This window comes from Aquimarina callyspongiae, from assembly GCF_034322225.1.
Classification (GTDB): Bacteria; Bacteroidota; Bacteroidia; order Flavobacteriales; family Flavobacteriaceae; genus Aquimarina.
This window is the reverse complement of the sequence record NZ_JAXLPA010000001.1, coordinates 922743-1384115: the sequence shown is the minus strand read 5'-3', so window position 1 is coordinate 1384115 and position 461373 is coordinate 922743. Positions and strand designations below refer to the sequence as shown.

372 protein-coding genes, 3 tRNA genes and 1 riboswitch (2 of these 376 running past the window's edge) are annotated in these 461373 nt (G+C 32.9%); of the genes, 208 read left to right on the top strand and 167 right to left on the bottom strand.

Going from position 1 to position 461373, the window contains the following annotated elements:
• Positions 1–719, bottom strand: partial view of a VPS10 domain-containing protein gene (locus U0D62_RS05775; protein WP_322194417.1) — the 5' end (the start) only. 2137 nt of this gene lie to the left of the window's left edge; the window shows 719 of its 2856 coding nt (coding positions 1–719); it begins with the start codon at positions 717–719; the stop codon falls past the left edge of the window.
• Positions 720–854: 135 nt separating this feature from the next.
• Between U0D62_RS05775 and U0D62_RS05770 the strand changes: the two genes are divergently transcribed.
• The 4 genes from U0D62_RS05770 to U0D62_RS05755 all read left to right on the top strand — a co-directional run bounded on the left by U0D62_RS05770 (position 855) and on the right by U0D62_RS05755 (position 5844).
• The gene (locus tag U0D62_RS05770; RefSeq protein WP_322194415.1) at positions 855–2147 is read left to right on the top strand and encodes an aminopeptidase P family protein; all 1293 of its coding nucleotides are present in this window, start codon (positions 855–857) and stop codon (positions 2145–2147) included.
• Between the two features lie 123 nt (positions 2148–2270).
• Complete coding sequence (locus tag U0D62_RS05765) at positions 2271–2678, top strand: VOC family protein (RefSeq protein ID WP_322194413.1); 408 nt, start codon at positions 2271–2273, stop codon at positions 2676–2678.
• A 284-nt stretch (positions 2679–2962) separates the two neighbouring features.
• A complete protein-coding gene (locus U0D62_RS05760; protein WP_322194411.1) occupies positions 2963–4375 on the top strand; it encodes a serine hydrolase in 1413 nt (470 codons plus the stop codon).
• Between the two features lie 38 nt (positions 4376–4413).
• A complete protein-coding gene (locus U0D62_RS05755; protein WP_322194409.1) occupies positions 4414–5844 on the top strand; it encodes a serine hydrolase in 1431 nt (476 codons plus the stop codon).
• 73 nt (positions 5845–5917) lie between these two features.
• Here the strand turns inward: U0D62_RS05755 and U0D62_RS05750 are convergent, their stop codons facing one another.
• Together U0D62_RS05750 and brnQ are read right to left on the bottom strand one after the other, a co-directional pair.
• On the bottom strand, positions 5918–7264 hold the full coding sequence (locus tag U0D62_RS05750; protein WP_322194408.1) for a cytochrome-c peroxidase: 1347 nt from the start codon (positions 7262–7264) through the stop codon (positions 5918–5920).
• Positions 7265–7383: 119 nt separating this feature from the next.
• Positions 7384–8700: a branched-chain amino acid transport system II carrier protein gene (gene brnQ, locus U0D62_RS05745; protein WP_322194406.1), complete on the bottom strand. Its 1317-nt coding sequence runs from the start codon at positions 8698–8700 to the stop codon at positions 7384–7386.
• A 49-nt stretch (positions 8701–8749) separates the two neighbouring features.
• Here brnQ and U0D62_RS05740 point away from each other — a divergent pair, with 49 nt between their 5' ends.
• Positions 8750–9529, top strand: a complete 780-nt coding sequence (locus U0D62_RS05740) for an alpha/beta fold hydrolase (RefSeq protein ID WP_322194404.1) — start codon at positions 8750–8752, stop codon at positions 9527–9529.
• A 213-nt stretch (positions 9530–9742) separates the two neighbouring features.
• Positions 9743–10012 carry a hypothetical protein gene (locus U0D62_RS05735; protein WP_322194403.1) on the top strand — a complete coding sequence of 90 codons (270 nt, stop codon included), beginning with the start codon at positions 9743–9745 and terminating at the stop codon, positions 10010–10012.
• 11 nt (positions 10013–10023) lie between these two features.
• On the opposite strand, the gene thiL is transcribed toward U0D62_RS05735, so the two are convergent.
• Positions 10024–11070: a thiamine-phosphate kinase gene (thiL, locus tag U0D62_RS05730; RefSeq protein ID WP_322194401.1), complete on the bottom strand. Its 1047-nt coding sequence runs from the start codon at positions 11068–11070 to the stop codon at positions 10024–10026.
• Between the two features lie 79 nt (positions 11071–11149).
• Positions 11150–11665 (bottom strand): PPC domain-containing protein, encoded by a 516-nt coding sequence (locus tag U0D62_RS05725; protein WP_322194399.1) that lies wholly within the window; start codon positions 11663–11665, stop codon positions 11150–11152.
• A gap of 289 nt (positions 11666–11954) precedes the next feature.
• On the opposite strand from U0D62_RS05725, the gene U0D62_RS05720 reads away from it, so the two are divergent.
• The 7 genes from U0D62_RS05720 (at position 11955) to U0D62_RS05690 (ending at position 23964) form a co-directional block, all read left to right on the top strand.
• On the top strand, positions 11955–13211 hold the full coding sequence (locus U0D62_RS05720) for a choice-of-anchor B family protein (protein WP_322194397.1): 1257 nt from the start codon (positions 11955–11957) through the stop codon (positions 13209–13211).
• Positions 13212–13254: 43 nt separating this feature from the next.
• Positions 13255–14700, top strand: a complete 1446-nt coding sequence (locus U0D62_RS05715) for a choice-of-anchor B family protein (RefSeq protein ID WP_322194396.1) — start codon at positions 13255–13257, stop codon at positions 14698–14700.
• A 226-nt stretch (positions 14701–14926) separates the two neighbouring features.
• Positions 14927–17623 (top strand): choice-of-anchor B family protein, encoded by a 2697-nt coding sequence (locus U0D62_RS05710; protein ID WP_322194394.1) that lies wholly within the window; start codon positions 14927–14929, stop codon positions 17621–17623.
• Positions 17624–17635: 12 nt separating this feature from the next.
• Positions 17636–18994: a hypothetical protein gene (locus tag U0D62_RS05705; RefSeq protein ID WP_322194392.1), complete on the top strand. Its 1359-nt coding sequence runs from the start codon at positions 17636–17638 to the stop codon at positions 18992–18994.
• A gap of 35 nt (positions 18995–19029) precedes the next feature.
• Entirely contained in the window at positions 19030–19800 is a 771-nt protein-coding gene (locus tag U0D62_RS05700; RefSeq protein ID WP_322194390.1) for an MbnP family protein, read from the top strand.
• A 40-nt stretch (positions 19801–19840) separates the two neighbouring features.
• Positions 19841–20884, top strand: coding sequence for a cytochrome-c peroxidase (locus tag U0D62_RS05695; RefSeq protein WP_322194388.1), 1044 nt, complete (start codon positions 19841–19843; stop codon positions 20882–20884).
• A 227-nt stretch (positions 20885–21111) separates the two neighbouring features.
• Positions 21112–23964, top strand: coding sequence for an alpha/beta hydrolase family protein (locus U0D62_RS05690; protein WP_322194387.1), 2853 nt, complete (start codon positions 21112–21114; stop codon positions 23962–23964).
• Here the strand turns inward: U0D62_RS05690 and U0D62_RS05685 are convergent.
• Complete coding sequence (locus U0D62_RS05685; RefSeq protein WP_322194386.1) at positions 23942–24490, bottom strand: GNAT family N-acetyltransferase; 549 nt, start codon at positions 24488–24490, stop codon at positions 23942–23944. The two genes, U0D62_RS05690 and U0D62_RS05685, sit on opposite strands and share 23 nt — an antisense overlap.
• Positions 24491–24674: 184 nt before the next feature.
• On the opposite strand from U0D62_RS05685, the gene U0D62_RS05680 reads away from it, so the two are divergent.
• The 3 genes from U0D62_RS05680 (at position 24675) to U0D62_RS05670 (ending at position 31146) form a co-directional block, all read left to right on the top strand.
• Positions 24675–27758: a hypothetical protein gene (locus U0D62_RS05680; protein WP_322194385.1), complete on the top strand. Its 3084-nt coding sequence runs from the start codon at positions 24675–24677 to the stop codon at positions 27756–27758.
• A gap of 3 nt (positions 27759–27761) precedes the next feature.
• Positions 27762–29393, top strand: coding sequence for an SWIM zinc finger family protein (locus U0D62_RS05675; protein ID WP_322194384.1), 1632 nt, complete (start codon positions 27762–27764; stop codon positions 29391–29393).
• A 265-nt stretch (positions 29394–29658) separates the two neighbouring features.
• Positions 29659–31146: a reverse transcriptase family protein gene (locus U0D62_RS05670; protein WP_322194383.1), complete on the top strand. Its 1488-nt coding sequence runs from the start codon at positions 29659–29661 to the stop codon at positions 31144–31146.
• 267 nt (positions 31147–31413) lie between these two features.
• On the opposite strand, the gene U0D62_RS05665 is transcribed toward U0D62_RS05670, so the two are convergent.
• The 4 genes from U0D62_RS05665 to U0D62_RS05650 are packed head-to-tail and all read right to left on the bottom strand — an operon-like array spanning position 31414 to position 33130.
• Positions 31414–31848 (bottom strand): ankyrin repeat domain-containing protein, encoded by a 435-nt coding sequence (locus U0D62_RS05665; protein WP_322194382.1) that lies wholly within the window; start codon positions 31846–31848, stop codon positions 31414–31416.
• 33 nt (positions 31849–31881) lie between these two features.
• The gene (locus tag U0D62_RS05660) at positions 31882–32085 is read right to left on the bottom strand and encodes a helix-turn-helix domain-containing protein (protein WP_322194381.1); all 204 of its coding nucleotides are present in this window, start codon (positions 32083–32085) and stop codon (positions 31882–31884) included.
• 2 nt (positions 32086–32087) lie between these two features.
• Positions 32088–32606: a DUF2975 domain-containing protein gene (locus U0D62_RS05655; protein WP_322194380.1), complete on the bottom strand. Its 519-nt coding sequence runs from the start codon at positions 32604–32606 to the stop codon at positions 32088–32090.
• 2 nt (positions 32607–32608) lie between these two features.
• Entirely contained in the window at positions 32609–33130 is a 522-nt protein-coding gene (locus U0D62_RS05650) for a DUF2975 domain-containing protein (RefSeq protein WP_322194379.1), read from the bottom strand.
• Positions 33131–33279: 149 nt separating this feature from the next.
• Between U0D62_RS05650 and U0D62_RS05645 the strand changes: the two genes are divergently transcribed.
• The 4 genes from U0D62_RS05645 to U0D62_RS05630 all read left to right on the top strand — a co-directional run bounded on the left by U0D62_RS05645 (position 33280) and on the right by U0D62_RS05630 (position 37232).
• A complete protein-coding gene (locus tag U0D62_RS05645; protein ID WP_322194378.1) occupies positions 33280–34440 on the top strand; it encodes an aminotransferase class I/II-fold pyridoxal phosphate-dependent enzyme in 1161 nt (386 codons plus the stop codon).
• Between the two features lie 11 nt (positions 34441–34451).
• The gene (gene bioD, locus U0D62_RS05640; RefSeq protein WP_322194377.1) at positions 34452–35093 is read left to right on the top strand and encodes a dethiobiotin synthase; all 642 of its coding nucleotides are present in this window, start codon (positions 34452–34454) and stop codon (positions 35091–35093) included.
• Positions 35090–36355 (top strand): adenosylmethionine--8-amino-7-oxononanoate transaminase, encoded by a 1266-nt coding sequence (gene bioA, locus U0D62_RS05635; RefSeq protein WP_322194376.1) that lies wholly within the window; start codon positions 35090–35092, stop codon positions 36353–36355. The genes bioD and bioA overlap by 4 nt, the downstream gene beginning before the upstream one ends.
• Before the next feature lie 115 nt (positions 36356–36470).
• Positions 36471–37232: a hypothetical protein gene (locus U0D62_RS05630; RefSeq protein ID WP_322194375.1), complete on the top strand. Its 762-nt coding sequence runs from the start codon at positions 36471–36473 to the stop codon at positions 37230–37232.
• Positions 37233–37292: 60 nt separating this feature from the next.
• On the opposite strand, the gene U0D62_RS05625 is transcribed toward U0D62_RS05630, so the two are convergent.
• From U0D62_RS05625 to U0D62_RS05615, 3 genes are all read right to left on the bottom strand, one after another.
• The gene (locus tag U0D62_RS05625) at positions 37293–38315 is read right to left on the bottom strand and encodes a hypothetical protein (protein ID WP_322194374.1); all 1023 of its coding nucleotides are present in this window, start codon (positions 38313–38315) and stop codon (positions 37293–37295) included.
• Positions 38290–38739, bottom strand: coding sequence for a cytochrome c oxidase assembly factor Coa1 family protein (locus U0D62_RS05620; RefSeq protein WP_322194373.1), 450 nt, complete (start codon positions 38737–38739; stop codon positions 38290–38292). Before U0D62_RS05620 ends, U0D62_RS05625 begins: the two co-directional genes overlap by 26 nt.
• Positions 38740–38807: 68 nt before the next feature.
• On the bottom strand, positions 38808–39767 hold the full coding sequence (locus U0D62_RS05615; protein WP_322194372.1) for a hypothetical protein: 960 nt from the start codon (positions 39765–39767) through the stop codon (positions 38808–38810).
• A 221-nt stretch (positions 39768–39988) separates the two neighbouring features.
• Here U0D62_RS05615 and U0D62_RS05610 point away from each other — a divergent pair, with 221 nt between their 5' ends.
• From U0D62_RS05610 to U0D62_RS05590, 5 genes are all read left to right on the top strand, one after another.
• On the top strand, positions 39989–41071 hold the full coding sequence (locus tag U0D62_RS05610) for a sensor histidine kinase (RefSeq protein ID WP_322194371.1): 1083 nt from the start codon (positions 39989–39991) through the stop codon (positions 41069–41071).
• Positions 41061–41771: a LytR/AlgR family response regulator transcription factor gene (locus U0D62_RS05605; protein WP_322194370.1), complete on the top strand. Its 711-nt coding sequence runs from the start codon at positions 41061–41063 to the stop codon at positions 41769–41771. Before U0D62_RS05610 ends, U0D62_RS05605 begins: the two co-directional genes overlap by 11 nt.
• A gap of 111 nt (positions 41772–41882) precedes the next feature.
• Entirely contained in the window at positions 41883–43061 is a 1179-nt protein-coding gene (locus U0D62_RS05600; protein WP_322194369.1) for a beta-ketoacyl synthase N-terminal-like domain-containing protein, read from the top strand.
• Positions 43062–43156: 95 nt separating this feature from the next.
• Positions 43157–44257, top strand: a complete 1101-nt coding sequence (gene bioB, locus U0D62_RS05595; RefSeq protein ID WP_322194368.1) for a biotin synthase BioB — start codon at positions 43157–43159, stop codon at positions 44255–44257.
• A 109-nt stretch (positions 44258–44366) separates the two neighbouring features.
• Positions 44367–45176: a cupin-like domain-containing protein gene (locus U0D62_RS05590; protein ID WP_416135532.1), complete on the top strand. Its 810-nt coding sequence runs from the start codon at positions 44367–44369 to the stop codon at positions 45174–45176.
• 47 nt (positions 45177–45223) lie between these two features.
• Here U0D62_RS05590 and U0D62_RS05585 read toward each other — a convergent pair whose 3' ends face one another.
• From U0D62_RS05585 to U0D62_RS05575, 3 genes are all read right to left on the bottom strand, one after another.
• A complete protein-coding gene (locus U0D62_RS05585; RefSeq protein WP_322194366.1) occupies positions 45224–45694 on the bottom strand; it encodes a regulatory protein RecX in 471 nt (156 codons plus the stop codon).
• A gap of 63 nt (positions 45695–45757) precedes the next feature.
• Positions 45758–47296, bottom strand: coding sequence for a ribonuclease E/G (locus tag U0D62_RS05580; RefSeq protein ID WP_322194365.1), 1539 nt, complete (start codon positions 47294–47296; stop codon positions 45758–45760).
• A gap of 288 nt (positions 47297–47584) precedes the next feature.
• Positions 47585–47875, bottom strand: a complete 291-nt coding sequence (locus tag U0D62_RS05575) for an HU family DNA-binding protein (protein WP_024768281.1) — start codon at positions 47873–47875, stop codon at positions 47585–47587.
• A gap of 130 nt (positions 47876–48005) precedes the next feature.
• Between U0D62_RS05575 and mutY the strand changes: the two genes are divergently transcribed.
• The 5 genes from mutY (at position 48006) to U0D62_RS05550 (ending at position 52577) form a co-directional block, all read left to right on the top strand.
• Entirely contained in the window at positions 48006–49058 is a 1053-nt protein-coding gene (gene mutY / locus U0D62_RS05570; RefSeq protein WP_322194364.1) for an A/G-specific adenine glycosylase, read from the top strand.
• 168 nt (positions 49059–49226) lie between these two features.
• A complete protein-coding gene (locus U0D62_RS05565) occupies positions 49227–49685 on the top strand; it encodes a single-stranded DNA-binding protein (protein WP_322194363.1) in 459 nt (152 codons plus the stop codon).
• 24 nt (positions 49686–49709) lie between these two features.
• Positions 49710–51041: a gliding motility-associated protein GldE gene (gene gldE / locus U0D62_RS05560; protein ID WP_322194362.1), complete on the top strand. Its 1332-nt coding sequence runs from the start codon at positions 49710–49712 to the stop codon at positions 51039–51041.
• Positions 51025–51591, top strand: coding sequence for a gliding motility lipoprotein GldD (gene gldD / locus U0D62_RS05555; RefSeq protein WP_322194361.1), 567 nt, complete (start codon positions 51025–51027; stop codon positions 51589–51591). The genes gldE and gldD overlap by 17 nt, the downstream gene beginning before the upstream one ends.
• Before the next feature lie 110 nt (positions 51592–51701).
• Positions 51702–52577 (top strand): DMT family transporter, encoded by an 876-nt coding sequence (locus U0D62_RS05550; protein ID WP_322194360.1) that lies wholly within the window; start codon positions 51702–51704, stop codon positions 52575–52577.
• An 88-nt stretch (positions 52578–52665) separates the two neighbouring features.
• Here the strand turns inward: U0D62_RS05550 and U0D62_RS05545 are convergent, their stop codons facing one another.
• Positions 52666–54729 carry a M16 family metallopeptidase gene (locus U0D62_RS05545; protein WP_322194359.1) on the bottom strand — a complete coding sequence of 688 codons (2064 nt, stop codon included), beginning with the start codon at positions 54727–54729 and terminating at the stop codon, positions 52666–52668.
• Between the two features lie 12 nt (positions 54730–54741).
• Positions 54742–56064: a M16 family metallopeptidase gene (locus U0D62_RS05540; protein ID WP_322194358.1), complete on the bottom strand. Its 1323-nt coding sequence runs from the start codon at positions 56062–56064 to the stop codon at positions 54742–54744.
• Positions 56065–56333: 269 nt separating this feature from the next.
• Here U0D62_RS05540 and U0D62_RS05535 point away from each other — a divergent pair, with 269 nt between their 5' ends.
• The 8 genes from U0D62_RS05535 to U0D62_RS05500 all read left to right on the top strand — a co-directional run bounded on the left by U0D62_RS05535 (position 56334) and on the right by U0D62_RS05500 (position 64816).
• Complete coding sequence (locus tag U0D62_RS05535) at positions 56334–56804, top strand: DUF4199 domain-containing protein (RefSeq protein ID WP_322194357.1); 471 nt, start codon at positions 56334–56336, stop codon at positions 56802–56804.
• Positions 56805–56902: 98 nt separating this feature from the next.
• Positions 56903–57445 carry a 50S ribosomal protein L21 gene (rplU, locus tag U0D62_RS05530; protein ID WP_322194356.1) on the top strand — a complete coding sequence of 181 codons (543 nt, stop codon included), beginning with the start codon at positions 56903–56905 and terminating at the stop codon, positions 57443–57445.
• A gap of 48 nt (positions 57446–57493) precedes the next feature.
• A complete protein-coding gene (gene rpmA / locus U0D62_RS05525) occupies positions 57494–57754 on the top strand; it encodes a 50S ribosomal protein L27 (RefSeq protein WP_103865219.1) in 261 nt (86 codons plus the stop codon).
• Between the two features lie 104 nt (positions 57755–57858).
• Positions 57859–58194 carry a hypothetical protein gene (locus U0D62_RS05520; RefSeq protein ID WP_322194355.1) on the top strand — a complete coding sequence of 112 codons (336 nt, stop codon included), beginning with the start codon at positions 57859–57861 and terminating at the stop codon, positions 58192–58194.
• A gap of 126 nt (positions 58195–58320) precedes the next feature.
• On the top strand, positions 58321–59904 hold the full coding sequence (locus tag U0D62_RS05515; protein WP_322194354.1) for a tetratricopeptide repeat protein: 1584 nt from the start codon (positions 58321–58323) through the stop codon (positions 59902–59904).
• A 171-nt stretch (positions 59905–60075) separates the two neighbouring features.
• A complete protein-coding gene (locus U0D62_RS05510) occupies positions 60076–62943 on the top strand; it encodes a TonB-dependent receptor (RefSeq protein WP_322194353.1) in 2868 nt (955 codons plus the stop codon).
• A gap of 61 nt (positions 62944–63004) precedes the next feature.
• The gene (locus U0D62_RS05505; protein WP_322194352.1) at positions 63005–64009 is read left to right on the top strand and encodes a phytase; all 1005 of its coding nucleotides are present in this window, start codon (positions 63005–63007) and stop codon (positions 64007–64009) included.
• A 219-nt stretch (positions 64010–64228) separates the two neighbouring features.
• Positions 64229–64816: a DUF3332 domain-containing protein gene (locus tag U0D62_RS05500; RefSeq protein ID WP_322194351.1), complete on the top strand. Its 588-nt coding sequence runs from the start codon at positions 64229–64231 to the stop codon at positions 64814–64816.
• Between the two features lie 107 nt (positions 64817–64923).
• Here the strand turns inward: U0D62_RS05500 and ahcY are convergent, their stop codons facing one another.
• Positions 64924–66234 (bottom strand): adenosylhomocysteinase, encoded by a 1311-nt coding sequence (gene ahcY / locus U0D62_RS05495; RefSeq protein ID WP_322194350.1) that lies wholly within the window; start codon positions 66232–66234, stop codon positions 64924–64926.
• A 131-nt stretch (positions 66235–66365) separates the two neighbouring features.
• Between ahcY and U0D62_RS05490 the strand changes: the two genes are divergently transcribed.
• The 7 genes from U0D62_RS05490 (at position 66366) to U0D62_RS05460 (ending at position 72201) form a co-directional block, all read left to right on the top strand.
• Entirely contained in the window at positions 66366–67004 is a 639-nt protein-coding gene (locus U0D62_RS05490; RefSeq protein WP_322194349.1) for a 4'-phosphopantetheinyl transferase family protein, read from the top strand.
• A gap of 13 nt (positions 67005–67017) precedes the next feature.
• Positions 67018–67650, top strand: a complete 633-nt coding sequence (gene pnuC / locus U0D62_RS05485; protein WP_322194866.1) for a nicotinamide riboside transporter PnuC — start codon at positions 67018–67020, stop codon at positions 67648–67650.
• Entirely contained in the window at positions 67611–68180 is a 570-nt protein-coding gene (locus U0D62_RS05480; protein ID WP_322194348.1) for an ATP-binding protein, read from the top strand. The genes pnuC and U0D62_RS05480 overlap by 40 nt, the downstream gene beginning before the upstream one ends.
• Entirely contained in the window at positions 68177–69742 is a 1566-nt protein-coding gene (locus tag U0D62_RS05475) for a DUF4301 family protein (protein ID WP_322194347.1), read from the top strand. Before U0D62_RS05480 ends, U0D62_RS05475 begins: the two co-directional genes overlap by 4 nt.
• Positions 69739–70140: an alternative ribosome rescue aminoacyl-tRNA hydrolase ArfB gene (arfB, locus tag U0D62_RS05470; protein WP_322194346.1), complete on the top strand. Its 402-nt coding sequence runs from the start codon at positions 69739–69741 to the stop codon at positions 70138–70140. The genes U0D62_RS05475 and arfB overlap by 4 nt, the downstream gene beginning before the upstream one ends.
• A 124-nt stretch (positions 70141–70264) precedes the next feature.
• Positions 70265–70666, top strand: coding sequence for a hypothetical protein (locus U0D62_RS05465; RefSeq protein WP_322194345.1), 402 nt, complete (start codon positions 70265–70267; stop codon positions 70664–70666).
• 182 nt (positions 70667–70848) lie between these two features.
• Positions 70849–72201, top strand: coding sequence for a sigma-54-dependent transcriptional regulator (locus U0D62_RS05460; RefSeq protein WP_322194344.1), 1353 nt, complete (start codon positions 70849–70851; stop codon positions 72199–72201).
• Here the strand turns inward: U0D62_RS05460 and U0D62_RS05455 are convergent.
• On the bottom strand, positions 72198–74624 hold the full coding sequence (locus U0D62_RS05455; RefSeq protein ID WP_322194343.1) for an ATP-binding response regulator: 2427 nt from the start codon (positions 74622–74624) through the stop codon (positions 72198–72200). The two genes, U0D62_RS05460 and U0D62_RS05455, sit on opposite strands and share 4 nt — an antisense overlap.
• Positions 74625–74953: 329 nt before the next feature.
• Here U0D62_RS05455 and U0D62_RS05450 point away from each other — a divergent pair, with 329 nt between their 5' ends.
• A complete protein-coding gene (locus U0D62_RS05450) occupies positions 74954–77137 on the top strand; it encodes a TonB-dependent receptor (RefSeq protein ID WP_322194342.1) in 2184 nt (727 codons plus the stop codon).
• Positions 77138–77249: 112 nt separating this feature from the next.
• Here the strand turns inward: U0D62_RS05450 and U0D62_RS05445 are convergent, their stop codons facing one another.
• A complete protein-coding gene (locus U0D62_RS05445; protein WP_322194341.1) occupies positions 77250–77870 on the bottom strand; it encodes a hypothetical protein in 621 nt (206 codons plus the stop codon).
• Between the two features lie 334 nt (positions 77871–78204).
• Positions 78205–78297: riboswitch (TPP riboswitch) on the top strand.
• Between the two features lie 95 nt (positions 78298–78392).
• Between U0D62_RS05445 and thiS the strand changes: the two genes are divergently transcribed.
• The 8 genes from thiS (at position 78393) to thiH (ending at position 85107) form a co-directional block, all read left to right on the top strand.
• Positions 78393–78593 carry a sulfur carrier protein ThiS gene (gene thiS, locus U0D62_RS05440; protein ID WP_322194340.1) on the top strand — a complete coding sequence of 67 codons (201 nt, stop codon included), beginning with the start codon at positions 78393–78395 and terminating at the stop codon, positions 78591–78593.
• 76 nt (positions 78594–78669) lie between these two features.
• Positions 78670–80529, top strand: a complete 1860-nt coding sequence (gene thiC / locus U0D62_RS05435) for a phosphomethylpyrimidine synthase ThiC (protein ID WP_322194339.1) — start codon at positions 78670–78672, stop codon at positions 80527–80529.
• Positions 80530–80621: 92 nt separating this feature from the next.
• Positions 80622–81221 carry a thiamine phosphate synthase gene (locus U0D62_RS05430; protein WP_322194338.1) on the top strand — a complete coding sequence of 200 codons (600 nt, stop codon included), beginning with the start codon at positions 80622–80624 and terminating at the stop codon, positions 81219–81221.
• A 32-nt stretch (positions 81222–81253) separates the two neighbouring features.
• On the top strand, positions 81254–82042 hold the full coding sequence (locus U0D62_RS05425) for a hydroxymethylpyrimidine/phosphomethylpyrimidine kinase (protein WP_322194337.1): 789 nt from the start codon (positions 81254–81256) through the stop codon (positions 82040–82042).
• Between the two features lie 89 nt (positions 82043–82131).
• Positions 82132–82773: a thiamine phosphate synthase gene (gene thiE / locus U0D62_RS05420; protein ID WP_322194336.1), complete on the top strand. Its 642-nt coding sequence runs from the start codon at positions 82132–82134 to the stop codon at positions 82771–82773.
• A gap of 11 nt (positions 82774–82784) precedes the next feature.
• The gene (locus U0D62_RS05415) at positions 82785–83558 is read left to right on the top strand and encodes a thiazole synthase (protein ID WP_322194335.1); all 774 of its coding nucleotides are present in this window, start codon (positions 82785–82787) and stop codon (positions 83556–83558) included.
• A gap of 50 nt (positions 83559–83608) precedes the next feature.
• Complete coding sequence (locus U0D62_RS05410) at positions 83609–83959, top strand: four helix bundle protein (protein WP_322194334.1); 351 nt, start codon at positions 83609–83611, stop codon at positions 83957–83959.
• Positions 83959–85107, top strand: a complete 1149-nt coding sequence (gene thiH / locus U0D62_RS05405; RefSeq protein WP_322194333.1) for a 2-iminoacetate synthase ThiH — start codon at positions 83959–83961, stop codon at positions 85105–85107. The genes U0D62_RS05410 and thiH overlap by 1 nt, the downstream gene beginning before the upstream one ends.
• Positions 85108–85109: 2 nt before the next feature.
• On the opposite strand, the gene U0D62_RS05400 is transcribed toward thiH, so the two are convergent.
• The gene (locus tag U0D62_RS05400; protein ID WP_322194332.1) at positions 85110–85718 is read right to left on the bottom strand and encodes a hypothetical protein; all 609 of its coding nucleotides are present in this window, start codon (positions 85716–85718) and stop codon (positions 85110–85112) included.
• A 129-nt stretch (positions 85719–85847) separates the two neighbouring features.
• Here U0D62_RS05400 and moeB point away from each other — a divergent pair, with 129 nt between their 5' ends.
• Positions 85848–86909: a molybdopterin-synthase adenylyltransferase MoeB gene (gene moeB / locus U0D62_RS05395; RefSeq protein WP_322194331.1), complete on the top strand. Its 1062-nt coding sequence runs from the start codon at positions 85848–85850 to the stop codon at positions 86907–86909.
• Here the strand turns inward: moeB and U0D62_RS05390 are convergent.
• Positions 86906–87337, bottom strand: a complete 432-nt coding sequence (locus U0D62_RS05390) for a Rieske (2Fe-2S) protein (RefSeq protein WP_322194330.1) — start codon at positions 87335–87337, stop codon at positions 86906–86908. The two genes, moeB and U0D62_RS05390, sit on opposite strands and share 4 nt — an antisense overlap.
• A 132-nt stretch (positions 87338–87469) precedes the next feature.
• On the opposite strand from U0D62_RS05390, the gene greA reads away from it, so the two are divergent.
• The 3 genes from greA (at position 87470) to U0D62_RS05375 (ending at position 88873) form a co-directional block, all read left to right on the top strand.
• Positions 87470–87946, top strand: a complete 477-nt coding sequence (gene greA, locus U0D62_RS05385) for a transcription elongation factor GreA (RefSeq protein ID WP_322194329.1) — start codon at positions 87470–87472, stop codon at positions 87944–87946.
• A 121-nt stretch (positions 87947–88067) separates the two neighbouring features.
• The gene (locus U0D62_RS05380; protein ID WP_322194327.1) at positions 88068–88457 is read left to right on the top strand and encodes an HIT family protein; all 390 of its coding nucleotides are present in this window, start codon (positions 88068–88070) and stop codon (positions 88455–88457) included.
• Positions 88457–88873 carry an acyl-CoA thioesterase gene (locus U0D62_RS05375; protein ID WP_322194326.1) on the top strand — a complete coding sequence of 139 codons (417 nt, stop codon included), beginning with the start codon at positions 88457–88459 and terminating at the stop codon, positions 88871–88873. Before U0D62_RS05380 ends, U0D62_RS05375 begins: the two co-directional genes overlap by 1 nt.
• A 139-nt stretch (positions 88874–89012) precedes the next feature.
• Here U0D62_RS05375 and U0D62_RS05370 read toward each other — a convergent pair whose 3' ends face one another.
• Positions 89013–89375 carry a hypothetical protein gene (locus U0D62_RS05370; protein ID WP_322194325.1) on the bottom strand — a complete coding sequence of 121 codons (363 nt, stop codon included), beginning with the start codon at positions 89373–89375 and terminating at the stop codon, positions 89013–89015.
• A gap of 103 nt (positions 89376–89478) precedes the next feature.
• Positions 89479–90666, bottom strand: a complete 1188-nt coding sequence (locus tag U0D62_RS05365; protein ID WP_322194324.1) for a sensor histidine kinase — start codon at positions 90664–90666, stop codon at positions 89479–89481.
• Between the two features lie 137 nt (positions 90667–90803).
• Here U0D62_RS05365 and U0D62_RS05360 point away from each other — a divergent pair, with 137 nt between their 5' ends.
• The 4 genes from U0D62_RS05360 to upp all read left to right on the top strand — a co-directional run bounded on the left by U0D62_RS05360 (position 90804) and on the right by upp (position 93850).
• Positions 90804–91679, top strand: coding sequence for a flavin reductase family protein (locus U0D62_RS05360; protein ID WP_322194322.1), 876 nt, complete (start codon positions 90804–90806; stop codon positions 91677–91679).
• A 9-nt stretch (positions 91680–91688) separates the two neighbouring features.
• Positions 91689–92066: a DUF3127 domain-containing protein gene (locus U0D62_RS05355; RefSeq protein WP_322194321.1), complete on the top strand. Its 378-nt coding sequence runs from the start codon at positions 91689–91691 to the stop codon at positions 92064–92066.
• 223 nt (positions 92067–92289) lie between these two features.
• The gene (gene aat / locus U0D62_RS05350) at positions 92290–92928 is read left to right on the top strand and encodes a leucyl/phenylalanyl-tRNA--protein transferase (protein ID WP_322194320.1); all 639 of its coding nucleotides are present in this window, start codon (positions 92290–92292) and stop codon (positions 92926–92928) included.
• A gap of 268 nt (positions 92929–93196) precedes the next feature.
• A complete protein-coding gene (gene upp, locus U0D62_RS05345; protein WP_322194319.1) occupies positions 93197–93850 on the top strand; it encodes a uracil phosphoribosyltransferase in 654 nt (217 codons plus the stop codon).
• Positions 93851–93931: 81 nt separating this feature from the next.
• On the opposite strand, the gene U0D62_RS05340 is transcribed toward upp, so the two are convergent.
• The gene (locus tag U0D62_RS05340) at positions 93932–94987 is read right to left on the bottom strand and encodes a serine hydrolase domain-containing protein (RefSeq protein WP_322194318.1); all 1056 of its coding nucleotides are present in this window, start codon (positions 94985–94987) and stop codon (positions 93932–93934) included.
• A 289-nt stretch (positions 94988–95276) separates the two neighbouring features.
• Between U0D62_RS05340 and U0D62_RS05335 the strand changes: the two genes are divergently transcribed.
• Positions 95277–96212 (top strand): hypothetical protein, encoded by a 936-nt coding sequence (locus tag U0D62_RS05335; protein WP_322194317.1) that lies wholly within the window; start codon positions 95277–95279, stop codon positions 96210–96212.
• A 160-nt stretch (positions 96213–96372) separates the two neighbouring features.
• Here U0D62_RS05335 and U0D62_RS05330 read toward each other — a convergent pair whose 3' ends face one another.
• A complete protein-coding gene (locus tag U0D62_RS05330) occupies positions 96373–96936 on the bottom strand; it encodes a DNA-3-methyladenine glycosylase I (protein WP_322194316.1) in 564 nt (187 codons plus the stop codon).
• 121 nt (positions 96937–97057) lie between these two features.
• A complete protein-coding gene (locus U0D62_RS05325; protein WP_322194315.1) occupies positions 97058–98365 on the bottom strand; it encodes a leucine-rich repeat domain-containing protein in 1308 nt (435 codons plus the stop codon).
• Between the two features lie 296 nt (positions 98366–98661).
• Here U0D62_RS05325 and U0D62_RS05320 point away from each other — a divergent pair, with 296 nt between their 5' ends.
• Positions 98662–99276 (top strand): thioredoxin family protein, encoded by a 615-nt coding sequence (locus U0D62_RS05320; protein WP_322194313.1) that lies wholly within the window; start codon positions 98662–98664, stop codon positions 99274–99276.
• Between the two features lie 161 nt (positions 99277–99437).
• Here U0D62_RS05320 and U0D62_RS05315 read toward each other — a convergent pair whose 3' ends face one another.
• From U0D62_RS05315 to U0D62_RS05285, 7 genes are all read right to left on the bottom strand, one after another.
• Entirely contained in the window at positions 99438–100028 is a 591-nt protein-coding gene (locus U0D62_RS05315) for an energy transducer TonB family protein (RefSeq protein WP_322194311.1), read from the bottom strand.
• A gap of 117 nt (positions 100029–100145) precedes the next feature.
• Complete coding sequence (gene truB, locus U0D62_RS05310; protein ID WP_322194309.1) at positions 100146–100853, bottom strand: tRNA pseudouridine(55) synthase TruB; 708 nt, start codon at positions 100851–100853, stop codon at positions 100146–100148.
• A gap of 6 nt (positions 100854–100859) precedes the next feature.
• Positions 100860–101654, bottom strand: a complete 795-nt coding sequence (locus tag U0D62_RS05305) for an undecaprenyl-diphosphate phosphatase (protein ID WP_322194307.1) — start codon at positions 101652–101654, stop codon at positions 100860–100862.
• A gap of 65 nt (positions 101655–101719) precedes the next feature.
• A complete protein-coding gene (locus U0D62_RS05300) occupies positions 101720–101986 on the bottom strand; it encodes a DUF3098 domain-containing protein (protein WP_322194305.1) in 267 nt (88 codons plus the stop codon).
• Complete coding sequence (locus U0D62_RS05295) at positions 101967–102374, bottom strand: hypothetical protein (RefSeq protein ID WP_322194304.1); 408 nt, start codon at positions 102372–102374, stop codon at positions 101967–101969. The genes U0D62_RS05300 and U0D62_RS05295 overlap by 20 nt, the downstream gene beginning before the upstream one ends.
• A gap of 2 nt (positions 102375–102376) precedes the next feature.
• Complete coding sequence (gene lgt / locus U0D62_RS05290; protein WP_322194303.1) at positions 102377–103219, bottom strand: prolipoprotein diacylglyceryl transferase; 843 nt, start codon at positions 103217–103219, stop codon at positions 102377–102379.
• Positions 103220–103306: 87 nt separating this feature from the next.
• Positions 103307–104185 (bottom strand): cell division protein FtsX, encoded by an 879-nt coding sequence (locus U0D62_RS05285; RefSeq protein WP_322194302.1) that lies wholly within the window; start codon positions 104183–104185, stop codon positions 103307–103309.
• A gap of 370 nt (positions 104186–104555) precedes the next feature.
• Between U0D62_RS05285 and U0D62_RS05280 the strand changes: the two genes are divergently transcribed.
• From U0D62_RS05280 to U0D62_RS05260, 5 genes are all read left to right on the top strand, one after another.
• Positions 104556–104780, top strand: a complete 225-nt coding sequence (locus U0D62_RS05280) for a hypothetical protein (RefSeq protein WP_322194301.1) — start codon at positions 104556–104558, stop codon at positions 104778–104780.
• A 180-nt stretch (positions 104781–104960) separates the two neighbouring features.
• The gene (locus U0D62_RS05275) at positions 104961–105884 is read left to right on the top strand and encodes a ketopantoate reductase family protein (protein WP_322194300.1); all 924 of its coding nucleotides are present in this window, start codon (positions 104961–104963) and stop codon (positions 105882–105884) included.
• Between the two features lie 62 nt (positions 105885–105946).
• Positions 105947–108760 (top strand): leucine--tRNA ligase, encoded by a 2814-nt coding sequence (leuS, locus tag U0D62_RS05270; RefSeq protein WP_322194299.1) that lies wholly within the window; start codon positions 105947–105949, stop codon positions 108758–108760.
• Positions 108761–109150: 390 nt separating this feature from the next.
• The gene (gene ald, locus U0D62_RS05265) at positions 109151–110266 is read left to right on the top strand and encodes an alanine dehydrogenase (RefSeq protein WP_322194298.1); all 1116 of its coding nucleotides are present in this window, start codon (positions 109151–109153) and stop codon (positions 110264–110266) included.
• A 135-nt stretch (positions 110267–110401) separates the two neighbouring features.
• A complete protein-coding gene (locus tag U0D62_RS05260) occupies positions 110402–111103 on the top strand; it encodes a zinc metallopeptidase (RefSeq protein WP_322194297.1) in 702 nt (233 codons plus the stop codon).
• A 9-nt stretch (positions 111104–111112) separates the two neighbouring features.
• On the opposite strand, the gene U0D62_RS05255 is transcribed toward U0D62_RS05260, so the two are convergent.
• Positions 111113–111583, bottom strand: coding sequence for an Lrp/AsnC ligand binding domain-containing protein (locus U0D62_RS05255; protein WP_322194296.1), 471 nt, complete (start codon positions 111581–111583; stop codon positions 111113–111115).
• Between the two features lie 103 nt (positions 111584–111686).
• A complete protein-coding gene (locus U0D62_RS05250; protein ID WP_322194295.1) occupies positions 111687–113057 on the bottom strand; it encodes a saccharopine dehydrogenase family protein in 1371 nt (456 codons plus the stop codon).
• A 137-nt stretch (positions 113058–113194) separates the two neighbouring features.
• Here U0D62_RS05250 and U0D62_RS05245 point away from each other — a divergent pair, with 137 nt between their 5' ends.
• Positions 113195–113593 (top strand): DUF423 domain-containing protein, encoded by a 399-nt coding sequence (locus tag U0D62_RS05245; protein ID WP_322194294.1) that lies wholly within the window; start codon positions 113195–113197, stop codon positions 113591–113593.
• A 68-nt stretch (positions 113594–113661) separates the two neighbouring features.
• Complete coding sequence (gene pckA, locus U0D62_RS05240; protein ID WP_322194293.1) at positions 113662–115278, top strand: phosphoenolpyruvate carboxykinase (ATP); 1617 nt, start codon at positions 113662–113664, stop codon at positions 115276–115278.
• A 101-nt stretch (positions 115279–115379) separates the two neighbouring features.
• Here pckA and U0D62_RS05235 read toward each other — a convergent pair whose 3' ends face one another.
• Together U0D62_RS05235 and U0D62_RS05230 are read right to left on the bottom strand one after the other, a co-directional pair.
• A complete protein-coding gene (locus U0D62_RS05235) occupies positions 115380–116126 on the bottom strand; it encodes a uroporphyrinogen-III synthase (protein ID WP_322194292.1) in 747 nt (248 codons plus the stop codon).
• A 33-nt stretch (positions 116127–116159) separates the two neighbouring features.
• On the bottom strand, positions 116160–116813 hold the full coding sequence (locus U0D62_RS05230; RefSeq protein ID WP_322194291.1) for a DUF4271 domain-containing protein: 654 nt from the start codon (positions 116811–116813) through the stop codon (positions 116160–116162).
• Positions 116814–116984: 171 nt separating this feature from the next.
• Here U0D62_RS05230 and U0D62_RS05225 point away from each other — a divergent pair, with 171 nt between their 5' ends.
• From U0D62_RS05225 to U0D62_RS05215, 3 genes are read left to right on the top strand one after another with little or no spacing between them, the layout of a single operon-like run.
• A complete protein-coding gene (locus U0D62_RS05225; RefSeq protein ID WP_322194290.1) occupies positions 116985–117716 on the top strand; it encodes a polyprenol monophosphomannose synthase in 732 nt (243 codons plus the stop codon).
• A gap of 2 nt (positions 117717–117718) precedes the next feature.
• Positions 117719–119059 (top strand): dihydroorotase, encoded by a 1341-nt coding sequence (locus U0D62_RS05220; RefSeq protein ID WP_322194864.1) that lies wholly within the window; start codon positions 117719–117721, stop codon positions 119057–119059.
• Entirely contained in the window at positions 119056–119577 is a 522-nt protein-coding gene (locus tag U0D62_RS05215) for a DUF4296 domain-containing protein (RefSeq protein ID WP_322194289.1), read from the top strand. The genes U0D62_RS05220 and U0D62_RS05215 overlap by 4 nt, the downstream gene beginning before the upstream one ends.
• On the opposite strand, the gene U0D62_RS05210 is transcribed toward U0D62_RS05215, so the two are convergent.
• From U0D62_RS05210 to U0D62_RS05195, 4 genes are all read right to left on the bottom strand, one after another.
• Complete coding sequence (locus U0D62_RS05210; RefSeq protein WP_322194288.1) at positions 119552–120562, bottom strand: NAD-dependent epimerase/dehydratase family protein; 1011 nt, start codon at positions 120560–120562, stop codon at positions 119552–119554. The two genes, U0D62_RS05215 and U0D62_RS05210, sit on opposite strands and share 26 nt — an antisense overlap.
• A gap of 488 nt (positions 120563–121050) precedes the next feature.
• Positions 121051–121443, bottom strand: a complete 393-nt coding sequence (locus U0D62_RS05205) for an endonuclease domain-containing protein (protein WP_322194287.1) — start codon at positions 121441–121443, stop codon at positions 121051–121053.
• 176 nt (positions 121444–121619) lie between these two features.
• Positions 121620–125030 (bottom strand): CHAT domain-containing protein, encoded by a 3411-nt coding sequence (locus tag U0D62_RS05200; protein ID WP_322194286.1) that lies wholly within the window; start codon positions 125028–125030, stop codon positions 121620–121622.
• A complete protein-coding gene (locus tag U0D62_RS05195; RefSeq protein ID WP_322194285.1) occupies positions 125027–128566 on the bottom strand; it encodes a CHAT domain-containing protein in 3540 nt (1179 codons plus the stop codon). The genes U0D62_RS05200 and U0D62_RS05195 overlap by 4 nt, the downstream gene beginning before the upstream one ends.
• A 218-nt stretch (positions 128567–128784) precedes the next feature.
• Between U0D62_RS05195 and tyrS the strand changes: the two genes are divergently transcribed.
• Complete coding sequence (tyrS, locus tag U0D62_RS05190) at positions 128785–130080, top strand: tyrosine--tRNA ligase (RefSeq protein ID WP_322194284.1); 1296 nt, start codon at positions 128785–128787, stop codon at positions 130078–130080.
• A 121-nt stretch (positions 130081–130201) separates the two neighbouring features.
• On the opposite strand, the gene U0D62_RS05185 is transcribed toward tyrS, so the two are convergent.
• The 7 genes from U0D62_RS05185 to U0D62_RS05155 form a co-directional block, all read right to left on the bottom strand.
• On the bottom strand, positions 130202–130648 hold the full coding sequence (locus tag U0D62_RS05185; protein WP_322194283.1) for a YHS domain-containing (seleno)protein: 447 nt from the start codon (positions 130646–130648) through the stop codon (positions 130202–130204).
• Positions 130649–130881: 233 nt separating this feature from the next.
• Positions 130882–131328: a YHS domain-containing (seleno)protein gene (locus U0D62_RS05180; RefSeq protein WP_322194282.1), complete on the bottom strand. Its 447-nt coding sequence runs from the start codon at positions 131326–131328 to the stop codon at positions 130882–130884.
• Positions 131329–131409: 81 nt separating this feature from the next.
• On the bottom strand, positions 131410–131928 hold the full coding sequence (locus tag U0D62_RS05175) for a DUF350 domain-containing protein (RefSeq protein WP_322194281.1): 519 nt from the start codon (positions 131926–131928) through the stop codon (positions 131410–131412).
• A 5-nt stretch (positions 131929–131933) separates the two neighbouring features.
• Positions 131934–132971, bottom strand: a complete 1038-nt coding sequence (locus U0D62_RS05170; RefSeq protein ID WP_322194280.1) for a hypothetical protein — start codon at positions 132969–132971, stop codon at positions 131934–131936.
• A 12-nt stretch (positions 132972–132983) separates the two neighbouring features.
• Positions 132984–133964, bottom strand: coding sequence for a LuxE/PaaK family acyltransferase (locus U0D62_RS05165; protein WP_322194279.1), 981 nt, complete (start codon positions 133962–133964; stop codon positions 132984–132986).
• A 91-nt stretch (positions 133965–134055) separates the two neighbouring features.
• Complete coding sequence (locus tag U0D62_RS05160) at positions 134056–135807, bottom strand: T9SS type A sorting domain-containing protein (RefSeq protein WP_322194278.1); 1752 nt, start codon at positions 135805–135807, stop codon at positions 134056–134058.
• A 114-nt stretch (positions 135808–135921) separates the two neighbouring features.
• Positions 135922–136266 (bottom strand): T9SS type A sorting domain-containing protein, encoded by a 345-nt coding sequence (locus U0D62_RS05155; RefSeq protein WP_322194277.1) that lies wholly within the window; start codon positions 136264–136266, stop codon positions 135922–135924.
• Between the two features lie 305 nt (positions 136267–136571).
• Between U0D62_RS05155 and U0D62_RS05150 the strand changes: the two genes are divergently transcribed.
• On the top strand, positions 136572–137978 hold the full coding sequence (locus U0D62_RS05150) for an MATE family efflux transporter (protein WP_322194276.1): 1407 nt from the start codon (positions 136572–136574) through the stop codon (positions 137976–137978).
• A gap of 79 nt (positions 137979–138057) precedes the next feature.
• On the opposite strand, the gene U0D62_RS05145 is transcribed toward U0D62_RS05150, so the two are convergent.
• From U0D62_RS05145 to U0D62_RS05125, 5 genes are all read right to left on the bottom strand, one after another.
• Positions 138058–140271 carry a hypothetical protein gene (locus tag U0D62_RS05145; protein WP_322194275.1) on the bottom strand — a complete coding sequence of 738 codons (2214 nt, stop codon included), beginning with the start codon at positions 140269–140271 and terminating at the stop codon, positions 138058–138060.
• Between the two features lie 79 nt (positions 140272–140350).
• A complete protein-coding gene (locus U0D62_RS05140; protein ID WP_322194274.1) occupies positions 140351–143191 on the bottom strand; it encodes a TonB-dependent receptor in 2841 nt (946 codons plus the stop codon).
• Positions 143192–144331: 1140 nt separating this feature from the next.
• Complete coding sequence (locus tag U0D62_RS05135; RefSeq protein ID WP_322194273.1) at positions 144332–145660, bottom strand: multidrug transporter; 1329 nt, start codon at positions 145658–145660, stop codon at positions 144332–144334.
• A 32-nt stretch (positions 145661–145692) separates the two neighbouring features.
• The gene (locus tag U0D62_RS05130) at positions 145693–148506 is read right to left on the bottom strand and encodes a TonB-dependent receptor (protein WP_322194272.1); all 2814 of its coding nucleotides are present in this window, start codon (positions 148504–148506) and stop codon (positions 145693–145695) included.
• Between the two features lie 368 nt (positions 148507–148874).
• Positions 148875–149234 (bottom strand): toxin-antitoxin system YwqK family antitoxin, encoded by a 360-nt coding sequence (locus U0D62_RS05125; RefSeq protein WP_322194271.1) that lies wholly within the window; start codon positions 149232–149234, stop codon positions 148875–148877.
• 270 nt (positions 149235–149504) lie between these two features.
• Between U0D62_RS05125 and chrA the strand changes: the two genes are divergently transcribed.
• The 5 genes from chrA (at position 149505) to U0D62_RS05100 (ending at position 156556) form a co-directional block, all read left to right on the top strand.
• Complete coding sequence (gene chrA, locus U0D62_RS05120; protein ID WP_322194270.1) at positions 149505–150635, top strand: chromate efflux transporter; 1131 nt, start codon at positions 149505–149507, stop codon at positions 150633–150635.
• A 285-nt stretch (positions 150636–150920) separates the two neighbouring features.
• Complete coding sequence (locus U0D62_RS05115; protein ID WP_322194269.1) at positions 150921–152120, top strand: porin; 1200 nt, start codon at positions 150921–150923, stop codon at positions 152118–152120.
• A gap of 80 nt (positions 152121–152200) precedes the next feature.
• Positions 152201–154594 (top strand): inorganic phosphate transporter, encoded by a 2394-nt coding sequence (locus U0D62_RS05110; RefSeq protein WP_322194268.1) that lies wholly within the window; start codon positions 152201–152203, stop codon positions 154592–154594.
• A 199-nt stretch (positions 154595–154793) separates the two neighbouring features.
• Positions 154794–155477, top strand: a complete 684-nt coding sequence (locus U0D62_RS05105) for a response regulator transcription factor (protein WP_322194267.1) — start codon at positions 154794–154796, stop codon at positions 155475–155477.
• The gene (locus tag U0D62_RS05100) at positions 155477–156556 is read left to right on the top strand and encodes a sensor histidine kinase (protein ID WP_322194266.1); all 1080 of its coding nucleotides are present in this window, start codon (positions 155477–155479) and stop codon (positions 156554–156556) included. The genes U0D62_RS05105 and U0D62_RS05100 overlap by 1 nt, the downstream gene beginning before the upstream one ends.
• On the opposite strand, the gene U0D62_RS05095 is transcribed toward U0D62_RS05100, so the two are convergent.
• The gene (locus U0D62_RS05095) at positions 156494–157549 is read right to left on the bottom strand and encodes a glycosyltransferase (RefSeq protein ID WP_322194265.1); all 1056 of its coding nucleotides are present in this window, start codon (positions 157547–157549) and stop codon (positions 156494–156496) included. The genes U0D62_RS05100 and U0D62_RS05095 overlap by 63 nt on opposite strands.
• A gap of 202 nt (positions 157550–157751) precedes the next feature.
• Here U0D62_RS05095 and trmB point away from each other — a divergent pair, with 202 nt between their 5' ends.
• The 3 genes from trmB to U0D62_RS05080 are packed head-to-tail and all read left to right on the top strand — an operon-like array spanning position 157752 to position 159395.
• Positions 157752–158426, top strand: coding sequence for a tRNA (guanosine(46)-N7)-methyltransferase TrmB (trmB, locus tag U0D62_RS05090; protein ID WP_322194264.1), 675 nt, complete (start codon positions 157752–157754; stop codon positions 158424–158426).
• A 13-nt stretch (positions 158427–158439) separates the two neighbouring features.
• Positions 158440–159069 (top strand): LysE family translocator, encoded by a 630-nt coding sequence (locus tag U0D62_RS05085; protein ID WP_322194263.1) that lies wholly within the window; start codon positions 158440–158442, stop codon positions 159067–159069.
• The gene (locus U0D62_RS05080) at positions 159060–159395 is read left to right on the top strand and encodes an MGMT family protein (protein WP_322194262.1); all 336 of its coding nucleotides are present in this window, start codon (positions 159060–159062) and stop codon (positions 159393–159395) included. Before U0D62_RS05085 ends, U0D62_RS05080 begins: the two co-directional genes overlap by 10 nt.
• Positions 159396–159447: 52 nt before the next feature.
• On the opposite strand, the gene U0D62_RS05075 is transcribed toward U0D62_RS05080, so the two are convergent.
• Positions 159448–160278, bottom strand: coding sequence for a hypothetical protein (locus tag U0D62_RS05075; RefSeq protein ID WP_322194261.1), 831 nt, complete (start codon positions 160276–160278; stop codon positions 159448–159450).
• A 196-nt stretch (positions 160279–160474) separates the two neighbouring features.
• Between U0D62_RS05075 and U0D62_RS05070 the strand changes: the two genes are divergently transcribed.
• Positions 160475–161617, top strand: coding sequence for an Mrp/NBP35 family ATP-binding protein (locus U0D62_RS05070; protein WP_322194260.1), 1143 nt, complete (start codon positions 160475–160477; stop codon positions 161615–161617).
• A gap of 3 nt (positions 161618–161620) precedes the next feature.
• Entirely contained in the window at positions 161621–161860 is a 240-nt protein-coding gene (locus U0D62_RS05065) for a NifU family protein (RefSeq protein WP_322194259.1), read from the top strand.
• A gap of 46 nt (positions 161861–161906) precedes the next feature.
• Here the strand turns inward: U0D62_RS05065 and U0D62_RS05060 are convergent, their stop codons facing one another.
• The 3 genes from U0D62_RS05060 to U0D62_RS05050 form a co-directional block, all read right to left on the bottom strand.
• A complete protein-coding gene (locus U0D62_RS05060) occupies positions 161907–163043 on the bottom strand; it encodes an acyltransferase family protein (protein ID WP_322194256.1) in 1137 nt (378 codons plus the stop codon).
• 109 nt (positions 163044–163152) lie between these two features.
• The gene (locus U0D62_RS05055; RefSeq protein ID WP_322194254.1) at positions 163153–164337 is read right to left on the bottom strand and encodes a helix-turn-helix domain-containing protein; all 1185 of its coding nucleotides are present in this window, start codon (positions 164335–164337) and stop codon (positions 163153–163155) included.
• Positions 164338–164355: 18 nt separating this feature from the next.
• Complete coding sequence (locus U0D62_RS05050) at positions 164356–165252, bottom strand: metallophosphoesterase family protein (protein ID WP_322194253.1); 897 nt, start codon at positions 165250–165252, stop codon at positions 164356–164358.
• A 199-nt stretch (positions 165253–165451) separates the two neighbouring features.
• On the opposite strand from U0D62_RS05050, the gene hpf reads away from it, so the two are divergent.
• Positions 165452–165754 (top strand): ribosome hibernation-promoting factor, HPF/YfiA family, encoded by a 303-nt coding sequence (hpf, locus tag U0D62_RS05045; RefSeq protein ID WP_322194251.1) that lies wholly within the window; start codon positions 165452–165454, stop codon positions 165752–165754.
• 269 nt (positions 165755–166023) lie between these two features.
• Here hpf and U0D62_RS05040 read toward each other — a convergent pair whose 3' ends face one another.
• Positions 166024–166296 carry an acylphosphatase gene (locus U0D62_RS05040; RefSeq protein ID WP_322194250.1) on the bottom strand — a complete coding sequence of 91 codons (273 nt, stop codon included), beginning with the start codon at positions 166294–166296 and terminating at the stop codon, positions 166024–166026.
• Between the two features lie 616 nt (positions 166297–166912).
• On the opposite strand from U0D62_RS05040, the gene U0D62_RS05035 reads away from it, so the two are divergent.
• Positions 166913–167551, top strand: a complete 639-nt coding sequence (locus tag U0D62_RS05035; RefSeq protein WP_322194248.1) for a response regulator transcription factor — start codon at positions 166913–166915, stop codon at positions 167549–167551.
• A 152-nt stretch (positions 167552–167703) separates the two neighbouring features.
• Entirely contained in the window at positions 167704–168540 is an 837-nt protein-coding gene (locus U0D62_RS05030) for a universal stress protein (protein ID WP_322194247.1), read from the top strand.
• Positions 168541–168627: 87 nt separating this feature from the next.
• On the opposite strand, the gene deoC is transcribed toward U0D62_RS05030, so the two are convergent.
• From deoC to U0D62_RS05000, 6 genes are all read right to left on the bottom strand, one after another.
• Entirely contained in the window at positions 168628–169272 is a 645-nt protein-coding gene (gene deoC, locus U0D62_RS05025) for a deoxyribose-phosphate aldolase (RefSeq protein ID WP_322194246.1), read from the bottom strand.
• A gap of 3 nt (positions 169273–169275) precedes the next feature.
• Positions 169276–169575, bottom strand: a complete 300-nt coding sequence (trxA, locus tag U0D62_RS05020; RefSeq protein ID WP_322194245.1) for a thioredoxin — start codon at positions 169573–169575, stop codon at positions 169276–169278.
• 8 nt (positions 169576–169583) lie between these two features.
• Positions 169584–170177 (bottom strand): DUF998 domain-containing protein, encoded by a 594-nt coding sequence (locus U0D62_RS05015; RefSeq protein WP_322194244.1) that lies wholly within the window; start codon positions 170175–170177, stop codon positions 169584–169586.
• A 21-nt stretch (positions 170178–170198) separates the two neighbouring features.
• Positions 170199–171080, bottom strand: coding sequence for a DUF3298 domain-containing protein (locus tag U0D62_RS05010; protein WP_322194243.1), 882 nt, complete (start codon positions 171078–171080; stop codon positions 170199–170201).
• A 134-nt stretch (positions 171081–171214) separates the two neighbouring features.
• The gene (locus tag U0D62_RS05005) at positions 171215–171499 is read right to left on the bottom strand and encodes a hypothetical protein (protein WP_322194242.1); all 285 of its coding nucleotides are present in this window, start codon (positions 171497–171499) and stop codon (positions 171215–171217) included.
• An 80-nt stretch (positions 171500–171579) separates the two neighbouring features.
• Positions 171580–171984, bottom strand: coding sequence for a hypothetical protein (locus U0D62_RS05000; protein WP_322194241.1), 405 nt, complete (start codon positions 171982–171984; stop codon positions 171580–171582).
• 106 nt (positions 171985–172090) lie between these two features.
• Between U0D62_RS05000 and U0D62_RS04995 the strand changes: the two genes are divergently transcribed.
• The 4 genes from U0D62_RS04995 to hemN all read left to right on the top strand — a co-directional run bounded on the left by U0D62_RS04995 (position 172091) and on the right by hemN (position 176732).
• Complete coding sequence (locus tag U0D62_RS04995) at positions 172091–173326, top strand: PAS domain-containing sensor histidine kinase (protein ID WP_322194240.1); 1236 nt, start codon at positions 172091–172093, stop codon at positions 173324–173326.
• The gene (locus tag U0D62_RS04990; RefSeq protein WP_322194861.1) at positions 173326–174384 is read left to right on the top strand and encodes a response regulator; all 1059 of its coding nucleotides are present in this window, start codon (positions 173326–173328) and stop codon (positions 174382–174384) included. The genes U0D62_RS04995 and U0D62_RS04990 overlap by 1 nt, the downstream gene beginning before the upstream one ends.
• A 72-nt stretch (positions 174385–174456) precedes the next feature.
• Entirely contained in the window at positions 174457–175299 is an 843-nt protein-coding gene (locus U0D62_RS04985; protein WP_322194239.1) for a universal stress protein, read from the top strand.
• Between the two features lie 68 nt (positions 175300–175367).
• A complete protein-coding gene (gene hemN, locus U0D62_RS04980; RefSeq protein WP_322194238.1) occupies positions 175368–176732 on the top strand; it encodes an oxygen-independent coproporphyrinogen III oxidase in 1365 nt (454 codons plus the stop codon).
• A 21-nt stretch (positions 176733–176753) separates the two neighbouring features.
• Here hemN and U0D62_RS04975 read toward each other — a convergent pair whose 3' ends face one another.
• The 11 genes from U0D62_RS04975 to U0D62_RS04925 all read right to left on the bottom strand — a co-directional run bounded on the left by U0D62_RS04975 (position 176754) and on the right by U0D62_RS04925 (position 186567).
• A complete protein-coding gene (locus tag U0D62_RS04975) occupies positions 176754–177638 on the bottom strand; it encodes a sterol desaturase family protein (protein WP_322194237.1) in 885 nt (294 codons plus the stop codon).
• 309 nt (positions 177639–177947) lie between these two features.
• Entirely contained in the window at positions 177948–178649 is a 702-nt protein-coding gene (locus U0D62_RS04970) for a sulfite exporter TauE/SafE family protein (protein WP_322194235.1), read from the bottom strand.
• The gene (locus tag U0D62_RS04965) at positions 178650–179096 is read right to left on the bottom strand and encodes a FixH family protein (RefSeq protein ID WP_322194234.1); all 447 of its coding nucleotides are present in this window, start codon (positions 179094–179096) and stop codon (positions 178650–178652) included.
• A 71-nt stretch (positions 179097–179167) separates the two neighbouring features.
• Positions 179168–180592 (bottom strand): cytochrome c oxidase accessory protein CcoG, encoded by a 1425-nt coding sequence (gene ccoG, locus U0D62_RS04960; RefSeq protein WP_322194232.1) that lies wholly within the window; start codon positions 180590–180592, stop codon positions 179168–179170.
• A 64-nt stretch (positions 180593–180656) separates the two neighbouring features.
• On the bottom strand, positions 180657–181610 hold the full coding sequence (locus U0D62_RS04955) for a cbb3-type cytochrome c oxidase N-terminal domain-containing protein (protein WP_322194231.1): 954 nt from the start codon (positions 181608–181610) through the stop codon (positions 180657–180659).
• Positions 181607–181792, bottom strand: a complete 186-nt coding sequence (locus tag U0D62_RS04950) for a CcoQ/FixQ family Cbb3-type cytochrome c oxidase assembly chaperone (protein WP_322194229.1) — start codon at positions 181790–181792, stop codon at positions 181607–181609. The genes U0D62_RS04955 and U0D62_RS04950 overlap by 4 nt, the downstream gene beginning before the upstream one ends.
• Positions 181793–181797: 5 nt before the next feature.
• The gene (gene ccoN / locus U0D62_RS04945) at positions 181798–183993 is read right to left on the bottom strand and encodes a cytochrome-c oxidase, cbb3-type subunit I (RefSeq protein ID WP_322194228.1); all 2196 of its coding nucleotides are present in this window, start codon (positions 183991–183993) and stop codon (positions 181798–181800) included.
• Between the two features lies 1 nt (position 183994).
• On the bottom strand, positions 183995–184189 hold the full coding sequence (gene ccoS, locus U0D62_RS04940) for a cbb3-type cytochrome oxidase assembly protein CcoS (RefSeq protein WP_322194227.1): 195 nt from the start codon (positions 184187–184189) through the stop codon (positions 183995–183997).
• Positions 184190–184977: 788 nt separating this feature from the next.
• Positions 184978–185793: a mechanosensitive ion channel family protein gene (locus U0D62_RS04935; protein WP_322194225.1), complete on the bottom strand. Its 816-nt coding sequence runs from the start codon at positions 185791–185793 to the stop codon at positions 184978–184980.
• Between the two features lie 13 nt (positions 185794–185806).
• Complete coding sequence (locus U0D62_RS04930; protein ID WP_322194223.1) at positions 185807–185989, bottom strand: hypothetical protein; 183 nt, start codon at positions 185987–185989, stop codon at positions 185807–185809.
• Entirely contained in the window at positions 185989–186567 is a 579-nt protein-coding gene (locus U0D62_RS04925; RefSeq protein WP_322194222.1) for an RNA polymerase sigma factor, read from the bottom strand. The genes U0D62_RS04930 and U0D62_RS04925 overlap by 1 nt, the downstream gene beginning before the upstream one ends.
• 835 nt (positions 186568–187402) lie before the next feature.
• Between U0D62_RS04925 and U0D62_RS04920 the strand changes: the two genes are divergently transcribed.
• On the top strand, positions 187403–187552 hold the full coding sequence (locus U0D62_RS04920) for a hypothetical protein (RefSeq protein ID WP_322194220.1): 150 nt from the start codon (positions 187403–187405) through the stop codon (positions 187550–187552).
• A 780-nt stretch (positions 187553–188332) separates the two neighbouring features.
• The gene (locus U0D62_RS04915; protein ID WP_322194218.1) at positions 188333–188755 is read left to right on the top strand and encodes a doxx family protein; all 423 of its coding nucleotides are present in this window, start codon (positions 188333–188335) and stop codon (positions 188753–188755) included.
• 129 nt (positions 188756–188884) lie between these two features.
• On the opposite strand, the gene dsrP is transcribed toward U0D62_RS04915, so the two are convergent.
• The 7 genes from dsrP to U0D62_RS04880 form a co-directional block, all read right to left on the bottom strand.
• The gene (dsrP, locus tag U0D62_RS04910) at positions 188885–190105 is read right to left on the bottom strand and encodes a sulfate reduction electron transfer complex DsrMKJOP subunit DsrP (RefSeq protein WP_322194217.1); all 1221 of its coding nucleotides are present in this window, start codon (positions 190103–190105) and stop codon (positions 188885–188887) included.
• 110 nt (positions 190106–190215) lie between these two features.
• Positions 190216–191337 carry a 4Fe-4S dicluster domain-containing protein gene (locus U0D62_RS04905; RefSeq protein WP_322194215.1) on the bottom strand — a complete coding sequence of 374 codons (1122 nt, stop codon included), beginning with the start codon at positions 191335–191337 and terminating at the stop codon, positions 190216–190218.
• A 32-nt stretch (positions 191338–191369) separates the two neighbouring features.
• Complete coding sequence (locus U0D62_RS04900; protein ID WP_322194214.1) at positions 191370–191996, bottom strand: cytochrome c3 family protein; 627 nt, start codon at positions 191994–191996, stop codon at positions 191370–191372.
• Positions 191989–192687 carry a nitrate reductase cytochrome c-type subunit gene (locus U0D62_RS04895; RefSeq protein WP_322194213.1) on the bottom strand — a complete coding sequence of 233 codons (699 nt, stop codon included), beginning with the start codon at positions 192685–192687 and terminating at the stop codon, positions 191989–191991. Before U0D62_RS04895 ends, U0D62_RS04900 begins: the two co-directional genes overlap by 8 nt.
• A 4-nt stretch (positions 192688–192691) precedes the next feature.
• Entirely contained in the window at positions 192692–195019 is a 2328-nt protein-coding gene (locus tag U0D62_RS04890; RefSeq protein WP_322194212.1) for a molybdopterin-dependent oxidoreductase, read from the bottom strand.
• A gap of 4 nt (positions 195020–195023) precedes the next feature.
• Positions 195024–195263: a hypothetical protein gene (locus U0D62_RS04885; RefSeq protein WP_322194211.1), complete on the bottom strand. Its 240-nt coding sequence runs from the start codon at positions 195261–195263 to the stop codon at positions 195024–195026.
• Positions 195264–195265: 2 nt separating this feature from the next.
• Positions 195266–196534: an alginate export family protein gene (locus U0D62_RS04880; protein WP_322194210.1), complete on the bottom strand. Its 1269-nt coding sequence runs from the start codon at positions 196532–196534 to the stop codon at positions 195266–195268.
• 136 nt (positions 196535–196670) lie between these two features.
• On the opposite strand from U0D62_RS04880, the gene U0D62_RS04875 reads away from it, so the two are divergent.
• Positions 196671–196895: a YgaP family membrane protein gene (locus U0D62_RS04875; protein ID WP_322194209.1), complete on the top strand. Its 225-nt coding sequence runs from the start codon at positions 196671–196673 to the stop codon at positions 196893–196895.
• On the opposite strand, the gene pdxH is transcribed toward U0D62_RS04875, so the two are convergent.
• The gene (gene pdxH / locus U0D62_RS04870; RefSeq protein WP_322194208.1) at positions 196892–197497 is read right to left on the bottom strand and encodes a pyridoxamine 5'-phosphate oxidase; all 606 of its coding nucleotides are present in this window, start codon (positions 197495–197497) and stop codon (positions 196892–196894) included. The genes U0D62_RS04875 and pdxH overlap by 4 nt on opposite strands.
• 5 nt (positions 197498–197502) lie before the next feature.
• Positions 197503–199890, bottom strand: coding sequence for a heavy metal translocating P-type ATPase (locus U0D62_RS04865; RefSeq protein WP_322194207.1), 2388 nt, complete (start codon positions 199888–199890; stop codon positions 197503–197505).
• A gap of 121 nt (positions 199891–200011) precedes the next feature.
• Here U0D62_RS04865 and U0D62_RS04860 point away from each other — a divergent pair, with 121 nt between their 5' ends.
• The 7 genes from U0D62_RS04860 to U0D62_RS04830 all read left to right on the top strand — a co-directional run bounded on the left by U0D62_RS04860 (position 200012) and on the right by U0D62_RS04830 (position 206199).
• On the top strand, positions 200012–200863 hold the full coding sequence (locus tag U0D62_RS04860) for a universal stress protein (protein WP_322194206.1): 852 nt from the start codon (positions 200012–200014) through the stop codon (positions 200861–200863).
• Positions 200864–201563: 700 nt separating this feature from the next.
• Complete coding sequence (locus U0D62_RS04855) at positions 201564–202412, top strand: universal stress protein (RefSeq protein ID WP_322194205.1); 849 nt, start codon at positions 201564–201566, stop codon at positions 202410–202412.
• An 11-nt stretch (positions 202413–202423) separates the two neighbouring features.
• Positions 202424–203272, top strand: a complete 849-nt coding sequence (locus U0D62_RS04850) for a universal stress protein (RefSeq protein ID WP_322194204.1) — start codon at positions 202424–202426, stop codon at positions 203270–203272.
• Between the two features lie 65 nt (positions 203273–203337).
• Positions 203338–204186, top strand: a complete 849-nt coding sequence (locus U0D62_RS04845; RefSeq protein WP_322194203.1) for a universal stress protein — start codon at positions 203338–203340, stop codon at positions 204184–204186.
• A 66-nt stretch (positions 204187–204252) separates the two neighbouring features.
• Entirely contained in the window at positions 204253–205104 is an 852-nt protein-coding gene (locus U0D62_RS04840; protein ID WP_322194202.1) for a universal stress protein, read from the top strand.
• A gap of 11 nt (positions 205105–205115) precedes the next feature.
• Positions 205116–205520 carry a hypothetical protein gene (locus U0D62_RS04835; protein WP_322194201.1) on the top strand — a complete coding sequence of 135 codons (405 nt, stop codon included), beginning with the start codon at positions 205116–205118 and terminating at the stop codon, positions 205518–205520.
• A gap of 10 nt (positions 205521–205530) precedes the next feature.
• Positions 205531–206199, top strand: a complete 669-nt coding sequence (locus U0D62_RS04830) for a hypothetical protein (protein WP_322194200.1) — start codon at positions 205531–205533, stop codon at positions 206197–206199.
• Here U0D62_RS04830 and U0D62_RS04825 read toward each other — a convergent pair.
• Genes U0D62_RS04825 through U0D62_RS04815 form a run of 3 tightly spaced genes read right to left on the bottom strand, consistent with a single transcriptional unit; the run spans position 206194 to position 209098 of the window.
• Positions 206194–206826 carry a class I SAM-dependent methyltransferase gene (locus U0D62_RS04825; RefSeq protein WP_322194199.1) on the bottom strand — a complete coding sequence of 211 codons (633 nt, stop codon included), beginning with the start codon at positions 206824–206826 and terminating at the stop codon, positions 206194–206196. The genes U0D62_RS04830 and U0D62_RS04825 overlap by 6 nt on opposite strands.
• A 34-nt stretch (positions 206827–206860) precedes the next feature.
• Positions 206861–208273, bottom strand: coding sequence for an MBL fold metallo-hydrolase (locus tag U0D62_RS04820; protein ID WP_322194198.1), 1413 nt, complete (start codon positions 208271–208273; stop codon positions 206861–206863).
• 45 nt (positions 208274–208318) lie between these two features.
• On the bottom strand, positions 208319–209098 hold the full coding sequence (locus U0D62_RS04815; RefSeq protein WP_322194197.1) for a patatin-like phospholipase family protein: 780 nt from the start codon (positions 209096–209098) through the stop codon (positions 208319–208321).
• A 149-nt stretch (positions 209099–209247) separates the two neighbouring features.
• Here U0D62_RS04815 and U0D62_RS04810 point away from each other — a divergent pair, with 149 nt between their 5' ends.
• Complete coding sequence (locus U0D62_RS04810; RefSeq protein ID WP_322194196.1) at positions 209248–209844, top strand: hypothetical protein; 597 nt, start codon at positions 209248–209250, stop codon at positions 209842–209844.
• Positions 209845–209859: 15 nt separating this feature from the next.
• Here the strand turns inward: U0D62_RS04810 and U0D62_RS04805 are convergent, their stop codons facing one another.
• The 5 genes from U0D62_RS04805 to U0D62_RS04785 form a co-directional block, all read right to left on the bottom strand.
• Positions 209860–210696 carry a universal stress protein gene (locus U0D62_RS04805; RefSeq protein ID WP_322194195.1) on the bottom strand — a complete coding sequence of 279 codons (837 nt, stop codon included), beginning with the start codon at positions 210694–210696 and terminating at the stop codon, positions 209860–209862.
• A gap of 266 nt (positions 210697–210962) precedes the next feature.
• The gene (locus U0D62_RS04800) at positions 210963–211886 is read right to left on the bottom strand and encodes a hypothetical protein (RefSeq protein WP_322194194.1); all 924 of its coding nucleotides are present in this window, start codon (positions 211884–211886) and stop codon (positions 210963–210965) included.
• Between the two features lie 58 nt (positions 211887–211944).
• On the bottom strand, positions 211945–212742 hold the full coding sequence (locus tag U0D62_RS04795; protein WP_322194192.1) for a hypothetical protein: 798 nt from the start codon (positions 212740–212742) through the stop codon (positions 211945–211947).
• 279 nt (positions 212743–213021) lie between these two features.
• Positions 213022–213840, bottom strand: coding sequence for a tetratricopeptide repeat protein (locus U0D62_RS04790; RefSeq protein WP_322194190.1), 819 nt, complete (start codon positions 213838–213840; stop codon positions 213022–213024).
• 16 nt (positions 213841–213856) lie between these two features.
• Entirely contained in the window at positions 213857–214402 is a 546-nt protein-coding gene (locus U0D62_RS04785) for an RNA polymerase sigma factor (protein WP_322194189.1), read from the bottom strand.
• 266 nt (positions 214403–214668) lie between these two features.
• Here U0D62_RS04785 and U0D62_RS04780 point away from each other — a divergent pair, with 266 nt between their 5' ends.
• The 3 genes from U0D62_RS04780 (at position 214669) to U0D62_RS04770 (ending at position 220628) form a co-directional block, all read left to right on the top strand.
• Positions 214669–215949, top strand: coding sequence for a S8 family peptidase (locus U0D62_RS04780; RefSeq protein ID WP_322194188.1), 1281 nt, complete (start codon positions 214669–214671; stop codon positions 215947–215949).
• A 145-nt stretch (positions 215950–216094) separates the two neighbouring features.
• Positions 216095–218875: a CHAT domain-containing protein gene (locus U0D62_RS04775; protein ID WP_322194187.1), complete on the top strand. Its 2781-nt coding sequence runs from the start codon at positions 216095–216097 to the stop codon at positions 218873–218875.
• Between the two features lie 97 nt (positions 218876–218972).
• Positions 218973–220628 carry a tetratricopeptide repeat protein gene (locus tag U0D62_RS04770; RefSeq protein ID WP_322194186.1) on the top strand — a complete coding sequence of 552 codons (1656 nt, stop codon included), beginning with the start codon at positions 218973–218975 and terminating at the stop codon, positions 220626–220628.
• Here U0D62_RS04770 and U0D62_RS04765 read toward each other — a convergent pair.
• From U0D62_RS04765 to U0D62_RS04755, 3 genes are all read right to left on the bottom strand, one after another.
• The gene (locus U0D62_RS04765; RefSeq protein WP_322194185.1) at positions 220625–223294 is read right to left on the bottom strand and encodes a TonB-dependent receptor; all 2670 of its coding nucleotides are present in this window, start codon (positions 223292–223294) and stop codon (positions 220625–220627) included. The two genes, U0D62_RS04770 and U0D62_RS04765, sit on opposite strands and share 4 nt — an antisense overlap.
• Before the next feature lie 23 nt (positions 223295–223317).
• A complete protein-coding gene (locus tag U0D62_RS04760; protein ID WP_322194184.1) occupies positions 223318–224232 on the bottom strand; it encodes a FecR family protein in 915 nt (304 codons plus the stop codon).
• Positions 224233–224338: 106 nt separating this feature from the next.
• Positions 224339–224860, bottom strand: coding sequence for an RNA polymerase sigma factor (locus U0D62_RS04755; RefSeq protein WP_322194183.1), 522 nt, complete (start codon positions 224858–224860; stop codon positions 224339–224341).
• 330 nt (positions 224861–225190) lie between these two features.
• Here U0D62_RS04755 and U0D62_RS04750 point away from each other — a divergent pair, with 330 nt between their 5' ends.
• From U0D62_RS04750 to U0D62_RS04650, 21 genes are all read left to right on the top strand, one after another.
• Entirely contained in the window at positions 225191–225631 is a 441-nt protein-coding gene (locus tag U0D62_RS04750) for a thioredoxin family protein (RefSeq protein WP_322194182.1), read from the top strand.
• The gene (locus U0D62_RS04745; protein WP_322194181.1) at positions 225632–226618 is read left to right on the top strand and encodes an FAD:protein FMN transferase; all 987 of its coding nucleotides are present in this window, start codon (positions 225632–225634) and stop codon (positions 226616–226618) included.
• Positions 226619–226625: 7 nt separating this feature from the next.
• On the top strand, positions 226626–226835 hold the full coding sequence (locus U0D62_RS04740; protein WP_322194180.1) for a DUF4266 domain-containing protein: 210 nt from the start codon (positions 226626–226628) through the stop codon (positions 226833–226835).
• Between the two features lie 221 nt (positions 226836–227056).
• Positions 227057–228499, top strand: a complete 1443-nt coding sequence (locus U0D62_RS04735; RefSeq protein WP_322194179.1) for a DUF3570 domain-containing protein — start codon at positions 227057–227059, stop codon at positions 228497–228499.
• Positions 228500–228772: 273 nt separating this feature from the next.
• Positions 228773–231325: a C1q-like domain-containing protein gene (locus U0D62_RS04730; RefSeq protein ID WP_322194178.1), complete on the top strand. Its 2553-nt coding sequence runs from the start codon at positions 228773–228775 to the stop codon at positions 231323–231325.
• 414 nt (positions 231326–231739) lie between these two features.
• Positions 231740–236539, top strand: coding sequence for an immunoglobulin-like domain-containing protein (locus U0D62_RS04725; protein ID WP_322194176.1), 4800 nt, complete (start codon positions 231740–231742; stop codon positions 236537–236539).
• A gap of 43 nt (positions 236540–236582) precedes the next feature.
• Positions 236583–237281: a fibronectin type III domain-containing protein gene (locus U0D62_RS04720; RefSeq protein WP_322194174.1), complete on the top strand. Its 699-nt coding sequence runs from the start codon at positions 236583–236585 to the stop codon at positions 237279–237281.
• Between the two features lie 151 nt (positions 237282–237432).
• Entirely contained in the window at positions 237433–240339 is a 2907-nt protein-coding gene (locus tag U0D62_RS04715; protein WP_322194173.1) for a triple tyrosine motif-containing protein, read from the top strand.
• A gap of 226 nt (positions 240340–240565) precedes the next feature.
• Entirely contained in the window at positions 240566–244558 is a 3993-nt protein-coding gene (locus U0D62_RS04710) for a M60 family peptidase N-terminal accessory domain-containing protein (protein WP_322194172.1), read from the top strand.
• Positions 244559–244691: 133 nt separating this feature from the next.
• A complete protein-coding gene (locus U0D62_RS04705) occupies positions 244692–248468 on the top strand; it encodes an immunoglobulin-like domain-containing protein (RefSeq protein WP_322194171.1) in 3777 nt (1258 codons plus the stop codon).
• Positions 248469–248739: 271 nt separating this feature from the next.
• Positions 248740–251247, top strand: coding sequence for a tail fiber domain-containing protein (locus U0D62_RS04700; protein WP_322194170.1), 2508 nt, complete (start codon positions 248740–248742; stop codon positions 251245–251247).
• Positions 251248–251251: 4 nt separating this feature from the next.
• Positions 251252–252127, top strand: a complete 876-nt coding sequence (locus U0D62_RS04695) for a hemagglutinin protein (RefSeq protein WP_322194169.1) — start codon at positions 251252–251254, stop codon at positions 252125–252127.
• Positions 252128–252359: 232 nt separating this feature from the next.
• Complete coding sequence (locus U0D62_RS04690) at positions 252360–256196, top strand: WD40/YVTN/BNR-like repeat-containing protein (RefSeq protein ID WP_322194168.1); 3837 nt, start codon at positions 252360–252362, stop codon at positions 256194–256196.
• 306 nt (positions 256197–256502) lie between these two features.
• Positions 256503–258788, top strand: a complete 2286-nt coding sequence (locus tag U0D62_RS04685; protein ID WP_322194167.1) for a hypothetical protein — start codon at positions 256503–256505, stop codon at positions 258786–258788.
• An 88-nt stretch (positions 258789–258876) separates the two neighbouring features.
• Positions 258877–261903, top strand: coding sequence for a T9SS type A sorting domain-containing protein (locus U0D62_RS04680; RefSeq protein ID WP_322194166.1), 3027 nt, complete (start codon positions 258877–258879; stop codon positions 261901–261903).
• Between the two features lie 358 nt (positions 261904–262261).
• Positions 262262–262882 (top strand): 4'-phosphopantetheinyl transferase family protein, encoded by a 621-nt coding sequence (locus U0D62_RS04675; protein WP_322194164.1) that lies wholly within the window; start codon positions 262262–262264, stop codon positions 262880–262882.
• Positions 262883–263033: 151 nt separating this feature from the next.
• Complete coding sequence (locus U0D62_RS04670) at positions 263034–264407, top strand: alpha/beta hydrolase-fold protein (RefSeq protein ID WP_322194163.1); 1374 nt, start codon at positions 263034–263036, stop codon at positions 264405–264407.
• A gap of 95 nt (positions 264408–264502) precedes the next feature.
• On the top strand, positions 264503–266248 hold the full coding sequence (locus tag U0D62_RS04665) for a sensor histidine kinase (RefSeq protein ID WP_322194162.1): 1746 nt from the start codon (positions 264503–264505) through the stop codon (positions 266246–266248).
• The gene (locus U0D62_RS04660) at positions 266245–266928 is read left to right on the top strand and encodes a LytR/AlgR family response regulator transcription factor (protein ID WP_322194160.1); all 684 of its coding nucleotides are present in this window, start codon (positions 266245–266247) and stop codon (positions 266926–266928) included. The genes U0D62_RS04665 and U0D62_RS04660 overlap by 4 nt, the downstream gene beginning before the upstream one ends.
• A gap of 202 nt (positions 266929–267130) precedes the next feature.
• Positions 267131–268000, top strand: a complete 870-nt coding sequence (locus U0D62_RS04655; protein ID WP_322194159.1) for an NAD(P)-dependent oxidoreductase — start codon at positions 267131–267133, stop codon at positions 267998–268000.
• Positions 268001–268352: 352 nt separating this feature from the next.
• The gene (locus U0D62_RS04650) at positions 268353–269381 is read left to right on the top strand and encodes an alpha/beta hydrolase family protein (RefSeq protein ID WP_322194158.1); all 1029 of its coding nucleotides are present in this window, start codon (positions 268353–268355) and stop codon (positions 269379–269381) included.
• 104 nt (positions 269382–269485) lie between these two features.
• Here U0D62_RS04650 and folE read toward each other — a convergent pair whose 3' ends face one another.
• Complete coding sequence (gene folE / locus U0D62_RS04645; RefSeq protein WP_322194859.1) at positions 269486–270148, bottom strand: GTP cyclohydrolase I FolE; 663 nt, start codon at positions 270146–270148, stop codon at positions 269486–269488.
• Between the two features lie 4 nt (positions 270149–270152).
• Entirely contained in the window at positions 270153–270563 is a 411-nt protein-coding gene (locus tag U0D62_RS04640) for a MerC domain-containing protein (RefSeq protein ID WP_322194157.1), read from the bottom strand.
• A gap of 103 nt (positions 270564–270666) precedes the next feature.
• Between U0D62_RS04640 and U0D62_RS04635 the strand changes: the two genes are divergently transcribed.
• The 3 genes from U0D62_RS04635 to U0D62_RS04625 are packed head-to-tail and all read left to right on the top strand — an operon-like array spanning position 270667 to position 272934.
• Positions 270667–271299, top strand: coding sequence for an ABC transporter ATP-binding protein (locus tag U0D62_RS04635; protein ID WP_322194156.1), 633 nt, complete (start codon positions 270667–270669; stop codon positions 271297–271299).
• A gap of 2 nt (positions 271300–271301) precedes the next feature.
• Positions 271302–272498, top strand: coding sequence for an ABC transporter permease (locus U0D62_RS04630; RefSeq protein WP_322194155.1), 1197 nt, complete (start codon positions 271302–271304; stop codon positions 272496–272498).
• Positions 272491–272934 (top strand): hypothetical protein, encoded by a 444-nt coding sequence (locus tag U0D62_RS04625; RefSeq protein WP_322194154.1) that lies wholly within the window; start codon positions 272491–272493, stop codon positions 272932–272934. The genes U0D62_RS04630 and U0D62_RS04625 overlap by 8 nt, the downstream gene beginning before the upstream one ends.
• 70 nt (positions 272935–273004) lie before the next feature.
• Here the strand turns inward: U0D62_RS04625 and U0D62_RS04620 are convergent, their stop codons facing one another.
• Positions 273005–273415, bottom strand: a complete 411-nt coding sequence (locus U0D62_RS04620) for a hypothetical protein (RefSeq protein WP_322194153.1) — start codon at positions 273413–273415, stop codon at positions 273005–273007.
• Positions 273416–273823: 408 nt separating this feature from the next.
• Between U0D62_RS04620 and U0D62_RS04615 the strand changes: the two genes are divergently transcribed.
• Positions 273824–275092, top strand: a complete 1269-nt coding sequence (locus tag U0D62_RS04615) for a S8 family serine peptidase (RefSeq protein WP_322194152.1) — start codon at positions 273824–273826, stop codon at positions 275090–275092.
• A 69-nt stretch (positions 275093–275161) separates the two neighbouring features.
• Here the strand turns inward: U0D62_RS04615 and U0D62_RS04610 are convergent, their stop codons facing one another.
• A complete protein-coding gene (locus tag U0D62_RS04610; RefSeq protein ID WP_322194151.1) occupies positions 275162–275548 on the bottom strand; it encodes a Fur family transcriptional regulator in 387 nt (128 codons plus the stop codon).
• Positions 275549–275663: 115 nt separating this feature from the next.
• On the opposite strand from U0D62_RS04610, the gene U0D62_RS04605 reads away from it, so the two are divergent.
• The gene (locus U0D62_RS04605) at positions 275664–276173 is read left to right on the top strand and encodes a hypothetical protein (protein WP_322194150.1); all 510 of its coding nucleotides are present in this window, start codon (positions 275664–275666) and stop codon (positions 276171–276173) included.
• Between the two features lie 97 nt (positions 276174–276270).
• Here the strand turns inward: U0D62_RS04605 and U0D62_RS04600 are convergent, their stop codons facing one another.
• From U0D62_RS04600 to U0D62_RS04585, 4 genes are all read right to left on the bottom strand, one after another.
• Complete coding sequence (locus U0D62_RS04600; protein WP_322194149.1) at positions 276271–276834, bottom strand: porin family protein; 564 nt, start codon at positions 276832–276834, stop codon at positions 276271–276273.
• Between the two features lie 313 nt (positions 276835–277147).
• The gene (locus U0D62_RS04595; protein WP_322194148.1) at positions 277148–280666 is read right to left on the bottom strand and encodes a caspase family protein; all 3519 of its coding nucleotides are present in this window, start codon (positions 280664–280666) and stop codon (positions 277148–277150) included.
• A gap of 104 nt (positions 280667–280770) precedes the next feature.
• Positions 280771–281478, bottom strand: coding sequence for a hypothetical protein (locus tag U0D62_RS04590; RefSeq protein ID WP_322194147.1), 708 nt, complete (start codon positions 281476–281478; stop codon positions 280771–280773).
• 9 nt (positions 281479–281487) lie between these two features.
• Positions 281488–282150 carry a hypothetical protein gene (locus tag U0D62_RS04585; protein ID WP_322194146.1) on the bottom strand — a complete coding sequence of 221 codons (663 nt, stop codon included), beginning with the start codon at positions 282148–282150 and terminating at the stop codon, positions 281488–281490.
• Between the two features lie 202 nt (positions 282151–282352).
• On the opposite strand from U0D62_RS04585, the gene U0D62_RS04580 reads away from it, so the two are divergent.
• The 5 genes from U0D62_RS04580 (at position 282353) to U0D62_RS04560 (ending at position 288813) form a co-directional block, all read left to right on the top strand.
• On the top strand, positions 282353–282517 hold the full coding sequence (locus tag U0D62_RS04580; protein ID WP_322194145.1) for a hypothetical protein: 165 nt from the start codon (positions 282353–282355) through the stop codon (positions 282515–282517).
• 75 nt (positions 282518–282592) lie between these two features.
• Positions 282593–284512, top strand: a complete 1920-nt coding sequence (locus U0D62_RS04575) for a tetratricopeptide repeat-containing sensor histidine kinase (protein WP_322194144.1) — start codon at positions 282593–282595, stop codon at positions 284510–284512.
• Between the two features lie 15 nt (positions 284513–284527).
• Positions 284528–285196, top strand: a complete 669-nt coding sequence (locus U0D62_RS04570) for a response regulator (protein WP_322194142.1) — start codon at positions 284528–284530, stop codon at positions 285194–285196.
• Between the two features lie 106 nt (positions 285197–285302).
• Entirely contained in the window at positions 285303–286619 is a 1317-nt protein-coding gene (locus U0D62_RS04565; RefSeq protein ID WP_322194141.1) for a CsgG/HfaB family protein, read from the top strand.
• A 262-nt stretch (positions 286620–286881) separates the two neighbouring features.
• Complete coding sequence (locus U0D62_RS04560) at positions 286882–288813, top strand: OmpA family protein (RefSeq protein ID WP_322194140.1); 1932 nt, start codon at positions 286882–286884, stop codon at positions 288811–288813.
• Positions 288814–288911: 98 nt separating this feature from the next.
• Here U0D62_RS04560 and U0D62_RS04555 read toward each other — a convergent pair.
• A tRNA-Leu gene (locus U0D62_RS04555) sits at positions 288912–288993 on the bottom strand.
• Positions 288994–289273: 280 nt separating this feature from the next.
• Here U0D62_RS04555 and U0D62_RS04550 point away from each other — a divergent pair.
• The 6 genes from U0D62_RS04550 (at position 289274) to U0D62_RS04525 (ending at position 308140) form a co-directional block, all read left to right on the top strand.
• Positions 289274–290668, top strand: coding sequence for a dipeptidase (locus U0D62_RS04550; protein ID WP_322194139.1), 1395 nt, complete (start codon positions 289274–289276; stop codon positions 290666–290668).
• Between the two features lie 48 nt (positions 290669–290716).
• Entirely contained in the window at positions 290717–291397 is a 681-nt protein-coding gene (locus tag U0D62_RS04545; RefSeq protein ID WP_322194138.1) for a hypothetical protein, read from the top strand.
• Between the two features lie 306 nt (positions 291398–291703).
• Positions 291704–295249, top strand: a complete 3546-nt coding sequence (locus tag U0D62_RS04540) for a M43 family zinc metalloprotease (protein WP_322194137.1) — start codon at positions 291704–291706, stop codon at positions 295247–295249.
• Positions 295250–295368: 119 nt separating this feature from the next.
• On the top strand, positions 295369–298278 hold the full coding sequence (locus tag U0D62_RS04535; RefSeq protein ID WP_322194136.1) for a CUB domain-containing protein: 2910 nt from the start codon (positions 295369–295371) through the stop codon (positions 298276–298278).
• A 14-nt stretch (positions 298279–298292) separates the two neighbouring features.
• A complete protein-coding gene (locus U0D62_RS04530; RefSeq protein ID WP_322194135.1) occupies positions 298293–302456 on the top strand; it encodes a PKD domain-containing protein in 4164 nt (1387 codons plus the stop codon).
• Positions 302457–302809: 353 nt separating this feature from the next.
• Positions 302810–308140 (top strand): zinc-dependent metalloprotease, encoded by a 5331-nt coding sequence (locus U0D62_RS04525; RefSeq protein ID WP_322194134.1) that lies wholly within the window; start codon positions 302810–302812, stop codon positions 308138–308140.
• 144 nt (positions 308141–308284) lie between these two features.
• Here U0D62_RS04525 and U0D62_RS04520 read toward each other — a convergent pair whose 3' ends face one another.
• The 4 genes from U0D62_RS04520 to U0D62_RS04505 are packed head-to-tail and all read right to left on the bottom strand — an operon-like array spanning position 308285 to position 312473.
• On the bottom strand, positions 308285–309691 hold the full coding sequence (locus U0D62_RS04520) for a zinc-dependent metalloprotease (protein ID WP_322194133.1): 1407 nt from the start codon (positions 309689–309691) through the stop codon (positions 308285–308287).
• 1 nt (position 309692) lies between these two features.
• The gene (locus U0D62_RS04515) at positions 309693–310541 is read right to left on the bottom strand and encodes a hypothetical protein (RefSeq protein WP_322194132.1); all 849 of its coding nucleotides are present in this window, start codon (positions 310539–310541) and stop codon (positions 309693–309695) included.
• Between the two features lie 31 nt (positions 310542–310572).
• Positions 310573–311535 (bottom strand): hypothetical protein, encoded by a 963-nt coding sequence (locus U0D62_RS04510; protein ID WP_322194130.1) that lies wholly within the window; start codon positions 311533–311535, stop codon positions 310573–310575.
• A gap of 35 nt (positions 311536–311570) precedes the next feature.
• Positions 311571–312473 (bottom strand): hypothetical protein, encoded by a 903-nt coding sequence (locus tag U0D62_RS04505; protein WP_322194129.1) that lies wholly within the window; start codon positions 312471–312473, stop codon positions 311571–311573.
• Between the two features lie 281 nt (positions 312474–312754).
• On the opposite strand from U0D62_RS04505, the gene U0D62_RS04500 reads away from it, so the two are divergent.
• The 10 genes from U0D62_RS04500 (at position 312755) to U0D62_RS04455 (ending at position 325721) form a co-directional block, all read left to right on the top strand.
• Entirely contained in the window at positions 312755–313126 is a 372-nt protein-coding gene (locus U0D62_RS04500; RefSeq protein ID WP_322194128.1) for a BlaI/MecI/CopY family transcriptional regulator, read from the top strand.
• A complete protein-coding gene (locus tag U0D62_RS04495; RefSeq protein WP_322194127.1) occupies positions 313123–315246 on the top strand; it encodes a M56 family metallopeptidase in 2124 nt (707 codons plus the stop codon). Before U0D62_RS04500 ends, U0D62_RS04495 begins: the two co-directional genes overlap by 4 nt.
• A gap of 128 nt (positions 315247–315374) precedes the next feature.
• The gene (locus tag U0D62_RS04490) at positions 315375–316475 is read left to right on the top strand and encodes a DUF4407 domain-containing protein (protein ID WP_322194126.1); all 1101 of its coding nucleotides are present in this window, start codon (positions 315375–315377) and stop codon (positions 316473–316475) included.
• A gap of 140 nt (positions 316476–316615) precedes the next feature.
• Positions 316616–317572 (top strand): bifunctional Delta(1)-pyrroline-2-carboxylate/Delta(1)-piperideine-2-carboxylate reductase, encoded by a 957-nt coding sequence (gene lhpI / locus U0D62_RS04485; RefSeq protein ID WP_322194125.1) that lies wholly within the window; start codon positions 316616–316618, stop codon positions 317570–317572.
• Positions 317569–318633 (top strand): proline racemase family protein, encoded by a 1065-nt coding sequence (locus U0D62_RS04480; RefSeq protein ID WP_322194124.1) that lies wholly within the window; start codon positions 317569–317571, stop codon positions 318631–318633. Before lhpI ends, U0D62_RS04480 begins: the two co-directional genes overlap by 4 nt.
• Before the next feature lie 130 nt (positions 318634–318763).
• Complete coding sequence (locus tag U0D62_RS04475; RefSeq protein WP_322194123.1) at positions 318764–320782, top strand: MGH1-like glycoside hydrolase domain-containing protein; 2019 nt, start codon at positions 318764–318766, stop codon at positions 320780–320782.
• A gap of 27 nt (positions 320783–320809) precedes the next feature.
• A complete protein-coding gene (locus U0D62_RS04470; RefSeq protein ID WP_322194122.1) occupies positions 320810–324136 on the top strand; it encodes a glycoside hydrolase family 2 TIM barrel-domain containing protein in 3327 nt (1108 codons plus the stop codon).
• A 39-nt stretch (positions 324137–324175) separates the two neighbouring features.
• Positions 324176–324622, top strand: a complete 447-nt coding sequence (locus U0D62_RS04465; protein WP_322194121.1) for a GNAT family N-acetyltransferase — start codon at positions 324176–324178, stop codon at positions 324620–324622.
• 325 nt (positions 324623–324947) lie between these two features.
• Positions 324948–325154 carry a hypothetical protein gene (locus U0D62_RS04460; RefSeq protein ID WP_322194120.1) on the top strand — a complete coding sequence of 69 codons (207 nt, stop codon included), beginning with the start codon at positions 324948–324950 and terminating at the stop codon, positions 325152–325154.
• A gap of 135 nt (positions 325155–325289) precedes the next feature.
• Entirely contained in the window at positions 325290–325721 is a 432-nt protein-coding gene (locus U0D62_RS04455; protein ID WP_322194119.1) for a YybH family protein, read from the top strand.
• Positions 325722–326268: 547 nt separating this feature from the next.
• On the opposite strand, the gene U0D62_RS04450 is transcribed toward U0D62_RS04455, so the two are convergent.
• The 8 genes from U0D62_RS04450 to U0D62_RS04415 form a co-directional block, all read right to left on the bottom strand.
• A complete protein-coding gene (locus U0D62_RS04450) occupies positions 326269–326898 on the bottom strand; it encodes a hypothetical protein (RefSeq protein WP_322194118.1) in 630 nt (209 codons plus the stop codon).
• Positions 326899–327440: 542 nt separating this feature from the next.
• Positions 327441–328736 carry a Xaa-Pro aminopeptidase gene (locus U0D62_RS04445; protein WP_322194117.1) on the bottom strand — a complete coding sequence of 432 codons (1296 nt, stop codon included), beginning with the start codon at positions 328734–328736 and terminating at the stop codon, positions 327441–327443.
• Between the two features lies 1 nt (position 328737).
• Positions 328738–329988: an NAD(P)/FAD-dependent oxidoreductase gene (locus U0D62_RS04440; RefSeq protein ID WP_322194116.1), complete on the bottom strand. Its 1251-nt coding sequence runs from the start codon at positions 329986–329988 to the stop codon at positions 328738–328740.
• Positions 329981–332257 (bottom strand): S9 family peptidase, encoded by a 2277-nt coding sequence (locus tag U0D62_RS04435; RefSeq protein ID WP_322194115.1) that lies wholly within the window; start codon positions 332255–332257, stop codon positions 329981–329983. Before U0D62_RS04435 ends, U0D62_RS04440 begins: the two co-directional genes overlap by 8 nt.
• Positions 332258–332267: 10 nt before the next feature.
• The gene (locus U0D62_RS04430; protein ID WP_322194114.1) at positions 332268–333278 is read right to left on the bottom strand and encodes a 4-hydroxyproline epimerase; all 1011 of its coding nucleotides are present in this window, start codon (positions 333276–333278) and stop codon (positions 332268–332270) included.
• Positions 333259–335004 (bottom strand): DUF885 domain-containing protein, encoded by a 1746-nt coding sequence (locus tag U0D62_RS04425; RefSeq protein ID WP_322194113.1) that lies wholly within the window; start codon positions 335002–335004, stop codon positions 333259–333261. The genes U0D62_RS04430 and U0D62_RS04425 overlap by 20 nt, the downstream gene beginning before the upstream one ends.
• A gap of 62 nt (positions 335005–335066) precedes the next feature.
• Positions 335067–336614 carry an aldehyde dehydrogenase (NADP(+)) gene (locus tag U0D62_RS04420; RefSeq protein WP_322194112.1) on the bottom strand — a complete coding sequence of 516 codons (1548 nt, stop codon included), beginning with the start codon at positions 336612–336614 and terminating at the stop codon, positions 335067–335069.
• A gap of 364 nt (positions 336615–336978) precedes the next feature.
• On the bottom strand, positions 336979–337908 hold the full coding sequence (locus U0D62_RS04415) for a dihydrodipicolinate synthase family protein (protein ID WP_322194111.1): 930 nt from the start codon (positions 337906–337908) through the stop codon (positions 336979–336981).
• Between the two features lie 140 nt (positions 337909–338048).
• Between U0D62_RS04415 and U0D62_RS04410 the strand changes: the two genes are divergently transcribed.
• A complete protein-coding gene (locus U0D62_RS04410) occupies positions 338049–338909 on the top strand; it encodes an AraC family transcriptional regulator (protein ID WP_322194110.1) in 861 nt (286 codons plus the stop codon).
• A 439-nt stretch (positions 338910–339348) separates the two neighbouring features.
• On the top strand, positions 339349–342030 hold the full coding sequence (locus U0D62_RS04405; RefSeq protein ID WP_322194109.1) for a zinc-dependent metalloprotease: 2682 nt from the start codon (positions 339349–339351) through the stop codon (positions 342028–342030).
• 71 nt (positions 342031–342101) lie between these two features.
• On the opposite strand, the gene U0D62_RS04400 is transcribed toward U0D62_RS04405, so the two are convergent.
• From U0D62_RS04400 to U0D62_RS04340, 13 genes are all read right to left on the bottom strand, one after another.
• Positions 342102–343880 carry a MutS-related protein gene (locus U0D62_RS04400; protein ID WP_322194108.1) on the bottom strand — a complete coding sequence of 593 codons (1779 nt, stop codon included), beginning with the start codon at positions 343878–343880 and terminating at the stop codon, positions 342102–342104.
• 98 nt (positions 343881–343978) lie between these two features.
• Positions 343979–344335, bottom strand: coding sequence for an MmcQ/YjbR family DNA-binding protein (locus U0D62_RS04395; RefSeq protein ID WP_322194107.1), 357 nt, complete (start codon positions 344333–344335; stop codon positions 343979–343981).
• Positions 344332–344751, bottom strand: a complete 420-nt coding sequence (locus U0D62_RS04390; RefSeq protein WP_322194106.1) for a GNAT family N-acetyltransferase — start codon at positions 344749–344751, stop codon at positions 344332–344334. Before U0D62_RS04390 ends, U0D62_RS04395 begins: the two co-directional genes overlap by 4 nt.
• Positions 344751–345371, bottom strand: coding sequence for a DUF4230 domain-containing protein (locus tag U0D62_RS04385; RefSeq protein ID WP_322194105.1), 621 nt, complete (start codon positions 345369–345371; stop codon positions 344751–344753). The genes U0D62_RS04390 and U0D62_RS04385 overlap by 1 nt, the downstream gene beginning before the upstream one ends.
• 193 nt (positions 345372–345564) lie before the next feature.
• Positions 345565–346311, bottom strand: a complete 747-nt coding sequence (locus U0D62_RS04380) for a cyclase family protein (RefSeq protein WP_322194104.1) — start codon at positions 346309–346311, stop codon at positions 345565–345567.
• A gap of 9 nt (positions 346312–346320) precedes the next feature.
• On the bottom strand, positions 346321–347106 hold the full coding sequence (locus U0D62_RS04375) for a class I SAM-dependent methyltransferase (protein WP_322194103.1): 786 nt from the start codon (positions 347104–347106) through the stop codon (positions 346321–346323).
• A gap of 13 nt (positions 347107–347119) precedes the next feature.
• Complete coding sequence (hemW, locus tag U0D62_RS04370; RefSeq protein ID WP_322194102.1) at positions 347120–348256, bottom strand: radical SAM family heme chaperone HemW; 1137 nt, start codon at positions 348254–348256, stop codon at positions 347120–347122.
• 25 nt (positions 348257–348281) lie between these two features.
• A complete protein-coding gene (ruvC, locus tag U0D62_RS04365) occupies positions 348282–348839 on the bottom strand; it encodes a crossover junction endodeoxyribonuclease RuvC (RefSeq protein ID WP_322194101.1) in 558 nt (185 codons plus the stop codon).
• A gap of 54 nt (positions 348840–348893) precedes the next feature.
• Positions 348894–349373: a hypothetical protein gene (locus U0D62_RS04360; RefSeq protein WP_322194100.1), complete on the bottom strand. Its 480-nt coding sequence runs from the start codon at positions 349371–349373 to the stop codon at positions 348894–348896.
• 76 nt (positions 349374–349449) lie between these two features.
• Positions 349450–350613: a tetratricopeptide repeat protein gene (locus U0D62_RS04355; protein WP_322194099.1), complete on the bottom strand. Its 1164-nt coding sequence runs from the start codon at positions 350611–350613 to the stop codon at positions 349450–349452.
• On the bottom strand, positions 350613–352886 hold the full coding sequence (locus U0D62_RS04350; RefSeq protein WP_322194098.1) for a peptidylprolyl isomerase: 2274 nt from the start codon (positions 352884–352886) through the stop codon (positions 350613–350615). The genes U0D62_RS04355 and U0D62_RS04350 overlap by 1 nt, the downstream gene beginning before the upstream one ends.
• Before the next feature lie 3 nt (positions 352887–352889).
• Positions 352890–353249 carry a BlaI/MecI/CopY family transcriptional regulator gene (locus U0D62_RS04345; RefSeq protein ID WP_322194097.1) on the bottom strand — a complete coding sequence of 120 codons (360 nt, stop codon included), beginning with the start codon at positions 353247–353249 and terminating at the stop codon, positions 352890–352892.
• A 168-nt stretch (positions 353250–353417) separates the two neighbouring features.
• Complete coding sequence (locus U0D62_RS04340; protein ID WP_322194096.1) at positions 353418–353837, bottom strand: energy transducer TonB; 420 nt, start codon at positions 353835–353837, stop codon at positions 353418–353420.
• 172 nt (positions 353838–354009) lie between these two features.
• Between U0D62_RS04340 and U0D62_RS04335 the strand changes: the two genes are divergently transcribed.
• Positions 354010–354510, top strand: coding sequence for a DUF456 domain-containing protein (locus U0D62_RS04335; protein ID WP_322194095.1), 501 nt, complete (start codon positions 354010–354012; stop codon positions 354508–354510).
• 238 nt (positions 354511–354748) lie between these two features.
• Here U0D62_RS04335 and U0D62_RS04330 read toward each other — a convergent pair.
• The 3 genes from U0D62_RS04330 to trxA (U0D62_RS04320) form a co-directional block, all read right to left on the bottom strand.
• A tRNA-Asp gene (locus U0D62_RS04330) sits at positions 354749–354822 on the bottom strand.
• A gap of 86 nt (positions 354823–354908) precedes the next feature.
• Positions 354909–355838 (bottom strand): DUF58 domain-containing protein, encoded by a 930-nt coding sequence (locus tag U0D62_RS04325; protein WP_322194094.1) that lies wholly within the window; start codon positions 355836–355838, stop codon positions 354909–354911.
• A gap of 114 nt (positions 355839–355952) precedes the next feature.
• Complete coding sequence (trxA, locus tag U0D62_RS04320) at positions 355953–356270, bottom strand: thioredoxin (protein WP_103865399.1); 318 nt, start codon at positions 356268–356270, stop codon at positions 355953–355955.
• A gap of 286 nt (positions 356271–356556) precedes the next feature.
• On the opposite strand from trxA (U0D62_RS04320), the gene U0D62_RS04315 reads away from it, so the two are divergent.
• Complete coding sequence (locus U0D62_RS04315; protein WP_322194093.1) at positions 356557–356916, top strand: hypothetical protein; 360 nt, start codon at positions 356557–356559, stop codon at positions 356914–356916.
• A gap of 114 nt (positions 356917–357030) precedes the next feature.
• Here U0D62_RS04315 and U0D62_RS04310 read toward each other — a convergent pair whose 3' ends face one another.
• Together U0D62_RS04310 and dnaE are read right to left on the bottom strand one after the other, a co-directional pair.
• A complete protein-coding gene (locus tag U0D62_RS04310) occupies positions 357031–358413 on the bottom strand; it encodes a hypothetical protein (RefSeq protein WP_322194092.1) in 1383 nt (460 codons plus the stop codon).
• A 742-nt stretch (positions 358414–359155) separates the two neighbouring features.
• Entirely contained in the window at positions 359156–363544 is a 4389-nt protein-coding gene (gene dnaE / locus U0D62_RS04305) for a DNA polymerase III subunit alpha (protein ID WP_322194091.1), read from the bottom strand.
• A gap of 211 nt (positions 363545–363755) precedes the next feature.
• Between dnaE and U0D62_RS04300 the strand changes: the two genes are divergently transcribed.
• Positions 363756–364709, top strand: coding sequence for a bifunctional helix-turn-helix transcriptional regulator/GNAT family N-acetyltransferase (locus tag U0D62_RS04300; RefSeq protein WP_322194090.1), 954 nt, complete (start codon positions 363756–363758; stop codon positions 364707–364709).
• A 191-nt stretch (positions 364710–364900) separates the two neighbouring features.
• Here U0D62_RS04300 and U0D62_RS04295 read toward each other — a convergent pair whose 3' ends face one another.
• Both U0D62_RS04295 and U0D62_RS04290 read right to left on the bottom strand, forming a co-directional pair.
• A complete protein-coding gene (locus U0D62_RS04295) occupies positions 364901–366205 on the bottom strand; it encodes a hypothetical protein (RefSeq protein WP_322194089.1) in 1305 nt (434 codons plus the stop codon).
• A 500-nt stretch (positions 366206–366705) separates the two neighbouring features.
• Positions 366706–367539 carry a DUF6252 domain-containing protein gene (locus U0D62_RS04290; RefSeq protein WP_322194088.1) on the bottom strand — a complete coding sequence of 278 codons (834 nt, stop codon included), beginning with the start codon at positions 367537–367539 and terminating at the stop codon, positions 366706–366708.
• A gap of 354 nt (positions 367540–367893) precedes the next feature.
• Here U0D62_RS04290 and U0D62_RS04285 point away from each other — a divergent pair, with 354 nt between their 5' ends.
• The 3 genes from U0D62_RS04285 (at position 367894) to U0D62_RS04275 (ending at position 369735) form a co-directional block, all read left to right on the top strand.
• Positions 367894–368418: a 30S ribosomal protein S16 gene (locus tag U0D62_RS04285; RefSeq protein ID WP_322194087.1), complete on the top strand. Its 525-nt coding sequence runs from the start codon at positions 367894–367896 to the stop codon at positions 368416–368418.
• Positions 368419–368432: 14 nt separating this feature from the next.
• Positions 368433–368957, top strand: coding sequence for a ribosome maturation factor RimM (gene rimM / locus U0D62_RS04280; protein WP_322194085.1), 525 nt, complete (start codon positions 368433–368435; stop codon positions 368955–368957).
• Between the two features lie 67 nt (positions 368958–369024).
• Positions 369025–369735: a tRNA1(Val) (adenine(37)-N6)-methyltransferase gene (locus U0D62_RS04275; RefSeq protein ID WP_322194084.1), complete on the top strand. Its 711-nt coding sequence runs from the start codon at positions 369025–369027 to the stop codon at positions 369733–369735.
• A gap of 123 nt (positions 369736–369858) precedes the next feature.
• On the opposite strand, the gene U0D62_RS04270 is transcribed toward U0D62_RS04275, so the two are convergent.
• On the bottom strand, positions 369859–370167 hold the full coding sequence (locus U0D62_RS04270) for a hypothetical protein (protein ID WP_322194083.1): 309 nt from the start codon (positions 370165–370167) through the stop codon (positions 369859–369861).
• Between the two features lie 391 nt (positions 370168–370558).
• Here U0D62_RS04270 and U0D62_RS04265 point away from each other — a divergent pair, with 391 nt between their 5' ends.
• From U0D62_RS04265 to U0D62_RS04245, 5 genes are all read left to right on the top strand, one after another.
• On the top strand, positions 370559–371737 hold the full coding sequence (locus tag U0D62_RS04265) for an acyl-CoA dehydrogenase family protein (protein WP_322194082.1): 1179 nt from the start codon (positions 370559–370561) through the stop codon (positions 371735–371737).
• A 46-nt stretch (positions 371738–371783) separates the two neighbouring features.
• Positions 371784–372461 carry a glycerophosphodiester phosphodiesterase gene (locus U0D62_RS04260; protein ID WP_322194081.1) on the top strand — a complete coding sequence of 226 codons (678 nt, stop codon included), beginning with the start codon at positions 371784–371786 and terminating at the stop codon, positions 372459–372461.
• Positions 372461–373672, top strand: a complete 1212-nt coding sequence (locus tag U0D62_RS04255) for a BaiN/RdsA family NAD(P)/FAD-dependent oxidoreductase (protein WP_322194080.1) — start codon at positions 372461–372463, stop codon at positions 373670–373672. Before U0D62_RS04260 ends, U0D62_RS04255 begins: the two co-directional genes overlap by 1 nt.
• Positions 373673–373689: 17 nt before the next feature.
• The gene (locus tag U0D62_RS04250; protein ID WP_322194078.1) at positions 373690–374238 is read left to right on the top strand and encodes a DUF1697 domain-containing protein; all 549 of its coding nucleotides are present in this window, start codon (positions 373690–373692) and stop codon (positions 374236–374238) included.
• A gap of 79 nt (positions 374239–374317) precedes the next feature.
• Complete coding sequence (locus U0D62_RS04245; protein WP_322194077.1) at positions 374318–375106, top strand: hypothetical protein; 789 nt, start codon at positions 374318–374320, stop codon at positions 375104–375106.
• Between the two features lie 50 nt (positions 375107–375156).
• Here U0D62_RS04245 and U0D62_RS04240 read toward each other — a convergent pair whose 3' ends face one another.
• The 3 genes from U0D62_RS04240 to U0D62_RS04230 all read right to left on the bottom strand — a co-directional run bounded on the left by U0D62_RS04240 (position 375157) and on the right by U0D62_RS04230 (position 377137).
• On the bottom strand, positions 375157–375780 hold the full coding sequence (locus U0D62_RS04240; RefSeq protein WP_322194076.1) for a response regulator transcription factor: 624 nt from the start codon (positions 375778–375780) through the stop codon (positions 375157–375159).
• A gap of 285 nt (positions 375781–376065) precedes the next feature.
• A complete protein-coding gene (locus U0D62_RS04235; protein ID WP_322194075.1) occupies positions 376066–376635 on the bottom strand; it encodes a TetR/AcrR family transcriptional regulator in 570 nt (189 codons plus the stop codon).
• 28 nt (positions 376636–376663) lie between these two features.
• Entirely contained in the window at positions 376664–377137 is a 474-nt protein-coding gene (locus U0D62_RS04230) for a TspO/MBR family protein (protein ID WP_322194074.1), read from the bottom strand.
• Positions 377138–377235: 98 nt separating this feature from the next.
• On the opposite strand from U0D62_RS04230, the gene U0D62_RS04225 reads away from it, so the two are divergent.
• From U0D62_RS04225 to U0D62_RS04215, 3 genes are read left to right on the top strand one after another with little or no spacing between them, the layout of a single operon-like run.
• Positions 377236–378321 carry a diphosphomevalonate decarboxylase gene (locus U0D62_RS04225; protein WP_322194073.1) on the top strand — a complete coding sequence of 362 codons (1086 nt, stop codon included), beginning with the start codon at positions 377236–377238 and terminating at the stop codon, positions 378319–378321.
• A gap of 47 nt (positions 378322–378368) precedes the next feature.
• A complete protein-coding gene (locus tag U0D62_RS04220) occupies positions 378369–379304 on the top strand; it encodes a mevalonate kinase family protein (RefSeq protein WP_322194072.1) in 936 nt (311 codons plus the stop codon).
• 12 nt (positions 379305–379316) lie between these two features.
• On the top strand, positions 379317–380225 hold the full coding sequence (locus tag U0D62_RS04215; RefSeq protein WP_322194071.1) for a geranylgeranylglycerol-phosphate geranylgeranyltransferase: 909 nt from the start codon (positions 379317–379319) through the stop codon (positions 380223–380225).
• A 63-nt stretch (positions 380226–380288) separates the two neighbouring features.
• On the opposite strand, the gene U0D62_RS04210 is transcribed toward U0D62_RS04215, so the two are convergent.
• Entirely contained in the window at positions 380289–380636 is a 348-nt protein-coding gene (locus U0D62_RS04210) for a hypothetical protein (protein ID WP_322194070.1), read from the bottom strand.
• A gap of 457 nt (positions 380637–381093) precedes the next feature.
• Here U0D62_RS04210 and U0D62_RS04205 point away from each other — a divergent pair, with 457 nt between their 5' ends.
• Positions 381094–382050 (top strand): carbon-nitrogen hydrolase family protein, encoded by a 957-nt coding sequence (locus U0D62_RS04205; protein ID WP_322194069.1) that lies wholly within the window; start codon positions 381094–381096, stop codon positions 382048–382050.
• Between the two features lie 56 nt (positions 382051–382106).
• Positions 382107–382955 (top strand): pseudouridine synthase, encoded by an 849-nt coding sequence (locus tag U0D62_RS04200; protein WP_322194068.1) that lies wholly within the window; start codon positions 382107–382109, stop codon positions 382953–382955.
• Here U0D62_RS04200 and U0D62_RS04195 read toward each other — a convergent pair.
• From U0D62_RS04195 to U0D62_RS04170, 6 genes are all read right to left on the bottom strand, one after another.
• Entirely contained in the window at positions 382936–384297 is a 1362-nt protein-coding gene (locus tag U0D62_RS04195; protein WP_322194066.1) for a mannosyltransferase, read from the bottom strand. The genes U0D62_RS04200 and U0D62_RS04195 overlap by 20 nt on opposite strands.
• A 35-nt stretch (positions 384298–384332) precedes the next feature.
• Positions 384333–385805 carry a cellulose synthase family protein gene (locus U0D62_RS04190; RefSeq protein WP_322194065.1) on the bottom strand — a complete coding sequence of 491 codons (1473 nt, stop codon included), beginning with the start codon at positions 385803–385805 and terminating at the stop codon, positions 384333–384335.
• 3 nt (positions 385806–385808) lie between these two features.
• A complete protein-coding gene (locus tag U0D62_RS04185) occupies positions 385809–386501 on the bottom strand; it encodes a glycosyltransferase family 2 protein (RefSeq protein ID WP_322194064.1) in 693 nt (230 codons plus the stop codon).
• Positions 386502–386984: a toxin-antitoxin system YwqK family antitoxin gene (locus U0D62_RS04180; protein WP_322194063.1), complete on the bottom strand. Its 483-nt coding sequence runs from the start codon at positions 386982–386984 to the stop codon at positions 386502–386504.
• Positions 386985–387349: 365 nt separating this feature from the next.
• Entirely contained in the window at positions 387350–388948 is a 1599-nt protein-coding gene (locus tag U0D62_RS04175) for a 4Fe-4S binding protein (RefSeq protein WP_322194062.1), read from the bottom strand.
• Positions 388949–389012: 64 nt separating this feature from the next.
• Positions 389013–390314: an NAD(P)/FAD-dependent oxidoreductase gene (locus U0D62_RS04170; RefSeq protein ID WP_322194061.1), complete on the bottom strand. Its 1302-nt coding sequence runs from the start codon at positions 390312–390314 to the stop codon at positions 389013–389015.
• Between the two features lie 320 nt (positions 390315–390634).
• Here U0D62_RS04170 and U0D62_RS04165 point away from each other — a divergent pair, with 320 nt between their 5' ends.
• The 8 genes from U0D62_RS04165 (at position 390635) to U0D62_RS04130 (ending at position 398626) form a co-directional block, all read left to right on the top strand.
• On the top strand, positions 390635–391345 hold the full coding sequence (locus U0D62_RS04165) for a DUF547 domain-containing protein (RefSeq protein WP_322194060.1): 711 nt from the start codon (positions 390635–390637) through the stop codon (positions 391343–391345).
• A 107-nt stretch (positions 391346–391452) separates the two neighbouring features.
• Positions 391453–392352 (top strand): hypothetical protein, encoded by a 900-nt coding sequence (locus U0D62_RS04160; protein WP_322194059.1) that lies wholly within the window; start codon positions 391453–391455, stop codon positions 392350–392352.
• A 143-nt stretch (positions 392353–392495) separates the two neighbouring features.
• Complete coding sequence (locus U0D62_RS04155; RefSeq protein ID WP_322194058.1) at positions 392496–393494, top strand: glycoside hydrolase family 113; 999 nt, start codon at positions 392496–392498, stop codon at positions 393492–393494.
• Positions 393487–394233, top strand: a complete 747-nt coding sequence (locus U0D62_RS04150) for a hypothetical protein (RefSeq protein ID WP_322194057.1) — start codon at positions 393487–393489, stop codon at positions 394231–394233. Before U0D62_RS04155 ends, U0D62_RS04150 begins: the two co-directional genes overlap by 8 nt.
• Before the next feature lie 79 nt (positions 394234–394312).
• Positions 394313–395575: a POTRA domain-containing protein gene (locus U0D62_RS04145; protein ID WP_322194056.1), complete on the top strand. Its 1263-nt coding sequence runs from the start codon at positions 394313–394315 to the stop codon at positions 395573–395575.
• A 90-nt stretch (positions 395576–395665) separates the two neighbouring features.
• Complete coding sequence (locus U0D62_RS04140; protein WP_322194055.1) at positions 395666–396931, top strand: POTRA domain-containing protein; 1266 nt, start codon at positions 395666–395668, stop codon at positions 396929–396931.
• Between the two features lie 90 nt (positions 396932–397021).
• Positions 397022–397582 carry a TetR/AcrR family transcriptional regulator gene (locus U0D62_RS04135; RefSeq protein ID WP_322194053.1) on the top strand — a complete coding sequence of 187 codons (561 nt, stop codon included), beginning with the start codon at positions 397022–397024 and terminating at the stop codon, positions 397580–397582.
• A gap of 66 nt (positions 397583–397648) precedes the next feature.
• Positions 397649–398626 (top strand): alpha/beta fold hydrolase, encoded by a 978-nt coding sequence (locus tag U0D62_RS04130; RefSeq protein WP_322194051.1) that lies wholly within the window; start codon positions 397649–397651, stop codon positions 398624–398626.
• A 575-nt stretch (positions 398627–399201) separates the two neighbouring features.
• Here U0D62_RS04130 and U0D62_RS04125 read toward each other — a convergent pair.
• From U0D62_RS04125 to U0D62_RS04105, 5 genes are all read right to left on the bottom strand, one after another.
• Positions 399202–400068 (bottom strand): helix-turn-helix domain-containing protein, encoded by an 867-nt coding sequence (locus U0D62_RS04125; RefSeq protein ID WP_322194050.1) that lies wholly within the window; start codon positions 400066–400068, stop codon positions 399202–399204.
• A gap of 72 nt (positions 400069–400140) precedes the next feature.
• Positions 400141–400854, bottom strand: coding sequence for a TIGR04283 family arsenosugar biosynthesis glycosyltransferase (locus U0D62_RS04120; protein ID WP_322194049.1), 714 nt, complete (start codon positions 400852–400854; stop codon positions 400141–400143).
• Positions 400855–400882: 28 nt separating this feature from the next.
• On the bottom strand, positions 400883–401596 hold the full coding sequence (locus tag U0D62_RS04115; RefSeq protein ID WP_322194046.1) for a DUF547 domain-containing protein: 714 nt from the start codon (positions 401594–401596) through the stop codon (positions 400883–400885).
• A 343-nt stretch (positions 401597–401939) separates the two neighbouring features.
• Positions 401940–402830 (bottom strand): DUF547 domain-containing protein, encoded by an 891-nt coding sequence (locus tag U0D62_RS04110; protein WP_322194045.1) that lies wholly within the window; start codon positions 402828–402830, stop codon positions 401940–401942.
• Positions 402831–403042: 212 nt separating this feature from the next.
• A complete protein-coding gene (locus tag U0D62_RS04105) occupies positions 403043–403762 on the bottom strand; it encodes a DUF547 domain-containing protein (RefSeq protein WP_322194044.1) in 720 nt (239 codons plus the stop codon).
• 264 nt (positions 403763–404026) lie between these two features.
• On the opposite strand from U0D62_RS04105, the gene U0D62_RS04100 reads away from it, so the two are divergent.
• Positions 404027–405250: an NADH:flavin oxidoreductase/NADH oxidase family protein gene (locus U0D62_RS04100; protein ID WP_322194043.1), complete on the top strand. Its 1224-nt coding sequence runs from the start codon at positions 404027–404029 to the stop codon at positions 405248–405250.
• A gap of 140 nt (positions 405251–405390) precedes the next feature.
• On the opposite strand, the gene arsM is transcribed toward U0D62_RS04100, so the two are convergent.
• From arsM to U0D62_RS04070, 6 genes are all read right to left on the bottom strand, one after another.
• Positions 405391–406359 (bottom strand): arsenosugar biosynthesis arsenite methyltransferase ArsM, encoded by a 969-nt coding sequence (gene arsM / locus U0D62_RS04095; RefSeq protein ID WP_322194042.1) that lies wholly within the window; start codon positions 406357–406359, stop codon positions 405391–405393.
• Between the two features lie 97 nt (positions 406360–406456).
• A complete protein-coding gene (locus U0D62_RS04090) occupies positions 406457–407272 on the bottom strand; it encodes a purine-nucleoside phosphorylase (protein WP_322194040.1) in 816 nt (271 codons plus the stop codon).
• Positions 407269–407856, bottom strand: coding sequence for a TIGR04282 family arsenosugar biosynthesis glycosyltransferase (locus U0D62_RS04085; protein WP_416135536.1), 588 nt, complete (start codon positions 407854–407856; stop codon positions 407269–407271). The genes U0D62_RS04090 and U0D62_RS04085 overlap by 4 nt, the downstream gene beginning before the upstream one ends.
• 96 nt (positions 407857–407952) lie before the next feature.
• Entirely contained in the window at positions 407953–408444 is a 492-nt protein-coding gene (locus U0D62_RS04080; protein WP_322194038.1) for a rhodanese-like domain-containing protein, read from the bottom strand.
• A 48-nt stretch (positions 408445–408492) separates the two neighbouring features.
• A complete protein-coding gene (arsS, locus tag U0D62_RS04075; RefSeq protein ID WP_322194037.1) occupies positions 408493–409560 on the bottom strand; it encodes an arsenosugar biosynthesis radical SAM (seleno)protein ArsS in 1068 nt (355 codons plus the stop codon).
• Between the two features lie 64 nt (positions 409561–409624).
• Positions 409625–409960 carry an arsenosugar biosynthesis-associated peroxidase-like protein gene (locus U0D62_RS04070; protein WP_322194036.1) on the bottom strand — a complete coding sequence of 112 codons (336 nt, stop codon included), beginning with the start codon at positions 409958–409960 and terminating at the stop codon, positions 409625–409627.
• Between the two features lie 591 nt (positions 409961–410551).
• Between U0D62_RS04070 and bglX the strand changes: the two genes are divergently transcribed.
• The 4 genes from bglX (at position 410552) to U0D62_RS04050 (ending at position 419128) form a co-directional block, all read left to right on the top strand.
• A complete protein-coding gene (gene bglX, locus U0D62_RS04065; RefSeq protein ID WP_322194035.1) occupies positions 410552–412888 on the top strand; it encodes a beta-glucosidase BglX in 2337 nt (778 codons plus the stop codon).
• A 3-nt stretch (positions 412889–412891) separates the two neighbouring features.
• A complete protein-coding gene (locus U0D62_RS04060; protein WP_322194034.1) occupies positions 412892–415168 on the top strand; it encodes a glycoside hydrolase family 3 N-terminal domain-containing protein in 2277 nt (758 codons plus the stop codon).
• Positions 415169–415319: 151 nt separating this feature from the next.
• Positions 415320–418094 carry a LuxR C-terminal-related transcriptional regulator gene (locus U0D62_RS04055; protein ID WP_322194033.1) on the top strand — a complete coding sequence of 925 codons (2775 nt, stop codon included), beginning with the start codon at positions 415320–415322 and terminating at the stop codon, positions 418092–418094.
• Between the two features lie 20 nt (positions 418095–418114).
• A complete protein-coding gene (locus tag U0D62_RS04050; protein WP_322194032.1) occupies positions 418115–419128 on the top strand; it encodes a LacI family DNA-binding transcriptional regulator in 1014 nt (337 codons plus the stop codon).
• 24 nt (positions 419129–419152) lie between these two features.
• Here U0D62_RS04050 and U0D62_RS04045 read toward each other — a convergent pair whose 3' ends face one another.
• The gene (locus U0D62_RS04045; protein WP_322194031.1) at positions 419153–420187 is read right to left on the bottom strand and encodes a LacI family DNA-binding transcriptional regulator; all 1035 of its coding nucleotides are present in this window, start codon (positions 420185–420187) and stop codon (positions 419153–419155) included.
• Between the two features lie 721 nt (positions 420188–420908).
• On the opposite strand from U0D62_RS04045, the gene U0D62_RS04040 reads away from it, so the two are divergent.
• The 10 genes from U0D62_RS04040 (at position 420909) to U0D62_RS03995 (ending at position 444309) form a co-directional block, all read left to right on the top strand.
• Entirely contained in the window at positions 420909–422576 is a 1668-nt protein-coding gene (locus U0D62_RS04040) for a glycoside hydrolase family 13 protein (protein ID WP_322194030.1), read from the top strand.
• Between the two features lie 289 nt (positions 422577–422865).
• Entirely contained in the window at positions 422866–425841 is a 2976-nt protein-coding gene (locus U0D62_RS04035) for a SusC/RagA family TonB-linked outer membrane protein (protein WP_322194029.1), read from the top strand.
• Between the two features lie 24 nt (positions 425842–425865).
• Positions 425866–427347: a RagB/SusD family nutrient uptake outer membrane protein gene (locus U0D62_RS04030; RefSeq protein WP_322194028.1), complete on the top strand. Its 1482-nt coding sequence runs from the start codon at positions 425866–425868 to the stop codon at positions 427345–427347.
• A gap of 119 nt (positions 427348–427466) precedes the next feature.
• The gene (locus U0D62_RS04025; RefSeq protein WP_322194027.1) at positions 427467–430778 is read left to right on the top strand and encodes a VCBS repeat-containing protein; all 3312 of its coding nucleotides are present in this window, start codon (positions 427467–427469) and stop codon (positions 430776–430778) included.
• Between the two features lie 7 nt (positions 430779–430785).
• Positions 430786–434085 (top strand): VCBS repeat-containing protein, encoded by a 3300-nt coding sequence (locus tag U0D62_RS04020; protein ID WP_322194026.1) that lies wholly within the window; start codon positions 430786–430788, stop codon positions 434083–434085.
• A gap of 67 nt (positions 434086–434152) precedes the next feature.
• Positions 434153–437401: a VCBS repeat-containing protein gene (locus U0D62_RS04015; RefSeq protein ID WP_322194025.1), complete on the top strand. Its 3249-nt coding sequence runs from the start codon at positions 434153–434155 to the stop codon at positions 437399–437401.
• Positions 437367–438761, top strand: a complete 1395-nt coding sequence (locus tag U0D62_RS04010; RefSeq protein WP_416135531.1) for a vanadium-dependent haloperoxidase — start codon at positions 437367–437369, stop codon at positions 438759–438761. The genes U0D62_RS04015 and U0D62_RS04010 overlap by 35 nt, the downstream gene beginning before the upstream one ends.
• 16 nt (positions 438762–438777) lie before the next feature.
• On the top strand, positions 438778–439710 hold the full coding sequence (locus tag U0D62_RS04005) for a GyrI-like domain-containing protein (protein ID WP_322194024.1): 933 nt from the start codon (positions 438778–438780) through the stop codon (positions 439708–439710).
• Positions 439711–439892: 182 nt separating this feature from the next.
• The gene (glpK, locus tag U0D62_RS04000; protein WP_322194022.1) at positions 439893–443072 is read left to right on the top strand and encodes a glycerol kinase GlpK; all 3180 of its coding nucleotides are present in this window, start codon (positions 439893–439895) and stop codon (positions 443070–443072) included.
• A gap of 214 nt (positions 443073–443286) precedes the next feature.
• Entirely contained in the window at positions 443287–444309 is a 1023-nt protein-coding gene (locus tag U0D62_RS03995; protein WP_322194021.1) for an aldose epimerase family protein, read from the top strand.
• An 8-nt stretch (positions 444310–444317) separates the two neighbouring features.
• Here U0D62_RS03995 and U0D62_RS03990 read toward each other — a convergent pair whose 3' ends face one another.
• Positions 444318–445154 (bottom strand): phosphatase PAP2 family protein, encoded by an 837-nt coding sequence (locus U0D62_RS03990; RefSeq protein WP_322194020.1) that lies wholly within the window; start codon positions 445152–445154, stop codon positions 444318–444320.
• A 217-nt stretch (positions 445155–445371) separates the two neighbouring features.
• Between U0D62_RS03990 and U0D62_RS03985 the strand changes: the two genes are divergently transcribed.
• Positions 445372–446571 carry a hypothetical protein gene (locus tag U0D62_RS03985; RefSeq protein ID WP_322194018.1) on the top strand — a complete coding sequence of 400 codons (1200 nt, stop codon included), beginning with the start codon at positions 445372–445374 and terminating at the stop codon, positions 446569–446571.
• 23 nt (positions 446572–446594) lie between these two features.
• Here U0D62_RS03985 and U0D62_RS03980 read toward each other — a convergent pair whose 3' ends face one another.
• Positions 446595–447263: a TetR/AcrR family transcriptional regulator gene (locus U0D62_RS03980; protein WP_322194017.1), complete on the bottom strand. Its 669-nt coding sequence runs from the start codon at positions 447261–447263 to the stop codon at positions 446595–446597.
• Between the two features lie 240 nt (positions 447264–447503).
• Between U0D62_RS03980 and U0D62_RS03975 the strand changes: the two genes are divergently transcribed.
• From U0D62_RS03975 to U0D62_RS03965, 3 genes are all read left to right on the top strand, one after another.
• Positions 447504–448346 carry an AraC family transcriptional regulator gene (locus U0D62_RS03975; protein WP_322194016.1) on the top strand — a complete coding sequence of 281 codons (843 nt, stop codon included), beginning with the start codon at positions 447504–447506 and terminating at the stop codon, positions 448344–448346.
• An 86-nt stretch (positions 448347–448432) separates the two neighbouring features.
• Positions 448433–450106, top strand: coding sequence for a YceI family protein (locus U0D62_RS03970; RefSeq protein ID WP_322194015.1), 1674 nt, complete (start codon positions 448433–448435; stop codon positions 450104–450106).
• A gap of 35 nt (positions 450107–450141) precedes the next feature.
• Positions 450142–450375, top strand: a complete 234-nt coding sequence (locus U0D62_RS03965; protein WP_322194014.1) for a hexameric tyrosine-coordinated heme protein — start codon at positions 450142–450144, stop codon at positions 450373–450375.
• Between the two features lie 71 nt (positions 450376–450446).
• Here the strand turns inward: U0D62_RS03965 and U0D62_RS03960 are convergent.
• A tRNA-Phe gene (locus U0D62_RS03960) sits at positions 450447–450519 on the bottom strand.
• A gap of 221 nt (positions 450520–450740) precedes the next feature.
• Between U0D62_RS03960 and U0D62_RS03955 the strand changes: the two genes are divergently transcribed.
• The 8 genes from U0D62_RS03955 (at position 450741) to U0D62_RS03920 (ending at position 459276) form a co-directional block, all read left to right on the top strand.
• Positions 450741–451472 carry a type III pantothenate kinase gene (locus U0D62_RS03955; protein ID WP_322194013.1) on the top strand — a complete coding sequence of 244 codons (732 nt, stop codon included), beginning with the start codon at positions 450741–450743 and terminating at the stop codon, positions 451470–451472.
• Positions 451469–452713, top strand: coding sequence for a hypothetical protein (locus U0D62_RS03950; protein WP_322194012.1), 1245 nt, complete (start codon positions 451469–451471; stop codon positions 452711–452713). The genes U0D62_RS03955 and U0D62_RS03950 overlap by 4 nt, the downstream gene beginning before the upstream one ends.
• A gap of 18 nt (positions 452714–452731) precedes the next feature.
• Positions 452732–454102 carry a tetratricopeptide repeat protein gene (locus U0D62_RS03945; RefSeq protein ID WP_322194011.1) on the top strand — a complete coding sequence of 457 codons (1371 nt, stop codon included), beginning with the start codon at positions 452732–452734 and terminating at the stop codon, positions 454100–454102.
• Positions 454102–454665 (top strand): LPS export ABC transporter periplasmic protein LptC, encoded by a 564-nt coding sequence (gene lptC, locus U0D62_RS03940; RefSeq protein ID WP_322194010.1) that lies wholly within the window; start codon positions 454102–454104, stop codon positions 454663–454665. The genes U0D62_RS03945 and lptC overlap by 1 nt, the downstream gene beginning before the upstream one ends.
• A 67-nt stretch (positions 454666–454732) precedes the next feature.
• A complete protein-coding gene (locus U0D62_RS03935) occupies positions 454733–454930 on the top strand; it encodes a hypothetical protein (RefSeq protein ID WP_322194009.1) in 198 nt (65 codons plus the stop codon).
• Positions 454930–456219: a hemolysin family protein gene (locus tag U0D62_RS03930; RefSeq protein WP_322194008.1), complete on the top strand. Its 1290-nt coding sequence runs from the start codon at positions 454930–454932 to the stop codon at positions 456217–456219. The genes U0D62_RS03935 and U0D62_RS03930 overlap by 1 nt, the downstream gene beginning before the upstream one ends.
• A 172-nt stretch (positions 456220–456391) precedes the next feature.
• Positions 456392–457009, top strand: a complete 618-nt coding sequence (locus U0D62_RS03925; protein WP_322194007.1) for a lysoplasmalogenase — start codon at positions 456392–456394, stop codon at positions 457007–457009.
• A 149-nt stretch (positions 457010–457158) separates the two neighbouring features.
• Positions 457159–459276 carry a peptidylprolyl isomerase gene (locus U0D62_RS03920; protein ID WP_322194006.1) on the top strand — a complete coding sequence of 706 codons (2118 nt, stop codon included), beginning with the start codon at positions 457159–457161 and terminating at the stop codon, positions 459274–459276.
• Positions 459277–459368: 92 nt separating this feature from the next.
• Here U0D62_RS03920 and galE read toward each other — a convergent pair whose 3' ends face one another.
• Both galE and U0D62_RS03910 read right to left on the bottom strand, forming a co-directional pair.
• Entirely contained in the window at positions 459369–460385 is a 1017-nt protein-coding gene (galE, locus tag U0D62_RS03915) for a UDP-glucose 4-epimerase GalE (protein WP_322194005.1), read from the bottom strand.
• A gap of 204 nt (positions 460386–460589) precedes the next feature.
• Entirely contained in the window at positions 460590–461045 is a 456-nt protein-coding gene (locus U0D62_RS03910; RefSeq protein WP_322194004.1) for a GAF domain-containing protein, read from the bottom strand.
• A gap of 139 nt (positions 461046–461184) precedes the next feature.
• Between U0D62_RS03910 and U0D62_RS03905 the strand changes: the two genes are divergently transcribed.
• On the top strand, positions 461185–461373 hold the 5' portion of the coding sequence (locus U0D62_RS03905) for an HYC_CC_PP family protein (protein ID WP_322194003.1). The gene runs 228 nt beyond the window's last position; the window shows 189 of its 417 coding nt (coding positions 1–189); it begins with the start codon at positions 461185–461187; its stop codon lies beyond the right edge, outside the window.

The window sequence follows — 461373 nt, the reverse complement described above, 5'->3', positions numbered from 1 at the left end:
TTACCTTCAAAATTCCAGGCTTTACGATCCTTATCCCAAGCAGCAGCATACATAGTATTGAAATTATCGGGGGCAAAAGTCAGGTCAATTATTCCAGTTTCGTTATTGACAAATAATGTTTTAGTCCAGGTGTTTCCTCCATCGGTAGTTTTATAAATACCTCGTTCATCATTTGGAGAATATAAATGTCCTGTTACCCCTACCACAACTTCATCTGGGTTATTGGGGTTAATTATAATCCGACCAATATGATGAGAATCTGCAAGACCAACGTTTTTCCATGTTTTTCCCTTATCGGTTGATTTAAGGATTCCAGTACCTGCATAAGAAGATCTTGAAGAGTTATTTTCTCCGGTTCCGATCCAGACTATATTGTTTTTCCAATCTACAGCAATATCACCAACATTAATAGTTTCGGCAGCATCCATAACAGGATTAAAGGTGGTACCATTATTATTAGTGTACCATAATCCTCCTGATGCATACCCAGCATAAAACTCGTTAGTATTATTAGGGTTTACGTCTATATCCACAATTCGTCCGCTCATTATCGATGGACCAATATTTGTAAAAGGAACATTCTTGACGAGCGAAGATGATTCCATTTGTTTTTTCTGTTTTAATGCTTGCTGAACAGCTTCTGATTGTGTTGGTTGCTGTTGAGAAAAAATAAATGATGAAACAAATAGGAGTAATAAAGATGAGATGTGTGCTTTCATTTTGATGGTTATTTAACCGGATGAAAATATACATTGTTAAAATAGTGTCAAAATTTTTAGAGATTGTTTAACAATACATCTCTTATGCTTTATTATTTTTGGAATTGCATAATAAATACTTAAAAAACATATCAGATGAAATATCACCAGATAGACAAAAACCTCTTTATTAAAAATCGTAAAAACTTTGCAGCGCAGATGAAGCCTAAAAGTATAGCCGTTTTTAATAGTAATGACATATATCCTATCAGTGCTGATAGTACAATACCTTTTGAGCAACACAGAGATATTTTTTATCTGAGTGGTGTAGATCAGGAAGAAAGTATTCTTGTACTTTTTCCGGATGCTCCCAATGAAAAGCATCGAGAAATTTTATTCTTAAAAGAAACTAGCGAGTTAATTGCTATATGGGAAGGAGAAAAACTGGATAAGAATAGAGCTTTTGAAACTTCGGGAGTTAAAACTGTATATTGGCTTCAGGATCTTGAGAAGGTTTTTTTCGAGATCATGGCACAATGTGATACTGTTTATGTTAATACAAATGAACACTATAGAGCTAAAGTAGAAACAGAAACTAGAGAGGATCGTTTTACAAAATGGTGGAAAGCAAAATACCCTGCACACTCAGTAGCAAAAAGTAATCCTATTTTACAACGATTACGTTCTGTAAAAGATCCAATAGAGATTGAGTTAATGCAGACTGCTTGTAATATTACAGAAAAAGGTTTTAGAAGAACCTTGGATTTTGTGAAGCCAGGTATATGGGAATATAATATTGAAGCAGAATTATTACACGAGTTTATAAATAATAGATCAAAAGGGTTTGCATATACTCCTATTATTGCAAGTGGTAATAATGCAAACGTATTACACTACATTGAAAATAATCAGCAGTGTAAAGATGGAGATTTGATTTTGATGGATGTAGCTGCAGAATATGCAAATTATGCTAGTGATTTAACGAGAACGATTCCTGTTTCTGGTAAATATACAGAAAGACAACGAGATGTGTATAATGCGGTGTTAAGAGTAAAAAATGAAGCAACCAAGATGTTGGTTCCAGGAACTATTTGGGCAGATTTTCATGTTGAGGTTGGTAAAATTATGACTTCAGAATTATTAGGATTAGGACTTATAGACAAAGCAGATGTACAAAAAGAAGATCCAGAATGGCCAGCTTATAAAAAGTACTTTATGCACGGTACATCACATCATATAGGTTTAGATACTCATGATTATGGAATTCTTACAGAGCCAATGAAGGCAAATATGATATTTACGGTAGAACCTGGAATATACATTCCGGATGAAGGTTTTGGTGTTAGACTAGAAGATGATGTAGTTATTCAGGAAAAAGGAGAACCATTTAACCTGATGGCTAATATTCCTATTGAGGTAGAAGAAATAGAAGAGTTGATGAATAAATAAATCATAAACGCTCACATTATATTAAAATGCCGAATTTAAGAGGTTTATATCTTCTTAGATTTGGCATTTTAGTTTATTTTTTTAAGGATTTACAGAATATTATTACCGGTTTATTCGTTGAATATGAAAAAACTAAGTATCCCGGTTATGCAACGAATGAAAATCACAGCTGGTCATCAGCAAGCAATGCCATATTTGGTAGTGGAAAAAGCAGAGGATTTTATTGACTTCATTCGAAAAATATTCAATGCCCAGGAAATGATTCGTAGTTTGGATGTTGATAAACGAATTCAGCATTCTGAAATCAAAATAGGAGATAGCACTATTCTTCTTGCCGAAGCCTCAAAAGAATACCCATCTCATCCAGGATCAATGTACGTGTATGTTACCGATACAGATCAAACATATTATGAAGCATTGGATGCTGGGGCAAAACCACTTATGGAACCTATGGAAGAAGATCACGGCGCTAGAGGAGCTGGTTTTCAAGATCCTTTCGGGAATACTTGGTGGATTGCAACCCTTAATTAATTGCGGTTCCAAATTTTCCTTGACTACGGTATCTTATTTGAAAAACTTAATTCTAATATTAATGTTTTTAAGGCATATCTAAACAAATCAAAATATAAGAGAGTTTGGCGTTTTGTATTTTATAAAATGCAAAGACTACTGCTATTTTTCGACCTTAAATTCTCTCTCTTTACTATAGATTTGATTTCTGCTTATTCGATTGTTGGATTAATGATGAATGATTAAAGTAAATCATTTCTATGTAAGCAGATTATAAGTAGTTATAACAAGGAAGTGACAAATCTATGGGAATATTCAATATTGTAAAAAAAGTTAGTTTTTTATCATTTCTGCTTTTCTTTTTTGGTTGTAAAACAGAACCTAACTTAAAACAAAATACTCCAGAATATGTATCTAAAATAGATACTCTAATAACGAAGTCATTTGAACGAGATCTTTTTAATGGAAACATTCTGATTTCAAAAAATGATATTATAGTTTATCAAAAATCTTTTGGTTACATAGATGGTTCTCAACAAACAAAACTGGATACTAAGTCAATCTTCAATATTGGCTCGATTGCAAAAGAGTTTAATGGTGTTTCAATAATGATTCTGGCAGAAAGAGGTTTACTTTCATTAGATGATTCTATTTCAAAATATGATTTAGGGCTTCCTAAGTGGGCAGAAAAAGTTACTATTCGTCATCTGTTAAATTATTCAGGAGGATTGCCTGCTATTGATTTAGAAGTTAAAAACGATCGCGATGCAATTAAAAATTTAAAAAGTTTGGACAGTTTACTTTTTGAGCCAGGAACTAATTTTAACTACAATAATAATAGTGTTTTTATTCAAAGAAGACTCATTGAAAAAGTTACAAGCCAATCTTTTGAAGAGTTTGTAATAGAAAATATAATAGTTCCTTTAAAAATGACAAACTCAGTTTTTGATCCTCAAAAAAGGCATATTAATAGAACTTCTTGTTATGATTTTGATAAAATTAAATGCCCAGAAATACAATTTATTAGTGGTTGGTTATGGACTGATATTAATGATTTATACAAATGGATTAACTCTATGAACTCTAATGTTCTTATTTCTCAAGAATCTTTTAAAGCACTTTTAAAAAATCCTTATGTAGATGGTAAAACATCTTCAGTTGGAGAATATTTTGAAGAAGAACAGATTCAAAGACATAATGGGACATCATATAAATTCGAATCTATTTTTTTAAATGATTTTAAAAATGACATCGTTATTATTTTATTATCTAATAATAGAAATGTAGTTTGGGACATTGGTCATCAAGTGCACGATATTATGCTTGGAAAGGAATTCGTAATCCCTAAAAAATCAATCAGTCAGGCAATTAGAAGCAGTTGTTTTGAAAACGTAGATAAAGGAATAAAGCTTTACTACGATTTAAAAGAAAAACATTTAAATGAGTATAGTTTTGAGAACCCAAACGAATTGAATAGACTAGGTTATGAGTTATTACGTAATGGAAATGTACAAAATGCCATTAGAGTGTTTCAACTAGCAATTTCTGAGTTTCCGAATAATGCTAATGTATATGATAGTTTGGGAGAAGCTTTTTATACCAACGAACAATACGAATTGGCTTTAATAAATTATAGAAAATCACTTAAGCTCAATCCTGAAAGTGAAAGTGCTAAAAAAATGATTGAGAAAATTAGTGTTACCTTAAAAAATAACTAGACTTTAGATTAGCATGTTAGATTTAATATTTACCAGTAATGAAAAACACAATATTACCACTTTTTATTTTAGCTATAATCTCTGTTAAAACAGCATTTTCACAAACTTTTCCAGGTAAAAATTGGGAACGAAATGAATATTCTATTTTTTCTGGATGGGATCAAAACAAATTAGAAGCTATAAGAGAATATGTTGTGGATAGCACAGCTACCACAGGAATGTTAATTATACATGATGGAGAAATTATTTTTGAATATGGAAATATTAATGAAAACAGTTACATAGCATCTTGTAGAAAAAGTGTTATGGCTATGCTTTATGGAAAATATGTAAAAGATGGTACTATTGACCTTGACAAGTCTTTAAAAAACATACAGATACCCAAAACAGAGTTATTGTTAAATAGTGAAAAAGAAGCCACAGTTAGAGATATTATATCTTCTCGTTCAGGAGTTTTTCTTCCAGCAGCCAATGGTGGCGATTTACAACATTTAGCGCCCAAAAGAGGTAGTGTTAAACCTGGAGAGTTCTGGCTATATAACAATTGGGATTTTAACATAGCCGGATACATTTTTGAAAAAGAAACGAAGAACAATATATACGATGATCTTGAATCTCAATTTGCGATACCATTACAAATGCAAGATTGGGATAGATCACTACAAGAAAAAGATGAAAATCCACTGATAACAGATATAAGTGCATATCATATGTGGTTTTCTGCAAGAGATATGGCGCGATTGGGATTATTGATGCTTAACAATGGTACCTGGAATAATACTCAAATTATTAATAAAGATTGGGTACATGAAATGACGACGCCAAAATCTACTTTTGAAGAAGTTGATAAAATAGCCCCTTTTTTTAAGGAAAATGGAGGTTGGTATAGCTATGGTTATATGTGGTGGCTTTGGGAAAAACCAAGTAATAAAATACTTAAAGGAGCTTATACAGCTAGCGGTGCTTGGGGACAAAATATAACCATGTTTCCTGAGATAAATACTGTTCTTGTAATTAAAACCAATGATATTTATGAAAGACAAAAAGGAGATCATTATTATATCATAGACGAAGTCTCGAAAAGCTACAACTTAGAAGCTGCCCAACTGTTTAAAAAAGCCTTAGTTAGTTTAAAAGGGAATAATATTTCAGAATTTATTAAAGATCTTAAAGCAATAAAAAAGAGTAATCCTAATATAGATTTTCAGGATGTTATCAATAAAATTGGGTATGGGTATCTCAGCTCAAAAGACTATGATAAGGCCATACAGCTTTTTATGTTTAACATAGAACAACACCCTAAGATGTGGAATCTGTATGACAGTCTTGGGGAAGCTTATTTTTTCTCTGGAGATTATAAAAAATCATTAATTAATTATAAAAAAGCTTTAGAACTAAACACACAAAATCAATATAATTTTAATGACAGAATAAAACATGTTATTAAAAAGATTGAGTTAAAGATTTAAAACCAGAAAACTATTTTACTACTGTTTTATGAAAAAGGCTATTGGCTTTTTTATAATTAATGATTTTTAATAGTTAATCACATCCTAAATCTTCTCTGGAGACACTATCATTATTTGGAAAACAAAGTTCTGATATCATAGTTTCAGGAACGTATCTAAATAAATCAGGATCTCTTAAACTATTAGAAATAAAAGAAGTTAGGGTTTTTATTTCTTCATTAGTAAGATTGGTTGAGCCAAATTGAGATGCTAGATTTTCTGCTGGAACATCTGCGTTTTGAGGAATTCCTTCATTTTTATAAGTGATTACGTCTTTAAGAGAAGTAAAAGTACCGCCATGACCATAAAAACCATTGTCTGTTAGATTATACAAAGTTGGGGTTTTAAATTTATAATCATCATCACTGTTTTTTGTGAAATTTCCTCTTCCTTTTTTTACATTCTCCATATCAACATCTGATAGTAACAGTGCTTGGCTGGAATTGTCAAAATCTCCCATTCCGAATGCATAAAAGTTTTTGTCATTTAAAGCAGGACCAGTATGACACTCATAACATTTTCCTTTTCCAAAAAAGGTAATTGCACCTTTTTTCTCATTATCTGGGATTGCATTTTTATTTCCTTTTAACCATTGTTGCCAGGGAGATTTATTAGCCAATAAGGTTCTCTCATAGGCGGCAATTGCTAAAGCTGCATTTGTTTTGTTATATCTTTCACTTTCTATAACATCAGGAAATGCTTCGTCAAAAAGGTTTTTATAGCCATAGGTTTGTACAAAATCTTCATCGATTAATAATCTATGTACTCCCTGTCCTTTTATTGCTTGAACCTCTATACCCTGAAACCCTAAAAAGTTTTCCGGAATTTCTGACCAATAAGCATCTGTATCAGCATTTGTGCCTGTACCACCAAATTGCCCATTCCATAACATTACATCTTGATAGGCAACATTTAGAATTGTAGGTGAACGCAATGGCTGTACATCTATAGAATCTTGAGGAACTTGAGTATTTATAATTCTTTGTTCACCTTTGATCCCAAAACCAATACCACATTCACCAATTCCTTGTCGTAATCCAGAGCTAAATCCGGCGGCCGCGTGATGACATGACGCACAAGAATACATGTTTTTCATTTCGGCAATCTTTGGTTCTCCGCCAGTTGCCGTTTCATGAAGTAAAAATTTACCCAGAGCTACTTTTTCTTTGGTAAGTGGATTTAAAGGATCCTGAGGTATTTTAGAAAAATCATTGCTTTCAGGTAGAATAAAAAACGAATTCCCTTGACCGTTAGAAGCATTATCCAACAAAATCAATAATTCCATGTCTAGATCAGATGTAATCGGTAAATAGTCGTCGTTTGAACAAGATAAAGATGTTAAGCATAAGATTATGCCAGCAATTGCAGTTAGTTTTTTCATGTGATATTTCCCCCTTTTTTTAATATTCCCCGCTTAATCATTTCTTGTTAATGAAATGTTAAGAGGTGCAAATTTAACTAAAAATTCAGGAAGGTTACAACTTAATTTTTGCAAATTTTTTATGCCGTTTTATGAGCTGTTAATTGTACATATATGTTAGAAATAATAAAACTAACAAGTGCAGGTAAGACCCATCCAAAATGCTCATTTCCTAAAGGTAAAAATGCTCTAATACCAGATGCCCATTGTCCAAGATCAGTAGTTTCATTAGTGATAAATCGAATACAATCGGGGATACTAAATAAAATAGTTACTATAACTACTGTTCTGAACACTGATTGAGTGGCAAATTTCTCAGGGGCCACATTTAAAAAGATTAAAGCAATTGTAATTGGGTAAATCATAAAGATGATTGGTAAACCAATATGAATGATAGTACCAAAATTTAATTGACCAACTATTACTCCTATTAAACAAGCAATAATTGCTGTAATTAAATATACTTGTTTTGAGTCATTGAATAACCCTTTAAAATAATCAGCTGTACCAGTTGTTATACCTACAGCAGTAGTAAAACAAGCCAGACCAATTAAAAAGCTTAAAAATGTGCTTCCTATGTTTCCTAGTGCTGCTAAAGAAATTGTATTAAGAAGTTGGGCTCTTTGTAAGTCACTACTCAATGCTTGATCTACTACAATCTCTGATCTGAAATAAGCTCCAGCAGCGATCATTCCAGCATACATAATTAATAATCCAAAACCAGCAATAAATCCTGAACGGGAAATTAAATATTTTTTTGCCTCAAAAGTAGTATGCCCTCTCAGGTTTAAAGAAATTATAATAACTCCTCCAATTACCACTGCTCCAATAGCATCAAAAGTTTGATATCCTTCAATTAAACCTTGAAAAAAAGAAAGCTTCTCTGTGGGATTTACAATTTGTTCGGCAGAAAATAAACCAATACCTATAACTAATAATAAAATGGATACAATCAATGGTGTTAGATATTTTCCTAGGAGAGATAATATTTTAGACCTGTTTAATACAAAAACTAACACCAATCCAAAGTAAATTGTACTATTTAATAAAGAACCAATATTCTCAAAATTAGGCTGAATAACTGTTTCGTATGTTGCAGCTGCAGTTCTTGGAGAAGGAATTGCTACAGAAATAATATATACGATAATACAATAAACAGCACTAAAAATAGGAGAAACTTTTTTTGCAAAATCAAACATAGTTCCTTGTAAACGTGCATGTGCCAAAATCCCTAGAAGAGGGATAACCACTGCAGTAATAATAAAACCAAGAGCTACAATGAACCAATCTTCTCCAGAGTTATATCCAAGCATTGGAGGTAGCAAAAGATTTCCTGCACCAAAAAACATTGAAAAAAGAGCAAACCCGGTGATGAATGATTCTTTGGTGAATTTCATTTACAAATAATTTTAAGTTGGATATATAAGAATTTACCTTTGCAATATAATGACTTTAGAATATAAACAAAGTAAAATACACTATACGGCTGAAGATCAGGGGGAAGCTCTGGTTTTTTTACATGGGTTTTTAGAAAACTCAACCATGTGGAGAGAAATAGTTGCTGAGATAAATGATAAATATAGAATTGTAACCATTGATCTATTAGGGCATGGAAAAACAGAAAGTGTAGGTTATATTCATACTATGGAAGAGATGGCTAAAGCTGTTAAAGCAGTGTTAGATCATTTAAAAATTACACAGGTAACAATGATTGGTCATTCTATGGGAGGATATGTATCATTGGCTTGTGTAGAGCTTTTTCCAGAATTAGTTTCAAGATTAGTATTATTAAACTCTACTTCTTACCCAGATAGTGAAGAGCGAAAGATCAATCGAAGCAGAGCTATAAATATTGTAAAAAAGAACCCTAATGCTTATACAAGTATGGCAATAGCGAATCTTTTTGCTGAAGAAAATCGATCAAAGTTTGATATGGCGATTGATAGTATTAAAAATGAAGCGTCAAAAACTTCTTTGCAAGGAATTATTTCAGCGCTGGAAGGAATGAAAATCAGAAAGGATCGTAGGGAGGTTTTATTGAATTTTGACGGGCTCAAAATTATTTTTGCAGGTAAAAAAGATCCTATTTTAAATTATGACCAAAGAATAGAGGAGTCAAAATTTTGTAATACTAATCTTATAAGTTTTGATGGAGGGCACATGACTTATATTGAAGATAAAGATGAATTATTGGCGGAATTATCCCGTTTTTTACAGCAAAATTAAGGGCTAAAGCCTAAAAAATATGTAAGTAAAAGAGGCAATAAATTGACAAGTTAAAAAGGATGAAATACCTTTTTACCAGCCAAAACACACATAAAAAGAGGTTTTTTAGTTAAAAATCAGTGTTTTAGATTAAATTTTTCTTACAAAAAGAAGGAATATCTAGAAAAAAATATTATTATTGTATTGATAATCAAATTTTAACCCCGCAATACGATGAAGAATTCTACCCCCCATTCGTCATTTTCTTTCTCGAAAATTTACTGTTCCCTTTTTGGGCATAATTATGTTCTTTCTAAAAGTGTTACTCATCACATAAAAGAATACACTTGTTCACATTGTGGAGAACAAGCTACAACTAATAGTAAAGGTAAATTAGAAGTGATGACTCCTAAGCTAAAAGAAATTAATAATGCTTTGGCTTCTGTACATGCAAAAAAGATGGCCAGAAATAAAACAGATAATGCCTTGCCAGTTGCATCATAATTATATTTACATTAATCTTTAATTGGATTCCAGCCCTGAGCTTGTAATTGTATTTTCTCATTGGCTCTGGTAACTAATCCTATACCACTTTTCTCATCTGTTATATGACCAATAACGGTCAAATTAGGATTTGCCTTAATTTTTGGATAATCTTCCTGCTTAATTGTAAATAATAATTCATAATCTTCACCACCATTAAGCGCTACAGTAGTACTGTTGATTTTAAATTCTTCACAAGTAGAAATTACAGTAGGATCTATAGGTATTTTTTCTTCATATAGATTTACACCAACTTTTGATTGCGTACAGAGATGTATTACTTCTGATGATAAGCCGTCGCTAATATCAATCATACTTGTAGGTTGTACCTCTAAAGCTTTAAGTAATTCAGGAATATCTTTACGAGCTTCTGGCTTTAATTGTCGTTCAATAAGATAAGTATATTTATCCAGGTCAGGTTGTGAACTAGGATTCACTTTAAAAACTTCTTTTTCTCTTTCAAGAACCTGCAGACCTAAATAAGCAGCGCCAATATCTCCTGTTACTACCAGAAGATCATTTTCTTTTGCCCCATTACGATATACGAGATTATTGTCATTTGCATATCCTACTGCAGTAATACTTATTATTAAACCAGTGGTAGATGAGGTTGTATCTCCTCCTACAACGTCAATATTATAAATTTTTGCCGCTGTTTGTATTCCCGTATAAAGTTCCTCGAGAGCTTCCAACGGAAATCTATTAGATACGGCAATAGATACTGTGATCTGAGAAGCAGAAGCATTCATCGCATAGATATCTGATAAATTAACAATAACAGCTTTATAGCCTAAATGTTTTAGTGGTACATATGCCAAATCAAAATGAACTCCTTCAACAAGTAAATCTGTTGAAACAACACATTTTGAATCTTTAAAATCTAGAACAGCTGCATCATCGCCAATACCTTTAATCGTACTTTTTTGAGTAATCTTAAAGTTTTTGGTTAGATGGTCAATTAGTCCAAATTCTCCTAATTCGGATAAAGGTGTTTTAGGTGTGTTTTTATCTTCAATCATAGTGCAAAGGTAGGTAAGAAAGTCATTTTAAAGCATAAAAAAATCCCGAATTTTCGGGATTTTTACTACCTTAATTAAACTACAAACATTCTCTTTGATAATTTGTTGCCTCGGCATCGTTTATTGGTGTTACTCCTTCAGTAAAAGCAGTGTCTGATAATATGACTAAAGTATAAGTTCCATCAAAACCAGCGCTTAAGTTCCAATCTCTGGCAACTGCTAAATTATAAGTACCCGTTTCTGAGATTAAAATATTAGTGATGGATATTTCTTCGTCCTGAACAGTACACCCATAGTAGGTAATAGCACCTTCATTAAGTAAGTTGGGTCCTCCAAATTGACCAAAATCTGCTGATAGATCCAATGAGACCACAGATAACCCTGTTACTTCTTCAATACTGATAGATATCCTAGAACCCTCTTTAAGTTCAAATTGATAAATATCTTCACAAGTTTGAGACAATTCACAATTCCATTCTCCTTGTTCTTCAAACAAAGTGATTCCGGTTTCTACTGGTACATCATCATCTTTAGAACAACTTGTTAAAACAATGACACCTAATAATGCTACGATTTTTAAAACTTGAGTTTTCATAATTACATCTTTTTAACTGTACTTTTTTTGTGTTTATATCAGTATATCAGTTGCATTAAAAGATTGTTACCTGTTTTTAAGAATAATTTAAGAAATTAAGGTGATTATTATAAATTTTATAAAAATATAAGCAATGAGTTCTGTTATGTTAAATAAAACTCAGTATGGTTTGGTATTTTTATAAAAAATCTAATCTGACATTTATACCAACATCCCTGTAACTATCAAGAACCTATATGATTTGTAGGGTATTTAAAGGTGTACTTGTTATATATATACAATAGAACCTATGACTTTACTTATAAATATTAAGAAATCCATTCTCCAAAATCCTTGGAATAACCTTTGTTATGTTGTCTGTATTATAATTTTAGTAAGCTTTATAAGTTGCAGTAATGATGATGATGGAGGATCTACTCCTCCGGATGCAAGTCTTTGTGAAGGGGTATATCCTTGCAATGGACTAGAATTGGTTTCAAGAATATCGTTGGCGGATCTCAATGCATCTGCAGGTAATGATAGTTGGGGATGGACTGATCCAAGTACCGATAAAGAATATGCTATTGTTTGTTTAGATAATGGGACTGCATTTATAGATATTTCTAATCCAGAGACGCCAATTTATCTCGGTAAATTACCTACAGCAACAGTCAATAGTTCGTGGAGAGATGCCAAAGTGTATCAGAACCATGCATTTATAGTAAGTGAAGCACCAAATCATGGGATGCAAGTTTTTGATCTTACACAACTAAGAAATGTTACCAATCCACCACAAACATTTACTGCTGATGCAAGGTTTACTGGTTTTGGAAACGCACATAATATAGTTATTAATGAAGATTCTGGTTTTGCTTATGCCGTAGGGACTAGCAGAGCTGGTACGTTTGCTGGTGGTCCGGTCTTTCTGGATATTAGTGATCCGTTAAATCCCACAGATGTTGGAGGCTTTGCTTCTAATGGGCAACAACCATATAGCCATGATGCACAAGTAGTTAATTATAATGGTCCAGATACAGATTATACAGGTCGTGAGATTTTGATAGGAAGTAATGAAGTAGAAATTGTGATAGCTGATATTACTGATAAAAATAATCCTGTAACGATTTCTACTATCAATTATTCTAATGTAGGATACACGCATCAAGGGTGGTTTACAGAAAATCAGAGGTATTTTCTTTTAGGAGATGAGCTAGATGAACAAAGAGTTGGATTTAATACCCGTACTATTATTTTTGATTTTCAGGATTTGGATAACCCCGTATTACATATGACATATGATGGAACTTCTTCTGCAATTGACCATAATGGATATGTAAAAGGAAATAAATTTTATTTAGCAAGTTATAGAGCAGGTCTTCGGATAATAGATATTTCAGATATTGATAATAGAAATATGACCGAAATAAGTTTTTTTGACACTTTTCCAAACGATAATGCCGCAGGATTTAATGGAGCGTGGAATGTTTACCCGTTTTTTGATAGTGGAAACATAGTAATTAGTGATATAGAATCCGGTTTTATACTGGTTAGAGAAACCTCTCCATAAAATTTTTACGTAAACAAACTCAACAAATCAATAAACCCTAACAATGAAAACTCAACTATTTTTTACACTACTTATTTTCTTATTTTCTTCTCAGATCCAGTCTCAAACACTTTGTGAGAATGGAATGGCTGGCTCTTACCCTTGTAATGATTATGATTTAATGTCACATATCCCACTATCTACGATGAGTGCATCTGCAGGTAATGACAGTTGGGGATGGACAGATCCTACTAATAATAATGAGTATGCTATTATTGCCCTAAATAACGGAACCGCTTTTATTGATATTTCAGATCCAATTAATCCAATCTACCTTGGTAAATTACCTACAGCCACCAGTAATAGCTCTTGGAGAGATGTTAAAGTATATCAGAATCATGCATTTATCGTTAGTGAAGCACCAAATCATGGGATGCAGGTTTTTGACCTTACAAGATTACGTAATGTTGCTAACCCTCCTCAAACTTTTACTGTCGATAAACATTTTACAGATTTTGGGAGTGCTCATAATATTGTGATTAATGAAGATTCTGGGTATGCCTATGCCGTAGGAACTAGTAGAGCTGGGACTTACAGAGGAGGTCCGGTATTTATAAATATTCAGGATCCTGTTAATCCTGTTTCGGATGGAGGATTTCTTTCTACTGGAGATAGAGCATATAGTCATGATGCACAAGTAGTTAACTACAATGGTCCTGATTCTGATTATGCTGGGCGTGAAATTTTAATCGGTAGTAACGAAATAGAAGTTGTAATAGCCGATATTACCAATAAATCTAACCCGACTACTATATCAACTATTAAATATTCTGATGTTGGTTATACGCATCAAGGATGGTTTACAGAAGATATGAGGTATTTTATTTTGGGAGATGAAACAGATGAACAAGGAGTAGGTTTTAACACTAGAACAATAGTTTTTGATCTTCAGGATTTAGATAACCCAGTACAGCATATGGTATATACAGGTCCTACGCCAGCTATCGATCATAATGGATATGTTAAAGGAGATAAATTTTATTTGGCAAATTATCGTGCGGGAATAAGAGTAATAGATATTTCTGATATAGGTAATAAAAACATGACAGAGATAGGTTCTTTTGATACGTTTCCTTCTAGTAATAGTGCTTCATTTAATGGCGTGTGGAATGTATATCCCTATTTTAATAGCGGAAACATTGTGATTAGCGATATCGAAGGAGGGTTCTTTCTGGTAAGACAAAGTAATACTTTAAGTGTGGGTGATTTTTCGACAAAAGAAAAATTTTCTATGTATCCTAATCCGGCAAGTTCAAGACTTACGATTAATGGAGGAGATGGTTTTCAGTTAGAAAAAATTGAAATCTATAATATTTTGGGTAAAAAAGTTGATGAAATAACTTCTTTTGATACACCAAACAGTACAAATCTTGCTCTTAATTATTCTTCGGGGATCTATTTGGTACGTGTTAATGATAACTTGACAAAAAAATTAATTATAAATAAATAATTCAATAAGATAATTGCTTGAATACTAAGAATTAGTATTTAAAGAAAAGTTAAAAATATCAGTTCTTTGTGGTTTTTTGTTAAAAAAAACTTAATGAAATTAACTCTAAGTAATACTACGTAATTACTAGGAATAAATTTCATAAATTTAGATAAATGTTTAATAATTAAACTTTTAATATGACTTAACAAAAAAAATCTAACTAACTCTTAAAACCACAAACTCAATGAAAATTTTAACAATTACGCTTTCGTTTTTGCTACTGACTTTTGTATCCTATAGTCAAACACCTTGTACGAATGGCTTCGCGGGTTCTTACCCTTGTAACGACTACGATTTAATGTCTCATATCACACTTTCTACAATGAATGCTGGAGCTGGAAATGATAGCTGGGGATGGACAGATCCTACCAATGGGAGGGAATATGCGATTATCGGTTTAAATAATGGAACCGCATTTATTGACATTTCTGATCCAGTTAATCCTATTTATCTAGGTAAATTACCTACTGCAACCAGTAACAGTTCCTGGAGAGATGTAAAAGTCTATAAAGACCATGCATTTATTGTAAGTGAAGCTTCTAACCATGGAATGCAGGTTTTTGACCTTACCCGATTACGTAATGTTGCAAACCCACCTCAGAATTTTACCGCAGATACAAGGTATACTGAATTTGGCAACGCACACAATATTGTAATTAATGAAGATTCAGGCTATGCTTATGTAGTAGGAGCTCAAAGAAATTCAGGTCCTTATCGAGGAGGTCCTCTTTTTATTAATATTCAAGACCCTAAAAACCCAACTAATGCAGGAGGGTTTTTGTCTGGAGGTCAACGAGCTTATACCCATGATGCACAAGTAGTAACCTATAATGGACCTGATAGTAATTATACAGGTAGAGAAATACTCATCGGAAGTAATGAGATCGAAGTAGTAATAGCCGATATTACAAATAAAGCAAACCCTGTTACCATTTCTACTATTAAATACTCAGATGTTGGATATACCCATCAAGGATGGTTTACAGAAGATATGAGATATTTTATTCTGGGAGATGAAACAGATGAACAAGGAGTAGGCTTTAATACCAGGACAATCATTTTTGATTTCCAAGATTTAGATAATCCACAACAACACATGATATATAATGGTCCTACTGCAGCAATAGATCATAATGGGTATGTAAAAGGAAATAAATTTTATTTGGCAAATTATCGAGCAGGGATTAGAGTAATAGATATTTCTGATATTGGGAATAAAAATATTACAGAAATAGGTTCTTTTGATACATATCCTTCCAGTAATGGAGCAGCTTTTAATGGTGTGTGGAATGTATATCCGTATTTTAATAGTGGAAATATTGTAATAAGTGATATAGAAGGAGGCTTCTTTTTAGTAAGAAAAAGTGCCACAGTAGTATGCCAAGCTACAACCCCTTCTTCTGTTTCTTCATCTAATGTTGGAGCTACTTCGGCTACTGTAAGTTGGGGGAGTGTTGCAGCAGCTACTTATGATGTAAGATATAGAGCAACAGGAACTTCTGCCTGGACTACCAATACTTCTTCAGGAACGTCTTATGTGATTTCAGGTTTATCACCTACTACTCAATATGAAGCTCAAGTAAGGAGTAAGTGCTCTGATGGGAGTACCTCTCAATACAGTAATTCGGTTACATTTACTACCACTAGCGTACAGTTAGTATATTGTGATTCTAATGGTAATAGTGTTTCAGATGAATATATAAGTAATGTTGCTATAGGAACAATAAATAATGCTTCTGGAGCTTCAAATGGAGGTTATATTGATTACACATCTATATCCACTGATCTCAAAAGAGATGATACGCATACGATTACTGTCACTCCTACCTGGACAGGTACAGTATATAGTGAGGGGTATAGCGTATGGATTGACTTTAATCAAGATGGGGACTTTTCTGATTCTGGAGAGCAGGTATGGACTCAAACGGCTACTCAAAATACACCAGTAGCAGGTAATTTTTCCATTCCAGCTTCCGCATTAAATGGAACAACCAGAATGCGAGTTTCTATGAAATATAATGGAGTGCCTTCTCCCTGTGAGTCTTTTCAATATGGAGAGGTAGAAGATTATACGGTTAATATCATTGAAGGAGGAGGATCTGGAGGTGATGGATGTACTTCGGGTATCTCATCATTCCCATATAATGAAGGATTTGAAAATACGGTAGGAGCATGGGTGCAGTCTACTGCAGACGATATAAATTGGTCTGTAGATGCAAACGGAACTCCATCAAGAAATACCGGACCATCAAGTGCTACTCAAGGAACATACTATATTTATGTTGAGGCTTCAGGAAATGGCACAGGATATCCTAATAAACGAGCAATTATCAATTCTCCATGTTTTGATTTAAGCGCACAATCTTCTGCTACTTTTTCTTTTGCATATCATATGTATGGAGCAACAAACATGGGTAGTATTGCTTTGGAGGCGAGTGCTGATGATGGAGCTTCTTGGACTAGTTTATGGAGTCAAACAGGAAACCAAGGAAACTCTTGGAAAACCGTAAATATTGATCTAGCCGCTTATACTGGTGCAGGAGTACAACTTAGATTTAATAGAATTACAGGTTCTACCTGGCAAGCAGATATAGCAATAGACAATGTTGCGCTTACAACTAGCGCATCTAGAGTTGCTATTAGTGCACCAGAAAAAACAACGCTCACCATATTTCCTAATCCTGTTCAAGGTGCTATTTTAAACGTGTCTATGAATCATAGAGATGTGTCAGAATATGAAATCAAAAATTTTGTAGGGCAATTAGTAAGTAAAGGAACCGTTACAAATACTATAGACATCTCTACTTTAAATACCGGAGTATATTTTCTACAAGTCATTACTAATGGAGAGATACTGTCTAAACGGTTTGTAAAAAAATAAAATAAATAATATATGAATCATCTTAAATTATCATTTCGCCTTTTTGCTATCAGTTTTATATCATTAACTTTTACAACTTGTAGCAATGATGATTCAACCGAACCCACGCCACCTGTTGATACTGGTTTTAAAGGTGAGATAGAGTGGATTAAAACATTTGGAGGAAGTAATGAAGATAATGCCCTGTCAGTAGTAGAAACTACTGATGGGGGTTATGCTGTTGCTGGATATACCCAGAGTATTGATGGTGATATTACTGACAAGACTGCTACCGATAGTGACTTTTGGGTGCTTAAATTAACCAAAGAAGGAACAATCTCCTGGAGTAAGACCTATGGAGGCACAGGTGATGATAGAGGAGAGAGAATTATACAGACGACTGATGGAGGTTACATTTTAGTTGGATATAGTAGGAGTAGTGATGAAGATGTAACTGTCAATGCAGGTTTGCAGGATTATTGGATTGTGAAAATTAACTCAACAGGAGAAATACAATGGGAGAAAAGTTTTGGTTTTCCTGGAATTGATAGAGCTTTCTCGGTTGTTCAAACTACTGATGGCGGTTATTTTGTTACAGGTTTTCTGGATGTAACAGCCAGTAGCGGTGGAGGTAATGATAAAAGAAATAACGTTCGACATGGTGTTGGGGAATTCTGGGGGATTAAACTTGATGCAGATGGAAATAAAGTATGGAGACGTTATTTTGGAGGAACCAATAACGACCGTAGCTACGATACCGTTCAAACAGAAGATAATGGATTCTTAATGATTGGTTCATCAGAAAGTATTGATTTTGATGTAACAAACAGTAAGGGGAGTTATGATTTCTGGGCTGTAAAAGTAAACTCAGAAGGGACTATGTTATGGCAGAAGTCATTTGGTGGTTCTGAAATTGATGTAGCATATGCAATTGCTGCCACAGGTAATGGTAAATTTGTTATTGTAGGAGATTCCAGAAGTAATGATGGAGATATTACTGGTGCCAAAGGAAATGCAGATCTCTGGATGATACAAATCGATGGTAATGGAAACCTGCTTTGGGAAAAATCTTTAGGAGGAACAGCCTTTGATACAGGAAGAGGGATTCATAAAACACAAGATGGAAATTTCATGATTACCGGAAATTCTAGAAGTAACGATGTAGATCTTACTCAGAATAGAGGTCAAAGTGATATCTTAAGTATAATGATAGATACTACCGGAGAGGTTAAATGGAAAACGACAACAGGAGGAAGTGAAGCAGAATTTGGAGAGGATTGTATAGAAACAAATGATAAAAAAGTCGTAGTTGTTGGTAACTCAGAAAGTAATGATTTTGATATCCCTGAAAACAAAGGCTCCAAAGATGTATTAATTATAAAATATAAATAACACAAACAAAAATTAAAACTTTAATGAATACAAAAATGAAAAAGATCTTAATAATTGCGTTAACTCTTGTTACCGTATTATCTTGTAAAAGCGATGATGATAATAATGGTGCAAAAGTAGGAAGTCTTAATCTTGATTTTACAAACATAATTGATAATAACCCTATTGAATTATCGCGTGGTGCATATACCAATGGTAGTAGTGAAACATATACAATTTCTGAATTAAAGTACATTATCAGTAATATAGTTTTAGTCAAAGCTAATGGCGAAGAATTTAAATACCCTGTAGCTGATAGTTATTTTCTTATAAATGAAGAAGTAAGTACCAGTAAAGAAGTAGGATTAACTGATATAACATCTGGAGAATACACAAAAATTAAATTTGGTTTTGGTGTTGATCAATCAAATTATCCGTTAAATGGAGTTAACAACTTTATACCTACTGCAGAAGAAAGTGGGATGTTATGGAGTTGGTCTGCCGGATATAAATTCCTTAAGTTTGAAGGAACTTATAGTATGGTTGGAGTACCCAATACCAATACTCCTTTTCTTTTACACGTAGGAAGTCACGGTACCACATTGGATAATTATAAAGAGATTACTTTAGATTTACCAAATACATTATCTATATCAGCAAATAATACAGCCAATATAACTATTAAAGCAGATGTAGCTAAAATATTTGATAGTACAAACTCACATTCATTGCAAGATAAAAGTGATATACAGGTAGACCCGGTAAATGCACCATTGATTGCAGAAAATGTTAGTACTATGTTTAGTATTACAAATGTTTCTAATTAATAATAAGCATATTTTAATTTTAGTCAGTAAGAATTACCACGTGAAATTATTATCATATATAACTATTATCCTTTTTGGAGCTGCCTGCAGTTCTGAAAAGGATGATTATGTGTCTATAGAAAATCCAAAACTAGAATTTACAGTTCCTGCTAACTTTCCAGAACCTAGTTATAATATTACCCTTAACCCTCCAACTGAAAAAGGTTTTGAGCTAGGAAAAAAATTATTTTACGATGGACGTCTATCGTCAGACGGAGTAGTCTCATGCGGATTTTGTCATATTCAGGATTTTGCTTTTACACATCATACACATATTGTTAGTCATGGTGTTGATGGAGCTTTAGGAACTCGCAATGCCCAACCACTTCATAATTTAGCATTTTTAAATGCATTTACCTGGGATGGTGCAGCAATACATTTAGATTTACAACCTATAATACCAATTACTGCCGAGGTAGAAATGAATGAAACTTTTAGCAGTATTATCAAAAAACTTGAGGAGCAGCCAGAATATGTCAAATTATTTGCAGAGGCTTTTGAGGATCAAAAGATAAACTCTGATAATATGCTTAAGGCATTATCACAATTTATGGTGATGATGATTTCTTCTAATTCAAAATATGATAAAATTGAAAGGAATGAAGGTTCTGTGTTTACAGAAGATGAAGCCTCAGGTTTTGAACTTTTTAAGTCTAAATGTGCTTCTTGTCATCAAGGCACACTATTTACAGATCAATCATATCGTAATAATGGATTACCTATTGATCCTCAGTATAATGATATTGGTAGAGGGCGAGTTACCGGATTAGAAGCTGATATGTATAAGTTTAGAGTTCCAACGCTCAGAAATATTGAGCTTAGTTTTCCTTATATGCATGACGGAAGGCTTAAAACATTAGAAGATGTTTTAAATCATTATAGTAATGGGATGGTAGAATCCGAAACGTTAGATCCTGTTTTTAGAAATGCAGATATGACCATAGGTATTTCTATGACAGATCAAGAAAAACAGCAAATCATAGCCTTTCTTAGAACACTTACAGATGATGATTTTGTTAATGACAACCGCTTTTCAGAATTTTAACAAGTAATGATTGGATCCTGCATAACTACCTGTAAATCGGTCTCATTTTATGATGTTTTTTAGCATTTCAGAAGAGTTTTTCTTATCACTGCTTAGATAAAGTTATGTTAAATACATACCGTTAGGGAAAAGGTTTTATAATTTTCGCTGGATTTTATAAAATAAATCCTTGATATCCATTAGTAAAAAATGACAAAAGTGTTTTGTTATTCATTAAACTCAATCCAATGGTTCGAAAATTCGTAATCCTATTAGTCCTTTTAACCCCTATCTCTCTTTTAGCTCAAAAAAAAGCAATTACCCACGATGATTATGATCTTTGGAAAAGGATCAGTGATGTTAAAATATCAAATAAAGGGAAACTAGTTGTATCTACTATAGAAACATCTACTAAGCGAGGAGATGGATATATAGAAATATATAATACAAAGAATAAACAGAAATTTGTTTTTCATAATGGATATAATTCTTCAATAACCTCTGATGAGAGTTTTGTGATTTTTAAAAGAAAACCAAACTATGAAACTTTAAGAAAAGAGAAAAAGAAAGAAGTTGATAAAGAAGATAGGTCCAAAGACGCCTTGTTTATCTATGATGTGAAGAATAATAAAATTCTTGATTCTATTCTAAGGGTTAAAAAATATAAGATACCTATAAAAGGAAAAGATTGGCTGGTGATTGAGAAATTCAAGAACAAAAGCACTTCTAAAAAGAAGAAAGAAAAAGATTCCCTACAGGAGAAAAAAAAGGATACTACAAAAAAGAAAATCCCATTAGCCAAGAAACAAAATTATGCACTGGTTTATAACTTGAAAACCAAAAATACAGATACACTTCATCAAATTAAAGATTTTGTGGTTCCTGAGAAGGGTAATTTTTTCTATTACGCATTAAAAAACCAAAAGAAAAACGAAAAAGATCTAGGAGTATATCAATATGATTTGTCTTTAGGAGCAAAAAAAGTTGTAGATACAGGTAAATATAGATATGATAAATTAGTAGTGGATAAAGAAGGTTTCAGATTTTCTTTTCTTGCAGCTTCAGACTCTACAGCAGTAGATTCACTTAAGTATGGATTGTATTATTACAAGAATCAAAAACTCAAAAATCTAATAGATACTGTTAGTAATAACCTTAGAAATCGATGGGTTTTAAGTGCCGATCAATCTCCTTTCTTTTCAGAATACGGGAAACGGCTTTATTTTTATTCAAAACCCAAAGTAGAATATAAGAGAGACACTACATTGCTCGAAGAAGAGATTCCTCAGGTAGATGTATGGAATTGGCAGGACAAAATGATCCAGCCTGAACAGAAATCCAGATTTGAAGAACTTAATAAGAAAGCTTTTATCTCTTATTATGATACGGATAAAGATGATTTTATTCATATCCAGGATGAGGTAATCTCTGAGGTAATCTTTGATAAAGATAAAGAGCAACAATTTGTATTTGGATCTACAGGTTCACCATATGATATTCAACGTTCCTGGAATTTGCCCTGGACGAATGATTACTATCTAATAAATACTTATACGGGAGAGAGAAACCTTGTGTTAAAGAATATGGCAATAGATCCTATTCTATCTCCGGATAAAACATATGCCTTGTATTATGATATACAGAAACAAGCCTGGTTTTCTGTAAATCTTCTAACTTCTAAAATATTAAATCTTACAAAAGAACTTTCTGTAGCATTTTATGATGAAGATGATGATCACCCTGCATTGCCTTATCCATATGGTTATGGAGGTTTTGATGCAGAAGGTAATGCTCTGGTATTTGATAAATTTGATATTTGGAGAATTGCCCTTGACGGTAAAAAGAAACCACAAAACATTACTAAAACCGGAAGAAAAAATGCTATAGAATATAGAACATTGAGACTAGATCCGGAAAATAGAATGAATGCTTCTTACCTTAATGATGAATTACTTATTACAAGCTTTGATAAAACCACTAAAGCTTCAGGTTTATACGCACTAGATAAAGGAAAGCTAGTAGAAAAAATAAAGCCTTCAGAGTTTCTCATAAATAGATATAATAAAGCTAAAAACGCAGAGATTTTTACATATCAAAAACAGAATTTTAATACGTTTCAAGATATGCATCTAAGCAATGATGGGTTTAAAAACAATACACAGATTACCAATGCGAATCCTCATCAAAAAGATTTTAAATGGGGAACAGCTGAATTATTTTCATGGAAAGCTTATGATGGAAAAAAATTGGAAGGGATTATATATAAACCAGAAGATTTTGATCCTGCAAAAAAATATCCGTTGATCACATATTTTTATGAAAAGAGATCTGATAGTTATAGAACGTATCATATTCCACGACCAAGTGCTTCTATTGTAAACTCATCTTATCTTGTTAGTAATGATTATATAATGTTTGTTCCTGATATTGTATATGATGAGGGGAAACCAGGAGCTAGCGCTTATAATTGTATTGTTTCAGGAGTTGAGGCGGTAGAAGAACTTGGCTATATAGATAGTAACAACATGGCAATTCAAGGACAGAGTTGGGGTGGATATCAAGTCGCTTATTTAATAACAGTTACCAATAAATTTAAAACTGCAATGGCAGGTGCACCAGTAAGTAATATGACCTCTGCTTATGGAGGAATACGATGGCAATCCGGGCTGAGTAGAGCTTTTCAATATGAAAAATCTCAAAGTAGAATCGGTAAAAACTTATGGGAAGGTTTTGATTTATATATAGAAAACTCTCCGCTATTCGGAATTCCTAAAATAGAAACTCCTTTGCTTATGATGCATAACGATAAGGATGGAGCAGTACCCTATTATCAAGGAATAGAGATGTTTATGGGTATGCGTAGATTACAAAAACCAGTTTGGTTATTGGTTTATAATAATGAAGCACATAATCTAAGAAAAGAAAAAAACAAGCAAGACTTATCTATACGAATGATGCAGTTTTTTGACCATTACTTAAAAGGTGAACCAGCTCCTGTATGGATGACCAAAGGAGTACCAAGAATACAAAAGGGGAAAGATTTTGGATATGATCTTGAAGAGGTTCAAAAACCGAATATCACTCCCAGTTCCAATGAATAATATGCCATTCTATATCATCTGAGGAGTATGTAAGCAATGTTTTAAAACCTATAGCATAATGAGCATTTAAGGATCTTGTATTATTGGCAGCTACTTCGGTAATGAGTACATCATACTTATTCTGTAGTACTTCTCGCATATGGTGATATAGCCCTCTAAAAATTCCTTGTTTTCTATATGCCTTATCGATACAAACCTGTCCCATAGTGATATATGTACTAGAATGATCTAAGAAATTATTGATTTTATCAAACATTGGTCGCAGTATAGGGATTTCATTGCCAAAATCTTTTGTCATGCACAATGTGTATCCAACCACAACTTCACCATCTTTTGCAATGATATGCGGTTGCTGATCATTCATTCTTTTTAAAATATCGAAATCGTGCTGCACAGTTACAAAACCTTCTTTTTCTTTTTCACTTTTTGAAATAGAAACAGGTAAATTCTTTTGTTGAAGTTGAATGATCTGTTCCAATTCATTGTTAGAAGAAGCAATTGTAAATTTAAGTTGTGGAATACTCATTTTTTTCGGAATAGAATTCTGTATATAAAGATAGGGTTTTAATGATTTTATAAGCTCATAAAAACTAAAATAGAATATAAAATACAGACATTCAGATAAAAATAATTTACAATCTAAAAATAATGAAGATTAATTTTGAAATATCATTAAAAAAAGAGATTTTAGTCATTAAATCCAACTCACATTGAAATTACTAAAAAGTAAGTCATTATACTTTAAAGATGCAAAATCAGACAAGGTATATGAAGTAGACCTTTGCGAAGTAGATTCAGAATTATTTATCGTTAATTTTAGGTATGGAAGAAGAGAAAGTACCCTCAGAGAGGGAACAAAAACAGTCTTTCCAGTACCTTATGAAGAGGCAATAATTATATTTGATAAGCTTGTAAAAAGTAAAGAAGATAAAGGATATGCAGAAGAAGGGCAGGAAAATACGCTGATTAAAGAATCTAAAGAGAAAGAAAACGATACAGTAAATACTACACGAAATGAGGTGATTCTTAAATATTTAAAAGATGCAACCTTAGGAAATTATACAAGAGACTGGAAAGTATCAAGAATCATTTGGAGAGCGGGAGTACTTGACCTAAAAGAGTCCTTAGAATTTATACCTCATTTTATATCATCCAAAGATGAATTCGAACAATATGCGGCTATTCGTGTGTTGGCAAAATTTAGGGACACGACTGCAATAGAAAAAGTTTCAAATATTTTTAGTGAAAAAGGATATGCTGATAAAATAGGTAGAGTAGCGGCGGCATATATACTTAAGAGTTCAAATAAGGGAGATCGTTATCAGCAAGAAGTATTTGAAAATGCCAGAAAAGAATTGCCAATAGAAATAGCAAATCATTTAGGGAATAAAAAACAACTTTCTAATGAACTTGTTACCTATTTTTTGCAGGAAAATAACATTAATCCATTAAGTGTTTATTACCTGTATCTTCTCTCCTATCAGGATATCGAATTACGAGATATATTATATACTCTTATAAATCGACTACCTATAAAACTAAATACTTTTAAATCTATTCGATATATTTTCAGAACAGCAGAAGTAACAGACGACCTTATTTTCTATGCTTTAATTTCTAAGCGTATTGCAATTAGTAAACCTGGATATAGTGGATATGGAACTTATGATACAAATTGGAATTGGATATCTGCAGATCAGGAGAAGAAAAAACCTAATCCACGAATAGCCTTCTCAGGAAAAACCAAAGAGTATTTTGGTAACACCACCTATAAAACCATATATAATTTAGGAAAGTTTAATACAGATGGTTATGTAGATTTTGCAAAGGAATTACTATGTAGTTTGGATGATGCTATTGATAAGAGAAATGAAGAAACAAAGTACTTCTATAATTATGATTATGACACAAGACGTTATGAAACGATAAAACAGCATTTTCCTAAATATTGTGATTTTCCAGCATTAATGTATATCCTGTTTGGGAGTTCAGATAGGTTTCATCGTGCCAGAAAGAAATGGTACTATACTGGTGAGGTATCAGATTCTTCTCAATTACCTCGAGAAGAGGCATTACAAGAAGTATGGAATAACAAACCACAAGAAGTATTATATATACTTGCAAATGCTAAAAGTGAAGAGGCGATTCGTTTTTCTTTACGGATCATACAGGATAAGCCAAATTTTCTTGAGGAAATACCGCCTGCCATTTTTAAGAAATTAATAACACATTATGATGAGCGTGTTGTAGATATTGTAATAGATATTTTGGAAAAAAGATATGAAACAGAAAAACCAGAGGAAGAAATACTGTTATCATTACTTATATCCAATAGTAAAAAAGCACAGATATTGGGCTTACAATGGTTGCAAAAATATGAAGCAGCGTATATGTTAACTTCTGATTTTTTAGCAGCATTGCTATTAATTGAGAAACCAGAAGTCACAGTATATATATCCGAATTATATAAGAATAAACTTACTTATGATCTACCATTGCATATTGATCAATTAGCACCATTTCTAGAAATACCCAATACGTATAAATTCGATTTTCTTTTAAAAATAAATGAAATAATAGGACAAACATATTTGGGACAGTTGCTAAAAGATGTATCCAAAGAAAAGATTAAACAATTAGTTAATAGTAGTTCAGTTACCAATAAATTATTCGCAGCAACATTAAGTAGAGTAAATACGATTCCCACTTATGAGTTGTCAAAAGATTATATAGGAGAATATTTGGATGCAGAAGAAGATATATTGAGAAAAGCGGGTATGGAATTGTTATCAATTTTTCCCGATCAATATCTATTAGAACATCATCAACTTATAAGCGGGTACTGTTTTTCTCCGCACCCTGAAGTTCGAGAAGCTATTCAGCCCGCTATAGGAAAATTGGTAAGCTTAGATAAAAAATTTAAACAAGGATTACTGCATAAATTGTTACAAGTACTTACAGAGCAAGAATCCTATGAAGGAGTTCATAAAAGTTGTTATGAGGTATTAATACAATACTATGGGAATGATCTGCAAGAAGTGAATCCTGATGGAATTCTCGTACTGATATTATCTAAATATGAATTTGCGCAAAAATTAGGGACTCCAATATTTCAGAAAAGAATGCATCTTCAGGATTTAACCATGTCACAACTTGTTTTATTGTCGACAAGCGATGTTAAAGTAGTCCGTGATACATTAGAAGTGTATTTCAAAAGTAATCCAGCACGTATTAACTATGAGTTTGAGGAGGCTTTACGAATTTTTAATACCGATTGGAAAGATGCTAGAGAATGGGCTTATGATTTTTTTGACAATCATATAAAAACAGAAACCTGGAACTTGGACACTTTATTATATATATGTGATCATACCAAAGAAGATGTACAGGCATTTGGAAGAAAAATGATAACTACTCGCTTTAGAAAAGAAGATGGATTACAATTATTATTAAAACTACAAGAACATCCTTCTAAGACTATGCAATTCTTTACTACAAATTATTTAAATACCTATGCCAAAGATAGGCCAGAAGTAATTCTAAAGCTAGAAGCTTTTTTCAAAACTACACTGTTTAATATTAATAGGAATAGTGCTGCAAAATCAAGAGTATATGGGTTTCTTGAAAAAGAAGGTGTTAAGGATCAATTAGTAGCCAGGATGGTAATTAGAGTTCTTGATACTGTATTAGCCACTAAAACTGTAAAAGATAGAAGTAAATGTATTGACATCTTGCTTGCGATTAAGGAAGCTTTTCCTGAAATAGAAATTCCATTAACTATAAAAGCTGTTTAAAATATGAAGTTTAGCTATAAATATGGAGGAACAAGCAGCGTACAAAATGGAGTTTCATCAACAGGTGTTGCTTTTGCACCGGATGTACTTAGAGAACCTACATATTTTGTAGGAACTCTAAATAAAAAAATTCCTTTTAGAGAAGCCATTTCTGCATTACATGATGTGGTTGTTGCGGATTTTAAGTTCAAGCCCAAAGATAATACCCAGTATCTGGAATGGTTAAAGAGCCAGGAAGAAGTATGGTTGGCAGAAGCGAATCAAAAGTTAGATAAAACTAATACAGAGATACTCGAATTACAAAGAAAATTAAAAGGATTACGAGAACAGCGAGAAGTAATCACAAAGCCTTTTTATAAAGCGCAACGAAAGTATTTTAAGTACCTCTATACAAGAGATTATGCGGCCTGGTTGGTATTGGATCCTGTGATTACAATACATCCTGATCAGGTATTTTTTGAATGTTTTAGTAAAGATGAATCAGTATATGGTAAGCTATCCTGTGATTATGATGTGTTTACCAATATCAGTGATTTTAAATGTGGAACCACAAATATCGATTACTCAGAAAGTTTATATCAGGAATTTCAAAAAATACGTAGTTATAAAGAAACAGATTTTAAGATAGATCCTGGAGGATTTGATGTAAAGACTACTGGAGAAGAAAACTATAAAGAAGTAAAGATCGATTTACCAGATAGTTGGGTTCGAGGTTTTTTACAAGTAAGTTCTGCAATGACCAGCGAGAAAATATCTTTTGAATTGGAAGCGGCAGATATTGCTAATTTTATTTTTATTTTAAAAAGAAACAAGGAAAAGAAGAGTCCAAGGTCTATTAAGTATATTCTAAAACCAGGACAACCCATTGTAGCTGTTTTTGAACCCTGGAACATTGAAATAGAATGTTCTCGATCCATTTATCAGGGAGAGGTCGAGAGAGAAATACGAGTTTGGGGTCGTAGAAGAATCCAGTTGTTAGAACGTTTACTACCGATTACTGATAAATTTACTGTTCATCTTTTAGGAACAGGAATGCCGTCGTTTTATACAGCACATCTAAACAATGACATGTATTTTACATTGGGACTTTCTGGGTGGACAGCAAATGATTGGACACAGGTTAGTCAATTAGACTTGTTGGCACCTAGAGGACAGGTATCTTCTTCTGCATTGCAAACAGTATATCTTGGACTAAGAAAGAATTGGTTTCGCACAGAAAAAGAATTAGCTACAGACGTAGGAATGAATCTGTCTACTGTAAACAAAGCGTTAACAACATTTACCCAGGCGGGGAAGGTGATCTATGATTTAAAGAATAAGGTATATCGTGCCAGAGAGTTAAAGCGAGAAGGAATTGATATAGATGCGCTTCGTTTTTCTAGTGAGACTGATAAAGAAGCTTATATGATCTCACAACAAGAAGATGGAGTACTCAACATAGAACATAAAGAAAATCAGGAAAAAATTACAATTACAGGAGTTGTGGATAAGGTTTATACTCCTAATGTTAGGGTAGATAAAGACCTTAGGATTGTAGATGGGAATTGTAATTGCTCATACTATTATAATAACAAAATGACAAAAGGTCCTTGTGCTCATATATTAGCACTAAGAATTGCTTTTGAAGAGAAATAAATTATATTTGTAACAGGTAGTGATAAGAGAAAAAACCTTGCATTTTGATTGGTGGATCGCCAATCCTGCATACAGACACTAAACGCGTCACTGGCTCGAACTTAACTTGTGAAATAGGTACTATAGTGCCATTTCCGGTTAGACTTCTGCGAAGTGAAATAGCACTATAGTACCTATTTCACTGGAGTTGTTCAATCCAGTCTTTAGAATTGTACGAAGGGAACAAAAATACATCTTATCGCTGCCTTTTTTTATACCATAAACTATGGCAGATTCTGCAACCAGAAGACAAGAGATTTATGATAAAATAAAAGAGTCGTCAAAAGATCAATATATCCTGGAAGAGATGAAACGTCTCGGATTTTGGAATGAAGGGGAAGTTGATTTTGAAACCGTAAATCAATATTTTAAGGAAGAAAATGAACTGTCGGGAAAATTGCAGAAGTTGCTTCGGGAAAAAAGGTTGATTGAAAACCCTGAAACCTTTCTGGCACAAAAGCATAAAGAACGAAAATTAGCTTCTAAACAAAGTCAAAAAGAAACAAAAGAACGAAGAGAAAAACTCAGACAAGAAAAAGCAGATCGCTGGAAACAATCCAAAGAAAAAGATATCATATTTCTTGGAGAAGGATATTCTCATACTCTTCATCATAAATCTTCTAATCCGAATAGATTAAGACAAGCAAAACTTCCAGTTTTACATAATGCAGAAGATATTGCTAAAGCGATGGGTATTTCTATAGGGCAGCTTCGGTTTTTATCGTTTTCGAGAAAAAATTCAAAAATAAGTCATTATAAAAGATTTAAGATTCCTAAGAAGACAGGAGGGTTTCGACTAATTTCTGCTCCACAACCTAAACTAAAAGAAGCACAACACTGGATTCTGGAAAATGTATTGAATAAAGTTACAGTACATCCAAAAGCACATGGTTGTGTTGTAGGGAGATCCATTAAAACTAATGCGTTACCCCACGTGAGACAAGATGTAGTCATTAATCAAGATTTAAAGAATTTTTTTCCATCTATAGTATACTCAAGAATAAAGGGCGTATTTCAAGCTTTGGGATATTCAAATCAGGTGGCAACAATTTTTGCACTCATATGTTCAGAACCTAAAATAGTAGAAGTATCTGTTCTGGGAGAAAATTATTATGCCCAGCGAGGAGAAAGGTTTTTACCGCAAGGATCTCCTTGTAGTCCGGCAATTACTAATATTCTTTGTAGAAAACTGGATTATCGATTAGATGGATTAGCACGTAAGTATGGTTTCAATTATACCAGATATGTTGATGATCTTACATTTTCTGGAGGAAGGGATCAATATACTCATATCACCAATATACTTAAGTATTCTAATCGTGTAGTAAAGGAAGAAAATTTCACCTTACACCCTGATAAGTTACGGATAATGAAAAAAGGGGTCCGACAAGAAGTGACGGGAGTTGTTGTAAATGAAAAACCAAATATAGATAAGAAATCATTAAAAAGATTTAGGGCATTATTATATCAAATAGAAAAAGATGGTCTGGAAGGGAAGGTATGGACAGGTAAAGCGGATATATTAGCCCAAATACATGGGTATGCTAATTTTATAAACCAGATTGATCCGGAAAAAGGTAAAAAGTATAAAGAACAGGTTGATGTCATTCTGGAGCGTTATAACTATAAAGACAATCATAGAAAGCAATATGTGAAAATTGATATAAAACCAAAAGGATTACTAGGTAGGTTAAGATCGTTTTTTAAAAAATGAGCCAAAGTGTTAAGAAAGTAACAAGGGTTTTACTCGAATAATAGAGTGTTTTGACTTCAGTGTGATAGATAATATGCTATTTAATTTATTCAGATGAATATTTTATTAAGTGTTCTAAAAATGAATATTTGCTTTTAGTATGAGTATCTAAAAAAATTCCTGAAAGACCTAACAGGTTTTTCAGGAATTTGTAGTTTAATCTTGTAAGTATTTAACTGGAATAAAAGCGGTTTAAAGCTTTATGACAAAAAAATGTTTTTTTGATGATTATTGAATAGAAGAGAGGTAATCGATTAATTCTTGTTGTTGGTATTTCTTGGCATAATCAAGTGCCGTACGTCCTCTTTCATTTTTGGCGTTAACTATAGCCCCTTTTTCAATTAATTTTTTGGCAAAATCCAACATTCCATATTTAGAAGCATACATCAAAGGGGATTTTCCTGTACAATTTGTTTCTGTATTGGCTCCTTTGTTTAATAATAAATCAAAACAAGAAGAACTTTTGGTTTTAATAGCTAGAGAAAGTAAACAATATGAAGCTTCTGAACGCTCAAAACAGACGTCAATATTATCTACAGTAATTATTTTTTCTAACTTAGTGACATTGTCGTTTTTAATGGTGGTGTATAGTTCTTTTGTAAGTTCTTGAGAGTACATAAAAGTACAGAAAAACAGACTTAATACTAATGTGATTGATTTCATTTGATTGATTTTTTAATTGTTATAATAAATTGATTAAGGTTGATATTCAATAATATCAGAAGGTTGACATTCTAGTGCTTCACAGATTGCTTCCAGAGTTGAAAAACGTATTGCTTTTGCTTTACCCGATTTGAGTATAGAGAGGTTAGCAGTGGTAATACCTATTTTCTCTGCCAATTCTTTACTCTTCATTTTGCGTTTGGCAAGCATAACGTCAAGATTTATGATTATTGGCATAGTTATATTGTTAATTCGTTTTCTTCTTGTATTGTAAATCCTAATGTAAATATAGCCGCAATGAACCAGGAAAATATCCCCAACCCAATATGCAACAGCCCTGGCACTACATCATCAGGAGTGATACTACTATTAATTATTGCCCCGATAAGGATATAAGCTACAGGCAAAATAAGATTCAATATAGTAAACCGTTTTAAGTACTTTATGGCTTCTTCGGTGAATAGTTTTTCTGCGCCGAAAGTTTTAAAAATTAAAGATAGTGTATAGAAAAAAGAGGCGTAAAAGATCAAGAAACATAAAATTCCTATTAATGTTTTAAGAGAATAATCTCCTTTGATCACAGAATTGGTAAAAGGAATTTTTATCTGGATATCATTGGTCTCAGTAATAATAAAATTATTACTAATTAACGAAATGATTATTAATATCAAAAAGATGCCATATCCTATCGTGATCAACCTTGTACTATAAAATAATATAGTGGATAACGATTTTTTTCCAAACATTTTTAGTTGCATAGTTATATAGTTAATTCGTTTTCAGATTGTATTTCAATACCTCTTTTAAAGATAAATGCTATAATAAATATAATTCCTGCCATAAAAAGGAACTCTGAGTCCCCCCAATCCAGTTTAAAAACAGCACCTTTTTTTAGTAACCGATCACTATATCTATTTGCAAAATATGATAATAAACCTGTCCATAGAGAAATGTAACTAATACGAGAAATAAGATTAGCAATAACTAAGGTAAATGGTCTGTCAAAATCAATTTTTGAAAATATTTTGATTACCAAATAAAATAGATACGTCTTCATTGCTAGTATGGAAATAATTAACGATAAAATCATAGCATAATAAGTGGTAGAAAAAGTATAAAGATTTGATAAATCTAAACCTAAGTATAGATTCTTTATCGCCTCATCATTAACCCAAAACCCCATTGCGCTCGAGAAGAGTATCGCTCCTAACTTTATACATAAGCCAAGGAATATAATCCAGGATATGATTTTCATTGCGCTTAAAACTTGCTTAGTTTTCATAAAAATTATTGTTTTACGATAACAAATATATAAAAATTATTGATAAACGATAATTTCTTATTGAATAAAGATGTTTTTTGTTGTTTTTAAAATCCAATATTGATAGATAAAGATGCTACAAGAGTGTCATTTTATCGTATTTTAGCGCTATGGAAGGTTTCCCTAAAAGACTTCAAAAGAAACTTCTGGATAGAGAAGAAAACAATGCATTACGTAAGCTACCGAAGCAAAATAATTTGGTAGATTTTGCATCAAATGATTATTTAGGTTTTGCTAGCTCTGAGAAAATCTTTGGTGATACACATCAGCTTTTGAGTGAAAAAAGAATCTATAAAAACGGAGCTACTGGATCTCGACTACTTTCAGGAAATCATAGTTTATATAGAGAAACTGAAATCATGTTAGCTCAATTCCATAATGCAGAAGCGGCATTAATCTTTAATTCTGGATATGATGCGAATATAGGTTTCTTCTCCTCTGTGCCACAAAAAGGAGATATCATTTTCTATGACGCGCTTATTCATGCATCTATTAGAGATGGCGTTATGATGAGTAATGCAAAATCCTATAAGTTTCAACATAATAACTTAGAAGATTTAAAGAAAAGACTTCGGCAGCATATGGATCAATTAGATTCTACAACACATAAAGAGGTATATGTTGTTACAGAATCTGTATTCTCAATGGATGGAGACACACCTGATCTAAAAGCATTTATTTCTTTTTGTAAAGAAAATAACTGTCGTTTGATTATCGATGAAGCACATGCAACAGGAGTGTTTGGTGATAAAGGAGTTGGGTTGCTTCAAGAGTTAGGTATAGAAGATAAGGCTTTTGCCAGGATCAATACGTTTGGTAAAGCAATGGGTTGTCACGGAGCGGTTGTTCTTTGTTCTGAACAATTAAAAAACTACCTGGTTAATTTTGCTAGAAGCTTTATTTATACAACTGGATTGCCTCCACATTCATTAGCGGCTATTCAAATAGTTTATAAGCAGTTAGCGAATGCATTTGAAATAAAACAACTTCGTGAAAACATAGATTTCTTTAACCAGCAATTGGAGGTAAAAAAACTAAAACAGTTATTTATAACAAGTAATTCTGCTATACATTGTTGTGTTATTTCTGGAAACGAAAATGTTAAAAAAATAGCATTAGCTATTCAGAATAAAGGTTTTGATGTAAAACCAATTCTTTCTCCAACAGTTCCCCAAGGAAAAGAACGATTACGATTTTGTTTGCATAGCTATAATACTACTGATGAAATAGCAGAAATTTTGACACTGTTAACTACCTTTGTGCAGAATTAAAAAAAGGGATTATGTCAAGTAAATCCAAGGCACCTGGAAAAACAATATTTGTAACCGGAATTGGAACCGAGGTTGGAAAAACAATAGCTTCTGCCATTGTAGTAGAAGCGTTAAAGGCTGATTATTTTAAACCTGTACAAGCAGGAGACCTGGAGTATTCTGATACAGATAAAGTAAAAGAACTGATTTCGAATCCAGAATCAAATTTTCATCCTAATGCCTACGCATTACAAACTCCGATGAGTCCTCATGCAGCAGCAGAAATTGATGAGATTACAATAGATTTAGAATCGATTAAAGTTCCTGAAACCAATAATGATATAGTTGTAGAAGGAGCAGGAGGATTATTAGTTCCATTAAATGACAAAGAAACTATTTTAGATATCATAAAACCTTCATATAAAGTAGTTGTGGTTTCAAGACATTATTTGGGGAGTATAAATCATACATTGATGACTATACAGGTTTTAAAGGAAAAAGGTTTTAAACCTGCTATAATTTTTAATGGAGAAGAGCATCAAACTACAGAAGCTATCATCAAGAAAATGACTGGAGTTGAGGTAATCGGAAGAATTGAAAACGAACCTTATTTTGATAAAATGGTTGTACAAGAATACGCAACATTATTTAGAGATCGATTAAAAGCATTATGACATTACGAGAAAGAGATAAAAAGCATCTGTGGCATCCACTAACTCAGCATAAAATTCATCCAGAAGCATTACCTATTACAAAAGCTGAAGGAGCATTGTTGTATGATGATCAAGGAAAAACATATATCGATGGAATTGCTTCGTGGTATACCGCAATGTATGGGCATTGTAATCCATATATTTTAGAAAAGGTTAAAAAACAAATGCATAATCTGGATCAAATAGTATTTGCGGGGTTTACTCACGAACCTGCTATCCAGCTTTCTGAAGAGTTAATTACCATATTACCTGATAATCAAGAGAAGATTTTCTTTTCTGACAATGGTTCTACAGCAAATGAGGTAGGTATTAAAATGGCATTACAATATCATTTTAATCACGGAAATAAACGGAATACGATCATTGCTTTTGAAGATGGATTTCACGGAGACACCTTTGGAGCAATGTCTACTTCGGGATTATCAGTATATAATGGTCCTTTTGAGGACTTTTTTATTGATGTAAAAAGAATTCCTACTCCTAATGCTGATAATATTGACGCGGTATTAAAGCAATTACATGAAATTATAGATAACAATGCAGTTGCAGCTTTTATATATGAACCATTAGTTCAAGGAGCTAATGCGATGCATATGTTTGAAGCCAAACACCTGGATCAGATCTTGAAGATATGTAAAGATAATAGGGTTATTACTATTGCAGATGAGGTGATGACAGGTTTTGGTAAAACAGGAAGTTTGTTTGCTTCGGATTATATGGATATTAAGCCAGATATTATCTCTATGTCTAAAGCACTTACAGCTGGATTTGTACCAATGGCTATAACGAGTTGTACACAAGAAATCTATAATGCGTTTTTAGATGATTCTGTAGGTAAAGCCTTTTTTCATGCACATACATATTCTGCTAATCCAATTGCTTGTTCTGTGGCAATAGCAGGAATAGAATTACTCAAGTCAGAAAGTATTCAAAACAATATTGAGAGAATAATTAACTCTCACAAAAAATTTGATGCTCAAATAAAAACACATCCTAAAGTAAAAACAACAAGACAAAAAGGAGTAATCTTTGCTTTAAACCTTAACATCGATATGGATCGATATGGAAAAAAGAGATATGAGATTTTTGATCATTTTATGAAGAAAGGGGTTTTTCTTAGGCCTTTAGGAAGTACAATTTATATTTTGGCACCTTATGTGATTACAGAAGAACAAATGAATATGATTTATAGTTCTATTGTTGAACTTCTTGACCACTTATAGGTTGTAAGCTTCTATTAATCTAATATTTTTTAAGTTTTAAGGTAACATTTTCTTGGGATAAGACATTACATAAGTAATCGAAAGAAAACTTTAACCCAAGAAACCAAAAAATAGAATGAAAAAACTTTTATGCTTACCTGTTGTATTTACCTTTTTAATGACCAGTTGTGATAGTGATTCAGTAACTGATGAATTTAATAATTCAAATGGCGATACAGCAAAAAAACTAATCGAAAGAATAGAGTTTGAATCTGCCCAAATCGAAGAGCAGGATTATGATCTAACGGTCGAATACGATAGTAATAATAGAGTGATTAGTGCTTCTAATGGTATTGATACTGGAGTGTTAGTTTATGAAAATGATGAATTAGCTACTGTAACAGGAGGAGAAGAACCATTTAGTATTAGTGAGTTATACCAAGACCCATACGATGCTTTTGAAAAAGGAGAAGTTTTAGAATACGATCAAAGTGGTAATCCAATTTCTATAAGTGTCTTAGAGTATGACTACGAATATATTAATGGAGAGTTTGTAGAAACTGTTGAAGAATATATAGCTACTATATCATATGATGCAACACCAAACCCTTATTTCTATACTTTTGAGGCAGCGGGATTGATTGAAGTCATGGATAGAGTACAATTAAATTTTAGTATGATGCCTCAAGCACCAGAAATTATAAGAGCTCGAGCATTATTTCCTGTAAACAATCCTAAATCCATCGTATATAGAGATGAGAATAATGAAGTAGTAGGAGAAGTAAAAATGGATTATGTGTATGATGCTGAGAACTATCCTACAAGTGCAACTTTTACGGTAGAAACAGAAGGAGATCCAACATCTGTATATTCTGCTAAGTATTTTTACAAGATGTAATCATTCAGAAAGTATATGTTAAGAAAGGGGTTACAATTGTAACCCCTTTCTTATGCATTGTTATTTTATAAGTTCGATTTGATGTTCTACAAAGGACTTAAACTCTTCTTTATTATCAATAAATAAAGCAAGTTGTTTATATGTTTTCTTTATTCCATAAAGTCCGTTAAGTGTATTTTCTTCTTTTAAAGTAATGATCGTGTTATGACTCTCGAGATCTCCCAGAGGTGATAATTTTCTGGTTTCTGCTGTAAGTTCTATATCTTTTGAAGACAATTCTATAGATTGAATAGCGCTTATGTCAATAGTTGTTTCGCTTAAAATGCCATATCTTAAATAGAGTTTTTCATTCTCAATAGAAATAGGTCTTTTAGTAATTGATTTTAAAAAACCAAGAATCTGAATACCAGAATAAATACTTAATCCAGAAGCAATCCAGGCAGCAATTATACTCCATTTGGCAAGTAAAATATGTAATACATACGTTTCGATGCCTATGATACCAATAAGAGCAATAAATAGCCCTATCGTGCCACTGTTTTTATGATAGGTAAACTCATTTTTGGTAGTGATTCTTTTTTTCCAGGATATAAAACCATAATAGAAAACAGCGAGTTCCATTGCAAGAAGTGTGGCAATTCTTTTTGGTAAAATCTCTTTACACGTATTTTGTAAGGCAGTAAAAAAATCAGCTTGTTGATTAGAGTGGTTTTTATATAATTTTAGAGTTTGCCTAACTTTATAAAATATAAAAGTAGCTACTCCAATTTCAACTAAAGGAAACACCCAAGTCTTAACCCAATTTAATAACGATTGATTTTCTTTTGGGATAATAAAAGATGTAATAATAATTCCTAAAACAAAAAGAGGTACAATCGTGGTTTTAGGAATTTTTTTCTTCCTAATCAATAAAAAATAAACCAATGGTGCCGTGAACAGTAAATCTATAGTGATGCCAATTGATAAAGTATTGGGATTTGTGGCAAATATTTTTGATTGTGTAATCAAAATCATAGATGCAATAATTAGTAATGGGATTCCAAATACTAATAAATTGCTACTCGTTCTCGTTATTGTATTCATTTTTCTCATAACCTAAAAGATCTATTTGCTCATCAGTTTCCTTAATAATCACATACATTTCAGAATAATCCCATTCATCATTTTGTTTAGTTCCTACAACGTAAACCTTAGCTTTTCCTTCTGGACCTTTTATAGGGATAGAAATATTTGCTTTACCGGTATTATTTTTAAAAGAAAGCTCTCCTTGCATAATACCATCGGTTTCTATAGGCTCGCCTAGTAATTCAATAATATAATCGTCTTGTTGTGCTTTTGCTAATCCTTCATTATAAGGGTCAGATCCTGTCATAAGTTCGCTTACTCCAAAGATCACTGATCCGAGAAAAACAAAAAATAGGATAATAATAGTAAGACAACCACCAACAGGGACTGCCCAACCCCAGTTTCTGGCAAACCAACTTTTTTTTGGTGTTTGATTTTCCATGTTATAGTATATGTTTTTAGTTACTCTATAGGTATGTTTTTTAAGGATTTTGTTACACTATAAATGGTTTATTCATAAAGATATACTCCGGCATCATTTCCCATTTTTCTTTGGTTATGCCCAACCCCAGCTATAATCTTTAATGACCAGTTAAATTTATAACCTAGTTCTTTTGCTTTTGCCTTAGCAGTTTTAAAAAAGAACTTTGCTCTGGCTAATCTATGTAGTCCTTGTTTGTCTACTGTTTTTGAACGAAGTAAAATTCCTCCCTTTTCATTTTCGTTGTCAAGCTCACCTACATAAATAGTAAGTTTTTTAGAGAACGATTTTTTTAAATTCTTATCAGAAAGATGTGTGTTTTTAATGCCAAAAGGAAATCCAGTTTCAAAATCTGTAAGAGTATAAGATCCCGAGTTTGCAGCTATGATTCTATTGGCTTTCGATTTGGGATGAAAAATTACAAAACGATGTAAAATTTGTCCTCCTGCAGAATGTCCAAAAATATCATACCGTTTTTGAGAAGATTTTAAATGCTTTACTGCAATATCAAATAACCGATCAAAATCATTATAAATCCATTGAGAAGCATCAGAATTAACTTTTATAGATACTTTGTCTTCATCAAGAAAAACTTGATTAGAGTTTTTGATAAACTTGATGTTCTCTCTGGTGTTTAAAACAGAAACAATCCCTCCAAGGTGATAATCTTCATATGGATAATTCTTCTCAGAATAACTAGGAGATAATATTAATATGTTATGTTTTTCGGCTTCTTCAATCCAACTATCTCTATAGCTATCACCATTTCTTCCAGATCCGGGAATTACAATTAAGATTTTAGATTTTTTAGTAAACTTTTTGGGTTTGTAATAGTGTACAACGATCTCTTTTTCTTCATGACCCAAACCACCTTCAAGAGTAAATGTGCCAGTTCCTTCATTGATATTGATGTCATTCTGTTGACAATATGAAAAATTAAATAATGCTGAAAGAAATACCAGAGCGGTAAATAATGCTAAGCGTATCATAGTTGTTATGAATTTTAAGTTTACGTCAAATGTTGAAATTTTAAAATGTATTATTTTGTAACATCGACTAAGAGCTTGTCTCAGCATTCAGATATATTAGGAGAATGGATAAAATATGTTTGTCATTAAAATTATATAATTCGGGAGTTTTTATTGAAGATTCGTCGATATCAGAAAATGACTAGTTGTTATTGATTATTTTAGTTATCTAAAGTTTTGGGATGTTGAATAAAATAGAAGAAATAACAGAACGTATTCAAAATACAAATTGGTTAAAACATTTACTGTTTTGGAGTTTGGTGGTTCTTAGTTTTATATCCAGAGATAGGATACTTGATCTGCGTTCTTTCTATACTTCTTTTGTTAGGCAATTATGTCTATTAATACCTCAAATGGCAGCATCATATTTTTTGGGCTATTATTGGGTTTCCAAATATATTTTGACCAAGCGAAAAATAATATATAAGCTACTATTAATAACCACTATTTATTTAACCTGTGTTTTAGGGAGAGTTTTAATCGTTTATGTTTCTGAAGGTCTAACCAGAACACCTCCATTTAGACAAGAATCTCTGATTGAAATTATGTTGAATTGGAGAAAACTGATGCTAGAGTATTTTCCTTCAATTTATATTGTGGTCTTGGGTTTTCTCTTTCTTAAATTTTTTGTTCATTTTACTAATGCCAAACAAAACGAATTGAAAATCAGTAAAGAAAAAGTAGAATCAGAACTCAATGTATTGAAAGCACAATTAAACCCTCATTTTTTGTTTAATACGTTAAATAATATCTATGTTTTAGCTATAGAAAACTCTCCAAAAACAGCATATTCTATAGAAAGGTTGTCTGAAATATTGGATTATGTTCTATATCGCTGCACGGATAAGTATACATCTTTATACAATGAAATAAGAATGCTAGAAAGCTATATAGAGTTGGAGAAGTTGAGATATGATGATCGATTACAGGTGATTTTCAATAAAGATGTTTGTAGTGATATTAAAATTGCACCACTCATATTGCTTTCTTTTGTAGAAAATGCTTTTAAGCACGGTGCCGGAGAAGATAGTGGATCTCCTAAAATTGATATTTCGATAAATTACGATGGTAGTTTTTTTAAATTTATGATTTCTAATACTATACAACAAGCTAGAAGTGATTTAGATAGAAAAAAAATAGGATTAATTAATGTTAAAAAGCAGTTAGATTTATTGTATCCAAATCTATATGTTTTAGAAATTGATAGTAATAGAGAAGATTTGTTTTTGGTTAATTTAAGAATTGAGATTTTAGATGAAAACTAGGTGTTTACTTGTTGATGATGAACCATTGGCTATACGATTATTAGAAAATCATATTTCAAAAATTGATTCTTTTGATATTGTGGCTACATGCAATAATGCCATACAGGCATTGGAGGTTTTAAAAACTAAAGAAGTTGATCTGTTATTTTTGGATATAAAAATGCCTAATATTACCGGGTTAGATTTTTTAAAGACTATAAAAAATCCACCCAAAACAATTATTACTACAGCATATAGAGAATATGCGCTAGAAGGTTATGACCTGGATATTTTGGATTACCTATTAAAACCAATCACTTTTGAACGATTTTTCAGAGCTGTAGAGAGATTTTTAAGAAATAGTAAAACGGTTACATCTGATCTCAGTTTTCCAGTAGAAAAATTAGAAAACTATATCCGTGTTAAATCAGGAAATAAATATCATAAGGTAAATACTGATGATATTATATATATAGAAAGTTTAAAAGATTATATTAAAGTACATACTCTTACTAAACAGATACAAACTAAATTTAAAATTAGTGATATAGAAAAAGAACTAAATAGTGTTCAGTTTTTGAGAGTTCATAGGTCGTATATTGTTAATTTACAAAAGATTACGGCATATACTCAAAGTGATATAGAATTGAGTGCTATTGAAATACCAATAGGAGTTAGTTATAAAGAGAAAGTGTATAGTTATTTAGAAATTAAGAAGTAGAAATGGTTTAATCTGGGTTCAGATATTTATATATTATTTTCTTTTATGTATTATAATCCAAACTGTTGAACAAACCAGAACAAACCCCTACATTTGCTGAAAAATTAAGCATTGCAAAACCCTGTATCAATAACTGGTATTTCTTCTATATCACCGTTAGGAAGTAGTTCTGGCGAGATTTGGAAATCATATAAAGAATCTTCTCACAAAATTACTTTTGAAGATTTTGGTGATAATGTAGCACCTATAGCCAGGTTAAATGTAGCTTCAAAAAATAATGTTGAAATACTCAAAAAAGAAAACTCGCAGTACGCACAATTAGATGATTCTGTATTGTTTGCTATTTTGGTAGCAAGAGAAGCGATAAAGGAAGCTAATTGGTTAGGAGATTTTAATTTTGGAATTAATATAGGTTCTTCTAGAGGAGCAACAAGTCTTTTTGAAAAATATCATAAAGAGTTTTTACAGACAAATAAGTCTTCTACTCTAAGTTCGCCAACGACAACATTAGGTAACCTTTCTTCCTGGATAGCACAGGATTTAAAGTGTAAAGGTCCAGAAATTAGTCATTCTATCACTTGTTCGACTGCTTTACATGCAGTTCTTAACGGTATAGCCTGGATTCAATCTGGTTTAAGTGATAAATTTATGGTTGGCGGTAGTGAAGCTCCACTAACACCTTTTACGATTGCTCAAATGAAAGCGTTAAAAATTTATGCTTCTGATGATCAATCAAAAACATACCCTTGTCAGGCAATGAACCTGAGTAAAACTAAAAATTCTATGTTTCTTGGAGAAGGCGCTGCTGTGGCTTGCCTTGAAAATGGAGTTAAAGATAATGCTCAAGCATTAATAACTGGTATCGGTTATGCTACCGAATCTTTAAAACATAATATTTCAATATCAACAGAAGCAGATTGTTTTCAGGATTCTATGAAGAAAGCATTATCTAATACACCTCTTGAAGAGGTAGATGCTATAGTATTACATGCTCCGGGTACTGTAAAAGGTGATTTGGCAGAGTATAATTCTATAAAAGCAGTATTTGGGGATCAAGTACCGGCCTTGACAACGAATAAATGGAAGATTGGTCATACCTTTGGCTCCAGTGGTATATTAAGCCTTGAATTAGCTATTTTGATGATGAAACACCAGGAATTTATACCAGTTCCTTTTTTAGAAGAAAAGATCAAACCCAAGAAACTAAATAAAATTATCGTTAATGCGGTTGGATTTGGAGGAAATGCAGTTAGTATTTTGCTCGAAAGACCAGAAACATTAACAAATTAAGAAATTAATTGTTATTAAAAACAGTGAATTTGATATTTGTAAGTTGTGTTATTTGATTATAAACAATTATTTTTGAAGATTCACATACCTTATTTATGAGCGTTATAAGACACGATTGGACAAAGCAGGAAATATTAGATATTTATAATAAACCTATGATGGAGTTGCTATACGAAGCAGCAACAATTCATCGTCAATACCACGACCCTAATACGGTTCAGGTTTCTACATTATTATCAATAAAAACAGGAGGTTGTCCTGAGGATTGTGGGTATTGTCCGCAAGCCGCACGATATCATACCGATGTTGAAGGAAACGATTTGATGAGTGTTCGACAGGTTAAAGCACAAGCATTAAGAGCTAAAGCATCAGGAAGTTCCAGAGTATGTATGGGAGCAGCTTGGAGAAATGTAAAAGATGGTCAGGAATTTGATGATGTTCTTGAAATGGTGCGAACTATCAATAAACTGGATATGGAGGTTTGTTGTACATTAGGAATGATTACAGAAAATCAGGCGCAACGACTTGCAGAAGCAGGGTTGTATGCTTATAATCATAATTTAGATACTTCTGAAGAATATTATAAAGAGGTTATATCTACCAGAGGGTATGAAGATCGATTAAAAACAATCGATAATGTAAGAAAGACCAACGTTACCGTATGTAGTGGAGGTATTATAGGGATGGGAGAAGAGGCAGAAGATCGTGCAGGCATGTTAGTTGCATTATCTACGTTAGATCCTCAACCAGAATCAGTGCCTATCAATGCATTAGTTGCTGTAGATGGTACACCTATGGAAGATGAGAAACCTGTAGAGATTTGGGAAATGATTCGTATGGTGGCAACTACCAGAATTGTTATGCCGCAAACTCAAGTGAGATTATCAGCAGGAAGAACTCAGATGAGTAGAGAAGGGCAAGCCATGTGTTTCTTTGCAGGAGCAAATTCGATTTTTGCTGGAGATAAGCTTTTAACAACTCCTAACCCAGATGTAAATGAGGATATGGAAATGTTTAAAATGTTAGGGTTGAATCCTCAAAAACCTTTTGTTAAGAAAGCACAGCCAGAAACTACAGAAGCTCAGGATTCTAAATTTCAAACTCTGGGAGAAAAACCAAAATGGTCAAGACCTGATCACAAGATTGACAGAAATGAAGTGGCTAAACAAAAAGCAAAAGAAATTACTCATAAATAGAAGAGAGGTTTTATAAAAAGCAAGCAAGTTTTTAAATTAGTTCATAACCACTGTGGGATTAAATGTAGAGCAAATACCTAGGGTAAAAACTATTACTAAAAAGGAATTTTTGGAGAATTATTTTATCCCTCAAAGGCCTGTTGTGATAGAACGGTTAATAGAAGATTGGCCAGCATATGCTAAGTGGGATCTGGACTATATTAATGAGCTTGCTGGCGATAAAACTGTTCCTGTTTATGATGATCGTCCTGTGTCGTCAGATCGTAAATTTAACGAACCTCATGACGGGATGAAAATGAGTGAGTATATCAATTTGCTCAAAAAAGAACCTACAAATTATCGTATTTTTTTATATAATTTACTCAAAGAAGTTCCTCGATTACAAGAAGACTTTAAATATCCTCAAATAGGATTACGTTTTCTGAAAAAATTACCCTATTTGTTTTTTGGGGGAGAAGGATCTAAGGTGTTTATGCATTATGATATTGATCTTGCCAACATATTTCATTTCCATTTTCATGGAAAGAAACAATGTGTTTTATTTCCTCCTTCAGAGACAAAGTATTTATATAAACTACCACATGCTTTAATGTCTCATCAAGATATTGATTTTTCTAATCCTGATTTTAAGAAATGGCCTGCTTTAAAAAAGGCAAAAGGTTATATAACAAATCTTAATCATGGAGAAGCTTTGTATATGCCAGAAGGCTATTGGCATCATATGACCTATATGACACCAGGGTTTTCTATGAGTATACGATCAGTGCCCAAGAAATTCAGCAATTTTACAAAAGCATCGTATAATGTTTTTTTTATGCGTCATTTTGATAATTTTATGAGAAAGAATAGAGGACAAAAATGGTTAGATTATAAAAATAAAGAAGCTATTCGAAGAACTCATAAAAAGATTGATTTGTAGTCTATAGTGTCTTTTTTTAATCTATAACAATAGATATCAATTACTTTTTACGTCATCAGTTCTTTTACTTTGTCAAAAACAAGATGAGTTTCCCAGCCTCTGTATAATAGGTAATCAGTAAGTTTTTTTCGTTTTTTTAAGATATCTGTTTCTTGAAGAGAGTCAAATTTTTTTTCAGCTAATAAATGAAAAACATCCAGATATTCATCTTCAGGTATTTCTTTAAGCGCTGTTTTTATGTTGTAGGGTGATATTTGTCTGAATTTGAGCTCGCGTATGATGCGCTGCTTCCCCCATTTTTTTATTTTGAATTTTCCTCTGGCAAAACTTTGGGAAAAACGTTCTTCATTAAGAAAATTATGTTCTAATAAGTGAAGAATAATTTTCTCTTTAGCCTCAGAGATAAGACTCATGGTTTCCAGTTTACCCATCACATCTTTATGACATCGTTCTTGATAAGCACAATAACGTTCCATTTTTTTTGTAGCTTCTGATACTGTGACAGGCTGTTTGTACATATTAGGCAAATATAAAAAACAAAAAAACCCAGTCTAATTAAATAGACTGGGTTTTTAATTTTTTTATTGTATCATTTCTCCGTCTTTATCGTGGAAATGATATTCTAAATATGTGTAAGCATCTCTAGGTATAATCTTTACCCATCTTTTATGGTCAAAAAACCATTTAGATCGGGCAGATGGAAATCCTTTAGTTAAAAAAGCTGCAATAAAAGGATGTGCACTAAGCGTTATCTTTTTATGTTCTTTTTTAATTAATTTTTCTAAATCGACCTTGATTTTATCAACTAAAACTATTGGTGCCTCAATTTCACCGTTTATACCGTTAGGATTTTCCTCACGGGTTTTGATATTCATTTCAGGTCGTACTCGTTGCCTAGTAATTTGGATCAGGCCAAATTTACTCGGCGGTAAAATTTTATGCTTAGCCCTATCGTCTTTCATTTCTTCTCGTAAATGATTAAAGAGTGTTCTACGGTTGTCAGCATTATTCATGTCAATAAAATCGACAACAATAATCCCTCCCATATCTCTTAGACGAAGTTGACGGGCTACTTCTGCAGCACTGATTAGGTTAACTTCGAGTGCTGTGTCTTCTTGGTTTTTAGCTTTGTTAGATCGGTTACCGCTATTTACATCAATTACATGCATAGCTTCTGTGTGTTCTATTACTAGATACGCACCCTTACTCATGGATACCGTCTTTCCAAAACTGGTTTTGATTTGTCTCTCTATACCAAATTTTTCAAAAATTGGTACACTAGACTTGTGTAGCTTTACAATTGATTCCTTCTTTGGAGCAATTTCTTGCAAATAATCTTTAATTTGATTGCAGAGATCTTCATCATCTACTGCAATTGAAGTAAAAGTGTCGTTGAATACATCTCTTAATATAGAAGATGCTCTATTCATTTCGCCTAATACTTTAGATGGGTGATGGGCTTTGTATAATTTTTTACACATTGTTTGCCAGCGACCCACTAGATTTTGCAAATCTTTATCTAGTTCTGCTACTTTTTTGCCTTCTGCTACTGTACGAACAATAATTCCAAAACCTTTGGGTTTGATACTCTTTACAAGTCTTTTAAGACGTTCTTTTTCTTCAGAAGATTCTATTTTTTGAGAAATAGAAACCCTGTTAGAAAAAGGTACCAATACAATATATCTACCGGCTATAGAAAGCTCTGAGCTTATCCTTGGACCTTTTGTAGATATTGGTTCTTTTACTATTTGTACTAATAGCGATTGATTTGATTTTAATACATCGGTAATAATACCGTGCTTATCAATATCGTTCTCTACAGGAAAATCCTTTAGAGAATAGTTTTTTAATTTACCTGTGCTTACACGTTTTATGAATTTTAATAAGGAAGAAACTTGAGGACCTAGATCATGATAATGCAAAAAAGCATCTTTTTCATAGCCTACATTAACAAATGCGGCATTTAGACCAGGTACAGCTTTGCGAATTTTGGCAATAAAAATATCACCAACAGCAAAATTACTGTCATCTTCTTCCTTATGCAATTCAATAAGTTTTCCATCCTTTAATAAGGCAAAATCTGTAGAGGAACCAGATCTAATGATCAATTCTTTGTTCACTCTGATTAGATTTTTATCTCGAATACACGAGACGGATTAAACAAATTTTTTCACAGGAATTTTAATAATTCCGTTGAAATAAAGACTATAAATTTTATGGTAGCAATTATATAGTAGCTTTATTTCGATTTCAAAGAACTTCTTTAAATAAAAAAAGTAGTTAGAAAACTACTTTTTCTTGTGGCGATTAGCTCTTCTTCTTTTTTTACGCTTGTGCGTAGCTACCTTGTGTCTTTTTCGTTTTTTACCACTTGGCATAGTGAATATCGTTTATTAATTATTAATGTTTTACTTAACTTCTACGTTGGTTTTTACACCTTCAACAAATACTTTGGCAGGTTTAAATGCTGGGATATTATGTGCAGGAATTTTGATAGTCGTGTTTTTAGAAATGTTACGACCAGTTTTTTCTGCTCTTGTTTTGATGATAAAGCTTCCAAATCCTCTTAAATAAACGTTATCTCCGCTTTCTAAAGAACTTTTCACTTCTTCCATAAATGTTTCAACAGTTGCTTGAACATCTCCTTTTTCTATTCCTAGCTTTTCTGAAATTTTTGCTACGATATCTGCTTTAGTCATTATATACCTAATTTAGGGGTTTTTAAATTTTCAAGGGGGCAAATATAACAATTTAAAATCCAAAATATCAATACTTAAGATGAAATTATACTTTTTAAACGTTTAATTTTGCAAAACTTATGATTTTGCTATGAAATTTTCTAAAAAACTCATTACGTGGTACTTACAAAACAAAAGGAGAATGCCTTGGAGAGAAACTACTGATCCTTATCGAATTTGGCTTAGTGAAATTATGCTTCAACAGACAAGAGTTGCACAAGGATTGCCATATTATTTGTCATTTACAGAAGCATTTCCGACTATTTTTGATCTTGCAAAAGCAGATGAAGAAAAAGTACTAAAACTATGGCAAGGATTAGGGTATTATTCTAGGGCTAGAAATTTGCATACAACTGCAAAATATGTGGCAAATGAATTAAATGGTGTGTTCCCAGATAATTATAAAGGTCTTATACAATTAAAAGGTGTTGGTGATTATACCGCTAGTGCAATTGCATCTATATGTTATAATGAGCCTGTGCCAGTAGTTGATGGAAATGTTTACAGAGTTTTGTCAAGATATTTTAATATAGATACTCCTATTAATAGTACAGCGGGTATAAAAGAATTTAAAAACCTTGCTATTGAGATAATGGACAAACAAGAACCGGCCACATATAATCAGGCAATAATGGAGTTTGGGGCATTGCAATGTAAACCTCAAAGCCCCTACTGTATAATTTGCCCGGTAAACGATAGTTGTGAAGGCTTAAAAAAGGGAAATGTTACAACGCTACCGATTAAACTCAAAAAAGGAAAAATAAAAAAGCGATATTTTAATTATTTGATCTTCTCTATTCAAGGTAAAAAAACAATTATTAAGCAACGTACAAATAAAGGAATATGGCAAGGTTTATATGAATTTCCTCTAGTAGAAAGTGATAAAGAAATTAATTTAGACCTTATTAAAGAAAATCCTGTATGCCTAGACATGATAAAAGATCTGGAATATGAATTGACATTATATAAAGAAGAATTTACAGTTCATAAGCTTTCTCATCAGCATTTGTATACTCGATTTTACATTTTAAAAATAGATACGCTACCCAAAGTAACTAATGAACAAAGAATTATTGATATTGATGAAATACAAGAGTATCCTGTTCCTGTACTTTTAGGGAATTTTATCGATTCCTTTTTTTGATCAGGAGTATTCTAAAAATTAAATTAACACTATTATTGCAATTAGCTGTTTGCTGTTTTTTTATTACATTTACTATAATAAAATTATTGGGCTGACAGTTAGTTATAGAGAGGAAGAGCGTTGTATTTTTCTTAAAATGTATAAACCCAATAAATAAACAATAAATAAATGTCTGGAACGCTAAATAAAGTAATGTTAATAGGACATACGGGAGATGAGGTAAAGATGCATTACTTTGAAGGTGGTAATTGTATAGGTAGATTTCCGCTTGCTACTAATGATTCCTATGTGAATAAAAATACTGGAGAACGAGTAACCACTACAGAGTGGCATAATGTTGTAGTACGTAATAAAGCTGCAGAGATTTGCGAAAAATATCTTAACAAAGGAGATAAAATATACATTGAAGGTCGTCTTAAAACCAGAAAGTGGCAGGATGAACAAGGTAAAGACAGGTATAGTACAGAGATACAATGTACTGATTTTACTTTTTTGACCCCAAAAAATGAGAATCCATCATCTGGACCAATTACTCAGAATACACCACAATCAAATACTATTACTTCTGAAACACAGAAGGTTTCTCCGGCTTCACCAGATCTTGAAGATGATGATCTTCCGTTCTGATATGTTTAACTAAACCAATACAATTTGGACCCTGATCCCGAACCGTTATTTATCTTATTATTTGCATTTGATGCAATGCAGACTATTAACATAGTTGTGCTTATTATTCTGTTATTATTTTCTGCATTAATATCTGGTAGTGAAGTTGCTTTGTTTTCATTAACTCCTACAGATTTAAAGGATGATGAAAATGCATCAAAGAATCTAAAGATAATCTCAAAACTATTAAGTAAACCTAAAAAACTACTGGCGACCATTTTGGTAGCTAATAACTTTATCAATATAGCAATTGTATTATTGTTTGATACTTTAGGCGAAATCTATTTTAAGGATTTAGATATTGTTTTATGGGGTTGGTTTGATGTGAGATTTGTGGTTGAAGTAGGTGTGGTTGCTTTTATGATATTACTTTTTGGCGAAATTTTACCAAAAATTTATGCAAGCAGAAATAAAATGAAGTTTGCTAAATTGATGGCGCGACCTTTGGGAGTATTAGATTGGATTATAACACCTATTAGTATGCCAATGCGAAGAGTGACTATTGGGATTCACAATCGTTTAGGGAAACAGAAGTCAAATCTAAGTGTAGATCAACTTTCGCAGGCGTTAGAGTTAACATCAGATACAGATACTACTATAGAAGAAAAGAAAATTCTAGAAGGAATTGTTTCTTTTGGTAATACAGATACCAAACAAGTCATGAGACCGCGGATTGATATTTTTGCATTAAATAAAGAGGCGAGTTACAAAGAAGTAATTCCTGAGATTGTCGAGAATGGATATTCTCGCATACCAGTATACGAAGAAAATGTCGATAAAGTAGTTGGAATTTTATACGTAAAAGATCTTTTACCACATATTAATAAAACTAATTTTGATTGGATAAATCTATTAAGAGAGCCGTATTTTGTGCCCGAAAATAAAAAGCTAGACGACTTACTTAATGACTTTAAGAATAAAAAGAATCATTTGGCAATTGTGGTAGATGAATATGGAGGAACCAGTGGTTTGATTTCTTTAGAAGATATCATTGAAGAAATTGTTGGAGATATTAGTGATGAGTTTGATGACGAAGATTTAATCTTCTCTAAATTGGATGATAGAAATTATGTTTTTGAAGGAAGAACATCATTAAAAGACCTGTATAAAATTTTACAACTAGAAGACTCAAGTGTTTTTGAAGACAATAAAGGAGAAGCAGAGACCATTGCGGGATTTTTACTAGAAATATCAGGAAGCTTTCCTAAAAGAGGAGAAATTCTTATGATGGATAAATATGTGTTTAAAGTAGAATCACTGGATAATAAACGTATAAAGCAAATCAAATTAACAATTGAGGATGAAGAAAATAAGTAGCTTGTTATTCCTTTTAAGTACAACTCTCATGATTTCTTGTGGAGGAGAAACATTACCCAAACCCAAAGGAATGTTAAGACTTGCCTATCCTGTGCCCGAATATGCTTCTGTAGCTTTAGATTGCCCATATTCTTTTGATAAAAACGAAATAGCCCAGTTAAAGAAAGCTATTAGGAATAGAAAATGCTGGTATAATCTTGAGTATCCTAAACTAAAAGCTACTATATATCTTTCTTATTTTGAGGTAAATAATAATTTGGATTCTCTTCTCAGAGATGCTCAAAACCTTACTCAGGAACATGTGGTTAAGGCTGATGGGATTACTCAGGAGCCATATGTAAATCTGGAGAAAAAAGTATATGGGATGTTTTATGAGGTAACAGGTGATGCAGCTTCTCAATCCCAATTTTATGTTACCGATAGTAGTCATCACTTTTTATCTGGATCATTATATTTTAAGGTAAAACCTAACTATGATTCAATTCTTCCAGCAGCTCATTATTTACGTGAAGATGTTAAGCGTTTGATGGAGACCATTGAGTGGAAATAGAGATGTAAAACTTGTTTAAAGAATTAAAATCTAAATCTTAGTTAAATTTATTACGATAACCTATATCGCTATAAGAATTTTGTGGATTTTTGCAGCTGGAACCATCAGAAATGCAAAACACTAAATTAAAATGGATATACCTGGTTATACTATCTGTGGTATGGGGAAGTTCATTTATACTTATTAAAAAATCCTTAATAGGCCTTACTCCTTTGCAATTAGGAGCTTTAAGAACTTTATTTGCCGCAACATTTTTATTTTTAATCGGCTTTAGGAGTATTAAGACTATTCGTGGTAAAGAATGGAAATGGGTTGCAATATCAGCATTTGCAGGGACGTTTATTCCTGCATTTTTATTTGCTTTTGCAGAAACTGAAATAGATAGCGGAATTGCTTCAATATTAAATTCTACAACCCCATTAATTACGTTAATCCTTGGCACATTAGTTTTTTCTATTCGATTTAATCGAAATCAATTGCTTGGAGTTTTTGTAGGATTGATAGGAAGCATAGCATTAATATGGGAAGGAGCTATAGTTAATCCTAATCAGAATTATTGGTATGCTGGATTGGTACTTATAGCATCGTTTTGCTATGGAATCAATGTCAATATTATAAAACGACATATGCAACACATTTCACCAATGGCCATAGCTAATGGTAATTTTATTGTCCTGATAATACCCTCTTTATTAGTATTGTTTTTTTCTGGTTTTTTTAAACTGGACTTGGTTGGTAATGAAGAGATAAAAACTAGTTTGATGTATATTACAGTTTTGGCTGTTTTAGGAACAGGAGTTGCTAAAGTAATGTTTAATAAACTTGTTCAAATGAGTAGTCCTGTGTTTGCAACTTCTGTTACGTATACCATTCCTATAGTAGCTTTGTTATGGGGATTACTGGATAATGAAAAATTCACAATGTATCAAGTTGTTGCTTCTGGGATTATTATTTTGGGAGTATATCTATCTAATAGAAATAAATAATACCAGAAGAGGTATAAAACTTTAATCATAAAAAAAACCTGGTAAACAATATAAGTCTACCAGGTTTTAAGTTTACTACTTAGAATGATTATTTAAAATCCTCATCAGTTACTCCTTCGTTGATTTTAATTTCGGAAACATTGAAATCAAAATTTTGAGGACCTGCTGATATGCTCATCGTAAAAGGAAATTTTATTCCGTTAACTTCTTTATAATTGCTATAAATTATAGAAGTAGAGATTTTTTGCCCTCCTTGCTCCTGAACAATTATATCTTTGGTTTTTAAGCCTGTTTCAGAGTCAAAAAATGTAGTCCTTTTATCGTTCATTTTTACTTTATACGCTTTTCCATTATCATAAGGTTCGATACCTTCTAATGAAGCAGATGTGTTTTTAAGTTCTGGAAAAGGTATTGCTTCCTTTTTTGCATCCTTAATCTGTTGCTCAGTATAGTCAATTTTTTGACCTTGAGCCATAACATACCCAGTGGTTCCGTCAAATACATTTTTGTTTACCGAGTTTCCGCCAAACAATACATTGCTTAATGTTTGATTTTTAGAAGTGGTTTTTACAATCATATTTAATGTAGCACCATTAAAAGAAGCATCGGCTGTTATAAATGTAGATTTCACTCCTTGAAGTTTATCCTTTCCTCCAACAGCTTTAAAATAATTGTCTAAAACTGATTGTGCAGTTACACCTTCTGGAGTAGCAGCATCGTAGTTAGGTTTTTCTGTTTTTTTACCATATTTATCAAAATAGAAAACAGATAATTTTTTGCCGTTAAAGCTTACTTTTTCAAGATTTTCGATTACATCACTCCCTTTACCAGTAACAACAACGCGAGCATTTGAAGAGCTGAAATATTTTTTAGCTGCTTTTTGCACATCATCTATCGTGATAGCGTTAATGCGTTCTAGGTAAGTTTTGTAAAAATCTTTAGGTAACCCTTGTGTTTCTATATTCAATGCATATCTGGCAATAGTTTGAGGATTTTCAAGTGCCAAAACAAAATTACCGATGTACTTTGCTTTAGTGTTTTTTAGTTCCTCTTCAGAAACAGGCTTTTTAATGATTTGATCGATTTCTTTTAAAATTTCTACAACAGAACTATCGGTTACAACATTACGTACACTAGCCGTTGCTCTAAATGTTGACGGTCCGTTTTTGTCATTCCCTAATCTGGAGTATGATCCATAAGTATATCCTTTATCTTCTCTTAGGTTTAGAAAAAGACGAGCTTCTCCTCCTCCTCCTAAAATCTGGTTTGCTACTAATGCAGAAAGATAGTCAGGATCTTTCATTTTTAGATTTACTAAGTTTTGTACAGCAATTTCTGATTGTACTGCGTTAGGAACATCTATAAAATTAATCTGAGTGTATTGCGCATTAGATGGCTCAGAAAAAGTAAAAGATGGTGGAGATGCTTTTTTCCAGGTTGTAAAATTTTTGGTAACTAATTTTTGTACTTCGTCAAAAGAAACGTCTCCAATAACAATTAAATATGCATTTGCAGGTAAGAAATAATCTCTATAGAATTTTTCTACATCTGCTAACTGTATATTGTTAACAGTTTTTTCTGTAGTAAACTCTCCATAAGGATGATTTGCACCATATGCTAATACTCTTTGTACTCTTCCGGCAATAGATGATACATCTTTTTCCTGACTTTTTAATCCAGTAATAAGTTTTGCTTTTTCTTTTTCAAATTCTTCTTGAGTAAAGTTCGGATGTATAGCTGCATCCGCCATTAGCTCTAATACTCTTGGAAAATATTTAGAAAGTGAACTTGCAAAAGCACTTTGCGATCCAAAATTAATACGAGCACCTAGAAAATCAACTTCTTCATTAAAATCATCTTTTGAGATGGATTTTGAACCATTTCCTAAAAGACTTGAAACAAAACTTGCTACTCCTGCTTTATCACCTTCTTGTATAGGTGGATTGTCTATGCTTAATTGTATAGAAACTCTAGGGAGTTTTTTGTTTTCTACTACGAGTACTTTAAGTCCATTTGGCAATTCAAAACGGTTAGGTTCTTCCAGGTTTATTGTTGGAGAAGGCCCTGGTTTTGGCATTTTGCTCCTGTCTACCTGTGCTTGCAGATTTATGGCCATTAAAGTCAAGACCAATGTTATAATTATTTTTTTCATCTTAAATGTTTCTTAGTTTTTAGGTTTTTCTCCTGGCAAATAGTCGATAACGACTCTTTGATTTGGTTTTAAATGCTTATTGGCAACTTCTTTAATTTCTTCTCTCGTAATAGAACGATAAATCTCGATCTCTTTATTGATTAAAGAAGTATTACCGTATAGCATATTATATCTTGCCAGAGAATTGGCTATACCTTCTATACTAGAGTTAGAGTTTACAAATTGATTTTCTAATTTATTCTGTAATTTTTTGTAATCTTTTTCAGAAATCAACTCATTTCTTACCTTGGTAACTTCTTCTTCCATTTCAGTTACCAATACATCCAATGTAGTGTCACCTACTGGTAGCGCAAACACGAGGTACATTCCATAGTCTTCTTGCGGAATACTGAAAGCTCCTACTTGTAATGCTTGTTTTTGTTCGTCTACAATTTTCTTATAAAGCTTAGAGCTTTTTCCATCACTTAAATATGTAGAAATCATATTTAATACATAAGCATCTCTTTCTTTAAAGCCAGGTGTTCTATAAGCAATTGCAGTAGCTGGAACCTGTATGTTTGGATCATAAGCTTTTGCATTTACTTGTTTGGTAATAGGCTCTTCTTTTGGATAGTTACGAACAATATCTTTGCCTTTAGGAATAGAAGCAAAATAATCTGTTACCAGTTTCTTGGTTTTGTCGATGTCAATATCACCAGCTACCACCAAAACTGCATTGTTAGGCACATAGTACTTTTTGTTATAAGCTACTACATCTTCTAATGTGGCTGCATCCAGATCTTTCATATATCCAATATTTGGATCTTTATATGGGTGTACATTAAAAAGATTTTCTCCCAGAACAGGTAAAATTTGTCCATATGGCGAGTTGTCATAGCGTAATCTTTTTTCTTCCTTAACAACTTCTTGTTGGGTATCAACTCCTTTTTGATCTATTACAGGATGTAACATTCTTTCAGACTCCATCCATAAACCCAGCTCAAGATTGTTAGAAGGAAATACTTCATAATAGTATGTTCTGTCTTGTGTGGTGTTTGCATTATTTCTTCCTCCGTTAGAAGAAACAATTTCGAACCATTTTCCTCTTTCGATGTTTTTGGTTCCTTCAAATAATAAATGCTCAAAGAAATGAGCAAATCCGGTTCTTCCTTCTGTACGGTCCTTACCGCCAACGTGATACATAACAGAAGTAGTGACTACAGGCGCACTATTATCTTTGTGTAGAATTACATGAAGACCATTGTCCAGGTCATACTCTGTAAATTCTACTTCTTGTGCACTTATGGTAGCGGTAATCATAAGCCCACAAGCGATTGCGTAAAATCTATTTTTCATTAGAATTAATTTTTTGTTTAATGGATTTGTGTGTAAAGATCGGATTTTGTTACGGATTTATAAATATTTAGATGTTCTATCTTATGTAGTGACCTGTAAAACAATAAATTAACAAGTTTTTAAGGTTGAAAAATTCTTAAAATCCCTACTTTTAAGTAAGAAATCAAAGGCTAAATGGATAATAAATAGGCTGTAATAATTAATTTAATATTAGTTAAAAGTAACTTTTTAACAGCTATTTTTTGTTTTAAAGCATAAAATATAAAGAGATGAAAAAGTCAACTATCCCTGTTAAATATGGTGTACTTATAGCAATTGGACTGATTATATATTTTTTGATACTCTCTCTTGTTGGATTCCAGACAAACCCGATTTTTAGTCTTGGAAATGGAATTATTGTAGCTTTTGGCTTGTATTATGCTATGAAGAATTACAAGCTAGAAAAAGGAAATACCTTCGAATATCAAAAAGGTTTTATGGCTGGTCTCTTTACTGGGTTTAATGCTACTCTCATTTTTACTATTTTCTTTGCGATATATGTAACCAATATCAATACAAACTTTCTTCCTGAAATGCTTGCAAACTGGAGTTCTCATTATCATGTAGGTGTGGGAATTGTTGTTTTTATTGCGGCTATTATGGGATTTGCCACTACTTTTGTACTTACATTGGCGTTTATGCAGCTATTAAAAGAAAGCTGGAATCCAAAAAACCATAATTCTCCTCCTTTAGAAGTGTGAAATATTTGTCAGTTAATTAATTAGCAGTATATTTGCACCCGCCTATGAAATTAGGTGTCGTTCATTATTATAAAAAATAATTAATTAAACGTTACGCTATGTACGCAATTGTAGAGATAGCAGGGCAGCAATTTAAAGTTGCAAAAGACCAAAAAGTATTCGTAAATCGTTTAGCAGGAGAAGAAGGAGACAAAGTTTCTTTTGATAAAGTTCTTCTTGCAGCAGATGGAGATAAAGTTACTTTAGGCGCCCCAGCTATAGATGGAGCTCAAGTAGGAGCAAAAATCACAAGACACCTTAGAGGTGATAAAGTTATCGTTTTCAAGAAAAAAAGACGTAAAGGATACCGTGTTAAAAATGGCCACCGTCAGTCTTTAACAGAAATCGTTATTGAAAGCATTGTAACTTCTGGAGCTAAAAAAGCTGCTCCAAAGAAAGAGACAAAAAAAGCAGAACCAAAAGCTGAAAAAGCTGCACCAAAAGTAGAAGCTCCAAAGAAAGAAGCTGCTCCTAAAGCTGCTGCAGAAGATTTAAGCACTAAAACGGTTGCTGAATTAAAAGATTTAGCTAAAGCTAAAGGGATTACTGGTATTTCTTCAATGAAGAAAGCAGAATTAATCGAGGCTTTACAAGGAAAATAAAAGACAGCAGGTAACCCCTGTTATTATTAACAATAAAACCTAAAGAAAATGGCTCATAAAAAAGGAGTTGGTAGTTCGAAGAACGGTAGAGAATCAGAATCGAAACGCTTAGGTGTAAAGATATTTGGTGGGCAAGCTGCCGTAGCTGGTAACATCATTGTAAGACAAAGAGGTACAGCGCACAAACCAGGAGAAAATGTATATGCAGGTAAAGATCATACCTTACACGCTAGAGTGGATGGTGTTGTGAAATTTACTAAAAAGAAAGATAATAAATCTTATGTTTCTATAGTTCCTTTTGAAGCATAGAGAATTTTTCCTTTGTAATATAAAAAAACCCTTTTCAATTTTTGAGAAGGGTTTTTTGTTTCTCTTTAGTATATTTAAAATATAATCTCTTAAAAATAAACCCTATGAAAACTCAAATCATCAGAACTTTATGTTGTGTCTTTTTTTTCTGTGTTACTTTTGAAGCAGCTTCGCAAGAAATTCCTAAATATGATTATCTAGAAGTTATAGTAATTCAAAAAGCTAATAATAGAGGTAAAGTAAAAAGAATAAAAGTAGAAGAACAAAAATCTCTTGAAGGTAAATTGATAACTATTAAAGAGCTGGAAAAGCTTAAAAATACTTCAGAGTTACTTGGGTATATGAATACTGCTAATTGGGAGTTTGTAGACAGGCAAGCAGTAGTTTCTGGAGAAAGTGATCCCGTATGGATGAGCTATATTTTTAGGAAAAAGAAATAACAAGGCTTACTTTAGGAAGGTAGAAATAACATATAGATAATACTTAAGAAACAAATGAAAATTGTTTAGATATTAAATTTGTGAGATTGTTCAGTTTTGAATGAAACTATTTCTCAGGCAAATTTTATGAAACAAGTACGTCAGTGTATTTTTATTTTATTAGTATCAATTGTAATTATTCCTTTTGGTCTTTTAGGACAATCTATAAATGATAATAAGAAAAGAGTAGATACTACATTTCAGACTTTAAAACTAGCGCTTGAAACTTCACAAAAAGAAGGGATATCGTCTACTATCGCGCAAAAACATCTACAATTAGGTAAGTTTTATCAAAAAGCACGAATATATAACGAAGTTATTGAACAATATAATCAGGCGCTTACTCTTATTGAAGAAAAAGATACACTAACAGTACTACTTAAAAACGAGATAGGTAAAATATATCTATCGTTAAAAAATAACACTAAAGCAAAAAGGTATTTTAACGAAAGTATATCCATTGCCAGTGATAATACCTTTATAAAAGGAGAAGCAATAGCAAGAGGCCTGTTGGGATCTTGTTTTGAAAAAGAAAGAGAATATTTAGAAGCACTTAAATATCAAAAAGAAAGCCTTCTATTGTTTAATAAACTGGATAATGAAGAAGGGATTGCAGTTATACATGAGAATATTGGAAGTATATATGAGGATCTTGAACAGTATGATCTTGCTTTTGAATACTTTAAAAAAGCTGATAAGTATTTTGAACAATTAAACAATATTGGTCGGATAAGCGTTTTAAACAATCTTGGAGATGTAAATCGTAAAACAGGTAATTATACAAAGGCTCTGTTTTATACATTTAAGGCCTTCGAATTAGCAGATTATTATAAAGATAAATACCAGTTAAAAAGTGCTCATAAGGATTTATCTAAAACATATGATTTATTAAAGGATTATAAGAAAGCTCTTGATCACTTGACAGAGAGCGAACGAATCAATGAAGAGTTGGTCCTTTCTCAAAACATAAATCAATTAAATACACTTCAGGTTGTTTATGAAACTAAACAAAAAGAAATAAAAATTGATTTGTTATTACAGCAAAAAAAAACGAGTAGAGCAAATCAAGATCTTCTATTGGTCAGTCTTGGAACTACATTGTTGACTGCAGGCTTCCTGTTTTTATACTTTAGAAGAAAAAGAAAAGAAAGTTCTAAATTACAAGAATATGAGCAACGAATACTAAAAGCAGAACTAGAAAAAAAAGAAATAGAAGAAAAGAATTTACAACGTGCTGTACACGTTAAAACTTCTACTTTATCAAGATATAGTCTTCATTTATCACAAAAAAATAAGATGTTATCTGATTTATCTCTTACACTCACCAATATTGCAAGCAGAAAAAATATAGACTTACATAGCAATATCAAAAAACTGGCTAAAGAAATTGAGTTTAATTTAAAACAAGAACGAGAGTGGGATGAGTTTAATAACTTTTTTAAAGAAATTCACCCGGATTTTATCAAAAAATTATCCTCTTTATCTGAGGAAAATTTATCTCCGGCAGAATTGAGATTAGGAATGCTTCTTCGACTTAATTTGTCTTCAAAAGAAATTGCTTCAATTTTAAGAGTAACTCCAGATAGTGTGAGAGTTGCAAGATATAGACTTCGCAAAAAACTTCCTATAGATCAAAAAGAAGAGCTTGTAAACTTTATGATCGCATTATAGAGGGCTTATTTTGCACTCCTTTTAGTAATTGTTATTGTAATGTAAATAAATCTTAATTGTTGCCTTATTGTTTCTTTAATTTTAGCAAAATGTTCATCCTTTGTTGCTTTTGGTTTTACGGTTTCCCCTCAGTGTTTGTATAGCTTTGTATTGATTTTTAAACCTAGAAAAATGACACCAATCAGATTTTTGAAATTAATTATTGTAACGCTTATTTTGATTATAAGTTATAGCTCATTACAAGCTCAAAGTGGTTCTGTAAAAGGAATCATAACCGATGAAAATGGAATCTATATGCCTGGAGCTTCAGTGCAAATAAATTCAATTAACAAAGCAACGATTTCTGATTTTGACGGAAAATTTACTCTTGTAAATGTCCCAGAAGGAAATCATACCTTAAAGGTTCAATATTTAGGCTTCTCAGATACAGAACAACAAACAAATGTAGAAGTGTCTAAAACCACTTTTATATCTATTGTTTTAAAATCAAAAAGTGTAGAATTAGATGATGTAACCATTATAGGGTATGGTAATAGCGGACAGGCAAGAGCTTTGAACACTCAAAAAAATAATATAAATATTACCAATGTAGTTTCTACCGATCAGATAGGAAAATTTCCTGATGCTAATATAGGTGATGCCGTAAAACGTATACCTGGAATTACCATGCAAGTAGATCAAGGAGAAGCTCGTAATATAATTGTTAGAGGACTATCACCTCAATTAAATTCTGTTACACTTAATGGTAGTAGAATTCCATCAGCCGAAGGAGATAATCGAAATGTACAAATGGATTTGATACCTTCTGATATGATACAAACAATTGAGGTTAACAAAGCAGTTACTCCGGATATGGAAGGTGATGCTCTTGGAGGTTCTGTAAATCTAATAACAAGAACGGCTCCTCAAGGGTTTCGACTTTCTGCTACAATGGGGTCTGGGATTAATTTCATTACAGACAAAAGAATATTAAATGGATCAATACTTATCGGAGATCGATCAAAAAATAAAAAATTTGGTTGGATGGTATCGGCTTCAATTAATGATAATGATTTTGGATCAGACAATTTTGAAGCAGAGTGGACCGATGAATTTGAATTTAATACAGGAATTAATGACCCTGATGGAGATCCAATTCTAGAAGAAGTTCCTGTGAACCCTTATACTAATGAGTTTCAAATACGGACCTATCTAGTAGAACGTATTAGAAGAAGTTTTGCTGCTAATTTTGATTATCAGTTTAATAGTAATCATAGCGTGTTCTTAAAAACAATGTATAACTGGAGAGATGACAGAGAGAACAGATTTCGTTTAGAGCATAAAATTCTAGATGCAGAAGATATTGGTGCTGATGATTTTACGGTTGCAAATGGTAATGTTACTCGTTTTCCAGTTGAAGTAAAACGTCAAACCAAAGGAGGTATTAATAATAGTAGAAACAAGAATAGACGATTAGAAGATCAAAGAATGCAGAATTACAGTCTTGGTGGGAATCATCTATTTGGCAATGTTAAAGTAGATTGGATGGCTTCATATGCAAGAGCATCAGAAGAAAGACTTAACGAGCGTTATGCAGAATATGAGTCTGAGTATATTATAAATAATGATAATTCTGATCCAGAATTTCCGGTGTATACTCCAGTTAATGCTACTGATGTCAATAATCTTTCAGGGTTTGAGTATGGAGAGATTACAGAAGAAAATAAATATACTAAGGAGGAAGATGTTAACTTTTTTGTCAATCTAGAAGTGCCTTCTGATTTTTTTGGAAAAGGAGATGGAAGCATAAAATTTGGAGTAAGGAGTCGATTAAAGAATAAAATCAGGGATAATAACTTCTTTGAATTTGATTTAGAAAGTGATTTTCCAACCTTATCAGATGTACCTGTAAGAGATTATACGGATCCTGATTTTCTAGCAGGAAGTCAATATCAAGCAGGGATTTATGCAGATGAAAATTGGTTAGGAAATCTTAATCTTGTAAATGGAGAATCTGTTCCAGATGAATTCTTAAGAGCAAATTTTGACGTAGACGAAAATGTTTATGCAGGATATGTAATGGCCAATCAAAAATTATCAGAAAAGTTCAGCATTTTAGCAGGAGTAAGAGTAGAGCATACAACTATTAGTGCTACAGGAAATCGAATAGAAGATGAAGAAAATGTAGTGGGAGAAATTACCGAAGAACAGTCGTATACCAACTTTTTACCAGGAATACACTTTAAGTATGATCTCTCTTCTCAGACAATCTTCAGGTTTGCCTGGACAAATACATTAGCAAGACCTAATTATGTGGATTTAGTACCTTCTCTTGATGTAATATCAGGAGATGAAGAAATCGTTGCTGGAAATCCTGATCTTGATCCTACAACATCTATGAACTTTGATTTAATGGCTGAGCATTACTTTAAATCAGTAGGAATAGTTTCTGGAGGATTGTTTTATAAACAGATAGATAATTTTATATATACTTTTAGAGGCGAAACTTTTGACGATAGATTTGGTACAGGAACTACAGGGTTTGATATTTTTCAGCCATTAAATGGAGATGATGCTTCTATTTTTGGAGTAGAAATTGCTTTTCAAAGACAGTTGGATTTCTTACCTGGTTTTGCAAAGAACTTTAGTATTTATCTTAACTATACCTATCTTACCTCAAGTGCAGATGGAATCCGAAATGAAGATGGAGATGTTCGTTCAGATTTAGACTTACCTAATACTGCACCAAGTATTTTTAATGGATCTTTAGGGTATAACGATGATAAATTTAGTGTACGCTTATCTGCTAATTTTTCTGAAGATTATATAGATGAAATAGGAGGTAACAGTTTTGAAGACCGATACTACGACCAACAGTTTTTTCTTGATTTTAATGCTAGTTATGCTATAACCAAAAATTTAAGCGTATATGCAGATTTAAATAATATTACAAATCAACCTCTACGATTTTATCAAGGAATCTCAGAACGTACAATGCAAGCAGAGTACTATGAGAGGAGGCTTACTTTTGGGTTGAAATATGACCTATTCAAGAAATAGAATTCCATTTCTTTTCTCTAACAAATTATTAATTGCCATACATATTAAAAAATATCATTAAATGAAGAATTATATTCTACTCACTATAACTATTTTGTTTTTTTCCTGTGCTAAGAAATTGCCTGTAATTGCTCCTGATATTATTTCAGAAAAAGTACAGTTTGATACAGATGACCCAGCCATATGGCTTCACCCAACAGATCCGTCTAAGAGTATTGTTTTTGGAACAGATAAAGATACTAATGGAGCTATATATGCTTTTGATCTTGAAGGAAAGATTATTAAAGACAAAATGATTCGAGGCATTAAGTATCCTAATAATATTGATTTAGAATATGGCTTTAAACTTAATGATTCTACCACTATCGATATTATAGTTTTTACAGAAAGAGAAAGAAATAGAATTCGAGTTTTTTCTGTTCCCGATATGAAACCTTTAGATAAAGGGGGATTTCCTGTATTTGAAGATGAAACTGATATCGAGTTAAGAAGACCAATGGGAATTAGCTTATATAAAGATGCGGTAAATAACAATATATCTGCTATCGTTAGTAGAAAATCAGGACCTGTTACTAATTACTTATATCAATATCAAATCAAAAGTGATAGTTTAGGTGTTCACGCTAATTTTATAAGAAAGTTCGGAAAGTTTAGTGGTGTAAAAGAAATTGAAGCTATTGCTATAGACGATGAACTTGGTTATGTTTATTATTCTGATGAAGGTGTAGGGATTAGAAAATATTATGCAAACCCTGCAAAAGGAAACGAAGAAATATCCATTTTTGGAGGAGATTATTTTAAAGATGATATAGAAGGGATTGCAATTACTAGAAAACCCAATAAAGAAGGTGTTATTATTGTTTCAGATCAACAAAAAGGTCAATTTAATATATTTTCACGCAGTGATAATAGTTTTATTAAAGCTGTTAACCTTGGAACAGAAGAGACAGATGGATGTGATGTGATTACAGCTCCCTTGAATACTACTTTTAAAAGAGGTCTTTTTGTAGCGATGAATGATAGTCAGGATTTTTATTTTTATGATTTAGGAAAAATAGGATTGTAAAAAATAGTATCAATCAAAAAAAGACCTGACTATTTATAGTTGGGTTTTTTTATTCTCTACTATAATAGTACACACTTGGGTTTTAAGTATTGAAGAAATACAAATTACCTAATAAGGAATTTTTTACAGATTACAGAATTAAATTATAATGATAAATACAGCAAAAGATGTAAGATTAAAAATTGTATTTTTAAGGATAACATAAAATTTATCTTAATTATGAAAAAACTAACAGTGTGTATTTTGTTGTCGACATCGATATTATTTTCGAGTTGTTTAGGGTCGTTTTCTGCTTTTAATGGTTTAAGAGATTGGAATGACGGATTAACAGATAGTAAATTTTTAGATAATTTAATTTTTTGGGGACTTAATATAGTCCCGGTGTATGGGTTATTTGTTTTAGGAGATGTGTTGATCTTTAATGTGATAGAGTTTTGGAGTGGATCTAATCCTATTGCTATGAAAGAAGGAGATAGAGAAATTCAGGTTGTAGAAAAAGAAGGGAATACTTATGAGATGATTGCAACTAAAAACAGGCTTCAGATTAAAATCATTGATGGTGATAGAAAAGGAGAAAAATTAGATTTAGTATATAGTCCTTCAGACAAATCCTGGAGTGCTATAAAGCCTAATGGTGAAGTGATTAAGTTGTCTTCTTTCGAAGAAGGATTTTATGTGGTGCATTTACCAGACGGTGAAAAAGTGAAAATTGACCCGTTAATGCCAAGAAATGAAGGTTTAGCTTTGCTTCAAAATAAAACTGTACAATATGAAAATTGTTTATTAGCAGAAGTAACAGGAAACTAAAACTTATTGCTAAGTCATTTTTTAAAATGGTATCGTATTATTTAAAAAAACAAAACCCTTATCGATCGATAAGGGTTTTTTATATGTTCTAATATTCTATATGAATTTTAGTATCTATAATATTCAGGCTTAAAAGGTCCTTCAACCGTTACACCGATATATTCAGCTTGGTCTTCACGAAGTTCAGTAAGCTCTACTCCAATCTTAGCAAGGTGTAGTTTAGCCACCTTTTCATCTAAGTGCTTAGGAAGCATATATACCTTGTTGTCATAGTTTTCTAGATTTGTCCAAAGCTCAATTTGCGCTAAGGTTTGATTCGTAAATGAGTTACTCATTACAAAACTTGGATGTCCTGTTGCACAACCTAGATTTACTAAACGCCCTTCTGCTAGAAGTATGATATCATTACCGTCAATGTTGTATTTATCTACTTGAGGTTTGATCTCAATTTTTTCACTTTGTGAGTTTAACCAAGCTACGTCAATCTCATTGTCAAAATGACCAATATTACAAACAATAGTTTTGTCTTTCATTGCCTTAAAGTGTTCTCCTCGAACGATATCTTTATTTCCTGTTGTAGTAATAACAACATCAGCATTTCCAACAACCGTTTCTAATTTTTTAACTTCAAAACCATCCATAGCTGCTTGTAAAGCACAAATTGGATCAATCTCAGTAACGGTTACGATAGAACCAGCTCCTCTAAAAGAGGCTGCAGTACCTTTACCAACATCTCCATATCCACAAACAACAACACGTTTACCGGCAAGCATTACATCAGTAGCACGTCTAATAGCGTCTACAGCACTTTCTTTACATCCGTATTTGTTATCAAATTTAGATTTGGTAACACTGTCATTTACGTTGATAGCTGGCATTGGAAGTGTTCCATTTGTCATACGCTCATATAATCTATGAACTCCAGTAGTTGTTTCTTCTGATAAACCATTAATTCCTTCAACTAATTCTGGATATTTATCTAATACCATATTAGTCAAATCTCCACCATCATCAAGAATCATATTTAAAGGCTTGCGATCTTCTCCAAAAAATAGTGTTTGCTCAATACACCAGTCAAACTCTTCTTCGTTCATTCCTTTCCAGGCATATACTGGGGTACCCGCATCAGCAATAGCTGCAGCAGCTTGATCTTGCGTAGAGAATATATTACAAGAACTCCAGGTAACTTCTGCACCAAGAGCTTGAAGAGTTTCAATTAATACAGCTGTTTGGATAGTCATATGAAGACATCCTGCAATACGAGCTCCTTTAAGAGGTTGCTCATTCTTATATTCTTCACGAAGAGACATAAGGCCTGGCATTTCTGCTTCTGCTAGTTCGATTTCTTTTCTACCCCAAGCTGCTAGTGAGATATCTTTTACCTTGTAAGGGACATAAGGTGCTGTTTTGGTGCTCATAGTATTTATTTTATGTTTATAAAGTGCTTTCTGGTAATTAGCACTAAATTGTTCTAAATTCGCTTCCAGAAAAATAGAATCAAATTCTTTTTTTCAGTTTGCAAAGGTACGTAATAACTTTAAGAATTTAAATGCCTCTTTACAAAACTATAACAATAGACGATAGCACTAATGTGCTGATTTGGAAGATTGAAGAATCTTTTGAAACACTAAGTAAGGAAATAAGTTTAACAAAATATAGTCAAGACAGAATAGACAATATGAAATCTGATATCCATCGTAGAGGATTTCTTAGTGTTCGACATTTACTAGCAGCATGTGGATATACTGATGAGGACTTATTTTATGATGATTTTGGTAAACCACACCTTCAAGATCAAAGACAAATCTCAATAACGCATTCTTTTGAATATGCCGCAATAATTATCAGTGATAAAAAGGTAGGGATTGATATAGAGAAACAACGAGAAAAAATTGAACGAATAGCTCATAAATTTACCGATGGTATTGAGAGTAAATTTGTTGAATCTAATGATAAACTTAAGGTCCGGACATTGACAGTAATCTGGGGAGCAAAAGAATCTTTATATAAACTATATGCTACTCCAGGGTTAAGTTTTGAGCAACATATACATATCCCACCGTTTGACCTAAATCTTCCTTTTGCACATGGTATTGTTAATTATGAAGAAGTGATTACGTACTACGAAATAGCTTTTATTGAATTTGATGGTTATACTTGCGTATATGCCTTACCATATACAGGATAAAAACAATATAAGTATGGATCAGATTTTTGATTTTTTCTTTGGACAATATGAAACTTATGAGACGTTAGATATCTCATTAGAAATTATTGCGGTTGTTTTTGGAGTTGCTAGTGTTTTATTTGCGTGGTTTAATAAAATATGGGTATACCCTACTGGAATTATTAGCACCTCCATATATGTATATTTACTTTTAAAGTGGTCTTTGTTAGGAGATATGATGATTAATGCCTATTATTTTATAATGAGTATTTATGGTTGGTATATCTGGACCCGAAAAATAGATCAGGAACAAGTAACACCGATTTCTCGAGCTACCTCTAGAGAAAAAATTATAGAAGTATTAATCTTTATTTCTACGTTGGTTTTTGTATATACAATTTATGTGGTTTTTGATAAATGGAATGATTGGACAGCATATGTAGATACTTTAACAACTGCTATATTCTTTGTTGGGATGTGGCTAATGGCAAGAAGGAAAATTGAAAATTGGATCTTCTGGATCATTGGAGATATTATTTCAATACCTCTATATTTTTATAAAGGATTTACGTTTACTAGTTTTCAATATATATTGTTTACGATAATGGCAATTTTTGGTTATTTAGCATGGAAGAAAAGTATAGACAAGAAACCAGTGATTGTATAAAGGTAGTGCTTTTTGGTCCAGAATCTACGGGCAAAACGACACTCAGTAAACAACTAGCCAGGTATTATAATACCAAATGGGTTCCTGAATATATGAGAGAGTATCTACAAGAAAAGTGGGATACAAATAAAGAAGTTTGCACCTATGATGATTTGCTTCCAATTGCCAGAGGTCAAATGGATAAGGAGAATCGATTAACAAAAGAAGCAAATCACATACTTTTTTGTGATACTAACCTTTTAGAACTTAAGGTGTATTCTGAAATATATTATGAAAATTTAGTTCCAGAAATCTTAAACAAAATTTCATTAGAAAATGTTTATGATTTATATCTTTTAACTTATATTGATACCCCGTGGATCCCCGACGATTTAAGAGATAAACCTAACGAAAGAGAAGAGATGTTTTTAAAGTTTGAAAAAACGCTAAAGAAATATCAACTGCCTTATATTGTTATGAAAGGTGATGAAATATCTCGTTTTAAAAAGGCTGTTACAATTATTGACCAATTAATAGAACAAAAAAAGTGAATATTACTGACAAGGACATTAAGCTAATAAAATCGAAAAGATTAACGGTAGATAAAGTACTATTACAAATAGAAACTTTTAAGAATGAAATTCCGTTTGTGGCATTAAGAAGTGCAGCAACCTTAGATAATGGGATTTTAAAGTTTTCAGAACACTATCAATCAGAATTGATTAAACTTTATGAATCAAGATTAGCAAATTTAGAGACGATTAAGTTTGTTCCGGCGTCAGGAGCAGCGACTCGTATGTTTAAAGATTTGTTTCGATTTCTTGATAATTATGATTTTGAAAAAGAAAGCTTAAACTCCTATACTAATCACGAAAAAGCAAATGCAATACGTCTTTTTTTAATCGGATTAGAAAAATTTCCTTTCTATGGTACTGTAATGCAAAAAGTAAAAACGGCTTATCCTAAATTTGAATCTTTATCAGAAGGTAAGCAGCTGTATATTTTTGTTGAGATGATGTTAAAAGAAAAAGGATTGAACTACGGTGATTTTCCTAAAGGACTACTTCCTTTTCATAATTATACAGATAGTATAGCTACTTCTTTCGAGGAACATTTATACGAAGCGGCAGGGTATAATACTAATGATACTGGTGATTCAAGATTACATTTTACTATTTCAAAGAATCACTTAGAAGGGTTTAAAGGTGAGTTTGAAAGAATAAAGAAAAAAGTAGAAGAAAAGACGAATACTAATTTTATAATTACATATTCTTTTCAAAAACCTGAAACTGATACTATAGCTGTTACCGAAGATAATGAACCTTTCAGAACAGAGGATGGATCATTATTATTTAGACCTGGAGGTCACGGAGCATTGATTGAGAACTTAAATGACCTGGAGGCGGATATTGTTTATATTAAAAATATAGATAATGTAGTTGTGCGTAAATATCAGGATGAAGTTTCTGGATATAAAAAAATTCTTGCGGGTAAGCTTATAGATATTCAGGATGAAGTATTCAGAATATTAAATGCTATAGATCAAAAAAGCCCAACAGAAGCAGAATTAAAGGATATTAAAAAATTCCTGGTTCAGCAGTTGAACGTGAGGCTTCCTTTGGATTTTGATAAATTTTCTGATAAATACAAACTACAGTTCCTTAGAGAATCATTGAACAGACCTATTCGAGTTTGTGGTATGGTAATTAATGAAGGTGAGCCAGGAGGAGGTCCGTTTTGGGTAAAACATGAAAGTGGTAGGCTGGTACTGCAAATAATTGAAGCGCCTCAAATCAATAAGAAAGATCGTAGACAAGTAGATATACTCGCTAGTGCAACACATTTTAATCCTGTGGATTTGGTTTGTGGCATCAGGAATTATAAAGGAGAAAAGTTCGATTTATTGGATTTTGTTGATCCTGAAGCAGGATTTATAACAAAGAAAACAAGAGATGGAAAAGTGCTTAAAGCATTAGAACTTCCTGGATTATGGAATGGAGCCATGTCCAATTGGATTAGTGTTTTTGTAGAAGTGCCTCTTACTACATTTAATCCTGTAAAAACAGTAAATGATCTGCTAAAATCTGCACATCAGACAAAGCTCTTTTCGTGAATACAGCTGTTATAATAAGAGAATTAAAGTTTAAAGCTATTCGGAGCTCAGGAGCAGGAGGACAACATGTAAATAAAGTATCTTCAAAAGTAGAGCTCAGTTTTGGTATTGATCAATCAAAAGGATTAACAGATGATGAGAAACTTCTTCTTAATCAAAAACTGAAATCTCGTTTAACCAAAACAGGAATTTTGCTATTACAATGTGGTGATAGTCGAAGTCAACATAGAAATAAAGAACTTGTTATAAAAAGGCTTTTGGAAGTTTTGAAGGCAAATCTACATATACCTAAAAAAAGAAAACCTTCAAAACCTTCAAAAGCTGCTATAAGAAAACGATTGGATAATAAACAAAGACAATCTTTAAAAAAAGCGAATCGTAAAAAACCTCCTTTGTAACATTACTTTTCTAAAAACGTGTAGAATTTCTACACTTTTGTGTGTATTCCACGTTTTTTAACATTATCTCGTAAAACTTCATTTTATCTCAATTACCTGATTGTTAGATCATTGTGAGTTTTTTATGAAGCCTGCTACTTTTGGAACAATTATTACTATTTATAATAGTGTAGAATTAATTTTCACAAGTAACCCAATGAAAAAGTTACCAATGATAATAGGAATTGTAGTAAGCATATTTTCAGCGCAAGGTGTTTTTGCTCAAGATGAATTAGCTGAGAATGATGCTTTTGAGATTCGGGATTACGAATATGAACAGCATGAATATACTGAAATCGAGAATGTGGAACTTCCAACAACGATTCAATATGTAGCTGCAAGAGATTTTGAAAACTTACGTATATATAGAGCTTATATCTCAAAGGACAATACTTATAAGATTGTTCTTAAAGATAAAGATAACTACACAAAAGTTGTATTTGCAAGCGCTAATGGCAAATGGATAAAGCCAGACGACAAATCTTAAATCTAGGGGTAGAAAAGGATATCGTTTTGCAACCAAAGACGATATAAAGTTGTTTAGTGCTAAAAAGAGACTCAATCCCAAGAGTCTCTTTTTTATTTTTTAATGTTTTATATGAGAATATATAATAACCTGACATTTTTAATGTTTAACTTTATGAAATAGCTTTTTTTATTATTTACAAGATGTCAAGAATACTTATAGTTGAGGATGATGTTGCTTTTTGCACAATGCTTAAAACTTTTTTAGAGAAGAAGGATTATGAAGTATTCACTGCATTTTCCGGAAACGAAGCTATTCTTCAAATAGAAGATAATACATTTGATATTGTACTTACCGATGTGAGGTTGCCAGATAGAGATGGTATTACTTTGTTAGAAGAAATACATAATAAAAACCCTAACACTGCGGTAATTATTATGACAGGTTATGCAGAGATCAATATGGCTGTTAATGCTATCAAGCAGGGAGCTTTTGATTATGTGTCCAAACCTTTTAATCCAGATACTATTTTACAGACTATAGAAAAAGCGTTGCTTACCGATTCTAAGGTTGAAAAAATAAAAGAAACAAAAGTTTCTAAGCCGTTAAAGGTTATAGAAAAATCAGAAAATTCTTTTGTAAAAGGAATAAGCGATGCTTCCAAAAAACTTAATGAATATGTAGCGTTGGTAGCCCCTACTCGTATGTCTGTGTTAGTAATAGGCGATAGCGGAACGGGTAAAGAATATGTGGCCAGTAGTATTCATAAAGCTAGTAAAAGATCAGATAAACCTTTTGTAGCCGTTGATTGTGGTGCTATTCCTAAAGAAATAGCTTCAAGTGAATTTTTTGGTCATATAAAAGGATCCTTTACAGGAGCGGTAAATGATAAAGTAGGTCATTTTGAAGCAGCCAATGGAGGAACCTTATTTCTAGATGAAATAGGAAACTTGAGTTACGAACTACAAGTGCAATTATTACGAGCACTTCAAGAACGAAAGATAAAACCAGTAGGGAGTAATAAAGAAATAGATGTAGATATACGAGTTATTGTGGCTACGAATGAGGATTTGAGTCATGCGGTAAAAGAAGGAGAATTTAGAGAAGATTTATATCATCGATTAAACGAATTTTCTATAAAAGTTCCACCGCTTAGAGATCGTATCGAGGATCTTATGCTTTTTGCCAATCATTTTCTCGAAGGATCTAATATAGAACTAGAAAAACATGTGGTTGGATTTACAGATGAAGTATTAGAAGCTTTTAAAAAGTATGATTGGCCAGGAAACCTTAGAGAATTAAAAAATATAGTAAGGCGATCTGTTTTACTTTCACAAAAGGATATGATTACCTTAGATGTTTTACCTAATGATGTTGCTTATGCTACTCATAGAGACAAACAAACATATGGGTTGTTTAAAAATCAAAACGAACAGGAGTTGATTTTGGATGCATTAGAAAAAGCTAATGGTAATAAAGCAAAAGCAGCAAGAATGCTTTCTATAGATCGTAAAACACTTTATAATAAATTAAAACAATACGATATTAGTCTTTAGTTTTCAACTTGTAACTTACTAATAAGATCTTCAATTTTAAGAACACCTTCGTTAGCTAACTTAAGTATTTCAATAATATTCAGATTATATTGATCAGGATGCTCTAGTTTTCTAAGTACAGGAACTACTTCTTTTGCTTTAATCTGTTTGAACATAGGAAGCATTTTATGTGCAATTTTCTTAATCTGATCTATATCCTCATTTTTTATTTTTGTTTTTAGATCTTTTAGATTATTAATTGTACTCTCATAAAAAGTATCCAGTATCGCATAAAGTGAATCTGAATCTCCGTGAGCAAAGAGGATTAAGTCATTAAGAGAATATTCTTCATTAGTATCTCCATTCACTGTAATCTCATCAAAATCTACTGGATTTATACTTAATATAGTTGCCATAAGATCTATTAATTCTTTTGGGGCATAAGGTTTACGTAAACTTCCTGCAAACCCTGCTTTTTTATAATCAGACTCAGAAGTATTAGCCATTCCGGATAAGGCAATTACCGGGATATTTGATAATTTGTCATCATTTTTTATAGCATTTAATAATTTGAAGCCATCCATTTTTGGCATTTGAATATCCGTAAGAATCAGATTATATCTGTGTTTTTCTAAAAATGCTATAGCATCTATGGCACTTTCACATACATCATAAGATAATCCAGCTAAGGATGCTACTTCACTTGTTAATGCTAGTTGACTAGGATCGTCATCAATAATCAATACTTTTTTGTTAGAAAAATTCTGAAACTCTATAACTTCTGGCTCGTCTTCTGGTATTAGAGAGTGAGATAGTTTGATGGGGATTGAAATCGTAAACTCACTCCCCTTATCAAGTTCACTTTTTAGAGTGATATTTCCATCAAGAAGTTTAATTATTTTTTTAGTAATAGCCAGGCCAAGACCAAAACCTCCATATCTTTTTTCGGTGTTATCATCACCTTGAGAAAACTCTTCAAAGATACGATGTTGTTGTTCTTCGGTAATTCCAATACCAGTATCTTTAACAGAAATAAGTAATTGTTTTTCGGCCAAACCGTTTTCGATAATATTACAATTAATTATAATAGCCCCTTGGTCTGTAAACTTATATGCGTTGTGAACCAGGTTGGTTAATATCTGTTTAATCCTAAAGGGATCACCGAGGTATTGTTTTTTAAGTTGAGCATCAGCAACAATCTGTACATCAAGATTTTTTTTATCCTGGACCGGTATAACACTAGAAATTGTATTTTCTATTAGTTTTTCCGGACAAAATGGGAGCTCTTCGATTATCATTCGACCAGCTTCTAATTTTGATAAATCCAATAAATCATTTACCAAATGAAGAATATAATCAGAAGATTTCTTTAAATGACCTAAATAATGCATTTGCTTATTGTTTAGATCAGTTTTTTCCAGAAGGTCCGAATAACCAATAACAGTGTTTAAAGGAGATCTAAGATCATGAGTAACCGTGGTGATTAAAGATTCTCGAGTTTTTAATAAGGATTCGGTATAGCTTTTCTCTCTCTCAAGTTCATTACGATATTTTTGACTCTTAGAAACATCTTTAGTAATTAGATAAAGAAATATAATCGCTATTACTAAGCTAATGCAGGCAATAATTACAATAATATTAAAAGTTTTTTCTAATACACGATTAGAGGCATCTAACCGTTCAATATATTGCTCTCTTTCATTTAAATCTATTGCTGCCAAAAGATCTCTTAACTGCTTAGATATAATCTGATCATTTTTTAACAGCTTATTTTCTCTGGCTTTGATTTGACGTTTATAATTTCTTTCTTTCAATTCTGTTTCCAGTAGAGCATTGTAAAAAGTAGAAGCTAATGAGTCAATAGTTTGATTGGTTAATCGTTCTTCATTGTCTTTTTTAGAATACTCAAGCCAGGCAATAATTGCTTTTTTGGCGTGAGGATTAAATTTTCTGAATCGGTCATTATAATTTGAGTAGTTCCCAAAATTTTCATTAGATTTTTTTAACTCATCAATTACATTCTCTTGTAGCCCTTTTTCTTTACGTTGTTTATATATTTCAATGAGCTGTTCTAAGTTTTTGTTTTTGCTATCGATAAGTGTTTTGATACTATCGATTTTTTTGGACTGTAAAGTATCATAGGATATTTCGGCAACCTTATTTATGGTTGTCAGAATACTATCGATTTTAGATTTATAGTTATCAAACTTGCTTTCATCAGAGGTTTGAATAATATTACGAGTTAAACTTTCTGCTTCATAGAGTCCAGTTATAACCTCTCCTAATAAAGAGAATTTTTCATCATTTTCGGGCTCAATTTTGGTGATTTGAGTATAATTATTCACCTGACTTTTGATAACCCAAAAAGAAATCAATGCAAGCACTCCAGCGAGGAAATACCCTGCAATAATTTTAAACGTAACAGATCTTTTAGTATTAATCATTATACTAGCTATAACTTCAAAAAAGGCAATGCATTGTTTTTATACCTAATAAAGTTACGATAAATCAACAAAACACAGTACTTTTGCCTGAAATCTCAAAGGGGTGCTGAAATCCTGAATTAATTTTTAGGAAAAAGCTGAGATCATACCCAATGAACCTGGGCGGATAATGCTGCCAAGGGACTACGGAATAAAAAGGATAAAATTTATCTTTTTTGTGACTGATGAGGTGGTAAATAGAAATATATTCTTTTACCATGTGTGTCATTATATTTAATCATTTTTAACTTTAGAATAATGACCCCTTTTATTCGTATTAATTTTTACGGATGAAAAACGTATTATTTTGTCTTACAATTTTCTTACTGAGCATTAGCGCATTTGCTCAGGAAAAACAAACAGATTCTATACCGGTAGAAACAGAAAAACTTGAAGAGGTTTTGGTAAAATCTGTTCGTGTAGATGCAGATTCTCCTATTACACATTCTAACTTGTCCAAAGAAGAGTTGGCAACGCGCAATTTAGGACAAGACATTCCGATTTTATTAAATTATCTTCCTGGTGTAGTTACAACAACTGATGCTGGAACTGGAATTGGTTATACCTATATAAGAGTTAGAGGTAGTGATGCTTCCAGAGTAAATGTAACCTTAAACGGAATACCGTTTAATGACGCAGAAAGTCAAGGGACATTTTGGGTAAACCTTCCTGATTTTGCATCCTCTATAGAGAACTTACAGCTACAACGAGGAGTAGGAACCTCTACAAATGGTTCTGGAGCTTTTGGAGCAAGTTTAAACCTATTAACAGATACAGTTTCTGAAACAGCTAATGGCGAAATTTCAAACTCCTTTGGATCTTTTGGAACCAGAAGGCATAATGTAAAATTTAGTACAGGATTACTTAATGATCATATAGAGATAGCCGGTCGATTATCTGCAATAGCATCAGATGGTTATATTGATCGAGCATCTTCTGATTTAAAATCGTATTTCTTACAAGGATCATATGTCGATGATGGTACATTGATCAAAGCGATTGCTTTTGGAGGACATGAGATTACGTACCAATCCTGGTTTGGTATTGATGCAGCTACTTTAGAAACCGACAGAACTTTTAATCCAGCAGGTCAATATACTGATGAAAATGGAACTACTCGCTTTTATGACAATGAAGTAGATAACTATAAGCAGGATCATTATCAATTACATTGGAACCAAAAATATGATAATAATTGGTCAACTAATCTAGGTCTTAATTATACTTACGGAAGAGGGTTTTTTGAACAATATAGAGAAGATGAAGATTTTGCAGATTATGACTTTACACCTATTGTGATTGGTGGTGAAACTATTAATACTACCGACTTGATTCGTCGCAGATGGCTAGATAATGATTTTTATGTGGTGAATGCATCCGCTAATTATAAGAATAATGTGGTAGATATAGATTTTGGAGCTTTTTATAGTTTGTATGATGGTGATCATTTTGGAGAAGTAATTTGGGCACAAAATGCAGGAGGATCAGAGATCAGAGATAATTATTATTTTGGAAACGGAAAGAAAAAAGAATTTACCGTTTTTGGTAAGGCTACCTATAGGGTTAATGATAAATGGAGTGCGTTTTTAGATCTTCAAGGGCGTTTCCTGAATTATGAAACTACAGGAGATACTTCAGATAGAGTTCTATTAGAAATAGATGAAAATTATGATTTCTTTAATCCAAAACTAGGAGCTACTTATCAAGTAAATGCAACTAACCAATTATATGTATCATATGCAAGAGCGAATAGAGAACCCCGCAGAAGTGATTTTGAAAACGGAATCGATACAGCAGAAAGACTAAATGATATAGAACTAGGTTGGAGGTTTAATAAGAAAAGAACCGTTATAAATACAAACCTGTATTATATGTGGTATAAAGATCAATTAGTGTTAACTGGAGCATTAGATGATGTGGGAGCTCCTATTAGAGCCACTAGTGGAGAAAGTTATCGTTTGGGAATCGAAATAGATGCTGATATTACACTTTCAGACAAGTTTATAGTCAAACCTAATATTGCCATCAGTGCAAATAAAAATAAGGATTTTGTTACTTCTAGAGATGGAAGCCTGGTAAATTTAGGAGACACTAATATATCGTACTCTCCTAACATTGTGGCTGGAAATATGATTATCTATCAACCCGTTAAAAACCTTCAGTTAGGATTTTTGTCTAAGTTTGTTGGAGAACAGTATATGGGTAATATTGATAGTGAGGTTTCAAAACTAGATAGTTTTTTTACCAATGACCTTAATGTAGTTTATGAAATAAAAAACATTCCGGTTTTTAAATCTATTGTACTTACCGGTTTAGTTAATAATGTCTTTGATTTAGAATATGTTTCTAACGGATACTTTTTTACGTTTGATGATGATTTTTCTAATCCAGGTACAATCACTACAGTAGAAGGCGCAGGATTTTATCCACAGGCAGGGATTAATTTCTTACTAGGAGCAACACTAAAATTTTAAACAAACATACTATTTAAAATAATCAAGAGGGGTACTGTTTTACAAATTAGTACCCCTCTTGATTATTCAAAAAAGTTAATAAGATTTTTTTAAGATTAAATTTTTATTAACCTCATTTAGATTCTTTTTTCAAGGCATCTTTAAAACGTTTTTTTTCCTTTTTTTTGGCTTCTTTTTCTCGTTTTTTAGCTTCCTTTTCTGCTTTCTTACGTTCTTCTTTTCTTTTTTTTAAAGCCTTTTTATATTTTCTTTTTTCTTCCTTAAAAGCTTCTTTTTTGGCTTTTTGAGCAGCTTTTTCAGCTTCTTTACGCTCTTTTTCCTTTTGTTTTAAGGCTTTTTTATGACGTTCTTTTTCTTTTTTTATAGCTCTGGATTCATTTTCTATAGCTTCTTTTTCTGCTTCCTTTTGTTCCTGTTCTTTTTGCTTTAATGCTTTTCTATATCGTTCTTTCTCTTCCTGGATAGCTTCCGCTTCTCTTTTACGAGCTTCTTTTTCTGCTTTTTTTCGTTCTTGCTCCTTTTGTTTTAATACTTCTTTATATCGCTCTTTTTCTGTTTTATACAATTCTTTTCTCCGGTCTTTTTCTTCTGCAATATTATGATTACTTGTAGTCGTTAGTGTATCCTTTTCTATTTTAGGGAGTTTTTTAATAGTTTCTTTGTTTTCTTGTGCAATTAATGACCCGTTTAGAATTGATGCTAAACAGAATACAACTAATAGTTTTCGTTTCATTATATCGTGTTATTTTGGTTACAACATTATTATATACCATAAATCCTTTTGTCTTCAAATCTTGTTTCAAAACAATAGAAATTAAAGTGTAAAAAATGTTTAAAAGAGGGTTTACTAGTTTAATTGTTTTTCTTTAAAAACATTAAATCTATTAATCCCGATAGTGAGTGAGGTAGTAGATAAATATCAGGAATCAAAAACAACAGCAATACCATTACTTAAAACTTATATTTGAAAAACAAGTATGCTGTTTAAAGCATTAAAGATAAATAAAATTGAATCAAATAGTTGCGGTTTTCTGTGTAAATTACATTTTAATTACACATATTTGTATTTGAAACTTTAGGTGTAGCTAGTAATAGTTTGAGAAATAGCCTTTGAACCTGATTTGGTTAATACCAGCGTAGGGAAAAGTTAAAGATCGAGATAGAATCATATTGTAATTTGATTATATATCTTGTTTTTTTCTTCAAAGTAAAGAGTTACTTACTACCTAGAGTTTATGGATTTAATCTAAAAAAGATGACCGTAAACGTAAATAATCAATCAAAGTCTATTCTTGAAAATAGTACGATAGAAAAATTGTTAGAACAGTTAGCTATTGTTCCCAAAGGAATTGCCGTAGCAATAAATAATCAAGTTATTTCTAAAGAAACCTGGAATCAGATCGTAGTAAAAAACGATGATCATATAACGATCATACAAGCTACTCAAGGAGGATAGAATTTTTTTTAAGACAATAAAACGTAAAAAACTAATTACTAAAAACTAAGAGCTACTCGCTCAGAACTCAATAATTATGAAGAAAAAAGATACAGCACCACAAGAAAAAGTAATTACTACCAAACCATTTCCTAATTCTAAAAAGATCTATGTTTCAGGAAATATCCACCCACAGATCAGTGTAGCAATGCGTGAGATAGCACTGGATGATACGGTAGATAGCTTTTCTGGGAAAAAGACTCCTAATCAACCAGTAACTGTTTATGATACTAGTGGCCCTTACACAGATCCGTCAAAAGAGATAAATGTACATAATGGGATAGAACCAATTCGTGAGCAATGGGTTAAAGATCGTGGTGATATAGAAGAGTTAGATAGTTTTACTTCTATGTATTGTAATGAACGATTAAACGATGAAAGTTTAGATCATCTAAGATTCAATCATATTCGCAAACCTAAAAGAGCAAAAGAAGGAAAGAATGTTTCGCAGATGTATTATGCAAAACAAGGAATTATCACTCCTGAGATGGAGTATGTAGCTATTCGCGAAAATCAGAAACTTCAAGAGGTTAAACGCCTTTCTAAACAACATCCAGGACAAGATTTTGGAGCGAGTATTCCTGATGTAATCACACCAGAGTTTGTAAGAGAAGAAGTAGCAAGAGGAAGAGCGGTGATACCTTCTAATATTAACCACCCAGAGAGTGAACCCATGATTTTGGGGCGTAACTTTTTAGTAAAAATAAATGCTAATATTGGTAACTCAGCTACTACCTCAAGTATAGAAGAAGAAGTAGAAAAAGCAGTTTGGGCATGTCGTTGGGGAGCAGATAATATTATGGATCTTTCTACAGGAAAGAATATTCATGAAACTCGCGAATGGATCATACGTAATTCGCCAGTACCAATTGGGACCGTACCTATTTATCAAGCATTAGAGAAAGTAGATGGGAAAGCCGAAGATCTTACCTGGGAGATTTTTAAAGATACATTGATCGAGCAGGCAGAACAAGGAGTAGATTATTTTACGATCCATGCAGGAGTAAGACTTGCATACGTACCTATGACTGCCAAACGAATTACAGGAATCGTTTCTCGTGGTGGGTCAATTATGGCAAAATGGTGTTTAGCGCATCATAAAGAAAGTTTCTTATACACACATTTTGAAGAAATATGTGAGATTATGAAAGCTTATGACGTAGCTTTTTCTCTTGGAGATGGATTACGTCCTGGTTGTATTGCAGATGCTAATGACGAAGCTCAGTTTGCCGAATTAGAAACACTTGGAGAATTAACAAAGATCGCCTGGAAACACGATGTGCAAACATTTATTGAAGGACCAGGACACGTGCCGATGCATATGATCAAAGCAAATATGGATAAGCAATTAGAAGCTTGTGGAGAAGCACCTTTTTATACATTAGGTCCTTTAACGACAGATATTGCGCCTGGATATGACCATATAACTTCAGGAATTGGAGCAGCTATGATTGGATGGTATGGTACTGCGATGTTATGCTATGTAACTCCAAAAGAACATTTGGGGTTGCCTAACAAAGAAGATGTACGAACAGGAGTAATTACATATAAACTAGCAGCACACGCTGCAGATTTAGCAAAAGGACATCCAGGAGCGCAGCATAGAGATGATGCTTTAAGTAAAGCTCGATTCGAATTCCGATGGGAGGATCAATTTAACCTTTCGTTAGATCCAGAACTAGCGAGAGAATATCATGATGAGACTTTACCAGCAGAAGGAGCAAAAATTGCACATTTCTGCAGTATGTGTGGTCCAAAATTCTGTTCGATGAAAATCTCTCAAGAAGTGCGAGATTATGCTGCAAAAAAAGAAATAGATGATCAAAAAGCATTAGAAGAAGGAATGCAGGAGAAAGCTGAAGAATTCAAAGAAAAAGGAAGCGAAGTATATTTATAAAATAGATAATCAGGTATCGGGTGTCAGTTATTGTGCCAACGCTCGATACCTAAGATCATACCTCTGATACCCCAAACTAAATACCGTAAAAAATGTTAATTGTGCTTACTTCAGAAAAACCATTGTCAAACGAAGCTGAACAGATCAATAATTTATTTGATGCAGGTTTAAAAATATTGCATTTGCGTAAACCAACATTTACAATAGATGGGTATCGTGCATTATTGGATCAAATTGATGCAAAATATCATAGCAGGATTATGATCCATCAGTTTCCAGAGCTAACAATGGATTATACATTAAGAGGGATTCATTTACAAGAACAAGCACGATTAGATCTCGAAGATGCTCTTAATGTGACTGTTCAGGTTTATAAGAATAAAGGATTTTCGGTAACGAGTTCCTTTCACTCTAAGTTAGCTATAGTAGCTTGTAATGCAGATTTTGAATATGTATTGTTAAGTCCGGTTTTTGGATCAATTTCTAAAGCAGGATATAAAGGTAAAGGATTTGATGTTACAGATTTGGATGAAGTAGTGATAGGAATGGGAGGTATTAATGAAAATACTTTACAAGCAACATTTGATCTGGGATTTAAAGGAGTTGGAGTTTTAGGAGGAATTTGGAATACAGATGATTCTTTAAAAAGCTTTAAAGTAATTTATGATAAACTAAAAACTATATGCCAGTAACCAGGAGCTAACTGCTAAAAGCTAACTTAAGAATGAAAAACCGTCCATATATATTAACTATCGCAGGTTTTGATCCGTCAAATGGAGCAGGACTTACCGCAGATATTAAAACAATTGAAGCGTTAAAGGGATATGGATTGTCGGTTTGTACTGCAAATACTGTTCAGAATGATGTTGAGTTTAAAGCTTGTCATTGGACGGCTGTTGAGGTGATAAAAAGTCAAATAGAGCTTTTATATGATCGATTTGATATAGGTGTTGTAAAAATTGGGATTGTTCAAGATTGGAAAATACTAAACGATATTATTGATGTTTTATTAAAAATTAACCCTGAAGTAAAGATTGTTTTAGACCCGATATTAAGATCAAGTTCAGATTTTGATTTTCACTCTCCTAATATCAATTCGAGTAATCCCGATAAAAACCAAAATTCTACCGAGATTCTATTTGATGAAATTCTTGAAAAAATTTACCTGGTAACCCCAAACTATCAAGAAATTGAAAAGTTATACAACGGCAAATCAATTGAAGAAACAATAGATCATATCAGTGCCAAAACTAATATGTTTCTAAAAGGAGGTCATAGAAAAGAAGATATTGGGAAAGATGAATTGTTTATTAAAAAAGGGAAGCGTTTTCTGCTAAACCCTAAAGGACAAAACATCTCAGAAAAACACGGTAGTGGATGTGTTATTTCTTCAGCTATTGCTACTAATATAGCATTGGGATTTCCATTGCTAAAAGCGTGTTTTAAAGCAAAAAGGTATACTGAAAAAGTATTAAGTTCTAATAAAACGTTGTTAGGATATCATAGAATATAGAAGTTATAAAGAAAGAAATGAGCTGGGAAATTGAAGTAAATAAATTATTAAATAGATACTGTAAAGGAATGCGTAATTACTAAAAGCTAATGATTAGAATTCAATATATATCACAAGGAAATACACCAGAAGATCATCTTTATAATATAGAGCAAGTCTGCAAGGCTGGAGGTCGTTGGATACAATTGCGTCTTAAAGATGTCGATATGGCCACATACTTAAATACGGCTTTAAAATGCAGAGAGATTTGTGATCAATACGATGCAATTATGATTATAAATGACAATGTTGGAGTGGCAAAAGCAGCTTTGGCAGATGGTGTGCATTTAGGGTTAGAAGATATGAATCCAATAGAAGCAAGAAAAGTTCTGGGAGAAAATTATATCATAGGCGGCACGGCGAATACCTTAGAAAATTGTATGCAACATATAGTAGATAAGGTAGATTATATAGGTCTTGGTCCTTTTAGGCATACAACTACTAAAAAGAAACTAAGCCCAATACTTGGAGCTCATGGATATCAAGAAATTCTTTCAGAAATAAGAAATCAAAACTCTGAAATCCCGATTGTAGCAATTGGAGGAATCAAAATAGAAGATATCGAAACATTAATACAATCCGGAGTATCAGGAATAGCCGTTTCAGGAATGTTGACAGATCAGAAAGACTTAGAACAAAAAATAGAAAATATTAGAATGCTGATAGCTCAACCGCTAAAAGCAAATAGCTAAAAGCTTAAAAAATGGATAAACTAAAAATTGCTGATAAAGAATTTTCATCAAGATTGTTTACAGGAACAGGAAAATTCAGCTCTTCTCAATTAATGAGAGATGCTTTATTAGCTTCAGAGAGTGAATTGATTACGGTGGCACTTAAGCGAGTAGATGTTAATAATGAGAATGATGACATATTAAACCATTTAAATCATTCAAGAATTAATCTATTACCTAACACCTCAGGTGTCCGAGATGCTAAAGAAGCTGTTTTTGCAGCACAATTAGCAAGAGAAGCTTTAGAAACCAATTGGGTAAAACTAGAAATTCATCCAGACCCTAAGTATTTATTACCAGATCCTATTGAAACCTTAAAAGCAGCAGAAGAACTGGTAAAACTTGGATTTGTAGTGATGCCTTATATTCATGCAGATCCAGTATTGTGCAAACGTCTTGAAGAAGTAGGAACACAATGTGTAATGCCATTGGGAGCGCCAATAGGAAGTAATAAAGGATTAAAAACGTTAGAGTTTTTAGAAATTATCATTGATCAAAGCAATGTTCCGGTTATTGTAGATGCCGGAATAGGAAGCCCATCTCATGCTGCTCATGCTATGGAAATTGGGGCAGATGCAGTTTTAGTCAATACCGCTATTGCAGTATCTCAACAACCTGTGGCAATGGCAGAAGCTTTTAAAATGGCTGTAGAAGCAGGAAGAATAGCTTTTAATGCAAGATTAGCTCCAGTAAAACAACACGCAGAAGCAAGTAGTCCATTAACGAGTTTTTTGACGGAAAGTTAAAAAAGGTTTCGGGTTTCGGGTTTCAGAAATCAATTGTAAAACATAGATAAATGAGGGATTTCAAAGAATTAAAAGTATGGGAAAAAAGCCATGAACTCTGTTTATTGATTTATGATATAACCAAACAATTTCCAAGTGAGGAAAAATTTGGAATTATATCACAAATAAGAAGAGCTTCTGCTTCAATTCCGACCAATATTTCTGAAGGTTGTGGACATGACTCAAATAAAGAATTTGCAAGATTTTTGAGAATTGCTTCAGCTTCAACCTCAGAAGTAGAATATCTTTTGATTTTATCAAAAGATTTGAATTATTTAAAAGAAACGCAAGCAATTGATTTATTGAATCAAGTAGTTATGATAAGAAAGATGTTGTTTAATTTGGTAAAAGCTATAATATAATGACTAGTACCCAATACCTGATACCAGATGCCCAAGAAAAATCCTTCAAAAATATATTCGATCAGTATAACTGGGATCAGACACTCTCAGACATTTTTTCTAAGACAGAATCTGATGTTATACGAGCTTTGAATGCTATAAAGCGAGATCTGGAAGATTTTAAAGCATTGATATCACCTGCTGCAAAACCATTCCTGGAGCAGATGGCACAAATGAGTAGCCAGACTACAAAAAAGCGATTTGGAAACACGATCCAGATGTATGCTCCTATGTATTTAAGCAATGAATGCCAGAATATCTGTACCTATTGTGGGTTTAGTATGACCAATAAAATTCCGCGTAGAACTTTAACTGATAAAGAAATCATAAAAGAAGTAGATTTCTTGAAATCCAAAGGATATGATCATATCCTTTTAGTTACGGGAGAAGCTAATAGAACCGTCGGAGTAGATTATATCAATAATGCGATACAGCTCATACAATCCAGATTTGCCAATATTACTATTGAAGTTCAGCCATTAGATCAACCAGATTATGAGTCGTTAATAGAGAATGGTTTATATGCTGTATTAGTATATCAAGAGACATATCATAAAGAAGAATATAAAAAACACCATCCAAAAGGACGAAAATCTAATTTTGAGTATCGCCTGGAAACTCCGGATCGATTGGGCCGTGCAGGAATTCATAAAATAGGATTAGGAGCACTTTTTGGGCTAGAAGATTGGCGAGTAGATAGTTTTTTTACAGCATTACATTTACAATACTTGCAAAAAACATATTGGAAAACAAAATACTCGATATCATTTCCAAGATTAAGACCGCATAGTGGAGGTTTAGAACCTAAGGTAGCTATGACAGATGCAGATTTAGTACAATTAATCTGTGCTTTTCGATTATTGGATGAAGATGTAGAGTTGTCCATGTCAACCAGAGAAAGTGAAGTATTTAGAGAGAATATTGTCAATTTAGGAATTACCTCAATCAGTGCTGAATCCAAAACAAATCCAGGAGGATATGTCGTCGAACCTCAATCACTCGAGCAATTTGAAATCTCAGACGAACGATCTACTGAAGATGTCGTTACGATGTTAAAATCAAAAGGTCTGGAAGTAGTATGGAAAGATTGGGCAAATAACTGGAAGTAATTTTAGTCCTCAAAAGAAGTACCGCTTGATGAACAAGTTTCTGGTCTGGAATACACTATTTCTTTTGTAACACCATCAAAACCGGTTCGCTCTACTTTCCAAAATTCATCAAATACTGATTTATAACAAATACTAACTTTTATTTTCCCGGCATTTTTACGAAGAATACGCATTAATTCTTTGTTTCCAGACCAATCAACAAATTGAATACTTTCGTTAGGGGATACTACTTTATTACTTACAGAAGAATAGGCATGTCCCGATTGAAGCACAGAATCAGGTATTTTTAATTCTGTATAAAGTTCATTCCAATTCTTAATATTCATATCATTATAAGAGATAGTAACATTTTGTATAATTGCAGGGCCTATCCCTTTGTTAACAACCGAAAGTGAAAACCTTTTATATTCGATTTCTTTGGGATTATTATACGAAAAAGATAAATCTAAATGAGGCCAAGAGTTTGCTTTTGTTTGTTTTAAGAGTATTTCGGTTTGCTCACTCATAATTGAAGCTTGACGCATATAAACAAAAAGAGCAGAAAAACTTGCAATAAGAACCCCCACAGCTATTAATAAGTTGGGATCTATCGATTTTTTAAATAATTTCATAAATGTTGTTAAGTAGTAAAAGAATCGAGTATTGATAATTAAGGTTTAAAAATAAAACAATAAAATTGTAAAACACAAACCGTTGATTATTTACTTAATTTTGTAATAAGAAAAGCCTGGTTGCCACATATGCTAAATACAGAAGAGAAAATACAATACAATCGTCACCTTATTCTTGATGAGATTGGTACAGAAGGACAAGAGAAATTAAAATTGGCAAAAGTTTTAGTAATAGGAGCAGGTGGTTTAGGCTGTCCTGTTTTACAATACCTTACAGCAGTGGGTGTTGGAACTATTGGCATAATTGATAATGATGTTGTGGACCAAACCAATCTTCAGAGGCAAATATTGTATACGATAGATGATGTCGGAATCTCTAAAGCTAAATCTGCAGCAAAACGTTTGTCAAAACTGAATCCTTTTGTGTTTTTTAAAGTATATGACGAAAAATTAGATTCAGAAAACGCATTAGATCTTTTTTTAGAATACGATATTATAGTCGATGGAAGCGATAACTTCCCAACTCGATATCTGGTTAACGATGCATGTGTATTAGCAGATAAACCGCTGGTTTTTGGATCTATATTTAAATTTCAAGGTCAGGTTTCAGTTTTTAACTATCAAAATGGCCCGACCTATCGTTGTTTGTTTCCTGATCCTCCTGAGCCTGGTGCAGTTCCTAATTGTTCCGATATCGGAGTTTTGGGTGTATTGCCAGGGATTATAGGAAGCCTTCAGGCAAATGAAGTAATTAAGATGATTACTGGTTTAGGAGAAGTCCTTAATGGTAAACTATTATATTTTGACACCTTAACCCTGCAACAACAGATAATAAGTTTCCATAAAAACGAAGATATAGAAATCGATACCTTAGAAAACGATTATGACTTTTTTTGTGGGATTGATTCAGAGGTTATAAATGAGATCTCGGTTTCTGAATTAAAAGAAAGCCTTGAGAACTATCAAATTTTAGATGTTAGAACACAATTAGAATTTGATAAATTTAATATTGGAGGGATGCATATACCATTAGATCAAGTTTCTAAGCGGGTTTCAGAAATTAGTTCAGAAAAACCTATTGTTGTCTGTTGTCAATCAGGTGTTCGCAGTAAAAAAGCAATACAAATAATTTCAGAACATAGAGATGATCTTGATTTAATGAATCTTACACAAGGATTGTCATTGTATTAATTAGAAATAAATAAGGTATTTCCTTGTTTTTGTACTCTATAGCTTTTTAATCCAAACTGACCTTCTCCTGCGGTTTGCTGTCCGGTAACTATATTGTAACTGTTACCATCATTACAGTTACAGGTTGAGATAATACCATCTACTGATTGTGATGAACAAGAACTTGGTGAGTGATTAGGATCACTCAATTCAAAGGCAGTAAATTGCTGATCATTTACATTATATAAAATAACTCCTCTAATTCCTCTCCCTGCCGTTGTTTCTACAAAATGCCCTCCTGGAAAATCAAGGTTATCGTATTCTGGTAAGTTGAGGTTGATTTCAAAATTAACCGCTACATTAGGTAAAAAAGAATTGTTAACACGATCATCACTGTCGCAAGATATAAGTGTAAGTAGAGAGAATATTAAAAATGCAAGCCTTTTCATAGAATCTTAAATATTATTGTATTTGGATGCCAAATTACGTAAAAATGTAATCCGGTTTATTTTTTTATTATCTTTGTTATGTTAAAGTCCCATCCCTATGGGATTTTTTGTATTTATATAAACGATGAAGTTATGAGCAAAGTATCTTATTACACTGCAGAAGGGTTAAAAAAGTTAAGAAACGAACTTGGCCAGCTTAAGGATATCGAACGACCAAAGGCTTCTCAAGCTATCGCTGAAGCTAGGGATAAAGGGGATTTAAGTGAAAATGCCGAGTATGATGCAGCCAAGGAAGCTCAGGGATTATTAGAAATGAGAATCTCTAAATTAGAAGAGACATTGGCTAATGCGCGACTGATTGATGAATCTCAATTAGATACGTCCAAAGTGTTAATTCATTCTACGGTAAAGATTAAAAATCAGACAAATGGGGCCCAAATGACATATAAATTAGTGGCTCAAAGTGAAGCTGATCTAAAAACCGGTAAAATATCAGTTGATTCTCCAATCGGAAAAGGGCTTTTAGGAAAAAGTGTTGGCGAGGTAGCAGAGATTCAGGTTCCTAATGGAATTATGAAGTTTGATGTGGTAGAAATCACTAGAGAGTAAAAAATAACCCATAAAATGATAAATAGCCTTTCTTCAATTTTGAAGAAAGGTTTTTTTATGGTTTCGACTTAACTATAAAAGAGCTATATTTCGAAAGAATAAACCGACTAAAATTTAATCAATGCCTACCCTTTTTACTAAAATCGCCAATGGCGAGATTCCGTCGTACAAAGTGGCGGAGGATGATAACTTCTTTGCTTTTTTGGATATTAATCCTAATGCTAAAGGGCATACACTTTGCATCCCCAAAAAAGAAGAAGATAAAATATTTGACCTTGATGAAGATACGTATGTAGAGCTGATGCGTTTTTCTCGTAAAGTAGCAAAAGCAATAGAAAAAACTGTGCCCTGTAAACGTGTGGGAATTGCTGTTGTAGGATTAGAAGTGCCTCATGTTCATGTGCATTTGATCCCGTTGAACGACATGAAAGAAATGACATTTCAACACAAAGTATCAATGGATGAAGATGAATTTAAAGCACTAGCTGCAAATATTCAATCTAATATGTAATGATGCAAGATTCAGAATTTAAATTATCCCTGAAACTTCGTATTGATTGGAGCGAAATGGATACCTATCAACACGTTAATAATGTAAATTTCATGAAATATATGCAGAGTGCACGTGTTCAGTTCTGGGAAGTAACAGGATTAGCAAAATTATATGCAGAGACCAAGAAAGGACCCATGCTGGTATCTACACATTGTGATTTTAAAAACCCGTTGTTTTTTCCAGGAAATGTAACCATAAAAACGAAACTTGAATTTATGAAAAACTCAAGTTTTGGGTTGTATCATAAATTATATAATGATGATGGGGTTTTATGTGCAGAAGGAAGAGATGTAGCTGTTTGCTTTGATTTTAATACTGATAAAACTTTTCCTATTACAGAAGAATTGAGACAAATTATGTCGCAATATCAATAGAAGTTATCTGTTGTATACTTAACTTAAAATCGTATAAAAAAGCATCTATTCTAGTGTTTTATCGTAATAAAGTGAAGATAAAATGTATCGAGAATAGTTTTTTGATCTAAAAAACAACTAACAACAAGAAGAAATACTTTTATGAAATCCCCAATAACTCTGGATGGTTGAGATATAAGTATCCTATTCCTATAAAAAGTATAATTAAAGCTATTAAAGAGTAAAATAACCCTGTAAAACGTATAGAAGACGACTTGGGAGTAATTGTCTTTTTATGATACTCGTACACTCGTTCTATATCCTTGGTCCATTGTCCGGGGAAGATTTGATTTTCGCATTTTGCACAATTCATACTTTCAATAATGGTTCCTTTGGTTTTGATCACAAGTTTAGAAGTAAGCCTTCTTTGCTTAAAAGATAGTTTTATACTTTCAGTAGAGTAGCATTCCGGGCAATTATTATTCAGTGTTGCTTCTTTTAGAATAATATATTCGGTTTTCACTTTATTGGGTTTGAGTTAGATCTTTTTCTAATTACCATCTGTAAATAAAAAAGATGCTTTATACGGTTTATCAGATATTAATAACGTATTTACTCAAATATTGTTATGTTGCAAGATCAGATTTGCGAAGTGTGATTTGAAATGTAGTGCCTTTACCAATTTCAGATTTAAGCACTCTTATTTTACCCATATGATACTCTTCAACTATTCTCTTAGATAATGATAATCCTAATCCCCATCCTCTACTTTTTGAGGTATATCCAGGTTCAAAGATTTTTGCAAACTTACTTTTCGGGATACCTTTACCAGTATCTTTAATCCTGATAAATACACGTTTTGTATCTTCTGTTAAATCTACATTAAGGTCGCCTTTACCACGCATGGCATCAATTGCATTTTTTACAAGATTCTCGATAGTCCAGCTATATAGTTGAGAGTTTAACGATACGTAGATCGGATCTTCTGGCAAATCAATAGAGAAATTGATAAGCTTTGAACTTCTGGACTGTAAATAGGTATAAGCACTTCTGGTTTCTGTAATAATATCTAGTTCTTCAAGTTTTGGGATCGAACCTATTTTAGAGAAACGTTCTGTGATTACTTTTAATCGTTCTATATCCTTTTCGATCTCTACAATGTACTCAGGGTTTACATGTTCTGCTTTCAAAATTTCATTCCACCCTACTAATGAAGATAAGGGGGTTCCTATCTGGTGCGCGGTTTCTTTTGCCATACCAGCCCATAGCTTATTTTGTTCACTGATTTTAGAGGTGGTAAAAAAGAAATAAATAACACCTATCAATAAGAAAATGATCAATACAATGGCAATTGGGTAATATTTTAATTTTTTCAGAATAGCCGAGTTTCCGAAGTTTAGATATTGAACGGTTCCTTTTAAATCTAATTCAATAGGTGGGTTTTCTGATTGTATTTTGTTAAGATAAGATTGTAATTCTTCTTCATCTTCTATAATGCTTTCGGGAAGATTTTTAAAATTACGAGTATCAATGTTTCCCAAAGAGTCTCTTATAAAACGATTTTCAGAATCAGTAATGATGATCGGGATTGTGCTGTTTGTCCCAAATATGAGTAAAGTTAAATCCAGGTAATCATCTGATTGCTCGCTGTCCAATGCTTTGTAGGATTGTGCCCAAACTTGCATCTTATCACTTTCGTCACTTTTGAGTTTTTGAAGGAATAAGGATGTGTTCCATAAAACGAGACCTGTTATTACTAAAACTGCTATTATAATAAAGTAACTAGGTAAATTACGCTCGTCAGAAAAATTCATACAAAATTCGTGTTAATCTAATCTTAAATATAACGGTTTAAAACTATTTTATTGCCTTTTATCGGTACACCAAAAACTAAATCGGGACCCTTTTAGACATAAAACTTTAGCTATCTTTGTTGAAGATATAAAGATATATGATTACAATTGATCCCACACAAGTTGCTATAGGAAAGTTACACGGTATGTTATTAGGTGCTATTGGTCCAAGACCTATTGCTTTTGCCAGTACCATTGATGCAGAAGGTAATCCTAACCTATCACCATTTAGTTTTTTTAACGTTTTTAGTGCCAATCCTCCTATTCTTATCTTCTCACCTGCTAGAAGAGTTAGAAATAATACGACAAAGCATACGCTCGAAAATGCTTTGGCGACCAAAGAGGTGGTGATTAATATTGTGAATTATGATATTGTACAGCAGATGTCATTATCCAGTACAGAATATCCTAAAGGGGTTAACGAATTTGAAAAATCGGGACTTACCATGTTGCCTTCAGAAAAAGTAAAGGCGTATCGCGTAGAAGAATCACCCGTACAATTTGAATGTAAGGTAAATGAAGTAGTTGCGCTGGGAGAAGAAGGCGGTGCGGGGAACTTGATTATTTGCAAGGTGCTTTTAATGCATGTAAAAGAAGAAGTACTGGATGCAGATGGTAGAATTGATCAGCATAAGATTGACCAAGTTGCCCGTATGGGTGGTAATTGGTATTCGCGAGCTAATTTGGGAATGTTTGAAGTGTCAAAACCACTAAGTACAATGGGGATTGGAGTAGATGCATTGCCAGAGAATATAAGAAACAGTACAATTTTTACTGGTAATGACTTAGGTAAATTAGGAAATACAGAAGAAATACCGACTGATAAAGAAGGAACTACGTTTGTTAATAACAATCGTGATATTATGCTTAAAATTCAGGACGCTAACCAGATAGAAATTCATAAATTTGCGAAACATTATCTGGATCAAGATGATATAGATACTGCCTGGAAAATTTTAGCAGCAAAAAAATAATACATTAAAATGGAAGTACAAGGTAAAGTAAAGATGGTCGGTGAGACACAAACCTTTGGAAACAATGGTTTTAGAAAACGTGAAATAGTAGTTACTACTGATGAGCAATATCCACAGCATATTATGGTAGAGTTTGTTCAGGATAAATGTGATTTATTGAACAATTTTCAAGTGGGTCAGGATGTAAAGATTAGCATTAACCTTAGAGGTCGTGAGTGGGTAAACCCACAAGGAGAGACAAAATATTTTAACTCTATCCAAGGATGGAGAATAGAAAATCTACAACAGGCAGCAGCACCTGCTGGAGCGCAGCCAATGCCTCCTGCTGATGCTTTTGAGCCAGCAACAGATTTATCAGAAGAAGACCATGATGATTTACCATTCTAGGTAGATTTTCTGATAGTTCAGAATTAAGATAAAAAGCAAAAAGTCCGATACATATGTATCGGACTTTTCATATTGTGGTTTTAGGTTAACCTTTTAATAAAACTCAAAAAAGCAATGATGAACAAAATTTATCTTAAAAGGTCTTAACAAATATTGCGATTTTTTTGGTTAATTCAAACAACTAATTGATATTTAACGTTGTAGAAACATTTACTATTTTGTTTTGTATATTCTCACAGATTCTATAGATTTTCCGCCCATATCCTATGCCAATGAAGACGGTCTGTTAGCTATAGGAGGAGATCTCTCTACAGATCGGTTATTAAAAGCATATCATAGCGGTATTTTTCCTTGGTATAATGAAGGACAACCCATCTTATGGTTTAGTCCAGACCCAAGGATGGTACTGTTTCCGTCAGAAATCAGAATCAGTAAAAATATGGGCAAGCTAATCCGTAAAAACTATTTTGAGGTTACTATTAATAAAGATTTTAAACAAGTCATAAAGAATTGTGCTGTGATAAAACGTCCGGATCAGGATGGTACCTGGATTACTAATGATATGCAAAATGCTTATCTCAAACTACACGAATTAGGATATGCGATATCTGTAGAGGTATGGAAAGATACCATTCTTGTAGGTGGGTTATACGGAGTTTGGCTTGAGGATAAAAAAGTGTTTTGTGGAGAGAGTATGTTTACAAAAGTAAGTAACGCTTCTAAATTTGGATTTATTAAACTGGTAGAATTTTTAAAAGAAAAAGACACAAAAGTAATCGATTGCCAGGTACATACAGATCATTTAGAAAGCTTGGGAGCCAGAGAAATTCCAAGAAATGAGTTTGTTAAGTTTTTAGAATAAGGCTTAGAATGATATTAATAAGATCATTGTACATTATGGAGGTTGCACAAAAAGCATCAATTCGAATGCCCTGAACTCGTTTCAGGATCTATCGAGAATAGCTTTTTTAACCCAAAATCCTATTCTCGATAAACTTCTTCCTTCGGTTGAAGCACTCGAATTGACGAATTTTGAATAAAAATATCATACACAACAAGTTTGATCCTATAAATATGACGTACCTTAGATAGGTTAAAAGATATGCCAAAACTCAAACCAATACACATACATGATCATTCATAATTTAGGAGAAGAAAACACGATATTAAATCAGTTTGTATTAGAACTTAGAGATGTACAGATACAAAAGGATACCATGCGTTTTAGAAGAAATATAGAGCGTGTTGGAGAGGTTCTGGGGTATGAATTGAGTAAAAAACTGGAGTATACAACCAAATTAGTACAAACCCCTTTAGGCACCAAAGAAATTTCGGTTCCAGAAGGTGAATTGGTATTATGCTCGATATTAAGAGCAGGATTGCCATTACATCAAGGACTGTTAAGTTACTTTGATCGAGCAGAAAATGCTTTTATTTCTGCATATAGAGATCATAAAGAAGATCAGGATGATTTTGATATTGTGGTCAACTACCTGGCTTCACCATCCTTGGATAATAAAACCTTGATCCTAGCAGATCCTATGCTGGCTACTGGCAAAACGTTGGAAAATACTTTTAAGGCACTTGCATCTCACGGAAAACCCAAACAAATCCATATAGTTTCTGTGATTGGTTCTGATGCTGGTGTTGCCTATGCTGATACCATATTTCCTGATAATACACATCTGTGGATTGCGGCAGTAGATAATAAACTAAATAGTAAAAGCTATATTATTCCTGGCCTTGGAGATGCTGGAGATCTGTCGTATGGAGGTAAATTGTAGATTTCTTTCTTCTTTTTAAATATAAAAAAATGAACAGTTAATTTTTGGTCACTCATATGCTGTGTTGTTAGCAATCGTTTTTTATCTCAAGGCTTGTTTATAAATCGTATTAATCAATTCTCGTATCAAATCAGAATTTTTTTGGTTTATCATTATAACAATTGCCCAATTAGTTTTCTTGTCGTAAGCAACAATTGAGGAACAGGAAAATGTGTCTCCTGCTTTATAAAAGAAAGTGTCATCTCCGTTTCGTTCTATTTCTTGTCCAAAACCTATCTCCATTTTGGTATTTTTATAAAACGTTTTTTCCGTAATTGCGGTTGCTTTTCCGATTTTTCCTTTATTCGATAAAAGGACCTTTAGTAATTTTGTCATATCCGATGTGTTGGACTTTAACAAACCTGCCGGTGCAAATAATGGATTCCAAACAAAATAATCTTGCTCAACTCCATTCATATCGTGTCCAATAACTTTATTTTTAACATTGAAATCTGTCGTCAAAGTATTTGTCATTTTTGAAGGAACGAGTATTTTTTCTTTTACCAATGTATCAAAACTCTTTGAGTAGATATTTTCTAATATAATACCCATTAAAACATAACTTATATTCGAGTATCTATAATTTCCATAATCTGATAATTCTGTACTATCGTTGATAATGGAATGAATGACCTCTTTGTTTATGTTCAATGGTTGTTTAGGATTCAATTCGATAAGTTTACCAAAATCAAAATCTGGCAGACCTGATTGATGTGAAGCTAAATCTGAAATTTTAAGTTTGTTTTTTATTTCTTCAGACAGTATGTATTCGTTCGGTAGGTAGTTGTCTATAAAGTCGTCAATTTTTAATTTTCCTTCATCTTGGGCTTGTACCATTAAATTAGCTGTAAGTAATTTTGTAATTGAACCGATTTCAAAAATTGTGTTTTCGTCAACTTTCATTTTACTTTTCTGACTTATTTTTCCATAATTGAAAAAATATTCTTTCTCGTTGTCTATAAAACCTATACTAATGGCGACGTCGGGATTTTTATTTTGGATTGCTTGACAAATTGAATCAACTTTTTTTGCTCGCGATTGTCCAAAAGAAAGTTGAACAGATATTAACAAAATTACTGTGCTAATGACGATTTTCATTTATTTATGTTTATCTATAAGTCTGGTAATGATTATTAATGTTACCGAAATGTTGTTTTAAATATTTGCTAACGGAAAAATAGTATCTACAAATTTAAATCCTTGTTTTTATATTCCTTTTTGTTTTCCGGGGAATTTTCCTTTACTTTAAAATAAAGTAAGTAGAAAATAACTGTGTGTTATATGCTTGTACATGATTAGATGAAGTATAGATGTATTTTTAATATATACATACTGTTACCTGTAAACCGAAAAGCATTTACCACTCGCTAAATATAAACCTAACTCTATGAAACATCCATTCCTAACTACTATTGCGTTATTACTATTTTCTTCGGCTTTATTGGCTCAAAATACATTGCCTTCTACTACTACAGGGTATATAAACTTTAATGTGGGGTCTTCAGAAATACAACCTCAAAAAGAATACAGTAGTCAAGGCGTAACCTTATTTGGGTGTAATACCATAATATCCAATAACAGCACTGAAAACTGGAGTGAGGCACCCAATGGTTTACAATGGAATACAAAAAACCAGGTGTTTGCAAACCTGCCGTATGGATATCAAATTGACAAAAAAACCAATGCACCCTATTACGTTTCTAAATATTACATTGCATCACCACCAGTGTTTCTTAGAAATAAAGAAGGAAAACCCACTCCAAATACCCAATATGACATAGGTATTGTAACGCCTGATGAGTTTGTGTTTAAGGGGGACAAACCTGTACAAAGCGTATATCTGGATTACGACATTTTAAAACTCGTGAAAATTAAATACATCCCTGTCGTTTTTGATGCTTCTTTTGATTTATGGAAGGTAGATGTTGTTCCTTTTAAAGTAGAATGTAAAGATTTTCCTTGGTTGGACAAAGAGGTATACAACGATGCTCAAGGTGCTTCAGGTATTGGATCATTAAACAGGAAAATACCTCCCTTAACAAGGTTGTTTTTGCCGTATTATGAGGATGAAGTAACGCCCAATCAAAGCAAGCAGTTTTTGGATTGCGAAGTAACGATCTTAAACGATATTCTTTTTCATCATGAGATATACTTTAAGGTAAATGGAGAAAAAAGGTATTCTATCAATCTTAAAGATTTTTACAATAAGCATAAAAACGATAAAAAGATGGAAATCACTTTGTATTGTGACTACCGTAACGAATTACCCTGTGGTTGTAAAGAACCCACATCAGAAAAACCATATAACAAAGATAAAGGATAAACACTTGTTTGATATAAGAAAATCACTTGTTTTCGATACATTTTGCTATCGCAAAAACACTTAAACTGACGAGATTTTCTTACACAAGTCAAGTCATCTTGAATTTGTAGGGAGGTCATTGCAAAAAACCACTCAATTTGACAACTCGCTAATCTCAGAACTATACCTCATTATATCTAAAACAATTCACCTCATGATCGTTAACCATACCTATAGCTTGCATAAAAGCATAGATCACGGTAGAACCTACAAATTTAAAGCCTCGTTTTTTTAGATCTTTGCTGATCGTATCAGAAATCTCGGTATTGGCAGGACAATCTTTATGATTGGACCAGGAATTCAGGATAGGCTTGCCTGCTACAAAACCCCAGATATATTCATCAAAACTCCCGAATTCTTCCTGGATCATCATAAAATTTTGAGCATTGACTATTGCAGCATTTACTTTTAACTTATTACGTATGATTCCGGCATCTTGTAAAAGTGCTTCCTTTTTTGCCTCATTATATTGAGCAATACGTTTATAGTCAAAATTGTCAAAAGCAACTCTAAAATTATCGCGCTTTCTCAAAATCGTAATCCAGCTTAACCCAGCCTGAAAAGTTTCTAGTACAAGAAATTCGAATAAGAGTTGTTCATCGTGTAGTGGAACACCCCATTCGTTATCGTGATAGGCTTCATAGAGAGGGTCGCCTAAGCACCAGCCGCATTTGTGTTTTTGCATAAATAAGATTGTATTTAAAATTTAAGGTCAATATAGAGTTACTTCTAGTTCTTATATAGTATTATCTATTAATATGCATTTGATATAAGAACAGGTATAAAATTAAGCTATTTTCAATACTCTAAAAACTGATCTTACAATTAGGTAGTAATAGTTTAATACGTTCTTTTTGAGTTTCAGGTAGATTACTGCCAAATATCCTAAGGAGTTTTAGGTTTTTTAAGTTTGCAATAGATGCCGGAATCTGAGTAAGTTTATTGCCATCCAGGTGTAATTCTTGCAGGCCTTTTAATTCGCTAACAGATGCGGGTAATTTTGATATTTTATTATAGGATAGCGAAAGCACTCTAAGCTTTTTTAATTTTTCTATAGAAGGAGGCAGTTCTGTAAGTCTATTGTTCCTTAAATGCAACTCTTCTAGGTTTTTAAGATACCCAACAGATTCTGGTAGTTTGGCAATTCTCTTATTGGTGAGGTATAGACTGTGTACTTTTTTTCGATTACGTAATGCTTTTTTTAGAGAATAATAACTGCTGTCAAAACTAATTCTGCAGTTGGGTAAAAGCTCCTTGCATTTTTCTTTTTCAGAATCAGATAATTTATTGCCAGACAGATCTAATCGTTGTAGTCCTTCTAGGTTTGTTATTTGCAATGGCAGTTTACTGATCTTATTATGGTTTAGAAATAATAGTTTTAAGCTATTAAGGTTGCTTAAGGATTTTGGCAATTGGTTAAGTTTATTTTCTTTGATGATTAACCATTCTAGTTTAGAGAGATTTCCAAATGATACTGGCAATTTCGTAATTTGATTATTGGATAAATCCAAGGCTTCCAGGTTTTTTAGATTGCCAAACGTTTCGGGTAGTTTGGTTAGCTGGTTTTGCTCTAATAAAAACTCTTGTAGGTGTGCCAGGTTTCCAAAATTGTCAGGTAACTCAGTCAATTGATTTTCTCTTAAATCTAATTTTCTTAAATCAGCTAAATTCTGAAATGACTCTGGTAACGTATTGATTTGATTTCCCTTTAAAATCAACCATCCTAATTTCTTAAGGTTTCCAAAGGATTCTGGTAATACCTCTATTTGGTTATCTGATAAGATAATCACCTCCAGATTTATCAGATTGCCTATGTTTTTTGGCAACTGGGTGAGTTTATTATTCTTTAGGTTTAAAGTTTGTAAGTTTTTGAGATTTTCAAAGGATTTTGGTAATGATGATATTTGATTTCCACTCGCATTAAAAACTTGTAGATTCTGTAATGTTCCGATCTCATCAGGGATTTCGGTTATATCAGTATTATCAATATTTAACTTATATACCAGTTCCGTATGGGTCAAAGCATCTTCTAGAGAAGTATATGTTTTGTCTTGCTGTGCAAAGACAAAAATGCGTGGGGTTAATAAGTATATAATAATGATAAATATTCTCAAATGCTCAAAGTTTAATCTGTCTATTCTTCTTAAAGATAATAGGTTTTTTTCTTTTTTTATTGATTTGCAGCTATATATAAATAAACTTTGGGTTGTTTGTTTTTATATGAGGTTGGCATTGCAAAGATTCGACATAAGTGATTACTGTACTACATCTATACCAGTGAAAGTAATTTCACCGTTTTCAGTGATGTTTTTAATATAAATTTTTTAAATACCTTAATAATATTTACTACTAGTGGAGATTGTAAGTTTTTGATATTAACTTCGTCCTATAGATAAATACCAGAAGAAATATGGAGACGACAACAACTACAATACATAAATTAATAGAAGAAGGAGTAAATAACTCTCAATCTTATCAAGAATATAAAGAAGAAGTTAAGACGCTACTAGCAGAAGGAAAATCTACCGGTCACGAGCAATCAGAAGCTTTAACTAATTATAGTATGCTTAATGATCGCAGAATGAAAAGACTGGATAAAACCATAAAAATAGATGAATCTGTTAAAGATGCGTTTACAAAAGCTACTACAGATGTAACCTGGTTAGTATTAACTGAAGGGTGGTGTGGTGATGCTGCCCAATCGTTACCGGTTATTAATAAACTAGCCGAGATGAATGAGGGTATTGATCTACGAATTATCTCCAGAGATGATAACGATGAACTGATGAGTAATTTTTTAACAAATGGAGGCAAGTCGATCCCTAAGTTGATTGTTTTTGATAATCAAAGTAAAGAGGTATTACATTCATGGGGACCAAGACCTTCTGTAGCCACGCAGATGGTACATGACTATAAAGCAGAGCACGGTAGTTTAAGCCCTCAGTTTAAAGAAGATCTGCAAATCTGGTATAATAAAGATAAAGGTAAGAACGTCGCAGAAGATATGCTTACCATGCTTAAATAGTAATTTGAATTAGGGGAAAATATAAGAAGACTAAAAATCGTCAATTAAAGTAATACTTTGTGGGAACGTTGTACGGTTTTTAGTCAGATTTCCCTTGTCAATAAATATAGAGTGTTGTTGTGAGATTACTAGATATGGCGGGATTTACAAAACCTGCATTACTAATTACTATAATTAAAGTAATACGTAATCGTTCCGTCTTGTTCTTTTACCTCAGATCTGGAGAATAAAGCCTTTTTTGCATAATCCATAGCATTATCAAAAAGACATTCATTTCTTGTTGTAGAACTTCTTTTATCCACTTTGGCATCAACAACATAGCCATTATTATTTACTTCAATTTTAACGACTACTTTTCCACTTCCATTACAGGTATATACAGGATTAGGTATTTTACCAACCAGTTTTCGTCCTTTTAGACTCCAGCTTGAAGAACTATATTTGTTATTGGTTTCTTTTGCTTCTTCTTTAGGTTCTTCCTTTTTGGGTTCGTCTATAGCAACCTCTTCATTAGGAGACTCTTCTACCGGTTCTATTTCTTGTTCTGCCTCGGTTAAGGATTTAATGCGTTCTTCAAACTCATCTGGGTCTTCAAAATCTTCATTAAAGGCATCGTGCGTTCTTTTTGAAGCAATAAGTTGTCTATCTTCTTCGGGTTGTGGAGGCTCTTCTTCTTGTTTTGTTAATTCTTCAATAAGTTCTTCAGGAATTTCCATCAATATTTCAGATTGTTCCTTTTGCTTGTTAATCATGTTGATGTTATAGAGGCTAAGTACAAAAATACCCATCAGCATAGAGGTGATTATCAAGGCTTTATGTTTTTCTATAAATTCCATAGATATCTATAACTACTTTTGTTCAACAATATTTTATACCGTTTCAATTTTTGAGTGCAACTGTTTCTCAAAAACTTCTGGTGTAATAGCTTCTTCAACTTTAAATGCTCCAATTTTGGTTCTTCTTAAAGCGGTTAAATGCGCTCCACTATCTAATACTTTACCAAAATCATGAGCTAATGATCTGATATAAGTTCCTTTACTACATACCACTCTAAAATCAACTTCAGGCATTTCTATTCTGGTGATTTCAAAGGTCGAAATTTCTATTGTCCGAGGATCTACTTTAACCTCTTCTCCTTCTCGTGCATATTCATACAATCGTTTTCCATCTTTTTTTAAGGCAGAAAACACAGGAGGATACTGTTCTATTTTCCCTATAAAACTTGCGGTAGCTTCTTTGATCATATCTTCAGAGATATGCTCAATAGAGAAGGTTTGATCTATCTCTGTCTCAAGATCGTAAGAAGGTGTCGTGCCTCCTAAGGTAATGGTACCTGTATATTCTTTGATCTGTCCTTGAAACTCCTGTATGCGTTTGGTAAATTTCCCAGTGCAAATGACCAATAGTCCCGATGCAAGCGGATCTAAAGTACCTGCATGCCCAACTTTTATTTTTTTTATACCGAAATTTTTACGGATTAGCCAACGTAGTTTGTTTACAACCTGGAACGAAGTCCATTGCAACGGTTTGTCGATCAAAAGGATTTGACCATCTTTAAAATCTTGTTCGGTTAACATACGGGGCTATTTAATCAAACCAAAACCTATGGCAAGTAGGCCTACTAGTATACAATATACGGCGAAATAAGTTAATTTGCTCTTTTTTACTAAAGAAATCATCCACGTACAGGCAAAAAGACCTGAAATAAAAGCAGCAAAAAAACCAAGAGCAATAGGAATGCTATTTTCTGAAGAGAAATTAAGATCTCCGCTTAAAAGATCTTTTGCAATTTTACCAAAAATCAAAGGGATCACCATTAAGAAAGAAAAACGAGCAGCCTTAGTTTTATCATTACCTAATAAAACTGAAGTTGAGATCGTAGCACCACTACGCGAAATCCCTGGTAACATAGCGATGGCTTGAGCAATACCAATTACAAATGCATTTGAAGTGCTTACAGGTTTTAAAGTATTTATTGCTTTATCTGCAAACCATAATAAAGCTGCTGTAATAATAAGCATACACCCTACAAAAAGAATACTACCTCCAAAAAGTTGCTCTAATTGTTCTTCAAAAAACAGACCTACTAATACGGCAGGAATCATTGAAATAATGATTTTTAAAGAGAATAAGGTTTCTTCGTTTTTTTTGAATTGTAATAACCCTTTAAGAATTATGAGAATATCTTTTCTAAAAACTACAATGGTACTAAGAGCAGTAGCAAAATGTAGAACTACAGTAAAAAGCAGAGACTCTTCTGGCACACTTTTATCACCTAAAATAGCTTTACCAATCTCTAAGTGTCCACTTGAAGAAACTGGCAAGAATTCTGTAAGTCCTTGCACAACTCCTAATATAATTGCATCAATGATTTCCATGTAGAAGTATAGGTTTTCTTAAAATTCGATGCAAATATATAATTACCGAAAGATAAATTACAGAATTACTGTTTTTTCTTCTTATCAGGATCTAATAAGATGGCATATGCCTCAATACCAAAACCTATCAAAACTATAGTAGGAGCTAAACGAATCCTTCTGAAATTATATATATCAGGATTAAAAACATTAGGATCGTCACTTCCTCCACCTGCCATAAGAATAAACCCAAATGCAATAACGGCTATACCTATTGCCATCATTGTATAGTTCTTTTTACCAAAAACAAAATCAGGTTTGTGCTGTATATTTTTATCGGATTGTTTGCTCATGAATATCGTTATTTATTTCGTTATAAATGACCTTATCGTCAATCATTAATTTTGAGATGTGTCCCATTACACCATCTCGTGTAAATAGAGTCCATCTATTAATAGGGTACAAAGTAACAGTTTTATTCAGAATATCATTACGTAATTGTTCTAAAGTTAAGTTATATTCTAAACCGCGGTTAATGTAGTAGTAATGATCATCGTTTTCTAATGTAATTACAATATCAAAACTGGAACCCTCTTGGATATCAACAACTTTACCTTTGATTTCCATAACTTCATCGGGTTGAACGTTTCGAATGGGTTTAAAAGTTTGTACCACTACCCACATAAATGCGATAAAGAGTACAAAAACAACAGAAAACCATACTTTTCCTATTTTACCCATACCTATATAGTTCTAAATTTAAAATTCTTTCTATTTATCAATAATAAGGCAGCACCAGCTAATATAAAAGGAATACTCAATAGCTGCCCCATATTTAGTGCCATACTATCCTCAAAAGCAACCTGATTCTCTTTTAAAAACTCTATAATTAAACGTGCAGAAAACATTAGAATCAGGAATAGTCCAAAAATAAACCCGTTTTGCACGCTCGACGATTTCTTTTTATTCAAATACCATAAGATAACAAAAACAGCTAAAAATGAGAAAGCTTCATACAATTGAGTAGGATGACGGGGGATCATATCATCTCTCATAAATATTACCCCATAATCTCCATCAGTTGGTTTTCCATAGATTTCAGAATTCATAAAATTACCAAAACGAATAAAAGCACATCCTATAGGGATCCCAATACTAATCTTATCCATAATCCATAGAAACGAAGTTTTCGTTTTTTTGATATACAGGATAATGGCAATTAAGATTCCGATAGCACCTCCATGACTTGCTAAACCAGCATATCCTGTAAAGTGCCAATTGCCGTCAATAACCTGAAAGGGTAAAAGAATCTCTAATGGATGTTTGGAAAAATATGCGAAATCATAGAATAAACAATGTCCAACTCTTGCTCCAACAAAAATTCCGATAAAAAGATAGGTTGAGAGTTTTTCAAGATCCTCAACAGGAATATTTTCGGATTTATAAACTCGTTTCACAACTTCATAACTCAATAACAGACCTGTAACAAAAAGAATCCCGTAGTACTTGATAGGAAAAGTGCCAAAAAGTATAAAGATTTCAGGATCAATATCCCATCTCAGTGCACTTAAAAAAATACTTTTCATTTATTTATTTTTTGTTGTTTTGGGGATTTGATAAAATTCATTAATAATCATTTAACTCTGGATATCAAATCTTAATTGTTATTGGTGCTAATAATAAAGTTCATCTGTCCTTAGATTAAGAAAACGCTGGGTAGCAAAGAATGTGCTGATCCAGGTAATTAGAACTCCAATTCCAAAAACACCCAAAAACAATATAATAAGTAAGATCTTATCATCTAATAATGCTAATTCTGGAAAAGTCTTATTGAGATAATACAATACAACTCCCACACCTATAAGAGCAACAATAGCACCAATCATTCCCAAGCGAACACTTTTCCATACAAAAGGTCTTCTGATAAATTTTTTGGTGGCTCCCACCATTTGCATGGTTTTGATAATGAATCTTTTAGAATATACAGATAACCGTATCGAACTATTAATAAGTAAAACAGCGATAAACGTAAAAATTCCACTTATTAATAACACCCAAAAACTAATGCGTTTGATGTTGTCATTCAATAATGAAATTAAAGGCTTGTCATAAGTAACTTCATCTACAAAATCTTTTTTGATGATCGATTCATTGATCTCTTCGATTTTTACCTGATCTACAAAATCAGCTTTAAGATATACATCGATAGAATTTTGAAGTGGATTGTATCCAAGAAAATCCATAAAGTTTTCGCCAATATCTTTACTGTGTTCCTCAGCAGCGGTGTCTTTAGAAATAAAAACAGTAGATTTTGTGTACTCAGCAAGCGCAAGACTTTTTTCAAGTTGCTTAATTTCTACCTCTTTGGCAGTATCTTTTAGATAAATTGTTAACGCAATTTTCTCTTTAAAATGATCAGCTACTTTCTTAGTGTTTAATACTAATAAACCAAGCAAACCTAATAAGAATAACACCAGAGAGATACTAATAACCACAGAGAAATAAGAAGATATTAAGCGTCGTTTCTGATATTTTTCAAAAGATGAACTCATGTAGATATAATTTGAAGGTAAAAATAATAAAGTTAATGAGACTTTTTATTTTAAAATGAATCTCATTTTAGAATAAATAGATCTGTTGGTTTGGTTATCTGCTTTTATACATAATGAATCAAATGGGTAAAAAAATAACTAACAATCAACATTTTTGTTGTTTGAAGTAGTACGAAAGATTAGAAACATTTTATTGTTTTCTTATGGCTATATGTAGCTAATCTATGTGAATTATAATCACAAACGTATTATTATTAGATTTAACGGGTAAGATTTTACGTTTTCCGTAACAGATATAAAATTCTTGCAAGGAAATTGACATAAGTCTTGAGTGTCACTAAATGTTCAGGGTTAAAAAAATAAATCTATTATGTTACGGAATATTTTAAATTTAGAAAAAGTTGAGAAATTAGGTAAAAAAGAACAAAGTTCGATTAATGGAGGGATGTTCAATAGAGCAGATTGTGCTCAAAATGAATGTTCATCTAGTGCAGATTGTGCTGGTGGAGGAAGGTGTACTTCTTTCGATCAGAGTAAAAGCTGTCCAAGTAGTCCTACCGTATATATATGTATGCCAGGGATTGGTATTCAATAATATATAAAAATAGTAAGGAGGGATTGCTATAATGTCAGTAAATCCCTCCTTGTATTTAGTTATAAATATAAAATGCCTTTAATAATATTATTTGGTTAAATTAGGGATATCAGAATAATGAATCATTGTTCTATTCTATATAATGGAGATGTTATTGATAAAGCTAAATAATAAAAATATATGCATACAGTAATCGTAGGAGTTGGTGGTGTTGGAGGTTTTTTTGGAGGTAAAATCTCAAATTCAGGCCAAAAAGTAACTTTAATTGCCAGAGGAAAACACCTTGAGGCTATAAAACAAAAAGGATTACAGGTCAAAAGTATTGAAGGTGATTTTATAACCAACCCTTTTTTGGCAACAAATACTATCGCTGAAGTTGGCAAAGCAGATTTAATATTGATTTGTACCAAGTCCTGGCAGGTAAAAGAAGCTGCAACCGCGATTAAACCAATTCTAAAAGAAAGTACAGTGGTGATACCACTACAGAACGGAGCAGATAATGCAGAAAAGTTGTTGTCTGTTTTGGATTCAAAACACGTGGTTGGGGGATTGTGCAGAATCTATAGTAAAATAGAAGCCCCAGGAGTTATTTCTCATTTTGGGTTTTCTCCAGAGATAGTTTTTGGGGAGTTAAACCAAGAAAAAACAGAGCGACTTAAGCAGATAAAAACAATATTTGACCAGGCAGGTTTTAAGAATGTAATTGCAGATAATATCCAGGTAGATATATGGAGTAAATTTATGTTTATAGCTACGGTTAGTGGTTTGGGAGCATTGACAAGAGCTACCATAGGAGAAATGTATGAGGATAAAGGTCTTAATCAGATGCTTAGACAGACAGCGACAGAAATTTATAAAATAGCATTGGCAAAAGATGTTGCAATGCCTGAAGATATAGTGGATAAGATTATAATGTTTGTTGGCAAACAACCATATGATTCTACAGCATCTACGCAGCGCGATATTATGGAAGGACGACCATCAGAATTGGATAATTTTAATGGTTTTATTGTTAGAGAAGGCAAAAAATATAATATTTCAACACCTACAAATGCCTTTATTTATCAATGTTTATTACCCATGGAGAATAAAGCACGTAAATAAATAGGTAAGGCTTCCATAACCTTGAAGGTTTTAGTAAATTTGCGGTCTGAAAAACCGAGGTAATGCAATACGATTTTAATACTATTGAAGCCAAATGGCAAAAACATTGGGCAGAGAACGGAACGTTTAAAGCAGAAAATAACAGCGACAAACCAAAATATTATGTACTGGATATGTTTCCATATCCTTCTGGTGCTGGTCTGCACGTGGGACATCCGCTAGGATATATTGCCAGTGATATCTATGCGCGATATAAACGCCACAAAGGATTTAATGTATTGCACCCTCAAGGATATGACTCTTTTGGATTGCCAGCAGAACAATATGCGATCCAGACAGGGCAACATCCAGCAATAACTACCAAAGAAAATATTGCTCGTTATCGTGAGCAGCTTGATAAAATAGGGTTCTCTTTTGATTGGAGTAGAGAAGTGAGAACCAGTGATCCAAAATTTTATAAATGGACACAATGGATATTTACTGAGCTTTTTAATTCGTGGTACGATATAGATGAAGATAAAGCCAGAGAAATTTCTGAACTGGAAACTCTGTTTTCTACAACAGGAAATACAGAAATTAAAGCTATCTGTGATGAAGATGTAACTACATTTTCTGCAGAAGAATGGAATGGATTTACTTCTAAAGAAAAGCAAGAAGTATTATTAAAATACAGGTTAACCTACCTGGCAGAAACTGAGGTTAATTGGTGCCCGCAATTAGGAACGGTACTGGCAAATGATGAAATTGTAAACGGAGTTTCTGAACGAGGAGGATATCCGGTGATTCGTAAAAAAATGACGCAGTGGAGTATGAGAATCTCAGCATATGCACAGCGGTTATTAGACGGACTTACAACGATCGATTGGCCACAACCATTAAAAGATTCACAAACCAATTGGATTGGTCGTTCTGAAGGAGCAAGTGTGATTTTTAATGTAAAAGATCACAACGCTACTATAGAAGTTTTTACAACACGTCCTGATACTATTTTTGGAGTAAGTTTTATGACCTTGGCGCCAGAACATGAATTGGTGCAAAAGATTACGACTCCAGAACAAAAACAAGCTGTAGAAGCATATGTTGAAGCGACTTCAAAAAGAAGTGAAAGAGATCGTATGGCAGACGTAAAAACGATTAGTGGTGTATTTACAGGAGCCTATGCAGAACATCCATTTACCAAAGAATCAATACCTATCTGGATAGGAGACTATGTGTTAGCAGGATATGGAACAGGAGCAGTAATGGCAGTTCCTTGCGGAGATCAAAGAGATTATGATTTTGCAAAGCATTTTGATATTAAAATCCCTAATATTTTTGAGGGAGTTGATATCTCTGAAGAAGCTTTTGCAGATAAAGAGAAGACCGTAATAGGAAACTCAGATTTCTTAAACGGATTGAATTATAAAAAGGCAACCAAAAGAGCGATCTATGAGCTAGAGCAATTAGGACAAGGAGTTGGAAAAATCAACTATCGACTTCGAGATGCGGTATTTAGTCGTCAGCGTTATTGGGGAGAGCCTTTTCCTGTATATTATGTAGATGGGATGCCGCAGATGATTGATTTAAAACATCTACCTATTCAATTACCAGAAGTTGAGAAATATTTGCCAACAGAAACAGGAGAACCACCATTAGGTAGAGCTACCGTTTGGGCTTGGGATACTAATGAGAATAAAGTAGTGGATAATGATCAAATAGATCATAAAACGATATTCCCGTTAGAATTAAATACCATGCCAGGATGGGCTGGGAGTTCATATTATTTTAATCGCTATATGGATCCATCTAATGAAGAAGCAATTTTTTCAAAAGATGCAATTGCCTATTGGAAAGATGTAGATCTATATATAGGAGGAAGTGAGCATGCTACCGGTCACCTTTTGTATTCTCGTTTTTGGCAGAAGTTTTTATTTGATAGAGGATATCTGCCAGTTGATGAGTTTGCTAAAAAACTTATTAATCAAGGGATGATTCTAGGCACAAGTGCCATCGTATACAGAGTAAGCGGTACTAGTCAATATGTGTCTAAAGGATTGATTGCACAGTATGAAACTGAAGAGCTTAGAGTGGATGTTGGTTTAATAAACAGCTCAGATGAATTAGATCTTGAAGGTTTAAGAAATTGGCAACCTCAATTTAAGGATGCAGAATTTATACTTGAAGATGATAAATATATTGTGGGTCGTGAGGTAGAAAAAATGTCCAAACGATGGTTTAATGTGGTAAATCCAGATGATATCTGTAATGATTATGGAGCAGATACGCTACGTTTGTACGAGATGTTTTTAGGGCCATTAGAACAGGCAAAACCCTGGAATACTGCAGGGATTACCGGAGTTCATAACTTCCTTAAGAAACTTTATAAACTCTATCATAATGGAGATGTGTTTGAAGTAACAGATACAGAACCAACAAAGGATAACCTGAAAACACTTCATAAAACCATCAAAAAAGTAGAAGAAGATATTGAGAACTTCTCTTTTAATACTTCGGTGAGTACTTTTATGATTGCTGTAAATGAGTTAACTGCTCAGAAATGTAATAGTAAAGCGATTCTTGAACCACTTTTAATATTGATCTCACCATATGCACCACATATTGCAGAAGAGTTATGGTCAAAACTAGAGAATACTCAATCTATAGCTACAGCTGCTTTTCCTGTTTTTGATTCGGCTCATCTGGTAGAAAGTGCCAAGATGTATCCTATTTCTTTTAATGGGAAAAAGCGTTTTGAAATGGAATTGCCATTAGATATGAGTAAAGAAGATATCGAAGCTGCAGTAATGGCGCATGAAAAAACGCAACAACAATTAGCAGGCCGCGAACCTAAAAAAGTGATCGTAGTTCCTGGAAAAATTGTAAATGTAGTAGGATAGATAAAACTTCAAGTATTCTAGTTTTAACGAGTAGATAGGTATATAAGATCTGCAGGTGAGATTATTTGTTATTTGTAACATTTAAGTTTTGTAGCAGTTTATTGTATACCATAGGATTGTTTTTTTAAGTTTTTTATATAAATTGTAGGAGGATTCTTAGCTTTTTAGGATTTTTATTATGGTGTGCTTTGATAAAAATAGTATCAGTAATTTGCCATTTTATTAAATACCTGTTTTGATATTCTTATTAAAGCGGGGAAAAATTCGTTAAACTGATTGTTTTTTAACAAGATTAGTTAAAATTCTACAGATTATTGATAAGATATTTTTTAGATATATTTTATTGTTTTATTTCAAGAAAACTTCTATTTTCGACCAAAAAATAAGAATATGATAATTGGTGTTCCTAAGGAGATCAAGAATAATGAGAATAGAGTAGGTGTTACACCTGCTGGTACCATGGAGCTTGTTAAGCATGGTCATACTGTTTACATTCAGCATACTGCGGGTGTTCAAAGTGGATTTAGTGATGAAGAATACGTTGATGCGGGAGCAAAGATTTTACCTACAATTGAAGAGGTATATGCGATTGCAGAAATGATTATTAAAGTAAAAGAGCCTATAGAGCCAGAATATAAATTGATCAAGAAAGATCAATTACTTTTTACATATTTCCATTTTGCATCAAGTGAGCCTTTGACAAAAGCAATGATTGAGAATCAATCAGTATGTATTTCTTATGAAACAGTTGAAGATCCAGATCGCAGTTTGCCACTGTTAACCCCGATGAGTGAGGTTGCAGGTAGAATGTCTATCCAACAAGGAGCTAAGTATCTTGAAAAACCTTTAAAAGGAAGAGGAATTCTTCTTGGAGGAGTTCCTGGTGTTGCACCTGCTAAAGTATTAGTATTAGGTGGAGGTGTTGTAGGAACGCAAGCTGCAAAAATGGCTGCAGGTATGGGTGCTGATGTTACGATTTTGGATATCAGTATGAAGAGATTACGTTATTTGGATGATGTGATGCCGGCAAATGTAAATACTGAATTTTCGAATGAATATACAATTCGTAGACATATTAAGACATCAGACCTTATTATTGGTGGAGTGTTAATTCCTGGTGCAAAGGCTCCAAAATTAATTACCCGTGATATGCTTAAAGAAATGCGTACAGGAACGGTATTAGTAGATGTTGCCGTTGATCAGGGAGGATGTTTTGAAACAACTAAACCAACAACGCATCAGGATCCTGTATATATTATAGATGATGTGGTACATTATTCTGTGGCAAATATGCCAGGAGCAGTACCTTATACGTCAACTTTGGCATTAACTAATGTCACTTTGCCATATGCTGTTCAATTGGCAAATAAAGGTTGGAAAGCTGCTTGTGCAGATAATGAACCTCTTAAAAAAGGATTGAACGTAATTGGCGGAGATGTTGTGTATCCTGCAATATCAGAAGCTTTTGACCTTCCTTTAAAGGATGTGAATACGTATATAAATTAAACTCGACTTATTGGCTAACTCAAGTTTATTTAACTGAAGACCTCGCTGTAATGGCGAGGTTTTTGCTTTTTATATTGTAACTTTATAATGTCCGGCATGGACATTTTAATTATTTAATTTAAAAGAATAAGAATTATGATGACAGGTTATTTAGGATACTATATACTTGTAGGGGCAATAGCCTTGATAAGCGGTCTGGTAAGTTCTCGTTTAAAAAGTAAATTTAATCACTATTCAAAATTACATTTACAAAACGGAATGAGTGGCGCTGAGATAGCACAAAAAATGTTACAGGATAATGGTATAAGAGATGTAAAAGTGATCTCTACTCCGGGAATGCTGACAGATCACTATAACCCCGCAAATAAAACTGTAAACCTTAGTGAAGGTGTATATAATCAACGTAATGCAGCAGCAGCAGCGGTTGCGGCTCATGAATGCGGACATGCAGTGCAGCATGCCACTGCATATACGTGGTTAACAATGCGTTCAAAACTTGTTCCTGTAGTAAGTATTGCTTCAAAAATGTCTATGTGGGTTATTATGGGAGGAATTGCACTAATGGCAAGTATGCAATTAGGAGAAACCGTAGCTATGATAGGGTTAGGGTTATATGCAACAAGTACATTGTTTACATTTATAACACTTCCTGTAGAATATGATGCTAGTAAACGAGCATTGGTTTGGCTTGAGAAAAGTAATATGCTAACAAATCAGGAACATGCTGGGGCAAAAGATGCTCTAAAATGGGCGGCAAGGACCTATGTAGTTGCGGCTATTGGTTCTCTGGCAACCTTATTGTACTTTGCTTTACAAATCCTTGGTAGAAGGAGATAGTAGTAGATATTATATATTAATCTGCCGATCAATCTGTTGATTTAGAGAGATAAAGGTCTCTGTTCGAGATACGCCTTCAATAGCCTGAATGTCTTTGTTTAATACATTCATTAGATGTTCGTTGTCTTTACAGAGTATTTTGATAAAAATTGACCAATTACCTGTAGTGTAATGACACTCTATCACTTCAGGGATATTCTTAAGTTGCTTTACAGCTTTAGGATTGCTAACTGCTTTATCGAGGAATACGCCTACAAAAGCCATGGTTTTGTAACCAAGGACTTTGGGGTCTATAATAAACTTCGAGCCAGCTATTAATCCTGAAGCTTCTAGTTTACGTAAACGTTGATGAATAGCAGCTCCAGAAATTCCTAATTTACGAGCAATTTCCAGAATCGGTCTACGAGCATCCTCCATAAGATTGCGAAGAATCTCTTTGTCGATACCATCTATTTTTAGGTTTCCGTTTTGCTTTTTCATTAATCTTAATGATTACAGTTAGTAATCAAAAATACAGCTTCTGATTTAAAATCTAATTAAAAAGCTATAATAGAGTTTTTAAAAAGAAGAAGAATTAGTATTTCTACCCTCTTACTCCATCAGGATTGTATCCTAAATAGTCAAGTTCTTTTTCTTTGAATATAATTCCGTACTCTTCCAGTTCTTTTAATATAGGTTCATATACTTCTTCATGAATTGGAATTTGAACACCTGGACTTGTAATATGTTTGTTTAGGATACGTAGTGTAGCCATGGCAACTGGTAAGCCTACTGTTCTGGCCATTGCGGTATACGTTTGGTCTTCGCCTTTGCTAACCATGGTCGCGTCAATTTGCTTGCGTTCACCATTTAATTCGTATCCAAATTTATGGTACATCACAATCATATCCTTATCTCCTTCATCTAATGTCCATTTATCCATTAGGATTTTTTGAAGAATCTGAGCTGGAGTAGCATTAGGGATTCCTACTTTTTTATTAGGGTTAAAGATATCTAATTCAAGAAGCTTATCCCACATGATGTCATCCTGATCGATTTTTAGGTAATGACGCAGTTTTAATTCTACAGAATCAGTAGGGGAATATGCTAAAAAAGAATTGGTAAAATCTCGATAGCTCATGTTTTCAGAATTCATAAGCGTATAATCATCTGCTGTCATGCCTAGTTGAACAAAAGTATTCCAGGCTTTAGAAAATCCAACTCTACGAATTGTACCTCGATATAAAGTTAGAATATCCTTCAATCCGTAAATACTTTGATATTTTAACGAATTTCTATTAGCATATGCCTCAAAACGACCGTGTCCTTCGACTTCAAGAAATTCAGTTCTTCTAAATAGTTTGTGATAAGGTATATATTTATAGGTTCCTTCCTGTAAAAATTCTGCTGCACCACCTTGACCGGCAACAACAACATTGCGAGGATTCCAGGTGAATTTATAATTCCATAGATTGGTGTCACTTTCAGGAGCTACAAGACCTCCGGTAAAAGATTCAAAAAGAATGATTTTACCACCTTGATTTCGGATACGATCTATTACCTGCATCGCACTCATATGATCAATACCCGGATCTACACCGATCTCATTCATAAAAATGAGTCCTTTTTTCTTAACCTCTTCATCTAATGCCTGCATTTCTTCACTAACATAAGAGGCGGTAACCATACACTTGTCAAATTGTAAGCAATCTTTGGCTACTTCGATATGAAATCTGGCAGGAAGCATGGATACGACAATGTCGGCTTCTTGAATAGCTTTTTTGCGAGAATCTTTATTAAAGACATCTAATTGAATTGCAGTGGTGTTGGGATGACCTCCGGCTAACTTATTTGCGTTTTCAATAGAAATATCTCCAATTGTGATATGTAGTTTTTCAGTAATTGATTTATCCTGAAAATATTTAATTAAAACTGCAGTAGATTTACCTGCACCAATGACCAGTATCTTGCGCATACCTATTATTATTTTGATAACTTTGATACGAATGTAATAAATACCTTAAAAAGTAGGTTCTCAATTTTGACCTATTAATTATATATTGTTAAAAAACGTGTCTAAATACTTGTATTTTGGCAAGAATATGATCAATTATGAATAAAAAATCAATAAACAAAACAATTTTGATTACCGGTGCAGTTGCTGGATTAATAGCAGTGCTTTTGGGAGCTTTTGGAGCTCATGGATTAGAAAAATTAGTAGATAATGATAATATAAACTCTTTTACTACAGGAGTCCGATATCAAATGTATCATGCAATTGTTTGCTTGATTTTGGGAAATATGAGCATTTTAACGGATGCCGTCAAAAAAAGGGTTTTTTATTTTTTCCTGAGCGGAATGATTCTTTTTTCTGGATCAATTTATCTTTTGGTGATTGATGAGGTTTTAGGGGTGTCTCTCAAAAGTATTGGTTTTATTACGCCTTTGGGAGGTTTGTTGTTAATTTTAGGATGGATTTTGTTTATTATTTCCCTTATTAAGATTAAGTGATTTTTTATCGGTTGATGTGATTATTATTTATAATTTTGCAGCTACATAACAAACACAACATATTTTATATGGGACCACTGTATCCAACTACGAAAACGTTTTCGTTAAAGCATTACGGTATTGAAAATGCTACAATGCGCTACCAATTATCACCTGAGGAGCTTCAGGAAGAAGTAGTGCAAAAAAGTCAGGGGAAAATCACAGCATCAGGTGCGTTGGCAATTAACACGGGAGAATTTACCGGTCGTTCGCCAATGGATCGCTTTATTGTTAAAGACCACATCACAGAAGACAAAGTGTGGTGGGGTGATATTAACATTCCTTTTGCTCCTGACGCCTTCGATGCCTTATATAATAAGGTAACCGATTATCTTTCTGGGAAAGAGATTTTTGTTCGTGATAGTTATGCGTGCGCAGATCCAGAGTATCAGTTAAATATCCGGGTGATTAATGAGTATCCTTGGTCTAACATGTTTGCTTACAACATGTTTTTACGACCAACAGAGGAGCAATTAAAGGATTTTGATCCTGAATGGACAATCATCAATGCGCCAGGCTTTATGGCAGATGCAAAAGTTGACGGAACTCGTCAGCATAATTTTGCCATTTTAAATTTTGCTAAAAAAATAGCATTAATTGGAGGTACAGGGTATACCGGTGAAATCAAAAAAGGAATATTTTCTGCTTTGAATTTTATATTACCGGTTGAGAAAAACTGTTTACCAATGCATTGCTCAGCTAATGTGGGCGATGAAGGAGATACTGCTATATTTTTTGGGCTTTCTGGTACGGGTAAAACTACCTTATCAACAGATCCTAATCGTAAATTGATTGGTGATGATGAGCACGGATGGACCAAAGAAGACACGATATTCAATTTTGAAGGCGGTTGTTATGCCAAGGTTATTGACCTTTCGGCAGAAAAAGAGCCTGAAATATACGGAGCTATTAAAGAAGGAGCTATTCTTGAGAATGTGATCCTTAAAGATAATGGTGATGTAGATTTTGAAGATACTTCGATTACTCAAAATACTAGAGTTAGTTATCCTATACATCACATTGAGAATATTCAGGAGCCATCAATAGGTAAGAATCCAAAGAATATTTTCTTTTTGACTGCAGATGCATTTGGAGTATTGCCTCCGATTTCTAAATTAACGCCGAGTCAAGCGGCTTATCATTTTATGTCTGGATATACTGCAAAAGTTGCAGGAACAGAAGCTGGGGTTGTAGAGCCTATGCCTTCTTTTTCAGCTTGTTTTGGTGCGCCATTTATGCCTCTTCATCCAGCAAAATATGCAGAGATGTTAATTAAGAAAATGAAAGATGCGGGCGTGAATGTTTGGCTTGTAAACACTGGATGGACTGGAGGTCCTTATGGTGTAGGAACTCGAATTAAGTTAAAATACACTCGAGCAATGATCCAGGCAGTTTTAAATGGAGATTTAGGATTGTACTCTTATGATAACTATCATATCCATTCTGTATTTGGAGTGGCACAGCCAAGAACATGTCCTGGTGTTCCAGATAGTGTATTGAGTCCAAGAGCTACATGGAATGATGATGAGAAATACTATTCAACAGCATTTAAGTTAACGAATGCTTTTAGAGAGAATTTTAAAAAGTTCGAATCATATGCAAATGAGGAAATTCGTAGAGGAGGCCCTCAGAGATATTCGTTTTAAATAAAACGAATATAGATGACAATAAAAAAAGCCTGAAATTTAATTTCAGGCTTTTTTATTTATTGATGATTCAATTAGTTCCTTATGTAGGACAAATAGAATTATTTTTTATTCACTTCTTTGATATACTTCTGAAGTGCCATGGTCATAGAAGGCGTTTCTGGAGTAGGAGCTTGTATATTTACTACAAGATTATGCTCTTCTGCTGCTTTTACAGTAGAATTACCAAAAACTGCTATTCTCGTATTATTTTGCTTAAAATCAGGAAAATTCTCAAATAAAGACTTTATTCCTGAAGGGCTAAAGAATACTAGAATGTCATAAAACACATCTCTTAGATCAGATAGATCACTTACTACTGTTCTATAAAAGATTCCCTGTTTCCAGTTTACCTTAAGATTATCTAGAGTTTCAGGTACTTCGCGTTTAAGTTTGTCAGAAGAAGGTAATAAAAACTTTTCTGATTTATATTTTTTGATCAGAGGTGATAATTCCTGAAAAGTACGTTTCCCTACATAAATCTTTCTTTTACGGTAAACAACATACTTTTGTAGATAGTAAGCAACAGCTTCACTTTGACAAAAATACTTTAAAGTATCAGGAACCTTAAAACGCATTTCTTCGGCAATTCTGAAAAAATGATCTACAGAGTTACGGCTTGTAAGAATAATAGCCGTGTACTGAGATAAATCAACTTTTTGCAGTCTTACCTCCTTAGCGTCAACACCTTCAACGTGAATAAACGGTATGAAGTCAATCTTTACTTTTTCCTTTTCCTCAAGTTCAAAATAAGGAGAATTTTCTATTTTAGGCTCTGGCTGTGAGACCAAAATCGTTTTCACTTTCATATATAATTTTTCTTTTGTAAAGTTTTTTGCTTATTAACTAATAAGCTTATACAGTACATAATAAGGTGCCATTTCAAGTGCGCAAAGATACAAAATAAAATAGAACAAGTGGTTTAAAATAATGTTTTCATTTTTCTTGTATACAGAAAACAGCACAATAAGGTTAAGAATTAACAGGATAACTAGAAGTGCAATGAGAACTATTTGTGAAGGTTCTGCAGTATACACAAACAAAATATTAATAGGCAATAAAATTAAGCCCAGAAAATTACGATATGATACTTTATAGAACAAATAATCTTCAATTATAGTATCTATAGAAAAAATGGTTCCCACTATTTTTTCTATTAATATTTTACAAATAATGACTACAGTGTAGAGTATGGTGATTTCAAAAAACAAAGTAGTTTCATCAGATGTGTTATGTAAACCAAAGATTTTCCAACAGAAATATATAAATAAAGAAGATGAGATAATCTGAAACGCAATTAATATAATATTAAAAGGCGTAGATAGTTTGTTGGGTTTTTGCTGTAAAACAATGTATTTATTGGTATTGAAAAGTAAGGTAAAATCAGAAAACTTTACAGGATTAAGCAATTTAGCAGAGGCTAGTAAGGCCAGGCAAATCACAATCAGAATGGTAATCCAATTGTTAGTCGTTATTTCTCGGGCAATAAACTCCATTGGTTGTTATCTGTGCAAAACTAAAGTATACATAGCATATATTAAAATAAACCTCAGAAAATTGAATATTGCCGAATATAAAATGATCTATATAAATACATAAATTTTACATAGTTAAAAACTAAAAAAATCTAGTGATTATTTAGTTATATTTGCCTGAAAATGGCTTGCATGGTAGATGCCTTAGTGATTATACCTACTTATAATGAAATTGAAAATGTAGAACGTATTCTTAAAAATGTGTTCTCGCTTCAACGTGACTTTAATGTTCTGATTGTAGATGATAACTCTCCTGATGGAACGGCTGATAAGATAAAGGAATTACAATCAGAGTTTCCTGAAAGTCTTTTTTTATTAGAACGCAAAGGTAAATTAGGGCTAGGAACAGCATACATTGCGGGTTTTAAGTGGGCTTTGGAGCGCTCTTATGAATATGTTTTTGAGATGGATGCTGATTTTTCTCATAACCCCAATGATCTTATACGATTGTATAATGCTTGCTCCAAAGGAAGCTCACATGTCGCTATTGGCTCCAGATACGTAACCGGAGTTAATGTGGTTAATTGGCCAATGAGTAGAGTGTTATTGTCTTGGTTAGCCTCAAAGTATGTTCGTTTTATTACAGGAATGGATATTCATGACACAACTGCCGGATTTATCTGTTATAAAAGAGAGGTATTAGAAAAAATAAATCTGGATAAAATAAAATTCGTAGGATATGCTTTTCAGATCGAAATGAAATTTAAAGCACATTTATTGAAATTTAAAATAAAAGAAATCCCGGTAATTTTTACAGATAGAACCAAAGGAACGTCAAAAATGAGTAAAGGAATTATTTCTGAAGCCGTTTTTGGAGTACTGAAAATGAAATTTAAAAGTTTATTTAATCGATACGAGATATGATTATGAATAGTGTGCTTATTAAAAATGCTAATATTGTTAACGAAGGAAACATTTTTAATGGGGATGTATATATAGAGAATGGGATTTTTAAGGAGATAGCACCTCAGATTAGTGCAAAATCCCCAGATGTGCACATTTTTGATGCAGAAGGAAGGTATTTATTGCCAGGTGTGATAGATGATCAGGTTCATTTTAGAGAACCAGGTTTAACACATAAAGCTACTATAGAAACCGAATCCAGAGCAGCAATTGCTGGAGGAATCACTTCTTTTATAGAAATGCCTAATACAGTGCCTCAAACAACTACGGTAGAAAAATTAGAAGAAAAATTTGCTATCGCTGCAAAAACCAGTTCTGCTAATTACTCTTTTATGTTTGGAGGAACAAATGATAACCTTGAAGAAATTTTAAAAGTAGATTCAAAAAAGGTAGCAGCGCTTAAGTTATTTTTAGGTTCTTCTACAGGAAATATGCTAGTTGATGATCCAGAAGTTCTGGAAAAGATTTTTTCTGCTACAGATCTATTGATAGCAGTACATTGTGAGGACGAAGAAACTATTAGGAATAACACAGCAGAATATAAAGAACAATACGGAGATGATATTCCTCTAAAATTTCATCCTGTGATTCGAAGTGAGGAAGCATGTTACTTATCTTCTTCAAGAGCGATTGCTTTAGCAAAAAAAACAGGGGCACGACTTCATGTATTTCATTTGTCTACCGCAAAAGAGCTGGAATTGTTTAGCAATAAAATTCCGTTAAAAGAAAAGAAAATCACCGCAGAGGTTTGTATACATCATCTTTGGTTTTCTGATGCAGATTATGATTCAAAAGGAACTTTGATTAAATGGAATCCAGCGGTAAAAACTGCGGATGACAGAGAAGCATTGTTTCAGGCACTATTAGATGATAAATTAGATGTAATAGCTACCGATCACGCACCTCATACTATAGAAGAAAAAGAGAATGTATATACAAAGGCGCCTTCTGGAGGTCCGTTGGTACAACATGCGCTTCCTGCGATGTTAGAATTTTATCATCAAGGCAAGATTTCTTTAGAAAAGATTGTAGAAAAGATGAGTCACAATCCGGCAATTTTATTTCAGATTGAAAAAAGAGGGTACATCAAAGAAGGTTATTTTGCAGATGCTGTTTTAGTAGATCTCAATGCTCCCTGGACCGTTAATAAAGATAATATAGCTTATAAATGTGGATGGTCTCCTTTTGAAGGTACAACTTTTAAATCCAGAGTGACACATACCTTTGTAAATGGGAGTCTAGTATATAAGAACTTTAAGTTTTATGATGTAAAATGCGCTCAACGATTAACTTTTGACAGATGATAAACAGAATCCTCTATATCGCAATGATCTTTTTGGTTTTTTCTTGCCAAACTATTGATAAAGCTTCTAAACCAGAGAATATTATCGAAGAGGATAAAATGGTGGAGATTCTTATAGATATTGCTTTTGTAAAGTCGGCAAAAAGCTCTTTTAATAAAAAAATGGAGCTAAATAAATTGAATCCTGAAGGCTATATTCTTGAAAAACATGGTATTGATAGCTTGGTTTTTGCGCAAAACAATGCGTGGTATATGATGGATTTAGAAAATTATCAGAAGATTTTTACTCGTGTAAAGGATACACTTGAAAAATCAAAGGATATGTATGAAGCACTAAAAAAGAAAGAAGACTCTATTAAAAAAATTGAAGATTCTATTAAAGCTTCTAAAGGGATTAAGATCGAAAAAAACTTAAGAATACCTGATGAATTGATGGGAGCAGAACTGGAGGAAGAAATCGAAGAAGAAATCAAAGAGGCTAAGAAAAAGAGAATCAAACCTCTTTCAAAAAAACAGTAGCCGTTTCTTTAATAGCTTTTTTGATCGGAATAAAACTATAAGTAAGCTCCTTTTTTATTTTATCATTCTTATAATAATTGTTGGCAAAAGCACTTTGGATAGAAGATCTGAATACTGATCGTTTTGTCCTAAAGAAAAAATGACTCCATAACTGTAGATAATAGGCGACTTTTAATAAAAAAGGCGTCGCTTTTTTAGTGGGTTTAGGTTTGTTTAAAGCTTCAGCAATAGTAGTGAATGCTGTTTTATAGCTTAAATTCTCTCCTATCAGAATATAATTTTTGTTACTATATGTTCCTGTAGTAAGCGTATACATGATATTGATCACATCATCAATCGACACATATCCGGTTGTGCCGGTCGTATAATATTTCATCCCCGAATAGATTTTTTTAAAGAGAAATCCACTTCCAGAGCTGAAAAAACCTGGGCCAATAATAATCCCAGGGTTTACAATAACTGCATTAAGACCTTCTTGTGTTCCTCTCCATACTTCCATTTCTGCACCATATTTTGTGATCGCATATACAGAGTTAGGGATTTCAGGATTCCATTCGGTTGTTTCGTCTATCGAGGGTTGCGTTAGATCTTTTCCGATTGCAGCAATAGAACTTACGTGGCATAATTTTTTAACATTATGAATTAGACAAAGGTTTACAATATTTGCTGTGCCTTCAATATTTACCTTGCGTAGTTTTTTGTAATGCGCTGGATTAAAACTAATCATAGCTGCACAATGATAAACATAATCAATGTCGTTAAAAGCTTCGGATAAGGCAGGAACATCATCGATAGAGGCCTGAAACCATTCTATAGTATCAAAAAGGTTTTTCTCCTGATCTTCAAAATAATAAGAGAAGACCTTTCTTGCTTGCTCTTTTTTGGATTCAGTACGATATAAGGCACGTACCTGATGTTTTTCTTTGATTAACTTTACCAATAAGTGGCTGCCTACTAAACCTGTTGCTCCGGTAACTAAAATCATAACAGTGATTGTATGGTTACGAATGTAAACAATTAGCGATAAATACCTATTGTGTATATAGCTATTTTTCAAATCATAATCAGTCGATTCGAGTGCTTCGACTTTAGGACGAGTGTATCGAGAATAGGGTTTTATTTTTTAAAAAACTATTCTCGATGCATTTTGTCTTCATTTCATTACGACAAAACACTCGAATTGACGCTTTTTATAATAATTTTCTTAAATGCACAACGAATTAATAAATACTTGGGTGCGTTATGAGGTGGAGTCTTCTCTTCACACACCCCTAACCCCTCTCAAGAGGGGAATATAAAGTTTATATGTTTTTCTTTTCTTAGTCATAGTATGTCTTATTGATTTCCCTCTGGAGAGGGATAGTATTCCGACTTGAGCTATAGCAAGAGTCATGAATCCTTGGGTGTGTTAGTATGAAGTAGTTACCCTCTTTTTACAGACCTCTAACTCCTGTCAAGAGGGGAATATATAGTTTATGATGATTTTTCGTTTTCATGATTTTGGATATAATCTTCTATAACTAATAGTACATTAAACATGTCTTGGAATACTTGTTGATCTGTAAACCTGAGAATTTTGATTCCCAAACTATTCATTTTCCTTTCTTTACGTACATCTTTGTTGTATACTTCGATTAATTGATGAGAATATCCATCGATCTCAATACCTAACATTAATTCATGACAAAAGAAATCTAATATATAATTGTCGATAGGCTTTTGTCTGTGAAAATCATACCCATACATTTGTTTTCTTTTGAGTTTTTGCCACAACAATACTTCAGATTTTGTACTGTTATTTCGTAGTTGTCTTGCTAATTCTTTCAATTTTGGATTATATGGGATGATTTTTCTTTTTTTTGTCATATTGAATCTTATTTGCTTCCCTCTTTTTACACACCCCTTGCCCCTCTCAAGAGGGGAATATAAAGTTTATGATGTTTTTCTTTTCTTAGTCATAATATGCCTTATTGATTTCCCTCTGGAGAGGGATAGTATTCCGACTTGAGCTATAGCAAGAGTCAGGAATCCTTGGGTGTGTGTTAGTATGAAGTAGTTACCCTCTTTTTATATACCCTTACCTTCTCAAGAGGAGAATTATTTCTTTTGTACCAAAGGAATAATAGTAATACCCCCAAAATCACAAATCCAATCACCCAATACCAGGTATCATCCTGACTAAATTGTATTGGAGTCGTATCTCCAACCAGATAAAAACCACCCCAATAAAAAGGATCGGCGAGATAGTGAAATTTATCTGTGTTTAAGTATTGTAGTTTTGCCTGTTGAAGCGCTTTGTCTTTAGACATTCCTGCTTTGAGATTGGTATAAAAATATTGCATCAATTGTGGTGTCGTTTCATCCGAAACTGCCCAATTGGTAAGTAGTAGACTTTTAGTGCCAGCATATTGAAAAGCAGTACCCAGACTCATAATCCCTTCACCCTTGGCTATTTTACCAGATCCTGTGTTACAAGCACTAAGTACCGTAAGTTCTGCAGGGATATCCAATGCAAATAATTCGTGACCGTATAAGAGATTGTCTTCTATAGTATCTTTGTTTTTGGTAAAAAAGAGTTTAGAATTTTCTGGACGCTCATTATCTACTTCGCCGTGTAATGCAAGGTGTAAAATGTTATACTGACTGACATTTTTCTTAAAATTAGCCTCTATGGCTTCTGATCCATAATAATATTGACCATCGATAATATCAGAGATGGCTTTGATCTCTTTTCTGGTACCTGGCAGATCCGTATTAGAATCTCTTAGGGTCGCAAAACTGATGGTATTTGCGGTACTTGTTTTAGTGCTATCAGAAAAAGAAAAAGCAAGACATTCTTTTCGTTTTTTGGTATCTAAAGTAGTGTCAGGAGCATCAAATAGTAGGTTAGTGGCATTGACATAAGAAATAGCATACTCTTTAAGTAAAAGAGGATACTCTTTAGGGTGAGTTACGGTAACACTTTGATTATAATTATTATGAGTGAGTAAGAGGTCAAAATTAAGATGCCATAAAGGACCATCAGGAATAATAATCAATCGATCTCCTTGTAGTTGATCTTTGATAGGATTAATAAGTGTCGAATATAAACTATGTGCTTGTTCCTGGTATTTGTCCAGATTCTTTGCAGTGATCGTTTGTCTTAGTGACTGGATATTATCTTCGAGCCTGGGTGTTTTTAATTTTGTAGCAGCCAGCTTGTTTTTAGTAATGGTAAATGCATATGTAGTGCTATCAGTAGTAAAGAATTCTAAGAGTGTTGTAGATTCACCTAGTTTTTGTTGGATATCAGCCACCGACAACACTTTATTTTGATATTTGAGTTGATAATATTTTGGATAGTTTTTTTCTAATATTTCGGTTAGTGAATCTTGTCGTCTGGAGATATCAAAAAGCTTACTTTCATAATTAGAAACCTTTGAAGAATCTATTTGTTGTTTAGCATATTCTTTAGTGATATGGGATTGATAATATGCGTGATCAATTCTTAGATCTTTTTCAAGAGTTAATAAGTCAGATGGTAATCCTGTAAAACTTTTAGCATTAGCATCGTTTAATAGATCTTTTAAGGTATTGGCTTTGCTTTTTTCTGTATAATAAAATGCTTGCGGAAGTGTATTTTGATCTTTATTATAATTATATAATAAAAGTTGTGCCTCTATCGCTCCCTTATAGACTTCTTTTGCAGTATTAGCAAAAGCTACTTTATCTTCATAGTTGTTTAAGGTTTGTCTGATAGAATTAATAAGGGTGTCGGCCTTTTGGTAGATTTTTATACTTTGCTCTAAATGGTGTAAGTTCTTGTGTTGTTGATATAGAGCTATATAGGTTTTGGCTTGGCTTTTTAATGTATTTAGATATATTATGAAATTTAATGGTTTTTTGTTTTTTAAGTTAGATGAAATTGCTTTTGAAAAATATAATAATGCAGTGTTATATTGCTCTTTTTTAATATGTGTGTTGGCAATAGTATTATGTGTATCAGCTACTTCTGGATGATTGTTGGAGAGTATTGTTGATCTAATTGTTAATGCCTTTTGGTAATATACTATTGCATCATTATAATTTTCTTTTTCCTCTAAAACACGACCTATTTCAGTCAAAGAATTGGCAATGGTTGTATGATTATGGTTATATTTTTGTTGCTTTATTTTTAAAGCTTTATGATAATATATCAATGCTTTATCCAATTTTTTTTGAAATCGATAAGCAGCGCCTAAATTATTATACGAATAAGCAATCGATATATGGTTTTTCCCATACGCTACTTCTTTTATGGCTAAAGATTTCTTATAATAATATATAGCTTTATCATATTCCCCTTTTTGTCTATGAGTTAATCCCATTGAATGTAATGAGTTTACTAACTGAATATTATTTTTTCCATAGGTATTTTCTTTTATTGAAATTGCTTTTTGTATAAATGTTAATGCCTCATTATATTTTCCTGTTGCCCTATATAAAATTGATATATTGTGATATGATGAGGCTACTTCTATATGATTTTCTCCAAAAATGTTTTTTTTTATTTTTAAAGATTTTTGGTAATAGTCAAAAGCTTGATTATATTTTCCTTTTAATTTATAAATTACACCTATGTTATTATAACCGATAGCTATATCATTATGATTTTTTTTGAGTACTTTTATTTTTATTGCCAATTCTTTTTTAAGGTATTTTAATGCTATCTCATTTTGTTCTTTTTTAAGATAAGTCAAACCAATAATTCCATAAGAAGATGCTAAGTTTGGATGATATACGTGTAGGTTTTTATTTTTTATAAATAATGCCTTTTTATAGTATATTAATGCTTTATCGTATTCCCATTTGTCAAAATGGATATTCCCAATACTATTATAAGATTCTGCAGAAAGAGTATGAAGTTCTCCAAAAGTGTCAATCCTTATTTTTAATGCTTTTTTTTGATATGCTAAAGCTTCTTTATAGTTTCCTTTTTTTATATTAAGATTGCTAAATCTATCATAAGAATCGGCAATTAAATAATGGTCTTTCGGTAATATTTGTGATCTGGTGATAAATGCTTTTTGGTAAAACTTAAAAGCAGAGTTAAAATCAGATTTAAACATTTCATAATATTTTCCGACATTAACGTAGTAGTTAGCTTCTTCTAAATTATTTTTTTTAAGGTATTGAGTACTAATTTCCAATGCTTTTTTAGCACTAACTAAAGATTCTTCATATTTAGAATTACGCCATTGATTCTCAGAAATCTTATTATAACAACTAGCAACACGTTCCCAGGCTTTTGCTTGTTCATAGATAGGCAAGGCTTTTTTAAAAAGTTCTATAGAATTGTCATATTTCCATTCACCTAACAAAGAATCCGCTTTTTTAAGATACTGGGATGCGATAATTGTATCGGTTTTAGTTTGACTATAACCAAAATTGGTAAGCCCTAGAAATATGATAAGAAAGATATAAAACGCTTTCATTGACTAGTTTTTTTTCTTTGATAAAAGAATATACTCAATAATAATATCCCTAAAACCACAAACCCAATCCCCCAATACCAGGTATAATCCTGACTAAACTGTATAGGAGTAGTATCTCCAACCAGATAAAAACCACCCCAATAAAAAGGATCAGCGAGATAGTGAAATTTATCTGTGTTTAGGTATTGTAGTTTTGCTTGTTGCAACGCTTTGTCTTTAGACATTCCTTCTTTGAGGTTGGTGTAAAAGTACTGCATCAATTGCGGTGTTGTTTCATCAGAAACTGCCCAATTGGTAAGTAGTAGACTTTTAGTACCAGCATATTGAAATGCGGTACCCAGACTTATAATTCCTTCGCCTTTGGCAATTTTACCAGATCCTGTGTTACAAGCACTAAGTACGGTAAGTTCTGCAGGGATATCCAATGCAAATAATTCGTGACTGTATAAGAGATTGTCTTCTATAGTGTCTTTGTTTTTGGTAAAAAAGAGTTTAGAGTTTTCTGGGCGTTCATTATCAACTTCGCCGTGCAGTGCTAGATGTAAAATGTTATACTGATCAGCATTTTTCTTAAAATTAGCTTCTATGGCTTCTGATCCATAATAATATTGACCATCGATAATATCAGAGATGGCTTTGATCTCTTTTCTGGTTCCTGGTAGATCCGTATTAGAACCTCTTAGGGTTGCAAAACTAATGGTATTCGAAGTATTTGTTTTAGTGCTATCAGAAAAAGAAAATGCAAGGCATTCTTTTCGTTTTTTGGTATCTAAAGTAGTATCTGGAGTATCAAATAGTAGGTTAGCTGTATTAACATAAGAAATAGCATACTCTTTAAGTAATAGAGGGTAGTCTTTAGGGTGTGTTACGGTAATATTTTTGTCGTAATTATTATGAGTAAGTAGCAGATCAAAATTAAGATGCCATAAAGGACCATCAGGAATGATAATCAATCGATCTCCTTGTAATTGATCTTTGATGGGTTCTATAAGTATTGTATATAAAGCAGAAGCTTGTTTTTGATAGTTATCAAGGTTTTTGGTAGTGATTGTTCGTCGTAACGATTGGATATTATCTTTTAAGCTGGGTGTTTTTAATTTTGTAGCAGCTAGCTTGTTTTTAGTAATGGTAAATGCATATGTAGTACTATCAGTGGTAAAGAATTCTAAGAGTGTTGTAGATTCATCTAGCTTTTGTTGAATATCCGCTACGGACAGCTTCTTGTTTTGATATTTGAGCTGATAATATTTCGGGTATTTTTTTTCTAAGACCTCTGTCAGTGAATCCTGTCTTCTGGAGATATCGAAGAGTTTACTTTCATAATTAGAAATCTTTGAAGAGTCAATTTGTTGTTTAGAATATTCTTTAGTGATACGGGATTGATAATATGCGTGATCAATTCTTAGATCTTTTTCAAGAGTTAACAAGTCAGATGGTAACCCTGTATAGCTTTTAGCATTGGCATCGTTTAGTAAATCTTTTAAGGTATTGGCTTTGCTTTTTTCTGTGTAATAGAATGCTTGCACAAGTGTATTTTGATCTTTATTATAATTATATAATAAGAGTTGTGCCTCAATAGCTCCCTGATAGACTTCTTTTACCGTATTAGCAAAAGCTACTTTATCTTCATAGTTGTTTAAGGTTTGTCTAATAGAGTTGATAAGTGTATCTGCTTTTTGGTAGGAGGAGATGCTTTTTTCTAAATCATCTAAGTTTTTACTTTGTTGGTATAGTGCTATATAGGTTTTTGTTTGACCTTTTAAGGTATTTAAAAGAATGTTTAAATCTAAGTATTGGTTTGTGGAAGAATTATTTGTGTTAAGTTTAATATTAGCTTTTAAAGCTCTATTATAATTTATTAATGCATTTTGATAATTCTCGTTTTTAAAATAAATGGATGCAATCTTATTCATTATATCCAAATTGTATGAATGATCATTTCCTAATAAATTTGACCATATATGCTTGGCATCTTTGTAATAACTTAGTGCAGTTTGAAAGTTTCCTTTAGAAGTGTGAAATTTTGCTAGGTTGTAATAAGATTCAGCAATTACAGATGTTTGATTTCCAGTAGTTTTAAATCCTATTTCTAATGCCTTTTTATAATGATTTAATGCTTTATTATGATCTTTTTTGATTAGATAAATATTACCAATATCATTATAGGAATCCGCAACTTCCGAATGATTATAATTAAATTCTCGCACTCTTATTTTTAATGCTTTTTGATAATATAACAATGCTTTATTAAAATCTTTTTTAAACTTATATATGTTTCCAATATTATTATAAGTTTTAGCTAGAGAAATATGATGTTCGTCAAATACCTTAGATTTGATTGTTATAGCCTTTTTATAATAATTCAATGCCCTATCATATTGACCTTTCTTTTTGTATGTAAAACCTATATTATTATATATGCTTGCAATACTATTATGATTTTTACCTAGGGCTTTGATTTTGATGTATAGGGCTGTATTATAATATTGTAGTGCTAGTGAATATTTGCCTTTGGAATCAAATACACTTCCAATAACATAATATGATCGCCCAACATTTGGATGATGTTTCCCGTGAATGTTTATTCTCAAGTCTAAAGCCATTTTAAGATATTTAAGAGCATTATCATACATTTCGTGTCTTCTATAAACGGAACCTATATTATGATATGAACGAGCTATTTCTGGATGATTTTTTCCAAGTGTTTTTATTTTAATGACTAAGCTTCTTTTGAGATATTGTAAAGCAACATCATTTAGTTGCTTTTTATGATAAATAAGCCCAATATTCGCATATGAAATAGCTGTACTATAATGATTAGGAGGGAATATTTTCTTTCTTATATTTAAAGTCTTTTCATAATAAAATAATGCTGTTTTATACTCCCATTGGTAAAAATGTATATTTCCAATACTATTATAGGATTCTGCAGAGAGGGGATGAAATTCTCCAAAATTCTGAATTCTTATATTTAAGGCTTTTTTTTGATGCTCTAACGCCTCTTTGTAATTTCCCTTTTTTATATTAAGATTACTGAAGTTATCATGAGTATTAGCAATTAAATAATGATTTTTAGGCAATATGTTTAATCTGATGGTAAATGCTTTTTGATAAAACTTGAAAGCAGTTGTGAAATCAGAAATTTTTATCTCATTATATTTTCCAATATTGTCATAAGCTTTAGCTTCTTCTAAGTTGTTTTTTTTAAGGTATTGAGTACTAATTTCCAATGCTTTTTTAGCGCTGACTAAAGATTCTTCATATTTAGAATTACGCCATTGATTCTCAGAAATCTTATTATGACATTGAGCGACACGTTCCCAGGTTTTTGTTTGTTTATATATGGGCAATGCTTTTTTAAAATATACAATCGAGCTATCCAATTTCCTATCGATTAGCAAAGAATCTGCTTTTTTAAAATATTGCGATGCGATTAGCGTATCATTTGCCTGTTGTGCCTGGATACCAGAAAAAGATAACCAAAGACAAAAAATATATAAGTAATGGATATGATATTTAAATCCTGATGGGTTCATAGAAGCGATTGTATATCTATAGGTTACAAATAAAGTGAAAATGTTAATACGTATCTATAGTATTGAATCTTCTTTTTACACACCCCTAACCCCTCTCAAGAGGGAAAAGAATATATAGTTTTAACCTGGTATGAATTCATAAAATCATTTCTACGCAATCCATAGCTCCATATAAACCATATTTTTATCTTTGTCGCTCTTAATTGAATTATAAAAAAATGGCTACAAATTTTATAGAAGAGCTACGATGGAGAGGTATGTTGCATGACGCCATGCCAGGTACAGAAGAATACTTATTAGAAGCAATGCGATCTGCCTATGTTGGGTTTGATCCTACTGCAGATTCATTGCATATAGGCAACCTGGTGCCAATTATGTTATTAGCACATTATCAAAGAGCAGGACATAAGCCTTTTGCATTAGTAGGAGGAGCAACAGGAATGATTGGTGATCCATCTGGTAAATCTGCAGAACGTAATTTACTGGATGAAAAAACACTACGTCATAACCAGGAAGCTATAAAAGCACAGCTAGCCCGATTTTTGGATTTTGAAAGTGATGCTCCTAATGCGGCAATATTGGTTAATAATTATGACTGGATGAAAGACTTTTCATTTCTAGATTTTATTAGAGATGTAGGTAAACACATCACGGTAAACTATATGATGGCCAAGGATTCTGTAAAAAATAGAATTTCTTCTGAGTCTACTGATGGGATGTCTTTTACCGAGTTTACGTACCAATTAGTGCAAGGGTATGATTTCCTGCATTTATATAGAGATCACGATTGTACGTTGCAAATGGGTGGTAGTGATCAATGGGGTAATATCACAACAGGTACAGAGCTAATACGACGTATTGGTGGGGGAAAAGGATATGCCTTGACCTGCCCGTTAATCACAAAATCTGATGGTTCTAAGTTTGGTAAATCTGAAGGTGGTAATGTATGGTTGGATGCTAATAGAACGTCACCGTACAAATTTTATCAGTATTGGTTAAATACTAGTGATGAAGATGCAGAGAAATACATCAAAATTTTTACCTTTTTAACCAAAGATGAGATCGAAGCATTAGTTACGGAACATAAAGAGGCTCCACATCAAAGAATATTACAAAAAAGATTGGCTGATGAGGTTACGGTGATCGTACATTCTCAGGAAGATCTTGATAATGCAGTAAAAGCTTCTGGGATCCTTTTTGGAAAATCAACCTCTGAAGATTTAAAAGGACTTGATGAGAGTACTTTTCTAGATGTTTTTGATGGGGTACCACAAGCAGAGGTGTCAAAAGATACTATTAGCAATGGATTGGATATTATTGGTGCGCTGGCAGAACAAACAGGATTTCTTAAATCTAATGGTGAGGCCAGAAGAGCATTAAAAGAAAAATCGATTTCAGTAAATAAAGAGAAAGTATCAGAGGGATACGCTATTTCTGATACTGATTTGATTAACGGTCAATTTGTATTACTGCAGCGAGGTAGGAAAAATTATTTTGTTATACGAGTAGTATAATTTCAATAGGATATAAAAAGAACAAAGCCTGTCAGAAGTGTTTCTTAACAGGCTTTGTCAACTAACCAATCAATTATTGAAAAAAACTTAGCGTTATATATTTTTAAAATCGGTACCCGATTTATTTAGTCTTTATTTTTTGCCAATTCACATCGGCTTTTGATTTTAATTGTTCTGCTCCTTCTTCATTCCATTTCTTTAAAGTATTTACACCCCAAGAATTATAGAATAAGTACAGTTTACCATCTCTTATCTCAAATGTCTCTGGATCAATACTTACTTTTTCTGCATTGGCTCCTACGGCATAAGCACAATATCCACCATATTGAGGAACGTATTTTCCAGGATTACTCTTGAACTTATCAAGGTTTGCCTGATTTGTAAACTTGTACTTCACATTATCGTGTGTGGTACTAAACTTACTGTTTCCTTTTACTGCTTTGTTGTTAAAATATTCGGTTACATCATATCCTTCTGCAACATATCCTTTTTTGGTATTGTAATCGATTTGTTGCGCTTGGATTGTAAATGCAAATCCTAAAAACAGTAAAACAAAAAACTTGTTCATTTATTTGTGGTTTTTATTGGTTACAGTTATTGAGTCGTAAAAAAATCAAGACATTACAATTTTAACAAAATTATAAGTTTATAGTAATGTGAATCAATGTTTTATGTCAGGGTTGTTGTTGATCATAAACAAAAAATAAAGCCTGCTAAAAAATAAATTTCCAGCAGGCTTAATTAACCAATCAATTATTGAAAAAAACTTTAGGGGTATCATCTTATTCGTAGCCCTGCTTATTATTTTGTCTTTATTTTTTGCCAATTGGCATCTGCTTTTGGTCGTAATTTTGAAGGACCTTCGGCTTTCCATTTTTTATGTGTATTTGTTCCCCAGGAATTGTAGAATAAATACAACTTACCATCATTGATCTCGAATGTTTCAGGATCGATATCTACTTTTTCGGCTTTGGTTGCAACTGCATAAGAGCAATATCCACCATATTGAGGAACATATTTCTTAGGATTACTTTTAAATTTGTCAAGGTTTGCCTGACTCACAAATCTATATTTTGCATTGTCATAGGTTGTCACATATTTGCTTTTACCTTCAACAATTTTATTGTTAAAATATTCGGTTACATCATATCCTTCTGCGACAAAACCTTTGTTAGTGTTGTAATCTATTTGTTGAGCATTCATCGAAAATGTTAATGCTAAAAAAAGTGTGGTTATTAGGATTCTCATTTTTTACGTTTTTTATTGTGGTTACAATAACTTGGTCGTAAAAAAGAAGAAGCATTACAATGCAGATACTATATTAAATTTCTATAACAAGAAGTTAGTAGTTTCTGGGTAAGGGATTAAGGCGCTGATTAGTAGGCTGATACTGTCCTTTGCTATTAAGGTTATGGATAGCAGAGTAGCGGTAACAATTATAGAAGTAGCTACGTTGTTTTGTTGTATTTCTTTAAATTCATTGATGCCTTTTGTCAAAGCAGAAAACAATAAAAATACAGAGGCGTTTATTACAAGCGCAAATATGAATCCAATAAATAAGTATAAACCTGAATATTGTATGATACTGCTCAAAGTGATATCATTAGTTTCAGACATAGATAATCGCACAATATTGGTAATAGAAGGTATGATCTCACTAAGGATCACTCCAATGGATATGATAATTCCGGCAGAAAACACAGAGAAAGCCAGATTGTCTTCTTTGATAGAAATACTTTTTAAAAATACTTTTTGAAGAATTTTGAAAGAGATAAAAATTATCAATACAGAAACAAGAATCGAAAGAGTGATTTCTATAAAAGCCAAGGTTAAAACTTTAGTTTGCATGTTATCTAGGTGTTAGTGAGTACAATATTCCAATGGTTCATATTATCAAAGTTATTGGATAGTGTGCCAATGGTAAAATGTTTATTAGTAGTTTCCCAAACATAGTATCTTTTTCCATTATGAACTTTATATTTTCCTTTGGCAGGAATATGAAGTCCCAGGATAGAATGTTTGTAGTAGTTGCTATTCATAATGGCTACATCATATCCAAAATGATCAAGGATACCATAGATGATTACTGTTCTTGTATCGCAATCGCCTTTTAAAGACCCCATAAAAGATATTGGGTTTTGTATCCCGTATGGAATGTTGCCGATGCAGCAACTCGGGCATTGCTCTAGTAGCAATCTAATAGATTCTTCGTAGTTATCTGCAGATTGACAGGCGGTTCCAAAAACCAAAGAATAAGGGATGTCTTGTATAAAAGAGACAACCATTTCTGCAAACTCGAACTGATTAAGGTTTTGTGATGCCTTAATCTCAGAGAGTTTTGCAAGAATCAAATCCAGTTTAGGAGTGTCTGATGTCGCTAGGTATTTATATAATTCACCCCAATTATAAAAGGTATTGGTTTTACTATATTTAAAGTATTCTTTTCTTGAGGTTATATAATCTTGTTCTCGCACAGAGAAATTTCCTTCATAAGGATTGCCATAATTGTCATACCATTCTCTATTTTGGCTTAATAGGACAATTGAATCTCCTTCTTCAAAGATTTTTTTTCTAAAAATTTCTTCTGAAATATTATTTTTGACAACCCGTTTTTCTTCAGTTTTAAGTGTTTCTGAAGAAAAAATAAATCGTACTCCTAAAATTACTCCTAGTAGCAGCAGGCTGTATAAAAAATACCTTTGCGAATATCCTTTAGGGTTCTCTTCGCTTTTTTGTATTTTTCCAAATAGCCACGAAAAAATAACTAGGAGAAAAGCAAATGACTGAAAGGTAGAAATAGGAATGAATGTTTGTACAACTCCGCTACCGATAATCGATAGCAATACAATTGCCGGATAAAAAAAACAACCTAACCCTTTTTTTGCAGCCATATGATGGTTTGATTATAATGCCATTAAGTTACATCCTCTGATGTCACTGTGATCAAATCTACCTAAAATTTCAAAACTACCATCATTATATACCTTGCCTAAATCCATAGTTGCAATAAAAGAGCAAGAATTAATATTTGCCAGGTCAATGACATTGATACCTCCTGTTTTGTTGTTTCCCAGGTTTGATAAAGGATCTTCGGTACTACGGATAGAGGTTTTCATCCAGGGTGGACATTTAAAAATACCATTTCCCGTAGAATAAGCTTGTGATAATAATTCTGTCATACCATATTCACTATGAATCTGTGAAATAGTAAACCCTTTTTGTAGTATTTGATGTAATTCAGGTCGAATGAGTTCTTTTCTTCGGCCTTTCATGCCTCCTGTTTCCATGACAATAGTATTAGGATTTAAAGAAATAGAATGTTGTTCTACTAAATCTAATAGTGCAAAAGAAACTCCAATAAGTACTATTTTTTTATTCTTACTTGTGAGTTGTTTTAACTTAGAGATTAATGCTTCAGTATCATTTAAGTAAAAACCACTTTCTGCCGTTTGACTGGCCTTAATCAAATGATCTACCATGTATACAAGTGAAGACCCTTCTCTCTCCAGATACGAAGGTAATAATGCTAATACTGTATATTCTTTAATATCTCCATAGAAATATTCAAACCCTTTGTTAAAACTTGCTTCATAGATGTTAAGGTCTGTTACATGGTGTTTACTTGTGATACTTCCTGTTGTGCCACTACTTGTAAAAACTTGTTTGATCGGAGAAGTGGTACTTACAATTTTATAATGTTTAAAAAACTCGATAGGCAAGTAAGGGATATCGGTAATTTTGTTAATCGAAGTTTTTGTAATTCCGAGGAGGTTACAAAAACGTTGATACGTGAGGTTGTTAATGTATTGATGTCTGAATATTCGTAGGGCTAACTGTTCAAAATCAGTTTCATTCTTGATAGAAAATATCGAGTCAGCTAGCATAAAAAAAGATGAGTGATTTTATATAAAACAAAGGTATAAAAAAACACTCCCTTTTTGAGGGAGTGCTTCGTAATATGTATAAGATTTAATTCTATCTTATAATTAATTTTTGGGTATCAACTTTGACTCCATCAGAAAATAACTGTACCAAGTATACTCCAGTACTCAAATTAGAAACATTTAAAGAAGTACTGTCTAATTTTTTTGCTAGTACTTGCGTACCAAGGATATTAAATATTCTAATTTCTTTATCACCGTTAAAAGTAGATGAAAAGTTTATAAACCCATCATATACCGGGTTAGGGTAGATGCTAAAAGTTTGCGTTTCACTATTAAAATCAGCAACACTTAAAACAGCAGGGAAATCATTGCTATCTCTGGCAGTAATAAAATAACTACCATTATTTCTTTCGGTAATAATACCAACGATATTAACAGCAGTAGTAGGAACATTTTGTCCTATGTAATCTACATCAAAGAAAGTAGCTCTGAAGTTAAAGTTATCTGTGTTTTGTGTTAAAGCGTATTCTGCACCATTTACCCAAGTAGCATTTCCAGAATTATCTACAGTAACATCAGCAACTGCAACCAATTCTGATTCATAGTTTTCTGGAGTAGCTGTAAGCTGGGCTAGCGTTACTAACTGAGGATCAATCGCATTTCCTGTACTAGAAGCAGCTCCTGGATCAGATGATGGTACAAATTGTAGTAAACCATTAAAAGACGTTAACTCTCCTGTAATACCAGTAATTCCGTCAGCCACATTATAAGCAGTGGTAAATGCTCCGCCATCATCATCAATAAGAATAGCTCCTGTGTTGTCTTCAATAAATTTTTGATTTCTAAAACTCTGTTGGAAAGTTAAAACAGCTTCTCCGGTAAGCGTGTAAAACTGCCCTTCTGTAGAGCCTCTTAATGCAGCAATATTAGCAACATTTGTTAAAGAAGCAACAGAGAAGTTTACAGTTTCTAATACTTGTGGTGTAAGAGATCCTCCAGCATCTTTTAATTCTAAAGTAACGGTATACGATTGGCCATCTGCAACTGATATTGCAATAGGACTAGAAGTTGTGGTTTGCGCTGCTCCAGAATTAACAACATATTCTACTACATTAGCTCCTCCTAAAGTAAAGTTATTAGCTGCAAATGTGATATCTACAGATGTAGTTCCTGGAGTAAAAACAGACATGCTTGTACTGGCCGTAAGTGAAGGATCACTTGATGCTCCTATCCACGAACCTGGATCAAATATTCCAGGGGTATCTTGTGCTGCTTGTGTATGATTGGTACATCCTGATACTGAACTATCTGCCCAAACATTCCATTCTGCCTCATTAAAGGTACTTGCAGAAGCAGTAACACTTGCCACTCTTTCTGCTCTACCATCTTCAAATTCGTGACAGGTTCCTGATCCATCCTCTCCTGGAACACCAAAAATATCAATGGTAGCATCGGAAGCATCAAATATAGCGATTTGATCGTCTCCATTACTATCAGCAGCACCACCGCCTCCACCGTTAATATCTGGTGCAAACCCATAAGCAGCTTGAAAATCAGTGCTATTTGCTGCAATGATTGCAAACCCACCAGAAGCTAAAGTTCCTATTGAAGTTAGATCTATCCCGGATCCTTGAGGAGTCGCTGTTCCATTTGTCCATCTTCTCAATTCCCAATTAGTAAGATCAACACCTGCACCACTAACATTATATATTTCTACATATCTTGTGTTTTGTGGATTAGCAGTGTTATTACTATTATTAGGATCTGCTAATTCTGTAATGATAATCTGTCCGAATGAAAATGTGGATATTAAAAATGTAAATAAAAGAGTAATTTTTTTCATGATCTGAGTTAGTTTTAAAAAATAAGCATGTAAAAATAAGTAATCTTATACTAAAAACTAACAATTAACCGATGAAAACAAGGGAATTAACCTTAAAATAATATTAATCAATGGTTATTTTACCACAAGTTTTCTGGTTGAAGTATTTTCTTGCTGTTTAAGTTTAATAACATAAACTCCGGCAGTTAAAGAAGAAATGTTTAATTCTTTTCCTATTAATACTTTAAATAACACTTTTTCTCCTAAAACATTATAAATAGTAACAGTCATTGAGCGACCGGAAGCGGAAGTAATATATAATGTGGAACCCTTGTCGATAGGATTTGGATACATATTCAATCCTTCAATAGATTGGCTGTTCTGTGGCTTGTTGTTTGACGAGTCAGACTGTGCTTGGACTCCCGTGACAGAGAAGCAGACAATACCTATAAATATGAGAAATAAGTAGATTTTTTTCATATATCTTTTATTTTGGGACGATAAAGATACCTTAAAATTAGAAAATTTATTAGCAATACTCACAATTTTTTTTGTTAAAAAGCGTTAGAGGTTCCAATATTATGGGAAAACCTCAAAAAGAGTGTTATAAAAAATTATATATCTTTTTGAATTTCAAAAATAATGCCGCATCTTTGTTTCATTATGAAGTTATAAGAATTATGTACATAATTGTGCAAATAGATACTACACGATTTAGAAGCTAAAGAATTTCTTCTTTGGGACTTCTTATTTATTACTTTTTTACAACATAATTCTTTATAATCATGACTCAGAATAAACTCACCCTTACCAAACTATTCTCTTATTTTAAAACTGCTATAACTGGTAAAGAACAAGATTTTACTAATGGTAGTATTCGTAAAGCTGTTTTTATGCTATCGATCCCCATGATCCTTGAAATGTTCATGGAATCTATTTTTGCTTTGGTAGATGCTTATTATGTTTCTAGTCTTGGAGCAAATGCAATAGCTACCGTTGGGCTTACAGAATCTGTACTGACATTAATATATGCAATTGCGATTGGGCTTAGTATGGGTGTCACTGCCATTGTTGCTCGAAGAGTGGGAGAAAAAGATATTAAAGGAGCTTCTGAAGCAGCGGTGCAATCTATTTTTTTAGGAATTTCAATAGCTGTAATCATAAGTGTCATTGGGATTGTATTTCCAAAAGAAATACTTTCTCTAATGGGAGCAGAAGCTGACTTAATCGAAGAGGGATACGGATATACGCAGGTATTGTTAGGTGGAAACATAACTATTATGTTATTGTTTCTCATTAATGCAGTCTTTCGGGGTGCTGGAGACGCCTCTGTTGCGATGCGAGTTTTAATATTTTCTAACATATTAAATATCATATTGGATCCTCTTTTTATTTTTGGATTAGGACCATTTCCAGCTTTCGGTGTACAGGGAGCGGCAATTGCTACTACTATTGGTAGAGGTAGTGCAGTAATTTTTCAATTGTTAATCTTGTTTTATGGATGGAGTAAAATAAAAGTAACTTTTAAAGACATTGTTTTTAAAGCTTCAATAATGATAAACTTGATTAAAGTATCACTTGGTGGTATTGGACAATTCATTATAGGAACTTCTAGCTGGGTTTTCTTGATGCGAATCATGGCAGAATTTGGAAGTGAAGTATTAGCTGGTTATACAATTGCTATTCGAGTATTAATGTTTACACTGATGCCTTCTTGGGGGATGAGTAATGCAGCAGCTACTTTGGTAGGTCAAAACCTGGGTGCTGGCAAACCAGACCGTGCAGAACAATCTGTATGGAAAACCGGAAAATACAATGCTTACTTTATGCTTTTTGTATCACTGATATACTTAATCTTAGCCGAAGTTATCATCAGAGTTTTTAGTAGCGAACCGGAGATAGTAAAGTACGGAGCTTTAAGTTTGCGGGTTATTGCTGCAGGATACGTGTTCTATGCTTATGGTATGGTCGTTATTCAATCATTTAATGGAGCAGGAGATACCAAAACACCCACGATTATTAATTTCTTTTGCTTTTGGATATTTCAACTACCATTTGCGTACCTGGCGGCTATTGTATTGGATTGGGGAGCTATGGGGGTGTTTTTGGCAATTACCTTTGCAGAAGTACTTATTGCAGTTGTGGGTATCATATGGTTTAAAAAAGGAAATTGGAAAACCGTTAAGGTATAACTAGATAGAATTCTTTACATAAAAAAACACCCTAAATTTAGGGTGTTTTTTATATATAAAACGTTTACTTAATCATTGATTAGAAACCAGCAGTCCATCCATTTGCCCAAGTTGGCTCAGCAGCACCGTTTCCAGCTCCAGTGTTATCACCAACTGTGATAAAGCTTTGGTTAGTTCCGGTATAATCTGTTTGAGAGAATGGAGTAGCAGTAGCATCAAACTGCATTGGGTTGATAGAAAGAGCATCAGCTTCAATTCTAGCAGCAGCTTGAACATCGGTATCTTTTACTTTAACTCCTAAGTTTACACCTGAAGTATAGAAATTAGTGATTGTAAAGTTACCTCCACCTTCTTTGAAGAATAAAGCACCTTCAGTTACAGGTCCTACTACAGTAATGTTAGATAAAGTAGTAGTAGTTACAGGAGTTGCGTTACCGTCATCTCCGTTGTTAGATCCTTCGATACCAGCTTTAGCACCATCTTTGATGTACCAGCTATCACCATTTCCATTCCATCCATCAGCAAAGTCGATTGAATCGTCTCCACTTCCGATAGATACCAGGTAGTTACCGTTTACAGTTCCACCAAAGAACTCGATACCATCATCACCTCCGTTTAAAGATTGTACATATTCAAAAGTAGTTCCAGAACCAACACCGAATAAAGATACTCCGTTAAACTCTTTAGAGTTTGAGAAAGTAGCTCCAGTATATTCTACTCTTAAGTAACGAACCGTACCAGAGTTGTCAGTAGCATTAGAACCACCATAAAGCAGATCAGCAACCTCAGAAGTTACATTACTACCTTTGTTAGTAGGAGCATCTCCACAGATTACTAATCCACCCCAGTCACCAGGAGCAGGAGAAGCTGCACCAGATGTCATTACAACTGGATTACTAGAAGTACCATTAATAAATATTTGTGCACCACGTTCTACGGCAATATAAGCAGCAGTACCACCCGTTGCTTTGATAACCGTTCCAGCAGGAATCGTTAAAGAAGCTCCAGACTTTACAACAAAAGCATTGGTAAGGATATATTCTGTAGTAGCATTAAGAGTAACATCAGTAGTTACTTCACCTGCTAAGTTTTCTGTAGTAGCTCCACTATTAGAAAGACCGATTGTCCATCCTGCAGCCCAGGTAGGAGAAGCAGCACCGTTACCAGCACCAGTAGCAACACCTTCAGTATAGAAAGATTGGTTAGCACCTGTGTAGTTTGTAGCATCTAATCCAGCAGGAGCATTAGCATACTGAATATTGTTAATTGTTAAATCACCGTTCTCGATTCTAGCAGCAGCTTCAACATCTGTATCTTTCACATTTACACCAAGATCAACATTACTTGTGTAGAAATTAGTGATTGTAAATTTACCTCCACCTTCTTTGAAGAATAAAGCGCCTTCAGTTACTGGTCCTACTACAGTGATGTTAGATAAAGTAGTAGTAGTTACAGGAGTTGCATTACCGTCATCTCCGTTGTTAGATCCTTCGATACCAGCTTTAGCACCTCCAGAGATATACCAGTTATTACCGTTTCCAGTCCATCCATCAGCAAAGTCGATTGAATCATCATTACTACCAACAGAAACAAGGTTGTCTCCATCTACAGTTCCACCAAAGAACTCAATACCGTCATCACCTCCGTTATAAGATTGAACGAATTCAAAAGTAGTTCCAGAACCAACACCAAATAAAGATACTCCGTTAAACTCTTTAGAGTTAGAGAAAGTAGCTCCAGTATATTCTACTCTTAAATATCTTATAGATCCAGAGTTATCAGTAGCATTAGATCCACCATAAATAAGGTCAGCAACTTCTGAAGTTACATTACTACCTTTATTAGTAGGAGCATCACCACAGATTACTAATCCACCCCAGTCACCAGGAGCAGGAGAACCAGCAGCAGAAGTCATTACAACTGGATTACTGGCTGTACCGTTAATAAATATTTGTGCACCACGTTCTACAGCAACATAAGCAGAAGTACCACCAGTTGCTTTAATAACTGTTCCAGCAGGAATCGTTAAAGAAGAACCTGATTTTACTACATAAGCACCAGTAAGTTGATACTCAAGAGAAGCGTCTAGTGTAGTGTCTGTAATTACTTCACCTTCAAGTGTAGCTTGTGTACAAGGAGTACAAGACCCACCACAATCAACACCAGTTTCATTACCATTCTGGATTCCATCTGTACAAGAAGATGTAACTCCTGCATCATCATCACTGCCACACGATACAAACATCGCTGTTGTAGCAAGTGTTAACAAGAATGTAAAAAGAATTTTTTTCATTGTTTTTGAATTTAAATAGTTGTGAATAAAAATTGTTCGCTTTTTTAAGAATTGTTTTTATATTAAATTTTGATTTGGGTTAAAACTTATAAGAAAGAGATAGTTTTAAATCATATCCTCTCTTGTATGATAAAACAGTAACATCTGTTTGTTGAAAATTCAAGTTTAAATCTGGATCGTCGTTTGTGTCTCCGTCAACAGCTTCTTGAAATCTTTCGATAGTTGGATTCAGTATGTTTTTGAATGATAATCCTACAGAAATGTTTTCGTTTAACTGAGATCTTAGAACAAAGTCTAAAGTAGGAATGCCTTTTTCTATGATGTTACCTTTTCCAAAATTACCAATGGCAAAAATTCGATCTGAGAAATAGTTAGCAGCAAGCGTTAAACGAACATTTTTGTCCTTTGCAAAATCCTTGTAATAACTTACATCTGCGTTTGCAACCAAATCTGATGCTCCAGAAAGACCGGTATCTGAATAGGTGGGGATAAAACTAAGCCCAGCTTCTTCAAGTACTTTTTCTTGACTTAAATCTTGGTTGTGAATCATATAAGCAGCATTTAAACCTGCTGTTATACTATTCTTTAAAGTGGTGTCATTAATATCTCTTTCGTTTTCAAATAGTACTTTTCTAGTTTCTAATTCAAGACCAATTACTGTTGCGTTATCTCCTGTATTGGCCCAAGTAATATCATTGGATGCTGATTGAATAGTGATGGCATTAATTGGATTTTCGATCAATTTACCAAATGCACCAACCGAAATAATTTCACCTGACTTAGGAAATACTTCCCACTTAACATCTACGTTATAGTCTGTAGAAAGGTCTAAATCTTCATTACCAAAATAATCCTGGTTAATTTCCTGAAATAAGAAAGGAGCTCTTTCTTTAAACTGTGGCAAAGTATAGGTTTTACTCGCTGCAAACTTCAGGTTTTGTTTTTCGTTTAATTCATATTTTAAAGAAAGAGAAGGTAAAATTTCAAATGTATCTAATTCACTTTCTCCACCTTGTGAATCTAATGATGTAGACCATTCAATATTTTGATTGATTTGTTCTCCTCTAATACCTGCTAATAATGTTAACTTAGGAGAAAGAGCATATTCTACATTAAGAAAAGCTGCCTGGATGCGTTGATCTCCTCTGTAAAATTGAGGGTCAAGAGCATTAGGAGTATCTATTGTTCCTCTAAAGGTTCTTATTCTAAAAAGCCCTCGATTAAGATTTTCTTGGTTAAAATAAGCGTCTACGTTATAGATATCTACATCTGGTTGTTGATCACTTCTGAAGATCTGGAAGTTAAATTGAGTTGCTTCAAAATCTACATCTTTAAACCTTCCGTTGTATCCTAAAGATATTTTTCCGGTAAACTCATCCTCCTCATCCTTATCAAACTTATATGTAGCTGCAAAATTACCTGCTATTTCTTCTTCTACTAATTCAGAATAAAATCTATGATTATCTGAAGCCGCTGATACTTGTTGGAAAGATTTTGGTCCATCAGGATCGTTATTATCTACAGGAACTAATGTTACCTGTCTTCTATCTGGTTCTAAACCTTCTAGATAATTGTAGGATCCTCCCCAGTTTACTTCAAAGTTTTCACCAATTTCATGATCTCCTAATAATTGGTGAGTAATTAATGAGGTTCTTTTGAAGACCGCTCTTTGGATAAAACCTCCACCTTCTGCAGCATCATCTTCTATATCAATAATTCCGAAGAATTCTTTTTGCTGCTCACTTGTAGTGTTAAGGTATAAAGCGTTGTATCGTATTCTGTTTTTTCTATATTTTAAAGTAACATTTCCTAATAAAGTTGTATTGGTATTATAGGAATAATTAAAAAAGTCGAAATCGCTATTGGCAACAGAATTTACTGTTACACCACCTCTTGATATTCCTTCTCTATATGAATAATCATTGCTGAAAGAGCCAACTCCAAAAATAGTTAACTTAGTTTCTCCCCCTAGAATATAGAATGAATCTCCACCTTTAACCGAGATGTTAGAGTTAAAAGGATTAGAGGTTTTTTGTCTATCCCAGCTTGTTGTAAAGTTATAATTACTTAATGCAAACTCAGGAGGGTTAGTATCATAGAATCCTGTTCTTTTAGGTCCGTCTGTTAAGAAGAAATCATCTACCGCAGAAGATTCTGTATTAAGACCTGCAGAAAAACCAAATTCTAGAAACCCAAGACCTTTATAGTCTTTTGAAGTGATATCAATATTAGCACCTGCAAAATCTCCATAATTTTGTACACTATAAGTTTTGTCAATTCCAATGGCCTCGACAATACTGGTATTAAAAATCCCTAATTGTATATTTTTTTTGGACGGATCATTGGATGGTAATGGTAGACCATTAAAAGTAGTTACATTATAACGATCTCCTAAACCTCTTACAAAGATGTTTCCAGATCCTTCTTGTTTGGATATCCCAGTGGCTTTAGTCACTGCCGTTGCTACATCACCTACACCTTTTTTTGCTAATTCTTGCGCTCCAATCGATGTTTTTTGAGTAACAGCATTTTTTTGTTCTAATAATAAGGCTTCTTCTCTTTCTCTACTGGTTTGCACCTTGATGAAAACCTCTTCTAATGCAGCAGCAGTTGCACCCAAAGCGGTATCTATTACCACAACTTTATCTGGTTCTACTACTACATCTGGAATGCGTAGCGTTTCATAACCAGTAAAGCTAATTTCTAAAGTATAACTACCAGGAGGTACATTGGCAATCTCATACTTTCCATCAAAATCTGATGAGGTTCCCATAGTGGTTCCAACGATAAGAATATTGGCAAATGGTAAAGGTTGGTTGTTGCCTTCTTTGTCTGATAATGTTCCGGCTATTGTTCCGGTTTCTTGTGCAAAATTTAATCCAAGATAAAACAGTGCAATTACTGTAAAAAGTTTTTTCATTTCGTATTCGTATCGTATTCGTAAAAATCTGGTACAAATAAATACGGTTTTACAGTAAATAATTTTACCCCATTATTATCCTTACTTTAAGGGATTGTCATTTGGAGAAGAATTAAAAAAGTTGAAAAATAAAGAGGTTTTAGAAAGATATAACACGTGTTTTTGGAAATGTTTTTTATGTAAAATGTATTGTAAAATAGAGGGGTTGCAGAGTTTGTTATTGTGTATAAGAGATGGTAAACTATTTATTAAAGAATAAGAATCTTCAGTTTTTAGATCTTTAGAGAATATTACTACAGTTTTAAATAAAAGTTAATTGAGATGAAATTGTATTATTGAGCTTAACAGTATCGTAAACTTATAATGAGAATATGACATGTTTTGTAGGGAACTATTTACAATTTGCAAGGTGTTTTTGCGATGTAATTACGAATTTTTAGATATAAACCTTAAAAGAGCAATCTGATTCTTAATGTCTGTTGCAAAACAAGTTACACCTGAACAAGCAGATAATATTGTTTGAGGATCTAATGTTTTTTTGAGGATGAATTATGTTGAAGTACAGTGCTTTTTTTCTGGATTATGAGAAGACTAAAGGAAACTGCTATGGTTGTTGGATGATAACAGTCTCCCAGTCTTCTACGAACACGTACTCTTGTTTCGGATCTACTTTTTGAAGTACTAGAAGTAGATCAGAAGGGATTTATTTTAATATTGAATCGGCAAATTCAAATAGTATTGTAAAAATTTCACTGCAAATAAATGAGGTTTTACTGTAAATAATTTTAAGCTATTATTATTCTTGGATTAAGGAAATGTAACTCCTTAAAAAAACAAATACTGTTATTTAGATATCGTGGTTTGTTGAGTTAAGGGTTCTTTCTTTTTTCTTTTTCGATTCAATTTGCTTTGTAAAACAGGTGATTAGAGTTGATGTTGATTTGTTAAGCTATTGTTGAGGTTTTTGCGAAGCTATCTAATCTATAAGTTGGATACGATACTGAAAGATTATGATAGTATTACGTCAAGGTTAAGCTGTGTAAGAAATACAGAAGTCGATATTCTGTGATTGAACCGGAGAAAAAAATACCTTGACTTATAACAGCCAAGGTATTTTTCTTGTATTCAAATAAATATTTTTTATAAACGAGTCCAACCTGAAGTCCAAGTATCACCGTCTTGTAGCGCTCCTACATAGTTAGCTGCATCAAAGAAAGAGTCTAAGGTAGATGGGTCAAAATTGTCAACACCATCAACAGCAGCAGTATATTGATAAGTTCCTCTAAAACCGTTGATTTGGAAATCAACAGGAATTGCAGTTCCAGCACTATTAAATGGCGCTCCAGCTCCATCTAAAGTAAAGTTGTTGAAAGTAGCAAAATCTGCTAAATCTACAGTAGCAGTACCATCGTGATCCAAATCAAAAGAATTTACATTGTCGATGATTGAGTTTCTAACAATTACTTCGTTACTATTTAAGTTTGCTAAAGTCTGATCGTCATCAACTTCAATTCCTTTTCCAGGAAATGATTTTATGATTGTATTATACATAGTAACTTTAGTTCCTGCTCTAAACTCGATTCCTTTATTTTCTCCATCACCATCTTCTGCACCGATTAAAGTGATGTTAGATAATGTAGGGTTAGAAAAAGGAGCAGCATCAGGAGTTGATGATAAGTTGTCTGCTTCTATACCTTTGTCTCCAGCTGCAGAAGTTTGTTGTGCAATCCAGAATTGACCATTTCCAACCCATCCATCTGTCCAGTCAAATGAGTCATCTCCTGCTCCAGTTACTACTGCATATTTTACGTTTACAGTACCTCCAAAAAATTCGATGCCATCATCATTACCGTTAAATGCCTGGATATACTCTATAGTAGTTCCGTTACCTATACCATATAATGAAAGTCCGTTATATTCTGCATCATCATTAATCTTTCCACCAGTATACTCAAGACGAACATACCTAAGTATCCCTGAATTATCGTTAGCATCAGTACCTCCATAAGTAAGGTTGGCAACTTCTGTAGTAGCTGTAGTTCCTCTGTTAATAGGAGCACGACCTGCTAATAATAATCCTCCCCAGTCTCCAGGGTTAGGAGTAGATTTATTTGAAGTAAATACGATTGGCTGACTAGCAGTACCTTCTGCAAGAATAGTAGCTCCTTGCTCAATGGCTAAGTATGAGAACACTCCTCCAACATCTCCTGCGATAATTCTGGTTCCAGCTTCAATAGTCATAGTTACTCCGTCTACAACAGAAACTCCACCTCTTAATTCATATACTTCGTTAGAAGTTAATGTTATATTTTCTGTGATTTGTCCTTCAAGCAAAACGGTACCATTAGTATTCCCGTTTCCTCCCTGATTGATAATGACATCACCTATATTGTCTTCCTGGATAGTACAAGCATTGAATACTACTGCTATACCTAACAAGATTCCTGTAAATAAATTTCTAGTTTTCATTGTATTGTAATTAAATTGTGTTCGTATTTTTTTTAAAGTTTGAAGGTTACCCCAAGACTAAAGTTGATACCATTATCAAACTTATATGTAGTAAATTCCTGGTTTAAATCTTCCTGATCCTGATATCTTTCGATAGAAGGGTTTAGTAAATTTTTTGCTTTAAAGCTTATTTCAATATGTTTTCCTATTTGGTCTTTGAAGTTAAAATTCAATACTCCAAATCCTTTTTCAAAAATATCTCCCACACCATTACCACCTGCAGAATATACACGGTCTCCAAAGATGTTGAAATCCAGTGCAGAGGTGATTTTGTGATTATTAAACTCTTTGGTATATGCCAAGTCAGCATTCACTAAGAAAGGAGAAGCTCCTTGTAACTGTCGTTCTACATTCGTTGGAGCGATATTAGATCCATTAAATGTAGTGATACTAGGATCGATTTTTACCTGCGTATACATTAAGGTAGCGTTGATCCCAAAGTTTAAATCATTCCAAGTAGTTTCTTCTAATTTAAAAAGGTTACCTAGATTCTTTCTGTATTCTAACTCAGCTCCAAATATGATAGCATTATCAGAATTAATAAAAGTATTTACGTTAGAAGCAGATGCTACAAATACTTTTTCAATAGGATTATCAATATACTTACCAAATAAAGTAGCAGCTACTAACTCTCCTGATTGCTCTGGAAAGTATTCCCATTTTACATCAACGTTATAATTGTCAGAGTTAGAAAGTATTGGGTTACCCAATGTAGATTCTGTTACATCTTCGTCTAAGAAAGGGGCAACCTCTGTAAATTTTGGTAAGGTTACTGTTTTACTTGCAGCAAATCTAAGATTTGATTGTTCGTTTACTATATACTTAAAGCTGATACTTGGTAAAATGAATGTTTCGTCAATCTTTTGTGTTCTAAAAGGAGAAGTTTCAAGGTCTTGTTGTTCTCTATAGAATACATTTTGTTCAAACAATTCAGCACGAATACCTCCATTAAAGATTAACTTATCTGACAATGAATATTGTAAATTAGCATATGCAGCGATTGTTGATAGATCAGCTTCATAAATCCTTGTCGTGTTTAAGTTTTCTAAAACAACATATTCACCATTTAAGAAGTTCGTTTCGTTTAACAATGCATCTGGATTGTTAAAATCAACATTTTGATTTACCAGATTATTAAGGTTATAGTTTAACTGGTTTGCTTCAAAATCACGATCTTTTGCTCTAGCGGCTAATCCAACAGAAAGCTTATTTTTAAAGTTTTCTTCTTCGTCTTTTTCAAAATTGATGTCAAGATCTACTTTTGCTGAGTAATCTTTTTCATTTAACTCTTGGTAAAAACGTTGATTGTTTGCTAAGTCAGGACTCGTACGGTTACCTAAAACAAGATTTCCATTTTGTAATTCTGTAAAAACTAACTGACGTCTGTCTGGGATTAATCCTTCTGCTTGATTATAAGCAGTACCCCAGCTTAATTTGTATTTATCTTCTAAAAACTTATGTTCACCAGTAAGTTGTTGTGTAAACAAATTGTTTTGTTCGTAGGTACCTCTTCTTAGACGTATACCTACATCTGTATCTTCACTACTTACACCATCAGTAAATTCTCTAAGCTCATCCTGAGTATCATTTACATATAAAGTAGTAGCTAATATTTTATTATTACTATTCCATCGATATCCTAAACTTCCTAAAATGGTAGTATTAGTACTATATTGGTAGCGATCTACATTTCTGAAATTTCCGATACCTGTGATACTTTCTCCTTGAGAGTTAAAAGCTGCTTGTCTTCCTCCTAATGCAGTTCTGTGATTCTGACCAAAAGAAGCAGTAAATAAAGCATCTAGTTTTTGATCTTCTTCTTTTCCAAAAGTAAAAGTTTTACCTCCTGTAATACTCATACCTCCATCGGGAGCATTGAATCTTTTTTGTGGATTGAAAGAAGTATCAAAAGGATAGTAATCAATCTCTGTACTGTTGTAGTTGTAATTAGGAATTTCTAAAAAGATAGGAACCCTTCTTGATCCATCGTCGATTCCCCATTCGTCATATTGACCTCCGTTTAACAAAAAGAAATCATTACCAACGGCATTAGAGTTTACTCCAGAGTTAAACCCAACTTCTAAGAAACCTTTTCCTGGACGATCCTTGGTATCAATGTTTACACTAGCTCCAGCAAAGTCTCCATAAATGTTAGGTGAATAAGTTTTAAATATCCCTAAGTTTTCTACGATATCGGTAGGAAATATCCCTAGATCTATTAGTTTTAACTTAGGGTTTAGAGAAGGAATTGGTAAACCATTAAGATATGCATTGTTATATCGGTCTCCTAAACCTCTAACATATAGCTTATCACTTTGTCTAGAAATACCAGTAGCTTTGGTCAAACCAGTTGCTACATCACTAACTCCTTTTTTAGAAAGTTCTTGCGCACCAATTTTTTGTTGAATGGTAACTGCATTTTTTTGTTCTAAAAGAATAGCTGCTTCTGATTCTTTTTTTGTAGTGGTTTTAATGATTACTTCATCTAATGCTGCTGCACTTGCACCTATAGATGCATTTACAGTTAAGGTTTCGTTGGCTTTTACAACAACTTCTTTGTCCAAAGTTTCATAACCAATAAAGCTAAATTCTAAAGTATAGTTTCCTGGTTCCAGATTTTCAATGGTATACAATCCATCAAAATCAGTAGTGGTTCCTTTAGTAGTTCCTTTGATCAGTACATTTGCAAAGGGTAAAGGTTGATCATTTGCTTCTTTATCAAGCAACGTACCGGTAATCGAACCGGTTTCCTGCGCACTTAGTATTCCAACAACCAATAGTGCACAGAGAATTACAATTTTTCTCATGTAACGTGTTCTAATTTTGGTGCAAATAACGATGGTGATTGTTAAGTATGCGTTACTGAAAAATTAAATAAGAGTGATTTTAATGTTACTTAATTGTTACTTGAAATTTTATAGAAGAGTTTTTTTAAATTAGAAAAATAAATTATAAACTTTGTTAAGTATTTGATATGAAGTCTATTGTAGTGAGTTTAAATTTTTTGGAGATAATATTTACTGTGTTAAGAAAATGTTTTTATCTGCGAGATATGTGAAATAAAGGTAAAAGAGATTTCTAATTTAAATCCAGATTACAGGAGAGTTGTTAAGTTGATTGCATAAAAAAGCGCTTCGAGAACTCGAAGCGCTACAATTAATTATTATTGGCAAATTTAATTTTTATTGTAATTTACAACTACATTATCTTTATTAGACCAAGTGGTTACAGATGCAATAGTATTATCGGCATAATTAACTTCTGATAATTTTCCATTATTCCAGAAAAACCATTTGCCAGTTTTTACACCACTGTTATATTGCCCCATAGCAATCTTCTTACCAGTTGTATCATAAGATTTCCACTCTCCATGTAATTTACCGTCTTTGTAAAAACCTTGTTGACGTATTTTTCCGTTATCGTGAAAGAATGTTCCTTTTACTAAGTTTCCTTCCTTTTGGAAAGTAGGTTTTACATCCTGTGCCATCATAGTTGCAGAAAATATAATTGCTATAGCTACTAGTGTCTTTTTCATGTTCTTTAAATATTTACTGTTATTAAGGATGTCGACTTATAATATAAAAGTACTACATATTTTACGTTTAAGCAACATTTGCGTAACATTAAATTAACATTAAAAATATAATTTATTGATTTTTAACGAGATAAATATTTTCTAATTACATGTTTTTGATTGGAAAAATTGTTTTTTTAATCACCTTTATGCCTGTAATGAATTGCTATTATATTTATATTTTTGGAGGTTTAATAATATGTGTAATTACGAAATAGTACTATTATTTAAATGAATGATAAGAAGAAACTTATTGAGGTAGCCGTTGTTTTTTTTAGATTAGGTTGTTTTGCCTTTGGTGGTCCGGCAGCTCATATTGCTATGATGGAAGAAGAGGTGGTTCATAAAAGAAAATGGATGGATCGACAGCATTTTTTGGATCTTATCGGAGCTACGAACCTTATTCCGGGACCTAATTCTACAGAAATGACTATGCATTGCGGTCATGAACGCGCAGGAATTGCAGGATTGTTTGTTGCCGGAGCGTGTTTTGTTTTTCCTGCAGTCGTTATTACCGGAGTTTTGGCATGGTTTTATACTTCTTATGGGCAATTACCAGAGGTAGCACCTTTTGTTTTTGGTATCAAGCCTGCGGTATTGGCGATAATAGCTTCTGCTATTCTGAAATTAGGTAAAAAAGCTCTAAAAAGTTGGGAAATAGGAATCATAGGTGTTTTAGTATTGGTCATAAGTCTTTTGGGAGTAAATGAAGTTATAGCATTACTAAGTGCTGGAATTTTAGGAACACTATATTTTTATTCTAAATCAAAATTAGTTTCTACTTCTAAATCAATTGCTCCTTTTTTTATATTCAAATTTTCTACAGCTGCCTTTATAAAGCTTACTTCACTAAAAATCTTTTGGACATTTTTAAAAGTAGGCGCTATATTATATGGTAGCGGTTATGTGTTGTTTGCATATCTTGATGCAGAACTAGTGACAAAAGGGTGGTTGACAAGACCAGAGTTAATAGATGCTATTGCTGTTGGACAATTTACACCAGGTCCAGTATTATCTACAGCAACTTTTATAGGATATCAATTAGGAGGTTTTTGGGGAGCTCTTGCGGCAACATGTGGGATTTTCCTTCCTTCCTTCCTTTTTGTGTTGATTTTGAATCCATTAATTCCCAAAATGAGGAAATCTAAAGTATTGAGTTACTTTTTAGACTCAGTTAATATTGCAGCAGTTGCTATAATGCTTTCGGTATTATATGCAATGAGTGTAGATACATTAACAGGGTGGAAATCAATACTTATTGCGCTTGTAAGTAGTGTTATGATTTTTGTGTTTAAAAAAGTGAGTGTAATGTGGATTGTGCTAGGAGGCGCCGTTTTAGGATATCTGTTACACCTGATTTAAAAGTATTTTTAACAATAGCTTAAAGTTATGGTAACATAAAAACTCGCCAAAAAAAATATTTTTGACGAGTCGTAAGACGTACTGTAATTTCAAAAAATCGTATTAGTTTTTGTCGACTTTAGATTTTTGAAATACAAGGGCTGATCATCACTGATCAGCCTTCTTTTGTCCTTGCATAAATACTGAAAAAAAAGATCTTTTTAAAATAATCATTATAAAACATTAAGTTAACACTAACTTAACATTGGTATTGGTTCTTTGCAGCGACAAAAACTAGTATGGATTATGAAATTAAAGATTACCCTTGTAGCGTTATTCTTTTTTACGCTTTGTTATACAAATGCCCAAGAAACTACAGAGACTAAATTTGGAAAAGGAATTTTTAACGTAATTGCTAAAGATAGTTCCTGGAGTATGAAATTTGCAACTAGAATGCAATTTCTTTCTACCACAGGTTGGGATATCAATGATGGCGACTACGGCAAACCTGAAAATAATTTCTTAGTAAGAAGAGCGCGTTTAAAATTTAACGGTTTTGCTTATAGCCCAAAACTTAAATATAAAATAGAACTTGGTTTATCTAACAGAGATATTTCAGGAGCTTCAGAATTTACCAATAATGCTCCAAGATATATTCTTGATGCCGTTATTAAATGGAATTTCTATAAAAACTTCACCCTTTGGGCTGGACAAACTAAATTACCAGGTAACGTAGAGCGAGTTATTTCTTCAGGAAACTTACAGTTAGTAGATCGTTCGAGGTTAAATAGTAGGTTTAATATCGATCGTGACCTTGGAGTTCAATTAAGACATCATTTTAATCTTTCAGAAAAATTTCTTGTTCGAGAGGCATTTGCAGTTTCACAAGGAGAAGGAAGAAATATAACTTCAGGGAATCTAGGAGGACATCAGTATACTACTAGAGTAGAATTGTTACCTTTTGGAAAATTTCAAAGCAAAGGAGATTATAAAGGAGGAGATCTTAAGAGAGAACAAACCCCTAAGTTAATGCTTGCTGCAACGTATGATTTTAATGCAAATGCGGTTAAAGACAGAAGTAATCAAGGGTCTTATATGACTACCAGTACTGGTTTTTACGAAACCAATATTTCAACACTATTTGTAGATGCGGTATTTAAATATAAAGGATTTTCTTTTATGGGAGAATTTGCTGATAGAGAAGCGGATGAAGCTATTGCTGTAGAAGAAGATGGTACCCCAACAGGAGATATTGTTCAGGTTGGAAATGCTATAAACCTGCAAGCAGGATACTTATTTAAAAGTAATTGGGAAGTAGCAGGGCGTTATACCAATCTTAATTTTGATGCAATTGTAGGAAGAAACCTTGAAGAGCAATATACTTTGGGAGTTTCAAAATATATTGCAGGGCATAAGTTAAAAGTTCAGTCAGACATTAGCTATACTACAGAAGCAGGTGAAGCTAGTGGGTTGGCATATAGATTACAATTTGATATACATTTCTAAACAATGGACCGATACATAACAGTTTGGTAACATTGAACTGGGAATTGATTTTAATATTTGCACTTTAAAACAAAAAAAGAATGGATACGAATACTATTTATTTATTAATGGTGGTTGCACTTGCTGTCTTAGCAATTGCAGACCTTATAGTAGGAGTTAGTAATGATGCCGTTAACTTCTTGAATTCTGCGATTGGTTCTAAAGCAGTGTCTTTTAGAACAATTATGATTGTTGCCAGTATTGGTATAGCAGCAGGAGCTATCTTCTCAAGTGGGTTGATGGAAGTAGCACGAAAAGGGATATTTAACCCGGGAGAATTCTATTTTGATGAAATCATGATCATCTTTATGGCGGTGATGATAACCGATATACTCCTCCTCGACTTTTTTAATACATTAGGAATGCCAACTTCTACAACGGTATCTATTGTATTTAATCTTTTAGGAGCAGCTGTATGTGTGGCATTAATTAAAATTGGAGCTGATCAGGGGCAAACATTTGCTGATTTAGAAAACTACATTAATACAAAGACGGCGAAAAAAATTATAAGTGGTATTCTTTTATCAGTTGTAATCGCTTTTTCGGTAGGAGCGATCGTTCAATTTATTACGCGTCTATTATTGTCATATAATTTTGAAAAGAAAGCCAAATGGGTTGGTGCTTTATTTGGAGGTGTTGCTTTAACTGCATTATTATATTTCATTTTTATGAAAGGGATCAAAGGAACTTCATATGCAAAAGCAATTGTTGATGTTATATATAATGGTGGACCTGAAGGATTATTAGATGCTGCAAAAAGTTATTTTGGAACTTCTTATGAAACAGTAAAAGAGTTAGCTAAGGATCAAAAAAATCTATTTAAGATCGATGGAGATGCAGGTACTATTAAAATGACTTTAAGAGGGTTTTTAGAAACTTATGTATTGCAAATAGTAGCAGTTGGTTTTGTGTTCTGGTCAATACTTTCATATATCATTATCAACTTTTTTAAAATAAATATTTATAAGCTTATTATCATCGTAGGTACTTTTGGATTAGCATTGGCTTTTTCAGGTAACGATTTAGTAAACTTTATTGGAGTACCAATTGCAGGTTGGCAATCTTATGAAGCATGGGTAGCTTCTGGCGTACCAGCAGCTGAGTTTTCTATGGATGTTTTAGCTAAAAAGGTTGATACTGATTTCTTCCTTTTATTTGCAGCGGGAGTTATTATGGTATTAACTTTATGGTTCTCTAAAAAAGCAAGATATGTTGCAGATACTGAAATTAATCTTTCCAGAGAAGGAGAGGCTAAAGAACGTTTTAAGCCTAACTTTTTATCAAGAGGTGTAGTTAGAGGAACGGTATTGATATCTCAAGGACTTGCAGCAATAACACCAAAACCAGCTAAAGAGTTTATCGAAAAACAATTTACCAAACCGGTAATTGCATTACCAAAAGATAAAACTTATGAGATGCCGGCATTTGATATGGTACGAGCAGCAGTAAATCTTGTAGTAGCAGGAATTTTAATTTCAGTTGCTACTTCTATGGGGTTACCACTTTCTACTACCTATGTGACCTTTATGGTAGCAATGGGTACATCATTATCTGACAGAGCTTGGGGGACAGAAAGTGCCGTATATCGTGTGGCTGGAGTATTAAATGTAATTGGAGGTTGGTTTATGACCGCAATCAGCGCATTTATCGCTGCGGCAGCTGTTGCATTTTTGATCAATCTTGGCGGCCCAGTAATGATTGCAGTATTATTACTTGTAGCAGTATTACTTCTAGCAAGAAACACTATAAGTTATAGAAGAAAGGTAAAAGCTGAAAAAGCAGAAGATAGTCTAAAGAATTCTGAGAGTAGTTCTGTTCAAGGAGTAATCGAAGAGAGTGCAGATAATATAAAATCTTTTGTAAACAGAGGAATTAAAATCTATACAAGTACGATAGAAAGCCTCGTAAAATATGATTTACCGGCTTTAAAGAAGAGTAAAAAAGGAATAGCTAAATTAGATGCAGAAGTTGAAGATTTAAGAGATAATATCTTTTATTTTATTAAGAATCTTGACGAATCCAGTGTAGGTGCAAGTAATTTCTACATCAACATCTTAGGATATTTACAAGACATGTCTCAATCGTTAGAATATATATCTAAAGCGAGTCACAAGCATGTAAATAATAACCATAAGAAACTTCGATTTAATCAAATTAAAGACCTTAAGGAAATCGAAGAGCAATTAAATGAATTGTTTGGACAAATTAAAAAGGCATTTAGTGATAGAGATTTTGATCAGATAGATGCAATTCTTAATGAAAAACAAGAATTATTTAATAGAGTTAATGAAAAAATTGACAAGCAAGTTGCAAGAACCAGAACAGAAGAAAGTAGTCCTAAAAACACTACCTTATATTTTGGGTTATTATTAGAAACAAAAGATTTGATAACAGCAACAATGAACTTGTTAGAAACATATAGAGATAACAAATAATTGACTCTTTTAGAAGAGATATTAAAAGCTGAATATTTTTATATTCAGCTTTTTTTTTTGATTCACACCAGAGGCTACGTTAAGTAAATGTTATGCTTGTAAGATTTTTATGTTAGTTTATTGTTTCCTAGCTTTATAGTTGGAGAAACTTTGGCAGTAACATAGTATATTTACGCAAGTGATATAATTCAAAAAGAAAATGAACAAAAAAGATATTACTATTCTATTAGTAGATGACGAGCCTGATATTTTAGAAATCGTTGGTTATAACCTAACTGCAGAAGGTTATAGTGTTGTTACTGCAGAAAACGGTTTAGAGGCGATAAAGATTGCTAAAAAGAAAAAGCCACATCTTATTATACTAGATGTTATGATGCCAGAGATGGATGGTATTGAGGCTTGTGAACAAATCAGGAAAATACCAGATTTACAAAATACTATCATTACATTTCTAACAGCTCGAGGTGAAGATTATTCTCAAGTAGCAGGATTTGATGCAGGAGCAGATGATTATATTACCAAACCTATTCGACCTAAAGTCTTAGTAAGTAAAGTAAAAGCACTACTTCGCAGATTAAAAGATGATGATTCTTCTGATAATGTCGTAAAAATTGGTAATCTCGTTATTAATAGAGATGAGTATAAGATCTTAAAAGATAAAAAAGAGATTGTTTTACCTAGAAAAGAGTTTGAATTATTATCTTTATTGGCATCTAAACCAGGTAAGGTTTTTAAACGAGAAGATATCCTTGATAAAGTATGGGGGAATGAAGTTATCGTAGGAGGTAGGACGATCGATGTACATATCAGAAAGTTAAGAGAAAAGATCGGCGATGATAGTTTTAAAACCATTAAAGGAGTAGGCTATAAGTTTGTTATATAATGGCAGAAAATTTTAAAAGATCGTATAAGTTTGCTTACTTATCATCTTTATATATTACCGTACTACTAACGCTCGTATTGAGCGTTTTTTTATACACGCAATCACAATTAAATGTACTATTTATAATAGGTTTTCTTATAGTTTGTTATTTAACTTGTTTTTTAATTATTCAGTATAGAGTTCAAAAGTTCATCTATCGAAGAGTACGAAAAATCTATGATGATATTGAGATGTTGGATCTTGAAAAAGTAGAAGAAGGTCCAGTGACAACTGATATGCGTACATTAATAAAAGAGGTTGAGAAGTTTGCAAAACAAAGAAAAACAGAGATAGAAACTTTAAGAATTCGAGAGAATTATCGTAAAGAATTTATGGGTAATGTTTCTCATGAACTTAAAACTCCACTATTTACAGTACAAGGATATATTCTCACATTACTGGATGGAGCCATGGATGATCCTGTAATTCTTGATAAATATTTGAATAGAGCTAGTAAAGGGGTAGAACGTCTAATTTATATCGTAAATGATTTGGATATGATTACTAAGCTGGAAGTAGGGGATCTTAATCTTAATTACACAAATTTTGATATCATAGAACTTGTACAGAGCGTTTTTGATTTATTTGAAATGAAAGCAACAAAAAAGAATATTGCTTTGACCTTTGATATGAACTATCAAGAACCTATAATGGTACATGCGGATAAGGAAAGAATACAGCAAGTACTATCTAATTTAATAGTGAATTCGATCAAATACGGAAAAGAAGACGGTACTACTGAAGTAAGTATAGAAAACTTAATCCGAAACAAAGTAATTGTTAGAATTACAGATAATGGTGAAGGTATAGCACAGGCACATATCCCTAGATTATTTGAGCGATTTTATCGAGTGGATAAAAGTGGTTCTCGTAAAGAAGGAGGTTCAGGACTAGGATTAGCGATCGTAAAACACATTATAGAAGCACATCACGAACGTATTTATGTAGAAAGCGATTATCGAATAGGAAGTGAGTTTTCATTTACTTTGGAAAAAGTTAAACAATTTCCCGTAGTCGATGTCAGTACTAAAACTACTTAATCCCTTATAAGCATTTAAATCATATAGTTTTTTTAATGTAAACTCATCCTGTTGACAACTAGGTACTAGTTTATTCGAAGTAAGACGTTCTGCAAGATATTCTTGCTCAAATTGTCCAGGTGTAGGAATAAAAAAGGCCTTCTTTTTTAGTTTAGCCAGATCCATAACTGTAGTGTATCCTGATCTGGAAATAATCACATTACTACTATTTATAGTGTTTTGTAATGCTTCGCCTGTAAGGTAGTTGTGGACAATGATGTTATTTTTAACGTAAGTTTTATGTGTGTCTTCTATTACTCCTCTGACAAAAACAATTTTTTTATCACTACGTTCAAACTCATAAAATAACTTTTCTTCCAACATTGTTCTTTGAGGTTCTGGGCCAGAAAGTAACACCATAATATCATATAGTTTAGGAACCACTTGGTATTTAAACCTGCTTAAAGGACCTAAATAGGTAACTGGAATACTATTCTTTTTGGGATGCCCCAATTCACCACTTAGATTTGGATCATCAGCCATATCAGGAACCCAACATACATCAAATTTTTTTATGTATTTGTTGTGAAATTTTGTGCTAATAGACGTTGTTTTGCCACTAAGAACGGTTAATTGATGTGTAATAAAAACCGAAGGAACATGTTTGTTACGTACCCCCATTCGGTTATCTGATATAATACCATAAAAGCTATCAGATTCTAAAATCTTTTTGGTAGCTTTTTTCTCTGCAGTAATCGCTTGAGCAATTTTAGGACTATTCAGTAATATCTTTAATTTAAAGTTACTAGCTTTCTTAGAATATTCAATATTGTAAGAAGGAAGTTCTTCCGTTTGTAATTCAGGAAATTCTTTACGTAATAATGCTAATGCAGATCCATCAGATGCAATTACTGGTTCATACCCTTGATCGATTAAGGCATTGATGATTGGGATACAACGGGTAGCGTGCCCTAACCCCCAATTTAACGGTGCTATAAGTACTTTTTTGCTCAAGGTGTTTAGTTATTTTTGTTTGTTAAGCAACTGACTAATTAAGAATTAAAATTAATAGTATTCCCTTAAGCAAATATTTCCTTAATTTTACCAAAAAATTATCTTTTGGTCGTCATGATTTAACATTCGATACTAGTTCAGGTATATATTTAAAAAATAATGAAAGGATCAAAGAATCAGAATAATATAAGAGCATAAAACGGTGGGGAGTAAGAATAAATTAAAACGTTTTAACGAGAATAAAATCTTTGAGAATGTAGTAGAGCCTACACGAGAAGAGGTGTTAAAAAATTCTTTAGGATATAAAGGGAATTGGAAAGAAAAATTTTTTAAAAATCAAAACCCTATAGTATTAGAGTTAGGATGTGGTAAAGGAGAGTATACTGTAGGATTAGCACAAAGATATCCTGATAAAAATTTTATTGGTATTGATATAAAAGGGGCTCGTTTTTGGAGAGGTGCAAAAACTGCTATCGAAGAAAACATAAATAATGTTGGCTTTATTAGAACGCAGATTGAATTAGTAGATCATATTTTTGGTAAAGAAGAGATTGATGAGATATGGATCACATTTCCTGATCCACAAATCAAATATAAGCGTACTAAGCATAGAATGACTAATAGTATTTTTTTGGAGCGCTATAAAAAGATTCTTAAATCAGATGGCATCATGCATCTTAAAACAGATAGTGAATTCATGCACGGATATACTTTAGGATTATTACATGGAGAAGGACATGAAGTATTGTATGCTAACCATAATGTATATCATAATGAAGGAGCTCCAGAGATTGTTACTTCAATTCAAACTTTTTATGAAAAACAATATCTGGAAAAAAATAAACCCATAACTTACATCCAGTTTAAAATTACCTAATTACCCTACTAATTTGGAAACTACTAAACTCTTTTTAGTAACTTTTTTTGCTTCACTAGTCGGAGTGATTCCTCCTGGATTGGTGAATATGACTGTTGCTCGAACCTGTCTTGAACGAGGTAAAAAAAATGGAATATTAGTGGCTATAGGAGCCTCAATAATTGTATTTTTTCAAGCATTGATAGCGATTCTATTAGCTAAATATATATTTTTCAATCCTTTTGTCACAAATATTCTGCTGAGAACAGGAGCGGTTATCTTTTTATTAATGGCTATCTACTTTTTTGCAAAAGCAAAACAGCGCAAAACAAAAATCAAAGTATATAGAAATAATGATACACGGAGCTTTTTTAAAGGTGTAATGATGTCGGTAATTAATGTATTACCAATCCCTTATTTCTGTGCTATAGCAGCTGGTATGAGTGTAAGCGGTAAAATGGAATATGATGCTTTACGAATTATAGCTTTTGGGATTGCGGCCGGATCCGGAACTTTTGTAACGTTATATTTTTATGTATTCTCATTTTTGAAGATCGAAAAGAAAACAGCATCTATAACCAAGTATACGAATTACTTTATGGGGATACTGATGTTGGTATTGGTTATGATAACATTAGCAAGAATTATATATACATGGGAGTAAAAGAAAATGATAATTTCTTTGATAGAGTTTATGAAGTAGCTAAACTTATTCCTTACGGAAGAGTAACTTCTTATGGTGCAATTGCGAAATATTTGGGTTCTGCACGTAGCGCTCGTATGGTTGGATGGGCAATGAATGCCTCGGGTAAACATGAAGACGTACCTGCTCAACGCGTTGTAAACAGAAAAGGGATTCTTACAGGTAAACACCATTTTCAAGGAACCAATTTGATGCAACAACTACTCGAGAACGAAGGAGTAAAAGTAATCGATAATCAAATACAGGATTTTGATAAGTTATTTTGGGATCCTATGAAGGAGCTATAAAAATACAATCCAATAAATTGTTTCTTTGCTTTTATCGTAAAATACCTTTCATTTAAAAAGAAACTCCAACTCCTGCAGAAAACATAGAAAAATCGGGGGCACCTATTTTTAAATGCTCATATCCACCAGAGAACTTAAATCTTCCTGCGTGATAATTTAATAAGGCATTAAATTTATTTACAGTTTCTGATTCTATAAAAGTTTGATTAAAATTGACTTCAACACTAAGAGGTTTTGCAAAAAACAATTCGGCACCAGCACCATAGGTAAAACCTAGTTGTTCAACTTCGCCACCGATATAGGTTGCTCCTATGCCCCACCAGGCATCAAATCGTTCTGTACGTACACGGTGATACTTGGCAAGGAACGAATATATTGCCAAGGAATTATCACCAAAATTGGTATTTTCTTCCCATAACTGCAAGTAATCAGCCTCGACGCTTATACGTTTAAGAAACCTTATATCCAGGTTAAGGTGATTACCATATAGTTTACCATTTTCTGCTATAAACCGATTAGTGATTGTAGCTCTGGCCATTTGTGTATCATCACCCCATTCATATGAATAATTTCCTTTTTTTGAATTATAATATGGATATTTAGTGATGGATGCAGTACTAGCACTATGTTCTTGTTCTATAGGAGTTTCTATAAAAGTTCCGTAAGTGGTTATAAGAAAAACATCTAAAAAAAGTGGGCCAAATACCTCTAGCCAAAAACTATCTCCAGAATCATAAGAGTTGCCAGAACTGCGAGATTCTGACCTAGAACTGGATCTTTCTTTTTTTGTGAGACTTTTTTCGGCTTTCTCCAGCTTACCTTGCCCATAATTGAAATTAAAACCGAGAAAAAATAATGTGATGATTATAACTGTTCGTTTCATGATTGATGATTTGCAATTTTTAGAATTGCTAATCCACACAAACCATACCATCTTATTAAGATTACTTAATCATCAATGTCAATATGGTTATAGATCATTTCGATTTACAGGTTTTATAATCTTAACTTTTCGACCTATCTTTGCTCTTAAAATTGGTCAGAATTGATTAATTTAAAAGAAAAAGAAAAACAGAAGTATGAAGCTGGAGAAATCAGAGATCTTAAAAGCATTAGAAAGCGTTACAGTAGCTGGAGAAGGTCAGGATATGGTAGAGAGTGGTGCAGTTAAAAATGTGATCACTTTTGGAGATGAGGTAATTGTAGATCTTGTATTAGCTACACCTGCATTACATATTCGTAAACGTGCAGAGGTAGATGTAATGAAGGCGATCCACGATAAAGTTTATGAGAAGGCAAAAATAAAAGTAAATATTAAGGTAGAAGCTCCTGCGCCATCACAGCCAGAAAAAAATGTAATCAAAGGAAAACCTATTCCTGGCATTACTAATATTATTGCGGTTGCTTCTGGTAAAGGAGGAGTAGGAAAATCTACGGTTACTTCTAATCTTGCAGTAACCTTGGCAAAAATGGGATTTAAAGTAGGATTGTTAGATGCAGACATTTATGGTCCTTCTGCTCCTATTATGTTTGATGTAGAAAAAGAAAGACCATTATCTGTTAAAGTAGGCGATAAATCTAAGATGAAACCTATAGAGAACTATGGAGTTAAAATTTTATCTATTGGATTTTTCACGCAACCAAATCAAGCAGTAGTATGGAGAGGGCCAATGGCAGCAAAAGCATTAAATCAAATGATCTTTGATGCCGCGTGGGGAGAATTAGATTTTATGCTGATAGATTTACCTCCTGGAACAGGAGATATTCATTTATCTATAATGCAATCGTTACCGATTACAGGAGCTGTAGTAGTAAGTACACCTCAAAATGTTGCTTTGGCTGATGCTAGAAAAGGAGTAGCTATGTTTCAGCAGGATAGTATTAGTGTACCTGTATTAGGAGTTATAGAAAATATGGCATATTTTACTCCAGAAGAGCTTCCTAATAATAAATATTATATCTTTGGGAAAGAAGGAGCTAAATATCTGGCAGAGGATATGGAAATTCCTTTCCTTGGAGAAATTCCTTTGGTGCAAAGTATAAGAGAAGCTGGAGATATAGGACGCCCTGCAGCATTGCAAACGGCAACCCCTATTGAAAAAGCATTTGAAGAATTAACAAAAAATGTAGTTCAGGAAGTGGTAAAGAGAAATGAAAACTTACCACCAACTGAAGCAATTAAAATAACAACGATGGCAGGATGTTCTGCTGTAAAAAAATAAAAAATGACTTCTGAAGAATTAAGAACAAATGTAGAAAAAGCGCTAGATGAGATCAGGCCCTTTTTGGAAAGTGATGGAGGTAACATTTCTTTGGTTTCTATTGAAGATGATAAAAGAGTAAAAGTTCAGTTAGAAGGAGCTTGTGTAGGTTGTAGTGTAAACCAAATGACTCTGAAATCAGGAGTAGAAATGACCATTAAAAAATACGCCCCTCAGATAGAAGAGGTAGTAAATATAGAATAAGAAAGATTCTTTTAGGAATTTTATTTATAAGCGTATGTTCAGAAAGTTAATCTTTCTGAACATACGTTTTTTTTAGACCAAAAAATGGATGTAACAAAGGAACTTTTAGAATGATCCAATGGTATATAAACCAACTCATCAAAAAAGTACCCAAAACAAGGATTAAAAACTTAGATAAAAAACTCCATTCCAGATTCATTATATAATATCCTATTGCAATTGTAATAGTTTGATGCAAAATATAAAAAGGATATACTGCTCTATTGCAATAAGCAAGAAGTTTACTTTTTCTGTTTAAAAATGATGCACCATATCCAATTATGACCAAAATCCAAGACCATAAATTGGTTACTTTAATAAAAGCTTCTGTAAAATGTACTAAAGTGCTATCTTCTATACTTAACCAAATAAACAATTGAATAATAAAAGCAATTACTCCTATAATTAAAGCTTTGGATTTTATTTGTTCAATCGTTGTCCAGAATTGTTTACCCGAAGCAATAAGAACAAATCCAAAGAAAAATAAAACGATACAGTTTATAAAATTATACCAATCATCGATTAATGCATGAGTAACCGGAAAAAAAGGCTCTAAAAATGCTTCTATAAAATATAACGGTATAATAAACAGATATAACCCAAAAGGCTTTTGAATTTTTAAAGATATCCAATTCATAAATAAGGTTGGTTTTCTTTTGATTCTAACCAATAGGGGAGAAAGTAATAATGAAAAGATTAATAGATAAGGTAAAAACCAAAGGTGATGCCAGGTAAAATTTCCTTCAGGATAAATACCAACAAAAGCATGATTTAGGTAGAAATCAGAATAAGAACTACTGAACTGATTATTTACCAAACGCTCAAAATATACTTGAGGAGGAGTAATGACCAACATCCCAAATAGTAAAGGAATAAGTAGCCTTTTTATTCTTTCTTTATTAAACTGCCATAAACTGCGATAGGAAAGAGCATAATAAGTACCCATTCCAGAAATTATAAAAAGAATAGGTAACCTCCATTGATTTAGGAAAAGCATTGGCCAACGAATCCAACTAATAATTTCATTGTTTTTTATATGCCATCCCCAAGGAACAAAAAACATTCCTACGTGGTAGAAAATAAGTAACCCAAATACAATGACACGCAACCAGTCTAAATCATAACGACGAATTTTTTTCTCCATAACTTTTTTTAAAATGTTTTTTCAAAAGTGTAATATTTTATTCGCAGTTATCTGGAAACGAACCTTGTTTGTGTCCAGAATTACAATTTTGGACTTTTTATACCTTGATTTAGGCCTTTGAAGTAGAATTATAAGATGATATATACTCTTTGGGAGACATTTCTACGTGTTTTTTAAAAGCATTATAAAAAGAAGACTTAGATTTAAATCCAACAGAATTTCCAATAGCTTCAATAGTAAGGTGATCATATTGGATATCAACCAGACGTTTTTTTGATAAATTGATTCGATACTGATTGATGAAATCGTTGAAATTTAAGCCCGTTCTGGCATTAACTATTTGAGAAATATAATTGGGACTTACTGTTAGTATTTCAGAAAGGCCTTTTAATGAAGCAGATGTAGATAGATAAAATTTTTCCTGTTCAATATAATCTCGTATTTGCTCAATGGAGATTCCAACTTCTGTAAACCCTGATGTTTCATATTTATCGGCAATCCATGAATTTTCAAAAAATCGCGATTCTGAAAGTAAGATAAAGCACTTAATAATCACCATTATTGTAAACAGTATAATAATATAGTGATCTCCTCCATCATCTTCAAAATTAAGGTACACTGTAAATATTAATAAGAATATTAATAGAAAAAAGGCGATCGTATTTTTGGAGAATTGATATTTGTTGATCGTTGTTTCTTTGGTATTGGATGTGTTATTTGCTAAGTGTTTTACTAACAATTTAATAGCAAGTAATAAATAAGTGATAAAACTCAAAAGTATAATCCATCTAAAATAATCTTTTATCCATAAATACCCATATTCTGTGCCTTCTGGTACTGGTACACGTTTTATATCCGGGAAATACGCATGAAGATAAGCATTTAGTTTTACCGAAGTAGGTTGTAAATAATATCCAATTTGAGAAATAAAATATAAAATAGAAGGAACAAAATGATACCAGTGTTTTTTTAATGTAACCGATTTTCGTTCAAGTAAGGCATAAACAAATAGGTAAATAAAAGGAGCGACGGATAGTACCAGAGGTTCTGTAATATCATTAAGATAAGGAACATATTTCATCAAGCCCGTATAGCATAAAAAAACATCTAAAGAAAGAATGGATTGTATGCCTATAGACCAACCAAATATTCTAAAAGCTTTATTCTTTTTTGAAGACCTAAAAAGAATGACAAGAGTGAGTAGCAATCCAATAAAAACTCCCAAGAAAAGGATGTATGATATCAAATTATGTTTTATGGGGATATTTTCTACTGTTTGAATAAAATCGTTCATACCAAATATGTCAATATATTATTCAGTAATGAAATCAGTTAACTTTTGAGGGCCTTCCAGTGGGATTCTGACAATTTTCAGAATTCCATCGTCAGTAGTAGAGATTTGCCATTTGATTAAAGTAATGCTCCCGTTTTCAATTTCTATTCCGGTAATAGATCGGGGGTGTACACAACTACCATCATTAAACAAAGCCAATTCTCCTGCTTCAGGAAATCGAGGTCGATGTGTATGACCGATAACAGTAAACAGATTTTTTCGACTGGCAATCCATTTTTTGATACGACGCTCTACTTTTATAGTTTCTCTATAGTTCTTGGCAGGGCTTGTGGGGTCTGCTATACCCACTACTTGTAACGGTTTCCATAAAACACGAACTAAGAATCTATTAATTCTCCATCCAATATAATTCATGAAATCCGCCTGATGTCCATGAAGTAAAAAAATTTCTTGTTCTGTATCAGTATGTTTTAAAATAATAGCTTCGTGATATTTGATGTTAGGAAAAAGAGGTACCTCGGTATCTGTTTTTTGATCAAAATAGGAACTAAGATGTTTTTTTACATATTTAGGATCTCGATACACCATATCATGATTACCCCAGATCATTTCTAAACGGTTTTCGGTATGAAAATCTTGAAGTAGCTCATATACATTTTTATGAGCTCTGAAAATAGTTTCAAAACTTAGGTTTTCCCACAATTCATCTCCATCACCTAATTCGCAATATGTATACCCTTCATTATGATAATGCTTTAAGGCATGAAAATAGATATTTCTATTATTTGCAAAGTCATCGGCAAAACTATTGTCTCCTCTATGACAATCACTAAACAGGATAAACTTAGAAGTATCATCAAACGGGATTACCTTGGCATTTTTATAAGCACGATCCAGGCGAAATTGAGAAGACATAAACTAAGTTTTTTAGTAAATATACAATACTATACTATTAGTTTTTTAAGCTTGAATAAATTTTAAGATTTTATAAGTATGGATAACCTATTGGATAAAACTTTTTAAACCTATGTTTAAAATTGGGGATATGATATTTATCATATTAAAAAAGAGAAATGGGGTATATTTTTGATTGTAGAATAATAAATATAAACAGATGAAAACAAGTATTCAATTTGTACAAATGCCTACAAGTGAAACCATGATAAATTATGTAAACCAAAAATTGGATAAACTTTATAAGAGATATGATTGGGTTATTAAGTCTGTAGTGTTTTTCAAAAAAGAAAATGACCCAAAAGGTAAAGGGAAAATATGCGATTTAGAATTGAGTTTGCCTGGACCAAAAATCTTTGCAACTTCTAATGAGAAAAATTTTGAATTAGCCTTTAAAGAAACACTTAATGATATCGAAAAACAACTTAAAAAACGCAAACAAGAAATGAAACCATATCATTAAATAATTAAAAAAACGCGAAAACTGATATTTGTCATATTTTCAACAATTTAATATAATTACTTTAGTTCTGTGGTTAAAGAAATGATTTTTAAAGTATTGTGTTAAATAAAAATCAAAAAAAGAAGAAATTAGTATGTTCTTAAAAAGATGATCTAATTATACTTATCTCGTGATAAATTGAACATATGATATCATCTTTTTAAGAACATACTAATTTCTTCTGAGGAAACAGGTAGGTTATGCTTACCTGTTTCTGGTTTTTTTTTGAGTTAATATAAAATCTCAAAATTTTCAAAAAAACAAACAGAAGAAACTTCAAAAGAAACCTGTTGTACAATAGCAAATTCAGGTCCTTTAGAACACCAATCCAATAAGGTTTTGAGTTGAGATTCTGTCCCTTCAGCTTCAATATAGACACTTCCGTTCGGTTGATTCATTACATATCCTTTGATTTTTAATTCTTCAGCTTTTTGCCAAGTACTTTTTCTGTACCAGACTCCTTGTACTTTTCCTGTAACAGTTATGTTATAATGTTTTATCATAGATAAAAGTTAAGTCTCTTTTTGTACTAAAATACTAAGAATTATCAATGATTCTATTCAAGGCAACTGCGCTAGCTGATTAGTTGCAAGTTTATTATAATGTTATGTTTTAGCCATAAAGTATAAATAGTGTATCAGTAATTCATTGGTTTTTAAAGTTTTGAAATGTTTTTTCAAAATATGCTACTATTCAAAATCACATAAATCATTTGTATCTTAGAGGGAAGAAAGAGTCATTTTTCTCTTTCTTAAGGCTTAACTTATAATAAACCAACTGTAAAAGTATTACCCATGAAATTATTAGAAAAAATACTAAGAAACAGGACAAAACAAAAAGGTCTTTTTTTAAAGCGCTATCCCAGAAAACCATTAAGTACCTCAAAATATACTTAGCCTTTTTGAGATATCTTCTTATACATTAATTTGAACTTCTTACGGTTTTTTTTATTGTCTACAATAGTAAAAAAACGTTTACTATAAATTTCAGAAAGAAATTTATAGAATACACACACTGCTACTTCGATAAAGTGGGGTAGTATCAGTTTATTATCCAAGATTCATATTCATTAGGTGTGCTACCCCTAGCGAATGATACAGTTCACACAAAATAAAAAATATGAAATATTCAGTAGTCATTGTAGAAGACCATATTCTGTTTTCTCAAGCACTAGAAGGATTGGTAAATAAGTTTCCTAGATTTAAAGTTCTTTATTCCTGTAAAAACGGGAAAGAACTATTTATTAACCTTAAAAGAACAAAAAGAGTACCTGATATTGTACTAATGGACATTGATCTATCGGTAATTAAAGGAATAGAAACCACCACAAAATTAAGAGAACAGTATCCAAAAATTAATGTTTTAGCTATTTCAAGAATTGAAAACAAAAAAGTAATTCTTAAAATGCTACATGCTGGTGCCAAAGGGTTTTTACCAAAATATACAGAAAAATGTATTCTGGAGAGAGCGCTTACAGAAGTGCAGGAGACTGGTTTTTTTCATACAAGAGATATAACGAATCTATTAATAGAATCGTTGCATCCCAGAAAGAAAAAGGAAGTAGAGCTCAAAGATCGTGAGATAGAGTTTGTTATACATGCTTGTACCGAAAAAACATATAAAGAAATAGCGAGAGATATGTGTGTAAGTCCAAAAACTATTGAAGGATATAGAGATGCTATATTCGAAAAATTAAATCTAAAGAATAGGACAGGAATGGTTATTTACGCAATAAGGAATAATATATTTCATCCATGAATGATGAAGTTTATGAATTGAAAAACAGGTAGATCTTAAGCTTTTTTAGATATGATAAATATCATATTAATTCGTATTGATATCCTCTAATTTTGATCGTGTAAAAAGGTTCATAAACGAATGAATATAAATAATCTAAAAAAAATAAGTAGATGAAAAGAATTCTTGTACCTACCGATTTTTCTCAGTATTCAGAATATGCATTGCAAGCAGCAGCTTCTATAGCCAAACAACAAAACGCAGAAATTTTGCTGTTACACATGCTAGGACTTTCTGAGGCGATATTAACCAAAAATGAAGATCAGGAAGCAACAGAAGCTTTGTATTACTTGAAACTTGCCGAAAAGAGATTTGAGACTTTTTTGGATAAAGAATTTCTGAAAGGAATTAAGGTTTCTGAAATTGTACATAACTATAAGATTTTTAGCGAAATCAATGATATTGCTCTTAATAACGATATAGATCTTATTGTAATGGGATCTCATGGAAGTAGTGGATTGAGCGAGGTATTTGTCGGTTCTAATACAGAAAAAGTAGTTCGTACCTCTGATATTCCGGTTTTGGTTATTAAAAATGAAATTGAAGATCTGACTATTAAAGAAGTAGTATTTGCATGTGATTTTAAGATAGAAAATATCGATTCGTATCATAAAGCAACACGTTTATTCAAATCTTTAGGGGCAAACGTACATTTACTATATATAAATTTACCAGGAGAAAAATTTAGAAACTCTAAGCAAATAGAAGAAAGAGTTTCAGATTTTCTGTTTAAAGCAGATTCTGGAAGCCTGGATATGCTGGATAAAGTAGTGTATTATAATGATTATACTGTAGAAAGCGGAGTTTTTAATTACTGCGAAAAAGTAAATGCAGATTTAATTGCAATACCAACACATGGTCGTCGCGGATTAGCCCATTTCTTTAGTGGAAGCATTGGAGAAGATATTGCTAATCATGCCAATAGACCTGTAATAACCTTTAAAATATAAATTAGATGTAAAAAACCTCTTTCAGAGTTTTAAATCCTGGAAGAGGTTATAAATTACCGATACGATTCTCAGTTATTTCTGCAACTCCTATATCGAAGTTACAATATGTACTCCTGATGAAGTTCCTATTCTTGAAACCCCTAAATCAATATATTTTGTAGCAGTTTCTATATCTCTAATCCCTCCTGAAGCTTTTATTTTGACTTGATTATTGACTTCATCTTTCATCAGTTTTATATCTTCAAGAGTAGCACCTCCAGTACCAAATCCAGTAGAAGTCTTTATGAAATCTGCTCCTGCATTGACAGATAATTTGCAAGCTATTTTCTTTTCCTGATCGGTGAGATAACAATTTTCAAAAATTACTTTTAATATATTGGCTCCCAGTATCCTTTTAATAGATTTAATCTCATTCTCTACTTTTTTATAATTCCCGGATTTCAGCCAACCAATATTGAGTACCATATCAATCTCATCAGCTCCTTGATCGATGCATTGTTGTGCTTCGAATTCTTTTGTAGCTTGGGTAGAAGCTCCCAGAGGAAACCCAATTACTGAAGCAATCGTAATATCTGTATAAGATAACTCACTTTTAGCTAGAGGAATATAGGAAGAGTTTATACAGATAGCATAGAAATGATGTCGTTTGGCTTCAATACAGAGTTTTTCAATATCTTTTTCTGCAGCAGTCGCTTTTAACAAAGTATGATCTATATATCTGTTGAGTTCCATCTATTATTTATGAGAATTAATGATATTAATAATATCATGTTTTTGAAGTACTCCTGATTGTCGCCAAAGCTGTTTACCTTCTTTAAACAAAATCATAGTAGGTACTCCACGAACATTATATTTTGTAGCTAAAGATTGATTTTTATCGACATCAATCTTTACAATTTTAATTCCTTCTCCAACATCGTCCTTAACTTGTTTTAAAATTGGAGCTAATGTTTTGCAAGGGCCACACCATTCTGCAAAAAAATCTACTAATACAGGTGATTCAGAATTGATAATATTACTAAAGCGATCTTTCATTTGTTTTATTATAATTTTAAAATACTTTTTCTAGGTTTTATAAATGTATAGAACTTAAAAGAATAGAATAACCATCCAAAAGCAGAGATAAAAATAGCTCTGTCATAAATTCCTTTTTTCTCAGGGTTAGTAAACATTAGATAGGTTAACATTAAAATGATACTACTCATAAGAATAGTTATTATTATATGTATTCGTCTTTTTACAATAAAACTTACTGATATACAATAAACGATTAGCGAGATTTTGGTAGCAATTGAAAAAATTGAATGCAGTTCACTATGAAAATCATCATAATTAAGATTTTGATCAATCGGTGTATCCAAACATATTGCACTCATAAATAGAGAAATAGAAAACAATAATAATAATAGTAATTGCAGATAAAATCCATTTAAAATTTTACACCCAATAACTATAGTAATACAACTAAGCATTATAAAAATCAGGTTCATAACCCAATTGTTATGTGTTTGCTGTGCACCTAATTGACTTAACGTATGTTCTGTTATTGAATACCCAGAAATAGTAAAAGAGGGTAATAAAAATGCTACAAGTATCAATAATAGGTATATTGCTAAAAAATAGTAATTGTTTTTCATAAATTACGTTTACAATTAACCTTAAAGAAGATAGGTAGATCCTCTAATAATGTGTTTAATATCTTTAATTGGGACTTCAACAGAATATGTACCTGTGTATGATGGGCAAATAATACAATCATCAAAATAAAACTCAATAGTATTATCATATATTACAAAATTGCTTTTATATACTTTGAAATCATGCGTTGATAACTCCCAACAGTCATAATACAATTCTCCAGAATTAATAGCATTGTTTATAATACGATTAATAATTGCTAGAAGTTCCTTTTCAGAATCATTTTCAAAGAAATCATTATAAGAAATAAATCTATGGTTTTTTAGATTAAAATTCAAACAGTCAAACGTATAAGAGGTTTGCTGTGTTTTAGAATAATGATTTTCTGTATAGAATAATACACTAATAAAGTGATTTTTTATTGTGTAAATTTTATAATCAATACTTCTTTTGTCTCTATATTCTTTACTTTTTAAAGTATCACAAATCAGTTCTTTATCCTCAAGTATTTGATTTTCTGTTTTTTCAATGTTAAGGTAGTTGTCTTTGATGTAATCATTAAAGATAGAATATGAACTATTTTTTTTCTCACTAAAATATGGATATCTATAATTAAGTATATATTGCTCTTCTTCTTTATAGAATGTTTTTGTGGTAACTAACTCTTGTAATTCAATTATATCATCTTCAGCTTCAATCAATCGTTTTCTTTTATTTGATTTAGTTTTTTCCTGATCGAGTTCAAGGTTTTCTTCACTAAAAATTGACAGAGTATCTTTTATCTCTTGATTGATTTTGTCATTTGTTTCTTTTTGAACGATATTAAAATTTCCTTCCTGAAGTCTTTCATTTTTACAGGCAATCATACCTAAGAAAACGAGAAAGAATGCCTTGATTTTCATATTGATGGATTTAATTTTAAATAAAAATAATCCAAGAAAACGTTAAAAAATATGATATAAATCAGTTAATCTAATCAACAAAAAAAGGTGGATTTTAATCGAAATCCACCTTTTACATAAAAGAGTATGTATGATCAGAAAAAGCCGTTACCGATAATGATAAATGCATTAGTAATGATACTTGCAATTAAGAGATCTAATACTAATTTGGGTTTCTGCACTGTTAAGATGGCAGCATTATGGGCACTACATACTACTACACTCAGAAAAACTAGAAACATTTGCGAGGCTCCATTACCATTTAGCAGAGTGGCCATAATTGCTACAGAACCTAAACAAGTAGAAGCAATTATTGCTAAAGCAGAGTATCCGATGTAATTTTTGGAAAAATCAGCATTCATTTTTGCATATAGTGTCATATCATTATGTTTTTAATTTGAGATAAAAGTATAAATGCAAAATGTTCTAAAATATGATATTAATCAGGTTTAGAGCGATACTATGATTCAAGCAATAATTTTAAACGACCTAGCATCATAAGTTCGGATTTATTTTTGCCAGAAAAAGCTCCTGCTATGTTATTTGATGTAGTCCAGATTAATTGCTTTATCTTATTCGTAAACAATGATGTATGTTCTTTAAAATATACCTCAAATTGTTGAAAACACAGGTCGGCACTTATTTCTTCATTATCCATCCAATCAAAAACTGTCTCTATTTGAAAAGCGAGATCCACTCCAAATTCGTCTTCAGTAGAATCAATTGGTAACCATTCTGATTTTACTACTTTTTGTAAGGATGCAAGTTCTGATTTGTGAACAAATTTATCAGCTGCTGCTATGGCATAGAATAACTTTCCTAGATTTTGATAAAAAGTAACACTTGTATTTTGCGTTGTATTCATAACCTAATAACGTTTTGTTTATAAAAGCTAAAATAATCCAGGATTAAGACTTTTTTTATGATATTCATCAGGTCTTGCTACTATTCAAAATCATTACATTTGACATATGAAGGTTTTTGCAAAAGACAATAATATATTTAACCTGCTTACAGAAGCAGTTTCTGAAGGTATACTAGTGATTAATGAAGATCAGGTTATTGTAGCGACTAATGGTTCTGCTAATGAAATTTTTGGGTATAATACAGATGAATTGATTGGAAAACAACTCGATCTTTTAATACCTCAAAAATATCATCATAATCATAAAGGTCATTTTAAAAATTTCTCTAAACACTCAGAAAAAAGAAAAATGGGTGAAGGAAGAGAGCTTTATGGTGTAAGAAAAGACGATAAAGAGTTTCCTATTGATGTTGGACTTAATCCATTTTCTATATATGGTAGTAATTATATAATGGCATTGGTTATTGATATTACCGAACGAAAAGAAAGAGAGAAACAAATAAAAGAATTAAATGCGCAATTAGAAAAAAAGATAGCAAAAAGAACAGAGGAGTTACATCATACTATAGAAGAACTTAAGGAAGAAGTAAAATTGCGTAAAGAGGCAGAAGCGGTAATAAAGGAATCATTAAAAAAAGAACAACAACTCAATGAGTTAAAAACAAAATTCCTTTCATTAGTTTCTCATGAATTTAAAACACCGCTTAGCGGGATACTTACATCTGCAACTCTAGCCGGGAAATATACCAAAGAAGAACAGCAGGAAAAGAGAGACAAACACTTACACACCATTAAAAACAAGGTGAAATATCTAGATAACATTTTAAATGATTTTTTATCTATAGAACGTATTGAAACTGGAAAGGTTACGTATAAATTCTCCACATTTCCATTAAGTAAAGTTATTAATGAAGTAGTATACGGCGCCAATATGTTGCTTAAAGATGGACAAAGAATTAATTATCCCAATAATATTGATGATTATATGTTAGAATTTGATGAGAAAATTCTAGAATTAGTGCTATCAAATTTAATCAACAATGCTATTAAATATTCTGGTGAAAATACAGTTATTGATATCCAGGTTAGTGTTGAAAATGATTTATTAATTTTTAAAATTATCGATCAAGGAATTGGGATTCCTCAAAAAGAACAAGAATTTATTTTTAAACGTTATTTCAGAGCAGAAAATGCCCTATTGGATCAAGGTACGGGAATCGGACTCAATATTGTAAAAAGTCATTTGGAAAACTTAAAAGGGTCGATTACTTTTACAAGTACAGAAAACAAAGGCTCTTCTTTTATTGTTAAAGTACCTGCACTAACCAAACAAAAATTATGATGAAAACTGTCCTGTTGATTGAAGATGATGCTGCACTTAGAGAGAATACGGCAGAATTATTAGAGCTATCCGATTATAATGTTATTACATCTCCCAATGGGAAAGTAGGTATTGTAAAAGCAAAAGAAGAAAAACCAGATATCATTGTTTGTGATATTATGATGCCAGAAGTAGACGGTTATGGTGTTCTGGAAACATTATCTCAAGATGCTACTACCAATCAAATCCCTTTTATATTTTTATCCGCAAAGACTGAGCATAAAGAAATTAGAAAAGGGATGAATCTTGGTGCAGATGATTATCTAACCAAACCCTTTGAAGAAGATGAGTTGTTAAGTGCTATAGAAAGTCGATTGGCCAAAGCACAGATTATTGCAAAAATTCTTGAAGAACGCCATGAAATCATTGAAAACACTCAAAATGATGACGGTTTTAGGAATCTTCAAGAACTTAAAAATTTCTTTAATGATTATGGAGAAATTTCTACATATAAAAAAGGCGAATCCGTTTATACAGAAGGAGAACACTCTAATAAAGTATACCTCATTTTAAAGGGAGTAATTAAATCTCATAAGATGGATGAAAATGGTAAAGAATTAATAACAACTTTATATAAAAAAGAAGATTTTCTTGGATTTACCTCCTTTGTGGATAATGAACCTTATCAGGAATCAGCTACCGCAGTTGAAGATTTAGAATTGGCAGGAATATCAAAAAATGACCTCAAAGATATACTAGAAAAAAGTAAGAATATTTCTCTGGAATTGATGGAGGTATTGACTAGTAATTTGTCTGATATTAAAGAACAATTATTACAAATGGCTTATAGCTCGGTCAGAAAAAAAACTGCACAAACAATACTTCAGTTTGCGCAAGTAATGAATAAAAAGCCCGAAGAAAGCATTAAGATTTCTAGAAATGACCTGGCTAGTGTAGCAGGTATCGCGACAGAAAGTTTAATTAGAACATTATCTAGTTTTAAAAAAGATGGTCTTATAGAAATTGAAGGACGTACTATTAAAATTTTGAACTTACAAGGACTCAAATTAGTAGGATAAAATTCTGAAACTGATTTTTATCATACTTTTCATAGATGCAGACTAATACATTTGTTGTGTTATGATGTATTTATGAAGAAAAATATTCTAATACCAACTGATTTTTCTGAAAACTCTTGGAATGCCATTGTCTACGCACTTTCTTTTTTTAAGAAAGTAAATTGTAATGTCTATATATTGCATGTTTCTTCTAATGAAGAGATAACAGGTGCTGGAGTTTCTCTATATGATCCCAAACTAATGGTGATCACACCTGTAACCCATAACCAAAGAGAACAAATGAGTTCATTTCTGAAAAGAATCGAACGATTAACACTGAATACAAAGCACCATTTTTTTCCGATTTATGAATCTCTTTTTTTTGTTGATGCTGTGAGAAAACAAGTTAAAGAGAAGAGTATCGATTATATTGTTATGGGTACAAAAGGAGCATCAGGGTTGAAAGAAAAAATGGTTGGTAGTAATACAGGTGATGTTATAACTAAAGTAAAGTGCCCTGTCCTGGTTGTTCCAGAAAAAGCGAGCTATACACTTCCAAAAGAAATAGCTTTTCCGACTGATTATAATTTATATTATAAAAGAAAAATATTAAATACAATCAATGAGGTTATAACCTTGACAAATGCATCTTTAAGAATTCTCCATGTATCAAAAAAAGAGCGTGATCTTACAGAACTACAAATAAAAAACAAAGAGTTTCTTGATGATGAACTTGATAATTTAGAACACAGTTTTCATTTTTTATCAAATCCTGATCTTGAAGCTGCAGTACAATGTTTTGTAGAAAGCAGAGACATTGATATGATTACTATGGTAGCTAAAAATCTCAATTTTTTCCAAAGAATTTTATTTCATCCAACAGTAGAAAAAATAAGTTATCACATTAGTATCCCCTTTTTGGTATTACATGAATAACAAGGAAATGCGATAGCATTAGATTTTAAAAAACAGATAAAAGAATTAAATTTTAAAAGTATAATTAAATGGAAAAAAGTTTAATTGATAAATATAACATTCCGGGACCTCGATATACTAGTTATCCTACAGTTCCTTTTTGGGACAATGCCACATTTTCATTAAAAAAATGGACAAAATCTGTACAAAGATCTATTGTAGAGAGTAATAAAAAAGAAGGGATAAGCCTTTATATTCATCTGCCTTTTTGTGAGAGTATGTGTACCTTCTGCGGATGTCACAAACGTATTACCAAAAGACATGATCTTGAGATGCCATACCTTGACTCTGTTTTAGAAGAGTGGGATATGTATCGTAAACTTTTTACTACAAAGCCTAAAATAAAAGAATTACATCTCGGAGGAGGTACGCCTACCTTTTTCTCATTTAAAAATTTACAATACTTAATTAAAGGAATTACTAAATATGCAGAATTAGCTGAAGATTATGAGTTTAGTTTTGAGGGACATCCTAATAATACTACCCGAGAACATTTACAAACACTGTATGATGTAGGTTTTAGAAGAGTGAGTTTTGGAGTTCAGGACTATAATGAAACGGTACAAAAAGCAATACATCGAGTACAACCTTTTGAAAAAGTAAAATACGTGACCGAAGTGGCCAGAGAGATAGGATATACCTCGATAGGACACGATATTATTTTTGGATTACCTTTTCAGACCGAAGAAGCTGTTAGAACAACTATTAGTAAAACAAAAGAATTATTACCTGATAGATTAGCATTTTATGGATATGCTCACGTTCCCTGGCAAAAAGGAAATGGCCAGCGAGGTTTTAAAGAATCTGATTTGCCAACAGGAAAACAAAAAAGAAAACAATACGAGATAGGAAAAGAATTATTATCAGAAGCAGGATATATCGAGATAGGGATGGATCATTTTGCTTTACAGAGTGATTCTTTATACCAATCAGTAGAAAATAATAAGCTACATCGCAATTTTATGGGGTATACTGCTTCCAAAACACAAATGATGATTGGGTTGGGAGTTTCTGCTATTAGTGATAGTTGGTATGGCTTTGCTCAAAACGTAAAAGGTGTTGAAGAATATCAACATTTAATAAAAGAAAGAATTATACCAGTATTTAGAGGACATGTATTAACGCAAGAAGATGAAATTATAAGGAAACATATTCTTAATCTAATGTGCCATTTTGAAACTAGGTGGAGTCATAACACACTATATTTTGAAGAATTAGAAACAGTGTTAAATCGATTACAAGAAATGGAAAATGACGGATTAGTTATAATTTCTGATGAAGCTATTTTGGTAACCCCAAAAGGTCGTCCGTTTATTCGTAATATTTGTATGGCATTTGATCTTCGTTTACAACAACACAAACCCGATACAAGGTTATTTTCTATGACAATTTGATTGTAATAAAAAATAGATATGTTATTTCCCTTTTTGATTTGATTTTTTAAAACCATAAAAAATTTGCCCAAAAAAATGTTTAGGAACCTTTTCATCTCCTGGAAAACCCAATTTGATAGTGCCGCTGTCTTCAGGGATATGATGGGTATTAAAAATATAATCCCATAAACTTAAACTAATTCCAAAATTAACACCATACGTATTTTCTGGCAACGTATAAGAATGGTGATATAAATGCATTACAGGATTATTGAGAATATATTTTAAAGGGCCGTAAGTAATCTTGATATTGGCGTGATTAAGATGGCCAATGGTAATTGCCAGAAAGTGTACAATAAAAGCTTGCTCTGGTTCAAAACCACCCAAGATCATTACTCCAATCGTTTTTAGAGGTTTATAGAAAAGATTCTCCATCCAGTGATAACGTAGATGCGCTGCAAACCCCATTTCTTTAACAGAATGATGTATTTTATGAAACCTCCATAAAAAAGGATATTTATGAAGTAACATATGAGTAAACCATTGAACAAAATCTAAAACAATAAAAAATATAATAAGTTGAACCCATACAGGTAATGTAGAAAGGTCAATGATCGTAAGGCTTTTTGCAGAAATACCTATGTCTTTAAATAATACTTCTAACAGTTTGTAAACTCCACTTATGGCAATTGCAAAAACAAAAAAGTTAAAAAACATATAGAATCCATCTAACCAGAAATCTTTTCTAAAAACAGATTGATGTTTTCTCCACGGAAACACCATTTCTAAACCCCATACTAATAAAGAAATAGCAATTAAACCCCAAAAATAATTGGTATACCAGGAAACTTCAAACAAAATAGATTTCCAGGTCCAGTCAATGCTATCCATCAAAGAAGTCGTAAAAGCATTAATATATTTTTCCATTGTTCTTTTTTACTGTGATGATTTATTTAATTGGTACAAGATCTTGGTCGAAAAAGTAATATTTGTTTTACCGATTAAATGTAAGATTTTTCATCGTGTTTGAATATTAAATACCATAACAGAAATAAATAATACTATGTTGTTTATTAATGAACTCATTTTGACTTTTTCTATTTCCTAAAAAATGTCTGAAATTTAACCATATTTCATTACTTTTTTTGGCCGTAGCTCTGCTATGACCTGTAAAAATTGCTTCATCTGATCAAATTTCAATTCATTTTCGGTTAAAAACAAAAAGTCAAGATGAGTTCAATGACAATTAAAATTGGCAGATACAATTTCGGTATTATGTTTTGGAGAAATATATGGTATACCCAATCCTAGACCACGTACTATAAACAATAAACCTATTATAATTATAAAGACAGGAATTACTTTTTGAATATGTTTTCGAGCCTTTATATTTAAGAAGTTACCAATATATACAGCCGTAGTCATTAAAGGAATTGTTCCCAGGCCAAAAAGTATCATATACAAACTACTTTTAAATAGATGACCTGAAGCAATTGCACCAAAAACAGCCATATATACCAAGCCACAAGGTAGAAAACCATTTAAAAAACCAATGGTTAAAAAAGTGTCTGAAGTTTTCTTTTTAAATGAAGCGCCCAAGGTATTTTTTACCTGTGAAATCAGGCGATACAAAGGTTTGAAAATAGTATACTTTGTTAATATTAGAGAAGGAGTTAAGGCAATAATGATCATTAAAAACCCAATTGCTATGGATAATCCTTGCTGCAATCCAAAAATGTTAAGGCTTTCACCAACCAATCCAAAGAATAAACCTATTAGTGCATAGGCAAATAATCGCCCAAAATGATATAAAAATATCTGAAAGATTTTTTTTGTTGCATTAGTTCGATCTAATGGTAACATAAAGGCAATAGGACCACACATGCCTACACAATGAAAGCTACCAAGGATGCCTAATATGAATGCAGATATTAACATTTAATAAGTAAAGGATTTCTTAAACAAATATGGAGTGTTGTTATACTTCCAATCAATGATAATTTTCCAGCGCCCTTCAATCAGTTTTTGATTAGAAATTAATATTTGAGATTTTTTAAGAATGATTGGAGTTTTGAAATCTAATTGTTTATTTGAAGGCCTGTATAGATGTATAGTCCCAGAAATTTTTACTGATTCTTTATCTTCAGGAAAGGAAACGAGTAATCCTTCTTCGGTTTTTATAAATGAGATATCTGTTGCAAGGGCTTTCGCATTTTTTTCAGCATTGATTTTATTTTGAAAAGCGAGTTCTTGTTTGTAATAGTCTTCGGTAACAAGATCGTGTTCGTATTTCTTATCAGTATTCATCTTAACTACGAAATACATGATAAAACTTATAAATGCTATAAATGTTATTACAATGGATGTCCCCCAGTTTAGTTTCATCTTTTTATTTTTTAATTTTATTACTAGACGTTAACATTAATAGAGAAAATTATTGATAGCATCACACTTTACTATCGATAACTTCTAGGGCCTAAAAAAGCGGCTTTTGTAGTTTCTATTAAGGTATCACCACTATACACCCCTATTTTTATCCTGTCTTTATCTCCACTTAATGCAGCTGCATTAACCTCTATAAATAATGTACCTTCTGCTAATCCCTGTTTCGGGACTGTAAAATTTTTATGGGTTACAGATTCAATAGTTCCTTTGTGTGATAATAATTTAAAATATACATCTTCAATATCTTCAGTTGTTTTATTTACTAATTTGTACGTATAAACATTACTAATAATATTATTCTCTTTTCTTTCATATAATTGCCCTGGTAATCTTAATACATTAGCTTCTACATCATTTCGTAAGAAAGACATCCCTAAAAGAACTCCTGTTAGAATGAATAATACAGCACTATACCCTTTAAGTCTATTTGTAAATTTGAATTTTGTTTTTTTGGCGATGTTTTCCTCGCTTGCATATCGTATCAATCCTTTTGGAAGATTAACGCTTTCCATCATGTGATCACAAGCATCAATACAAGCGGTACAGTTAACGCATTCTAATTGTGTGCCATTACGAATATCGATTCCTGTTGGGCATACATGCACGCATTGAAAACAATCAATACAATCTCCTTTTCCTGTTGAAGGACGCTCTTCATTTTTTTTAAACTTAGCTCTTCCAGCTTCTTTTTCACCACGTTTATAATCGTATGCTACAACAATAGATTTAGAATCAAGTAATACTCCTTGTAATCTGCCATATGGACAAGCGATAATACACACTTGTTCCCTAAACCATGCAAAAACAAAATAAAAGATTGCAGTAAAGATCAATAGTGATACCAGTGTACTCAAGTGTTTTTGAGGACCATCTATAAAGATGTATTGAATAAGATTGTCGCTACTAATGAGGTAGGCCAGAAAAACATTAGCAATCAAGAAGGATATTATAAAAAATATGAACCATTTGAGAACTCTCTTTTTAATTTTATCAGCGTTCCAAGGTTGTTTATTTAATCGAATTTGTTTTCCTCGATCTCCTTCAATCCAATATTCTATTCTTCTAAAAACCATTTCCATAAAGATGGTTTGTGGGCATATCCAGCCACAAAATAATCGACCAAAAGCTACAGTAAATAGAGTAACAAAGATTACTCCAATAATCATAGAAATTACAAACAAATGAAAATCCTGAGGCCAGAAAGGAGCTGCAAAAATATTAAAACGACGTTCTAAAACATTAAACAATAAAAATTGGTTACCATTTATTTTTATAAATGGAGCTGCAAATAGAAATACGAGTAGGCCATAGCTTACCCAGGTACGGTATCTATAATATTTACCACTAGGTTTTTTGGGATAAATCCAGGCTCGTTTACCTTCTTCATTGATGGTAGCTATAGAATCTCTGAATTTTTCATTTTCTGGCGCGTCCAATTTAAATTGCTTTTATTTTGTTCTATTATTTAAGTGTCTTGTATTTAGGAGAAATGAGTTTTGGTTATTCATTTACTACTATAGTAGAATCTTTTGCTACTTCCAGTGATTCTTGTTTTGATGTTTCTTCTTTGATAGTATCGGGATCTACCCAAATCTCTCCTTGTGATTCTTTGGGTTCGGCAGGAGTTGTACCCCCTAGTGTAATGACATAACTCGATACTTGTGCAATTTCTGCAGGTTTTAAAGTTTGTTTCCAGGCGACCATTCCTTTTCCGTCACGACCACCTTCAGAAATTGTTCGAAATACGTTTTTAATCCCACCACCTAAAATCCAATATTGATCGGTTAGATTAGGGCCAATACCACCGCCACCGTCAGCTTTATGGCAAGCCACGCAATTAGTGGTAAAAACTGCTTTTCCAGCACTTATATCTGATGGTTCGGTTAATAGGGTCACTGTGTTAACATCTACTAAATCTTTGGCTGTTCTTTTATATTCTTCAATAGCGATTAATGCCTCTGCTATTTCCGATTCATATTCTTCGGTTTGCGTATAGTCATTAAATACATGAAAGCGAATCATATAAATTACTCCAAAAATGATGGTAGCATAAAAACCATATACCCACCAGGGAGGAAGATTATTATCCAGTTCTTTAATACCATCATAATTATGATCAAGTATTATTTTATCTTCTTCTTCTACAGGTTTACTGTCGAGTAACTTTAGATATGTTTTTTTGATCCATCTAAATTGCTTTTCCTTTTTATTTTTTTGTGCTACCAGGTAACGTTCTTGAGCCTCTGGTTTTAAAGACAGAAATAATATGTTTTTTAGAGCAGCCAAACTGATTTCTATAATAATCGCGAATAAAGCTACCATACCCAATCCCAACCAACTTAAAGGCTCTGCTATAAAAGCCGATGTTGATCCTGTATCTACAGTAAACTCAATTAATATATAGGCAATTAGTAAAAAAGAAAATACTCGTATATAGGATGCAGTGGTTCTCATAATATGTCGTCTTTATTGGTTTCTAAAGGAATGTTGCTAACTTCTTTAATATGTTCTTTTTTGGCTGTATATACCCACCAGAATAAGGCGGTAAAAAAGATGAAAAATATGAGTAATGAGATCATAGGGTAGATCTCAATCCCTTCTATGCTTTCCATATGACCTTTAATAAATTTTAGCATAATAATTATTCTTTAGTTTGAGCTACGTTTTCTTTTACTTTAATATCTGTTCCTAATCGTTGTATATATGCAATAAGAGCAACAACTTCTCTGTGGCGCATTTCTATAAATTCTTCACCGTTTTCTTGGGCAAACTTTTTATCGGCCTCATAGGTTTTGGCAAAATCAGGGTCGCTATAAAGATTTTTCTCTATTTGTGTTGCCTGCTCCTCCATCCATTCTTGAGCACGGGTAATCTCTTCTGGAGTGTAAGGAACTCCTAACGATTGCATAGCTTTCATTTTGGTTTCAGTTTGTGATCGATCCAGTTTGTTTGTAATTAACCATTTATAGCTAGGCATTATAGATCCAGATGAGGTGCTTTGAGGGTCATAGAAATGATTAAGGTGCCAGTTGTCTGAGTATTTTCCACCTATTCGCATCAGGTCAGGCCCGGTTCGTTTGCTTCCCCATAAAAAGGGATGATCATATACATATTCTCCGGCCTTTGAGTATTCTCCATAACGTTCTACCTCGCTACGAAACGGGCGAATCATTTGCGAATGACAGGAAACACAACTCTCGCGGATATAAAGATCACGTCCTTCTAACTCCAGAGGTGTATAAGGTTTAACACTACTTATTGTTGGGATATTAGAATCAACCATTAATGTAGGTACGATCTGTACAGCACCACCAATTAAAATTGCTATTGTGGCAAAAATGGTTAGTTTAACAGGTCGTCTTTCTAACCAGGTATGATAACCTTCTTTAGTAGTTCTACGTCTTGTTACTTTGGTTAAAGGAGCTGCTTCTGCTAATTCGTCGGTTACTTTACTTCCGCTCTTTACCGTTTTTACAATGTTATATAGCATGATAAAAACTCCAAGAATGTAAATACTTCCTCCAATAGCTCTCATCCAATACATGGGTATGATTTCGGTTACCGTTTCTAAGAAATTACCATATACAAGACTTCCGTCGGGATTAAACTGTTTCCACATAGAAGCTTGTACAAACCCTGCTACATACATTGGTAATGCATACATTATAATCCCTAATGTACCTAACCAGAAATGAACATTAGCTAATCCATTAGACCAAAGTTTTGTTTTAAATAATTTGGGAATTAACCAATATGCCATACCAAAGGTCATAAACCCATTCCAGGCCAATGCTCCTACGTGTACATGAGCAATTACCCAATCACTGAAGTGAGCAATGGCATTTACATTTTTTAAAGAGAGCATGGGTCCTTCAAAAGTTGCCATACCATATCCTGTTATGGCAACTACCATAAATTTGAGTACCGGATCTGTTCTAACTTTATCCCAGGCGCCGCGCAAAGTCAATAAACCGTTGATCATACCTCCCCAGGATGGAGCAATTAGCATGATAGAGAAAGCTACTCCCAGATTTTGTGCCCAATCCGGTAATGATGAATAAAGTAGGTGATGAGGTCCTGCCCAGATATAGATAAAGATCAACGACCAAAAATGTACAATTGATAATCGATAAGAATATATGGGTCTATTAGCTGCCTTAGGGATAAAATAATACATAAGCCCTAGAAACGGAGTAGTTAGAAAAAATGCAACGGCATTGTGACCATACCACCATTGTACCAAAGCATCTTGTACACCTGCATATACAGAATAACTCTTAAGAGCGCTGATAGGTAGCTCTAAACTATTAAATATATGAAGTACGGCTACGGTCACAACAGTTGCAATATAAAACCATATTGCAACGTATAAGTGTCTTTGCCTACGCTTTAAAATAGTTGCGATAAGATTCCACCCAAATACCACCCAAATCACTGCTATAGCAATATCGAATGGCCATTCTAGTTCTGCATACTCTTTTGAAGTAGTATATCCTAATGGTAATGTTATTGCTGCTCCTACAATAATCAACTGCCAAGCCCAAAAGTTGATTGAACTCAATGTATCACTAAACATTCTGGTTTTGAGTAACCTTTGTGTAGAATAGTATACTCCAGCAAAGATGGCATTACCTACAAAAGCAAAAATGACAGCATTGGTATGTAAAGGGCGTAAACGACCAAAGCTTAACCAGGAAATACCATCTGTGAGATTAGGGAATAAAAACATGAAAGCCAGTAGCAATCCAACGGACATTCCAATGATTCCCCAAAACATTGTTGCATACAAGAATTTTTTTACGATGTTATTATCGTAGTAGAATTGTTCCATTTCCATATTATGATTGATTATTTTTTATAGATGTAGAGTTTTTTTCTTTGGATTCTTTTACCAATTCATCATCGAAGAGCATACGAATAGATGGAGTATATATGTCATCATATTGTCCGTTTTTAACAGAAACAATAAAAGCCACAAAAAAAATAATAGCTACGATGATACTAATGGTTAAGAGAACATAGATGACACCCATACTTTTTTATTATGCCCCAAAAGTATGTGCGAAGCTTTTTTTAAAAAATGACATTTATCAGCTTTTGTGAAGTAAATTAGGTTGTAGAGCTGGATTCTTAGTTTTTGTAATTTTAAATGACGTTGTTCTTAAATAAATTGAGCGTAGAAGAAAAACTCTGAAACGTCTTAAAATAAATATGGTTAAAAACTAAGAGAGAATGTAATACAAATAAAGGGTGCTTTCCTGTTTGATATAAATCTTAATTATTTCCCCTATTAAAAATAAATAAAACGCTAAACAGCAATATGACACCCTTTATACTAACTAATTGCGGTAGATGAATTTGGTTTACGTCAATCAAATCCATCAAGTAAAACAGAATTATGACATTCGGTTTTGGGAGGTTGCATTCTATGCATATAAAAAACTAAACTTGACTTTCTTCCTTTTCGCTTTTCCTTATTCGTTTTTTTACTTTTAAATATTCTGACCAATTATTAAGCATAAAAATTAGTAATACAATTAAGGTTAATACTTGAATTATAATTAATACAATCATGCGTGTTTCTATTTATTTTGAAAACTAAATTCTTATTATGGCCATTCTCTATTACATATGACACAGATGATTGTGAAAAGTCACTCTTTTTATGATTTTTTCTTGAAAAATTATTGATGTAGGCAAAATAATAAGAGCTTAGAATTATTATCTGAGATGCTTAAAAGGAAAACGAAATGTTAATGTGAATTGTTGATTGTTAATAATCAAAATAGTTTTAGAAATATTAGAATATTTGAAAAAAGGATTATTCAATAATTTCGATTTTTTTATTTGCGATGAGTTTAATAGGATATACCGTTTTATGTCCTTCGTTATTTTCTATTACAATAGAAATATTATCAATAGATATGATAACTCCTTCAAAACCATCTACTTTTATTTTTTGTCGAATCTCTAAGTTTTTTCTTGTATAGAATCCTAATAACAATCTATATATAATATCTCGGGATCCTAATCCCAATGCTATAGTAAAAGCGGCCAAAAACGCCCCCAGAATTAATGACAAATTGTTAGTTATTATATCAGTATTTATTCCTACTTGATTAAGAGCAGTAATAGAAACAATAACAAAGATGATAAAGAAGAGTATTGAACTAATAATTTTAGAACCACTTAAATCAAATGATTTAAGCATGGTATAGACAGATTTTTTAATGAGTGAAGCTAGGTATAGACCAAAACCGAAAATTACTATTGCACTAAATATTTTTGGTAAATAATCAATAAGTCTTCCTGCTTCATTTGATACAATGGTAAGTCCAAACAAATCTGAACCAACGATGACTAATACAAGAATTAAGAACCACTTAATGAATGTTGTGATGATTTGTGTAGGTTTGATATTAATGGAAGAATTAAATAGTACACCATTCTCTCCTATTTTAGAGGTCAATGAATCTATTTTGGTTAACCCCAATGATTTTTTTACGACAAACAGTATTACTTTAATAATAAACCAGCTAAGAAAAAAGAATATAATAGCTCCTAGAATATTTGGTAAAACGGAGTACAATTCATCAAAAATATTCTTGGGTAATTTAAAATCTAATAATTTTTCCATATACGTTTTGAAATTAGTTGTTATTTGGTTTATCTATCAGTTTTAATATTTCTTCGAGAGAATTGGGGTATTTGATAGCAAATAAATCAGCTAAATCGAGGGATAACTTGACGATTTCAATATCTTCAAGCACTTTTCTTCTTACCGATTCAGGTAATTCTTCGCTATGAATTATTTTTTTAAATGGGTTTTTCATTAGTATAGGGTATGATAGGTTTTTAATAATCGAGACTTTGCTCGACTTAATCTCATTTTTACGGCACTGTCTCCAAGATTTAGGTTTGTTTTAATTTCTTTAATAGATAAATCATCTTGATACTTCATCATTAAAATGATTTTATCTTCGGGGTTTATTAGTTTTAAAGCTTTGGATAGCTTTTCTGATTTTAAGTTCAGAATCTCTTTATCTGCAATTTCTGTTTCTTCAGTTTCTGAATAATTGAGTATAGTATCGGTTAAGATAATTTTGTCGTTCTTTTTTTTGCGTACTCGTTGTACATAGTTTACACAAAAGTTATACGTAAAAGCGTACAGCCAAGTCGAGAACTTCGAAGTTCCTTTAAACGTTTTAAGTTTGGCAAATAATAAAACAAAGATATCATGAGTCAAGTCCTGAGCTTCTTCTTTGGATTTAACAAAACTGAGACATTTGTTATAAACCATTTTTGCATATCTATCATATAAAATAGCATACAGATGAGTATCATTGCTTTTGGCAATCTTAAAAACCAACTCCTTATCATCCAAACTACTATCTACCCCTATTTCTTTCAATCTATAATCACATTATACATAATCCCCTATTCTGGTTAGACACAGAGAATCATAAATGGTCACATCTTTTTTTGAAAAACATTAAAAAAATGTTTTTGCGTACAGTTAAGTTAAGCAAAAGATGGGGTTATTTATGTTAACTGTTTGATTTATTGGCTGTTTAGTGTTTTTTGCAATGTATATCGATATTATTTTATCTTTTTTTGTCAGATACTACTTATTTAAGAGGTAATATTATAAGTAAAAGATGAAATGTGTTAATGGAGTAGCAAAGTAATTTTGATATTTCTACGATGTTTTTAAGGTAAAATCAGGAATATTTATGCTGTTAATTGTTAATTATTGTTAAAATAGTACCTTTTTATACATAGTACTGTAACGAAATTTGATTTCTGACGTCTAGTAAGTAAATACCAATCATTAAAACATAAAAATTATGAGAACTTTAGACAACAATCAAATCACTAAAAAATTAAATAGTACAAAAGGTTATGTATGGAACTCAAAGAGACGTTTTAGATAAACCAATATTAAGAATTAAATGAAAATATAAACCCGTTAAAAACAATATTATGAGAACTTTAGACAGCAATCAGATTACTAAAAAGTTAAACAACACAAAAGGTTATGTGTGGAATTCAAAGAGACGTTTCAGATAAACCAATATTAAGAATTAAATAAAAATATCAATCATTAAAACATAAAAACTATGAGAACTTTAGACAGCAATCAAATTACTAAAAAATTAAACAGTACTAAAGGTTATACCTGGAACTCTAAAAGACGTTATAGGTAACTTTAATTAAAAATTTCATCAATCAAAAAACTAATCATCATGAGAACTTTCAGAAACATAAGAAAAAAACTAAGAACCGCAGCAATACAGAAACATAATTTGTTTTTAGATTGTGCATCAAATCTTAACAATTATGAAGGCAATTTATATCCCGGAAATAAACGTTATTTATACGCAGTTGAGCGTTAATTTTTAAAGGGCTGGATTTAGTAAAAATTCAGCCTTTATTTATTGTCGTTAATCATAGCCTACCCAAAATTAAACCCTAATCGAAGTTTTAACTAAAACTGTAGATATAAAAACTCTAAAAGTCGATATCCTTAATGTGACTTTAATTTCTATACCTGTTGGAGTGCGTCTGATTATTTTTCCACCGAAGTAACAACAAAAAGAATACAAAAAAGAAATACTAATACATACATACCTTATTAGCATAATCGCATTTTAGATTGTAAAGAATTTTAATATAAATAGAAGTAAGATTAGAAATATAATTCTTTACCTAATTAACTCGTGTACTTTAAAATTCTCACTTTTTTGTAAAAAAGCATTAGCGATATTATAAAATGAAGATTAAAAATGTTGTTCAGTATCTTTTGAGGCTTTGAATTAAGGTCTATAAGCTCTCCTAAACAGTATATAATTAAATTTTTAATATCGAATAGGTAACAATTAGATCATTGTATTACATCATTTTTATCAGGTCTATGACGTAATAATTATTAACTAGGGTAAACGCGTATAAGAAGGGGATTTTTCCCTTAATTTATTGTTAAAATACATCCTTAGAATATCTGCTAACATTACATTTGATGATGTTATAATCAAACATTTATTAAGATTTTTTAATTACACAAACTTAACATTTAATCAAGGTTCAAAAGGATTTTTAAATCTATTGATCAATGATTTATTTCTAACTAAATATTGTATGAAACAGAATTAATCGTGTAAATTAAACATAAATCAATGAATGTAAAAAGAAGAATATCAAGTAGTCGTTTTCTAATCATTAGCATTGGATTAGTATACGTATGGTTTGGGGCATTAAAATTTTTTCCTGGAGTTAGTCATGCTGAGAAATTGGCCCAAAATACAATGGATGTGCTTACACTAGGTCTTATTTCTCCAAATGTTTCAATTATTTTGTTGGCTCTATCAGAAACGATAATAGGGGTATTATTAATTTTAAATATTTATAGGCATGTTGTAATTCGTATAGCATTAGTTCATATGATATTTACTTTTGTACCTCTGTTTTTATTCCCAGAACAATCGTTTTCTGATTCACCTCTTGTCTTTACATTACTTGGACAATACATTTTTAAAAATATAATTATTATTGGGGCTTTATTAACATTATACAAACTTCCTAAATCGATTAGGGTATAAAAAAATGAGGGTTCACTTTAAAAATTGATACAAATCCTCTGTAATGGATGCACTTAACTATGGTACTATGACCATTTGATAGTATCAAAATTAGCTATATAATAAGCCGAATTCTTTTAAAATTCGGCTTTATTTTGCTTTAAATCGAAGTTTACCTAGTTCAATTTTAATCGAGGTTTTAGCCAAAATTGTAAATATAAACGCTCCAAGAGCCCATATTCCTAGAGTAACTCCAATTTCTATACCTGTTGGAGTATACTCAGCTATTTTACCATAAGGTCCAGGAATAAAACCTGGTACAATTAACCCAAATCCTTTCTCGATCCAGATTGCTATAAAGAGCATAAAGCATGCAAAATATAAAACTTTGAAGTTATTCCGTAATTTACCAAAAGTAAGAATAATTGTTGCTAATACATTCAGAGGAATTGCAGTCCAAATCCATGGTAACAATGCTGTTTTACCGTGTAAACCAAAGAATAAATAATATGCACTTTCGCTATGATGCGTGGGAGCATAAAACTCTTTAAACAATTCTGAAATCAACATAATAAGATTGATTTGGGCTGCCACGGTAACGATCATCCCAATTTTTTTAATTGTTTTATCTTCAATTTTAAATTCGGTAAAAGTCCGGATAATGGCGAGTACTAAAATGATCAAAGCGGGTCCAGCTGCAAAAGCTGATGCTAAAAAACGAGGCCCTAATAAGGCATTGTTCCAAAATGGTCGTGCTTGTAAACCTTGATATAGGAAAGCGGTTACCAGATGAATGGCAACTGCCCAGAAAACTGATAGAATTGCTCCTGGGACATATATCCTAGGGTTAGGAACTTTTCCTTGATATCTTGTAAAAAGAATATAAAAGGGAATAGAAATATTTAAGAATAAGTACCCGTTCAATACAATTACATCCCAGGTAAGCATGGAGTTTGGAAAATTAAATACTCCAATTCCTGGTATCATATGCCATAAAACTGAAGGGCCTCCCATATCAGCTACCACAAAAGCAAGACACATAATTAATGCTGCTACTGCCAATCCTTCTCCTATAAGAACGGCTTGCTTAAAGTCAATATCTTTTAAGACATAGGTAGGCATTACTAACATTACCGCTGCTGCAGCAACTCCTACCAAAAATGTAAAATTAGAAATGTATAATCCCCAACTTACTCTATCTGTCAATCCGGTAACACTCAAGCCATATTCTAATTGTATAGAATAACAATACATGCCTATTAACATAACAAATGTCAAAAATGCCATCCAGAGATGATATTTTTTTGAGCCTTTAGTTATGGTATCCAAGCTATCTTTTACTAAACTTATAAAAACTTTAAGTTGTGTCATTTTAATTGTTTTTTGGTTTAAACCAAATTTCTGAGGCCAAACTATATTCTCCTTTTCTTTATCTATTAGAATATGACCTTGGTTTTTTGATAAAGAAAAATATATCCTATTCAATCCATAAAGTACCAGAACTTAGGTTCGGTACCTAGGTCTTCTTTTAATCGAAAAACCTTTTTGTTTTCAAGTACCCAACGTATAGTGCTATTAGGATCTAATAAATTTCCAAAAATCCTTGCTCCGGTTGGACAGGCTTCTACGCAAGCGGGGTTTTTACCAGCTCGAGATCGCTGGACGCAAAAAGTGCATTTTTCCATTACTCCTTTTTTGCGCATACGATTTCCTAAATAATGTTGATTCTTATTAATTTCTTCTTCAGGAACTTCAGGAGTACTCCAATTAAAACGTCTACCATCATAAGGGCAAGCTGCCATGCAATAACGACATCCTACACACCAATCGTAATCAACAACAACCAAACCGTCTTCTTCTCTCCAGGTTGCCTGTACAGGGCATACATCTACGCAAGGAGGGTTATCACAATGAAAGCATTGAGTACCCATATAAAAATGACCTTCTGCTGGTACTTCATGGTAATAATTATCATCAGCTTCATTAAAATTAAAACCTTTTCCATCCTTCATCTCATGTATCCGGATATATTGCATTTCAGAATTTCTATCTTGATTGTTTTCTTTAACACAGGCACTTACACAATCCATGTATCCCTGACATTTGGAAATATTGAATGCATAACCAAATAATACATCTTTCTCAGCATTTTGAGAGGACATATTGATCGTTTTTCCTTTCCTTATTTGATAAGAACGTACCAATCGATCTACAGTGGCTTTCTTCTCATCATCATTCATTAATTTATAGTTGCCTTTGAATTGTTCTTCCCAATCGATTTGTGCTTTTTCTTTAGATTTATCATCTGTTATAACACTACAAGAAGAGCTTACCGCTCCAGCTCCAATGAGCAAACTTGCTGTTAACTTCCTAAATGCAGTACGCCGATCCATTTGTACATCAAATACCTGATCAAAACCATCTTTTTTTCGCTCATCTCCTATGGCGGCATCAACAGCAGTATCAAAATCCTCGTTACTCATTTGATAGTCCGAGTGAGAACCGCATCCTCCTGAGGATTTTCCGCAGCTACAAGTATCTGTAGATGTTGTTTTCGAATTACCCAGATTTAATGAAAACCATTTTTTTGTAGTATCGCTCATTCTTTTAAATTTTATAATTCGAAACTTGGTTATTATTCTCGTTCTTTTGCTTTTTGAGTATTAAAAACAGAAGGCCATCTGCTTTCAAAAGCAGGCTTGTGCGGGTCATGACAATTTACACAGGTCATTGATGCTCTTGGTGGCGCCCAACCAGCTACTTTTTTGCCGTGTGCCCCTCCTTTCCAATCTTCAAATTGATTAGTATGACATTGGCTACATAGTTTGTAACTTCTGTTAAAATCAATAGTATTACCAGTTAAACTTTTTAAGTTATCCATATCATCACCATTATGACAAGTAATACAATTCATAGTATTTACATCTGCGTGAGATAGTTTAATATCCCAATGCGCTTTTTTCAAACCGTCATTACTTTGCATTTTGGACAAAGGCTGATTGTGACATTCTGTACATTTATAAGACTTGATTTGACTTTTACGTTCTGGTATCAAAAAAGTATGCTCTCCTTCAGTAATTTTAAGAGTTTCAATTCCTTCTATTAATGATTCAGAAGAAATAGTAGTGCCGTGGTAATTTTTGCTTTTTGCTTCTATTTTATTAGTAATACTATGATATTCTTCTTCGCCGTGTTTACAAGAGGAAAGCGTAAGCAAAAAGAGCACTATACAGCCCAGCGTATGTAGTATATATTTATTCATCATAATTTTTATTATCTCTGATAAAAGTTGCAGTATCTAATCCGTTGGTATTATTTAAGACATGGCATTGCATACAGTTAATACGTTCGGGATGTGTAACTCTAATCTCTTTTGGAGCTGCGGGTCCTGCGTGACAAGCCAGGCAATTTTCTCTCATTTGTATAGGGTGAGGAATCATAGGAGGGCTACCAGGCAGTGCATTATTAACACCTACTTTTGGGGCTTGCTCTTTTGTAAAGGCTGTCTGTACAAATAATGTTTCTGAAGTTTTGGCAACGTGACATTGTCGGCAATTGATCATTTCTGGATGAGGAGTCACAGGTGCATACGCTTCAAACTTAGCAACAAAACCACCATTTTGATGACATTGAAGACAGGTGTTTCCGCCCATACTTCTTTCTTCTTTTACGGGATGAGGTATAAAAGGAGGAGCTCCATAATAAGCTCTGTTATTATAATAAGTTTCCAATGTTCTTTGATAGTTTTCATCAATTGGCATACTTGCATAATCTAATGCTAGCTCTGAATTGTCAAATACTTTGTTTTCTGATAAAAAAACTTTGTATGTATCTGCATTCTTAATTGTAATGTATGCCTCTTTTAACCCAGTCTGGTAGCTATAATTCCAAATAATAATAAAAGCTGCAAACAGGATTGTAAATAGCGATATGATACCTAGTCTCTTTCTCATAGTATTAGGCTTTTTCAACTTTTACCGCACACTTCTTATAATCAGGTTCTTTTGATATTGGACAAAAAGAATCTAATGTGATATCATTGATTAATAAATTTTCGTCAAAGAAAGGAACAAACACCTGCATCGGTGCTGGGACACCTCTTTGATCTATAGATGCTGGTAATATAATTTCGCCACGACGGGTAGTTAATTTTACTTTATCTCCTGTTTTGATTTGTAATCGTTTTGCATCATTAGGGTGGAGTTCTACATACGCATGTGGCATGGCTTTATGTAGCACAGGAATTCTTCGGGTCATAGATCCGGTATGCCAATGTTCTACTACGCGTCCTGTGTTTAACCAGTATGGATATTCTTTGTCGGGTTCCTCTGCTGCTGGTTCATAAGGTCGTTGCCATATGATTGCTTTACCATCGGGTTTCCCGTAGAAATGAAAATCTTCACCATTACTACAAGCTGGATCATACTTGGCATTGAATCGCCATTTTGTAGATTTTCCATCTACATAGGGCCACATTGCTCCTGGTTGTGATTTTAGGACTTCCAGTGGAGCCATATTATGTTTTTTGTTATCGTGGTGTTTTCGATACTCAGAATAAATCTCTTCGATATGTGTTTCTTCAGTATAGTAGAATTGTTTTTCATATCCCATACGTTTTGCTACCTCTACAATTTGCCAGGTATCACTCATTGCTTCTCCTGGAGGGTTAACCATCTGATCAAAGTGTTGAGTTCTACGTTCAGAGTTGCCAAAAATTCCTTCGCGCTCTATCCACATAGCGGATGGTAATATTACATCTGCAATATCAGTGGTAGGAGTAGGATAGATATCTGAAACTACTATAAACCTTCCTTCTTTTTGAGCTCCATCTCTATATCTTTTTAGTTTGGGCATTGTGACCATAGGGTTTGTTACTTGTATCCACATAAAGCGAATATCTCCTCTGTCTAATGCTCTAAACATTTCTACAGTATGATATGTTGGTTTTGAAGGAATATTCTCTGCTGGAACATCCCAGATCTTGGCGGCAAATTCTCTATGCTTTTTGTTTGTTACTACTCCGTGTGGCAGCTTATGAGTTAAAGTTCCTACCTCTCTTACTGTTCCACAAGCACTAGGTTGCCCTGTTAATGAGAAAGGACTATTGCCAGGTTCAGAAATTTTTCCTGTGAGCAAGTGAATATTATAAACCAAATTATTAATCCAAGTACCACGAGAGTGCTGATTCATACCCATACACCATAGCGACATTACCTTTTTGTTAGGATCTCCATATAAAGCAGCCATATATTTGATATCCTTAACTGATACTCCGGATATTTTAGATACTTTTTCTGGGGTGTAGTCTTCAAGAAAAGTTTTATAAGCTTCAAAATCAATTTTCTCTGGTTTGTCATTGAATACATAGTTGTCTTCTAGGCCATATCCCATATTAGTGAGCCCTTTATTAAAATTGCAGTGTTTTTCTACAAAAGATTTGTTGACCCAACCGTTATTAATAATTTCATAACAAATAGCATTAGCTACTGCCAGATCTGTTTGTGGTTTAAAGAGAATAGATGAATCTGCCGCTTTACTGGTTCTGGTTGTTCTGGTAGCAAAATCAATAATTTTTACACCTCGCTTCAATCGTTGATCTAACAATCTGGAGAAGAGTACTGGGTGCATTTCTGCCATATTATTCCCCCAAAGAAAAAATACATCGGCATAATCAATATCTTCATAACATCCCATTGGTTCATCGATTCCAAAAGAAGTAAGGAAACCTGTAACAGCACTAGCCATGCATAATCGGGCGTTAGCCTCTACATTATTGGTTCCGATACAACCCTTAAATAATTTTGAAGCAGCGTAACCATCTGGTATTGTCCATTGTCCAGAACCATAAATAGATACAGAATCTTTACCGTGATCTTTTATGGTTTCCTGCATTTTAGAAGCTATCAAATCAAGAGCTTCTTTCATGGATGTTTCAACATATTGACCATTTTTCTTTATTAATGGTTTGGTCAATCGATCTTTACCATATAATGCCATAATAGAGTGATACCCTTTTACACAACACAGTCCTTTATTGACAGGAGATTTTGGATCTCCTTTTACAGCTACGGCTTTTCCATTTTCTGTGCCAACTAATACGCCACATCCTACACCACAGAATCGGCATGGGGCTTTTTTCCAATCCAAAGAAGCGCTGTTGAGAATACCTTTTTCTTGTTCCTCGGCAAATAATATTCCTGGAAACATAGTAGCGGCTGCTGTCATTGCGGATAATACAGCCATTTTTTTTATAAATTCTCTTCTATTAGTTATGGAGGTATACATAAGATTAGTTGTTTTGTGGGGTATTAAATCCGGAAACCATAGCTAGTAATTTTAGGCTATCGATAGTGTCCAGTTTTTCTTTTAGAATTACTTCTTCTGTTTTATTTTCTGTTTCGGTAACCAGTATAAGTACATCCTGGTTTTGAGCAGGCATTACTTCGCATTGATGTATAGTAGATAAAGCTTCAATGAGTTCTTCTTTTCTTCCTTTATAAGGATGGGCGAGATAGCTTTTGATTGGCATAATTATTTATTATTTGAAGTAAATAAAGTTGGCTTTATAGTTACCATAATCCACCCCCAATAATTGGAGTTACCATCAAAATTGTTTTTCAATATTTCCATTCCGTCAGAAGGGAATAGATGAGAATATCCAGCTTTAAAGCTTATATGTTTCTGAAAATCATATAAATATACAAAATCGATCTCGGTTCCTAGTGTTTTGTCGGTATCATTTCCAGGGAAATTTGCTGCTGCAGAAAAATAATGTCCAGCAATATTTAATCTTGATTTAGAATTGAGTTTTACATCAATTTTTGCATACAAATCTATTAACCCTACATTGTCAATATGATTGCCAACATAGAAGTAATCCATCAATCCGTTAAACTTATGATTAGTCCCATAAAATGGATTAAAAGCATTGTTATCTCCATTGGTGGGAGTACCATCATCATTTCCACTTAATAATTCTCCGCCTAAGGTTCCTTTCCATTTTTCTGCTAACTGATAGTTTGCCTCCAGGCTTAACAAATAAGCGCTGAGATCGTTATTGTTAACATCATTTCCGAACTGATAATATAGATTTGATACTAGCTTTAACTTATCTTGATTATATTTCAGATGAGTACCTATAGTTTGACTATATCTAGTTTCATCATTATCTGAATTAGTTGGATCTATAAATTGTAATCCATTATTTAGGAACAGGAAACTACCTGAAAAATGTTTCCATTCTTTATGTAACCAAGCATATTGAATGCTTTTATATGTGTTTGGGATGGTAAGTGTATTTCCTAACAAAGCTTCATTATCTTGATTAAAAGCAAATCCTAAATTAATGCTTAAACTTTCTTTATTATATTTTATGAGTGCTGCATCGTGACTACGTGCTTGATGTGCCCAGTTTACACTACCAAAAAGCCGTTGATCATCTAAATTAATTTCCTGGCGCCCTAGTTTTAAAGATAAATTGGGAGTGAAAAGAATTTCTCCCCAAGCTTGATGTACACTAGAACCGTTATTATCTGCTGTATTGAGTTGAGGTACATCACCCCACACTCTTATATCCTGGATACTTAAATAAAAATTTAGCTTTTCAATACTATATCCGACATTTAATCGAGTACGTTGTGATACAAATGCAGCAGGATCTTCATTATCTGGAAAAAGTGTTTTAAATCCGTGACGATACTCAAAACGAGGTCGTAATTCTGCATCGACTTTTAATTGTGCTGTACTTATTGCGATAAATGATATAAGGAAGATTAAAGTAATTGACTTAGTTCGTTTCATAAACAAGATCTAAAAGTTAGTCCCACAAAGTTTAGCCAATTAATCATCTTATAATATGATATTTATCAGGTTTTAGTTTTCATTTCTTTCAGATTTTTGTTTTAAACTTATTATTAAACATTTAGTCAATTAAGAGATGAAAAAGAACTTAGGAAAAGTTGATTCTATCATTAGAATTCTTATAGGAGTTGTATTGGCATATTTATTTTATAATAATATTATAGCTGATACTTTAGGTGTTGTTTTATTATCCGCATCGGGAGTATTAATTATTACTGGATTTATGGGATGGTGTCCTTTATATCGATTACTAGGAATAAGAACTTGTCGAGTAAAAAATGGTTTGAAAGAAGACAATTAAATAGGTTTGTATTTTACTTTTTTTGACCAATCATAATTTGATTGCAATCGGTACGTCGTAACCTGATTATAACCGGATAAAACATAAGGTTTTGTAAATATGAGTTCTTGAGGTTTGACAAGGTAACCTCCCCAATATGCTGGTTTTGGAATTGTTTTGCCTTTAAATGTTTTCTCGTAGTGAATTAGGCGTTCTTCTAAGGTTTTTCTGGATACAACCACTTCACTTTGTTTTGAAACCAATGTGCTGAGTTTACTTCCTTCTGGGCGGGATTCAAAGTATCCTTCAGATAAGTTTTTAGCAATTTTTTCTGCTGTACCAGTTATGGAAATTTTACGATTAGAGGATTCCCAATTAAATAATAAAGAAACACGATTATTCTTGTCTATAGCTCTTCCTTTTTCGCTTTTATAATTTGTAAAAAAAATAAACCCTTCCCAGGTAAACCTTTTAAGAAGTACTATTCTGGTTTTAGGATAACCATCCAGGCCTATGGTTGAGAGAGCCATAACATTGGATTCTTCTTCTGGGTGCCTCATATCAATGTCCAGAAACCACTTCTGAAAGTGCTCAATAGGATTATAATCTTCTTGAGGTTTCATTGTGTTTAAGGTTTTAGTTTTTTACCGTACCAATTTGTAAGCGTTGTTACGTATATTACTATAGAAATAGAACTTATAGGCATTAATATTGCAGCAATAACGGGAGATAGTTGTCCTGTGATTGCAAAATATAAACCAACTAAGTTGTATAAAAATGATAGAACAAAACTAGATTTGATAATCTTTATGGTATTCTTAGATATTTTTAGATAACAACTAATTTTATTAAAATTAGCAGCGTCCAGAATGGCATCGCAAGCGGGTGAAAATACATTTACGTTTTCTGAGATAGATATACCTATATCACTTTGAGCTAAAGCACCGGCATCATTGAGTCCATCACCAATCATAATTACTTTATTTTCTTTACTTTGTAAAGCTTCGATATAGCGAAGCTTATCATTTGGTTTTTGATTAAATATTAATTCTGTATGTGATGGTAATAGTTGTTTTAAATAGTTTTTCTCTCCTTCATTATCACCAGAAAGAATAGATAATTTGTGTGTTTCAGATAAAGTATTGAATACTTTTTTAACGCCTTCTCTGTATTGGTTCTGAAAAACAAATTTCCCTTTATATTTATTGTTAGTACTTACATGTACAATTGTATTAAGGTTTTTGTGATTATCGTTATTACTAACAAAATCAGAGGAACCTATTTTTATAGTATCTTGGGCAGACCTTGCTTCAATTCCCTTACCGGCATACTCTTGATATTCATCTAAAACCCGAATATTGTGCTCTGATAGTATATTATAAAGAGATCTACTTAAGGGATGGTTAGAAGAGCGAAGCGTGTTTTTTAACAAAGAAGCTTCTTCTTCAGTAAGTTCTAATCCCTGATACGTGATATTACTTTTTTTGTTGGTGGTAATAGTTCCTGTTTTATCAAAAATTACGGTATTGGCTAGTGCGATTTGTTCAATTACATCGGCATTTTTGAGATAAAATTTATTTCTACCAAAGATTCTTAACATATTGCCTAATGCAAAAGGTCTGGCTAATGCCAATGCACAAGGACAGGCAATTATTAAAACGGCTGTAAATACATTCATTGCTTTGGATGAATCGACAAATAGCCAGAAAGTTGTCGCTAAAACTGCAATACACAGAATAACTATTGTAAAATATTTGCTTATGTTATCTGTAAGATTGGTAAAAGATGCAGATTTATCTTTATTAAATACTTCGTTACTCCATAATTGAGTTAGATAGCTTTGTTCTACAGATTTTAATGCTTCAATTTCTATAGCTCCGCGCAATTGTTTACCTCCTGCAAATAGTTTATCTCCTGATTTTTTTGAGACGGATTCACTTTCACCAGTCACAAAACTATAATCAATTTGTGCATTACCATTTATCAAAATTCCATCTACAGGAATCAGTTCTTCGTTTCGGATCAATAATCGATCTCCTTCTTTGATATCGTATACTTGTATATTCTCTTCGACTCTTTTTTTATTCTTTGAAATAATTTTGGTAACTGCAATAGGAAAGTAAGATTTATAATCTCTTTCGAACGATAAAAATGAATACGTTTTTTGTTGAAAAAACTTTCCAAGTAGAAGAAAGAATACTAACCCGGTTAAACTATCAAAAAAACCAGTTCCCCAATCAAAAACAATTTCAGAGGTGCTTCTTAAAAACAATACCAAAATACCTAAAGCTATGGGAACATCGATGTTAAGTAATCTGGAACGAATGCCTTTATAAGCAGAAATAAAGTAATCCTGAGCCGCATAAAATACCACTGGTAATGAAAAGGCAAACATGAGCCACCTGAAGAGGTTTTTGTATTTTTCTAACCAGAATTCTGATACCTCAAAATATTCTGGGAAAGACAAAAACATTACATTACCAAATGCAAAACCTGCTATTCCTAGTTTATAGATGAGACTGCGATTAATCTGTTTTTGACCATTAGTATAATCATCCAGACTGATGTAGGGTTCGTATCCTATTGAGCTTAGTAAAATAACGACTTCTTTAAGAGTAATCTGCTTTGAGTTGAAAGTAATACGAACAGTTTTTTTAGGAAAATTAACCTGAGAAACCTGAATGGCGGATTGTAGTTTATGTAAGTTTTCTAAAATCCAAATACAAGAACTGCAATGTATATGAGGAATGTAAAGTGTAATAATTTGAGTAGTGTCATTACTGAATTCAATTAATTTTTCAATAATATCAGTAGAACCGAGATAATCGTATTTTCCTTTAATTTCTGTAGGAATGGCACCAGGAGCAGATTGTAAGTCATAATAGCAGGATAGATCATTATTCGAAAAAATATCATATACAGTTTTGCACCCATGACAACAGAAGTGTTTTTGATCAAAAGCAATTATAGTTTTACCACAGTCATTTCCGCAGTGGAAACAAGTAGAGTCTATCATAATACGATCTCATTTGATACAAAAGTCTCTAAATCAAGGATTACATAATATGATAAATATCATATTTCTTCTCCCAGATATAAATTAATTTTGAATAAAGAGGTTAAAATAATTTAGTGATATGAGAAAAGTATTGATTCCCACAGATTTTTCTGATAATTCCTGGAATGCCATTAGATATGCATTACAGTTTTTTAAAGATCAAAAATGTACGTTCTATATACTCCATACATTTACTCCTGTGTCATATAATGTTGGATATTTAGTAGAAAATCCAATGCCGTACGGAATAGAAGATGTAGCTCATAAAAATTCTGAAAACCAGATAGATCGTATAATTGAGAGAATAGAAAATGAATTCTCTAATTCTAAACATAGCTTTGTGAAACTCTCTGCATTTAATATGCTTGTCAATGAAATAATAGATACTGTAGAGAAACATAGTATTGATCTCATCATAATGGGTACTAAAGGAGCTACAGGTGCTAAAGAAATTTTTATAGGTACACATACAATGTTTACTATTAAAAAAGTAAAATGTCCTGTTATAGCGATTCCGTCTGGATTTGAGTATGAAAAGCCTAAAGAGGTTTTATTTCCTACTGATTTTAATCTTAGCACGTCTAATAAATACTTATCATTACTCAAAGAAATTTGTGATCAACATTCTTCAAGGCTCAATATCCTAAATGCATATTATGGTGTTGCCTTAGATGATCAGCAAGAAGAAGTAAAAAATTATCTGGACGAATATTTTAAGGATGAAACACATGTATTTCATATCGCTGATGGTATGGATGTACTGGAAGCCGTTGAAGATTTTCAGGAAAAATTCAAAATCAATTTATTGGTTATGATTCATAACAAGCATTCTTTTTTTGAAAACCTTTTGTTTAAACCGGTAATTAATCAAATAGTTTACCATACTAATATTCCTTTTCTTGTAATCCCATCAGAAAGTAGAATATCATAAGTCACTATTCAAAATAAAGGTCAAACAAAAAAGAGATTGCATGCCACTGCAATCTCTTCAACTATTTAAGAAACTTTAAAATCAAATTTTTATTTATGAGAAAATTATGGTTATTAAAGTTTATTGTTACTATCTATTGTGTTTACTGATAGATAATTATGAGGTAGGTTGTTATGTTTTGAATGCCTAGTAATTGGAATCAATAAAGAAGCCTTCATATATCTTAATCCCATCAAATCTTTATGAGATTGTATGAGGAAAATTATTTGCTTTTGCGTTTGAGACAAAGCTGTTAGTATCAATAATAAAAGTTTAAATTTCATAAGAACTCCAATTAATATGTAGCAAATATTATAAATGTAATTGAACCAAAATATTTTTTAACTCTACTTAGTTTAAATAGTATTATAATTGGGTAGGATAATTCAACTTTAACGTGATTTTGTTAAGAATATGTGAAGTGAATTATTTCTAACTATGAGATATTCTTACTTTATGTGTTAAAAAAAAGAGAATATATTAAAGGTGAATTGATGTGAGATGAATAACTCATAAGAAATAATTAAAAATTGCTTTTGTATAAATTCTTCAAAAACAAAATGCTATCAAAATACCAATTTATCGTTTTTTCAATAACCTGACAATTATCATAGTTTTGCCATCCATATTTCTTTAGTTTTAGCTAAGAAAGCTTATTAAAATGAGAAAGATACTGATACCAACTGATTTTTCTGAAAATGCAATGAATGCGATTCATTTTGCCTTAGAACTATTTAAGTATGAACGCTATGAGTTTTTGATTTTTCATGCATATGCAGATGAAGTATATGATGATAATACTGTGGTTTCCAGAAATACTTTGGAGAAGTTGAAGAAAAGTATTCATGAAAAATCTAATGAAGAGCTTAAAAAAATTCTTGTTAATATTAATAAAGTATCACCTAATCCAAGACATCAATATAAAACGATTTCTGTTTTTGGAACTTTAATAGATGTGGCGAATGATTTGGTAGATCAGAAAAATATTGACATAATAATCATGGGAACCAAAGGAAAAACAAATGATCAAAAATTAACTTTTGGGAGTAACACATTTCAAGTTCTTAGATATGTAAAATGTCCCGTTTTGACAATCCCAGAGAAAAGTTCTTATAAAAAGCCAAAACAAATTGTTTTTCCAACAGATTACAGGCTTCCGTATAAAAGAAGAGAACTTAAATTATTAAGTACTTTGACCATAAGTTTTAGATCTAAAATCAATCTTTTATACATCACTCGATTTACAAACCTTTCGCTTAGACAACAAGATAATAAAGCTTTTTTAGAATCTTGTTTTCCAAATACTGAACTAGTTCATATTACCGAAAAAGCAGATACTATAGTTGCTGGGATTAATAAATTTATTAAAACTCAGTCAGCAGATATGTTAGTTATGGTTAATTCGAGACATTCATATCTTGAAAGTATGCTATATCAATCTAAAATTGATTCGATAGGTTTAAATATTAAAATACCCTTTTTAGTATTGCAAAATTTACAACGGACCTAAAGCTATTGAAAATGAAACGTATATTATTACTTACAGATTTCTCTGATAAATCTTGGAATGCCATTGTATACGCAATAGAGTTTTATAGAAATACTCCTTGTAAATTTGTTATACTTAATGTTTATGATCTAAATGCGGTGAACTTAGTAAGTACTGTCAGTTCACAAAGAGTAGGTCATTATTATGACGCTATTAAATTAGAATCTAAAAACAAGCTGCAAATGATTTTAGAAGATATTCAAAATTCTAGCCCGGCTTCTCATCATTTTTTCAAAGTAATTTCAAAACCTGGATCTTTATATAAAACTTTACAATCTCTTACTACAAAAGATCGTTTTGACATAATACTAATGGGTACTAAAGGGACAACAGGAGCTAAAGAGATATTTATCGGTAGTACAGCGCTACAAGTGATTAGAGAATCACTAGACTGTCCTATCCTGATAATTCCTGAAGATGCTTATTATCAACCTATTCATAATATAGCTTTTGCTACTGATTTTGAACGAGTGTATTATAAATCCGAGATCACCCCAATTTTAAATTTGGCAAAAAGAAGTAATGCTATCATAAGAATGATTCATATTTATAGAAAACCAAAATTAAGTTATGTCCAGAAGTATAACTCTAGTACTTTAGAAGCTTTTTTTAAAAATGTAAAATATGATTTTCATGTAATCCCAGAATTCTCTACCATAGAAAAAGGGATACAAGCATTTATAGAAGAGTTAGATATAGATGTATTAACTATGATTAATTACAAACATAGTTTTTTGGAACGATTAACTAGAGAACCAATTATAAAAAAAATTACATTTCATTTACAAATACCTTTTCTTATAATTCCTTCTGATAACTGACAATTATCATAGTATTCTTCCAATTTAGAGAATAGATTTATAGAACAATTTTAAAACTATAGATCGTGAAAAGAATACTAGTTCCGACAGATTTTTCTAATAATGCATATAGTGCACTTTTCTATGCTACCCGATTATTTAAGCATCAGGAGTGTAAATTTTATATACTTAATACTTTTGAAGTAAAAACTCCTTTATTAACAGGTAGAATAGATACAAGTAAAGGGAGTTTTTTATACCAGAAATTAAGTGCAGCTTCTCAAGAAAGTTTAATCCAGACTTTTCATTCAATTGTTAGAGATACAGAAGATTTACAACATACTTTCGAAACTGTTTCTGTTTCAAAGGATTTAGTAGAGACAATTATTAAAACTATTAAGAGTAAAGATATTGACCTTGTAGTTATGGGAACCAAAGGAGCTACAGGTGCATCAGCTGCATTTTGGGGGAGTAATACAGTAAAAACTATTCAGAAAATTAAAAGATGCCCTGTACTAATAGTTCCAGATGAGTTTGATTTTGAAAAACCAATTAACATCGCATTCCCGACGGATTTGAAAAGATTCTATCTAGAAGAAGAATTGCAACCGTTATTGGATATTGCTTCTTTATTTCAGTCTACTATTAAGATTATCCATATTCTCAGAGAAGAAAAATTAGATGACATACAGGAACATAATTATTATGCTCTTAAAAAGTGTTTTAAAAAAATACAATTTAGTGCTCATTGGATTCCTAAAAATGATCAGAAAACTGCTTTGATAAATGATTTTATTGATCAATTAAATATCAACCTTTTGGTAATGATTAATTATCGACACAGCTTTATAGAAAATATAACCCATGAACCGGTAATTAAAAAAATAGGGTTTGCTCCTTCAGTGCCTTTTTTGGTAATACCAGATGCAAGCTGATAATTATCATAGTTTACTTTATTAAACGACTCTACCTTTATATCACTAATCCTAAATATCATTACAATGAAAAAGAAAATCTTACTACCGACTGATTTCTCTAAGAATTCATGGAATGCTATAAGCTATGCTATAGAATTATATAAAAATGCAGAATGTGATTTTTATATCCTGAATGTTTTTAATGTTACGGGTTATGCCATAGATAGTATGATGGTTCCTGAACCTGGCGAAAGGTTATATGAGCAAGCTAAAGAGAAGTCTGAAAAAGGATTAGGTAAAATTCTTGATAGACTTTCGTTTCGAGATAATTACTTAGGCCATAAGTTCTATGCAGTTTCGCAATTTAATAGCTTATTGGATGCGATAAAGGATCTGGTTGAAAAAAAAGACATTGAAATGATTGTTATGGGCACTAAGGGAACCACAAACGCAATGAGTGTGGTTTATGGGAGTAATACCGTTTTGACCATGGAAAAAGTTAGGAATTGCCCTGTAATGGCAATTCCTAGTGATGTTATCTATCAAGAACCTAAAGAAATAGTATTCCCAACAGATTATAAGACTCATTTTAAACACAGAGAACTACAATATTTAATAGAGATCGCTAGAATCAGCAATTCTGCAGTTCGTTTTTTGCATATAACTAATGATAATTCTCTGGATAAAGAGCAGGAAAACAATAAAGATTTATTGAAAGAATATTTCGAAAATATTCCGCATTCATTCCATACACTTAAGAATGTAGATGTACAAGGAGGACTAAGTTGTTTTGTACAAAGTAGAGATAGTGATATGATCACTTTTATCAACAGAAAACATAGTTTTTTTGGCAGTATTTTGTCAAAACCTATGGTAAAAAGCCTTGGACATCATACTACAGTACCCGTATTGGCTTTACATGATCTAAAAAACTAAAATTTATTATTATGAAAACAATTGGAATCTGGCTTGATAAAGAAAAAGCCTATATCATAACTACCGGAAAAGAACAGGAAGAAATACAAACAGTTTTCTCAGAAATAGAAACATATCACATATTGGGAGGGTCTGGAACTCGATTTAAAGGAGGGCCTCAAGATGTTGTGCAAGACAAGAAATACTTGGAACGAGAAAAAAATCAGTTCAAAGCTTATTTTAAAAAACTACTTCCTTATATCACTGATGCTAACAAAGTAGCGCTATTTGGACCAGCAGAAACTGCAGAAAAACTTTATAAAGATCTGAAAGAGAACCATCCTATCTTATTCAAGAAAGTAGAAGAAATAAAAAAAGTAGATAGTATGACTGAGAATCAGATGAAGGCTTTGGTGAGAGATTATTTTAACAAATAAATTTTTAAAAGTGAATAAATTATATACATATTCTTTGATTCTAATAGGGATGTTGATGAGCTGTAATTCAAGTGAGTTAGTCGAAAACTGGAAAAACCCAGATATTGATACTTTTGAAGCACAAAAGGTATTAGTAATCGGAATAAGTGCTGAGTTGAATCAACGAAAGCTCTTTGAAAAAAAATTGACTTCAGAACTTAGGAAAAATAATGTAAACGCAATAAAGAGCCTGGAATTCTTTGAAGAATTCTATACTGACTCTCCTAAAACCGAAAAGGATTTAATGGCTTTAGAATCACAATTGTTAGAAGAAGGATTTGATGCTATATTACTATCTAAAGTAGTAGGTGTAGAGGATAAAGTTACTGTAGTCAAAGCTTATAGAAACCTTGACAAAACATTTAATAGTTTTAAAGAAGACTATTATGAAAATCAGGAAATATATCAAGATGAAGATTATTATGAAGAGTACCAGATATTTCATGCAGAATCCTCGTTGTATTGTATCTGCCTGGATAAAGAACGTGCTTTAATCTGGAAAGGTTCTATAGATGTTACAGAACCTGAAAATGTAAAGAAAGCTGTCAACGATTATATAAAAGTGCTGATATGGGCACTTAAAGAGCAACAACTTTTAATGATAGGGCAGCAGTCTTATGAAGATATTGATCCGTTATAATTTCGAAATATTTTTTACAATTTTTTTAAATCCACAGAAAACAAAATTTTGCGAGGTATTAAATGGAGTTTGATGATCAATATAAATACATTTTATTTTTTCAAAATGCTGATTAAGTAGAGCATTTAAGGACGTTTCAGAATATTGAGTAATATCTATCCCACTACATTTTTTTGGACCTTCTTTAGAAAAAGTTCCTATGATCAGGGTTCCATTAGGAACTGTGTTTTTTTGTATTGTGCTGACATAATGATTGATATCTTCTTTTTTTGTTAGAAAATGAAATGTAGCACGATCATGCCATACATCATATTTTTCAATAGGGACAAAACTGGCAATATCTGCAATAATCCATTTTACTTTTTCTGCCTGATCACCTAACCTTTTTTTCGCCTTGTTTATTGCTGTCTCCGAAATATCTAATACGGTAATATTTGAATACCCTAATTTGAGTAAATGATCGACCAAAAGACTATCACCACCTCCGGCATCAATAATTTTTGCAGTTTTTGATACCTTGAAATCGCTCAGAAAATCTAAAGAAGTCTTAGGAGCTTCTTGATACCAGCTAACATCTTTTAACTCTTTGGTATTATATACATTTTCCCAATGTTTTCTTTTATCCATCTCGTACCCGAATTATTATCTTTCTTCTATTTTTTTACTTTATAGTAGAAGGACATACAAAATCTGTAGTTTCTATCCCTACTTCTTTAATATCTTTAAACCCTCCGGCAATATCAACAAGATTATGGATTCCTCTACTTTTTAATATAGAAGCCGCAATTACTGAACGGTATCCTCCTGCACAATGCACATAAAATGTTTTATCATCAGGAAAATCGGTTAAGTAGTCATTCAAAAAATCCAAAGGAGTATGATATGCTTTTTCTATATGTTCTGCAGAGAACTCACTTTGTTTACGCACATCAAAAACAGGTGCTTCTTCTTTCTCAAGAATGTCTTTTAATTCAGAAGCAGGTATAGAAGTTATAGTATCATAATCTTTATCTGCCTTTTTCCAGGCATCAAAACTACCCTCCAGAAAGCCTAAAGTATTATCAAAACCTACTCTTGATAATCTGGTAATAGTTTCTTCTACTCGTCCATTGGGAGCCACCAATAAAATGGGCTGTTGCACATCTGCAATTAGTGCGCCTACCCAAGGAGCAAACCCGCCATCGATTCCAATAAAAATTGATCTGGGAATATGTCCTTTTATATATTGACTCTGATGTCTTACATCAAGAATAATAGCTCCAGTTTTATTAGCTACTGCTTCAAAATCTTGAGGAGATAACGGTGTAACTCCACGTTCAATAACTTCATCAATATCTGCATATCCCTCTTTATTCATTTTTACATTTAAAGGAAAATAAAGAGGAGGTGGAAGTAACCCATCTGTTACTTCTTTTACAAATTCTTCTTTGGACATATCTGCTCGTAAGGCATAATTCATTTTCTTTTGATTGCCAAGCGTATCCACTGTTTCTTTCATCATATTTTTTCCACAAGCAGAACCAGCACCGTGAGCAGGATATACAATAACATCATCAGCTAGTGGCATAATCTTAGTGCGTAAACTATCAAAAAGCGTAGCAGCTAATTCTTCTTGCGTCATATGAGCTGCTTTTTGAGCGAGATCAGGCCTTCCAACATCTCCAAGAAACAAGGTATCACCACTAAAAATGGCATGATCTTTATTATTCTTATCTCTAAGAAGATAGGTTGTACTCTCCATAGTATGACCAGGAGTATGAAGTGCTATAATAGTAATATCTCCTATCTTAAATTCTTGCCCATCTTTGGCAATCAGAGCTTCAAAAGAGGTTTCTGCATTAGGACCAAATACAATATCTGCTCCTGTTTCTTTAGCAAGAGTAACATGACCACTCACAAAATCAGCATGGAAATGTGTTTCAAAAATATATTTAATAACAGCCTTATCTTCACTGGCTTTTTCGATATATGGTTTTACTTCTCGCAACGGATCTATAATTGCTACTTCTCCGTTACTTTCAATATAATAGGCTCCTTGAGCGAGACATCCTGTGTATATTTGTTCTATCTTCATGTATTCAGTTCTTTATAGTATCCAATGTTAGGAAAAAAATGTTATTTATTTCTGATTAGCTTTTAAATATTTTTCGAGCTGTAATTTTGCTTCTTGATACCCTAGTTGATAAACTTTATCCAGATTACTGGCGGTAAAGATACCATGATTCACGAGATCTTTAGGCTGAATTATAATATCACACTCTTTAAACTTGGTTTCTGAGTTGGTCATAGCCCTTAAATAATAAGCTCGTTGCATCACATTATAGGAATGTTTAAAGTCAGTGATTTTTGGTTTTTTAATAGGTAAAACATCAATGCCAATAATAAAATCACAATGTTCACGGATAGGAGTAATCGGAAAATTATCTAAGATACCTCCGTCAGCATATAGTTGATCATCAATCATTATCGGAGTAAAAACTCCGGGAAATGCTGCAGAGGCAAGCAATGGTTTAATTAATTGACCGGCATTAAAAACTTTTGTAACTCCTTCAACAAGATTGGTAGTGGTAACAAAGAGCTTTTTGTCTAAGGATTCAAAAGAGTTTTCAGGAAAAAAAGTAATGAGGTCATCATAAAATTTTTCTGTATCAAGAAAACCTGCTTTCTTTCGTGTAAACCGGTTAAATTTAAAAAGAGAGGTTTTTGCGAATACAGATTTTATTTCTTCAGTTGTGTATTTTGCAGCATATAAAGAACCTACGATTGCACCAGCACTAGCACCCGAAATAAATTGAGGGATAAATCCAGATTCTTCAATAGCTTGAATAGCTCCAATATGAGCCACTCCTTTAAAACCTCCTCCCGAAAGTACCAACCCTATGTTTTTTGGTGTTTTCATCTAAATTCAACGAATTATTTGTAAATTTAAGTAGACTTTATAAAGTAGAGAACCCCAATTTCAAGTTTTAAACTGAAATTGGGGTTCTTTATTTAGAATATATATGATTTTGTGAATTTAACTATTAATCGTACTAAATAATATAAGATATGACTAATTGGATAAAAAGAGTATTTACGTATGATCCTGAGGTTCTAAACTATGATATTTCAAAGGTACTAGCTTTATTATGGTTTTTTGCCTTTGTAGGAATTTTTTGGTTGTTTTGGCCTGCCTATGCAAAAGTTATAGAAGGTAATTGGGTATCAGCTCTAAAAATTATAGGAGTTGGTGGTTTTCTTGCCGGAGCAGCAACAATTTCAGGGAGTCTTATAGGATTTCTTTTTGGGGTTCCAAAAACTAATACACAATTTATTAAAAAGAAGACTTCTGAAACAACTAATCAATATGTTCCTAATACAAATTTGGAAAGAATTTCGGATTGGCTAACTAAGATAATTGTCGGGGTTGGGTTGGTCGAATTCCCAAAAATTAAAGCCTTTTTTATAGACTTGGGGAATGCTTGTGGTCCTATTTTTGAGTTGGATGTTATGGGAAATGTAATTGCTATAAGTTTTGTAATACATTATTTGTTTATTGGATTCTTTCAAGGTTTTTTGCTTGCATATTTATGGCTCCCTGGAGCATTTATAAGGACTAATAGAAGAAACAAGAAATTATCAACTAACCTTTCTAAAAAAGCCTAATGACTTAAAATAATATCAATTATGCATAATCAATAAAGGCACACGGGTTCCGTAACTAATCTTGGAGGTTTCTGACCCTTTAAAGAACCGTTCTAAGAAAGTTTCTCTTGGTACAAAAAGAGCAGTCAGATCAACATTCATAATTTGAGTAAAGCTATTAATAGCCAAAGCAGTAGGAAGATTAATGATAGAATGAAAAGTGTGATTTACATCTTTAAAGAAATTTTTCATATGTTTTTTGTCATCAAACTCTGCTATAGTAATGGTATCATCTTCTTTGATTTTGAGAATGCGCAAAGAGGATTTATATTTAGAAAGGGTATCCATGAGAGGCTCAATCCCTTCGGTTGTAAAATGGTGACCATAATCTAGAGTAAATAAAATGACTTTAGGTTTTTTAAAAGTAAATCCCTGAGGGATTGCAAGAACCGGGCAATCTATTTTGCGAATTACATTTAGGGTATTGCTGCCAAAAACTACTTCAGAGGCACCCGTTGCACCATTAGTACCCATCACAATTAGATCTATATTTTTTGATTTAACTGCTTGTTTTATTGCATCAGTAAAGATGTCATAATCTGTAATAGAGTGAAAGGAGTAATTTTCATCTCCATATTCACTTTTTAATTCTTCAACAATACGAGACAATTTTTGTTTGACTTCACTTATTACCGATTGATGGATTGAGGTATTAGCCGGAGCGGCCATAAGATCATCAGTGGTATATCTGGATGCTTTTTGTACATTAAGGATATAAAAAGTACAGAGTTCGTTTTTAAAAAACTCCATAGCATACTGTATAGCATTTCTTGAATTATTAGAAAAATCTGTAGGAAGCAAAATATTTTTCATCAGTCTACTTTTTAGATATTTGAGTGTATGTGTCTTTGCTTATTTCATTTCTTAAAAATAAATAAGGTTTGACGGTATAACTATGATATTTATCATAATCACTTAGTATTTTATCAATATCTTAAAAATAAAAGCCGAACCCATTTGAGTTCGGCTCTCTTGCCAGGTGTATAAAAGGAAAGTAGAAAAAAACAAATGCAACCTTCTGTCTTAATTGTCAGAATAAGTGTTGTTATTCTTTAATCTTTTTAAGTTATTTTATGTGATTAACACCACCAGCATCCATTATCTATAAAAGCCCAAAAGAAGTCAAAGGAACTGTATCCCCCAAACTCATTTCCGCACCAATGAACTCTTTGAGAAGTTACAGGCTTTCCATCATTTAATACACCTTCAAATACTGAAACAGGTTCTTTTTCATATTTATGCCATACATAGATTATTTTTCCATCAACCAGATGTTCTGCATAGGCTATTCCTGTAAATTCTGCCTCGATAACCTGGTGTCTTTTTAAATCGTTTTCTGTAATATTGAGGTCTTTTAAAAATGATGCGAGGGTAAATTCTCTTTTTACCGGATAATCTTTTTTCTGGATGGTGCCATAATCTTCGTGATAATCCAGAATAATATCCTTTCCCATATAAGGAACCGTTACTTCTCCGTGTTCAAAATTGCTTCTATCCACAGAATATCTTCCTGCAGGAATAATGATTTCACGTTTTCCTAGCTCTCTGGTAACATTACTTCTCAATACTACATCTTCTGTGATATTAAAATGAGACTCTTCAAGGCTTCTAGAGAATACCATATGTAATCGATCTCCTTCTAAGCGAAATGCAATAACACCATTATCTGGATCATTATTACCATTCATCAAAACTTTAAAAGCTTCTTGTAAATGCTCTGTATATCCCGTTCCGGATCCTGAGTTATTGACATATCCCCAATCAATGACAATATCTCCATCACCATCTGTAAAACATACGCCTGGTCCAGTAGCGCAAGACCCGAAACTAAATCGCCAATCCATAGATAATACCCAAGGAGCATTATGTTGCTGATAAATGCCTGAATGTTTTGAAGAAGTTGATTGAGTTGTAGAAGTGATGGTTTCATCTTCTTTTGAACAGGCAATTACTAACGTAAGTGCCAGAATTGCAATACCTATTAAATTTATTTTGGTTTTCATGAGTTTGATATTTTAATATTGTTGTTTAAACGAAATCCATTTGGATTTTTGGTTAGATTTAAAACCAACACCAGGCTTGATATGATGATACCTGATCATTCCAGGATGTGGTCCACCACCACCATCCGGATAGAGTATACCATTGAAGGTTAGGGATTCCAAAAAGAGCTGATGTATAATCATTAATGTAGAAATTAAGAGATTTCCCACCGTAGCATATATGCTCTTTTAACCTAAGATATCCTTGAGTATTAATAGGAATATTTAATATAACCGAAGATAGGTTATCGTTATTTCCAGAACCTACCCAATGGTTGCCGGTAGAACGCGTAGAGGTTCTTCTCATACTAAGCATCTCTGTACTGTAATATGCGTGTTTATAAAAATAGAAACTTCCGTATCCAATATAATTATAGCTTGAACAAGCAGCTTTTCCCTGATCTGAAGTTTCTTTAGGAAGCCCACCGTTATTTTCTAAGTAACGATTCATTTCCTGATCAGTATCAAATACCCGTATAGCAATCTCTTTACTGCCCATAACCGGGTTTTCAAAAAGTAATGCTTTTGGACTGTCTTCTCTTCCAAAAATTGCTCTGGCAATATCAGTATCACCAGATGTTTTGATAACATTTCTTTCCTTTTGATCCAGCGTGTATGTAACATTGAATTCTTTTCCCTGATAATAATATTGATGTGAGATATTGACAATGTTTTCTTGTTCTTCATTCCCAGCATTTTTGATAGCTTCAATACTCTCTGGATTAGTAGATACTTGAGAATCGTCCTCTTTTTCACATCCAGCTATAAAAACAGCTATAAAGGCGATATATAGCAATTTTGCTAAATGATTTTTCATGATTTTTGATTTTAATTTTACCCTACTCTATTTAAGGTTTTTCGGGTTACACCTATTAGTTTAATAGATCGATCTATTAATAAGTGTAGGAACCACTATTTCATTACCCAAAAAAAAATGAGGAGTTATAAGTTTTTTAATGAGGCTATTAACGAATGGTAATGATTAGTATAAAAAATGAAAAGACACCTATAGGATTTTGAATCTATTGGTGTAAAAAAGATAAGATAAATTTAGTATGGGTATTAATAAATCGTTGGGTGACCCATTTTAAAACTGTTATTTAAGTTGTTCTAACAGTTCTTTTGCCTTTTTAAAATTGAAGTTGTTCTCATCTTGAATTAAAAGATTTAATTCTTTTTTGGCATTAGATTTGTCGCCTTGTTTTAAATATACTAATGTAGTATACCAATACTTTCTAGAAGCATCTAGCGAGTTACCATCTTGTAATTGATTAAATGTTTTAAGAGCTTTTTGATAGTTGCCAGATTCTAAATACGAAGCTCCCAAATAAGAAAGAACATATGGATTGAGAGGTTGATCTAACTTATTTTGATGATCAATGAACTTAGAAAAAATTGGGATTGCTAATTGATATTCTTCATTGTGAAAAAAATCTTCGGCTTCAGCTAATACACTACCTTGATCATCTTTTACCGTTAAAGAAGGCAAATCTTTCCAGTTATGATATTCTGCATATAAAGACTCTCCAGAAACGGGTAAAAACCTAACAACAAATAAAATTAGAAGTATAGCAACCGAAGAAACCAGGTAGTATTTCCATTTTTTGGTTTTGGATTTTTTTAAATCATTAAAATAACTATCACTTGCAGATTGTATTTTGTCTTCAATCTCAGAAAATTCTTTACTTCTTCTATATTGTTTTATTAGATCAATATCTTCTATGCTTTTCTGGGGATCTGATACATGCCAACCTTTACCAGAAACCTCATGTTTTAAAGATTTATGAAGTTCAACTTCTTGTTTGAGAAGTTTATCAGATTGCATTTTTAATTCCAGAGCATCGCGATCTTCATCATTAAGGGTTCCCGATATATATGCTTCTATCTGATCATATGTTTCTTTATCGAATTCCATCATCTTTTTTTTGAATTTATTTAAACCTAGTATCAGATTTTATAAGTTTAATCAACTTACTTTTACACTTAAATATTCGTTGTCTGGCTGTGTTAATATTAGCATAGGATAACTCTTCAATTATATTTTCATAAGAAACATCATTAAAAAAAAGCGATAATATTTCTTTGCAATTATCAGAGAGTTTTTCAAATTTTTCCCGGTAAAGTTGCATTTGTTCTTGTTCTAACATAAACATAGCAAAATCTGTGTCTTTATCTACTAGTGTAGTAATTCCTTCTTTTATTACCCGTTTTTTTTGTTTTTCTAACTCTCTTCGCCACATATTTTTGGAAACAGTCATTAAATAAGCCTCAAAACAATTGATATTGAGATTTCTTTTTTGAACGCCTATAATGATATATAACAAAGATTCTTGAAATATATCTCTAGCTTGATCATGAGTTCCTTTATTTTGTAAAACAAACCGTAATGTTTTTGCAAAAAACCGCGTGTAAATTTCTGATATTATAATATCATCACCTTGTATTAACGCTTTTATGAACCTATCTTCTGACTGCATTTATTTTTGATTATTAATAACAACACTTGTTGATAACTGTTTTGTAGTATCTATAAAAACTGTTTTATGACCGAATCCATACCATGTATTTGTATAAATGATAGTTTCATAAATTACTATAGACTACTTCAAGCTTTTTTTATTACATTTCTTATTCATTTGATAATCAAAAAATGAGGATTACATAGTAAAGTGTACAAATTTGGGTAATGAATTTATAAAACATACACTTTAAGATAAAAGTACTACTTAAAAAATAAATGTAAATGAAAAACTCAAAACCTTTATACGGTTTTTTATGGATATGCCTTTTTTTATCAGGTTGTTCATATGAGGATAAGGATCAATTGAATGAGGATTTTAATTCTGATACTACAAGAATATTCAATACGACTATAGGAAACCCTCCAAAACTTCCTACACGATCCTCTAACGAACTGATTGTAGAGTATCAATTAGGAACTACTGAAATAGTTAAAAATCATCTGAGAGATAAGTATAATGTAATCAAGTATGAAAAGTGTGATTGCACCAATAATAGGATAGAAAAGTGGTTATTTGATCGCAATGTAGATATCGAAGGTAGAAAAGGAGATATCGCTCAAGAAGGAGGAGTTGAAGGCACGGATTTCCAGTTTTTTTACAATAATGAAAATGCATCTCCGGGAGCTTTAGGCAATAATATTGGTGAACAAAGTGATGAATTGATTAGATCCTTTGTCAAATCGGGTAATTCTGGAATCACAATAGCTGTATTGGATACAGGGATAAATTTACAAGCATTACCGCCATCAAGCCCTTTTTTATATCAATCCCGATCGACACAAAGATCTTGTGAGGTCGATAGGCGAGCTGAGATTTCTGGGTGGGATTTTGTAAATCATGATAATGATGTCTATGACGATAATGGTCACGGAACTATTGTAACGAGTATTATTAAATCCAGGTTATATGAAGAACACGTTTGGGACTATAAAATTTTACCAGTAAAAGTTTTTGATCATCTAGGTAAGGGATCTACATTTGATATATTATGCGGCTATTTATATACCGTTAATAAACCAGAAGTTTCAGCAATCAACATGAGCTTTGGATGGTATGGAAACCCTAGTTCTTTATTGGATAAATTTATCTCAGAAAACCCAGATATACTGCATATCTCATCTTCGGGTAATCATGGATATGATAATGATACAGTAGATCATTATCCTTCTTCAACAGGTTATACTCATGTATTGGCAATAGGAAGTTTTAGTGTTATTGAAGAAACAATAATTAAATCGCCTTTTTCCAATTATGGAGTAACTGAAGTAGATTTTTTATCATTTGGAAATGAAGTTCCTTTTTATGATAGTTACGGGAGTTCTTATGAAGTAAGTGGCACTTCATATGCTGCACCTTTGGTAACAGCAAAAGCTGCCAAATACTACTTAAATGGATATACGACTCCAATTGGGATGGTGCAACAGATTCGTATAAATGGAACATTACTAAGTGGAGAAAGTTCTCCATTACCAGTGTATTACGGAGATAGGATTATAGAATAATAAGATTTCTTGCTAGACTTGCAATAATAAAATTTACCTATAAAATCAATCCAAAAGTCTTTCATTTGATTTTTTTAACCATATAGGACGGTTTTTTTATACCAAAAAAGATAGCTATTTTTAGATAGCACTTAGGCTTACTTGTATGAAAAAACACTTTTGTTTACACAATCGTTGTGGTATTTTTTTTGGATGGTTTTTATTGGCCTCTCTTGGTTTTGGATATGCCCAGCAACTTCAAGACTCTCTAGAAATTCAATATAAAGCTCTAGAAGATATTAATATTGATTATCAGGAGAAAGTTGAGAAGATTGATCATTTTATTGAAAGTAAAAAAGGACAGATAAATTCAATCCAATTAAGTTATTTATACAATAGGTTTAGTAAACTTAATAACCGAAATAAAGACTATCAAAATGCAATTTTAAATGGTAAGAAGGCTTTAGAAATACAGACTAAATTTATAGATTCTATTCCGTCTACCATTAATAATAGCTATAATAATCTTGCTTATTTTCATAAATATTCTGGAGATGAAACAAAAGCCATAGAGGTTTTTAAGAGCTTAACGGAACAATCTTATAAAGACAGGTATACCATTATGGCTTACGCTATAGGCTTGACAACTTTATATATAGATCGAGGAGATTATTATAGAGTACTTAATTACCTTCATGAAGCCAGAAATACAATCGAAGAGGCAAATAGTGATTCTCTTAATAAAGAGTTATATCGAGTGTATTTGAGTTACTCCAGGATCTATATGAAAATAGGGGATGTAGATAATTATCATAAAGCGATAGAATTTCTAAAAAAATCAGAAACATCTATTGATCATTTATCCGATGATGATCAAACAAAAAAAAGGATAATTATTTATAATAGATATGGTAATATCTATGATGAGTTAGAAGATTCTGATAAAGCAATTTTATACTATAAAAAGGCATTAGATCTTAGTATTAACCAGAATTCTGTAAATAGTGAACGTATAGGCACTATTTACAATAACTTGGGATACATTCATGCGCGGTTAGAAAAATATGATGATGCGTATAGGTTTTATGAGAAAGCTTTAGAATATGCTCCTTTTGAGACATCTATCCAAGATAATTTAGGTGATTATTACCTCCATAAACAAGACTTTGAAAAAGCTTTAACCCACTATCAAAAGGCTATCAATTATAGTATTGAAAGGTACAAAGATACAGACTACAGAGAATTACCAGAACTAGATGTATTAGTTCAATCTTATGATTTGGTAGCATTAGTAAATGATATGAAAGATAAAGCCAAAGCCTGGTTGGATTTTTATATTAAAACACAAAACAAAGAATATCTGCAACATGCATTAACTACTATTACTCGTGCAGATAAAGTTGTAGACATTATTAGGTCAGAAAGTTTAGAACAACAATCTAAGTTCTTCTGGAGAGAAAAAGAACTAGATCTTTATATGCTGGCAACTTCTATATGTTATAAGCTTGATCAACCAGAAGAAGCTTTTTATTTTATGGAAAAAAGTAAGTCATTATCCTTGTTAGAAAATCTTACTCATGAAGAAGCTAAGGATAAAGCTGGTCTTCCAGAAAACATTAGAGAAAAAGAATACTTGCTACGATATCAAATTTATGATATTAGCGAAAATATAAGACAAGATAGTACCTTGACAAAAAGTCAAAAAGAATCTTTAATTCTTAAAGAAAAAAAGATATACGAGGATTTTTTAAATTCATTAGAAAAAGATTACCCAAGCTATTATAATTATAAAAAAGAAATCAATATTTCTTCATACAATGAAAGCTATCAAAAGGTTGTTAATGATAATACCAGCTTAATCCAGTATATTCTATCAGAAAAAGAAGGCTATGGAATATTGATGTCAAAACAGGAAAAATATTTTTATAAGCTTCCTGAAGTTTCAGAGTTAAATAGAGAACTTCTTAAAATAGGTAGGTTTTTAGGAGATCCTGTATTTTCATTAGAAGAGCAGAAATCATATCAAGAATTGTCGATTTCGGTTTATAAAAAACTATTCCCTTTCCCAGATGCAGAAAATGTATTACAAAACAAAAAAGTTATAATAATCCCCGATTATATCTTACAATCTTTTCCTTTTGAAACTTTAGTGATCCCTCCTGGTACAAAAAATGAAGAGGTAACATATCTTCTTAATTTGGCAGAAATCAGCTACTTATATTCTATGTCTTTATCAAAAAGTGTAGAAAGTAAAAAACGCATTTCGCAATATGATTTTGTTGGCTTTGCACCTATTTATTTTGATAAGGTGGGACTTGTAGATTTAAAACGAAGTACGGTGATGATGAACGAGATACAGCAACTATATAAAGTTGATGCTTTTTTTGAACAGAAAGCTTCCAAGAGTAATTTTATAAAAGAATCAGGAAAATATAAAACTATTCATTTGTCAACACATGCAAGCTCATTAAATAATGATGAACCCTGGATCGCGTTTTATGATGATAAACTACTGTTAAGTGAGTTGTATTTTGTTAAGAATCAAGCAGATTTGGTGATCTTAGATGCCTGTAAAACAGGGATTGGCAAGCTTCAGCCAGGAGAAGGTGTCATGAGTTTGTCACGCGGTTTTTTCTATTCTGGAGCAAAAAGTGTTATTTCATCTCTATGGAATACAAATGAAAAATCAAGTAATGAAATTATTACGAGTTTTTATGAATATCTAAAGCAAGGAGACACAAAATCAACTGCCTTACGCAAAGCAAAATTGCAATATATTGAAGATCATCAAGGGTCAGAAATTTCACCTTATTTTTGGGGGTCTTTAATTTTAACAGGAAACACTGATACTATTACACTATCTTCTGAGGATCGTAACTACCTTTGGTTATTATTGCCTTTGTTTTTTATTATAATTTTAATAGTTAGATATTATAAAACTCAATAGATATATTAAATGATATTTATAGACTAAGCAATCTATTTTTAATTTATTACATAATGTAAATTAAGGTATTTTTGTTATTCCTAGTAAAACCTTAAAAATGATAACTACCGACCTCAATCATTTTATTAAGAAATATTCTCTTTTTATAATGTTCATCTTTATAGGTTCTTTTTATTATGCAGTAGGACAAGAACCCGATACACTTTTAATCCGTTTACAAAACGAAATAAAACTTACGCAAGAAGATACTACAAAAGTAAAAGCTCTTATTGCATTGGGAGATTATCAGATCACAAGAAATTTTAGAGAAGCAGAAAAATACCTCTTTGATGCTTTAGAATTAATAGAAAAAAGCACAACACTCAACAACTCTAAACAAAGAGCAACAGTATATGAAGCCTTAGGAATTGTAAATAAGAGAAAAGGTAACTATCCTGAAGCAGTGAATTTTTATTTACAAGCCAAAACCTTGTATGAAAAATTGAATGACTCTTCTAACATTGCAGATATTTATCACAATATAGCGATGGTGTTCAGAGATCAGAAGGAATATCAAAAGGCTGTTACATATTTTAAAAAAGCAATAAAAATTAAAGAGAAATTACACGAAAAACAAGGAGTAGCTATTGGGTATAATATGATGGGAGTGGCATATCGCCAATCGAAAAAGATGGATTCTGCATATAAAAGCTATCAAAAGGCAAAGGATATTTTTGTAGTTCTTAAAGATGAAGAAAACATCTATCGCGTAAATTCTAATCTGGCAGCTTGGTATCATACTAAAAAAGAATATAAAAAAGCTATAGAAATGTATGCTAAGAATCTTGAGTATGATATTAAAACCAATAGAAAACTTTCTTTACAAAGAATATACTATAACCTGGCAGGGAGTCATATGCAGTTAAAAGAATATAAAATAGCGTTGGGTTATGCAGAGAAAGCTTTGAAAGAAGCAAAAATTCAAGAAGCAAAATCAAGGATCTCAAAATCTTATTTAAGGAGAAGTTTTCTTCAGAAAAAAATGGGTAATTATAAAGAGGCTTTAGATGATTATCGTTTATATAAAAAATACTCAGACTCGGTTTTTAATGTCGAAAATGCAAAAAAAATACAAGCACTAGAACTCAGTCATAAATTTAATCGAGAAAGATTAACAGATAGTCTTCATTATGCAAAAGAGAAGAGTGAATTAGAACTAATCTCAAATGCTGAAAGATCACAGAAACAACTCTATCTAATACTGTTAATCATTTCAGTAGCAGGAGGAATAACAATAGTATATTTAATAAGAAGAATTTATAAAAATCGAGCTAAAAGAATAACAGAAGAATTAGAGAAAAACAAAAATGAACTAGAAGAATTTACCAAGCGGCTTATTGACAAAAGTAACATCCAGGAAGCATTAATTAAGGAACTTGAAGATTTAAAATCAGAATTCGGAGAAAAACAATCAATTAAAAACATACAAGAATTAACTTCTACTCGTATTTTAACCAATCAGGATTGGTATGTTTTTAGAGAAAAATTTATCATGGTATACCCAAATTTCTATAATAACATAAAAAGTAAAGGATTTAAACTTACCAAATCTGAAGAACGATTGATCGCCATGGAAAAACTGAAATTAGATACTAAACAAATAGCTAATATGCTGGCTATCTCAGAAGACAGTGTTATTATGAACCGTTATCGCTTACGCAAAAAGATTAATGCACCCAAAGCAGCACCAATTCTGGAATATCTTGAAAACTAAAAATATATCCTAAAAACAGCATTGGGTGTAAAACCTAGAGAGAATCGCTGAATTACCTGTTCCAGGATTACTTCAAGTTCTTCGGGTGAAGATCCATCTGTACCTTCTACTGCAATACCACCATCGTCTAGAGGCTTTCGTTCTGCTTTATAAATTAAATTTAACGGTTTTATTCTGTTGTAAATATTTAGAAAAGATAATCCTATCTGTGATTTTAATTTTGCATTACCTGATTTAATATTAAAATCATATAATATAGAAGCATCTAATCTATGAAAATCAGGTAGTTTGTCACTATTTACAGGGCCAAAATTAACTACACCGGCATTTTCACCATCTGCATCGATCTTAATTTCATAACTGTTTACGGGAGTAATAGGTTTTCCGGTTCTAAATTGCCATCCAAGCGAAAATTGCCATTTTTCTAACTGTAAAGTATTCGAGATTCTAAATTGATGTGTTATATCATTGTTGCCAGGAAACTTAAAAGGTGTATCCTGCAAATTGGGAAATTGAAAAGTAATATCATTATAAGTATAACCTGCCCATATTTTATAATTATTCCATCTGTATTTTAACAAAAGATCCAGGCCTTTTATAGTACTTTTTCCTTCTTCCAGATTCTCTAAAGGATTACTAAATCCACTGGTAAACGTAGTGAGTCCATCTAATTCTTTATAATAGGCATCAACATCAACATTAAAATTTTTGTAATGATATAATAATCCACCAGAAATTTGATTACTGCTTAATAACGGAAATTGTTCATTATCAGATAAACGCCATAATTCATTTTCTAAACGCAGTTCGGTATGATTAAATTCTATTAGTTGAGAAATAGGTTGGTTCCGTCTTTCGATAGCGGTTTTAATTCTAAGACGATCTCCTAATGGATACTCAAAATTAATACGTGGTTCGATCAAAAACTCATCCAGAGAACTGTAATGTACAAGACGAACACCTGCATTAATCAATCCTTTGTTTTTAAAATTAAAAGTGTATTCTCCAAATAAAGCATTTTTAAGGTTATAATCATCTTGTTCCGAATTATCTATTTCGGCATCAATAGGTTTTTCTTTTCTGATCAGAACTTCTAAATCGGTATAAGAAAGTTCATAACCCAAAGTCAGGTTTTGAGTTTCTTTAATAGAAGCTGTAGAAGTTAGTTTTATCCCCATATCTACAATATCGTTCTTGCGTATATTAATTTCTGCCAGGTCACGAATACCATCACCAGTTTCATCTTTTATTTCATTATTTTGATAAAAAGAATTGTATTCAGAAAAATAAGCGGTGATATTTTCTTGCCGTTTTTCACTACTACTATGGTTCCAGTTTATACTAAACCCTTTGTTTTGTGTGATTAAAGAATCTACTACGATCTCTTCACCTCCCATAAAGTCAAAATCCAAACGATTTCGTGTATACAAACCACTAACAGAAACGGTATTCTTAGCATTTGGTTTTACAACAAATTTGGTGCTGATATCTGTAAAAGAAAAATCATTGTTACTGGTTTCACGGCTAAAATCATCATCTGTTTCTAGCTCTAAAACATTGCCGTTAATATCTCTGGCTACACCAAAATTTGTAAATATTTTATCAGAATAACTGATGTAAGTTGGGGTTTCTAATACATCAGCATAGGATCTTCTGGCAAAAGCATATACAGCAGTTTTTTCTGACAAGGGTACTTTTACATAACCATTTACAGATAAGCCATCGATTTCAAATCCTCCTTCTGTTTTTTTGGGAATATCATCTCCGCTAGATATATCAATAATCCCTGAGATACGATCTCCATAGATAGCACTGGTTCCTGATCTATAAATAGTAGCTTTTTGTGTAGCAAAGGGATTAAATAAAGAAAACATTCCATAAAAATATCCGGTATTATATAACTTAATATTATCATATAATATCAGATTTTGATCTGGAGATCCTCCTCTAATCTGGATACCGGTTGCCGATTCATCCAGTGTCGAAATACCTGGGATCAACTGGATACTTTGGGCAATATCAGGACTTACTAATCCTGGTAGGATACCAAGTTTTTCTTTATCAATTGTTACAGATCCATCTTTGTTTCTGTCAATACCAGAAGTAACATACCCCAAAACAACAACTTCATCCAGTGTAGATGATAAAGGATTAAGAAATATATTTATACAAGGGTTTCCAGCGGTAATTACCGTTTCAGTATCATCATATCCAATAAAACTGATATGAACAGTTTCTGTCCCAAGATTGATACTTTCAAAACTAAAATATCCATGATCATCAGTTTCTGTAGTGTGATCTTCATCAATAATCGCAGTAACAAAAGGAAGGTTCTTTTTGGTGATTGCATCAAAAACATACCCACAAATTAATTTTCTTTGAGAAATGATCACTTGTTGATCTGATACTTTTTCAAATTTAAGCCCCGTTTGAACGGCTAATAAAGATAATAAATCATCTATTACAATCTCTTGTTTTGAGATTGTAATAATTTTATCCGAAACAGCTTCTTGAGAATAAGAAAAAAGTATTTTGGTTTCTGATTCTATATCTGCAAGTACATCTTTTAGCGATTTTTGACTATAATCAATATTCAATGTTTCTTGAGTATAACATACCAAGCTGAAAAGGAATGTCAATACTAATAATAAAAAGGGGTGTTTCATTCAAAAAATATAACTAAGTTGGTTTATTGTAAATATACAACACTTTTATCCTCAGAGAGTTTATAAGGAATTCCCATTGGAATTAATGTAGACTTTAGGGCTTTTTCTAAATCATCGTGTAAAAAACTTCCAGTAAATAATTTGGATACATCCTCAGTGTTTTTGATGTTAAAAGTAACATTAAACTGTATTTGTATTTCGTCAAGGACTTCTTGTAAAGGTTTTTCTTTAAAAATACTAATACCTTGCATCCAGTTAGGAATCGTTTCACTAGCTTTTTCGCTATTTATAATTCCGTCGGATAAAATAATTCGATCATCTTTTTTCAAAATTTTAGATTCCGTAGAAGTCAATTTGTCAAATCTTACAACACCTTCAAAACAATTAAGTTCAAATGTTGTAGATCTGGTTTTTATATTAAATTTAGTTCCAAGAACAGCAACAGTACCATGAGCAGTTTCTACTTTAAAACCTTCGCCTTTTTCAACTTCAAAATAACCTTCACCCTGTAAGCTAACATTACGATTATTTAACCAGAAAAAACGTTTGTGTGTAAGTTTTGAATCTGCATTAAGCTGTATCTTAGATCCATCAGGTAAGGTAACTGCCAATTGCTCTCCATATGAAGTGGTATAACTTTTTGTTGTATTTAACACTCCAAATATACTTATAATGATGGCTATAGAGGCAGCAACGACATACCAGGTTCTATATATTGATATTGGCTTTCTTTTCTTACCAAAAGTAATTTGTTCTTTGGTTTTAATAAGAGCTTGTCTCTTATCAACAGGAGGAGCTTTAAATTTTTGTGCTTCTTCATTAATAAGAGCAAATTCTTTATAGGCTTCGGATTTTTTGAACTCAGATAATTCTTCTTCGCTCAATTCACCGGCAACCCAGCGTGCTATAAATGTATTATCTGATTCGTATTTTTCCATAGTTCTAAGAAAGTATATACTTTCGGTAATTAAAGGTTATTTAAAAAAGCGATATAAATTGCTCTGTACAACCTTAATACAAGTGAACATCTATTTACCCTATTTTTTAAATTGTAAATTCTTTTCCTAATAACTTTCTCAATGTTATAAAAGCTTTACTCATCCTTCTTTCAACAGCTTTAACAGTGATTCCTGTTATTTCTGCAATTTCTCTATATGTTTTTTTATCAATCCTGCTTAACAAAAATACTTCTCGTTCCTTTTCTGAGAGTTTACCAATGGCCAGTTCTAGTTTTATTCTAAACTCTTGGGTCTCCATCATAAACTCAGGGTTTTCGTTATTTCTATCACTTCTAGGTATCGCTTCATAACGAAGCTTTACTTTTTTATGAGCAAATTCATTAAGAAGTGCATTATTACAAATTTTGAAAATTAGGGATTTTGCTGTATTATAAATTATATCAGCACATTGTTTCCATAATTTCACAAAAGCATCTTGTACGATATCTTCAGCCTGCTGAAGATCCCCACATTTATAATACAGGTAATTCCTCGCTGATTCATAGTGAGTATTAAAAAGAGTATCAAAATTCTTTTCCTCACAAACCGATTGTTTTTGTTCAGGCATGTGCATATTAAAGATATAATATAATCAAAACTATTAAAATAAAACAGGAAGCCAAAAGGTTTATTGTTGAGTTACAGTTTGAAAGTATTTAAGATGCTTTTTTACAGTAATATACGAGATTTTTGTAGGGGTGTTTGTAGGGGTGTTTTTTGTCTAAAATACCAATGTTTTCGTTTTGAGATTCAAATTATAAAGTTTTTAAAGTGATTAAATTTTAAATGAAGAACAATTTTCTTTTTTATTTAAAAAATCATAAAATCATAAAATTAAAATAGGGTATATCAAGATTTACCTGTATTGATTACAGAAACCTTTAAAAACCCAAAATAAATGGCAAAAATATTTTTAAGCCTTTGTATTGGCTTTGTTTTAAATTCGTCGTTAACTGCGCAAGAATGGCATACTAATATTGATGAAGCAAAATCCAAAGCAGCCACATCACAACATAATATAATATTGGTTTTTCAGGGATCTGATTGGTGTGCACCGTGTATTAAGTTGGATAAAGAAGTTTGGAGTACTTCAGAGTTTAAAACCTATGCAAAAGAACATTTTGTCATGCTTCAGGCAGACTTTCCCAGAAGAAAGAAAAACAAATTGAACAAAGAACAACAGGATCACAATAATGCATTAGCAGAAACCTATAATAAGAATGGGTATTTTCCTTTTGTTGTGGTATTGGATAAGAACGGAAAGATCTTAGGTCAAACAGGTTATAAAAAAATGCCTCCATCAGGATACATCAAATTATTAGAATCTTTTAAAGGATAGATGTTGAAGAAATACGAAATTTTTTTTATAGCGATTCTTATTTCTGGTGTGACTCACTCACAGGAGGTATATAAACGAACCGTGAAATTAATGGGAAGCCGTTTTGATATTACGGTAGTTGCGGGTGACATAGCCCAAGGCAATTCATTTATCGATATGGCGGTTGAAGAAATTTCAAGAATAGAAAAGCTAATATCTTCCTGGGATCCCAATTCTCAAACATCAAACATCAATAAGAATGCCGGCATACAAGTAACAAAAGTAGATCAAGAACTTTTTGATCTTATAGAGCGCTCCTTGTATATATCTAAGTTAACAGAAGGAGCTTTTGATATTAGTTATGCTTCTATGGATAAGGTTTGGAAGTTTGATGGAAGTATGGTTACAATACCAACTGAAGAAGTTATAAAAGCCTCAGTAAGTAAAGTTGGATATTCAGGAATTAAACTCGATAAAAAGAATTCAACCATTTTTCTTACAAAAACAGGAATGAAGATTGGTTTTGGAGCAATTGGCAAAGGATATGCAGCTGATAAAGCAAAAGAATTATTGCGATCCAAAGGTGTAGTAGCAGGTATTATTAATGCCTCTGGTGATATGAATACCTGGGGTAAACAACCCAATGGTAAGGATTGGCAAGTTGCTATTACCAATCCACTCAATAAATCCAAGGCTTTTGCCTTGTTACCGGTTAAAGAAGGAGCAGTTGTAACCTCAGGTAATTATGAAAAGTACGTAATATTTGAAGGTAAAAGATACACTCATATTATTGATCCTAGAACAGGTTATCCTTCAACTGGGATAGTAAGTGTAACTGTTTTTGCACCAAAAGCAGAATTAGCTGATGCTTTAGCAACATCCATATTTGTGATGGGACCTGATGTAGGTATGCATCTTATAAATCAATTAAAGGATCTAGAATGCATTATTGTAAAAGATGATGGGAGTGTTTGGTATTCTGATCATTTAGAAAAAAGAAAAATATAACAGATAGATGAAGAAAATAATATACACTATTGCGTTAGTTGGGATAATGACATCCTGTGCATCAGTAAAAGAGTACGAAAAAGTAAATATCAACGATCCTGATATGGAATTGACTGCATATAGTAGTGAGCGTTTTGAAACTAATTTTCAGGTATATAGAGAAGCCGCTTCTGGAGCAAATGGGGGAAAATCCGGAGGAGGTTGCGGCTGTAATTAGGTAAAACTCTAATTTGAAAAACATTTATAGAGTTGTCTTCAAAGCAGTTGACTGGATTTATCTTGTTATAAGAATGAGCTCCATACATAATAAGTTTTTAGTGTTTTTATAGAACCACTCCAAAGGTGGAATATTTAAATTGATTGGTTGAAACCTGTCTTTCATGATTTTTAAGAAAGGCAGGTTTATGTTGCTGTAAAGCAGAATTTAAAAAACAACGAATGAAAAGAATAATTGCAATTATTATATGCTTTATTGGTTTTGTATCTTTTTCTCAGGAAAATGACTCGATTCCTATATACAAAAAAAGAGTGTTAGAATCTACAGAGGTAGATTATTTGATGAGTTATTATAAACAAGATGGTACCCACTCTTCTGTTGGAGGAGGAATCGGAACAGAAAACCTTACCGATTATACACCAACAGTAGTAGTAAGCGTACCCTTAAGTGATGATGATGTGCTGACAGTAGATGTTGGGATTTCTGCGTATACTTCTGCTTCATCCAGTAATTTGAATCCTTTTGATGCATCAGGAGCATCTCAGGGATACGAAGAGGAAAATGATGATAAAAGAAAAAGAGCTTCCATGCCTTTAGGAAGCCCTTGGATTGCATCTTCAGGAGCATCAAAAAGTGATGTATGGAGTAATATTACCATGAACTATAGTCGTAGCTCTGACGATCGTAATAATATTTGGAATGCTCATGCTAGCTTTTCTATAGAATATGATTATTTTTCTATAGGTTTTGGAGGAGGTTTTACCAAACAGTTTAATAATAAAAATACTACTTTAGGAATCAGTGGTAATGTATATCTGGATACTTGGAAACCATTATATCCTACAGAGCTCGAAGAATTTGCCGTTTACGGAGCTAATTTTCAAAATCAAGGATATTTTCAAGGGGTAGATGTATGGAATCAAAATGGGACGGTTTCTAATGCATATAACCCCCAAGGATTTACAGAGTTTGAAAATCAAGGGCGTAATTCATATGCAATTTCTTTAAGTTTCTCACAGATTGTAAATAAAAGTTTTCAAATATCACTTTTTGGAGACTTGTTATTCCAACAAGGATTATTATCAACACCCTATCATAGAGTTTACTTTGCAGATCAGCCTAATTTTTATATAGGAGGCAATGCTAATGCTATTGCCAATTATACTTCATCTTCTAATACCGAAGTATTTCATCTAGCAGATGATAATGAGCAACTACCAGATACTCGATGGAAGATTCCTATTGGGGTAAGAGCCAATTATTATATTAATGAAATTTTATCCTTAAGAAGTTATTATAGATTTTATACAGACAATTGGGGAGTGATGGCACATACGGCTTCTCTTGAATTACCAATAAAATTTGTAGGAGGTAAATTTACTTTATTACCTACATACAGATTTTATAGTCAACAACAGGCGAATTATTTCGCACCATACGAGACTCATCTCAGTACTTCTGAGTTTTATACTTCGGATTATGATTTATCAACATTTGATAGCCATCAATACGGAGTAGGTTTAAGATATACGGATATTTTTACCAAATTCAAAGTCTTTAAGTTCGGTCTTAAAAATATGGAATTGAGATATAATAGATATGACCGAAGTGATGGGTTGCAAGCAAATATTTTTAGTACAGGATTCAAATTTGTGTTGGATTAGAACGATATAGGTACTGTGTTAAAAGTAAAAAAGCAATACGTCTGATAGTATGATTAAACCTATTTGTTGAGTGAAAGATTTCGGTTTTTAAGATAGATGTTACTTGTTCTTTAAGTACTTGTAATTCAGTTATTTGTGTTCGTTCTTCAAAAAATAATTTTTTATAGAAAAAGACGCGTGATATATTTTTATTTCATTAAGTGAAAAAATAAATAGGGTAAAATATCACTTGCTTGTACTATATGTGATATGAATTACATAACCCTTTACATTATGAAAAAGATTACCCCTTTAGTAACCTTACTATTATTTAGCCTACTAGGATTTTCACAATCCTTTAATTACCAAGCTGTCATACGAGATGCTACTGGTAATCCAATTATTAATCAATCCATAGGAGTACAAGTACAAATTTTGGAAGGTGTGGCTCCTGATAATTTAGTATATACCGAAACGTATACAGTAACCTCTAGTGCGCAAGGAGTGATTTCCTTATCTGTTGGAACCGGAACTACTTCGAATGCTTTTAATACAATTGACTGGAGTCTTCAAAACCAATGGATTGGGATTGCCGTGGATATTACAGGAGGCACTACCTATACCAGTATTGGAACTACTAAACTACAACAGGTGCCCTATGCATTGTATGCTGCTAATTCTGGAGACAAAATTTTTAACACAACCAATAATATTACTAGCAACGCAAATGGGAATATTGCTACCGATGATTTTGTATTTGGTAGTACTCAGCTAGATGATATCGAAAATAACGCAAGTGATAATGTTAAAATGTATTTTGATAAAAGTAAAGGATCTTTTAGAGTAGGAACCGCTTTAGATAGTAGTGGAGATGCTTTTGTTTGGAACCCTGCTAACGCTGGAGATTATTCTGTTGCAATGGGAAGATATTCGTTAGCACAAGGTATAGCGGCTACAGCATTTGGTACTAATAATAATGCTGGTGGAGAAAATGCTTTCGCTGCAGGATTTCAAAATTTAGCCTCTCGTCCTTCTACAGTCGCAATAGGTGCAAACAATAGCGTTTCTGGATTTTATGCAGTAGGAATAGGTCGAGGAACTCAATCCACTACGTATGGACAACAAACTATCGGATTATTTAGTGAGTTTGTAAACGGAAGTGATGCAGCATATGTAGCTACCGATCCATTATTTATTATCGGAAATGGTATAGATGATAGTAATAGAACCAATGCATTAGTAATGCGTAAGAATGGTAATACACAACTAAACGGATCATTGACAATCGATGGCGATAATGCCGGAGCAGGAACAGCATATACTTTACCTGCTCAAGATGGAAGTGCGAATCAAGTGATGACTACAGATGGCTCAGGTAATGTATCTTGGATAACTAATAGTGCTTCAAGTACTGGATTAGAACAAATAACAGAAGGGAGTAATACCGGATGGAGACTTGCAGGAAGAGATCCTGCCTATTATGGCGATATTGGAAGTAATGCCGTAGATTTAAGTATTTCAGAGTTTGCAAGTACCGATAGTGGTGCAACAGGTCTCTATGCGGTGGCAATTGGACAAAGAGTAAAAGCTTCTGGAGATAACTCAATTGCAATCGGAGATGCAGTGGAGGCCTCTAATACTTATGCAACTGCAATAGGATATGGTAATACAGCTTCTGGATATCGATCTTTTGCAGCTGGAGAAAGCAATACAGCTTCTGCTAGCAGTTCCGTAGCTATAGGAAATGGTTCAACAGCATCAGGTAGAGCTTCCGTAGCCTTAGGAAGAGGAACCACAGCTTTGGGAACAAACGCTACATCAACTGGTTTTTTTACTAACGCAGAGTCGCATACTTCTTTTGCATTAGGTCGTTATAATATTGGTGGAGGCACAAGTGATTCTTGGGTAGCTACAGATCCATTATTTGAAATAGGTAATGGTAGTTCTTCTGCAAATACATCAAACGCATTAACCATATTAAAAAATGGTAATACACAACTAAACGGATCATTAACTATTGATGGTGATAATGCAGGAGCAGGAGCAAGATATACTTTACCTGCCCAAGATGGAACTGCGAATCAAGTGATGACCACAGATGGTTCGGGTAATATTTCCTGGACCGCTTTTAGTCCTAACGATGCTGATGCAGATCCTAATAATGAAATTGAATTACCGTCAGGAGGTACTAATGGACAAATTTTACGAACTAATGGTAGTGGTGGATATACCTGGGTGAACGATGCGGTAAATGATGCAGATAATGACCCAACCAATGAGATCGAATTACCAGCTGGTGGATCCAACGGGCAAGTTTTAACTAGCAATGGTAATGGAGGATCACAATGGACATCTAACATTTCTGCCGCTACAGTAGAAACCCCAGCACTAACAATCACAGGTTTGCCTAGTTTTTGCGCAGATTTAAGTGGAACACTTGCTTTATCAGGAGCTGGAAATTTCTTTAAGGTTCCATCCTGGAGAACGAGTGATGCCGCTGTTACAAACCTTCATGACAATGGCAATCATTTTGATGAAACCACAGGAGGGTTTACAGCGCCTGTAAACGGATTTTATTTTTTCTCTGCTCAAGTTCGTTTTGACGGGGTTAACTCAGGATTCTATAGATTATTAGTAGGTGTTGAAGGAGCATTAAGTTTAGATAATGGATTACATGCTATTTCCCAAGGAGATGCAACTACAAACTTTAATACCTTAAGTGTGAGTGGAGTATTAAGATTATCTGCAGGAGATAAAGTGCATGTTAATGTTACTTCCAGCACAGATACCTCCTGGAGTTTACAAACAGAAAGTGGATTTAGTGGATATCTGATAAGTAGGTTCTAGAAAAATATATATTGTAAATCGATTATTACAGAAATAAGGGGCTGTGATATGAAGTTTACAATATTTTTAACCACTCTTCTTATGCTTATAGAAGAGTGGTTTTTCTTTTAAAACTCTAAAGTTTTAGTGTATAATCCCGCAACATGTGGATTTAATATATTTTATGAATATATGATGATAGATGATATAAAATTGTAGGGGTATTTGTAGGGGTGGTTTTTTATGTGTAAAATCAAGCGTATACTACTTTTATCACATCTAAATTTTAAAATTCCTTTAAACTATGTGCCTTTTATATTTTAAATGATAAAAATAAAAATAGGGTATATCAAAACTTGCCTGTATTAGATACAACACAGTTATACTGTGATTAAATTACTAAAAGACTAAATATTTTTTTAAAACCCCTTTTCTATGAAAAAACTATTACTATGGTTATTTGCTTTTTTTCTTTTTGCACATAACATTCAGGCTCAATGTGGCCCTGGACAGGATACCACACCTCCAGTATTTGGTGGTGGTGGAGACGGAACTATGTCTAATCCTTTTAGAAACTTGCTGCAATCTACAGTAGGAAGTGTTCCCAGCGGAACCTATTATTTCAACTTTAACGGAAGTACCTTTCAGGGAGAGCTAGATAATGATACCGATGGTGGCGGATGGTTGATGATATTGAATTACGTACACGTTGCAGGGGATAATTCTGATTTAACAGTAAGAAATACAGATTTACCATTACTAGGTTCATCTACTTTAGGAGATAATGAAGCAGGAACTATCAATTGGGGACATATGGGTAATGCTATGGCAGCGGCTATAGATTTTGAAGAAATTCGTTTTTACGGAGTGACGACAGGACACAACCGTGTGATCGATTTTAAAACTAATTACAGTAGTGTCCTTAATTATGTAAAAACCGGTACTGGCTCTTTTGATGGTATCGAAGGAAGCAATTTCACTGCCTTACCTAGCCATATTGCTAATATTCCTGCCCAGGCAGTTAATGAATTTACTAACCAGGGAGATTTGGCTTTGACAGAATTTCCATTTTGGAGAGGAGGATTATACCACTGGGGGATTCGCGGAGGAGGCAACCGTTGGGAAGTTGATGATTTTGCTATTAATGCAGCAAGTACTATTCATAGGGTTTGGGTACGTGGCGATTTGTCACCTGTTGGAAATACAGAGATTACTGCACAGTTGGATGCTACAGGTACTATTACCATCGCTCCGACTGATTTCGAACCCAATGCTATTGATAACTGTGGTAATGTAAATTATAGTCTAAGTCAGACCGATTTTGATTGCAGTCATATAGGAAATAATACAACTCAATTAATTGCCACAGATGATGCCGGAAACCAAACAAGTAAAGATGTTGTAGTAGTAATAGAGGATACCACGGCTCCTACAATTTCTATTGGAGCCTATGGAACAGGAACTGTAAGTGATCCTTTTACTTCTTTACTTCCACAAGTAGTAAATTCTTATCCTAGCGGAAGGTACTATTTTACTTTTGAAGGAAATACTTTTCAGGCTGAGCTGGATAATGATACTTCCGGAGGCGGTTGGTTAATGGTACTCAATTATGTACATCAGGGAGGTACCAACCCAACACTTCAGGTTCGTTCAACTGATGTACCATTATTAAATAGTTCTGCTCTCGGTGATGATGAGTCCGGAACAGAAAACTGGGGACATTTTAGCAATTCATTAGCTGCCGCAATTGATTTTACCCATTTACGTTTTTATGGAGAAACCTCTGCACATAGCAGAGTCATACATTTCGAAACCAATAGTGGATTGTATACAACATTACCTCGAGGTATCCGATATGTAAAATCTGGAATAGGAAGGTTTGAACCTTTTGTAGGTAATTCTACACTATATAATGATCATTCAGGTAATCTTCCATTTGTAGCAAGCCAATACAATCAAAATCAAGGAGATTATGCGTTGACTAGTTCTCCTTTTCGATGGCCGGCCGGTTTTTATCAGTGGAATGTTGGAGGAAGCTGGGATGTAGATGATAGAGCAGGAGATGTAAATAATACCATACATAGGGTATGGGTAAAAGGAGATCTCTCTCCTACAACTAAAACCCCGCAAAGCCTGGTATTCGAATTGGATCCGGTAATGAATACAGTTTCTTTGACACCTACAGATCTGGCAATAACTGCTACAGATAATTGCGGAGTGCAAAACCTCACCCTGAGTCAAACTAATTTTGACTGTAGTCATGTGGGTGATAATACCCTAACAATCACAGCAACTGATATTAACGGAAATATCCGTACAGCTGATATTACCATAACCATTAAAGATCCTGTACCTCCGGTTGTACAATGTGTAGCTCCCTTTACATTACAATTGGATGAATTTGGAAAGGCGAGTATCACTGTGGACGACATTAGTGCCGGATATAGTGATAATTGCAATGTGATAGCTGCTATAGATATTACAGAATTTGACTGTACTCATATTGGGGATAATATAGTAACCCTAACAGTGACAGATGATTCAGGAAATGTAACCACATGTAGTACTACAGTAACGGTAGATGTAAGTTGCCCATCAGATATTATAGTAGATAATGATCCTAATAGTTGCGGAGCCGTTGTAGACTATGCAGGATGTGGTACACTGATATCTGGACTGGCAAGTGGTAGCTTGTTTCCTATAGGTACAACTAATACCATTTTAGAAATCACCAAAGCAGACGGTACTATCAGTCAGTGTAGTTTTTCGGTAACAGTCAATGATACACAGGCACCTTTATTTATAACCAAAGACCATACGATGACATTGGGAGCGGGAGAAACAGCTATGATTGTGGCTAATGATCTAATAGGAGCGCATCCTATGGCTCCAGATTATACATTGGATATATCAGGAGCTATAGATAGAGTAGATATTTCTGCTATCGGTACTGAGGTAATCCTTGATGATGATGATTTATCGACAGGACTGCCCATAGGATTTGAATTTGGGTTTTACGGAAACAGATATACAGAGTTTTACATATCCTCTAACGGATTTATCACTTTTTCTGATGAAGGAGAGAATGGATGCTGTAGTGGCCAAACACTCCCTGATTCCAATACCCCAAACAACCTAATCGCTTTTGATTGGACAGATATTAATCCTACAAATGGAGGAACTATACGATATACAACCATTGGGACATCACCAAATCGAATTGCGATAATTGATTTTGATGCGGTACATTACTATGATACCACACCAGATGCAACGACAACACAGATAAAACTATTCGAAAGTACGAATCGAATTGAGATTCATGGTACGAGTACCTTGGATGCAGGAAATGACAAAACGCAAGGACTAGAAAATATCGATGGTACTGCGGCTATTATCGTACCAGGACGTAATTCTGCCGTATGGTCAACTACTAATGATGTGGTAGCTTTTGTTCCTGTAACAGGAATTTTAGAGAATTGTGGAATAGACACGATTGTAACAACACCAACTACTTTTGATTGTAGTCATAAAGGAGTGAATAATGTAACCGTTACGGTAACTGATATTCATGGAAATAGTTTTGCGCAAACAGCACAGGTAACTGTAGAAACATCAGATACTACTGCACCGGTAATTACCTTACTAGGAATTACTCCACAAACAATAGAACTAGGAACAGGATATACAGAATTAGACGCAACAACAGATGATGGATCAGCCATTGTAATTGACAGTTCTGATTTTATAGATGCCGTAGGAAGCTATACCATTAGGTATAATGCAACCGATGATTCTTGTAATGATGCAATTGAAGTTACCCGAACGGTAAACGTTGTAGATACTACTCCACCGATGATTACTTTGTTAGGAGATAATCCTCAGGTGATTGAGCTAGGGTCAGGATATATAGAGTTAGGAGCTACTACAGATGATGGATCTGTCGTAGTGATTGACAGTTCTGATTTTATAGATATGGTAGGAAGTTATATCATACGATATAATGCAACTGATGTAAACGGTAATAATGCAGTAGAAATAACCCGAACGGTAAACGTTGTAGATACTACTCCACCGATGATTACTTTGTTAGGAGATAATCCTCAGGTGATTGAGCTAGGGTCAGGATATATAGAGTTAGGAGCTACTACAGATGATGGATCTGTTGTAGTGATTGACAGTTCTGATTTTATGGATATGGTAGGAAGTTATACCATACGATATAATGCAACTGATGCATCTGGTAATACAGCCACAGAAGTAGCCAGAGTTGTACAGGTAGTTGATACTACTGCACCTGTCATTACGTTAAATGGTGAAAATCCTCAAATTATAGGTTTAGGAGAAGGGTATACAGAATTAGGAGCCACAACAGATGATGCATCAGTTGTAGTAATTGATGCTTCAGCAGTAAATACGAATACATTAGGAAGCTACAATGTAACTTATAATGCAATTGATGCATCAGGAAATAATGCCATTGAGGTTATTAGAATAATTAATGTTATAGAAAGATGCCCTTTGGAAACCTTACCGTTTGATAATTTTCAGGTACAAGCTTTGAGTGAAACCTGCACAGATAAAAATAATGGATACATAACAATTAATACTATTGAATCTCAAAATTATATAGCAACGATTAATAACGAAACTTATACCTTCATATCCAATCTTACGGTTAATGATCTTTCTCCAGGAACGTATCCTGTATGTATTGCAATAGATGGATTTACAGATTGTGAACAATGTTTTGAATTAGTTATTGAAGCAGCAGCTGTATTAAACGGCAAAACAACAAATATCAATTCAACAACTAGTCAGGTACTAGTAGAAATTGAATCCGGAACAGCACCTTATACGGTTACTATTAACGAAGAAATCATAGGAGAATACAATACAAGCAGTTTTACAATACCCGTTAAGAGAGGTGATGTAATTGAGGTGGTATCTAGCCTTGCCTGCGAAGGAAAGTTATCCAAAACTATAGAAGGGTTAAAGGAAACCTCTGTGTATCCTAATCCAACCAAGGCAAATGTCACGGTTACATTACCTGGAATTGATAACGATACGATTGCCATTAACATTCATAATACATTAGGTATAAAAGTATCTTCAAAAGTATACCCTGTTTCGGGTGGTAAAGTTGTGTTACCTATGGAACATTTAGCTACAGGAATTTACTTTATTAATATCAATGATGGAACTTCTAAAGTATATAAAATCATAAAAGAATAGATGTAGCTAACTAGTTTGATTAACTAATTAAATAATAATAAAGATGAAATATATATATATCCTAATATTCAGTTTACTATTTCTTTCTGCGTGCAGTAATGAAGATTTCCCAGATGAGGTTATTCAGGTTCCTGATATAGAGAATAATTTTCCTTCGATACCAGGATTGGTATTTCCGACAAATAATTTGGTGTGTACCAACTTTAATTTAGAATTTAAGTGGAGTACGGTGATAGATATTGATGGAGATGCTATTGCTTATCAAATTGATCTGGCTTATGATAATACGTTTTCCAATATATTATTCTCGGTTACTACTTCAGAACCTACCTGGGTTTTTACTCTTGAAAAAGGAACTACTTATTTCTGGAGGGTGAAAGCTATTGATAGTGAGCAAAATGAAAGTGAATATTCTGAGGTACAGTCTTTTTTTACAGAACCCGAAGCTGGAGTAAATACCATTCCATACGGACCAGAAATCATATCCCCAGCATTACGAACAACGGTGTCTGGAAGCGCAGTAACTTTAGACTGGAGCGCAACCGATGCCGACCAAGATCCATTACTGTTTGATGTATATTTTGGAGATGTTAACCCTCCTCCTTTAGTATCAGAAAACTTACAAGGATCTACTTTTGATGTAAATATATCATCTGATACTACATACTATTGGAGAGTTGTAGTAAAAGATGATAAACAAGGAGTTGCTATAGGTAGGGTATGGAATTTTAATACAAATTAAAATTATCAAGTAATACAACTTTGGCGAGCCCTTTTTGATTTGATAAGCTACTCTTCTAATGCACTAGGAAGAGTAGTTTTTTGTGAATTAAAGGATTGTTTTAAGTGATGATAATATATTGATATTACAAGAGCATTCTTTTTATGTTGAAATGAGAAAAATACCTAGTCTTTGTATATGTTTATTCCTTTTTAGTTTTCTCTTAAAAGGACAGGGAACCGTTATTCCTGAATGGTTAACTATTGAAAACGGATTATCACAAGGTTTTGCGGCCTGTCTTATTCAGGATGAAGAAGGGTTTCTTTGGGTTGGAACCAAAAATGGTCTGAATCGTTATGATGGTGAACAGATTGAAATATTTACCAATGATCCTAATACATCTTACAGTTTGGTAAATGATAGTGTTTTGGCATTATATGATGATCATGGGTTTATGATGGTTGGAACAGAAAAAGGATTGGACCTATATCATAAGGCTACCAAACGTTTTTATAGAATCCCTCTTTTAAATGATGATAGCAACCCTTCAATTTCGGAAATCATCAAAGATTCTTTAGGACAATATTGGGTGACAGCTTTTAATAATTCGTTATACAAATTAACTCTAGGCGAACAGTTTTACAAAAAGCTTTCAGAACCGAAAAAAGCTGTATCTTTTATTAAAACTCAAAAACTTCCATTTACAGTATACCCTCCTTTTACCTGTACTTATAATGATAAAGTACTTTTTGTAAAGATTGATCAGAAAGAAGGTTACAAAAGAATATTGTCCACATTAGATATCCAAACGGGAGCAGTAAACACATTGGATGCTGAAATTTTGAGCAAACATTCAAACAGAATTAAATATATTATTATCGATGATTCCATAGTAATTTCTTTCTGGGGGTTGAATTTATTATATGTGATCAATTCAGAAGGAATACGAAAAATGACTACTGATTTTAATATCAATCTTATTTCTTCTCTAAATAATGGTAGTCATTTATTATTTGATACCGATACCAATTATCTCATTTTTGATAAAAATGTTCTTTCTCAAAACCACCTAACCAAAAAAGAAGCTACGGGTAATATTAAGGGAATCAAAACTTTTCATAATGATGCAATTGTAGATCATTCAGGGATTAACTGGATTGCTACCGCAGGCTATGGAATCATGAAAATCAGCCCAAGACAATTTGCCATTGAAACACATTTTGAAGGAAAATCGATTTATGCTGTTCCTTTCATTTCAGGGCAAGGAAATATGTATATAGGAAACCCTACAACTAATGAAAATCTATTCTTGGTTAAATCAAAAGATGAGGTTGAAAACCTTAAAAAACTAATCGCGCAAAATCATAATACACATTTTATCAAAGATAAATATGGAACGACTTGGGGAATGCTTATAAAAAATGGCATCTATACTTTGGCCAGGATCGATGAAGGGATACCTGTGGATCAACAGGTGTTAGGTACAGCTCCCAATCTTGAAGCTCCTGTTTTAAAATATGATGAGCAAACGCATAGTATATTGATTATAATTGATACCAGGCTTTTTGTATACAGTATAGAAAAGAAAATATTGAACGAATATAATTTTACTGATCAATTTAATGTTCCGCCTTTACGTTATGATGTTGTTAGAACCTATAATAATCATTATTGGATAGGAACCAGTAAAGGGTTATTAGAAGGATTCCCTAATACGAAGGGTTCTTTGGATTTTAAGGTTTGGAATACCTCTAATGGTTTACAGCACGATCACGTGGCTAGCCTATTGCCAGATTCAAAAAATAAAAATATCCTTTGGTTTGGTACCAAAGGAGGAGGATTACATAAGTTTAATTGTAAAGAAAGTTCTTTTGATTATATAAATTCAAAAAACGGACTCCCGAATGATGTCATTTATGGAGTATTGGAAGATGAGGAAGATAAGATTTGGATGAGCTCCAATAAAGGAATTATAAGTTATGATAAGCAAACCAAAGCTATCAGAAATTTTACAAAAGCTGACGGATTACAAAGTGATGAATTTAATACATATGCTTATACCAAATTTCAAGATGGGAGAATGGTATTTGGTGGGATCAATGGTCTTAATATTTTTCACCCAAAAGACTTCGGCGAAAATATAAACCTACCGAAAACGTGGATTACGAATTTCAAAATAAATAACAAAAAAGTAAATATCCATAGTACATCAAATATGCTTACCAAAGCCATTGAGCATACTTCTGAAATAATAGTGCCATATGCGCAGAATAATATCGAATTAGAATTTGCAGCTATAGAATTTACTGCCCCAACAAAAAATCTATTTTCTTATTATCTTGAAGAAGCAGAATCTCCCTGGACACATATAACTACTGAAAACAAAGCCAATTATTTAAACCTTGCTCCTGGAGCATACACTTTTAAGATCAAAGCTGCTAATGGAGATGGTGTCTGGAGTAAAGAAATAAGAAGCTTAAAAATTAGAATTCTGCCTCCTTGGTATAGAACTTTTTGGGCATATTTAGTATATGTTCTTATGGGTATTGCATTAATTTGGTGGTTTATAAAATTCAGAGAAGACCGTATCAAAAAGCGGCAGCAAATAGAACAAGCCGACTTGGAAAACAAATTATTGAAAGTAGAAATTTCGTATAAGCAAAAAGATTTGATTGATTTTGCAGCTGCTATTTCAGAAAATCAGAAGTGGGATGATTTTTTGTTAGAGAAGCTTCAACAAATTAGAAACTCCAAGGGAAGAACCAAGGGAAAATATTTTGATCAATTAGAAGAAGATATCAAAAATAGATCCTTTATTGAACAAAATAGAATAGATTTTCAGGATAGAATAGATCACCTGAATCATCAATTTTATCAGACATTATTGCATCAATTTCCCAAACTTACCAAGACAGAACTTAGGTTATGTACATTGATTCGTTTGGACTTATCCACCCATGATATTGCCTTGATGCAAAACATAACCGTTGAATCGGTTTACAAGAGCCGAAAACGCCTCAGAAAAAGACTACAAATTGCTCCTGAAACTGATTTGAATGTGTTTTTAAAGCAATTTTAAAAATGATACATAAAATACTGATTGTTAGGTAATTAATAAGAAATCATGTAACTGTTGTCCCTATTTTGTACCTGTAAAAAATAGTAGTTTTTTCATCGTCTTATCCTACTTTCGTCTTCGATCCCAAATCAAGTAATCCAAAGTATATCCGGAAAAATAAAATAGGGTATACGTAGTGTTAATTGTACTAATAATAAGTTAGAAAACACCCCTAATAAACCTACTTATGAAACAAAGCTACCTTACTACCCCAAGTACATTAGTTTTTCCTTATGTGATTTTGATGTTCATGACCACCGGGCTTTTGGCTCAGGTAGTCAACCATCCCTTAGAGGGAAACTTGAATGATACCGCAAATAATGTAAGCGGAACATTTCTGGAATGGAAAAATACTTTTCCCACTCCCAATTATGTTGCTACTCCTTCAGGAGGACAAGGAATAGATCTTGCACATGATCAATATGTTTTGCTAGACAATTCCTTTCAGTCATTAATAGTTAGTGATGATTCTTTTGAGATAGAGATTGATTTTAGGTATACCTATGCAGGTACCGGTAATGGACGTAAACCTATTTATGGTTCTAAACCTCCAGGTAATGCAAGTGCTGGTTTGGTACTCAATGCGCTTAATAATAACGCAACTACATTCAATATTTTTATAGGATTCGCCGATGATAATTTTGATGAGTCTTCTTTTTTTAAAGTAAATCCTTTTCCTCTTAATAAGAATGAAGAAATTAATATAAGTCTAAAGATAGATTATCAATCAAGATCCTGGTTTTTTAAAGCCAATGATGTATATAATTTTGGTTTTTTTTCAGAGGGTTTTGATATGGATATCTTTAGAAATACCCTTCAAAATCTTCCTGCTTATATAGGTTGGCAAAAAGATCATGGGTGGGATATGGAGTTTCATAACTTTGATGGAACGATGATCATCGATCAGTTTAAGTTGCACGTTCCGGCAAGACCCGGAGACATTAGTGCATTACAAACTGCTTTGCAACAAATGACAGATCATATACTTGGGAATATCAGTTTAACTCAAGAAGAAAAGGATACGCACACTAATACTATCATTGTCAATTATCAAAAAAATTATACCAATGCCAAAACCGAAATAGATAATTATTTGGCGGCATTTGAAGCCAATTATGATGCGTTATTTACTAATCGTGCGGCAACACCTAGCTTGTCGAGTTTGCTTAATGAACAGCGTATAGCCTATTTTTTAATGCAAGATATCTTTGATAATGAATTTGTAGCAGGAAATATAGCAAATGTGGCAGGTATGAGCTTTAGAGAAGGAAGTATTTATCCTGGTCCCGTAAGCAACGCTGCGCCACGTGTTACTAATGCTCAGGTAGCAATACAAGCAACCTATTTAAAAGACCCGGGAATACAATTGGTACATGGTCATCATGGGGTATTACGTCCTACAGGATATTATGCTGCCCCCGGAGAATTAGTAACGGTAACTGTACCCGCAGCTATGGTTAATCAAGGAATAAAAATTGTAGCAGGAGCTCATATTAATGAAACTTCTCTTGCCGGTATGCAACGTTTTCAGCGTATTTCTAAAGCAATTGAAATTACATCTACAACAACACAAATAGCAAATCCTTTTGGAGGAGCAATATACTTTAGAATTCCACAAGAAACCACCGCAGGTTGGCAAACAGTAACCATCAACGGAGCAGTAAAAGCACCTTATTTCAGAATGGTAACGGGTCAACCTCAAAACGTAAGTCAATGGATCACTGATCTTACGAATGCATACGTTCCCTGGGCAGATATAGAGTCTGATAAGATGATGTTTACATTACCAACGAGTATGGTCGGTGTTACTGATGTCACAGATGTGATGCTTAAGTGGGGTGAGATGATGGATCTGGTAAATACAGTAGCTGGAAGACCTTTGCATCCGGTTCGAGCGGAGTACGTTCAAGTGGATTGTTCAGGAGGTGTAGGATCTGCTGGATATCCTAAACGCATGCATGAAAATACTTTCGATAAGGCATTGCCATCCACCTATTGGAATCCCTTACGAGTACTAGAATCTGATTTTGTAGAAACCAATCGAGGATTTATTTTTCATGAATTAGGTCATAATATGTTATTCCCAATCCCTAGAGGACATGCTGAAACGGTGGTACAAATGTTTTCGGTGCCAAGTTATTTCGTGTTAAGCAATGACCTGGAAAAATCAATTAGTTATGCCGAGGATGAAACTTATGGAAGAGATACCGGAGCAATTGCCTGGATGATTACTCCAGAATTTAGAAATAATAGTGCTATGCTAGATGAGCATGCTAAATATCAAGTACGAGGTGGTGTAAAATGGTTTGATATCGTAGATATGTTTAGTTGGGAAGATCTGGGAAAGTTGAATAAGTTTTTTTATGATAAATGGACAGCCGAAGGTGGCTCTCCTCTAGGAGATACACATGTGACTGATTCTGAATATTTACAGGCTGCTACAGAACGTATTGGGTTTAATATGACTCCATTATTAAATTTTTGGGGGATGATACCAACAGCTAACGAAATTAATACCTACGCGTCTTATCAGGCGAGTTGTAAAATATATGATCGCTTATTACATTATAAGAGTTTAGTACCTAAAACACAAGCTGAATTCTTGCCTTGGCGTGATTTATTATTATCAGAAGTAGATCCATATCACCATGCAGAAATCAACGATATTTATAACAATTATAATGTTCAAAATATAGGTAATCAGATTCTTACGCAGATAGATAACATTATTGCAACCTATTACCCCAATGGAGAATGTAATCCACTACAACTTACGTTTACTGTGGATGCAAGTGACACTACGATTACTATACCAACCGACACCAATACTTATACATATAACTATAGAATAGATTGGAATGGAGATGGAGATTATCAAGATAGTAATGAGACGACTCCTTTTACCGGAAATGCTACCCATGATTTTGGAGCAGCTGGAACGTACACAATTAATCTGGAAGGTAGGTTCCCAACCATTTACTTTAATAATGGTGGTGATAAAAATAAGATCACCTCTATTGATAATTGGGGAGGAATGCAATGGGCATCATTAAGAAATTCTTTTTACGGATGTTCCAACTTAACTATTTCTGACCAGGCAGGTGCTCCTGGATTGACTAATGTAACATCTATGTTACGGGCGTTTAGAGCAACTGGAGTGAATACTACTGGAAACTTAAATGATTGGGATGTGAGTAATGTGAGAGATTTTAGAGCAATGCTTAGGGACGCTACGGCTTTTGATCAAGAGTTAAGCAATTGGAATATCAGTAGTGCCACAGCGATGAATAATATGTTCTCTGGGGTTGCTATTTCCACATTGAATTATGATAAAACCCTGATCGGTTGGGCAACGTTAAGTACAGGAGAAACACAAATCCCTACAGGGATTAATTTTCACGGAGGGAATAGTAGTTATTGTACTTCGGAACCTCAAAGAAATCAATTGATGGCTACAGCAGGAAATGGTGGGTTTAGCTGGACAATTACAGATAGTAATATAAAAGCATGCGGAATAAAAGTATCACCGATTGCCTTTTTGCAAGGAACTTCTATAAATCCGAATACCGGAGAAGAAAATTTAATGCGAGATGATCTGAGAATTGCTGGATTATTGCCAACTACGAGTCCATATACTGATGGATTGAATTGTAATACGAGTGTTTTTAATGCTGTAGGAAACGATGCTATTGTAGATTGGATTTGGTTAGAACTTAGAGATGCAAATGACGTTAATACCATAATCAATGGTCGATCTGCACTTTTACAGCGTGATGGCGATATTGTGGAAATTGATGGGACTTCACCAGTAACATTTCAAATCAGTCAAACTCAGGGAGATTATTATCTAATGATCCAACACAGAAATCATTTAGCAATCAGAACTCAAGCGCCTGAATCTTTGACATCAAACCCTATCATTATGGATTTGAGCATAGATCCATTAAAAGTAGCTGGAGGAGTTAATGCACTTCAGTTAATGTCGAACGGCAAATATGCAGTGATTGCTGGTGATTATGATGGTAATGGACAAGTGCAAAATGCTGATGTCAATCAAATTGTACAATTATTAGGAGGTTCAGGTTACCACAAAGCAGATACAGATCTGAACGGACAGATACAGAATACAGATATTAATAATTCTCTGAACCCTAATCTGGGCAAAGGAGTACAGTTCTAACCTTTTATCGAAAAAATAAAAATAAAAATAGGGTATCTCAAAACTTAGCTGTACTAACTGAAACCATACATAAGAAACTATTGAAATTGATAAAAAATAAATAATCCTTAAAACCCCCTCAAATACATACAATATGAAACACAATTATTACAGATTTATCAAGAACTTAACATTGGCACTAGCTCTGATATCAGGATTGATTAGTGTCCAGGCACAGGATATCCATTTTACCTTTGCCAATGCCCAAAACACCAATGATGGAACAGATGATTTCTACGAAGTAGATGTATTGATCGAAAGTACTGTAGATTTTAAATTAGGATCAGGTCAGTTGTACCTGAACTATAGCACAGCTGCTTTTGGGACAAATGTATCTGCAGGTGGAAATATAGAATATACCCAACCTAATGGATCTATTTTAGGACAAACCAGTGGTCCTTTCCCAATCTACACTAGCTTTATTCAAAATGATAATACAACCTCAAGAGTATCTTTATCATTTCAACAAGGATTAAGTGCGGGCGCTATTAACCCTGAAAATGTTACCAGTACTCCAACTGTTTTATTCCACATAAAAATTAAGTATGTTGATATAACAGAGGATCCAATGATAACCTTTGAGACTGGAGCAGTGTTTTTAGATCAGTTTTTCACAGCTTGTGGTCCCTCTTCTGTCACTTTTCCTAATTGTACCAGCGAACCAGGAGTACAATTGGTAAATGATACTTTTGATTCCTCGGGAGCAGAAATTGATACAACACCTCCTGTAATTACTTTGACAGGAGCAAACCCCCAAACTATTGAGTTGGGTGCAGGATATACAGAATTAGGAGCGACTACCGATGATGGATCAGCTGTAGTAATTGATGACAGCGCTTTTGTAGATGCAGTAGGAAGTTATAGTGTAACTTATAACGCAACCGATGCATCCGGGAATAATGCTGTAGAAGTTACAAGAACCGTAAATGTAGTAGATACCACTGCGCCAATAATTAGCTTAACCGGAGCAAATCCACAAACTATAGAATTAGGTGCTGGATATACAGAATTAGGAGCCACTACTGATGATGGTTCGGCTGTAGTGATCGATGACAGTGCATTTGTAGATGCAGTAGGAAGTTATAGTGTAACCTATAACGCAACCGATGCATCCGGGAATAATGCTGTAGAAGTTACAAGAACCGTAAATGTAGTAGATACCACTGCGCCAATAATTAGTTTAACTGGAGCAAATCCACAAACTATAGAATTAGGTGCAGGATATACAGAATTAGGAGCCACTACTGATGATGGATCAGCTGTAGTGATCGATGACAGTGCATTTGTAGATGTAGTAGGAAGCTATAATGTAACATATAATGCAACAGATGCTTCAGGGAATAATGCCATAGAAGTAACCAGAACCGTAAATGTAGTAGATACCACTGCACCAGTGATTACTTTAACAGGAGCGAACCCACAAGTGATCGAATTGGGAGTTGGATATACAGAACTGGGAGCTACTACCGATGATGGATCAGCTGTCGTAATTGATGACAGTGGATTTATAGATGCAGTAGGAAGTTATAGTATTACATATAATGCTACGGACGCTTCAGGAAATAATGCAGTACAGGTAACCAGAACTGTAAATGTAGTAGATACTACTGCACCGGTTATTACTTTAACGGGAGCGAACCCGCAAACTATAGAATTAGGTGCAGGATATACAGAATTAGGAGCTACTACTGATGATGGATCAGTTGTGGTGATTGATGACAGTGGATTTGTAGATGCTATAGGAAGTTATAGTATTACATATAATGCTACCGATGCATCCGGAAATAATGCAGTACAGGTAACCAGAACTGTAAATGTAGTAGATACGACTGCACCAGTTATTACTTTAACGGGAGCAAACCCACAAGTAATCGAATTAGGAGCAGGGTATACAGAATTAGGAGCGACTACTGATGATGGATCAGCTGTGGTGATTGATGATAGTGGATTTGTAGATGCTATAGGAAGTTATAGTATTACATATAATGCTACGGATGCTTCAGGGAATAATGCGGTAGAAGTAATAAGAACTGTAAATGTAGTAGATACCACTGCACCGGTTATTACTTTAACAGGTGCGAACCCACAAGTAATCGAATTAGGAGCTGGATATACAGAATTAGGAGCTACTACCGATGATGGATCAGCTGTGGTGATTGATGACAGTGGATTTGTAGATGCAGTAGGAAGTTATAGTATTACTTATAATGCTACGGACGCTTCAGGGAATAATGCAGTAGAAGTAATCAGAACCGTAAATGTAGTGGATACAGCTGCACCAGTAATTACCCTAATTGGAGCAAATCCACAAGTAATTGAGAGAGGAAACAGTTATACAGAATTAGGAGCGACTACCGATGATGGGTCAGCTGTGATAATTAATGATTCTGCAGTTAATACCAATGTAGTAGGAAGTTATACTGTTACATATAATGCTACGGATGCTTCAGGAAATAATGCGGTAGAAGTAACAAGAACCGTAAATGTAGTAGATACTACTGCACCGATTATTACTTTAACGGGAGCGAACCCACAAGTAATCGAATTAGGAGCAGGATATACAGAATTAGGAGCTACTACCGATGATGGATCAGCTGTGGTGATTGATGACAGTAGTTTTGTAGATGCTATAGGAAGCTATAACGTTACATATAATGCTACCGATGCCTCAGGAAATAGCGCAGTACAGGTTACGAGAACAGTAAATGTAGTAGATACTACGGCACCAGTAATTACATTAATTGGAGCAAATCCACAGATAATTATTCAAGGTAACGCATATATAGAACTGGGAGCGACTACTGATGATGGATCAGCTGCAGTACCCGATGCTTCTTCTGTAAATACAAACGTAATAGGGAGTTACAGTGTAACCTATAATGCTACGGATGCTTCAGGGAATAATGCAGTAGAAGTAATCAGAACCGTAAATGTAGCGGATACAGCTGCACCAGTAATTACCCTAATTGGAGCAAATCCACAAGTAATTGAGAGAGGAAATAGTTATACAGAATTAGGAGCGACTACCGATGATGGGTCAGCTGTGATAATTAATGATTCTGCAGTTAATATCAATGTAGTAGGAAGTTATACTGTTACATATAATGCTACGGATGCTTCAGGAAATAATGCGGTAGAAGTAACAAGAACCGTAAATGTAGTAGATACTACTGCACCGATTATTACTTTAACGGGAGCGAACCCACAAGTAATCGAATTAGGAGCAGGATATACAGAATTAGGAGCTACTACCGATGATGGATCAGCTGTGGTGATTGATGACAGTAGTTTTGTAGATGCTATAGGAAGCTATAACGTTACGTATAATGCTACGGATGCTTCAGGGAATAATGCAGCACAGGTAACCAGAACAGTAAATGTTGTAGATACAACTGCGCCAGTGATTACACTTGTAGGAGCAAATCCTCAGGAGATTGTAGAAGGAGGTATGTACGTAGAATTAGGAGCGACTACCGATGATGGATCAGCAGTTTCTATTGATGCTTCAGCAGTTAATACTAATGTAATAGGAAGCTATACAGTAACATATGATGCAACAGATGCATCCGGGAATAATGCAATACAAGTAACCAGAACTGTAGATATAGTTCCTCCGTTAAGTATTGATGATAACAAATTAGAAGGAATAAAACTATATCCAAACCCGGTATCAGATCAATTCGTTGTATCAGGAATTTCAGAAACGGTAGATAGTGTAGAAATCTACACGATTGAAGGTAGATTAATTAAGCAGGTTAACAAATATAATTCAGAAGCTATTAATGTTTCGCAACTTCAGGAAGGAGTGTACTTAGTACGAATTACTTTAGGAACTGCTGTCAAAACAGTGCAATTCTTGAAAAAGAGATAATTAAGAATGCTCTAATAAGTGATGTTTAGAGAAAACCGCCGACCTGTGTCAAATAGGTTGGTGGTATTTCCAAAAATAACATAACATCCCCCTAGTCATGAGAAGAACAATAGAAAAATACAGGTTGATCCTAACCTTAATGGTTTTATATACTTTGATATTTCTAACAATTTTAGAGATCGTCAAGGGATAACAATATATTGAGGTTGTTCCATAACAGCCTCACATAACTAAATCTACAAAGTCAGAAAAACATATAAATCTATATAAGATGAAAAAAAATATAATCTTTTTAATAGCTACGCTGTGGTATGGGATTGGATTTTCCCAAACCTTTAATTACCAGGCGGTAGTAAGAGATGCAGCAGGAGATCCTGTTGTCAACCAATCAGTTGGTGTGCTAGTAAGAATTATAGAAGGAAGCGCAGGAGGAAGCGTTGTATATAACGAAGCACATACAGTAACCTCCAGTGATCAAGGGGTAATTACTTTCCTCGTTGGAGGAGGAACGTCGGGAGCTAATTTTCTAGCAATTGATTGGAGCAAACAAAATCAGTGGATCGATGTTCAGGTAGATATTACTGGAGGAACAACTTACGTATCCATAGGGACTTCAAAATTACAATTTGTACCATACGCGATGTATGCGTTAAATAGTAATAATGCCACCAACGCAGGCCCTTTTGATTATACTGCGGGTGTAGTAAGTAACAGTAACGGTAATATTCAGAGTGATGATTTTGTATTTGGATCTCCTCAACTGGATGGTAATGGTCTTTTTAGTCCTGCTTTAAACAATCGTATGTTCTTTGATAAAAGTAAAGCAGCTTTCCGTGCAGGGTATACACCGCAGGATGAATGGGATGAAGCTAATGTCGGTCAGTATTCGGTAGCATTTGGAGAAAGTGCTATGGCAAGTGGGACTAACTCATTTGCTATGGGACGTAATGCCAATGCCACAGGTAATGAAGCCTTTGCTTTTGGTACTAATGCAGGTGGTTTTGGAGATTTTTCAAGAGGATTAGGAGTAACTGCACGAGCTCATGGAGACTATGCCACTGCGATTGGGAGACAGGTAATTGCCAACTCAATGGCTGAAATTCAATTGGGTCAATACAGTACCTTTGTTTCCGGTTCTGCAAATACCTGGGTGCCAACTGATCGTTTATTTGTAATTGGTAATGGACAAGAAGATATTAACCTGGCCTTGAGTAGTGATGCTTTGGTAATGCTGAAAAATGGTAATACAACCTTAAATGGGATGTTAACTATTGATGGGGACAATCAGGGAGCAGGAACTTCATTTACATTTCCAGGACAAGATGGTACAGCTAATCAGATTATGCAAACAGACGGATCAGGAAATCTAACCTGGGTAACTCCAGCGGCAGATGCGATCCCAAATGGAGGAAATAATGGAGAGGTACTTTCTACAGATGGTTCTGGAAATTTATCCTGGATTAGCAATGATATATTACCAGCTGGAGGGACCAATGGATTTGTACTAAGCACAGATGGATCTGGAAACTATGCCTGGACTACCTCTGATGACGCCGATGCCGATGCTACTAACGAGATCGAATTACCAGTAGGAGGAAACAACGGACAAGTTCTTGCTACTGATGGTAGTGGTGTATATAGTTGGGTAAATCAACCTGCCTTACCAGTTACTGTATTTTCCACGGTGAATAATGTAACTAGTAATGCACCAGGAGATACTGCTACAGATGATTTTGTATTTGGTAGTACACAGATTAATGACATTACCGGAGCCAATGACAATTCAAGGATGTTTTTTGATAAGAGTTTATCAGCATTTAGAGCCGGATTAAACATTGATACCTTTACAGGTTTTGAACAATCCAATCTAGGACAAGGTTCTGCTGGTTTTGGAGCTAATAATACAGCTAGCGGATGGTATTCTGCAACTTTCGGGGTTCTTAATAATTCCCAAGGGTTATATTCTTTAACCGCAGGAGATAGTAATACAGCTTCTAACACTGCTACTGTGGCTATGGGTAGATCAAATACAGCTTCAGGAGCATATTCGGTTGCTTTAGGAATTGGAAATACAGCTTCAGGATCAAGAACTGTAACTTTGGGAAATAATCTTACAGCAGAGAGTGCGGGACAGGTTAGTTTAGGATATTTAAATACAGCAGCAACTGGAGATCCAAATGCTTATATAGAAACAGATCGTTTGTTTGTAATTGGTAATGGTGTATTTGATATAAATGGTCCCGTTAATTCTGATGCATTAGTAATGCTTAAAAACGGAAACACAGCATTTTCTGGGAATGTTGGCGTAGGTACTACTACACCAGAAACCACCTATGCATTGAATGTAAACGGAGACTTAAATTATACCGGAAATTTAACTAATATTTCAGACCGTCGTTATAAAAAGAATATTGAATCTTTATCAGGTAGTTTGGAAAAAATCATACAAACAAAAGGAGTTCAGTATGAAATGAGAAAAGACGAATTTCCTGATATGAAATTTGCGGATGGTACCCAATACGGTGTAATTGCACAGGAAATCGAAAAAATCTTCCCAAACCTAGTATCTACAAATGATAAAGGATATAAAAGTGTAAACTATACAGGATTGATTCCAGTGTTAATAGAAGCATTTAAAGAACAACAACAATTGATTCAACAACAGCAATCTGAAATAACCGAATTAAAGGTTGAAGCTACTGAAGTTTCTAATTTAGAAAAACGCCTTCAGGCATTAGAAGCTGTTGTAAAAAGTCAGGTAACGTATAAAAAGAATTAGTAATATGAAAAGATTATTTCTTACCCTTATAGGTGTTTGTACATTTTTAGGGACACAAGCACAAAGCATAGAAAGACAAGTAATCAGTTCAGGAGGTAACACCATCACTAATGGTGGTGTTACTCTTGACTATACTATAGGAGAACTTGCGGTTACCACCATTACAGATGGTACCACTACCTTAACTCAAGGGTTTCAGCAGGCTACCTTACAATTAGCGATAAAGATCAATCCAATCGTATTCTTACAAGGTGCAGCTGTCAACCCCAATACGGGTGAGGAAAGTTTGATGCGTGATGATTTGAGAGTGGCAGCAACAATACCTACTACATCACCTTATACCGATGCGGCAACTACTTTGGCTACTGTTTTTAATGCAACAGGAGCCAATGCTATTGTAGATTGGGTATGGGTTGAGTTACGTGATAAAAATGATGCCAATACGGTACTTGCTTCCAAATCAGCGTTATTACAGCGTGATGGAGATATAGTAACTACTGATGGCACATCAGATCTCGAGTTCGAATTACCTGAAGATAACTATTATGTAATGGTATCTCACCGTAATCACCTGGCGATTCGTTCAGTTAATACTGTAGCCTTATCATCCACAGTAGCTACCTTGAATTTTAGTACTTCTAGTTCGATAGCTCAGGGAGGCTCCAATGCCGTTACTGACTTGGGTAATGGAGTATTTGCTATGTTAGGTGGAGATTATGACGAAAACGGACAAGTACAGAACTCAGATGTTAATGCTGTAGTAGTCTTATTAGGTGGATCCGGATATTCGTTGGCAGATATGGATATGAACGGACAGATCCAAAATACGGATATCAACAATGTGATGAATGCTAACCTTGGAAAAGGAGAACAGTTTTAGGTAAATAATGCGGATGATGGATAAGAAAATTTACGTCGGTCAGAGTGATTTTCGATAGGAAATTGTATCGAAGACTAGTAAATTTTCTTATCATTTTTCATTTTAAACACAACCAAAAAACTTTGTGGTAATGCTGATATAATTTCCTCAAATAAGATCAAACATCTTTTTATTGTTGGTGCCGATACCCTTTTTTAAGGCATATATAAAAAGTACCCCAAATAATAAACTTATGAAAAATAGTATTCTGTTGATAATGTTATTGAGCGGCACTATCGCTATGGCTCAATTGAATTCTACTGCTCCATGGATGCAACAAGTCCAACAAAAAAAGAAAAATGGAAAGCCTACTTTTTCTGATGTACAACAAGCATTTAATACATATTGGAAAACCCATGATAAAGATGCTAAAGGAAGTGGATATAAACCGTTTAAACGATGGGAACAATTATGGGGGAGACAGGTAAAAACCGATGGAAGTCTTCCTACAGGAAAAGATTTATGGGAAGCCTGGGAAGCAAAAAAACGTTTTGGTAAAAACACCAAAAATGTTGCAATGACAGACTTGAGTAATTGGCAACCTATTGGACCTTATAATCACGTACAAGCCAATGCTCAACCATCTGGACAAGGTCGTTTAAATGCTGTGACTATTGATCCTAACAACAGTAATACCTGGTATGTAGGTTCGCCTAATGGTGGCCTTTGGAAATCAACAAACGGTGGAGGTAATTGGAGCCCAATGACAGATGAGTTACCACGAGTTGGTGTATCGGCTATTGCAGTAGATTACAATAACTCTAATGTAATTTATATAGCCACAGGAGATGATGATGCTGATCAAACACCTACGATCGGAGTGATGAAATCAACTGATGGAGGAGTTACCTGGAATCCAACAGGACTAAATGTAAATACCCTGGGAAACGTTACCCAACTAAGTGAGTTGTTTATAGGTCCCAATAACTCAAATAAATTAATATGTGCCTCTAATCAAGGGGTTTTTACTTCTTCAGATGCAGGAGTTAGTTGGTCTCAAACACTCATCGGTAATAACATTAGAGATTTGCGTATAAAACCTGGAGATGCTAGTATTGTTTATGGGGTAAGCACAACAGCTTTTTATCGATCTACAGATGGTGGATCCAGCTTTACACAGATAACCAGCGGAGTTCCTACCAATACTGGAAGAATGGTAATTGATGTAACTCCGGCAAACCCGAATTATGTCTATATTTTTAGTTCTGATGCTACTGACCAAAGAGTACATGGAATTTATCGTTCTAACAACAGCGGACAAAGTTTTACAACCAGAAACGAAGATAGTTTTACCATCATAGGGAACTACCAGGTTTGGTATAACATGGCGATGGGGGTTTCTGATACCAATGCAGATGAGATTTATGTAGGAACATTAGACGTATGGAAATCTACCAATGGCGGTCAAACCTGGAATAAGTTAAACCGTTGGGATCAATTAACAGAAGCGTATACCCATGCAGATATCCATAGTATTCGTGTAGTGAATGGAAAAGTATTTGTGGCCTCAGATGGGGGGATTTATTCAAGTGATAATAACGGAGTTAATTTTCAACCGCATTACCAAGATCTGCAAATAGGAGAGTTTTTTAATGTAGCTGTAGCCCAAGGTAATCCAGGAAATATTTCAGGAGGTTTACAAGATAATGGAGGTTTTGGAGTTGGTGTCAACGGAGAATACAGAGCCTATCACCCAGGAGACGGAGTAAATACATTAATCACCCCTACCGATGATAATATGTACTACGGCCTTATACAAAACGGAGATATACTATATGTGTCTCATCGTGGAGACGGTCAGTTGGCACGAGTATATCGACCTTCGAATGCAGGAGCTGGTGTTTGGGTACCACCTTTATCCGCTGATGCTAATGGAGATGTATATGCTGCCTGGAGCAATTTATTCAAATTAAACCGAACAAACTATTCCTGGGAATTAGTAGGCGATCTTGGGGGATATACCGATGTACTGGAGATAGCACCTTCAGACCCGAATCGAATCGTTTCCTCTAGTCATCAAAATATACGGGTAAGTAAAGATGGAGGTCAAACCATTGATTTTAATATCAATGCCGTAGGAAATTCTATTGCTGGTATTGAAATCCATTCCACCAATCCGGATATGATGTGGATCACAACCGATGGAAATGGTGCTAACAAAGGAATTCATAAAACTATTGATGGAGGACGTACCTGGACAGATATCACCTATAATTTCCCGGTAGCAACAGAATACCCTGAGGATATAGTGCATCAGCCAGAACATTCTCAGAACCCAATATACGTATCCACAGACCTCGGTGTATATAGATTGGATGATAGTAGTAATTCCTGGGAGCCTTTTATGAAAGGATTACCAAATACCAAGATTGAAGATTTAGAAATCAATATCGAAGACCAAACCTTAACAGCAGGAACCTATGGACGTGGAATATGGCGCACCTCGATTCCTGTAGAATTGCTTCAGGAAGATATTCGTTTGGCTAAAATCGTAAGTCCACAAAGTTCGGATTCGAATTGTGGAAGTATCAATCCTCAAATTAACGTTCGAAATAATGGAATCAATACCATAAACTCCATAGATATCACCTATACAATTGATGGAGGAACACCAGATGGAATTACCTGGACCGGTACATTGACTTCTAATCAGGAAATAGCAATCAATCTTCCAGAGTTGAAACTTCCAGCCGGAACCTATCAATTAACAGTCAATATCAATTCTTCTAACGATGAAAACGCTACAAATAATCAACGTTCGCAAACATTTACTATCAATGCTACAGGTGCTTTAAATGCTACAAATACTTTTGAATCCGCATCAGACAATTTAATTGTTCAGGGCGGTGTGTGGCAACGAGGGGTTCCCACAGGAAACCGATTAAACACCGCCAGTAGTGGTACACGAGTTTATGGTACCAATTTATCAGGAAACTATCCATCTGGAACAAACGCATTTCTAGTAACCAATTGCTTTGATTTTACCACAATTCAAAATCCAGTACTGAAATTTCAAATGGCTTTTGATTTGGAGACCAATTGGGATTGGGCCAATGTAGAATATACTACTAATGGAGGACAAACCTGGAATACCTTAGGTCGAAAAACTAGTCAACCCAATTGGTACAATAGTGATTTAGACGGTAATAATCCCAATGGAGATTGTTATGGATGCCCGGGAGCACAGTGGACAGGTCGCAATACAACACTAAGGCAATATGCATATAACTTTGCTACCAATGCCGCTAATGGAGAAACAGATTTAACAGGAGCTGATCATATTTCGTTTAGAATTAAGTTGTATTCAGATAATGTAACTAACCGTGAAGGAATGGTAATCGATGACCTTGTGATAGAAGGAATCGATGTTACTACAAGAATACGACCCATTGCTTTCTTAGAAGGAGCGGGAATGAATCCGGTAAACGGAGAAGAAAACCTAATGAGAGATGATCTGAGAGTATCTGGTATTGTACCTAACACTTCTCCTTATACTGATGGTTTAATTGTGCCTTCATCTATGTTAAATACAGCTGGACCTGATGCGATTGTAGATTGGGTTTGGTTAGAGTTTAGAGAGGCTACCAACAAAACCAATGTAGTGGCAAGTCGTTCAGCATTATTACAACGCGATGGGGATATCGTAGAGGTAGATGGAAATCAGGATTTAAAACTTGATTTGACAGCAGGAGACTACTTTTTAGGGATTAAGCATAGAAACCATCTGGGTATTGTTTCGGCATCTACCTACTCCTTAACAGCAACTACCACAACCGTAAATTTAAGTATCGATACATCCTCTATCACAGGAGGGGCAAATGCAGTAGTATTACTCAATAATGGACGCTATGCGATGATTGCAGGAGATTATGATGAAAATGGTCAGGTACAAAATTCAGATATCAATCAGATGATACAGCTATTAGGTAATAGTGGTTATCACAAGGCTGATATGGATATGAATGGCCAGATACAAAATACAGATATTAACAATCTAATGAATCCAAACCTTGGAAAAGGAGAACAATAAATCAATACCTATACATAAAAATAGGGTAAAACATAAGATTACTGTATTAGATAAATATAAAAGTAAACCCGTGTGTATTTTAAAATATTCACATTAAAAAAGCGTCAATTCGAGTGTTTTGTCGTAGTAAAACGAAGACAAAATGTATCGAGAATAGATTTTTTTGTTCAAAACCCTATTCTCGATAGTTCTGCTGAGCTTGTCGAAGTACACTTCTTCCTTTGGTCGAAGCACTCGAATTGACGGATTTAGAATCAAAAAAATCAAAATGCACAACAGATAGAAATAAATAAAAACTATTCTAGAATGAAAAAAAATACCCCTTTCATCATCTTGTTATTGTTAAGTACCTTAGGATTTTCTCAATCCTTTAATTATCAGGCAGTCATAAGAAATGCTGGCGGAGATCCCGTTGTAAATCAATTTATAGGAGTTCAGGTCCAGATTTTAGAAGGAGTTGGACCCGATACAGTAGTATATACCGAAACTCATACAGTAATTTCCTCTGCTCAAGGAATTATATCTTTAGTCGTAGGAACTGGAACAACTTCAGAGATCTTTAGTACTATTAATTGGAACCTGCAAAACCAATGGATTGGTATTGCTGTAGATATTACTGGCGGAACTACGTATACCAGTATAGGAACGACTAAACTACAACAAGTACCCTATGCACTATTTGCAGCTAATTCTGGAGATAAAGTATTTACTACAACAGCCAATGTTACCAGCAATACTCCAGGTGATATTGTTAATGATGATTTTGTATTCGGGAGTACACAATTAGATAATGATCCAACGACCATAAATGATAACAGCAAAATGTTCTTTGATAAAAGCAAAGGAGCTTTTCGCGTAGGAAAATTGAGAGATCTTGATCCTCAGGATCCGGAGGATAATGAACCTGGAGATCAATGGGACGATGTGAATGTTGGAGAAGAATCTATAGCTCTGGGAAATTCAACTGCAGCTGGTTTTAATGCTATTGCCATTGGAAACCTTAATAATCTAAGTGCTACAGCAGAAGAATCTGTGGCTATAGGAAGAGGAAATACAATTACTAGTCGAGGAAGTTTGGCTTTAGGACAAAGCAATACGATAGATTATTCTGGTTCCACAGCAATTGGCGCTTCTAATACTTCTTCAGGATTAGGAGCTACAGCCATTGGTTTTGCGACCCATGCGGGCAGTCTTGCAGAAACAGCTATCGGTTTGAATAATACGGAGATAAACGGTACAAAGGACTCGTACCAAAGTACAGATCGCCTTTTTGTAATTGGTAATGGGATATCAGTTTTACAAAGAAGAGATGCATTAGTGATGCTAAAAAATGGAAATACTACCTTAAATGGTTCATTAACCATTGATGGAGATAATCAAGGAGCTGGAACATCATATACCTTACCCACGCAAGATGGTACTGCCAATCAGGTGATGACCACCGATGGTTCTGGAAATGTGTCTTGGACAGCAGCGAGTGGGGCATTATCTACAATTTCAAATGTTACAAGCAATGCAAACGGAACAATTGCAACAGATGATTTTGTGTTTGGTAGTACTCAATTAGGAGATACGGGAAATACAGATAACGATAGAAGACTATTTTTTGATAAAAGTAAAGGAGCTTTTCGCGCTGGTATAGCAGAAGGTAATGAATGGGATGATGCAAGTATTGGAGAATTTTCTATTGGATTAGGTAGGCGTGCTAGCGCTAGTGGTGCAGCTTCTGTGTCGTTAGGTACATTTACCAGTGCTTTAGGTGATGAATCTGTGGCTTTAGGTTATGCAGCTTCCGCTCTTGGCTTGCGTTCTGTGGCTATAGGTTATAGAACACTTGCACAGTCAAAAGAGCAAATTACTATAGGAACACATAATACTATAGTCTCTGGAGATTTGAATAATTGGGTACCTACAGATAGACTCTTTGTTATAGGTAATGGAGATGCAGATAGTAATGGTGGCGGTAGCTCCTCAAGAAGTGATGCATTAGTGATGCTAAAAAACGGAAATACAACCTTAAATGGTTCATTAACGATTGATGGTGATAATGCAGGAGCTGGAGTAGGATATACATTACCGTCACAAGATGGCACATCCAACCAAATTATGACTACAGATGGTTCGGGTGTTGTAAGTTGGGCTGATGCGCCAACATCTGGAACAACCTTACCAGCGGGAGGAACTAATGGACAAGTGCTACAAACAGATGGTGCCGGTAATTACAGCTGGACAAATAATACAGAAGCTTCTGGAGCCTTCACAGCTTTGACCTTAAATGCTATCGAAGGCTGGGAATATTACAATGCTGCTTTTGGCGTAACCAACTTTCAGGACCCAAGATATAGAAAAGTAAATAACATTGTCTATCTCGAAGGAATGTGTAGAAAGAACGCAGCCATTAACAATGCAGATACTATTATGACCTTACCGGTTGGATTTCGCCCTACAAAAACACGCATCTTTTCCGTCGAGACAGAGAATGGATCTATACGTGTTGATGTTAATGCCAATGGAACAGTGTTGGTCGCTACCGGATTTGATGTCAATCAAAATTGGGTATCCCTGGATGGAATAACCTTTAGTGTGGATTAAAAAAAATAGGGTATTTCAAAACTTAGTTGTACTAGATACAGCACAGAATTACTATAAACTTAATCAACATTCTTAAACCCCTTTCATTATGAAAAAACTATTATTTTCTTTAGCAACAATTCTAATCACTGTATACGGTTCGTATGCTCAGTGTGGACCAGGAGAAGATACAACAGTACCCGTATTTGGAAATGTCGGTGATGGAACCATGGCAAATCCATTTAGAAACTTATTACAAACTACTGTAGGTAGTGTACCCAGTGGTATCTATTATTTTAAGTTTAACAGTAACACCTTTCAAGGTGTTTTAGACAACGATACCGATGGTGGAGGTTGGTTGATGGTTCTCAACTACGTACATCTTGCAGGTGATAACTCTGCATTACAAGTGCGAAATACGGATCTTCCGTTATTAGGCTCTTCAACCGTTGGAGATAACGAAGCAGGAACCACCAATTGGGGACACATGGGTAATGCGCTAGCAGCTGCTATAGATTTTGAAGAAGTGCGTTTTTATGGCGAAACTACAGGACATACCCGTATTATTAATTTTAAAACGTCTTATGCTAATGGATTAGACTACCTTAAAACAGGTTTAGGTAACTTTGCAGGAATCAATATTCCTAGCAATTTCACAGCATTAGTAGGACATACTGCTAATATTCCGGCTCAGGCTATAAATGTGTTTTCAAGCCAGGGTGATAATGCTTTAACTGAGTTTCCATTTTGGCGTAGTGGACAATTCCATTGGGGAATTCGTGGTGGAGGAACTAATGGAAGCCGTTGGGAAGTGGACGATAATGCGGTAAATACACAAAGTACCATTCATCGTGTTTGGGTTCGTGGTGATCTTTCGCCAGCTGGTGAAACAATGCTATCAGCTACCTTAGACAATACAGGTAACGTAACAGTGAACCCAACAGACTTTGGGTTTGCACTTTTAGATAATTGTAGTGCTGAAGCAAACATAAACTTAAGTCTAAGTCAAACAGATTTTACCTGTGCAAATATTGGGGACAACACCATACAATTTACTGCTACCGATGAGCAAAATAATAGTATCACCATTGATGTAACGGTAACGATTGTAGATTCCCCACCAGTTATAAATGTACCTCCGCCAGCACCTTTTTTAAATCTTGAATTGGATAGCAATGGAGCGCTAACAATAGATTTAGCAGCATTAAATGCAACAGTTACCGATGATTGTGGCATTATGAGCACGACTATTAGTCGAACAGATTTTAATTGTAATGATACAGGATTTAATTCGGTAACAATTACTGCTACAGATGTAAATGGAAATGTAACAAATGCTGGGGTAAATTTTAATATTACAGACCCAATAGATCCAATAATTCAGTGTGTAGCACCTTTTTCTATAGAATTAGATGAAACAGGTAATGTAACACTTCTACCTGCTGATCTATTAGAGAGTTTTACTGATAACTGTTCAATTGGAGCAATTTCTTTGGACAAATCAGTATTTACCTGTGCAGACATAGGCGATAATTTAGTAACATTAACCGTAGAAGATCAAGATGGTAATGAAGCAATATGTACTACTACTATTACGGTAACCATACCAGCTTGTCCAGGAAACGTAACTTTACAGGCAGAAACAGATGCTTGTGGTATTACCTACAATTTTCCTTGTGCAACAAACCAAACTTCAGGCCCCGCGAGTGGGACCTTTTTAGCTGTTGGAACAACCAATACATTTACCTATGATACGCTGGATAATATGGGAGCTACGGTATCTTGTAATTATGATGTGACTGTGGTAGATCAAGAAGGGCCTACTTTTAGTACTCAGGATCAGACCTTGGTTTTGGATGCAGCAGGAACAGCATCATTATCAGCAAATGATTTATTAGGTTCAGACCCATTAGCAGCTGATTACACAGTGGACCAAACAGGAACATTAAATAGAGAAGATATTTCAGCTACAGGTAAAAGGATATTCCTTTTTGATGATGAGGTATCAATAGCATTACCGATTGGTTTTGAATTTGGATTTTACGGAAATATATATAATGATTTTTATATCTCTTCTAACGGATTTATCACTTTTACAGCTAATAGTGATGATGGATGTTGTGAAGGGCAAGTACTTCCGGACACTACTGAACCAAATAACTTAATTGCTTTCGATTGGGATGACTATGATCCAAATGAAGGAGGAACTATTCGTTATGAAACTATAGGTACGGCACCAAACCGAATTTTAATTATAGATTTTGATAATGTAGCACATGTTGATGATGCTTTGTTTACAACCACAACACAGGTAAAACTTTTTGAAACCTCTAACCGTATTGAAATTCATGCAACAAACATTCCAGACTTAGCATATAATAAAACACAAGGCCTTGAAAATATAGACGGTACTGCAGCAATTATAGTACCTGGACGAAATGGAGTGGAGTGGTCTACTACAAATGATGTTGTGGCATTTATACCAACTTCAGGAATCTTAGATGGATGTGGTGTAGATACACTGGTAGCTTCACAAACAGATTTTGATTGCACGCATTTAGGAGCAAATATCGTGACGCTTACTGCTACTGATCTTAACGGTAACGTTTCTATGCAAAACGCAACAGTCACGATTACTACCACAGATACAACAGCCCCAGTGATTACACTAACAGGAGCTGATCCTCAAGAAATCGCGCAAGGAGATATATATGTAGAATTAGGAGCTACCACAGACGATGGATCTACAATAGTAATTGATGACTCTGCTGTCAATACGAATGTAATAGGAAGTTATAGCGTAACCTATAATGCTACAGATTTGTCTTGTAACGATGCAATAGAAGTAATACGAACAGTCAATATAGTACCCCCATTAAGTTTGGAAGACAATATATTAGCTAAAGGAATCACGGTATATCCTAATCCAACTGGTGGGTTGCTTTATATTGATTCCATAGAAAACCCTATGGATACCATCGAAGTGATAGATATGAGCGGTCGTATAATTAAAAGTATAGAACAAGACGCAGTCAGTCGTTATCAGTTGAATACTTCTAATCTTGCCAGAGGTGTGTACTTTCTGAAAATTACTTCTGGAAATCAAGAAGCCATCCAACGAATTACTAAAAAGTAATATGTTCGATGTAATTATTGGTTTGTTTTATAATAAATGCTGCCGGGGATTTCTTTATCATTAAAAGAAATCTTCAGCAGACTATTTTTAGTATTATTTGATTTTACAAGACCTCGAGTATAAGAGATATTATAATTCATCAAAAAATAAACACACCATAAATATTTTGAGTTGTGAATACTTATTACAGAGATAAGGGGCTGTGGTAAGATTTAATTTTACAACTATTGACCACCCAATTTTTTGGGTGGTTTTTTATATATCATTGATTTTTTAATTCTTTATTTTTTGTAAAATTTGATAAAACGATAAGTATTCGGTCAGCATAAATCTATATAACAAATAATATTTTATTTTTATGCAACTTCTTAAAACCAAATTAGGCGTTTTGAAAAAACCTGAAATACTTTTTTTTGATACAGATGAACATATAAATCTTTTAGATGATGCACATTTGTACCTGTCTAAAACCGAAAAAGAAAAATCCAGAAAGTTTGTAAAAACTATTGATCAACAACGTTACACCATACAGCGCGTTTTGTTAAGAAAAGAACTTTCTAAAAAGCTTTTAATAAAACCGGATGAAATACAATTTGAATATAGTCGATATAAAAAACCTTTTATATCTAATACACAATGGAGATTTAATATAAGTCATTCTAAGCAAGTGTTAATGATTGGTCTTATAGAAGATGCCGAAATCGGGGTCGATATAGAATATATTGATTATCAAAACGATCTAAGTGCTTTAGTTAGTAGTGTTTTTACACCAAAAGAACTGATGCTCTATAAACAAAAAAACCAAAAGGATCAGGCATTATATTTTTATCATATCTGGACCAAAAAAGAAGCGTATAGTAAAGCAATAGGTAAAGGATTAAATATAAATTTCAATTCTTTGGATTTATTAAATACCGAAGAAAATAATTTTAGTTCTGGAACCAGAGATTCGTTTTCGTGGGCGTTTTTTACTCATTAGATAAAATGAAAGTTTAAAATACACTTGATAGATAATGTCCCTAACTATTAAAATATGACATTCATCCAACCCTTGTGCAATTCACCAATTTATAATGATGATTTTTATTGATAATTGATACTCTTGTTTATCCATTTTAAAATTTAAGGAAATGAAGCAAGTAAGCCATATCATAATTTTTTCAATACTAGTATTAATCTCCTCGCATAAAAGTGTTTATAGTCAAGAGCAAAAGGAAAATAATCAATATGAAATTAATAAAGCAATAGATTCTAAGTTTCTCAAAGAAACCAGAAACATTGGGATTCACTTACCTAGTAGCTATTATCGTTCTGTAGATTCTAAATATCCGGTTTTATATATTCTGGATGCACAAAACCTTCTCGAACATACTTTGTTTATTTATAAATATCTATCTCAAAAGGGACATATTCCAGAAATGATCCTTGTTTCTATTCCTCATACAGGAAAAAGAAATAGAGATTATAAAACCTTTTTTAGAGATACTGATAAAATAAATAAAGGAGCCGATAATTTTATGAGTTTTATTGAAAAAGAAGTGATTACCTTAGTGGATAAAGATTATAGAAGTACACACTATAGAATGTTATCAGGACATTCTAATAGCGGACTGTTTATTATGCATTCTTTGATCAAAAATCCAAAACTATTTAAAGCACGATTTGCATTTAGTCCATCCTCTCATCATATACCTAAACAAAGAGAATTGCTATATCAATTTCTAAAAAGGAATAAGGACCTGAATAGCTATTTTTATATGAATGTTGGTGGTTCCGAGTTTTATAAGATGACTGATGCTTTTAATGAAATTAGACAAATGTTTGTTAATTATGCGCCTTCTGGATTGCGATATGATTTTGATTTTTTAGAAGTTGATGGACATCAAACCTCTCCTTTTATTGGTCAACATTTAGCATTTAAAAAACTATATGATCCTTTAAAACTAACTATAGAGAATTATGAAGAAATGTCATTTGATGATTTACTTGGACATTTTGATTCAATATCACTAGAATTTGAAGAAGAAATAATCCCAAAAGAAAAAGAGTTAGCTAGTATGGGTAATTATTTTGTGAATTATGAGGCGAACCTTGAAGTTTTTGAAAAAGTAGTGAAACTGGTGAAACACTATTACCCTCAATCTAAGTTGTTAGGAGGTAATATTTTATTTTATAGAAATTGGCTAGCTTATGGAATAAATAAAAAAATATCATATTCAGAAGCATCAAAACCCGATGAAAGAGTTTTAAACAGCATGGGATACCGTTACCTGTCACAGAATAAATATGAAGAGGCAATTTATATATTAACTTTGGCTACGGAATTATATGCAGAATCAGCTAATACATATGATAGTTTGGGAGAAGCCTTCGAAAAATCAGGAAATATGAGAAAAGCTTTAAAAATGTATAAAAAAGCATATGCTTTGGCTAAAAAAGAGAACAAAAAAGAATCAATTGAGATTTATATAAAAAATATCAAAAGAGCTAAAAATAAACTTTAAAACATATAATAGTTATCGAAATCTTAGATGAGATTTGATTTCCCAAAAGAAATTTAGACAACTAGTAATTGATAATTACCTAAAAAAAGTAAAATTTGAAATTCATCTTTTTTCTTGTTGCGATACTACTATCTTCCAACGTGGTTAATGGTCAGGATAAAATACCTGATTATACAGGAGACGTGATGGATTTGGGAACGTATAAAACTTCAACCCTATTCAAAGGAATCGATAGAATATTTGTAGCGAATAATCTAAACGTTGAAGGGATTTATAATTTAGTGAGTCAGGAACAAAATATATGGTTCTTAGAGTCAGTATTTAGAATTTCTGATAATGGTGTAAACGATAAAGATATTTGGATACAGTTTCGTACTAATATTAATGCTGCATCCGTTTATGTAAACGGTAATTTACTTTTTAAAAATGGTGTAGTAGAAGAATCATCAAAAGCCAAAATTATAGGCAAAAACCTGGTAAGAAAGAGGATTCCTAAAGAATTTCTTTTAGATGGTATCAATACAATAGAAGTGCTATTTTCTAATTATCGATACCAGAAAGGAGCTGTATTTAGAGATTTGTCGTTAGGTAGCCTTTATGATTTTAATAAAACCACAGCAATTTTTTCTACAGCTCCTATTTTGTTTTGTGGTGTTTTTTTATTTGCTGTTTTCATTAATCTTGTACTCTATTTTTCATTAAATCATAAAGAAGTATTTATTGTATTGGCAATTTTATTTCTTATCAATTTAGCACTAGTAGGTTATGAGGTGTTGTACTGGAATGGTTTAACTCCGTCAGTTTCTTTTATACATAGTTATGCCTTAAGAAGTGGTCTGGAATACCTCGTTTATTTTATTCTTTTATTCGTTTTATATTTTGAGTATCGTTTTAGCGTAAAACAATTAGTTATTTCATTATTAGTTTTCTTTGCAATATATGTATTGACTCAAGTAATAGGGATTTCTGCAGCAGTGGGATTGAGTTTTCTTCCTTTTGCAATCAGTTTGATAGCCTCATTAAAAGGAATCAAAAAAAGCAATCTTATCACAGGATCATTATTTGTTTTATTTACCCTTAATTTTATTGACGAGTATGATTTAATTGAAGGGTATGATATTGTATATAAGAATTATATAATTACTTCTATTGTATATAAAATTGATAATTTAGGGATGATCATTTTTGCAGTGGTCATGATCTTTACATCCGCTAAGAGTATATTAGATAAAACAAATACACTTAATGAAGCCAAATTGAAATTAGAACGTTTAGAATATCAATTTCTACAAAAACATATTCAACCTCATTTTTTAATGAACTCATTAATGTCTTTACAACAGCTAGTTTCTAAAGATCCAGAAAATGCTAGTCAAATGATTGAAGCATTATCAGAAGAGTTTCATTTATTGACAACGATGAGCAAGAAAAAATTGGTGCCTCTGACAGAAGAAATCGATATGTGTAAGATTCATTTAAAAATTATGAGTATCCAACAGAGAGCTAATTATGTTATGGAAACTAAAGGTCTTAACGGAAATGAAATGATACCACCAGCTGTTATTCATACCCTTGTCGAAAACGGAATTACACATGGATATTCTGGAAATGAAGATGCATACTTTGTTCTAAAGAAAGAAGAAACTAACTCAAAAATAAAATATTACCTGATCAATGACGGCAAATCAAAACCTTCTTTAAAAAAACAAAACACATCAGGAACAGGCTTAAAGTATATAGAATCACGTTTAGAAGAATGTTATCCCGGACGTTGGAAATTATATTCGAATCAACTAGAAAATGGTTGGGAAACCATTATCGAGATAAAACAATGTCAATGAGAATATTAATTGTAGAAGATGTTACTCTTGTGGCAGAGCGTATTTCAGATCTTGCAAAAATGTATTTGAAAGAATGTTTTGTGAAAATTTCACATACACTAGAAGATGCAAAGCTATGTATAACAGAAGATACTTATGATCTGTTGTTTCTCGATTTGAACCTAAATGGAAAAGACGGTTTTGATCTTCTTAAAACTACAACTGCTTCCTCTTTTTATACCATTATTATTACAGCCAATCGCGATCAGGCTTCTAATGCCTTTGATTTTGGGGTTTTTGATTTTATAAGTAAACCTATTTCAGAAAAAAGATTTAAAATAGCCATAGATCGGTTTTTGAATAATAATATTGGGTATAGAGAAAAAGTAAAGTATCTAACGATAAAATCTAGAGGCATTGTAGATTTAATTGCGATTGAAGATATTGATTTCATTAAAGCTTCTGGGAATTATTCTCAAATTTATACTATCAAAAATAAAAGTTTTTTACACGACAAGAATTTAGAGAAACTACTAAAAATCCTACCAGATAATTTTATTAGAATTCATAGATCATACATTGTTTGCAAGGATAAAATTAGAAGAATCATCAAACACGGTGGAGGAAAGTATAGTATCGAATTAATTAGCAAAGAAACATTACCCTTAAGTAGAGGTGTATATAAACAACTTTTACTTTAGGTTATTATAATACTTACTTTAAGCTCTAATATCATTTAGTGTCAGATCTTGACTCATAGTGATGCTATAAAAAGATAAATGATGTAAGGTTATTATTATTCGGATAAACATCTTTTGATCGAAAAGCACAAGTTTTAGATTTTTTGAAAATTTACTCCCTTGACTAAGAAAGACATTTGTATATGATTTTAAAATATACAAAATGAAAAAACTAGGATTTATTGGTTTAGGTATTATGGGTAGCCGTATGGCTGCCAATCTACAAAAAGAAGGTTACAAACTTATTGTAACAAATAGAACAAAGAAAAAAGCAGATGATTTAATTAAAAACGGAGCTATTTGGGTTAATTCTGCTGAGGAGGTGGCAGAGAAATCAGATATTGTTATTACCATGCTTTCTACGCCAGAAGTGGTTAAAGAAGTTGCTACTGGTAAAAAAGGTTTGTTTAATGGTTTATCAAAAAATAGCATTTGGATCAACTGTAGTACTGTTAATCCATCTTTTTCTAGGGAAATAGAACGGATGTCAAAAGAGTATGAGATTCGTTATCTGGATGCTCCGGTTATGGGTACAACCATACCTGCAGAGAAAGGAGAATTGGTATTTCTGGTAGGAGGTGATCAGAATACAGTTAAAGAGATTGCACCTCTACTTGATAGTATGGGTAAAAAAACATTACATCTTGGCGAAGTAGGTAATGGAGCCGCTATGAAAATGCTGGTTAATCAACTTTTGGGGCAGTCTCTTGTGGCTTTTTCAGAAGCTTTGATTATAGGAGAGGCAATGGGGTTAGAGAAAAAAAATCTTTTTGATGTTCTATTAAATACGCCAGGTGTGGCACCATTGATATCATCTATTCGATCTAGATTAGAGAACGCTAATTATGATACTCATTTCCCCTTAAAATTGATGCTGAAAGATTTACACCTTTCAAGTATTTCTGCCTATGAGAACGGAATAGCTTCTCCGAGTCTTAACATAACAAAAGAAATTTTTGCGCAAGCCAGACAATACGGTTTGGGAGAATTAGATTTTACAGCCGTATACAAGTATTTACATCTTAAAAACTAAAAAAAGAAAAAGATGTACTTATATTTTATAGAGACTCCTGATGTTTTTATTACAATTTACAATTGATTCATTACCAAGAATCTTTATTTATATACCCTTGAAGTAATCATTAATTGTCTCTTCCCTATAATTCGATACATTTTTTTTATCCAGAATTATAGGAGTAAACGATTCAGGGAGAAAATGGTATTACGTTTAGATCTTCAACATAGAATTGATTAAATAAATAATTGAAAATTAGTAAAGTTTTTAATCAGAAATAGCTTGGTATATAACGACTTTTTAAGTTATGACTTTTGGTTGTTTGTTTAATTTATTCTATGCATTTATCAATCATATAAACAAAAACAACATGAATCTACGATTTAAACTAATGGCTTTTCTTTTTTATCTTTTAATAATTGGGTGTTCAAAATCAGATCCAGAGACCTTTAAAACTATAGAGGAGAATATTGAATTTAAACATGAGGGTTTTCTTTTAAAAGGTATTCTTGGGAAACCTCAAAACAGGTCTTCTTTTCCTATTGTAATTTTTGTTCATGGAGATGGACCAGCAGATAGATTTCAACAAGGGTATTACAAATATTTTTGGAAAGAACTTTCTAAAAAAGGAATAGGGTACTTGTCCTGGGATAAGCAGGGAGTGGAAGAGTCTGAAGGAGATTGGCTGAATCAGAATATGGACGATAGAGCAAAAGAAGTGATATCGGCTATAAATTACATAAAACAAAGAGATGATATAAACACAAGTAAGATCATACTTTGGGGGATAAGCCAAGGAGGTTGGGTTGTTCCTAAAGTATCCAGAATGTCAGATGATGTCTCATCCATAATTTTGCAATCCGCAGCTGTAAACTGGTTGCGACAAGGAAAATATCATACACTTGTCAAACTGTTAAATCAAGGATATTCTGAAGAACAAATCTTACATTGCGAAGCTTATTCTGATGCTGGAATAGAATACCTGGAACAGAATGCATATAACGAATATAAAGCTAACTTCGAGGAGCAACCCGACTATATAAAAAATGCTTTTCCTCTAATAGATTCACAAAGATGGAACTTTGTAGTAAAAAACTTCGAAACAGATATTGAAGAGGATTTGAAGAAGGTAAAAGTCCCTGTTTTAGCCGTTTTTGGAGATAAAGATGAAAATGTAGACACTTCAGAAAGCATTATTACATTTCAGAATATATTTCAACAAAATAATAACCAGGAGTACAAAAGCCATCTTTTTGAGGATGCAACTCATGAGATGATAGACATTAATCTAATACAAACACCAGAGGCACAGGAACAGGTGTGGCATAAATTGTTAAAAGGTGAAAATGTATTTGCACCAGGATTTATGGAAAAAATTCTTAAGCATATCGAAAATTAAAGGGATTATCAATTCCTCTAAAAACAAAAAAACCGACTTAATAAGTCGGTTTTTTACATTATGAATAGAAGACAGAGATCAAACTTTTTAAATAAAATTATGGGCTAATTATCACTCTTTTTAATAATCTCAAAAAACTCATTTCGAAGAGAAGGCTCAATAAATTGACCTCCATACTCAATAGTAGTAGTAAAACTACCTTTATCCTTAATCCCTCTAGAGGAAACACAAAGGTGTTTGGCGTTTATGACCACAATTATATCTTCTGTTTCCAAAGTTTGTTGTAAGTCTTTCATGATCTGTAAACAAAGTCTTTCTTGCACCTGAGGGCGATGAGAATAATAATCTACTAGTCTATTAATTTTGGATAGCCCTACTACTTTATCTTTTGGGATATACCCTACGTGTGCAGTACCGACGATAGGTAAAAAATGATGCTCACAGGCAGAATCAATGGTAATGTTTTGTTCTACCAACATTTTTTGATACTTATACTTATTCTCAAAAGTTGAGATGTGAGGGCGATTCACAGGATTTAAACCATAAAAGAGCTCTTTTACATACATTTTGGCAACCCTATAAGGCGTGCCAGAGAGGCTATCATCGGTCAAATCAAGTCCTAATTCTTTCATTATTTCTGAAAAATGATGTTGAATACTTTTGATTTTATCATCATCAGATTTTTTAAAGGCGTCACTTCGTAAAGGAGTTTCTACATTATTAGAAATGTGAGCATCTCCTATGGATTCTATTTCATCTATATTCATGTTACTAACACTCATTAATTTTACAACATTTTTGTTCGCATTGGCAATATTTTAAATTGTAGAAATGTAAAACAACCAATGATAAGGATGCTACATAAATCATTTCTTCGGGCAAAGAAACAATACTTAGTTTTTCATTGATAATAATAACAAGTAACAGTAACCAACTTATCCAAAAAGCGTATTTCATTTTTGTTTTTGAGGTGGTTTTGGTAGATCTACGGATTGCAATAAAAGAAAACACTAAAAAAACAATGTCCAATAGCTTCCACCAAACAGGATGTGCATCTTGGAGCATTATCGATCCGGTATGAGCAATAAAAAGAAAAGGAGTAGCTAGGCAATGTGCTAAACATAAACCACTAGCTACGATTCCTAAAGTATCTGAGTTATTGCGTATGTGTAATATGTTCAAAAGAAAATGTATTTATCTGAGAGCGCAAAGATACTATTATTTTACAAATGCAACTTTGTTGCATTAATAATATTTATTTATTTATTTTTGACAAAATGATTTTATGATACGAACCGATTCTCTTCAGTTTACATATCAGGATGCAGAAAATCACACTTTTTGTTTTCCTGATATCGATTTGCCCCCAAAAGAGAATATATTGATTTTGGGACCTTCAGGTGTTGGTAAAACAACATTGTTACATCTTTTAGCTGGTCTTCTATCTCCAACAGAAGGTGATATTTTTATAGGTAATACTTTTCTGAATAAACTTACACGTAAGCAATTAGATAATTTCAGGGGACAGCATATTGGGTTAATTTTTCAACGGTCTTATTTTATTAGATCTTTGACTTTACTTGAGAATTTAATCCTACGCGAGCAGCTTTCTAAGAAGAAAAATGATCGTTACAGAAGAGAAGAGCTAGTTATACAATTGGGACTCTCGGATTTTCAAAACAAAAGAGTTTATCAATTAAGTGAAGGACAACAACAGCGACTTTCGATTGCTTTAGGGGTTATCCATAAACCCAAAGTTATATTAGCAGATGAGCCTACTTCTAATCTAGATGATGCTAATTGTGAAAAAGTCATAACCCTACTAAAAAAAGAAGCTCAAATCTGTAAAAGTAATTTGGTCATTATAACTCATGATCAAAGAGTTAAATCACATTTTGATAATCATATAACTTTATAAAATTGTTACACCTAGCTTTCAAAAATCTGATTTCTAAACCTTTAAATACTATCTTAAGTATTTTGCTATTGTTGCTAAGTATTTCGTTAGCAACTTTTGTCTTGCAGGTAAAAGATCAACTTCATCAACATTTAGAAAATAATATTAAACCATTTGATATGGTTATCGGTGCAAAAGGAAGTCCTCTACAACTTGTATTATCCTCTGTCTTACATATTGATAATCCTACCGGAAACATACCGCTAGAAGAGGCTTTAAAGATAGTTAGAAACCCTATGGTTAAAGATGTGATACCAGTCTCTTATGGCGATAATTATGAAGGACATAGAATTTTAGGTACGCCAAACGAGTATTTATTAAAATATGGAGCAGCTTTACAAGAAGGAGAGATATATGAAAAGCCATTTGAGGTTGTCATTGGAAAAGATGTGGCAAATAAAAGCAACCTGCAAATAGGAGACACTTTTGTCAGCGCTCATGGTTTAGCCGAAAAAGGATTAGAAACTCATGATGAGAAACCTTTTATTGTTAAAGGGATACTAAAACCAACAGGGGCAATTATTGATCATCTTATTATTACTAGTTTAGAAAGTATTTGGGAGGTACATGAACATGAAGATGAGCATATTCACCAGGAAGCAGCGCACGAAGAACAACGAGAAATAACTTCTTTGTTAGTTAAGTTTAGAAATCCTTTAGGGGCTTTGCAAATGTCTAGATTTATTAATGAAAAAACTACAATGCAAGCAGCTCTGCCCAAATTTGAAATTGAACGATTAATCAAGTTTTTAGGAATTGGTTTTCGAACTATCAATGGTATTTCTGTTGCAATACTTCTTGTAGCTGGTCTTAGCATATTTATTAATTTAATAAAAACAGTACGAGAAAGAAAACAAGAACTGGCCCTGTTACGAACCTATGGTGCTAATACTTTTCAACTTATAAAACTGGTTTTTTTTGAAGCACTTTTTTTATCATTATTAGGATCTTTTCTAGGATGGTTTTTAGGGAGAATAAGTATCTGGTTTTTTACCATTTTTATAGAAGGTGTATATGGATACAATTTTGTATTTAGTTTTCCGAATAAAAAAGAGTTATCCATATTAGTACTAGTGATTGTCACAACTTTAATGGCAACCATTTTGGCTTCATTATCTATATTCAAATTAAACGCTTCTAAAACAATCTCTGATGTATAAAGTAGTCTTACTGATTTTATTTTTTGTGTTCACTAAGTTTAATCTGTTTTCTCAGGAAAAATTAACTTGGAATGATTTAACTGATGTGAGTTTTTCTGATGTTTATAGTGCAAAATATGATGATTTTTTTCTAAAACCGAGATTTGGTCCTATCATAAAATCCTATCAGGGGACTTCTATTCGTATTAAAGGTTATTTTTTGGATTTTTCATCAGAAGCAGGTGAATTTTATATGGTTTCCAGAAACCCTATGTCTTCCTGTTTTTTCTGTGGTGGAGCTGGCCCCGAAACTATTGTTGAGGTTATTTTTAAACAAAAACCTAATCTTAAAACAGATCAGGTGGTAGAAATTACAGGTATTCTTGATCTCAATGCTGATGATGTGGATCATTGCAACTATATCTTAAAAGAAGCGACTTATAGAAGGATAAAGTAAAAAATAACGATTACCTAAATATAAAATCTGCTATCATTATTGATAACAGATTTTATATTTTTTTAAATACTTATTCCTTTAACGTTACTGTGCGGGTAACTTGGTTGAATGGACCAGGAATCAATACACCATTTTCGTCCAATAGTTCTAATTGTATTGAGACAGTTCCTTTAGGAAGCCCTTTGATAACGTATGGAACCCATTCTGTAATCATAAATTCTTTATCATTAATAGTGGCGCGAACTTTATGACCATTTTCAGAAAGTGTTGTATTAAGTACAAAGAAATCTAACAAAATTTGTTCTGTATCTTTTCCAGCATACTCCCCTTTAGGTCTACTATAAATAAGAGTTGGTGTTTCTATTTTAATAGTTTTAATATCACTATCCTTAGTATCATTATCATTACCGATTTTTCTTGTTGTTTGCAGGCAGTTATAGTAATGTATGATGAAAGTATTTTTCCAATTATTAATTCTCATTGGTTAGATATAAGAATTAATCAGAAACTAAAATCATAAGGTATTTATAAGAACTTCCGTTTTGTGAAAATTTGGTAAGAATCATGTATTTGTTCAAAACGGGTTTTAACATTTTGAGCTTAGTTTTAAGAGTGATTTAGTTAAATTTTAGTTAAAAAAAGTTAAAATTTATTAACAAATCAATTATTAAAGATAGCTGTTTTCCTACAAATTTGGGCTGACAGATTTTTCCTGTTAAATATCAACTAAAGCTTTAATCTCACTAATGCAATATTGTTGCATTAGTGAGATTTGGTTTGTTTTTTTTCTTCTTAATTTTTTGATATGTAAATCTTTATGTAAGGTTTTTCCATAATGTATTTTTTCAGTGAATTTATACATTTGAGGACTAACACAAATTTAACTCAAATGAAAAATTTTAGCAAACTCGCTTTAGGAGCGTTACTAATTACCTTAGTAATTACTTCTTGTCAAAATGAAAACATTTCTGATGAAATGGTAGAATCGATTACAGAACCTACAAGTACTGAAGGAAAAATTATTCCTGATCAGTATATCGTGGTTTTCAAAGATTCTAAAATTAAACCAGCGTCAAAAGTTCTTGAAAAGTCATCTTTTTCTAGTAGAGAAGAAAAAGCTGCATCAGTTAGGGATATTTCTAAAGCTTCGATAAAAAAAATGAACTCAATTTTATCGGATTATGATCTGGACCAGTCTAAAGTTTTAGACTACTATACTACAAAAATTTCAGGTATAGCTATTAAACTAGATAGCGATGAATTTCAAAAATTCTCTAAAGATCCTAACATCGCGGCTATCGAGTTTGATAGAGTGATAGAATTACCAAAATTTCAAGTTGAAGAAATTGTCTCTGGGGATGCTTCACACAGAATGGCTCAACAAACACCTTGTGGAATTTCAAGAGCAGGAGGAGCCACTAATGGTGCTGGCAAAAACGAATGGATTTGGGTAATTGATAGTGGAATCGATTTAGATCATCCAGATCTAAATGTCGTTACAAATTCTACGTATGCCAAATCGTTTGTAGGTGGTTCTCCTAATGACTGTAACGGACATGGAACTCATGTAGCAGGTACTGCCGCTGCAATTAATAATAGTATTGGTGTTGTAGGTGTTTCTTCAGGAGCAAGTGTTGTACCGGTTAGAGTTTTTGGATGTAGTGGTGGTAGTAGTACTTCTACTATACTTTCTGGGATTAATCACGTAGGTCAATTCGATCTTCCTGGTGATGTTGCCAATTTAAGTTTAGGAGGCTTCTTTGGTTCTGGTTGTTCTAATAATTCATCATATCGTAATTCGCTATTTTCGCTAGGAAATGCAGGGACTTTGGTGGCAATTGCAGCAGGTAATGATAGTGCTAATGCAGCTAGTTATCAGCCTGCCTGTGTTAACGGTAATGGTATATATACTGTTGCTTCTATGACTTGTAATCGTGGTTTTTCATCTTTTTCTAATTATAACATGAATCCAATTGATGTCATTGCTACGGGAAGCAGCGTTCGTAGTACTTATTTAAATGGAGGATATGCTACATTAAGTGGTACTTCAATGGCTTCACCACATGTAGCTGGGATCATGCATGCCAGAGGAAGTGGTCCAAGAACATCTGGAACTGTAAGAAATAGGGGTGAAAATTATCCCATAGCTGTAAGATAAAACGTTTCTTTGTTTTTACGTTGAGAATGTGTATTCACGAAACCACCTGCTGGAGAGCAGGTGGTTTTTTTATTCTTTACATTTATTACATATCCCGATAACCAAAAATTGAGTTTCCTGAATAGTAAATCCTTCTAAATTTGGAATATGTAGAGTATTTGGTTGACAGGTTACTTCGTTACATACCTGACACTCAAAATGTATATGATTATGGATTTTATGAGACTTTCCGCAGTTATCACAAAGTGCATAATATGCCTTACCATTTTTTCCTGTAATGAAATGAGCCTCTCCCTTATCTACAAAACGATCTAAAATCCTATAAATGGTTGTTTTATTCACTTTTATAGGCATGGCTGCCATAATATCTTCTGCAGACATGGTATGTTCATTTCTGGATAAGATTTTCTTTACAAGATCTTGTTTTTCGGTATTTCTTGTTTTTTTAGTTTCCATAAGAAGAAAGTCTAAAGATATTATTTTACTATTAAAATAGTTTAGGTTTCATCTTAAAAAAGGTATTTGAATAATAGTTTTTTTAACTTTAAAATCTAATAACTTAATAAATATTATGAAAACACTTAACAGAATAGCATTGATTGCAACAGTTTTTTTATTTGTTGCCTGTAATCAAAATGCAGCTGAAACTCCAGAACACAAGGCAATGGTCGAAAAACATAAAGAAATGGAGACCTCTCATGAAGCAATGACTAAAGAACACAATGCTATGAAAGATGATCATCAACAAATGGTAGATGCTCATAAAACTATTGAAAATGATTCTATTCATGTAGTAACTGAAAAGAATCATATGGTTTTATTAGCCTTGCATGGTGAACTTATTGAGGCACATAAAACATTGATAGAAAAACATGCTGAATTAGAAACAAAACATGCTTCTGGAGAGATTACGTTAGAACAAATGACTGCAGAACATGAATCTATGAAAGCTCAACATGAGGACATGGAGAAAGAACATCAAAGTATGACTGCTGAGCATAAGCAAATTACAGAAGAAGATCAAAAAATGATAAAGGAAGATGAGGAGAAAGCAAAAGAAGCTGAATCAGATCAAGAGTAAATGATAATTTGTATAAAAACAAAAAGCCGAATCAATTGATTCGGCTTTTCTTTTACTTCGCGGGCGGAGCGTTCGTTATTAAATTTTTAATGAGAGATTAAAACCTGTATATATAATTAATAGATAAAGATCGATTTTTTAGATCAGTATCATCAGATTTTGTAATATCTGTTAAACCATGATTATATCGAATACCTGCAGATGATTTTCCGTTCCAGAAAGGTAAGTCTATTTGAATTCCTGTAGTGCCAAGAAAATCAAAAGTTTTAATGTCATCAGTGTTGCTTTGACCACTGACAAGCCCGTCAAATGCTGTAAATTCTACTTCTTCATCTACAAGCACTGCTATTGATGGTCCTATCAAAAACCTAATTTTGGGCGATATATTAAAAGTGGTTAGTATAGGTATTTCTGCATAATTGATGTTATAGGTAATATTTTGATAAATACTGACATTATCTTGTAGTTCAATTGAAGCACCTTTACTAGCATAACCTAATTCAAGTTGTAAGCCAAATCGTTCTGAAAAAGCATAATGAGACCATAGAAATATATCAAACCCGATAGTGGTTTCGAGTTCTATATCTTCGGCAATTTCTCCGCTGAGGCTAGTACCGCTTAGTCCTCCTCTAAAGCCAAAATCTATTTTATTTTTATTCAATTGCGCTTGCATTTTGTTTTGTAGTATACATATCAAAATGCACATACATAGACAGATAATTTTTTTGTTGAAAATGATTTTTGTGATCATAATTTTAAAGTTTAGTGAATTAACTTTTACTAAACTAAATGCAAAATATGGTCTTACTTTGCGACTTTCCGCAAATCACATCTTTTATTACTGATTTTATAGATTAAGTATTTGATTTTCTGGTAAGTAATAAAACAAATAAAGGTTTTTGATTTATTCTTAAAGGATATATTGTGTTTATTTGATCTTTTCAATTGAATTTTTAAGAACCGATTATGTGTTTTTACCACATCCTGAAATTATTATCTATGTTGTTATGTCTTATCAACGGGATGTTTTTATTGGTTTTAGTTTCAAAGGGGTCTTCATTACTTTTTCTGGTACAATATGTAATAATCTCTTTACAAAATTCTTGAGCGGTGATTTCTTGTTTAGAGTTTATCAAATCCAAAATTGCAAGAGTGATGATACCATTACCGGTATTAGGACTTTCATAATATTTATCAGTTCCTTCAGATGCCGAGATTACTGTCGTACCATTGGTAACTTTTAGGTCTTCAAAGACTTTTCGCATCAAGTCGATAGCTTTCATCTCTTGTATGGTATTTGCATTAAAAATTTCACCAGAATAACAAGTGTTTAATATCAGTAATCTATTTCTGGATTTTGTACTTCCTAAGAGATTATCAAAATCATTATAAGTGATACCTGTGGTAGTGATGTTATCAATATTTGAGCTACCCGTACAGAAAAAATATTCGCCCTTTATTTGGATGGCGTGACCAGAAGCGAAAAATAAAATTACATCGTTTTCTCTGGTTTGCGATAAAAATTCTGAAACTTGTTTCAAATTGTTTTTAGTAACCTGTTGATCGGTTAGACTTAAAGAGTATACTTGTTTGGTATTAATTTGCTTGAAGGCTTTTCCTAATCTGATGGCGTCTCTCGAAGAGTTTGGAGTGGTTTTTAGATGTTGATACGCTGATACTCCCAAAGAAACAATATATAAGCGAGAAACAATAGGCTGTCCTGCATATTCCATTTGTATTTCTTCCAGGTCCGAAGAAACCCCCTGATCATTGATCACCGATATCAGAATCTTATTAGTTCCATTAGATAAGGGTAATGGGATGGTTTTGGAAATTGTTTTTTGTTGTAGTTTGTAATCGGGGTTTCTGATTAAAGTTCCGTTAACACTGATCTGAAGTTTGTTTAAGTGGTATTTACGGTCTGCTGCTTTTATATCAATATTAACTACCGGATTATCTGTTTTGTAGGGCAATCGTGCTTTATTAGTAATGGTAAGTTCAGGTGCTTGAATATCAGATTGAAACGCTTCTTCCTTTTTACCCATACGTTCTAATCTTTTCTTGTGGGCTAGCTCATAAAGTTCTTTCATTTCATAGATACTATCCCCAATAGTTTTCTTTATAGATTCAATCACAAGATCAGGTCTATGGTATTTTAAGTCAAATTGCTCAAAACCATAAGTTCTATTGTTTTTAAACAGGGATACCAGCTCATATCCTTTTCCTTTGTTGAGGTAATTCAAATTGTTGTCTATGATGAGACTACTTGTCATATCCTTATGAAAATACTTTGAAAATATTTTTTTTAAATTTTTTGAATAAAACTGTAACCCTGTATTACTGCTAACTATTAATGAATCTGAATGTTTTATATCGAAATGTTCGAAACCTAAATCAAGAAAAGTTTGTTTTCCTGATTTGAGGTTGATCAAAAGGTTTTTTTCTTTTCCATAAAATAAAATCATTGATTCATTTAAAAATTTTAGTTCTTGAGATAGTTCAATTCTTTTTTTATTTACTTTATGCGTAGTGTCTATTTTTAATTCATTAATAGTTGCCAAGTCATTATAATTTCTTATTTCAATTATATAATAATTGATTGTTTCGTTTATAGAACACAATAGTTTTGAAAATGGACTAAATGAAGAACTGCCATTTACGCGGTTTAAAACTTCTTTTAAAGATTTAAAATTGATATTATATAAATATGTAGACCATTTTACATCCACTGCAGGATAAAAATTCTTAATATTATAACTATTGATTACCATATTTTGGTTGTCTTCGGAAAAACTTACATCACTTATGGCATATTTAGGAATTTCAATCTCCCCCTTTGGGATTATTTTTTTACGATTGTGTTGATAAAGTTTTATTTTGGATGCAATTCTATTTTCATAAAGTTTTTTGATTTTTTGTGATGAAGGAGGAATTAGACTAAGTTTCCGAATTTTGGTAACATCCAGATTGCCTTCATTATTCAAGGTTGCTGATTCTTTTAAACTCAAATTTGGATTTTCTATAATTGCAATATGTTCAAGCTTGTCGCTCACAACTATTGGATCTGAAAGAGGATAAGGCCTTAATGTTTTAAGCGATATAGAATCAATTATTTTAAGAGGGTTTACACTTAAAATTTTTAGTTGATCCCTAACTTTAATCGCTCCGATACCGGAATTAATATCATATTTAAAATCAAAATTTCTTGTTCCATCATTTCTTTCTTTTATTTTATCAATTACCTTTAATTTTTTGAAATTATAATGTTCGATATGTTTCCCTTTTTTATATACTATGGTAGAATCAGAAGTGAAAAATGGCAACATAACAGGCAAAATTTTTGTATTAAAAATTTCCTGTCGACCATATTTATAATTCCATACCCTTAATTTCCCCCTGCCTTTAATACTAAAATAAACTTCATTTTGATTTTCATTTACTGCAATGCTCGAAATTTTTAAAGTCTGAATTGTTTTTGAATTAGTTTGAGATGTCGGAACTTCAATTGGATCCATTCTACTAATTAAATTTTCGCTATCAATGTTCCATATAGAAATAGAATAATCCGTATTTATAGTTGCAATTAATTTTTCGTTTATGATTTCAACTTTTAGAAAACCAATATTGTTATTAAAACTAGTTCTGGTCATACCAGATTTGAAATCAAATAATTCGATATAATTTTTATAATTAGAATTAATATTTTTTACAAGCATTTTTTGATTCAAATTTCTATTAGAAGGGATAAATTCGTTAATATTAGCTACATCATTTATCAGGTTTTTTAAGACACTGTTATAATTAAATCCATTTGATTTTTTTGATCTTAGGTGGCTGTAATTTTCTAGTCGCCACTCTTGAAAAATAACTGGCGAATCCTTTGTAGCATCCTCTGTTATAAATAGATTAAATTTTTTTTTATCACTAGTGAACTCCAAATCAAAAATGTATGAATTCAAGTTTCTAACAGGTTTTTTCAATGTATGCTCTAGATAATACCTATTCTTTTCTTTTCTATAAAAATCGATGGTCTGATTAATTATTTTGCCATTTTTTATAACACCAAACCTTAAACCAGATTTATCAAATTTTATGACATCAATGATATCTAATTTTAATTTCAGGATAGGTTCTTTTTGATAAATATCATAGAATACACACAGATTTTCTTTTGTGTTTAGGTTATTAGCTTTCGGATTTTTCTTAAAAACGTAAAAAACGTCACCAGAATGATTAAGACCAAATAAGTGATCAGTGTTGCCAATCTCTTTTTTAAATAAAATCCTTCTTGAAGAAACATCCCATATTTCAATATTTTTATCAACTAAAAAAGCAATTTTAGTTTTGTCTCCACTTAACTTAAAATGAATGCCAAACGGAGGCCCTAAAATACTTGAGTAATTTGGCTTTTGAATAACTATAGAGTCTTTTTGAGAAAATGTGGTGGTTATTTGAGTACATAATAACACAAAAAATAAAAGTTGTTTACACATCACTATTTGATTTGTTTAATGGGATGATTATCCTGTATTATTAGCAACATACAAATAGTACTTATATAAAATTTGCGGAAACCCGCAAAACACAAAATACCCAATTACATTTCTACCATAAATGGTTCTAATCGAATTGTTTGACCATTGGTAAACCTAAAACTTATATGTAATAGAGCTTTTGATTTGTCAAAACTCTCATCCCAGTGGTTAGAAGCAAATAATCTCAGGTTTAAAGCTAATCCTCCATCCTTTAGTGCATGCACCTGATGTAAAGAAATAAGTTGTTCTTGATTGGTTTTGGTAAGGTCTATTATTAATTTTTCCCGTTCATCTTTTTTGTGTGCAAAATAATTCTTGTCTGTACTTAAAGAAATTTTTGCGTGATACACATATACCAGTACCTCCTTGATATGATAGATGGCATTACTGTTTTGAAGCTCAAAGGCAAATCTGATTTCTGGTGAGGTTTGGATAAATTTGGCATAACAGGGATTTAAATTTTCTTCCCGCAAAGCAGATGCTTCTTTGTTATTTTTTTTTGTAAGTTGTACTGCACGTATATCACAATCCCTGATGAAGGATATTGTTTTTTCACTAGGAGAAAATTCAAAACTTCTAATGTTATCTGGGAATTTTTGAAATAAACTATCCGAAACTACATAGTTCTGAAAATGATCTTTTGGATATGTTTTTTCTGTATAATGTTCACTATGGAGCTCTGTAGCCAAAAGTTTGATTTCATCTTTATTTTGGGCAACAATATTTTTATAGATCATCAACAAACCAAATATAAGATAGAAGTGTTTCATATAAAGATATTAAATTTTTGATAGGACAACTGGAGATATTGATCTCCAAAATGGCAATACTTCTATAATTTCTGCACCTGGATATTCTTTGCCATCTTTTTCGTCTAATGAATAATAATATAATTCGGCTTTTCCTTTTGGTAACCATACGTGTAGAGAATAGTCATTTTCTACGGTAAGTTTGCCTAGTTCAGTTTGATGGTTCTTATTGATCAAAAAAACTATGATTTCCTTTTCTTGTTCTGAAGTTATATGTACACTTCCCCAAAAAGAAAATGTTATGCCAGTTGCTATTATTAGCAGAGCCGATAGTACTATGAATGTTTTTTTGTATATCTTTTTTTTGGGGGAACTTATTTTTTTATCAATAAGTTTTGATTCTTTGGCAGGGTTAGAGGTTTTTTTAATAAAATCCCCGTAATTCTGATATCCTAAAAACTGAGTAAGATAAGTAATTGTAATCTCAGATGGAGTGCCTCCTTGTTTATCTTCTACATACTTTTCATATACTCGTTTGATTGTTTTGGGATCAAGACTCCCTTGTATATCGGGATTTTGGTCTAGCTTATCCGAAATATGATTACAAATAGCATTTTTTGTATGGTTTCCCAATTCCTTTTTAGCTTTTTCAAAAACCAACAATGCTATTTTTTTGATAACCTCCTGACTCATAGGATAAAATTACAAATTAATTAGAAACCTTCTAAGTCCTGTATTTACTGATGTCCACAAATTGCCCAAAATAAGTCCGCCTTTTGGGAATTCATAAATGATACTTGGTCATTTACTTTGCTCTTGTAATTACACGATAGTATAATGCTATCAACATATTGAGAGGCCTCTCATTTTTTCTAATCCTTTAAAATTTTTAAAAATGAGAAACGTAAGTAAGTTTTTATTAGTAATGTTAATGATGTGTAATCTAAGTCTAATTTCATGTGCTGACAATAGTTTGGTAGAAACCGAGGAACTATATCAACAGGTATTATCTACAGAGGGGGATGATGAAGATGTAATAGAAGAACCTGATGACGATTAATCTCATAATATATTGAAAAACTGTAGGTTGACATACAGTTTTTCTTTTTATTTTTATATCAAAAAGCACAACACATTGGGCTACAAAACTTTTTTTCTTGTCTGTACTTTTCTATTGTTTGCTTGTCATAACGATAAGATAACCAATGATGACAATCAGAAATTAATAGATACTATTTCAAGTTTTTATGAGTTGTCTAAAGACAAAAGTAAAAGCCCGCAAGACAGGCAGAAAGCTATTAATGCTGCATATACATTATGCGCTCATCTTCAAAACGATACCTTATGGTATAAAATAGTATACCAGAAAGCTGTTATTCATAATCTAAGAAAAGAGTATGATAGTCTATTGCATTATAACGCAATGTTATTCGAGAAAGCAGTAGCCAATAATAATTATTATTATCAAGGAAAATCAAACTACTTAAAAGCGTTTTATTTCAATAAAGTTGGGTTTAATTCTGATAGCGCTTTTTATTATTATAATCGGTCTAAAAATGATTTTTTGATTGTAAAAGATAGCCTGGAGGTAGGGAAGAAATTATTGAATATGGCTTATATTCAGAAAAATAGTAGCGACTTTTTCGGTAGTAAAGAAACAGTTACTGAGGCTTTAGATTTTCTAACAACAAAAAATGGTTCAAAGTACATTGCTTCATCTTATAACCTGCTGGCGAGTAATAATAGAAAACTTTTAAACCTTAAAGACGCTATTTATTATTACAAGAAAGCATTAGATGAGACAAACTCAATAGTTGATAAGCTTAAATATCAAAATAATTTGGCAACAACTTATATTGATCAACAGGAATATGAGATCGCTATTCTACTACTAAGAAAAATAGCCAAGGATTCAAACATTCAAAGTCCGGCAATGAAAGCCAGGATTCTTGATAATTTAGCCTATTCCGAATGGTTAAAAGATCGATCGAAAATAAGTGATTCTTTTTTTGTCGCTTTGGATATTCGAAAACGGTATAATGATATGCCGGGGTTAATAGCCAGTTATACTCATCTGGGGGAGGTTTTTTCTAAAAAAAATAGCGATAAAGCATTAGATTGGTATGATAAGGCCATTGTTGTTGCTAAAAGAATTAAAAAACCCAAAGGAGAACTGGATGCATTACGATTTTTAATGGAGTTAAAGCCTAATAACCTTCCTATAAAAAACAGATATATCCATTTAAATGATAGCCTTCAAAAACAAAGCTTAAAGGTAAAAACACAATTTGCCGAAGTAAAATATGAAAAAATGAAGGAAATAGAAAAATTGACAAATATGATGATTCAGCAACAACATGAGGCTTCTTTGCAACGCAAACAAAAAATCATATATGCCTTATTAGGATCTATTTTATTGCTATTCACACTTTTTTTTACGAATTATCTGAGAAAAAAATATATAACAGAAAAGGAAAAAGAAATATATAAAACGGAACAACGAATCTCAAAAAAAATCCATGACGAAGTAGCCAATGACCTTTCTGTATTGGCTAACTATGTAGACGAAACTCCAAATCTATTAACAGTTGATACCAAAGCTTTTTTAGAGAACAAATTACAAAACATTTACCTGAGAGCACGAGACATATCTGTTGAAACGGCAAGTATAAATTTGTCCGGTTTTTCAGAAGAATTAAAAAACCTAATCCTACAATACAATACTAATCAAGTCAAGGTAATTACCAACATATCAGAATTTGATTGGCAGATGATATCCGATTATAAAAGAATTGCAATTTATAGAGTCATTCAAGAATTGTTTATCAATGCAAAAAAACATAGTAGTTGTACAAAAATCACCCTAATTATTAAAGATCAGGATAAAAAAAGAATAATTACGTATAGAGATAACGGAATTGGTGTTAATATAGAAACAATAAAAAAGAACGGGTTGGTAAATGCGGAAAGTCGCATAGAAAATATCAACGGGAAATTTAATTTTGATACTAGTCCTGGAAATGGTTTTAGGGCTCAGATTTCATTTCACATTTGATAGTATTACCAAATTATGTTTAAAAAGGTATTAATAGCAGAAGATCAACAGAGTGTAAGCAAAGGCCTATATGGTGTATTAAATGAATTAGCCATACCCATTATAGAAACAACTTCTTATTGTAATAATGCGTTACTTAAAATTAAGGCGTCGATAGCTAAACAAGAACCCTTTGACCTATTAATAACCGATCTGTCTTTTGAAAAAGATTATCAATCAGATGAAATAGGTTCTGGTACAGAATTGATCAGACAGGTAAAAAACATACAGCCACATTTAAAAGTTATGGTATTCTCAATAGAAAATAAGATTGGGAAGATAAGAAAACTCATCAACGAATTCTCGATTGACGCATATATACTTAAAGGCAGGAGAGAGTCTGAAGATATCCATAAAGCGATATGTGCGCTTCTTCAAAATAAAAAGTATTACTCTGATGAGATTCTAAAATTACTACATAATGCTAAAAACATATCCGAGATAACGAAAGTAGACACCTTGTTATTGGAGTTACTGGCCAAAGGACTTAAACAACATCAAATTTCTGAACACTTTAAGGATAATAATATACCTTCTGGTAGCAAAAGAAGTATAGAATATCGATTACAGGAACTCAAAACAATTTTTGGTGCAGAAACACTTCCACATTTGATCGCTATTGTAAAAGATATAGGGTTGATATAGTTCTTAAACAATAAAAATATTCTGTTTGCGATTTTCCGCAAGTGATTTTCGATGTTCCGTAATAGCTTTATAAACCATAATATAAAGCAATTAAATCACATAAATCATGAGGGCAACGAATATTAAAAGACTAACTTTTCTATCATTATTATTTTTAACGATTCAGTTATGTTCTGCACAATTCTTTAAAACAACATTAAAAACATCATTACTAAGTCCACCAGAAAAAGATATAGGATATGTACAGAAAATTGCAATATTGGATTTTGAAAATGTAAGCAGCGATGCTTACAAAATGGCAGGTGCTGATATAGGTAGTAAAATGGCGGATTATCTTTCTGCAGCATTATTAAAAGAGTACAGAGGAAAAACAGGACATTCATTCATGAATGGAGGGCGTACTGATATTTATGCTATTCTAGAAAGAGAAGAACTGAAAAAAATACTTGCTGAACAAGAGTTTGATTCAGGTATGATTTCAGATACTCAGGCTATAGAACTTGGAAGTAAATTAGGAGTAGATGCGATCATAATTGGTAATGTTTCCTATTCTAGTAAAGATGAAAGAAGCGAAGACTCATATGTAGATAAAAAGACAAAAAAACTAATCAGAACCTATACATTGAGAAGAACTTGCTCAGCAGAAGCTAGGATGAAAATACTTTCTGTAAAAACAGGGGAGGTATTAGGTCAAACAAATAGTCGAGGGAGTAGTTTCGATAAAACTCATTCTACAAATACTCGTCCTGATTTGAATTCGGTGATGAGCCCAAATAAGATAGCAGAATTTGCTTGTGAAAATATGAGCTATTCCCTGGCAAACTATTTCGCTCCTTACTATTATACACACACCTTTACTTTTAAAAATGTAAAACATAAAAAACTTAAAGAACGGGTAAAGGATGCCAGAAGGTTTTTAAAATTAAAGGAAATTGATAAAGCATATCAAATGTATGCAGCGATTTATCAGGTAGATCCTTATAATCCACAATTAATTTATAATATGGGTGTGCTTAATGAGATCGCTGGTAACTATATAAAGGCAAGGGAGTTATATCTCGAAGTGGTGAATATGGATCCTGAAAATAAGGCATATGTAAATGGTTTGAAAAGAGCAGAAGGTAATATGGATCTTGCTCATATTCTTTCTGAAATGGGCATTGTAATTATACCTCACAAACTTTTGGAAGCATCTGATATTGAAAAAATATTAGTAGAAAGAATTAAAATAAAAGGCTCCAGGAGTAAGCGAAAGATCGCTTACGAAACCTCTTCTGAGAATTCAAAAGAAGTAGGAGAATTTCCAGGGGGCTTGGAACTTGATTTAATAGAAAAAATAGAAGGTGGAAAATGGATACTTGCAGCACTTCCGGATGGCAAAAAAGTATATTTTAGAAGGAAAGATGTAATAACAGGAAAGTAGAATGTATTATGATGAATCAGGACAAGAGTTTTAAAAGAACTAGTTCTTTCATATATATTTTGACAATTTTCTTTGTTAAGGGAGTAAGAGTTCAAGTATTCGAACGACCCGAAAATTCATACATGGCGACTAAAGATATAACAGGTTCTGAGGATGAATATAATAAAGGACTCTTTGATGATCTAAGAATATACGCCAGGGCACTTACGAATGAAGAAATTAAACTTCTATTTGAAGAATAAAAACAACCAAAACTTTGTTTATGAAAGCATTAAATTATTCTTGTGTTCTAATTACCCTGTTTATAGCTCAATTAGTGCAGTCACAAGATAATTACTCAGTTCTATATTTTAGAGCAAACCTTAAAAAGGTACAAAGCTATGAGTTCTTTGTAGCAAACAAAAGTATATATAAAACGACACGTAGTGGTTATATTAGTTTTCGGGTGTATGGAACACCAATGATAGATCTGAAAATTATAGAAACCTTGCCAGATGGAAAACAACGTGCTTCCGAAAAAGAGATATCAGTAAAACCCTATAGATATGGAGATGGACCTTGGCATTATGATTTTTATGGTCGGATCAAAAAAGGAAAGGAAATTGGAAAATGGCAATTTGGTGTATATGCTATGTTAGGGGCTAAAAAATTAACTCAAATCAATGTATATAATGAAAACGGTCGTACTTTCTTTGATCGATATGATAGGCAACAAATTAACTCGGAAGATAAAATAACGAAATATGATTATAAAATAGATGTGGGAAACTATATGTTGATGAATTCATTAAACAGTAAGGATGATGATTACTTTCCTACGGTAAACCCTTCTTCGACCAAACTATATTTTACCAGCAGCAGAGAAAGCAGGTTTGGTTCTTCAGGAGAAGACTTGTATACAGTAAACCTTTATGAAGGTGGTATAGGTGAAGCAAAACTACTTCCAGAACCCCTAAATTCTATGGATAATGAAGGGGTTTCAACCTTTACAGGTGATGGACAAACTATGGTATACGGAAGATGTAATTCGCCAGATGGTATGGGAAACTGTGATTTGTATACTTCTTCCTTCAATGGACAGACTTGGGAGACCCCAAAAAACATGGGAGAGATCATAAATTCTCCTAGTTGGGATTCGCATCCTTCTATTTCTGCAGATGGATCAAAACTAGTATTTTCATCACGACGAGAAGGAGGTTATGGATATGGGGATCTCTATGTTAGCTATAAAAATGAATCTGGAGAATGGAGTATTCCTGAGAATTTAGGGGGTATAGTTAATACCCCAGAAGAGGAAAAATATTCATTTCTGGCACCGGATGGACGAACTTTATATTTTAGCTCATCAGGTCATGGAGGTTACGGAAAAACTGATATGTTTAAAACCGTATTTATTGATGGAAGTTGGTCTGAACCTGTAAATATGGGTGAGGGTATCAACACTTCTTATGATGACTTATATTTTACTACATCGGCTTCTGGAGATTATGCGTTTTTCGCCTCAGAAAAACCAGGGGGAGTCGGTGGTTTGGATATTTATCAGCTGGGGTTATCAGAAGAAATGAAACCAACTGCAACTACAATAGTTGCTGGTACAGTATGGGATCAATCTCAAAATCCAATTGTGTCTAATATCGTTATTCAAGATCTATCTACTGGAGATTATATAGCCAATACCCGCAGTAACCCTAAGACAGGACAGTATATTGTAATACTTCCGGCAGGTAGAAGTTACAGTATGACTGCGAGCTCAGAAGGTAGGTTTTTTAATTCCCAAAACTTTAGATTGGATAATCAATCAGAATATAAAGAGGTGAATAGAAACATTACATTAGAAGAAATCAAAATAGGAGCTAAAGCCAGGTTGAACAATATATTCTTTGATACAGGTAAATCAAATCTGACTATAGAAAGTAGGTTAGATCTTAATAGAGTTGTAAAAATGATGAAAGAGAGTCCAACGATGGTTGTCGAGATAGGTGGACATACAGATAGTGTAGGAGACGAAAATCTAAATATATCCCTTTCACTTAAAAGAGCTCAATCAGTTAAGGAGTATTTGATCGAAGCAGGAATTTCTTCAGATAGATTAAGTGTTAAGGGGTATGGAGAAAATAAACCTTTTACAACCAATTTAACAGAAGAAGGTAAGGCATTAAATAGAAGAATCGAGTTTCTGATTATAGACTATTAGAATATGAGGTTTATAGAATTATATAAATTTTGATGTTGAAAGATTTATATTTTAAAAAACAAAAAGCCGAATCAATTGATTCGGCTTTTCTTTTGCAGTGCGGGCGGAGAGACTCGAACTCTCACACCTCGCGGCACTAGATCCTAAGTCTAGCGTGTCTACCAATTCCACCACGCCCGCATTAAAAACTTTTACAACACTTAGGACTATCTGTAAAAGCGAGTGCAAATATACACAATATGTATAAACCACAAAGAACTTAAATTATTTTTTTTGATCAAGCGTTAATTTAATTCACTTAATCGATTCTTTTAAAATATAACAAGGCTCTTTAGTGATTTAAAGTATGGGGGAGATAGAAGTCCTTAAAAGATTGTTTTTGATCAGTTAATTACCTGTTTAGAGACTAATTAAATTACTTCATTTTTACTACTTTTAGCCAAAAATAACGCAATACACAATGCAAAACACGCAATCATATGTTCAGGAGCACAAGGATCGTTTTATAAACGAACTTCTTGAATTATTAAAAATACCGTCAATAAGTGCAGATACTGCATATAAAAATGATGTGATTAAAACAGCTGAAGCTATACACAAAAGCCTTAAAGAAGCAGGATGTGATCATGTAGAGATATGTGAAACACCGGGATATCCGATCGTTTACGGAGAGAAAATAGTAGACACTAACCTTCCAACTGTTTTGGTTTATGGGCATTATGATGTGCAACCACCAGACCCTTTGGATTTATGGGATAGTCCACCATTCGAACCAATCATTAAAAAAACAGAAATACACCCAGAAGGAGCCATTTTTGCTAGAGGCTCTTGTGATGATAAAGGTCAAATGTATATGCATGTAAAAGCAATGGAGTTTATGACCAAAACAGATCAACTTCCTTGTAATGTGAAATTTATGATTGAAGGTGAAGAAGAAGTAGGAAGCAAAAGTCTAAGTTGGTTTGTAGAGCGCAATCAGGAAAAACTGGCGAATGATGTGATTTTGATCAGTGATACAGGAATGATAGCAAAGGATGTTCCTTCAATAACTACGGGATTAAGAGGATTGAGTTATGTTGAAGTTGAGGTAACCGGTCCTAATCGAGATCTGCATAGTGGTTTATATGGAGGAGCAGTAGCCAATCCAATCAATATATTAACCAAGATGATTGCTTCATTACATGATGAAAATAATCACATTACTATTCCTGGGTTTTACGATAAGGTAGAAGAATTGTCAGCTGCAGAACGAGCAGAAATGGCGAAAGCTCCATTTTCTTTAGAAGCATATAAAAAATCTTTGGATATTAATGCGGTATATGGCGAAGAAGGATTTACAACCAATGAACGAAATTCAATTCGACCAACGCTAGATGTTAATGGTATATGGGGAGGATATACAGGAGAAGGTGCTAAAACAGTCATAGCTAGCAAAGCATACGCCAAAATATCTATGCGATTAGTACCAAACCAGGATTGGGAAGAAATCACAGAGCTATTTCAGAAACATTTTGAAAGTATAGCTCCTAACTCAGTAACTGTAAAAGTAACTCCACATCACGGAGGACAAGGATATGTTACTCCAATAGACAGTATTGGATATCAGGCTGCAAGTAAAGCCTATCAAGATACATTTGGTAAAACTCCAATTCCGCAAAGAAGTGGAGGAAGTATTCCTATCGTATCTTTATTTGAGAAAGAATTGAAAAGTAAAACTATTTTAATGGGATTTGGGTTAGATAGTGATGCAATTCATTCACCTAATGAACATTTTGGAATCTTTAATTACCTGAGAGGGATAGAGACTATTCCTTTATTCTATAAGTATTTTAAGGAGTTATCTAAAGAGAGATAAAATATTTGGTATATCTTTTGAGTGTACAAGATAAATAAGATTGTAATTATGGTTGTTCAATATAGGACAAAACAGGTTTGTGTTTTTTGCGTAATGGTATTGCTTACTATAATCAATGTCTGTGCTCAAATTCCTTATAAGAAATCAAATGATGAGATTAATCTTAAAGATTTTAATGGGTCCTTATATCTAGAAGATATTTTTATAGGAGGAACCGTGTATGATGGTCTTACTAAAAAAGAAAAACAAGTATTTCTTAGATACGATGTCTATAATGATGTTTTTGAAATGAAAGACACTCAGGCAGATAAAAAATATAATTTTCTTAAACGCAGCGTTGAGGTGAAGGTTCTTCTTAATGGCAAGAATTTTTATTTTCTTAATTATACGAATAATGAAGGGAAACTTGTTTCAGGATATCTCGATGAATTGGCACAAATTAGTGATATAAAATTATACGTGAAGTATGATAAAACATTGATTCTGCCTAAAAAAGCGCAAACATCTTTGGAAACAGATCGCCCGGGAAAAATTAAAGACAAAATGTATTATGTAGTTGGAAAATCTGAAAACCTTAAAGCAACAACGATCACTAAAAAAAGTATTCTTACTTATATCCCTGAAGCTCAAAAAAAGGAGGTTAAAGAATATATTAAGAAATCACGAATCAAATTTAAGGATCCAAAGGATATTAAGAAAATAGCTGAATATTATAAGACATTAGAATAATTTGCGCTTGTATTGAAAATTTAAAAGAGGATTCTTTATGAAGTAGAGATGTACTCAAAATATATATTTATAAAACTGCTTGATTATGAAAATCAAGCAGTTTTTTTATGTTTTTGACGTAATTTTTTAGTGTTAAATTATTTGCTTTTTTAAAGTTATTTATGAATCAATGTAAAATTTACGCATATAAATTGTTAAATAACAATAAAGTAGATAGTATAGTATAAGATTTAGGTATAATACTACAAAGCCAGAATTGCTAATAGTTTTACTTTTCATATAACTATAACACAAATTCAACTAGTTATGAAAACGAAAACTCTTTTTTTAGTAGTTTTATCGTTTTGGTACGCTTCATTTCTTTCTGCTCAAGAAGGAGAAATTGATGCCATACGATGTAAAACAAATGACGCTAATCATTATGCTTTTTCAAAAAATCCAAAGGCCAAAGCCGAGTTTGAAAAATTTAATGAATTCACAAAAAACTATGTCCATAGTGAGACATTTTCTCAAAAAGCGGGAGAAACATATGTGATCCCTGTAGTATTTCATGTATATGGAGAAGTCCAGCACGGAAAGACAGTAACGTACGAAAAAATTAAAACAGCTATAGATGTTTTAAATAAAGACTTTAATGGGTTAAATGATGATTGGAACACAATCGACCCTGTCTTTAATGGTCGTAAAGCCACGTTAAGTATACGATTTGCACTAGCAAAAATAGATCCTAACGGAGTTACCACAAACGGGGTCGTATTCCATCCGGTTGCTTCTGGAATGGGAAATTATAACAGTCCTATTGTAGCAAGAGATGGTTGGGATAACTATAAATACATGAACGTATATATTACCGGAGATTTATACGGTGATGGAGTATCTAATAACTCTGGTGTAGCCTGGTATCCAAATACAACCATGTCTAATCAAGATATTGCAAGAGTAGTATACAATGGGCAATATCTACACGGAAATACGGACAAAGAATTTGCCTCTGTATTAACCCATGAATTTGGTCATTGGTTAAACCTAATTCACACTTTTGAAGGAGGGTGTAATGATCCAAATGGAGATTATGTTAGTGATACTCCTAAAGAAGATACGAACTCAGGAGATGATGGATGTAGGGTTGGTGCCAGTGATTGTGGTAACTTGATTAACTACGAAAACTATATGGGATACGACTCTACAAGAGGTTGTGCCAAAATGTATACCAGAGGTCAGATAGATAGAATGCTGGCGGCATTAGAACATTCTACAAGAAGACCACTATGGCAACCGAGTAATTTGGCTGCTACCGGTGTTGCTGATGATGGTGCCTCCTTTGTTGTGTCAAATGCGACAGTAGAAGAAGCAATATCAAATGATGGAACCGTATCTAGTGATACTAATGAGATAGAAATTTCAGGAGGTAGTTTTGCTTTAAGTTCAGGTACGATGACAGAAGGAACCCACTTTACCTCAAACCTACCACAAGGATATTCAGCTTCGATCACGGTGCTGAATAATAGAACACTTAGAGTTCAGTTCAGTGGTAGAACCAATAATCATGCAGTTTCTAATAACACGACAGGTACTATAACATTCAGAAATGCTGCAATTTCTGGAGGTACAGCAACATTGGCTACCGATAAAGTTACGTATCAATTTTCATTCTTAGATCCATATAAAATAGTTTATGTGAATAATAATGATCTTACAGTTAACTCTTCTAATACCTGGGAACCGCTTACAGATGATTTTCTTCCGTCTTTAGGAACAGTTCTGGGTAATTTCAGTGGATTATTTTATAATGCTTCAGGTCATCCAAGTAGCCGTCCGGCAATACAATTCGAAACTTATGAAGAAGCAATGATTACTGTAGGTAATACAAGAAACATTGCAATTGTGCCAGCCAATACAGTAATTGATGCCGGAAGTAGTTGGGTAAATGGAGGAAGTTATCCAAATTTACTTGATATTAGAACAGATAGTTATAGAACCTGGGACGGTCAAACAGGCTATGCAGGATTTAGATTTAGTATTAATGGTAGACAACATTATGGTTGGTATCGATTAAGAGTAAGTTCTAATGGAAGTTCTGCCACATTATTGGATTATGCATATAATACAAAACCTTTTGAAGGAATTAATGCAGGAAGTCAGGGAGGCGACCCAACTTGTGATGATGGTATCCAGAATGGAGACGAAACAGGAATAGACTGTGGAGGTAGTTCTTGCCCGGCTTGTCCAGTAGAAGTTGATGGTGGATCAGTTTCTTCAAGTGATGACAGAACTGATATAACTACCATAACCGGAGATGGTCAGGCAGATGTTATTACTTTTAAAAATACTAGTCAATCTTCAGCTAGTTACAGGTATCTGATCACAGATGATAGTGGTACCATTTTAGCTACAGAAAACACTTCTCATGATTTTGAAGGAGCAACACCAGGAGTCTGTAGAGTATATGGAATATCTTATGAAGGGATTCTAAGCGTTACGGGTAAAAATATATCTGATAGTGGTTTAGCATCAGGAGTTTTTGATATTTCCAGTAACTGGATTACAATTACCAGAATAGATGATAATACAGGACCTACCTGTGATGATGGCATTCAGAATGGGGATGAAACAGGTATAGATTGCGGAGGTTCCTGTGAACCTTGCTCTACTGTAACATATTGTTCTGCATCTACAACTCAAAACACATTACACATTACCAATGTAAAATTTGGGGATATAGATAATTCAACAGCGCATACACCATACTCTAATCATACGAACCTTTCTACTAGTCTTACTGCTGGAGGGCAAACCGCTTTAACCGTTAAATTAAATAATGATCACTGGACCTATAATGCAGTGGGAGTATGGATTGACTGGAACAATAATGGAGATTTTACAGATTCAGGAGAAAAAGTATACTCTAGATTTGCAGCAGGTCCTTATACTGCAAATATTACACCTCCAGCGGGAGCAGTAGCTAATGTTAATTTGAGAATGAGGGTAAGAGCCGGATATGGAGCAGAATCTAAAATCACTCCCTGTGGTGTAGATACTTATATAGGAGAAGTAGAAGATTATACCGTAAGAATTGGTGGAGTAGCTACTCCAACCTGTACAGATGGTATTCAGAATGGAGATGAAACAGGAATTGATTGTGGAGGATCTTGTGCTCCTTGTAATACTAATGAAGGAGTTATTTATGTAGATATAGCTGATGAAACAGTTACTTCTTCAAATACGTGGGAATTTTTCAGAATAGAGGCAGGAGATAATCGAGATTATGGAGCATGGTATACAGGTGGATCTGTTCGTTTAGTGACCTATGATAAAGATATCGTATGTAATGGAAATACTAATAATGCAACCTTTATAGGAGAAAATGTAGCGATTGACGGATCTAGTAATTTTGTTCCAGAATCCCATAGTTATATTGTTAGTTCATCTTCATATAATGATTGGAATGGTAAAACAGGATATATAGGATTCACTTTTAAGATCAATGGTAATACTCATTATGGATGGTTTCATATAACAGTTGCCTCTAATGGATTATCTTATACAATATTGGATTATGCATATCAAACGAATGCTAATACGGTAATATATACAGGAAATAATAATAGAAATAGTTCTTTGACCAAAGAACTAGATAAGGATGAAAGTGTTATTACTATATATCCAAATCCAGTAATAAAAACGATGTATGTAAACGGTGCAAGACCTGATACAGAGTTACGCTTATATACACTTCAAGGACGCCTTGTAGCAAAAAAGAAAGGAGATACAATGGATGTTGATGGATTGCCTTCAGGGATCTATATACTTTCGCTAGAAGGGAAACAAACTTTTCAAATAGTAAAAGAATGAGATAACTGAGAAAACAAATTTTTCCAGTTAGATTATCTGCCAGCTCATCAAAAAATAGTTTCTGATTTTTTGATGGGCTGGTTCATAATAATTACACAAATCAATAAACTTACGCAAAAATGAAAAAGAACAGCAATGTGCTTATCATTCTCTTGTTGTTAGGAACTTTCTTTATTAATGCTCAGGATGCTACTTGGGATAAAATGATGGAAGACCCTAATGCTAACTTCAAGGAGATTCAACAAAAATTTGAAAATCATTTTAGATTTGAAGAAAACAAAAAAGGAAACGGATATAAGCAGTTTAAACGATGGGAATATTTTATGTATAGAAGGACATTTCCTTCTGGTGAAATGCCCAATCCAGCAAGTACCTGGAGAGAAAATCAAAAATACCTAAGTCAATATGCGGCAAAGAAAAACAATTATACAAAACAAGTAACCAGCAACTGGATAGAATTGGGCCCCAGAACAGCAGCCGATATTACAGGACATTGGGCTCCGGGATTAGGGCGAATTAATTCTATAGCAGTACACCCCACAGATTCACGAATTATTTATGTAGGAACTCCTTCTGGAGGATTATGGAAAACTACTACCGAAGGAAATGATTGGATTCCTTTAACAGATAACCTTCCGGTCATAGGAATTTCTAGCGTAGTGATTAACCCCTCTAATCCTAGTATTATGTATATGGCTACGGGAGATGCAGATGGAGGATACACCTATAGTATAGGAGTATTAAAGTCGGTAGATGCCGGGCAAACCTGGAATGAAACCGGTTTATCTTCAACCGTATTAGAAAGAAAACAAATAAGTAAGGTTATCATAAATCCTAGTAACCCTTCAATTCTTTTTGCAGCAGCAACCGATGGACTCTATAAAACAACTGATGCAGGAGTGAGTTGGAGAAAAGTTAGTAACGAGTATTTTAGAGATATTGAACTAAGACCATCAAACCCTAATACCGTTTATGGATTTTCTAATAGATTTTATCGCTCAACAGATGGCGGAGAAAATTTTACAGCAATAACTTCGATTCCAGAAGCCCGAAGAGGTGTTATAGCGGTAACACCAGCTAATAATGGTTATGTATATGTTATTACTACACAAAGAAATGGTAATAGTATGGGAGGTGTATACAGATCGACAAATAGCGGTGGTAGTTTTTCAAAAGTAAATAGTAGCAGTACTCCAGATATGTTTGGATATCAACCTAATGACGGATTATCACAAGCTTGGTATGATCTGGCGATAACAGTTTCAGATATAGATGCTAACGAAGTGCATTTAGGAGCTATTGTTACCTGGAAATCAAGTAACGGAGGTGTAGATTGGGAGAGAACATCAGAGTGGATTTATGGAAATAGTACAAATTATATCCATCCAGATATCCACGATATGCAATATATAAATGGAAAATTATATATAGGTAACGATGGATTATTGGTGACCTCGACGGATGAAGGAAGCACTTTTAATAATATAAGTGAAGGACTTGGGAACCGTCAGTTTTATAGACTAGGACTTTCCAAAACGAATCCTGAAGTATTAGGAGGAGGAACACAAGATAACGGAAGTAGTATTTTCTCCAAGGGAAGATGGCATGAATGGTTGGGAGCAGACGGTGGTAATTTGATATTCAACTGGAAAGATGAAAATATCGTTTACGGGATTATTCAACAAGGTCAGTCTTGGCATAAATCAGTGAACGGAGGAGAAATAGGAGGAGATGTAAGTATTACTAGTCCTGGAGGAGGCGCTTGGGTAGTTCCTTATGAAATGGATCATAACGATCCTGATGTGTTAGTCGCAGGTTGTAGTGAAGTGGTTAAGACGACAGATGGGATGCAAACCTGGTCAACAATTTCAGATCTTAAGTTAGGAATATTAGATGCCATAGCATTAGCACCATCAAACTCCAACTACATTTATACATCCAAAGATAATACGATATATGTAACCAAAGATGGAGGAGCTAACTGGGTTAATATCTCAAATGGACTCCCTAATCGATTTATAAGCTATATATCAGTACATCCATCTAATCCCGAAAAAGTAGCAATAAGTTTTTCTGGATATGCAGATGGAGAAAAAGTATATACCAGTGATAATGGAGGTACTACCTGGCAAAATATTTCAGGAACACTACCTAATATTCCGGCAAATTGTGTGTTGTATCACGATATCTCAGAAAATGGACTTTATATAGGGATGGATGTAGGTGTTTATTACATTGATGACACCGAAACAGACTGGCAGCCTTTTATAACGGGTATTCCAAATGTAATAATAAGCGAACTCGAGATTCATGAAGAAACCAATAAAATAACCGCTGCGACATTTGGACGCGGTATGTGGCGTTCTGATGTGGCAGTAAATAAGAAAATAGTAGTAGATTTTTATAGTGATGATCTTAGTGTAAAGCCTAATGAAGGTTCTCAGCTTAAGGATAATTCAAAATCGTTAACCGGAGCAACCATAACTTCCTGGCAATGGTCATTTCCTGGAGGAATACCAGATCAATATACAGGTCAGTTTCCACCTAAGGTTTTTTATGAAAACGTAGGTTCTTATGACGTTACACTAACTATCACTGATTCTAATGGTAATACCAGAACTAAAACTAAATCAGATTATATCAATATTCAAGAAGATATTATTGCTGGAGGTATTACCGTGGTAGAAGCTTGTTCAGGGTTATTCTATGATTCTGGTACAGTAGGGAACTATAAGGATAATGATACTAATACAACTACGATTTCTCCAAAATACAGAAATAGTAGAGTTAAAGTAGATTTCAAAGATTTTAAAATGGAATATGCTCAAGATTGTGAGTATGATTACCTGGAAATCTATGACGGAAAAAATACTGCAGCTCCTTTGATAGGAAGATTCTGTAGTTATAACTCTCCTGGAACCATTATAGCTAATAATGCAGACGGTAGTTTGACATTTAAGTTTGTCTCGGATGAAGAATTCCCAACTTCAGGTTGGAAAGCTGAGGTTTCTTGTATACCAATCAATTAAAATATTATAAAAAGATGAAAAAGATATATATAAGTATCTTAATGCTGATCTCTGTAGTGCAATTTGCAATGGGGCAAGTATATACAGAAGAACAGATCAGTAATATAGGAAATTGGGATAGTTTTTCCGTTTTTTCTACAACAGCATCCCCATTTACAGGAGTTGATGGAGATGGAGAAGAAGAGTATCAATTAAATGGAATAGATTGGCCTAACGGCGATCAGTTAAAAGCATTTATGATATTTGACCCACAACGCACCAATCCTCCGATGGAAGAGTTTTGGTTAAAACCAAGAAGTGGCCGAAATTTATTGCTATTTGGTTGTAATCGAAGTAAAAAATCAGATAACTGGTTGATCAGCCCTCAAGTACAACTTAAAGGAGGAACCCCTCAACTAGTATTTTATATACAGAATTACCACCTTTTTTGGCAACAGTATCAGGTACTGGTTTCTACGACAAATAACAATGTCAATAGTTTTACTAAAATATCAGATGGAGATTATATTGAAGCGGGTGGGAAACGAGATTCTAGTGATCCTATTGGGTATGGTTGGAAACGTATTTCTTTTGATCTTTCTGCATACGCAAACCAAAGAGTATACTTGGCAATTAGGCATATAACTCCATCAGAAGGTATTATGATGGCTATAGATGATCTTAGTATAGAAGGTAGTACTGCTGGATCACAATTACCTGTTGCCGACTTTTCTGCTAATAATACAACGATAAATATTGGGGATTCTGTTAATTTTTCTGATACATCTAGTAATTCACCTACTAGTTGGCAATGGACTTTTCAAGGAGGGACTCCTTCATCAAGTACGGCAAGAAACCCTTCAGTTGCTTATGATCATCCCGGAACATATCAAGTAGTACTAGAAGCTACAAATTCTGATGGATCTTCTACAAAAACCAAACCTGGTTTTATAACAGTTAATGAAGGTATTCAAGCAGATTTTGGAGCCGAGCGCTTCGAAGTATACGAAGGAGAAAATGTGGTGTTTAGAGATTTTTCAACAGGAAATCCAACTTCTTGGGATTGGTCTTTTCCTGGTAGTAACTCAATTAATAGTTCAGATCAAAATCCTATAATCACTTACCCTAACTCTGGAACTTATAGTGTAACACTTAAAGTTTCTAATGGAGCATTAAATAATACCAAAACAAAAACATCATATATTAGAGTATTAGAGCCTTCTACTCCTGTAGTGGATTTTGAGGCAAACAAAACGAATCTGGTAGAAGGGGATCAAATAAGATTTACAGGATCTGTAGTTGGAGGTGCTTTAGCTTACAACTGGACTTTTGAAGGGGCATCACCACCTACAAGTACAGAAGAAACGCCTTCTGTTACCTATTTTAATGAAGGAGTCTATAGAGTAACCCTAAGAGTAACCAATTCTGTTGGTGAGAATACCAAAGTAAAAGATGGATATATTACGGTGGTGCAGGAAGATAAAGAGTATTGTAGTGCTGGCACTTCAAATGCAGGAACAAGAGGAATCTCTAATGTTACTTTTGGAGTTATAAACAATACTACTCAGCCTAATAGTTATACGTATTACAAAGATTTAGAAACCAGAGTAGATCCTGGACAAACCTATCCGATATCAGTGACAACTTCAGGGCAAGGTTTTGAAGTTGATGCAACAGGTAGAGGAAGTAAGGTAGTTATATGGATTGACTGGAATCAAGATGGAGATTTTAGAGATGCCAATGAAGAAAAAGTTATAAATAATACAGGAAGTGCTCAATACCAAAGTAACATTATTGTGCCGACTGATGCTATTGGTAGAAGAACACGAATGAGAATCAGATCTTATTTTAGTTTTGGAGATGGAGATGAAGAATCTTGTGGTAATGAAGCCGAAGGAGAAGTAGAAGATTATGTAGTGTATGTGAATAAGGCAGAACTAGCTCCTATAGCCAATTTTACATCTAATACTCAATTAGTGCCTTCTGGAGCTTATGTTAATTTTGAAGATACTTCAGAGAATAGAGTGACATATTGGGAGTGGACTTTTGAAGGAGGAACGCCTGCTGTTAGTTATGATAGAAATCCTCAGATACAATATACTACTTCTGGAGAATACAATGTTACTTTAAAAGTTTCTAATGCAACGGGATCAGATATCAAAACACAAACCCGATATATTCAGGTTACAGGAGGAGGTGGAGATAATCAAGCTCCAACAACACCACAAAATCTTGTGGCTTCAAATATTACTACATCGTCATTACAACTTAATTGGTTGGCTTCTACAGATAATGTAGGTGTGACTGGGTATGAAGTTTATCGAGATAATATTTTAGTATCAACTATAGCAAATACTTCATATTCAGATTCGGGATTAACACCGGATACTTTATATAGTTATTATATAAAAGCAAAAGATCAAGCTGGTAACAGCTCACCTTCTAGTACAACTATTCAAGTTAGAACATTAAAAGAAGTTGTTGATCCTACTTGTGATGATGGAATACAGAACGGAGATGAAACGGGGATAGACTGTGGAGGTAGTGTTTGTCCCGCTTGTCCGGTAGAAGTTGATGGTGGATCAGTATCTTCAAGTGATGACAGAACTGATATTACTACTGTTACCGGAGATGGCCAGGCAGATGTAATTACTTTTAAAAATACCAGTCAATCCAGTGCCAGTTACAGGTATCTAATTACTGATGATAATGGGCTTATTTTGACTAACGAAAGCGTTTCTCATGATTTTGAAGGAGCTGTCGCTGGAGTATGTAGAGTGTATGGGATTTCTTATGAAGGTACTTTAAGTGTAGATGGGAAAAATATAGCAGATATTGGATTAGCTACGGGTGCCTTCGATATTTCTAATAATTGGATTACAATTACAAGAGTTCAGGATCCTACCTGTGATGATGGGATACAGAACGGAGATGAAACCGGAATTGATTGTGGAGGTTCCTGTGAGGCGTGCCCTACCTGTGATGATGATATTCAAAATGGAGACGAAACAGGAATAGATTGTGGAGGGTCTTGTTTACCTTGTACTACAGAAACGTACTGTACAGCAGGACAACAAGGAACCAACTATATTGCAGAAGTTACGTTTGGCGATATTTCCAATGCCAGTGGTAACAGTGCGTATTCTGATTATACCGCACAAAATACTTCTATTGCCAAAGGAGCATCAGCTACATTAACTGTGACTCCAAGATATGTGAGTTCTAATTGGACTTCTAATGTTGTAGGAGGATGGATAGACTGGAATCAGGATGGAGATTTTACAGATGCAGGAGAACAAGTTTTAATGAAACCTCGTGGTGTAGGAGCAGGTTCTGCTACTGTTGTGGTGCCAGCAGATGCAACAGAAGGAACTACAAGGTTGCGAGTACGTTATAGATGGTATAGTGATCCAGCTCCTTGCGGAGCAGGAGAAGGTGATGAAGTAGAAGATTACTCAGTAACCATTACTGCAGGAAATGATCCTGATCCTGGACAGGTGGTTTATGTTGACAATGCTGATGTAACGGTTAATGCTTCAAGCACGTGGAATTTCTTTAGGATTGAAGTTGGAGATGATAATGGTTTTGGAGCATGGTATTCTAGTAATACAGTGCGTCTTGTTACTTATGATAAAGATATAGTCTGTGTTGGTAGTTCAAGTAATGTTGCCTTTCTGGGAGAGAATATCCCGATCGATGGATCTAGTAATTTTGTGGCAAATCCGCACAGTTATGTTGTAAGTTCATCTTCTCACAGTGATTGGAATGGTAAAACAGGTTATATAGGATTTACCTTTAAGATTAATGGTAATACCCATTATGGATGGTTCCATATAACCGTTGCTTCAGATGGATTATCCTATACTATATTAGATTATGCATACCATACACAAGCTAATACAGTTATCTATACAGGTGTAAATCGAGCATTTGGACCGAGTAATGATAGTAAAGAAAGTTTGGTAAAGGTAAGTCCTAATCCTTTTAATGATAGTTTTGAAGTAGATTTAAGATTTGTAGGAGATAAAAATGTTTCTATAGATATTTATGATCTATATGGAAAAGAAGTGTCAAAAAGAGAATATGAAGTTAATCCAGGAAAAATAACTTTAGGGCAAGAACTATCTTCAATAGGAATCTATTTTGTGAGAATTAAAACATTAGATGATGTGATAATCAAAAGAGTAATGAAAAAATAAAAAATAAAAAACTCTATAATTTGTTAAAAAACCACCCTTTAATTAGGGTGGTTTTTTTAATATAAAAAGGTGTGATAATAATTTTTGAGCTAAAAGTCAATATTTAAAGATAAACAGTAAAGAGAACAGCAAGGCTTCTAAAAGCTTTTTGATGATGATTATTCAATCATTTAAGACTTTACTTATCGATTTCTTATGTTTTTTAAGGTTTTAAAACATATTTTTTATGGTATAAATGTAAAAATTGATAATATAGTACATGGTTTGGGTATGATGATACAATTTTCAATGTAGGAGTATTCTTAATTTTACAAAAACTTAACAATTGAGAGAATATTTAACATAAACATGCTATGAATTTAAGAATTACTATAACTACAATTTTATTACTAATTATTGCCGTTGTTCAGGCGCAAGAAGGGTCTCATTGTTTGACCTCTAAGGCAATGAAGACGTTTTTTAACGAAAACCCAAAAGAATACGAAGAATTCATGAAATTTAATGAGTACTCTAAGGGGTACACAAGAAATTCTTTTGAAAAATCAGCAAGTTTTGGAGAAATCGTTATTCCTGTAGTTTTCCATGTATATGGAAGAACGCAAAATGGAACAACAGTTAGTGATGAAGTAATCATGAACTCCTTACAAATGGTTAATGACGATTTTCAGGGCTTAAATCCTGATTTTAATACTGTAGATCCGTTATTCGAATCTAGAAAGTCAACAACTAATATTGTTTTTAAATTAGCAAAAATTGACCCTAACGGAAATCCAACAACAGGAATCGTTGAACATGCTGTAGCTGCTGGACAAGGATTAGTTGATAGTCCTATAGTGGCTAGGGATGCTTGGGACAATTATAAATACATGAATGTATATATTGCTGCGGATATACTTGATAATGGAAGAGATAATAATTCAGGAATTGCATGGTATCCGAGTAAAAGAGATTCAGATTTAAAATTTGCAAGAGTAGTTTACAATGGTCGCTATCTTAAAGGAAATACAGATGATGAGTTTGCATCATTACTAACTCACGAGTTTGGACACTGGCTAAATCTAATACATACTTTTGAAGGAGGATGTGCTAGTTTTAATCAGGATTTTGTTGATGATACACCTCAGGAAGATATTGCATCTGCAGATGACGAATGTGTTGTAGGAGCAACAGATTGTGGAGATTCATTAATCAACTATGAGAACTACATGGGATACGATGCCTCAGGAGGATGTGCAAAAATGTTTACTAAAGGGCAAACAGATAGAATGTATGCCGCTCTTAACCATTCAACACGTTTACCACTTTGGCAGAATGCTAATTTGGTAGCTACAGGTGTTGGAGGTAGTTTAGATGTAACACCTAGAATGAATAATGGTGTAACCTGGATAGAAAATGCTGGTCAGATGACAGTATGTCCAGGAACTAATATTAAAATTGGGATGCAGAATGTAGGAACTAATAATGTTGCTATCATTAAGCCTGATGGTTTAGTAGATACTACACCTGATGGAGCTACTTTTTGGGATTTTAATAATGTACAAGAAAGTGACGAAGGAGTTTACCTAATTAGATATGCAGATGCTAATGGAAACATTGGCTTTGCAGCGGTTAATCTTTATGTAGGGTATAAAATACAGCCTTGGATACAAATAGATAATACTACTAATGATTATTTAAACCAGGATCATATAAAAGTTTGTGCAGGAGCTAATATCAGTATAACTACCCAAACTAATCTACCTGAAGATGGTACCAGATCACTTATATTACCTAATGGAAATTTACATACTGTACCTAGTAACAATGGAGTTTGGGCTTTTGATAATGTAACAGCAGCTAATGCTGGAACATATACAATAAGATATGAAAATTGTGGTATTACATATACAACAGAGGTAGAATTAATAATAGGAAAAGATATCGCAGCTTGGACTGCATTAAATAATGACTGGAAGAAACAATCTTTTGTAGAAGCTTGTATAGGAGATAAAGTGCATTTAGGAATGGGAAATGTAGGTCTAGAAAATGTTACACTTACTGGACCAAATGGATTTTTTGATGACACTCCTGATGTAGCAACAGGATTCGAATTTACGAGTATTACAGCACAAGATTATGGTACCTATACAATTACTTGGAACGATCCTGCGACTTGTGCTGGTTCAGCAAAGATCGAACTTAGGCCTAAGTATGAAGACATGGATAGCTGGGTAAGGGATAATGCAGGTGCTTGGAGTCAAAAAGAAACTTTATTTGCTTGTGTAGGAGATAATGTAGGATTAGGAACTCATAATTCTTTTGGTCCTGAAGATATTAGAATAACGCATCCAGATGGAACTGTGAACACGACTCCTGATCCTGATCTTAAATCAGCGTGGGTTTTTAATAATATTCAGAAATCAGATGAAGGACTATATAAAATAGAATACACCGGAAAAGGATGTTATTCTACTACTAATATTTTTCTTAAAGTTGGTGTTGAAGACTTAAATAATTCTATAGAATATCAGGTAAATAATGATGGATATACATCATCAGTTAGTAATGACATTACCGTTAATGAAGGAGATAAGATTAGACTTAGATTCCCAGAGAATTCTTTTGAAGGAACTATTAGTTGGACCGGTCCTGATGGCTTTGCAGCAAATCGTAAAGAAGTAATAATAACTGATGTAGCAAATACAGATGTACATGCAGGTGTTTATACAGCTACTATTACCCATAATTATGACTGTAGTAGCGTAGGAAGTACAAGAATAGAAACAATAAATTTTGAAGTAAAATTCAATGGAGCAGGCAATACTTGTAGTGATGGTATTCAAAATGGAGATGAAACGGGTATAGATTGTGGAGGTTCATCTTGTGAGCCTTGTGCAGTAGAACCTACGTGTACTGATGGTATCCAGAATGGAGATGAAACTGGTGTTGATTGTGGAGGATCATCTTGTGCTCCTTGTGCAATCGCCGTTGATGGAGGAACAGTTTCAACAAGTGATGATCAAACAGAAATTACTACGATAACAGGTGATGGAATAGCAGATCTTATTACTTTTAAGAAAGTGAATCAATCAGAAGCTAGCTATGCTTACCTAATAACAGACGAAGCAGGTAAGATTTTAACTAGTGAAACCACATCTCACGATTTTGAAGGAGCAGTTGCTGGAATCTGTAAGGTGTATGGTATTTCTTATAATGGAGATTTAACATCAACAGAAAAGAACATAGCAGATAGTGGATTAGCTTCAGAAAACTTTGAGATTTCTAGCAATTTTATCACTGTAACCAGAGAAGAAGTAGTAACTCCTACGTGTACCGATGGTATTCAGAATGGAGATGAAACTGGTGTTGATTGTGGAGGATCCTCTTGTGAACCTTGTCAAACAGATATTACCTATTGCGAAGATAAGTCAACTCGTACCTCTGGAGAATACATTAGTAATGTAAGTTTAGGTTCTATAAATAATAGTACTACTCGTTCTGCAAATGGATATGGAGACCATACTTCAGTATCCACAAGTTTGGCACAAGGAAGTTCTGCAACGATATCAATTACTCCTAATTGGGGAGGAGCAGGTCCTTATAATGAGGCATACGGAGTATGGATTGATTATAACCAGGATGGAGACTTTGCTGATGCAGGTGAGCGTGTATTTACCAAAACACCATCTCAGGATACTCCAGTTACTGGTACTTTCACAGTTCCAAGTACTGCTACAACAGGAGATACCAGAATGAGAGTTATTATGGAATATTTCAATAATACGACTAGTATTCCTGAAGTGTGTAAAACAAATCATGATTATGGTGAAACAGAAGATTATACAGTTACTATAACAGCTGGTTCAAGTCCTACATGTACTGATGGTATTCAGAATGGAGATGAAACAGGTGTTGATTGTGGAGGATCCTCTTGTGCTCCTTGTGCAATCGCTGTTGATGGAGGAACAGTTTCAACAAGTGATGATCAAACAGAAATTACTACGATAACAGGTGATGGAATAGCAGATCTTATTACTTTTAAGAAAGTGAATCAATCAGAAGCTAACTATGCTTACCTAATAACAGACGAAGCAGGTAAGATTTTAACTACAGAAACTACATCTCACGATTTTGAAGGAGCAGTTGCTGGAATCTGTAAGGTGTATGGTATTTCTTATAATGGAGATTTAACATTAACAGAAAAGAACATAGCAGATAGTGGATTAGCTTCAGAAAATTTTGAGATTTCTAGCAATTTTATCACTGTAACCAGAGAAGAAGTAGTAACCCCTACGTGTACCGATGGTATTCAGAATGGAGATGAAACTGGTGTTGATTGTGGAGGATCTTCTTGTGAACCTTGTCAAACAGATATTACCTATTGCGAAGATAAGTCAACTCGTACCTCTGGAGAATACATTAGTAATGTAAGTTTAGGTTCTATAAATAATAGTACTACTCGTTCTGCAAATGGATATGGAGACCATACTTCAGTATCCACAAGTTTGGCACAAGGAAGTTCTGCAACGATATCAATTACCCCTAATTGGGGAGGAGCAGGTCCTTATAATGAGGCATACGGAGTATGGATTGATTATAACCAGGATGGAGACTTTGCTGATGCAGGTGAGCGTGTATTTACCAAAACACCATCTCAGGATACTCCGGTTACAGGTACTTTCACAGTTCCAAGTACTGCTACAACAGGAAATACCAGAATGCGAGTTATTATGGAGTATTTCAATAATACGACTAGTATTCCTGAAGTATGTAAAACAAATCATAATTATGGTGAAACAGAGGATTATACAGTTACTATAACAGGTAGCTCAGGTCCTACTTGTACAGATGGAATCCAAAATGGAGATGAAACAGGTATAGACTGTGGAGGAACATCTTGTGAGCCTTGTGCTGTAGAACCTACATGTACTGATGGTATCCAGAATGGAGATGAAACTGGTGTTGATTGTGGAGGATCATCTTGTACTCCTTGTGCAACAAGTGGAACTGTTGTATATGTAGATATTGACGACAAGACAACAAGCTCTACAAGCTCGTGGAATCCTTTCCAGATAGAAATAGGAGATGAAAGATATTTTGGTCCTTGGTTCTCTGGTAACACACTTAGATTAGTGAATTATGGAAAAGATGTAGTTTGTGAAGGTGCAACTGATCAGGTTACAATACTAGGAGAAGGTGTAGAAGTAGGAGCTTCCAGTAATTTTGTAGCAAACTCTAATAGTTTTGTTATAAGCTCTTCTTCATATACTGATTGGAATGGTAATTCTGGTTATATAGGGTTTACGTTTAAGGTAAGTGGAGCAACTCATTATGGATGGTTTCATGCAACAGTAGCTAATGATGGATCTTCATATACTATAACTGATTATGCATATAATACAACTGCTGGACAAAGTCTATTGACTCAGAGACCATCTACGACTAAAAGAGATGCTTTTGATCGTGACCTTAGAGCATATCCTAACCCGTTCAAGGAGAATTTTACACTAGATGTATCTCAACTTAAAAAAGAAACGTTCTCAATTGCCATTTACAACATATTGGGACAACCTATTTTTGAAAAAACATATACTAATAACCCAAATACTGTTTCTTTCGGAAATGAAATAACAAACAATGGAACCTATTTTGTAAAAGTAAGATCGGCTAGTACAAATAAGGTAATCCCTATTGTGAAGCAATAAATAGCCCCCAGCGATTTATTTCTGATAGGAAAACTACCTAAAATAGCTAGATGTAAAATTTTAATAAGCTTTTTTGGGTAGTTTTTTTTAAACATAAAATAAAAAATCCGGTACAAGAACTTGTACCGGATTTTTCGTGAAATGTTATTTTTTAATTATTAATTTTTTAGAGTAAATATTACCTGAGTTATCTTCTATAATTATATAATAAAGCCCTTCAGACAATGAGCTGACATTAATATTGGTATTATTAGTAGAAAGCTTTCGATCTAATTGAAGCATTCCGATAGTGCTATATATTTTAATAGATCCCCCTATAAAAGATTTACCCGCATAAGAAATTGTGAATTGTTCTTTGGCAGGATTAGGATGCAATTTGAAGGAATCATTTTCTTGAATATTTGTAGCTATCTCTGATGTATTAGAAACTGTGTCTATCTCAGGTTTTTCTACATCGACTACGACTCTGTTAACAGCGCAATTTTCGATTTTAGCCGTAAACTGAGATCCACTTGAAGCCCTAAAACCAGTAGAAAGTACTACTTTTTGTCCTGCGGTATAAGTAGCATTAGCTCCTGAAGCAATAACATTGGTAGCAGTAAGAGTATTTGATGCCTTTTGAATATCCGTAGATCCTGATGAAACATTTTGGGTCACAGATAGGTTTTCTGGGCAATCATTACCGCAATCAACAACTGCATTTTGTAGATGAGTTAATGTAGCTATAGCGTTTCTCATACGTTGTCCTTGACCAGAAGTAAAAAGAGTCATACAATCAGGATGAGTATACGCCATAATAACTCGTTCATCTGGATTATAGCTGTGCCCATTAGCATCGGTGCCACTTGAAGTCCAGGTACAAGCAGGGTGATTTACGTTAAACATAAGATGTGGATCAGCAGGTGTATCGGCTACATAATCCCCGCAAGTTGTACCGTTGGTTCCGTTTACTAACTCAGGACATTGTCCTGTATCACTACCGCCTTCATTTACAGTTCCGTGATGAGTATGCCATAAAAATAATACATGGCCCATTTCGTGCGAAATAACACTAGATCTTACCAAAGAGTCAAAAGGAGCTTTCCAATAACTACCGGATACCCAAAACTCTGATGATTCACCAACTCCATTTGCTCTTCCTCCAGCGCTGGATGCATCATCAAATAAATATACATCAATACCATCGGTATGATTATTTATATTGTATATCCCAACGCTTGGACTACTATAGTAAGAATCATTATCGATATAATCAATAGTGTTATCCCAATCAAATGAAACTCCATGTGGATTAAAATCCTGATTAAGTACATCAATAGCTTGGTTAGTTTGTGTAACACTTTGACCACCTGTACCATTACTTCTTCGTACTACGTGAACATATATACGTAAACAATAAGAATCAGCAACTGCTGCTCTTCTTAAAGCAGAAGTATAAAAATCCTGGTTAAAACTCTCTGATGGAGTAAAGCAAAATGTTTTTTGCCCTTGTGTTTTAGATATAGCCAATATTGCTATAACCGCTATTAGGTTTTTTAAAAATATTTTCATGTTATTTTTTTAATAGTTGATTTTCCTTTTCCAAAAGTTCTATTCTTTTGTTCATTTGGATGATGTATAAGGTAAGTTCTTCTATTTTTTGAAGAAGTTTAGCATCCATTTCTCCTAAGAAGATTCCGTTTTTCTCTACTTCATTAGCACTAGGAATATCTTTTAGGTGACCATGTTGATTAATATGTTTTTCAACCTCTTGCAGAGTAGGGAGTTTGTAATCATCATAAAAAACAAAATCTGCCCAGCCAGTTTCTACATTTATCTCTTTTGCTCTTATTTTACCATTTACCGCAAGCCTCCATGAGCCTATATTTGTTGTCCCTATTCCTAGAGAACCATCAAATGAAGAAGGTTGACCATTTCCTCTTAGATTGGTATTTCCTCCAAGATGAAAATAACCATATTCTCCACTGGCATTATCTGCTAGATGCAAATAAATTTTTTGGCTGTTATTAGGTTCAGATATTAATAAAGCTCTATCCGAATTTGGATTTTCTTTTTGCTTTATTTCTAATGGAGCAGATGGATTAGGAGTCCCTATTCCTAAAGAACCATCAAACGAAGAGACTTGACCATTTCCTCTTAGGTTCGTATTCCCACCAAGATGAAAATAACCGTATTCTCCACTGGCATTATCTGCCAAGTGTAAGTAAATTTTTTGGCTGTTATTAGGTTCAGATATTAATAAAGCTCCATCCGAATTAGGATCATCTTTTTGTTTTATTTCTAATGGTTTGGATGGACTGGAAGTCCCTATTCCAGCATTTCCGTTTGACGGAAAAGTGTTTTGTGCATTTAAAATGAATCCTGAACTAACAAGAATCAAACTAAAAATCCAATTTTTCATAATATTGTTATTAAGTTTAAAATGTTTTTGACTATTTAGATTGAATTAACTTCTCGAGCTTTTCCAACCTTTTTTCTATAGCTTTTAACCTTTTGATTTCTTTCTCTTGTTGGATAGTGTATAAAGTAAGCTCCTCAATTTTCTGAAGGAGTTTTGCATCCATTTCACCAAGTTGAATTCCACGATTCATCACTTCTTTTTCAGAAGGAATATTAGGTAAGTATCCATGTTCTTTGATGTGATTTTCTACTTTTTCCAAAGAAGGAAGTTGATAACTATTGGCAAACACAAAATCTGCCCAAACATTTGGTTTCACTTGTACTTCTTTCGCTTTTAAAATCCCATCAACAGCAAGATTTCCACCAGATACTCCTAAAGTGTTATTATCTCTTAGGATTAATCTCATGTCATAATCTGTTGTAGCGTCATTAGAAAAATCAAAATAAGGAACTCCTGTTCCTCTTAATTCAATAGATGCTCCCTGGTCAGTATTTAATATAGCACCTGTATTTCCCCAACGAACTCTATTGTCAATTTTAAGATCTCCACCTTCAACAGAAAGTTGATTGTTGTTTCTTAGAATAAGTCGCATATCAAAATCTGTAGTAGGATCATTTGAGAAATCAAAATAAGGAACTCCTGTTCCTCTTAATTCGATAGATGCTCCTTGATCAGTATTTAATATTGCACCTGTGTTTCCCCAACGAATTCTATCACTGGCTTTAAGGTCTCCACCTTCAATAGAAAGTAAGTTGTTGTTCCTTAAGATGAGCCTCATATCAAAATCTGTAGTAGGATCATTTGAGAAATCAAAATAAGGAACTCCGGTACCGCGTAGTTCTACAGAAGCACCTTGATCTGTGTTTAATACAGCCCCAGTACTACCCCATTTAACTTGTTTTGTTACAGTAAGTTTTCCATTTACGGTTTGATCTTGTGCGGCTAGTTGGAAAGCCGAAAAAATCACGACAATTAATAATAACGTTTTTTTCATTTTATATTGGTTTTAAGAGTTGATTACAAAATATTTTAGTTGATCTTTTTGTGAAGTTTTTCAACCATTTCTTTTAATTCTTTTATTTCTTGATCCTGTCTGATGGTGTAAAGAGTTAATTCTTCAATTTTTTCAAGCAACTTTGCATTGATTTCTCCTAGATGAACCCCATTCTCAGACACTTCTTTTTCAGTTGGGATATTTGGTAGATGCCCTTTTTCTTTAATAAACTTTGCTACTTCTGTAAGTGTAGGTAGTTCATATTCTTTTTTAAAGACATAGTCTGGCCATGGCGAAGCCTCAACCACGATTTCTTGAGATCTGATTTTACCATTTACAGCCAGCTTGTACCCTCTGGTATTGGTAGTTCCTATACCAACAGTTCCTCCTGATCGAGCAAAGAAAGTATTGGTAGGAGTGTCATAGCCACCAAGATAGAGGACTCCAGTAGAATTATTTGTTCTGATAGGTTCAATCACAGCACCTGCTGTTCCGTGCCAAATACTTAAGTATTTATCAGTTCTACCTTCTCTATATACCCTAAAGGCTTTTCTTTCCAAAGCGTTGAGATGTAGTTTTGATTGAACACTAGTAGTTCCAATAGCTACAGAGCCACCAGATCTGGCAAAGAAAGTATTGGTAGGAGTGTCGTAACCACCAAGGTATAGAATTCCTGTAGCATTATTGGTTTTAATGGGCTCAATCACAGCTCCTGCTGTTCCGTGCCAAATACTTAAATATTTATCAGTTCTACCTTCTCTATATATCCTGAAGGCTTTTCTTTCTAAAGCATCAAGGTGTAGTTTTGATTGTGGAGCGGTAGAAGTGATCCCTACGTTTCCATTTAAGCTGTAAATAGTGCTTTGATTGTCATAATTGTGCTGCGCGTGCAGACATACGGTGATAAGAAATATCACCAATGATAATGGTTTTTTCATTGTTTTTAGGTTTTAAGAATAAAAAATCTGTTTGAATTACTCAAATTGAGGTTTAACCGGAAAGTGTAGTTACTGTGGGTGGGTAATCAAGCTAAAAGTACAAGTTTAGAATAACAACTAAAAGTTCTTAACCTATTTATAATCTAATTATAATAATCGTTAAGTTTTAAAAAGAGATAAGTAGCTCGTTATAAGTGTATTTTTATAATTCGATAGAATATTTTTTGTTTATTTAATTTTTTACTCTACATTTGTAGAGTTAATTCTAATTAAGTAGAGCAATGCATTTATCCAAAGCCGAAGAACAATTAATGAAATACCTCTGGAAACTGGAAAAAGCCTTTATGAAAGATCTTTTAGATGCTTTTCCAGAACCTAAGCCAGCTACTACCACAGTTGCAACATTACTTAAAAGGATGAAAGATAAAGGCTTTGTAGATTATAAACTTTATGGTAAATCCAGAGAATATTTTCCTTTGGTAAAAAAGACAGATTATTTCTCTAAACATGTAAATGGTTTAATTAAGAATTTTTTTAATGACTCAGCGTCACAATTTGCATCGTTTTTTACTTCAGAAACGAATCTTTCGACTACAGAACTTGAAGAGTTAAAAAAGATCGTAGACCAACAAATCAAAAAGAATAAACAATGATTGAGTATATTATCAAATCGTCTCTTTGTTTGATCCTTATGTGGTCCTTTTATAAGCTATTCTTAGAAAAAGAGAATATGCATTATGTAAAGAGATTCTACCTGATTTTTAGCTTGGTATTTGCCTTGGTTTTACCAATGATAACAATCACCTATGAAGTAGAAGCTGTTTCAGAACCAGAGATCGTCGAAAATTATGATATTGCCTTGGATCAATTAGTAGAACCACCTGTGATCCAAAAAGAATCTACTAATTACCTTGTCAAGGTTTTATGGAGTTTGTATTTAATTGGAGTATTGATTTTTGGATTCAGATTTATGCGCAATCTTATGCATTTGATTAAAAAAGTAAGAATCAATGAAAAATTAGAAGAACCATCACATACCCATGTCCTATTAAATGATACAGTAATACCTTATACCTTTTTAAAATACATTTTTGTACATCGAACCGCTTTTCTTAAAAGAGCAATACCAGAAGAGGTGTTGTATCATGAGCAAGCTCATGTACGTCAAAAACATACTATAGATATACTGTTTGTAGAGGTGTTGCAAGTAATTTTTTGGTTTAATCCTATGTTTTTTTTAATCAAAAAATCTATTAAACTAAATCATGAATTTCTTGCAGATCAAACTGTATTGAAACAGCAATATTCAATACAGCAATATATTGACCTACTCGTTAATTACCCCAACAGTTCTAATCAGACTGCTTTATCGAGTACTATTAATTATTCATTAACCAAAAAACGATTACAAATGATGACAAAAGAATTTTCTAGAAAAAGAGCGATTTTTAAACTACTAGCTTCTGCTCCGGTTTTGCTAGTATGTATCTTATTTTTTAACTATGAAATCATAGCAAAAGAAAGAATAGCAGGAGATGATATTACTAATTTAAAAATCTTAGAATCTTCTGTTGAAGAAATTCCGGTAATTAATGTCCTAAAAGAAGAACCAGTAAGTAGTAAAGAACTTAAAGTTAGTTATACCTTACAAGAGCAGGATGGAGTAAGTAAAAAAATGCTGAATAAATATAATGCCTGGGCAAAAGATTTAAATAACAGAATTAAAAATAATAAACAAATTACAATATATTCTGATGATATCGATCAGATGAAAGCTATTTATGATGCGATGTCTTCTAAGCAGCGGGAGAAAGCTGAGAAATTTCCAGATATTCCACCTCCACCACCAGCTCCAGAAGTTAGAAAAGGAGAAAGAAGTAATATTCCGCCGCCACCTCCTCCCTCGAATGTAGCAAGTGCTCCTATAGCACCGATAGCACCTATTGAGCCATTAGAAAGTGAAGAAGAAATTGAAGCTATAGAAGAATCTTTAGAGAGAGAAATGGAAGAAGTACGGGCAGAAGAAAGAGAAGTATTGGCTGAAGCTGAAATGGTAATTGCCGAAACAGAACGGGAAGAACAAGAAGTTAGAAGAAATGCTATTGAAAGTGCCAGAACCGCAACACTAGCAGCACAAAAAGCACGTAATGCTAGTGTAGAAGCTAAGATGGAAGCTCGAAGAAATGCTATTAAAGATGCCAGAGCAGCAGCTTTAGAAGTAAAAAGAGTTCGTGAGGAAGCAGAGAAAGCAAGAGCTGTAGCATTAAGAAGTGTCCTAGAAAATAGAAGTGAAGCCGACGAAATACGAATGAAAAAAGCAGGAGAGATAAGAAGAGAAGTTTTTAGAGCTAGAGAGTTAGCAGAAAAAGCAAGAGCTAAGGCTATGGTGAATGCTAAAAAAGCTCGTGCACAAGGAATTAAAGATAGAGAAAGGGCGATATTAGATGCAGAATTGACTCGAACTGAAGCTAGAAAAGCTATGGAAATAGAAAGAGAAAAAAGAGCAATGGAGCGAGAACTCTCAAGAGAAGAAGCACTTTTAGCAAGGAAAATAAGACAAGAACAAAGGTTATTAGAACGTGAAAACGATAATGAAGAGGATAGAAAGAAGCTTGAGAAACAGATGAAAAAAGTAGAAAAAGAATCTAGAAGAGCAATCGAAAAGGCCAAAAAAAGACAAATTGAAGCCACAAAAAAACTTCAGGAAGCAGAAAAGAAAGCATTAAAAGAGAGATTAAAAACTATAGAAAAGATTAAAAAGGATCAAGATTAAAAATTAGTCTTAAATAATTTATAATAGATATAAAACTCCCAACCGGGAGTTTTTTTATGCAACATTTAACTATAAATCAACGTTCTACCTATTATATTCAGATTTTCAATCAAAAAACTCCCTAGATTATGTTAAAACGTTTTTTTATTCTTTGCTCCGGAGCCGATGCCGATATTCTGGCAGATAGCTCTTCAGGAGAACAAAATAAGTATGCCGGTATTGGAGCAACTGTTTTCTTTACTGCCGTAATGGCTTTTATAGCAGCTAGCTATGCTTTGTATACTGTATTTGATAATTATTATACTTCAATTTTCTTTGGATTGATCTGGGGATTATTGATCTTCAATTTAGATCGATTTATTGTATCTACTATTAAGAAGAAGGATAATTTTATGGATGAGCTTTTACAAGCTACTCCCAGAATTATTCTCGCAATAATAATTGCAGTAGTAATTTCAAAACCCTTAGAATTAAAAATATTTGAAAAAGAAATCGATCGTGTCCTTCTTGAACAGAAGAACGATTTTACCTTGGCAAATAAGGAACAGATAGCTACACAATATACTCCAGTTATTGCGGGTATTGATTCAGAAATAACCAGTTTAAAAGAAGAAGTAACATCTAAGGAAACAGAAGTAAATAACCTATATGATACTTATATAGCAGAAGCAGAAGGACGTGAAGGAACTAAGTTATTAGGTAAAGGCCCTGTTTATAAAGAAAAACGAGAAAAGCATGATGCTGCTTTGGCAGAATTGGTAGAGTTAAAGAAAACAAATGCAGATAAAGTCATTGCTCTGGAAACTCAAAAAGTCCAATTGGCTGCAGAGTACGAAGAACAAGTGGTGAATTCGCAGCCGGTTATTGATAATTTTGATGGATTAATGGCACGTGTAAACGCCCTTAATGAACTACCTTGGTTGCCATCATTTTTTATTTTCCTATTATTTTTAGCCATAGAAACTTCTCCGATTTTTGCTAAACTCCTATCTCCAAAAGGTGAATATGATTTTAAATTAGAAGATAAAGAAAGCGAAGTAAAAACCTGGGTAGATCAAAAAGAAGGTCAAAGAAGAGTATTGCTTGATACAGATCATACAATAAATGATAGAGTTTATGGTGATCTTTCTGAAGAAGAAGAGTTGTATGCTTATAAAAAGAAAGTGGCTCGGGAAATGATGAAAAAACAACAAGATGCTTTTTATAAACGACAAACCGGAATTCTATAAATAAAAAAGAGTAATGATATCTCTTTGCTACTTGGGGTTTAAAAACAAATAGTTGTATTATATTATCTAAGACTGATATAATTTTAATAAACTGTATGGTAGTAGAAGCCTATAAAGTAAGATTTATTTACTTTTAGGAGATGAATGATATTATCCAGATAGATCAGAATTTTATAGAAAATAATACTGTTTTTTCAGAACTGGTTTTAAGTTTAAAACAAAGTTTTGAGGCTAATAGTAGTATTGTTCCCATGCGACATCATCACGATTTTCCTCACCCAGAATTAGAATCAGATACTACTCTTTTATTGATGCCTGCCTGGAATCCAGGAAAAGAAGCAGGGGTTAAAATAGTAACAGTGAGTCCTGAGAATGCAAAGTTTGATCTGCCATCAATCCAGGGAACATATCTCTATCTAGATGCTACAAAAGGTACGATAAGAGCGATTCTGGAAGCAAAAAATTTAACGGTCAAACGTACCGCAGCAGCATCTGCATTAGCATCTTCGTTTTTGTCCAGAGAGAATGCTTCTTCTTTATTGATGATAGGAACAGGAGCACTTTCAACTAACCTGATCAAAGCTCATGCAAGTGTTAGGCCTATTAAAACAGTTTATGTTTGGGGAAGAGATTTTGATAAGGCAAAAACGATATCCAACAATTTAAAAAATGAGGCATTTACAATACTTCCTGTAAAAAATATTGAAGATAAAATCGGAGAAGTCGATATTATCTCTTGTGCAACCCTGTCTAAAACACCATTAGTTTTTGGAAAATTTCTTAAATCAGGTCAACATGTAGATCTGGTAGGAGCTTATAGAAAAGATACTCGAGAAGCAGATAATGAAACCATTAAAAAAGCATCTGTTTTTATTGATACCTATCAAGGAGGGCTCAAAGAAAGTGGCGACATAGTTATTCCTCTTCGAGAAGGGGTTTTGAAAGAACAAGATATTAAAGCAGATTTGTTTGAACTCTGTGCAAATAAAAAATCAGGTAGAGTAAACGATAAAGAAATAACCGTATTTAAATCTGTAGGTCATGCTTTAGAGGATTTATCGGCGGCATCGTATTATTTCAATAAATTCAAAAAATGAGTAAAACATATCAGAACATTCTTAAAAATACCAATTTTGAACCTCGCGAAGATTGGTTACAAATAAAAACTATTGATATGCATACTGGGGGAGAACCATTACGAGTAATTGTTGATGGTTTTCCTGAGTTAAAAGGAAATTCAGTTTTAGAATATAGGCGCTATTGTAAAGAAAACTTTGATCATTTACGTACGGCTTTGATGTTTGAGCCCAGAGGTCATGCAGATATGTATGGTTGCATATTATTACCACCTAATGATGATGAGGGGGATTTTGGAATCATTTTTTTACATAATGAAGGATATTCGACCATGTGTGGTCATGCAATTATTGCAATATCTACATTAGCAATAGAAATGAAATGGATATCCGTAAAAGAAGGAGATAACATTGTAAAAATTGATGCACCTTGTGGTAGAATAACATCTTTTGCTAACGTAAGTGATGGAAAAGTGACAGGTGTTCGATTTCATTGTGTGCCCAGCTTTGTGGTTGGATTAGATAAGAGTGTTATGGTAGAAGGTTTAGGAAATGTAACCTATGATCTTGCCTATGGAGGCGCTTTTTATGCATATGTTGATCTTGCCAAGAATAACTTCGATTTTGATTTAACACCTGATTCTTATCGCACTTTAATAACCAAAGGAATGGATATAAAAAGAGAGGTGATGCATAATGATAAAGAAATCTTACATCCATATGAAGAAGATTTGAGTTTTCTTTATGGAACCATTTTTATTGATAATTCCTCTAAGGAAAATATAGACAGCAGAAACGTATGCATCTTTGCAGAAGGAGAGGTCGATCGTTGTCCAACTGGATCAGGAGTATCTGGAAGAATGGCAATCCATAGAGCAAGAAAAGAAATAGACTATGGAGAAACGATGACAATTGAAAGTATTACAGATTCCGTATTTAAAGGATCTATAGTATCTGAAGAGGATTATGGTCCTTTTAAGGCCATAATACCACAAGTAGAAGGAACTGCCCACATAACAGGAATGCAAACCTTTTTGATAGACCCCAATGATCCAATGAAAAACGGATTTATCTTAAGGTAAAACAAACAGTATAAGAATTAAATTTTTAATACCATAAAGAGATGAAACGAGCCATAACAAAAGTTTTGTTACACGCAAGAATAATCGTTTGGCGAGTTCCAGGTGACCTCTAAAACAATATTATAAACACATGAAACAAATTCTATACATAGTATTAATAATACTATTCTCCGGTTGTCAAAAAAAAGAGGAAAATAAAAAAGAAGAGATACAGGGACTACAATATTTAAAATTTAGTCATAATACTCTTGATTATATCGGTACTCCAAAAAACACTCGAGATAAAGATATGTTGATGTACTCAGACCAAGGAGCTTGGTTTGCATATAGTTTATCCGATTCTATTAAAACCTATGGTGGGTTTTCAGGGCCATATTTAATGACCCAAGAAAATGGGGTTTGGAGTAGTCAATCTCTGGTTAATCTGGATGTAAGAGGAAAAAACAACACCAAGGTAATAGATTGGAATACTTCTTTAAAATCAAAAAATAGTTTTTCAAGCCATCTCGAGCAAATTTTTGAAAACAAAAACCTTCAGGTAAAGCAAGAATTGGTGTATTCGTCAGGTCATACTGCACTTTTAAAAACAAAGATCACCAATATTTCTGAAGAAGGGGTTACATTACATCCTTCAGTAAGTGGAGAGTTGTTTGATATAGGTATTACCACAACTTCAGAAGGAGAGACAATCGTATTTTCTTCAGAAAAATCAGAAGCAAAAGGATATCTGAAATTTCTAAACGAATCAGCTTCAGTACTTGCTACAGAGAATTATTACAAAGCTCATTTTGAAACCATTTTTCTAAAACCTAATCAATCCAAAGAATTCATTATTTCTCAGACTTTTATTTTTCCAGAATATGTATGGCAAGATGAAGAAAGCAAAATAAATAAGATAGATTTTGATTCTGTTATACAGAAACGTAAAACTGAAAAAGACGGTGAATTAAAATCATTAATTAAACGTAGAAAAAATAACTTTGACCAAGAAAAATATGCCGAAGTACTTGCCAAAGCGCATCTCACTTTACAGAATAATTGGCGAATTCCTGCTGGAGAAATAAAATATGAAGGGTTGTTTCCTAGCTATCATTATAAATGGTTTAATGGTTTTTGGTCTTGGGATTCCTGGAAACATGCAGTTGGGTTGTCATACTATGATTTGGATCTAGCAAAAGATCAGGTAAAATTAATGTTTGAGTTTCAGGAAGAAGATGGGTTTGTAGCAGATTGCGTATATAGAGATACGACAATCGAAGCACATAACTATCGGGATACTAAACCGCCGCTTTCTACTTGGGCCGTAGCTAAAATTTTTGAGAAGGATGAGGAAATAGATTTTATAAGAGAACTCTACCCTAAACTAAAGAAATACCATTATTGGTGGTATAACAAACGGGATCACGATCAAGATGGATTGTGCGAATACGGTTCTACAGATGGTAGTCTGGTAGCTGCTAAATGGGAAAGTGGGATGGATAATGCCATTCGGTTTGATCAATCAAAAATAATAAAGAATGTAGAAGGAGCCTATTCATTGAATCAAGAAAGCGTAGATCTAAACGCTTATCTATATGCAGAAAAATTGTATCTGGCGATTTTGGCTAAAGCACTACAAAAGCCTGAGGATGCTAAAAAGTATGAAACCGAAGCAGAGGTTTTAAAAACAAAAATCCAGGAACAGTTTTATGATCCTAAGGATGGTTGGTTTTATGACACAGATCTAGAAGGAACTGTTTTTATAAAAGGAGAAGGCAGTGAAGGATGGACCGCTTTATGGGCAAATGCAGCAACACAAGAGCAAGCAAAATCAGTAAAGGACAGAATGATGGATCCTCTTAAGTTTTATACAAAAGTGCCATTTCAAACCATGAGTGCTGATCATGAAAAATTTAATCCTTTAAAAGGATATTGGAGAGGCCCGAATTGGTTAGATCAGGCATATTTTGGCGTAAAAGGATTGCACAACTATGGATTTGTAGAAGCAGCTAATAAAGCTACAATTCAAATTTTGGAAGGAGCAGAAGGAGTCTTAGGAAAAGGGAAAGCTATTAGAGAAAATTATCATCCAATAACAGGAGAAGGATTGAATGCTCAAAATTTTAGCTGGAGTGCAGCACATATAATTATGTTATTAATCGAAGAATAAATAACTTACGAGATCATTTTTTATAGTATGAGTAGTAAAAAGAATTTGTTATTTGTCATTACTTTGATTATCGTTTTTAATGTGTATGGCCAGGTTAAGACATCTAAAGATGATTTTTTAAAGTATATAGAAAACGAACAAATAATAGAAGAAAATAAAGAACCTGCACATGCTTCTTTCACTTCTTTTTCCGGTCAAAAATCAGATTCTACACCTCTGTTTTATAGATTGTTAGACGGAATTTGGAAGTTTAACTGGGTACGTGATCCAAAAGAGAGATCAACCACTTTTATGAAACCAGATACAGATGTATCACAGTGGGATGATATAAAAGTACCCTCAAATTGGGAGGTTGAAGGTTTTGGAACCCCAATCTATGTAAATCATCAATATGAGTTTTCAGATTATAAAGCTATGGTAGCTGATGATATGAAATTAATTGATAGAGTTTATCCCAAAAATCCTGGTGATGTTCCTGATAATTATAATCCAGTAGGTTCATACAGAAGGGATTTTACTATAGATAAAAACTGGGGGAATAAAGAAATATTTCTACATATCGGAGCGATGAAATCTGGTGGATTTGTATGGCTTAATGGTAAATACATAGGGTATTCACAAGGAAGCAAGTTACCTGCAGAATTTAATATCACAAATGCAGCTAAAGCAGGAAAAAACACTATTGCGATTCAAGTTTTTAGATGGACCGATGGTTCTTATTTAGAATGTCAGGATTTTTGGAGAATTAGCGGTATCGAGCGCTCGGTATTTGTCTATGCGCAACCCAAACTACGATTTCAGGATTTTGAAGTGACTTCGATTTTAGATAAAAGTTATAAAAACGGTGTTTTTCATCTCTCAACAACGATAGAAAATCATTATTCAAACACTCAAAAAGCATTACTTATATATAAAATTATAGATGAGAATCAGAAAATAATAGCTTCAGAAGAAAAGATGTTTTCTGTTCTTAAGAATGTAAAAAAAACAATCTCTTTTTCTGCAAATATACCAGATGTTAGACAATGGAACGCAGAACATCCTAATCTGTACACACTAGTTTTAGAGATTAAGAACACAAAGGGAATTACTTTAGAATCTACTAAAACAAATATCGGTTTTAGATCAATAGAAATTAAAAATGGATTGTTACTGGTAAATGGTCAACGTATCACCTTAAAAGGAGTGAATGCACAAGAAACTGATCCTAAAACGGGTCACATAATGTCTGAAGAACTCATTTTAAAAGACATCAGACTTTGGAAAGAAAATAATATTAATGCAGTACGATTGAGTCACTATCCTAGAGGAAGACGATTTTATGAGTTATGTGATCAATATGGTTTATATGTAGTAGACGAAGCTAATATCGAATCTCACGGAATGTATTATGGAAAATATTCTCTGGCCAAAAAAGAAAGTTGGGAGAAAGCACATGTAGATCGTATGTTACGTATGGTACAACGAGATAAAAATCATCCTTCGGTTATTATATGGTCTATGGGAAATGAGGCAGGTAATGGAGTAAACTTTTATAAAGGGTATGAAACGATAAAAGCAAATGATAATACAAAACGCCCTGTGCAATATGAGCGTACCTATAAAGATGGAGACTATAGTTTGTATGATATGGATATTAATACAGATATAATTGTTCCGCAATATCCTTCGCCAGCGATATTTGAGCAAATAGGAAAATCAAAAACAGACAGACCTTTTATTCCCAGCGAATATGCCCATGCAATGGGAAACAGTACCGGTAACTTTCAGGATTATTGGGATATCATAGAACAATATGATAATCTACAAGGAGGGTTTATCTGGGATTGGGTGGATCAATCTATTTGGAAAACTAATAAAAAAGGAGAACGTTTTTATGCATATGGAGGTGATTATGGTAAAAATATGCCAACAGACAATTCCTTTTTAAACAATGGGATTGTATTCCCGGATAGAACACCACAACCAGCTTTATACGAGGTTAAAAAAGCTCACGAATACATTAACTTTAAGCAAAAAGGTGTTAGCAAGAATAACGAATTACGAGTATTGGTTGAAAATCTGTATGATTTCACCAATCTAAATCAATTTAGATTTATCGCAGAAATAAAAGCAGATGGAGCCGTTCTTAAAACAATTGAAATTGAAGATATTTCGGTTTATACACATACAGGAAAATTAATTCGTATTCCGTTAAAAGATATTTCCTTCCAGGATAATACAGAATATTTTGTTGAAATTTCTGCAAAAACAAAAAACAAATGGGGAATACTTCCAAAAGGATTTGAAGTAGCTCATGAACAAATTGCTCTGACAGGAAAATACAAAGAAGTTAAAACAGAAATCCCTTCTGGATTTGAATTACAAATCAAGAAAACTGAGCAATCTATTACAGTTTATAATGATCAAATGCAATTCACATTTGATAAAAAACAAGGAAGAATATCATCTTATATATTTAATAAAGATCAATTAATAAAAGATGGTAATGGTCCTAAACCTAATTTTTGGAGAGCACCCACGGATAATGATTTAGGCAATAAAATGCATCAAAAGAATATAGCTTGGAAAGAAGCTTCTGTTTATTCTAAAATTCATTCTATAAAAATTGATAAGCTAGAAAATAAAACAGTAGTTCTGGAGATAGAATACAATTTGCCAGGAATAGAAACCATATTTCAGTCCATATACACCATTTATGGTAACGGAGTTATTCATGTGGCCAATACATTATCAGGTGTAAAGAATAAAAGTGATATCCCCAGAATAGGAATGCGAATGCAATTACCTAAAAAATATGATGATTTGACATATTATGGGCGAGGACCCTGGGAGAATTATCAAGATAGAAACGAGGCTGCATTTATTGATTTGTATACTTCTAATGTTGCTGATCAATACGTGCCTTACATACGACCTCAGGAAAACGGGTATAAGACAGATGTGAGATGGCTCTCACTTTCTGATATAAATAATAATGGACTTTTAATTGTAGCAGGAGATCGATTAAAAGGAATCGGTTTTAGCGCATTACATATGCCTAACGAGGATTTTGATATTACATCTGGTATTACCTATAAAAAAACAGACGTTGTTTCTGATTTAAATTATAGCAAGCATACCATAGATATTAAGGAGCAGGATGTAGTACAACTCAATATCGATTTAGGACAAAGAGGAGTTGGAGGAGATGATAGTTGGTGGGCGATGCCACAGGAACAATATCTGTTTAAAAACAAGAAAGAATATACGTATAACTTTTATTTGGTTCCGTTTAAAAATAAAAACATAAAAGAACATATCCAACTGAGTAAGTTATATGCCAATGAGAATCTCGGAAAACCTGGTAAATAACTAAGTTTTGTAAAATAATTGATTACTAAAATTAAACAAGTGAAAATACGCTTATTAGAAGAAAAAGATTTAGAAAAAGCATCAAGATTATTTGATGGTTATAGAGTTTTTTATAGAAAAGAATCAGATGTAGAAGGAGCAAGAGAATTTTTATCTGAGAGATTGTCACAAAAAGATTCTAAAATTTATGTTTGTGAGAATGAAGAAGATGAATTAGCAGGATTTGTTCAGTTATATCCACTTTTTTCTTCTACCAGAATGAAGAAACTATGGTTATTAAACGATTTGTTTGTAGATCAAAAATATAGAGGAAAAGGAATATCTGTACAATTAATAGAAAAAGCAAAAGAACTGGTAAAACAAACCAATGCTTGTGGGATGTTTCTGGAAACAGAAATATCTAACGACATAGGAAACAACTTATATCCAAGAACCGGATTTGAATTAAACGAAGGCTCAAATTTTTATGAGTGGAGCGTAAAATAATGTAGGTTTATTAAGAACTAAACGATCAAAAAGTGTTAATTCAAGTATTTTTCTGTATTGTAATGAAGGAAAAATGTATCAAGAATAGGTTTGATAAAATTTACGTCAGTCAGAGTGATTTTCGATAGAAAATTGTATCGAAGAAAAGTGAATTTTCATATAGCGAACTCACACTAAAATAAAAAAATACTTTAAATACTTAACGGGTTAAATTAATGTTAAAGCTACTGGTGATGGGGTATCATATCGATGATTTCAGACATTAACTTGTAGTGATAATCTTTACAAGAGATTATTCAAATATTAATCTTAAAACCTATAAGTTATGTTGAAAAACATTTTAAAATTAAAAGACGTTCAGGAAATCGAGAAAAACCAACAAAAGTTTGTCCTGGGAGGCGGTAAAGCAAAAGACGGTTGGTGTCAATATGGCGTTCCAGCTTGTTGCGGAAGCCCAGCAGAAGGAAAATGTGGAACAGGATTATATGCAGGAGGATATCTGGATAGTCAGGGACAATGTGCTTGCGTTTAGTTTTAAGAAAATAAAACTTCTTTTAAAAAAAGGATTGGATCTGGTATCTGATCCTTTTTGTTTTTATTAAAGTTGATACCTACTTAAATGATTATTGCTAAATTAGATCAGAGAATCAAAAACTAAAATAAACAGATGAAAAAACTCTTATTTATAGCCTGTATAATGGTGATCGCAAGTTGTAAAGCACAAACTACAGAAAAAGAAGATAAAGAAGCTATTATCGCGGTAATGAAACTACAGGAGAAGGCTTGGTCTGATAATGATCTTGAAGGATTCATGAAAGGATATTGGAAGAATGATTCTCTAAAGTTTTATGGTAGCAGAGGCCTCACATTAGGATGGCAACAAACGTTGGACAATTATAAAAAAGGATACCCCACAAAAGATCACTCTGGTACTCTTAATTTTACAATAAATGATATCTCAAAGATTGAAAACAATTCATATTGGGTAATGGGTGAGTATCACTTAACCAGAAAGGTAGGAGATGCTAACGGGATATTTATGATCATCTTTAAAAAGATCGATGGACAATGGAAAATTGTAGCTGATATGTCGTGTTAAGGATATAAGATTTTATGATTGAAAGCCAGCTGCGTTAATAAAGCTGGTTTTTACCACTTACTTATTCTTATTTGTCAATCTTTGATGTCATAAGTTAGAGACTTGCAAGAACTCTTAGTTTAGTACTGTTACTTATATAGGTTTATATTAACGAAATCTATAATGATGTAAATGATTGATTTTCCTGTGTTTTTACTTTTTTGTTTTCTTTGTTGGTAACCGTGAAGGTATTGACTATTTGAATATTTGACATTCAAACAAAGTTTTTGATTACATTATTATATTCCAAAATGTTTTATAACGTGTTCGTGTATGGTTAGTTACGCTAGAAGACACTTCAATCGAATTTTCTTACCATAAGCTGCAATTTTTTTATAGTTTTCAACTCATAATATAATCATAACTAAAATTATATCGCATTCTAAAAATAGTATCTCATCCTAAGTTTCAATATATAGATATTATTTTAATTAAGTTTAATATAAAAAAATACCTAAGTGTTTTAACCTTAGGTATTTTTCATTTGTAAGTTTTTAGTGAGATTCAATTAATTTTCTTCGCTTATATCTGGGATCCCATTGTTGTTATCATCAGGATCAGATTCATTACATAGGCCGTCGTTATCATCATCATTATTCTCGCTTGGAGAACCTGTAGCATCTTCTAAACCTTGACAGGGATAATCTATAGGAGAATTTTCATAACAATACCTTACATCTGCATAAGTAGTTGATCTTAATTGAAAACTATTCGTCAAGTTTGAGTTATTTCCTAGTACGGTGAATGGTCTTATTGTAACATCTCCAATCGACCCTATAGGATATTGAAAAACAAATTTATTTTCAGATTTTGTTTCATTAGCTGGTATGGTTAAAATTTTGGCATCTACTATTGTATTTACATTGTTAGAGGTATGGATGATACCTACATGTACTATGCGGTCATAATTAACTTTTTTTGTGCCAGATGATGCATAAACAGAATATGCCCATTTTCCTTCGCCACAATGATATTCAGATACTATTGAGGTTATTATATATCCATTATTTGTAATAAATGAGTTTTTATTTGAAGTGATGTTTTGTAATTCTTCTTCTGTTAAATTATCCTGATTTAACTCACATGAAATTGAAATTATAGATAAAAGAAAAAATAAAAATTTAATAGAACGTTTCATAGGTGTCAATATTTAATATGATTATTAATTTTACACCAAAATCTTATTAAACGTTAGATTTTACAATAGAGATTACAAATATGGATCGTTTGAATGCATATATAGATAGTTTGAATGCATATTTGTTTTTTTAGATTTTAAAATGCCGATTTCTATGATTAAACCAAACAACTTTTGATATTCTGTTCGTCGATAGAATATAGGTGATTCGTCTACAGGTATTTACATATAATCCGAACTGCTCTGCGATCGCATTTTATTAATCATACTTTTACAACATAGTTTTGGTAACGCGTTGATTATATGAAACATAAAGTAAGCAGCCTTGCGCTGCCTCTAAAAAGAAACATATAATATTGATACTTAAATAATATATTTTTTACCCCAAACAATAGCAAACAATTGATCTTAAACCTGAAGTGCGGTGGCAGAGTGGCTGAGCTTCAGTTTTAAGATTGATCCTAGTCACCAGGAGATTGGATAAGTTATTTTATAAAAATTAAAACCGGGTTAAATCTTGTTGATCAATTAAAACCAGAAGGCTACTGATTTTGGATTAAATTTTCGATTTCTTCTATTTCGATAGGCATAGCCTCGGTAAGATTGATGTTTCCTGTATCTGTGATGAGATAATCATTCTCCAGGCGACACCCAATCCCTTCTTCCTGGATATAAATACCAGGTTCGCAGGTTAAAACCATACCTGTTTCTAAGGGTCTGGAATATAGGCCTACGTCATGAACATCTAATCCAAGGTGGTGGGCAGTACCATGCATAAAGTATTTTTTGTAAAGAGGTTTTTCAGGATCTTGATTGCTTACCTCTTCCTGATTTAATAATCCTAGCTTAATCAATTGCCGTTCTACCAAAGCTGCCATTTCTTTTTCATAATCAGCAGGGATTACACCAGGATTTAATAATTTACTTCCTTCTTTTAAGCAATGTAATACTGATGCATACACTTCTTTTTGTCTGGGAGAAAATGTTCCGTTTACCGGGATACAACGAGTTGTATCACTATTATAATTACCATAACAAACTCCAAAATCCAATAAAACCATATCTCCTTCTTTGCATACAGAATCATTTGTGTTGTAATGTAAAGCGCAAGCATTTTTTCCAGAAGCTATAATAGGTTTAAAAGCATGTCGTGTACCTCCGTTTTTGACTAAGGAATAAGTGATTTCTGCTTCTAACTCATATTCTTTAATTTCTGGTTTTATAGTTTTTAACATACGATGAAAACCTTCGATACTAATATCTGCTGCTTTCTGAAGTAACTCAATTTCTTCTTTTGATTTAACAGGGCGTAACTCACGAGTGATTTTTGCAGCTCTATAGTATTCGTGTAATGGGTATTTTTCTTTGCACCAGGTAATCATTTTATCCTGTGCTGTTTGCTGATTAAAAGTTACTCTTTTTATGTGTTCATTATGCCCCAGATAAAACCCGTCTGCTTCAAAAGCCATGAGTTGTAGTATTTTTTCAAAATCGTGAAGCCATTCAACTCTTTTTACACCTGATATTTGAGACGATTGCTCTTTAGTAAGTTTATCACCATCCCAAATCTTAATATGCTCATTAGTTTCTTTAACAAATAAGATTTCTCTGTTTTCAGGCTTGTATGCATTGGGATATAGTACTAATATGGTTTCTTCCTGATCGATTCCAGATAAATAAAACAGATCATTATTTTGTGCAAATCCCATAACGTCATCAGCATTAGTATGCTTTATGGCATTTGAGGTAAGAATAGCTATTGTATTCTCCTTCATTTTGGAAACAAAACGAGTTCTGTTTTTTATAAATAAAGTATTTGGAATTGCTTGATAACGCATATTAAAAAGTTCTGTCAGGATGAAAAGGACGTATGTCCAGGTTAGTTTTTTGATTAGAAATCACTTCGGCTACTAATTTACCAGTTGCTGGGCCCAGACTCCATCCCATCATGGCATGACCTGTTGCTATCGTAAGGTTTTTACACTTATTGGATCTTCCGATATAAGGCAATCCGTCTGGTGTACAAGGACGTAAACCGCATTGTGCATTTTCTTTTTCAGTATCATTAATTTCTAAACCTGTGTAATATGTTTTTGCAGCATTTGCAATAGCATTTACGCGTACAGGATTTATGTTGTGATTTATACCTGCAACCTCCATAGTTCCCGCAAAACGGGTAAAGCCATCCATAGGAGTTACGGCCACTTTAGCTTCGCATAGAATAGCTGGAATTGTAATTCCTGTAGTTCTTTCTACATTAATTCTATATCCTTTTCCTGCCTGTATAGGAATTTTTAAACCTAATTTCTTGGTCAATAAAGGACTCCAACTTCCTGCTGCTAAAACTACTTCGTCTGCCTGTAGTTCTTGTTTGTTAGTTACTACTTTTGAAATAACACCACCAGTATTGGTTTCTACATCCGTTACTTTTTCGTTTGCATAAAAAGTTACTCCTTTAGACTTTAAATAGGTAACCATTTCTGACATAAAGTTGCTGGGAGTCATATGTGCATCGCAGTCAAAGTATACAGCTCCTTTTATATCCAGGTTTGCATTAGGTTCTATTTCCTGGACTTCTTTGGCTGATAAATTCTTTACTCCTAAACCTTCTTCAATACCTCGTTGTCCCACTTTCCATTCGTCTTCTCCAACTTTATCAGTTTTATAACACATCAACAACCCTTTTCTTTCATAGTGAAAAGAAAAATCGCCAGAAGCTTTAATTTCTTCATACAGATCTCTACTGTATAAATTGATGTCTTTTATAACAGGAATTGCTTTTTCTACTTTTGCAGCAGTTGAAGATTTTTTAAACGCCCATGCCCATTTTAAGAAATCGATATCCAATCTAGGTTTTACATAAAAAGGACTTGCAGCATTAAACATCCACTTGATCCCTTTATTAATCATCCCAGGAGCGGCCAACGATATTATATGACTAGGAGTGATATATCCTGCATTAACATAGGATGCACCACCAGAAAAGTTTGACTGATCTACAACAGTTACTTGATGTCCTTCTTTTTGAAGGTAGTAGGCAGTACTTAATCCTATAATCCCACCACCAATAACAATAACATTTTTACTCATAACTCCATTTAAAATCCCAAATAGGTGTTTGATTCCCTAAGTGTTCTACAAAATAGTTCCATCTTTTTTTGATAAAATAATCCCTTGATTTACCTCTATACCCGTGTCTTTGACTTGGTAAAATAAGTAAATCAAATTCTTTATCAGCATTTATTAATGCTTCTGCAAATTTATAGGTTGCAGAAGGATTTACGTTTTCATCGATACCTCCATGCACTAATAATAATTTTCCTTTTAAGTTTTTAGCGTTCGTAACATTTGAAATCTGATGATACGTAGAATCTACCGGCCAACCTTGATACATTTCTGGCCACCAGGCTTTTTCCATTCTAAAATCGTGATCGGCAGAACTGGATACTCCTACTTTATAAACGTCAGGAAAGGCTAGCATTGCACGCCCTGTATCATAACCTCCAGCAGAATGCCCGTAAATTCCAACTCGCGTTGTATCCATCCAGGAATATTTATTCCCTAAATGTTTGATAGCGAGTACGTGATCCTCAAGGTTATTACCCATATTTTTATAAGAATGGTTATGAAACTCTTTAGAACGACCAAAAGTTCCTAAACCATCTACGGCTATAACGATAAAACCTAGTTCTGCTAAAGGTTGAGAATCAAAAATTCTATTAAATGATTTTGGAAATCTTTGTGTATGCGGTCCTGTATAGGTAGCATCGATAATCGGATATGATTTTGAAGGATCAAAATTTGTAGGTTTCCAGAATGCTCCATAGATAGTCGTTTTTCCATCTTTTGCCGTTAATTCAAAAACTTCAGGAGCTTGCCATCCTTTGGCAATGGCATCAGAAACATCTGCACTTGTTAATTCTGATATTATTTTTCCATCTTCTGAGGTTCTTAAAACTGTTTTTGTGGGAATGTTTATCGTAGAATAGTTATCCGCAAAATATTTTCCATCTTCTGAAAAGGAAACACTATGATGTGTGTTTTCTGGAGTTAACAAGGTAACATCTCCTTCTAGCGTAGTTTTATAAACTTGTTGATGATATGGATTGTTTTCTTGTTCTTTACCAGAAGCAGTAAAATAAATGATTTCATTTTCTTCATCTACATGCTGTATCCTATGAATATAATATTCACCTTTTGTTATTGGTGACATATTTCCAGTCTTTGTATCAATAACATATAATTGCCTCCATCCACTTTTTTCTGAAAGAACAAGTATCTTTTCTTTGTTTTTGAGTTGTCTGAAACTAAAGTTGTCTATGTTAGTTTCACTTTCTTCGGTAAACAAAGGTTTTGTTGTATTTGTATTTAAATCAACTTCAAGTAAATGTTCTTTTTTATATCCTCTTTCTGAATAATTAGCAATAGCAATTCCTGATCTATCAGTCCATTCTATATAAACACTATTAATATGTGTGTTATTAGGGAGTTCGGTCTTTATCTCTTTTTTTGCAGCGATATTAAAAAACACAGGTTTGGTATGTACCATAGTAGTATCACCAGGAGAACCTCTGTAATATGATAACAATTTTGGACGGTACAATGAATCTATGCTTGCATCGAGTAAATACATTTTTTCTGCATTTCTTAGATCGACCACACTGGTGGATATCCATTGAGAATCTTCTGACCAATCCACATAAAAATGACTGGGGCGCTTCCCGTTTTCACCACTCATAGTATCTGCCCAGCCATACCAAGTGGCATACTCATAACCTTCTTGACCATCAGTTGTTAATGGGTATTCTTTATTTGTTGTAGTAGATTTAATATACAGGTTATAATCTTTGGCATATGCAATCCATTTTCCATCTGGAGAAGCACTTTCTCCGGGATTTCCTAGTGTTTTATTAGGTTGTTCTTTTTCTGTTATGTTATAGGTGTTTAGATCTAGAACGTATGTTTTATCATTTGTTCGAAAAGACAAATTTTTATCTTCTTCATATTGAATATTAGATATTGAAATATTATTTTCTTCTATCGTATCCTTTACTATGTTGTTTAAAGATTCTGCAAACTTTTTATGGTCAAACAATTCGTTAACTTTATTATCACCTTTAAAGCTAACAGTTTTATAGGTTTTTTTATTTGCACTATAATCTATAAACCATATACCTGAACTATCTTTTAACCAATTTACTGAAGTAAAAAGATTAAAGGCTGTTTTGTTATTGTAATTTGTATATATATAACTTACAGCATTTTGATATTCTTTTTCTGTTATATCCTTTGTTTTTTCTGTACAGGAGAAAGTTAACAATAGACTAAACAGTATTGTTAGAATTTTTAGAAATTTCATTACTTACTTTTTAAATTACTTGAAATCCGTGTGCGTATGGATCGTCCTGATCATCAATTATGATGGTGTTATATCCATAAACCTTTGCCCAACCTTGGATACTAGGTACAATAGCATTCTTACCATCTAAGGTTGTTTCTTCTTCTATTCTTCCTATAAATTTGCTGCCTATAAAGCTTTCATGTACAAACTCATCTCCAGGTTTTAGTTTCCCTTTTGCATATAGTTGAGCCATTCTAGCTGAGGTTCCGGTTCCACAAGGAGAACGATCTATAGCCTTATCTCCATAAAAAACTGCATTTCTACCAGACGAAGACGGATCAATAGGATCTCCTGTCCATAGCATATGACTTACATCTCTGATAGTTTCATTTTCTGGATGGATAAATGTATCGGGATATTTTTTATTAATACGATCTCTTACTACTTGAGAGTATTGAATCAATTTACTAGCTGTAAAATTATGTATCCCACTGAAGTTTTTTTGAGGGTCAACAATTGCATAGTAATTTCCTCCATAAGCGACATCAAAGGTGATTTCGCCTAGTTCTGGGCAATCTATAGTTAGACCTTCTGCCGCAAGATATGATTTTACATTTTTTAATTTTACCCAGTCAACTTTTTTGCCTGTTTGCTGATATTCGATTTCTACAAGCCCAGCAGGAGCTTCCATCCTGATTTTACCTGGAGTTTTAGGTTGAACCAAACCTTCTTCAATTGCAATGGTAATTGTACCAATAGTACCATGTCCGCACATTGGCAGACATCCTGAAGTTTCTATAAACAGGATACCAAAATCATTTTCGGGATGATGTGGTTCAAATAAAAAGCTTCCGCTCATCATGTCATGTCCGCGAGGTTCAAACATTAACCCAGTTCTAATCCAATCATATTCTTTGAGGAAATGTTGACGTTTTTCACTCATAGAGTTTCCTTTTAGATCAGGGCGTCCTGTAGTTACCACTCTTACCGGGTTACCACAAGTATGCGCGTCTATACATTTAAAGCTGTTTTGAACCATTTTTTGTATTTTCAATGTAAGTATTAATTCTATTTTCTAAGATCGAAAGTGTCACTGTTCCTTGTTCGAGGATAACTTCATGAAATTCACGAATATCAAATGCACTTCCTAATGTTGTTTGAGCTTTATTGCGAAGCTCTCTAATTTTTAATTCTCCGATTTTATAGGATAAGGCTTGTCCCGGCCAAGAGATGTATCTGTCAGTTTCAGTATTAATCTCGTGTAATGATAAAGCGGTATTAGATGCCATAAACTCTACTACCTGATCTCGTGTCCAGTTTTTTGCATGAATTCCTGTATCAACCACAAGACGACATGCTCGCCACATCTCATAGGTGAGTTTGCCAAAATGTTCGTAGGGTGTTGTGTACATTCCCATTTCTTCTGCAAGAAATTCTGAATACAGACCCCAACCTTCTCCATAAGCAGAGAGGTATAAGTTTTTTCTAAATTGTGGAATACTATCACCCAATTCATTATTCAAACTACCTTGCAAATGATGTCCAGGAACAGCCTCGTGAACGGTCAATGATGGTAGAGTATAGAGTGTTCTACTTTTTAGATCATAAGTATTAACCCAATAATAGCCGGGTTCTGTACTATTAGCTTCGGTACCGATATATCGTCCTCCGGTATATTTTGGAGCAATAGCATCGGGTACAGGGGCAACTCCATAAGGTTTTCGAGGTAAAGTTTTAAAAAAACGAGGTAATTGTGCATCCGCACGTTTTGCCATATCTCGAGCAATCATCAATAACTCTTCTGGTGTATTGGCATAAAATTGTTCATCTGTACGAAGAAACTTTAAGAAATCAGCAAAGCTTCCTTCAAAATTAAGTTCTTTGATGATATTCTCCATTTGTGTCTTAATTCTAGACACTTCTTTTAATCCGATAGTATGGATATCGTCTGCAGTATACTTAGTACTGGTGGTATAAAAGTTTATTCTATTTTGATAATATTCCTGACCATTTGGAGTTTGTGATACTCCTATTGAAGTTCTCGTTTTTGGTAAGTATTCAGTTTCAAAAAAAGTTTTGATTCTTTTAAACTGAGGGATTACTTTGTTTTGTATTATATTTTTTGCAACGGTAATAACAGAATCTTTCTGAGATGAACTTAAAGATTCTGGTAGTTTTTTGAAAGGAGTGTAAAAATTACTGTCTTCGCTAGAATCAACAATGTGATCGTTATAGGTAGATTCATATCCTTTAAAAATAACTTTGGGCTGCGAAACTCCTTTTTCTATACCTTGTCGTAAATTTTCAAAATGTTGATCTACAAACGCAGGGATTGCCTGAAGTTTGTTGAGATACTCTTTAACCTGCTCATAATTGGCTAATGGTTTAACCATATAATTAAGACTGCTATGAAAACCAGAATCTGATAAAAGAGGGTTCAGGTATCGCTCAAACTTATAATAGTTAACAGTATCTTGTAGTGTAAAAAGTAATAGGTCTAGTGATATTTGATCAGTTTCACTAAGTTGAGAACGATCAATTTTAATAAGCTCTTCTATTTTTTTATTTGCAAAATCTGCTTCTGCTTTAAAATATTCTTTTGTAAAAAGACCCAAAGGATATGTTTTAGTATCATATCCTTTGTGATCTTGATGGCTATTAATTATTTTTTGCAATACTTGAGATGAGTTTCTCGATTCGTCTTGTTTACAATTAGAAACTAGTACAAACAAAAGAAGAACTGTAATGCATTTAAAATAATTCATTAGCTTTTATATTCATTTTTTTGACCTTTTGGTCATCTGTTACTCTTGATATGCTAAAGGGATTAATTTTTAAGCCCTTCTGGTAATAAGTCTTTTGGCCAATCCTGGTAACTAAAAGGTCGTACCCATCTGTTAATAGCTCCCAGACCTACAGATGTAAATCTTGAATCTGAAGAAGCTGGATATGGTCCGCCGTGAGTCATAGATTCACAAACTTCTACTCCAGTAGGAACGCCATTAAAAATAATTCTACCAACCTTTGTTTGTAGAGAATCTACAACATCACCTAGATTATCAAAATCTTCTTTTTCTGCTAATATAGTACCTGTTAATTGTCCTTCTAGACTATCTATAACTTGTACTAATTCTTGCTGGTCTTTTGCTTTAACTACTAATGAGAAAGGACCAAATACTTCGGTATGCATTTTAGGGTTTGCTAAGAAATCTTTACCTGATACTGCACATATTTTTGATGCTGCAAAATTAGGTTCTACATCTCCTTCAATTTGTCCTACAACTTCAACACCTTCTTGAGATGTTACGATTTCTCCATTTGTTTCAAAACCATCTTTAATATTAGGATGCAACATACATTGTGGAGCTATTGCTACAGTTTTTTCTGCCAGATCTTTTACGAAAGCCCTTGTTTGTTCTCCGTCAATAGTTAGTAATAACCCTGGATTTGTACAAAACTGCCCTGTTCCTAATGTAATAGATCCTGCATAGGTAGATGCTGTTTCTTCTGATTTTTTAGCAATAGTATTCGGCATAACAACAACCGGATTAATACTTCCCATTTCTGCAAAAACAGGGATAGGTTCTTCTCTTCCTGCTGCTAAATCATATAATGCTCTTCCTCCGGCAATACTTCCTGTAAATCCTACTGCCTTTACTTTAGGATGTTTTACTAATGCGGTTCCTACAACTCTACCACTTCCGGTAATGTTTGAAAACACACCATTAGGCATTCCTGTTTTTTCTGCGGCTTTTATAATAGCAGATGCTACTAATTCACCAGTTCCTGAATGCATTGCGTGAGATTTTACAATAACTGGGCAACCTGATGCCAGAGCACTTGCGGTATCTCCTCCTGCAGTAGAAAATGCTAATGGAAAGTTACTTGCTGCAAATACAACAACTGGTCCTAGAGGGATTGACGTTTTTCTAATATCAGATTTCGGGAATGGTTGTCTTGTTGGAATTGCTTCGTCAATTGTATTATTTCTCCAATTTTCGGTTAAAATTAGATCTGCAAAAGCTCGTAATTGTCCAACTGTTCTTCCTCGCTCACCTTGAGCTCTACCTTCTGGTAAACCAGATTCTGACACATACATGTCGGTTAGTTCACTGTCTAATGCTAATATCTCATCGGCAATAGCATTTAAAAAAGCTGCTCTTTGCTTTCCAGGGATGTTCCTATACGTTTTAAAAGCATTATGAGCTAGTTCAACTGCCTCATCAACCTCTTCTAAAGTGGCTTGAAAAAAAGGAGTAGGGTTTTCAACATTTAGCTTTGGGTTAACAGTTTTATGAGTAGTGGTTCCTTTAGCTGATAATTGATTTCCTATATAATTTTTTCCTGTAATCATTTTCTTTTCTACAATTTCCATAAGGGAAGACTTTTTAATTAATTAATAATTTGTGTTATATGTTCTTCAGTATCTACGAGTTTATTTACCGTAAAGGCTGTTCCTCAAAACTAATCGTCATAAATTATAGATGAACGCATTTTTAATTTCTTCTAAAATCTATACAAAAATGCAAATCATTGTCTCATAGTTTATACGAGACAATGATCTGAAATGTAATCAAGAAGATTTATTTTCAACATTTTTATTTTGTATAAAAATTGTCTTTATAGAGGATTAAAGGACTTAATGTTATACTCTTTTCGGCTTTTAGTCAAAAAAAGAACGAATCCTAAAACCTCAACCTTTTTTAGATAAAACTAAAAAAAGGCACATAGAAACTATGTTATACTAAAGCTTCCAAATTTTTGTACTCAGGTAGTGAAGGTCTGTTGTTTAATCCATTTTCTATAATGGCCAATACTCTTTCTCTTTCTGCACCAATTAATGGTAAACGAGGTTCTCGAATATTTTCAGTTCCTATACCTGTTGCAACTTCTGCAAGCTTAATATTTTGTACTAATTTACTGTTTATGTCTAATTCTAATAATGGTAAAAACCAACGATAGATATCTAATGCTTCTTTAGTTCTTCCTGCTTTCTGAAGTTCGTAGATAGCAACAGTTTCTGCCGGGAATGCACAAACTAATCCAGCTACCCAACCATCTGCTCCCATAAATAAACTTTCTAGAGCTAAGGTGTCTACACCACTTAAGATAGCTAATCTATTTCCAAAACGATTTTTTATACGAGTTACATTTGATAAATCTCTAGTAGATTCTTTTACTGCTTGAATATTAGGACAATCACGTAATAATTCTTCAAACATGTCTAAGGTTACTTCAATACCATAATCAACAGGATTGTTATATACCATAATAGGTAAGTCTGTACTATTAGCTACTTTTTTAAAGTAAGTAACGGTTTCTCTGGCATCAGCATTATAACGCATAGGAGGAAGCATCATTAAAGCACTAGCTCCATCTTCTTTTGCTTTTTGCGCAGCTTCAACAGCTCCTTTAGTAGTTTGTTCTGCGATATTGATGATAACAGGTACTGTACCTTGCACTATATCGACAGCAGTTCTAACCAGAATTCTTTTTTCTGTATCTGATAATGTACTTGCTTCTCCTAATGTTCCCCCTAAAATAATTCCGTGAACACCTGCATCTAATTGTGCTTTGATATTAACCTCAAACATTTCCAGGTCTAAAGTGTCCTGGTCTGTAAATTTTGTCGTGACTGCGGGCATAACACCCATCCAATTTATTGCCATACTTGATATTTTTAGTCAAAGATATTGTGAATATGAAGGTAGGAATATTTATAAATTATCCAATAGCGGTACTATATTAACCTGTTTAAATAAAAACAACTCAAAAATGAGTAATATTGGTATATAAAACCGGGGAATTTATGAAAGCATTACCTTTTAAAATACCAAAATCTTCTTCTGATACGTTAATTATTCAGGAAGATAAGGAATTAGTTTTTTATGACAAATTGCATCAGCATGAAGAGTTTCAAATCTCTATTATTATTGCTGGAGAAGGAAGCTTAATTGTAGGAGATACAATAACAGACTATAAAGCAAACGACATATTAGTTTTTGGAACTCAGGTTCCTCATGTATTAAAGAGTGCTTCTTCTACAGAAGAATCTTATATGATCTCTCTCTTTTTTACTAAAGACTCATTTGGAAATGGTTTTTTTGAGTTACCAGAATTCACTGGTTTGTCTAACTTCTTTAAAAGTTCTACCTATGGTATTAAGATAACGACCAAAAGGAAAAAGCTTAGAGACTTATTATTAAAAATCAGAAGAAAAAGTCATAAACTGGATCGGTTTATCATTTTTATGAAGATTTTAAAACTATTGCAGCAAGCTGAAATGGAGACAATTTCATCTTTTATTGCGAAGAGAGGATATAATGATAGTGAAGGGAGACGAATGGCAGATATTTTCCAATTAGTAATGAATGATTTTAATAGAGATATTACTTTGCAAGAAGTTTCAGGTTTAGCTAATATGACTCCAAATGCTTTTTGTAGATATTTTAAGCAACGAACAAATAAGACATTTTTTCAATTTTTGATAGAAGTAAGAATAGAGAATGCCTGTAGGTTGATTTCTAAAAATGCAGATATTCCAATTTCTGAAGCTTCTTTTAATAGCGGATTTAAAAATTTATCTAATTTTAATAGAAAATTTAAAGAGATAAAAGGAGTTACTCCTTCTTCATATAAAAAGAGATTACACGACCCTCATTTTGTTTAAAACAATTAGGGTCGGTAATTTATTTGAATTTTTTCTATCAGTTTTGATGTAAAGTAAAAAATACAGTTTATTGTTTCTACTATAAAAGTCACATGCCTATTCTCTGGGATAAGTTTGAGCAGTTTTTCTATGCCAAAAAGTGAGTTGTGAATACTCTTTATTCAGTCTTCAATAAACCTTATTTCTTCTGATATAAGGTTCTTCATTATGACTTTATTTCTTGGAAAACGTAATAAATCAGAAAGATACGGTTGTTTTATTATAAAATTAACTAGTTGCAATACTATGTTACCCAAACCATCAGGTTATCATTTTGTTTTAGTTAATATAGCTGATCATTTAACAATTTTATTAAGATTTCATCTGTAAATAAGTATTGTTATTGAAAATAAAACTTAACCCAAACACAATTTATTTAACTAATTGCAAAAAGCAAGCTATGAAGAAAATAATTACTTTTTTATTATTCCTTGCGGGAATATCTGTTATGGCACAGAATGGTTGTAGAACCTCAGAGGTTACCATAGATTTCTACAAGAATAACCCTAATGCTCAAAAAGAATTTCTTGACTTTAATAAATATACAGAGGACTTTGCCAAAAGTCAGGAAAAAAGTGCCCTTTCTGGTCAAAATATTATAATACCCGTAGTATTTCATGTGTATGGAACAACTCAAAACGGTAAGACGGTAAATGATCAAAAAATCATTAACTCTCTACAAATGGTTAATGAAGATTTCCAAGGGTTAAATCCAGATTTTTATACTGTTGACCCATTGTTTGAAGGAGTGCGATCTAAAACCAATATAGAATTTAAATTAGCACAGATAGATCCTAATGGAAGTCCTACAACCGGAATTATTTATCATGCGGCATCAAGTGGTCAGGCAAATTTTAATAGCCCAATTGTTGCTGCGGATGGCTGGGATAATTATAAATATATGAATATATATATAACTGCGGATCTTTATGATAATGGTGAATCAAATAACTCGGGTGTTGCTTGGTTACCAGATACATCAATGTCTGATGCTGATATAGCGAGAGTTGTTTACAATGGACAGTATTTGAAAGGAAATACTGATGATGAATTTGCATCCATATTAACTCACGAGTTTGGACACTGGTTAAATTTATCTCACACGTTTGAAGGAGGATGTACTTCTTTAACACAGGATTATGTTGATGATACTCCTCAGGAAGATGCAAATTCAACAGATGATGGATGTGCTGTAGGTGCTTCAGATTGTGGCGGAACCTCATTGATTAACTACGAGAATTATATGGGGTATGACTCTTCTACCGGTTGTGCAAAGATGTTTACAAAAGGTCAAACTGATAGAATGTATGCCGCATTACACCATGCTGCTAGAGTTACATTATGGCAAGATGCCAATCTTATTGCTACTGGTGTAGGAAGCAGTTATGATATTACCCCATCTGTATTTGATGGTGCTACTACGACTCAATCTGCATTTTTACAAGTTTGTGCAGGTACGAATATAAATATGGGAACTACCCAAACAGGAATACAACAAAATGTTACCTTATTAAAGCCAAATGGCTTGGTAGATACAACTACAGATGGTGATACTTTTTGGACATTTGATAATGTTCAGCCAGAAGATGCAGGGATTTATATAATTTGTTATAATGACGGCAGTGGTAATATAGGATTTGCACCTATCGAGTTGCAAGTAGGATATGAGATAACGCCTTGGGTAAATGATTCTGCTGATTGGTCTATAGGTAATGAGCTTAGTGTATGTCCTGGAACCAATATTTATTTAGGAATGGAATATCGAGGATTAAACAATGCATCGATCGAACTACCTAATGGTTCTATAGATACTACTCCTGATGTAGGAACGGCCTGGCAGTTTACAAATGTACAACCCGCTGATGCAGGAACGTATACTGTAACATATGATTTTGGAGGATGTACAGCTTCAGTACAAATCGAACTCAAAATACAAGAAGAAATTATTCCTTGGGTTAATGATGGTAGTGATTGGTTACAGCAATCTTATGTCGAAGCGTGTCCTGGAGACACTGGTGTATATATCGGAATGCAAAGTGGTGCAGGAACTTCAAATGTAACTCTTACAGCTCCTAATGGTTCTGTTGATACTACTCCAGACGTAGCTACAGGCTTTTTGCTCTCAGCATTACAGGCAAGTGATTTTGGAGTATACACTATTACCTGGAATAATCCATCTGGATGCACAGGTTCTACTCAGATTGAATTAAAATATAAAGATGACACACTCTTAGGATGGGTTAGAGATAATAATAATAATTGGTTTAGAAAGAGTAGTTTATTTGCCTGTACAGGAGATAATATTGCTATAGGAACGACCAATCTTGGGACAACAGATTTTAAAATCACCTATCCAAATGGAACCGTTGACACTACACCTGATATTGCTACAGGATGGTATCTAAATAATATTCAGGAGAGTGATGAAGGTAGATATAAGATTGAATTTGGGGATCCTTCAAGATGTTATGCAGTTACTTATGTAGATCTTGTAGTTGATAATACCGTACTAGGTAGTGAGGTTGAATATGAAATTAACGGACAAGGGTTTACACCTTCTGCTACAAATTCGATTACTGTTGATGGTGGAGATAAGGTGTCTGTTAGAATTCCATCCAATTTATTTGAAGGAAGTATAAGCTGGACTGGACCTAATGGTTTTACTTCAAATGCTAGTACTATAGAAGTTACTAACTTGGCTGTAGATGGTGTTCATGATGGAACCTATACTGCTACTATCAATCATACCGTTGATTGTAGCTCTGTCAAAGCTCCTGAAGTTGTGAATTTTGAAATAGCATTTAATGTATTAAGTATAGGAGAAGAAGAGATTACTATTTTTGATATGTACCCTAATCCAACAAATGATGGTTTAGTAACCATCCGTAAAAAGGATAGTAATAGAGATTTAAGATTAATGGTTTCAGATCTTCAAGGAAAAACATTAATCAACACATCAAATAATGAATTTTCTTCTAATGAGATGATACTTGATCTAAGACAATATAGTGCTGGAGTTTATTTCATAAGTGCATATTCTGGAGATAAGAGTAGCACTAAAAGAATCGTAAAATATAAATAAAATTTTTATTTAAGTTTAGTTGTTTTCACTTTAGGTGGGGTCAATACGGTAGAATTGGCCCCACTTATTTTTTATACGATTCCCATTTTAGAAAGTAAGAAGGAAGCATTCATATTTTGACAAACTCCATCTTTGAATTTATAATCAAAATACAATTCATCATTAACAATCTGAGCATCAAAAAAACGATTTTCTACCTGTGATAATTCTGAAGCAATTTCACAAAGACTCAAATCATGGGTGGCAATGATTCCAGAAGCATTTGCTTTAACTAATTTTTCAACGAATTTGCGCGAACCTGCAGCTTTGTCTTTACTATTAGTCCCTTTTAGAATCTCATCAAGAATAATAAAATATTCGTCTTTTTCAAGAGCATCTACGATCTTTTTGAGTTGTGTAAGCTCTGAAAAGAAATAAGATGCATCATCACTTAATGAATCCGAAGTACGCATGCTAGTAATCAGCTTTATTGGTCGATATCTACAAGATTTTGCGCAAACTGGCAACCCTATATTAGACATAATTATTTGTAAAGCTATAGTACGTAAAAAGGTACTTTTTCCAGCCATATTGGCTCCAGTGATAATAAAAAACTGTTCGTGATCGATAGTAATATCATTATCTACCCTTTTTTGAGGATTAAGCATGGGATGACCTAATTCTTTTCCTTCGATAATAATGTTATCTGAAGTGATTTGTGGGAAAACGTATTCTGGATGATTAAAAGCAAAATTCCCTAATGAGTTGTAAGAGTCAAAAAAGGCAATAACCTCAAACCATTGTGTTACTTTATGATGATTTTTTGCGATCCATTGTTCAATACGATAGCTTTGAAGAATATCCCAAAGCATTAATCCGTTGGCTAATACTCCAAACATCATATTATTACGCTGATCAAAAGCATTTAGAATGCTAGCAAATTGTTTTAAGGTTTGCGATGCTTTTTCTGTTTCACTTATAACTAATTGCTGTTTGTCTTTTAACAAAGTAGCGTCAAAATCAGTATTCTCAATCTTATCGACTAACTTATAATATTGCTCAAATGTATCTTTTACTTTATTAGCATCATTATATAAAGAGTTGATTTTTTTCAGTTGAGTTCCGGTAATAATAAGTCCAACAAAAAACCAAAGTAAAAACATCTGAAATGTAATACTTCCTAAAAATAAAAGAACTAACATAACAACAGATATACTTGATATGATGGTTGGAAGAAATTTCATCACTTTAGGAACAAAAGAAGTATAGTTTTGCAACCATTTTTTTATAATAGGTACAGGAACTGTTACATGTACCAGCCCAGCAATAGCACTAAATTCTTGTCTCCATTTTGGGAGTTTTACCAGATTTTTGATGGCATTCTGCTTGTCTTCAATATTATCTATAGTATTTTCTGTAAGAATAGATGCTAATCTTTCTTTTCCAGCCAAGGTGGTTGTACGGTTTATATATTGAAAAAATGATCTGTCTCCAAACAGATCAATATCGTGACTATAAGGGTGTGTAGTGTCAATAAATTCTTTTCCAGGAGAGAGTTTACTTATATCCGGACTATCAGTATCAAAAACATCTAATTCGAGTTGATTGAGTTCAATAAGTTTTTTAAACTTATCTCGCGAATATGTCAGATTGGTATGTCGATTTACTAAAAATATAAACGCAGCAATACCTATAATAATAGAGCCGATTATAATTTGAGTGTTTGGATATCCAAAATAAATCCCAGATACCATTCCAAGAAATACTAACAATCGAATTGTACTTGATACTGCTAATTGTTTTTTTACTTTTTGCAGTGATGTCGAATGAAGTGCTAATTGTTCTTTATAAAATTGAAGAGGTGTATTCATAAGTGTAAAAAGGTAAAGAGGATGGTATGCTTAAAAGCAAAAGAAGGCCTTCCTTAAAGATGCCTTATTAAATTTGATGCTCTCTTTACTATATTGTATTAAAGGTTTTCTAATTCTTGTTTTAGTTTTTTTGTGAGTTTTTCAACCACTAAGTCATATGAATGATCAATGAGTTCATATAAGATATCAGTAGCTAAACCACCAGAAAAGTTAACAGTATTCCAATGTTTTTTATTCATATGAAATCCAGGAGCGATTTCAGGATGATACTCACGTAGTTCGACTGATCGATCAGGATCACATTTTAGATTAACACTAAATGGGATGTTATCAAGCCCCGTTAAGGCAAACATTTTACCCATTACTTTAAATACCAATGCGGTTTCATTAAACGGAAATTCTTCGGTAACCCCCTTTTTTGCCAGGCAATAATCTCTAAAGGTTTCGATATTCATTTCCAATTTAGGTTAATTGTTACTTTGCCCATCATTCTTGAAGTATCTTTAATAGAGTCGAATCCAAATTGTTTATGCAATCCGTGTGCATCTTTAGTAGCAAGCATCCATCTTTTGATCTGTTGTAAATCTGGATGCTCCATAATTGCCTTTATGAGTTGTTTTGAATATCCTTTTCCTCGATGCTCTTTTGTAATAAAAACATCCATTAAATATCCAAAAACTACATAATCAGTTAATACTCTGGCAAAACCTACCTGATTACCATTTTCATATATGCCAAAACACATACAATTTTCTATGCTAGTTATGACATCTTCTTTTGTTCTTCCTTCAGCCCAGTAAGAGTTTGTTAAAAACTGGTGTATGAAATCTATATCTAATTTTTCTTTATCAGTAGAAATAACTATGCTCATTATTCTTCTAACTGTTTTGAGTCTTCATTATTGTGATCCAATTCTATGGCAGAGTAATCTAGTGTCCATCCAATTGCTTCTGCCAAGGTCTCCATTAATGAAATAGCTGTTAATGCTTCTTTCTTTGCGGTTTCCATAAGTCCGCTTTGCGGAACTTTATCTCTAATAAATTGCTTGGCTTCTTTATTAAGTTCTGTAAGGTCTTTTGATGTAAAAGGGTTAAGCCATCCTTCTTTTTTATCGTAATATTTAAAATCGGTCTCTATCGTAAGGAGTTTTGGTTGCGGGAAATGACTTAAAACGATACGTTTGTTTTTAGTGTCACTTTCTAGTTTAACCTTAGAAAGATCAAAACCTACATAAGCTTTGGCATCAATAAGGATTAGTGCTTTTTTTGTGCCAGATAAAAGATTGAAAAATTTATCTTTCACACTTTCATAATGATAGATTTCGGCAAAATCACCTTCTACCGTAACTAATTTGCAGACATTTTTTATTTTTTCCATCAATACCGTCGATTGTGTCTGTATCGATGATTTTCTTCTTGCTGCACTGAATCGTGAAAAAATAAAGTAGGCGATGATTGCCCCTCCCAAAAGTCCTACAAATAGTAATTCCATGCCGTAAAGATAGGAATATTGAGCAATAGCTTGATATAGATATTAATTTGTTACTACAGAAAATCTTTCTTGTTCTAAACGATCTTAATGCTTATTACCTATAACTGTTAAATAAATGATTCCTCCTGTACAACTACAGATCAGACAAGCAAAAATATCCTTTCAATTTCTATATTATCCTTTGAGATTACTATTAAAGAATACTATATAAAATAGGTTTGCTAGGAGAAGCATCGTTATGAAAAGAAGCCATCTGGAGGTTTAAAAAATATAACCCATCTTTAATTTCATTTTTTATAAAAACCATTTCTGTAATAGTAGCTTGATAACGAGGGTTTTTAGGGTAATTCCAAAATGCTTTATGTGCTAGTAATTTACCATCATCTTTTTCTTTATCTACAGAAGGGAGATCAATCAAAAGATGCTCAACTCCTATTTCACGAATATAGGTTGCAGCTTCTTCTGTAAGATAAGGCCAATTGGTATGCGAGTATTGTTTGTTGAGTTTTTCTTTTTCATTAGGAAGTGTTCTTATAATTAGTGCCTTACTATTTTGTGAAGTAATAGCGTCTTTAATGGTTTTTTTATCAATTATAAAATCTTCTCCTTGCCGATGAGGTTGTATAGTAAGTAGTTCTGCCAGAAAAAAGAATTGTTTTAAAGCATCATTAATACTATGAAATTCTGGGGTTATATGACCTATGCATTCAGTATGAGTACCGTGACCATGAGGATTAAAAGTAATCGTATTAAAATTGGTTGAAGCTCCTTCTGTTACTTTTCCTATCCAATCACCTTCTGTAACAGGTTCGATTTTAGGAGGATTAATATACCAGGCATTGACATTCTCTTTTGAAGCTTTTAAAGATATAGATATGTCTAAAGGTTTTGATAAATCTATGTTGTAAGATTGAAGGTTGTATTGTATAGTTGTTTTCATGTACTACGATCAGACTTTATTAATTACTAAAAAAAGATAATCACCAAGCGTATTTTTATAATTTTTGATAACTGTATCAATTTGCCCTGAGTTGATATCTCTTTGCATAAAATCTAATCCTTTATCTATTTCTTCATTGTAAGCGAGTGAAGAAAAAGAAGATATGCCTTGTCTTATTTTAGGATTAAAATATAGTTTGGGATTATGTTTTCCTGAATATAAGAAAAGGTCTTGCAAATCAGGCTGGATATTATATTTTTCTGTTTGATCAATTTTTAATTTACTTGAAAAAAGGCTATTTCTGATATCATCCAGAGAGGGCATTTGTGTTATAGAATCTTCAAGCATTTTAGGAAAATAGTGACGGAGCCAATATCCTTTCATTTGCTTTGGAGTAGACGTGAATATTACAATTTTACCATTAGGTTTTAAAACCCGGTTTAGTTCTGAAAATCCTTTTTTAAGATCTTTCCAATGATGGATTGTCAAACTAGCAATAATACCATCAATAGATTCTGAAGCAATATCTATTTGTTCTGCAGTACCTATCTTCCAGGTAACCTTGCTGTGTTTTTCTTTTGCTTTTTTAAGCATTTCTAATGAAGGGTCAATACCAATGAATTGGTATCCTTTTTTGGCGAATTCAGAAGTGTAATTGCCTGTTCCACACCCAATATCTAAATACAATCCATTAGGATGAGGATTTAAAAGCGTAGATAATCTCCTGAAAAGATAAGGGTCAGTTTTTCTAGTAGTATTATAGCCTATTCCAATACTATCATATTTTGCCTGCATATCCCAAGTTTAATCACTCTAAATTTACTAAGAAAAGATCACTTGCAATACCGTCACACAAAAACTTTCCTTTTTGAGTAATTAGGATTGTTTCGTCTTGAACAACTAATAAACCTTTATCTATATGTTTTTGAGCTTGTTTTAGAATATACTCTTTATAAGAATTCCCAAATTCATTATTAATTTTTAACAATGAAACACCCCAAATAGTTCTTAAACCAGTCATGACGTACTCGTTATACTTGTCATTGGGAGTAAGATCTTCAATTTCTTTGGGAAGCTCATTTTGTTGTAAAGCCTTAATGTATTTTATGTTGTTATTGAGATTCCAGCTTCTTTGTTGTCCATTAAAAGAGTGTGCAGATGGTCCAATACCCAAATAGTGTTTGCCTAACCAATATGCGGTGTTGTTTTTACTGAAATATCCTTTTTTACCAAAATTTGAAAGCTCATAATGTTCAAATCCTGCTTTTTCCAAACTATGAACTAAAATTTCAAAATGTTTTTGTGCTAATTCTTCCTCTACAGGAGGGATTTCTCCTTTTTTTATCAAAGCTGGTAAAGGAGTGTTGGGTTCTACAGTGAGTGCGTAACAAGAAATATGTGGAACCCCAGAATTTAAAGCAAATTCAATATTTTGTTTCCATTCTTCGATGGATAAGTTTGGGATGCCATAAATCAGATCTATAGAGATATTCTTAAAATACTGGCTGGCAAAAGACAAACATTTTTTAGCTTCTTGCGCACTATGTGCACGATTCATAAGTTTGAGATCTTTTTCAAAAAAAGATTGGATGCCGATGCTTAAACGATTTACAGGGCTGTTAGCGAGAGACTTTATTTTCTCTTCAGTTAGGTCATCAGGATTTGCTTCTACTGTGATTTCCACATCTTCGGCAACCAGATAGTTTTCATAAATAGTATCTATAATAAAACGTAATGCGGTTACAGAGAGCACTGTAGGTGTTCCCCCTCCAAAATAGATTGTTTCAATAACAGCATAATCATCTATTTCTGTTCGTCTGAGTTTAATTTCATTACAGATAGCGAATATCATTTCATCTTTTTTCTTCATAGAAGTAGAAAAATGAAAATCACAATAATGACAAGCTTGTTTACAAAAAGGGATATGAATATAAATACCTGGCAACGTAGCTTTTTTTTAGTTTTTTAGATTATTTTTTGACTCTGCCTTCGTTCTGTTTTACAAAAGCCGCCCAACCAGTATAGCTTTTCCCAACGATATCTGCCTTGCCCATATTATAAAAGTGACATACAGCAGCAGCAAGTCCATCTGTAGAATCCAGGTTTTTGGGTAAAGTTTTTATTTTTAATAGACTCTGTAACATTTTAGCAACTTGCTCCTTGCTGGCGTTTCCGTTTCCGGTAATTGCCATTTTTATTTTTTTAGGGGAGTACTCTGTTATAGGTACTTCTCTACTTAGTCCGGCAGCCATAGCAACTCCTTGAGCACGACCTAGTTTAAGCATGGATTGCACGTTTTTTCCAAAGAATGGAGCTTCGATGGCTATTTCATCAGGATGATAGGTGTCTATAAGTTCTATAGTGCGTTCAAAGATATGTTTTAACTTTATGTAGTGATCATCATATTTGCCTAATTGAAGCTCATTGAGTTGCAAAAAAGACATTTTTTTGCCAATTATTTTGATGAGCCCAAATCCCATGATAGTGGTTCCGGGATCTATACCTAATATGATTTTTTCGTTACTCAAGTGGTAGTTTTCTTTGTTTCTACAAAACTACGTAATTATAAATAAGAATAAGGCTCAATCAATTTGTATCACTAAAGGTAATTTATAACGTGCAGACGTTGGGGTGCTTCGAGTATGTGCAGGTTTTATTTCCGGCAATGTATTAATGCTTTCTGCGATAATATTTTTAAAATCAGGGGCCTGTGATCCAAGAATATCTGGTGAATTGAAATCTTCTAATTTGACGATTCCTTCTTTAGTGATTAACAACGAAACCCAAATAGTATCATTTATAGATTCAGTTACTTTTATTGGGTGATCCATTAAATAACTATGAATATGTTTTGTGATGGTGTTTTGAAAGCATTGTTCGAGTTCTTCAGGAACTTTATATTGGCAAGCTTTAAATAGAGGAGGCTGATCTACATCGTTTTTATCTAGTTCGTTCCATCTTTTTTCCACGATATCTTCGCGATTCTCTTTCTTTAATACAAAGTGATCACAAGAACATAAGGTAAAAATGATCAAATACGTATACCAATACCTTTTTTTCATTGCCCCTAACTAAGTTTTAGCGATGGCAAGCTACATAATTTTTTTTAGAGGAGGAAGAATAGAGTGAAAGCAAAGGTTATTTTTTAAGCTGTTTATTAATTTCTTCCTCAAGTTGTACTACTCTTTTATTCACAATAAAATTGAGATAACTCTTCTTATCATCTCCGTGTTTTTTTAAGTACAAATTGTAGTAATCTAATTTTGTTTGTGGATCTTCATAATATGCATCTGCAAAGGTGGCTAATTGATACTGAGCTCTAGAATAGCCGGGGTTTTCTTTAAGAGAAAGCGTAGCATATTTTATAGCTTTTTGCCATTGCTTTTGATGCCTGTATACCATCGCAATATTTAAAAGATCTTCTTCGATAGGTAGATCCTTTAAAGTAATAGCTGCTTCATAACTTTCAATCGCCTCTTTATGCTTTTTTAATCTAAGATAAGCATCGCCTAAACGAGTATAGCGTATAGGTATTTTATCATCGTATTTTAAAGCTTCTTTAAAATGAAATACGGCTTTTTCAAATTCATAAGTATTGCTGTAACATAATCCTGCAGAAGCATGAATAAACTCACTTTCATAGTTGAGTTGCAGCAATTTTTCAAAATAAGGAATAGCACCATCATAATCCTTTTTTAAAAGAAAATTTTGCCCCAGAATATTAATGAGTTGAGGATTCTCAGGATAAGAATGTAAGCCCAGATTTGCCACATCCCAAACCTTATCATATTCTCTTTTTTTAAGATAATGTTTCGCGACTTCAAAACAGCTTTTCTGATGGGTACTATCTAGTTTAAAAGCTTCTTTAAAGTAAAGAATTGCTGTAGAATCTTTTTTTATTTTTTTTACTAACCCTTGTCTATACTGGAAATTTGGATTTTTAGGGTATTCAGAGATAAGATTTGTATATACGCTGTCAGCCTTATTAAATTTATTGGTTGTCGTTAATAATTTGGCATATTCCAGCTTTGCAGAGATTAATGCAGAATTGTTTTCTATTGCTTTTTTATAGTATGTAAGAGCATCTATATAAGTGCCTTTGGCTTTGTGTGATTTTGCTATTTGAAGAAGTAAATATTGATCTTTGGGGGTTATTGTGTTGTAAGTTTTAATTGCTTTTGTATAATCTCCAACAGTATACAAGCTATCTGCTATCGCTAAAGCCGAAGACTGTGCTTCGGCTTTAAAAATTATACACACGATCAATGCAGATAGCAATACAATTACTCTTTGATGTTTCATTATTTGGTAATTATTTTTAAAATGTATAAATCTCCTGTATATGTATTGTTCATATCAGTGAATAACATTTCTTTTGCTTTTTCAAGACTGTCGTACTTTTCTAAATAAACGTAGTAGTACTTGTCTTTTGGGTTTCTGAAAACTTTGGGATTAAGACCTGATTTCTTCATTCTGGCCACTCCTTTGTCTAGATATGATTTACGCTTGAATATGTTGGTGACTAAATAGTATCCATTTTCAATATTATGCCCAGTAATATCAGATAAGTTTTCGGTAAGTACAGGTTCTTCTTCTTGCTTAGAAGGTTTTTTCTGAGTATTATTATCACCTACTGCCTTCTCGTTTTCTGGAATATTGATAACTATTGGTAATGAAAATAGGACATCAACTCTTATTCCGTTGGATTCTCCTGGGATCATTTTAGGAAGTGATCCGATCACTCTTACCGCTTCTTGTTTTAGTTCTGGGAGAGGAGCTCTTGACCGAATATTCGTAATATTTCCTATGGTATCGATTTTAAAATTAACATGAAAACTTGTTAATCCAGATAATCCCTTTTGTTGTGCAATGTTGACGTCAAAATTTGCCTTGACAAATTGATTAAGTTCATTAATTACACATTCTTTCATTTCGTCAGGATCTACAATATTTTTACAGGTTTTGGTTGTTGGAATCTTGTCAACCTTGGCAAAGGGAAATTCTGTTTTTTTCTTTATTAAAATATGTCTAAGATTAATAGTTTCGCCTTGTCTTTTTTCTACGGTTACTATATGCCAACCAAGTTTTGTTTTGAAAGGAGCAGAAATTTCACCTTCATTCAAACTAAAAGAGCGTTGGATAAAATGCTTGTCAAAGGGAGTCTCTTTAGTTATAGTATAAGCTCCTCCATTTTCTTTAGAGTTTAGGTCTTCAGAATGTCGTTTGGCTTGAATAGAAAAATTAGTGCTGCCATTTTCAATTTCTTTTATTATTTTTTCTAATTGGCGTACTATATCTCTATCCTCTCCTTTTAAATATCTTTCGTTTGCTTTTCTGGCTAGAATACGATGTTCTTCATAACTTCTCTTTGTATTTTTAAGATATTGATTTATTCTCTCTTTTTCATCAGAACTGATAGTGTCTGTCTGTTTTTTTTCTTCAATATGTCGAGTTACTAGAAATTCATTAAATATTTGGTTTCTGTAATAAGCTTCTCTAGAAAAAAACCTGTTATCATCTTGATTTAAAAAAGTATTGGTGATTTTTCTTGAATCGACATTTGCATCGATCATTTTTTGTAATTCCTGTCGAAGTCTCTTTTTCAATATTTTATCTAAAGAATCGTTTAGAGCAACATTTACCGGACTGTATGTAACTTGTTTTTGTGATGCATTTTCAACTATTTTTTTTGCGCCTTTTTGAGAAAAAGAAGAAAAAACGAGCATGAATCCTAAGATTGGGATCAATACCAGGTATTTATACCTTGCTATTGTTTTTGATTTTGACTTTTGCAACATAAGTATTCGTTTTTTGATTAAGGAACGACTATAAAACTGATTGATAAATTTAATTTCTTCGGTATCAAAAACTGTATTTAGCAATTGCTCATAATACTTTCTTTTTCCTAAATTTTTAACGCTTTTGGCATCAGCCAGAAATTCGTGTAATGCTTTTATTCTTGATTGATATACATATATCAGTGGATTAAACCAGAAAACCATTTTTAATAACTCAAACCATAATAGATCCAGAGAATGTTTTTGTTGTATATGAACAATTTCATGAACTAAGATCTGTTCTTTTTCAGTTTCGGATAATTGATCACCGAGATAGATGGTGTTCCAGAAAGAGAAGGCATCTTTACTTTCTGGTAAAATAACTACATTAAGATCTCCTATCTTATTTTGAAAGGCAGAGCTTCTTAATTGCTTTAATTTTATAGTTTTTCTTATAAATCTAAAAAGCAGAATAGCAACTACTAAAGCATATAAAACTAGCCACCAGTTTATAGTGTCTAAAACACTTGCGGTATTTATGGTGTTAATTACTTCTGTAGCTGGTGCAACTATAGGTTTTTGACCTATAAATACTGTTGGTAGCTCTACTACATATTCTTCTGGAATATTTTCTTGTATACTTTTTATTTTTATAAAAGGTAAAACAAAAGAAAGTATAGAAGTACATAAAAGATAAGCTCTATTTAAAGAGAAGAAAGTATCTTTTTTATGAAAAATATCATACGCTATCAGGAACAATAACTGAAATAATATAATTTGAAAGATGTAATAAAACATAAATTATTCTTCTTTATCTAGTTCTTTTAAGATGTTTTCGAGATCTTCAATGTCCATATCATTCTTTTTTACAAAAAAGGAAACCATATTTCTAAAAGATCCATTAAAGTAATTGTTCATCAGTTTGTTAAGAGACTGATTACTGTATTCTTCTTTTTTTACCAAAGGAAAATAGATGTATCCTTTTCCTTTTTTACGATGAGATACAAACTCCTTGTTTTCCAGAATTCTAATAATTGTAGAGATTGTATTGTATGCTGGTTTAGGATCAGGCATTTCGTTAATTATAGAAGCAACATTGGCTTCCTGCAATTGCCATAATAATTGCATTACTTCTTCTTCAGCTTTTGTGAGTTGTTTCATAAGATTTTTCAACTAAAAGTTTAGTTCTATAAAACAAATATAACTAAATAGTTAGTTTTAACTAAAAAATTAGTTAAAAAATATTGTAAATTTTTATGTGGAGTATACAAAAGGTCTTTTGTATAGCTGTTAAATGTTTATGGTAAGGAATAAAAGCTATTAATGTTTTTACAAATTGGTTACTTGATTCTTTACTACAAATTTGATTAAGACGTTGTATGTGTCTTCTGTCTTCCCGTTATTTTCAAGCGCTATAGATCCAGGTATAATATCAGGAAAAGATTCAAGTGTTCTTAAGGCTTCTTTTTCTAATTCTGGAGAAGATCCTTTAATTTGAATATCAACCATTTTTCCTTCAGATGTAATCTTAAACCTTGTATAGATACGATTTTCTCCTTGTTTTGCAAAGGAAGAAATTGCATAAATGTTGTATTTTGAATTAGCGTATTGCTCAATATCTTTACAAACGCAATATTTTCTTACCCGTTCTATTGTTTTGCTTTTACATTTAACGGTTGTGGCATTACTTTGAGAATATGAATTGAATGCTAAAAATATGATAAGGATAATTAGAGGGTATAGTTTCATGATTTTTGGGATAAGTATAAATGCTGCTATAAGTGTGCTGGTTTTATATTTACATCTCAAAATAAATATAATTGCTTCTGACTTGTGTTATGTAAAGTTTAAGTATTATTATGTGTTTAATAATTTATAATTAAGTAACAAAAAGTAATTATTTTAGTCTAATAAGTTACTTATGGATATAGCTTTAGTAATTATCGGTTTTATTTTTTGTCTTATTGGTATTGTAGGTAGTTTTTTGCCTGTATTACCAGGACCCTTTACTTCATGGATAGGTTTGTTAATACTTCATTTTACAGATGCGATCCCTCAAAATTGGACTTTTCTGGGAATTACCCTGGGGATATCGATACTGGTTTGGGTATTGGATTATATTGTTCCTGCTTTGGGGACTAAAAAATTTGGTGGCTCTAAATACGGGATGATAGGTAGTTCTTTAGGGCTTATTGTCGGGATATTATTTTTAGGTCCTTTGGGAATCATTATAGGGCCATTTGCCGGCGCTTTTATTGGTGAGATAATAAAAGATAGTAGTGATTCTTCAAAAGCGTTAAAAGCCGCGTTTGGATCATTTATAGGATTTCTTGCAGGTACTTTTCTCAAATTTATAGTTTCAATAGCTTTTATTGTACTATATCTACAAAAAGTATGGGATCATTGGGGAGAATTATTCTAAACTCTGTATGTAGAAAAGGAGGAGTAGTAAATTCTTCCTGTTGAGAAGATTTGAAGTTAATTATCATCTCAGATCTGTAATACTTAATTCCAGTAATTAAAAAAAGCCTCTCCAAATTAATATGGAAAAGCTTCTCATCGGTTTACTACTAAACCACCCCGATTTTACTCGGAGACAACACAACATTTTTAATTGCCAAAAAAAAGCTTCAATGGTAGTTGAAGCTTTTGCAATTTTGCGGTCTGGACGGGACTCGAACCCGCGACCCCCTGCGTGACAGGCAGGTATTCTAACCAACTGAACTACCAGACCAGTACCTTATTGCGGATGCAAATATACACCTCATTTTAATTCTCACAAATCTTTTTTCTGTTTTTTTTGATATTAATTTTGATGAATTATATAAATTTCTGCCTTTCAACCAAATAGGTGGTCAAAATTTTATCAAAATCTTTTGTGGTATCCGCTTCTACATATTTTATACCGTATTGCATACATTTCATTTTAAGATCATAGAAATATTGAGAAACGGCTTTTTTATAATTATCCTTAATGTTGTCTGCATAGACATTGATATGTTCTCCTGTTTCTACATCAACAAATCGAGTAGGGCGATTATTGAAGTCAAAGCTTAATTCTTTCTCGCTATCAAAGGTGTGAAAAAGAATTACCTCGTGTTTGTTATATTTTAGATGTCTTAGCGCTTCAAATAACTTTTCTGGACTTGTAGTAGCTTGTAACATATCTGTGAATAAAAAAATCAATGACCTACGATGTATTTTTTCTGCAATTTGATGTAAAAACCTATAGGTATCAGTATTTTTACTTTCAGATGTTTTAAGTAGCGTGTTATTTAATTGATTTAGTAGCATGTGGTGGTGGCGATCACTACCTTTCTCAGGGGCATAATAATCATACTCATCACTATAAATGCTAAGGCCAATAGCATCACGTTGTTTTTTGAGAATGTTCATCAAACAAGCAGTTGCAAGAACTGAAAAACTAATCTTATTTAATGATCCTAGGTGATGTTCTTTTACAGAGGGATAATGCATAGAAGAAGAGTTGTCAATGATGATGTGACATCTTAGATTTGTTTCTTCTTCATAACGTTTTGTGAAGAGTTTATCAGTTTTGGCATAGAGCTTCCAATCGATATGCTTAGTGCTTTCTCCGTTGTTGTATACTTTGTGTTCTGCAAACTCTGCAGAGAATCCATGAAAGGGGCTCTTGTGCATGCCAGAAATAAAACCTTCTACCACCTGTTTGGCTAATAATTCAAGGTTAGTAAACCCTCCGGTGTGATTGATTTCTTTTTGAATATCCATGCGCTAAGAAAGTAATGTACTATTAATGTAGACAATATACGTATTACAAAATAATTAAGAACAAAAAAAGGTTTGACATTACGTCAAACCTTTTTCTTTTTATTTCAGGATCTCTTACAATAAAGAGTCTAAAGCTTCTGCGTATACATTTTTAGGAGATACACCTACTTGACGTCCTACTACTTCTCCGTTTTGGAAAACTAAAACTGTAGGGATGTTTCTTACTCCATATTTTGCAGCAAATTCTTGATTTGCATCTACATCTACCTTACCAACAACAGCTTTTCCGTCGTATTCATCGCTAATTTGTTCTATGATTGGTCCTACCATTCTACACGGTCCACACCAAGCAGCCCAAAAATCAACTAATACTGGTTTATCACTCTTAAGTACTACTTCATCAAAAGTAGCATCTGTTATTTCTAGTGCCATATTATTTATAGTTTAAAAAATTCTTGTTTTATTTTTAATGTTCACAAAATTAGTCAATAATTCTGCTAAAGCTTACAAACGTGATATTTGTTTTGACTATGGAGCCATTTGATTTTCTGATACCAAAGATAAAATTAAACCAGAATGCTCATAGATAATTTTGTTAATCTTTTAATTTTTAAGAAATATTTTGAGGTTGAAGGCAATAATATTGCTTAAAATCTATTTAATATAATGGGGAATTTAGAAACAAATTAGAAGTATCTTTGTAAACACGAATTAAAAAATGAAGGAACTTACACTGCCCCAATACAACCTGGTTTTTAAGGAGTCTCATGCAATTTTGGTAATGCAAAAAGGTTTTGCTGTGACTGTAGAAATCGCTGAAGAAATCACCAAACATCTCGAAGAATATTATAATGGAAGAGATTTTATTTTTCTAACCCATCGAAAATTTTTTCATGACATTGATTTGAATGTTTATAAAGGAAGAATCTTGAAAAACATGATCGGTTATGGGATTGTTTCTGATGATCCTTTAGAGGCCAAAAGAGCAATGCATGAACAATCTCTTTGGAATGAAGCTTTCACATTTTTTGAACAACTAGAAGAAGCCGAAAATTGGGCAGGAAGTTTTTTTAATTAACTCAGTTGCCTGATGAATTATTTAAAAAAGCCCGGAAGCAATAAGGGCTGCCAGGCTTTCTTTTAATTAAGAAATAAAATGTAAAATATCGTTTAGATATTTCTTTTTGTTAATTTAGTTATTTAGTGGTACTCCAATTTGAGTGCCTATTACACTTGCATCCGGCTGTGTGATTACTGGGCAATTAATAATGGCTCCCGTTGCAGTTAACAAATCAGATAATGAGTTTGCTAAAGGACTCGGATTTGCATTTCCTCTAAAAGGAATTAAAGTACCATCAGCTAAAAGTTGATTTATTTGATTAAAACTCTGTAAGATTGGGCGCTCTGACTCAGGAACTGTAAATTCGGTAACGTGTGCATCCCACATAGGAGCATATCTTTCATCTCTAGGATCAATCGGGAATGTATTTGTTGGGTCTTGTACTTGTTGATCACTTAAAGAAGCTGAGTTTAAACCTTGTACTCCTAAACCATCAGTGTCTGTAGTTCTACCATTAGCCGTAGGGCTAAAAGGCAACATAGAACCTCCTGGGAATAATCCAAATGTTGGTAGCTGAGCTAATCTTGGTGCAAAAACCCCTAATTCAATAGTAGCTGGCCCTGGATCAGAGGTATCTGTAACAATATGAAAATAGTAAGGTTTTCCGTCCTGCCATCCATCTAAAAGTTGCATTACAACAGATGCCTGATCTATGGCAAGATTAGGGTTGTTTAGATCATCTTGATCAGAAATACTGTTTCCATTAGGGTTAGGAATTCTGTCATGGATACCAGTGCTGTTAGCGACCATTTGTGCATTAATTACAACTCCACTAGGTAAAACTACATAAGAAGACCATTCAGGGCTTGCTATAGCTCCAGGATTGGCTTGAGCTGGAGGGAAACCAAGTAATAATCCATCATCGGATACTCCGCTTGCAACCAGGGATCTTTTTGGTGAAAAATCTACGGACCCTTCAAACACAAGTCTTCCTTTGCGAGTGAAATAGGCATTTTGTTCTCCTCCAGAGCCTATTGAGGCAGCCATTCTGGGAGAGAAGATAACACCTAGTTTTTTGGCCATAAATTTATCTGATGCTTCTGTTATTACATAATATCCCTTTCTTCGACTTCCGTCAGGTAAAGTCTCCCAACCTTGAAACATTGGAAACCTTGCTGTTGGTCCAGCTGGAACTACAGATCTGTCTATTCGGTAATCGATACCTAATACACTTGGTAAAAAGACGTTTTGTTGTTCAGAAAACGTGAGTGTAGGTCTAAATACATTATAAGGAATTCCTCCATCCCTTCGAATACTGACCAATAATAACTTAGCTTCTCTTAAAGCTTTAAGTGATTGGAATAAGCCCTTTGACTTAGCTTCTAGTTCTAGTTTATCTTCACTTGTTTCACTTGTTATTAGTTGATCGTCTGGGGTTGTGATATCATCATTACTACAGGCGGTAAACAACAAAACGGCTAATACGCTTAAGAGCGATAATTTAAAAATTTTCATTTTTTTGTGTTTTAAAAGTTATATTCTAAAAATTTTAAAAAACAATTGGCCAATCGTCTTGAAGTATCAAAAGGTTTTAAGATTTGATATATAAATATTGAGACATTGATATTATTAGATACTTACAACGGGGAATTTTCAAAATAAATAAGATTACTTTGTTTTAGATTTTGGATGAGTTTGTATTGTGTTGATTATCATAGATTTAAAAAGAAATTTAATTAAATCTTGAAGCTTGTAAAAACATATACTTTAGTAAATAATTAACGATTTTTCACTTTATTTTTTAAAACATGAAAAAACCGTAAGTGTTAGATAACTAACATGTTATGACGATATTTTTTAGTATTAAGAAGTATCAAGATAAAAGAAAGTAATTCAGTTTTTATCTAAAATAGAGCTTGTGGATTTCCTCCAAAATTAATAATGATATGACTTGGTTTTTATGTTACTTATTTGATCCTTGCTGTACCTTGATTTTGAACAAATTCAAATCAGAATTTGTTCAAAAGAATAGCAATAGGTTTTGTTTTAAAAACATCAAATAAAAAGGTGTGATTTATGAGGTGGATTTAACTAGCACAAGATTTCAGTAGGTTGTATTAAGATACAAATTGGGTTGCCTAAACTGTGGTAGGTCTATAGGTTTTTCTTGATTAATTAAATATATTCAAGATAATTGGTTAGAAATCAAGTTTGCTATTTATAATCAAATGCCAAAATGAGTTTATGCTGATTACCTTTAATTTAACTTATAGTACACCGAATCATTTTCAAGAGCTATGAGTAATTCCTGAGAAATGTTTACTTTTTGTTTTCTGCTAGGCATATGCAATTTTAATTGCTCTGCCATTTCATAGATCACAAAATTTAGAGTATGATTCCCCGAATGTTCAGTTAATAATTCTTTTAAACCGTCAATTCTATGATCAGAAAGGTCGTTGATGTCTAATTGAATAGTCAATTTTCTGGCATAAGTTTCCATTACATCGTGTAGTAATTGGAAACTATTGAACTGTATTCTAGGATCTCCTTTTTTGCCTGTATCCCGATTTACCCAACCTTCTTTTATAAAAGCTTTTGCATATACAAATGTACTTTGAACAAGAAATGGACGATGTTTGAGGTAGTCTTCTCCAAAAATCCTGAATTCATGGGCAGTATTATAGTCTTCTATTGTAAAAGTAGCCCAGCCTTTTCCGTTTTTTGATGTACGATGCTCTACACCGGTAATTACACCGCCAAATGATATTTCGCGATTGAGGTTATTTTCTAAATCTGCAAAATTTAATAAAGTACCATTGCAGAAGTATTTCATTTCGTATTTGAAATCATCTAATGGATGTCCAGAAAGATAGATGCCTACTACTTCTTTTTCTCTGGCTAGTTTTTCCATGGTTCCCCATTCTTCACAAGGAGGAACTACGGGTTCTGGTATTTGAACATCGCTGGATTCTCCAAATAAACTTACCTGGGATGAATTTTCGTTTTCTTGGTATTTAGAGCCATATTTCATGGCTTTTTCAAGAAAAGTCATATCATCTCCATCTTTGTGAAAATATTGTCCACGATGTGTTTCTCCAAAAGAATCAAAACCACCTGCGAGTGCTAAACTCTCAAAGGCTTTTTTGTTGGCAGCTCTTAAATCAATTCTTTTGGCCAGGTCAAAAATAGATTTGTAGGGACCGTCTTCTTTTTTTCTGTTTTCTACAATAGTAGCTACCGCACCGGTACCTACACCTTTAATCGCTCCCATTCCAAATCGTACTGCCCCATCTTTGTTTACAGAGAATTTACGATAAGATTCGTTGACATCTGGACCAAGTACTTCTAATTTCATTCGTTTACATTCTTCCATAAAGAATGTAACTTGTTTAATGTCATTCATGTTATTAGAGAGCACCGCAGCCATGTATTCTGCAGGATAATGTGCTTTTAGATAGGCTGTTTGATAAGCAATCCAGGCGTAACAGGTAGAGTGTGATTTGTTAAATGCGTAAGCAGCAAATGCTTCCCAGTCTTTCCAAATTTTTTCCAACTTATCTTCGGCATGTCCTTTTGCCGAGGCTTGTGAGATAAATTTAGGTTTCATCTTGTCTAGTACAGCTTTCTGTTTTTTACCCATCGCTTTACGAAGGACGTCGGCTTCACCTTTAGTAAAATCTGCAAGCTTTTGAGACAGTAGCATCACTTGCTCTTGATAAACAGTGATACCATAAGTCTCTTTTAGGTATTCTTCACAAGCTTCAAGATCATAGATGATTTCTTCTGTACCATGTTTTCTATTAATGAAACTAGGGATGTATTCTAGAGGTCCAGGACGATATAAAGCATTCATGGCAATAAGATCTGCAAAAACGGTAGGCTTTAACTCCTTCATATATTTTTGCATCCCGGGAGATTCATATTGAAATATCCCTACTGTTTCTCCTCGTTGGAATAATGCATACGTCTCTTCATCATCTAAAGGAAAATTCTCAGGATCTAATTCAACGCCGTGTTTAGCTTTTACGATTTTAACTGTATCCTTAATTAAGGTTAAGGTTTTTAATCCTAAGAAATCCATTTTTAACAGACCGGCACTTTCTACAACAGAGTTGTCAAATTGAGTACAGTACATGTCTGAATCCTTTGCAAGAGCAACCGGAACGAATTTGGTAATATCATCTGGTGTGATAATTACTCCACAGGCGTGAATTCCTGTGTTTCTAACAGAACCTTCAAGTATCCTGGCTTGATTCAATGTTTCGGCCTCAAGATCACTTCCTTCGGCTATATTGAGAAGTTCGTTTACTTTTTCAAGTTCATCACTTCTGAATTTTTTCTTCAAAATGGCTTCATCAACACCAAAGATTTTTCCGAGTTTTGACATATTCGGAATCAACTTGGCAATACGATCGGCATCTCCTAATGGTAGATCTAGTACACGAGCAGTGTCTCTAATAGATGATTTTGCAGCCATAGTACCGTATGTGATAATCTGAGCCACCTGATTAGCACCATATTTTTCGATTACATAATCCATTACCCGGCCTCTACCTTCATCATCAAAATCAATATCGATATCGGGCATACTTACACGATCTGGATTTAAGAATCTCTCAAAAAGTAGATCGTATTTGATAGGATCAAGATTAGTAATCCATAAACAGTAGGCTACTGCAGAACCTGCTGCTGATCCACGACCTGGACCAACGGATACTCCCATTTCTCGTGCAGCACGTATAAAATCTTCTACAATTAGGAAATATCCTGGATATCCTGTTTTTTCGATTACCTTTAATTCAAAGTCTAATCGTTCGTCTATCTCAGGAGTAATCTCGTCATATCTTATTTTGGCACCTTCATAAGTAATATGTCTTAAATATGCATTTTCCCCTCTTTTTCCACCATCTGTTTTATCTTCCTCAAATTGAAATTTAGGTGGGATGTCAAAAGCAGGTAACAGTACATCTCGGGCAAGTTCAAAAGGTTCTATTTTATCTATAACTTCCTGGATATTGATAATAGCGCTAGGAAGATCTTTGAAAAGATCCTTCATTGCCTCAGAAGATTTAAAATAATATTCTTGATTAGGTAATCCGTATCTGTATCCTCGACCACGACCTATAGGTGTAGCTTGTTTTTCTCCGTCTTTTACACATAATAAAATATCGTGAGCGTTAGCATCTTCCTTGTCACAATAGTAGGTGTTATTGGTAGCGACAAGTTTAATGTTGTGTTTTTTTGAAAAATTAATTAAAACTTGATTTACGCGATTTTCATCTTCCTGGTTATGACGCATGATCTCAATATATAGATCATCTCCAAATTCCTGATGCCACCAAAGTAATGCCTCTTCTGCTTGTTTTTCACCAATATTTAAAACCTTACTAGGGACTTCTCCATAAAGATTTCCAGTAAGAACAATGATATCTTCTTTATACTGTTTAACAATTTCTTTGTCGATTCTAGGTAGATAATAAAACCCATCTACAAAGGCGGTAGAGGACATTTTTGCAAGGTTATGATAGCCATTTTTGTTTTTGGCCAACATTACAATTTGATATCCGTTATCTTTTCTGGATTTATCTTTGTGATCTTCGCAAACAAAAAACTCACAACCTACAATCGCTTTCATTTCTACACCTTCTGGCTCTTGGCCATTTTCTATGGCTTCGGCATTAGATGCTTTTACTGCTTTGTTATGTGATGCTACACCTTGTACAAAGTGAAAAGCGCCCATCATATTAGCGTGATCTGTCATTGCTACGGCGCTCATTTTATTTTGAGCCGCAGCTGATACCAAATCAGGAATGCTTGTCGTAGATTGTAAAACTGAGAATTGAGTATGATTGTGTAGATGTGCAAAATTAACTTCATCAAGAGCTGCTATGTTTTGATCTAATTCTTGTTGAGAAAGATCAGAACCACTTCCTTTTGTGAGTTCTTCAAGAATTTTTTGAGAAGCTTTTTTTAGGTTAATGTGTTTTAAACCTATAAGTTGGATAGTATCCGGATTTGCTTCAGTAAAATTTTGAAAATAATCAGGTTGTGCATCAAGTTGCTCTGTAGTGTATACTTGCTTACGAATTAATTCCAGAAAACAACGAGTTGTAGCTTCTACATCGGCCGTAGCATTATGTGCTTCATTAAAACCATTTCCAAATAATTTCTGATGTAATTCTGTAAGTGTAGGAAGCTTATATCTTCCTCCACGTCCTCCAGGGATTTGACAAAGTTCTGCAGTAGTCTCTGTACAAGTATCAAGAACCGGAAGTTCCTGCAGATCGTTTTCGACACCAAGTCGATAAAACTCAGCTCCCATGATATTAACATCAAAACCTACATTTTGACCGACAACAAATTTAGTTTTAGAGAGTGCAATATTGAACTTCTCTAATACTTCTTGAAGACTGATACCTTCTTGCTCTGCTAATTCTGTAGAGATACCATGGATTTTTTCTGCGTCATAAGGAATGTTGAACCCATCCGGTTTTACAAGATAATCCTCATGTTCTATGCAGTTTCCCATAGCATCGTGCAGCTGCCAGGCTATTTGTATACATCTTGGCCAGTTTTCACTATCACTAATAGGTGCATCCCATCGTTTTGGTAATCCGGTGGTTTCGGTATCAAAAATTAAGTACATAAAAAATCAATTTCCCTAGAGTTGTTCTTCATATAAGAAGAGATTGTCAAAAATAATTAAAATGATCCTATTGCGTCCTGAAAAGTTATTCCTAATTATTAACTAAAAAATAAAGAGATGATGTATTGAGGTAATTTTTTAAGGGGAATATTTTGATAAAAAATTTTAAAGCAATACATTTACGTAACTGATTACGTAAATATTTATAGATATGAGTTTTTTTGAAAAAGCTGGAACGATGGCAATTGGAAGTAGATTAAGGATTTTGGGAGAGCGGTTGATGGAGGATGCAAAAGAAGTTTATGACTTCTATGGGGTAGGATTAAAGCCAAAATGGTTCCCTGTTTTTTACACTTTGTCGCAGAATAAAGAAATGTCTATTACAGCTATTGCTGAAGAGATAGGACACTCTCACCCTTCAGTCAGTAAGATCGTTCGGGAAATGTCTAAAAATGGTATTGTTAAAGAACAAAAGGATAAAAGCGACGGACGAAAAAATAACATTATGCTCACAGAAAAAGGAGTGGAGATGACATTTGAGGTTAAGGATCAATATACAGATGTAAGAAATGCCGTTGAGGATGCTTTAAGTCAAACGCAACATGATATATGGAAAGCATTGAATGAATTTGAGTTTTTACTAGATCAAAAATCAATGAGAACAAGAGTTTTGGAACAAAGAAAAATCCGAGAGTCTGAAAAGGTTAAAATTGTTTCTTATGAACCTAAATATCAAAAGGCTTTTAAATCATTGAATGAAGAGTGGATTACTACCTATTTTAAAATGGAAGAAGAAGACCTAAAAGCTTTGGATCACCCTGAAGAGTATATATTAGATAAAGGAGGGTATATCTGCATGGCGTTATATGAAAATGAAGTGATAGGAACTTGCGCATTAATAAAAATGAATGATCCAAAATATGATTTTGAATTGGCAAAAATGGGAGTGTCTCCAAATGCAAAAGGGAAAGGTATAGGATGGTTGTTGGGGAAAGAAGTGATTAATAAAGCAAAAGAATTAGGTGGAAGTATGCTCTATTTGGAGAGTAATACTGTATTAACACCAGCAATTAATTTATATTACAAATTAGGTTTTAAAAGGGTAAAAGGTAATCCAAGTCCTTATGAGCGATGTAATATTAAGATGGAACTCGAACTAAATTAAGAAACAATCATTATCTCGGTGTTATTCAGAGTTTTTGTTCAAAATGATTTGTTTGAATGTTTGTTTTATTTATAATTCTGAAGCACCGAGAAATGGTTGTAATAATTATTAATGAAATATAAAAAGCTTAGAAGCATTATCTGCAACTAAGCTTTTTGAAAACTCAAAAATAAGATGATAATCTTTTCTTATTAATTGTTACGTGGTGATCCTATTTGAGTACCGATTACACTAGCGGTAGGTTGTGTAATTACAGGACAATTAATGATTGCTCCGGTAGCTGTTAGCATATCAGATAATGAATTTGCCAGTGGGCTAGAATTTGCATTACCTCTAAAAGGAATAAGGGTGCCATCTGCCAAAAGTTCGTTTATTTGACCAAAACTTCTTAGGATAGGTCTATCTGCTTCAGGAACTGTGAATTCTGTAATATGAGCATCCCACATAGGAGCATATCTTTCGTCACTAGGATCAATCGGAAATGTGTTTGTAGGATCTTGAACTTGACGATCACTTAAGGATGCAGAATTTAAACCTTGTACACCAAAACCATCTGTGTCAGTAGTTCGACCATTAGCTGTTGGACTGAAAGGTAGCATAGAGCCTCCCGGAAATAACCCAAAGGTTGGTAGCTCTGCCAGTCTAGGCGCAAAAACACCTAATTCAATAGTAGCAGGACCTGGATCAGAAGTGTCAGTTACAATATGAAAATAGTAAGGTCTTCCATCATGCCACCCGTCTAGTAGTTGCATAACAACAGATGCTTGATCTGCAGCAAGATTTGGGTTGTTTAAATCATCTTCTTGTGCTTGACTATTTCCGTCAGGATGAGGAATTCTATCGTGGATTCCTGTACTGTTGGCTACCATTTGAGCATTAATTACGATGCCGCTGGGTAAAACTACATAAGAAGACCATTGAGCGTTTGCTACAGCACCAGGATTAACTTGTGCTGGAGGGAAACCGAATAATAATCCATCTGCTCCTCCTGCGACCAAAGATCTTTTAGGTGAAAAATCTACAGAACCTTCAAAAACAAGCCTGCCATCATCTGTCCAGGTAGCATTTTGTTCTCCTCCAGAACCTATAGCTTCTGCCATTCTGGGAGCAAAAATAATTCCTAATTCTCTTGCCATTTCTCTATCCGATGATTCTGTGATTACATAATAACATTCTCTAGGTCCGCTGGATGTTGTTTCCCAACCGCGAAACATAGGGAACCTTGCTGTTGGACCTGCCGGAACTACAGATCTGTCTGTTCGGTAGTCAATACCTAGGATACTAGGTAAGAATACATTTTGTTCTGCAGTAAAGCTTAAAGCTGGGTTGTTTGCATCATAAGGAATTCCTCCGTCTTGTCTAATGCTCTCTAGTAGTAAACTAGCTTCTGTGGGAGTATCAGGTTGATCTATTACGATAGAATCGTCATCGTCATTACAAGCTGCCAAAAATGAGACAGCAATTAAGCCTAAAAATATTGTTTTTAAATTTTTCATTTTTTGTGTTTTAAATGTTTATATCTTAAAAGAAAACAGTTGGCCAATTGTTTTTTGTTAATTAAAAACGGATGTTTTATTTGATATAAATTGAGACGACAACAATATTTGCGACTTACAGAAGGAAAAAAATCAAAATAGATAAAATTTATGCAAAAAAATATATCAATAAGCAAAAAGTATGCTGTTTTAAAGGGGTTTAGCTCGAAAAATGAGCAATGAAATTTTATTGATATAACAATTAATTTTATTGAATTGTTAACGTTTTTAATAAGATTTTAACAGGGGAGAACAAGGTGTAAAAGGGAGAGAGTGTTAGCTAGCTAACATATTGAAATACTGATAAAACAGAAAGATTTAAGGTGATAAACGTATTAAAAGAATAATATCTTTTTTCCAGATTTAAAAAAGAAATGATAAGAAGGTGCGATTATATAAAAATGAAAAGCGTTCATTAATTTAATGAACGCCTCTCGCCCTATAGTTGAGTTTGGTCCTTATTAATAACCAAAGTCAAATGATCCTTCAGATACCGTAACACCACTACGAGTAGTGAACTCGAAACTTCCGCTTATGCACTTGATTTCTGTATCATGGTATGTGATGGTCAATTGTCCTGATAATGCTGAAGACTTGTCATCATTAAGGCTGTATGTTGCGCTGTAATCACCTGATCCGGATAGTGAATAATCTCCAGGAGTTACATTGTTTGGAAATACTATAGTGATCTCTTCTGTATCATTGCTGGCTTTAATAAGCACAGAAACATCGTCCACTCCAAATATTGAAGCTGTATGATTATCAGTAATCATTTCTGAACCGTCAATATTTGCTGTAAGAGAAGCGTCTAGAAGACAAGGATTAATTACTTGACTGGTTTCATCCACAAAATTCTCTAAAGGAATTTTATAAAACCATCCATTAAGAAAATCAACACTATTTCCGTTGGTGTCTTTTAAGTTTTTAAAATAAAAGTTTCCTGAAACCTCATTATTGAGGATTTCGGTAATTTCTATTTCTCCTTCACTTTCTTGATCCTCTATAAAGAATTTTCCATTATCTGTTTGAAAACTTGCTTTGTTCGGAGTTTCCATACCAATTCGGTACTTTCCTAGGTCTGTAGATGTGGTTGTGAAACTCATATGCTCTGGGCCTAAGCTTCCGGTGATAACCAGTGAACCATCATCATGAATAACTGCTTTTCTAATAGAAGCTCTAAAAAGTTCTCCGTTTTTGGTAGCCTGAAAAGCTGGAGTGTTTACTTCTATATCTGTTGAGCAGGAATTAAAAACAAGGCAAATTATTGCCAATAGTAGGGTAGTTTTTCTGATCATAAGCTTGGGGCTTTGTGGTAATCACTTATAACTAAATATAAGGTCGTGTTTACTATGCAAACATATAATTAAAATCTGGTTAAAACAATTTTTTGTCAGAAAAAAAGCAAAATTTTATCGATAAATAAGTATAATAATCGATGAAATACACAAAAATGATTGTTTTTAACTGTTTTTGTAAGTTAACAGAAAGTTATGTTTAGGTAATCTGTAATGGGTTTAACTATGTTGAATAAGAATCTCTTCTAAATAATTGAAAATAAACTTAATAGATTTTTGATGTAATCTTGTTAAAATTGATTACATTTGCGCCCTTAATTATAATCCGGGTCGAGTACCCAAAAATTAATTTTTATGCCTGTTAAAATTAGATTACAGAGACACGGTAAAAAAGGGAAACCTTTTTACTGGATTGTAGCAGCAGATGCTAGATCAAAAAGAGATGGTAAATACCTAGAGAAATTAGGTACTTATAATCCTAATGTAAACCCTGCAAGTATCGACTTAAACGTTGATGATGCTGTAAAGTGGTTACAAAATGGTGCGCAACCTACTGATACTGCTAGAGCAATTCTTTCTTATAAAGGAGTAATGCTTAAAAATCACCTTGCTGGTGGAGTTAAAAAAGGAGCGTTAACCGAAGAACAAGCTGAAGAAAAATTTCAAGCTTGGGTATCAGAAAAAGAAGGAGAAGTAAATGCTAAGAAAGATGCATTGGCAAAAGCTGATGCTGATGCAAAAGCTAAAATTCTTGAAGCTGAAAAAGAAGTAAATGCCAAGAGAGAAGCTGAAGCTGCACAAGCTGAAGCTGTAGAAGAAACTCCTGAGGCAGCTACAGAAGAAGTAACAGAAGAAAAAACTGGCAACGAAGAAGAATAGTTGCTTTATTGACGATGAAGAAAGAAGATTGCTTCTATCTCGGTAAAATCGTAAGTAAATTTAGTTTTAAGGGTGAGGTACTTGTAAAATTAGATACCGATGATCCCGAAAGTTATGAAAAAATGGAATCGGTGTTTGTTAATTATAATAACAATCTGGTTCCATTTTTTATTGAAAAGTGTGCACTTCATAAAAGTGACTTGCTTCGAATTAGATTCGAAGATGTAGATACAGAAGAAGATGCGGATGATCTTATGAAAGCAGAGTTATATCTTCCGTTAACATTGCTGCCAAAACTTGAAGGAGACAAATTTTACTATCACGAAATTATCGGATTTACTGTAATAGATGCTGCTTTTGGAAAAGTAGGGGTCATTAAATCTATAAATGATTCTACCGCGCAGGCATTATTTGAAATTGATCGTGAAGGTATTGAGATATTAATTCCTATGAATGATGAGTTTATCATTGATATTGATAAAACTTCTAAAACAATCCAGGTAAAAACTCCTGAAGGATTGATAGATCTTTATCTATAAATAAAATACTAAGTTATTCTATGCTTAAGTTTTAATGGAAGTTTAAAACTTGTCAACTCCTTTTTTGATGAAACCTTTTAATTTTAAACAATTTGTTGTTCAGCAGGATAGATGTGCTATGAAGATAGGTACCGATGGGGTTTTACTAGGTGCGTGGACTCCTATAGATACCGATGTAGATTCTGTTCTGGATATTGGTACAGGTACTGGTGTTATCGCACTTATGATGGCACAACGTTGTGATGCAAATGTAATTGATGCGCTAGAAATAGATGCAGATGCTTATGAACAAGCAGTAGAGAATTTTGAAGCTTCGCAATGGGGAGATAGACTGTTTTGTTACCATGCTTCTTTTCAGGAATTTGTATCAGAGATAGATGATCAATATGATCTTTTGATTAGTAATCCACCTTTTTTTTCAGAGAATTATAAAACATCGGATGTTAAGCGAGACCTCGCAAGGTTTGAGGAGTCGTTGCCTTTTGAGCATTTGCTAGTAGGAGCATCAAGATTGTTATCTGATCAAGGAAAATTAGCAATGATTTTACCTTATAAAGAAGAAAATCGAATCATTGATATTGCAGAACAAGTAGATCTGTTTCCTCAAAAAATCACAAGAATAAAAGGAGCACCTAATTCACAAATTAAAAGAAGTATGCTTCTTTTTGGTTTTCATCAAAGGAATTTTAATCAAGATGAACTTGTTATAGAGGATGGCAGACACAATTATACAGATGAGTATATTGATCTGACTAAGGATTTTTACTTAAAGATGTAATGAAGTATTCAAATACAAAAAAGGAGAATTATAATTAATCCTCCTTTTCCAAAAATTCAATCACTCTACGAAGATTAATTTATTGAAAGCATAAATTAATACTCTTAGTTTTTTTAGAATTTACTACTTAGTGATCCAGTTTCCTTCTGCGTCACATTTAACTTCAATAGTTTCTCCGTCTTCTTTGGTCAATTCTAACTTAAACTCTGAAGCATCTTCTTTTGCAGCAGCTTTGCTAATGGTAGACCCTTTAAAATCGCGAGCAACTGCATCTAATACAGGTTGAGGTAGGTTTTCTACGGCTAGGTCGATATATTTTTCCTGTATAGTTATTTCAGTTTGATCGTTAGAAGATACATCTTGAGCGTTGCTATTTTGAGTTCCTGCTAATAATCCTAAAGCCAATAGTGGCAATACAAATAATCTTTTCATTTCTTTTAAGGTTTTAAATTTTGTTACGATTTAGATACTAGAAGAATTATGCCAAGTGAATTCAATATTTTTGCCACTTATGTAACTATCTGATAGTTAACAACTTAAATTGTTTTAAATAAAATAATATTCCTTTCGTAAACTCAGATGGGTGTAGAAAAAAATGCTAAACTGCGGAATTTGTACACGACTTTTTATGATTTTGGGCAGTTGAATAGAAAAGTCAATTTGCTTTTTAAAACCTTAAAAACCATTAAATTATTTTTAAATTTTTAGGATACTCTTTAAGAAGTCAAAAAAAATTGCTTGCTCTTTTTTCATTAATTACATTTGTTTGCAGTTTATCCTTCATGATTTTGAAGATGTTTTAAAATATTAAAGATATAAGTACATGAAACCAGATTTATTCCAGGCACCTGATTATTACCAAGTCGACGAACTACTTAATGATGAACATAAATTAGTGCGCGATGCAGCTCGTAGTTGGGTTAAAAGAGAAGTATCTCCAATAATTGAAGAGTATGCACAACGTGCAGAGTTTCCAAAGCAAATTATCAATGGTTTGGCAGAGATTGGGGCATTTGGTCCATATATCCCAGAAGAATATGGTGGAGCAGGATTAGATCAAATAAGTTATGGTCTTATTATGCAAGAGATAGAACGAGGAGATTCTGGTGTACGATCTACAGCTTCTGTACAATCTTCATTAGTTATGTATCCTATCTGGAAATATGGAACAGAAGAACAACGTAAAAAATACCTTCCTAAGTTGGCATCAGGAGAATTTATGGGGTGTTTTGGGTTAACAGAACCGGATCACGGTTCTAACCCTGCTGGAATGACAACTAATTTTAAAGATAACGGAGATCATTATTTGTTGAATGGAGCAAAACTATGGATATCTAATGCACCTTTTGCTGATATTGCCGTGGTGTGGGCTAAAAATGAAGAAGGTAGAATTCACGGGTTAGTTGTAGAGCGTGGAATGGAAGGTTTTTCTACTCCCGAAACTCATAATAAATGGTCACTTAGAGCATCAGCAACTGGAGAGCTTATTTTTGATAATGTAAAAGTTCCCAAAGAAAATTTATTACCAGGTAAAAGTGGGTTAGGTGCACCACTTGGATGCCTGGATTCTGCAAGATTTGGTATTGCCTGGGGTGCTATAGGTGCTGCTATGGATTGTTATGATACCGCGTTAAGATATTCTAAAGAAAGAATCCAGTTTGATAAGCCTATTGCAGGAACCCAACTTCAGCAAAAAAAGCTTGCCGAAATGATTACAGAAATTACTAAAGCTCAACTACTGGCTTGGCGATTAGGAGTTTTACGTGAGCAAGGCAAAGCAACATCGGCTCAGATCTCTATGGCAAAACGTAATAATGTAGATATGGCCATAAAAATTGCTCGTGAAGCACGTCAAATGCTAGGAGGAATGGGTATTACTGGAGAGTACAGTATCATGAGGCATATGATGAACCTTGAGAGTGTTATTACTTATGAAGGGACACACGATATTCACCTTTTGATTACAGGAATGGATGTTACGGGAATCCCGGCTTTTAAATAATAAAAGGTATTACTCTTAGAAGTTTCTGATATAAAAGTATTAACACATGAAGATATTTGGACATCGGGGTGCAGCAGGATTAATAGAAGAAAATACATTAGAGTCTATTGCTGAAGCGCTAAAGTACAATGTGGACGGAATTGAGATAGATGTTCATCGTTGTAAGTCAGGAGAGTTAGTTGTTATTCATGATGAAACCATCGAGAGAACAACTAATGGTAAAGGAAAAGTTGCAGACTATACTTGGTCAGAATTAAAAAGGTTTAGAACTTTTGCAGGATTTAAAATCCCTTCATTAGATCAAGTACTAGAATTGGTTGATGCAAAATGTATTTTGAATATTGAATTAAAAGGGATAGGAACAGCTTTACCTACTATTGAACTTTTAGAAAGACATATTAAAAATACAAATTGGGATTATGATCATTTTATTTTATCAAGTTTTGATCACTCTCAATTATTTCAAATAAAGGCGGTTACCCAAAAATTTAGATTAGGTGTTTTAATAGAAGAAAGCATTCCTAGTGCAATTTCTATTGCAGAAGAAATAAATGCATTTTCAATACATCCTCCTGTTTCTCATCTTTCTAAGAATGAGGTAGAATTGGCAAAAACCAAAGAATACAAAATATTTGTCTGGACAGTTAATGAAGAAACGGCTATAGAAAAATCAAAAGATTGTAAAGTAGATGCAATTATTACTGATTTTCCTAATTTTGCCTGATGCAATATGATCTAATCATAGTGGGAGGAGGAGCTGCAGGTTTTTTTACTGCAATCAATGTGGCTGAAAAAAATCCAACACTAAAAATAGCAATTCTGGAAAGGGGTAAAGATGTTCTGTCTAAAGTAAAAGTTTCAGGAGGCGGGAGATGCAATGTAACTCATGCTGAGTTTATTCCTAATGAATTAAGTAAAAACTATCCAAGAGGAGAAAAAGAATTAAAAGGACCATTTCACACCTTTATGACTGGTGATACTATGGAGTGGTTTGATCAACGAGGAGTGGAATTAAAGATTGAAGATGATGGAAGAATATTTCCTGTTTCTGATTCGTCTCAAACTATTATTGATTGCTTTTTGACAGAAGTAAATAGATTACGAATAGAAATTCTTAAAAGTCATGTGGTTAAGGATTTCTATTTTGAAGATCAACTCTGGAAAATAAATACCAATCAAGGGGATTTTATAAGTACTAAATTAATGATAGCTACTGGAAGTAATCCTAAAATATGGAAAATTTTACAAAAGATTGATCATACCGCAATTGCTGCTGTTCCTTCTTTATTTACTTTTAATATACAGGATTCTAGAATTAAAGACCTGCCTGGAATTTCTACCCAAGCCTCAGTTAAAGTCAAGAACTCTAAATTAAAAAGTGAAGGCCCTGTGTTAATAACGCATTGGGGACTTAGTGGTCCTGCAATCCTAAAACTTTCTGCTTGGGGTGCCATAGAATTGAATAAGTTCGATTATCATTTTGAAATTATTGTAAACTGGCTTCATAATTATACGCAACAAGAAATATTAGAAGAACTGAAGGAACTGAAAGAAAGTAATTCTAAACAACAAATAGCTAAGTATGCACAGTTTGATTTACCTAAAAGACTTTGGCAAGCTTTAGTGTTGGTTTCAGGAATACAGCATACTACACGATGGGCGGATAGTAATAAAATTCAGCTTAAAAAACTATCAGAGCAGTTAACACAATGTGTTTTTAAGGTTAATGGCAAAAGTACGTTTAAAGAAGAGTTTGTTACTGCAGGAGGTATTGATCTCAAGGAAATAAATTTTAAGACTTTTGAAAGTAAAAAGCATAAAAACTTATATTTTGCCGGTGAGGTCCTTAATATAGATGCTATTACAGGAGGATTTAATTTTCAGAATGCCTGGACAGGAGCTTTTATTGCGGCACAAGCTATAACCTCTAATTGATATATTTGATCAAAAAGATGAATACATATATTGCTTTATTAAGAGGAATCAATGTAAGTGGTCAGAAAAAAATCCTGATGGCCGATCTTAAACGTTTATTTGAAGCATTGGGATTCGTATCAGTTACCACCTATATCCAAAGTGGTAATGTAGTATTTCAGGATGCTTTAAAAAACACTACTGATCTGGAGACAATAGTAAAAGAAGGGATTCAAAAACACTTTGGATTTGATGTCCCGGTTTTAGTTATTAAACCAAAAGACTTACAATTGATTTATAAAAACAATCCTTTTTCTGAAAAGATTACTAATGGTAAGGTTGACCCTAAAAAAATGTTTTTCACTTTCTTGTCTAAGGAGCCAGAATCGGCTCTTATAAAAGAACTACCAGTACCTTCTGATGGAGAAGAATTTGTGATTGTTAAAAAGGTAATTTATTTCTATGCAGCAAATGGTTATGGGAAGACAAGATTGAATAACAATTTCTTCGAAAGAAAAATGAAATGTAATGCCACTACCAGGAATCTAAAAACAGTAATTAAGATGTTGGAAATAAGTAGTTTGTAGGATTAATACTGCTTGTTTGACTTAGGGTTTTTCTGTAAAATTTTGTATCTTAATGGGGTTTAACTAAACCTTGTTAACTATGAAAAAAATTACGCAGATACTTACTTTCCTGCTTTTATGCAGTTGTTTTAACCAAGGCTTTGCTATTGATGTTAGCGAGCCTATTGAAAAACTCTTAAAAGATTATGTGAATCGAATGAATGCTTTAAATCAGGGAACTGATAAAGAAGATGTACTTATTTTATTTGATGAAAAATATAGAGGAAATACCGTTTATGTAAACTTATCAGGTGCCTTAGTGAGAAAGAATTATGAAAAAAAAGATATTTCTTCTCAATTGGATGACATTATGAACGATGATAACTATGATTTTAAATTAAAACTGGATAAAGTTGTTTTTAAAACACAAAAAGAAACCGCAGGAACGATTTCTGCCGTGATTAGTTTCGAATCTTTTATTAATAAGAAACTTGCAGAAAAAGGGACTATGTTGATGGATATAGTAGGTATACGATCTAATGGAGGATGGAAAATTGTTCAAAACAATATGATAAGAGTTTCAGAAGAAAAAGATATTGGAGAATGCGTATGTTATGTCTATGCCAAAGGATCAACAAAATTTGTTACTGAGGTGTATTTTCCTTCAGGGTTAGAATATAGTCAAGAGTTTGATTCTTTTTTAATAACGACTAAAGATGAAAAACGAATTATTAAATCGAATAATAAAGAATTCTACTGGAATCGTGGTGATGGTAAACTAACATTTAAAGGAGGTGCTCTTGGTAAAGCTGATAATGCTAGAAATGCTGTTGAGTTTGTTTTGAAAGATTTGTACCGAGACTCCTGTGCAAAAATTGTATTTAATTAAAAATACCTTTAAATAAGATTTGTAAAAGCAGCTAATATTAGCTGCTTTTTTTATAGATTATAAAAGTTTTGGGAGTTTACAAGTTTGATAACTTCATTTTTATTACTTACATGTAGTTTTTCATAAATGTTTTTGACGTGCCCTTTGATTGTATTTAAGCTTACATATAATTCATCAGCAATATTAGCATAGCTTTTTCCTTGAGATAATAAAGAAACGACATCGTTTTCTCTAGAAGTTAATTGATCAAATTTTTTATTTTGAAAAGATTCTACTACCATTCGTGAGATCGAAATACTCAAAGGAGCTCCTCCTTGATCCAGCTCTGTCAAGGCATCATTAATTTTTTTCTGACTACTATTTTTTGTTATGTACCCAATGGCACCTTCACGTAGCGCTTCAAATACATATTTCGAATTTTTGAGACTACAGATTACCATTATTTTAGTATTCGGCAAGAGTTTTTTTATTTGAGCAATTCCTTCGATTCCACTCATTCCAGAAAAGTCAATATTAGTAAGAACAATTTCTGGATTTAAACCTGAGATATTTTTTAATGCAGATTCATAGTTTTCAAAATCTCCGATAACTTTAAATTCATTAGAGTTGTTTATTAGGTTGATATAAGATTTTCTCAATCGTTCATGCCTTTCGATTATTAAAACACTTTTCATGGTTTACATAGCTTATTGATTACCGATATAGTTACAATGTTTTTCTTTTGAATTGCTATATAGGTGTCACAATATTCATTCCATAAACACACATTTTCGGGGAGATTGCAGATATTACCTTTATAAAAACATATAGTTCTTTTAGTAGGTAAAAATCAACAAGTTTTATAATTAAATCACTTGTGCCTTTTAATAATTTCTTTTTTCAGGTACTGTAAACATTACATTTCATTTCAAGAAAAAAATGTCTTGCTACTAGAAAATAAGAATTGAAAGTTTACTTTGTTAAATAATAGTAGAATCTTTTAGAAAACCTCGCCAGGAAATTTCAATAGCTTGATTAATGTGTTTTTCTTGAAGCTTTACCCTTTCGTTTTCGTGTATTTTAACCAGAGATACCACATTACCAAAAAATAATTCTTCCATAACCAGGGTGTTATAAGATTTAAATACTTTTTTTCTGATACCAGTTTTAAAATATTCTTCAATATCATTGTAATATTGTCTGGCTTGATCTTTTAAAGATTGTGGAATTTCTGGAGAACGAGCTATTTGTTCAGAAAAAATAAAAGCAAGAGGGTTATTGACAAAATAATAAAAGAGATTTAACCACATTATAGAGAATTGCTTTTTTATGTCGTCTTCTGGAATATTACGCATGACGACAGTTCCAAAATCCTGAGTAAGCATTAGATAAAGTTCGGTAATAATCTCTTCTTTATTCTTAAAATGATGATATACAGTTCCGTTTGCTACACCGGATTCTTTAATAATTTCCGATAAAGACGTAGCACGGATTCCTTGTTTAGTTATTAATTCTAGAGTAGTCTGTAAGACTATTGCTTTTTTACTCATAAAAAAATTTATTCCTTAATGTGTTGGTTTAGTTAAGTTGCCATATACCAAAATTCAATGCAGTCGCAAAAGCAACCCATATTACATAAGGGATAAGTAGGTAAGCAGCAGTAGAATTAACTACTTTGAACCATTTAATCGTAAACAGCAATAGGATAAATAGGGCTATTATATCCAGCAAAGCGATTAAAGGATTTTGTAATCCAAAGAAAAAAATGGACCACGCAGCATTGAGTAACAATTGAAACCCAAAATGATATAACGCAGTTTTTACCCATTTATGATAGAACCCTCTACTCCAAACAATTCCTGCAGAGATACCCATCATAATATACATAATAATCCACACAGGTGCAAAAACCCAGTTTGGTGGGGTGAAAAAAGGTTTGTTTAGCGTGGGATACCAAGTATCTATGGATTTTTGAGTTGCAATACTACTCAAAAATCCGATCAATAAGCATAAAAATACCGCAATAACAATGCGAATAAACTTTTTTTTCATTTAAATGAGTTAGTGCAGTACTAAAATAGCAATTTATTTTTACTACCAATACCTTAAAATAGCTGATAGCACGTATCTTTGCTAAAATTTTTTATCAAATGGAAGATTATCCTCAATTTGCATCATCAATAGAATCAGAACTTCCTGAAGAAGGAAAGATAAGCTGTGCCTCACCTAGTAATATAGCATTAGTTAAGTATTGGGGAAAAAGACCAGTACAGTTACCAGAGAATGCATCTATTAGTTTTACGTTGAATGTTTGTAAAACCATTACCAGTCTTACATATACAAAGAGAGATAGCATTGCTGAGGATTTTGATTTTGAGTTGTTTTTTGAAGGAAAACCGAAACCAGATTTTAAACCAAAAATTGATAGTTTTTTAAAAAGAATTGATCAATACTTGCCTTTTCTTAGACAATATAAGTTTACCATTGAAACTAGTAATACATTCCCTCATAGTAGTGGAATAGCTTCTTCGGCAAGTGGAATGAGTGCTTTGGCATATTGTTTAATGCAGCTGGATAGAAAAATAAATCCGGATATGTCAGAAGGAGAGTTTATTCAAAAAACTTCTTTTCTGGCAAGGTTAGGTTCTGGGAGTGCTTGTAGAAGTATAGAAGGGCCGGTAACTGTTTGGGGAACACATGATGATATTGAAGGAAGTAGTGATGCATATGCGGTAAAGTTCCAGGATAGCATTCATCCTAATTTTAATAATTTTCAGGACACTATTTTACTTATTGATAAAGGTGAAAAACAAGTTAGTAGTACTGTTGGTCACCAGTTAATGCACGGTCATCCATTTGCAGAAAAAAGATTTGAACAAGCCACTGGAAATATTAGGAGGCTTAAAAATATATTAATTTCAGGAGATGTTGATGCATTTATAGAAATTGTAGAGAGCGAAGCATTAACATTGCACGCTATGATGATGACATCTTTACCTTACTTTATTTTAATGAAACCCAATACACTTTCTGTCATTAATAAAGTATGGCAATATCGTAAAGAACATAATAGTAGTTTATGCTTTACCCTAGATGCAGGAGCTAATATACATTTACTGTATCCAGAATCTGAAAAAGATCAGGTTCTCGATTTCATTAATAGTGAGTTAGTTGTGTATTGTCAGAATGGACAGTATATTTGCGACAAAATAGGATTAGGAACTAAATTATTGTAACTTTATCCTAGTAAGGCGACATATTAGTATAACCACATACAAAAATAATGAAAGGACCGTTATTTTATTCTAAAATACTTTTGTTTGGAGAATATGGGATTATAAAAGACTCTAAGGGTCTTTCTATACCCTATAATTTCTTTAAAGGAGCATTAAAAGTTTCTGAAAACCCAGATCAGGATGCTCTTGATTCAAATAATAATCTTAAAAAATTTGTAGAGTATCTAGAGAGTGTTGAGAGTAAAGGAGTAGTTACATTTGATTTTAAAAAACTACACGATGATATTGCGGCGGGAATGTATTTTGATAGTAGTATTCCTCAAGGATATGGTGTAGGAAGTAGTGGTGCCTTGGTTGCTGCGATCTACGATAAATATGCAGCAAATAAAATTACAGTATTAGAAAACCTTACACGAGATAAGCTTTTAAAGCTTAAAGAAATTTTTGGATTGATGGAATCTTTCTTTCACGGAAGCAGTTCAGGTCTGGATCCTTTAAATAGCTATCTAAGCTTACCAATTTTAATTCATTCTAAGGATAATATAGAACCAGCAGGAATTCCTTCACAAAGTGTTGAAAATAAAAAAGGAGCAGTTTTCTTGTTGGATAGTGGTATCGTTGGTGAGACCGCTCCAATGGTGAGTATTTTTATGGAAAATATGAAACAAGAAGGGTTTCGTAATATGCTTAAAACGCAATTTGTAAAACATACAGATGCGTGTGTAGAAGATTTTCTAAAAGGAGATATCAAATCTTTATTTTCTAATATTAAACAATTATCTAATGTGGTATTGGATAATTTTAAACCAATGATCCCTAAGCAATTTCATACTTTATGGAAAAAAGGTATTGAAACTAATGATTATTACTTGAAGCTCTGTGGATCAGGTGGAGGAGGTTATATTTTAGGGTTTACTCAAGATTTTGAAAAAGCTCAATCTGCCCTTAAAGAATATAAACTAGAAGTAGTTTATAACTTTTAAAAAGCATTTTTTATGCTTTCCAGAAAAAATAAACTCGTCTTACTCAAATTATTGAGTTTATTTTCTGTTGTGCGAGGATACAATATCCTGATTATCGTTTTAGCGCAATACCTTACCTCAATCTTTATTTTGGCTCCAGGAATAAGACTATGGGATGTTATTCTTGACCCAAACTTGTTTGTAATCGTTTTAGCTTCTTCTGGAGTGATAGCGGCAGGATATATTATCAATAATTTTTACGATCGAGAAAAAGATTTAATCAATAGACCTCAGAAAACCATGTTAGATCGATTGGTGAGTCAGCAAACCAAGCTAACAGGTTATTTTGTTTTAAATTTTATTTCTGTTGTATTAGCTAGTTATGTGTCTTTTCGAGCAGTACTATTCTTTTCGCTATATATATTTGGGATATGGTTTTACTCACATAAACTAAAGAAAATACCTTTTGTTGGCAATATTGTAGCATCAGTATTATCAATAACACCTTTTTTTGCAGTATTTATCTATTATAAAAACTTTGATGAAGTGGTTTTTGTACACGCCACTTTTCTTTTTTTAATGCTGGTAATAAGAGAAATGATAAAAGATTTAGGAAACCTGAGTGGAGATCTTGCTCAGAATTATAAAACAATACCAATTGTATATGGTGAACGGGCTTCAAAAAGAATACTAAGCATTTTAGTTTTGGCCTCCGGAATTCCAATTTTTTTACTTTTAACTCGTTACGAAATTGGATTTATGCATTTGTATTTTTATGGATGCCTTATACTTTTGTTTGTGTTTTTAATAGGTGTATGGCAATCCAAAGGGAAAACACATTATGTGTGGTTACATAATATTTTAAAACTTATTATTGTTTCAGGAACTTTTAGTATCATCCTTATTGATGTTAATATGATTCTCGATAAAATCCTATGGTAAAAAAAAAAGCAGCTGTATAAATACAACTGCTCTTTGTTTAAGTGTTTTAAGGATACTCCTTAATTAAATGTTTTCTGATTTTTTAATTCTTAAAGAAATTCGAAACACTTTGCTTTTGTTCGATGTTTCAGAAACTGCTTTTTTATAGTTTAATCTTGATTTTACATAACTTTTTACAATATCAAATTCAGAATTCACTGTTAATACTACGATTTCTCCATTAGTATTTAAAGTAAACTCGATGTCTGCTTGAAGATCTTGATTTGCAACACTAATTTCAGGTCTTTCTAAAAGAGCTGCAATTTTGTTTCTTAATTTTTGTTCTGGATTAGCGGTTGGGTTGTTGTTAGAAGCAAATAATTGACTAGTCCCTAATACAACTGCGAATAATAATACTGTTAACTTTTTCATTTTTTTACGTGTTTTAAGATTTGAGTTTTACTAATTGTTTGTTTTAATTTTACAAGACAAATGTATGTCGGGATAATAGTTTTTTTGAAGTTTATATTTTATTAGAATGTATTAATAAGATCACCATTAAGTTAAAACAGATAGGTTTTAACGTAAATTAAACTTTGAAGAATAAATACTTTTTATATGTTTACTTTTTGTGAATGAAGAAGAAATCGGTAGAGTGTTAAAAAATCCTCAGAATATAACTTTCTATATTGCGAATTCAGAGTTTTTTGAGAGGCTTCTAATGTTACCTAAATGTAAACTTATGGTTTTGCAGTAAGGCGATTTTAAAGTTTAATGCTTTGAAAACCAATTTTTTGTATGTTAATGGTTTGTTAACCAAATGTTGGAAATTTCAAAAAATAAGGAGAAATGATCTATAATATTCAGTTTTAATACGATATAATCTTTAATGGAAAATCAATTACTAAAAGTAGCCCTCGCTCAGATAGCACCTGTCTGGCTAGATAAAACAGAAACTATCAAAAAAATAGAAAGGTCAATAGAAGAAGCGGCCTCTGATAGTGTAGAGCTTATTGTCTTTGGAGAATCACTTTTACCTGGATACCCTTTTTGGGTTTCATTAACTGATGGTGCACAATTTAATAGTACTGTACAAAAAGAAATTCATGCACATTATGCGCAGAATGCTATTATAATAGAGAAAGGAGATCTCGATTCTATTTGCGCGCTAGCGAATAAATATAGTATTGCAATTTATTTGGGGATTATAGAACGACCATTAGATCGTGGAGGACATAGTTTATATGCATCCTTAGTATATATAGATCAGGACGGTAAAATACAATCTGTGCATCGCAAACTACAACCAACCTATGAAGAACGCTTGACCTGGTCTCCAGGCGATGGTAATGGTTTAAGAGTGCATCCGCTTAAAGCTTTTACTGTAGGAGGGTTAAACTGTTGGGAAAACTGGATGCCGCTACCAAGAGCTGCATTGTATGGTCAAGGAGAAAATTTACATATCGCTGTATGGCCAGGTAGTGATTATAATACCAAAGATATAACCCGATTTATAGCAAGAGAATCTCGATCCTATGTTATCTCAGTATCCAGTTTAATGCGAAAAGAAGATTTTCCTTCAACGACCCCTCATTTAGATGAGATTTTTAAAACTGCTCCCGATATTTTGGGTAATGGAGGATCTTGTGTTGCAGGCCCTGATGGAGAATGGGTGTTAGAGCCAGTATTACATAAAGAAGGGTTGTTGATTCAGACGTTAGATTTTAACCGTGTATTACAAGAACGACAGAATTTTGATCCAGTAGGGCATTATTCTCGCCCTGATGTTACTCAGTTAAGTGTAAATCGAGAAAGGCAAAGTACTGTCTGGTTTGGAGAAGAATAATTGAATTCATCTTTTTCCTAAAAAGGAAACTACTATCTTTGCGCAAAATGTAAGATATGAGTCGCGAAGATCGTTCTCGAAGAGGAAAAAGTAGTGGAAGACAGGGTGGAGGAAAACCAAAAGGTAAATCTTTTGCAAAAGGGAATGCGAATGCACCTGCAAAAAAAACTGGAAATACAGCTAAAAAAACTTCAGATTCTGGAGAAATGAGATTAAATAGGTTTGTAGCTAATTCTGGAGTTTGCTCTAGAAGAGATGCAGATTTATATATACAAACAGGTAGTGTTTGGGTAAATGGTAAACCAGTTACCGAAATGGGATATAAGGTTAAACTTACTGATGAGGTTAAGTTTGATGGTCGATTAATAACCCCTGAGAAAAAAGAATACTTTTTATTGAATAAACCTAAAGGATTTGTAACCACTACGAGTCCTGAGAAAACGAGAACGGTAATGGAGCTGATATCAAATGCTTCTAGAGCTGCCTTGAAGCCAGTAGGTAGATTAGAGCGCAATACTACTGGGTTATTACTTTTTACTAATGATGTAGATATGGAAAAAAAATTGACACATCATAAAAGTGGTGTTCGTAAAATTTTTCATGTAGAATTAAATCGTAATCTTAAGTTCGAAGATCTACAAAAAATAGAAAAAGGAGTTAAACTAAAAGAAGGATTTATTCAGGTTGATGAAATTTCATACATAGAAGGAGCTGCTAAGAATGAAATAGGAGTACAATTACAATCTTCTAAAAACAATATTATTCATAAACTTTTTGAGCATCTTAATTATGATGTTATTAAACTGGATCGTGTAATTTTTGGTGGATTGACCAAGAAAGACTTACCACGTGGTCATTGGCGTAAGCTTACAGAACAAGAGGTTATTAATTTAAAGATGATGTAGCCTGCAATTTTGAAGCTTTTGAATTTTTTATAATTTCAAAAATAAAAGCAGAGAACACTAATACATATTCTAATCCTACCATCCATAAATTTTCTTTAAAATTAGGATCTATATATGCTGTATAGCTAAGGATAATTACAAAAGACCAGAGAATCGGGAACTTATACTTGGTAAATACGCAAAGCGATAAAGGCACTGCAATATACCAGGGATGAACAGTGGTGGATAGAAAATAATAACAACAAATACCAATTACCATAACAGATATCAACTGTAATGTACTTTTGTTTTTTCTAAAAAAGGTTAATCCAAGAAGAATTGTAATCACTATTATTGGTAAAACCTTACCAACTGTTTCAATAATATTCCAGCCTACAACCTGATACCCAATCCAGCGTACAATAAAATAAATGCTTGCATTAAATTCAAATGTTTGAAACCACAAGGTGATTGTTTTACTAAAATTGCTAATGAACTGATCAGAAAGAAAAGGTGCAAATGTGAGAAGAATAGTAGTGATTATTATACTATAAAACCCTATTAATTTGGTTAGACCAAATAGTAAACTACGTTTGTTTTTGTCCTTTGTATTTTCAAGAACAAACTTCTGGAAAAATAATGGTAAGAATAGTAATGGTATTAGTTTTACAGAAACTGATAGTGCTAATACAACCGCGGCCCAATACCATTTGCCCTTATGCAATAAATATAATGACCAAATTATAAAAAACACCATAACGGCTTCAAAGTGAAGGTTCCCGGATAATTCTATGATAATAAAAGGATTTAGGATATACCAAAAGATTTTGTTTTCTGGAAGGTTCAATGCTTTTAAAAGTTTTTTTCCAAAAAAGAAAGTACCAATGTCGGCAAGAATAATTAATATTCTAAATATCATTGCAGAACCTAGAATACTTTTACTAGCAAAGATGGCTGCAATATAATAGCAAAATTGACTTACTGGTGGGTAATTTGTATAATGACTTCCGTTAAGAGCTCCCATTCCTTCATATAGCTCTTGTGCTTGTGCGATTGGAGCATCTCCTTGAGCAATCCAGGTTTCTGGTAGCGTTAGATAAGGATTATAACCTTCTAATAGCATACGCCCATCCCAGATAAATCGGTAAAAATCCTGTGATAAATTTGGAATGGCGACTAAGAAAATAATACGGAATACTAAAGCCGAAATCCCCAGAAGTTTCCATTGATCAGGATTAAGCTTAATTAATTTATAGGAAATATAAAATAAAGCGGTCCATAAACCAGCTAATTTGATAAAATCAGTACGTTCTAGCTGATAGGCAAAACTCCAATAAAATAAAACTCCGATAAATATAAGCAATATGGAAAATCGATTATGTTTCCACAGATATAACATTATAATTTTGAAGTAACTGATTTAAAGAAAACAAACCCAAACCCAAGAAACAGCATAATATGAAATAAAAACAATCCAAAATCCTGAAGTTTAAAAGCGCTATATAATGCAAATCCAAAATATCCCATTAACAATGCTTCAATAATAGTATTTCCGGAGATGTTCTTGTTAATATATTTATTATCCTTCCAAGAATCCTTTAAAGAATTGATATTAAATTTTGGAGTACGTACAAATTCACTTTTCTTTCCAAAATGACCTTCTAATACTGCCATAGAGTTATGAACAGAGAATCCCATTGCTATAGAAAAGAAGGTAAAGAACATTTTTATATATTCCATAAAATTCCAGAAACCTTTACCATGAATCTTTTTAAAAGTATACCAATAGCAAAAGAAAAATATAACTGTACTTAATGCAAAAAATGCGATTACATTAAAATACCAACTAAACATAGGATTGCTATTCTTTACATACATTACTGGAACACTCAATACAGCGACTAGTAATACCAAAAGAAACATACTACTATTTAATAAATGGAAAAAACTATGAAACTTAGTTTTTAAAGGAACGGTTTTATCTTTAAGCAATTTCCAGTATAACTTCTGGAAGTTCTCTGCGGCACCTTTATTCCATCTAAATTGTTGTGATCGTGCGGCACTAATAACCACAGGCAATTCTGCAGGGGTTTCTACTTCTTCAAGATATTTAAATTTCCATTTTTTAAGTTGTGCTCTATAGCTAAGATCCAGATCTTCAGTAAGTGTGTCTCCTTGCCAGTTTCCGGCATCTTCAATACAGCTTTTTCTCCAAACTCCCGCTGTACCATTAAAGTTGATAAAATGATCTTTAAAGTTACGTCCTACTTGCTCCATTGTAAAATGAAAATCCAGGGCAAACGCTTGAATTTTAGTGAGCATAGAATAATCTCTATTAATATGCCCCCAACGGGTTTGCACTACTCCAATACCAGAATCTTTAAAATAAGGAATGGTTTGAAGTAACCATTTTTTACCTGGAAGAAAATCTGCATCAAAAATGGCAATATATTCTCCTTTGGCGATTTTCAATCCTTCTTTTAAAGCACCTGCTTTAAAACCAGATCGATCTTCACGACAGATATGTTTAATATCTAATCCTGTTTCTCTTAATTTTTCTATGTGTGCTGCAGTGGTAACTACAGATTCATCTGTAGAATCGTCCAGTACTTGTATCTCTAATTTGTCTTTAGGGTATTCTAACTCAGCAATATTATCCAACAATCGCTCCATAACGTATAACTCGTTGAAGACTGGAAGTTGAACAGTTACATTAGGAATTTCTTCAGACTTTGAAAAATCAAATGTAGGTGAGTTATCAGGTTCCTTTCTGGACTTTAGATAATTTAAAAGCAAATTTAACTGTGCTAAGCTATACAAGAAAATGATTAGCAAAGCAAGAGTGTAGGTTATGATAATCGCAATATCCATTATTTACGTAAAGCTATATTTAAAAATCCAACTTAAAATCTTTACGCCTGCAAATATAGCACCTTTTACGGTTCCTGAAACTTTTGAGACGCCAATTCTCTTTTTGTAGTGCACTGGCACTTCGATATATGTGTAACGTTTTTTTAATGCTTTTAGTTGCATTTCTACTGTCCACCCATAGGTTTTATCCTGCATATCTAGAGATAATAGTTTATCATATTTAATGGCTCTAAATGGCCCTAAATCGGTAAACTTAGCTCCAAAAAACAATTTCATTAGTCGAGTAGCTAGCCAGTTTCCAAAAATCTGAGGGAACGTCATAGAACCAGCTTCACGTAATTGTTTTACACGAGCACCGATAACTAAATCAATATCATCATCGATAATAGGTGCAACAACTTTTGTTAACTCTGATGGGTAGTCACTATAATCTCCATCCAGAAATACAATAATAGTAGGTTTAACTTCTTGAGAAGCTATATGCTCCATTCCTTTAAGGCAAGCATATCCATAACCTCTTTGGTTTTCGATCAATACAGTAGCTCCGGTTTCAGCAGCAACTTGCTCTGTACTATCTGTTGAACCATTACTAACTACGATAATTTCAGAAACCTGATCAGGAATTTCTTTAATCACGTGAGCAATAGAATCTTCTTCGTTAAAAGCAGGTATGATAACTTTAATGATAGGAGGCATTTATAGGGAAGCGTTAGGGTTGTCTCTTTTAAAACTGAAAATATCAGTCCATTCACCGGTTTTCATGTTATTAATATATTTTTCGGCTTTAAAAAGTTTATTGTTTTTATACAATAGACAAAATCCTTCTTTTTTATTGTTTTTATATTGATACTTTTTGGTAATTCCGGCCGCAATATCGTAAATAATCCACCATTTCTCGGCTTTATCGTTTATAAAATGCCCTTCTTTTAATAAATCACTCTTATCCGAATAGAAATACCAGTACCCATGTTTCTGGTTATTTATATAATGGCCTTCGCTAGAAACCTTTCCATTAGGGTAGTAAAAATGCCAAAAATCTACTTTATTATCTCCTAATTTCCACCCTTCAGACTTGATAGTACCATCTGTATAATATTCATAGTGATATTCTTTGGCTAAAGTAATATCATTCTCAATAAAGGAGAATAATGATAAAAAAATAAACAGCTTTTGAACCATTATGACGAATTTGTATAATTGCTTAGACGAAAGCCAAACAGAATACCTACAATATATAATAAAAAAAATTCTTATTTTCTGATTATGAGTTGTTTAAACTGTGTAAAAATGTGAAGAATACGTTAATTGATATAGTTTTAGAGAGCTTACACTTTTTTAGAATTCTACTACTGCCTAGGTTATATTTGACGTTTATTTTGTTTAGCTAACTTGGATCAGGGATATGACAATTGCTTGTTTGGGAGTTTAATGAGAAAACATAGCAAGTAAATAGAATTACGATCAATTTATATTATTCTCAAGAAATAATTGCATAAAAATAGCCCGTAGAACGGGCCATTTTTATAAATATTTTAAAGAAGTTATTATTTTTTGTTTACATAATTCATTAAATCTACATCATTTCCTAATAATACTTCTGTAGAGTTTATTCTTCCTTCAAGCTTATCGTTTTCAAGTTTTAAAACTCCTCTAGGACAAACTGCAGAACAGATACCACAACCAACACAACTTGAACGTACAATGTTTTCACCTTTTTGTGCATAAGAACGTACATCAATTCCCATCTCACAATAGGTAGAACAATTACCACAAGAAATGCATTGCCCACCGTTGGTTGTAATTCTGAATTTAGAGAATAAACGTTGTTGAAACCCAAGAATAGCAGCCATAGGGCAACCAAAACGACACCAGGCTCTGTTACCAAGAATTGGATAGAAACCAGTACCAATCACTCCTGAGAAAATTGATCCAATAGCAAATCCGTATGAGGATCTTAATGTTTCTGCTTTGATAAAGAAGATTTTGCCTCCATCACCCAAATAATGCATTCCTATTAATGCAATGATTACTACAAAATATCCAATAGCTCCGTAGCGTGCATCTTTACCAAGTTCTTTTCTTTTGAAAAGCATAACTCCAGCAAAAATAAAAGTTAGAAATGCGGCAACACTTATTAAGAAAGTATTTTTAGTCAACCAATATTTATTAGGATCATATCCTAAATAAGTATACACCACAGCTGTAGTCATCACTACTGCAAAGACTAAAACAGTATGAATTAACCAGCGTTCCAGTTTCCAGGCGCTTAATTTTTTACTTGATAATTGTCTAAAAGAATCTCCAGCAGTTTCTGCTAAACCTCCACAACCACATACCCAGGAACAATACCATCGTTTACCAAATTTATAGGTTAAGATTGGAGTGATAATAAAGATAGAAGCAACTCCAAATATTAGTAACGCTAAACCAATATTACCTGCATTGATAAATTCGTCAATTCTATATTGCTCAAAATTATAATAGTTAAGTGGCCATACGTTTTTAAGATCATAATATGGTAGTTTAAAACTATCAGAGTTTAAACGTGCCATAAATTCTGGGATTAAGAATGCAAACCCTAACTGGAAAAACATTACAGAAACAGTACGGATCTGTTGGTATCGGTTATGACGGTATTTAAGTATGAATTTATACCCAAATATGATAATAGCAACTGTATATAGTGTTCCATATACAAACCACTGACTTGCCGGATTACCACTTAATATTCTACTTAACGGATCAAATAAAGCAATTAATCCTGTATTTGGTTCTCCATTGGCTCCTAACCCAAGCAGTTCTGCATAGAAATATAATACGATATAAAATGCAGTAAGTCCTACTCCGGTGAGCCACCCAATTGCTCCACGAGAAGAAATAGATTTAAACCATACTTGATCATTCTTGATTCCTTCTAGTTTTGTAAGGTAGGCATCATTTGCATAGAGTATTGTGCCTATAGATATTAAAATAAGAGATACTGTTAAAAATACTCCTTGATTTGGGAAATTAGTATTAAATAAAGCTAATGTCAGTATAAAAAGGCCGACAAAACCTGTGGCTAATGCTATTTTTTGTTTTGTAGAAATCCCTTTTGCATTTGGGGTAGCAAGAGACATACTATGATCTAACTTATTACTCATTTGTTTACTGTTTTTATGAGATCTAATGAATTTTGTTACCTATTCTATAAGACCTATATGTTTTTTACGTGGTTTGAAGTTGGGTTTGTTTATATGCTGAAAGAATTTCAGGTTCGTGCAAAGCATAGAATTCTGGATCAAAATTAGCTTCGCTCAAATGTTGTATTACATAATCAACATCTTTCTTTTCTGTTAGCCATTTATCAAAAATTTCATGACGCATTCTGATACCAAAAGTGTTTATACCCAAAAACTCTTTTGTTTCTTTATGGTATGATACCGTAATACATTTGGTGTCATCTTGATGTATCCAATGAAATTGTTGTTCATATTCTAATGGTCTGCCAAATACCCAACCATAGGTTTGATATTCGATATCCAAAAATTTTGCACTATTAAACCAGTGACCTGGTTTATATTCAATTCTGTTTCCACAAATGGTTTGTGCTAAAGTCTCTCCCATCATACGTCCAGTATACCAAACAGCTTCAATAGGTCTGCGGTTACCAATAGCTTCATGCTGCTCTGCACAATCACCAATAGCATAGATATTAGGAATATTAGTTTCTAGAAACCTATTTACCTTTATCCCACGACCGAGATCAATTCCAGAATCTTTTAAGAAATCTATATTGGGAGAAACTCCAGGAGTTAACCCTACTACATTACAATCAATAACCTCACCTGTTTCCTGAACCACAACACTTTTAACCTTGCCATTTTCATCAGAAATGATTTCTTTAAGATTTGTTCCTAATCTAAGGTCAATATGATGGTTTTTAATATGGCGATTAATCATAGCACTTTCGCCAGGAGGTAAAACTCCATTCCAAAAGCTATCTTCTCTAACTAGAAAAGTTACAGGAATATCTCTAGAGTGCAACATTTCTGCTAATTCTATTCCAATTAGCCCTCCACCAACTATAACAGCTCTTTTACATACTTTGTTATTAGGAGCGTGTTTTTCGAGATTTTCAAGATCTTGTTTATGATACATGCCCATAACTCCGTCAAGATCTTGTCCTGGCCATCCAAACTTATTGGGTTTAGATCCTACCGCTAGGATAAGTTTATCGTAAGCCATGGTCTCTCCATTAGCAAATACTAATTCGTTAGCTTCGTGATTAATTTTAGATACAAAACCGCTTTTAAGTTCAATGTTATTTTTTTTCCAAAACCAATTCTCATAAGGTTGAGTATGCTCAAATTTCATATGTCCCATATACACATACATTAGTGCAGTTCGAGAAAAGAAATAATCAGTTTCGGCAGAAATTATGGTGATTTTCTTGTCAGACATTTTTCTTATATGTCTGGCGGCAGTAACTCCAGAAATTCCATTACCAATAATTACTATATGCTCCATATAAATGATTGTTGATTGTCAATATTTAATTAGAAGTGAAAACTTCGTTGAGTAAGTCGTATCTAAATATAAGAACTTAAATGGCTGAAATAATTTAGAATGAATCTAAAAATAGAGTTGTGTTGTAAGGTGTGATTATATTTTCGAACTTGATATCTTATAGTAAATGGTTAGTAATCAATATTCAAATAAAATTATAATTTGTTTGTAAGTAGCTTATTTTCGCTTCGACTCAATGCCTGTTACCGAGGTAGATTTAACAACTTATAAATACAAATCAAAACTAGTTCAGTAATAACGACTAGTGTAAAAATTACATCATGAAAAAGATATTAATCATTATAATCGCTTTCTCAGTTCAATTTGGGTTTTCTCAAGGAACAACTGATTTTTTTGCTAAAGCAGATACTTTTTTTAAAACCTATGTGTCAAAAGGAAGAGTAGATTATAAATCTCTTAAAAATGACCCTTCCTCGTTAAATGAGTTACTTGATATAGCTAGTAAGATTAGTGTATCTAAGAGTAAGCCTAAAACGTACCAGGCCTTTTATATAAATGCGTATAATCTTGCAGTAATAAAAGGAATAATTAATAAATACCCTACCAAATCCCCTTTAAACATAAAAGGTTTTTTTGATAAGAAAACATATAGTTTAGGAGGAAAGACAACTACATTAAATGACTTGGAAAACAAGATATTACGTAAAAATTACCCTAACGAAGCACGTTTCCATTTTGTATTGGTATGCGCTGGTCTTGGTTGCCCTCCAATTATACCAGAAGCCTATAAGCCTTCAAAACTAGAGGCGCAACTACAACGCCAGGCAGTAAAAGCGTTAAACAATCCTGGATTTATAAAAGTAAAAGGGAACAAAGTACAATTGTCACAGATATTCGAATGGTATAAAGAAGATTTTACCAGAAAAGGATCCGAAATTGAATATATAAATCAATTTAGAAAAGAAAAACTTCCTTCAAAAGCTAAAATATCATATTACCCATATGATTGGAGCTTAAATCAGCAAAAATAATTTCGATTTATTAATCATTAATTCATACAAACTAAATCTAGTCTTTTAAGAAAACACATCGATCTAGGATGGGTTGAATATGAAGACTTATGAAAAAAATCAAAAAAATGAAAGCTAAAAAATTATTAGTAACGGTATTAGGTCTTTTTATTCTGTCTATAGGATTTGCACAAGATGATGATCAGGGATCAGTGATACAAACTTTAACACCTTCAAAATTAATAGGAAAAGGAGAATTTGATATCAAGTGGTTTAATAACCTATATACACAAACAGAAAGTACTTTTACAGATGGTACGGAGCCCAGACAAACATTTTTTACATCTACACTAGAAGCATATACAGGAGTTGGAAACAATAAAAGATGGAATGTAGGTGTAATTTTAGAATTTAGGTCTAATGTAGTGGCAGATAGAGATGCGTTAGAAGTTTTTCAATTTGATGGAGAAGCTGGTACAGCGCGTTCAGGATTTACTTCTTTTGCCCCTTCTGTGAAATTTGTACCTTTTAAAAACATTAATAACTTTTCTATACAGAGTTCTATTTTCATTCCATTGGTAGGAAGTGAAACTGATCAAGGAGTTTTCCTTGACCAGGATGGATTTATTTGGCAAAATCGTTTCTTCTATGACTATACATTTCCAGGAAACAAATTTCAAATATTTGGAGAAATCAATTCAGAGTTAAACTTTGGTGAAGAGGCAGAGTTTGATGCTAATTTTGATACCGTAAACGGAAGTTTTGCAAACAACAGTTTACGATTGACTCCAGGAGTGTTCTTTAGTTATTTCCCAAGTTCTAAGTTTACAGTTCTTGCATTGGCACAACATTCTGAGTTGATCGATTTAGGAAATGATTTTGATCAAAACTTTACTGCATTAGGTGGTGGAGCTAAGTATCAATTAACCAAAGAATTAAATATAGAAGCCTTGTACACTAATTTTGTGGGAGGTGATAATACTGGTTTAGGAGAAACTTTTAACATAGGGTTAAGAGCTGTTTTTTAGTAAGATATACTTATATAGTTAAGCTAAACCTGTCTTTTAATTTAGTATGACAGGTTTGGCTTTAAAGAATTGAATATACTTTTAAGATTTTAGTGATATATATTCAATAATAAAAATTGTATTTTCAGCAGTAAAAAAACGAAATGAGAAAAGTTTTTCTACTGCTTTTTAGCATTATTTTTTCCGGTTGTACTGGTCAAAAAACTAAAATCAATGGAGTGAGTTTTGTAGCTTCTCCAAAAGAAATTGAAGCAGAGACTGTTGATCCGGTTGTTAAGGTAAATGCAAATTGGGCAGCCGTGATGCCGTTTGGATTTGTGAGAAATCTAGAAACCCCTAAAGTGACATTTAATATAGAAAGACAATGGTGGGGAGAACGAAGAGATGGCGCTAAAAAAACAATAGAATTACTTAATGCTAAAGGGATTAAGGTAATGCTAAAGCCGCAGATTTGGGTTTGGAGAGGCGAGTTTACCGGTAATATTGATATGAGTTCTGAAGAAGATTGGAATACTTTTGAAAAATCTTACGAAGAATTTATATTGTTATATGCTCAACTTGCAGAAGAAATGAAAACCCCCATATTATGTATAGGAACAGAGTTGCACACATTTGTTCAGAAAAGACCACAATATTGGGATCAGTTGATTACAAAAATACAATCGATATATAAAGGAAAATTGACTTATGCAGAGAATTGGGATCAGTTTGATAAAGCACCTTTTTGGGATCGATTAGATTATATAGGAATTGATGCATACTTTCCTTTATCAGAAAGTCAAACACCTACTGTTGAAGAATTTAAGAAAGGTTGGCAAAAACATAAGAAGAAGATTGTGGATTTACAATCTAAGATCAAGAAACCTGTATTATTTACAGAATACGGATACAGAAGTATTCAATATACAGGAAAAGAACCTTGGGATTCGAGCAGATCTCAAGGAAATGTAGATCTAGAAGCTCAAAACAATGCATTGACAGCTATATATGAGGAGTTTTGGAGTGAACCCTGGTTTGATGGTGGGTTTTTATGGAAATGGTATCACGATCATAATAAGTCAGGAGGAGAAAATAATAACAGGTTTACCATACAAAATAAGCCTGCAGAAAATGTAATAAGATCACTTTATAAAGATGAATAAAATCAATTTGATAGTAGGTGTTTTAGTTTTATCGCTTGTGTTTTCTTGTGATACTAATGATGCTACTATACAAATAGATAATTCTTTAGCCTCATTAGTGGCTGTAAACTCCATAGAAATAGATAATGTGATTGCTTGTGCCTCTGGATCCAAAGATGAGGAGAATACAATTATTGCATATGCATATCCAAGAGATGGTGCTACTGATCTTAGGTATTATGAAACAGCTAGTATTACAGATGATAAAAATAATTATCAGAACTATAATCGCATTCTAATCGAACCAGAGGATTTTTTTAATGGTTATTTAAAAAAGTTTACTCGCATTACCGAAGAAGAAAAATGGGTTATTATTACTTTTTTTGAAAATAATAAATTGCATTTATCTAACCCAATACGATTAAAACATTTAACCAAACCTACAGAGTTTACAGATGCTGTTAGCATTGATATGTCACAACAAACGATGCCTTCTTTTATGTGGGAAGATGGTATTATTGCCGAAAACAAAATCTATTTTCAAGTAATTTCAGATGTAAATAACGATTTACTTTCTGGGACTTACACTTTTGAAAAAGAATTTCAATATTATAAACTCGATAATGTAGTTTTAAATATAACACAAGAAACTCCACCACAATTAAACCCAATGAATTCTTATAATTTCACGCTCATGGGAGTTAGTGAAGATAATTGGGTGAATTTATTTATAGAAAGAAATTTCACCTTAAACCCTTAAACTAAGTACTCTCTTTTTTTAGTAAGATTTAAATAATTACTACGTCTACAATAGGACAATTTGAAAAAGAAAAAACACTATGAAGAAAACTTTGACATGTATAGTTTTCTTGGTATGTAGTATTGCTTTTACGCAAGAATCTGATATATCAGAATTAAAAATCCAGGGCTTAAAAAGAACTAAAGAATCATTTATTAGAAGGTTAGTTAAAGTAAAACCAGAAACTGCCTATGATTCATTACGTATTGTTACAGATATAGAACGCCTTAAACGATTACCTGGGATTGCAAATGCAACATATACAGTGATTAAAAATGCAGATCAGAACTATTCAGTATCTTATAATATTGAAGAGAATTTTACTATAATTCCCGGATTAAATATAGCTACAGATAATAATGGAGAATTTGCATTTAGAGTCTCCTTATTTGAGTTCAATTTGTTAGGTCGTAACCAGATACTTGGAGGTTTTTATCAACGAGATGTTTTTGATTCATACGGAGGATACTGGGAGGCACCTTATTTGTTTACCAATAAATTTGGTTTTGGTATCAACTATAAAAACCTGGTTTCTCAGGAGCCAGTTTTTTTTGAAAATGATAATACGGTAGATTATAAATTTGATAGTAAATCATTGGAGGTAAACTTGCTGTACGAATTCAATTTTCATAATCGAGCAGAGATTGGAATAAATATTTCAAATGAAACATACGATTTTATACAAGGAGATTTACCAGAAGGAATACCTACTCAGTTAAATGCAGATAAAATTGCCTACAGAGGAGAATATGAATACAATAATTTAAAGATTGATTATCAGTATGTGTCCGGGTATAGAAGTTTATTGGATTTTAGATTTGTAACTGGAGGAGATGAATTTCTTAAAAACTTTTTTATTGGAAGAAATGATTTTGAGTATTTTAAAAGAGTTGGAGAAAAAGGTAACTGGGCAAATAGACTACGTTTAGGGTATGCTTCTAATGATGATTCACCTTTTGCACCTTTTGCTGTAGATAATCAATTAAATATTCGCGGTGCCGGAAATACGATAGATCGTGGTACCGCATCAATCGTACTCAATACAGAATATAGGCATACATTATATGAAAAAGGATGGTTTGTAATTCAAAGTAATACTTTTATAGATACAGGAACTTGGAGAGAACCTGGAGGAGATCTATCAGGACTAGCTGATGGAAGTACTTTACGATTTTATCCTGGATTAGGTATCCGTTTTATTCATAAGCGAATTTTCAACGCTGTTTTTAGGTTAGATTATGGATATGGGATTGGCGATAAAGCTACTAACGGAATAACTTTTGGGATTGGTCAATATTTTTAAATGATAGGGTATTTGCTTATTTAATTGTTTTATTAGTATTATGAACATTTTATTATCAACTTTATTCCTCAAAAACAAATAAAACAATTCATGCAAGGAAAATTATCAATTATATGTGCGTTACTTTTGTTTTTTTGCAGTTTTGCTCAAGAACCAAAAGTGGTTGATGTTAAAGTACAAGGTAATAAGAAGACCAAGGCCTCTTTTGTAAAGAAAATAGCCAAAGTGAAGCCGGGTATGATTTTGGACTCGTTGGTGATAGAACAGGATATTAAACGATTAAAAAGATTGCCTTCTGTGGCTCATGCATATTATCAGGTATTTAAAGCTGAGAAAGAAGGAGAGTATAATGTTTTTTATAATATAGAAGAGAACTTTACTATTATCCCTAGTGCAAATGTGTATACAACTAATAATGATGAATTTGCTTTTAGAGTGGGGTTATATGAATTTAACCTTTTGGGGCAAAATATAACTTTCGGAGGTTTTTATCAAGATGATATTTATAGCTCTTATGGATTAAGCCTTAGAGCACCTTTTTTATTTAATAAGAACCTGGGATTGGCGCTTAATTTTCAAAGCCTGACTACAGAAGAACCTGTGTTTTTAGATAATGGTACTGCAGATTATAAATACAATAATACTTCGTATGAAGTTTTAGGGCTATATCAGATTAATTTTCAGAACCGTATAGAGTTGGGTGTCAACTATTTTAATGAAGATTATGAGTATAAAAGAGGCGCTACAGGAGAAGGGATACCACAGGATTTTGATGTCAATAAATTATTATACAAGCTAATTTATGAATATAATAATCTGGATTATGAATATCAATATGTTTCTGGATTTAGAAGTATAGCTAATTTTCAATATGTTATTAGTACAGAAAACGTTTTACCTGATTTCTTAATTGGATGGAATGACTTTTTATATTACGCTAGAATCGGTGAGAAAGGAAATTGGGCCTCAAGGTTACGTTTGGGATTAGCTACAAATGATGATTCTCCATTTGCCCCTTTTGCGGTTGATAATAATTTAAATATTAGAGGTGTAGGTAATACAATTGATAGAGGAACAGGGGTTATCGTTTTAAATACAGAATACAGACATACTCTCTATGAAAAAGATTGGTTTGTATTGCAAAGTAATGTTTTTATAGATGGCGGTAGCTGGCGAAATCCTGGAGGAGATTTTGGAGATTTTGGAGATACACAAAATTTTAGATTATATCCTGGTGTTGGATTGCGTTTTATGCATAAACGCATATTTAATGCTATATTCAGAATCGATTACGGGTATGGAGTCACAGACGATTCAACTAATGGTTTTGTATTTGGAATAGGGCAATACTTTTAGATTCCATTATAAAATGTAATTCGTTAAAATCGAGTTAATTAATTACCGAACGTTTGGTAAAAAACCTAATCTTTCTATATTTGTATCGTTATGAGACCAGTTAAAGTCGAAGATAAAGAATTGATAGAAGGCCTGAATAAGGTCTTTAGAGAAAAAGGTTATGAAGGCGCGAGTTTGAATGAACTGGCAGAAGGTGCTGGGTTAAAAAAAGCAAGTCTGTATCATCGATTTCCAGAAGGTAAAAAAGAAATAGGCCTGGCAGTACTTTCTTATTCTTCAGAATGGCTTCAGAAAAATCTATATGAATTATTGAACAACAAAGAGGTATCTCCAGAAAAAAGATTAGATATGGGATTATCTGTTATTAGAGAGTTGTATAGTGAAGGAGAAGATACTTGTATTTTAAGATCTTTATCAATGGAATCAGGAATGCAATTTTTTGGAGAAGAAATAAAGAAGGAAATGAATCAATGGATAGTACATTTCACCAATTTAGGGTTGGATTTTGGATTTGATAAGGAAGAAGCAACAAAAAAGGCTATAGAAGTTCTGGTTAAAATACAAGGTAGTCTTGTTATAACCAACGCAATGTCTGATAATAGTATTTTTATTTCTACTATAGGACAGATAAAGGATTTATATATTAAGTAAATATTTTTTTGAATATATATTTTACCGAACGTTCGGTAATTAAATTAATAACTAAAACATAAAACTATGAGAACAACAAAAATTAAAAGAGGTATTGCATTACTGGCAATTATTATATTAACAACTGCTGTATTTGCAGAAACAAATGAAATAACCAATGTAGTTATAGAATCCCAACATTCATCAACCAAATACAGAACTATAGAAGTAAATGAATTAGACATATTTTATAGAGAAGCAGGATCCAGAGAGAACCCTACAATATTACTTTTACATGGATACCCTACATCTTCTCATATGTTTAGGAATCTAATACCAAAATTAGCTAATGATTATCACGTTTTGGCGCCGGATTATCCAGGATTTGGAAGATCAGAGCAACCATTAATGTCTGAATTTGATTACACATTTGATAATATGGCAATTATAGTTGAAGGTTTTTTAAACAAGCTAAACATCAATAAATTTAGTGTTTATCTAATGGATTATGGAGCTCCTGTAGGGTTTAGAATTGCTTCAAAACATCCGGATAGAATAGAATCACTAATCATTCAGAATGGTAATGCATATGAAGAAGGAATAACAGATTTTTGGAAACCACTAAAAAAATATTGGAAAGATCCTTCTCTGGAAAATGGAAAAGCTTTGGAAGGATTTCATAGTATCGATGGTCTTAAATGGCAATATACTCATGGTGTAAAAGAGGTAAATAAAATAAGTCCTGATAATTGGCAAATTGATTTGCAACATTTATCCCGAAATGAAAATAATGAAATACAATTAGCCATGTTTTATGATTATAGAACAAACATATCTCTATATCCAAAATGGCAAGAGTATCTTAGGAAATATCAACCACCTACATTAATTGTATGGGGTAAAAATGATGAAATTTTTCCAGCATCAGGAGCGCATCCATATAAGAGAGATTTAAAGAAAGTAGATTTTCATTTATTAGATACAGGACATTTTGCTTTAGAAGAGAAAGGAGATGAAATTGCAAGCCATATTCTTAAATTTTTGAAGAGAAATAAGATCAAATAAATAAGAGATAATTTTAAGAAAAGAAAAAGGCTCCAAAACTTATTGGAGCCTTTTTTATTAGATTATTCAAAAATCCCTGTAAGACACTGGTGAGTTTGAATGGTACCTAAGCAGCAACCATTTGGTAGTGGATGACCACCACAAGACAAACATTTTTGTGCAGTGTAGATAGGACAATTTGCTCGCCTTCCACCGTGAATTAATTTTTGATCGTTTTTGTTCAATTTCTGAACATTTTTAAGGTTCAAAATGTTTTTTAACATAATTAAGGTTTTAAGAATAGAATTTCCTTGAACATTTAAAGACACTCAAGATTTGTGTCTGAATGGTTAAACTTAGTGATAATTCCCCATAAAATAAATATTGTTTTTGCATAAAATCATTGTGTAACAAGGGTTTATCTGATTAAAAGTTTTGTAAACCATCCTTTAAAATAACGAATTGAGCTAATAATTGTTATTTGATATATTCAGATTGGTTCTAAACTTAACCTTAATTTTAAATGGTGCTATTTTTATATCTATATGATTTTCAGGAAGTTTTTAAAAGAAAAAGAATGTTTCTTTCTGTTAGAATTAAATAAGGGTTTTTTTACGGTACTTTATTTGGTATTGCTTGGGAGAGGTATTAAATTTTTTATGAAAAGCTTTAATAAAGTGAGAAGTATTTTCATAACCTACTTGAGTTGAAATATCAGTCACAGAATCATTTTTTTTGATAAGGAGATGAGCAGCTTTTTCGAGACGTTTCTGGATTAACCATTTTTTTGGGGATATCCCAAATTTAGATTTAAAGTCCCTTCTAAATGTTGAGATACTTCTTCCTGTGAGATAAGCATAATCTTCAATATCTAGTGGTTTGTGATAGTTATCAGACATAAACCTCTTAATATTTTTACGTTCTCTACTTTTTAATGCTTTTAAATGATGTATAAATGTCTGACCTTCTTCAGAAATACTTATGAGATGTAATAGTTCTAATAATTTAGGTTTTGTAAACTGATTTTGATGTTTTCCTTTATAAAGCGTAAGTAAAGAATCTACAAATAGCCTGAGATTCTGATTGTATAGTATTGTTAATACACCTTTAATTTCTTGAAGTGATGTATCTTCAAAATTAATAAGGAATTCATCTATGATTTCTTGGTCAAAAAAGAAAACAACTGCATCAAAAGATTCATTTTTTGGAATCACATCAGAAATCATATACAATCCTTTAGGTAAGAATAACATTTGATTTTTTTGTGCAGTAGTAAGACTTCCTTCAGAACTTTCTACGCGCAAGGCTCCATTTAACACTAAGGTTAATGCGTGAGCGCCTAGATAACGTTCGTTTTGGAGATCGGCAGATTGTGTTCTTTTAAGAATAACACAAGAAAGCCCGTCGACAAAAATTTTCTCAATATTAGGATGTTTATAAAATGCTTGAGGTACTACTTTCATAATTTAAAACTACCCAGATGTCTTATTTCTAAATATAGCTTTTTATTAAAAGTAGTGATTTTCGGTCAAAAATCAGGATACAACCTTTTCTTTATAATATCGATACAGATCTTCTGACGAGGCTCCCATCCATCTTCTCATATGGATATTTAGAAAATGATATTGCAAACGCCAAACACCAATTTCTCTGTAACGTCTTGCAGAAGTTATTACATACTCGGGTATAATAACAAATTTATTCATGGCAAAAAGACGATCAACTAGGTCATTATCTTCATATACAATATAGGCTTCATCGTAACCATCGATTTCATCAAATAACGAAGCTGTAATAAATTGACTTTGATCTCCACCTCTACAGCGTTTACTCTCAAACTGAGTTAACCACCCTAAAAATCGTAACCACCAGTGTCTTGAATCAAATTTCATTCTAAAACAACCAGCTTCATTTCCTTTCTGTACTTCTTGAATGATGAATCTATCGTATTCTTTGGGTGGAAGCGAGTCTGCGTGCAGGAAATATAGAATTTCACCATTTGCCGATTTGGCACCTGTATTCATTTGTCGAGCCCGACCTTTTTCAGAATGGATTAGCTTTATTAATCCATCATCATAATCAGAAGAAATTTCTTTTATCAATTCTTGTGACCCATCGTTACTTCCTCCATCTACAACTAATATATCAGCTATATTTTCTTTTTGATAGGCAACTTGTATTAAATGTAAAAGCAGCATACGCATAGTAGCTGCTTCATTAAGAATTGGGATGATAATAGATATTTTCAACTTTATAATTTTGTGCTAAACTATAAAATTATTCATTTAAACTCCAATCATATTTTTTATATCCTTTTTTGGGTTGCTTGTCAATCTTAACGTTAGAATATTTATTAATAAATGCTTTTGCATCACTACCATCAACTCTAAAATCTTTTTTGAACCAGGAAAATATTTTAGATACTTCTACAACTTCTGCTGTAATGGTATTTCTAACAGGATCATTAATGAACCTTCTTGTTTGATCATCTAAAGCTTGATCAACATTTTCTCCGGTATATGCTCTGTTCCATACAATAGGACAAGAAAAAGAAGCGCAATTAATTGCAAAATGAATTCTAGGATCATTTAATTTTCTTAAGATTTTATGTTCAAGATCGTTTAAGCTATACCATTCTCCATTGATCTTGAAAAATTTCTTATCCCAAGGATCTTTGATGTCTTTAATACTTTTTAAAGGATAACTATCTATAATTAATTTTATAGTATAAGCATTATAGGCATTAATCCAATATGCTAATTTTTCTTCTTTACTCCATTGCTCAGTAGGTGGATTATCTGATAGTTGAGTAAAATAAGTGTATAATTGAGAACTATCTCTCATGAACCCATTATAGTTTACTTTTCCATCATCTGTTACATTTAATATTAACGCCTGATCCCAGGTAGAGTGATCAAAAGTATTCTGGGCCTGTGTTTGACTATAAGATAATAGTATCAACAAGATTGCTATAAATTTTGGAGCTTTCATTTTTTTCCTAATAGTTTGTTATTTAACTTTTTTTATTATTATCCAAGTTTTTAAGTTGGGTTGTAGGTTTGTATATCCAATTATTTAGTTTTTAGTAGAGAATTAAGAAATGAACTTACAGATAAATAGAAAGGAATTCTTATTTTTTGAAGATAATTATGATTGAATAATGGGTATTGAAGCAAAATAAATTCAACAATAAAACATTGATAGTAAGTGTTTTAACGTTAAATTTTTAATATAATCAATGCTTTGATGTTAATCCTGGCAACATATATGATTTTTTTAATCTTTTAGAGTAAAAAAAGTCATTCACTAAAAAAAATCAGGATTATGATACTTTTTATTCGTTCAAATTCCAATCATATGTTTTATAACTTATTGAGGCATTATCCTTTATCCTGATTTTTGAATAGGTATTAAGAAAATCGATTAGCGAACCTTTAGTTTTAAAATCCTTTGCGAACCAACTAAAAATCTTAGAAATTTTTATGCTATTTGTACTTATTATATTGCGTTTAGAATCATTAATAAATGTAACAGCTAACTTCTCTAATTCCTGATCCACATTTTGGGCAGTAAAGGCTTTGTTGAGCAGTGGAGGACAGGAAAATGAGGCGCAATTGATTCCAAAATGAATTCTGGGATCCCCCATTTTTCTTAATATCCTATGTTCTAAATCATTAAGAGTGTACCATTTTTTACCTAGTTTAAAAAACCTGAGATCCCAGGGCTCATTAATATCTTTGATACTTTTTAAGGGGTAATTATTGATTATTAGTTTAATTGTAAAAGCGTTATACGCGTTCATCCAATAAGCTAATTTATCTTCTTTTGTCCAGGTTTCATCAGGGATGTTTTCTGATAATAAACTGAGATAGTTTTTAAAAGATCTATCCCGCTTAAAACCTTTATAGTTTACAGTACCATCAATAGCTACGTATTTCTTTAATAAATCATTCCAGGAGTTATGATCAAAAGCTTCTTTTGTCTCTACTTCTAATGTTTCTTTTGATTCAATAGCTGTTTCAGTAATTTCAGATGGTTCTTCAATTATTTTTTCTTCTACAGGAGTTTCTTCTATTGGTTTATCAATTACTTGTGGAGATTCTGATATTTCTGACTCTGAAACATTCTGAGGATTTTGATTAGTTTGAGTGGTTTTAATTATTTCCTTACTTCCGCCACAAGCAAAAAACAATGATATTATTAAAAACAAAAATATATTTCTCATAGTTTTTTTAATTTGAGATGCTTTTTATTTGATTACATCTTTTACAGGGTTAATTAGTTTTAACCAAAATGTGTACCACTATCTAAAATTGAAAAATCCTTTGCATAAAGAGAAATAGGTTATATATAAGATATAATAGTGTTTTAACTTATGACTTATAAGCGTTTTATGATCCCAAAGAGTGAGTTTAATTTTGATAAGACTCTATTCTATTATTGTTTGTTTAATTTCCAATCATAAGGTTTGTATGATTTTCTTGGTACTTTTTCAATTTTCACATCAGAATATTCATTAATAAAGGAAACTACTTCGCCATTATTAAAATCGTCTTTATACCACTCGAATATTTGAGAAAGGCTAACTTTTTTGTCTGTAATAATATTTTTTGAAGGATCGTTGATAAATTCTTTGGTCATGTTTTCCAAAGCATCATTAATATTCTCTGGTGTATATGCCATATTTAAAAGCCTTGGAGAAGAATTGGCAGCACAATTGATCAAAAAATGAATTCTTGGCTCGTTCATTTTTCTTAAAATTTGATGCTCGATCTCATCAAGACAATATTTTTTTCCATTAATCTTGAAGAACCGCTGTTTCCAAGGATCATGTAAGTCATTAATACTTTCAACAGGATAATTATCTATAATCATCTTTAAAGCAATAGCGTTATATGCATTAACCCAATAAGCTAACTTTTCTTCTTTATTCCATTGCTCAGTAGGAGGGTTTTCTGATAAGTGCATAAAATATTTATAGAATAAAGAACTGTCCTTCATAATTCCTTCATAATCTACTTTTCCGTCCTCTGATACATTAAGAACGAGAATTTGATCTAAAATAGCATGATCAGGAGCATTTTGTGCTTTCCCGCTGATACATAGTAACATAAGTGTGATGTATGTTAATAGACTAGACTTGGTTATTTTAATCATTTGAGGCTGTTTTTTGTGGTTTTTAAGAGTATAATAAAAGTAATATTTTTTCACAAAACCGATATTCTAAATATAAATAAACAATCGACAAAATACGTAATTATCCGATTTAATACAATATTTACAATGATTTTATCATTTTTTTTGGAAAAATACCCTAATTAAACTGTTCAAAAATATTTATTGACTTTGCAATAGAGTCTTTGTTTTTTTGATTGTGCAATACAATTAGAATATGTATCATTGTAATCGAACTATTTTAATATGATTAGTACAGAATTGAAATTGCCTTGTGGTATAACGCTGAAGAATAGAATAGTAAAATCAGCTATGACCGAAAGAATTAGTAACAAAAAATTCGAGTCAACAGCTGGTCACGAAAAATTATACCAAGATTGGTCAAAAACAGGAGCTGGATTATTAATTACAGGTAACGTGGTTATAGATAAAAAACATCTTGAATCTGCAGGAAATGTATGTTTTAATGATGAAAAGATGTTACCTAAGCTTAGATCCTGGGCAAAAGCGGCTACATATTGTGATAATCACGCTTGGGTACAAATTTCGCATTCAGGAAGACAAACTAATAAATTCAACGCTTCAAGACCCTTAGCCCCTTCAGAAATACAGCTCAAAAAGATGGGGCTTTTTGGAAAACCCAAAGCTATGGGAGAAGAAGATATTCAAAAAGTAATAAGGGGTTTTGTAAAAGCGTCAAAAATTGCCAAAGAAGCTGGGTTTACTGGTGTACAGATTCATGCTGCGCATGGGTATTTATTGAGTCAGTTTTTATCACCTAATACAAATATAAGAACGGATCAATGGGGTGGTAGTTTAGAGAATCGAAGTCGTTTATTACTGACTATTATAAGAAGTGTACGCAATGCGGTTGGACCGAGTTTTCCGATTTCTGTAAAGCTTAATTCGGCAGATTTTCAAAAAGGAGGATTTACAGAAGAGGAGTCACTAGAGGTTGTTAGAATGTTAGATGAAGAGAAAATTGATTTATTGGAGATATCTGGAGGAACATATGAGAAATTAGCGTTTTTTTTAATGAATGAAGAAGGTTCTTCTCTCAAAGAAAGCACAAAAAGAAGAGAAGCATATTTTATTGATTTTGCAAAAAAGATTCGAGCAATAAGTACATTACCACTTATGATTACCGGAGGGTTTAGATCCTATGGTTTCTGTAACGAAGTTTTGCAAAATGGAGAAGTTGATTTGATCGGCATGGCGCGACCATTTATTACTAATAGAAAAGATATCACTGGGTTTTTGAAAGGAGAGATACCTGTATTAGAGAATTTAGTATTGAGAACTGGATTGAAACAATTTGAAGATGCCGCAGAAGGAGGTTTTTATGCACGACAACTAATACGGTTCTCAAAAGGAAAAGGATTGAAAACTAATATGAGTCCGTTGTGGTGTTCAATGTTTTTGGTCATTTATGAGTTTAAAAAGGCAATGGCAAATAAAATAGGTGCTTAAATTTCATTATGGAACCTTTAGCTACTTGATGTATTATTATTCTAAACTAGTTTTATTTGCTTAGAGGTCCTTTAAAAATAGAAGCCGAAAACAAATATGTTGCTTTCGACTTCCGCATTAAAGTTAGTTAGCCATCTATCTTAACAGCATCCACCACCATCATAATGATATGTGGATTCACTAATAAAAATATCATCTCTTTGCAGGTCAGCAAGAGCATTGGCTGTTTTGTCACATATTGCTATTGGTTGGTTTTTAAGCAATACGTGTCCTTTTTTATCATCAAAATAATCTTCATCACCAAAATAGATTGCGGCTTTACCTGTAAAAACACAAGGGCCATCTTGCGGCATAGGGTCTTTGATTGCAGCAACTTCTATAGATTCTATATAGATAAGTTCATCTGTATCATAGTTTTTAGGATCCAGGATACGGTATGGTTTTCTGGCTCTAATTTCTATAGTACCAAAACCTACATCTGTCAATGCTTTTACATATTCAGAAATTGGTAAGCTACCACTTAAACATAATGCTCTAAGGCGTTCATCATTACGTAACGTGTCATTCATTGGTTGCTCACAAGTAGGATCACTCATTACTAATCTACCGTGAGGTTTAAGAACACGATACATCTCTTCAATTGCTTTTCTTAAATCATCTGCTTTAAAGATGTTAAATAAGCAATTTTGAGCTGCAACATCGATACTGTTGTCTTCTACAGGAAGGTTAAGTGCATCGCCATACCTTAAATCAACAAATTCACTCTTGAACCAATCGTTTTGAGTTTCTGCGATTTTAAAATTCTTACGAGAAGCTTCCAGCATTTCATCTACTACATCAACACCGATTACTCCTGCTTTTTGACGAGAAAAGTATGAGAATTGTAAAAGTTCCATTCCCCCTCCAACACCTACGTATAAAACTTTAGGGCTGTTAGTTAAATCTCTCGCGTTTACCGTACTACCACATCCATAATTCATTTCTTGCATGATCTTAGGAATTTTAAGACCAGGTAATTCCCATATCGGGTTTGTAGTACAGCACAAGCCTACATCAGGGGTTAGTGCTGCTTCTTTATATACATCGTGCGTGGTATCTAAATAGCTCATAAATTATTTTTTTCTTTCCTTACAATTGGAAATATAAGTTATTTTAGGGTTATAAATATGTTTAGTCGAAAGGTATACGTAAAACTTTCACGTATTGCTAACCTAACGTTTTGATTAATTCTTTGAATAAAAGAATCATTTTTGGCTCAGCTTTTCCTGCCATTGCAATAATTTCATCAATGTTTACAGGCTCCAGATGATCAGGATCACACTCATCCGTCAATACAGATACTGCAGCAACGGGCAGGTCAAGATGGTTAGCAACGATAACTTCTGGCACAGTACTCATTCCTACTGCATCAGCACCTATTATTTTTAAGTAACGATATTCTGCCCTGGTTTCTAATTGAGGACCAACTACAGAAACATATACTCCTTTATGTAGATTAACATTATTTTCTTTGGCAATGGATATTAATTTAGCATTAATATCTACATCATAAGGTGCGCTCATATCAGTAAAGCGACTTCCTAACTGCTCTACTCCTTTAAAAGCCAATGGTGAACCTCCTTGAAGATTTATATGATCTTCGATAAGCATCAATTCACCTTTTTTGAATTCTAGATTAATAGCTCCCGAAGCATTTGAAACTAAAAGCGTTTTAATTCCCAATTCGCGCATTATACGTACCGGATATGTTACATCTTGTAGAGAGTACCCCTCATAAAGATGAAAACGTCCTTGCATTACAACAACGGTTTTTCCTTCAAGTTTTCCGTAAATAAGTTTTCCTTTATGAAACTCTACTGTGGCGGTTGGAAAATTAGGTATGTGGTTATAACTAACTTCTTTTATGATGTCTATTTCATCAATAAGTTTTCCCAAACCTGTACCTAAAATAATACCGATCTCCGGATTTTCAAATCCTTTTTCCTGAAGATATTCTGTAGTTTCTTTAATATATTTAATCATATGTGTAAAAACTTTTGAAAAGCTTCTATGTCTTTAATGTCGTCATAAACATCGACATCGTTTCGCTCTTCTAATAATTTGATATTTTGATGTTCTAGATCTTTTAAAGTATCTTTTAATACTGTCGAGGTACCCCAAGCTTTGGATTTAAAGATATGTGAATTTAAGGATTTCATTCCTAATAAATAATACCCTCCATCCTCTGCAGGACCAATAACATATTCATGATTTTCTAAGGCTTTAAAGGCCTTTTCAAAATCGTTTTGGTTTAAGTCATACATATCACTACCAATAATGATGATATTTTGATAGCCTTTTTTAAAACCTTCAGAAAAGGCATATTCCATTCGTTTTCCTAAATCTTCTCCTAGTTGCTTTTTTTTATCATAGATATTAGAATCCCACAGATCGTTTTCATTTATTTGAGTAGAATAATGTACTTCTTTATTGACGGCTAAATCTTGAGTAATAGAAACGGTGTGTTTTAATAAAAATTGATAAATATCTAAAGCGGTTTGATCTCCAACTGTGGCTGCTAATCTGGTTTTGCATTTACCTAACTCTGGGTTACGGGTAAAGATCATTAGTAGGTTTTTATCTTCTTCTTTCAAATGCTTTATAAAATTTTGGTTTTTGTAAAAGAGAAAAACATAAAGTTTTTTCTTGTGTCTAAAAATGGACTAATGCACTTTTTTTCCTTTGTGTAACCATTTTTCCCATTGTTTAGAATAGATATGAACTTCTTCTGTGGTTTCTCCTTTATTATTTATTATTTGGTTGTCGTTGTTTTTCCATTCAAAAATACCTCCATAAAGATTGTATATTTTATGATACCCAACTTTTTTAAGTTTTTTGGATATATCTTCAGAACGTACTCCAAGACTGCAATATACGACTATAGTGGATTCTTTGGAAAGATTTAAGTTTGTAATATCATTAATGTCAAAATGATCATAACCTACATAAATAGCATTTTTAATATGACTAACATCAAATTCTTTCTTTTCTCTGGCATCCAATAAAACTACCTTGGTTTGTATGCTTTTTAATTTTTGTACCGAGATGTACGGAATCGTTTCGTCATTATATGTGGCTAATAACTCTTTTAAGGAGTTCTGAGCACTATTTATTTGAGATATTACTAAGAATATATAAAGTATTCTAATTTTCATTTTTCTTTTAAAATGTCCAGAAAGTGTTGAAAAATCTAGAACTTTAGATTATGCTACTGTTCCCTGACAGCTACTTCCTGCTCCTGCCGTACATCCATAACAATGTTGTGAGATTACAATATTTCTGTTTTGCAATAATTCTTCGTTATATTCACTAATATGCTTGACTTTGCTAGCAACTTTAAGACCAAGCATTTGGTTAAAATCGCAATCGTATAACCAGCCATCCCAACTTATAGAAATAGTATTAGTGCACATTACATTCGCTACCGCAGCAGGATTGTATGCTTCTACCAATGCATACATATAATCTTCATAATTTTCTGATGCAATCAAATAGTCTAAGAATCTGCTAATAGGCAAATTAGTAATTGCAAAAAGATTATGAAATTGAATTCCAAAATCTTCTAATAGTGCTTTTTTGAAATCTTTTTCCATTGCCATCTGATCGCCTGGTAAAAATGCTCCAGAAGGATTGTAAACTAAATCCAATCGTAAATCACTATCTGGCATACCATAACCACGCTCGTTAAGCTCTTGTAATGCTTTTATAGATTTATCAAAAACACCATCACCTCGTTGCTTATCCGTTTTTCCACGAGTCCAATGTGGCATTGAAGAAACTACATGTACATTGTGCTTCTTAAAGAAATCAGGAAGATCATAGTACTTTTTATTTGCTCTTATAATGGTTAAATTACTACGAACAATAAAATCTTTAATTCCTGCTTTACTTGCTTCTTCAACAAACCATCTAAAATTTGGGTTCATTTCGGGTGCTCCGCCAGTTAAATCCAATGTATGTGCTCCTGTTTTTTTTATGACATCAAGACATTGTTGCATAGTCTCTTTGGTCATGATTTCTTTACGATCCGGACCAGCATCCACGTGGCAATGTTCACAAACCTGGTTACACATATATCCAACATTGATTTGTAAGATTTCCAGTTTCTTAGGTCGAAGAGGAGAATGACCTATTTCTGCAATTTTATCAGCAAATTTTGGCAATTCACCATTCGCAAAAATTCCGTTATTAAGGATTTCTAACTGCCTATGCGCATCTGCTAATTGATCATTGCGCTTATGTAGGGATTGTTTTTTTTTAACTTCTGACATTTTCCTTTGCTAAATTGAATTTTTGAACCCGCCTATGTATTGAAATATATAATTAAAGATCAAATTACATAGATAGTTTTTCATATTTGTTCATCATTTGTACACCGTGAACCAAAGTAGCACCACTTTCAATAGCAGCACCCGCATGTACAGCTTCCATCATTTCTTCTTTAGTGATTCCCCGTTGCAGACCATCTTTTGTGTAAGCATCAATGCAATAAGGACATTTAACTACGTGAGAAACAGCAAGTGCAATTAGTGACTTCTCACGAGCACTTAATGCACCTTCCTCAAATACTTTTCCATAATAATCAAAGAATTTTGTACCTAGCTCTTCACTCCATTCTGTGATTTTACCAAATTTTCTAAGATCAGAAGGGTCATAATATGATTTTGACATGATTGTATATGTTTTTTTAGATTACATACATTTAACTTGGTCGTTAAAAGTATGTCTTGAATTACAATTAAAGTTATTTTATTTAAATAAAAAACTAAAATCCTTAATATGAGGATAAAATAAAAGTATAACGATAATAATTAAGATTTTTTTATTAATTCAACAAAGGGATATTACTGGTTATAATCATACTAGTGCCTCACAAGTTAATCTCAGTTGTTAAATCGAAGACAGCCATATTATCTCTTAAAGAAAAGAAGTAATAATACATAGTGATAAGAAATATGACTCTTAAAACAGTATAATAACTATAATAATAGAGTAAATTAATATTTACAAAATCTATACAATAAACTTTCAATTAATATCATAACTCTTTCTCATTTCATAAATCTGATATGTGTTATTATACTGAATATCAATTCATTGTGATTAAATCATGTACCCCTGAAACTCTCTTCGTATAACTGTATATACAATGTTCAGAGACTATACTTATTACTTTTAACAAGTTGTTATTGTAATTTTGAGAAGAAGAAGTATAGATTAAATCAATAGTGGTCGAATTCAATTTTTTGAAAACATAAGAAAATGATACATAGTTATTTAAGATCTTTAAGTAGAAGATTAAAAAAGAGTGGTAAGGATGGATTTCTCTTCTTTATAGGAATTGTAATGTTTAACTCGATGAATTCGTTTTCTCAAAACACTACTGATGTTCGTACGAACGAAATTATAGAGAATAAAGTAGATTCTGTACTTTCTTTAATGACGATTAAAGAAAAAGTAGGACAATTAGTATTATACAATCATAGTTGGGGTGTAACTGGACCACCATCAGATGTTGGGGGAAGAGAAAAGTATGAAAAACTTAAAGAAGGAGAAGTAGGAGCTATCCTCAATGCAACTTCTGTGGAAACAACAAAGGAATTGCAACGTATGGTTATGACAGAGTCACGACTTAAGATCCCATTACTTTTTGGGTATGATGTCATTCATGGCTTTAAAACTATATTTCCAATTCCATTGGGAGAAAGTGCAAGTTGGGACCTGGATGCGATTACAAAATCGGCATCTATTGCTGCCAAAGAAGCAACGTCTTCTGGAATTAATTGGGCTTTTGGACCTATGGTCGATATTTCAAGAGATGCAAGATGGGGCAGAGTGATGGAAGGAGCAGGTGAAGATCCTTTTCTAGGTTCTAAAATTGCAGTTGCCAGAATAAAAGGATTTCAGGGTAATGATCTCTCTAAACATAATACGTTAGCAGCGTGTGCCAAGCATTTTGCAGCATATGGATTTGCTGAAGGCGGAAGAGATTACAATACGGTGAGTATTGGAGAATATGAGCTACATAATACCGTATTACCTCCGTTTAAAGCAGCAGTTGATGCTGGAGTTGCTACAATGATGAGCTCCTTCAATGAAATAGACGGTATACCGGCTACAGCTCATAAAGAATTACAAAGAGATATTTTAAAGAATACCTGGAATTGGGATGGATTTATAGTGTCTGATTGGGCCTCAATAGCAGAAATGGTGTTTCACGGATATGTAAAAGATAAAGTGCAAGCCGCAGAAAGAGCTATTATAGCGGGAAATGATATGGATATGGAAGGAAGAGCCTATGAGGCGGGATTAGAACAACTGGTAAAAGACCAAAAAATAGATGAAAAACTAATTGATCAAGCTGTAAAGAGAGTACTTCGGGTTAAATTTAAATTAGGTTTGTTTGATGATCCCTATAAGTATAGTAATGAAGAAAGAGAAAAAAATAGTATTTATACCAAAGAACACCTTGAGGCTTCAAGAGATGCCGCTAGAAAATCAATAGTATTGTTAAAAAACGATGCTAATACCTTACCGCTTAAAAAGAATATAAAAAGTATTGCAGTTATCGGATCTCTGGCAGATGATAAAGATTCACCTATAGGTAGCTGGAGAGGATTAGCAACTCCAAACTCTGCAGTTTCTCTATTAGAAGGAGTAAAGAATGCGGTTGATAAGAGTGTAAAGATAAACTATGCTAAAGGAGTTGAACTTGGTGTTGGGAAAAGAGAATTTATTCGAGAACTAAAGGTAAATCGAGATGATTTAACAGGAATTCCTGAAGCAGTACAAGTTGCCAAAGAATCTGAAATAGTTTTATTAGCTATAGGTGAAGAAGCTTTTCAATCAGGCGAAGCAAGAAGCCAGGTGGATATAGAACTTACAAAACCACAAAAAGAACTTTTTAAAGCAGTTTATGCAGTAAACAAGAATATCATAGTAGTTCTAATGAATGGTCGTCCACTTGCAATAACAAATATTGCAGAAAAAGTTCCAGCTATTGTTGAGACTTGGCATTTGGGTTCTGAATCAGGAAATGCTATTGCAGATGTTTTATTTGGGGATTACAATCCTTCTGGTAAACTACCTGTATCTTTTCCAAGACACGTGGGGCAGCTTCCGTTGTATTATAATGCAAAGAATACCGGAAGACCATCCAATCCTGATGGCATGGTATTTTGGTCACATTATACAGATGAGAAAAATGACCCTTTATTTCCTTTTGGACATGGGTTAAGTTATACAACTTTTGAATATAAAAACCTTGTTCTTAGTAAATCATCTTTTTCTAAAGGAGGAAATATTAAAGCTTCAGTTACGATAACAAATACGGGTGAACGAAAAGGAAGAGAAATCGTTCAACTTTATATAAGAGATCTTGTGGGAAGCATCACAAGACCGGTAAAAGAATTAAAAGGTTTCGAATTAATAGAACTTGATCCGGGGAAAAGTGAAACAGTGACTTTTACTATTGATGAAAAAACAATACACTTTTACACAGCAAATAAAAAGTGGGAAGCTGAACCTGGAGATTTTAAAATATTTGTAGGAGGAAGTTCGGAAACAAAACTCGAATCAAATTTTTCTTTTAAAAAATAAACCATGCAAAAAGTATTCATAGGGTTGTTAGTCCTTATTTTGGTGGGTTGCAATACAGAATCAGATCTTAACCAAAAAGAATCAGTATCAAAGGAATCTTTATCAATGAGCTCTCAAATAGATGAAAAAGTAGCACAGCTTCTCTCTGAAATGACATTAGAAGAGAAAGTGGGGCAAATGACACAAATTACATTGGATGTTGTTACCAAAGGAGATAATCAATATAGCTCTGCACAACCTTATCAATTAGATTCTTCATTGGTTCATAAAGCTATTCATACATATAAAGTAGGATCCATTTTAAATACTCCAGGCATACCTTTATCTAGACAAGAATGGTATAATACAATAAAAAGTTTTCAGGATCAGACCGCCAAAACTCCAAGACAAATCCCTATAATTTATGGGATTGATGCAATACACGGTGTTAATTATACAACAGAAGCAACATTGTTTCCTCAACAAATAGGATTAGCAGCTACTTTTAATACAGATTTGGTAAAAGAGGTCGCCAAAATTTCTGCTTATGAAACAAGAGCTTCTTCCATTCCTTGGAATTTCTCTCCTGTTCTAGGTCTGGGAAGAAATCCATTATGGCCAAGATTATGGGAAACTTTTGGAGAAGATGTATATCTGGGAAAAACTATGGGAGTGGCCATGATTGAAGGATATCAAGGAGAATTAGGAGATCCGGAGACTGTTGCATCCTGTATGAAGCATTATTTAGGATATAGTGTACCATTATCTGGAAAAGATCGTACTCCTGCCTGGATTCCTGAAAGAGAATTGAGACAATATTTCTTACCTGCTTTTCAAGACGCCGTAGATGCAGGATCTGTAACTTTAATGATTAATTCTGGAGAGATCAATGGAGTTCCTGTTCACGCAAGTAAATTTTTATTGACAGATGTTCTACGAAATGAGCTAGGTTTTGAGGGTATTGCGGTTACAGATTGGGCTGATATTAATTATTTACATACAAAACATAAGGTTGCAGAAACAATTAAAGACGCAATAAAAATTTCTGTTAATGCAGGAATAGATATGAGTATGGTACCTCATGATTTCGAATTCACAGAATTATTGATAGAGTTGGTAAAAGAAGGTAGTGTCTCAGAAGAAAGAATAAATAGTGCCGTGACTAGAATTCTTAAGGTTAAGTTTCAATTGGATTTATTTAACAATCCAGTAACTGATCCTAAGGATTATCCGGATTTTGGTTCAGAAAAATTTGCTAAGGTTAGTAAACAAGCTGCTATCGAATCGATTACTTTATTAAAAAATAAGAATGATATTTTGCCATTAAGTAAAGACTCAAAGATTCTCGTTACAGGACCAACATCTAATTCTATGAGACCTTTAAATGGTGGATGGTCATATAATTGGCAAGGAAGCGAAGCCGATAAGTATGCAAAAGATATGAATACTGTTGCAGAAGCTTTTGTGAAAAACGGCAATGCTACTTTTGTACAAGGAGTTTCCTTTGATCAAGAAAAGAATATTGATGAAGCAGTGAGCGCTGCAACTCAAAGTGATATTATACTACTTTGTTTAGGCGAGAATTCTTATACAGAAACTCCAGGAAATACACATTCAATTTTAATGCCTTCTGATCAAATTGAATTGACAAAAGCTCTTGCTAAAACAGGAAAAAAAATAATCCTTGTCTTGTTAGAAGGACGACCAATTATTTTTAATGAAATAGAACCACTGGTTGATGCTGTGTTTATGGGATATTTGCCAGGTAATTATGGAGCTGATGCTCTGGTTGATCTAGTATATGGAATAGAAAATCCATCAGGTAAACTACCCATTAACTATCCCAAACATCCACATGCATTTGTTAATTATAATCATAAACATTCTGATAATATTAGAGTAGATAATTATTATGAGTCTGATTATGATCAACAATATGAGTTTGGTGACGGATTATCATATACTTCTTTTAAATACAGTGATTTGAGATTAAGTTCTTCAGAAATGAGCCAAGAAGGGTTTATAGAAGTTACAGTAAGAGTAACGAATACAGGTAATAGAAAAGGAAAAGAAACCGTTCTACTTTTTTTAAGTGATTTGTATGCCAGTATAACTCCAGAAGTTCGAGCTTTAAAAGGCTACAAAAAAATAGAACTGGACAAAGAAGAGTCAAAAACGGTAACCTTCAGAATAGCTAAAGAAGAATTATCTTTTGTAAATGAAAAACTGGAAACAGTAGCCGAAACAGGGGATTTTGAAATAAATATTGGGGGGTTAACGAAGAAGTTTAGGTTTAAATAAAAACTCATCGTTTTTAGAATTTGATTTTATATTAAATGTACTTCTTTGTAAAGCCTAATATAATATATACTATAATAATGATTAATTGTTTAAAAGAGTGTTAAGATTTTTATAGTATATTTAGAACTATTCGTTTTTAAATAGTAACCATATGAATCGGTTTTTAATCATAATTTATTTCTTGGGGTTCTCTACATTTTCACAAACGATCGAAAATAAAGCATTGCCCTGGATAACTCATTATGATACCCGAAATATGGGCTTTAATGCACAATCTTGGGATATAGAACAGGATGAAAATGGCGTTATTTATATAGCCAACGGAAATCAGATTTTGATTTACGATGGTACGGAGTGGAATACATTTGGCATGAATACCGGACAGATAAACAGAAGTCTTTTTGTTAAGAATAAAGACACAATTTATTTTGGAGCTGATGGTATTCATGGATTATTGATAAATCAAGGGTACACCGATTATAAAATCCAACCTTTAAAAAATAACAATAAAAATGTGGTAGCCGATATAGAAGAGTATTGGAAAACTCATTATATAAATAAAGAAGTAGTTTTTCAGACTTTCCGTAATCTATATATCAATGAAGGGAATATAATAACCAAAATACCAGCTCCTTATCGATTTAAATGGAGTTATAACATTGGTGATAAACTTTATGTTAATGATCTTAAATATGGAGTTTTTAGGTTAGAAGAAACCAATTTAATACCTATAGTTAGTGATCCACAGATCAATGAAAATATTATTGGGGTTACCAATGTAGAAGATGATCTAATAATTATTACTGATACCAAAGGGCTTTTTAAATTACAAGAAGGAAAATTGATTCCAATTACTTTCTCGACATCAGAAGAAATAAAAAAAGCTCAGATTTTTTCTTTTTTAAAGCTTAGAGATGATCGAATAGCGATAGGAACAGTGTCTAATGGGTTATATATTTTAGACGTCAAAACAGGTAAGACAGAAAACCTAAATAAAAAAAATGGCCTTCAAAACAATACAATTCTGTCCATATTTCAAGATGATGAAAGTAATCTTTGGCTTGCATTAGATTACGGGATTGACTACTTAAAACTCAATTCTCCTCTTACCTATTTTTATGATTATTATGGCGAATTAGGAACCGTCTACGCGGTGCTTAAAAAAGGAAATTTGACCTACTTAGGTACAAATCAAGGATTGTATGTTATTGATGAAGAAAACCCTGAATTTGAGTTATTATTAAATGGCCAAGTCTGGAATATCGAAGAATTAGGAGATAAGATATTTGTTGGTCATGATATGGGAGCCTTTGAGTTAAGTGGTAAAAGCTTAGTAAGAATAGGAGAAGACTTAGGCGCTTGGAATTTTATAAAGTATGAGGATTCAAATTTGGATGAGATTTTTCTTTCTGGAAATTATAATGGAATATCTCTATATCAAAAAAACCAAAATACCTGGGAAGCATATGTTCTAGAAGGGTTTGAGAAATCTTGTAGATATATAGAAGTAGATACATATAATAATATCTGGTTAGGATTACGATCAGAAGGTGTATTTAAATGTAGATTGAATTATGAAGATAAAAAGCTGGAAAATCTTGAGTTTTATCCTATAAGTGATTTTGGAGGAGAAGTATTATCCTTGTCTCAAGTAGAAAACAATATTGTAGTAACTTCTGATTATCATTCGTATACATATTCTAATGATAACAACACTTTTAAAAAACTAAAACTTGGAGTAGAAAGAGGTCAGGCTCCCAGAATATTCAAGAATGAAAATCAAATCTGGTATCTTGATAATGATAAAGTAGTTTTAGAAAACGAAAAAGGAATTACTAACCTTCATGAGCTTAAAGATCAGTTAATTCCAGATGTGTTAGATATTTTTTCACTGGATGAGAAAAATATGATTATTCCTGTGTTTAATGGTTTTTCTATGTTTGAAAATAACAGTAAGACACAAATAACAGGTGTCAATAACGACTTACTCATTCGGGATTTTGTATCTGTTAATAGTGAAAAATCATATTTATCAAATGCTCAAATACCTTTTTCAGATAATGACCTTAAAATTAGTTATGCGTTGCCTATTTATGGAGAGGAGATTAGTTATCAAACTAAAATTAATGATAATACTTGGAGTGATTGGACAACGGCAACAGAACAAACATTATTTAATCTGAAAGAAGGTGATTACAAAGTAAATATTAGGGCAAAATATAAGGGTAGCATAAAAGAAACTGTTATAGATTTTAAAGTTCTGCCTCCTATTTATAGAACTTCCTGGGCGTATTTCTTTTATTTCCTGCTATCAATATCATTAATTCTTGCGGTTATTGCAATCAATAGATATAAGATGAAAAAACAAGAAAGAATCTTGCTAGAGCAGAAAGCAGAAAAACTCAAAAAACAAGAAGAAAAGTATAGAACACAAAAGTTGTCTCAAGAGCGAAAAATTATAGAACTTAATAACTCAAAATTACAAGACGAAATAAAGGCAAAAAGTAGAGAACTCACCCAGATCGCTTATGTAAATCTGAATAAAAATAAAATTCTGAAAAAAATAAGGGAAAGAATTATCAAAGTGCAGGAATCTTCTTCTCAAAAACTACCTACTAATAGCTATAATGAATTAGTTAGACTAGTAGAGTACTACATTACTGATAAAGAAAGTAAATTGTTTGAGATTAATTTTGATAAATCGCATCAAGAGTTTTATGAACGATTATCAAAAAATTACCCTAATCTAACCTCAAAAGATTTGCGATTATGTGCATACCTCAAAATGAATTTATCCTCAAAAGAAATTGCACCATTATTAGGAATAAGTTCACAAAGTGTGGATGTAAGCAGGCATAGGTTAAGAAAAAAGCTTAATTTAGGCTCCAAAGATAATTTGACTAATATTCTTATAAGTCTAAAATAAGAAATTCCTAAATTGAGGTCATGAGGAAAAAAGTAACCCTTAAACAGCTTGCTAAAGAATTAAATCTGTCCATATCTACCGTTTCAAAGTCATTAAAAAATGATCCTGAAATTAGTCAAAAAACAATCAATCGAGTACATGAGTTGGCAAATTTTTATAACTATAAACCCAATGCCCTTGCAGTAAGTTTAAAAAGTAATAAAACAAAAACCATCGGAATCATCTTGCCAGAAATTCTTAATCATTTTTTTGCAAAAGTATTGTTTGGAATTGAGCAGGAAGCATCAAAGAGTGGTTATAAAATTGTGACTTGTATTACTAATGAATCTTATAAGAAAGAAGTAGAGTATGTAGAAATGCTTAATTATAGTAGCGTTGATGGATTTATATTAGCATTAAGTCAGGAAACCCAGGTACTTAATAAGTTAGATCATTTAAAGGACCTTAAAAGAGATAATGTACCAATCGTAATGTTTGATAGAGTAAGTGATGAAGTCGATTCTGATAAAGTGATAGTAGACGATAAAAATGCTTCCAAAACGGCAATTAAATATCTAATTGATACCGGATGCAAAAAGATTGCGATTATTTCTACAATTTTTGATATAAGTGTTGGAAAATTAAGGTTAGAAGGAGCAAAAGAAGTGATAAAAGAACATGAAGAAGTAAGTCTTATAGAGCTTCCGATAAGCAATATAGAGAAAGAAGAAAAAGAAATAGAATCATTTCTCAAAAACAATGATATTGATGCAGTACTGGGATTGGATGAAACTGCTGCGGCAATAACTATAAATATGGCTCATAAATTAGGATATAAAATTCCGAAAGAAATGTCGGTTATCGGTTTTACAGATGGATTATTGTCAAAACATTCTTACCCTAAATTGAGTACTATTTCACAGCATGCAGAAGATCTTGGAGCAAGAGCAGCTAATATATTAATAGAAAGATTAAATGATTCTTCTGAGGAGAATTACAAGACAAAGACAGAAGTAGTCAAAACTTCTCTAATACTTAGAGATTCTACAAACTAAATTGTGGAACCGTAATGCTTAAATTTAAGTACTACTCCTAACAACTAATTTAGTTTTAAGCTTTATCACTTTTTTGTGATGACTAACATCTTCAGGTTCATTAAATTGTTTTATGAGTAGTTCTGCAGCTTTTTGACCCATTTCAAAAGTAGGCTGGGCAACGCAAGTTAAAGAAGGAACAAATATATCTCCTAAACCCAGATCTCCAAAACCAATTATGGCAATATCCTGCGGGATTTTATATCCTAAATTAAGTAAGGTTTTCATAGAAAGTAATCCATAATGATCCGTACAAGCAAAGACAGCTTCAGGTATTATATCCTGTATATTATTAAAGAACTCTTGTATCTCTGCATCTTCATATTCTTTTTCGAGAGAATCACAATGAAGAATTAATTGTTCTTCTATAGGTAAATTATAATGCTGGAGAGCATTCAGATATCCTTTGTATCGATCTTGAAACACTTTCTTTTCTTTTATTCCTCCAATAAAGGCAATACGTTTTCTTCCTTTTTTTATTAGATACTCTACAGCAGAGAAAGAAGCCTTTGTATCGTCTATCAAAACATGATCGGCACCATGGACTTCTTCTTTTATATTGTCAAATAAAACAATAGGAATTCCTTTATTAATAAGACTCTTTATATGAGAAAAGGTTTCAGTTTCGTGAGTTGGAGAGAGAATTATACCATCTACAAGACCTTTCTCAAAAGAAACCAGGTTATCCCTTTCATATTCAAACGAATTTCTAGAAGAACTAATTAAAATTTTATAATTATGATCTCTTGCGTAACGATCAATACCTCTACATACTTCAATAAAAAAAGGTTCATCATATCTAGGAATAATCACACCTATTATGTTGGTTTTACCAGAACTAAGACTCTTAGCAATCTGATTAGGCATGTATCCCATTTCTTCTGCCATTTTAAAGACTTTTTCTCGAGTACTTTGTTTTACTCTAGGGTTTTTGTCCAGAGCTCTAGAAACCGTAGCTATAGAGATATTAAGTTTCCTAGCAATATCCTCAAGTTTCACCCTTTTTTTACGTAAAGTCATTAGAATCTCGTTAAAATATTATTATTAAAACATCAATTTCGCTAAAAAATCAATAATACAAACGTTTGTATTATTTTAAGTTAATAGATCTTTTTTCAGTTATATGAATACTTTCTTAATTTGTAATAGTTATGATCTTATTTCAAGGATGCAATACAATTTTAACATCCCAAAACAATGCAATCTTTGAAATTATAGCCTTTTAAGAATATACCATTGGCTTTATGATGGAGTGCCAAAAATTGCTACGCTAATTTAGAATAAAAAATACAATCAGTGATAATTTCTAAAAAGTTAAGACTGGATTTGATAAGAAATATAGATGTTAATTTTTTATGATTTTTAGATTGATTCGTTAAATACGAGTCTTTATAAAATCTATACTTAATCGCGTATTTTCTTAATTTTTTGATTTGTCTAAAAAAGAACAATATGTTTTTATAATACTGATTATCAGGTATTTGTAAAAACAAATTATTCAAAATTATTGATTTGTATATATAATGTAAAGATTTATGTATTAAGAATTCTATATCTATATTGTTGTAGCTTTGTCAAAATACGATCCAAATATCTATAAATACTTTTGAAATTTAACGTTTTTATTGAGATACTGAAAAAACAGTTTATTTAAGAGTAAAATAAAGATTAGAAAAGTTAGGAAATACTTAATTACATAAATTCTAAATTAATTATTGTTTAAGATTTAAAAAAGTGTTTAGTGAAACTAGCTTGGTTTAAAAAAGGTACTATATATCAAATATATCCTCGAAGTTTTAATGATAGTAATGACGACGGTATTGGAGATTTAAGAGGAATTATTCAAAAACTGGATTATTTGAAACAATTGGAAGTAGACATTATATGGCTTAGTCCGATTTTTAGATCTCCCAATGATGATAACGGATATGATATAAGTGATTATTGTGAGATTATGCCAGAATTTGGAACAATGGAAGATTTTGATGAATTACTTCAAAAGACTCATGATAAAGGAATGCGATTAATCCTGGATCTCGTAGCAAATCATTGCTCTGATGAACATAGATGGTTTGAAGAAGCTAAGAAATCAAAAGATAATCCATATAGAGATTATTTTCACTGGAGAAAACCTGCATTAGATGGAGGACCTCCTAATAATTGGAAATCTTTTTTTGGAGGAAGTGCCTGGGAGTACGATGATAAAACAGAAGAGTATTATCTACATCTTTTTACAAAAAAACAACCAGATTTAAATTGGGAAAACCCTAAGGTTAGAGAAGATATATATAATGCGATGCGATTTTGGTTAGATAAGGGAGTGGATGGGTTTAGAATGGATGTGATCCCGTTGATATCAAAAAGACCTGGATATCCTGATGCTCCAGATGTAGGGTTTAGAAAAATTATTGAAGATGTATATGCAAATGGTCCTAGAGTTCATGAATATTTAAAAGAGATGAATAAAGAGGTGATTAGTCAGTATGATGCATTTTCACTAGCAGAAGGAGTGGGGATTAATGATCAGCAAGCAGCGCTTTATATAAATTATGATAGGAAAGAATTAGATATGCTTTATCATTTTGACATTTTAGAATGTACCATAATTAATGGAAAGTTTGAAGAAGAAACTCCGTTTGATTTGGTCAACCTGAAAAGCATATTTAAAAAATGGAGAGACACAACTCATAATAAAGGCTGGATAGCTAATGCCATGGGGAACCATGATTTTGCTCGTATGGTATCCAGATTCGGAGATGATAAAAAATATTGGCAAGAATCATCCAAAATGCTAATAATGATGTTAGCTACTCAAAACGGAACATTAAATATTTATCAAGGAGATGAAATTGGGATGACTAACCTGATTTTGGAAACAATAGATGAAGTAAGAGATGTGCAATCTTTGAATTTTTATAATCAAAATCTAGAAACTAAAAAATACACAGAAAAATTAGCGCTTAAAATGATAAATAAAGAAGGGCGCGATAATGCTAGAACTCCTGTACAATGGAACGATGAAATAAATAGTGGGTTTTCAATAAAAGAACCTTGGATAAAGGTAAATTCTAATTACAAAGAAATTAATGTAGAAAATCAAGATAAAGATCCAGATTCTATATTGAATTTTTATAGAAATCTGTTAAAAATTCGTAAACAATATGATGTTTTTGTATTCGGAGATTTTGAAGAAATAGAATATGATAACCAGAATTTATATGTGTATAAAAAAACACTAAATGAAGAAAGAATATTGGTGATACTTAATTTCAGTACCAATAATGAAAGTTTCCGTTCTCCAAAACCTATTTATAATGCCGAAATCCTGTTGAATAATTATAAAAATATACAGGTAGATAATGATACGATTTTATTGAATCCGTATCAAGGGATAATTCTAAAATTATAATTAAAAAGCATATAAAACTTAAGTAACAAAATGAATCTAGTAGAAAGTGAAAATTAGTTTTTGTTTGTTAGCAATGGGGTTCTATTGATACGAACCTCCTGAAGATGGTGACATATGGGGGCATCCTTTTCTGTGGCTTTAAAATGTTTTAAAAGATATACATATTATCGTTACAAAATTGGTCAATCGGGCTTGAATGGCATTGGGTGCTCCCATTGTTACTTTTTCACATAAAGAGTATTAATTATTAAACAACTAAATATTTTAAACTTAAATCAAACACTATATTATGAAAAGTATGATACTTAAAAGACTCATATTCCTATTGGTATTTTTATCAGGGAGTGTGATGTTTTCGCAAATCACAGTTACCGGTGTGGTTTCTGATGCCAACGGACCTATTCCAGGAATAAATATTCTGGTTAAAGGTACTTCAAATGGATCAGTAACTGATTTTGATGGGAATTACAGTATTAACAATGTTGCAGAAGATGCTATATTGGTTTTTAGTTATTTGGGCTTTCAGACACAAGAAATTGCAGTAGGAGGTCGAACGACAATTAATATTACTATGGCTGAGGATGCTTCACAATTAGACGAAGTTGTTGTTGTGGGTTATGGTACACAGTCAATTAGAGATGTAACAGGATCTGTAGCTTCGGTAAAAGCAGAAGATTTTAATAGTGGGGTTATATCGTCTCCAGAAGAACTTATTCAAGGTAAAACAGCAGGGGTACAAATCACTCAGACCAGTGGAGAACCTGGGGCAGGGATTAACTTAAGAATTCGAGGAACATCATCTGTAAGAGGTAATAACAACCCTCTTTATGTATTAGATGGAGTACCATTAAGTGGATCTGATTCTTCTGCAGGAACAGGAGGAGCTGATATTGGAGGAGCATCAGCAAAAAACCCATTAAACTTCTTAAACCCAAATGATATTGCAAGTATTGACATTTTAAAAGATGCCTCTGCAACCGCAATTTATGGATCCAGAGGAGCAAATGGAGTTGTTATTATTACAACCAAAAAAGGAAAAGCGGGAAATCCGGTTTTAGAGTTCTCTACTACTGTTTCTACCAGTAGTATTGCTAATAGAGTTGAAGTTCTGGATAGAGCAGGATTTTTGGCAGCTCAAACAGCACTTGGTGCTGATTTAAGTGTAATAGATCAAGGAAGTGATACAGATTGGCAAGATCTTATTTATAGAAATACTTTCTCAACAAACTATAATCTTTCTTATGGAGGAGGAAATGAGAATGGAAGATATAGGCTGTCAATTGGATACGCTGATCAGGAAGGGATTGTAGAAAGTAGTGGTCTGGAGAGAATAACAGCACGATTAAACATTTCACAAAATTTCTTTGATAATAAATTAAAATTAGCGTCTCAAGTAACCGTTTCTGATGTTGATGATCAAAGAGCACCTATTTCTGATAATGCAAACGCCAGAGGAGATTTGATTTCGGCGTCATATTATTCTAACCCTACTTTGGCTCCTTATGATAGCAATGGATTGCCAACTTCTACAGGATCTCAAGAGCAGTTAAATCCCGCTGCATTATTGTTTTATATCAGAGATAATACCAATACATTTAGAACTTTTGCTAACCTTTCTGCAGAATATTCATTTACAGAAGAACTTTCATTCAAAACCGTTATAGGTCTTGATAAATCAGTTTCAACCAGAGCTGGTGCATATTCTTCTGATCTTGAGATGAATGGTGTTCAAGGTTTAGGTAGAGCGCAGATTGATGATTTAAACCTTACTACAACATTATGGGAGGCTTATTTCAATTATAAAAAACAAATTGGGGATGATCATTCTGTTGATGCTATTTTAGGATATTCTTATCAGGAATTTAATGCAGAAACAGCTAATATAATTGCGGCTGATTTTAGAACTTCTGATCCAGAGTTTATGATCAATAATATTGCTTCTGCACAAGCTTTTGGTGCTAATACAAGTGATTTTACTGATGAGTTACAATCGGTATATGGTAGGGTAAATTATGCTTATAAAGATAGATACCTATTAACTGCAACTCTAAGAGCTGATGGATCTACACGATTTGGGCCAGATCAAAAATATGGTTATTTTCCTTCGTTTGCTGCTGCCTGGAGATTGTCAGAAGAGGCTTTTGCACCTGATTTGTTTTCAGACCTGAAATTAAGATTAGGATACGGTATAACTGGTAATCAGGAAATCCCAGGAAATTTATATGTTCAGCGTACTCGTTTTGGAACAGGGTCGATTGATAATAGTGGTAATTTTATTCCTGGAGGAGAAGGAGCTGTAACTTTTAATAACCCTGATTTACAATGGGAAGAAACTTCTCAAATCAATTTAGGTGTTGATTTTGGGTTCTTAGATAATAGAATTACGGGGTCTTTAGATTTCTATCGCAAAAGTACTTCTGATTTATTGATTCAGGTAACGAGTGCTCAACCAGCTGTTACCCCTTTTGTTTGGAGAAACTTAGATGCCGATGTAATTAATAAAGGGATTGAGTTTTCTATCAATGTAAATGCAATTGAGCAAGAACACTTTACCTGGGATACTTCATTTAATATTAGTTTTAATGATAATGAAGTTACTAATTATAATGAAGCTCCTATTAATACAGGACAAATAGATGGACCTGGTTTAACAGGAGCATTTGCACAGCAAATAGCAGATGGACAACCGTTATATGCATATTTCTTAAGAGAGTTTGATGGATTTGATAGTAACGGGATTGCACAATATGTAGGTGGTGATGTACAGCGATTTACAGGAGATAGTCCACTTCCTGATTTTACGTTAGGGTTCTCAAATAATTTTAAGTACAAAAAATTTGATCTAAGCTTATTCTTTGCAGGTCAATTTGGACATAAAATTTATAACAATAACGCTAACGCATTATTTACAGTAGCTAACTTATCACAAGGTAGAAATGTATCAACAGAAACTGCTGGATTAATCGGAGTCGAAGATCCGTTTAATGCAGCTGATGTTTCTACACGATTTTTAGAGGATGGTTCCTTTTTAAGATTGCAAAATGCAACTCTGGGATACAACTTCAATATGCAGAATTCTAAGATCATAAATGCCTTCAGATTGTTTATGAATGCTCAGAACTTATTTGTAATAACTGACTATAGCGGTCAAGATCCTGAAGTATCTGTAAATAAGCAGATTAACGGGGTTCCGTCTCTTGGTATTGACTATACAGCATACCCTAGAGCAAGGACCTTTTCCTTAGGATTAAATGTAACTTTTTAGTATATTATTTTAAAAAATATAAAGATGAAAAAATTGAGATTTATAACCATGATGATGCTTTGTATAGGCATTCCATTTTTGCTTTTGGAGTCCTGTACAGATTTGGATCCTTCATTTGATGATTCAATACCTGCAGAAGATAGCTCTGGAGCTTTTACAGGTGTTGATCCAACAAATTTTTTGGAATCGGCGTATAATGATATTGAAGCCATGGGAGATCAGGCAAATACATATGCACTTTTAGAAGTTTCTTCAGATGAATTAGTAGTATTGACTCGTGGTGCAGATTGGGGAGATAATGGAATTTGGAGAACGATGCATCAGCATAATTGGGATCCTAACCATGGCCATGTGCTAACAACCTGGAATCAAAGAAATGCAGCAGTGTTTAGATGTAACCAAATTATCGCACCAGAATCCGAAGCTACTCCTAATCAAGTAGCGCAAGCCAAGACATTAAGAGCTTTAAATATGTTTTATGTGATGGATTTATTTGGTCAGGTTCCGTTTAGAGGAGTAAATGACGGAATAGATGTAGACCCTGTAGTATTTACAAGAGCTGAAGCTTTTGATTTTATTATTCAGGATTTAACCGAAGCTTTACCTGATCTTGGAGATGCAGATCAGAGTGATATCTATACAATAACAAAGGCCTTTGCCAATTTTTTACTGGCTAAGATGTATTTAAATAAAGAAGTATACACAGGTAGTGCAGATGCAACAGATTATACAAGAGTTGTTGAGTTTTGTGATGCAATTACTACAGGAGGATATACTTTAGACTCAGATTATTTTGGAATTTTCTTACCAGGGCATACAAATCAAGAGATTATATTAGCTTTAGATACTTGGACAGGAAATAGAGTTTTTAATATATTACATCCTAACCAAGGAGGGTGGAACGGGTTTGCAACACTAGGAGAAGTTTACGATTCTTTTGATGCGAGCGATTTAAGAGTTGGAGAGCCTAATACAGCAGGTTTAGGAACCGGAATGTTAATAGGACAACAATATGCTCCTGATGGTACTGCACTTACTGATCGAGGAGGAGCTCCATTAGTGTTTACTAAAGATTTTCCTACTGGAATTAGTGGTAATAATGAAAGAACAGGAGTCAGACCTCATAAGTACACAGCTAATGATGCAGGCGCTGCAGCTCCAGGAAATGGAACCGTATTGGCAAGATATGCTGATGTAGTTTTAATGAAAGCAGAGGCAATCATGAAAGGTGGGACTTCTGCTGAAACGGCAGAAAGTTTAATAGATAACTTGAGAACTATAAGAGGAGTAACTGCTAGCGGAAGTTATACTATGGCAGAGCTACTTGAAGAAAGACGTAGAGAATTATATATAGAAGGTTGGAGAAGAAATGATCAGATTAGATTTGGAACTTTTAATGCAACTTGGGATATGAAGGATAATACTGAAGATTTTAGAGTACTATTCCCTATTCCGGCATCAGCAGTAGCTACAAATCCAAACTTATCACAAAATACTGGATATTAATACTTTATGGTTTGGAGTTTTGATATTAAAAGAGCCTCTCAAGATTGAGGGGCTCTCTTAGATTATAATTGCCAAAATATTTGATTGACTTAAAAAGTGTTTAACCTTAAGATAATCTATTGAATTCCTTTTTTAAAAATAGTAGTATTTTAATTTTCTTCTTTTTATTGATCGTTTCATGTAAAAGAGAAGAAAAGAAATATCTTTTTAACCAACTATCAGATAAAGAAACAGGGATTTCTTTTGTTAACCAACTTAAAAACACTCCTGAACTTAATATTTTAACCTATCTCTATTATTACAATGGGGCTGGCATTGCCACTGGAGATTTTAATAATGATGGGTGGGAAGATCTCTATTTTGTTGCCAATCAAAATGAAAATAAACTGTACATCAATCAAAAGGATTTTAAATTTAAAGAAATAACATCTAGTGTTTTACAAGACAAAGAAGGTTGGTCTACTGGCGTTACAGTCGTAGATATAAATAACGATGGACTTCAGGATATCTATTTGTGCAAAGTAGGAGATTATAATGAATTAAAAGGAAAGAATAAATTGTTCGTAAATCAAGGAGTAGATAAAAACAATATTCCAATTTTTAAAGAAGAAGCATCAAAATATAATTTGGATATCGTTAGTTTCTCCACACAAGCAAGTTTCTTTGATTATGATAAAGATGGAGATCTAGATATGTATTTGTTAAATCATTCTGTTCATCCTAATCGCACTTATGGTAGAGGAAGTAAAAGAAAACAAATAGATTCACTTTCTGGAGATAAATTGTATCAAAATAATAACGGAATTTATAAAGATGTTTCGTCTGAAGCAGGAATTTTTCAAGGAACTATTGGTTATGGTTTAGGGATAGCAACAAGTGATGTAAATAATGATGGATATCCTGATATTTATGTAGGGAATGATTTTTTTGAAAATGATTACCTATACATCAATCAAAAAGATGGAACATTTAAAGAAATAATTACTGCAGGAAGAAAAAATATACAACATACTTCGCATTTTTCTATGGGAGTGGATATAGCCGATATTAATAATGATGGGTTAAGCGATATTCTCTCTTTGGATATGTTACCTGAGGATTTGACTACTTACAAATCTTCCGGAACAGAATATACTTATACCATTTATAATCAGTACTTAAAAAATGGGTATCAACCGCAATATATGCAAAATGCATTGCAGTTAAATAGAGGTAATACAACTTTTAGTGAGGTTGCATTGTTTTCTGGTGTTGCAGCTACAGAATGGAGCTGGGCTCCATTAATAGCAGATTATGATAATGATGGGTTTAAAGATATATTTATTTCTAACGGAATTAAAGGAGCCACAAATGATATGGATTTTATAAGCTTTATAGCTAATGAAAATATCCAGAAAAGAATAAATAAAGGAATGACTAAAGAAGATCTGGCTTTGATCAAAGAGTTGCCTTCCAAAAAAACAAATAACTACTTCTATCATAATAATGGGGATCTAACATTTAAGAATATGCAAGATTCCTGGGCGGCGTCTATTCCTTCATATAGCAATGGAGCCATATATGCGGATTTAGATAATGATGGAGACCTTGATATTATTACCAATAACATTGATGAAAATGCCCTGATATATAAAAACCTGATTAATGAACAATCAGGAAATAACAATTATATAAAAATTAAACTTATTGGTGATGAGAACAATAAGAATGCAATAGGAGCCAAAGCAACGATATTTACAAAAAAAAGTACTCAGACGTCAGAAGTTTATACTACAAAAGGATATCTATCTTCGGTTTCCCCAATTCTACATTTTGGAGTAGATGATAATACAATAATAGACTCAATTATGGTTCAATGGCCTACAGGAAGGTTGTCTATTCATAAAAACATTAAAACTGATACTACCATCACTTTAAGTAAAGATCGTTTGTCACTATACTCTCTAGAGAATAAAGAATCATTGGCTCTTTCAGAAGATAAACACTTAAACATAGAATACAAACACCAGGATTACCAAACCAAAGATTTTAGTGTAGAGCCTTTAGCTCCTTATGCAAACTCTAATGAAGGTCCGCATTTATCTGTAGTTGATGTTAATAATGATGGGTTAGACGATATTTTTATTCCTGGAGGAAGATTCAAAAAGCCAACATTGTTTTTGCAGCAAGCATCTGGAGATTTTATGAAAGATAATCAACCCGCATTTGAATCTACAAAACGGTATGAAGATATAGATCAATGTTTTTTTGATGCAGATAATGATGGAGATTTGGATATCTTAACCATATATGGAGGTAATGAAAATTATCCTGAATATAAAACTGCTCCTGGATTATTCATAAATGATAAAGGAGTATATGTTAATAAAGAAAAAGCCTTTTTAGGAGTAGAAATAAATGCATCAGTAGTGATTACATCAGATATCGATAACGATGGGGATCAAGATGTTTTTATTGGTAGTAATAGTGTAGCAGGTCAATACGGTCTTACTCCTAAAAATTTTATTTTTAAAAATGACGGACAGGGAAATTTTGAGGAAGTAACAAATATCATCGCGCCAGAGTTGTATGAAATTGGACAGGTGTATGATGCTGAATTTGTTGATATTAATAAGGATAATTATCAGGATTTGATATTGGTAGGACACTATATGCCGATAACGATAATGTTTAATGATGGTAAAGGCAACTTCAGAAAGAATAATAATACATCTCTACAAAATACGAATGGATGGTGGAACTGTATTACAATTAAAGATATAGATAAAGATGGTGATGACGATATTATAGCAGGAAATTGGGGACTCAATAGTCGCTTAACGGCTTCTGTCGAAAAACCTATACGGTTATATCGTAATGATTTTGATGATAATGGAAAGGTTGATCCTCTGGTAACGTATTTTTATAATGGAAAAGAAACGCCAATAGCAACCAAAGATGAGTTATCAAAACAAATACCTGAGCTTAATAAAAAGTTCCTCTCTTATAATGCATTTGCAAAAGCTGATTTTAAAGAATATTTCTCAAAATCAAAAATAGAAGAAGCAGATGTTAAAGAGGTATTTATGCTAGAAACTACATATTTTGAAAATTTAGGAGATCTCAATTTTAAGGCACATACCCTTCCTTGGGAGACTCAGCTATCCTCTGTACATGATATTTTGATTAATGATGTAAATAAAGATGGATATCCAGACCTTATTCTCGGAGGTAATACTTATGAAGTTAATACTCAATTAAGCCGATTAGATGGATTATATGGAGTTGTAATGATCAATAATGATCAGAAAGGTAGTTTTAAAGCAAATAAAGAAAAGCTGATCAATATAAACGGAGCCACGAGATCTATAAAATCAATTAACATTAAGCAAGAAGAATATATTTTGTTTGGAGTAAATAATGATAGCATTCAGATGGTTAAAAAAAACTAAAAGTAAAATGAACAAGTTAATATATAGTTGTTTCATATTTCTAATCTTAATCTCTTGTAACGAGAAAAATAAAGAGGTTGTTATTATAGAAAATAAAGAAACTTTATTTACAAAAGTATCTAAGGATATTACAAAAGTTGATTTTATTAATAAAGTCAGTAATGAAAAAGAGTTTAATATTTTTAAATACAGGAACTTTTACAATGGAGGAGGTGTTGCCATTGGAGATATTAATAATGATGGATTGCCAGATGTTTACTTGACAGCAAATAGAGAAAAGAACAGATTATATCTTAATAAAGGAGATTTTCAGTTTGAAGATCTATCTGCAATCTCTAATACAACTGGAAAAAACTCCTGGTCTACCGGAGTGGTTATGGTAGACATTAATGCAGATGGTTTTTTAGATATTTATGTGTGTAATGCCGGTAATGTAAAAGGAGATGATCAAAAGAATGAGTTATTTATTAATAATGGAGATTTAACTTTTACCGAAAAAGCAGAAGAATATAATTTGGCCGATAGTGGATTTACTACTCATGCTGCCTTTTTTGACTATGATCAGGATGGTGACTTGGATGTATATATCCTTAATAACAGTTTTATTCCGGTAAGTAGTCTAGGTTTTGCAAACAAAAGAAATCTAAGAGCAGAAGAATGGGATCTGCCAGAAATTCTTAAAGGAGGAGGAGATAAACTACTTAAAAATGATAATGGAGTATTTACTGATGTAAGTGCAGAGGCAGGAATATATGGTAGTCTTATTGGGTTTGGATTAGGAGTGACAATTGGCGATGTAAATAAAGATTTACTTCCGGATATTTATGTGTCTAATGATTTTTATGAAAGAGATTATCTATACATAAACAGAGGAGACGGGACATTTAATGAAGAAATAAAAGATTGGGTACAACACTTAAGTCTTTCTTCAATGGGAGCAGATATGGCAGATATCAATAATGATGGATACCCTGAGATTTTTGTGACCGATATGCTCCCAGAAGGTGATCAACGACTTAAAGAAACTACAGCATTTGAGACATATGATGTTCAGCAATTAAAAAAAAGCAGAGATTTTTATAACCAGTATATGCAAAACTCTCTTCAACTCAATAATGGGGATAACACCTTTTCAGAAATAGCTCTTTATAGTGGTGTGGCAAAAACAGATTGGAGTTGGGGAGCCTTACTATTTGATATGGATAATGATGGATATCGAGATATTTATGTCAGTAATGGGATCTATCATGATTTGACCAATCAAGATTTCATGAATTTTTTTGCAAATAACATCATTCAAAAAATGACTTTAACTGGTAAAAAGGAAGAAGTAGACTCAATAATTAATAAGATGCCCTCTACTCCGATTCCCAATTACGCATTTAAGAATAATGGAGATTTAACATTTTCAGATCAAACAAAAGGTTGGGGTTTTGATGAACCTACATTTTCTAACGGATCTGCATATGGAGATTTAGATAATGACGGAGACCTGGATTTGATCGTTAATAATTTTAATATGCCCGTTTCTATTTATAAAAATAATAGTGAAGGAAATAATTATATAAAAATAAAGATTAAAGGAGAAGGAGAAAACACCTTTGGGATCGGTAGTGTTGTCGAATTATATTCAGGAAATGAGATTATTAGACAAGAGTTGATCCCTTCTAGAGGATTTCAATCCTCAACAGAATATACAATGACCATAGGTTTAGGAAAGTCAAAAAAAATAGACTCAATACAAATAACATATCCTGATACTAGAATAAATACAATAAAAGACGTTGTTCTGAATACTACTTTAGAATTAAACCAAAAAGATGCAAAACAAAACCAACAAAGTATATCAGTTAGCAATATTCCTTATTTTGAAGAGATCTCTCATGAAATAGGATCACATAAAGAAGATCCATATGTTGATTTTAATTATGAAGGATTGATCTATAAAAAACAATCTCGAGAAGGCCCTGCATTAGCGATCGCAGATGTTAATGGCGATGGTAATGATGACGTTTTTGTAGGAGGAGCATATAAACAAACCGGCAAACTATACTTACAAAACACTTCAGGTAAATTAGTAGCCGAATCTTTTGAGACTGAAGAGTTTTTTGAAGATACCGTTGCCGTGTTAGAAGATGTTGATGGGGATAACGATGTAGATCTCATTATTGGATCGGGAGGAAATTTTAAAGGAGCTAGAACAGGAGTTCGATATTATATAAATGATGGAAAAGGTAATTTTTCCAGAGGCGGTATAATTTTAGTAACTAATACTAATATTTCTTCAATAGCCGCATATGATTATGATCAGGATGGAGATATAGATTTATTTATTGGTAGTCAAAGTGTGGTAGGTACATACGGTATTTCACCCAAAAACTACTTACTTAAAAATGATGGAAAAGGAAGCTTTAAGGATATTACAGTAACAAATGCTCCTGATATCCATAAGATCGGTATGATCACATCGGCGACCTGGCAAGATGTTGATGGTGATACGAAAAAAGACCTCATCCTGGTTGGAGATTGGATGTCTCCAAAAATTTATATAAATGATGGAAATAAACTTAACAAATTACCAACAAATCTAGATGCTACCTCAGGCTGGTTTAATACTTTAGAAACAGGAGATTTTGACAATGATGGAGATATTGATTTGGCATTAGGCAACAGAGGACTAAATGCAATTTATCAAGTTGATGAAGCAAATCCGTCTAGAATGTATATTAGCGATTTTGATGGCAATGGTACCATAGAACAAATAGTTACTCAAACCATAAAAGGGAGAGATATCCCTATACATCTCAAGAATGAGATTACAAGTCAAATTAACTCTCTAAAGAAGCAGAATCTGAAATACTCAGAATATGCAACAAAATCAATAGATGAATTATTTTCCAAAGAAACCTTAGAGAAAGCAATTGTAAAAGAAGTGAATAACTTTTCAAGTATAATTGCTTATAACAATGGTAACGGAGATTTTGATATCAAAGCATTACCCAAAGAAGTGCAATTATCCTGTGTTTGTGATATTGAGATAGCAGATCTTAATAATGATGGTTTTATTGATCTTATTTTAGGAGGGAATAACTATAACCTGAAACCACAATTCTCTCGATTAGATGCAAGTAGAGGAAACGTATTGTTGAATGATGGTAAAGGCGAATTTATTGATCATAAATCTTCAGGCTTTCAGGTAGAGGGCGAAATAAAAAGCATGCAATGGATGAAAAATAAATCAGGAGATAAATATCTGGTGACGGCTATTAATAATCAAGAACCAAAGATCTTTAAACTTAATGATTAACGATTTAAACATAGTGTTTTTAGATTTGATAAAAACTCAATTTCTATTGGGGTTCTGCAAAATTAATATGCTTATAATTGCTTTGCTATTAATTTCTTGCACAAACCAAAAATTACCTCAAGGAGAATTGTTCGAAAAGGTATCATCAAAAACAACGAATGTTACTTTTCAGAATTCTATAAATCCTACCGAAGAATTAAATATACTGGATTATCTGTATTTCTATAATGGTGCAGGTGTCTCTGTAGGAGATATTAATAATGATGATCTGGTAGATGTTTATTTTACATCTAACCAAGGTGATAATAAACTATATCTCAATAAAGGAAACTTTCAATTTGAAGATATTACAAAAAAAGCTGGAGTTGCAGGAAATTCTGATTGGAATACAGGAACTACTATGGCAGATGTAAATGGAGATGGGTACCTTGACATCTATGTTTGTGCAGTAACCGGTATTAAAGGACTAAAAGGGAAAAATGAATTATTCATTAATAAAGGCAACGGTACTTTTACCGAAATGGCTTCAGTATATGGATTAGATTTTCAGAATTATACCACTTCAGCAAGTTTTTTTGATTATGACAATGATGGAGATCTGGATATGTATTTATTAAATCATGCAATACATACACAACATTCTTTTGGAAAAGCGTCAATCCGAAATAAAAGGCATGATAAAAGCGGAGACAAGTTATTGCGAAACGACGGTACTACGTTTATTGATGTAAGTATACAGGCCGGGATTTATGGTGGTGCTAATGGATATGGATTAGGAGTCGCAACAGCAGATTTTAATAATGATGGATTTACAGATATTTATGTAAGTAATGATTTTCATGAAGATGATTATTATTATTTAAATAATGGAGATGGGACTTTTAGAGAAGTATTAAAAGAAAAATTTGGACATACCAGTCGTTTCTCTATGGGCAGTGATGTCACAGATATCAATCACGATGGGTATATAGATATTTTAACTTTGGATATGACTCCAGATGATGAAAAGGTGCTCAAAGCTTCCGCAGGAGACGAAACCGTAGATATGCTTAATATGAGAGTCAACAAGTTAGGATATCATTACCAATATGCACGTAATATGCTGCAGATAAACCAAAAGGGGCAATATTTTACTGAAACTGCATTACTGAGTAAGGTAGCATCTACCGATTGGAGTTGGTCTGCGTTATTTGCTGATTATGATCAAGATGGAGAACAAGATGTTTTTATATCCAACGGGATCCCAAAACGTCCAAATGACATGGATTTTATAAAATATATATCCAATGAGAAAATCAAAGAAAAGCTTAATACAACTAAATTAGTAGATAATGAAGCTCTTAATATAATGCCTTCTGGAGCGATACCTAATTACATTTTTCAAGGAACAAAAAATGTTGACTTTAAAAACAAGTCGGCAAGTTGGCTTCCGCCAGAAGAAATAATCTCAACAGGTAGTGCTTATGCTGATTTTGATAATGATGGAGACTTGGATATCGTAACAAATAACATTAACTCTAAAGCTACTTTTTATCAAAATAAAACAGATCAAAAATCCAAATACTTAAAACTTAAGTTAAGCTTCAAGGAATCAAATAAATTTGGAATAGGAACCAAAGTTATATCTTATCATCAGGGGATAGCTCAATTCAAGCAATTATTCACTTCTAAAGGGTTTCAATCCTCTTCAGAACCAATTATTCATTTTGGTTATGGAGATGTTGAGGTAATCGATTCGTTAAAAATCATATGGCCTGATAATACCATACAGATAGCAGAAAATATAAAGACTAATCAAACGCTTAATGTTAAGTTATTACACAAAAGAGGTTTTGTGGATTATCAAAAAATATTTCCAAATTCTGATAAATGGTTTACAAAAATTGATAGTATTCCAGGATTACAATACACTCATAAAGAAAACAATTACACAGATTTTAATAGACAAAAACTAATCCCATATAAAATTTCAGACCGCGGTCCTGCAACAGCTGTGGGAGATTTAAATGGAGATGGAAAAGAGGATATCTTTTTTGGGAGTTCAAAAGATCAACCCTCAAAAGTGTTTTTTCAAACCGAAAATGGTTTTAAAGAAGAGCTTACTAACTTGTTTGAAGTTGATAAGAAAAGTGAAGATGTAATGGCTGTGATTGCAGATTTTAATAGTGATTCTAAAAAAGATTTGCTGGTAGCTTCTGCAGGAGGAGAATTTTCTGGGGCTTCAAAAAATCTTCTAAACCGGTTGTATTCGAATACCAATACTGGGCTGGTTAAAAATCAATTCTCGGAACATTATCAACAAACTTCTGTAATAAAAGTTAATGATATAGATGGTGATGGAGATGAGGACCTTTTTGTAGGTAATTATTCAGTAGCCAGTGATTTTGGGCGTATTCCAGAGTCGTATATTCTGATCAATAACAAAGGCAATTTTACCGTCATAGAAAACGATGCATTGAAACAAATAGGGATGGTAACCGATGCTGTTTGGAGTGATTTTGATGGAGATGCAGTTAAAGATCTTATTGTTATAGGAGAGTGGATGTCACCACATTTCTTTAAAAATGATAAAGGAAAACTGATTGATGTAACCCAGACATTTCTCTCAGAAAAACTCAATGGGCTCTGGCAATCCATACAAGAGTTTGATATTGATAATGATGGAGATATGGATTATATACTGGGTAATTTTGGACTGAATTCAAAATTAAAAGCATCTTCTGGAGAACCATTACGGATGTATTATGCAGATTTTGATGATAATAAAAAAACCGAAACGATTGTAACGCTTCCCAAAAATGGAAAATATTATACCGCCTTAGGTTTAGATGAACTATCAGGGCAACTCAATTATTTGCGTAAAAAGTTCACTACTTACAAAGATTTTGCAGGCAAAACAATAGAAGAGATATTTGGAGACACAGTACTTAATAAAGCTACAATATTGGAGGTTCACCAGTTAGCATCAGGCTATCTGGAAAACCGAGAAGGGAAGTTTTTTTTTGTTCCTTTTTCTAATGAGTTACAGGTTTCTCCTATTACAGCAATGCTAAAATATGATTTTGATAATGATGGACAGTCAGAAGTTTTCCTGGCAGGAAATTATTTTGGTGTCATTCCTTATCACGGAAGATTTGATGGTTTTGGAGGAGCTATCCTTAAAAATCCAAGTACTATAATTAACTCTTCAAAACTAAATATCAACCTTTCTCAAAAATCAGTAAGGGGCTTAAATATTATTAATTTTAATAGTAAAGACTATTTATTAATCACAATACACGATGAAAAAGCAGAGATCTATGAATTTTCTAAATAGATTATATCCTATTTTCTATTTAAAGAAAGCTATAAGAATGTTCTTGATTACTTCATTATTTGCAGTAGCTACTTCTTGCCAAAAAGAAACCCAGGAAATCATAATTACATCAAATGATTATCATAAAGCTGTAGATAAAGTAACAGAGGTAATGGTTCATGATATTTTTTCTCCTCCAGTTGCTAGTAGAATATACAACTATTCTAATATTGCCGCCTATGAAGTAATACGTCAGGAACAGGACAATTATATTTCTTTATCCAATCAAATACGTGATTTGCAATCGATACCTATAGCAGACTCCAAAAAGAAAATAAATTATAAAGTAGCCGCTTTAGTTGCGTATTTGGAGGTTGGGAAAAACTTAATTTTTTCAGAAGATCGCATTGTGACATATCAGGATAGCTTATATATTTCCTGGAAATCCTTTGATGAAACCACTTTTTTGGATTCAAAAGAATATGGAGTTAAGGTGGCAGAACATATAAAACAATGGTATGCTTCAGATAATTATGCACAAACTCGAACCATGCCTAAGTTTTCTGTCAATACAGAAGATCCTGCTCGATGGCAACCAACCCCACCAGATTATATGGATGGGATAGAACCTCATTGGCGAGAAATCCGACCATCAATATTAGATTCTGCAGCACAGTTTAGACCATCGAGATATCCCGATTTTTCATTAGAAAAAGAGTCAGCTTTTTTTAAAGAAGTTCTAGAAACCTACGAAGTAGGAGTCAAGATTAAAGAAGAAGGAGAAGATTCTGAAAAATTAGAGATTGCACAATTCTGGGATTGTAATCCGTATGTTTCTACACATAAAGGACATTTAATGTTTGCCACAAAAAAAATAACCCCAGGAGCACATTGGATAGGAATCTGTAAAATAGCTTGTAAAAAAACCAATGCAGACTTTGCAAAAACAGTTTTTGCATATACAAAGACCTCGATTGCAATTGCAGATGCATTTATCAGCTGTTGGGATGAAAAATATAGAAGTAATCTAATACGTCCAGAAACGTTGATCAATCAGCATATTGATGAAAATTGGGTGCCAGTACTGCAAACACCACCATTTCCAGAATACACTAGCGGACATTCTGTGGTTTCTGGTGCGGCATCGACAGTACTAACAGATATATTTGGAGATGATTTTGCGTTTAATGATAATACAGAGGTGCAATACGGATTACCAATACGTTCCTTTACTTCATTTAACCAAGCTGCAGATGAAGCCGCTATTAGTAGGTTGTATGGCGGAATTCATTATCGAGCGGCTATCGATTTAGGATTAGAACAAGGCCGATCATTAGGAAAATTTGTAAATAAGGAACTAAAGATGAACAAAAACCAATAATCTAGCCGATCCCCTAATGTTTAATCTAAAAGAGATCAAAAAAATAAGAGTTTTAGGTATAATCGCAACCTTGTTTTTTGCAACTGCAATTTGGTATCTATTTATTAAAAAATATGATTATCAAATGGCGTTTAGTGCAAATGCTGCACCTGGCGGGATATATCATAAAATAAAAGAAATAGAATCCTGGGGCAGTGATAAAAAAAGAAATACAACCTTGTTAGATACTACACTATTTAGATCAGTAACTCAAAAAATAGATAGAAATGATAATTCATTCGTATTAGATTGGAAGTTAAGAAGGGTTAGTGATACTGTTACTAGGATTACTGTTGGAATAATATCAAAAAAACACTCTGTCAGGAATAGATTAAAAGTGCTTTTAGGATCTTCTACTTTTATAGAAAATATCAAGAAAGAAATGATCCAATATGGAAAAGAGATTTTCTTTTTTACAAATAGTTTTAAAGTCAATATTGAAGGAGAAGATTTAATCCCCCAAATGGAATATGTATACATCCCATTACAATCAAGAAGAAGAGAAAAAGCAAATGCGATGATTAGGGGTAATGGATATTTATATCCAAAACTTAAAAAGAATAATTTAAAAGAAATAGGGTATCCTTTTGTGAAAATTAAAGAATGGAATACCCAAACAGATACGATTCAATTTGATTTTGGGTTTTCAGGAGATTATAAAGATTTATTGATCGAAGATAGTGAGATGCAATATGGTAAATTAGTTGAACAAAGAGCTTTAAAAGCCACCTTCTACGGAAATTATAAAAATAGTGATCAAGCGTGGTTTTGTCTTTTAGAATACGCAGAAAAATATAAGATTCCTGTTAAGAAAACGTTTCTAGAAATTTTTTATGACAACCCTATGGAAGGAGGTGATGAACTCCAGTGGAAAGCAGAAATTTTCATACCTATTGACGATCAGCAATAATATTTATTAGAAATAATTTACCAAAAATCCCTTTGCAATGGATTAAAAATAATACAACCGATTACATTTTTTTCTTTTTAGAATCGCTTTTCAGTTGATCAAATTCTTTGGATATTTATAAGTAACTTACTGATTATTTTTTTAAATAAAATACTTATAAAGTTTTAAGCATAGATTCTAGTATGAGCAAGAAATATATCGTAGCATTTGATCAAGGAACAACAAGTACAAGAGCTATTATTTTTAATGATATCGGAGAGATTTGTGAGATTGCTCAGAAAGAATTAACGCAACACTATCCAAAATCAGGATGGGTAGAACACGATCCTTTAGAAATCTATGAACACCAATTTGAAGTGTTTCAAGAGGTCTTGAAAAAATCAAAAATTACACCAGACCAACTTGCAGGAGTAGGTATTACTAATCAAAGAGAAACAACCGTAGTTTGGGATAAAAATACAGGAAAACCCATTTATAATGCTATTGTTTGGTTAGATAAAAGAACCAAGAATATCTGCGATCATCTTCGATCTCTGGGATTAGAAGAATATGTGTCTCAGAATACAGGTTTAGTAATTGATTCATATTTTTCAGGAACCAAATTAAAGTGGATTTTAGATACTATAGAAGGAGCGCGAGAAAAAGCTGTAAAAGGAGATTTGCTGTTTGGTACGATCGATACCTGGTTAATCTGGAAATTTACTCAGGGAGTTTCTCATTATACAGATCATTCTAATGCATCAAGAACGATGCTATATAATATCCTTGATTTGGATTGGGATCAAAAACTATTGGATGCATTAGATATTCCAAGATCACTACTTCCAGAAGTTCGATATTCTTCGTCAGATTTTGGTAATATCAGTTATCAAGAAGTAGATATTCCAATTTATGGAGTGGCAGGAGATCAACAAGCTTCTTTATTTGGGCAAGGAGGATATAAATCCGGAATAGCTAAAAACACATACGGTACAGGTTGTTTTCTATTACTTAACACAGGGAAAAAACCTTGTAAGTCTCAAAATGGATTGTTAACTACTTTATGCTGTAGTCTTCCTGAAGACCCTGTAAAATATGCTCTTGAAGGAAGTATATTTATTGGAGGCGCATCAATACAATGGCTTAGAGATAAACTTCAAGTTATTGATAAGGCTTCAGAGACAGAAGCAATTTGCGAATCTACCTCATTACCAGAAGATCTTTATGTAGTTCCTGCGTTTGCCGGTTTGGGAGCTCCTTATTGGGATATGGGTGCCAAAGGAGCTATTTATGGATTGACCTTAGATTCTGGTAAAAATGAAATTATAAAAGCAACCACAGAAGCACTAGCTTATCAAACACGAGATGTGCTCGAAGCTATGATAGAAGATAGCGGTAAGCAAATGGCAATCCTGAAAGTAGATGGTGGAGCGTCAGCAAATAATTATTTAATGCAATTTCAATCTGATATTCTAAATGTTGAAGTGGATAGGCCAAAGATGTTAGAAGTAACAGCTTTGGGAGTAGCATTTCTAGCAGGAATAAAAGCAGGAGTCTGGACCAAAAAAGATATTGCAAAAATTAGAGCTGTAGACACGGTATTTAAACCTGTGATGACACAACACGACCGAAGCCGAAAATATTTAGGATGGCAACAAGCAGTATCTAGAACCAAAACAGTCAATAAAGATATGTTGGCTATAAAAGAAGATAGTCCGATTCGTTTTTCAGTTTTAGATAGAAACACTCAGCTCATAAGAGCAAAAAACACCAAATATGATCTTATTGTTATTGGAGGAGGAGTAACAGGAGCAGGAATTACTTTAGATGCCGCTTCTAGAGGACTAAAAGTTTGTTTAGTAGAAAAAAATGACTTTGCCTCTGGCACAAGTAACAAATCAACAAAACTTATTCACGGAGGATTAAGGTATCTAAAACAAATGGAAATTGGCTTAGTCGCAGAATCAGGAAGCGAGCGAGCAATTGTACATAAATTAGCTCCTCACCTTGTAGTGCCAGAAAAAATGCTACTACCTCTGATAGAAGGCGGTACTTATGGAAAATTAATGGCTTCATTAGGATTAAAAGTGTACGATTTTTTAGCAAATGTAGAAGGAGAAGATAGACGAAAAATGTTAAATGCCGAAGAGACCTTGTCAAAAGAGCCATTACTTAGTAAAAAAGGTCTTACAGGAGGAGGGTATTATGCAGAGTATAGAACCGATGATGCAAGACTTACTGTCGAACTGCTTAAGAAAGCGGCTAGCTATGGAGCAAATAGTATTAATTATTGCGAGATGACATCCTTTAATTATGATGATAATGGCAAGATCAAAAGTTTACAGTGTTTAGATCATAATACAAATGAAACCTTTACCATAAAATCAAAGAACTTTGTTTCTGCAGCAGGACCATGGGTGGATTTATTGAGAGAGAAGGATCATTCAATGAATAGTAAACATTTACACCTTACCAAAGGTGTACACTTGGTTTTCTCTAGAGATCGTTTTCCGCTCACTCAATCCATTTATTTTGATGTACCTGATGGTAGAATGATTTTTGCTATACCGAGAGGAAGAGCTGTTTATGTTGGGACTACCGATACAGATTATAGCGCTAATCTAAACCATGTTGTCGCTACAAAAGAAGATGCAGAGTATCTTTTGAAAGCCGTCAACAATATGTTTCCGGATGTACAATTAAAAATTGAAGATATAGAGTCTAATTGGGCAGGATTACGACCATTGATTCATGAAGATGGAAAAGATCCTTCAGAATTATCCAGAAAGGATGAAATTTTTGTTTCAGAAACAGGATTGATATCTATTGCGGGAGGTAAATTAACAGGGTATCGTAAAATGGCCCAAAGGGTTATTGATGCTGTACTCAAAACGATGAGTAGTAAACGCAGAGATAAATTCTCTAAATCTTTTACTAAACAAATATCTTTGACCAGCGCACCTCTCGAGGATTCATCTGCGGTAGAAACCTATCAAGCAGAAATTACACAACGGCTTAGAGATTTAAATATAGAAGACCCATATTGTGGTTGGTATCTTGCTTCAACCTATGGTAGACAAACAGATATTATACTAAGTAAAGTGAATTATTTTCTTAATGCAGATGTAGAGGAGCGACTTATTAGGGCAGAATTATGGTACTGTGTTCATCATGAAATGGTAAATAGTTTGGTAGACTTTTTTGTCAGAAGAACCGGGAGATTATATTTTGACATTAATAGTGTACATAAATTTAGATCGATTATAGAAGAAGATCTTGTAAAATACCTTAATTGGGATGAAAACCGACTCTTAAATGAAAATAGATATCTGAATACTCTTCTAAAGGACGCTGCGACATATTATGAAAAAGAATTTGAGTAAACTTTTTATAACATTCTATTCGTAATAGGTGGTTTTATATATTTGTTTTTTAAGAAGATTATGGAGATAATTACATTTTAGAGAATAAGTGATTAAGAGTATTAAGAAGTGTTATCTCTATTTTAAAATAGATTAAAACCTTCTTTATGATTATGACTTATGTTATAAAAATAGAATAAAATACGACGGGTAATTGAAAAATTCAAAAAGGCAAGTGAGAACAAAATCATTTGGTTTTCACGATCAAAAAGAAGTGTTTGTTATTGAATTAAAAAATGATAAAGGTTCGCGATTGCGTATCACCAATTTTGGAGCCACTATTATGAGCCTGGAAATCCCTGATAAGAATGGAAGACTTACTAATGTTGTAATTGGTTTTGATACGCTAAAAGATTATATAGAAAAATCGAAAAATAAAGAATCAAAATTCTTGGGAGCATCCATAGGAAGACATGCTGGTAGAATCTCTAATGGAGAAATCAATGTAAACAATACTGATTATGTGCTTTATCAAGAAGAAGGCATTCATCTACATGGAGGTAAAATGGGGTTTGATTCAAAAGTTTGGGAAGTGGATTCTATTGATGAAGAAGCATTGTTAGTTTCCTTTTCTTATCTGAGTGAACACCTAGAAGAAGGTTATCCAGGAAATCTACACACTAAAGTTACATATCAATTAACAAATACTAATGAATTAAAGATAACCTATAAGGCTGTATCTGATCAAGATACCGTAATTAACCTTACGAATCATGCATATTATAATCTTAGTGGATCAGATACAATAGCAAATCATATATTGCAATTAAATAGTCATAGTTATTTAGAAATCAATGGAAAACAATTGCCTACAGGAAAAATTAAACCTGTGGTTAACACAAAGCTTGACTTTTTGAATCCTAAACGACTAAATGGACTCTTAGAGTTTGGGATTATTGATAACACCTTGATTTTTGATCAGGAAAAAAAGGTAAAAGCTACTCTTTATTCTCAAGAAACAGGTATTAAGATGGATGTACATACCAATCAACCAGGAGTAGTAATTTATACTCCAGAAAAATTTCCAGAATGGAACTTTAGAAAAGCAGCAAGATATAACTTGTTTCCTGCTATATGTTTTGAAGTGCAAAATTATCCTGATGCACCTAGTCATAGCAATTTTCCATCAAGTTTTTTAAAAACAGGAATACCTTATGAAAATCATAGTGTATTTGCATTTAGTATATTAAAAGACTGATTTTTTGATTAAAATCTACCAACAACTCCTATTTGTCCTGCACCTAATCGTAGATCCCATTTGATCTTAAATTTTTTAGTGTCATAAACATAACGTTCATTGTTATTAAGATAATTATCAATGCCATCTACAATAACAACACTTAATGCAACACCAAGTACTACATCTGTTAGCCAGTGTGCACCTTCCCATAGCCTTGATACTGGAGATAATAATCCTACAGCATATATACCTCCTTTTACATATGGATTATCAAATTGCTTTGCTATGGCATACGCAGTTGTAAACGATAGAATAGCATGCCCCGACGGAAAAGAATGGTAGTCGGCCTCACTAGAATAAAACTTAAAACTTAAATTATCCTTACCTGTAATCGGTCTGGCTCTACCAGCAAGGGTTTTACTAACCGTTTGTATAATTCCTCCAGCAGTAGCAGAAGCAATTAATAACACACCGGTTTTTCTTACTTTTTCGTTTTTAGTTAATAATCCAAAAGCATAAACACCGGTGGTTAGTCCGTAGTTTACTATAGGTTTTCCAAAACGAAATCCAGTTTCTCTAATAGCTCTGGGGACTCCATCTCTCTGATTAGTGAAATAATCGTTTGCCGGCTCGTCTAATGCTAATAAAATAGTCGCTCCGGCAACTATACCACCAAAAGTAGCCCAATCTTTCTGTTTCCATTTAAAAGGTTGAGTATATGCGTGTTTTACACCTCCAAAAACAGAAGCACCATCATACTTAAGCATTTGCCAAGTGGTTAGATTATTTTGTTTTTGAGAGTATAAGGAAAAAGTGAAAAGTAGTAATACTACAACGACAAGTAGGTTTTTTGTAGAACTCATAATAAAAATTTACCTCGTAAAAATAATAAGTTATTGCATATAAATATTGGATAAAGCATATATCTGCTTAAAAAAGTATGAAACCTTGAGATTTATGGAGTTATATTTATGAAAAGATATAATGAGGAAAACGAATATAACCGGTTTTACAAATAAAGTTATTGAGTACTACTCTTTTTAGTAACTTAGAAAGCAATAATTATCCAAAAGATTAATGATGAGAGTTTTTACGATTGTTTTTTTAGGAATACTAAATGGTATAGCTCAAGAGATACCCGCCGAATATGAATATGAATTTTCTCCAAATAAAATTGACTCTATTGATAAATCTATTTTTTTTGAAGAAACGTTTGAAAGCCTTCCTCAGGAAATAGAATTTGTAAAATATAATCAGTCAGAATATTCTGAAGGCAACCTTTTTAGTACTTATGAATATTTTAAAAATCAGGAGTATAAGATAACCTCTTCTACCTATTATTATCAGGATTCTAAAAGGATTTATAGCGACGGATCTTGTAACTGTGATCAAACTATTGATACTATTTATTTTAAGAAAGAAAAGGTTAAAATAAAGATAGATACTTTATTAATGTCAAAAGGTAGGTATCAGGTTACCAAAACAAATCAAAATAATATAAATACTGAAAAATTTCTGTATAATGCTAAAAATCAACTTGACACCTATTATTTCGGATACTCTTATTCAAAATTTAAACATAAGAAACGATCTGTTGAGTATAAACATTACAGAGCAGATACTGTAGAAGCTGGATATGAACAATATGAAAAAGAAGGATATGTAGGAGTTGATTATGTCGAGATTGGTGTTGATCCTGTACTTTACAAGCATGTGATCCGAGATAAATTAGATCAAATTATTAGAATATATACGATCGATAATTTCTTTGAAGAAGAATTAACAGCTACGATTTTAAATTTTGATTATAATAAAAAAGGACTGCCCGTAAAAAGGCATAGAGTTGTTTATGAGTTTAATAGATATTCATTAGATAAAAACGCACAAGCAAAGCTAGGTGTATTGTTTAAAGACATAAAAAAAATAGAAAAACTAAAAGAGTTCTCTAACAATAAGACTATTTACGAAACAAAATATTTTTATGATAAAGGTAAATTAACCAAAGTGTTTTATAGCCAGGGAAGCTATGATAATAAAAATGGCGTCTTTGAAAAAAAGATATTAGAGGACGATGAGAATGTAGGCAAAGAACATCTAGAAATCTTATATACAAATAACAAAAGGATAATTAATTATTATGTTGATAGTGAGTTGTCTGGAGTTGATGAGTATTTATATGATACCCATGATAATTTGATAGCCGCTCAAAAGTATTTAGTTCAAGATAATAAGAAAGAACTTCTTATTGATACTAAACAAGAAATAAAGTATAAAAAGTAAAGTATAGTATTTAACTAGTTACATTAAGCTATTACCTTAAATACAAGATCAGTATAAAATTTTACAATATTATCTTTGCCTTTTTCTACATCTGTTAGGGATGGTAAATGTTCGGAGAAATAACGTTGTTGATGTGCTCCTTCAATTACTGTAGAAATAAGCATATGAGGAAACTCAAAAGTCGGGTTTATTTCGGTTACAATGTCACTTACTCTTTGTACTACGCGTTTATATACTTTATAATATCCTTTTTCATTCTCCTGATCCACATTTTTGGTATGATACGCTTTAGAGGATTCAGCGATTATAATTCTGTTCAAAGTAACTTCGTTTACAAACGAAAAGGAATTATCTACATTTATTTTTCGAGTTAGTATTTGTACAGCAGATGTTAGCTTTTCGTTTGCAGATTGTATGTTGTTAATAGCAAATACAAGTCTGTACTCTACCCAACTCCAGTACCAGCAAGTAAGGTAAACCAATAACATATGCTTGCTTTCAAAATAACGATAAATAGAACTTTCATTAGATCCAATACGCTGTCCAAGTTTTTTAAAAGTAAAAGCTTCAAAACCTAGTTCATCAATCATATCAATACTATTAGACACTATTTTCTTTCCTAAATCTGAAGATTCTGGATTTTTAGAATAAAGCTCATCACTTATGACAATGTGTATAGGTAAATTTTCCATCTTAAGAATATAAATATAATAGTAACACTATTAATTTGGAGTAGTTTAACCGTTTTTTTGGAAAAAAGAAAATAAATTTCAAATTATTCAAATAAAAATCTTTCTTTTTTGATATTTGCATAAACTATGTCTTTTTTAAAAACTATAATCTTTGGTTATAATAATTGCTGCTAGTGAAAGTTAATTTTGATAGAGTATTGTTTAATAAACTAATAATTTAAGCTTACATTTTTACTTACAATGATATATGCTTTACATAATAAAAAGGGTGAAAAAGTATTAACGATTGCTCCTCTTTCTAATGCGACAATTACATCTATGTTTAAAACCCCTAACTTTTATGGAGTTTTTTTCTTTACTAAAGCAAATGGGATATTGGTTATAGATCAACAACATATAAAAATAAAAAGTCAGTATATTTTATTTTATTATCCTTATCAAAAGCTCTCAATAGAAGGTGATTTTGAAGGTGTTTTTATTCAGTTTCATCCTGATTTCTTTTGTATTGATATTCATGCAAGAGATATTGGCTGTCAAGGACTTTTGTTTAACAATTTTTTTAATGATTTTTTATTACCGTGCTCTAATGAAGAGTTTGAAGACTTATTTAGTTTTCAATTGCAGATCAAAAACGAATTACTTAAAAAAGATGTTGGGCAGTTGGATATGGTGTCCAGTCAATTAAAGATGTTTTTAATTAATGCAGTAAGAATTAAAAAGAAAGGACAAGAAAAAGAGTTACCGTCAAAAGATAATCTACATCATCAAATAGAAAGATTGATAGAAAATAACTTTGCCTCAGAACCTTCATCAGAGTTTTATACCAAGGAGTTAGGGGTTTCGTTAACCACCTTTAATCGATTATGTAAAAAGTATTTTCAAAATAGTTTTGTAACCATTCTTAACTTAAAGAGAATAGCAATTGCAAAAAACCTACTATTTTTAACCAATACATCAATTAAAGACATTGCGTATCAAGTAGGATTTAATGATCCGTTATATTTTAGTAGAGTTTTTAAAAAACATAGCGGAATTTCTCCCAAAGAATTCAGAGAACAACTAAAAAACAATAGATTGGTTTAATTGTCCATATGTTGGTTATATACTCCTTATTTCATAATTAGGTGGCGGACTATTTTTGTTTAAAATTAATTTAAACACAGATAGTTATGAAACCAAATAGTGTATTGTTGTTATTTTTTACAGTATTGATTTTGTCTTCGTGCAATACCAATAAAAAGCAAGAAAAAACATTAGCTACAAGCCAGGCAAAAGAAATAAAAGAAGGGAGTAAGGGTGTAATAATCTATAAAATAGATACAAATACAAGTACTACAACCTATATCGGTAACAAACCTACGGGAAAACATAATGGTAGAGTTAGTATATCTAATGGTTCTTTTGAGGTTAAAAACAATGAAATTACTGGAGGTAAAGTAGTCTTGGATATGAAAAGTATTTCTGTTGATAATCTTAATGATAATAAAGAATCTTTTGGAAAATCAGTGTTATTAGATCATTTAAAGTCCAATGATTTTCTGGATGTAGAAAACCACCCTACAGGAGAGTTTATTATTACTTCGATTACTCCATATATAAAAAGGGTGTCTAAAAATTCTAAAAAAGAATTTGATTCAAAGTTTAAGCCACTTTCTATACAAGAAAATACTATCGACAATCCTACTCATACTATGGCAGGTAATTTGACTTTAAGAGGAATTACCAAAAGCATTTCTTTTCCTGTACGAGTGCAAAAGTTTAATGCAAAAATAGTTGTAGGAGCAAAATTCAATATAAATAGAACTCATTGGAATATAAAGTATGGAGAAGAAGCTTCTGTGTCAGATAAAATCAAGGATAAGTTTATTTATAATACAGTTAATTTAGGCTTTAGAGTAGAAGCTATAAGTCCTTCAAGTTCTTCCAGTGATCCCAGTTTGGCACCTAAAACTATTGATGTTTTTGAGAAAAAATTTGGAATACACGAAGGAAAAAGACGTAATCATATTAGTGGATTTTGCTTCTCCGGATATCTCACGATAAAGGATCATGCGATAAAAAAATATAGTAAGAGTAAAATTTTTAGCCATACACGGTTAAAAGTTAACGGTAGATTTTCGCATAAAGGAGGAGTAAAAAAAGATGAAAGTCAACCTGGAGAATATGGAATGGCCTTTCAGGTAATGCTAGAAGACAATAGTATCCATAATTTTAGTATGAATACTCTTGATTTTTTTCCGGTAAAGACGCCACAAGGGTTTCATCAATTAATGCAAGCTAAACTGAGTGGTAAACCAGAGGATTTTGAAAAACTTAAACAAGATCATCCAGAATTTAAAAACTTTAAAGCGCATTATAAAAACAAAACTAAAGAGCTAAAAAACTTTACAAACCATCAATTTAATAGTGTAAATTCTTTTTACCTGGAAAACGATAAAGGAACTATAACTCCAGTGCGTTGGTCATTTGTGCCTAAAAATGAAACCATAACAATTGATACTTCAAAAAAAGTAGATTTTTTTAATGAGACCCAAAAAGCAATTCGAAGAAATAATACACTTACATGGGAGATGATCGTAACCATCGCCAATGATCAAGATGTTGTTGAGGATGCCAGTATTCAATGGACTGGGGAGCATCAAGAAATTGTTGCTGCTGTGCTCACTATTGATACGATAAGAAAAGAAGGGGCTTGTGAAGCTATTAATTTTGATCCACTTCAATTACAAGCAGGGTTTAAACCTTCAGACGATCCGATTTTAAAATTTAGATCTCCAGCATATGCAGCCGCTTTTGTGCGTAGACTTCAAGAAAGTAAAAGTGCTCGTAAACAGTCAAAGTAATACAGCCTCAAAGTACAACCTAAAAACTAAGCAAAATGGAACAAAAAGAAACTTGGTTATCAAGTCTGATAACATCTTCTCCACAAGAAGGGTATGAATTAGCAATAAAACTCTCAAGAATGGGAGTTAAATCAACACAACCAGATATGGAGGTTTTAAAACGTTTACGAAAAGATTATGCAAATAGTGCTTCTGGATTAACTGCAGCTTCTCAAGTAATTGCCCTGAATTTTCAAACTATTTCTGCTGCTAACAATTACTGGAGGTAACAGAAATATATAACCTTAATTGATTTTTTAGTTTACAAAAAAACCCGAACAATTTGTTCGGGTTTTTGATGTGGTACCTCCAGGAATCGAACCAGGGACACACGGATTTTCAGTCCGTTGCTCTACCAACTGAGCTAAGGTACCTCACATAATGTGAACTTACATCCTACTGTGATTCGGTGCGTAAGCGGGTGCAAATATAGAACGCTTTTTTTTATACACAAAAGAAAAAATTAAAAATTTCGTTTTGTACTTTTGCAGTTCGCCAAAAATAATAGTGAATAAGCTGATACAGAATTTTTTAATACGAATAAAAAAAATGACCAAAATCAATCCAAGGATTGAAAAATAATAAATATGATCAGATGAATCTTATTATAGATGTAGGTAATACTTCCATAAAAATAGGAGTTTTTGATAATTCTTTGATAGTTCATAAAAAAATTATTGAGCCTGGCTCAATAATTAAAGAGATTCAAAAAGTTTATACAGAATATCCTCTTATGGAAAAGGCAATCATTTCTTCAGTGTCTAACGTGCCTAAAGAAGAAATAAGGCTGTTACACAAACTTTTTGATACCTTGATTGTAGATCATACAATAAAAATGCCTTTTAAAAATTTATATACAACTCCTACAACGTTGGGCGTAGATAGATTGGCATTGATTGCAGCAGCGGTGGATCAGTTTCCAGGTAAAAACACTTTGGTTATCGATGCTGGAACCTGTATAACATATGATTTTAAAAATGAAAAGGAAGAATATCTTGGCGGAGCTATAGCGCCAGGATTTAAATTAAGATATGCAAGTCTTAATAATTATACTGCTAATTTACCATTGTTGGAAATAAAAGAACCCCAAAATCATATTGGAGATAGTACAAAAGAGGCAATTCACTCTGGTGTTGTGAACGGAATTTTATACGAAATAGAAGGAACAATTGCAGAATATTGCAACACTTATGGTGATTTAACAGTTATTTTAACCGGTGGATACGTACATTTTTTGTCTAAAAGATTAAAAAATAGCATATTTGCCACCTCTAATTTTTTGTTGGAGGGACTAAATTACATTTTAGCTTTTAATAATAGTCAATGATAAAGAAGATTTTAGTAGTCATTCTGGTGGTAGTTACTAGTGTATCGTATGCTCAGGAGGGAACTTCTTCGCCTTATTCTTTTTATGGGATAGGCCTTCAGAAGTTTAAAGGAACAGTAGAAAACAGATCGATGGGGGGATTGAGTATACTTTCAGATAGTATCCATCTTAACCTCCAGAATCCAGCAGCGTATGGAGAATTAAGGCTCACGACCTATTCGTTGGGTACAAATTATAATAATACAACTATCAAAAATACAACAGCATCTTCTGCTGTTGATAACGCAAGTCTTAATTACTTGGCCATTGGGATTCCAGCAAATAGATTTGGATTCGGATTTGGGGTGATTCCATTTAGCGCCGTTGGGTATCAGTTGAGTTCTGTTGATAATAACGGAATGGAAACCCGATTCACAGGAACAGGTGGACTGAACAAAGTGTTTTTAGCCGCAGGATTCAAAGTTAACGAGAATTTAAGTGTTGGTTTGGATTTTAATTATAACTTTGGAAACATTGAAAATAAGGCAATTTTATTAAATCCTGATGTGGAATTTAATACTAGAGAAATCAATAATTCTGATTTGTCCGGTGTTAGTTTTGCGTTGGGTGTAAATTATAAAAGGATGTTAAACGATAAGTTGCAATTAACAACTTCATTCGTGTCGACACCATCATTTAAATTGTCTTCAGATAATACAAGAGAATTAGCTACTATATTGATCGCTAGTAATGGTCAGGAAGTTGTTTCTCAAAGACAAGAAGTAGAAGTTCCAGATCGCGATTTGGATCTTCCTGCAGAATTTAAATTTGGAGCAGGGATTGGAGAGCCTAAAAAATGGTTTGCAGGAGCAGAATATACATATTTAGGTGCTGAGGATTTTACTGATAGAATCTTTACGGCAGACAATGTAGCGTATGATAATGCTTCTAAGTTTAAATTAGGAGGATATTATATCCCTAAATATAACTCTTTAACAAGTTATTTTAAGAGAGTTGTATATAGAGCAGGGTTTAGATATGAAGAAACAGGATTGAATGTTAATAATCAATCCATTAATGAGTTTGGCATATCTTTTGGAGTAGGATTGCCAGTGGGAAACTTGTTTTCTAATGCCAATATAGGTTTTGAGTACGGACAGCGCGGTACAACCGATTTTGGACTAGTAAGGGAAGACTTTTTTAATTTTTCAATAGGTTTGTCACTAAATGACCAATGGTTTAGAAAAATAAAATTTAATTAACTACAATTTAATACAGCTATGAATACTAAAGTTCTATTTACAATAGCAGCAGGATTAGTTTTAGGTACTACTAGTGTTAGTGCTCAGGCTACTGACTGTGCTACTACGGCCTCTATAGCCTATGAGCATGCTAAAGTAAAAAATTATGAAGCGGCCGAAGAGCCGTTATGGAAGGTGAGAAAAGAGTGCCCTACACATAGTGTTGCTACTTTTCAGTTTGGAAAAAAATTATTAGAAAGCAAGTATAAGAAAGCAACTGGAGCAACAAAAACAGCTCTTGCTAATGATATGATCGCACTTTGGAAAGAGCGTCAACAATACTTTCCTGCTAAAACAAAAACAGGAAGCATGCATGCTGACATAGGTCAAATCATGTATGATAATAAAATTGGAACCAAAGAGAGTCAGTTTGCTGAGTTTCATAAAGCCTGGAGTGAGGATAAGAATAATGTAACAAACCCTAAAAACGTTTATACATATTTCTCATTACTTGTAGACCTTCACGGTGAAAAGAAAAAAGAGATTCAAGAAGTTTTTAATCTTTATGACGATGTTATAGAGAAAATTGAAGGAGAAGAAAATACAAAAGCAAAGACGATTTCTGAGCTTACAGAAAAAGAAGAATCAGGAACTGCTTTAACGCGCAAAGAGAAAAAGAAATTAAGTAGATCTGGTAAAATATTATCTAACTATAGTAAAGTAAAAGCTGGTGTAAATCAGAAGATAGGTGATTTGGCAGATTGTAAGAATCTAATACCGCTTTATAACGGTCAGTTTGAAGAAAAGAAAAATGATATCAACTGGTTAAAAGGAGCTGCAAGCAGAATGTCTGCAAAAGAATGTACTTCTGATCCTTTATTTTTCAAATTGGTTGAAGGATTGCACAAAGCTGAGCCTTCTGCAAAATCTGCATACTATCTTGGATTGTTAGCGATGAAAGACAAGAAAACATCAAAGGCATTAGAATACTTTAATCAATCGGCAGAATTAGAAACTAAAGCAAATGATAAAGCTAAGGTATATTTCAAAATAGCTGAAGTATTAAAAAGACAAGGAAGTAAAGGAAAAGCAAGATCTTACTATAGAAAAGCTTTAAAGCAAAAACCATCTATGGGTATCTGTTATCTTAGAATAGCGAGTATGGTTGCTAGCAGTGCTAATAATTGTGGAGATGATGTTTTTAGTAAAAGAGCTGTATACTGGTTAGCAGAAAATTATGCTAGAAAAGCTGGAAGAATAGACCCTAGTTTAAAATCAACAGCTTCTAAGACTGCAGCTAATTATAAGGCAAAAGCACCATCAAAAACAGATATTTTTAATAATCCTGAGATTAAATCTGTAAAAATAGGTTGTTGGATTGGAGAAACTGTAAAAGTTCCTAAGCTATAATGCTAAAAAACAAACAAAATATATTATTAAACTTTGTCACAGCGATTGCTGTGACATTGTTTTTTTCATGCCAATCAAACATTGTAAAAAAACCATCTTCTTTTAAGGTTGCAGAAGATGCACCCATCGCAGAAGCTTTTGAGGTGAATCTAAAATATACGGATTCTGGAAGGCTTACAGCTATACTTAGAGCTTCCAAAATATTGGACTATACTAATTTGGATTTTGGGTATCATGAATTTCCTGAAGGTATAGTACTTGATATTATAGACAAAGAAGGAAAAGTAAGTGTTGTAACATCGGATTATGCGATATCTTATCAGCAAACAGGACTTATTGATATGAGAGGTAATGTAGATATTAAAACAGCTGATAGTACCCATTTGCAGGCGAAGCAACTGTATTGGGATCAAAATGTTAATTGGGTCTTTACAGATCAGCCTTATAAAAGTTACCTTCCAGATGGCACTTTAAATGAAGCAGACGGCTTTGATGCTAATCAGGATTTTACTATCTTGAATTCACGCATAAATGAAGGAGTAATGTTTATTGAAGATAATTAGTTGTCAATAAATCGTTTGTAGACTAAGAGATGTTATGTGTCATCATCTACATAAATTATAAAAATAGATGAAAAAGATTTTTAGATTTTTTGAATTTGCCTACCTGGCTATTATGTGTTTTTTTATATATCAAGCATATGTAGAATGGGGTCAGGAAGGAAATAGAAGTGTATTGTATTTGTGTTTTGCTGGAGTAGCGATTTTTATGTATTTCTTTAAAAGAAATTTTAGAAAAAGATTCGAAGCTAATAACAAAGATCAATAATGGAGTGGCACATAGTCGTAATTGTACTTTCTCTTATTCTTTCCGCTTTTTTTTCAGGAATGGAAATAGCCTATGTTTCTTCTAATAAAATTCATATTGAAATAGAGAAAAAACAAGAAGGTTTTTTATCTACTATTCTTAAGCGTTTAACACGTAAACCATCTAAGTTTATTGCTACCATGTTAGTTGGTAATAATATTGCTTTAGTTGTATATGGTTTTTATATGGGAGAAGTTTTGATGAATTTCTTTCAAGCCTCTATTCCTACGGGATCTCAATTTTGGGATACTATACTTACAGATTTCAGTTTATTGACGCAAACTGTAGTTTCTACGGTAGTAATTTTGTTGACTGCAGAGTTTTTACCAAAAGTTTTTTTTCAGATCTATGCAAATTCCTTGTTAAAGATATTCTCTTTGCCAGCATATTTGTTTTATTGGATTTTTTCTCCAATTTCTTCTTTTGTTATTTGGGTGTCAGACTTTGTGCTGAAGAAATTTTTGAAAACAGATGGGGATGAAGTTCAATTAGCCTTTAGTAAGACAGAGTTAGGAGATTATATCAATGAACAAATGGAAACTGTTGAAGCTCACGATGATATTGATAGTGAAATACAGATTTTTCAAAATGCCTTGGAGTTTTCTGATGTGAAATCTCGAGAAGTAATGGTGCCTCGTACTGAGATTGTAGCGATAGAAAAATCACAATCTATAAAAGAAGTAAGCAGGTTATTTATAGATACAGGATTGTCTAAAATATTAGTGTTTGATGATACCATAGATGATATTATAGGATATGTACATTCCTTTGAGTTGTTTAAAAAACCTAAATCTTTAAAATCTATTTTATTACCAGTAGTTTTTGTTCCTGAGACTATGTATGTAAAAGATGTTTTGAATCTTTTGACTAAAAAACACAAAAGCATGGCTGTCGTAATAGATGAATATGGTGGAACCAGTGGTATTATTACTGTAGAAGATATCGTAGAAGAGCTTTTTGGAGAAATAGAAGATGAGCACGATTCTATAGAACTGATAGAAGATATTTTAAATAAGAATCATTATCGATTTTCAGCAAGAATGGAAGTAGATTATATAAATGAAACTTATAAGTTAAACCTTCCAGAAAGTGAGCATTATGAAACGCTAGGAGGTATGATTGTAAACCATACCGAAGAAATACCCCAACAAGGAGATTTTTTGGAGATTAATTCTTTTAAAATTAATATAATTGAAACATCCAATACTAAGATCGAAATAGTAGAGCTTGAAGTAGCAGAGGAGGATTGATCTAATTTTGTTTTGAAAGTCATTCGTATTAAATGAATTGATTAGCTTTGAAGCTGTGGATATTACTTAATTAACCAAAATATAAGCTCTTGTGAACTTAAAAACCTCATCTATACCTGTTAAAAGTATAATAAGCTTTATACTGATTTATAGTTTTATTATAATCTGCGATTTGATTTGTAGTAGTATTGAAGAATACGGTTCTTACAGGGATATAACAAAGCCTTCGGTTGTTGGAGCATTAATTGTATTTTTTCTTCGATATTCAAGAGTGTTACCCAAAAGAACAACGCTGTTAATGTTATTGGCACTTGTTTTCTCACTATCAGGAGACGTTTTATTGTTGTTTACTGAACAATCACATCTTTTCTTTATAATGGGATTGCTATCATTTTTGATAGCGCATGTGATGTATGTTTTAGTTTTTCTTAAAAAAAGAAATAAAACCCAAAAACCAGGATTGTTTTTGGCTATTACTTTGTTATATGGCTTGAGTTTGTTTTATGTCTTATATCCAGGATTAGATCAAATGCTTATTCCTGTGATTGTCTATATGGTCGTGATTTTACTTATGGCTAATACGGCATTTTTAAGAAAAGGTCTAGTGCAAAAATCAAGCTATAATTATGTTTTAGTAGGAGCATTATTTTTTATGCTTTCAGATAGTTTGTTAGCACTTAACATGTTTTATCAACCTATTATGTTGAGTAATATAATGATTATGACTACTTATGCAATTGCCCAATTACTTATTGTGTATGGGGTTTTAAAGCAAGAAATTAACGGTTAAAAAACACTTTGTTTTTTCAAACCAAAACAAGTTAAAATATCTACTGAGTTAAAAACCAAAAAAAGTTGCAAAGACTTTTAGTCTTTAATTGGTATTATTCTAATAAAATGGTATTTTCGCCCACTATATTTGAATAAATTAAACTTAAAATGGCAGTTTTAAATAAAATCAGACAACGTTCCGTTTTTCTAATTGTGATTATCGCATTAGCACTGTTTTCGTTTGTCTTAGCAGATTTGATTCGTAATGGAGGAGCGATTTCTCAGAAAGCAGAGAATACTATTGCTACCATAAATGGAAAAGATATTGATAGAACAGAATTTGCAAAAGAAGTAGAAGCAGCTTCTTCAGGATTTAGAGGAGGTTCTACAATTCAAGCTGTGAATAATGTTTGGAATAGATTTGTAAGAAAAACTGTTTTTGAAGAGCAGTTTGAAGAATTAGGGATTAAAGTTGGTAAAGATCAAGTAACTGATTTGTTAGAAGAAGCTTTAGCAAACGATCCTACTTTTCAGAATGATGCAGGTGTATTTGATAAAGCAAAAATGCAAGAATATGTAGCTAATATTCAAGCTACAAATCCGGCTGCATTTAAGAGATGGCAAGATTATAAGATAGCTTTAGGTACTAATGCTTTGGAAGAAACATATCTTACAATGATCAAAGCAGGAGTAGGTGCAACCCTTAAAGAAGGGGAGTTAGTTTATAAAATGGAAAATGATAATGTAGATATTAAATACGTTCAACTTCCATATTCAAGTATTCCTGATACAGAAATACAAGTGTCGGATGCAGAGATTCAGACATATATTAATGCACAGGTTGATAAGTACCAATCAGAAGCTACAAGAAGTATTCGTTACGTGTCATTTAAAGAAGTAGCAAGCGAAAGTGATGAGAACGATATCAAAGCGGATGTTTCTAAATTGATAGAAGATAGAGTTGTTTTTAATTCTGCAACAAATGCTAATGATTCTGTTTTAGGATTTAAAAACACAACCAATATTGAAGATTACGTAAATCAAAATTCTGCAATAAAATTTGAGGATCGTTTTGTTTTCAAAAAAGATTTGCCTTCTAGTGTTGCGGATACATTATATAACCTTCCTACTGGTGAAATTTATGGCCCATATAAAGATGGAGAGTTTATAAAGATATCTAAAGCAATTGCACAAAAACAAGTTCCTGATTCTGTAAAGGCAAGTCATATCTTAGTATCTTGGGTAGGATTACGTACTGCAGGAGATACTAAACGTACAAAAGAAGAAGCAAAAGTATTAGCAGATAGTATTGCAGGTGTTGTTAAGAATAATAATGATAAATTCACAGAATTAGCAGCTACTTTCTCATCAGATACGAGTAACAAGGATAAAGGTGGAGACTTAGGATACTTTACTTACAATTATATGGTGCCTGCTTTTAACGATTATTGTTTTGAGAATAAAGTTGGAGATCAAGGAATAGTTGAAACTCCATTCGGATATCATATTATTAAGATCGAAGATCAGAAAAATGAACAAAAGGTAGTCAAAGTTGCTACAATTGCTCAAAAAATTGAGCCTAGCGAAAAGACCATTAATGATATTTTTACTGAGACTACAAAATTTCAGATAGCTACTAAAGATGGTGATTTTGCAGAGGTAGCAAAATCTGAAGAAAAAGAAGTACGCCCTGTAAATAAGATTAAGGAATTAGACGAAAATATTCCTGGAGTAGGTGCTCAGAGATCTATTGTTCAATGGGCTTTTAATGAAGAGTCTAAAGTTGGTGATGTAAAGCGTTTTGATGTGCCAGATGGATATGCAGTAGTACAACTAACGGCTAAGTCTTCTAAAGGAGTTATGAAAGCAGCAGATGCTAGTCCTACAGTAAAACCTATTCTTATTAAAGAAAAGAAGGCAGAAATGCTTAAAAATAAGATAAGTGGAACATCTTTGGATAACATAGCAAGCAGCCAAGGTCAAACAGTAAAAACGGCTTCTGCTTTAAATATGAAAACACCAACAGTTAGTGGTGCAGGAACAGAGCCTAAAGTAGTAGGAACGGCGTTTACATTAGAAATAGGTAAGGTTTCAAAGCCTATAGAGGGTAACAACGGAGTTTATGTTATAGAAGTGACTAAGAATACGCCAGCCTCTGGTTTAGATACTTATATGAGTTATGCTTCTCAAACATCTACAGCAAGAGCTGGAGCAGTAAATTCAAGAGTGTTTAATGCATTAAAAGAAGCTGCAGAAATCGAAGATAAAAGATCCAAGTTCTACTAGGATTTGAATAAAATAATAACAACAAAAAAACCAGAAGATGATTCTTCTGGTTTTTTTGTTGTTAAATGTTTTTATAGGTAAAGAAAGAATAACTAATTTCTAACTTTTTGCTCCCATTTCCAGGCAGAAGATAAAGCATCATCCAGATTACTTTTAGATGTCCAACCTAACTCTTTATTAGCTTTTGTAGTATCGGCATAAGCAGCTGTAACATCTCCTGCTCTTCTTTTTACAATTTTATAATTAAGTTTTTGATTAGAAGCTTTTTCAAAGGATTGGATTACTTCAAGAACAGAACTTCCAGTGCCAGTACCAACATTAAATACTTCATAATTAGTTTTGTTTTGCATCTTTAGAAGTCTTTGTAAAGCTATAACATGGGCCTTTGCTAAATCCACAACATGGATATAATCACGTATACAAGTCCCGTCATTTGTAGGATAATCGTCGCCAAACACTGATAATTGTTTTCTTAAACCGATAGCGGTTTGTGTAATAAAAGGAACCAGATTTTGTGGTACTCCAATAGGTAGTTCTCCTATCTCAGCAGATGGGTGAGCTCCAATTGGATTAAAATAACGTAATGAAATTGCACTAAGCTTTTCATTTACTTTACAGGTGTCTCTAATAATTTCTTCCCCCATTTGTTTTGTATTTCCATACGGAGATTCTGCAATTTTTACAGGAGCATTTTCAGTAATAGGAAGCTCATCAGCCTGACCGTAAACTGTACAAGAAGAACTAAAAATAAAAGAAGCATTATCCTTTTTTTGTAATTCCTTTAGGATGTACACTAAAGTTGCGATATTGTTTTCATAATAAAGTAAAGGATTTTCTACACTTTCTCCAACAGCTTTTGATGCTGCAAAATGAATTACTCCTTCAATATCCTGATGTCTTTTGAAAAAATCTTCGACTTTAGATCTCTCTCTTAGGTCAAACTCTTCAAAAAGAGGAGAAATCCCGGTGATAGCAGTAATACCTTTTAAAACGTCTTTAGAAGAATTAGAGCAATTGTCAATAATAATTACTTCAAATCCTTCATTTTGCAATTCTACTACGGTGTGTGAACCTATAAACCCTAATCCTCCTGTTACTAGTATTTTCATTGGTTTTTTGTTTTCTAGAATAAATATAAAAAGCTTAGATTAATGTAATTAACAAATTTATGTATTTGATTTTTATCCAGAAGATATTTGTAAAGTTTTATGTACTTACAAAAATGGGGAGTCTAAGTGTAAAAATTGTGAGTAAAAAAATACTATTAGCCTTAAAGAAAGCAAATAGTATTTTTTTAAAACTTTTTAGGTGATTTATAATATTTTGGCAACTTCTTGATTTACAAACTCCAGGAACCTTTCGTCTTTTTCAGTAAAAGGATCGTTAGTTTCAGAGTCAATATCAATTTGACCAATATTTTCTCCATCTTTAAATAGAGGAACTACGATCTCAGATTTTACATTAATACTACAAGCAATATAATTATCTTGCGCTTGAACATCTGGTACAATAAAGTTCTTATTAGAAATAGCTACTTGCCCACAAATCCCTTTCCCGAAAGGAATAATTGTATGATCGGTTTCTTCACCAACATAGGTTCTAAGCTTTAGCTCTTCTTTATCTCCATTTTTAAAATAAAAACCAACCCAATCATAATAATCGATATTGTTATTAAGCAATTGGCAGATCATATGGAGTCTATCTGTTACTGTCTGATCTTCTTTTTCAAGAATACTTGTAACTTGTGACTTTAGGTTTTCAAATAACATTCCTTACAATTTTCGGGCAAAAATATTTAAAATATTTAGAACAAACTATCTTTAACAGTTGTATAGTTTTGTTAAAAATAGCCTGTTAAAAATATAAAATTTATCATATTTTCAATTATTGTGTAACTTTGTTGTCGAAATGAAAGAGGTATTTCAAAAAATAACATCATTATTATTAGCAGTTTTAGTACTGGCTTCTACTGTGTCTTTTACAATAGAAAAACATTATTGTGGTAGATTTTTGGTAGATGTAGCCGTGTTCTCTGAAGCCAAGGACTGTGGTATGGATATGATGAGTTATTCAAATGATCTTCATGTAAAAACGATG

Bases quoted from the DNA above. Each gene is read 5' to 3' on its own strand.
- U0D62_RS05760 (WP_322194411.1), top strand. From the start codon at position 2,963: ATGGGAATATTCAATATTGTAAAAAAAGTTAGTTTTTTATCATTTCTG.
- U0D62_RS05315 (WP_322194311.1), bottom strand. From the start codon at position 100,028: ATGATTAACAAGCAAAAGGAACAATCTGAAATATTGATGGAAATTCCT.
- U0D62_RS04795 (WP_322194192.1), bottom strand. From the start codon at position 212,742: ATGAAAAATCATTTAGCAAAATTGCTATATATCGCCTTTATAGCTGTT.
- U0D62_RS04165 (WP_322194060.1), top strand. From the start codon at position 390,635: ATGAAAAAGATATTAATCATTATAATCGCTTTCTCAGTTCAATTTGGG.
- U0D62_RS04180 (WP_322194063.1), bottom strand. From the start codon at position 386,984: ATGGTTCAAAAGCTGTTTATTTTTTTATCATTATTCTCCTTTATTGAG.
- U0D62_RS05340 (WP_322194318.1), bottom strand. From the start codon at position 94,987: ATGAAAATCGTCATTAGCACAGTAATTTTGTTAATATCTGTTCAACTT.
- U0D62_RS04455 (WP_322194119.1), top strand. From the start codon at position 325,290: ATGAAAAAACTCTTATTTATAGCCTGTATAATGGTGATCGCAAGTTGT.
- U0D62_RS05710 (WP_322194394.1), top strand. From the start codon at position 14,927: ATGAAAATTTTAACAATTACGCTTTCGTTTTTGCTACTGACTTTTGTA.
- U0D62_RS04965 (WP_322194234.1), bottom strand. From the start codon at position 179,096: ATGAAACTAAACTGGGGGACATCCATTGTAATAACATTTATAGCATTT.
- U0D62_RS05080 (WP_322194262.1), top strand. From the start codon at position 159,060: ATGGGAGTAAAAGAAAATGATAATTTCTTTGATAGAGTTTATGAAGTA.
- U0D62_RS04300 (WP_322194090.1), top strand. From the start codon at position 363,756: ATGAGTTTTTTTGAAAAAGCTGGAACGATGGCAATTGGAAGTAGATTA.
- U0D62_RS04385 (WP_322194105.1), bottom strand. From the start codon at position 345,371: ATGGAATTACTATTTGTAGGACTTTTGGGAGGGGCAATCATCGCCTAC.
- U0D62_RS04340 (WP_322194096.1), bottom strand. From the start codon at position 353,837: ATGAAACTATACCCTCTAATTATCCTTATCATATTTTTAGCATTCAAT.
- U0D62_RS05200 (WP_322194286.1), bottom strand. From the start codon at position 125,030: ATGAAAGCGTTTTATATCTTTCTTATCATATTTCTAGGGCTTACCAAT.
- U0D62_RS05355 (WP_322194321.1), top strand. From the start codon at position 91,689: ATGGAAGTACAAGGTAAAGTAAAGATGGTCGGTGAGACACAAACCTTT.
- U0D62_RS05700 (WP_322194390.1), top strand. From the start codon at position 19,030: ATGAAAAAGATCTTAATAATTGCGTTAACTCTTGTTACCGTATTATCT.
- U0D62_RS04050 (WP_322194032.1), top strand. From the start codon at position 418,115: ATGAGGAAAAAAGTAACCCTTAAACAGCTTGCTAAAGAATTAAATCTG.
- U0D62_RS04725 (WP_322194176.1), top strand. From the start codon at position 231,740: ATGAAAAAACTATTACTATGGTTATTTGCTTTTTTTCTTTTTGCACAT.
- U0D62_RS04100 (WP_322194043.1), top strand. From the start codon at position 404,027: ATGATTAGTACAGAATTGAAATTGCCTTGTGGTATAACGCTGAAGAAT.
- U0D62_RS04865 (WP_322194207.1), bottom strand. From the start codon at position 199,890: ATGATAGACTCTACTTGTTTCCACTGCGGAAATGACTGTGGTAAAACT.
- U0D62_RS04185 (WP_322194064.1), bottom strand. From the start codon at position 386,501: ATGCCTCCTATCATTAAAGTTATCATACCTGCTTTTAACGAAGAAGAT.
- U0D62_RS04550 (WP_322194139.1), top strand. From the start codon at position 289,274: ATGCAAAACACGCAATCATATGTTCAGGAGCACAAGGATCGTTTTATA.
- U0D62_RS04205 (WP_322194069.1), top strand. From the start codon at position 381,094: ATGGAAAATCAATTACTAAAAGTAGCCCTCGCTCAGATAGCACCTGTC.
- U0D62_RS05285 (WP_322194302.1), bottom strand. From the start codon at position 104,185: ATGAGTTCATCTTTTGAAAAATATCAGAAACGACGCTTAATATCTTCT.
- U0D62_RS04130 (WP_322194051.1), top strand. From the start codon at position 397,649: ATGAGAACAACAAAAATTAAAAGAGGTATTGCATTACTGGCAATTATT.
- U0D62_RS04820 (WP_322194198.1), bottom strand. From the start codon at position 208,273: ATGAAGATAGAACAAATATACACAGGATGTCTCGCTCAAGGAGCCTAT.
- U0D62_RS03955 (WP_322194013.1), top strand. From the start codon at position 450,741: ATGAATCTTATTATAGATGTAGGTAATACTTCCATAAAAATAGGAGTT.
- rpmA (WP_103865219.1), top strand. From the start codon at position 57,494: ATGGCTCATAAAAAAGGAGTTGGTAGTTCGAAGAACGGTAGAGAATCA.
- U0D62_RS04140 (WP_322194055.1), top strand. From the start codon at position 395,666: ATGCAAGGAAAATTATCAATTATATGTGCGTTACTTTTGTTTTTTTGC.
- U0D62_RS05000 (WP_322194241.1), bottom strand. From the start codon at position 171,984: ATGAATACAACGCAAAATACAAGTGTTACTTTTTATCAAAATCTAGGA.
- U0D62_RS04770 (WP_322194186.1), top strand. From the start codon at position 218,973: ATGATAACTACCGACCTCAATCATTTTATTAAGAAATATTCTCTTTTT.
- U0D62_RS05375 (WP_322194326.1), top strand. From the start codon at position 88,457: ATGATGCAAGATTCAGAATTTAAATTATCCCTGAAACTTCGTATTGAT.
- bioB (WP_322194368.1), top strand. From the start codon at position 43,157: ATGAGCGTTATAAGACACGATTGGACAAAGCAGGAAATATTAGATATT.
- U0D62_RS03910 (WP_322194004.1), bottom strand. From the start codon at position 461,045: ATGTTATTTGAAAACCTAAAGTCACAAGTTACAAGTATTCTTGAAAAA.
- U0D62_RS03965 (WP_322194014.1), top strand. From the start codon at position 450,142: ATGGAACAAAAAGAAACTTGGTTATCAAGTCTGATAACATCTTCTCCA.
- U0D62_RS04335 (WP_322194095.1), top strand. From the start codon at position 354,010: ATGGATATAGCTTTAGTAATTATCGGTTTTATTTTTTGTCTTATTGGT.
- U0D62_RS04395 (WP_322194107.1), bottom strand. From the start codon at position 344,335: ATGAATATCGAAACCTTTAGAGATTATTGCCTGGCAAAAAAGGGGGTT.
- U0D62_RS04175 (WP_322194062.1), bottom strand. From the start codon at position 388,948: ATGAGTAATAAGTTAGATCATAGTATGTCTCTTGCTACCCCAAATGCA.
- U0D62_RS05565 (WP_322194363.1), top strand. From the start codon at position 49,227: ATGTCTGGAACGCTAAATAAAGTAATGTTAATAGGACATACGGGAGAT.
- lptC (WP_322194010.1), top strand. From the start codon at position 454,102: ATGCTAAAAAACAAACAAAATATATTATTAAACTTTGTCACAGCGATT.
- U0D62_RS04735 (WP_322194179.1), top strand. From the start codon at position 227,057: ATGAAAAGAATAATTGCAATTATTATATGCTTTATTGGTTTTGTATCT.
- U0D62_RS04275 (WP_322194084.1), top strand. From the start codon at position 369,025: ATGAAACCTTTTAATTTTAAACAATTTGTTGTTCAGCAGGATAGATGT.
- U0D62_RS05210 (WP_322194288.1), bottom strand. From the start codon at position 120,562: ATGATTTTAGTTACCGGAGCAACAGGTTTAGTAGGCAGCCACTTATTG.
- U0D62_RS04030 (WP_322194028.1), top strand. From the start codon at position 425,866: ATGAAAAAATTGAGATTTATAACCATGATGATGCTTTGTATAGGCATT.
- U0D62_RS05360 (WP_322194322.1), top strand. From the start codon at position 90,804: ATGATTACAATTGATCCCACACAAGTTGCTATAGGAAAGTTACACGGT.
- U0D62_RS05115 (WP_322194269.1), top strand. From the start codon at position 150,921: ATGAAATTAAAGATTACCCTTGTAGCGTTATTCTTTTTTACGCTTTGT.
- U0D62_RS04730 (WP_322194178.1), top strand. From the start codon at position 228,773: ATGAAAAAGATTACCCCTTTAGTAACCTTACTATTATTTAGCCTACTA.
- U0D62_RS04420 (WP_322194112.1), bottom strand. From the start codon at position 336,614: ATGGAAATTGTAGAAAAGAAAATGATTACAGGAAAAAATTATATAGGA.
- U0D62_RS04170 (WP_322194061.1), bottom strand. From the start codon at position 390,314: ATGGAGCATATAGTAATTATTGGTAATGGAATTTCTGGAGTTACTGCC.
- U0D62_RS04490 (WP_322194126.1), top strand. From the start codon at position 315,375: ATGTTAAAACGTTTTTTTATTCTTTGCTCCGGAGCCGATGCCGATATT.
- U0D62_RS05130 (WP_322194272.1), bottom strand. From the start codon at position 148,506: ATGAGAAAAATTGTAATTCTCTGTGCACTATTGGTTGTTGGAATACTA.
- U0D62_RS04250 (WP_322194078.1), top strand. From the start codon at position 373,690: ATGAATACATATATTGCTTTATTAAGAGGAATCAATGTAAGTGGTCAG.
- U0D62_RS04105 (WP_322194044.1), bottom strand. From the start codon at position 403,762: ATGATTAAAATAACCAAGTCTAGTCTATTAACATACATCACACTTATG.
- U0D62_RS04470 (WP_322194122.1), top strand. From the start codon at position 320,810: ATGAGTAGTAAAAAGAATTTGTTATTTGTCATTACTTTGATTATCGTT.
- U0D62_RS05320 (WP_322194313.1), top strand. From the start codon at position 98,662: ATGGAGACGACAACAACTACAATACATAAATTAATAGAAGAAGGAGTA.
- ald (WP_322194298.1), top strand. From the start codon at position 109,151: ATGATAATTGGTGTTCCTAAGGAGATCAAGAATAATGAGAATAGAGTA.
- U0D62_RS05255 (WP_322194296.1), bottom strand. From the start codon at position 111,583: ATGAAAAAGCAAAACGGAAACCTAAAAATAGATGGTATCGACAAAGAG.
- U0D62_RS04035 (WP_322194029.1), top strand. From the start codon at position 422,866: ATGAAAAGTATGATACTTAAAAGACTCATATTCCTATTGGTATTTTTA.
- U0D62_RS05005 (WP_322194242.1), bottom strand. From the start codon at position 171,499: ATGACACTATATGCAAAAATGAATGCTGATTTTTCCAAAAATTACATC.
- U0D62_RS04660 (WP_322194160.1), top strand. From the start codon at position 266,245: ATGAGAATATTAATTGTAGAAGATGTTACTCTTGTGGCAGAGCGTATT.
- U0D62_RS05585 (WP_322194366.1), bottom strand. From the start codon at position 45,694: ATGTACAAACAGCCTGTCACAGTATCAGAAGCTACAAAAAAAATGGAA.
- trxA (WP_103865399.1), bottom strand. From the start codon at position 356,270: ATGGCACTAGAAATAACAGATGCTACTTTTGATGAAGTAGTACTTAAG.
- U0D62_RS04970 (WP_322194235.1), bottom strand. From the start codon at position 178,649: ATGTTAATATCTGCATTCATATTAGGCATCCTTGGTAGCTTTCATTGT.
- U0D62_RS05135 (WP_322194273.1), bottom strand. From the start codon at position 145,660: ATGAAAACTAGAAATTTATTTACAGGAATCTTGTTAGGTATAGCAGTA.
- U0D62_RS05720 (WP_322194397.1), top strand. From the start codon at position 11,955: ATGACTTTACTTATAAATATTAAGAAATCCATTCTCCAAAATCCTTGG.
- U0D62_RS04515 (WP_322194132.1), bottom strand. From the start codon at position 310,541: ATGAAAAATTGGATTTTTAGTTTGATTCTTGTTAGTTCAGGATTCATT.
- U0D62_RS03975 (WP_322194016.1), top strand. From the start codon at position 447,504: ATGATATATGCTTTACATAATAAAAAGGGTGAAAAAGTATTAACGATT.
- U0D62_RS05160 (WP_322194278.1), bottom strand. From the start codon at position 135,807: ATGAAAAAAATTACTCTTTTATTTACATTTTTAATATCCACATTTTCA.
- U0D62_RS04655 (WP_322194159.1), top strand. From the start codon at position 267,131: ATGAAAAAACTAGGATTTATTGGTTTAGGTATTATGGGTAGCCGTATG.
- mutY (WP_322194364.1), top strand. From the start codon at position 48,006: ATGAAATTTTCTAAAAAACTCATTACGTGGTACTTACAAAACAAAAGG.
- U0D62_RS04715 (WP_322194173.1), top strand. From the start codon at position 237,433: ATGAGAAAAATACCTAGTCTTTGTATATGTTTATTCCTTTTTAGTTTT.
- U0D62_RS05060 (WP_322194256.1), bottom strand. From the start codon at position 163,043: ATGGAGAAAAAAATTCGTCGTTATGATTTAGACTGGTTGCGTGTCATT.
- thiL (WP_322194401.1), bottom strand. From the start codon at position 11,070: ATGATTGAAGATAAAAACACACCTAAAACACCTTTATCCGAATTAGGA.
- U0D62_RS04620 (WP_322194153.1), bottom strand. From the start codon at position 273,415: ATGAGAATTAATAATTGGAAAAATACTTTCATCATACATTACTATAAC.
- U0D62_RS04995 (WP_322194240.1), top strand. From the start codon at position 172,091: ATGAAGGTTTTTGCAAAAGACAATAATATATTTAACCTGCTTACAGAA.
- U0D62_RS03935 (WP_322194009.1), top strand. From the start codon at position 454,733: ATGAAAAAGATTTTTAGATTTTTTGAATTTGCCTACCTGGCTATTATG.
- U0D62_RS04480 (WP_322194124.1), top strand. From the start codon at position 317,569: ATGAGTAAAACATATCAGAACATTCTTAAAAATACCAATTTTGAACCT.
- U0D62_RS05165 (WP_322194279.1), bottom strand. From the start codon at position 133,964: ATGCTAGCTGACTCGATATTTTCTATCAAGAATGAAACTGATTTTGAA.
- U0D62_RS04390 (WP_322194106.1), bottom strand. From the start codon at position 344,751: ATGAGCATAGTTATTTCTACTGATAAAGAAAAATTAGATATAGATTTC.
- U0D62_RS05750 (WP_322194408.1), bottom strand. From the start codon at position 7,264: ATGAAAAAACTAACTGCAATTGCTGGCATAATCTTATGCTTAACATCT.
- U0D62_RS05280 (WP_322194301.1), top strand. From the start codon at position 104,556: ATGTTACGGAATATTTTAAATTTAGAAAAAGTTGAGAAATTAGGTAAA.
- greA (WP_322194329.1), top strand. From the start codon at position 87,470: ATGAGCAAAGTATCTTATTACACTGCAGAAGGGTTAAAAAAGTTAAGA.
- U0D62_RS04740 (WP_322194180.1), top strand. From the start codon at position 226,626: ATGAAGAAAATAATATACACTATTGCGTTAGTTGGGATAATGACATCC.
- U0D62_RS05335 (WP_322194317.1), top strand. From the start codon at position 95,277: ATGAAACATCCATTCCTAACTACTATTGCGTTATTACTATTTTCTTCG.
- U0D62_RS04720 (WP_322194174.1), top strand. From the start codon at position 236,583: ATGAAATATATATATATCCTAATATTCAGTTTACTATTTCTTTCTGCG.
- U0D62_RS05660 (WP_322194381.1), bottom strand. From the start codon at position 32,085: ATGCCAATAATCATAAATCTTGACGTTATGCTTGCCAAACGCAAAATG.
- U0D62_RS05630 (WP_322194375.1), top strand. From the start codon at position 36,471: ATGAAAAAACTTTTATGCTTACCTGTTGTATTTACCTTTTTAATGACC.
- U0D62_RS05010 (WP_322194243.1), bottom strand. From the start codon at position 171,080: ATGAAAATCAAGGCATTCTTTCTCGTTTTCTTAGGTATGATTGCCTGT.
- U0D62_RS04895 (WP_322194213.1), bottom strand. From the start codon at position 192,687: ATGAGAAAGAGACTAGGTATCATATCGCTATTTACAATCCTGTTTGCA.
- U0D62_RS04245 (WP_322194077.1), top strand. From the start codon at position 374,318: ATGAAAAAAATTACGCAGATACTTACTTTCCTGCTTTTATGCAGTTGT.
- bioD (WP_322194377.1), top strand. From the start codon at position 34,452: ATGTCAAGTAAATCCAAGGCACCTGGAAAAACAATATTTGTAACCGGA.
- U0D62_RS05205 (WP_322194287.1), bottom strand. From the start codon at position 121,443: ATGACAAAAAAAAGAAAAATCATCCCATATAATCCAAAATTGAAAGAA.
- U0D62_RS05065 (WP_322194259.1), top strand. From the start codon at position 161,621: ATGACTTCTGAAGAATTAAGAACAAATGTAGAAAAAGCGCTAGATGAG.
- U0D62_RS05445 (WP_322194341.1), bottom strand. From the start codon at position 77,870: ATGAAACGAAAACTATTAGTTGTATTCTGTTTAGCATCAATTCTAAAC.
- U0D62_RS04110 (WP_322194045.1), bottom strand. From the start codon at position 402,830: ATGAGAAATATATTTTTGTTTTTAATAATATCATTGTTTTTTGCTTGT.
- U0D62_RS05050 (WP_322194253.1), bottom strand. From the start codon at position 165,252: ATGTCTTCTCAATTTCGCCTGGATCGTGCTTATAAAAATGCCAAGGTA.
- U0D62_RS05175 (WP_322194281.1), bottom strand. From the start codon at position 131,928: ATGCAAACTAAAGTTTTAACCTTGGCTTTTATAGAAATCACTCTTTCG.
- U0D62_RS04230 (WP_322194074.1), bottom strand. From the start codon at position 377,137: ATGAAAAAAAAGTTTATTCGCATTGTTATTGCGGTATTTTTATGCTTA.
- U0D62_RS05230 (WP_322194291.1), bottom strand. From the start codon at position 116,813: ATGGAGTTTATTGCCCGAGAAATAACGACTAACAATTGGATTACCATT.
- U0D62_RS05100 (WP_322194266.1), top strand. From the start codon at position 155,477: ATGGCAGAAAATTTTAAAAGATCGTATAAGTTTGCTTACTTATCATCT.
- U0D62_RS05545 (WP_322194359.1), bottom strand. From the start codon at position 54,729: ATGAAAAAAATAATTATAACATTGGTCTTGACTTTAATGGCCATAAAT.
- U0D62_RS05490 (WP_322194349.1), top strand. From the start codon at position 66,366: ATGCCTCTTTACAAAACTATAACAATAGACGATAGCACTAATGTGCTG.
- U0D62_RS04565 (WP_322194141.1), top strand. From the start codon at position 285,303: ATGAGGGCAACGAATATTAAAAGACTAACTTTTCTATCATTATTATTT.
- U0D62_RS05235 (WP_322194292.1), bottom strand. From the start codon at position 116,126: ATGAAAGTGAAAACGATTTTGGTCTCACAGCCAGAGCCTAAAATAGAA.
- U0D62_RS04670 (WP_322194163.1), top strand. From the start codon at position 263,034: ATGAAGCAAGTAAGCCATATCATAATTTTTTCAATACTAGTATTAATC.
- thiC (WP_322194339.1), top strand. From the start codon at position 78,670: ATGAAGAAAAAAGATACAGCACCACAAGAAAAAGTAATTACTACCAAA.
- U0D62_RS03990 (WP_322194020.1), bottom strand. From the start codon at position 445,154: ATGAGTTCTACAAAAAACCTACTTGTCGTTGTAGTATTACTACTTTTC.
- U0D62_RS04520 (WP_322194133.1), bottom strand. From the start codon at position 309,691: ATGAAAATATTTTTAAAAAACCTAATAGCGGTTATAGCAATATTGGCT.
- U0D62_RS04790 (WP_322194190.1), bottom strand. From the start codon at position 213,840: ATGGAATTCGATAAAGAAACATATGATCAGATAGAAGCATATATATCG.
- U0D62_RS05245 (WP_322194294.1), top strand. From the start codon at position 113,195: ATGAATAAAAAATCAATAAACAAAACAATTTTGATTACCGGTGCAGTT.
- U0D62_RS04625 (WP_322194154.1), top strand. From the start codon at position 272,491: ATGTATAAAGTAGTCTTACTGATTTTATTTTTTGTGTTCACTAAGTTT.
- U0D62_RS05500 (WP_322194351.1), top strand. From the start codon at position 64,229: ATGAAAAAACTAACAGTGTGTATTTTGTTGTCGACATCGATATTATTT.
- U0D62_RS03945 (WP_322194011.1), top strand. From the start codon at position 452,732: ATGAATACTAAAGTTCTATTTACAATAGCAGCAGGATTAGTTTTAGGT.
- arsS (WP_322194037.1), bottom strand. From the start codon at position 409,560: ATGTCAGAAGTTAAAAAAAAACAATCCCTACATAAGCGCAATGATCAA.
- U0D62_RS05465 (WP_322194345.1), top strand. From the start codon at position 70,265: ATGAAGCCTGCTACTTTTGGAACAATTATTACTATTTATAATAGTGTA.
- U0D62_RS05180 (WP_322194282.1), bottom strand. From the start codon at position 131,328: ATGAGAATCCTAATAACCACACTTTTTTTAGCATTAACATTTTCGATG.
- U0D62_RS04700 (WP_322194170.1), top strand. From the start codon at position 248,740: ATGAAAAAAAATATAATCTTTTTAATAGCTACGCTGTGGTATGGGATT.
- U0D62_RS04315 (WP_322194093.1), top strand. From the start codon at position 356,557: ATGAAGGAACTTACACTGCCCCAATACAACCTGGTTTTTAAGGAGTCT.
- lgt (WP_322194303.1), bottom strand. From the start codon at position 103,219: ATGAAAAGTATTTTTTTAAGTGCACTGAGATGGGATATTGATCCTGAA.
- U0D62_RS04220 (WP_322194072.1), top strand. From the start codon at position 378,369: ATGAAAGGACCGTTATTTTATTCTAAAATACTTTTGTTTGGAGAATAT.
- U0D62_RS04890 (WP_322194212.1), bottom strand. From the start codon at position 195,019: ATGTATACCTCCATAACTAATAGAAGAGAATTTATAAAAAAAATGGCT.
- U0D62_RS04325 (WP_322194094.1), bottom strand. From the start codon at position 355,838: ATGGATATTCAAAAAGAAATCAATCACACCGGAGGGTTTACTAACCTT.
- rimM (WP_322194085.1), top strand. From the start codon at position 368,433: ATGAAGAAAGAAGATTGCTTCTATCTCGGTAAAATCGTAAGTAAATTT.
- U0D62_RS04255 (WP_322194080.1), top strand. From the start codon at position 372,461: ATGCAATATGATCTAATCATAGTGGGAGGAGGAGCTGCAGGTTTTTTT.
- U0D62_RS04015 (WP_322194025.1), top strand. From the start codon at position 434,153: ATGCTTATAATTGCTTTGCTATTAATTTCTTGCACAAACCAAAAATTA.
- U0D62_RS04850 (WP_322194204.1), top strand. From the start codon at position 202,424: ATGAAACGTATATTATTACTTACAGATTTCTCTGATAAATCTTGGAAT.
- U0D62_RS03930 (WP_322194008.1), top strand. From the start codon at position 454,930: ATGGAGTGGCACATAGTCGTAATTGTACTTTCTCTTATTCTTTCCGCT.
- U0D62_RS04155 (WP_322194058.1), top strand. From the start codon at position 392,496: ATGAGAAAAGTTTTTCTACTGCTTTTTAGCATTATTTTTTCCGGTTGT.
- U0D62_RS05275 (WP_322194300.1), top strand. From the start codon at position 104,961: ATGCATACAGTAATCGTAGGAGTTGGTGGTGTTGGAGGTTTTTTTGGA.
- U0D62_RS04215 (WP_322194071.1), top strand. From the start codon at position 379,317: ATGCTTTCCAGAAAAAATAAACTCGTCTTACTCAAATTATTGAGTTTA.
- U0D62_RS04240 (WP_322194076.1), bottom strand. From the start codon at position 375,780: ATGAAAAGTGTTTTAATAATCGAAAGGCATGAACGATTGAGAAAATCT.
- U0D62_RS04005 (WP_322194024.1), top strand. From the start codon at position 438,778: ATGTTTAATCTAAAAGAGATCAAAAAAATAAGAGTTTTAGGTATAATC.
- thiE (WP_322194336.1), top strand. From the start codon at position 82,132: ATGATTAGAATTCAATATATATCACAAGGAAATACACCAGAAGATCAT.
- U0D62_RS05185 (WP_322194283.1), bottom strand. From the start codon at position 130,648: ATGAACAAGTTTTTTGTTTTACTGTTTTTAGGATTTGCATTTACAATC.
- U0D62_RS04355 (WP_322194099.1), bottom strand. From the start codon at position 350,613: ATGAAACATCAAAGAGTAATTGTATTGCTATCTGCATTGATCGTGTGT.
- pdxH (WP_322194208.1), bottom strand. From the start codon at position 197,497: ATGAAACCTCAAGAAGATTATAATCCTATTGAGCACTTTCAGAAGTGG.
- U0D62_RS04815 (WP_322194197.1), bottom strand. From the start codon at position 209,098: ATGAAAACACCAAAAAACATAGGGTTGGTACTTTCGGGAGGAGGTTTT.
- U0D62_RS04805 (WP_322194195.1), bottom strand. From the start codon at position 210,696: ATGAAAAATATTTTGCTTCCTACAGATTTTTCTAATAATTCAAGAAAT.
- U0D62_RS04290 (WP_322194088.1), bottom strand. From the start codon at position 367,539: ATGATCAGAAAAACTACCCTACTATTGGCAATAATTTGCCTTGTTTTT.
- U0D62_RS04115 (WP_322194046.1), bottom strand. From the start codon at position 401,596: ATGAAAGCTCCAAAATTTATAGCAATCTTGTTGATACTATTATCTTAT.
- thiS (WP_322194340.1), top strand. From the start codon at position 78,393: ATGACCGTAAACGTAAATAATCAATCAAAGTCTATTCTTGAAAATAGT.
- U0D62_RS04785 (WP_322194189.1), bottom strand. From the start codon at position 214,402: ATGCAGTCAGAAGATAGGTTCATAAAAGCGTTAATACAAGGTGATGAT.
- U0D62_RS04535 (WP_322194136.1), top strand. From the start codon at position 295,369: ATGAAAAAGAACAGCAATGTGCTTATCATTCTCTTGTTGTTAGGAACT.
- U0D62_RS04415 (WP_322194111.1), bottom strand. From the start codon at position 337,908: ATGGCAATAAATTGGATGGGTGTTATGCCCGCAGTCACGACAAAATTT.
- dnaE (WP_322194091.1), bottom strand. From the start codon at position 363,544: ATGTACTTAATTTTTGATACCGAAACCACCGGATTACCAAAACGATGG.
- leuS (WP_322194299.1), top strand. From the start codon at position 105,947: ATGCAATACGATTTTAATACTATTGAAGCCAAATGGCAAAAACATTGG.
- U0D62_RS05040 (WP_322194250.1), bottom strand. From the start codon at position 166,296: ATGATAAAACATTATAACATAACTGTTACAGGAAAAGTACAAGGAGTC.
- U0D62_RS04225 (WP_322194073.1), top strand. From the start codon at position 377,236: ATGGAAGATTATCCTCAATTTGCATCATCAATAGAATCAGAACTTCCT.
- U0D62_RS05305 (WP_322194307.1), bottom strand. From the start codon at position 101,654: ATGGAAATCATTGATGCAATTATATTAGGAGTTGTGCAAGGACTTACA.
- U0D62_RS05725 (WP_322194399.1), bottom strand. From the start codon at position 11,665: ATGAAAACTCAAGTTTTAAAAATCGTAGCATTATTAGGTGTCATTGTT.
- deoC (WP_322194246.1), bottom strand. From the start codon at position 169,272: ATGGAACTCAACAGATATATAGATCATACTTTGTTAAAAGCGACTGCT.
- U0D62_RS04835 (WP_322194201.1), top strand. From the start codon at position 205,116: ATGAAAACAATTGGAATCTGGCTTGATAAAGAAAAAGCCTATATCATA.
- U0D62_RS05765 (WP_322194413.1), top strand. From the start codon at position 2,271: ATGAAAAAACTAAGTATCCCGGTTATGCAACGAATGAAAATCACAGCT.
- U0D62_RS04135 (WP_322194053.1), top strand. From the start codon at position 397,022: ATGAGACCAGTTAAAGTCGAAGATAAAGAATTGATAGAAGGCCTGAAT.
- U0D62_RS05140 (WP_322194274.1), bottom strand. From the start codon at position 143,191: ATGAAAAAACTTTTTACAGTAATTGCACTGTTTTATCTTGGATTAAAT.
- U0D62_RS04985 (WP_322194239.1), top strand. From the start codon at position 174,457: ATGAAGAAAAATATTCTAATACCAACTGATTTTTCTGAAAACTCTTGG.
- brnQ (WP_322194406.1), bottom strand. From the start codon at position 8,700: ATGAAATTCACCAAAGAATCATTCATCACCGGGTTTGCTCTTTTTTCA.
- U0D62_RS05035 (WP_322194248.1), top strand. From the start codon at position 166,913: ATGAAATATTCAGTAGTCATTGTAGAAGACCATATTCTGTTTTCTCAA.
- U0D62_RS04685 (WP_322194167.1), top strand. From the start codon at position 256,503: ATGAAAAAAAATACCCCTTTCATCATCTTGTTATTGTTAAGTACCTTA.
- U0D62_RS05625 (WP_322194374.1), bottom strand. From the start codon at position 38,315: ATGAATACAATAACGAGAACGAGTAGCAATTTATTAGTATTTGGAATC.
- tyrS (WP_322194284.1), top strand. From the start codon at position 128,785: ATGGCTACAAATTTTATAGAAGAGCTACGATGGAGAGGTATGTTGCAT.
- U0D62_RS05575 (WP_024768281.1), bottom strand. From the start codon at position 47,875: ATGACTAAAGCAGATATCGTAGCAAAAATTTCAGAAAAGCTAGGAATA.
- pnuC (WP_322194866.1), top strand. From the start codon at position 67,018: ATGGATCAGATTTTTGATTTTTTCTTTGGACAATATGAAACTTATGAG.
- U0D62_RS05220 (WP_322194864.1), top strand. From the start codon at position 117,719: ATGAATAGTGTGCTTATTAAAAATGCTAATATTGTTAACGAAGGAAAC.
- U0D62_RS04615 (WP_322194152.1), top strand. From the start codon at position 273,824: ATGAAAAATTTTAGCAAACTCGCTTTAGGAGCGTTACTAATTACCTTA.
- U0D62_RS05075 (WP_322194261.1), bottom strand. From the start codon at position 160,278: ATGAAACGAACAGTTATAATCATCACATTATTTTTTCTCGGTTTTAAT.
- U0D62_RS04460 (WP_322194120.1), top strand. From the start codon at position 324,948: ATGTTGAAAAACATTTTAAAATTAAAAGACGTTCAGGAAATCGAGAAA.
- U0D62_RS05610 (WP_322194371.1), top strand. From the start codon at position 39,989: ATGTTGAATAAAATAGAAGAAATAACAGAACGTATTCAAAATACAAAT.
- U0D62_RS05755 (WP_322194409.1), top strand. From the start codon at position 4,414: ATGAAAAACACAATATTACCACTTTTTATTTTAGCTATAATCTCTGTT.
- U0D62_RS04875 (WP_322194209.1), top strand. From the start codon at position 196,671: ATGAAAAAGAACTTAGGAAAAGTTGATTCTATCATTAGAATTCTTATA.
- U0D62_RS04070 (WP_322194036.1), bottom strand. From the start codon at position 409,960: ATGTCAAAATCATATTATGACCCTTCTGATCTTAGAAAATTTGGTAAA.
- U0D62_RS05460 (WP_322194344.1), top strand. From the start codon at position 70,849: ATGTCAAGAATACTTATAGTTGAGGATGATGTTGCTTTTTGCACAATG.
- U0D62_RS04855 (WP_322194205.1), top strand. From the start codon at position 201,564: ATGAGAAAGATACTGATACCAACTGATTTTTCTGAAAATGCAATGAAT.
- U0D62_RS04345 (WP_322194097.1), bottom strand. From the start codon at position 353,249: ATGAAACAACTCACAAAAGCTGAAGAAGAAGTAATGCAATTATTATGG.
- U0D62_RS05615 (WP_322194372.1), bottom strand. From the start codon at position 39,767: ATGATACGCTTAGCATTATTTACCGCTCTGGTATTTCTTTCAGCATTA.
- U0D62_RS05675 (WP_322194384.1), top strand. From the start codon at position 27,762: ATGAAGTTTAGCTATAAATATGGAGGAACAAGCAGCGTACAAAATGGA.
- U0D62_RS05770 (WP_322194415.1), top strand. From the start codon at position 855: ATGAAATATCACCAGATAGACAAAAACCTCTTTATTAAAAATCGTAAA.
- ccoN (WP_322194228.1), bottom strand. From the start codon at position 183,993: ATGGAAATGGAACAATTCTACTACGATAATAACATCGTAAAAAAATTC.
- U0D62_RS04055 (WP_322194033.1), top strand. From the start codon at position 415,320: ATGAATCGGTTTTTAATCATAATTTATTTCTTGGGGTTCTCTACATTT.
- U0D62_RS05400 (WP_322194332.1), bottom strand. From the start codon at position 85,718: ATGAAATTATTTAAAAAATCGATAGATCCCAACTTATTAATAGCTGTG.
- U0D62_RS05365 (WP_322194324.1), bottom strand. From the start codon at position 90,666: ATGAATTTTTCTGACGAGCGTAATTTACCTAGTTACTTTATTATAATA.
- U0D62_RS05645 (WP_322194378.1), top strand. From the start codon at position 33,280: ATGGAAGGTTTCCCTAAAAGACTTCAAAAGAAACTTCTGGATAGAGAA.
- U0D62_RS04210 (WP_322194070.1), bottom strand. From the start codon at position 380,636: ATGAAAAAGTTAACAGTATTATTATTCGCAGTTGTATTAGGGACTAGT.
- U0D62_RS04010 (WP_416135531.1), top strand. From the start codon at position 437,367: ATGAAAAAGCAGAGATCTATGAATTTTCTAAATAGATTATATCCTATT.
- U0D62_RS04675 (WP_322194164.1), top strand. From the start codon at position 262,262: ATGCAACTTCTTAAAACCAAATTAGGCGTTTTGAAAAAACCTGAAATA.
- U0D62_RS04935 (WP_322194225.1), bottom strand. From the start codon at position 185,793: ATGGAAAAATTATTAGATTTTAAATTACCCAAGAATATTTTTGATGAA.
- upp (WP_322194319.1), top strand. From the start codon at position 93,197: ATGATCATTCATAATTTAGGAGAAGAAAACACGATATTAAATCAGTTT.
- U0D62_RS05605 (WP_322194370.1), top strand. From the start codon at position 41,061: ATGAAAACTAGGTGTTTACTTGTTGATGATGAACCATTGGCTATACGA.
- galE (WP_322194005.1), bottom strand. From the start codon at position 460,385: ATGAAAATACTAGTAACAGGAGGATTAGGGTTTATAGGTTCACACACC.
- U0D62_RS05300 (WP_322194305.1), bottom strand. From the start codon at position 101,986: ATGAGCAAACAATCCGATAAAAATATACAGCACAAACCTGATTTTGTT.
- U0D62_RS04590 (WP_322194147.1), bottom strand. From the start codon at position 281,478: ATGAAACACTTCTATCTTATATTTGGTTTGTTGATGATCTATAAAAAT.
- U0D62_RS04760 (WP_322194184.1), bottom strand. From the start codon at position 224,232: ATGGAAAAATACGAATCAGATAATACATTTATAGCACGCTGGGTTGCC.
- U0D62_RS04690 (WP_322194168.1), top strand. From the start codon at position 252,360: ATGAAAAATAGTATTCTGTTGATAATGTTATTGAGCGGCACTATCGCT.
- U0D62_RS04020 (WP_322194026.1), top strand. From the start codon at position 430,786: ATGAACAAGTTAATATATAGTTGTTTCATATTTCTAATCTTAATCTCT.
- U0D62_RS04765 (WP_322194185.1), bottom strand. From the start codon at position 223,294: ATGAAACACCCCTTTTTATTATTAGTATTGACATTCCTTTTCAGCTTG.
- ccoS (WP_322194227.1), bottom strand. From the start codon at position 184,189: ATGGGTGTCATCTATGTTCTCTTAACCATTAGTATCATCGTAGCTATT.
- U0D62_RS05425 (WP_322194337.1), top strand. From the start codon at position 81,254: ATGAAAAACCGTCCATATATATTAACTATCGCAGGTTTTGATCCGTCA.
- U0D62_RS04200 (WP_322194068.1), top strand. From the start codon at position 382,107: ATGAGTCGCGAAGATCGTTCTCGAAGAGGAAAAAGTAGTGGAAGACAG.
- U0D62_RS05515 (WP_322194354.1), top strand. From the start codon at position 58,321: ATGAAACAAGTACGTCAGTGTATTTTTATTTTATTAGTATCAATTGTA.
- thiH (WP_322194333.1), top strand. From the start codon at position 83,959: ATGACTAGTACCCAATACCTGATACCAGATGCCCAAGAAAAATCCTTC.
- U0D62_RS04635 (WP_322194156.1), top strand. From the start codon at position 270,667: ATGATACGAACCGATTCTCTTCAGTTTACATATCAGGATGCAGAAAAT.
- hemN (WP_322194238.1), top strand. From the start codon at position 175,368: ATGGAAAAAAGTTTAATTGATAAATATAACATTCCGGGACCTCGATAT.
- U0D62_RS05450 (WP_322194342.1), top strand. From the start codon at position 74,954: ATGAAAAACGTATTATTTTGTCTTACAATTTTCTTACTGAGCATTAGC.
- U0D62_RS05540 (WP_322194358.1), bottom strand. From the start codon at position 56,064: ATGAAAAATAGATTTTACGCAATCGCTTGTGGGCTTATGATTACCGCT.
- U0D62_RS03970 (WP_322194015.1), top strand. From the start codon at position 448,433: ATGAAACCAAATAGTGTATTGTTGTTATTTTTTACAGTATTGATTTTG.
- U0D62_RS05735 (WP_322194403.1), top strand. From the start codon at position 9,743: ATGAAGAATTCTACCCCCCATTCGTCATTTTCTTTCTCGAAAATTTAC.
- U0D62_RS05170 (WP_322194280.1), bottom strand. From the start codon at position 132,971: ATGGCTGCAAAAAAAGGGTTAGGTTGTTTTTTTTATCCGGCAATTGTA.
- U0D62_RS04840 (WP_322194202.1), top strand. From the start codon at position 204,253: ATGAAAAAGAAAATCTTACTACCGACTGATTTCTCTAAGAATTCATGG.
- U0D62_RS05665 (WP_322194382.1), bottom strand. From the start codon at position 31,848: ATGAAATCAATCACATTAGTATTAAGTCTGTTTTTCTGTACTTTTATG.
- U0D62_RS05380 (WP_322194327.1), top strand. From the start codon at position 88,068: ATGCCTACCCTTTTTACTAAAATCGCCAATGGCGAGATTCCGTCGTAC.
- U0D62_RS05410 (WP_322194334.1), top strand. From the start codon at position 83,609: ATGAGGGATTTCAAAGAATTAAAAGTATGGGAAAAAAGCCATGAACTC.
- U0D62_RS04045 (WP_322194031.1), bottom strand. From the start codon at position 420,187: ATGACTTTACGTAAAAAAAGGGTGAAACTTGAGGATATTGCTAGGAAA.
- U0D62_RS04495 (WP_322194127.1), top strand. From the start codon at position 313,123: ATGATTGAGTATATTATCAAATCGTCTCTTTGTTTGATCCTTATGTGG.
- U0D62_RS05295 (WP_322194304.1), bottom strand. From the start codon at position 102,374: ATGGGTAAAATAGGAAAAGTATGGTTTTCTGTTGTTTTTGTACTCTTT.
- U0D62_RS05225 (WP_322194290.1), top strand. From the start codon at position 116,985: ATGGTAGATGCCTTAGTGATTATACCTACTTATAATGAAATTGAAAAT.
- U0D62_RS04410 (WP_322194110.1), top strand. From the start codon at position 338,049: ATGAAAGCATTACCTTTTAAAATACCAAAATCTTCTTCTGATACGTTA.
- U0D62_RS04145 (WP_322194056.1), top strand. From the start codon at position 394,313: ATGAAGAAAACTTTGACATGTATAGTTTTCTTGGTATGTAGTATTGCT.
- trxA (WP_322194245.1), bottom strand. From the start codon at position 169,575: ATGAAAGATCGCTTTAGTAATATTATCAATTCTGAATCACCTGTATTA.
- U0D62_RS05705 (WP_322194392.1), top strand. From the start codon at position 17,636: ATGAATCATCTTAAATTATCATTTCGCCTTTTTGCTATCAGTTTTATA.
- U0D62_RS04125 (WP_322194050.1), bottom strand. From the start codon at position 400,068: ATGAAAGTAGTACCTCAAGCATTTTATAAACATCCTAATATTGAGAAA.
- folE (WP_322194859.1), bottom strand. From the start codon at position 270,148: ATGAATATAGATGAAATAGAATCCATAGGAGATGCTCACATTTCTAAT.
- U0D62_RS04825 (WP_322194199.1), bottom strand. From the start codon at position 206,826: ATGGATAAAAGAAAACATTGGGAAAATGTATATAATACCAAAGAGTTA.
- U0D62_RS04060 (WP_322194034.1), top strand. From the start codon at position 412,892: ATGCAAAAAGTATTCATAGGGTTGTTAGTCCTTATTTTGGTGGGTTGC.
- U0D62_RS05015 (WP_322194244.1), bottom strand. From the start codon at position 170,177: ATGAAAAACAATTACTATTTTTTAGCAATATACCTATTATTGATACTT.
- U0D62_RS04285 (WP_322194087.1), top strand. From the start codon at position 367,894: ATGCCTGTTAAAATTAGATTACAGAGACACGGTAAAAAAGGGAAACCT.
- U0D62_RS05430 (WP_322194338.1), top strand. From the start codon at position 80,622: ATGTTAATTGTGCTTACTTCAGAAAAACCATTGTCAAACGAAGCTGAA.
- U0D62_RS04400 (WP_322194108.1), bottom strand. From the start codon at position 343,880: ATGAATACACCTCTTCAATTTTATAAAGAACAATTAGCACTTCATTCG.
- U0D62_RS04265 (WP_322194082.1), top strand. From the start codon at position 370,559: ATGAAACCAGATTTATTCCAGGCACCTGATTATTACCAAGTCGACGAA.
- U0D62_RS05670 (WP_322194383.1), top strand. From the start codon at position 29,659: ATGGCAGATTCTGCAACCAGAAGACAAGAGATTTATGATAAAATAAAA.
- U0D62_RS04800 (WP_322194194.1), bottom strand. From the start codon at position 211,886: ATGAAAACCAAAATAAATTTAATAGGTATTGCAATTCTGGCACTTACG.
- U0D62_RS05715 (WP_322194396.1), top strand. From the start codon at position 13,255: ATGAAAACTCAACTATTTTTTACACTACTTATTTTCTTATTTTCTTCT.
- U0D62_RS05150 (WP_322194276.1), top strand. From the start codon at position 136,572: ATGACTCAGAATAAACTCACCCTTACCAAACTATTCTCTTATTTTAAA.
- U0D62_RS05685 (WP_322194386.1), bottom strand. From the start codon at position 24,490: ATGAGTATTCCACAACTTAAATTTACAATTGCTTCTTCTAACAATGAA.
- U0D62_RS05260 (WP_322194297.1), top strand. From the start codon at position 110,402: ATGATGACAGGTTATTTAGGATACTATATACTTGTAGGGGCAATAGCC.
- U0D62_RS05510 (WP_322194353.1), top strand. From the start codon at position 60,076: ATGACACCAATCAGATTTTTGAAATTAATTATTGTAACGCTTATTTTG.
- U0D62_RS05105 (WP_322194267.1), top strand. From the start codon at position 154,794: ATGAACAAAAAAGATATTACTATTCTATTAGTAGATGACGAGCCTGAT.
- U0D62_RS04900 (WP_322194214.1), bottom strand. From the start codon at position 191,996: ATGAATAAATATATACTACATACGCTGGGCTGTATAGTGCTCTTTTTG.
- U0D62_RS04885 (WP_322194211.1), bottom strand. From the start codon at position 195,263: ATGCCAATCAAAAGCTATCTCGCCCATCCTTATAAAGGAAGAAAAGAA.
- U0D62_RS04350 (WP_322194098.1), bottom strand. From the start codon at position 352,886: ATGTTTTATTACATCTTTCAAATTATATTATTTCAGTTATTGTTCCTG.
- U0D62_RS04580 (WP_322194145.1), top strand. From the start codon at position 282,353: ATGAGAAACGTAAGTAAGTTTTTATTAGTAATGTTAATGATGTGTAAT.
- U0D62_RS04695 (WP_322194169.1), top strand. From the start codon at position 251,252: ATGAAAAGATTATTTCTTACCCTTATAGGTGTTTGTACATTTTTAGGG.
- U0D62_RS04880 (WP_322194210.1), bottom strand. From the start codon at position 196,534: ATGAAACGAACTAAGTCAATTACTTTAATCTTCCTTATATCATTTATC.
- glpK (WP_322194022.1), top strand. From the start codon at position 439,893: ATGAGCAAGAAATATATCGTAGCATTTGATCAAGGAACAACAAGTACA.
- U0D62_RS05620 (WP_322194373.1), bottom strand. From the start codon at position 38,739: ATGGAAAATCAAACACCAAAAAAAAGTTGGTTTGCCAGAAACTGGGGT.
- U0D62_RS05740 (WP_322194404.1), top strand. From the start codon at position 8,750: ATGACTTTAGAATATAAACAAAGTAAAATACACTATACGGCTGAAGAT.
- U0D62_RS04090 (WP_322194040.1), bottom strand. From the start codon at position 407,272: ATGATTAAATATATTAAAGAAACTACAGAATATCTTCAGGAAAAAGGA.
- U0D62_RS04530 (WP_322194135.1), top strand. From the start codon at position 298,293: ATGAAAAAGATATATATAAGTATCTTAATGCTGATCTCTGTAGTGCAA.
- U0D62_RS04150 (WP_322194057.1), top strand. From the start codon at position 393,487: ATGAATAAAATCAATTTGATAGTAGGTGTTTTAGTTTTATCGCTTGTG.
- U0D62_RS04440 (WP_322194116.1), bottom strand. From the start codon at position 329,988: ATGAGTAAAAATGTTATTGTTATTGGTGGTGGGATTATAGGATTAAGT.
- U0D62_RS05550 (WP_322194360.1), top strand. From the start codon at position 51,702: ATGCAAAACACTAAATTAAAATGGATATACCTGGTTATACTATCTGTG.
- U0D62_RS04235 (WP_322194075.1), bottom strand. From the start codon at position 376,635: ATGAGTAAAAAAGCAATAGTCTTACAGACTACTCTAGAATTAATAACT.
- U0D62_RS03920 (WP_322194006.1), top strand. From the start codon at position 457,159: ATGGCAGTTTTAAATAAAATCAGACAACGTTCCGTTTTTCTAATTGTG.
- U0D62_RS04295 (WP_322194089.1), bottom strand. From the start codon at position 366,205: ATGAAAAATTTAAAAACAATATTTTTAGGCTTAATTGCTGTCTCATTT.
- U0D62_RS04430 (WP_322194114.1), bottom strand. From the start codon at position 333,278: ATGGTTCAAAACAGCTTTAAATGTATAGACGCGCATACTTGTGGTAAC.
- moeB (WP_322194331.1), top strand. From the start codon at position 85,848: ATGCTAAATACAGAAGAGAAAATACAATACAATCGTCACCTTATTCTT.
- U0D62_RS04950 (WP_322194229.1), bottom strand. From the start codon at position 181,792: ATGCTAAAATTTATTAAAGGTCATATGGAAAGCATAGAAGGGATTGAG.
- U0D62_RS04540 (WP_322194137.1), top strand. From the start codon at position 291,704: ATGAAAACGAAAACTCTTTTTTTAGTAGTTTTATCGTTTTGGTACGCT.
- truB (WP_322194309.1), bottom strand. From the start codon at position 100,853: ATGTTAACCGAACAAGATTTTAAAGATGGTCAAATCCTTTTGATCGAC.
- U0D62_RS05690 (WP_322194387.1), top strand. From the start codon at position 21,112: ATGGTTCGAAAATTCGTAATCCTATTAGTCCTTTTAACCCCTATCTCT.
- U0D62_RS04310 (WP_322194092.1), bottom strand. From the start codon at position 358,413: ATGAAAATTTTTAAATTATCGCTCTTAAGCGTATTAGCCGTTTTGTTG.
- U0D62_RS04085 (WP_416135536.1), bottom strand. From the start codon at position 407,856: ATGATCTTTACCCGTAACCCAGAGTTAGGTAAATGCAAAACCAGATTA.
- U0D62_RS05110 (WP_322194268.1), top strand. From the start codon at position 152,201: ATGGATACGAATACTATTTATTTATTAATGGTGGTTGCACTTGCTGTC.
- U0D62_RS04380 (WP_322194104.1), bottom strand. From the start codon at position 346,311: ATGAAAACAACTATACAATACAACCTTCAATCTTACAACATAGATTTA.
- U0D62_RS04375 (WP_322194103.1), bottom strand. From the start codon at position 347,106: ATGCAGGCAAAATATGATAGTATTGGAATAGGCTATAATACTACTAGA.
- U0D62_RS04260 (WP_322194081.1), top strand. From the start codon at position 371,784: ATGAAGATATTTGGACATCGGGGTGCAGCAGGATTAATAGAAGAAAAT.
- U0D62_RS04810 (WP_322194196.1), top strand. From the start codon at position 209,248: ATGACTAATTGGATAAAAAGAGTATTTACGTATGATCCTGAGGTTCTA.
- U0D62_RS04930 (WP_322194223.1), bottom strand. From the start codon at position 185,989: ATGAAAAACCCATTTAAAAAAATAATTCATAGCGAAGAATTACCTGAA.
- U0D62_RS03950 (WP_322194012.1), top strand. From the start codon at position 451,469: ATGATAAAGAAGATTTTAGTAGTCATTCTGGTGGTAGTTACTAGTGTA.
- U0D62_RS04710 (WP_322194172.1), top strand. From the start codon at position 240,566: ATGAAACAAAGCTACCTTACTACCCCAAGTACATTAGTTTTTCCTTAT.
- U0D62_RS04560 (WP_322194140.1), top strand. From the start codon at position 286,882: ATGAAAGCATTAAATTATTCTTGTGTTCTAATTACCCTGTTTATAGCT.
- U0D62_RS05505 (WP_322194352.1), top strand. From the start codon at position 63,005: ATGAAGAATTATATTCTACTCACTATAACTATTTTGTTTTTTTCCTGT.
- U0D62_RS04160 (WP_322194059.1), top strand. From the start codon at position 391,453: ATGAAAGCTAAAAAATTATTAGTAACGGTATTAGGTCTTTTTATTCTG.
- U0D62_RS04745 (WP_322194181.1), top strand. From the start codon at position 225,632: ATGTTGAAGAAATACGAAATTTTTTTTATAGCGATTCTTATTTCTGGT.
- U0D62_RS04425 (WP_322194113.1), bottom strand. From the start codon at position 335,004: ATGAATTATTTTAAATGCATTACAGTTCTTCTTTTGTTTGTACTAGTT.
- U0D62_RS04705 (WP_322194171.1), top strand. From the start codon at position 244,692: ATGAAACACAATTATTACAGATTTATCAAGAACTTAACATTGGCACTA.
- U0D62_RS04545 (WP_322194138.1), top strand. From the start codon at position 290,717: ATGGTTGTTCAATATAGGACAAAACAGGTTTGTGTTTTTTGCGTAATG.
- lhpI (WP_322194125.1), top strand. From the start codon at position 316,616: ATGAATGATATTATCCAGATAGATCAGAATTTTATAGAAAATAATACT.
- U0D62_RS04450 (WP_322194118.1), bottom strand. From the start codon at position 326,898: ATGAAACGTTCTATTAAATTTTTATTTTTTCTTTTATCTATAATTTCA.
- U0D62_RS04475 (WP_322194123.1), top strand. From the start codon at position 318,764: ATGAAACAAATTCTATACATAGTATTAATAATACTATTCTCCGGTTGT.
- U0D62_RS04775 (WP_322194187.1), top strand. From the start codon at position 216,095: ATGAAAAAACACTTTTGTTTACACAATCGTTGTGGTATTTTTTTTGGA.
- U0D62_RS05520 (WP_322194355.1), top strand. From the start codon at position 57,859: ATGAAAACTCAAATCATCAGAACTTTATGTTGTGTCTTTTTTTTCTGT.
- U0D62_RS04435 (WP_322194115.1), bottom strand. From the start codon at position 332,257: ATGAAATTTCTAAAAATTCTAACAATACTGTTTAGTCTATTGTTAACT.
- U0D62_RS04750 (WP_322194182.1), top strand. From the start codon at position 225,191: ATGGCAAAAATATTTTTAAGCCTTTGTATTGGCTTTGTTTTAAATTCG.
- U0D62_RS04445 (WP_322194117.1), bottom strand. From the start codon at position 328,736: ATGCGTTATCAAGCAATTCCAAATACTTTATTTATAAAAAACAGAACT.
- gldD (WP_322194361.1), top strand. From the start codon at position 51,025: ATGAAGAAAATAAGTAGCTTGTTATTCCTTTTAAGTACAACTCTCATG.
- U0D62_RS04975 (WP_322194237.1), bottom strand. From the start codon at position 177,638: ATGGAAAAATATATTAATGCTTTTACGACTTCTTTGATGGATAGCATT.
- U0D62_RS04650 (WP_322194158.1), top strand. From the start codon at position 268,353: ATGAATCTACGATTTAAACTAATGGCTTTTCTTTTTTATCTTTTAATA.
- U0D62_RS04860 (WP_322194206.1), top strand. From the start codon at position 200,012: ATGAGAAAAGTATTGATTCCCACAGATTTTTCTGATAATTCCTGGAAT.
- U0D62_RS05125 (WP_322194271.1), bottom strand. From the start codon at position 149,234: ATGAAAAAGACACTAGTAGCTATAGCAATTATATTTTCTGCAACTATG.
- U0D62_RS04915 (WP_322194218.1), top strand. From the start codon at position 188,333: ATGAATGTAAAAAGAAGAATATCAAGTAGTCGTTTTCTAATCATTAGC.
- U0D62_RS04405 (WP_322194109.1), top strand. From the start codon at position 339,349: ATGAAGAAAATAATTACTTTTTTATTATTCCTTGCGGGAATATCTGTT.
- U0D62_RS04500 (WP_322194128.1), top strand. From the start codon at position 312,755: ATGCATTTATCCAAAGCCGAAGAACAATTAATGAAATACCTCTGGAAA.
- U0D62_RS05455 (WP_322194343.1), bottom strand. From the start codon at position 74,624: ATGATTAATACTAAAAGATCTGTTACGTTTAAAATTATTGCAGGGTAT.
- U0D62_RS04920 (WP_322194220.1), top strand. From the start codon at position 187,403: ATGAGAACTTTCAGAAACATAAGAAAAAAACTAAGAACCGCAGCAATA.
- U0D62_RS05155 (WP_322194277.1), bottom strand. From the start codon at position 136,266: ATGAAAAAAATCTACTTATTTCTCATATTTATAGGTATTGTCTGCTTC.
- U0D62_RS04505 (WP_322194129.1), bottom strand. From the start codon at position 312,473: ATGAAAAAACCATTATCATTGGTGATATTTCTTATCACCGTATGTCTG.
- U0D62_RS04955 (WP_322194231.1), bottom strand. From the start codon at position 181,610: ATGAGAACCACTGCATCCTATATACGAGTATTTTCTTTTTTACTAATT.
- U0D62_RS04595 (WP_322194148.1), bottom strand. From the start codon at position 280,666: ATGTGTAAACAACTTTTATTTTTTGTGTTATTATGTACTCAAATAACC.
- pckA (WP_322194293.1), top strand. From the start codon at position 113,662: ATGGGACCACTGTATCCAACTACGAAAACGTTTTCGTTAAAGCATTAC.
- bioA (WP_322194376.1), top strand. From the start codon at position 35,090: ATGACATTACGAGAAAGAGATAAAAAGCATCTGTGGCATCCACTAACT.
- U0D62_RS05535 (WP_322194357.1), top strand. From the start codon at position 56,334: ATGAAAAAGTCAACTATCCCTGTTAAATATGGTGTACTTATAGCAATT.
- ahcY (WP_322194350.1), bottom strand. From the start codon at position 66,234: ATGAGCACCAAAACAGCACCTTATGTCCCTTACAAGGTAAAAGATATC.
- U0D62_RS05070 (WP_322194260.1), top strand. From the start codon at position 160,475: ATGAAGCTGGAGAAATCAGAGATCTTAAAAGCATTAGAAAGCGTTACA.
- U0D62_RS05480 (WP_322194348.1), top strand. From the start codon at position 67,611: ATGGAAGAAAAGTATAGACAAGAAACCAGTGATTGTATAAAGGTAGTG.
- U0D62_RS04680 (WP_322194166.1), top strand. From the start codon at position 258,877: ATGAAAAAACTATTATTTTCTTTAGCAACAATTCTAATCACTGTATAC.
- U0D62_RS04270 (WP_322194083.1), bottom strand. From the start codon at position 370,167: ATGAAAAGATTATTTGTATTGCCACTATTGGCTTTAGGATTATTAGCA.
- U0D62_RS05030 (WP_322194247.1), top strand. From the start codon at position 167,704: ATGAAAAGAATTCTTGTACCTACCGATTTTTCTCAGTATTCAGAATAT.
- arsM (WP_322194042.1), bottom strand. From the start codon at position 406,359: ATGAGCTATTTAGATACCACGCACGATGTATATAAAGAAGCAGCACTA.
- bglX (WP_322194035.1), top strand. From the start codon at position 410,552: ATGATACATAGTTATTTAAGATCTTTAAGTAGAAGATTAAAAAAGAGT.
- dsrP (WP_322194217.1), bottom strand. From the start codon at position 190,105: ATGACACAACTTAAAGTTTTTATAAGTTTAGTAAAAGATAGCTTGGAT.
- U0D62_RS04510 (WP_322194130.1), bottom strand. From the start codon at position 311,535: ATGAAAAAAACGTTATTATTAATTGTCGTGATTTTTTCGGCTTTCCAA.
- U0D62_RS05215 (WP_322194289.1), top strand. From the start codon at position 119,056: ATGATAAACAGAATCCTCTATATCGCAATGATCTTTTTGGTTTTTTCT.
- U0D62_RS04780 (WP_322194188.1), top strand. From the start codon at position 214,669: ATGAAAAACTCAAAACCTTTATACGGTTTTTTATGGATATGCCTTTTT.
- U0D62_RS05250 (WP_322194295.1), bottom strand. From the start codon at position 113,057: ATGCGCAAGATACTGGTCATTGGTGCAGGTAAATCTACTGCAGTTTTA.
- hpf (WP_322194251.1), top strand. From the start codon at position 165,452: ATGAAAACAAGTATTCAATTTGTACAAATGCCTACAAGTGAAACCATG.
- U0D62_RS05330 (WP_322194316.1), bottom strand. From the start codon at position 96,936: ATGCAAAAACACAAATGCGGCTGGTGCTTAGGCGACCCTCTCTATGAA.
- U0D62_RS03980 (WP_322194017.1), bottom strand. From the start codon at position 447,263: ATGGAAAATTTACCTATACACATTGTCATAAGTGATGAGCTTTATTCT.
- U0D62_RS04585 (WP_322194146.1), bottom strand. From the start codon at position 282,150: ATGAGTCAGGAGGTTATCAAAAAAATAGCATTGTTGGTTTTTGAAAAA.
- U0D62_RS04605 (WP_322194150.1), top strand. From the start codon at position 275,664: ATGAAAACACTTAACAGAATAGCATTGATTGCAACAGTTTTTTTATTT.
- U0D62_RS04080 (WP_322194038.1), bottom strand. From the start codon at position 408,444: ATGAAAATTAGAATACTTTATATATTCTTAGTAATATCTCAAATAAAT.
- U0D62_RS05195 (WP_322194285.1), bottom strand. From the start codon at position 128,566: ATGAACCCATCAGGATTTAAATATCATATCCATTACTTATATATTTTT.
- U0D62_RS04190 (WP_322194065.1), bottom strand. From the start codon at position 385,805: ATGGATATTGCGATTATCATAACCTACACTCTTGCTTTGCTAATCATT.
- U0D62_RS05650 (WP_322194379.1), bottom strand. From the start codon at position 33,130: ATGAAAACTAAGCAAGTTTTAAGCGCAATGAAAATCATATCCTGGATT.
- U0D62_RS03985 (WP_322194018.1), top strand. From the start codon at position 445,372: ATGAGAGTTTTTACGATTGTTTTTTTAGGAATACTAAATGGTATAGCT.
- U0D62_RS04525 (WP_322194134.1), top strand. From the start codon at position 302,810: ATGAATTTAAGAATTACTATAACTACAATTTTATTACTAATTATTGCC.
- U0D62_RS05145 (WP_322194275.1), bottom strand. From the start codon at position 140,271: ATGAAAAAAATTCTTTTTACATTCTTGTTAACACTTGCTACAACAGCG.
- U0D62_RS05415 (WP_322194335.1), top strand. From the start codon at position 82,785: ATGGATAAACTAAAAATTGCTGATAAAGAATTTTCATCAAGATTGTTT.
- U0D62_RS05055 (WP_322194254.1), bottom strand. From the start codon at position 164,337: ATGAACGATTTTATTCAAACAGTAGAAAATATCCCCATAAAACATAAT.
- U0D62_RS04570 (WP_322194142.1), top strand. From the start codon at position 284,528: ATGTTTAAAAAGGTATTAATAGCAGAAGATCAACAGAGTGTAAGCAAA.
- U0D62_RS04360 (WP_322194100.1), bottom strand. From the start codon at position 349,373: ATGAAAAAAAGGTATTGGTATACGTATTTGATCATTTTTACCTTATGT.
- U0D62_RS04990 (WP_322194861.1), top strand. From the start codon at position 173,326: ATGAAAACTGTCCTGTTGATTGAAGATGATGCTGCACTTAGAGAGAAT.
- U0D62_RS04755 (WP_322194183.1), bottom strand. From the start codon at position 224,860: ATGCCTGAACAAAAACAATCGGTTTGTGAGGAAAAGAATTTTGATACT.
- U0D62_RS05655 (WP_322194380.1), bottom strand. From the start codon at position 32,606: ATGCAACTAAAAATGTTTGGAAAAAAATCGTTATCCACTATATTATTT.
- U0D62_RS04610 (WP_322194151.1), bottom strand. From the start codon at position 275,548: ATGGAAACTAAAAAAACAAGAAATACCGAAAAACAAGATCTTGTAAAG.
- chrA (WP_322194270.1), top strand. From the start codon at position 149,505: ATGAATGATAAGAAGAAACTTATTGAGGTAGCCGTTGTTTTTTTTAGA.
- U0D62_RS05390 (WP_322194330.1), bottom strand. From the start codon at position 87,337: ATGAAAAGGCTTGCATTTTTAATATTCTCTCTACTTACACTTATATCT.
- U0D62_RS04905 (WP_322194215.1), bottom strand. From the start codon at position 191,337: ATGAGCGATACTACAAAAAAATGGTTTTCATTAAATCTGGGTAATTCG.
- rplU (WP_322194356.1), top strand. From the start codon at position 56,903: ATGTACGCAATTGTAGAGATAGCAGGGCAGCAATTTAAAGTTGCAAAA.